435 protein-coding genes, 3 tRNA genes, 1 other RNA gene and 2 pseudogenes (2 of these 441 cut by a window edge) are annotated in these 451,114 nt (G+C 65.2%); 186 read left to right on the forward strand and 255 right to left on the reverse strand.

Going from position 1 to position 451,114, the window contains the following annotated elements; genetic code table 11:
* Positions 1–1,851 carry the 5' portion of a catalase/peroxidase HPI gene (gene katG, locus SPYCW_RS12130; RefSeq protein ID WP_120216975.1) on the reverse strand. It extends 342 nt beyond the left edge of the window, so only the first 1,851 of its 2,193 coding nucleotides appear in the window; it begins with the start codon at positions 1,849–1,851; the stop codon falls past the left edge of the window.
* 366 nt (positions 1,852–2,217) lie between these two features.
* On the opposite strand from katG, the gene SPYCW_RS19020 reads away from it, so the two are divergent.
* Positions 2,218–2,361 (forward strand): hypothetical protein, encoded by a 144-nt coding sequence (locus SPYCW_RS19020; RefSeq protein ID WP_172595482.1) that lies wholly within the window; start codon positions 2,218–2,220, stop codon positions 2,359–2,361.
* Between the two features lie 73 nt (positions 2,362–2,434).
* Here SPYCW_RS19020 and SPYCW_RS12135 read toward each other — a convergent pair whose 3' ends face one another.
* The gene (locus tag SPYCW_RS12135) at positions 2,435–4,963 is read right to left on the reverse strand and encodes a TonB-dependent receptor (RefSeq protein WP_120216976.1); all 2,529 of its coding nucleotides are present in this window, start codon (positions 4,961–4,963) and stop codon (positions 2,435–2,437) included.
* 90 nt (positions 4,964–5,053) lie between these two features.
* Positions 5,054–5,224: a YezD family protein gene (locus SPYCW_RS12140; RefSeq protein WP_120216977.1), complete on the reverse strand. Its 171-nt coding sequence runs from the start codon at positions 5,222–5,224 to the stop codon at positions 5,054–5,056.
* Between the two features lie 190 nt (positions 5,225–5,414).
* Between SPYCW_RS12140 and SPYCW_RS12145 the strand changes: the two genes are divergently transcribed.
* The 4 genes from SPYCW_RS12145 (at position 5,415) to SPYCW_RS12160 (ending at position 10,077) form a co-directional block, all read left to right on the forward strand.
* On the forward strand, positions 5,415–6,419 hold the full coding sequence (locus SPYCW_RS12145; RefSeq protein WP_120216978.1) for an NAD(P)H-dependent flavin oxidoreductase: 1,005 nt from the start codon (positions 5,415–5,417) through the stop codon (positions 6,417–6,419).
* A gap of 38 nt (positions 6,420–6,457) precedes the next feature.
* Positions 6,458–7,204, forward strand: a complete 747-nt coding sequence (locus tag SPYCW_RS12150; protein ID WP_232014695.1) for a hypothetical protein — start codon at positions 6,458–6,460, stop codon at positions 7,202–7,204.
* Positions 7,205–7,294: 90 nt separating this feature from the next.
* On the forward strand, positions 7,295–9,592 hold the full coding sequence (gene ptsP / locus SPYCW_RS12155; RefSeq protein WP_120216979.1) for a phosphoenolpyruvate--protein phosphotransferase: 2,298 nt from the start codon (positions 7,295–7,297) through the stop codon (positions 9,590–9,592).
* A gap of 68 nt (positions 9,593–9,660) precedes the next feature.
* The gene (locus SPYCW_RS12160) at positions 9,661–10,077 is read left to right on the forward strand and encodes a GFA family protein (protein WP_120218273.1); all 417 of its coding nucleotides are present in this window, start codon (positions 9,661–9,663) and stop codon (positions 10,075–10,077) included.
* Positions 10,078–10,130: 53 nt separating this feature from the next.
* Here SPYCW_RS12160 and SPYCW_RS12165 read toward each other — a convergent pair whose 3' ends face one another.
* The 7 genes from SPYCW_RS12165 to SPYCW_RS12195 form a co-directional block, all read right to left on the reverse strand.
* Positions 10,131–11,456, reverse strand: a complete 1,326-nt coding sequence (locus tag SPYCW_RS12165) for a replication-associated recombination protein A (RefSeq protein ID WP_120216980.1) — start codon at positions 11,454–11,456, stop codon at positions 10,131–10,133.
* 7 nt (positions 11,457–11,463) lie between these two features.
* On the reverse strand, positions 11,464–12,621 hold the full coding sequence (locus SPYCW_RS12170) for a glycosyltransferase family 4 protein (RefSeq protein ID WP_120216981.1): 1,158 nt from the start codon (positions 12,619–12,621) through the stop codon (positions 11,464–11,466).
* A 41-nt stretch (positions 12,622–12,662) separates the two neighbouring features.
* Complete coding sequence (locus SPYCW_RS12175; RefSeq protein ID WP_120216982.1) at positions 12,663–13,604, reverse strand: hemolysin family protein; 942 nt, start codon at positions 13,602–13,604, stop codon at positions 12,663–12,665.
* Positions 13,605–13,623: 19 nt separating this feature from the next.
* Positions 13,624–14,130: an rRNA maturation RNase YbeY gene (gene ybeY, locus SPYCW_RS12180; RefSeq protein WP_120218274.1), complete on the reverse strand. Its 507-nt coding sequence runs from the start codon at positions 14,128–14,130 to the stop codon at positions 13,624–13,626.
* Positions 14,131–14,281: 151 nt separating this feature from the next.
* On the reverse strand, positions 14,282–15,769 hold the full coding sequence (locus tag SPYCW_RS12185) for a cell envelope integrity protein TolA (RefSeq protein WP_120216983.1): 1,488 nt from the start codon (positions 15,767–15,769) through the stop codon (positions 14,282–14,284).
* A gap of 127 nt (positions 15,770–15,896) precedes the next feature.
* Positions 15,897–16,763, reverse strand: coding sequence for a sigma-70 family RNA polymerase sigma factor (locus SPYCW_RS12190; protein WP_120216984.1), 867 nt, complete (start codon positions 16,761–16,763; stop codon positions 15,897–15,899).
* Complete coding sequence (locus SPYCW_RS12195; RefSeq protein ID WP_120216985.1) at positions 16,763–17,218, reverse strand: carboxymuconolactone decarboxylase family protein; 456 nt, start codon at positions 17,216–17,218, stop codon at positions 16,763–16,765. The genes SPYCW_RS12190 and SPYCW_RS12195 overlap by 1 nt, the downstream gene beginning before the upstream one ends.
* Before the next feature lie 139 nt (positions 17,219–17,357).
* Between SPYCW_RS12195 and SPYCW_RS12200 the strand changes: the two genes are divergently transcribed.
* The gene (locus tag SPYCW_RS12200; protein WP_120216986.1) at positions 17,358–17,735 is read left to right on the forward strand and encodes a DoxX family protein; all 378 of its coding nucleotides are present in this window, start codon (positions 17,358–17,360) and stop codon (positions 17,733–17,735) included.
* A gap of 275 nt (positions 17,736–18,010) precedes the next feature.
* On the opposite strand, the gene SPYCW_RS12205 is transcribed toward SPYCW_RS12200, so the two are convergent.
* The 9 genes from SPYCW_RS12205 to SPYCW_RS12245 all read right to left on the reverse strand — a co-directional run bounded on the left by SPYCW_RS12205 (position 18,011) and on the right by SPYCW_RS12245 (position 24,671).
* A complete protein-coding gene (locus SPYCW_RS12205; protein WP_120216987.1) occupies positions 18,011–19,018 on the reverse strand; it encodes a PhoH family protein in 1,008 nt (335 codons plus the stop codon).
* Between the two features lie 131 nt (positions 19,019–19,149).
* The gene (gene miaB / locus SPYCW_RS12210; RefSeq protein WP_120216988.1) at positions 19,150–20,496 is read right to left on the reverse strand and encodes a tRNA (N6-isopentenyl adenosine(37)-C2)-methylthiotransferase MiaB; all 1,347 of its coding nucleotides are present in this window, start codon (positions 20,494–20,496) and stop codon (positions 19,150–19,152) included.
* A gap of 7 nt (positions 20,497–20,503) precedes the next feature.
* Complete coding sequence (locus SPYCW_RS12215) at positions 20,504–21,289, reverse strand: lysophospholipid acyltransferase family protein (RefSeq protein ID WP_120218275.1); 786 nt, start codon at positions 21,287–21,289, stop codon at positions 20,504–20,506.
* On the reverse strand, positions 21,261–21,686 hold the full coding sequence (locus SPYCW_RS12220; protein WP_120216989.1) for a Fur family transcriptional regulator: 426 nt from the start codon (positions 21,684–21,686) through the stop codon (positions 21,261–21,263). Before SPYCW_RS12220 ends, SPYCW_RS12215 begins: the two co-directional genes overlap by 29 nt.
* 131 nt (positions 21,687–21,817) lie before the next feature.
* The gene (locus SPYCW_RS12225; RefSeq protein ID WP_120216990.1) at positions 21,818–22,252 is read right to left on the reverse strand and encodes a MucR family transcriptional regulator; all 435 of its coding nucleotides are present in this window, start codon (positions 22,250–22,252) and stop codon (positions 21,818–21,820) included.
* A gap of 107 nt (positions 22,253–22,359) precedes the next feature.
* Positions 22,360–22,842, reverse strand: a complete 483-nt coding sequence (locus tag SPYCW_RS12230; RefSeq protein WP_120216991.1) for a GNAT family N-acetyltransferase — start codon at positions 22,840–22,842, stop codon at positions 22,360–22,362.
* A complete protein-coding gene (gene tsaB, locus SPYCW_RS12235) occupies positions 22,839–23,456 on the reverse strand; it encodes a tRNA (adenosine(37)-N6)-threonylcarbamoyltransferase complex dimerization subunit type 1 TsaB (RefSeq protein WP_120216992.1) in 618 nt (205 codons plus the stop codon). Before tsaB ends, SPYCW_RS12230 begins: the two co-directional genes overlap by 4 nt.
* Positions 23,457–23,475: 19 nt before the next feature.
* Positions 23,476–24,069 (reverse strand): malonic semialdehyde reductase, encoded by a 594-nt coding sequence (locus SPYCW_RS12240; RefSeq protein ID WP_120216993.1) that lies wholly within the window; start codon positions 24,067–24,069, stop codon positions 23,476–23,478.
* Positions 24,070–24,095: 26 nt separating this feature from the next.
* Positions 24,096–24,671, reverse strand: a complete 576-nt coding sequence (locus tag SPYCW_RS12245; RefSeq protein ID WP_120216994.1) for a NifU family protein — start codon at positions 24,669–24,671, stop codon at positions 24,096–24,098.
* Positions 24,672–24,733: 62 nt separating this feature from the next.
* Here SPYCW_RS12245 and SPYCW_RS12250 point away from each other — a divergent pair, with 62 nt between their 5' ends.
* From SPYCW_RS12250 to SPYCW_RS12260, 3 genes are all read left to right on the forward strand, one after another.
* Positions 24,734–25,606, forward strand: coding sequence for a hypothetical protein (locus SPYCW_RS12250; RefSeq protein WP_120216995.1), 873 nt, complete (start codon positions 24,734–24,736; stop codon positions 25,604–25,606).
* 75 nt (positions 25,607–25,681) lie between these two features.
* A tRNA-Thr gene (locus SPYCW_RS12255) sits at positions 25,682–25,757 on the forward strand.
* 231 nt (positions 25,758–25,988) lie between these two features.
* The gene (locus SPYCW_RS12260; RefSeq protein ID WP_145985981.1) at positions 25,989–27,056 is read left to right on the forward strand and encodes a helix-turn-helix transcriptional regulator; all 1,068 of its coding nucleotides are present in this window, start codon (positions 25,989–25,991) and stop codon (positions 27,054–27,056) included.
* Positions 27,057–27,311: 255 nt separating this feature from the next.
* Here the strand turns inward: SPYCW_RS12260 and paoC are convergent, their stop codons facing one another.
* The 4 genes from paoC to SPYCW_RS12280 all read right to left on the reverse strand — a co-directional run bounded on the left by paoC (position 27,312) and on the right by SPYCW_RS12280 (position 31,895).
* Positions 27,312–29,519 carry an aldehyde oxidoreductase molybdenum-binding subunit PaoC gene (gene paoC, locus SPYCW_RS12265; protein ID WP_120216997.1) on the reverse strand — a complete coding sequence of 736 codons (2,208 nt, stop codon included), beginning with the start codon at positions 29,517–29,519 and terminating at the stop codon, positions 27,312–27,314.
* A gap of 3 nt (positions 29,520–29,522) precedes the next feature.
* Positions 29,523–30,473 (reverse strand): FAD binding domain-containing protein, encoded by a 951-nt coding sequence (locus SPYCW_RS12270; RefSeq protein ID WP_120216998.1) that lies wholly within the window; start codon positions 30,471–30,473, stop codon positions 29,523–29,525.
* A complete protein-coding gene (paoA, locus tag SPYCW_RS12275; RefSeq protein WP_120216999.1) occupies positions 30,470–31,111 on the reverse strand; it encodes an aldehyde dehydrogenase iron-sulfur subunit PaoA in 642 nt (213 codons plus the stop codon). The genes SPYCW_RS12270 and paoA overlap by 4 nt, the downstream gene beginning before the upstream one ends.
* A 145-nt stretch (positions 31,112–31,256) precedes the next feature.
* Positions 31,257–31,895, reverse strand: coding sequence for a cation transporter (locus SPYCW_RS12280; RefSeq protein ID WP_120217000.1), 639 nt, complete (start codon positions 31,893–31,895; stop codon positions 31,257–31,259).
* 68 nt (positions 31,896–31,963) lie between these two features.
* On the opposite strand from SPYCW_RS12280, the gene SPYCW_RS12285 reads away from it, so the two are divergent.
* Positions 31,964–32,374, forward strand: a complete 411-nt coding sequence (locus SPYCW_RS12285; RefSeq protein ID WP_120217001.1) for a MerR family transcriptional regulator — start codon at positions 31,964–31,966, stop codon at positions 32,372–32,374.
* A gap of 152 nt (positions 32,375–32,526) precedes the next feature.
* On the opposite strand, the gene ssrA is transcribed toward SPYCW_RS12285, so the two are convergent.
* Positions 32,527–32,881, reverse strand: a transfer-messenger RNA (tmRNA) gene (gene ssrA / locus SPYCW_RS12290).
* Between the two features lie 29 nt (positions 32,882–32,910).
* Positions 32,911–33,327 (reverse strand): large conductance mechanosensitive channel protein MscL, encoded by a 417-nt coding sequence (gene mscL, locus SPYCW_RS12295; protein ID WP_120217002.1) that lies wholly within the window; start codon positions 33,325–33,327, stop codon positions 32,911–32,913.
* Between the two features lie 116 nt (positions 33,328–33,443).
* Between mscL and SPYCW_RS12300 the strand changes: the two genes are divergently transcribed.
* From SPYCW_RS12300 to SPYCW_RS12315, 4 genes are all read left to right on the forward strand, one after another.
* On the forward strand, positions 33,444–34,046 hold the full coding sequence (locus SPYCW_RS12300) for a LemA family protein (RefSeq protein WP_120217003.1): 603 nt from the start codon (positions 33,444–33,446) through the stop codon (positions 34,044–34,046).
* 181 nt (positions 34,047–34,227) lie between these two features.
* Complete coding sequence (locus SPYCW_RS12305; protein ID WP_120218276.1) at positions 34,228–35,004, forward strand: TPM domain-containing protein; 777 nt, start codon at positions 34,228–34,230, stop codon at positions 35,002–35,004.
* Positions 35,005–35,016: 12 nt separating this feature from the next.
* A complete protein-coding gene (locus SPYCW_RS12310) occupies positions 35,017–35,703 on the forward strand; it encodes a TPM domain-containing protein (protein ID WP_120217004.1) in 687 nt (228 codons plus the stop codon).
* 11 nt (positions 35,704–35,714) lie between these two features.
* Complete coding sequence (locus SPYCW_RS12315; RefSeq protein ID WP_120217005.1) at positions 35,715–36,263, forward strand: NUDIX hydrolase; 549 nt, start codon at positions 35,715–35,717, stop codon at positions 36,261–36,263.
* A gap of 31 nt (positions 36,264–36,294) precedes the next feature.
* Here SPYCW_RS12315 and SPYCW_RS12320 read toward each other — a convergent pair whose 3' ends face one another.
* The 5 genes from SPYCW_RS12320 to carA all read right to left on the reverse strand — a co-directional run bounded on the left by SPYCW_RS12320 (position 36,295) and on the right by carA (position 42,512).
* The gene (locus SPYCW_RS12320) at positions 36,295–36,930 is read right to left on the reverse strand and encodes a rhomboid family intramembrane serine protease (protein WP_120217006.1); all 636 of its coding nucleotides are present in this window, start codon (positions 36,928–36,930) and stop codon (positions 36,295–36,297) included.
* A 16-nt stretch (positions 36,931–36,946) separates the two neighbouring features.
* Positions 36,947–37,423 (reverse strand): transcription elongation factor GreA, encoded by a 477-nt coding sequence (gene greA, locus SPYCW_RS12325; protein ID WP_120217007.1) that lies wholly within the window; start codon positions 37,421–37,423, stop codon positions 36,947–36,949.
* 96 nt (positions 37,424–37,519) lie between these two features.
* Positions 37,520–40,840, reverse strand: a complete 3,321-nt coding sequence (gene carB, locus SPYCW_RS12330) for a carbamoyl-phosphate synthase large subunit (RefSeq protein WP_120217008.1) — start codon at positions 40,838–40,840, stop codon at positions 37,520–37,522.
* A 5-nt stretch (positions 40,841–40,845) separates the two neighbouring features.
* Positions 40,846–41,289, reverse strand: coding sequence for a hypothetical protein (locus SPYCW_RS12335; protein WP_145985982.1), 444 nt, complete (start codon positions 41,287–41,289; stop codon positions 40,846–40,848).
* 38 nt (positions 41,290–41,327) lie between these two features.
* Positions 41,328–42,512 carry a glutamine-hydrolyzing carbamoyl-phosphate synthase small subunit gene (gene carA / locus SPYCW_RS12340; protein WP_120217010.1) on the reverse strand — a complete coding sequence of 395 codons (1,185 nt, stop codon included), beginning with the start codon at positions 42,510–42,512 and terminating at the stop codon, positions 41,328–41,330.
* Between the two features lie 130 nt (positions 42,513–42,642).
* Here carA and SPYCW_RS12345 point away from each other — a divergent pair, with 130 nt between their 5' ends.
* The 8 genes from SPYCW_RS12345 (at position 42,643) to SPYCW_RS12380 (ending at position 50,870) form a co-directional block, all read left to right on the forward strand.
* The gene (locus SPYCW_RS12345) at positions 42,643–43,095 is read left to right on the forward strand and encodes a GatB/YqeY domain-containing protein (RefSeq protein WP_120217011.1); all 453 of its coding nucleotides are present in this window, start codon (positions 42,643–42,645) and stop codon (positions 43,093–43,095) included.
* Between the two features lie 121 nt (positions 43,096–43,216).
* Positions 43,217–43,612 carry an endonuclease domain-containing protein gene (locus SPYCW_RS12350; RefSeq protein WP_120217012.1) on the forward strand — a complete coding sequence of 132 codons (396 nt, stop codon included), beginning with the start codon at positions 43,217–43,219 and terminating at the stop codon, positions 43,610–43,612.
* Complete coding sequence (gene dnaG / locus SPYCW_RS12355; RefSeq protein WP_120217013.1) at positions 43,609–45,492, forward strand: DNA primase; 1,884 nt, start codon at positions 43,609–43,611, stop codon at positions 45,490–45,492. Before SPYCW_RS12350 ends, dnaG begins: the two co-directional genes overlap by 4 nt.
* 31 nt (positions 45,493–45,523) lie before the next feature.
* A complete protein-coding gene (rpoD, locus tag SPYCW_RS12360) occupies positions 45,524–47,548 on the forward strand; it encodes an RNA polymerase sigma factor RpoD (RefSeq protein ID WP_120217014.1) in 2,025 nt (674 codons plus the stop codon).
* 439 nt (positions 47,549–47,987) lie between these two features.
* On the forward strand, positions 47,988–48,458 hold the full coding sequence (locus SPYCW_RS19320) for a PspC domain-containing protein (protein WP_232014696.1): 471 nt from the start codon (positions 47,988–47,990) through the stop codon (positions 48,456–48,458).
* Between the two features lie 255 nt (positions 48,459–48,713).
* Complete coding sequence (locus SPYCW_RS12370; RefSeq protein WP_443029468.1) at positions 48,714–49,385, forward strand: DUF6975 family protein; 672 nt, start codon at positions 48,714–48,716, stop codon at positions 49,383–49,385.
* A 211-nt stretch (positions 49,386–49,596) separates the two neighbouring features.
* Positions 49,597–50,442, forward strand: a complete 846-nt coding sequence (locus SPYCW_RS12375; RefSeq protein WP_120217015.1) for an AAA family ATPase — start codon at positions 49,597–49,599, stop codon at positions 50,440–50,442.
* Between the two features lie 8 nt (positions 50,443–50,450).
* Positions 50,451–50,870 carry a GFA family protein gene (locus tag SPYCW_RS12380; protein WP_120217016.1) on the forward strand — a complete coding sequence of 140 codons (420 nt, stop codon included), beginning with the start codon at positions 50,451–50,453 and terminating at the stop codon, positions 50,868–50,870.
* Here SPYCW_RS12380 and SPYCW_RS12385 read toward each other — a convergent pair.
* Complete coding sequence (locus tag SPYCW_RS12385) at positions 50,867–52,264, reverse strand: methyl-accepting chemotaxis protein (protein WP_120217017.1); 1,398 nt, start codon at positions 52,262–52,264, stop codon at positions 50,867–50,869. The two genes, SPYCW_RS12380 and SPYCW_RS12385, sit on opposite strands and share 4 nt — an antisense overlap.
* A 436-nt stretch (positions 52,265–52,700) precedes the next feature.
* Between SPYCW_RS12385 and SPYCW_RS12390 the strand changes: the two genes are divergently transcribed.
* The 5 genes from SPYCW_RS12390 to SPYCW_RS12410 all read left to right on the forward strand — a co-directional run bounded on the left by SPYCW_RS12390 (position 52,701) and on the right by SPYCW_RS12410 (position 57,312).
* A protein-coding gene (locus tag SPYCW_RS12390; protein WP_120216151.1) for an IS630 family transposase occupies positions 52,701–53,644 on the forward strand; the annotation gives its coding sequence in 2 pieces (ribosomal slippage) (positions 52,701–53,036 and positions 53,039–53,644; 942 coding nt in all).
* Between the two features lie 91 nt (positions 53,645–53,735).
* Positions 53,736–54,914, forward strand: a complete 1,179-nt coding sequence (locus tag SPYCW_RS12395; RefSeq protein WP_120217018.1) for a vWA domain-containing protein — start codon at positions 53,736–53,738, stop codon at positions 54,912–54,914.
* Positions 54,915–54,921: 7 nt separating this feature from the next.
* The gene (locus SPYCW_RS12400; protein WP_232014697.1) at positions 54,922–55,614 is read left to right on the forward strand and encodes an immunity protein Imm33 domain-containing protein; all 693 of its coding nucleotides are present in this window, start codon (positions 54,922–54,924) and stop codon (positions 55,612–55,614) included.
* Between the two features lie 41 nt (positions 55,615–55,655).
* A complete protein-coding gene (locus tag SPYCW_RS12405) occupies positions 55,656–56,462 on the forward strand; it encodes a lipid II flippase Amj family protein (protein ID WP_120217020.1) in 807 nt (268 codons plus the stop codon).
* Entirely contained in the window at positions 56,455–57,312 is an 858-nt protein-coding gene (locus SPYCW_RS12410; RefSeq protein ID WP_120217021.1) for a DUF817 domain-containing protein, read from the forward strand. The genes SPYCW_RS12405 and SPYCW_RS12410 overlap by 8 nt, the downstream gene beginning before the upstream one ends.
* A gap of 93 nt (positions 57,313–57,405) precedes the next feature.
* Here SPYCW_RS12410 and SPYCW_RS12415 read toward each other — a convergent pair whose 3' ends face one another.
* From SPYCW_RS12415 to SPYCW_RS12425, 3 genes are all read right to left on the reverse strand, one after another.
* The gene (locus SPYCW_RS12415; RefSeq protein ID WP_120217022.1) at positions 57,406–58,653 is read right to left on the reverse strand and encodes a M24 family metallopeptidase; all 1,248 of its coding nucleotides are present in this window, start codon (positions 58,651–58,653) and stop codon (positions 57,406–57,408) included.
* A 140-nt stretch (positions 58,654–58,793) separates the two neighbouring features.
* A complete protein-coding gene (locus SPYCW_RS12420) occupies positions 58,794–59,999 on the reverse strand; it encodes an exo-beta-N-acetylmuramidase NamZ family protein (RefSeq protein ID WP_120217023.1) in 1,206 nt (401 codons plus the stop codon).
* Positions 59,996–60,553 carry a DOMON-like domain-containing protein gene (locus SPYCW_RS12425; RefSeq protein ID WP_120217024.1) on the reverse strand — a complete coding sequence of 186 codons (558 nt, stop codon included), beginning with the start codon at positions 60,551–60,553 and terminating at the stop codon, positions 59,996–59,998. The genes SPYCW_RS12420 and SPYCW_RS12425 overlap by 4 nt, the downstream gene beginning before the upstream one ends.
* 32 nt (positions 60,554–60,585) lie before the next feature.
* Here SPYCW_RS12425 and tyrS point away from each other — a divergent pair, with 32 nt between their 5' ends.
* Together tyrS and SPYCW_RS12435 are read left to right on the forward strand one after the other, a co-directional pair.
* On the forward strand, positions 60,586–61,812 hold the full coding sequence (gene tyrS, locus SPYCW_RS12430; protein ID WP_120217025.1) for a tyrosine--tRNA ligase: 1,227 nt from the start codon (positions 60,586–60,588) through the stop codon (positions 61,810–61,812).
* Positions 61,813–61,886: 74 nt separating this feature from the next.
* Positions 61,887–62,228 carry a PilZ domain-containing protein gene (locus tag SPYCW_RS12435; protein ID WP_120217026.1) on the forward strand — a complete coding sequence of 114 codons (342 nt, stop codon included), beginning with the start codon at positions 61,887–61,889 and terminating at the stop codon, positions 62,226–62,228.
* Positions 62,229–62,334: 106 nt separating this feature from the next.
* Here the strand turns inward: SPYCW_RS12435 and recG are convergent, their stop codons facing one another.
* Positions 62,335–64,401 carry an ATP-dependent DNA helicase RecG gene (gene recG / locus SPYCW_RS12440; protein ID WP_120217027.1) on the reverse strand — a complete coding sequence of 689 codons (2,067 nt, stop codon included), beginning with the start codon at positions 64,399–64,401 and terminating at the stop codon, positions 62,335–62,337.
* A 197-nt stretch (positions 64,402–64,598) separates the two neighbouring features.
* Between recG and SPYCW_RS12445 the strand changes: the two genes are divergently transcribed.
* A complete protein-coding gene (locus tag SPYCW_RS12445; RefSeq protein WP_120217028.1) occupies positions 64,599–64,859 on the forward strand; it encodes a succinate dehydrogenase assembly factor 2 in 261 nt (86 codons plus the stop codon).
* A complete protein-coding gene (gene mfd, locus SPYCW_RS12450) occupies positions 64,856–68,440 on the forward strand; it encodes a transcription-repair coupling factor (RefSeq protein ID WP_120217029.1) in 3,585 nt (1,194 codons plus the stop codon). The genes SPYCW_RS12445 and mfd overlap by 4 nt, the downstream gene beginning before the upstream one ends.
* A 123-nt stretch (positions 68,441–68,563) precedes the next feature.
* On the opposite strand, the gene SPYCW_RS12455 is transcribed toward mfd, so the two are convergent.
* Positions 68,564–69,760 (reverse strand): GGDEF domain-containing phosphodiesterase, encoded by a 1,197-nt coding sequence (locus SPYCW_RS12455; RefSeq protein WP_120217030.1) that lies wholly within the window; start codon positions 69,758–69,760, stop codon positions 68,564–68,566.
* 53 nt (positions 69,761–69,813) lie between these two features.
* Between SPYCW_RS12455 and moaA the strand changes: the two genes are divergently transcribed.
* The 17 genes from moaA (at position 69,814) to SPYCW_RS12535 (ending at position 85,056) form a co-directional block, all read left to right on the forward strand.
* Positions 69,814–70,836, forward strand: a complete 1,023-nt coding sequence (moaA, locus tag SPYCW_RS12460) for a GTP 3',8-cyclase MoaA (RefSeq protein WP_443029441.1) — start codon at positions 69,814–69,816, stop codon at positions 70,834–70,836.
* Between the two features lie 25 nt (positions 70,837–70,861).
* Complete coding sequence (locus SPYCW_RS12465) at positions 70,862–71,632, forward strand: NAD kinase (RefSeq protein ID WP_120217032.1); 771 nt, start codon at positions 70,862–70,864, stop codon at positions 71,630–71,632.
* 83 nt (positions 71,633–71,715) lie between these two features.
* A tRNA-Asn gene (locus SPYCW_RS12470) sits at positions 71,716–71,790 on the forward strand.
* 175 nt (positions 71,791–71,965) lie between these two features.
* The gene (locus SPYCW_RS12475; protein WP_120217033.1) at positions 71,966–73,156 is read left to right on the forward strand and encodes a tyrosine-type recombinase/integrase; all 1,191 of its coding nucleotides are present in this window, start codon (positions 71,966–71,968) and stop codon (positions 73,154–73,156) included.
* A 151-nt stretch (positions 73,157–73,307) separates the two neighbouring features.
* The gene (locus SPYCW_RS12480; protein WP_120217034.1) at positions 73,308–74,099 is read left to right on the forward strand and encodes a hypothetical protein; all 792 of its coding nucleotides are present in this window, start codon (positions 73,308–73,310) and stop codon (positions 74,097–74,099) included.
* A gap of 113 nt (positions 74,100–74,212) precedes the next feature.
* A complete protein-coding gene (locus SPYCW_RS12485) occupies positions 74,213–74,395 on the forward strand; it encodes a helix-turn-helix domain-containing protein (protein ID WP_120217035.1) in 183 nt (60 codons plus the stop codon).
* A gap of 8 nt (positions 74,396–74,403) precedes the next feature.
* Complete coding sequence (locus tag SPYCW_RS12490; RefSeq protein WP_120217036.1) at positions 74,404–75,111, forward strand: helix-turn-helix domain-containing protein; 708 nt, start codon at positions 74,404–74,406, stop codon at positions 75,109–75,111.
* Between the two features lie 102 nt (positions 75,112–75,213).
* The gene (locus SPYCW_RS12495) at positions 75,214–75,789 is read left to right on the forward strand and encodes a hypothetical protein (protein WP_145985983.1); all 576 of its coding nucleotides are present in this window, start codon (positions 75,214–75,216) and stop codon (positions 75,787–75,789) included.
* A 34-nt stretch (positions 75,790–75,823) separates the two neighbouring features.
* The gene (locus tag SPYCW_RS12500; RefSeq protein WP_197715641.1) at positions 75,824–77,455 is read left to right on the forward strand and encodes a type I restriction-modification system subunit M; all 1,632 of its coding nucleotides are present in this window, start codon (positions 75,824–75,826) and stop codon (positions 77,453–77,455) included.
* On the forward strand, positions 77,452–78,669 hold the full coding sequence (locus tag SPYCW_RS12505) for a restriction endonuclease subunit S (RefSeq protein WP_120217038.1): 1,218 nt from the start codon (positions 77,452–77,454) through the stop codon (positions 78,667–78,669). Before SPYCW_RS12500 ends, SPYCW_RS12505 begins: the two co-directional genes overlap by 4 nt.
* Position 78,670: 1 nt before the next feature.
* The gene (locus tag SPYCW_RS12510) at positions 78,671–81,805 is read left to right on the forward strand and encodes a type I restriction endonuclease subunit R (RefSeq protein WP_120217039.1); all 3,135 of its coding nucleotides are present in this window, start codon (positions 78,671–78,673) and stop codon (positions 81,803–81,805) included.
* A gap of 79 nt (positions 81,806–81,884) precedes the next feature.
* On the forward strand, positions 81,885–82,307 hold the full coding sequence (locus SPYCW_RS12515; protein ID WP_120217040.1) for a hypothetical protein: 423 nt from the start codon (positions 81,885–81,887) through the stop codon (positions 82,305–82,307).
* A 337-nt stretch (positions 82,308–82,644) separates the two neighbouring features.
* Positions 82,645–83,178: a response regulator transcription factor gene (locus SPYCW_RS12520; RefSeq protein ID WP_120217041.1), complete on the forward strand. Its 534-nt coding sequence runs from the start codon at positions 82,645–82,647 to the stop codon at positions 83,176–83,178.
* Between the two features lie 60 nt (positions 83,179–83,238).
* Positions 83,239–83,574, forward strand: a complete 336-nt coding sequence (locus SPYCW_RS12525) for a hypothetical protein (protein ID WP_145985984.1) — start codon at positions 83,239–83,241, stop codon at positions 83,572–83,574.
* A 38-nt stretch (positions 83,575–83,612) separates the two neighbouring features.
* The gene (locus tag SPYCW_RS19025; protein ID WP_172595484.1) at positions 83,613–84,110 is read left to right on the forward strand and encodes a hypothetical protein; all 498 of its coding nucleotides are present in this window, start codon (positions 83,613–83,615) and stop codon (positions 84,108–84,110) included.
* Between the two features lie 152 nt (positions 84,111–84,262).
* The gene (locus SPYCW_RS19030; protein ID WP_172595485.1) at positions 84,263–84,634 is read left to right on the forward strand and encodes a JAB domain-containing protein; all 372 of its coding nucleotides are present in this window, start codon (positions 84,263–84,265) and stop codon (positions 84,632–84,634) included.
* On the forward strand, positions 84,631–85,056 hold the full coding sequence (locus SPYCW_RS12535; RefSeq protein ID WP_120217044.1) for a winged helix DNA-binding protein: 426 nt from the start codon (positions 84,631–84,633) through the stop codon (positions 85,054–85,056). Before SPYCW_RS19030 ends, SPYCW_RS12535 begins: the two co-directional genes overlap by 4 nt.
* Positions 85,057–85,084: 28 nt before the next feature.
* Here SPYCW_RS12535 and dmpG read toward each other — a convergent pair whose 3' ends face one another.
* The 14 genes from dmpG to SPYCW_RS12605 all read right to left on the reverse strand — a co-directional run bounded on the left by dmpG (position 85,085) and on the right by SPYCW_RS12605 (position 96,880).
* Positions 85,085–86,122: a 4-hydroxy-2-oxovalerate aldolase gene (dmpG, locus tag SPYCW_RS12540; RefSeq protein ID WP_120217045.1), complete on the reverse strand. Its 1,038-nt coding sequence runs from the start codon at positions 86,120–86,122 to the stop codon at positions 85,085–85,087.
* Positions 86,119–87,048 carry an acetaldehyde dehydrogenase (acetylating) gene (locus tag SPYCW_RS12545; protein WP_120217046.1) on the reverse strand — a complete coding sequence of 310 codons (930 nt, stop codon included), beginning with the start codon at positions 87,046–87,048 and terminating at the stop codon, positions 86,119–86,121. The genes dmpG and SPYCW_RS12545 overlap by 4 nt, the downstream gene beginning before the upstream one ends.
* Positions 87,045–87,830: a 2-keto-4-pentenoate hydratase gene (locus SPYCW_RS12550; protein WP_120217047.1), complete on the reverse strand. Its 786-nt coding sequence runs from the start codon at positions 87,828–87,830 to the stop codon at positions 87,045–87,047. Before SPYCW_RS12550 ends, SPYCW_RS12545 begins: the two co-directional genes overlap by 4 nt.
* On the reverse strand, positions 87,827–88,366 hold the full coding sequence (locus SPYCW_RS12555; RefSeq protein WP_120217048.1) for a 3-hydroxyanthranilate 3,4-dioxygenase: 540 nt from the start codon (positions 88,364–88,366) through the stop codon (positions 87,827–87,829). The genes SPYCW_RS12550 and SPYCW_RS12555 overlap by 4 nt, the downstream gene beginning before the upstream one ends.
* A gap of 5 nt (positions 88,367–88,371) precedes the next feature.
* On the reverse strand, positions 88,372–88,803 hold the full coding sequence (locus SPYCW_RS12560; RefSeq protein WP_120217049.1) for a RidA family protein: 432 nt from the start codon (positions 88,801–88,803) through the stop codon (positions 88,372–88,374).
* Positions 88,800–89,579 (reverse strand): 2-keto-4-pentenoate hydratase, encoded by a 780-nt coding sequence (locus SPYCW_RS12565; RefSeq protein WP_120217050.1) that lies wholly within the window; start codon positions 89,577–89,579, stop codon positions 88,800–88,802. Before SPYCW_RS12565 ends, SPYCW_RS12560 begins: the two co-directional genes overlap by 4 nt.
* A 9-nt stretch (positions 89,580–89,588) precedes the next feature.
* Positions 89,589–91,067, reverse strand: a complete 1,479-nt coding sequence (locus SPYCW_RS12570; protein WP_120217051.1) for a 2-hydroxymuconic semialdehyde dehydrogenase — start codon at positions 91,065–91,067, stop codon at positions 89,589–89,591.
* On the reverse strand, positions 91,064–91,891 hold the full coding sequence (locus SPYCW_RS12575; protein ID WP_120217052.1) for an alpha/beta fold hydrolase: 828 nt from the start codon (positions 91,889–91,891) through the stop codon (positions 91,064–91,066). Before SPYCW_RS12575 ends, SPYCW_RS12570 begins: the two co-directional genes overlap by 4 nt.
* Positions 91,891–92,640, reverse strand: a complete 750-nt coding sequence (locus SPYCW_RS12580; protein WP_172595486.1) for an ABC transporter ATP-binding protein — start codon at positions 92,638–92,640, stop codon at positions 91,891–91,893. Before SPYCW_RS12580 ends, SPYCW_RS12575 begins: the two co-directional genes overlap by 1 nt.
* Positions 92,637–93,392: an ABC transporter permease gene (locus tag SPYCW_RS12585; protein WP_120217054.1), complete on the reverse strand. Its 756-nt coding sequence runs from the start codon at positions 93,390–93,392 to the stop codon at positions 92,637–92,639. Before SPYCW_RS12585 ends, SPYCW_RS12580 begins: the two co-directional genes overlap by 4 nt.
* Entirely contained in the window at positions 93,389–93,946 is a 558-nt protein-coding gene (locus tag SPYCW_RS12590) for a VOC family protein (protein ID WP_120217055.1), read from the reverse strand. Before SPYCW_RS12590 ends, SPYCW_RS12585 begins: the two co-directional genes overlap by 4 nt.
* Positions 93,946–94,983 (reverse strand): ABC transporter substrate-binding protein, encoded by a 1,038-nt coding sequence (locus tag SPYCW_RS12595; RefSeq protein WP_232014699.1) that lies wholly within the window; start codon positions 94,981–94,983, stop codon positions 93,946–93,948. Before SPYCW_RS12595 ends, SPYCW_RS12590 begins: the two co-directional genes overlap by 1 nt.
* A 2-nt stretch (positions 94,984–94,985) precedes the next feature.
* Entirely contained in the window at positions 94,986–95,903 is a 918-nt protein-coding gene (locus tag SPYCW_RS12600) for a fumarylacetoacetate hydrolase family protein (RefSeq protein ID WP_232014700.1), read from the reverse strand.
* A 149-nt stretch (positions 95,904–96,052) separates the two neighbouring features.
* The gene (locus tag SPYCW_RS12605) at positions 96,053–96,880 is read right to left on the reverse strand and encodes a sulfite exporter TauE/SafE family protein (RefSeq protein WP_120218280.1); all 828 of its coding nucleotides are present in this window, start codon (positions 96,878–96,880) and stop codon (positions 96,053–96,055) included.
* Positions 96,881–97,066: 186 nt separating this feature from the next.
* On the opposite strand from SPYCW_RS12605, the gene SPYCW_RS12610 reads away from it, so the two are divergent.
* Entirely contained in the window at positions 97,067–97,870 is an 804-nt protein-coding gene (locus tag SPYCW_RS12610; protein ID WP_120217058.1) for an aspartate dehydrogenase, read from the forward strand.
* A 12-nt stretch (positions 97,871–97,882) separates the two neighbouring features.
* Positions 97,883–98,329, forward strand: a complete 447-nt coding sequence (locus SPYCW_RS12615) for a VOC family protein (RefSeq protein ID WP_120217059.1) — start codon at positions 97,883–97,885, stop codon at positions 98,327–98,329.
* Between the two features lie 183 nt (positions 98,330–98,512).
* Here the strand turns inward: SPYCW_RS12615 and SPYCW_RS12620 are convergent, their stop codons facing one another.
* Positions 98,513–99,505 (reverse strand): amidohydrolase family protein, encoded by a 993-nt coding sequence (locus SPYCW_RS12620; protein ID WP_120217060.1) that lies wholly within the window; start codon positions 99,503–99,505, stop codon positions 98,513–98,515.
* A gap of 185 nt (positions 99,506–99,690) precedes the next feature.
* On the opposite strand from SPYCW_RS12620, the gene SPYCW_RS12625 reads away from it, so the two are divergent.
* On the forward strand, positions 99,691–100,683 hold the full coding sequence (locus tag SPYCW_RS12625) for a LysR family transcriptional regulator (RefSeq protein ID WP_120218281.1): 993 nt from the start codon (positions 99,691–99,693) through the stop codon (positions 100,681–100,683).
* Here the strand turns inward: SPYCW_RS12625 and SPYCW_RS12630 are convergent.
* The 10 genes from SPYCW_RS12630 to SPYCW_RS12675 all read right to left on the reverse strand — a co-directional run bounded on the left by SPYCW_RS12630 (position 100,635) and on the right by SPYCW_RS12675 (position 114,393).
* Positions 100,635–102,047, reverse strand: a complete 1,413-nt coding sequence (locus SPYCW_RS12630) for an amino acid permease (RefSeq protein WP_232014701.1) — start codon at positions 102,045–102,047, stop codon at positions 100,635–100,637. The two genes, SPYCW_RS12625 and SPYCW_RS12630, sit on opposite strands and share 49 nt — an antisense overlap.
* Complete coding sequence (gene kynU / locus SPYCW_RS12635) at positions 102,044–103,315, reverse strand: kynureninase (protein WP_232014702.1); 1,272 nt, start codon at positions 103,313–103,315, stop codon at positions 102,044–102,046. The genes SPYCW_RS12630 and kynU overlap by 4 nt, the downstream gene beginning before the upstream one ends.
* A complete protein-coding gene (locus SPYCW_RS12640; RefSeq protein WP_232014703.1) occupies positions 103,305–104,747 on the reverse strand; it encodes an aldehyde dehydrogenase family protein in 1,443 nt (480 codons plus the stop codon). The genes kynU and SPYCW_RS12640 overlap by 11 nt, the downstream gene beginning before the upstream one ends.
* Positions 104,744–106,372, reverse strand: a complete 1,629-nt coding sequence (locus SPYCW_RS12645; RefSeq protein ID WP_120217063.1) for a thiamine pyrophosphate-binding protein — start codon at positions 106,370–106,372, stop codon at positions 104,744–104,746. The genes SPYCW_RS12640 and SPYCW_RS12645 overlap by 4 nt, the downstream gene beginning before the upstream one ends.
* Before the next feature lie 111 nt (positions 106,373–106,483).
* A complete protein-coding gene (locus SPYCW_RS12650; RefSeq protein ID WP_120218283.1) occupies positions 106,484–107,167 on the reverse strand; it encodes a fumarylacetoacetate hydrolase family protein in 684 nt (227 codons plus the stop codon).
* 17 nt (positions 107,168–107,184) lie between these two features.
* Positions 107,185–108,102 carry a hypothetical protein gene (locus SPYCW_RS12655; protein WP_120217064.1) on the reverse strand — a complete coding sequence of 306 codons (918 nt, stop codon included), beginning with the start codon at positions 108,100–108,102 and terminating at the stop codon, positions 107,185–107,187.
* 24 nt (positions 108,103–108,126) lie between these two features.
* Complete coding sequence (locus SPYCW_RS12660; protein ID WP_120217065.1) at positions 108,127–109,884, reverse strand: hypothetical protein; 1,758 nt, start codon at positions 109,882–109,884, stop codon at positions 108,127–108,129.
* A 50-nt stretch (positions 109,885–109,934) separates the two neighbouring features.
* Positions 109,935–112,316 (reverse strand): TonB-dependent receptor, encoded by a 2,382-nt coding sequence (locus SPYCW_RS12665; protein ID WP_120217066.1) that lies wholly within the window; start codon positions 112,314–112,316, stop codon positions 109,935–109,937.
* 312 nt (positions 112,317–112,628) lie between these two features.
* Positions 112,629–113,624, reverse strand: a complete 996-nt coding sequence (locus tag SPYCW_RS12670; protein ID WP_232014704.1) for an alpha/beta fold hydrolase — start codon at positions 113,622–113,624, stop codon at positions 112,629–112,631.
* Entirely contained in the window at positions 113,596–114,393 is a 798-nt protein-coding gene (locus SPYCW_RS12675) for an autoinducer binding domain-containing protein (RefSeq protein WP_120217067.1), read from the reverse strand. The genes SPYCW_RS12670 and SPYCW_RS12675 overlap by 29 nt, the downstream gene beginning before the upstream one ends.
* Before the next feature lie 139 nt (positions 114,394–114,532).
* Here SPYCW_RS12675 and SPYCW_RS12680 point away from each other — a divergent pair, with 139 nt between their 5' ends.
* Both SPYCW_RS12680 and SPYCW_RS12685 read left to right on the forward strand, forming a co-directional pair.
* On the forward strand, positions 114,533–115,696 hold the full coding sequence (locus SPYCW_RS12680; protein WP_120217068.1) for an acyl-CoA dehydrogenase family protein: 1,164 nt from the start codon (positions 114,533–114,535) through the stop codon (positions 115,694–115,696).
* Positions 115,697–115,704: 8 nt separating this feature from the next.
* Positions 115,705–116,544 carry an FAS1-like dehydratase domain-containing protein gene (locus SPYCW_RS12685; RefSeq protein WP_120217069.1) on the forward strand — a complete coding sequence of 280 codons (840 nt, stop codon included), beginning with the start codon at positions 115,705–115,707 and terminating at the stop codon, positions 116,542–116,544.
* 4 nt (positions 116,545–116,548) lie between these two features.
* Here SPYCW_RS12685 and SPYCW_RS12690 read toward each other — a convergent pair whose 3' ends face one another.
* Positions 116,549–117,487 (reverse strand): oxygenase MpaB family protein, encoded by a 939-nt coding sequence (locus SPYCW_RS12690; RefSeq protein WP_172595487.1) that lies wholly within the window; start codon positions 117,485–117,487, stop codon positions 116,549–116,551.
* Positions 117,488–117,501: 14 nt separating this feature from the next.
* Positions 117,502–119,952 (reverse strand): TonB-dependent receptor, encoded by a 2,451-nt coding sequence (locus SPYCW_RS12695; RefSeq protein ID WP_120217070.1) that lies wholly within the window; start codon positions 119,950–119,952, stop codon positions 117,502–117,504.
* A 172-nt stretch (positions 119,953–120,124) separates the two neighbouring features.
* Here SPYCW_RS12695 and SPYCW_RS12700 point away from each other — a divergent pair, with 172 nt between their 5' ends.
* Together SPYCW_RS12700 and SPYCW_RS12705 are read left to right on the forward strand one after the other, a co-directional pair.
* Positions 120,125–120,841, forward strand: a complete 717-nt coding sequence (locus tag SPYCW_RS12700) for a helix-turn-helix transcriptional regulator (protein ID WP_232014705.1) — start codon at positions 120,125–120,127, stop codon at positions 120,839–120,841.
* Between the two features lie 49 nt (positions 120,842–120,890).
* Positions 120,891–122,021 (forward strand): acyl-CoA dehydrogenase family protein, encoded by a 1,131-nt coding sequence (locus SPYCW_RS12705; protein ID WP_172595488.1) that lies wholly within the window; start codon positions 120,891–120,893, stop codon positions 122,019–122,021.
* 111 nt (positions 122,022–122,132) lie between these two features.
* Here the strand turns inward: SPYCW_RS12705 and SPYCW_RS12710 are convergent, their stop codons facing one another.
* The 5 genes from SPYCW_RS12710 to SPYCW_RS12730 all read right to left on the reverse strand — a co-directional run bounded on the left by SPYCW_RS12710 (position 122,133) and on the right by SPYCW_RS12730 (position 128,596).
* Entirely contained in the window at positions 122,133–123,170 is a 1,038-nt protein-coding gene (locus SPYCW_RS12710; protein WP_232014706.1) for an acyl-CoA dehydrogenase family protein, read from the reverse strand.
* A 69-nt stretch (positions 123,171–123,239) separates the two neighbouring features.
* Positions 123,240–124,172, reverse strand: a complete 933-nt coding sequence (locus SPYCW_RS12715; protein ID WP_120217072.1) for a tetratricopeptide repeat protein — start codon at positions 124,170–124,172, stop codon at positions 123,240–123,242.
* The gene (locus SPYCW_RS12720) at positions 124,169–125,179 is read right to left on the reverse strand and encodes a dipeptidase (RefSeq protein WP_172595489.1); all 1,011 of its coding nucleotides are present in this window, start codon (positions 125,177–125,179) and stop codon (positions 124,169–124,171) included. Before SPYCW_RS12720 ends, SPYCW_RS12715 begins: the two co-directional genes overlap by 4 nt.
* 158 nt (positions 125,180–125,337) lie before the next feature.
* The gene (locus SPYCW_RS12725) at positions 125,338–125,961 is read right to left on the reverse strand and encodes a helix-turn-helix domain-containing protein (protein WP_120217074.1); all 624 of its coding nucleotides are present in this window, start codon (positions 125,959–125,961) and stop codon (positions 125,338–125,340) included.
* Positions 125,962–126,154: 193 nt separating this feature from the next.
* Positions 126,155–128,596 carry a TonB-dependent receptor plug domain-containing protein gene (locus SPYCW_RS12730; RefSeq protein WP_120217075.1) on the reverse strand — a complete coding sequence of 814 codons (2,442 nt, stop codon included), beginning with the start codon at positions 128,594–128,596 and terminating at the stop codon, positions 126,155–126,157.
* A gap of 178 nt (positions 128,597–128,774) precedes the next feature.
* Between SPYCW_RS12730 and SPYCW_RS12735 the strand changes: the two genes are divergently transcribed.
* From SPYCW_RS12735 to SPYCW_RS12745, 3 genes are read left to right on the forward strand one after another with little or no spacing between them, the layout of a single operon-like run.
* Entirely contained in the window at positions 128,775–130,127 is a 1,353-nt protein-coding gene (locus tag SPYCW_RS12735) for a metal-dependent hydrolase family protein (RefSeq protein WP_172595490.1), read from the forward strand.
* A 46-nt stretch (positions 130,128–130,173) separates the two neighbouring features.
* Complete coding sequence (gene amaB, locus SPYCW_RS12740) at positions 130,174–131,748, forward strand: L-piperidine-6-carboxylate dehydrogenase (RefSeq protein WP_120218288.1); 1,575 nt, start codon at positions 130,174–130,176, stop codon at positions 131,746–131,748.
* A gap of 37 nt (positions 131,749–131,785) precedes the next feature.
* Positions 131,786–132,778, forward strand: coding sequence for a tetratricopeptide repeat protein (locus SPYCW_RS12745; RefSeq protein WP_120217077.1), 993 nt, complete (start codon positions 131,786–131,788; stop codon positions 132,776–132,778).
* A 130-nt stretch (positions 132,779–132,908) separates the two neighbouring features.
* On the opposite strand, the gene SPYCW_RS12750 is transcribed toward SPYCW_RS12745, so the two are convergent.
* Entirely contained in the window at positions 132,909–134,822 is a 1,914-nt protein-coding gene (locus tag SPYCW_RS12750) for a potassium transporter Kup (RefSeq protein WP_120218289.1), read from the reverse strand.
* Between the two features lie 135 nt (positions 134,823–134,957).
* Between SPYCW_RS12750 and SPYCW_RS12755 the strand changes: the two genes are divergently transcribed.
* Positions 134,958–136,262 (forward strand): DUF4118 domain-containing protein, encoded by a 1,305-nt coding sequence (locus SPYCW_RS12755; RefSeq protein ID WP_172595491.1) that lies wholly within the window; start codon positions 134,958–134,960, stop codon positions 136,260–136,262.
* Positions 136,263–136,326: 64 nt separating this feature from the next.
* On the opposite strand, the gene SPYCW_RS12760 is transcribed toward SPYCW_RS12755, so the two are convergent.
* The 4 genes from SPYCW_RS12760 to SPYCW_RS12775 form a co-directional block, all read right to left on the reverse strand.
* A tRNA-Arg gene (locus SPYCW_RS12760) sits at positions 136,327–136,403 on the reverse strand.
* Between the two features lie 48 nt (positions 136,404–136,451).
* Positions 136,452–136,925, reverse strand: coding sequence for a DUF1178 family protein (locus SPYCW_RS12765; protein ID WP_120217079.1), 474 nt, complete (start codon positions 136,923–136,925; stop codon positions 136,452–136,454).
* A gap of 2 nt (positions 136,926–136,927) precedes the next feature.
* Positions 136,928–137,188, reverse strand: a complete 261-nt coding sequence (gene grxC, locus SPYCW_RS12770) for a glutaredoxin 3 (protein ID WP_120217080.1) — start codon at positions 137,186–137,188, stop codon at positions 136,928–136,930.
* A 3-nt stretch (positions 137,189–137,191) separates the two neighbouring features.
* Complete coding sequence (locus tag SPYCW_RS12775) at positions 137,192–138,055, reverse strand: ComF family protein (protein ID WP_120217081.1); 864 nt, start codon at positions 138,053–138,055, stop codon at positions 137,192–137,194.
* Between the two features lie 102 nt (positions 138,056–138,157).
* On the opposite strand from SPYCW_RS12775, the gene SPYCW_RS12780 reads away from it, so the two are divergent.
* A complete protein-coding gene (locus SPYCW_RS12780; RefSeq protein ID WP_232014707.1) occupies positions 138,158–138,949 on the forward strand; it encodes a methyltransferase domain-containing protein in 792 nt (263 codons plus the stop codon).
* On the opposite strand, the gene SPYCW_RS12785 is transcribed toward SPYCW_RS12780, so the two are convergent.
* Complete coding sequence (locus tag SPYCW_RS12785; RefSeq protein ID WP_171005334.1) at positions 138,946–139,374, reverse strand: (deoxy)nucleoside triphosphate pyrophosphohydrolase; 429 nt, start codon at positions 139,372–139,374, stop codon at positions 138,946–138,948. The genes SPYCW_RS12780 and SPYCW_RS12785 overlap by 4 nt on opposite strands.
* Before the next feature lie 382 nt (positions 139,375–139,756).
* On the opposite strand from SPYCW_RS12785, the gene SPYCW_RS12795 reads away from it, so the two are divergent.
* Entirely contained in the window at positions 139,757–139,933 is a 177-nt protein-coding gene (locus SPYCW_RS12795) for a Flp family type IVb pilin (RefSeq protein ID WP_120217083.1), read from the forward strand.
* A gap of 60 nt (positions 139,934–139,993) precedes the next feature.
* Here the strand turns inward: SPYCW_RS12795 and SPYCW_RS12800 are convergent, their stop codons facing one another.
* The 4 genes from SPYCW_RS12800 to SPYCW_RS12815 form a co-directional block, all read right to left on the reverse strand.
* Positions 139,994–141,505 (reverse strand): M48 family metalloprotease, encoded by a 1,512-nt coding sequence (locus SPYCW_RS12800; RefSeq protein ID WP_120217084.1) that lies wholly within the window; start codon positions 141,503–141,505, stop codon positions 139,994–139,996.
* Between the two features lie 148 nt (positions 141,506–141,653).
* Positions 141,654–142,601, reverse strand: coding sequence for an acetyl-CoA carboxylase carboxyltransferase subunit alpha (locus tag SPYCW_RS12805; RefSeq protein ID WP_120217085.1), 948 nt, complete (start codon positions 142,599–142,601; stop codon positions 141,654–141,656).
* 10 nt (positions 142,602–142,611) lie between these two features.
* On the reverse strand, positions 142,612–143,541 hold the full coding sequence (locus SPYCW_RS12810; protein ID WP_120218292.1) for a tyrosine recombinase: 930 nt from the start codon (positions 143,539–143,541) through the stop codon (positions 142,612–142,614).
* A 25-nt stretch (positions 143,542–143,566) separates the two neighbouring features.
* A complete protein-coding gene (locus SPYCW_RS12815) occupies positions 143,567–145,381 on the reverse strand; it encodes a hypothetical protein (RefSeq protein WP_120217086.1) in 1,815 nt (604 codons plus the stop codon).
* A 126-nt stretch (positions 145,382–145,507) separates the two neighbouring features.
* Between SPYCW_RS12815 and SPYCW_RS12820 the strand changes: the two genes are divergently transcribed.
* Together SPYCW_RS12820 and aroB are read left to right on the forward strand one after the other, a co-directional pair.
* Entirely contained in the window at positions 145,508–146,098 is a 591-nt protein-coding gene (locus SPYCW_RS12820; RefSeq protein ID WP_120217087.1) for a shikimate kinase, read from the forward strand.
* The gene (gene aroB, locus SPYCW_RS12825; protein WP_120217088.1) at positions 146,086–147,189 is read left to right on the forward strand and encodes a 3-dehydroquinate synthase; all 1,104 of its coding nucleotides are present in this window, start codon (positions 146,086–146,088) and stop codon (positions 147,187–147,189) included. The genes SPYCW_RS12820 and aroB overlap by 13 nt, the downstream gene beginning before the upstream one ends.
* 142 nt (positions 147,190–147,331) lie before the next feature.
* Here aroB and SPYCW_RS12830 read toward each other — a convergent pair whose 3' ends face one another.
* The 4 genes from SPYCW_RS12830 to radA are packed head-to-tail and all read right to left on the reverse strand — an operon-like array spanning position 147,332 to position 151,530.
* The gene (locus SPYCW_RS12830) at positions 147,332–149,206 is read right to left on the reverse strand and encodes a monovalent cation:proton antiporter-2 (CPA2) family protein (RefSeq protein WP_120217089.1); all 1,875 of its coding nucleotides are present in this window, start codon (positions 149,204–149,206) and stop codon (positions 147,332–147,334) included.
* A complete protein-coding gene (locus SPYCW_RS12835) occupies positions 149,203–149,631 on the reverse strand; it encodes an iron-sulfur cluster assembly scaffold protein (RefSeq protein ID WP_120217090.1) in 429 nt (142 codons plus the stop codon). The genes SPYCW_RS12830 and SPYCW_RS12835 overlap by 4 nt, the downstream gene beginning before the upstream one ends.
* The gene (locus tag SPYCW_RS12840; RefSeq protein WP_120217091.1) at positions 149,628–150,158 is read right to left on the reverse strand and encodes a CvpA family protein; all 531 of its coding nucleotides are present in this window, start codon (positions 150,156–150,158) and stop codon (positions 149,628–149,630) included. The genes SPYCW_RS12835 and SPYCW_RS12840 overlap by 4 nt, the downstream gene beginning before the upstream one ends.
* Before the next feature lie 10 nt (positions 150,159–150,168).
* The gene (radA, locus tag SPYCW_RS12845) at positions 150,169–151,530 is read right to left on the reverse strand and encodes a DNA repair protein RadA (RefSeq protein WP_120217092.1); all 1,362 of its coding nucleotides are present in this window, start codon (positions 151,528–151,530) and stop codon (positions 150,169–150,171) included.
* A gap of 210 nt (positions 151,531–151,740) precedes the next feature.
* On the opposite strand from radA, the gene fsa reads away from it, so the two are divergent.
* The 3 genes from fsa to SPYCW_RS12860 all read left to right on the forward strand — a co-directional run bounded on the left by fsa (position 151,741) and on the right by SPYCW_RS12860 (position 154,798).
* Complete coding sequence (fsa, locus tag SPYCW_RS12850; protein ID WP_120217093.1) at positions 151,741–152,391, forward strand: fructose-6-phosphate aldolase; 651 nt, start codon at positions 151,741–151,743, stop codon at positions 152,389–152,391.
* A gap of 110 nt (positions 152,392–152,501) precedes the next feature.
* Positions 152,502–153,296, forward strand: a complete 795-nt coding sequence (locus tag SPYCW_RS12855) for an enoyl-CoA hydratase-related protein (protein WP_120217094.1) — start codon at positions 152,502–152,504, stop codon at positions 153,294–153,296.
* A gap of 2 nt (positions 153,297–153,298) precedes the next feature.
* Positions 153,299–154,798, forward strand: coding sequence for an acetyl-CoA acetyltransferase (locus tag SPYCW_RS12860; RefSeq protein WP_232014708.1), 1,500 nt, complete (start codon positions 153,299–153,301; stop codon positions 154,796–154,798).
* Positions 154,799–154,924: 126 nt separating this feature from the next.
* On the opposite strand, the gene amaB (SPYCW_RS12865) is transcribed toward SPYCW_RS12860, so the two are convergent.
* On the reverse strand, positions 154,925–156,424 hold the full coding sequence (gene amaB, locus SPYCW_RS12865; RefSeq protein ID WP_120217095.1) for an L-piperidine-6-carboxylate dehydrogenase: 1,500 nt from the start codon (positions 156,422–156,424) through the stop codon (positions 154,925–154,927).
* Between the two features lie 98 nt (positions 156,425–156,522).
* Here amaB (SPYCW_RS12865) and acs point away from each other — a divergent pair, with 98 nt between their 5' ends.
* Entirely contained in the window at positions 156,523–158,487 is a 1,965-nt protein-coding gene (acs, locus tag SPYCW_RS12870; protein ID WP_120217096.1) for an acetate--CoA ligase, read from the forward strand.
* Positions 158,488–158,602: 115 nt separating this feature from the next.
* On the opposite strand, the gene SPYCW_RS12875 is transcribed toward acs, so the two are convergent.
* The 10 genes from SPYCW_RS12875 to SPYCW_RS12920 all read right to left on the reverse strand — a co-directional run bounded on the left by SPYCW_RS12875 (position 158,603) and on the right by SPYCW_RS12920 (position 169,666).
* Positions 158,603–159,790 carry a serine hydrolase domain-containing protein gene (locus SPYCW_RS12875; protein ID WP_120217097.1) on the reverse strand — a complete coding sequence of 396 codons (1,188 nt, stop codon included), beginning with the start codon at positions 159,788–159,790 and terminating at the stop codon, positions 158,603–158,605.
* Positions 159,791–159,836: 46 nt separating this feature from the next.
* Positions 159,837–160,568, reverse strand: coding sequence for a peptidase (locus SPYCW_RS12880; RefSeq protein ID WP_120217098.1), 732 nt, complete (start codon positions 160,566–160,568; stop codon positions 159,837–159,839).
* A gap of 48 nt (positions 160,569–160,616) precedes the next feature.
* Entirely contained in the window at positions 160,617–161,420 is an 804-nt protein-coding gene (locus tag SPYCW_RS12885) for a transglutaminase family protein (RefSeq protein WP_120217099.1), read from the reverse strand.
* Between the two features lie 11 nt (positions 161,421–161,431).
* Complete coding sequence (locus tag SPYCW_RS12890; RefSeq protein WP_120217100.1) at positions 161,432–162,373, reverse strand: alpha-E domain-containing protein; 942 nt, start codon at positions 162,371–162,373, stop codon at positions 161,432–161,434.
* Positions 162,374–162,566: 193 nt separating this feature from the next.
* On the reverse strand, positions 162,567–163,964 hold the full coding sequence (locus SPYCW_RS12895) for a circularly permuted type 2 ATP-grasp protein (protein ID WP_171005326.1): 1,398 nt from the start codon (positions 163,962–163,964) through the stop codon (positions 162,567–162,569).
* Between the two features lie 188 nt (positions 163,965–164,152).
* The gene (locus SPYCW_RS12900) at positions 164,153–164,887 is read right to left on the reverse strand and encodes a sulfite exporter TauE/SafE family protein (protein ID WP_120217101.1); all 735 of its coding nucleotides are present in this window, start codon (positions 164,885–164,887) and stop codon (positions 164,153–164,155) included.
* 15 nt (positions 164,888–164,902) lie between these two features.
* Entirely contained in the window at positions 164,903–167,638 is a 2,736-nt protein-coding gene (gene secA, locus SPYCW_RS12905; RefSeq protein WP_120217102.1) for a preprotein translocase subunit SecA, read from the reverse strand.
* Positions 167,639–167,745: 107 nt separating this feature from the next.
* Entirely contained in the window at positions 167,746–168,018 is a 273-nt protein-coding gene (locus tag SPYCW_RS12910; protein ID WP_168454528.1) for a hypothetical protein, read from the reverse strand.
* A gap of 103 nt (positions 168,019–168,121) precedes the next feature.
* Entirely contained in the window at positions 168,122–169,063 is a 942-nt protein-coding gene (locus tag SPYCW_RS12915) for a TonB family protein (protein WP_232014709.1), read from the reverse strand.
* 87 nt (positions 169,064–169,150) lie between these two features.
* Positions 169,151–169,666, reverse strand: a complete 516-nt coding sequence (locus SPYCW_RS12920; RefSeq protein ID WP_120217105.1) for a hypothetical protein — start codon at positions 169,664–169,666, stop codon at positions 169,151–169,153.
* 110 nt (positions 169,667–169,776) lie between these two features.
* Between SPYCW_RS12920 and SPYCW_RS12925 the strand changes: the two genes are divergently transcribed.
* Positions 169,777–170,583 carry an SDR family oxidoreductase gene (locus SPYCW_RS12925; protein ID WP_120217106.1) on the forward strand — a complete coding sequence of 269 codons (807 nt, stop codon included), beginning with the start codon at positions 169,777–169,779 and terminating at the stop codon, positions 170,581–170,583.
* 227 nt (positions 170,584–170,810) lie between these two features.
* On the opposite strand, the gene SPYCW_RS12930 is transcribed toward SPYCW_RS12925, so the two are convergent.
* The 8 genes from SPYCW_RS12930 to SPYCW_RS12965 are packed head-to-tail and all read right to left on the reverse strand — an operon-like array spanning position 170,811 to position 175,876.
* Positions 170,811–171,521, reverse strand: coding sequence for a head GIN domain-containing protein (locus tag SPYCW_RS12930; RefSeq protein ID WP_120217107.1), 711 nt, complete (start codon positions 171,519–171,521; stop codon positions 170,811–170,813).
* Between the two features lie 43 nt (positions 171,522–171,564).
* The gene (locus SPYCW_RS12935; protein ID WP_120217108.1) at positions 171,565–172,332 is read right to left on the reverse strand and encodes a head GIN domain-containing protein; all 768 of its coding nucleotides are present in this window, start codon (positions 172,330–172,332) and stop codon (positions 171,565–171,567) included.
* A gap of 59 nt (positions 172,333–172,391) precedes the next feature.
* Complete coding sequence (locus SPYCW_RS12940) at positions 172,392–173,042, reverse strand: NrsF family protein (RefSeq protein ID WP_120217109.1); 651 nt, start codon at positions 173,040–173,042, stop codon at positions 172,392–172,394.
* 1 nt (position 173,043) lies between these two features.
* The gene (locus tag SPYCW_RS12945; RefSeq protein WP_120217110.1) at positions 173,044–173,565 is read right to left on the reverse strand and encodes a sigma-70 family RNA polymerase sigma factor; all 522 of its coding nucleotides are present in this window, start codon (positions 173,563–173,565) and stop codon (positions 173,044–173,046) included.
* Entirely contained in the window at positions 173,562–174,020 is a 459-nt protein-coding gene (locus tag SPYCW_RS12950; protein ID WP_120217111.1) for a DoxX family protein, read from the reverse strand. Before SPYCW_RS12950 ends, SPYCW_RS12945 begins: the two co-directional genes overlap by 4 nt.
* Positions 174,017–174,718, reverse strand: a complete 702-nt coding sequence (locus SPYCW_RS12955) for an HvfC/BufC family peptide modification chaperone (RefSeq protein WP_120218295.1) — start codon at positions 174,716–174,718, stop codon at positions 174,017–174,019. Before SPYCW_RS12955 ends, SPYCW_RS12950 begins: the two co-directional genes overlap by 4 nt.
* On the reverse strand, positions 174,711–175,577 hold the full coding sequence (gene bufB, locus SPYCW_RS12960; protein WP_120217112.1) for an MNIO family bufferin maturase: 867 nt from the start codon (positions 175,575–175,577) through the stop codon (positions 174,711–174,713). The genes SPYCW_RS12955 and bufB overlap by 8 nt, the downstream gene beginning before the upstream one ends.
* 5 nt (positions 175,578–175,582) lie before the next feature.
* Entirely contained in the window at positions 175,583–175,876 is a 294-nt protein-coding gene (locus SPYCW_RS12965; protein WP_120218296.1) for a BufA1 family periplasmic bufferin-type metallophore, read from the reverse strand.
* 163 nt (positions 175,877–176,039) lie between these two features.
* Here SPYCW_RS12965 and SPYCW_RS12970 point away from each other — a divergent pair, with 163 nt between their 5' ends.
* The 5 genes from SPYCW_RS12970 (at position 176,040) to SPYCW_RS12990 (ending at position 181,163) form a co-directional block, all read left to right on the forward strand.
* Entirely contained in the window at positions 176,040–176,516 is a 477-nt protein-coding gene (locus SPYCW_RS12970) for a GreA/GreB family elongation factor (protein WP_120217113.1), read from the forward strand.
* Positions 176,513–176,698, forward strand: coding sequence for a hypothetical protein (locus tag SPYCW_RS12975; protein ID WP_120217114.1), 186 nt, complete (start codon positions 176,513–176,515; stop codon positions 176,696–176,698). The genes SPYCW_RS12970 and SPYCW_RS12975 overlap by 4 nt, the downstream gene beginning before the upstream one ends.
* Before the next feature lie 199 nt (positions 176,699–176,897).
* Complete coding sequence (locus SPYCW_RS12980) at positions 176,898–178,076, forward strand: NAD(P)/FAD-dependent oxidoreductase (protein ID WP_120217115.1); 1,179 nt, start codon at positions 176,898–176,900, stop codon at positions 178,074–178,076.
* Between the two features lie 66 nt (positions 178,077–178,142).
* Positions 178,143–180,002 carry a DEAD/DEAH box helicase gene (locus SPYCW_RS12985; RefSeq protein ID WP_120217116.1) on the forward strand — a complete coding sequence of 620 codons (1,860 nt, stop codon included), beginning with the start codon at positions 178,143–178,145 and terminating at the stop codon, positions 180,000–180,002.
* A 183-nt stretch (positions 180,003–180,185) separates the two neighbouring features.
* Positions 180,186–181,163 (forward strand): quinone oxidoreductase family protein, encoded by a 978-nt coding sequence (locus SPYCW_RS12990; protein ID WP_120217117.1) that lies wholly within the window; start codon positions 180,186–180,188, stop codon positions 181,161–181,163.
* Between the two features lie 120 nt (positions 181,164–181,283).
* On the opposite strand, the gene fghA is transcribed toward SPYCW_RS12990, so the two are convergent.
* From fghA to SPYCW_RS13055, 13 genes are all read right to left on the reverse strand, one after another.
* Positions 181,284–182,132 carry an S-formylglutathione hydrolase gene (gene fghA, locus SPYCW_RS12995; protein WP_120217118.1) on the reverse strand — a complete coding sequence of 283 codons (849 nt, stop codon included), beginning with the start codon at positions 182,130–182,132 and terminating at the stop codon, positions 181,284–181,286.
* A complete protein-coding gene (locus SPYCW_RS13000) occupies positions 182,129–182,632 on the reverse strand; it encodes a prolyl-tRNA synthetase associated domain-containing protein (RefSeq protein ID WP_120217119.1) in 504 nt (167 codons plus the stop codon). Before SPYCW_RS13000 ends, fghA begins: the two co-directional genes overlap by 4 nt.
* A gap of 21 nt (positions 182,633–182,653) precedes the next feature.
* Positions 182,654–183,031 carry a VOC family protein gene (locus tag SPYCW_RS13005; RefSeq protein WP_120217120.1) on the reverse strand — a complete coding sequence of 126 codons (378 nt, stop codon included), beginning with the start codon at positions 183,029–183,031 and terminating at the stop codon, positions 182,654–182,656.
* Between the two features lie 51 nt (positions 183,032–183,082).
* A complete protein-coding gene (gene purU / locus SPYCW_RS13010; RefSeq protein ID WP_172595493.1) occupies positions 183,083–183,943 on the reverse strand; it encodes a formyltetrahydrofolate deformylase in 861 nt (286 codons plus the stop codon).
* A 128-nt stretch (positions 183,944–184,071) separates the two neighbouring features.
* The gene (locus SPYCW_RS13015; RefSeq protein WP_120217122.1) at positions 184,072–185,184 is read right to left on the reverse strand and encodes an S-(hydroxymethyl)glutathione dehydrogenase/class III alcohol dehydrogenase; all 1,113 of its coding nucleotides are present in this window, start codon (positions 185,182–185,184) and stop codon (positions 184,072–184,074) included.
* Between the two features lie 906 nt (positions 185,185–186,090).
* Positions 186,091–186,915 (reverse strand): hypothetical protein, encoded by an 825-nt coding sequence (locus SPYCW_RS13020; protein WP_145985986.1) that lies wholly within the window; start codon positions 186,913–186,915, stop codon positions 186,091–186,093.
* Positions 186,916–187,021: 106 nt separating this feature from the next.
* Entirely contained in the window at positions 187,022–188,401 is a 1,380-nt protein-coding gene (locus SPYCW_RS13025) for an L-serine ammonia-lyase (RefSeq protein ID WP_120217124.1), read from the reverse strand.
* Positions 188,402–188,615: 214 nt separating this feature from the next.
* Entirely contained in the window at positions 188,616–189,230 is a 615-nt protein-coding gene (locus tag SPYCW_RS13030) for a superoxide dismutase (RefSeq protein ID WP_120218297.1), read from the reverse strand.
* Between the two features lie 197 nt (positions 189,231–189,427).
* Positions 189,428–191,080 (reverse strand): cisplatin damage response ATP-dependent DNA ligase, encoded by a 1,653-nt coding sequence (locus tag SPYCW_RS13035; protein ID WP_120217125.1) that lies wholly within the window; start codon positions 191,078–191,080, stop codon positions 189,428–189,430.
* Positions 191,077–192,090 (reverse strand): ligase-associated DNA damage response exonuclease, encoded by a 1,014-nt coding sequence (locus SPYCW_RS13040; protein WP_120217126.1) that lies wholly within the window; start codon positions 192,088–192,090, stop codon positions 191,077–191,079. The genes SPYCW_RS13035 and SPYCW_RS13040 overlap by 4 nt, the downstream gene beginning before the upstream one ends.
* A complete protein-coding gene (locus SPYCW_RS13045) occupies positions 192,090–193,505 on the reverse strand; it encodes a UdgX family uracil-DNA binding protein (protein ID WP_232014710.1) in 1,416 nt (471 codons plus the stop codon). The genes SPYCW_RS13040 and SPYCW_RS13045 overlap by 1 nt, the downstream gene beginning before the upstream one ends.
* 8 nt (positions 193,506–193,513) lie before the next feature.
* The gene (locus tag SPYCW_RS13050) at positions 193,514–194,764 is read right to left on the reverse strand and encodes a putative DNA modification/repair radical SAM protein (RefSeq protein WP_120217128.1); all 1,251 of its coding nucleotides are present in this window, start codon (positions 194,762–194,764) and stop codon (positions 193,514–193,516) included.
* Positions 194,765–194,814: 50 nt separating this feature from the next.
* Positions 194,815–196,215, reverse strand: coding sequence for a sensor histidine kinase (locus SPYCW_RS13055; protein WP_232014711.1), 1,401 nt, complete (start codon positions 196,213–196,215; stop codon positions 194,815–194,817).
* Between the two features lie 327 nt (positions 196,216–196,542).
* Between SPYCW_RS13055 and SPYCW_RS13060 the strand changes: the two genes are divergently transcribed.
* Positions 196,543–197,337, forward strand: coding sequence for a response regulator (locus SPYCW_RS13060; protein WP_120217130.1), 795 nt, complete (start codon positions 196,543–196,545; stop codon positions 197,335–197,337).
* Positions 197,338–197,357: 20 nt separating this feature from the next.
* On the opposite strand, the gene SPYCW_RS13065 is transcribed toward SPYCW_RS13060, so the two are convergent.
* Positions 197,358–197,912, reverse strand: a complete 555-nt coding sequence (locus SPYCW_RS13065) for a sigma-70 family RNA polymerase sigma factor (RefSeq protein WP_120217131.1) — start codon at positions 197,910–197,912, stop codon at positions 197,358–197,360.
* A 174-nt stretch (positions 197,913–198,086) separates the two neighbouring features.
* Positions 198,087–198,494, reverse strand: coding sequence for a BLUF domain-containing protein (locus SPYCW_RS13070; protein WP_120217132.1), 408 nt, complete (start codon positions 198,492–198,494; stop codon positions 198,087–198,089).
* A 172-nt stretch (positions 198,495–198,666) separates the two neighbouring features.
* Between SPYCW_RS13070 and SPYCW_RS13075 the strand changes: the two genes are divergently transcribed.
* From SPYCW_RS13075 to SPYCW_RS13090, 4 genes are all read left to right on the forward strand, one after another.
* Entirely contained in the window at positions 198,667–198,921 is a 255-nt protein-coding gene (locus SPYCW_RS13075) for a NepR family anti-sigma factor (RefSeq protein ID WP_120217133.1), read from the forward strand.
* Positions 198,921–199,550, forward strand: a complete 630-nt coding sequence (locus tag SPYCW_RS13080) for a sigma-70 family RNA polymerase sigma factor (RefSeq protein WP_120217134.1) — start codon at positions 198,921–198,923, stop codon at positions 199,548–199,550. Before SPYCW_RS13075 ends, SPYCW_RS13080 begins: the two co-directional genes overlap by 1 nt.
* A gap of 70 nt (positions 199,551–199,620) precedes the next feature.
* Positions 199,621–200,793, forward strand: coding sequence for a PQQ-dependent sugar dehydrogenase (locus SPYCW_RS13085; RefSeq protein WP_120217135.1), 1,173 nt, complete (start codon positions 199,621–199,623; stop codon positions 200,791–200,793).
* 88 nt (positions 200,794–200,881) lie between these two features.
* Complete coding sequence (locus SPYCW_RS13090; RefSeq protein WP_120217136.1) at positions 200,882–201,631, forward strand: esterase/lipase family protein; 750 nt, start codon at positions 200,882–200,884, stop codon at positions 201,629–201,631.
* Here the strand turns inward: SPYCW_RS13090 and SPYCW_RS13095 are convergent, their stop codons facing one another.
* Together SPYCW_RS13095 and SPYCW_RS13100 are read right to left on the reverse strand one after the other, a co-directional pair.
* On the reverse strand, positions 201,632–202,144 hold the full coding sequence (locus SPYCW_RS13095) for a GNAT family N-acetyltransferase (protein ID WP_120217137.1): 513 nt from the start codon (positions 202,142–202,144) through the stop codon (positions 201,632–201,634). It abuts the gene before it with no gap.
* Between the two features lie 180 nt (positions 202,145–202,324).
* Positions 202,325–202,828: a GNAT family N-acetyltransferase gene (locus SPYCW_RS13100; RefSeq protein ID WP_120217138.1), complete on the reverse strand. Its 504-nt coding sequence runs from the start codon at positions 202,826–202,828 to the stop codon at positions 202,325–202,327.
* 52 nt (positions 202,829–202,880) lie between these two features.
* Between SPYCW_RS13100 and SPYCW_RS13105 the strand changes: the two genes are divergently transcribed.
* From SPYCW_RS13105 to SPYCW_RS13120, 4 genes are all read left to right on the forward strand, one after another.
* On the forward strand, positions 202,881–203,342 hold the full coding sequence (locus tag SPYCW_RS13105; RefSeq protein ID WP_120217139.1) for an Rrf2 family transcriptional regulator: 462 nt from the start codon (positions 202,881–202,883) through the stop codon (positions 203,340–203,342).
* Complete coding sequence (locus SPYCW_RS13110) at positions 203,335–204,030, forward strand: class I SAM-dependent methyltransferase (protein ID WP_120217140.1); 696 nt, start codon at positions 203,335–203,337, stop codon at positions 204,028–204,030. Before SPYCW_RS13105 ends, SPYCW_RS13110 begins: the two co-directional genes overlap by 8 nt.
* A gap of 94 nt (positions 204,031–204,124) precedes the next feature.
* Positions 204,125–205,447, forward strand: coding sequence for a S41 family peptidase (locus SPYCW_RS13115; protein WP_172595494.1), 1,323 nt, complete (start codon positions 204,125–204,127; stop codon positions 205,445–205,447).
* Positions 205,431–205,919 carry a MarR family winged helix-turn-helix transcriptional regulator gene (locus SPYCW_RS13120; protein ID WP_172595495.1) on the forward strand — a complete coding sequence of 163 codons (489 nt, stop codon included), beginning with the start codon at positions 205,431–205,433 and terminating at the stop codon, positions 205,917–205,919. Before SPYCW_RS13115 ends, SPYCW_RS13120 begins: the two co-directional genes overlap by 17 nt.
* Here the strand turns inward: SPYCW_RS13120 and SPYCW_RS13125 are convergent.
* On the reverse strand, positions 205,916–206,308 hold the full coding sequence (locus SPYCW_RS13125; RefSeq protein WP_120217143.1) for an acyl-CoA thioesterase: 393 nt from the start codon (positions 206,306–206,308) through the stop codon (positions 205,916–205,918). The genes SPYCW_RS13120 and SPYCW_RS13125 overlap by 4 nt on opposite strands.
* 186 nt (positions 206,309–206,494) lie before the next feature.
* The gene (locus tag SPYCW_RS13130) at positions 206,495–207,745 is read right to left on the reverse strand and encodes a threonine ammonia-lyase (protein WP_120217144.1); all 1,251 of its coding nucleotides are present in this window, start codon (positions 207,743–207,745) and stop codon (positions 206,495–206,497) included.
* 59 nt (positions 207,746–207,804) lie between these two features.
* Here SPYCW_RS13130 and SPYCW_RS13135 point away from each other — a divergent pair, with 59 nt between their 5' ends.
* From SPYCW_RS13135 to SPYCW_RS13150, 4 genes are all read left to right on the forward strand, one after another.
* On the forward strand, positions 207,805–208,683 hold the full coding sequence (locus SPYCW_RS13135) for an NAD(P)-dependent oxidoreductase (protein ID WP_120217145.1): 879 nt from the start codon (positions 207,805–207,807) through the stop codon (positions 208,681–208,683).
* A complete protein-coding gene (locus tag SPYCW_RS13140; RefSeq protein ID WP_120217146.1) occupies positions 208,680–210,341 on the forward strand; it encodes an amidohydrolase in 1,662 nt (553 codons plus the stop codon). Before SPYCW_RS13135 ends, SPYCW_RS13140 begins: the two co-directional genes overlap by 4 nt.
* Positions 210,328–211,590: an FAD-dependent oxidoreductase gene (locus SPYCW_RS13145; protein WP_172595496.1), complete on the forward strand. Its 1,263-nt coding sequence runs from the start codon at positions 210,328–210,330 to the stop codon at positions 211,588–211,590. Before SPYCW_RS13140 ends, SPYCW_RS13145 begins: the two co-directional genes overlap by 14 nt.
* Before the next feature lie 67 nt (positions 211,591–211,657).
* On the forward strand, positions 211,658–212,806 hold the full coding sequence (locus tag SPYCW_RS13150) for an alpha-hydroxy acid oxidase (RefSeq protein ID WP_120217148.1): 1,149 nt from the start codon (positions 211,658–211,660) through the stop codon (positions 212,804–212,806).
* A gap of 232 nt (positions 212,807–213,038) precedes the next feature.
* Here SPYCW_RS13150 and SPYCW_RS13155 read toward each other — a convergent pair whose 3' ends face one another.
* Together SPYCW_RS13155 and SPYCW_RS13160 are read right to left on the reverse strand one after the other, a co-directional pair.
* Positions 213,039–213,788 carry a TorF family putative porin gene (locus SPYCW_RS13155; protein WP_120217149.1) on the reverse strand — a complete coding sequence of 250 codons (750 nt, stop codon included), beginning with the start codon at positions 213,786–213,788 and terminating at the stop codon, positions 213,039–213,041.
* Positions 213,789–213,849: 61 nt separating this feature from the next.
* Positions 213,850–214,050, reverse strand: a complete 201-nt coding sequence (locus tag SPYCW_RS13160) for a hypothetical protein (RefSeq protein ID WP_120217150.1) — start codon at positions 214,048–214,050, stop codon at positions 213,850–213,852.
* Between SPYCW_RS13160 and ispG the strand changes: the two genes are divergently transcribed.
* Positions 214,049–215,200: a flavodoxin-dependent (E)-4-hydroxy-3-methylbut-2-enyl-diphosphate synthase gene (ispG, locus tag SPYCW_RS13165; protein WP_120217151.1), complete on the forward strand. Its 1,152-nt coding sequence runs from the start codon at positions 214,049–214,051 to the stop codon at positions 215,198–215,200. The genes SPYCW_RS13160 and ispG overlap by 2 nt on opposite strands.
* 192 nt (positions 215,201–215,392) lie before the next feature.
* Here ispG and pip read toward each other — a convergent pair whose 3' ends face one another.
* Together pip and SPYCW_RS13175 are read right to left on the reverse strand one after the other, a co-directional pair.
* The gene (pip, locus tag SPYCW_RS13170; protein ID WP_120217152.1) at positions 215,393–216,496 is read right to left on the reverse strand and encodes a prolyl aminopeptidase; all 1,104 of its coding nucleotides are present in this window, start codon (positions 216,494–216,496) and stop codon (positions 215,393–215,395) included.
* A 78-nt stretch (positions 216,497–216,574) separates the two neighbouring features.
* Positions 216,575–217,300 carry a 2OG-Fe(II) oxygenase gene (locus SPYCW_RS13175; protein WP_120218298.1) on the reverse strand — a complete coding sequence of 242 codons (726 nt, stop codon included), beginning with the start codon at positions 217,298–217,300 and terminating at the stop codon, positions 216,575–216,577.
* A 145-nt stretch (positions 217,301–217,445) separates the two neighbouring features.
* Here SPYCW_RS13175 and SPYCW_RS13180 point away from each other — a divergent pair, with 145 nt between their 5' ends.
* A complete protein-coding gene (locus tag SPYCW_RS13180) occupies positions 217,446–219,104 on the forward strand; it encodes a M28 family metallopeptidase (protein ID WP_120217153.1) in 1,659 nt (552 codons plus the stop codon).
* A 61-nt stretch (positions 219,105–219,165) separates the two neighbouring features.
* On the opposite strand, the gene SPYCW_RS13185 is transcribed toward SPYCW_RS13180, so the two are convergent.
* The 7 genes from SPYCW_RS13185 to SPYCW_RS13215 form a co-directional block, all read right to left on the reverse strand.
* On the reverse strand, positions 219,166–219,993 hold the full coding sequence (locus SPYCW_RS13185; RefSeq protein ID WP_145985987.1) for a hypothetical protein: 828 nt from the start codon (positions 219,991–219,993) through the stop codon (positions 219,166–219,168).
* A gap of 104 nt (positions 219,994–220,097) precedes the next feature.
* A complete protein-coding gene (pnp, locus tag SPYCW_RS13190; protein ID WP_120217155.1) occupies positions 220,098–222,401 on the reverse strand; it encodes a polyribonucleotide nucleotidyltransferase in 2,304 nt (767 codons plus the stop codon).
* Between the two features lie 260 nt (positions 222,402–222,661).
* A complete protein-coding gene (rpsO, locus tag SPYCW_RS13195; RefSeq protein WP_120217156.1) occupies positions 222,662–222,931 on the reverse strand; it encodes a 30S ribosomal protein S15 in 270 nt (89 codons plus the stop codon).
* Positions 222,932–222,957: 26 nt separating this feature from the next.
* Positions 222,958–223,977 carry a tRNA pseudouridine(55) synthase TruB gene (truB, locus tag SPYCW_RS13200; RefSeq protein WP_120217157.1) on the reverse strand — a complete coding sequence of 340 codons (1,020 nt, stop codon included), beginning with the start codon at positions 223,975–223,977 and terminating at the stop codon, positions 222,958–222,960.
* Positions 223,956–224,504 carry a GNAT family N-acetyltransferase gene (locus tag SPYCW_RS13205; protein ID WP_120217158.1) on the reverse strand — a complete coding sequence of 183 codons (549 nt, stop codon included), beginning with the start codon at positions 224,502–224,504 and terminating at the stop codon, positions 223,956–223,958. The genes truB and SPYCW_RS13205 overlap by 22 nt, the downstream gene beginning before the upstream one ends.
* Positions 224,501–225,775 (reverse strand): M20/M25/M40 family metallo-hydrolase, encoded by a 1,275-nt coding sequence (locus tag SPYCW_RS13210; protein ID WP_120217159.1) that lies wholly within the window; start codon positions 225,773–225,775, stop codon positions 224,501–224,503. The genes SPYCW_RS13205 and SPYCW_RS13210 overlap by 4 nt, the downstream gene beginning before the upstream one ends.
* 44 nt (positions 225,776–225,819) lie before the next feature.
* Positions 225,820–226,422 carry a thymidine kinase gene (locus tag SPYCW_RS13215; RefSeq protein ID WP_120217160.1) on the reverse strand — a complete coding sequence of 201 codons (603 nt, stop codon included), beginning with the start codon at positions 226,420–226,422 and terminating at the stop codon, positions 225,820–225,822.
* 214 nt (positions 226,423–226,636) lie between these two features.
* Between SPYCW_RS13215 and SPYCW_RS13220 the strand changes: the two genes are divergently transcribed.
* From SPYCW_RS13220 to SPYCW_RS13230, 3 genes are all read left to right on the forward strand, one after another.
* The gene (locus SPYCW_RS13220; RefSeq protein WP_120217161.1) at positions 226,637–228,055 is read left to right on the forward strand and encodes a WS/DGAT/MGAT family O-acyltransferase; all 1,419 of its coding nucleotides are present in this window, start codon (positions 226,637–226,639) and stop codon (positions 228,053–228,055) included.
* A gap of 88 nt (positions 228,056–228,143) precedes the next feature.
* Positions 228,144–229,067: a hypothetical protein gene (locus SPYCW_RS13225; protein ID WP_120217162.1), complete on the forward strand. Its 924-nt coding sequence runs from the start codon at positions 228,144–228,146 to the stop codon at positions 229,065–229,067.
* 31 nt (positions 229,068–229,098) lie between these two features.
* A complete protein-coding gene (locus tag SPYCW_RS13230; protein WP_120217163.1) occupies positions 229,099–229,578 on the forward strand; it encodes a GNAT family N-acetyltransferase in 480 nt (159 codons plus the stop codon).
* A gap of 41 nt (positions 229,579–229,619) precedes the next feature.
* On the opposite strand, the gene SPYCW_RS13235 is transcribed toward SPYCW_RS13230, so the two are convergent.
* The 4 genes from SPYCW_RS13235 to SPYCW_RS13250 all read right to left on the reverse strand — a co-directional run bounded on the left by SPYCW_RS13235 (position 229,620) and on the right by SPYCW_RS13250 (position 233,855).
* Complete coding sequence (locus tag SPYCW_RS13235) at positions 229,620–230,729, reverse strand: S41 family peptidase (protein WP_172595497.1); 1,110 nt, start codon at positions 230,727–230,729, stop codon at positions 229,620–229,622.
* 85 nt (positions 230,730–230,814) lie between these two features.
* Entirely contained in the window at positions 230,815–231,012 is a 198-nt protein-coding gene (locus tag SPYCW_RS13240) for a hypothetical protein (RefSeq protein WP_120217165.1), read from the reverse strand.
* Positions 231,013–231,023: 11 nt separating this feature from the next.
* Entirely contained in the window at positions 231,024–232,157 is a 1,134-nt protein-coding gene (locus SPYCW_RS13245) for an acyltransferase family protein (RefSeq protein ID WP_120217166.1), read from the reverse strand.
* Positions 232,158–232,337: 180 nt separating this feature from the next.
* Entirely contained in the window at positions 232,338–233,855 is a 1,518-nt protein-coding gene (locus SPYCW_RS13250; protein ID WP_120217167.1) for an acyl-CoA carboxylase subunit beta, read from the reverse strand.
* Positions 233,856–233,875: 20 nt separating this feature from the next.
* Between SPYCW_RS13250 and SPYCW_RS13255 the strand changes: the two genes are divergently transcribed.
* From SPYCW_RS13255 to SPYCW_RS13265, 3 genes are all read left to right on the forward strand, one after another.
* The gene (locus SPYCW_RS13255; RefSeq protein WP_120217168.1) at positions 233,876–234,397 is read left to right on the forward strand and encodes a thioredoxin family protein; all 522 of its coding nucleotides are present in this window, start codon (positions 233,876–233,878) and stop codon (positions 234,395–234,397) included.
* Between the two features lie 10 nt (positions 234,398–234,407).
* Positions 234,408–235,187 carry an SDR family NAD(P)-dependent oxidoreductase gene (locus SPYCW_RS13260; protein WP_120217169.1) on the forward strand — a complete coding sequence of 260 codons (780 nt, stop codon included), beginning with the start codon at positions 234,408–234,410 and terminating at the stop codon, positions 235,185–235,187.
* 202 nt (positions 235,188–235,389) lie between these two features.
* On the forward strand, positions 235,390–236,292 hold the full coding sequence (locus SPYCW_RS13265) for a DMT family transporter (protein WP_120217170.1): 903 nt from the start codon (positions 235,390–235,392) through the stop codon (positions 236,290–236,292).
* A 171-nt stretch (positions 236,293–236,463) separates the two neighbouring features.
* On the opposite strand, the gene SPYCW_RS13270 is transcribed toward SPYCW_RS13265, so the two are convergent.
* Positions 236,464–237,411, reverse strand: coding sequence for an L-threonylcarbamoyladenylate synthase (locus SPYCW_RS13270; RefSeq protein ID WP_120217171.1), 948 nt, complete (start codon positions 237,409–237,411; stop codon positions 236,464–236,466).
* 52 nt (positions 237,412–237,463) lie between these two features.
* Between SPYCW_RS13270 and SPYCW_RS13275 the strand changes: the two genes are divergently transcribed.
* From SPYCW_RS13275 to SPYCW_RS13310, 9 genes are all read left to right on the forward strand, one after another.
* On the forward strand, positions 237,464–239,206 hold the full coding sequence (locus SPYCW_RS13275; RefSeq protein WP_120218299.1) for an acyl-CoA dehydrogenase: 1,743 nt from the start codon (positions 237,464–237,466) through the stop codon (positions 239,204–239,206).
* 115 nt (positions 239,207–239,321) lie between these two features.
* Positions 239,322–241,613 carry an EAL domain-containing protein gene (locus SPYCW_RS13280; RefSeq protein ID WP_120217172.1) on the forward strand — a complete coding sequence of 764 codons (2,292 nt, stop codon included), beginning with the start codon at positions 239,322–239,324 and terminating at the stop codon, positions 241,611–241,613.
* 737 nt (positions 241,614–242,350) lie between these two features.
* Entirely contained in the window at positions 242,351–244,291 is a 1,941-nt protein-coding gene (locus SPYCW_RS13285) for a ribonucleoside-diphosphate reductase subunit alpha (protein ID WP_172595498.1), read from the forward strand.
* Positions 244,282–244,644, forward strand: coding sequence for a hypothetical protein (locus SPYCW_RS13290; RefSeq protein ID WP_120217173.1), 363 nt, complete (start codon positions 244,282–244,284; stop codon positions 244,642–244,644). The genes SPYCW_RS13285 and SPYCW_RS13290 overlap by 10 nt, the downstream gene beginning before the upstream one ends.
* Positions 244,645–245,709 carry a ribonucleotide-diphosphate reductase subunit beta gene (locus SPYCW_RS13295; protein WP_120217174.1) on the forward strand — a complete coding sequence of 355 codons (1,065 nt, stop codon included), beginning with the start codon at positions 244,645–244,647 and terminating at the stop codon, positions 245,707–245,709.
* A 130-nt stretch (positions 245,710–245,839) separates the two neighbouring features.
* The gene (locus SPYCW_RS13300; RefSeq protein ID WP_120217175.1) at positions 245,840–246,070 is read left to right on the forward strand and encodes a hypothetical protein; all 231 of its coding nucleotides are present in this window, start codon (positions 245,840–245,842) and stop codon (positions 246,068–246,070) included.
* A 68-nt stretch (positions 246,071–246,138) separates the two neighbouring features.
* Positions 246,139–247,587, forward strand: coding sequence for a P-loop ATPase, Sll1717 family (locus tag SPYCW_RS18830; protein WP_145985989.1), 1,449 nt, complete (start codon positions 246,139–246,141; stop codon positions 247,585–247,587).
* A 175-nt stretch (positions 247,588–247,762) separates the two neighbouring features.
* On the forward strand, positions 247,763–248,077 hold the full coding sequence (locus SPYCW_RS13305; protein WP_120217176.1) for a GIY-YIG nuclease family protein: 315 nt from the start codon (positions 247,763–247,765) through the stop codon (positions 248,075–248,077).
* Positions 248,078–248,302: 225 nt separating this feature from the next.
* Entirely contained in the window at positions 248,303–248,857 is a 555-nt protein-coding gene (locus SPYCW_RS13310) for a DUF4440 domain-containing protein (RefSeq protein ID WP_120217177.1), read from the forward strand.
* Positions 248,858–249,153: 296 nt separating this feature from the next.
* On the opposite strand, the gene SPYCW_RS13315 is transcribed toward SPYCW_RS13310, so the two are convergent.
* From SPYCW_RS13315 to SPYCW_RS13325, 3 genes are all read right to left on the reverse strand, one after another.
* Entirely contained in the window at positions 249,154–249,777 is a 624-nt protein-coding gene (locus SPYCW_RS13315; protein ID WP_232014712.1) for a hypothetical protein, read from the reverse strand.
* Positions 249,725–250,504, reverse strand: a complete 780-nt coding sequence (locus tag SPYCW_RS13320; protein ID WP_120217178.1) for a hypothetical protein — start codon at positions 250,502–250,504, stop codon at positions 249,725–249,727. The genes SPYCW_RS13315 and SPYCW_RS13320 overlap by 53 nt, the downstream gene beginning before the upstream one ends.
* 257 nt (positions 250,505–250,761) lie before the next feature.
* Positions 250,762–251,001 (reverse strand): DUF2171 domain-containing protein, encoded by a 240-nt coding sequence (locus tag SPYCW_RS13325; protein ID WP_120218302.1) that lies wholly within the window; start codon positions 250,999–251,001, stop codon positions 250,762–250,764.
* 129 nt (positions 251,002–251,130) lie between these two features.
* On the opposite strand from SPYCW_RS13325, the gene SPYCW_RS13330 reads away from it, so the two are divergent.
* Positions 251,131–251,829: a hypothetical protein gene (locus SPYCW_RS13330; protein WP_120217179.1), complete on the forward strand. Its 699-nt coding sequence runs from the start codon at positions 251,131–251,133 to the stop codon at positions 251,827–251,829.
* Between the two features lie 244 nt (positions 251,830–252,073).
* Here SPYCW_RS13330 and SPYCW_RS13335 read toward each other — a convergent pair whose 3' ends face one another.
* From SPYCW_RS13335 to mnmA, 3 genes are all read right to left on the reverse strand, one after another.
* Positions 252,074–252,766: a DsbA family oxidoreductase gene (locus SPYCW_RS13335; protein ID WP_120217180.1), complete on the reverse strand. Its 693-nt coding sequence runs from the start codon at positions 252,764–252,766 to the stop codon at positions 252,074–252,076.
* Between the two features lie 264 nt (positions 252,767–253,030).
* Positions 253,031–253,468 (reverse strand): hypothetical protein, encoded by a 438-nt coding sequence (locus SPYCW_RS13340; protein ID WP_120217181.1) that lies wholly within the window; start codon positions 253,466–253,468, stop codon positions 253,031–253,033.
* Between the two features lie 66 nt (positions 253,469–253,534).
* Positions 253,535–254,674 carry a tRNA 2-thiouridine(34) synthase MnmA gene (gene mnmA, locus SPYCW_RS13345; RefSeq protein ID WP_443029443.1) on the reverse strand — a complete coding sequence of 380 codons (1,140 nt, stop codon included), beginning with the start codon at positions 254,672–254,674 and terminating at the stop codon, positions 253,535–253,537.
* A 144-nt stretch (positions 254,675–254,818) separates the two neighbouring features.
* On the opposite strand from mnmA, the gene SPYCW_RS13350 reads away from it, so the two are divergent.
* The 3 genes from SPYCW_RS13350 to SPYCW_RS13360 all read left to right on the forward strand — a co-directional run bounded on the left by SPYCW_RS13350 (position 254,819) and on the right by SPYCW_RS13360 (position 255,957).
* Complete coding sequence (locus SPYCW_RS13350) at positions 254,819–255,199, forward strand: hypothetical protein (RefSeq protein ID WP_120217182.1); 381 nt, start codon at positions 254,819–254,821, stop codon at positions 255,197–255,199.
* Between the two features lie 2 nt (positions 255,200–255,201).
* Entirely contained in the window at positions 255,202–255,501 is a 300-nt protein-coding gene (gene sciP / locus SPYCW_RS13355; protein WP_120218304.1) for a CtrA inhibitor SciP, read from the forward strand.
* 183 nt (positions 255,502–255,684) lie between these two features.
* Entirely contained in the window at positions 255,685–255,957 is a 273-nt protein-coding gene (locus tag SPYCW_RS13360; RefSeq protein WP_120217183.1) for a hypothetical protein, read from the forward strand.
* Positions 255,958–256,176: 219 nt separating this feature from the next.
* On the opposite strand, the gene SPYCW_RS13365 is transcribed toward SPYCW_RS13360, so the two are convergent.
* Entirely contained in the window at positions 256,177–256,824 is a 648-nt protein-coding gene (locus tag SPYCW_RS13365) for a GNAT family N-acetyltransferase (protein ID WP_232014713.1), read from the reverse strand.
* Between the two features lie 155 nt (positions 256,825–256,979).
* Between SPYCW_RS13365 and SPYCW_RS13370 the strand changes: the two genes are divergently transcribed.
* Complete coding sequence (locus tag SPYCW_RS13370) at positions 256,980–257,333, forward strand: helix-turn-helix domain-containing protein (protein ID WP_172595499.1); 354 nt, start codon at positions 256,980–256,982, stop codon at positions 257,331–257,333.
* Here SPYCW_RS13370 and SPYCW_RS13375 read toward each other — a convergent pair.
* The 7 genes from SPYCW_RS13375 to SPYCW_RS19035 form a co-directional block, all read right to left on the reverse strand.
* Positions 257,320–258,252, reverse strand: a complete 933-nt coding sequence (locus SPYCW_RS13375) for an alpha/beta hydrolase family protein (protein ID WP_232014714.1) — start codon at positions 258,250–258,252, stop codon at positions 257,320–257,322. The genes SPYCW_RS13370 and SPYCW_RS13375 overlap by 14 nt on opposite strands.
* A gap of 5 nt (positions 258,253–258,257) precedes the next feature.
* Positions 258,258–260,081 carry a translation elongation factor 4 gene (gene lepA / locus SPYCW_RS13380; RefSeq protein ID WP_120217186.1) on the reverse strand — a complete coding sequence of 608 codons (1,824 nt, stop codon included), beginning with the start codon at positions 260,079–260,081 and terminating at the stop codon, positions 258,258–258,260.
* Positions 260,082–260,460: 379 nt separating this feature from the next.
* Positions 260,461–261,021, reverse strand: a complete 561-nt coding sequence (locus tag SPYCW_RS13385) for a TIGR02391 family protein (RefSeq protein WP_120217187.1) — start codon at positions 261,019–261,021, stop codon at positions 260,461–260,463.
* The gene (locus SPYCW_RS18835; protein ID WP_145985990.1) at positions 261,002–261,700 is read right to left on the reverse strand and encodes a hypothetical protein; all 699 of its coding nucleotides are present in this window, start codon (positions 261,698–261,700) and stop codon (positions 261,002–261,004) included. The genes SPYCW_RS13385 and SPYCW_RS18835 overlap by 20 nt, the downstream gene beginning before the upstream one ends.
* 471 nt (positions 261,701–262,171) lie before the next feature.
* Positions 262,172–263,071 carry a transposase gene (locus SPYCW_RS13400; RefSeq protein ID WP_197715642.1) on the reverse strand — a complete coding sequence of 300 codons (900 nt, stop codon included), beginning with the start codon at positions 263,069–263,071 and terminating at the stop codon, positions 262,172–262,174.
* Between the two features lie 92 nt (positions 263,072–263,163).
* Entirely contained in the window at positions 263,164–264,192 is a 1,029-nt protein-coding gene (locus tag SPYCW_RS13405; RefSeq protein WP_120217190.1) for a HEAT repeat domain-containing protein, read from the reverse strand.
* A gap of 71 nt (positions 264,193–264,263) precedes the next feature.
* Entirely contained in the window at positions 264,264–264,410 is a 147-nt protein-coding gene (locus SPYCW_RS19035; RefSeq protein ID WP_172595501.1) for a hypothetical protein, read from the reverse strand.
* Between the two features lie 164 nt (positions 264,411–264,574).
* Between SPYCW_RS19035 and SPYCW_RS13410 the strand changes: the two genes are divergently transcribed.
* Positions 264,575–265,525 carry a WD40 repeat domain-containing protein gene (locus tag SPYCW_RS13410; RefSeq protein WP_172595502.1) on the forward strand — a complete coding sequence of 317 codons (951 nt, stop codon included), beginning with the start codon at positions 264,575–264,577 and terminating at the stop codon, positions 265,523–265,525.
* A 232-nt stretch (positions 265,526–265,757) separates the two neighbouring features.
* On the opposite strand, the gene SPYCW_RS13415 is transcribed toward SPYCW_RS13410, so the two are convergent.
* The 4 genes from SPYCW_RS13415 to argH form a co-directional block, all read right to left on the reverse strand.
* Entirely contained in the window at positions 265,758–266,546 is a 789-nt protein-coding gene (locus SPYCW_RS13415) for a precorrin-2 dehydrogenase/sirohydrochlorin ferrochelatase family protein (RefSeq protein ID WP_120217192.1), read from the reverse strand.
* Between the two features lie 152 nt (positions 266,547–266,698).
* Positions 266,699–267,958, reverse strand: coding sequence for a diaminopimelate decarboxylase (gene lysA / locus SPYCW_RS13420; RefSeq protein WP_120217193.1), 1,260 nt, complete (start codon positions 267,956–267,958; stop codon positions 266,699–266,701).
* A 125-nt stretch (positions 267,959–268,083) separates the two neighbouring features.
* Complete coding sequence (locus SPYCW_RS13425) at positions 268,084–268,335, reverse strand: hypothetical protein (protein WP_120217194.1); 252 nt, start codon at positions 268,333–268,335, stop codon at positions 268,084–268,086.
* Positions 268,335–269,738, reverse strand: coding sequence for an argininosuccinate lyase (argH, locus tag SPYCW_RS13430; protein WP_232014715.1), 1,404 nt, complete (start codon positions 269,736–269,738; stop codon positions 268,335–268,337). Before argH ends, SPYCW_RS13425 begins: the two co-directional genes overlap by 1 nt.
* Between argH and SPYCW_RS13435 the strand changes: the two genes are divergently transcribed.
* Positions 269,710–270,330, forward strand: coding sequence for a TlpA family protein disulfide reductase (locus SPYCW_RS13435; protein ID WP_120217196.1), 621 nt, complete (start codon positions 269,710–269,712; stop codon positions 270,328–270,330). The genes argH and SPYCW_RS13435 overlap by 29 nt on opposite strands.
* A 208-nt stretch (positions 270,331–270,538) precedes the next feature.
* Here the strand turns inward: SPYCW_RS13435 and SPYCW_RS13440 are convergent, their stop codons facing one another.
* The 12 genes from SPYCW_RS13440 to SPYCW_RS13495 all read right to left on the reverse strand — a co-directional run bounded on the left by SPYCW_RS13440 (position 270,539) and on the right by SPYCW_RS13495 (position 287,104).
* Positions 270,539–270,877 carry a hypothetical protein gene (locus tag SPYCW_RS13440; RefSeq protein WP_120217197.1) on the reverse strand — a complete coding sequence of 113 codons (339 nt, stop codon included), beginning with the start codon at positions 270,875–270,877 and terminating at the stop codon, positions 270,539–270,541.
* Between the two features lie 203 nt (positions 270,878–271,080).
* Positions 271,081–272,082 carry an NAD(P)H-dependent glycerol-3-phosphate dehydrogenase gene (locus SPYCW_RS13445; protein WP_120217198.1) on the reverse strand — a complete coding sequence of 334 codons (1,002 nt, stop codon included), beginning with the start codon at positions 272,080–272,082 and terminating at the stop codon, positions 271,081–271,083.
* 39 nt (positions 272,083–272,121) lie between these two features.
* Positions 272,122–273,054: an alpha/beta fold hydrolase gene (locus SPYCW_RS13450; RefSeq protein WP_120217199.1), complete on the reverse strand. Its 933-nt coding sequence runs from the start codon at positions 273,052–273,054 to the stop codon at positions 272,122–272,124.
* Positions 273,055–273,174: 120 nt separating this feature from the next.
* Entirely contained in the window at positions 273,175–274,026 is an 852-nt protein-coding gene (locus tag SPYCW_RS13455) for an alpha/beta hydrolase (RefSeq protein ID WP_120217200.1), read from the reverse strand.
* Positions 274,027–274,028: 2 nt separating this feature from the next.
* Positions 274,029–275,480, reverse strand: coding sequence for a DUF3336 domain-containing protein (locus tag SPYCW_RS13460; protein WP_120217201.1), 1,452 nt, complete (start codon positions 275,478–275,480; stop codon positions 274,029–274,031).
* A 22-nt stretch (positions 275,481–275,502) separates the two neighbouring features.
* Positions 275,503–277,077: a wax ester/triacylglycerol synthase family O-acyltransferase gene (locus SPYCW_RS13465; protein ID WP_120217202.1), complete on the reverse strand. Its 1,575-nt coding sequence runs from the start codon at positions 277,075–277,077 to the stop codon at positions 275,503–275,505.
* 1 nt (position 277,078) lies between these two features.
* Positions 277,079–279,418 carry a glycerol-3-phosphate 1-O-acyltransferase gene (locus tag SPYCW_RS13470; protein ID WP_120217203.1) on the reverse strand — a complete coding sequence of 780 codons (2,340 nt, stop codon included), beginning with the start codon at positions 279,416–279,418 and terminating at the stop codon, positions 277,079–277,081.
* 3 nt (positions 279,419–279,421) lie between these two features.
* Positions 279,422–281,035: an HAD-IB family hydrolase gene (locus SPYCW_RS13475; protein ID WP_120217204.1), complete on the reverse strand. Its 1,614-nt coding sequence runs from the start codon at positions 281,033–281,035 to the stop codon at positions 279,422–279,424.
* 168 nt (positions 281,036–281,203) lie between these two features.
* Positions 281,204–281,824 (reverse strand): bifunctional 4-hydroxy-2-oxoglutarate aldolase/2-dehydro-3-deoxy-phosphogluconate aldolase, encoded by a 621-nt coding sequence (gene eda / locus SPYCW_RS13480; RefSeq protein WP_120217205.1) that lies wholly within the window; start codon positions 281,822–281,824, stop codon positions 281,204–281,206.
* Positions 281,825–281,946: 122 nt separating this feature from the next.
* Positions 281,947–283,791, reverse strand: a complete 1,845-nt coding sequence (gene edd, locus SPYCW_RS13485; RefSeq protein ID WP_120217206.1) for a phosphogluconate dehydratase — start codon at positions 283,789–283,791, stop codon at positions 281,947–281,949.
* A gap of 207 nt (positions 283,792–283,998) precedes the next feature.
* Entirely contained in the window at positions 283,999–285,402 is a 1,404-nt protein-coding gene (zwf, locus tag SPYCW_RS13490) for a glucose-6-phosphate dehydrogenase (protein WP_232014936.1), read from the reverse strand.
* 163 nt (positions 285,403–285,565) lie between these two features.
* Complete coding sequence (locus tag SPYCW_RS13495) at positions 285,566–287,104, reverse strand: M20/M25/M40 family metallo-hydrolase (protein ID WP_120217208.1); 1,539 nt, start codon at positions 287,102–287,104, stop codon at positions 285,566–285,568.
* Positions 287,105–287,235: 131 nt separating this feature from the next.
* Between SPYCW_RS13495 and glpD the strand changes: the two genes are divergently transcribed.
* Positions 287,236–288,759, forward strand: a complete 1,524-nt coding sequence (gene glpD / locus SPYCW_RS13500; protein WP_120217209.1) for a glycerol-3-phosphate dehydrogenase — start codon at positions 287,236–287,238, stop codon at positions 288,757–288,759.
* 11 nt (positions 288,760–288,770) lie between these two features.
* On the opposite strand, the gene SPYCW_RS13505 is transcribed toward glpD, so the two are convergent.
* On the reverse strand, positions 288,771–289,511 hold the full coding sequence (locus SPYCW_RS13505; RefSeq protein ID WP_120217210.1) for an SDR family oxidoreductase: 741 nt from the start codon (positions 289,509–289,511) through the stop codon (positions 288,771–288,773).
* Between the two features lie 93 nt (positions 289,512–289,604).
* Between SPYCW_RS13505 and SPYCW_RS13510 the strand changes: the two genes are divergently transcribed.
* Entirely contained in the window at positions 289,605–290,510 is a 906-nt protein-coding gene (locus SPYCW_RS13510; protein WP_120217211.1) for an AraC family transcriptional regulator, read from the forward strand.
* Position 290,511: 1 nt separating this feature from the next.
* Here the strand turns inward: SPYCW_RS13510 and SPYCW_RS13515 are convergent, their stop codons facing one another.
* Both SPYCW_RS13515 and SPYCW_RS13520 read right to left on the reverse strand, forming a co-directional pair.
* Positions 290,512–291,171 carry an MOSC domain-containing protein gene (locus SPYCW_RS13515; RefSeq protein ID WP_120217212.1) on the reverse strand — a complete coding sequence of 220 codons (660 nt, stop codon included), beginning with the start codon at positions 291,169–291,171 and terminating at the stop codon, positions 290,512–290,514.
* Positions 291,168–291,716, reverse strand: coding sequence for a MarR family winged helix-turn-helix transcriptional regulator (locus SPYCW_RS13520; protein WP_120217213.1), 549 nt, complete (start codon positions 291,714–291,716; stop codon positions 291,168–291,170). Before SPYCW_RS13520 ends, SPYCW_RS13515 begins: the two co-directional genes overlap by 4 nt.
* Before the next feature lie 100 nt (positions 291,717–291,816).
* On the opposite strand from SPYCW_RS13520, the gene SPYCW_RS13525 reads away from it, so the two are divergent.
* The 3 genes from SPYCW_RS13525 (at position 291,817) to mobA (ending at position 293,550) form a co-directional block, all read left to right on the forward strand.
* Entirely contained in the window at positions 291,817–292,059 is a 243-nt protein-coding gene (locus SPYCW_RS13525) for a thioredoxin family protein (protein WP_120218306.1), read from the forward strand.
* Between the two features lie 160 nt (positions 292,060–292,219).
* A complete protein-coding gene (gene fdhD, locus SPYCW_RS13530; RefSeq protein WP_120218307.1) occupies positions 292,220–293,011 on the forward strand; it encodes a formate dehydrogenase accessory sulfurtransferase FdhD in 792 nt (263 codons plus the stop codon).
* On the forward strand, positions 293,008–293,550 hold the full coding sequence (gene mobA / locus SPYCW_RS13535) for a molybdenum cofactor guanylyltransferase (RefSeq protein WP_120217214.1): 543 nt from the start codon (positions 293,008–293,010) through the stop codon (positions 293,548–293,550). The genes fdhD and mobA overlap by 4 nt, the downstream gene beginning before the upstream one ends.
* Positions 293,551–293,659: 109 nt before the next feature.
* Here the strand turns inward: mobA and SPYCW_RS13540 are convergent, their stop codons facing one another.
* Genes SPYCW_RS13540 through SPYCW_RS13550 form a run of 3 tightly spaced genes read right to left on the reverse strand, consistent with a single transcriptional unit; the run spans position 293,660 to position 297,927 of the window.
* Positions 293,660–295,939 (reverse strand): FdhF/YdeP family oxidoreductase, encoded by a 2,280-nt coding sequence (locus SPYCW_RS13540; protein ID WP_120217215.1) that lies wholly within the window; start codon positions 295,937–295,939, stop codon positions 293,660–293,662.
* Between the two features lie 33 nt (positions 295,940–295,972).
* On the reverse strand, positions 295,973–297,244 hold the full coding sequence (locus SPYCW_RS13545) for a sensor histidine kinase (RefSeq protein WP_120217216.1): 1,272 nt from the start codon (positions 297,242–297,244) through the stop codon (positions 295,973–295,975).
* Positions 297,241–297,927 carry a response regulator transcription factor gene (locus SPYCW_RS13550; protein WP_120217217.1) on the reverse strand — a complete coding sequence of 229 codons (687 nt, stop codon included), beginning with the start codon at positions 297,925–297,927 and terminating at the stop codon, positions 297,241–297,243. The genes SPYCW_RS13545 and SPYCW_RS13550 overlap by 4 nt, the downstream gene beginning before the upstream one ends.
* A gap of 154 nt (positions 297,928–298,081) precedes the next feature.
* Here SPYCW_RS13550 and SPYCW_RS13555 point away from each other — a divergent pair, with 154 nt between their 5' ends.
* Both SPYCW_RS13555 and SPYCW_RS13560 read left to right on the forward strand, forming a co-directional pair.
* Positions 298,082–299,128, forward strand: a complete 1,047-nt coding sequence (locus tag SPYCW_RS13555; RefSeq protein ID WP_172595503.1) for a type 1 glutamine amidotransferase domain-containing protein — start codon at positions 298,082–298,084, stop codon at positions 299,126–299,128.
* 65 nt (positions 299,129–299,193) lie between these two features.
* On the forward strand, positions 299,194–299,658 hold the full coding sequence (locus tag SPYCW_RS13560) for a pyridoxamine 5'-phosphate oxidase family protein (protein ID WP_120217219.1): 465 nt from the start codon (positions 299,194–299,196) through the stop codon (positions 299,656–299,658).
* Between the two features lie 145 nt (positions 299,659–299,803).
* Here SPYCW_RS13560 and SPYCW_RS13565 read toward each other — a convergent pair whose 3' ends face one another.
* Positions 299,804–300,790, reverse strand: coding sequence for an enolase C-terminal domain-like protein (locus tag SPYCW_RS13565; protein ID WP_120217220.1), 987 nt, complete (start codon positions 300,788–300,790; stop codon positions 299,804–299,806).
* Between the two features lie 138 nt (positions 300,791–300,928).
* On the opposite strand from SPYCW_RS13565, the gene SPYCW_RS13570 reads away from it, so the two are divergent.
* The gene (locus SPYCW_RS13570) at positions 300,929–301,324 is read left to right on the forward strand and encodes a YkvA family protein (protein ID WP_120217221.1); all 396 of its coding nucleotides are present in this window, start codon (positions 300,929–300,931) and stop codon (positions 301,322–301,324) included.
* 164 nt (positions 301,325–301,488) lie between these two features.
* Here SPYCW_RS13570 and SPYCW_RS13575 read toward each other — a convergent pair whose 3' ends face one another.
* Positions 301,489–302,709, reverse strand: a complete 1,221-nt coding sequence (locus tag SPYCW_RS13575) for a polyhydroxyalkanoate depolymerase (protein WP_120217222.1) — start codon at positions 302,707–302,709, stop codon at positions 301,489–301,491.
* A 221-nt stretch (positions 302,710–302,930) separates the two neighbouring features.
* Here SPYCW_RS13575 and SPYCW_RS13580 point away from each other — a divergent pair, with 221 nt between their 5' ends.
* A complete protein-coding gene (locus tag SPYCW_RS13580; protein ID WP_120217223.1) occupies positions 302,931–304,730 on the forward strand; it encodes an ABC transporter transmembrane domain-containing protein in 1,800 nt (599 codons plus the stop codon).
* 29 nt (positions 304,731–304,759) lie between these two features.
* Positions 304,760–305,296 (forward strand): DUF1993 domain-containing protein, encoded by a 537-nt coding sequence (locus tag SPYCW_RS13585; protein ID WP_120217224.1) that lies wholly within the window; start codon positions 304,760–304,762, stop codon positions 305,294–305,296.
* A 338-nt stretch (positions 305,297–305,634) separates the two neighbouring features.
* Here SPYCW_RS13585 and SPYCW_RS13590 read toward each other — a convergent pair whose 3' ends face one another.
* The 12 genes from SPYCW_RS13590 to rimP form a co-directional block, all read right to left on the reverse strand.
* Complete coding sequence (locus tag SPYCW_RS13590) at positions 305,635–306,075, reverse strand: ExbD/TolR family protein (RefSeq protein WP_120217225.1); 441 nt, start codon at positions 306,073–306,075, stop codon at positions 305,635–305,637.
* Between the two features lie 271 nt (positions 306,076–306,346).
* Complete coding sequence (locus SPYCW_RS13595) at positions 306,347–307,465, reverse strand: OmpA family protein (protein WP_120217226.1); 1,119 nt, start codon at positions 307,463–307,465, stop codon at positions 306,347–306,349.
* 130 nt (positions 307,466–307,595) lie between these two features.
* Complete coding sequence (locus SPYCW_RS13600) at positions 307,596–308,048, reverse strand: DUF2793 domain-containing protein (RefSeq protein ID WP_120217227.1); 453 nt, start codon at positions 308,046–308,048, stop codon at positions 307,596–307,598.
* 11 nt (positions 308,049–308,059) lie between these two features.
* On the reverse strand, positions 308,060–310,237 hold the full coding sequence (locus tag SPYCW_RS13605) for a phage tail protein (protein WP_120217228.1): 2,178 nt from the start codon (positions 310,235–310,237) through the stop codon (positions 308,060–308,062).
* A 3-nt stretch (positions 310,238–310,240) separates the two neighbouring features.
* Complete coding sequence (locus SPYCW_RS13610; protein WP_120218308.1) at positions 310,241–310,642, reverse strand: peptidoglycan endopeptidase; 402 nt, start codon at positions 310,640–310,642, stop codon at positions 310,241–310,243.
* Between the two features lie 16 nt (positions 310,643–310,658).
* Entirely contained in the window at positions 310,659–310,901 is a 243-nt protein-coding gene (locus SPYCW_RS13615; RefSeq protein ID WP_120217229.1) for a phage BR0599 family protein, read from the reverse strand.
* A 167-nt stretch (positions 310,902–311,068) separates the two neighbouring features.
* The gene (gene rbfA, locus SPYCW_RS13620; protein WP_120217230.1) at positions 311,069–311,479 is read right to left on the reverse strand and encodes a 30S ribosome-binding factor RbfA; all 411 of its coding nucleotides are present in this window, start codon (positions 311,477–311,479) and stop codon (positions 311,069–311,071) included.
* Positions 311,476–312,033, reverse strand: a complete 558-nt coding sequence (locus SPYCW_RS13625) for a DUF1697 domain-containing protein (protein WP_120217231.1) — start codon at positions 312,031–312,033, stop codon at positions 311,476–311,478. The genes rbfA and SPYCW_RS13625 overlap by 4 nt, the downstream gene beginning before the upstream one ends.
* A 36-nt stretch (positions 312,034–312,069) precedes the next feature.
* Positions 312,070–314,592 (reverse strand): translation initiation factor IF-2, encoded by a 2,523-nt coding sequence (gene infB / locus SPYCW_RS13630; RefSeq protein WP_120217232.1) that lies wholly within the window; start codon positions 314,590–314,592, stop codon positions 312,070–312,072.
* Positions 314,593–314,609: 17 nt separating this feature from the next.
* Positions 314,610–315,380, reverse strand: coding sequence for a DUF448 domain-containing protein (locus SPYCW_RS13635; protein WP_232014717.1), 771 nt, complete (start codon positions 315,378–315,380; stop codon positions 314,610–314,612).
* Complete coding sequence (gene nusA, locus SPYCW_RS13640; protein ID WP_120217233.1) at positions 315,361–316,971, reverse strand: transcription termination factor NusA; 1,611 nt, start codon at positions 316,969–316,971, stop codon at positions 315,361–315,363. Before nusA ends, SPYCW_RS13635 begins: the two co-directional genes overlap by 20 nt.
* The gene (rimP, locus tag SPYCW_RS13645) at positions 316,971–317,516 is read right to left on the reverse strand and encodes a ribosome maturation protein RimP (protein ID WP_120217234.1); all 546 of its coding nucleotides are present in this window, start codon (positions 317,514–317,516) and stop codon (positions 316,971–316,973) included. Before rimP ends, nusA begins: the two co-directional genes overlap by 1 nt.
* 392 nt (positions 317,517–317,908) lie before the next feature.
* Here rimP and SPYCW_RS13650 point away from each other — a divergent pair, with 392 nt between their 5' ends.
* Together SPYCW_RS13650 and SPYCW_RS13655 are read left to right on the forward strand one after the other, a co-directional pair.
* Positions 317,909–318,115: a cold-shock protein gene (locus tag SPYCW_RS13650; protein WP_120217235.1), complete on the forward strand. Its 207-nt coding sequence runs from the start codon at positions 317,909–317,911 to the stop codon at positions 318,113–318,115.
* Positions 318,116–318,213: 98 nt separating this feature from the next.
* Positions 318,214–318,411, forward strand: coding sequence for a hypothetical protein (locus tag SPYCW_RS13655; RefSeq protein ID WP_145985991.1), 198 nt, complete (start codon positions 318,214–318,216; stop codon positions 318,409–318,411).
* Here SPYCW_RS13655 and SPYCW_RS13660 read toward each other — a convergent pair.
* Positions 318,408–318,914, reverse strand: coding sequence for a hypothetical protein (locus tag SPYCW_RS13660; RefSeq protein ID WP_120217237.1), 507 nt, complete (start codon positions 318,912–318,914; stop codon positions 318,408–318,410). The genes SPYCW_RS13655 and SPYCW_RS13660 overlap by 4 nt on opposite strands.
* Positions 318,915–319,099: 185 nt before the next feature.
* On the opposite strand from SPYCW_RS13660, the gene SPYCW_RS13665 reads away from it, so the two are divergent.
* Positions 319,100–320,248 (forward strand): cell wall hydrolase, encoded by a 1,149-nt coding sequence (locus SPYCW_RS13665; protein ID WP_232014718.1) that lies wholly within the window; start codon positions 319,100–319,102, stop codon positions 320,246–320,248.
* A gap of 42 nt (positions 320,249–320,290) precedes the next feature.
* Complete coding sequence (locus SPYCW_RS13670) at positions 320,291–320,677, forward strand: VOC family protein (RefSeq protein ID WP_120217238.1); 387 nt, start codon at positions 320,291–320,293, stop codon at positions 320,675–320,677.
* 210 nt (positions 320,678–320,887) lie between these two features.
* Here SPYCW_RS13670 and SPYCW_RS13675 read toward each other — a convergent pair whose 3' ends face one another.
* From SPYCW_RS13675 to SPYCW_RS13695, 5 genes are all read right to left on the reverse strand, one after another.
* The gene (locus SPYCW_RS13675; protein WP_172595504.1) at positions 320,888–322,600 is read right to left on the reverse strand and encodes an ATP-binding protein; all 1,713 of its coding nucleotides are present in this window, start codon (positions 322,598–322,600) and stop codon (positions 320,888–320,890) included.
* Between the two features lie 71 nt (positions 322,601–322,671).
* Positions 322,672–323,445 carry a TIGR02186 family protein gene (locus SPYCW_RS13680; RefSeq protein WP_120217239.1) on the reverse strand — a complete coding sequence of 258 codons (774 nt, stop codon included), beginning with the start codon at positions 323,443–323,445 and terminating at the stop codon, positions 322,672–322,674.
* On the reverse strand, positions 323,442–324,350 hold the full coding sequence (locus SPYCW_RS13685; protein ID WP_120217240.1) for a sulfite exporter TauE/SafE family protein: 909 nt from the start codon (positions 324,348–324,350) through the stop codon (positions 323,442–323,444). Before SPYCW_RS13685 ends, SPYCW_RS13680 begins: the two co-directional genes overlap by 4 nt.
* Before the next feature lie 105 nt (positions 324,351–324,455).
* Positions 324,456–325,592: a hypothetical protein gene (locus SPYCW_RS13690; protein WP_120217241.1), complete on the reverse strand. Its 1,137-nt coding sequence runs from the start codon at positions 325,590–325,592 to the stop codon at positions 324,456–324,458.
* Positions 325,589–327,013, reverse strand: coding sequence for a glycosyl transferase family protein (locus SPYCW_RS13695; protein ID WP_120217242.1), 1,425 nt, complete (start codon positions 327,011–327,013; stop codon positions 325,589–325,591). Before SPYCW_RS13695 ends, SPYCW_RS13690 begins: the two co-directional genes overlap by 4 nt.
* 133 nt (positions 327,014–327,146) lie before the next feature.
* Here SPYCW_RS13695 and nhaA point away from each other — a divergent pair, with 133 nt between their 5' ends.
* The 3 genes from nhaA to SPYCW_RS13710 all read left to right on the forward strand — a co-directional run bounded on the left by nhaA (position 327,147) and on the right by SPYCW_RS13710 (position 330,757).
* A complete protein-coding gene (gene nhaA / locus SPYCW_RS13700; RefSeq protein WP_120217243.1) occupies positions 327,147–328,433 on the forward strand; it encodes a Na+/H+ antiporter NhaA in 1,287 nt (428 codons plus the stop codon).
* Entirely contained in the window at positions 328,430–329,785 is a 1,356-nt protein-coding gene (locus SPYCW_RS13705) for a hypothetical protein (protein ID WP_232014719.1), read from the forward strand. Before nhaA ends, SPYCW_RS13705 begins: the two co-directional genes overlap by 4 nt.
* 207 nt (positions 329,786–329,992) lie before the next feature.
* On the forward strand, positions 329,993–330,757 hold the full coding sequence (locus SPYCW_RS13710; RefSeq protein ID WP_120217244.1) for a tryptophan 2,3-dioxygenase family protein: 765 nt from the start codon (positions 329,993–329,995) through the stop codon (positions 330,755–330,757).
* 101 nt (positions 330,758–330,858) lie between these two features.
* On the opposite strand, the gene SPYCW_RS13715 is transcribed toward SPYCW_RS13710, so the two are convergent.
* Positions 330,859–331,866 (reverse strand): zinc-dependent alcohol dehydrogenase family protein, encoded by a 1,008-nt coding sequence (locus SPYCW_RS13715; protein ID WP_120217245.1) that lies wholly within the window; start codon positions 331,864–331,866, stop codon positions 330,859–330,861.
* 116 nt (positions 331,867–331,982) lie between these two features.
* Positions 331,983–333,722 carry an N-acyl-D-amino-acid deacylase family protein gene (locus tag SPYCW_RS13720; RefSeq protein ID WP_120217246.1) on the reverse strand — a complete coding sequence of 580 codons (1,740 nt, stop codon included), beginning with the start codon at positions 333,720–333,722 and terminating at the stop codon, positions 331,983–331,985.
* A gap of 125 nt (positions 333,723–333,847) precedes the next feature.
* Here SPYCW_RS13720 and SPYCW_RS13725 point away from each other — a divergent pair, with 125 nt between their 5' ends.
* Positions 333,848–334,597: a class I SAM-dependent methyltransferase gene (locus SPYCW_RS13725; protein WP_120218312.1), complete on the forward strand. Its 750-nt coding sequence runs from the start codon at positions 333,848–333,850 to the stop codon at positions 334,595–334,597.
* Between the two features lie 4 nt (positions 334,598–334,601).
* Positions 334,602–334,913 carry an alkylphosphonate utilization protein gene (locus SPYCW_RS13730; protein WP_120217247.1) on the forward strand — a complete coding sequence of 104 codons (312 nt, stop codon included), beginning with the start codon at positions 334,602–334,604 and terminating at the stop codon, positions 334,911–334,913.
* Between the two features lie 89 nt (positions 334,914–335,002).
* Here SPYCW_RS13730 and SPYCW_RS13735 read toward each other — a convergent pair whose 3' ends face one another.
* From SPYCW_RS13735 to SPYCW_RS13790, 12 genes are all read right to left on the reverse strand, one after another.
* Entirely contained in the window at positions 335,003–336,322 is a 1,320-nt protein-coding gene (locus SPYCW_RS13735) for an acyl-CoA dehydrogenase family protein (RefSeq protein ID WP_120217248.1), read from the reverse strand.
* Between the two features lie 93 nt (positions 336,323–336,415).
* Positions 336,416–337,759 carry a phosphotransferase family protein gene (locus SPYCW_RS13740; protein ID WP_120217249.1) on the reverse strand — a complete coding sequence of 448 codons (1,344 nt, stop codon included), beginning with the start codon at positions 337,757–337,759 and terminating at the stop codon, positions 336,416–336,418.
* Between the two features lie 110 nt (positions 337,760–337,869).
* Positions 337,870–339,222, reverse strand: a complete 1,353-nt coding sequence (locus SPYCW_RS13745; RefSeq protein WP_120217250.1) for a DUF389 domain-containing protein — start codon at positions 339,220–339,222, stop codon at positions 337,870–337,872.
* 13 nt (positions 339,223–339,235) lie between these two features.
* On the reverse strand, positions 339,236–340,165 hold the full coding sequence (locus SPYCW_RS13750; RefSeq protein WP_120217251.1) for an electron transfer flavoprotein subunit alpha/FixB family protein: 930 nt from the start codon (positions 340,163–340,165) through the stop codon (positions 339,236–339,238).
* Entirely contained in the window at positions 340,162–340,911 is a 750-nt protein-coding gene (locus SPYCW_RS13755; RefSeq protein ID WP_120217252.1) for an electron transfer flavoprotein subunit beta/FixA family protein, read from the reverse strand. Before SPYCW_RS13755 ends, SPYCW_RS13750 begins: the two co-directional genes overlap by 4 nt.
* A 229-nt stretch (positions 340,912–341,140) precedes the next feature.
* Positions 341,141–342,349, reverse strand: coding sequence for an ADP-forming succinate--CoA ligase subunit beta (gene sucC, locus SPYCW_RS13760; RefSeq protein ID WP_120217253.1), 1,209 nt, complete (start codon positions 342,347–342,349; stop codon positions 341,141–341,143).
* A gap of 215 nt (positions 342,350–342,564) precedes the next feature.
* Positions 342,565–342,870: a hypothetical protein gene (locus SPYCW_RS13765; protein ID WP_120217254.1), complete on the reverse strand. Its 306-nt coding sequence runs from the start codon at positions 342,868–342,870 to the stop codon at positions 342,565–342,567.
* Positions 342,871–342,876: 6 nt separating this feature from the next.
* Complete coding sequence (locus SPYCW_RS13770; protein WP_120217255.1) at positions 342,877–344,034, reverse strand: serine hydrolase; 1,158 nt, start codon at positions 344,032–344,034, stop codon at positions 342,877–342,879.
* A gap of 127 nt (positions 344,035–344,161) precedes the next feature.
* Entirely contained in the window at positions 344,162–344,851 is a 690-nt protein-coding gene (gene msrA / locus SPYCW_RS13775; protein ID WP_120217256.1) for a peptide-methionine (S)-S-oxide reductase MsrA, read from the reverse strand.
* Between the two features lie 368 nt (positions 344,852–345,219).
* On the reverse strand, positions 345,220–346,431 hold the full coding sequence (locus SPYCW_RS13780) for a pyridoxal phosphate-dependent aminotransferase (RefSeq protein ID WP_120217257.1): 1,212 nt from the start codon (positions 346,429–346,431) through the stop codon (positions 345,220–345,222).
* A 161-nt stretch (positions 346,432–346,592) separates the two neighbouring features.
* A complete protein-coding gene (gene pabB / locus SPYCW_RS13785; protein WP_172595505.1) occupies positions 346,593–348,416 on the reverse strand; it encodes an aminodeoxychorismate synthase component I in 1,824 nt (607 codons plus the stop codon).
* 36 nt (positions 348,417–348,452) lie between these two features.
* Positions 348,453–349,007 carry a hypothetical protein gene (locus SPYCW_RS13790; RefSeq protein WP_120217258.1) on the reverse strand — a complete coding sequence of 185 codons (555 nt, stop codon included), beginning with the start codon at positions 349,005–349,007 and terminating at the stop codon, positions 348,453–348,455.
* 134 nt (positions 349,008–349,141) lie between these two features.
* Between SPYCW_RS13790 and SPYCW_RS13795 the strand changes: the two genes are divergently transcribed.
* On the forward strand, positions 349,142–350,809 hold the full coding sequence (locus tag SPYCW_RS13795) for a long-chain-fatty-acid--CoA ligase (RefSeq protein WP_120217259.1): 1,668 nt from the start codon (positions 349,142–349,144) through the stop codon (positions 350,807–350,809).
* 21 nt (positions 350,810–350,830) lie between these two features.
* On the opposite strand, the gene SPYCW_RS13800 is transcribed toward SPYCW_RS13795, so the two are convergent.
* Positions 350,831–351,820 (reverse strand): hypothetical protein, encoded by a 990-nt coding sequence (locus tag SPYCW_RS13800; RefSeq protein WP_120217260.1) that lies wholly within the window; start codon positions 351,818–351,820, stop codon positions 350,831–350,833.
* Positions 351,821–351,902: 82 nt separating this feature from the next.
* Here SPYCW_RS13800 and SPYCW_RS13805 point away from each other — a divergent pair, with 82 nt between their 5' ends.
* From SPYCW_RS13805 to SPYCW_RS13840, 8 genes are all read left to right on the forward strand, one after another.
* Positions 351,903–352,334: a MerC domain-containing protein gene (locus SPYCW_RS13805; protein WP_232014720.1), complete on the forward strand. Its 432-nt coding sequence runs from the start codon at positions 351,903–351,905 to the stop codon at positions 352,332–352,334.
* A 123-nt stretch (positions 352,335–352,457) separates the two neighbouring features.
* Complete coding sequence (locus SPYCW_RS13810) at positions 352,458–352,922, forward strand: Fur family transcriptional regulator (RefSeq protein WP_120218314.1); 465 nt, start codon at positions 352,458–352,460, stop codon at positions 352,920–352,922.
* A 34-nt stretch (positions 352,923–352,956) separates the two neighbouring features.
* Positions 352,957–353,727, forward strand: a complete 771-nt coding sequence (locus SPYCW_RS13815; RefSeq protein ID WP_120217262.1) for a hypothetical protein — start codon at positions 352,957–352,959, stop codon at positions 353,725–353,727.
* Positions 353,728–353,797: 70 nt separating this feature from the next.
* Positions 353,798–355,321, forward strand: coding sequence for a fumarate hydratase (locus SPYCW_RS13820; protein ID WP_120217263.1), 1,524 nt, complete (start codon positions 353,798–353,800; stop codon positions 355,319–355,321).
* Between the two features lie 90 nt (positions 355,322–355,411).
* On the forward strand, positions 355,412–355,663 hold the full coding sequence (locus SPYCW_RS13825; protein WP_120217264.1) for a type II toxin-antitoxin system HicA family toxin: 252 nt from the start codon (positions 355,412–355,414) through the stop codon (positions 355,661–355,663).
* Positions 355,660–355,890: a type II toxin-antitoxin system HicB family antitoxin gene (locus SPYCW_RS13830; RefSeq protein ID WP_120217265.1), complete on the forward strand. Its 231-nt coding sequence runs from the start codon at positions 355,660–355,662 to the stop codon at positions 355,888–355,890. Before SPYCW_RS13825 ends, SPYCW_RS13830 begins: the two co-directional genes overlap by 4 nt.
* Before the next feature lie 85 nt (positions 355,891–355,975).
* On the forward strand, positions 355,976–357,511 hold the full coding sequence (locus SPYCW_RS13835; protein WP_120217266.1) for a M20/M25/M40 family metallo-hydrolase: 1,536 nt from the start codon (positions 355,976–355,978) through the stop codon (positions 357,509–357,511).
* Entirely contained in the window at positions 357,508–357,966 is a 459-nt protein-coding gene (locus tag SPYCW_RS13840) for a VOC family protein (protein ID WP_120217267.1), read from the forward strand. Before SPYCW_RS13835 ends, SPYCW_RS13840 begins: the two co-directional genes overlap by 4 nt.
* Here the strand turns inward: SPYCW_RS13840 and SPYCW_RS13845 are convergent.
* The gene (locus tag SPYCW_RS13845) at positions 357,963–359,138 is read right to left on the reverse strand and encodes a DUF481 domain-containing protein (RefSeq protein ID WP_232014721.1); all 1,176 of its coding nucleotides are present in this window, start codon (positions 359,136–359,138) and stop codon (positions 357,963–357,965) included. The genes SPYCW_RS13840 and SPYCW_RS13845 overlap by 4 nt on opposite strands.
* 99 nt (positions 359,139–359,237) lie before the next feature.
* Here SPYCW_RS13845 and SPYCW_RS13850 point away from each other — a divergent pair, with 99 nt between their 5' ends.
* Positions 359,238–359,513: a hypothetical protein gene (locus SPYCW_RS13850; protein ID WP_120217268.1), complete on the forward strand. Its 276-nt coding sequence runs from the start codon at positions 359,238–359,240 to the stop codon at positions 359,511–359,513.
* Between the two features lie 51 nt (positions 359,514–359,564).
* On the opposite strand, the gene SPYCW_RS13855 is transcribed toward SPYCW_RS13850, so the two are convergent.
* Positions 359,565–360,167 carry a YqgE/AlgH family protein gene (locus SPYCW_RS13855; protein ID WP_443029444.1) on the reverse strand — a complete coding sequence of 201 codons (603 nt, stop codon included), beginning with the start codon at positions 360,165–360,167 and terminating at the stop codon, positions 359,565–359,567.
* 266 nt (positions 360,168–360,433) lie between these two features.
* On the opposite strand from SPYCW_RS13855, the gene SPYCW_RS13860 reads away from it, so the two are divergent.
* Positions 360,434–360,916, forward strand: coding sequence for a peroxiredoxin (locus SPYCW_RS13860; RefSeq protein ID WP_120218317.1), 483 nt, complete (start codon positions 360,434–360,436; stop codon positions 360,914–360,916).
* Positions 360,917–361,106: 190 nt separating this feature from the next.
* Complete coding sequence (locus SPYCW_RS13865; RefSeq protein ID WP_120217269.1) at positions 361,107–362,588, forward strand: AMP nucleosidase; 1,482 nt, start codon at positions 361,107–361,109, stop codon at positions 362,586–362,588.
* Positions 362,589–362,822: 234 nt separating this feature from the next.
* Here the strand turns inward: SPYCW_RS13865 and SPYCW_RS13870 are convergent, their stop codons facing one another.
* The gene (locus SPYCW_RS13870) at positions 362,823–363,632 is read right to left on the reverse strand and encodes a hypothetical protein (protein WP_120217270.1); all 810 of its coding nucleotides are present in this window, start codon (positions 363,630–363,632) and stop codon (positions 362,823–362,825) included.
* Positions 363,633–363,749: 117 nt separating this feature from the next.
* Positions 363,750–364,232: an SRPBCC family protein gene (locus SPYCW_RS13875; protein ID WP_120217271.1), complete on the reverse strand. Its 483-nt coding sequence runs from the start codon at positions 364,230–364,232 to the stop codon at positions 363,750–363,752.
* Positions 364,233–364,280: 48 nt separating this feature from the next.
* Between SPYCW_RS13875 and SPYCW_RS13880 the strand changes: the two genes are divergently transcribed.
* The gene (locus tag SPYCW_RS13880) at positions 364,281–364,643 is read left to right on the forward strand and encodes an ArsR/SmtB family transcription factor (RefSeq protein WP_120217272.1); all 363 of its coding nucleotides are present in this window, start codon (positions 364,281–364,283) and stop codon (positions 364,641–364,643) included.
* Here the strand turns inward: SPYCW_RS13880 and SPYCW_RS13885 are convergent.
* The 4 genes from SPYCW_RS13885 to SPYCW_RS13900 form a co-directional block, all read right to left on the reverse strand.
* Positions 364,622–365,458 (reverse strand): arylamine N-acetyltransferase family protein, encoded by an 837-nt coding sequence (locus SPYCW_RS13885; RefSeq protein WP_120217273.1) that lies wholly within the window; start codon positions 365,456–365,458, stop codon positions 364,622–364,624. The genes SPYCW_RS13880 and SPYCW_RS13885 overlap by 22 nt on opposite strands.
* Positions 365,455–367,302: a M2 family metallopeptidase gene (locus tag SPYCW_RS13890; RefSeq protein WP_120217274.1), complete on the reverse strand. Its 1,848-nt coding sequence runs from the start codon at positions 367,300–367,302 to the stop codon at positions 365,455–365,457. Before SPYCW_RS13890 ends, SPYCW_RS13885 begins: the two co-directional genes overlap by 4 nt.
* A gap of 74 nt (positions 367,303–367,376) precedes the next feature.
* Entirely contained in the window at positions 367,377–368,141 is a 765-nt protein-coding gene (locus tag SPYCW_RS13895; protein ID WP_120217275.1) for an alpha/beta fold hydrolase, read from the reverse strand.
* Positions 368,142–368,183: 42 nt separating this feature from the next.
* On the reverse strand, positions 368,184–368,831 hold the full coding sequence (locus tag SPYCW_RS13900) for a 2-hydroxychromene-2-carboxylate isomerase (protein ID WP_120218318.1): 648 nt from the start codon (positions 368,829–368,831) through the stop codon (positions 368,184–368,186).
* 147 nt (positions 368,832–368,978) lie between these two features.
* Between SPYCW_RS13900 and SPYCW_RS13905 the strand changes: the two genes are divergently transcribed.
* From SPYCW_RS13905 to SPYCW_RS13920, 4 genes are all read left to right on the forward strand, one after another.
* Positions 368,979–369,425, forward strand: a complete 447-nt coding sequence (locus SPYCW_RS13905; RefSeq protein WP_120217276.1) for a MarR family winged helix-turn-helix transcriptional regulator — start codon at positions 368,979–368,981, stop codon at positions 369,423–369,425.
* The gene (locus SPYCW_RS13910) at positions 369,425–370,540 is read left to right on the forward strand and encodes an HlyD family secretion protein (RefSeq protein ID WP_120217277.1); all 1,116 of its coding nucleotides are present in this window, start codon (positions 369,425–369,427) and stop codon (positions 370,538–370,540) included. Before SPYCW_RS13905 ends, SPYCW_RS13910 begins: the two co-directional genes overlap by 1 nt.
* A 278-nt stretch (positions 370,541–370,818) precedes the next feature.
* On the forward strand, positions 370,819–372,408 hold the full coding sequence (locus SPYCW_RS13915; protein ID WP_120217278.1) for an MDR family MFS transporter: 1,590 nt from the start codon (positions 370,819–370,821) through the stop codon (positions 372,406–372,408).
* A gap of 35 nt (positions 372,409–372,443) precedes the next feature.
* Entirely contained in the window at positions 372,444–373,310 is an 867-nt protein-coding gene (locus SPYCW_RS13920; protein WP_232014722.1) for a hypothetical protein, read from the forward strand.
* Between the two features lie 185 nt (positions 373,311–373,495).
* Here SPYCW_RS13920 and SPYCW_RS13925 read toward each other — a convergent pair whose 3' ends face one another.
* From SPYCW_RS13925 to SPYCW_RS13975, 10 genes are all read right to left on the reverse strand, one after another.
* The gene (locus SPYCW_RS13925; RefSeq protein WP_120217279.1) at positions 373,496–374,101 is read right to left on the reverse strand and encodes a hypothetical protein; all 606 of its coding nucleotides are present in this window, start codon (positions 374,099–374,101) and stop codon (positions 373,496–373,498) included.
* Positions 374,102–374,104: 3 nt separating this feature from the next.
* Positions 374,105–374,725, reverse strand: a complete 621-nt coding sequence (locus SPYCW_RS13930; RefSeq protein WP_120217280.1) for a DUF2238 domain-containing protein — start codon at positions 374,723–374,725, stop codon at positions 374,105–374,107.
* Positions 374,726–374,834: 109 nt separating this feature from the next.
* The gene (locus SPYCW_RS13940) at positions 374,835–375,614 is read right to left on the reverse strand and encodes a dimethylarginine dimethylaminohydrolase family protein (RefSeq protein WP_120217281.1); all 780 of its coding nucleotides are present in this window, start codon (positions 375,612–375,614) and stop codon (positions 374,835–374,837) included.
* Between the two features lie 182 nt (positions 375,615–375,796).
* Entirely contained in the window at positions 375,797–376,822 is a 1,026-nt protein-coding gene (locus tag SPYCW_RS13945; RefSeq protein ID WP_120217282.1) for an aspartate-semialdehyde dehydrogenase, read from the reverse strand.
* A gap of 37 nt (positions 376,823–376,859) precedes the next feature.
* Positions 376,860–377,477 carry a DUF1287 domain-containing protein gene (locus SPYCW_RS13950; protein ID WP_120218320.1) on the reverse strand — a complete coding sequence of 206 codons (618 nt, stop codon included), beginning with the start codon at positions 377,475–377,477 and terminating at the stop codon, positions 376,860–376,862.
* A 98-nt stretch (positions 377,478–377,575) separates the two neighbouring features.
* Positions 377,576–377,953, reverse strand: coding sequence for a 50S ribosomal protein L19 (gene rplS / locus SPYCW_RS13955; protein ID WP_120217283.1), 378 nt, complete (start codon positions 377,951–377,953; stop codon positions 377,576–377,578).
* Between the two features lie 5 nt (positions 377,954–377,958).
* A complete protein-coding gene (trmD, locus tag SPYCW_RS13960) occupies positions 377,959–378,696 on the reverse strand; it encodes a tRNA (guanosine(37)-N1)-methyltransferase TrmD (protein ID WP_120217284.1) in 738 nt (245 codons plus the stop codon).
* Positions 378,693–379,073: a type II toxin-antitoxin system VapC family toxin gene (locus tag SPYCW_RS13965; RefSeq protein WP_120217285.1), complete on the reverse strand. Its 381-nt coding sequence runs from the start codon at positions 379,071–379,073 to the stop codon at positions 378,693–378,695. Before SPYCW_RS13965 ends, trmD begins: the two co-directional genes overlap by 4 nt.
* Positions 379,070–379,357 (reverse strand): AbrB/MazE/SpoVT family DNA-binding domain-containing protein, encoded by a 288-nt coding sequence (locus tag SPYCW_RS13970; RefSeq protein WP_172595506.1) that lies wholly within the window; start codon positions 379,355–379,357, stop codon positions 379,070–379,072. Before SPYCW_RS13970 ends, SPYCW_RS13965 begins: the two co-directional genes overlap by 4 nt.
* Positions 379,358–379,414: 57 nt before the next feature.
* The gene (locus SPYCW_RS13975; RefSeq protein WP_232014723.1) at positions 379,415–380,341 is read right to left on the reverse strand and encodes a LysR substrate-binding domain-containing protein; all 927 of its coding nucleotides are present in this window, start codon (positions 380,339–380,341) and stop codon (positions 379,415–379,417) included.
* 97 nt (positions 380,342–380,438) lie between these two features.
* On the opposite strand from SPYCW_RS13975, the gene SPYCW_RS13980 reads away from it, so the two are divergent.
* Positions 380,439–380,618, forward strand: a complete 180-nt coding sequence (locus SPYCW_RS13980; protein WP_120217287.1) for a hypothetical protein — start codon at positions 380,439–380,441, stop codon at positions 380,616–380,618.
* Between the two features lie 222 nt (positions 380,619–380,840).
* The gene (locus tag SPYCW_RS13985) at positions 380,841–382,085 is read left to right on the forward strand and encodes a GGDEF domain-containing protein (RefSeq protein ID WP_120217288.1); all 1,245 of its coding nucleotides are present in this window, start codon (positions 380,841–380,843) and stop codon (positions 382,083–382,085) included.
* 9 nt (positions 382,086–382,094) lie between these two features.
* Here SPYCW_RS13985 and SPYCW_RS13990 read toward each other — a convergent pair whose 3' ends face one another.
* From SPYCW_RS13990 to ffh, 4 genes and pseudogenes are all read right to left on the reverse strand, one after another.
* Positions 382,095–383,603 (reverse strand): serine hydrolase domain-containing protein, encoded by a 1,509-nt coding sequence (locus SPYCW_RS13990; protein WP_120217289.1) that lies wholly within the window; start codon positions 383,601–383,603, stop codon positions 382,095–382,097.
* Positions 383,604–383,926: 323 nt separating this feature from the next.
* Positions 383,927–384,421 carry a ribosome maturation factor RimM gene (gene rimM, locus SPYCW_RS13995; RefSeq protein WP_120217290.1) on the reverse strand — a complete coding sequence of 165 codons (495 nt, stop codon included), beginning with the start codon at positions 384,419–384,421 and terminating at the stop codon, positions 383,927–383,929.
* 198 nt (positions 384,422–384,619) lie between these two features.
* A pseudogene (gene rpsP, locus SPYCW_RS14000) lies at positions 384,620–385,075 on the reverse strand (30S ribosomal protein S16); the annotation flags it as partial.
* 39 nt (positions 385,076–385,114) lie between these two features.
* Positions 385,115–386,572 carry a signal recognition particle protein gene (gene ffh / locus SPYCW_RS14005; protein WP_120217292.1) on the reverse strand — a complete coding sequence of 486 codons (1,458 nt, stop codon included), beginning with the start codon at positions 386,570–386,572 and terminating at the stop codon, positions 385,115–385,117.
* 249 nt (positions 386,573–386,821) lie between these two features.
* On the opposite strand from ffh, the gene SPYCW_RS14010 reads away from it, so the two are divergent.
* From SPYCW_RS14010 to SPYCW_RS14040, 7 genes and pseudogenes are all read left to right on the forward strand, one after another.
* Complete coding sequence (locus SPYCW_RS14010; RefSeq protein WP_120218322.1) at positions 386,822–388,465, forward strand: putative bifunctional diguanylate cyclase/phosphodiesterase; 1,644 nt, start codon at positions 386,822–386,824, stop codon at positions 388,463–388,465.
* A 98-nt stretch (positions 388,466–388,563) separates the two neighbouring features.
* Positions 388,564–389,049: pseudogene (locus SPYCW_RS14015) on the forward strand (endonuclease domain-containing protein).
* Positions 388,998–389,804, forward strand: coding sequence for a diaminopimelate epimerase (gene dapF, locus SPYCW_RS14020; RefSeq protein WP_120217293.1), 807 nt, complete (start codon positions 388,998–389,000; stop codon positions 389,802–389,804). The pseudogene SPYCW_RS14015 and the gene dapF overlap by 52 nt, the downstream one beginning before the upstream one ends.
* The gene (locus SPYCW_RS14025; protein ID WP_120217294.1) at positions 389,801–391,138 is read left to right on the forward strand and encodes a MiaB/RimO family radical SAM methylthiotransferase; all 1,338 of its coding nucleotides are present in this window, start codon (positions 389,801–389,803) and stop codon (positions 391,136–391,138) included. Before dapF ends, SPYCW_RS14025 begins: the two co-directional genes overlap by 4 nt.
* Positions 391,135–392,061, forward strand: coding sequence for a signal recognition particle-docking protein FtsY (ftsY, locus tag SPYCW_RS14030; RefSeq protein ID WP_120217295.1), 927 nt, complete (start codon positions 391,135–391,137; stop codon positions 392,059–392,061). The genes SPYCW_RS14025 and ftsY overlap by 4 nt, the downstream gene beginning before the upstream one ends.
* Positions 392,058–392,738 carry an inner membrane-spanning protein YciB gene (locus SPYCW_RS14035; RefSeq protein ID WP_120217296.1) on the forward strand — a complete coding sequence of 227 codons (681 nt, stop codon included), beginning with the start codon at positions 392,058–392,060 and terminating at the stop codon, positions 392,736–392,738. Before ftsY ends, SPYCW_RS14035 begins: the two co-directional genes overlap by 4 nt.
* Before the next feature lie 293 nt (positions 392,739–393,031).
* A complete protein-coding gene (locus SPYCW_RS14040; protein ID WP_120217297.1) occupies positions 393,032–393,604 on the forward strand; it encodes a urate hydroxylase PuuD in 573 nt (190 codons plus the stop codon).
* Positions 393,605–393,763: 159 nt separating this feature from the next.
* Here the strand turns inward: SPYCW_RS14040 and SPYCW_RS14045 are convergent, their stop codons facing one another.
* The 5 genes from SPYCW_RS14045 to SPYCW_RS14065 form a co-directional block, all read right to left on the reverse strand.
* Positions 393,764–394,318, reverse strand: coding sequence for a gamma carbonic anhydrase family protein (locus tag SPYCW_RS14045; protein ID WP_120217298.1), 555 nt, complete (start codon positions 394,316–394,318; stop codon positions 393,764–393,766).
* Complete coding sequence (locus SPYCW_RS14050) at positions 394,315–396,582, reverse strand: fused MFS/spermidine synthase (protein ID WP_120217299.1); 2,268 nt, start codon at positions 396,580–396,582, stop codon at positions 394,315–394,317. The genes SPYCW_RS14045 and SPYCW_RS14050 overlap by 4 nt, the downstream gene beginning before the upstream one ends.
* On the reverse strand, positions 396,579–397,121 hold the full coding sequence (locus tag SPYCW_RS14055) for a GNAT family N-acetyltransferase (RefSeq protein WP_120217300.1): 543 nt from the start codon (positions 397,119–397,121) through the stop codon (positions 396,579–396,581). Before SPYCW_RS14055 ends, SPYCW_RS14050 begins: the two co-directional genes overlap by 4 nt.
* Positions 397,118–398,116, reverse strand: coding sequence for a porphobilinogen synthase (hemB, locus tag SPYCW_RS14060; protein ID WP_120217301.1), 999 nt, complete (start codon positions 398,114–398,116; stop codon positions 397,118–397,120). The genes SPYCW_RS14055 and hemB overlap by 4 nt, the downstream gene beginning before the upstream one ends.
* 239 nt (positions 398,117–398,355) lie before the next feature.
* A complete protein-coding gene (locus tag SPYCW_RS14065; RefSeq protein WP_120217302.1) occupies positions 398,356–399,897 on the reverse strand; it encodes a M23 family metallopeptidase in 1,542 nt (513 codons plus the stop codon).
* A gap of 271 nt (positions 399,898–400,168) precedes the next feature.
* Here SPYCW_RS14065 and SPYCW_RS14070 point away from each other — a divergent pair, with 271 nt between their 5' ends.
* From SPYCW_RS14070 to SPYCW_RS14095, 6 genes are all read left to right on the forward strand, one after another.
* On the forward strand, positions 400,169–402,961 hold the full coding sequence (locus tag SPYCW_RS14070) for a helicase-related protein (protein WP_120218323.1): 2,793 nt from the start codon (positions 400,169–400,171) through the stop codon (positions 402,959–402,961).
* The gene (locus SPYCW_RS14075; RefSeq protein WP_120217303.1) at positions 402,958–403,305 is read left to right on the forward strand and encodes an RNA-binding S4 domain-containing protein; all 348 of its coding nucleotides are present in this window, start codon (positions 402,958–402,960) and stop codon (positions 403,303–403,305) included. The genes SPYCW_RS14070 and SPYCW_RS14075 overlap by 4 nt, the downstream gene beginning before the upstream one ends.
* Before the next feature lie 113 nt (positions 403,306–403,418).
* A complete protein-coding gene (gene fdxA / locus SPYCW_RS14080; RefSeq protein WP_120217304.1) occupies positions 403,419–403,757 on the forward strand; it encodes a ferredoxin FdxA in 339 nt (112 codons plus the stop codon).
* Between the two features lie 465 nt (positions 403,758–404,222).
* The gene (locus SPYCW_RS14085; RefSeq protein WP_120217305.1) at positions 404,223–404,873 is read left to right on the forward strand and encodes an ATP-dependent Clp protease proteolytic subunit; all 651 of its coding nucleotides are present in this window, start codon (positions 404,223–404,225) and stop codon (positions 404,871–404,873) included.
* A gap of 260 nt (positions 404,874–405,133) precedes the next feature.
* Positions 405,134–406,405: an ATP-dependent Clp protease ATP-binding subunit ClpX gene (gene clpX / locus SPYCW_RS14090; protein WP_120217306.1), complete on the forward strand. Its 1,272-nt coding sequence runs from the start codon at positions 405,134–405,136 to the stop codon at positions 406,403–406,405.
* Between the two features lie 302 nt (positions 406,406–406,707).
* Entirely contained in the window at positions 406,708–409,359 is a 2,652-nt protein-coding gene (locus SPYCW_RS14095; protein WP_120217307.1) for a TonB-dependent receptor, read from the forward strand.
* Positions 409,360–409,461: 102 nt separating this feature from the next.
* On the opposite strand, the gene SPYCW_RS14100 is transcribed toward SPYCW_RS14095, so the two are convergent.
* The 10 genes from SPYCW_RS14100 to SPYCW_RS19040 all read right to left on the reverse strand — a co-directional run bounded on the left by SPYCW_RS14100 (position 409,462) and on the right by SPYCW_RS19040 (position 413,147).
* Positions 409,462–409,872, reverse strand: a complete 411-nt coding sequence (locus SPYCW_RS14100; RefSeq protein ID WP_120217308.1) for a SufE family protein — start codon at positions 409,870–409,872, stop codon at positions 409,462–409,464.
* A 141-nt stretch (positions 409,873–410,013) separates the two neighbouring features.
* Positions 410,014–410,271, reverse strand: coding sequence for a hypothetical protein (locus SPYCW_RS14105; RefSeq protein WP_443029445.1), 258 nt, complete (start codon positions 410,269–410,271; stop codon positions 410,014–410,016).
* Positions 410,272–410,298: 27 nt separating this feature from the next.
* Positions 410,299–410,565: a hypothetical protein gene (locus tag SPYCW_RS14110; protein ID WP_120217310.1), complete on the reverse strand. Its 267-nt coding sequence runs from the start codon at positions 410,563–410,565 to the stop codon at positions 410,299–410,301.
* A 47-nt stretch (positions 410,566–410,612) separates the two neighbouring features.
* Positions 410,613–410,861 carry a hypothetical protein gene (locus SPYCW_RS14115; protein ID WP_120217311.1) on the reverse strand — a complete coding sequence of 83 codons (249 nt, stop codon included), beginning with the start codon at positions 410,859–410,861 and terminating at the stop codon, positions 410,613–410,615.
* An 11-nt stretch (positions 410,862–410,872) separates the two neighbouring features.
* Entirely contained in the window at positions 410,873–411,190 is a 318-nt protein-coding gene (locus tag SPYCW_RS14120) for a hypothetical protein (protein ID WP_120217312.1), read from the reverse strand.
* Between the two features lie 13 nt (positions 411,191–411,203).
* Positions 411,204–411,503 carry a hypothetical protein gene (locus SPYCW_RS14125; RefSeq protein WP_120217313.1) on the reverse strand — a complete coding sequence of 100 codons (300 nt, stop codon included), beginning with the start codon at positions 411,501–411,503 and terminating at the stop codon, positions 411,204–411,206.
* A 33-nt stretch (positions 411,504–411,536) separates the two neighbouring features.
* Positions 411,537–411,917 (reverse strand): envelope stress response membrane protein PspC, encoded by a 381-nt coding sequence (gene pspC, locus SPYCW_RS14130; RefSeq protein WP_120217314.1) that lies wholly within the window; start codon positions 411,915–411,917, stop codon positions 411,537–411,539.
* A 1-nt stretch (position 411,918) separates the two neighbouring features.
* Positions 411,919–412,194 (reverse strand): envelope stress response membrane protein PspB, encoded by a 276-nt coding sequence (gene pspB / locus SPYCW_RS14135; protein WP_120217315.1) that lies wholly within the window; start codon positions 412,192–412,194, stop codon positions 411,919–411,921.
* 12 nt (positions 412,195–412,206) lie between these two features.
* Positions 412,207–412,872 (reverse strand): phage shock protein PspA, encoded by a 666-nt coding sequence (gene pspA, locus SPYCW_RS14140; protein WP_120217316.1) that lies wholly within the window; start codon positions 412,870–412,872, stop codon positions 412,207–412,209.
* Positions 412,873–412,976: 104 nt separating this feature from the next.
* The gene (locus tag SPYCW_RS19040) at positions 412,977–413,147 is read right to left on the reverse strand and encodes a hypothetical protein (RefSeq protein WP_171005267.1); all 171 of its coding nucleotides are present in this window, start codon (positions 413,145–413,147) and stop codon (positions 412,977–412,979) included.
* A gap of 177 nt (positions 413,148–413,324) precedes the next feature.
* On the opposite strand from SPYCW_RS19040, the gene pspF reads away from it, so the two are divergent.
* Positions 413,325–414,365, forward strand: a complete 1,041-nt coding sequence (pspF, locus tag SPYCW_RS14145) for a phage shock protein operon transcriptional activator (RefSeq protein WP_120217317.1) — start codon at positions 413,325–413,327, stop codon at positions 414,363–414,365.
* Between the two features lie 3 nt (positions 414,366–414,368).
* Here pspF and SPYCW_RS19425 read toward each other — a convergent pair whose 3' ends face one another.
* Positions 414,369–414,935, reverse strand: a complete 567-nt coding sequence (locus SPYCW_RS19425) for a MarR family winged helix-turn-helix transcriptional regulator (RefSeq protein ID WP_120217318.1) — start codon at positions 414,933–414,935, stop codon at positions 414,369–414,371.
* Positions 414,936–415,173: 238 nt separating this feature from the next.
* Between SPYCW_RS19425 and SPYCW_RS14155 the strand changes: the two genes are divergently transcribed.
* Both SPYCW_RS14155 and SPYCW_RS14160 read left to right on the forward strand, forming a co-directional pair.
* Entirely contained in the window at positions 415,174–416,091 is a 918-nt protein-coding gene (locus tag SPYCW_RS14155; RefSeq protein WP_120217319.1) for an XdhC family protein, read from the forward strand.
* Positions 416,088–416,735 (forward strand): nucleotidyltransferase family protein, encoded by a 648-nt coding sequence (locus SPYCW_RS14160; RefSeq protein WP_120217320.1) that lies wholly within the window; start codon positions 416,088–416,090, stop codon positions 416,733–416,735. The genes SPYCW_RS14155 and SPYCW_RS14160 overlap by 4 nt, the downstream gene beginning before the upstream one ends.
* Here the strand turns inward: SPYCW_RS14160 and SPYCW_RS14165 are convergent.
* Positions 416,710–417,231 carry a hypothetical protein gene (locus SPYCW_RS14165; protein ID WP_120217321.1) on the reverse strand — a complete coding sequence of 174 codons (522 nt, stop codon included), beginning with the start codon at positions 417,229–417,231 and terminating at the stop codon, positions 416,710–416,712. The genes SPYCW_RS14160 and SPYCW_RS14165 overlap by 26 nt on opposite strands.
* A 229-nt stretch (positions 417,232–417,460) precedes the next feature.
* Here SPYCW_RS14165 and rplU point away from each other — a divergent pair, with 229 nt between their 5' ends.
* The 3 genes from rplU to SPYCW_RS14180 all read left to right on the forward strand — a co-directional run bounded on the left by rplU (position 417,461) and on the right by SPYCW_RS14180 (position 419,121).
* Positions 417,461–417,955 carry a 50S ribosomal protein L21 gene (rplU, locus tag SPYCW_RS14170; RefSeq protein WP_120217322.1) on the forward strand — a complete coding sequence of 165 codons (495 nt, stop codon included), beginning with the start codon at positions 417,461–417,463 and terminating at the stop codon, positions 417,953–417,955.
* A 49-nt stretch (positions 417,956–418,004) separates the two neighbouring features.
* Positions 418,005–418,274 carry a 50S ribosomal protein L27 gene (rpmA, locus tag SPYCW_RS14175; RefSeq protein ID WP_037513604.1) on the forward strand — a complete coding sequence of 90 codons (270 nt, stop codon included), beginning with the start codon at positions 418,005–418,007 and terminating at the stop codon, positions 418,272–418,274.
* Between the two features lie 250 nt (positions 418,275–418,524).
* Positions 418,525–419,121, forward strand: a complete 597-nt coding sequence (locus tag SPYCW_RS14180; protein WP_120217323.1) for a GNAT family N-acetyltransferase — start codon at positions 418,525–418,527, stop codon at positions 419,119–419,121.
* Positions 419,122–419,210: 89 nt separating this feature from the next.
* On the opposite strand, the gene SPYCW_RS14185 is transcribed toward SPYCW_RS14180, so the two are convergent.
* The gene (locus tag SPYCW_RS14185) at positions 419,211–419,813 is read right to left on the reverse strand and encodes a DUF937 domain-containing protein (RefSeq protein ID WP_120217324.1); all 603 of its coding nucleotides are present in this window, start codon (positions 419,811–419,813) and stop codon (positions 419,211–419,213) included.
* 176 nt (positions 419,814–419,989) lie between these two features.
* On the opposite strand from SPYCW_RS14185, the gene SPYCW_RS14190 reads away from it, so the two are divergent.
* From SPYCW_RS14190 to SPYCW_RS14200, 3 genes are all read left to right on the forward strand, one after another.
* Positions 419,990–420,391: a DUF3597 domain-containing protein gene (locus SPYCW_RS14190; protein ID WP_120217325.1), complete on the forward strand. Its 402-nt coding sequence runs from the start codon at positions 419,990–419,992 to the stop codon at positions 420,389–420,391.
* Between the two features lie 207 nt (positions 420,392–420,598).
* Positions 420,599–422,473, forward strand: a complete 1,875-nt coding sequence (locus SPYCW_RS14195; RefSeq protein WP_120217326.1) for a DUF885 domain-containing protein — start codon at positions 420,599–420,601, stop codon at positions 422,471–422,473.
* Complete coding sequence (locus SPYCW_RS14200; protein WP_120217327.1) at positions 422,473–423,411, forward strand: DUF2268 domain-containing putative Zn-dependent protease; 939 nt, start codon at positions 422,473–422,475, stop codon at positions 423,409–423,411. Before SPYCW_RS14195 ends, SPYCW_RS14200 begins: the two co-directional genes overlap by 1 nt.
* 117 nt (positions 423,412–423,528) lie before the next feature.
* Here SPYCW_RS14200 and SPYCW_RS14205 read toward each other — a convergent pair whose 3' ends face one another.
* Both SPYCW_RS14205 and SPYCW_RS14210 read right to left on the reverse strand, forming a co-directional pair.
* Positions 423,529–423,978 carry a hypothetical protein gene (locus tag SPYCW_RS14205; RefSeq protein WP_120217328.1) on the reverse strand — a complete coding sequence of 150 codons (450 nt, stop codon included), beginning with the start codon at positions 423,976–423,978 and terminating at the stop codon, positions 423,529–423,531.
* Positions 423,979–424,027: 49 nt separating this feature from the next.
* Positions 424,028–425,629, reverse strand: coding sequence for a phosphoenolpyruvate carboxykinase (locus tag SPYCW_RS14210; RefSeq protein ID WP_120218324.1), 1,602 nt, complete (start codon positions 425,627–425,629; stop codon positions 424,028–424,030).
* Positions 425,630–425,874: 245 nt separating this feature from the next.
* Here SPYCW_RS14210 and SPYCW_RS14215 point away from each other — a divergent pair, with 245 nt between their 5' ends.
* The 8 genes from SPYCW_RS14215 (at position 425,875) to SPYCW_RS14250 (ending at position 432,066) form a co-directional block, all read left to right on the forward strand.
* Positions 425,875–426,585 (forward strand): response regulator transcription factor, encoded by a 711-nt coding sequence (locus SPYCW_RS14215; RefSeq protein WP_120218325.1) that lies wholly within the window; start codon positions 425,875–425,877, stop codon positions 426,583–426,585.
* The gene (locus SPYCW_RS14220) at positions 426,551–428,182 is read left to right on the forward strand and encodes an ATP-binding protein (RefSeq protein ID WP_443029446.1); all 1,632 of its coding nucleotides are present in this window, start codon (positions 426,551–426,553) and stop codon (positions 428,180–428,182) included. The genes SPYCW_RS14215 and SPYCW_RS14220 overlap by 35 nt, the downstream gene beginning before the upstream one ends.
* 81 nt (positions 428,183–428,263) lie before the next feature.
* Positions 428,264–428,710, forward strand: coding sequence for an HPr kinase/phosphorylase (locus tag SPYCW_RS14225; protein WP_120217330.1), 447 nt, complete (start codon positions 428,264–428,266; stop codon positions 428,708–428,710).
* A complete protein-coding gene (gene rapZ / locus SPYCW_RS14230) occupies positions 428,707–429,645 on the forward strand; it encodes an RNase adapter RapZ (RefSeq protein WP_120217331.1) in 939 nt (312 codons plus the stop codon). The genes SPYCW_RS14225 and rapZ overlap by 4 nt, the downstream gene beginning before the upstream one ends.
* A 38-nt stretch (positions 429,646–429,683) precedes the next feature.
* Positions 429,684–430,088 carry a PTS sugar transporter subunit IIA gene (locus SPYCW_RS14235; RefSeq protein ID WP_120218326.1) on the forward strand — a complete coding sequence of 135 codons (405 nt, stop codon included), beginning with the start codon at positions 429,684–429,686 and terminating at the stop codon, positions 430,086–430,088.
* Positions 430,085–430,363 (forward strand): HPr family phosphocarrier protein, encoded by a 279-nt coding sequence (locus SPYCW_RS14240; protein ID WP_120217332.1) that lies wholly within the window; start codon positions 430,085–430,087, stop codon positions 430,361–430,363. The genes SPYCW_RS14235 and SPYCW_RS14240 overlap by 4 nt, the downstream gene beginning before the upstream one ends.
* 4 nt (positions 430,364–430,367) lie before the next feature.
* The gene (locus tag SPYCW_RS14245) at positions 430,368–431,180 is read left to right on the forward strand and encodes a TrmH family RNA methyltransferase (RefSeq protein WP_120217333.1); all 813 of its coding nucleotides are present in this window, start codon (positions 430,368–430,370) and stop codon (positions 431,178–431,180) included.
* Positions 431,181–431,358: 178 nt separating this feature from the next.
* The gene (locus SPYCW_RS14250; RefSeq protein ID WP_120217334.1) at positions 431,359–432,066 is read left to right on the forward strand and encodes an META domain-containing protein; all 708 of its coding nucleotides are present in this window, start codon (positions 431,359–431,361) and stop codon (positions 432,064–432,066) included.
* A 107-nt stretch (positions 432,067–432,173) separates the two neighbouring features.
* Here SPYCW_RS14250 and rmuC read toward each other — a convergent pair whose 3' ends face one another.
* The 5 genes from rmuC to SPYCW_RS14275 form a co-directional block, all read right to left on the reverse strand.
* Positions 432,174–433,532 (reverse strand): DNA recombination protein RmuC, encoded by a 1,359-nt coding sequence (gene rmuC, locus SPYCW_RS14255; protein WP_120217335.1) that lies wholly within the window; start codon positions 433,530–433,532, stop codon positions 432,174–432,176.
* 52 nt (positions 433,533–433,584) lie between these two features.
* Positions 433,585–434,028: a PH domain-containing protein gene (locus SPYCW_RS14260; protein WP_120217336.1), complete on the reverse strand. Its 444-nt coding sequence runs from the start codon at positions 434,026–434,028 to the stop codon at positions 433,585–433,587.
* 15 nt (positions 434,029–434,043) lie between these two features.
* Positions 434,044–434,616, reverse strand: coding sequence for a hypothetical protein (locus SPYCW_RS14265; RefSeq protein ID WP_120217337.1), 573 nt, complete (start codon positions 434,614–434,616; stop codon positions 434,044–434,046).
* Positions 434,613–435,089, reverse strand: a complete 477-nt coding sequence (locus tag SPYCW_RS14270) for a vgr related protein (RefSeq protein WP_120217338.1) — start codon at positions 435,087–435,089, stop codon at positions 434,613–434,615. The genes SPYCW_RS14265 and SPYCW_RS14270 overlap by 4 nt, the downstream gene beginning before the upstream one ends.
* Positions 435,090–435,198: 109 nt before the next feature.
* Positions 435,199–435,723, reverse strand: a complete 525-nt coding sequence (locus SPYCW_RS14275; RefSeq protein ID WP_120217339.1) for a copper chaperone PCu(A)C — start codon at positions 435,721–435,723, stop codon at positions 435,199–435,201.
* 153 nt (positions 435,724–435,876) lie between these two features.
* Between SPYCW_RS14275 and dnaK the strand changes: the two genes are divergently transcribed.
* Together dnaK and dnaJ are read left to right on the forward strand one after the other, a co-directional pair.
* Entirely contained in the window at positions 435,877–437,781 is a 1,905-nt protein-coding gene (gene dnaK, locus SPYCW_RS14280; protein ID WP_120217340.1) for a molecular chaperone DnaK, read from the forward strand.
* A gap of 138 nt (positions 437,782–437,919) precedes the next feature.
* Positions 437,920–439,038 carry a molecular chaperone DnaJ gene (gene dnaJ, locus SPYCW_RS14285; protein WP_120217341.1) on the forward strand — a complete coding sequence of 373 codons (1,119 nt, stop codon included), beginning with the start codon at positions 437,920–437,922 and terminating at the stop codon, positions 439,036–439,038.
* A gap of 101 nt (positions 439,039–439,139) precedes the next feature.
* Here dnaJ and SPYCW_RS14290 read toward each other — a convergent pair whose 3' ends face one another.
* Positions 439,140–441,443 (reverse strand): patatin-like protein, encoded by a 2,304-nt coding sequence (locus SPYCW_RS14290; protein WP_120217342.1) that lies wholly within the window; start codon positions 441,441–441,443, stop codon positions 439,140–439,142.
* 331 nt (positions 441,444–441,774) lie between these two features.
* Between SPYCW_RS14290 and SPYCW_RS14295 the strand changes: the two genes are divergently transcribed.
* From SPYCW_RS14295 to SPYCW_RS14320, 6 genes are all read left to right on the forward strand, one after another.
* Entirely contained in the window at positions 441,775–443,964 is a 2,190-nt protein-coding gene (locus SPYCW_RS14295; protein ID WP_120217343.1) for a TonB-dependent receptor, read from the forward strand.
* A gap of 2 nt (positions 443,965–443,966) precedes the next feature.
* On the forward strand, positions 443,967–445,055 hold the full coding sequence (locus SPYCW_RS14300) for a PepSY-associated TM helix domain-containing protein (protein WP_120218327.1): 1,089 nt from the start codon (positions 443,967–443,969) through the stop codon (positions 445,053–445,055).
* 218 nt (positions 445,056–445,273) lie between these two features.
* Positions 445,274–447,442, forward strand: a complete 2,169-nt coding sequence (locus SPYCW_RS14305; protein WP_120217344.1) for a primosomal protein N' — start codon at positions 445,274–445,276, stop codon at positions 447,440–447,442.
* A 69-nt stretch (positions 447,443–447,511) separates the two neighbouring features.
* Complete coding sequence (locus SPYCW_RS14310; protein ID WP_120217345.1) at positions 447,512–449,068, forward strand: hypothetical protein; 1,557 nt, start codon at positions 447,512–447,514, stop codon at positions 449,066–449,068.
* A gap of 55 nt (positions 449,069–449,123) precedes the next feature.
* Positions 449,124–450,704, forward strand: a complete 1,581-nt coding sequence (locus SPYCW_RS14315) for a hypothetical protein (RefSeq protein ID WP_145985993.1) — start codon at positions 449,124–449,126, stop codon at positions 450,702–450,704.
* 79 nt (positions 450,705–450,783) lie between these two features.
* Positions 450,784–451,114 carry the beginning of a hypothetical protein gene (locus SPYCW_RS14320; protein ID WP_145985994.1) on the forward strand. 1,208 nt of this gene lie beyond the right edge of the window, so the window shows 331 of its 1,539 coding nt (coding positions 1–331); its start codon is at positions 450,784–450,786; its stop codon lies off the right edge, out of view.

The raw sequence follows: 451,114 nt of genomic DNA on the forward strand, positions 1-451,114 counted from the left end.
GCCGATCAGGACGGTCATTTCGGGGACCGACAGGCCGAGCAGCGACGCGCGGTCGAGCATCATTTCCTCGGTCTTCACCGCCAGCTTCTTCTTGCCCAGATAGTTGCGGAACGCATCGGCTTCGGGCTCCATCACGTCGAAGCTGGCAGCATCGGTCTGTTCCGCGGTCGCATCGCCGCGCCCGCCGATGAACGGCACCGCGACGTTGAAGCCCGCGTCCTTGATCGCCTTTTCCAGCCCGACGACGCCGCCCAGCACGATCGTGTCGGCGATCGACAGATTGCCGCGCAGCCCGTCGAGCGTGCTCAGCACCTTGGCGAGCAGCGCGGGTTCGTTGACCTCCCAATCCTTCTGCGGCGCGAGGCGCACGCGCGCGCCATTGGCGCCGCCGCGATGATCCGACTTGCGATAGGTGCTGGCCGACGCCCAAGCCGTCTTGATCAGCTCGCTGACGCTCAGGCCGCTCGCGGCGATCTTTTCCTTCACCGCCGCCACTTCGGCATCCGACGGCATCGTGCCCGCGGGGATCGGATCCTGCCAGATCAGATCTTCGGCCGGAACTTCGGGGCCAAGGTAGCGGACTTTCGGCCCCATGTCGCGGTGGCACAGCTTGAACCAGGCGCGCGCGAATGCGTCCTTGAACGCTTCATGATCGTTACGAAACTTCTCGCTGATCGCACGGAATTCCGGATCCATCTTGAGCGCCATGTCGGCGGTCGTCATCATCGTCGGAACCTTGACGTTCGGATCCCACGCCGCCGGGGCCATGTCCTCCGGCTTCTGGTTGATTGGCTGCCACTGCTGCGCGCCGGCGGGCGAGTGGACGAGCTCATAATCATAATCGAGCAGCAGGCGGAAGTAATTCTCCGACCATTCGGTCGGGGTGTTGACCCACGACCCTTCGATGCCGCTTGTCACGGCATGCTCGCCGACGCCGCCGCTCTCGTGACTGCTGACCCAGCCGAAGCCCTGCGCCGCAATGTCGCCGCCCGAAGGCGCAGCGCCGAGCAGCGACGCGTCGCCATTGCCATGCGCTTTGCCAAAGGTGTGGCCGCCCGCGGTCAGCGCGACCGTTTCCTCATGGTTCATCGCCATGCGCTCGAAGGTTTCCTTCATGTCGCGCGCCGACAGCAGCGGATCGGGATTGCCGCCCGGTCCTTCCGGATTGACGTAGATCAGACCCATCTGGATCGCGGCCAGCGGTCCTTCGATCGCGTCCATGCCCTTATCCGGATCGATGCGCGTCTGGACGCCTTCGTTGACCCACTTGTCTTCGCTGCCCCAATAGATGTCGCGCTCGGGCTCGAACACGTCGGCGCGGCCGCCGCCGAAGCCGAATACCGGCCCGCCCATGCTTTCGATCGCGACATTGCCGGTCAGGATGAACAGGTCGGCCCAGCTGATCTTGTTGCCATATTTCTGCTTGATCGGCCAAAGCAGACGGCGCGCCTTGTCGAGGTTGCCGTTGTCGGGCCAGCTGTCGAGCGGCGCGAAGCGCTGTTGCCCGCTGTTGGCGCCGCCGCGGCCGTCAGCGGTGCGATAGGTACCTGCGGCGTGCCACGCCATGCGGATGAAGAAGGGTCCGTAATGACCATAGTCGGCGGGCCACCACGGCTGGCTGTCGGTCATCAGCGCGGTCAGGTCGGCCTTCAACGCCTGATAGTCGAGCAGCGCAAATGCCTTCGAATAGTCGAAGTCGTCGCCCATCGGGTTCGACGGGCCGTTCGGGGTCAGGACTTCGGTCGCCAGCATGTCGGGCCACCAATCCTTGTTGGTGCGGCCGAGCAGCGACCGCACGCCGCCGGGTTGGTGAACCGGGCATCCGCCGCTGATGGGGGTCTGGTCGTTCATACAGTCTCTCCTTTGGGGGTTCTCGTTGGATAAGGGTGGCGCGGCAGGATGACCGGCGCATGACGCGCGGGCGACCGGGGGGTCACCGCAGGCGCATCGATGCTGGCTGATCGCGAGTCGATTGGGTCGTCCTTTCGCCTTGGGATGGAAAGGATAGGCCGCCCTCTTCCATCGACATAACCGAATAAGCTGAATTCAGTCATTGAACGAACCGATTACAGAGCGGCGGGTTGCGGCAATGATATGACTTGGTCGCGCTGCTGCCACGCCCCGACGAAAGCGCGCCGAGGTCGCGCAACATTACGCAGGAACAGCGGGTTGGCATGATGTCACCCGCATAATGGCGTGACGAAATGGAGAGAGAAAGTGGCCAACCAAAACCCCAACGAGCAGCAGCAACGCGACGAAGAACAACGCCGCAAGCAGCAGCAACAGCAGGATGGCAGCCAGGATCGCCAGCAGGGCGGCCAGCGGTCCGATCAGGACCGCGGCAACCCGCAGCAGCGCTGATCGATCAGCCCGCACGAAAAGGGGGCGCTCCTCGCGGAACGCCCCCTTCTCTGTTTCCGGCGAATGGGCCGGGTCAGAAATTGAACTTGACCGTCCCACCCCAGGTCCGCGGATCGCCCGGCTGGCCCGCAATCAGTCCGACATTGCCCGGCGCCACTTGCAGCGTTTCGATATAATCGACGTCGAAGGCGTTGCGGACCCAACCGAAAACATCGAACCCGTCAGCGCGAAACCCGACGCGGAAATTGGTCAGCGCATAGCCCTTTACATCGGTATAGATCGACGGCGACGCATTGGAATTCCAGCGCGAGCGATAATTGCCGTCGACGCCCAGATAGACCTGACCGTCCTTCGCGAGCAGCGTGGCGGGGACGTTCGTTTCCGCACCATAGGAAAACGCCCATTTCGATACGCCGGGCAGGTCGGCGCCCGAAATGTCGCACTGGCGCGGGCTGAGCGCGCCGGGGATCCCCGGCTGCGAATAATCGGGCGCGGCATTGGCAGGCTGGAACGTCCCGCCGGACAGTTCGGGCGGGCACGGCGCGTTGGTGAAGCGTTTATATTTGGCGTCGGTGTAAGCGCCGTTGGCATAAGCGGTGAACCGGTCGCTGGTCCTAATCTTGAAGTCCGCTTCGATACCCTGCGACACCACTTTTTCGGCGTTCGCCAGATAGCCGCGCACCGTGCCGAACTGGCCGCCGTTCACCGTCGCCTGGAAATTCTTGATCTCGGTCCGGAAGGCGGTGAGGTTGAAGGTCGCCAGACGGTTCAAGAACTGCGTCTTGAGCCCGATTTCGAAATGATTGACCGATTCCGGCTTCACGGTGCTGGCGCTTAGCACCGGCTGGTTGTTGGTATCGAGCGGCAAGCCATTCTGGTTGATGCCGACGGTCTTGAAGCTTTTGGCATAGGTTGCGTAGGCCAGCACGTCGGGCGCGAGCTTGTAGTTCACGTTCAGATCATAGCTGAAATTCCAGTCGCTGACCGACGGCTTGGTCAGCTGCGGCTGGTAAACGCCGCACTGTGCGGTGAGCACCGCGTTGCCCGCCGTCGCCGCTGGCGCGCAGCTGGCAATCACCTGCCCCGCACCCGTGGTCACCACGCGCTGATAAAAGCCTTCCTTCTTGTCATAATTAACCCGAATACCCGGCTGGATGGTCAGTTCGGGGGTCAGCTTGTAGCTGAGCTGTCCATAGAAGGCGGCGCTGTCGGCCTTCAGGAACTGCGTGTTGGACGCGGTCAGGCCGTTCAACACCTCGGGCCGATTGTAGACATTGTTCGGATCGGTCGACGGCGCCAGGCTGTAACGCGTCGCGTCGATGCCTTGCTGCTCGGTCCCCTGCGTATCGATCCGCTGCCGGAAAGCGAACAGACCGGCGACAAAATCGATCGTGTCGCCTTCGTAATTGTAACGAAACTCCTGGCTGTACTGGTCCTGCTGCGACGGATTTTGCGACCGCGACACTACCGACGCACCGGTGAAGTCGCGGTCATTCTCCGGCAGCCAATCCCAGAAGCGCCAAGCGGTGATCGAGGTCAGGGTGCCTGGCCCGACGTCCCATTTGACGCGTAGCGATGCGCCGCCAATCTTGTTTCCGGCGTTCAGGCTAGCGTCGATGTCGGTCAACCGGTCGTACACATTGCGGCTGGGGACGGTGTAATTGTAGCCGGGGTTGGCGGCCGCCAGTCGGGCGATGATCGCGTCATACTGCCGGTTCAACGCGCGCTGGGTCGGCCCGACCCGGACGAAGGCAGTGCCGCAGCATTCGGGATCCTGCTTGCTGAAATCGGCAGCCAGCGTGATCGACAAATCGTCGTTCGGCTGGAACAGCAGCTGGCCGCGCAGGCCCAGATTGTCCTGTTCGTTGATCCAGCGATCGGTGCGCGTGTTGAACAACGTGCCGCGGCGGCTGGTCGCGGCGATCGCGATGCGTGCGGCGATCGTGTCGCTCAGCGGCCCCGACACGGCGGCTTTCGCCTGCCGGTAGTTGAGATTGCCGACGCTCACCTCGGCGCGCCCCTCGAAATCGAAGGTCGGCTGGTTGGTCGTGATGTTGATCGCGCCCGCGGTGGTATTCTTGCCATAGAGCATCCCCTGCGGCCCGCGCAGCACCTCGACCTGATCGACGTCGAGAAAGTCGAAGGTCGCGGCGGCAACGCGCGAATTATAGACGTCGTCGACATAGATGCCGACGCCTTGTTCGAACCCGTCGCTCGTCAGGCCGTACGGCACACCGATGCCGCGGATATTGACCGAGGTGTTGCGCGGGTTGGTGGTATAAACCTGAAGCGTCGGGGCGAGCTGTTGCAGCTTCACGACGTTGAAGTTGCCCGTCGCCTCGATCGAATCGCCGCGAATGACCGAAATCGCGACCGGCACCTCTTGCGCGTTTTCCTGACGGCGGCGCGCTGTGACGATGATGATGTCGCCGCGGCTGACGTCATCGTCGATCTGCGCGGTGACTGGCGCGCCCTCGTCCGCGCCATTGGCTGCGGACACCTCCTCAGCCGTGGCGGGCGTGGCTCCGATGGCCAGAAGAAGCGAAATGGTGAGCGACGAGGCCTGCGCGCGGCGGCGGGCGGACGGGTATTTTGCGGGCATGACAATTTCCTGTTGCAAAGAAATTGCCACATCCGGTGGTCCGGTCTGCGGCAGGATGAGGGGAGAACCCCCTTGGGAGATTTTAAAAGTTCAGTTGGGATAGCGGTGCCGTTCGGTCACATCGACCTGCACCAGACGACCTTCGTGAACGGTCAGCTGGATGGCACCAAATTTCAGTTTCTGAAGCGCATCGAGCACGGTCTGCACCGCGCGAGGCGTCTGTTTGGATCCGTCTTTGTCGGTCTCCGTGGATGAACGCATGAATAATCCTTTCCCTGATGGATTCGCCGCCCAAGCATATGCCAAGTGATTTAGTTGACAATGATTGATTTGCTTTCTGCGCCGAAAGGTTCGGTTGCTGCGCCAAACGGATTCCAGCACACGACGGGCCGATTGCCCTGTGGCCGCCAGGGATTGCGCGCGAGTCCCAGTGCTGGCAAAGGCAACCTCAATGAGCAAAATGAACGAACTGATGGCGCGCGGGACCGACCTGCTCGGCAGCGATTATGCCATCCTCTGCGGCGCGATGAGCTGGGTTTCCGAACGCCATCTGGTCAGCGCCATCAGCAACGCGGGCGGCTTTGGAGTGATCGCCTGCGGCGCGATGACGCCCGACCTGCTCGATACCGAAATCGCCGCGACCAAGGCGCTGGCGACGCGGAACTTCGGCGTCAACCTGATCACCATGCACCCGCAATTGTTCGACCTGATCGAGGTTTGCGCCAAGCATGGCGTCGGCCATGTCGTGCTGGCGGGCGGCCTGCCGCCCAAGGGCAGCCTGGAGGCGATCAAGGCGTCGGGCGCCAAGGTGATCTGTTTCGCCCCGACGCTCGCGCTCGCCAAAAAGCTGGTCCGGTCGGGCGTCGATGCGTTGGTGATCGAAGGCATGGAGGCCGGCGGCCATATCGGCCCGGTATCGACCAGCGTGCTGGCGCAGGAAATCCTGCCGACGCTGGCGGACGAGGTGCCGATCTTTGTCGCCGGGGGCATCGGCCGCGGCGAAGCGATCGCTGCCTATCTGGAAATGGGCGCCTCGGGCGTCCAGCTCGGTACCCGTTTCGTCTGCGCGACTGAGAGTATTGCCCACCCCAATTTCAAGAAGGCGTTTATCCGCGCATCGGCGCGCGAAGCGGTCGCGAGCGTCCAGATCGATCCGCGCCTGCCCGTCATCCCGGTCCGCGCGCTGAAAAACGCCGGGACCGAAGCGTTCACCGCCAAGCAGCGCGAGGTCGCCAACAAGCTCGACGCGGGCGAAGTCGACATGATGCAGGCGCAGCTGGAAATCGAGCATTATTGGGCGGGCGCGCTGCGCCGCGCAGTGCTCGACGGCGACGTCGAAAATGGTTCGTTAATGGCAGGGCAATCTGTCGGTATGGTATCCCAAGAAGAGAGTGTGGCGGAAATCGTCGCATCTCTGGTGCAACAGGCCGAAGCCGCGTTGCACGCCCGGGGTTGACGCCGCATGGTATCGCGGTTGGGGAGTGGAACATGAATATGTCGCGGAAGATTATCGTCGCAGCTTTGCTCGCGAGCGTTGCTGCTTGTACGAAAGCACCGCCCCCGCCGCCCCCGCCGCCGCCCCCGCCGCCAGTGGTCGTGGTGGTTCCGCCGCGGCCGCTGCCGCCGGGCAATGCGTCGGTGACCCAGATTCTCCCCGGTCGCGGCATCGACGGCAGGTTTGTCACGGCAAACAGCAATGTCACCGGCGACCGCGCCTTCTGGCAGCTCAAGATCGGGCTCAACGTCGCCGCCATCGGTTGCCGCGGCCTCGAGGAAACGACGCTGGTGTCGGCGTATAACAATATCATCAAGACGCACGGCAAGATCATCCGCTCGAGCGAAAAAAATGTGATCACCCAGCTCGGCAAAGAAACCAAAACCAACGGCACCGCCGCGCGCGATCGGCTGTCGACGCAGTTGTTCAACTATTTTGCGCAGCCCCCCGCGCAGCGGGCATTCTGCGCCCGCGCCAATGAAATCGCGCAGCTGGTTTCATCGACCCCCACCGCGCAGGTGATCGAACAGTCGCCCGCGCATCTGGTGCGGCTCGATCAGCCATTCCATGACTTTTACGAGGCCTATGCGCGTTACCAGTCGGACGTCGCGGCGTGGGATGCCAAATATGCCCCGCCGCCGCCGATCATGAGCGCCCCGGCGCCGCTGACGCCCGTCGGCCCGACGACGACGATGACGCCGGTCGGGACCGCCACGCCGCGGCCTGCGTCGACCGGCACCAACTGACGCAGGCTTGGCAGGCGCCAAGAATAGTTTTGCCGCGTCGGCGCGCGGGGGTCATGGCGCTCGGCGCATCCATCTGTTAGCAGGAGGCGAATGACCAACGCCCCGCCTCCGCCTTCGTCCGCTGCCCAGTCGGCCCGCACCATCCTGACGCGGCTGCACGAGGTCATGGCATCGCGCGCGAACGCGCAGGGCAAGCTCAACCAGGTCGTCGGGATCATCGGCGAATGCCTCGATAGCGAGGTTTGCTCGATCTATCTGCTGCGCGATGGCGCGCTCGAACTTTACGCCACGCGCGGCCTGAAACAGGAAGCGGTGCACGTCACGCGGCTGGGGCTCGGTGAAGGGCTCGTCGGTACGATCGCCGAACAGATCGAAACGCTGAACCTCGACGAAGCTGCGGCGCATCCCGACTTTTCCTATCGCCCCGAAACCGGCGAAGAATTGTTCCACAGCTTTGCCGGGGTGCCGATCATCCGCCGCGAACGCGCGGTCGGCGTCCTCTGCGTCCAGCACGCCGACCCCCGCCGCTACGCCGATATCGAGATCGAGACGTTGCAGACGGTGGCAATGGTGCTGTCCGAACTGATCACCAACGCCGACCTTGTTGACACCGCCGCGCGCATCGACGCCGCCGCCGCCGACCAGTCGGCGCAGCGGCTGAATGGCCAAAAGCTAGTCGATGGCATGGGCGCCGGGGTCGCGGTGTTTCATCAGCCGCGCATCACGATCGAACATACCGTCGCCGAAGATACCGAGGCCGAGCGGCACCGCGTCTATGCCGCGTTCGACAAGATGCGCGAACAGATCGACCGCATGGCGAGCCAAGCCGATTTCGGGGTCGGCGGCGAGCATGAAGAGGTCATCGAGACCTACAAGATGTTCGCGTATGACGAAGGCTGGTCGCGGCGTATCAACGAGGCGATCGACAGCGGCCTGACCGCCGAAGCCGCGATCGAGCGCGTCCAGCAACGCACCCGGATGCGGATGCGCCAGATCGACGATCCGCTGCTGCGCGACCGGATGCACGACCTGGAGGATCTGTCGAACCGGCTGATCCGCATAGTGTCGGGGCAGATGGGGACCGCCGCGCAAATGGGCTTGCGCCAGGATTCGATCCTGATCGCGCGCAACCTTGGCCCCGCCGAACTGCTCGAATATGACCGCCGCCGCCTGAAAGGCGTGGTGCTCGAAGAAGGCTCTTTGACCGCCCACGTCATCATCGTGGCGCGCGCGATGGGGGTGCCGGTGATCGGTCGCGTCAGCGACGTGCGCGCCTCGATCCGTGAGGGCGATCTGCTGCTGCTCGATGCCTCGGCGGGCGCGCTGCACGTCCGTCCGACACAGGCGGTCCAGGATGCCTTCGACGCCAAGCTGGTGATTTCGCAGAAGCGCCGTGCTAACCTTGCCTCGCTGCGCGACCTGCCGGCCGTCACCAAGGATGGCGTCGCAATCGAATTGATGATCAACGCGGGGCTGCGCGAAGATGTCGCCGCGCTCGACCTGACCGGCGCGCGCGGTATCGGGCTGTTCCGCACCGAATTCCAGTTCCTGGTGTCGGCAACCTTGCCGTCGCGCGACCGCCAGCAACGCCTCTACCGCGACGTGCTCGACGCCGCGGGCGACCGGCCGGTGATCTTTCGCACCGTCGACATCGGCGGCGACAAGGCGCTGCCCTACATGAATGTGGGCGACGGCGCGCTCGAGGAAAATCCGGCGATGGGCTGGCGCGCGCTGCGCCTCGCACTCGAACGCGAAGGGCTGCTCAAGGTTCAGGCGCGCGCGCTCATGGAGGCTGCCGCCGGACGCACGCTCAACGTCATGTTCCCGATGGTGTCCGAGCCCTGGGAATATGAAGCCGCACGCAGCCTGTTCGTCGGGCAGCGGGCGTGGCTGGCGCAGCATAACAAGAAACTGCCGGTCGCGATCCGTTATGGCGCCATGCTCGAAGTGCCAGGGCTGCTCGAGACGCTCGACCTGATGCTGCCGCACCTCGATTTCCTGTCGATCGGGACCAACGACCTCACCCAGTTCCTGTTCGCCGCCGACCGTGCGCACCCGCGCCTCGCCGAGCGTTACGACTGGCTGTCGCCGATCGTCATGCGCTATCTGGCGCGCGTGGTGCGCACGGTATCGGGATCGAAGGTCGCGCTCGGCGTGTGCGGCGAGATGGGCGGGCGGCCGCTCGAAGCCATGGCGCTGCTCGGCGTCGGTATCGAACGCCTGTCGATCACCCCCGCCGGGGTCGGCCCGGTCAAGGCGATGATCCGCTCGCTCGACCTCGCCGCGCTCCGCGCCGACATGCCGGCGATCCTGGCACAACCCTCATCCAACCCGCGCGGCCAGTATCAGGCATGGGCCGAGGCGCATCAGGTTGATCTGGGGGATTGACGCGTGAGGTAATTGCGTCACTGGCGATGTTTATGTTATGTTCTCCCCGTTAAGTCTGGGAGACAATGATGAGCGATTCGAACCCCCGCGCCACCGGCCAATGCCATTGCGGTGCGATCCGTTATTCGATGACCACCACCGTACAGCATCATGCGCTGTGCCATTGCAGCGATTGCCGCCGCCACGCGGGCGCGCCGATGGTCGGGTGGGCGCTGGTCGGGCAGGACGAGATCGAGATCAGCGGGACGCCCAAAATCTATGCGTCGTCCGAACATGGGCGCCGTCATTTCTGCGGCGAATGCGGCACTGGGCTGTTTTATACCAGCGAGGCAATTTTCCCGGGGCAGATCGATGTCCAGTCGGCGACGCTCGACGACCCCGGCCTGATCCCGGCGCAGGTGCAGATCCAGACCGCCGAACGGATCGGTTGGATGGAAAAGCTCGACAGCCTGCCCGCGTTCGATCGTTATCCGCCGTTCGAATAAAGATCTGCACGCATTATCGAGGCAGCTATGGCGAACTTCCGCGCCCGACAGCATCACCCTTGGCTTCGTGTTCGGCGCTGTTCGTCCCACCAAGCGATGCGCTCCGCGATCCGCTTTTCGAACCCGCGATCGGTCGGCTGGTAATAGGTTTGCGCGCCCATGCCATCGGGCCAATAGTCTGCGCCTGAAAAGCCGTCGGGCGCGTCATGGTCATAGGCATAGCCCGCGCCGTAACCCAAGTCTTTCATCAGCTTGGTCGGCGCGTTGAGGATATTTGCGGGCGGCGCGAGCGACCCGGTATCGCGCGCCGACGCAAAGGCCGCCTTTTGCGCCGCATAGGCGGCGTTCGATTTGGGGGCGGTGGCAAGATAGAGGCAGGCCTGCACGATCGCGAGTTCGCCCTCGGGCGAGCCGAGAAACTGAAAGGCATCCTTTGCGGCAAGGCATTGCACCAGCGCCTGCGGGTCGGCGAGGCCGACGTCCTCGCTCGCGAAGCGCACCAGTCGCCGCAGCACATAGAGCGGCTCCTCGCCTGCCACCAACATCCGCGCCAGATAGTATAGCGACGCCTGCGGATCAGAACCGCGCAGCGCCTTGTGCAGCGCCGAAATCAGATTGTAGTGGCCGTCGCGATCCTTGTCGTAAACCGGCATCCGGCGATGCAGAAACTGCGCCAGCTCGCTCGGCCCCAGCGGCTCAGCGATCGCGGCGGCGAACAATGTCTCGACCTGGTTGAGCAGGAAGCGTCCGTCGCCGTCGGCGCTCGCGACCAGCGCAGCCTTCGCCTCATCGGTAACCGGCAGCGCCCGCCCGACGTCGGCCTCGGCACGCGCGACCAGCAGGCGAAGCGCGTCTTCGCCCAGCCGGTTCAGCACCAGCACCTGCGCCCGCGACAGGAGCGCGGCGTTCAAGGCAAAGCTGGGGTTCTCGGTCGTCGCGCCGACGAGCACCACGGTGCCGCGCTCGACATAGGGCAGGAACCCGTCCTGCTGCGCGCGATTGAAGCGGTGGATCTCATCGACGAACAGCAAGGTGCGTTTGCCCGCGGCGGCCATTTTTTCGGCATCGGCGAAGGCGGTCCGAAGGTCGGCAACCCCCGAAAAGACCGCCGACAGCGCCGCAAAGCGCATCCCCACCGCCTCGGCCAGCAATCGCGCGATCGTCGTCTTGCCGGTGCCCGGCGGCCCCCACAGGATGATCGACGACAATTGTCCCGCCGCGACCATGCGACCGATCGTACCCTCGGGGCCGGTCAGATGTTCCTGCCCGACAACGTCGCCCAGCGTGCGCGGGCGCAACCGCTCGGCGAGCGGCACCGGGCCGACCGCGCTCTCGTCGCGCCGGGCCGGTGTCTCGCCGCCGAACAAATCTCCGGCCATCGGACGCTCAGCCCCCGCGCCGCTGTTTCTGGCGGATCAGCCGCAGATAGGTGTCGGCCACCGCGCGGTTGATTGCGTCCCATTGATAGGCACCGCTTTCGCTCTCCGCCGCCGCGCCATGGTCGGCGCGCAGCCGGGGATCGGCGCAATAGCGCTGGAGATGATCGGCAAAGCCGGTGATCGACCCCGGCGAGACGAGGTAGCCCGTCTGGCCATGCTTGACGATGCTGGCGCTGCCCGTGGCGCGCGCGGCGACGACGGGAAGCCCGCACGCCATTGCCTCCAGCGTCACATTGCCAAAGGTTTCGGTGACCGACGGATTGAAGAAAATGTCGCACGACGCCAACGCCTGCGCGAGATTCTCGCCGCCCTGAAAGCCGACGAAGCTGGCGTTCGGCAGCCGCGATTCGAACCATTCGCCCGCCGGTCCCTCGCCGATCACGACGACCTTGTGTGGCACCCCGCGCCGCGCCAGCACATCGATGCTGTCGGCGAACACGTCGAGCCCCTTTTCCATCACCAGTCGGCCAAGGAAAGCGATCACCGGGATATCATCGTCGATGCCAAGCCCGCGGCGCCATTCGATGTCGCGGCGCATGGGATTGAACACATCCTGTTCGACCCCGCGGGTCCAGATGCCGATGTCGTAATTCATCCGCTGGTCGCGCAGCACCTGCGCAAAGCTTTCCGACGGTGCGATCAGCGCATCGCATTTGCGGTAGAGCTTGCGCAGCCAGGCGACGATCACCGGTTCGAGGAATGACAGATTATAGTAGCGGAAATAGGTTTCGAAGCGCGTGTGAACCGAACAGGCGACGGGCAGCTTGCGGCGGCGCGCCCACGCCGCGGCCTGCCGCGAAACGCGGTCGGGGCTGGAGATATGAAGGATGTTGGGTGCAAATTCGGCGATGTCCTGCCGGACGCGCGACGAAAAGGTCACCGGAATGCGATATTCGCTGCGCCCCGGAATCGCGAAGGACGGCACGCTGACCAGATCGCCGGTCGGCGCGAAATCGGGGTTGGCGACGGTCGGCGAATAGACGCGCACCGCCGCGCCCTGCGCAAGCAGATAGCCGACAAGGCGGTTCAGCGCCTTGTTCGCACCATCGACGGTCATATTGTAATTGCCGCTGAACAGCGCGATGCGAAGGTCGGAAACTTCCATCCGGCCTCGCCTAATCCTTTAGTCCGGCAAAGGCAATTCCGTCAGAACTCGTCGCCGCGTTCCAACGGCGCTTCCAGATCGACCTCGACCGGCGGGTGCAGCCGTAAGCGATGGACACGCCGTTCGTCGGCCTCGGTCACCTCGATGCGCCAGCCGCTTGGATGGACGAGCATTTCTCCGACCTCGGGAACATGGCCGGCGAGCACCGCGGCGAGACCGCCGAGCGTATCGACATCTTCCTCGACCTCGGCAAGCCGGGGGTCGATCGCTTCGCCGACGTCGTCAAGCTCGGCGCGCGCATCGGCGTCCCAGCAGCCGTCGTCGCCTGGGACGAACAGCGCGGTCGGTTCGTCGTCATGCTCATCCTCGATCTCACCGACGATTTCCTCGACCAGATCCTCGATCGTGAGCAGGCCTTCGGTCCCCGAATATTCGTCGATGACGATCGCCAGATGGGTGCGTTTGGCGCGCATTTCGGCGAGCAGGTCGAGTACGCCCATCGATTGCGGAACATAGAGCGGCTGGCGGATCAGGTCGAGCAGCGGCGGCGGCGGGCGTCCCTCGGCGAGCACCGCGAACACATCCTTGACGTGGATCATCCCGACCACCTCGTCCAGATTTTCGCGGTACACCGGCAGGCGGCTATGCCCCGCCTCTGCAAATTGCGCGACGATTTCGGCGAAGCTGGCGCTTTCGGGGATCGCGATGATGTCGGCGCGCGGGACCGCGACATCGTCGACCGTCTGTTCGCCAAAATGGAGCAGGTTGCGCAGCATCTTGCGCTCGATCGGCGACATATCGCCAACGATATTGCTGCCGCGCCGGTCGTGCCCCTCTTCCTCGGCCTCGTCGATGACCTCTTCGATCTGTTCGCGCAGCGACGGTTCCTTGTCGCCGCCGAACAGCAACGTCCGCAGCCCGGCCCACAGGCCGGATCTACTGTCCTCGTCCGATCGGCTGGAAGATCCCTGGTCGTCGGGCATATAGGTCGCGGTTCCTCTGTTAATCCTGATCCGCATATGGATTGGCGATGCCCAGCGATGCAAGCGCTTTCACTTCCAAGGCCTCCATTGCCCCGGCGCTCGCATCATCGCCATGATCATAGCCAAGCAGATGCAAGGTCCCGTGGACGATCAGATGCGTGGCATGATCGCCGGTCGAAATCGCTTTCTCCCCGGCCTCGCGCGCGCAGGTTTCGCGCGCCAGCACGATATCGCCGAGCAATATTTCGCCGTCGTCGCTGTTCGCCAAACCTTCGAGCAGGTCGGCCTGGACCTGCGGAAAGGACAGCACGTTGGTCGGCTTGTCCTTACCGCGAAAATCGCGGTTCAGCGTCTGGACTTCGGCATCGTCGGAAAGCCGCACAGCGACCTCGACCAGCGGGGCCGCATTGGCCAGCGCTGCGTACGGCGTCAGCGCCAGCGCCGCGGCCACCGCTTCCGCGGCGCGCGTTTCCCAATCGAGCGGATCAGGCCAGGGCGTCGCCTCATGGGTCTCGATGACTAGCACGGCCCGATCCTGTCGGTTCGCGGCATTCTGTAACACCGCCCCGCGTGCGACCCCACGGTTGCGGGCAGGAATGGTCCCGCAGTTTCGACAATCAGCATCATCGCGGTCGGCTACCCGGTTACGATGGGCAGGAACAGCGTTTTTTGAGCGATCAGGGCTTCGGCTGCGGCGCACATTGGCTTTGGTCGCCCGCGCGGCACGCGGCGGCGGCGGCCTCCCATTTCGTATAGGCCTCCCTGGCCTTGCGCTCATTTTCGGCGATCAGCGCCTCGCGATCGGCCAGCGCCTTGCGATACGCAGCCTCCTTCGCCGCCTGCTCGTCGGCAATCCGCTTTGTCTGCGCTTCATATTCGGCGATCTCCCGCTTCGCGGTTTCCGCCTGCTGCGCATTGAGCGCGCTGGTCGCGGCCTGCTCCTCCGCCGATTGCGCCGTCGGCACCGCGGCCGCCGCCTCGGGCTTCGCGGGCGTCCCTTTCGCCGCGCCGTCGCGGGTGTAGAACAAGCTGGACCCGCTTTCGGTCATGCGCTTTTTCACCGGGTCGATCGTCAGCGTGCAGGCGCGTTCGCGACGGACGACAGTGCCGCTCGCCGTGCGGTCGTAGGTCGCGCAGGTCGCCTTGAGCTTGCAGCTCCGGTCGCCGCCCTCGCGATAGATGCCCGTGAATTTGGTCTGCCCCTTGGGCCACCAGCCCTCGGGATGGTTGAACAGCAGCGCGTTGCCGCCGGGACCGTTCTTGAAGACATGAACTCCGACGATCGGCACGTTCGCGCCGTCGCTGCGCCGCCAGTCGCCCTCGACATCCTCGCGGCTGCACATCGCCTCGACCGCCATTGGCGCCGACCGCGTCCAGACGCGATCGGAGATGAACATCTGCGACCCACCCTCGACCTTCAGCGCATTTTTCACCGGGTCGATCACCAGCTTGCACGCGTTCGCCGACGACAGGTTCGACCCGCATTGCGCGTCAAAGGTGCAGCTGTCGCCAACCTGCCGAATCCGCGACGCGACGACCGCGCCGTCGCCGTAAGGCGCCGACGCAAAACCGCGCGTCGATCCGACCGGCGCGCTGGCGCCGCGTTCGGTGGCGAAGACGATCTGCACCTGCGGTTTCTGTGCGCCCTCGCCCTTGCGTTGCCACGCGCCGAGATAAGCGTCGGATTTGCAATTGGCCGTGATCGGAGCCGTCGGGCGAGCGACGCCGAGCGGCGCAAGTACCATCCGCCCTTGCTCCTCGATCGTGCGCAAAAGTATCCCACTCGGGATCGACCTACATTTACTCAGGTCGGAGGAATACACCGCAAATTTTAGATGGGCCGCGAGCGCGGCAACCACTTTCGCCTCTTCGTCGCAGCTTACAGCCTTACCATATCTGTCAGAACGCCAGACGGCCAGATACTCGTCGCCCGGCGGGCTCTTCTCGATCTTCAGGCTGAGGAACCCCGAACCGTTGACGGTGTGCCACACTTGATAGTCCGTCGCCTCGACATCCCGGCCTTCACGTTGAACCACACCGGGGCGCTGATAAATATTCGCGTTTCCGCTGGCAAAGCGGTTAGGATTGATCTCACCCCCACCCTGCGCCAGCACCGCCGCAGCAGCACCCGCAAACCCCAGCCCCAACAAAATCCGCCCGATCATCGCCGTCCCCCCAGCAACTCGTTCCGACCGCGATCTTAATATCGCGTCAGGCACGCGCAACGTGCAAAGCGGGGAATATCCAATTTTTCCAAAGTGCTCCGTATCGCCGCTACTTTGACGCACCGCGTCAGTGCATATGTTTGAGCTTGTCGGGGTTGCGCATCACATAGATGCTGGCGACCTTGCCGTCCTCGATCTCGAGCGCGGTGGTCTGAAGCTCGCCGTCGGCCTCGCGCGTGACAAAGCCCGGCAGGCCGTTGATCAGGCCGGTGTGGACCAGCGTCGAGCCATATTTGCGCAGCAGCACCGCGACGCTGCGGTGCACCTTCATCACCAGCGCCTTGCCAAGGATCGGGATCGCGGCGGCGGGGCGCTTGCCGCCGCCGTCGGCCCACATGCCGACGTCGGCGGCAAGCATCGCGCCAAGTGCCGCCATATCGCCGCTGCGCGACGCTTCGAAAAAGGCGTTGGCGATCTCCAGCCCGCGCTGCTTCTCCAGCTTGTAGCGCGGGCGCGCGTCGCGGACGTGCGCGCGGGCGCGCGCCGCAAGCTGGCGCGTCGCACCGGGATCACGGTCGATCGTCTTCGCCACCTCGTCGAAACCGACCCCGAAAACATCGTGGAGGAGAAAGGCGGCGCGCTCGAGAGGGGAGAGCCGTTCGAGCGCGAGCATCAGCGGAAGCGTGACATCGTCTTCCTCCTCCTCCTCGACCAGCGGATCGGGCAGCCACGGACCGATATAGGTCTCGCGCCGACTCCGCGCCGATTTGAGCTGGTCAAGGCAGAGCCGCGTCACGGTGCGGCGAAGGAACGCTGCGGGCTCGCGCACGACGCTGCGATCGGTACCGAGCCAGCGGAGGAAGGCATCCTGGACGACATCCTCGGCATCGGCGACCGAGCCGAGCATACGGTACGCGACGCGGGTGAGCAGCGGGCGCAGCGGGTCGAAACTAACCGCCGCGTCCGCTTCATCCTGCGAGCCCTGCGCGGTCATCAGGCCGCCTTGGTCGCCGGCATGTCGTACCAAAGGTCGAAACCCACCGCGAGGCGGTTCCAGCCATTGATGACGTTGATCATCAGGGTAAGGTTCACCTGCTCCTCCGGCGTGAAATGCGCTTCGAGTCCTTCTTTCGCGGCCTGCTGTGTGTGACCAGCGGACAGGCGGGTCAAGGCGTCAGTCCACGCCAGCGCGGCGCGTTCGCGGGGCGTATAGACCGGCGCCTCCTGCCACGCGGCGAGCAGGTGGAGCCGTTGCTCGGTCTCGCCCGCGGCGCGCGCCTCGATGCTGTGCATGTTGATGCAATTGGCGCAGCCGTTGACGATCGACGCGCGGAGCTTGACCAGCTCGATCAGGCTTTTTTCAAGGCTGTCCTGTGCCGCGAGCGACAGGCCCATCCACTGTTTCATCAGCTGCGGGGCGGCGGCGAAGGGATCGGTTACGACGGTCATGGCGTGTCTCCTTTGGTTGCGATGTACCGGCTTGACGCGGCACGACCGGCGGCTGTGACATGACAGACGAAAATATTTCGTGCGGAGGCAAAAATCCGATAGCCTGCCCGCCTCGACAATGAGGAGGAGGGGTCCAATCATGAAGTTTCTCGATGGTTTCGGCGAACAGGCCTATGCGCTGCTGCGCATCATCGCGGGTCTGTTGTTCATGGCGCATGGGGTGCAGAAATTCTTCAACTTCCCAGCTGATTTCCCCTATCCGCTCAATCCGATGCTGTACGCTGCCGGCGCGATCGAACTGATCGCGGGGGCGCTGATCGCCATCGGCCTGTTCACCCGCCCCGCGGCTTTCATCGCCAGCGGCATGTCGGCGGTCGGCTATTGGGTCGCGCACGGGCTGCAAAGCCCCTTCCCGATCGCCAATGGCGGCGAAACGATCGCGCTCTATTGCTTCACATTCCTGTTCATCGCGACGCGCGGGGCGGGAATCTGGAGCGTCGAGGGGATGAAGAAGTAGCCAATGTGAGCGGGGTCGGTGGCGGCGTTCGGTCGAAGAAGACGTCGCCGATCCTCCCCCAACGGGGGAGGGGGACCACCCGAAGGGTGGTGGAGGGGCACGCGAGGTTTACGCGGCGCTCAACCGGATGCGCTGCACTTTTTGGACGTGCGAGCCGTGGAGCACGACTTCGGCGGCAAGGCAAACCGATGGTGCCCCTCCACCAGCTTCGCTGGTCCCCCTTCCCGTTCCGGGGAGGATCGCCAACGTCCGCTCCCCACGCCTAACGGGCCACCCTAGCTTCCCGGCCCCTCATAAGCCTCGACGATCCGCCCGACGATCGGGTGGCGGACGACGTCAGCGCTCGTGAAGCGGCTGATGTTGATCCCTTCGAGCCCCTCGAGCCGCGCGACCGCGTCGGCGAGGCCCGAGGTCGCGGGGATCGGCAGGTCGACCTGTTTGGGGTCGCCGCAAATCACCATCCGGCTGTTCATGCCGAAGCGGGTCAGGAACATTTTCATCTGCGGGATCGTGGTGTTCTGTGCCTCGTCGAGGATGATGAAGGCGTCGGCCAACGTCCGTCCGCGCATGAACGCCAGCGGCGCGATCTCGATTTCGCCCGACGCGATACGGCGCTCGACCTGTTCGGCGGGCAGGCAGTCGTGGAGCGCGTCGTAGAGCGGCCGCAGGTACGGATCGACCTTTTCCTTCATGTCGCCGGGCAGGAAGCCGAGCTTCTCCCCCGCCTCGACCGCGGGCCGCGACAAGATCAGGCGCTGGACGCTGCCGGTGATCAGCTGCGCCACCGCCTGCGCCACCGCAAGATAGGTCTTGCCCGTGCCCGCCGGGCCGAGCGCGAAAATCACGTCGTCGCGCGCCAGCGCCTTCATATAGGGAACCTGCGACGGCGCGCGCGGGACGATCGTCTTTTTGCGCGTGCGGATCATCACCGTCGGCGCTTCATCCTTGTCGTGGCGGATGATGCCGTCGAGCGTCGGCTGCGCCGACATCGCGATCACCCCATCGACCATCCCGGCGTCGACCTCCTGCCCCTTTTCGATGCGGTCATACAGGTCGGTGAGGACGTCGCGCGCGCGCGCCGCCGCTTCGGCCTCGCCCTCGATCTGGACCCGGTTGCCACGCGCCGAGATATAAACGCCGAGGCGGTTTTCGATGCTGACCAGATTGCGGTCGAACTCGCCGAAGAGAATGCCCAACAGCTGCGTTCGCTCGAACTCCGCGGTCAATCGGACGCGGTCGCCGGGTTCGGCGGGGGTCGAGGCAGTCAGCGGGCGTTTGGACATATGGGCAAGTCACCTAAGCTAAGAATGATCCTGTGTACTCGCGCGAAGGCGGGAGTCCATCACCGATAGTTTCGGAATTCGACAGAAGGCGTTGGAGTGTGTCTTCGGGGAGACAGCTTCCGCCAGCCGCACTAGGCGACGGGCTCCATAAGGGCTTCGGCCGCCACGCTGTTGGCGCCCGCCGACACGATCCGCACATCGATCATGTCGCCGATCGCCAGGCCCGGTGCGGTGACATGCGCCGACTGGAGCCACGGCGTCTTGCCGATCAGCTGTCCATCGAGCTTGCCCTTGCGTTCGAGGAGCAGGCGCGTCGTGCGTCCGACGGTCGCCTCGTTGAACGCCTGCTGCTGTTCATTGAGCAGCGCCTGCAACCGCTGGAGGCGATCGTTCATCACCTCTTCGGCGATCTGGTCCGCCATCGTCGCCGCAGGCGTTCCGGGACGCCGCGAATATTTGAAGCTGTACGCCATCGCGTAGCGGGTCTCGTGGATCAGATCGAGCGTCGACTGGAAATCTTCCTCGCTCTCGCCGGGGAAGCCGACGATGAAATCCCCCGAAATCGCGATGTCGGGGCGCGCCGCGCGGACGCGTTCGATGACGCGCAAATAACTCTCGCTGCTATGGCTGCGATTCATCGCGGCGAGGATACGGTCGCTGCCCGCCTGCACCGGCAGGTGGAGGAACGGCATCAGCTTGTCGATCTCGCCATGCGCGGCGATCAGCCCGTCAGTCATGTCATTGGGATGGCTGGTCGTATAGCGCAGGCGTTCCAGCCCATCCTCGCGCGCCAGTTCGCGGATCAGCCCGTCGAGCCCGATCACCCTGCCCCGGTCGTCCTCGCCGTCCCACGCATTGACGTTCTGGCCGAGCAGCGTGATCTCGCGCGCGCCGCCCGCGATTAGCGCGCGCGCCTCGGCGACCAGATCGGCGAACGGCCGACTGATCTCGGCGCCGCGCGTATAGGGCACGACGCAATAGGTGCAGAATTTGTCGCAGCCTTCCTGCACCGTCAGGAAGGCGGTCGGGCGCTGGCCGCCGGCGCGTCCCGGCAGCGCACCGAACTTGCTCATCGCCGGCATGTCGAGATCGACCGCCTTCTCGCCGCGCGCGGCGCGGGCGATCAGATCCGGTAGGCGGTGATAGGCTTGCGGGCCGACGACAACATCGACGCTCGGGGCACGGCGCGCGATTTCGGCGCCTTCGGCCTGCGCGACGCAGCCCGCGACGGCGATCGTCGGCGTGCTGCCATCGGCGCGCTTCAACCGGCCAATGTCCGAATAGACTTTCTCCGCCGCCTTCTCGCGGATATGGCAGGTGTTGAGGACGACCAGGTCGGCGTCGGCCCCGTCGGCGGCGGCGACATAGCCTTCGGCGCCCAGCATCTCGGCCATGCGCTCGCCGTCATAGACGTTCATCTGGCAACCGAAGGATTTGACGTGAAAGGTCTTGGCGGTGGTGGCGGAGTCGGATTTCATCGGCGCGCTATAGGCGATGCCGCGGCGCGGCGGAAGTCGCCGCGATTCGGGCCGCTATCGCCGCGCGTGCGGCCTCGTTGATCGCCTTGCGGTCGCGCTCGGCCTCGTCGGGCAACGGGTCGAGATAATGGATCGTCAGCGGGATCGGCCGCTTGCGCGCCAGCAGCCGCTTGAAATTGTCGAGCCCCGATTCGGGGTCGAGCCAGGCGACGTCGTTTGCCTGCGAACCATAATCGAGGAACACCGGCTGGACCTGCAAATTGGGCGGCGTCGGGATGATCGCCTGAAACAGCGAGGCGCGGAAGGGCAGTAGCCCGTCGCCGGGTCCGGTCGTCCCCTCGGGAAACAGCGTCACCGGGCGTCCGCGCGCGAGGGCGTCGCGCAGGCTGTTCGCCTGGCTGTGAATGTCGCGTTTCGCTTCGCGCTGGACATAGATGGTGCTGTTCTGGTCGGCGAGCCAGCCGACGAGCGGGGTCGTTTTCACCTCGGCTTTCGACACGAAGGCCGAACGCGCGGCGCCGCCGAGCGCCAATATGTCGAGCCAGCTGACATGGTTGGATACGAACAGAACGTCGCGACGAAGCCGGGTGCCGGTCGTCCGGATGCGCAGCCCGGCGATCCAGCCGACCGCATTGAGGAACGCCATGACCATCGGCGAAGGCCGACCCACGGCGCGATAGAGCAGGTGCGGGACGATCAGGAACAGCAGCGCCAGCACCATCAGGGTCAGGCGGGCGACGGTTCGCCAGGTGATCGCAGCGCGATCAGTCGCGCTTGCGATCGATGGCGACACCATAAAGCTCCATGCGATGGTCGACGAGGCGGAAGCCCAACCGTTCGGCGATGACCTTTTGCAAGGCTTCGAGTTCGGGATCGACGAATTCGATGACCTTGCCCGTTTCGACATCGATCAGGTGATCGTGATGCGCTTCGGGCGCGGCTTCGTAGCGCGAACGGCCATCGCCAAAATCATGGCGGTCGAGAATCCCCGCCTCTTCGAACAGACGCACGGTGCGATAGACGGTGGCGATCGAGATGCCGCTGTCGATCTTCGACGCGCGCTCGTACAGCGTTTCGACGTCGGGATGATCTTCGGAATCCGAGATGACGCGCGCGATGATGCGGCGCTGCTCGGTAATGCGCAGCCCCTTTTCGTGGCACAGGGCTTCAAGGTCGATGGTACCGGACATGCTGGCCTTTCCTGCAAGATGCAGCCGCGTCTTTTGTGTTCAGACTGTATAGGGGCGACCCCGCGATAGGACAAGGGCGGCACCCCGCGGCACCGCCCCTCTCCTCGCGATCAGTCGATGATCAAAAAAGGTCAGGCTTTGACCTTGCGCTTGCGTCCGCCGCCGCGGCCCTTGGTGCCAAGGCCGATTTCCTTCGCCAGCGCGCGGCGCCGTTCGGCATAGTTCGGCGCGACCATCGGATAGTCGGCGGGCAGTCCCCATTTCGTACGATAATCGTCCGGGGTCATGCCATAATGCGTCATCAGGTGGCGGCGCAGCATCTTCAGTTTCTTGCCATCTTCCAGGCAAATGATGAAGTCGGGCTTTACCGAAGCGCGGACCGATACGGCGGGGACCAGCTTTTCCTCGACGACCGGCGTCGAGCCAAGACCGGTCAACGCGGCGTGGACATTATTGATCAGCAAAGAAAGATCGGAAATCGCGACGCTGTTGTTGCTGACATGCGCGGCGACGATGTCGGCTGTCAGTGTAACGAGCATTTCGCTGGCATCATTTTGGTCGGACATGAGACTATTCCTTATTGTTTTGACCCAGAAGCTGGACAGCGAACATTGGAATTCCTGTTGCGCCAATTACAATGTTGCCACTTTGCGCACGATCGCGCAACAACCGATCAGTTGCTACCGGTTACCGGCGATGTTCGCCGCATCGTAATCGCATCGCGCATCTTGCCGTCTTGACCGCGATAATAAGCGGCCCGCCGACCGACTTCCGAAAATCCGCTGCGCGAATATAAATGCACCGCGTCATTGTCGGCGCGCATTTCCAGAAAATAGTCATCGGCGCCCTGCGCCGCGGCCCAGGCCTGCCAGTCCTGCATCAACAATCTGCCGATCCCGCGACCTCGCCAGGCCGGGTCTACCGCGAGCAGCAGCAGCTCGCTTTCGGGTCCGGCGATCCGCGCCGCCGAAAAGCCGCAGGGCTGGTCACCATCCCACGCAAGGCAAACGCGCGCCGACGGCAAGGCAAACAAGGTGAGCAACTGCGCGCCGCTCCACGCTTCGCCATAGGCCGGCTCGAAAGCGGCGTCCATCACGCGCATCACCGCGGCCAGATCCGCCACGCGGGCGGTGGCGAGGCGGATGTCGCCGGTCATGCCGTCGCCATCGGCTTGGCGTCGGGCGCGCGGCCATAGATCGGGCTGGGCTGATCGAGCAGCGCCGCCGGTGGGAGGTGCACGAAGGCGCGCGCATCGGGCAGCGTCGCGAGCGCACGGCCCCCGCCCCGAAGCGCGACAAATTGTTCGGCGCGGTTGCCCACGATCAGTTCGTCGGCGAGCGCCGCGGCGGCGCCCGGCAGCAGCGAGCGAAGATCGGCGCGCGGCGACAGGTCGGCGGCAAACGGCTGGACGAACCATTGCCCGTGCCCACCCTCCATCACGACGAGCGCACCACCCGCTGCGGCGATCGCGTCAGCCGCGCCCGCGGCGACCAGCGCCAGCGTCGAAAAGCCTTGCACCGGAACCTGCCAGCCCAGGGCCAGCCCACGCGCCGCGGCCACGCCGATGCGCACCCCGGCAAAGCTGCCCGGCCCGCAGCCGACGGTGATCGCGTCGGCCTTGCCGCCATCGACGAGCTCGGCGATCAGCGGTACCAGCCGCTCGGCGTGGCCGCGGCCGATCACGGCGTGGCGAAAATCGACAATATCGGCGCCCTCGATCAGCGCCACCGAACAGGCCTCGCTAGCCGAATCGATCACCAACTGGCGCATATGGCCTGGAAATTCCGGCTCAGGCGATACGATTGAAGCGATCGAAATCCGGACGCGGGCTGCGCTCGAAGATCGTCGCCGGATCGCCATAGCCAAGCGTCGAGATGAAGTTGCTCTTCACGCTCGGCTGATCGGCAAAAAAGGCTTCATCGACCGCGGCATTGTTGAAACCCGACATCGCACCGGTGTCGAGACCCAGCGCGCGCGCGGCCAGGATGAAATAGGCGCCCTGCAGGCTGGAATTGCGGAATGCCGTCGCTTTCGCCAGCTCGTCATTGCCGACGAACCAGCTGCGGGCATCGGTATGCGGGAAAAGTTCGGGCAGATTCTCGTAGAATTCAAGGTCCATGCCGATGATCGCGGTGACCGGCGCGGCCAGGATCTTTTCCGCATTGGCGGGCATCGCCAGCGCGGCAAGCTTTTGCTTCGCGGCGTCCGACGTGCACCAGATGATCCGCGCCGGCAGGCAATTGGCGCTGGTCGGACCAAATTTCATCAGATCCCAGATCGCATGCAACTGCGCGTCGGAAACGGGCCGGTCGAGATAGCCGTTATAGGTGCGCGCGGTACGAAACAGCTGGTCGAGGGCGCTGTCGGATAGCGGCTCGCTCATGGGCTAACTCCTCGGTGGAAAATGGGTCAGACGGCGTGAACCGCCGTTACCTCGGGAACATAATGTTTCAAGAGCGATTCGATGCCGTTCTTGAGCGTCGCCGACGAGGAGGGGCAACCGGCGCAGGCGCCCTGCAGCTTCAGATACACATTGCCCTTGTCAAAACCCCGATAGACGATGTCGCCGCCGTCATTGGCGACCGCAGGGCGCACGCGCGTTTCGATCAATTCCTTGATCTGTTCGATGATGTCGGCATCGGCGGGGTCGTCGGCGAAGCTCGGTTCATCCTCTGCAGGGACCGCAAAACCAGCGCTCGCGGCGTTGAACAGCGGCACACCGGCAAGGAAATGATCCATCAAAATGCCCAGTACATCGGGCTTCAGGTCGCTCCAGCCAACGCCCGGCGCCGCGGTGACCGACACGAAATCGCTGCCAAAGAACACGCCGGTCACGTCGCCCAGCGAAAACAGCGCGCTCGCCAGCGGCGACGCCTCAGCCTCTTCGGGGCTCGCAAAGTCACGGGTTCCCGATGTCATCACCGCCTGGCCGGGCAGGAATTTGAGCGTCGCGGGATTGGGCGTCGATTCGGTTTCGATCAGCATGGGGTGCATGTGGGACGCCATCGCGCTTTGTGCAAGCCGATTGGCCGCGCTAAACGTAGCGCATGCGCCGCTTCGCCCACTTTGCAGCCCTCGACTGGTCGGGCGCGCGCGGACCCCGGCAACGCGGGATCGCGCTGGCGGTGGCAAGCGGCACCGGCGCGCCCCAGCTGGTGCGTCCCGGCCATATCTGGTCGCGCGCCGAAATCCTGGCGTGGTTGCAGCATGTCGCCGCATCGCGCGCTGACATGCTGATCGGTTTCGACTTTTCGGCGGCATTCGCCTTTGCCGATTGCGACGCCTATTTTCCGCAGTGGGACTTGAGCCCGAACAACCTGCCCGCGCTGTGGGCGCTCGTCGAGCGGCTGACGCGGTCCGACCCGCATTATCAGATCGACGGATTCCTGAGCCACCGCGATGCCCGGCGACATTTCCGCCACGCGCGCGGCGACGTCGGCGACCTATTCGCCCCGGGCGCGGGACGGCTGCGCGTCGTCGAGCAGCATCAGCGCGCAACCAGACAGGCGGCAAGCGTCAGCAATTTCAACCTGGTCGGCGCGGCGCAGGTCGGCAAGGCAAGCCTTGCGGGAATGCGGCTGCTTCACCGCTTGCACCCCGCGCTGCCGCTGTGGCCCCTCGACCCGGTACCCGGCAGCGGTCCATTGCTTGTCGAAATTTACACCGGCGTCGCCGCGCGCGCAGCCGGGATCGCGGCGGGCCGCAGCAAGATCCGCGACGGCGCCGCGCTCGACGCGGCCTTGGCGGCGCTGGACTCGCCCCCGGTAGGGGTGACCGGGTCGATCAGCGATCATGCCAGCGACGCCCTGATGACCGCTGCCTGGCTGCGCGCCGTCGCGGGCGATGCAGCGCCCTGGCTGCCCGCGCCGCTCACCGAAGCGATCGCCAGCACCGAGGGCTGGACCTTTGGAATCGTCTGACGATTTGTCGCCGTCGGCATCAGTGCGATGTCCGCTGTTTCCATCCACCGAAAAAATGCTTAGGGGAACGCGAGCGCCGGCTTAGCTCAGTTGGTAGAGCACCTGATTTGTAATCAGGGGGCCACGGGTTCGAATCCTGTAGCCGGCACCACAGGCAGTTGTTGCACTGCGCGCACCGCCCCACTGTTCCCTATGAACGGTTAGCGCCTATCGCTCCCGCCCGCGCCGACGCGGCCCAAGCAAGGCCGAATTCAACTTTTTTAAAGTTAATTTATTGGCTTTTGTCATAAACTTGGGCGACACCACGTGAAATTGGGGCACGATTGGGCAAGCGACAGACGCAATGGGGCAGCGGGCGGACCCGGATTGGGACGAAATATTCATGCAGGCGGCGTTGCAGCCTGACATGTGGCTGGGCGCGCTCGATGCGCTCGCCAGCCAGACAGGTTCGGGGCACGGCCAGCTCATCGGCGTCGGCGGCGCGCGCGAGATTCCGTTCAACATCGTCACCAACTTCAGCACCGATCTGATCGATCATTTCGCCGTCAGCGGCTGGGGTGCCGAAACCCACAACTTCCGCGTCGCCGCGTCCAACCGGCACATCGAGCGCGGCTTTTACGATCCGGTCCTGTTCGAAGAACATTACGATCAGGTCATCCCACAGCTTGCCTCGTCCGACTATCTCGACTGGTGCGAAGAAATCGGCATTCCCTTTGGATGCCAGACCAATTTGGTGATCGACAATTTCGGGATCGTCGGCCTCGCGACCTTGCGCGATCGCAAGGACGGGCGGACGACCGCCGCGCAGCGCAAGATTTTTGCCAGCGGTGCCAAGGCGGCGCGGCGCGCCGTGCGCTTGCAGGAAAAGCTGGAGGGCGAGCAGGCCAAGCTGCTGGCGGGCGCCTTCGACGCGATCCAGGTCAGCGCTTTCATCATCGACGTGCGCGGTCAGTTGCTCGCCCACAGCATCGGCGCCGACGCCATGCTGGCGGCGGGCGATGTCCGGGTGGCGGGGCGATCGATCGATGCGCCGGGCGCCCCCTTCACCCTGCGCCAGACCGTCCAGGCGCTGACCGCCGATGGCGGCCTCGACCATATGCGGACGCAAATCATCACCGCCGAGAGCCGCCCGCCACTGATGATCGAAGGCTTTCGTCTGCCCGAACGCGAATGGTCGCTCGGCAAATTGCCGCACGCGATCCTGATCGCCAACGGCCCCCGGCGCGATCGCGCCGGGGTGACCCAGTATCTGAGCGCGATATACCGCCTGAGCCCGGCCGAAGGCGATATCGCGGTGCGCCTGTTCGAAGGCAAACCGCGTGCCCGGATCGCGGCGGAACGCGGCGTGACGGCCGAAACGCTGCGCGGGCAGATCAAGCAAATCTATCTGAAATGCGGCGTCGACAGCGAAGCGGCATTGATGCGGCTGCTGGCGCCGATCTTAAGTTGACCATCCCCCAACAGGGGGATGATCGCGTCACACCGCCGAAATAAGGGTCCATTTGCAAGGACTAAGGGGGGCCATCCCTTCGACCGCATCGCGCTGGATTCGTTCCGGACCACCCGCGATGCGTCGAAGGGGTCGGGCCCAAAATATTCCTGTCGTTCGACGCGACCCCGAACGGCAGGGCGAGGGTCCTCATCATTGTGTGCGGCCTGGAAGGGCTCCGCCGTTATGCGGCGGAGCCCTTTTCGGTTCAGCCGGTCACGCGACCGCGGGCAGCTTGTCGAGCAGCTTGTCGAGCGTGATCGGATAGTTGCGGGTGCGGATGCCCGTGGCGTTGTAAACCGCGTTGGCGACCGCCGCCCCGACCCCGCAGATGCCGAGTTCGCCGACACCTTTCGCCTTCATCGGCGAAGTTGTCGGATCGGTTTCGTCGAGGAAGATCACCTCCTGATGCGGGATGTCGGCGTGAACCGGCACTTCGTAACCCGCAAGGTCATGGTTGACGAAAAATCCGAAGCGCTTGTCGACCGCAAGTTCCTCCATCAGCGCCGACCCCGCCCCCATGGTCATCGCGCCGATCACCTGGCTGCGCGCGGCCTTGGGATTGAGGATGCGCCCTGCTGCGCACACTGCGAGCATGCGGCGAATGCGGATTTCGCCGGTCGCAGCATGAACCCCAACCTCGACAAAATGTGCACCAAAGGTCGACTGCTGATATTTTTCGGCAAGATCGCCATAATCCATCTTGTCCTCGGCGACGAGTTCGCCGTCCTTGGCCGCGTCGCCCAGCGCCACGCTCTGCCGTCCCGCCTTGACCTTCCCGTCGGCGAACACCGCATCGACCGGGTTCATACCCAGCTTTTTCGCCACCGCCTCGCGCAGCTTGACGCACGCGGCATAGACCCCGGCGGTCGAGCTGTTCGCGCCCCACTGGCCGCCCGAACCGGCCGACACCGGGAACGCCGAATCGCCGAGTTTCACGACCACCTTTTCGAGTGGCAGGCCCATCATTTCGGCGGCGGTCTGGGCGATGATCGTATAGGTGCCGGTGCCGATGTCGGTCATATCGGTTTCGACCGTCACCACGCCCGATTTGTCGAGCCGCACGCGCGCCGCCGACGGGCCGTTGAGGTTGTTGCGGAACGCCGCGGCGACCCCCATGCCGACCAGCCATTGGCCATCGCGGCTCGCCCCCGGTGTCGTGCTGCGCTTGGCCCAGCCGAATTTGTCGGCACCGATTGTCAGGCATTCGTTGAGCTGGCGCTGCGAAAAGGGACGGCTCGGTTTTTCGGGATCGACCTGGGTGTCGTTGATGATGCGGAACCGGATTGGATCGAGCCCCAATTTTTCCGCCATCTCGTCGATCGCGACTTCGAGCGCCATCATTCCGGGAGCCTCGCCCGGCGCGCGCATCGCATTGCCTTCCGGCAAATCGAGCACCGCGAGCCGCATCGCGGTCATCCGGTTCGCGCCCGCGTACAGCAGGCGCGTTTGTCCGACCGCGGTTTCGGGGCCGCCGCCGGGCAAATCGCCCGACCAGCTTTCGTGACCGATCGCGGTGATCTTGCCGTCGGCGGTCGCGCCGATCCGGATCCGCTGGATCGTCGCCGGGCGGTGCGGCGTATTGTTGAACATGAAGGCGCGCGGCAGTGCGACCTTGACCGGCCGCGCCGCCGCCTTGGCGCCGAGCGCCGCGAGCAGCGCATCGGCGCGAATGAACAGCTTGCCGCCGAACCCGCCACCGACATAGGGCGAATCGAGACGTATATTCTCCTTTGGGATACCCAGCGTTTTCGCCATGTCGCCCACCGACCAGGCGATCATCTGGTTCGACGTCCACAGCGTCAGCTTGTCGCCGCTCCAGGCGGCGATCGACGCGTGCGGCTCCATCATCGCATGGGCATGGTCGGGGGTGGTGTAGCGGGTGTCGAGTTGCACCGGCGCTGCGGCAAAGGCGCCCGCAAAATCGCCGACGCTGCTGTCCGCCTCGGTCCCGAAGGACGGCGGCGGCTTGACCGCGCTGCCCAGCGCGGCAGCCAGCTCGAACGCTCCCTTGCCGCGCGCATATTCGACCCGCACCAGCGCCGCTGCGGCCCGCGCCTGTTCGAATGTCTCGGCGACCACCAGCGCGATCGCCTGATGATAATGGTCGACCTCCGGACCGCCGAGCAGCTTTGCGGTGTTGAAATTGCCCTTGCCCAGCTTGCCCGCATTGTCGGCGGTGACGATCGCCAGCACCCCTGGCGCGGCACGCGCTTCGTCGAGCTTCATCGACGCAATCCGCCCCTTGGCGATCGCCGACCCGACGACATAGCCATAGGCCTGGTTCGCCGCGACATCATGCCGTTCATAGGCATAGGGCGCGAGCCCCGTCGTCTTGAGCGGACCATCGATGCGGTTGGTGGGTTTGCCGACCACTTTCAGCTGGTCGATCGGGTTGGTCGTCGCGGGGGTATCGAACTTCATGGCTCAGCCCCTTGCTTGTGCCAGCACACCGGCGAGCGTGCGCTCGACCAGCGGCAGCTTATAGGCATTTTCATGGCTCGGCTTGGCACCGGCGAGCAGCGTGGCGGTGACCGCCTTGGCCCCGCGTGGCAGATCGGCGTCGGCCGCCTCGACCCGCCAGGGCTTGTGGCCGACCCCGCCGAGCGCGACGCGCCCCGACCCGTCCTTCTGCACGATCGCCGCGACCGAAATCAGCGCAAAGGCATAAGAGGCGCGGTCGCGAACCTTTTGGTAGATATGCGTGCCGCCGACGGGCTTGGGCAGCGTCACCGCCGTGATCAGCTCGCCCGGCGCCAGCACGGTGTCGAGATGCGGCGTGGTGCCCGGCGCGCGGTAGAAATCGGCCACCGCGACGCTCCGCTCCTTGCCCGCCGCATCGACGGTTTCGACCCGTGCGTCGAGCGCGCGCATCGCGACCGCCATATCGCTGGGGTGGGTCGCAATGCACGCATCGCTCGCACCGACGATCGCGTGGAGTCGGCTGAACCCGCCGATCGCCGCGCAGCCGCTGCCCGGCTTGCGTTTGTTGCACGGCATATTGGTGTCGTAAAAATAAGGGCAGCGGGTGCGCTGGAGCAGGTTACCCGCCGTCGTCGCCTTGTTGCGGAGCTGGCCCGACGCGCCCGCGACCAGCGCGCGCGACAACAGGCCATAGTCGCGCCGCACGCGGGGGTCCGACGCCAGATCGGTGTTGCGGACCATCGCCCCGATGCGCAGCCCGCCATCGGTCGTGGGTTCGATCTTGTCGAGCGCCAGCCGACTGACATCGATCAGATGCGCCGGGGTTTCGATCTCCAGCTTCATCAGGTCGAGCAGATTGGTGCCGCCCGCGATGAAGCGCGCGCCTTTCACTTTCGCAAAGGCAGCGGTCGCCGCGGCGGGCGTTTCGACGCGTTCGTAGGTGAAGCTTTTCATGCCTTCACTCCCGCCACATCGGTTATCGCGTCGATGATGTTCGAATAGGCGCCGCAGCGGCAGATATTGCCGCTCATCCGCTCGCGCAGTTCGCTTGCGGTGACTTTCGGTGTCGCGGTCAGGTCGGCCGTGACGTGGCTCGGAATGCCCGCCTTGATCTCGTCCAGCACCGCGACCGCCGAGCAGATCTGCCCCGGCGTACAATAACCGCATTGATAGCCGTCGCGTTCGACAAAAGCGTCCTGCATCGGATGCATCTTGTCAGGCGTCCCCAGCCCCTCGATCGTCGTGATATTCTCACCATCATGCATCACCGCCAGCGTCAGGCAGCTATTGATCCGCCGCCCGTCGACAAGGACGGTGCAGGCGCCGCACTGGCCATGATCGCAGCCCTTTTTGGTGCCGGTCAGGTGGAGATGCTCGCGCAGCGCGTCGAGCAGCGACGTGCGCGTATCGAGCTCGAGCTTATGCGCCGTGCCATTCACTTTGAAAGCGACCGCAGCGGTCGGCGGCGCCGCAATCGCCGTCTCGCCCGGCGCCGCCGCGGCGCGCGTCGGCAGGGCGGTCACCGCCGCTACCGAAGCGCCCCCGGCGAGCACGCCGCGCCGTGAAAAGTCGAAATCGCCAGGCGTTTGCATCGCGCGTCCCCGATTCTGTTTCTGGTTGCCGATGGGCGGGGTCGCCCACGGGAAGGTCAGGCAGTCGATGCCGCGCGATCCTTATGATTTGCCGCGTCGGCGCAGAAGCTTTCGGATTCGGGAATCAGATTAACATACCGATCGGTCAGCCACCAGCCGAACCCGCCGGAACCGCAGCAAGTTCCCCGCGCGCCTGACGAAAGACTTCGATGCTGCCCCAGATGGCGAGCGTCGCCATGATCGCCGCCACCGCCAGATCGGGCCAGCTTTGCCCGGTGCCGAACACGCCCAGCGCCGCCCCCATCACCGCGACATTGCCGATCGCGTCGTTGCGCGAGCAGATCCACACCGAGCGCATGTTCGCATCGCCGGTGCGATAGCGATAGAGCATCAGCGCAACAGCAACATTGGCGGCCAGCGCCAGCGCGCCGATCAGCCCCATGGTTTCGGCGTGCGGCGCCGACCCGTCGATGAACCCCCATACCGCCGAACCCAGCACCCACAGGCCAAAGGCGAGCATCGTCACCGCCTTGACCTGGGCCGCGCGCGCCCGCCACGCAAGCGCCATACCGGCCACGCCCAGGCTGATCGCGTAATTCGCCGCATCGCCCAGGAAATCGAGCGCGTCGGCCTGCAGCGCGCGCGAGTCCGCCGCGACCCCGGCGACAATCTCGACCCCGAACATCGCGGCGTTGATCAGGAGCGCGGCCCACAGGATACGCCGCCAGCGCGGGTCGTTGAGCGCGGTCTTGCCGCTGGCACCGGCACAGCAATGATCGGACAAGCGATGGCCTCCTTTGATCTTCGAGTCGGCACCCTATATGCACCCTGTAGCAACTACGGGGTCAAGCCATGAAAATCGGCGAGCTGTCGCGGGCGACCGGGACCAATATCGAAACCATCCGCTATTATGAGCGCATCGGCCTGCTCCCCGCGCCGCATCGCACCGCGGCGAATTATCGCAGCTATGGCGAACCGCACCGCGCGCGGCTGACTTTTGTGCGCCATTCGCGCGACCTTGGTTTTACCATCGATGAAATTCGCTCGCTGCTCGACCTGTCGGACGATCCCGGACGTGATTGCAGCGAGGCCGACCGCATCGCGAGCCGCCATCTGGAGCAGGTCGAGGACAAGATCGCGCAGCTGACGCGGCTCCGCGACGAGCTGACGCGCATCGTCGGGCGCTGCCGCGGCGGCATCGCGGCGGATTGCCGGGTGATCGAAGCGCTGGGCGATCATCGCCACTGCAAGAGTGCGCACTAACCCAACCGTCGCCCCCGCGAAGGCGGGGGCCGCTATCGGCTTAGTCCATCGCCATCGAGCAAAAACGGCGGCGGCCCCCGCCTTCGCCGGGGCGACGTTTTGAATAAGGGAAAGGTGGGACGATTCTGTTGCCCGGCTCGTCCCCAGCCGCTGGTATCCGATTCTGTTGCCCGGTTCGGTCCGAACCGCGTTCTATTTGTCTAACCTTAGGCCGTGAGGCTTATCGGTTAGGCAGCCAGAGCGAGTGCTTCGTTATCGTTAGCACCTATTGGTTTTGAGCCTTGAACGGGTTACTCAGCCCGGAAGAAAATATCGTCTTTGAACACACGTCGATCCTGGTTCGGCCCCGTCAGAAGCCCGCGCCGCTGTCGCAAACACGGGATTGTGGTGGAGCCGCCGGGTACTGCCCCCGGGTCCGCTGTGTCTATTCCACGACACCATTTATCCTCATAGTCGGCCGAAACCGACCCGACCTATATAGGGCGCCTGCCCGCGCTTGAAAAGGGCGCGGGCGGGTTATCGTCGCGGGACGCAGGCTATTTCCGGCGCAGCTCGTCACGAATTTCGGTGAGGAGGTCGACTTCGCTCGGCCCCGCAGGCGCGTCGGGGGCGCGGCGAACAACCTTGTTGACCCATTTGACGAGCAGAAAAATGACGAAGGCGAGGATCAGGAAATTGATCACCGCGGTGATGAACGCACCATAGCCGATCATCGCGACCCCGGCCTCTTTCAGCGCGGCATAATCGGTTGCCGCAACGCCGTCGGGGACGCTACCCAGGAGGATGAACTTGCTGGAAAAATCGACCCCGCCAAAGATCCAGCCGACGAACGGCATGATCAGGTCGGCGGTCAGCGACCCCGTGATCGTCGCGAACGCGCCGCCGATGATGACACCGACCGCAAGGTCCATGACATTGCCTTTGGCGATAAATTCCTTGAAGTCCCCCAACATCTTGCTGCTCCCTGGCTGGATGGTTCCGGGGACCGACGGTGCCGTGCCAATTGCACAAAGGCAAGCAAACTCCTATGTAGTGTATTGTTGCGGCAAAACGCCGCCGGAGGGAGTTTTTGACCATGACCTATCGTACCGCCCGTTGGTTGATCCTGCCCGTCGCGGCGCTGTCGCTGTCCGCCTGCGGTATCAACAGCGTCCCGACCAAGGAAGAAGCGGCGAAGGCGAAATGGGCGAATGTCGAGGCCGCGTACCAGCGCCGCGCCGACCTGATCCCCAACCTCGTCGAAACCGCCAAGGGCGCATCGCAGATCGAACAATCGACGCTGGAAGGCGTCATTCAGGCGCGCGCGTCGGCGACGCAGGTCAAGCTCAGCACCGACGATCTGGAAGATCCCGCAAAGGTTCAGGCGTTCCAGCAGGCGCAGGGCGCCGTGTCGAGTTCGCTCGGCCGTCTTCTCGCGACCGTCGAAGCTTATCCCGACCTGAAAAGCCAGCAGCGTTTTGCCGACCTGATGACCCAGCTCGAAGGTACCGAAAACCGCATTAACGTGTCCGTGCAGGATTATAATGGCGCGGTGCAGGATTATAACACGACGATCCGCACCTTCCCCGACATCATCGGCGCCAAGATCGTCCATGGCGCCAAGCCAATGACCCCGTACAAGGCGATCACACCGAACGCCAATCAGGCGCCGAAGGTCGATTTCGGCAGCTAAGGCCACCAGGATGATCTCTTTTCCGTTCGCCCTGAGCTTGTCGAAGGGCCGTTCTTTCTTTCGACCACAGAAGAAGGAAGAGCGGTGCTTCGACGGGCTCGGCACGAACGGAGTTTTGCGGCGCAAGAATAGACCTGCTGCGTTGGTGGTGTGGGTGTTGGCCATCGCCGCAGCGCTCGCGATGCCCGTCGCCGCGCAAACCTTCCCAAAACTCGCGGGCAATCCCGTCGTCGATCAGGCCGATATCATCCCGGCGGGCGAAGAAGCGGCGCTCAACGCGCAGCTTCTCGAGCTTGAAAAGACGACCGGGCATCAGCTAGTCGTCGCGACCGTTCGCGATCTCGAAGGCCGCGATGTTGCCGATTACGGCTATCGGCTGGGCCGCGAGTGGGGGATCGGCGACGCCGAAAAGGACGACGGCGTCGTCTTTCTGATCGCGCCCAACGAGCGGCGGATGCACATCGCGGTCGGGCTCGGCCTTGAACCGGTGCTGACCGACGCGCTCTCGGGCCGGATCATCCGTGACGTCGTGACGCCGAAATTCAAAGCGGGCGACATGCCGGGTGGCATTCAATCGGGGGTGAATGCGATCGCCGAGCAGATCCAGCTGCCGCCCGAGGAAGCCACGGCGCGCGCGCAGGCCGCCGCCGCGAACGAACGCGACCGCGCCGATGACGGCAATATGGCCGGGCTCTTTTTCGTCGGCTTCATTATCCTGATCTTCTTCGTCCTGCCGACGCTGGCGCGGCTCGGGCGGCGCGGCAAGAAACGGCGCAAGGGGCGGCCGTGGGACGCGCCGATCATCATCTGGGGCGGTGACGACGATGATTGGGGCGGCTGGGGCGGCGGTGGCGGCTCTTCATGGGGCGGCTGGAGCGGCGGCGGGGGCGGCGGCTTTGGCGGCTTTTCCGGCGGCGGCGGCTCGTTCGGGGGCGGCGGCGCCTCGGGCGGCTGGTAAGGGGTTCGAGCGATGCCAACAAAAGTCAGCCATCTCAGCGCCGCCGACCACGATGTCGTGACCGTCGCGGTCGCCGCGGCGGAGGCGCACACAAGCGGGGAGATCGTCACCGTCGTCGCGGCGCAGTCGAACGATTATGATGATGTCGCGCTGGTGTGGGCCAGTGTCGTCGCCTTCATCGCGATGTCGCTCATCGCGCTGCTCCCCGAATTTTATCGCGGCCTGTACGACCGGCTGACCGGCGGCTGGGGATATGAGCTGACCGCCAACCAATGGCTTGGGACGGTGATCGCGATCGGCGTCATCAAGTGGATCGGTATGTGGTTGATTCTGCTGTGGCGGCCGCTGCGGCTGGCGCTGACCCCGCGTGCGATCAAGGCTGCGCGGGTGCGGGCGCGCGCGGTCGACCTGTTCAAGGTGGGAACCGAGGCCAAGACCCTGGGCCGCACCGGGGTGCTCCTTTACCTCAGCCTCAACGAGCATCGCGCCGACATCGTCGCCGACGAGGCGATCGCGGCGAAAGTGTCGCCCGACGTGTGGGGCGATGCCATGGCGGCGCTGATCGAGCAGGTTCGCGCCGGACAGCCGGGCGCCGGGATGGCGGCCGCGGTGACCCAGATGGGCGCGGTGCTGGCAGAACATTTCCCGCGCGGTAGCGAGAATCCGAACGAGCTGCCCGATCGCTTGATCGAGATTTAGGCGTCTCGCCGGTGACCCGCCCAACCCCCGACACCCCCATCGTAACCCGCTGGGATGGTAAGTTCATCACGGTGCGCCAGCAGGGGACGTGGGAATATGTCTCACGCTCGCGCGGCATCCATGCCGCGGTGATCCTGGCGATCGACGACGCGGCGGACGGGCGCCATGTCATATTGGTCGAGCAATATCGCGTGCCGCTGAAGGTCAATTGCCTCGAACTGCCCGCGGGGCTGGTCGGCGACGACCGCGCGGGTGAGGCAGCCGAGGTTGCGGCGGCGCGCGAGCTGGAAGAAGAAACCGGCTATCGCGCCGCGCATTGGCGGACGGTGGGCGAATTCTACAGCTCGCCGGGAATGGTCAGCGAAAGCTTTACGTTGCTGGTGGCGACGGGTCTGGACAAGGTTGGCGCCGGCGGCGGGGTCGCGGGCGAGGATATTGTCGTCCACCGGGTGCCGCTGGACGGGATCGAGCAATTCATCGCGGCGAAACGCGCCGAAGGATGCGGAATCGACGTGCGGGTGGCGATGCTGCTGGCGGGCGGGCTGTTGGCCAACATCTGACCCGTTCGTGCCGAACGGACCTCGAATAAGGTCAGCGCCCCCCGAACCGCCACCGAAGCAACGGCCGCGCCAGCAGCAATCCCGCCAGGAAGCCGCCGACATGCGCCCAGATGGCGATCGCGCCAAATTCACCGCCACCGGCAAAGCCGATCAGCAGTTGCAGCCCGATCCACGCCGCGGCAAGCCACAGCGCGCGGACCCAATGCGCCGGGACCGGGCCGATCGCGGGCGCCTGGCTGCGGCTGAAGATCAAGGCGAATACGGCGATGACCGCCGAGATGGCGCCGCTGGCGCCGATCATCGGCACCGCCGATTGCGGATCGGACAGAAATTGCGCGAGCGCCCCGGCATAGGCGCCGGCGACGAGCAGCACCGCCATCGCCTTGGCGCCCAGCGGCGCCTCGAGCTGGCGGCCGACGAACAACAGGATGATGATGTTGAAGACGATGTGCAGCACCCCGCCATGCAGAAAGGCCGAGGTCAGGGGGGTGAGCAGGAACGGCACCATCGTCCCCGGCGGAACGATAAGTTCGGATGCGAACCGCGCCGGAATAAAGCCGGCGCGGATGATCGCGTCGATCTGCAGCCCGGTGATCGACAGCAGGACATGGACGATGACACACACGAGCGCGTAGCCGGTGACCAGCGGCGCCTGCTGCGGGTTCATAGCGTCCGTCCGCCCGTCAGATGAATTCGATCTTGGTCACCAGATAATATTTGTCGCCCGACGGCACGGTGACCTCGACCTCGTCATCGACGCGGCGGCCGATCAGCGCGCGGCCGAGCGGCGAGCTATAGCTGATTTTGCCGTCCTTGGCGTCGGCCTCGGCCTGACCCACGATCTGGTAACGCACCGGCTTGTCGTCCTCGTCGGCGAGGGTCACCGTCGCGCCGAACACGATGCGGTCGCCCGACAGCGTCGTTGGGTCGATGACCTGCGCGCGCGAAAGCTTGTCCTCGAGGTCGCCAATCGTCGCTTCGACCTGGCCCTGGCGTTCCTTCGCGGCGTGATATTCGGCATTTTCCGAAAGGTCGCCGTGGGCGCGCGCTTCCTCGATCGCATCGACGATCAGCGGTCGCTCGGCTTTGAGCGCGCTGAGCTGGGCGCTCAGCTTGTCATAGCCTTCTGCCAGCATCGGTACCTTTTCAACGCTTGCCATTATCATCTTGTCCTTCGTCAATAATCCGCCGCCAGCGAAACTTCGCTGGGGCGGCTGCGCCGCTGTTCCGTAATGTCGGGGAGGTGGAGCGGTCCCTCAATAATAGTCTTGAAGCGGCTTTACTTCAAGACTGTGCGCACGCAGCGCCCCGATCGCGTGGGTCGCGGCATCGCTGCCCGCCGCGGTCGTGTAATAGGCGACGTCGCCCGCCAGCGCCGACGCGCGGATCGATTGCGAATCCTGCAAGCTTTGCCACCCCTCGGTGGTGTTGAAGATCAGCTGGACGTCGCCGTCCTTGATCCGGTCGACGATGTGCGGGCGGCCTTCGGCGACTTTGTTCACGCGCTCGACCTCGATCCCCTGTGCCGCCAGATAGTCGGCGGTGCCGCCGGTCGCGATCACGCGCCAGCCCCAGTCGGTCAGCTGCTTGACCGCGCCGATGATGCGCGGCTTGTCGCTGTCCTTGACCGACACGAACACGCGGCCATCGGTCGGCAGGCGATCGCCCGCGCCTAGCTGCGCCTTAGCAAAGGCGAGGTTGAAATCGCGATCGATTCCCATGACTTCGCCGGTGGACTTCATTTCGGGCGACAGCACGGGGTCGGTGCCGGGGAAGCGCGCGAAGGGGAACACCGCTTCCTTCACCGCGACATGCGCGATGTCACGGTTGATTTTGGGCAGGTCGGCGAGCTTTTCACCCGCCATCACCCGCGCCGCGATCTTGGCGATCGGCGAACCGACGGCCTTGGCGACGAAGGGCACGGTGCGGCTTGCGCGCGGGTTGACCTCGATCAGGTAAACCTCGTCGCCCTTCACCGCAAACTGGATGTTCATCAGCCCGCGCACTTCGAGCGCGCGCGCGAGCAATTCGGTCTGGCGCTCGATTTCGGCGATGATCGCGGGCGACAGGCTGTACGGCGGGATCGAACAGGCACTGTCGCCCGAATGAACCCCGGCTTCCTCGATATGCTGGAGCACCCCCGCCACGACGACATCGGTGCCGTCACAGAGCGCATCGACGTCGACCTCGATCGCGTCGCGCAGATAGCGGTCGATCAGCACCGGCGAATCGCCCGACACCTGCACCGCGGTCTCGATATAATTTTCAAGCTGCGCCTGATCGTCGACGATCTCCATCGCGCGGCCGCCAAGCACATAGGACGGGCGCGTCAACACCGGATAGCCGATGCGCGTCGCGACCGCGATCGCCTCCTCGCGGCTGCGCGCGATGCCGTTTTCGGGCTGTTTCAGCTTCAGCTTGTTGACCAGCGCCGCAAAGCGTTCGCGGTCTTCGGCCAGATCAATCGCGTCGGGCGAGGTGCCGAGGATCGGGATGCCGGCCTCGGCCAGCGCCTGCGCCAGCTTGAGCGGGGTCTGGCCGCCGAACTGGACGATGACACCGACGAGCTCGCCCTTCGACTGCTCGACATGCAGGATCTCCAGCACATCCTCGGCGGTCAGCGGCTCGAAATAGAGGCGGTCGGACGTGTCATAATCGGTGCTCACCGTTTCCGGGTTGCAGTTGATCATGATGGTTTCATAGCCCGCCTCTTCGAGCGCGAAGCAGGCGTGGCAGCAGCAATAGTCGAACTCGATCCCCTGCCCGATCCGGTTGGGACCGCCGCCCAGGATGACAATCTTTTTGCGATCGCTGGGGTTCGCCTCGCATTCCGGTTCGCCAAAAGTCGGGGCTTCGTAGGTCGAATAGAGATAGGGCGTCTTGGCCGCGAATTCGGCGGCGCAGGTGTCGATCGTCTTGAATACCGGCCGCACGCCGAGTTTGTGGCGCAGCTGGCGCACTTCCATCTCGGTGACGCCGCCGGTCATAGCCTTGACCGCGTCGTGGATCAGCCCGCTGCCCCGCGCGGTCGCGCGGCGGGTGCCGGGCTGCAGGTTCGCCGACTGGAGCGCGAGATAGGCAAGGCGCTTGTCCGAAAAGCCCATGGCTTTGAGCTTGCGCAGCCCCTCGGCATCGCGCGGCAGGCCGTCGCGGCACACCTGCTGTTCGGCCTCGACGATTTCCTCGATGCGTTCGAGGAACCACATGTCGTAACCCGCGATGCGGTTGATTTCCGACAGCGGCAGTCCCTCGCGGATCGCCTGCGCCGCGTTGAGCAGCCGGTCGGGGGTGCGCTGCGCCAATTCGCTGCGCAGCTGGTCGTGGCTCGCGCCCTTGAGGCGGTCGACGAAGTTGAAGCCCGACAGGCCGGTTTCGAGGCCGCGCAGCGCCTTTTGCATCGATTCATGGATGGTGCGGCCGATCGCCATCACCTCGCCGACCGACTTCATCGCGGTCGACAGCGTTGCCTCGGCGCCCTTGAACTTTTCGAACGCGAAGCGCGGGATCTTGGTGACGACATAGTCGATCGTTGGCTCGAACGACGCGGGGGTCACCCCGGTGATGTCGTTCATGATCTCGTCGAGCGTGTAGCCGACCGCGAGCTTCGCCGCGACCTTGGCGATCGGGAAACCCGTCGCCTTCGATGCCAATGCCGACGACCGCGACACGCGCGGGTTCATCTCGATCACGATCAGGCGGCCGTCCTTGGGATTGACCGCGAACTGCACGTTCGACCCGCCGGTTTCGACCCCGATCTCGCGCAGCACCGCGATGCTCGCGTTGCGCATGATCTGATATTCCTTGTCGGTCAGCGTCAGCGCGGGGGCGACGGTGATGCTGTCGCCGGTGTGGACGCCCATCGGATCGACATTCTCGATCGAACAGATGATGATGCAATTGTCCTTGCGGTCGCGCACCACCTCCATCTCATATTCTTTCCAGCCGAGGAGCGATTCCTCGATCAAGACTTCGGTGGTCGGCGAGGCGATCAGGCCGCCGCGGACGATATGCTCGAACTCCTCGCGGTTATACGCGATGCCGCCGCCGGTGCCGCCTAATGTGAACGACGGGCGGATGATCGAGGGCAGGCCGGTGCGTTCGAGCACCGCAAACGCCTCGTCGAGCGTGTGCGCGACGCCGCTGCGCGCGCTTTCCAGCCCGATCTTGTCCATCGCGTCGCGGAATTTCTGCCGATCCTCGGCCTTGTCGATCGCCTCGGCATCGGCGCCGATCATCTCGACGCCATATTTGGTCAACGTGCCGTCGTTGAACAGCGCCAGCGCGGTGTTGAGCGCGGTCTGTCCGCCCATCGTCGGCAGCACCGCGTCGGGGCGCTCCTTCGCAATGATCTTCGCGACGATCTCGGGCGTGATCGGCTCGACATAAGTGGCGTCGGCGAGGTCGGGATCGGTCATGATCGTCGCGGGGTTGGAGTTGACGAGGACGATGCGATAGCCCTCCTCCTTCAACGCCTTGATCGCCTGCGTCCCCGAATAGTCGAACTCGCACGCCTGGCCGATAACGATCGGGCCGGCGCCGATGACGAGGATGGATTGGATGTCGGTTCTTTTGGGCATCGTTCTTATTTTCTCTCATCCGCTGTCGCGGGGGTTGTGGCTTTTCGGTACGGCGCGCAGCGCGCCAGAATTGCGGGGTCGAGTTCGTCGTTTTCTTTGAAAGTCGTTGGATTGCCCGGCAAGCAGGCGATCTCCGAGGTGTCAAACCCATCGACGAAAGCGAGGGTCAAACCCTTCATGCGAGCCTTGCCTACAAGGCAATTGAGCTGCTTCTTGGACGCATTGTCCAAGGGCACGTATGACGACCCCGCATGATCTGGAATCATCAGATCGACTTGGAAGTCGCTGATCCCGCATGCGCGAAGCAATTGCACACTCAAGGGACCATCCTCAGGTTTCGTCGCATTCGACATCATCAACTCAAAATTGTCGTCAGCGAGTCGCAGATACGCCAGTTCGCCCTTGCCTTTAGAAATGAACTGCGTCCCGACCGTGGTGAGAAGAGTCAAAACCACTCCAATCAGCATACCGGTCAGGAAAGTGCGCCTCACTTCAGCCCACCCACAAACTTCTCGAACAGATAAAAGCTGTCCTGCGGCCCCGGGCTCGCCTCGGGGTGATATTGCACGCTGAACGCGTTCTTGCCCGTGATCGCGATGCCGCAGTTCGATCCGTCGAACAGGCTCTTGTGCGTTTCGACCACGCCCGCGGGCAACGTCGAAGCGTCGACCGCGAAGCCGTGGTTCATGCTGGTGATCTCGACGACGCCGTCGGCGAACTCGCCGCCGACGCGCTGCACCGGATGGTTCGCGCCGCGGTGGCCCTGATGCATCTTCACCGTCTTCGCGCCCGCCGCGAGGCCGAGCATCTGGTGGCCGAGGCAGATGCCGAAGATCGGCACGTCGCGTTCGAGCAGCCCCTGGATCACCGGCACCGCATAGTCGCCCGTCGCCGCGGGGTCGCCGGGGCCGTTCGACAAGAACACGCCCGCGGGCTTATGGCTAAGCACCTCATCGAGGCTCGCGGTCGCGGGGACCACGGTGACGCGCGCGCCGGCCTTTACGAGGTTGCGGAAGATATTGTCCTTCGCGCCATAGTCGATCGCGACGACATGCGGCCGAGCGCCGCCGTCCTCGATCGCATAGCCGTGGCGCAGCGTCCACGCGCCGCCGGTCCACTCGCCGGTGTCGGTGCGGCTGACGTCCTTCGCCAGATCCATCCCCTCAAGCCCCGCCCAGCCGCGCGCCATCGCGAGCAGCTCGTCGATGTCGAACTTGCCGTCGGGGCTGTGCGCAATCACGCCGTTTGGCGCGCCCGCATCGCGGATGCGGCGCGTGAGCGCGCGCGTGTCGATGCCCGCGAGCCCGATCACGCCCTGTTCACTCATCCATTCGGGGAGCGTCTGCACGCTGCGGAAGTTGCTCGGCGCCGTCGGCAGCTCGCGCGTGATCGCGCCGAGCGCGCCGTGGACGCCGCGCTCCATATCCTCGGGGTTCGCGCCGACATTGCCGATGTGCGGGAAGGTGAAGGTGACGACCTGCCCCGCGTAACTCGGGTCGGTCAGTATCTCCTGATAGCCGGTCATCGACGTATTGAAACAAATCTCGCCCACAGCAGAGCCGCTCGCGCCATAGCCGACGCCCCACAGGATCGTGCCATCGGCAAGGACAAGGACGCCGGTGGCGCCCGAGGGCTGGACCGCAGGCGCGGCAGAGGGGTTGGCAGGTGCCATTCAACATGCTCCGGACGGGGGCTAAACGGCCGACCAAGTAGGCGGCAAAAAAGTGATTCACAAGCTATCGGATTTGGAATCTTCCCGCTAGAGAGGGTCTTTCCGAAATTTCAGAGCCATGGGGACACGCATGATTCGTGACGACATCAAGGCTGCGCAGGTTGCCGCGATGAAAGCCGGCGACAAGGCGCGTCTGGGCACCATCCGGCTGATGCTGGCCAAGATCAAGGACAAGGACATCGAACTGCGCACGGGCACCGCACCGGCCGACGACGATGTGCTGGTCACCGACGTGCTGCAGAAAATGGTCAAGCAGCGCCGCGAATCGATCACCATGTACGAACAGGGCGGTCGCCAGGAGCTCGCCGACATCGAGGCCGCGGAAGTGGCGGTGATCGAGGATTTCCTGCCCGCGCAACTTTCCGAAGCCGACGCGACTGCAGCGATTAAGGCGATCGTCGATGAACTCGGCGCGACCAGCCCGAAGGACATGGGCAAGGTGATGGCCGCGGTGAAGGCCCGGCTGGGTTCGCAGCTTGATATGAGCAAGGCGAGCGGGTGGGTGAAGGCGGCGTTGAGCTAAATCCGCTATCGGCGCTGCCCACCCCTAGCCCCTCCCGCAAGCGGGAGGGGAACAATATGGCCGCGAACCGAGCCTCTCCCCTCCCGCTTGCGGGAGGGGTCGGGGGTGGGCATACCGACCTATGATGGACGGACAGTTTCAGCCCCGCGACACGCCGCGAGCAAGGGAGTTGCGTAACGCCGCTACTCCGGCGGAGCGCACGCTGTGGCGCTGTTTGTCCGGGCGAAAGGTGGGCGGTTGGAAGTTCTGCCGACAAATGCCCGTCGGTCCATATTTTGCTGACTTCCTTTGCAGGGAAGCGCAGCTGATTATCGAGCTTGATGGATATTCGCATGACATGCGCCAAGCTTACGACAGTCGTCGCGATCGGTGGCTGGCCGAGAACGGCTACAAAGTGCTTAGATTTACGAATGACGACGTCATGAGCAATATCGAAGGCGTTGCGATCGAGGTCGAGCGCACCCTTGCCCTGCTGCCCACCCCTAACCCCTCCCGCAAGCGGGAGGGGGACTCTTGACCCTCACCCCGCAATGGCTGGACGAACTCCGATCGCGGATCACCCTCTCGACCCTGATCGGGCGCACGGTGAAGGTCACCCGCGCGGGGCGCGAGTATAAGGCCTGCTGCCCCTTCCATAACGAAAAGACGCCCAGTTTCACGATCAACGACGAAAAGGGTTTCTATCACTGCTTCGGTTGCAGCGCCCACGGCGATGCGATCCGCTGGATGACTGACCAGCGCGGGCTGTCGTTCATGGACGCGGTCAAGGAGCTCGCCGCCGAAGCGGGGATGGACGTCCCTGCCCCCGACCCGCGCGCCGCCAAAAAGGCCGAGGAGCAGGCGAGCCTGCGCGATGTGACACAGGCCGCTGCGGACTGGTTCGCGCAGCAGCTCGCCAGCAGCAACGGCGCCCCGGCGCGCGAATATCTGGCGAAGCGCGGGATTTCGGAGGCGACGCGCAAGGCGTTCGGTTTCGGCCTCGCGCCCGACAGCCGGTCGGCGCTCAAAGAGGCGCTCAAGAAATTCCCGACCGCAATGCTCGTCGAATCGGGCATGCTCATCGCCGTCGATGACAAGGAACCCTACGACCGCTTCCGCGGGCGCCTGATGATCCCGATCCGCGACGCGCGCGGGCGGGTGATTGCGTTCGGCGGGCGCATATTGGGCGATGGCGAGCCAAAATATCTGAACTCGCCCGACACGCCTTTGTTCGACAAGGGGCGCACGCTCTACAATCTCGACAAGGCCTCGCCCGCGTCGCGGCAGACGAACCGGATCATCGTCGTCGAAGGCTATATGGACGTCATCGCGCTCGCCGAAGCGGGCATCGCCGATGCGGTGGCGCCGCTCGGCACCGCGCTCACCGAGAACCAGCTCGGCATGCTCTGGCGGATGGTCCCCGTGCCGGTGCTGTGCTTCGACGGCGACAGCGCCGGACAGAAGGCCGCAATGCGCGCCGCGATGCGCGCGCTGCCGTTGCTCCGCCCCGGCTTCAGCCTTGCCTTTGCCACCCTGCCCGCGGGGCAAGATCCCGACGACCTGGTCCGGGCGCGCGGCGCCGACGGCTTTGCCGCGATCGTGGACGAAGCGCAGCCGCTGGTCGAGCGGCTGTGGGCGCACGAAGTTGCGGCAGGCCCGCTCACGACCCCCGAGGAACGTGCGGCGCTGAAGACGCGCCTGCTCGCCCACGCCGACGCAATCGAGGATGCCGATGTCCGCCACCATTATCGCGAGGCGTTCCGCGAGCGGCTCGACGCGCTGTTCGCGCGGGGGCGCCCCGAGCGCGGGCCGCGCGTGCCATGGGCCCCGCAGCCGTCACGCGGCGGAGGCGGGCGCCGCTTCGCGCCCGACCCGCGTCTCCAGCCACCCGTCGACGAGGCGCGATCGATCGGCCAGATCGGCATCGGCGGTCATTATGCCGCGGCGTTGATCGCCGGACTGCTGCGCTATCCAGCGGCGATCCGGCGCCACGAAGAAGCGCTGACGCGGCTTGCGATCCCCGATTCAGCCGACGCCGAACTGCTGCGCGTAATGCTTGACAGCGCGGGCGGCCAAGAAGGGCTTGATTGCGAGGGGTTGCTTGCCATATTGGAGCCAATGAAAGTGTATAATAGGGCGACGACATTGCTCAGAGCCGACGGAATGCACTTCTCGTTCAATCGCAGGCTTGACGGCGAAGAGGTTGATGCAGCGCGGGAAACCGCGCTTCGCGACCTGGATGAATATATCGGCGTGCTGGTCACCCAGCCTGAAATCCGCTCCCGGCTTGCCGAAGCCACAGCGGATTACATGCGCACGATGGACGACGAAGGCCATGCGCGGCAGCAAAAGCTGCGTGCGATGGACGAGGAATTGACCCGCCGCCTGGCCGCGCTGTCCGACAGCAGCCCAGGCTGACCCACTGATTGCCCCATTGGCAGGAACAAATATGGCCACCAAGAACACCGCCGAAACCGAAGCCGACACCGACAGCCCGCTGATCGACCTGAACGAGGCCGACGTCAAAAAGCTGATCGCGCGCGGCAAGAAGCGCGGTTACCTGACCTATGACGAACTGAATGCGGCGCTGCCGCAGGACGAGATGTCGTCGGAGCAGATCGAGGACATCATGTCGGCGATTTCCGACATGGGCATCAACATCGTCGAAAGCGATGAAGATGTGCAGGAAGAGGCCGATCAGGAGGCCGACGACGAAGTCGATATTTCGGCCGGCACCGGGTCGGTTTCGAACCCCGCGATCGAAAAGAAGAAGGAAACGGTCGATCGCACCGACGATCCCGTGCGCATGTATCTGCGCGAAATGGGCGCGGTCGAACTGCTGTCGCGCGAAGGCGAAATCGCGATCGCCAAGCGCATCGAGGCGGGCCGCGACACGATGATCCTGGGGCTGTGCGAAAGCCCGCTGACCTTCAACGCGATCATCGACTGGTCGACCGCGCTCAACAACGGCGACATGCAGCTGCGCGAGATCGTCGACTTGGAAGCGATGCTGTCGAAGGATCCGGCGCCCGAAAATCTGGACGACGAAGGCGCCGAGGACGACGGCGAAATCAGCGAAAAGACCGCTGGCGTCTCGTTCAAGGACGAGGATGAGGTCGAGGAAGAACCCGCCGCCGAAAGCGACGACGAGGACGGCGAAGGATCGTCGGGCAAGCGCGAAAGCTTTGAAGAAGACGAGGAAGACAATACGCTGAGTCTTGCGGCGATGGAGGAATTGCTCAAGCCCGACGCGCTCGAGAAATTCGCGAACATCACCAAGAGCTTCAAGGCGTTTTCGAAGCTGCAGGAAACGCGCCTCGAAGCCTTGTCATCGGGCGACGAATTCCCCGCGGCGTCGGAAAAGAAATATCACAAGCTACGCGAGGAGTTGACCGCGCAGGTCGAAAGCGTGCAGTTCCACAACACCAAGATCGAATATCTGGTCGACCAGCTGTACAGCTACAACCGCCGCCTGACCGCGCTCGGCGGCCAGATGCTGCGCCTCGCCGAGCGCCACAAGGTGCCGCGCAAGGCGTTCCTCGACAATTATATCGGGCGCGAGCTCGAAGAAAATTGGATCGAGAGCGTCAGCGGTATCGACAAGAAATGGGCCGCCTTCGCCGAGAATGAAGCCGGCGCCGTCGACCGCATCCGCATCGAAATTTCCGAAATCGCCCAAGCCGCGGGCATGAGCCTCACCGAATTCCGCCGCGTTGTGAACATGGTCCAGAAGGGCGAGCGCGAAGCGCGTATCGCCAAGAAGGAAATGGTCGAGGCGAACCTGCGCCTCGTGATCTCGATCGCCAAGAAATATACGAACCGCGGCCTGCAGTTCCTCGACCTGATCCAGGAAGGCAATATCGGCCTGATGAAGGCGGTCGACAAGTTCGAGTATCGCCGCGGCTACAAGTTCAGCACCTATGCGACCTGGTGGATCCGCCAGGCGATCACCCGCTCGATCGCCGACCAGGCGCGCACGATCCGCATCCCGGTCCACATGATCGAGACGATCAACAAGTTGGTCCGCTGCAGCCGCCAGTTCCTCCACGAAAGCGGCCGCGAGCCGACGCCGGAGGAAATGGCCGAGCGCCTGTCGATGCCGCTCGAAAAGGTCCGCAAGGTGATGAAGATCGCCAAGGAGCCGATCAGCCTCGAAACGCCGATCGGCGACGAGGAAGACAGTCATCTGGGCGATTTCATCGAAGACAAGAACGCAGTCATCCCGGTCGATGCCGCGGTGCAGTCGAACCTCAAGGAAACGGTGACGCGCGTGCTCGCGTCGCTTACCCCGCGCGAGGAACGCGTGCTGCGCATGCGCTTCGGCATCGGCATGAACACCGACCACACGCTCGAGGAAGTCGGCCAGCAGTTCAGCGTGACCCGCGAACGCATCCGCCAGATCGAGGCGAAGGCGCTGCGCAAGCTGAAGCACCCGTCGCGGTCGCGCAAGATGCGGTCGTTCCTCGACCAGTAAGCGCAGGTTGCGCGAAGAGACATCAAGGGCGGTCCGGCAATGGGCCGCCCTTTTGTTGTGCGCTGTGGGGTGGGGAGCGGACTAATGGACATGATCACGCCCGCCCCTTCAGGGGAGGGCAGCGAGACTTGCGACCTTGTTCGCTAGTCGCAGCGGGTGGGGGCCATCGGCCTTGCGCAAGGCCGATGGCCCCCACCCCACTACGACCAGGCAGCAAGCTGCCAAGTCTTCGTTGCCCCTCCCCTAAAGGAGAGAGGCTGGCTCTTCGTTACGCCCACAATCAGTCAATTCCAGTCATTGCATCGCCGCGCCGCCACCTCCTTGCTGCACTGCACAAATATTTCTCCCGATGCTCTTTAAATCTTCACATTTGAACGCCAGATAGCCGCCGTCACGTGATGCGAAGTGCTTCATCAAAGGTTCAGGCGCCACCCATCAAATGGCAATCATTCCCAACCAATGGGAATCGATTCACGATCCAGAGCGGGCGACCGATCATGGTCGACCCCATAAAGCTCGGATTTTCGGGAGATTGCTGAAACTGGCACGGCCTTTGCGATGCATGGTGCATCGGCGCGGGGCAGTGCTCGCAGCCCAAGGGAAAGACAAGAAGATGGCAAACGAAACCTCCAACCTTTTCAACCGCCGCGATACGTTTTTCGGCATCTGCGAAGCCGTCGGCCAGGATTTTGGCTTCAACCCGCTGTGGCTGCGCCTCGCCTTTGTCGCGCCGCTATTCTTCTTCCCGGTGCAGACCTTCATCGGCTATTTCGCGCTTGGCGGCGTCGTGCTGGCCTCGCGCTTGCTGTTCCCCGCTAAGTCGGCCGCACCGGCCGCCCCGGCGCTGGCCGCGGTCGAAACCACCGCCGAGACCAGCCAGAAGACCGAGGAGTTCGCGCTCGCCGCTTAAGGCGAATCGGCCGGACATTCCCTCTCCCCGGATCCGGCCTTTTCGCGCAGATGGCGTCCAACCGGCGCCATCGATGGGACCGGCAAGCTTCCCCCGGGGCTTGCCGGTCCCTTTGCGTCTGTCCCTGACTGAAACAGCACCGGTACAAATCAAGTGCTGGCCATAAACGCGACGTTTACGACGTTGCCCTATGACCGGGCGTTGAATTTCACCGGCCCGGCCCCTGCGGCCCGCGCCACAGGCGAGGAACATGCGTTGAGCCAGTCGACCCAGCCCCTGCTGCAGCCGCGCGGCGTCGCCGAAATGCTCGATTCGCTGGTCGCCAGCAATGGCACCGGCGCGCATTCGCACGTCCGCGCCGGGGCCTTATCGAGCGGGCAGGATGCGATGCGCAACCTGGCCGACGCCGTCCATTTCCTGTGCCTTCTTCACGGCCGCCACCCCGGGGTCATCGACAATGCAGCGCGCAAGGCCGTCGACCCCGCATCGCGCCAATGGATGGACCAGGCCGCCGATGCATTTGTTCAGGAACGCGCCTTTCTGACCAAGATCGCCTCGGCAGTCGGCCCGGTGCCAAGCACGCAGGGGCAGGCGCAATGCGAGGCCGCAGTCGCCGCGCAGCGCAAGGCGATCGACATGCTGTCCGAATCGGATCGCCATGGCTGCGCCGTTGGCGCCGCGATCGCGCTGACGCTCGACTGGCGGACGATCCGCGTCCTGCTCGACATCAGCGCCCAGCGGCTGGACATGACCCCGCCGACCTGCGCCCTGCCCGATCTGCGCGACACGGCCCGGTTGGCCGGGACGGTCGCCGACAGTCCGGCGATCGAACGCGCGATGGTGTTCGGCGCCCAGCAGCTGATCGCGCAGCACAACGGGCTGTGGGATCTGATGGCGGCGCGCGCGGCAAGCCGGGCAACTTCATAAACTCCCCTCCCGCAGGCGGGAGGGGTTGGGGGTGGGCGCGAGCGAAGCGAGCTTCCGAACTATCCCAGCCCACCCCGCTGCGACTAGCAAACAAGTTTGCAAGTCTCGCTGCCCCTCCCGCAAGCGGGAGGGGAGAAAAAGCGGCGGCTTGCACCCTCCACCCACCCCCGCTATGCCTGCTTGACGTTCACGTTAAGGGAAAGATGAGCCAATGCGCTTTGATGGCACCAGCGCCTATATCGCCACCGACGACCTGAAGGTCGCGGTCAACGCCGCGACGCTGCTGCGTCGCCCCTTGCTGGTCAAGGGCGAACCCGGCACCGGCAAGACTGTGCTGGCCGAGGAAATCGCGAAAGCGTTCGACGCCCCGCTGATCACCTGGAACATCAAATCGACGACCAAGGCGCAGCAAGGCCTGTACGAGTATGACGCAGTGGCGCGGCTGCGCGACGGCCAGCTGGGCGAGGAACGCGTCCACGACATCCGCAATTACATCCGCAAGGGCAAATTGTGGGAGGCATTCACCTCGCCGAAGCTCCCCGTGCTGCTGATCGACGAGATCGACAAGGCCGACATCGAGTTTCCGAATGACCTGCTGCAAGAACTCGATCGCATGGCGTTCCACGTCTATGAGACCGACGAGACGATCACCGCGAAGGAACGCCCGATCGTGGTCATCACATCGAACAATGAAAAGGAACTGCCGGACGCCTTCCTGCGCCGCTGTTTCTTCCACTATATCAAATTCCCCGACCGCGACACGATGGCGGCGATCGTCGACGTGCATTTCCCCGGCATCCAGAAAACGCTGGTCAGCCGTGCGATGGACATCTTCTACGAAGTGCGCGAGGTTCCGGGCTTGAAGAAAAAGCCGTCGACCAGCGAGCTCATCGACTGGCTGAAGCTGCTGCTCAACGAGGATATGCCGCTCGAAGTGCTCCAGAACCGCGACGTCGGCAAGGCGATCCCGCCGCTCCACGGCGCGCTGCTCAAGAATGAGCAGGACGTGATGCTGTTCGAAAAGCTGGCGTTCATGGCGCGGCGCCAGGGCAGCTGATCGCGGCGATGGCGTATAACGGCAGCTGTGCCTGCGGCGCGGTGACGATCCGAATTGAGGGACAGCCGGTCGCGGTGCGTCAGTGCTGGTGTCGCCAGTGTCAGAAGCTCGCATCGGGCGGGCCGACCCATAATGCGATTTTCCAGACCGCCGACATCAGCTGGTCAGGAGACATCGCATCAAACCACCGCATCGCAGCGAGCGGGAATGAACTGACCTGGGCCTTTTGTCCGGCCTGCGGCACCCAGCTTTGTGGCGCATCGTCGGCACGGCCCGAAATGCGGGCTGTCCGGCTAGGCCTGCTCGACGATCATGGACTGACGCCGAGCGTTGCCATCTGGACCAGCGAAGCTCCAGCGGGAGCGATGATCGATCCGGCCATCGAGCAATATACCGGCCAGCCCCCCGCACCGGGCACGGCGCGTTAAAGCTGGTATGCCACCTCGACGTCGCCCCAGCGGCGACCGTTGATCACCACCGGCGTATAGCAATTGCGCACCGTGACATAGTTGGTGCCGTCGCCCTCCTGCCGATAGACCGCCATGAAGAAGGGCGCGTTGCTGCGTTTGGCCGCCTTATCGGTTTCGTCGAACAGGATACGGCCGTTGCGGCAATAAGCGGTGTCGTGCGCAACATCGCCGGTTGGCGCGCGCGAACATTCGCTGATGTGGGTCGGCAGAAAGCCGTTCATGTCGGCGCCCGACGACATCTTAACATTGGGATTGTTCGCGACGACGTCGTCGAACAACGGCCGCCAATTCGCATCGGCCCAGTCGCAAAGCGTGGTACGGAAGCGTTCGGGGTTCGATCCCGGGACGCGGACGTAATTGGTGTCGAACAATTGCTCCATCGTCAGTTCGCCATTGGCCAGCGCGCGTTCGGCGATCGCAACAAATTTGTCGCGCACCTTGGCGGCGAGTTCGACGACCGCCGAATCCTGCGGGCTCACCCCGGCCGAGATCACCGCGTTGAACATCCGGTTCGACACATGCTCCATCGACAGGATCGAGGTGCGCGTATCCTCCAGCGTCGCGCGGTTATCGCGCACCGAACCGACGACGCGATCGACCGCTTCGCGCACTTTGGCGCCATTGGCGTGGACCATCGCGCTCGACTGCGCGATGCGGTCGCTTTGGTCGTCGAGCAGCGCGACGAGGTGCGTCGCGTCGTGCAGCGCGTCGGTGATCGTTTCGAACTGCGCCTCGGCGCGGCTCGACTGTTCGACCCCGGCCTGTATTTCGGTAACCAGCCCGCCGGCCTCGGCGGCCAGGCTGCCGATGCTGCGGCGGATTTCGTCGGTCGCGCCGCGCGTGTTCTGCGCCAGCTTTTTGACCTCGGCGGCGACGACGGCAAAGGTGCGCCCGGCATCGCCGGCACGCTCGGCTTCGATCGCGGCGTTCAGCGCCAGCATGTTGGTGGTCTTGGCAATTTGCTCGATCGACTGGCTGACCTGCTGCACCTGCTCCATGACCGCCGCGAAGTTGGTGACATGGGTACCGAGCCGCGCAACGAGGTCGATCACCGCGCGAAATTCGGTGACCGCGCCGTTGACGCGTTCGGCCCCGGCATCAAGCTGTTCGCACGCACGCGCCGACAGCAATTTTGCCTCGTCGGTCGAATCGGCAATCTGGCGCTGGTCGGATTCCAGGCTGACGACAAAATCCTCGAGCCGCCCGAGCTCGTCGATCTGGCGGTCCATCTGCCCCGTCGCACGCTTGATGCGCCCCGCCGCTTCGCTGCACCCCACGGCCAGTTCGCCGCAGTCGCTGGCGACCGACTGGTCGAGCACCGGCCCCGCTGGATTGATCGGATCATATTTCATGCGCGCACCCACCTCAAATTTGACCGCAAAGCTATGACCGACAATGGTTAACGCGGGGTCAATGAGTGCGGGGGCGGGTGGATGCGGGGTGGGCTGCTTTGGGGTGAAGAGCGGACGGAGCGATCCTCCCCGGAACGGGGAGGGGGACCAGCGAAGCTGGTGGAGGGGCACCATCGGTTTGCCTTGCTGCCGAAGTCGTGCTCCATTGCTACGTTCCTGGAACGCTTGGTTCGTCCAGCCCGGCGCTGCGGCAACCTCCTGTGCCCCTCCACCACCCTTCGGGTGGTCCCCCTGCCCCGGTGGGGGAGGATCGGCTATGTCCGCAATCGGTCGAAACCAGACACTAGAGTCTTTCCGATGTTGAATGAATCGCGGGGGATTCCCAGGGGCTCAGAAGTGTGATTCAAGCTGGCCACTGGTGAGGAGGCCAGCATGGATGAGGCCATTATCGCAGGATTTGCGGGTTCGATTTTGCCGTGCTCTGGATCGGGGCATGTCGGCGCGGGCGGCGGCCCGGTTGCTGGAGGTGAGCCCGGCCACGGGGGTTCGCTGGGCACAGGCATGGCGGACGCGAGGTTCGGTTGAGCCGGGCAAGGTCGGCGGTCACATGCGGCCGTTGCTGGCGGGTGAGCGCGAGTGGCTGCTGGCTCGGATCGAACAGAAGAAGGATCTGACCCTGCACGAGTTGCTGGCCGAGCTGCGTGACGAGCGGGGAGTTACGGTGTGCTGCGACACGCTGTGGCGGTTCCTCAGGCGGTGCGGCAAGACGTTTAAAAAAAGACGCTCTTCGCCAAGGAGCAAGACCGGCCCGACGTCGTTCGCCGCCGTGCCCGCTGGCGCTGGGTCCAGCGCTGGGTAGACCCCAAGCGGATGGTCTTCATCGACGAGACCTGGGCGAAGACCAACATGACTCGCACCCATGGCTGGCATACCAAGGGTGAGGCGCTGATCGACAAGGTGCCGCACGGGCATTGGAAGACGCTGACCTTCATTGCCGGGCTGCGCCATGACGGCATCGTCGCTCCTTGCGTTATCGACGGCCCGATCAACGGCGAGAGCTTCACCGCCTGGGTCGAGCAGTTCCTGATCCCCGAGCTGGAGCCGGGCTGCATCGTCGTGGTCGACAACCTCGGCAGCCACAAAGGCAGCCAGGTGCGCAAACTGCTCAAGACGGCGGGCATCAGGCTGTTCTTCCTGCCGCCCTACTCGCCCGATCTGAACCCCATCGAGGAAATGTTCGCCAAGCTCAAACGCCTGCTCCGAAAGGCCAACGAGCGCACCGTCGAAACCACATGGCGGCGCATCGGAAAACTGCTCGATCACTTCCCGCCCAACGAGTGCGCCAACTACATCCGTGGAGCCGGATATGCCTCAATCTAAGCCAGAAAGACTCTAAACCGAAACTGCCCACCCCACTTTCCGTTTACGTAAAGGGATTGCGCGCACCCCGGCAACGCGTTACCCCTCCCCCATGTTTTTCGGCTTCCTCGACGAGCTGCGCGCCGCGGGCATTCCCGCCAGCCTGAAAGAGCATCTGATGCTGCTGGAGGCGCTCGACCGCGAGGTGATCGATCGCAGCCCCGAGCAATTCTATTATCTGTCGCGTGCGATCTACGTGAAGGATGAAGGCCTGCTCGACCGCTTCGACCAGGTGTTCAACAAGGTCTTCAAGGGCATCATCTCCGATTACGGGCAGAACCCGGTCGACGTCCCCGCCGACTGGTTGAAGGCGGTCGCGGAGAAATTCCTGACGCCCGAGGAAATGGCGGCGATCGAATCGCTCGGCGACTGGGACAAGATCATGGAGACGCTGAAACAGCGGCTCGAGGAACAGCAGAAGCGCCACGAGGGCGGCAACAAGTGGATTGGCACAGGCGGCACCAGCCCCTTCGGCAATTCGGGCTATAACCCCGAAGGCGTGCGGATCGGCGGCGAGAGCAAGCACAAGCGCGCACTGAAAGTCTGGGAAAAGCGCGAATTCCAGAACCTCGACAACACCAAGGAACTCGGCACCCGCAACATCAAGATCGCGCTCCGCCGCCTGCGCAAATTCGCGCGCGAGGGCGCGGCCGACGAGCTCGATATTCCGGGCACGATCGACGGCACCGCGCGGCAGGGCTGGCTCGACATCAAGATGCGCCCCGAACGGCGCAACGCGGTCAAGCTGCTGCTCTTCCTCGACGTCGGCGGCTCGATGGATCCGTTCATCAAGCTCTGCGAAGAATTGTTCAGCGCCGCGACGACCGAATTCAAGAATCTCGAATTCTTCTATTTCCACAACTGCCCCTATGAAGGGGTGTGGAAGGACAATAAGCGCCGCTGGTCCGAACGCCACCAGATGTGGGACATCCTCCACAAATATGGACATGATTATAAGGTGATCTTCGTCGGCGACGCGTCGATGAGCGCGTATGAAATCACCCATCCGGGCGGCAGCGTAGAGCATTTCAACGAGGAATCGGGCGCGGTTTGGCTCCAGCGCATCACGCATGTCTATCCGGCAGCGGTGTGGCTCAATCCGGTGCCCGAGGCGCATTGGGGCTACACCCAGTCGGTCAAGCTGATCAAACAGCTGATGAACGACCGCATGTATCCGCTGACCCTCGCCGGACTCGACGATGCGATGCGCGAACTGACGCGCAAGCATTGAGCCGACCTTGGCCGGCTTCAGGGACAGGTTGCGCGGCTGGTTCGGAAAGTACCGGATCGAGGACCCGCGCCCGATAGCCGCAGGCGCGCCCTATACTTTTTATCTTCCGTCGGAGAACGAGCTGCTTTCGGTCGCGCCGGGCGATCTCGTCAAAATCATCTTCGAATCGATCCCGCCCAGCGCCGAATGGGGCGCCGAGCGTATGTGGGTCATCGTCACCGGGGTCGATGGCGACGAGCTGACCGGCACGCTCGACAATGAACCGGCCGACATCCCGCAGTTGAAACCTGGCGACGTCGTGCAGTTCCAGCGGGGGCATATCATCGATATCGACTGGGCCGACGATCGCGCCGTCCCGCCCCCAGCTGCGCCGGCCCGGCGGGAATATTGGGACCGCTGCTTCGTCGATGACCAAATTCTCGATGGACGGCTCAAGGTCGAATATCTCTATCGCGAGGAACCCGATCCGCTTGAGGAAGGCGACACCTATCCCGACAGTGGATGGCGCTTTCGATGCGACGCGCGCGGCCTGACTGACGCCGAATATGACAATCCGAGCTTCAGCTACATCGCGCTCGGCAAAGTTCTGAACGGCGACGACAGTTGGCTCCACCTGATTGACGCACCCGTCGGCAGCGCGTTTCTGCGCGACTGGTCGACCGGCGAATTTGTCCCGACCCAACCGAACGCGCCCGAGTGAAACCGCTCGAAATTGCTTCATCCTCCGGTTAATCCCCGACGATGTTCGACCTCCCCCTCGTCACCATCCTGCTGCTCACCGGCTTCATCAACCTGATCGGCGCGCTCGCTTATGCCGCGCGGATCGCGGGGGTGCGGACGCGGCGGATCGCGATGTCGTTCGCGCTGTTCAACATCCTCGTGCTCTTCTCGCGTACCTCGAACAGCTTCCTTGGCCCTTTCCTCGCCAAGCGGATCGAGACGCGCATCCACGACGGCAGCGGCGGACATCTGTTCCTCGACATGCAGCTGGTGCTGGCGGCCGCGAGCGTCGCGACGCTGATCGGCATATTGCTCGTGCCGACCGGCCAACGCATGTTCGCTGCCGCGATCGGCTGGTATCAGGATAATCGGTCGACGACGAAGCTCGCACTCAAGGCCGCGAGCCCGAGCGGCCTTCGGACATTGGGCCGGTCGCTGACCTTTCCTAGCCTGTCGCACCTCAGGAACTGGCGGATGCCGAAGGGTATCGGCTGGGGCGTGCTGATCGCCAACTGCCTCGCGCAATCCTTGCTCGCGGTGGGCGTGGTGGCGTCGCTCTACGCCGGTTATCTCGCGCCCGAATTTCGCGTCACCGCGTCGCAACTCTCGGCGCTGATCAACGGCTTTGCGACGATCCTGCTATTTGCCTTCATCGACCCGCAATTGTCGGTGATGACCGACGATGCGGTCGAGGGGAAGGTCGACGAGGCCGACTTTCGCCGCGCGATTACGCTCATCTCGCTCAGCCGCCTCGCCGGGACGGTGCTCGCGCAGGCGCTGCTGCTGCCCGCCGCGGCGCTGATCGCATGGGTCGCCGTTTATGTCTGATCGCGCGCGCGGCCACAGCCGCTTTCACGCCGTCCGCGCGCAGCTGGAAGCGATGGCGGTTACGCCGGGTCCGCACGGCTGGTTCCTCGAATTCCTCGTCTTCGGCTTCAAGCAAGGCTGGGCGTGCCTGTTCGGCGGGCTGATGCTCGCGCTGCTGCTCGGCACGCACCTGTTCTGGCCCGACGATGCGCCGCTCCACCGTTATGACGCGATCACGATCGGCGCGGTGCTGATCCAGCTCGGGATGCTCGCGTTCCGATTGGAAACGCCGAAGGAAGCGCTCGTCATCCTGATCTTCCATATCGTCGGCACGGTGATGGAACTGTTCAAGACCGCCGCAGGGTCGTGGCAATATCCCGAGGCGAGCGTACTGCACATCGGCGCAGTGCCGTTGTTCTCGGGCTTTATGTATGCCGCAGTGGGGAGCTATATCGCGCGCGTGTGGCGCATCTTCGATTTCCGCTACACGGGCTATCCGCCGGTCTGGACCAGCTACGCGCTCGCCGCCGCGATCTACGTCAATTTCTTCGCGCACCACTGGCTGTACGATATCCGCTGGCTCCTGTTCGCGGCGACCGCTTTGCTGTTCTGGCGCTGTCAGGTGTGGTTCCGCCCCCTCCACGTCCACCGCCGCATGCCGCTGCTCGTCGGCTGGGGGCTTGTCGCGCTCTTTATCTGGTTCGCTGAGAATATCGGCACCTTTGCGCGCGCGTGGACCTATCCGAGTCAGGATGCCGGTTGGCACATGGTCGGGCTGGAGAAGCTGGGCAGCTGGTATCTACTGATGATTATTTCGTTCGTGCTGGTCAGTCTGGTGCAGCGGCCGAAGGGACCAGACGCCACTGGGTAACCGTCGCCCCCGCGAAGGCGGGGGCCGCCAGCGGTTTGCGCCGCCACACTGAAAAAGGCCGACTGCGGCCCCCGCATTCGCGGGGGCGACGGGTTAACCGAACGGCTTGTCAATCGACGGCGGCGGTTCGCTGAACCATTTGGGACCGCTCTCGGTCATGTGGAAACAATCCTCGAGCCGGATGCCGAACTCGCCGGGAATGTAGATGCCGGGCTCGTTCGAGAAACACATGCCGGGTGCGAGCTTCGTCGTTTCGCCCCGCACCAGATTGACCGGCTCGTGCCCGTCGAGCCCGATGCCGTGGCCGGTGCGGTGCGACGTGCCGGGCAGCTTGTAATCCGGGCCCCAGCCGAGGCTTTCATAATAGGCGCGCACGGCATCATCGACCTTGCCCGCAGGGGTACCGAGCTTTGCCGCGGCAAAGGCGACGTCCTGCCCCTTGCGCATCTGGTCCCACACCTGCCGCTGGCGCAGTGTCGCCTTGCCGTAAACGAACGTGCGCGAAATATCGGACTGATAGCCGTGCACCGTCGCGCCGCAATCCATCAGCACCACCTCGCCATCTTTCACCGCCTGCGGCTTGCCCGATCCGTGCGGATAGGCGCTCGCCTCGCCGAGCAGGATCAACTCGAATTCGCTGCGTCCGCCGAGGGCGGTCGTCGCCGCGGCCATGATTGCGCCGATCTGGTCGGGGCTCATGCCCGCCTCGATCCGCGGCGCGGTGTGGCGATAGGCGGCGAGTGTGATGTCGCTCGCGATCTGCATCAGCGCGATTTCGGCGGGCGATTTGTGCATCCGGCACCCGCGCACGACCGGCGCGCCGTTGACGACGGTCGCGTTCGGCATCGCCTTTTCCAACCCGTCGACCGCGAAATAGCGCACCGTTTCCTCGACGCCGATCTTGCCTTTGGTCAACCCGCGCTTGCCCAGCCAGGTGGCGACTGCGGCGAGCGGATTGTCATCCTCGTTCCAGGTCAGCACGTCGGCCGCAACTGCCAGGCTTTCGCGCACCGACGGTTCTTCGAAAAAGGGCGTGACGACCGCCAGCTCACCCTCGCGCGTCAGCACCGCCGCGGTCAGCCGCTCGCTGCGCGACCAGCGCACGCCGGTGAAATAAATCAGACTCGATCCCGGCTCGATCAGCAGCGCATCCACATCGTTCGCGCGGAGCAGGTGCGTCGCCTTGGCGAGCCGCGCCACGCGCTCTGCCTTGCCGATCGGAACCGCCTTGGCGGCCAGATTGGGCAGGCCCGCAGTGTCCGCCGCCCATGCCGAGAGCGGCAGTGTCGCCGCCAGCCCGCCGAGCGCCGCGGTGCCAAGAAATTGCCTGCGTTGGATCATTTCACTCTCCCCGCGCGCGCTGGCGCCAACCTTTAACCCGTTCGCCCTGCACTTGTCGAAGCGCTGTTCTTTTCATCTCACGCTGGTGGGAAGAACCGCCTCTCGACAAGCTCAGGACGAACGGGAGCAGAATATCCGCATCAGTAAAGCAGCAAATCTGAAATCTCATCGCGCCACGCCGCCTCGTCGGGCTGCGCCAATGCGTCGAGATCACCTGCCACCGCGCCCACATCGTCGACCCACAGCCGCAGGTCGGGGCCGCCGTTGATCACGTCGATCGCCAGCACATCGTCGGTATATTCATATTTGAAATCAGTGCCGCGCCAGATCGGATAGTCGGGATACAGCGAACGGATCGCCTTGAACCCTAGCGCTTGCACGCGCCAGGGACGGAACGCCGCATGGTCGTACCAGCCGCCTTCGGCATGGATATGGATGCCGCTGTTGAGCTGCTTCATATGCTTGTGGAAGGTCGGCTCGAACCAGATGTCGCGCAGCTTGCATCCGCCCAGCCATTCGGGCGCGAGCCGCTGCATCTCCGCGATCACCGCCTTTGCATTGATGTCGGGCGCGCCGAAGATTTCGAGCGGGCGCGTCGTGCCGCGGCCCTCGCTCAAGGTCGCGCCTTCGACCATCACGGTGCCGGCATAGGCGCGCGCCATATTGAGGTTCGCGGCGTTCGGGCTGGGATTGATCCACACGCGTGTCGTCGGCCAGCCGAAGCCCGGGCCGTCGGGGTCCCACCCCGCCATCTCGATCACCCGGTAATCGACGTCGAGCCCGAAGTGGCGGATGAACCAATGGCCCATCTCGCCCATCGTCAGCCCGTGGCGCATCACCATCGGCCCCGCGCCGACGAAGCTTTCCCACCCCTCGCGCAGCCGTGTCCCTTCGACCGGGCGCCCCGCGGGGTTCGGGCGGTCGAGCACCCACACCGCCTTGCCATGCTCCGCCGCGGCTTCGAGCACATAGAGCAAAGTCGTGACATAGGTGTAGATGCGGCAGCCGAGATCCTGCAGATCGACGAGCATCACGTCGAAGGTGTGCATCGACTGCCCCGACGGGCGGCGCACTTCGCCGTAGAGGCTGAACACCGGCATGCCGTAGGTCGGATCGGTGAAGTCGGGCGACTCCATCATATTGTCCTGCAGATCGCCGCGCACGCCATGCTGCGGTCCGAACACCGCGGTGACCTTGACCCCCGCGGCGACGAGCGCGTCGAGGCTGTGCGTAAGGTCGGCGGTGACCGAGGCAGGGTGCGCGAGCAGCGCAACGCGCTTGCCTTCGAGCGGCTTCAGAAGCGCCGGGTCGGCGAGCAGGCGGTCGATACCGAAAAGCGTCGTCATGCGCGCCCGGGTGCCTCAAGCGTGAGCGCAAAGCAATCGGGATGATGGAAGTCGGGCTTGCCCGGTGGGTGTGCGAGCGCCCAATAGCTCTTGGTGCCGTCCAGTTCCTCAATCACCGCTGACAGGCCAAGTTTCGATCCCGTATCGGGGAAAATTCCCGGTTCGACACGCAATATATAGCGCGCGTCATTGCGCTCGACCGTCATCTCCCATGGCGCAAGCTCGTCCGAGCGCAGCAGCGAGCGATAATCGTCGAACTGGTAACAGGCCCAGCGTCCGTCAGGGGCATAGTTGAATTCGGTATAGTCGGGCTGCCCCTCCTCGGTCAGGAACGCCTCGAAACAGGTGCTCTGCCACAATCCGTCGGTTGCGCTGTCGGCAATGACCAGTTGCCCGTCGCCCGGCGGCAGGATGATGTCTCCCACGCCGCCCTCGACGACATAGTGCAACGCAAAACCCTCATCGAACGACAGCGCGATCTCGACCGCGACCGACCGGACCGTTCGCGCCGGGGTATCGGGGTGGCAGACCAGCGACTTGCGAATGCTATCCAAAACCCCAACCCCATGCTAAGCGCGCGCCCGTTATGACGAACCATAAATCCGACCTGCTGCGCGTCCTCGATGATCGAGGCTATATCCACCAGATGACCGACGCGGAAGGGCTCGATGCGCTCGCCGCGAAACAGGTCGTCCCCGGATATATCGGTTTCGACGCAACCGCGCCCAGCCTGCACGTCGGTAGCCTCGTCCAGATCATGATGCTGCGCCGCCTGCAACAGACGGGCCACAAGCCGATAGTGCTGATGGGCGGCGCAACGACGCGGATCGGCGACCCGACGGGGCGCGACGAAAGCCGCAAGATGCTGTCGGACGAGACGATCGCGGCGAACATCGCGTCGATCTTCAGCATCTTTCAGCAGTTCCTGACCTTTGGCGACGGCCCGACCGACGCGGTGATGGTCAACAACCAGGACTGGCTCGGCAAGCTCGGTTACATCGAATTGCTGCAGGAAGTCGGCACCCATTTCACGATCAACCGCATGATGACGTTCGATTCGGTCAAATTGCGGCTCGAGCGCGAGCAGCCAATGACTTTCCTCGAATTCAATTACATGATCCTGCAGGGCTATGATTTCCGCCATCTGTCGAGGGACATGGGGGCGCGGCTCCAGATGGGCGGGTCGGACCAGTGGGGCAATATCGTCAACGGCATGGAGCTCGGCCGCCGCATGGACGGCGCCGACCTCTTTGGCCTGACGACTCCGCTGCTCACCACCGCGGCGGGCGCAAAAATGGGCAAAACCGCTGCGGGTGCGGTGTGGCTTAATCCCGCCCAACTGTCCCATTTTGAATACTGGCAGTTCTGGCGCAACTGCGACGACCGCGACGTCGGGCGCTTCCTCAAGCTGTTCACCGACCTGCCGCTCGAAGAGATCGCGCGGCTTGAAGCGCTGGGCGGCGCCGAAATCAACGAGGCGAAGAAAATGCTGGCAAACGAAACGACCGCGCTATGCCGCGGCGCCGATGCCGCCAAAGTTGCCGCCGAGACCGCCGCGCAAACCTTTGAAAAAGGGCAGATTGGCGGCGACCTACCTCAGGTAGCCGCGCCCGCCGGAGGGATCAACATCGTCGATGCGCTGCGCGAACTCGGCTTTGCCGCGTCGAACAAGGAAGCGCGGCGCAAGCTCGACGAAGGCGCGGTCAAGGTCGACGGCGTCGTCATTCGCAACCCGCAGTATCGCATCCTCGGCGCCGACGACCCCGTGCCGCTGAGCCTAGGCGCGAAAAAACATGGCCTTGTGACGCGATAAGGCGCAGAAACGCGTTTACCCAATCTTCAGCAATCCAGTGGATCGTCATGCCCAAACCAACAAGGTCCACAAAAATGCGCAAGATCGATACCAGCAAGGCCCATTATGTCGGGCTCGACCAGCGAATTGCTCCGCGTAGCGACGTCTATGTCCGCCTGCCCTTTGTCATGCCCGACGGGCGGCAGGAAATGTGTACCTGCGTCAACATTAGCGCCGACGGTATGTTGATGCGTTTCGAACGCGGGTTGGAGATCGGCGACCTTGTCGTGTTCCGCATGCCGATCATCGGCCGCACCGCGGCGAAGGTCGTATGGTCATTGGGCGGCAAGACCGGTGTCCAGTTCGACAAGTCGATCGCGGTCGAAGATTATTTGCCGATGATCCGCGCCATGGGCGCGCGGGCGGATGTGAATTAATCAAATATACCGATTACAACCGTAGCCCGGAGCTTGTCGAAGGGCGCTTCTCGGTGAAGCGCCCTTCGACAAGCTCCGGGCTACGGTGCATTGGCCATCAACTTAATCATCCACTCCTGAGCAACGGCACCGCCGCGTCGCGCTCGAAAAGATACAGGCAGTGGCGCACCGCTTCGCCGCGCGCGCCGTCCATCCCGCCGTCGCGTTCGACAAACAGCCGCGCATCGTCGTGCGCCACCGACAACAGCCGCACCAGCTGTTCGGCGCTCGCCAGCCCATAATCGGCGTCGCCCGACTGCTTCAGCCCCAGCAATTCGCCGCCGCCGCGCAGTTCCAGATCCTTCTCGGCAATCACAAACCCGTCATTGGTCTCGCGCATCAGCGCCAGCCGCTCGCGCGCGGTTTCGGATAGGTTCTGCGAGCGCAGCAACAGGCACACCGATTTCGCGGCGCCGCGCCCGACCCGCCCGCGCAGCTGGTGGAGCTGCGCCAGGCCGAAGCGGTCGGCATGTTCGACGATCATCAGGCTCGCGGCGGGAACATCGACCCCGACCTCGATCACCGTCGTCGCGACCAGCACGCCGATTTCGCCGGCCTGAAACCGCGCCATGACGTCATCCTTGTCCGGCCCTTTCATCCGGCCGTGCACCAGCCCGACGCGGTCGGCGCCCAACCGCTCGCGCAGCAGCGCCGCGCGGTCCTCGGCGGCGGCGAGCTCGCTCGTCTCGCTCTCGGCAACCAGCGGGCAGACCCAATAGGCCTGCGCCCCCGTCGCCAGATGGCGCTCCAACCCGCCTACCACTTCGTCGAGCCGGCCGACCGATACGACGCGCGTATCGACGGGCGTGCGCCCCGGCGGCATCTCGTCGATCCGCGACACATCCATCTCGCCATGATTGGCCAGTTGCAGCGTGCGCGGGATCGGGGTGGCGGTCATCACCAGCAGGTGCGGCGGCCGCGCGGCTTTCTGGGTGAGCATCAACCGCTGCGCGACGCCGAAGCGGTGCTGCTCGTCCACGACCACCAGCGCCAGATCGCGATACGCCACCGCATCCTGAAAAATCGCATGGGTGCCGACCAATATGTCGATGCTGCCGTCGGCGAGCCCCATCAGCGTCGATTCGCGCACCCGCCCCTTGTCGCGCCCGGTCAGGATCGCAATGTTCACGGGTAGTCCGGCGAGCATCGCCTGTAACGTCGCGAAATGCTGGCGCGCCAGAATCTCGGTCGGCGCGAGCAGCGCCGCCTGCGTTCCCGCTTCGACCGCCGCCAGCATCGCGCGCAGCGCGACGAGCGTCTTGCCCGACCCGACATCGCCCTGCAGCATCCGCAGCATCGGGGTTTCGCGGCCCATGTCGGCGGCAATCTCGCGCCCCACCCGCTCCTGCGCGCCGGTCAGCCCGAACGGCAGTCGCAGCGCACCCACCAGCCGCCCGTCGCCGACCACCGCGCGCCCCTTGCGCTTGCGCAGCCCCTCGCGGATCAGCATCAGCGCGACCTGGCTGGCGAAAATCTCGTCATAGGCCAGCCGGTCGCGCGCGGCGGCGTCCTGCGGGCTGGCGTGCGCGCGCGTCAGCGCCTCGCGCCACGCAGGCCAGTCGCGGCTGGTCAGCAGCGGGCCGTCGATCCATTCGGCAAGTTCGGGGCGCCGTTCGAGCGCGATTTCGACCAGCTGCGACAGCCGCGCATTGGTCAGTCCTTCGGTCAGCGGATAGACGGGTTCGTGAATCGCGATCCCCGCGTCATCGCCCGGCTCGACGACCTGATCGGGATGGACGATCTGGCGCATGTCGCCATACAGGTCGAGCCGCCCCGACACGCGGCGCTTCTCTCCGAGCGGGAACAGCTTGCGCGCGAGGCCCGAGGTTCGTCCGAAATAGACAAGCCGGACATGATCGCCAGCGCTGTCGAACGCCTCGACCCCGAAGGGCGCGCGTGGGGATCGGCCCGGGCGATAGTCCTGCGCGGTCAGATCGACGATGATCGTCTGCCCCGCCTGCGCTTCGTCGAGCCGGTCCACCGGAAAACGCGAGATCAATCCCGTCGGCAGGTGAAACAGAACATCGACAACACGCTCCAGCCCCAGCCGCGTGAGCGGCTTGGCCAGCTGCGGGCCGACGCCTTTCAGGTCGGTGAGCGCGGCAAAGAGCGGATTGAGGATTTCGGGTCGCATGGGTGACGTTTGTGTAGCGTGGGGTGCCAACTTGCACCATCCCTCTCCCCTTGCGAGAGAGGGCAGCGAGACTTACGGGCTTGCCCGTTAGTCGCAGCAGGTGAGGGGTTGCGCTTGCAAAGCAAGCGCGCGCTCGCCATGCGAGCGCTCACCCTCATCCAACTTCGCCTGTCGAGGGAGAAGGGAAAGAGAAACAGATGACCGACCGCCTCAAACGCCTGAAATTCCGCGCCTGGCACCGCGGCACGCGCGAGGCCGATTATATGATTGGCGGCTTTTTCGATCGCTACGCCGCGACTTGGAGCGAGGAAGAGATCGCCTGGTACGAAATTGTCGTCGAGGAGGACGATGTCGACATCATGGCGTGGGCGCTGGGCACCGGCGAGCCGCCCGCGCATCTCGACCGTCCCGACCTGATCGCTGCGATGCGCCGCCTGGACTATATCCCGCTGCCATGACGATCCCCGCCGCCGATATTTTCGCCGCGATCGGATCAGCAGCGGCGCCGCTGACGCTGGCGCGCGCCGCCGACGGGTTTTTGCCGCTGCTGCTCGCCGATCTGGCGCGCGCCAGCGACAAACGGCTGGTCTATGTCGCGACCGACGATGCGGCGATGCAGGCGATCGCCGACGCCGCGCCCTTCTTCGCGCCCGACTTGATCGTCCACCGCTTCCCGGCATGGGATTGCCTGCCCTATGATCGCGCCGGGCCGTCGATGCGGGTCAGCGCCGACCGGCTGGCGACGCTGTCGGCGTTGCAGCAGCCGGCGAGACGCGGCGAGCTGCTCCTCACCACCGTCGCTGCGATCACCCAGCGCACGCTCACCCCGTTCCGCATCCGCCAGCTCGCGACCACCTTGGCGGCGGGGCAACGGATCGACCGCGACGCGCTCGCCGAACTGCTCATCTCGAACGGCTTCAGCCGCGTCGATACCGTCGCTGATCAGGGCGAATTTGCGGTGCGCGGCGGCATCCTCGACCTGTTTCCCGCAGGCGAGGAGACCGGCCTGCGCGTCGACTTTTTCGGCGACGAGATCGAAAGCATCCGCCGCTTCGACCCCGCCGACCAGCGCAGCCTGGGTCCGGCCAAGGCGCTGCAACTGCTTCCAGCCGCCGAGACGTTGCTCGACCAGGATACGATCAGGCGCTTCCGCTCGGGCTACCGCGACCTGTTCGGCGCGCAGGCGACCGGCGATCCGCTGTACCAGGCGGTCAGCGACGGGCGGCGGCAGGCGGGCATGGACCATTGGCTGCCGCTGTTCGAAGAGCGGCTGGCGACGCTGTTCGACCATATCGACCCTGCGACCCAGGTGCTGCGCGGCCACCGCAGCGACGCGACGGCGGAGACGCGCTTTGCCGCGATCGCCGATTATCATGCGAACCGCGTCGCCGCCGAACGCGAATCGCCGGGCAGTTATCGGCCGTTGGCGCCCGAGACGCTGTATCTGGTCGAGTCCGAATGGGCCGGGGCGGCGGCGCAGCGCCCGATCCACATCGTGACGCCGTTCGACGTTCCGCCGGGCGCTAGCATCGTCGACCTCGAGACCTTTGCCGCGCGCGATTTCACCCCCGAACGGGCCGCCGACCTCAATGTCTATGACAAGGTCGCCGATCATCTGTCGGACGAGCGCCGCAAGGGCCGCAAGACGATCATCGCCAGCTATTCGGAAGGGGCGCGGGATCGCCTGTCAGGGCTGTTGCGCGAGCATGGCGTTTCGGGGCTGGTGCAGGCCGATACCTGGCAGGAGGCGCTTGGTTCGAGTTCCGTTCGTGTCGAGCGAAGTCGAGACACCACGAAGGACAGCGCCACCCCGCCGGGTGTCTCGACTTCGCTCGACACGAACGGGAATATGGGGGCAGCCAAGACAGGCAATGTCGCCCTCATCGTGCTCCCCCTCGACCATGGCTTTGCCTCCGACGCGATCAGCCTGCTGACCGAACAGGATATTCTCGGCGAGCGCCTCGTCCGCCGCCAGAAGCGCCGCAAGAGCGCCGATGCCTTCCTCGCCGAACTCGCGACACTCAGCGTCGGCGACCTTGTCGTTCACCTCGATCATGGCATCGGGCGCTATGAAGGGCTGACCTCGATCCCGGTCGGGAGCAGCCCGCACGATTGCGTCGCGTTGACCTATGCGGGCGGCGACAAGCTCTATGTCCCGGTCGAAAATCTCGACGTCCTCTCGCGCTATGGCGGCGAGAGCGACGGGGTCGCGCTCGACCGGCTGGGCGGCGAAGCGTGGCAGCGGCGCAAGGCGCGGATGAAGGAGCGGATCCGCGAGATCGCGGGCGAATTGCTCGCGACCGCGGCGCAGCGCGCGCTGCGTTCGGGCGAAGTGCTGGCGCAGGACGCGGCCTACCCAGCCTTCGCCGACCGCTTCCCCTATCAGGAAACCGACGATCAGGATCGCGCGATCGGCGACGTGCTCGCCGACATGGCGTCGGGCAAGCCGATGGACCGGCTGGTGTGCGGCGACGTCGGCTTCGGCAAGACCGAGGTTGCGCTCCGCGCCGCCTTTGTCGCCGCAATGGCGGGGGTGCAGGTCGCGGTTGTCGTGCCGACCACCCTGCTTGCGCGTCAGCATTTCACGAACTTCGTCGAGCGTTTCAAAGGTTTCCCGGTCAACATCGGGCGGCTGTCGCGCCTCGTCCTCGCGGGCGAAGCGCAAAAGACGCGCGACGGCCTGGCCAGCGGTCAGGTCGACATCGTTGTCGGCACCCATGCGGTGATCGCCAAATCGGTCGAGTTCAAGAACCTCGGCCTCGTCATCGTCGACGAGGAACAAAGGTTCGGCGTCGTCCACAAGGAGCGGCTGAAGCAGCTCAAGACCGACGTCCATGTCCTGACGCTCACCGCTACCCCGATTCCGCGCACCTTGCAGATGGCGATGTCGGGGCTGCGCGAGCTCAGCGTGATCCAGACGCCGCCGGTCGATCGCCTCGCGGTGCGCACTTATGTGGCGCCGTGGGATGCGGTGGTGCTGCGCGAAGCCCTGCTGCGCGAGCATGATCGCGGCGGGCAGAGCTTCTTTGTCGTCCCGCGGATCAAGGATCTGCCCGATATCGAGGAATTTTTGCGCAACCGCGTCCCCGAAATCAAATATGTCGTCGCGCATGGTCAGATGACCCCGACCGAGGTCGAGGATCGGATGAGCGCCTTTTACGACCGCAAATATGACGTGCTGCTGTCGACGACGATCGTCGAAAGCGGCCTCGACATCCCGAGCGCCAACACGCTGATCATCCACCGCGCCGACCGTTTCGGCCTCGCCCAGCTGTACCAGCTGCGTGGCCGCGTCGGGCGCGGCAAGACGCGCGCCTATGCCTATCTCACCACCCCCGAACATGGCGCGATCACCGACACCGCCGAAAAAAGGCTGAAGCTGCTCGGCGATCTCGATACGCTGGGCGCCGGGTTCCAGCTCGCGAGCCACGATCTCGACATTCGCGGCGCGGGCAATCTGGTTGGCGACGAGCAGTCTGGGCATATCCGCGAGGTCGGGTTCGAACTCTATCAATCGATGCTGGAAGAAGCGATCCTGGTCGCCAAGGCCGAAGGCGCGGGCAAGCTGCCGCCGCGCGAGGCGCTGTCGCCCGTCATCACCGTCGACGCGCCGATCCTGATCCCGGAAGATTATGTCCCCGACCTGCCGCTGCGCATGGCGCTCTATCGCCGCCTCAACGACGCCGGGAACCGCGCCGCGCTCGACGCCTTCGCCGCCGAAATGATCGACCGCTTCGGGCCGCTGCCGCCCGAAACCGCGAACCTGGTCCAGCTGATGGAGATCAAGGCCAATGCCAAGCTGGCGGGGATCGCCAAGCTCGACGTCGGGACCAAGGGCGCGCTCGTCAGCTTCCACAGCGACCAGTTTGCCAACGTCCCCGGGCTGATCGCCTATGTCGAACGGTTGAAAGGCCGCGCGCGTATTCGCCCCGACAACAAGCTGTCGGTCAGTGGCGACTGGATGAGCACCGGGGCGCGATTGAACGGTGCGCTGCAATTGTCGAAGGGGTTGGGGAAATTGGCACGGCAGGCGGGCTAGAATCCGTCCGGTCCAACCGCATCGCCCATCATCGTAGCCCTGAGCTTGTCGAAGGGCGCTTGTCGCCGATAGGCGCCCTTCGACAAGCTCAGGGCTACGGTTCAACTCCGACCGGGGCGACGACTATCCCATTAACCCCGGCAACTGATTCCCCGGCACCGGCCCCGACTTCAAAAACCCCTGCCACGACGCGACCCCCAGTTCGGAAAGGCGCGCGAGTTGGCGCTCATTCTCGATCCCCTCGGCCACCACCAGCAGTCCCAGCGCGCGCGCGAGGTCGACGATCGCGCGGACGACGATGCGGTCGCGGTCGCTGCCGTCGATGGTGCGGGTGAAGCCGCTGTCGATCTTGAGATAATCGATCGGCAGCCGCGCGAGCAGCGACAGGCTGGAATAGCCGGTGCCGAAATCGTCGATCGCGATCGCGCAGCCCAACGCACGGATTTGCGCCAATTGCTCAGCAGCGCTCGCCGGATCGCTCAACATCGCCTGTTCGGTCAGTTCCAGCGTCAGCCGGTCGGGATCAACCTTTGCCGCTTGGGCCATCGCCGCGAACCGACCCGCAAATTCGGGATCGCCGAGGTCCGCGGCGGTGATGTTGAGCGACACGCGCAGTTTCGCCAGCGCGCGCGGCCATTTCGCCATTTCGGCGAGCGCGACGCGGTGTGCATGTTCGGTGAGTTCGCATTCCAGCCGCGCGGCGCGTGCCGCGGTGACCAGCGGCCCCGCGCCGAGCAGGCCGAGTTCGGGATGCTGCCAGCGCAGCAGTGCCTCGACCCCGACCATCTCACCGGTGCCGACATCATATTGCGGCTGATAGTGGATCAGCACCTCGTCGCCCGAAAGCGCCGCATGGACCATCACACCATCGCGCGCCGATGCCGGGCGCGACAGCTGTTCCCCCGCATTGCGCAGCTGCTCGGCCACCGATTCGTCGCGGGTGATCAGCGCCGCAGCGATGCGGATCGACAGGCGGCCGTTCGGGTCGCCGACGATCGGTTCGGCCAGCGCGACATGCAGCGCGCGTTCCTGCGCGCGGAGTGCCCCCAGCGACATGGGCGTCGATGGCACGATCAGGAAGCGTGGCCCGTCGAGTCGATCGACGCACGATCCCGGCCCGAATTCGTCGCTGGCGAAATTTTCCAGCCGTCGCCCGATTTCATCGAGCACCGCATCACCCGTCGCGGTCCCCGCGCTGCTGTTGATCCGGGCCATCTGGTCGATCTGGACCAGAATGACGCCGGCATCGGCGTCGTGGCGGTTATGCAAACCTTCGAGTTTACGGACGCACGCGGAAAGGGTTTCGGACAAGCGATTCATGGCGTCTCCGTAGCAGGCTTTGCTTGCCAAGTTCCTGCCTTTTGCATCACAAGGTGCCTGTGGCTGTCACATTTTCCCAACCTGCCGGATCGACGGCGCCTCTGATCGACGGCCATGGTCGGCGGATCAATTACTTACGCCTGTCGGTGACCGATCGCTGCGACCTGCGCTGTCGTTATTGCATGGCCGAAGACATGACCTTCCTGCCCAAATCGGCAGTGCTGAGCATCGAGGAAATGGGCGAGCTCGCCGAACGCTTCGTCGCGCGCGGGATTCGCCGGATCCGCCTGACCGGCGGCGAGCCGCTGGTTCGGCGGGGGATCGACACGCTCGCGGCGCGGCTGGGCGCGATGATCGGGCACGGGCTCGATGAACTTACCCTCACGACCAACGGCATGCGGCTCGCCGAATATGCGCCAATGCTCGCGGCGGCGGGCGTACGCCGCATCAACGTCAGCCTGGACACGCTCGATCCCGCCGCCTTTCGCCACATCACGCGCGTCGGCGACCTCGATGTCGCGCTCGGCGGAATTGCCGCGGCGCGCGCGGCGGGGATCGCGGTCAAGATCAATATGGTGGCGCTCGCGGGGCTCAACGAGGATCAGCTGCTCCCGATGCTCGATTATTGCGCCGCCACCGGCTGCGACCTCACGCTCATCGAAACGATGCCACTGGGCGAGGTCGAGGCCGACCGCAGCGACCATTATATCCCGCTCCATCATTTCATCGCACCGCTGCGCGATACGCACTCGCTCTATCCGGTCGACAAGCGCACCGGCGGCCCGGCGCGTTATTTCGCGATCGAAGGCAGCCCGGTCACACTCGGCCTGATCACCCCGCTCAGCGACAATTTTTGCACGACGTGCAACCGGATCCGCCTGACCGTCGAAGGACGCATCTATATGTGCCTCGGCCAGGACGACCATATCGACCTGCGCGCGGCGCTGCGCGAGCGCGGCGATGTCGACGGCTTGATTGATGCCGCATTGGCTGGCAAACCCCGCGCGCATGACTTTCATATCGAACGAAAGTCCACACCGGCGGTCGCGCGTCATATGAGTGCAACGGGCGGCTGACACTCCGCCTTCTGGGGGAAGCTTAATGCAACGCAAGATCGCGCTCGTCGCATCGAACGCGCCCGCGGCGATGGAAGCCGAAGCCGAATTGCGCCCGCTCTACGACTTTGTCGATCTGAATGAGGCCGATTTGCTGATCGCACTCGGCGGCGACGGCTTCCTGCTCCACATGCTGCACCAGCTGCTCGACCAGCGCCGCAGCCTGCCGGTGTTCGGGATGAACCGCGGCACGATCGGCTTTCTGATGAACGAGTTTCGCGTCGAGGGGCTGCTCGACCGGATCGCGGCGGCGCGCCCCTTCCTCATCCACCCGCTGGCGGGCGACATCACGACGATCAGCGGCGAACGGCACATCCTGCCGGCGATCAACGAGATTTCGCTGCTCCGCGAAACGCGCCAGGCCGCCAAGCTCGAAGTGCTGATCAACGAAAAGACGATGCTCGAGGAACTGGCGTGCGACGGCGTGCTCGTCGCGACCCCCGCCGGGTCGACCGCCTACAATCTCAGCGCCAATGGCCCGATCCTGCCGCTCGAATCGGAAATGCTGGCGCTGACCCCGATCAGCCCCTTCCGCCCGCGGCGCTGGCGCGGCGCGCTGGTCCCCGAATCGACCAGCATCCGCTTCAACGTCCGCGAAGCGGCGAAACGCCCGGTCAGCGCGGTCGCCGATCAACGCGAAATCCGCGACGTAAAGACGGTGCTGGTCACCACCGACCGCAGCCGACCGCTGACTTTGCTGTTCGACCCCGACCAGGGATTGGACGAACGCATCGCAATGGAACAATTTATCGTCTGAGCGAGACAATTCGCGCCAAAACCCCCTTGATAAAGTTGGCGGCACGCGGCAAAGGGGCCGCCTTGCCCGCATCAGCGGGGTGTTCCTCGGTAGCTCAGCGGTAGAGCAATCGACTGTTAATCGATCGGTCGTAGGTTCGAATCCTACCCGGGGAGCCATTTTCCTTTTCGCAGCCGTTCACCAGCGTCCGCAAAAAACCCCAGAACCATCGGAAATCTGCGCCGGATGCGTTCACCGGCGTTCATTGCCATTCGCGCCATTTCGCGCTAATGGTGGGGGAATTAATGGGGGAATAGATCAAAATCCAACTTTCGGGTGAAAAGTTCGAATCTCATGGGCAAACTGACGCAAGCACATATTCGCGCCGCTCTGACAAAACCGGGGCGTCACCATGACGGCGACGGACTGATTCTGGCCGTTCGCGAATCGGGGCAGGCCAGCTGGGTGGCGCGCATCCAGCATGACGGCGCACGGCGCGAGTTCGGACTTGGCAGCCTTCGCGCGGTGACGCTGGGCACGGCGCGCGAAAAGGCGGCGCTGGTGAAGGCGGCGCTGGTCGCGGGGCGCGATCCGCATCTGGCTTTGCAGCCGCCCAAGGAACTGACCCGCACCTTTCGCGAGGCGGCGCTTGGATTTCTGGAGGCCAAGGCGGCGGACGCGAAAATATCGGACGCCAAGCGGCGGCAACAACTATCGCAGCTCAAAACCTATGCCTTTCCTGCCCTAGGCAAATTGCAGGTGCAAAGCATCGATGCCGACGCCATCGCCGCCTGCCTTCGCCCGATCTGGACACGCAAGCCCGAAACCGGCCGGAAGGTTCGCAGCCTGATTGTCCGCACCTTGCGCTTTGCCCGGCCGGATGGGGCGCTGTTCATCGGGACGCTTGGCCCAGCCATCGCGGACCGCCTGCCCGCCCAGCCCAAGCGAGGGAATTTCGAAGCGATGCACTATAGCGACCTGCCCGGCTTTATGACGCGGCTGGCCGACAAGGGCGGCATGGGGGCGCTTGCATTGCGGGCATTGATTCTGACCGCCGCGCGTAGCGGCGAGGTGCGGGGCGCGACGTGGAGCGAAATTGATCTGGATGCCGCCGTCTGGACCGTTCCGGCCGAGCGCATGAAAGCGCGGCGCGCGCATCGCGTTCCCCTATCCGCCCCCGCCATCGCGCTGTTCCGCGAGGCCGCGTCGATCCGGCGTACAGGGACCAACCTGATCTTTCCAGCCGCGAGCGGCAAGACGCTTAGCGATATGACGCTGACCAAGGCGCTACGCGATATGCAGGCCCCCTGCACCGTGCATGGCTTTCGTTCGACCTTTCGCGATTGGGCAGCCGAGCAGACCAGCCTGCCGGGCGAGATTGCCGAAGCTGCGTTGGCGCATACCGTGCCCAATGCCGTCGAGGCCGCCTATCGCCGCACCGACTTTTTCGACAAGCGCCGCGAATTGATGGACGCTTGGGCCGGGTTTGCGACGAGCGACGGCGACGGAAACGTAGTGCCTATCGCTGCAAGACGGCGGCAATAGCAAACTGCGCGGCAGATCGCCGACCCCATCACAGGTCGAAACTAGACATTGTCAACGGGGCCTTGCGCGATCGTAGCTTGGACGCCATGTTCCGCGAATGTTCACCTAAGCCCGCAAGCATTCGGGTGGCACTTCGTAAATGAGGCGAGGCATGGACGATTTCAGCGACGCGCTAGCAATCATCAACAAATGGGACTGGCCCGAGCGCGACCCACGGTTCGACGAGTATGTGCGCTATACGATCGCGGTCAGCGAGGCGATCAATCGGCTAGCCATGGAGGGACATCCGAACCCCGCCGACGCGGTATTGTCACTGCTGGCGGACGGGCGGCTAGTGGCGACCGGCAGATACCGCTGGAAGCAATACCGAAATGATCATTTCTATCGGGACGGCGCAGGTACAATCCCATCCGTTCGGTGGGCAGCCTTGAAAGCGGCGATAGCGGAAAGAGATTACTTGTCATCAAGGCCCGAAGTGACGTTGCACATGCTCAGTGAGGATGAGAGCGGCCACGCCGAACCTTGTGCAGAATGGAATTGGGGCGGAAATTGGTTTTCCACCGCCAGAAAATCGGGCGGAGATTGGCTAAGCCCCGACTATATCGAGGAGGTGTTTTCCGCATCCGATATTGAAGTGCGCCCCGCCGATATCAAAGCCGTTAAGACCACAGCAGAATTGGACAATCAGGCAGAGCGCAACCCAAACAGGGGAGGTGCCCCGCCCAAATATGATTGGGAACGGGCGGTTGCCGCCATCGTGTTCCAATGGGCCGAAGAGGGAAGCTGGCAGCCAGAAATTCAGGCCGATGTGAAGAAGCGGCTGGCCGACTGGTTTGCCGAGCAAGACCTGCACCCGTCCGACAGCATGTTGAAGGAACGCGCCCGCTGGCTGTTTGCCGAGTTCCAACGGCGGAACGGCAAGGCCGATAACCTCGCCGCCTAGGGTTTCCGGCCGGTTGCCGACCTTGCTGGCCGACTTCCGGTGCCAACCGCTTGTATCCATTCCTCCTCGCCCGCGTCCAATCGACTACGGGCCGGACAGAAAGGATACAGTATATGGAACCCGTGCTTTGCAGCATCGCCGACGCTGCCCGCATGTTGGGGATCGGCCGCACCAAAGCCTATGAGCTGATCGAAGAGGGCGCACTCGCCACGGTCAGCATCGGTGCTCGCCGCCTCGTCAAGGTGGACAGCATCAAACGCCTCGCCGGTAGCGGCACGATGCCGGACGCGGCGTAAACTGACCGATGGCCGACAAAATCCGCCGCGCAAAGGTGCCGCGCCATATCCGCATCTATCACCGCCAGATGCAGTCCGAAGCATGGCTGAGCCTGTCGGGCAGCGCCGTGAAAGTGCTGCTCGCGCTCGCGTCGCTCGAAAACGGCGATAATAATGGCGAGTTCTTTCTGTCGGTCCGCACGGGGGCGAAGTTGACCGGACTCGGCAAGGATGCCGTCAACCGGGCCCTCCAAGAGCTGCAGGAAAAGGGCTTCATCTATTGCGCCACGCCGGGAGGCTTTTCGCGCAAGACGCCACATGCGACTTGCTGGGGCCTGACATGGGTGGCTGGCCCCAAGGGCGGCGAGCATCGCGCGCCTTCGCACGCCTACGACAAATGGCGGCCGGAGAAAAAACGCGGTCCCGAAAATAAGGACAGTGCGGTCCCCGGGATCGGGACAGTAGGGCAAAACGGCACCTCTTACTGTCCCGAAAATGCAGACAGCCAAACGACAAAAATGGCGGAAATTGGTCAAACCCCTACTGTCCCGAAAATGGGGACACATACTAGTAACCAGCTCCCGCAGGCTCGCGTCGCGGCCCATAGGCCTGCCCATCCCTCGCTGCTCGGCTGGTGGCAGCCCGACTACAGCCTGCCGGTCGCCAGCCTTGTCCATTCAGCGGTCCTGACCGGACAACTCGAACAAACTATCACCGAACGGAAGCGCGCCGCATGAAATTGCCTTATGATTTAGGAAAATCTCCTCGCGCGTGCGCGCGTGCGGTGGTGTGCTGACATGGGCGGCTGGGGTTCGGGGCGGACGAGCGGCAGGCCCACGGTGGACGCATCGCTGCGGATCGATCTGGCGTGGATGTTTCGCACCGGGCGAGCAAAGGCGGGCGCGCATCTTTTCGGCTCGCTCCATTGGACCTGCGGCGGCGAGCCTTCGGGTTCGATCACCTATTCGGCGATCATGGACACGCCGGGCGAGGAACGGCTGGAACTGACCTATACGCGCGGAAGCGGCGACGACCGCGAGCATGTGCGGCAGACCGTGCGCCTTTGCTTCACACGCCCGCAATATGGCGGCAAGCGGTGGTGGATGATCTGCCCCTATCGCCATATCCGCGTCGGCAAACTTTATCTGCCGCCGGGCGGCGACCGCTTCGCATCGCGAGAGGCTTGGCGGCTGGGCTATCTATGCCAGCGCGACGCCGCCCGCGACCGGCCGTTCGAGCGATTGTTCCGACTGCAAAAGAAGCTGGGCTGTAATCAGGGCTGGGAAGCCGGACTCCGCCGCCCCAAAGGCATGTGGAACCGCACGTTCGAGCGCCACCTTGAGCGTTATATGGACCTCGACGCCGAATGCGCGGTGGAAGTGATGGCGATGATGGGGAGGTTCGGCGGCCGGTAACTTCGCGACAATCCCCTGCCCCTTCCGCAAGCACTTGGCGCTGGGCATCGGCCGCATTAGGGTGAACGCCAACACACGCGCCCGGACGGTGCGCAGCGGGGGGAAATCATTGTCAGTTGATCTTCAGGACTTATCGCGGCGTCTGTTCAAAACCGCCGAGCAGCTATGGACCAACACCGCGCTGCGTCCTGACCAGTATGCCCAGCCCGTCCTCGCGCTGATCGCCCTGCGGCAGATGGAGGCGCGGTTCGATCTCGTCCACGCCGACCTGTCGAAGACCTTCACGGGTCGTCTGAAGCCCACTCCGCAGGATTATCATGGGCACGGCGCGGTGTTCCTGCCCGATCATGCCCGCTTTTCCTATCTGCTGGGCCTGCCGGAAACGGAAAATCTGGCCGAGGCGCTGAACGCCGCGATGGAGGCCATCACCGAGCATAACCCCGATCTTGCCGGTGTCCTGCCACGCGGTTACGGCGCGCTGCCCAACAGCGTGCTGCGCGAAGTGCTGCGGCTGCTGTCTCCGCTGAAGATCGAAGGCGATGCCTACGGCCTGATTTTCGAGTATTTCATGGGCGAGTTCGCTAGCGCCTTCATGCAGAAGGGTGGCGAGTATTTCACGCCCAGTTCCATCGTGAAGCTGATCGTCGAGGTGATCGAACCCTATCACGGCAAGATATTCGATCCCGCCTGCGGGTCGGGCGGCATGTTCGTCCATTCCGCCGAGTTCGTGAAGCGGCACCATAAGAACCCCAGCCGCGAGATCAGCATCTACGGAGCCGAGAAGATGGAGGACACGCAGAAACTGTGCCGCCTCAATCTCGCGGTGCATGGCCTCAGCGGCGACGTGCGGGTGGCCAACAGCTATTATGAAGACCCGCACGAGATGGTGGGCGCGTTCGATTTTGTGATGGCGAACCCGCCGTTCAATCAGTCGGAGGTCGATCGCTCGCGGCTGGTCAACGATGCCGGGCATGTCGAGGCGCGCTTCTCGCTCGGCGTTCCCACGGTCAACAATGCGAACTATCTGTGGATCGGCCTGTTCGCGGCCGCGCTCAACGACCATGGGCGCGCTGGCTTCGTCATGGCCAATTCCGCATCGGATGCGGGCGGATCGGAGCGCGAGATGCGCCGCAAGCTGATCGAAACCGGCGCGGTGGACGTGATCGTCAGCACATCGCCCAACATGTTCTTCACCGTCACCCTGCCGGTGACGCTCTGGTTCCTCGACAAGGGGAAGGTAGGCACGCCCCGCGCCGACGAGGTGCTGTTCATCGACGCCCGCCATATCTTCCGTCAGGTCAGCCGCGCCCAACGCGATTTCACGCCGGACCAGATCGAGTTCATCGGCAACATCGTGCGCCTGTGGCGCGGGCAGGAAGAGGAACTGGAGGCGAGCAGCGGCCCGGCGATGACCACCACCTTCGGAGACGATGGCTACAGGGACGTGCCCGGCCTGTGCAAGGTCGCCACCCGTGCCGAGATCGCCGCGCAGGACTGGAGCCTCAACCCCGGTCGCTATGTCGGCGTCGCGCCGGGCGAGCAGGTCGAGGACGAAGACTTCCGCGAGCGGCTGGAAGCCTTGCAGGAGGAACTGGAGGGGCTGAACGCCGAGGCGGCTCGCTTGCAGGATGTGATAGCGGCGAATGTGGCCGAGGTGCTGGCGTGAGCGGGTGGCGGACTTACCGCATCGCCGATCTCGGACGGGTTGTGACCGGGAAAACGCCTCCATCCTCACAGCCGGAATTGTTCGATGGAGCTATCCCGTTCATTACCCCAAGCGATATGTCATTCGACTGTCGCCACATCTCGACGGAGCGTTTCGTTTCGGCAGATTGGGATAGGAAGCAACGCACTTTACTGCCTGAAGGGGCAGTCTGCGTCGTGAGCATCGGCGCAACAATCGGCAAAATCTGCATGTCGAGCAAGCCGTCGCAGACAAATCAGCAGGTCAACAGCGTGATCGTAGATCAGGCCCGCTTTGACCAAGGCTTTGCTTATTACGCTTTGCGAACAAAAGCCGATGAATTGATGGCACGTGCAGCAGGTGCGGCCACACCGATCATCAACAAAACCGCGTTTTCCGAGGTGGAGATCGACGCCCCTCCCCTCGAAACCCAGCGTCGCATCGCGTCGATCCTTGGGGCGTATGACGATCTGATCGAGGTCAACCGGCGGCGGATCGCGGTGCTGGAGGAGATGGCGCGGGGACTGTTCGAGAGTTTCGTCACTAAGGTTATCGGAGAACTCCCGCCTGCCAGCGGAGGCTCCGGCAATGCAGCGTTGCCTGACGGCTGGCATATCTCAGACTTGAGGGACATTACCGAAATCATCATGGGGCAGTCGCCCCCCTCAGAAGAATTGAACAAGGATGGCGACGGCTTTCCGTTTCACCAAGGCGTGACGGATTTCGGCCCGCTGTTCCCCCGCCGCCGTATTTTCTGCGTGCCATCGAGCAAAAAGAAGATCGCTGCGACTGGAGACATCCTGTTCAGTGTTCGAGCGCCTGTCGGACGCATCAACTTGGCGACGGAAGAAGTAGTACTTGGTCGTGGAGTTTCCTCGTTCCGTAGCACAATCGGGACACAGCATTATCTTACCGCCCATTTGCGAGCGACGTTTTACGAACCTGATCTGATTGGTAACGGCTCGATCTATAAGGCGGTCGGGCGCAACGATATTCAGCGTATTCCGATCGTTCTGCCACCGGCTGAAATTCGCGCCGAACTCGACGTAAAAATTGCCTCGATATATGACTTGTTGTGGACGCTGGAGCAGTCGAACAAAGCTCTCGCCGCCTCCCGCGATCTCCTCCTGCCGCGCCTGATCTCCGGACAGCTTTCCGTCGCCGAGGCGACACGCCAACTGGAAGAGGCCGCCTGACATGGCGCGGGGGCTTACCGGCATCGTCGCGTCGGAGGATGGCCTTGTCGAAAAACCCGCGCTTGCCCTGTTGCAGCAACTGGGCTGGCAGCATGTCGATCTGCACGGCGAACAGCCGGGACCGGACAATCCCACGGGGCGCACCAGTTTCCAGCAGGCGTATTTCCCCGCACATCTGAAGGCGGCGTTGCGCAAGCTGAACCCGGCCCTGCCAGCCGAAGCCCTCAACACCGCCGAAGCCGAATTGACCCGCGACCGCTCGGCCATGCTGCCGGTCGCCGCCAACCGCGAAGTGCTGGCCCTGATCCGCAATGGCGTTCCCGTTCAGGTGCGCCGCGATGACGGGAAGTTCGACGATCTGCTGGTGCGCGTGATCGACTGGCGGGACATTTCCGCTAATCACTTCCTTGTCGCGAGCCAGGTCTGGATCGATGGAGTGCTGCACCGGCGGCGGCCCGACACCATCGGCTTCGTCAATGGTCTGCCGCTGCTGCTGGCGGAATGGAAAGGCCCCGCCTGTCCGCTGGCGGACGCCTATGACAACAACCTGCGCGACTATCGCGACACCATCCCCCACCTGTTCCCGGCCAACGGCTTCGTGATCCTGTCGAACGGGCTGGAAGCGGTGATGGGCGCGGCCCATGCCCCCTATGAGGTGTTCGCACCGTGGAAGCGGCTGGAGGAGGACGGGCCGGACGACCCCAGCCTTGAAACCCTGCTGCGCGCCACCTGCGAACCTGCCCGCTTCCTCGACCTGATCGAGAGTTTCGTGCTGTTCGACGAGGCTCGCGGGGGCCTGCGCAAGATCGTCGGCAAATATCATCAGGTGCTGGGCGTCAACCGCGCCATCGAGGCCGTCCGCCATATCGAAAGCAACCGGGGGCGGCTGGGCGTGTTCTGGCACACGCAAGGATCGGGCAAGAGCCTGTCCATGGTGATGTTCGCGGAAAAGGTGCTACGGCGGCTGGGCGGGAATTACAGCTTCGTCGTCGTCACCGACCGCACCGAACTGGACGACCAGATCGCCGGGCAATTCGCCTCTGCGGGCGCGCTGACCAAGGATATTCATCAGGCGCAGGCGGGAAGCCGTGCCCATCTGAAAGAGTTGCTGGCGGGCAATGAACGCTATGTGTTCTCGTTGATCCAGAAGTTCAGCACGGCGGACAGGGAGCCGATGCCGGTGCTCTCCGAACGATCCGACATCATCGTGATGACCGACGAGGCGCACCGCAGCCAATATGATCAGCTTGCCGCCAATATGCGGGCGGCATTGCCTAATGCGTCCTTCATCGGCTTTACCGGCACGCCGTTGATCCAGGGCGAGGAAAGCCGCACCCGCGAGGTGTTCGGCGATTATGTCTCCGTCTATGATTTCGCCCAGTCGGTGCGCGACGGGGCGACCGTTCCGCTGTTCTATGAGGCGCGAAAGCCGGAGTTGCAGCTTCATTCCGACGAGTTTCGGGAAGAGATGGACGCGCTGCTCGACGAGGCCATGCTGGACGAGGAGCAGGAAAAGAAGCTCAGCCAGCAGTTCGGGCGGCAATATACCCTCATCACCGCGCCCGACCGGCTGGACAAGGTGGCCGAGGATGTGGCGCTGCATTTCGCCATGCGCGGCTATCGCGGCAAGGCGATGTTCGTCGCCATCGACAAGGCGGCCGCCGTCGCCATGCACGACCGGGTCAAGGCCGCAGTTGCCCGCCTGATCGCCGAGGATGAGGAGCGGCTGAAGACCGCGCATGAGGCGGAGGGCGCGGCGATCGCCGAACGGCTGATGTGGCTGCGCGAACTCGATATGGCGGTGGTGGTCAGCCAGAGCCAGAATGAGATCGACGACCTCAAGCAAAAGGGCCTCGACATCCTGCCGCACCGCGAGCGGATGCAGCGCGAGGATTTGGAGGCGAAGTTCAAGGATGCCGACGATCCGCTGCGGCTGGTGTTCGTCTGCGCGATGTGGATCACCGGCTTTGACGTGCCCACCATCGGCACCGTCTATCTCGACAAGCCGATGAAGAACCACACGCTGATGCAGACCATCGCGCGCGCCAACCGCCGGGCCGAGGGCAAGACATCGGGCGTCATCGTCGATTATGTCGGCGTGTTTCAGAACCTGCAAAAGGCGCTTGCCATCTATGCGGGCGGCGGGGGCGAGGAAACGCCGATCAAGGACAAGGAAGCCCTTGTCGCCAGCCTTGAAGAGGCGCTGGAAACGGCGCGGGCCTTCGTCCAGCCACTGGGCATCGACCCAGACGCGATCATGGCGGTGCGCGATTTCGACCGGCTGCGGCGCATCAATCAGGCCGTGGAAGTGCTGATCGCGCCCGATGAGCGCCGCCGCGAGTTCCTGCGCCTCACCGCCGCCGTCACCAAAGCCTATAAGGCGCTGCTGCCCGATGAGCGGGCCGCGCCCTATCTCAGGCCGGTTGCGGTGTTCCACACGCTGTCCGACGCGGTGAAGGCAAAGCTGGGTCCGGTGGATATATCCGCCATCTCCGCCCGCATCGCCGAGCTGCTCGACGAAAAGCTGGAGGGCGTCGCGATCCTGACGCCCATCGTCGAGGGCGACACCGCCAAGGGGCGCGTGGACTTGTCCGGCATCGACTTCGACAAGCTGGCCGATCTTTTCGCCGCCAGCCCCAAAGTCACCGCCGAAAAGCTGCGCGACGAGGCGGAGGACAAGGCCCGGAAAATGGCCGAGGCCAATCCCACCCGGCAACATCTGGTGGAGCGGCTGGAAAAGCTGGTCGCCGATTACAACGCCGGTTCTGTCGATGCGGAACAGTTCTTCGAGGCGCTGAAGGCGTTCATCGGCGACATGGGCGAAGAGGAGCAGCGCGCCGCCCGCGAGGAACTGACCGAAGAGGAACTGGCGATCTTCGACCTGCTAACCACCCCGGAACCCAAGCTCACCAAGGCCGAGGAGCAGGAGGTCAAACGGGTGGCGCGGTCCCTGCTGGAAAAGCTGCGCGATCTGACCGGCGCGATCGACTGGGTTCGCGGGCAGGAAACGCGGGGAGCGGTCTGGACCGAGATCAGGCAGCGGCTCAATGAACTGCCTGAAAATCCCTATCCGCAAGCCTTGTGGGACAGCAAGGTTGAGCAGGTGTGGGATTTCGTTTTGCGGCGATATGCATAGCAGAAACGCAATTTTGAGAAATCTTCGCCAGAGAGGACGACGATCAAATTCCTTGCGAATGGCGGCTCAGGAGGAACCAATGCTTGCAACGATGACCGCAATTATTCTCGTATGCGAAGGTGGCGGAACAGCGATCAAACCTGACGGCGCGACTATCAACGGATACAGCAGCGAGGGCGATTCCTATTCGGGGACCGTTTCGGGGACGCGCGCTCAGGGTTATGTCGATCAAGTGGACATCGAGCTGGACGGCGACACTGGGCGCATTCGGCTTCCTCGCGTCGTGCTCCCAGTTTTGCGGGGTGGTGAGAATGGATGGTTCGAGCTTCGCAACCTCAAATTCTCCGATCGCGCAATCGAGGCGAACGCAGCAATTAATTTCATGAACAAGCCGAAGGTGTATCTGGACCGCATGACCGGGAAAATCTCGATCAGCGGCAAGAGCGGCACATATGCCGGACAATGCAAAAAAGTGGATACGGCAAGCGAACCGCAATTTTGACCTCGTCCACTCGTGTAGCCACCTCGCGCGCAAGATGGGGGAACGAGTGGGGGAACGCGTAATTTTCAGACTTACAAGTTTTATATTTATTTGCTCTAAACCAAATAGTTAATTGATCTTGGTTCGAATCCTACCCGGAGCCATTTCTTCTTCGTCATCATCACGCCTGCGACGCTGAGCCCTGCTCGGAACGGCGACGTGTTTGGCGCCGACTGGCGAGCGCGATCGACCGCATCAAATCACCATCCTCGACTGCGAAGCGGGCGGATAGTCGTGCTTTGTGTTGAATCAATGCATCCGTCGTGATTAAAAGCGCGCCGGGAAGGGTCGCACACCGATGACATCGATCATCAACGATTTCGCATTTGCTACGCCGCGGCAGCGCGCGGTGCTCGACCTGCTTGCCAACAGTCGCACGAGCAAGGAAATCGCGCATCAGCTCGGCATTTCGGAAGCGGCGGTGAATCGCCGCATCGAAGTGCTCCGATCACGGCTTGGCGGGGTCACGCGACACGAACTGGCGCGGCAGTATCGCGAATGGTCGGGACAAAATGGCGATCTTTCGGCCGACAGGGCATGTGAAGAAAATGAGATGCAGATTCTCCCGCTGGCCGCAACCACGCCGCCGAGCGATGTCAGCCCCCGGGACGACGTGGTGCCCGCCGGCGAAGCGATGAGGGACCAGCTTGCGATTTCGATCGAAGCGCCCTGGAGCAAGCCAGCCGAGCCATCGGTCGTCCCCGGGGTGCTCGACGGCGACAACGCCCTCCTCACCCGCGGCGCGGCGATCGGCATCATCCTGTTTGCCATTCTCGCCAGCCTGGTCGTCGGCATCGCCGCCGCCAGGGCGCTCGCGGATGTGGTGAGCTAGCCGCCCCGTCCGGACCACTGCGCGCGCCGCGAACGAGCATCGGCGCCTAGGGGGAAGACGATGACGATAGCTGTACCCGCCTATATGAGGCGTATCCGCAACCACATCCGGACCGCCGAAGCCAAGGCGGACGAAAGCCTGCTCGCCAAGCTCGACGTGATGCAGGCGATCCTGCGCGCGCGCCAGACCGAGGACATGCCCGCGTCGCATGTCGGCCAAGACGCGATCGTCCGGCTCGGACGCGCGATCCAGTCGGATATCGCGTCGGCCAACGAAGTCTTCCGCTCGCACAACGCTCTGGTCGACGCAAAGACGCAAATTACGGGCGGCCCGACGCACGAAGACACTTGGGCCTTTGAAGCCGACGACGACCCCGGGCGCCAGCAAGCCGCCTGACGATTGACGCCGCCGCCGCCGCGGGTCAGGATTTGATCATGGAAAATATCCAGATGATCAACATCCTGTTGGTTACGCTCCTCGGGGCAGCTGCGCTGCGCTGGGGCGCGGCCCCCGAAAGGATCTGCGCGGCGGTGCTCTTTTTTGTGACCCTCGCCGACCCCCTCTACCACCTGCTGGTGGGGCGCAGCACGATCTATGGATCGGTCGATACGGGTCACTTGCTCATCGACCTTGGGCTCGCCGCTACCTTTCTGGGTGTCGCGCTCTGGGCGAACAGGATTTATCCGCTATGGCTCGCCGCCTTCCAACTCGTGTCCGTGATTTCTCACTTCGTACGCGAAGTGACCGAATTCTTTCCGAAGCTGGCTTATGGGATCATGACCTACGGCCCCTATTCCATCATCCTGATAATCCTGACGGCGGGGATCTGGCGGCATCGGACACGGGTCCGGCGCTACGGGCGCTACCGGTCCTGGCGGACCTCCTCCAGCCCTTTGCCGGAGCGCTTGCCGACACCGCAGCCGAACGGCTGATCCGGCATTTCGGGAGTATCGGGCGAGCGCTGACCGCCAGCTGCGATCAACTCGCCAACGCGCTGGAAGGCGACCGCAAGCTTGCCGAGTCCATCGTCGCGGCGCGGACGCTGATCGAAGCGGGGCTTCGCGAAGAGGTATCGCGCACCACGGTGACGACCACCGATCCGCGCTTTCAGGCCTATCTGCGGCTGGTGATCGGCAAGGCGGCGACCGAATGCCTGCATGTCACCTTTGTCACGCAGGATTGGGGCTATCTGGCCGACGAGACCATCGCGCAAGGGACGATCGCGCAGGTCGAGGGGCCGCTCCGGCGCCTCCTCGCCCGGGCCTTTGATGTGGGCGCGCACGGCATCATTCTCGCGCACAATCATCCGTCGGGATCGGCGGAGCCCAGCGCTGCCGATGTCACGATGACAAAGAAGATCGAGCGTCTGGCGCGCGCGGTCGACATCCGCCTGCTCGATCATCTGATCGTCAGCGGCCGCACGATCGTCAGTATGCGCGAAAGGGGGCTGCTATGAGCGGTACCGTGGAAGCGCGCGCGGCGATCCGCGACGTCGATATCGATACCGAGACGTTGGTGCTGCTGGCGCAACAGGAATATGCGAGTCGCCGCAGCCGCGAGCATTGCTTCGCCGCCAACATCTTCGCCGAACCCGCATGGGACATGCTGCTCGACCTGTTTGTGCAACATCATCGCGGACGACTGGTGAGCATCCATAGTCTGTGCATCGCCGCGGCAGTCCCGGCGACCACGGCACTGCGCTGGATCGGCAAGCTCGACGATTGCGGGCTCGTCGCGCGCGAACGATCGGCGCGGGACAATCGTGTCATCCATGTCGCACTGACCGCCCGCGGCCTCGCAGCGATGGAGCGCTATCTGGCCGAGCGGGCACGTCCCGCGACACGCACCGGCGACATTTTTCGCCGAGCGACGGTTTGACGCCGGGCGCTTCGCGCCGAATGCCGGTTTACCCTGCGAGCTTGCTGGCCGCCAGCATGTCGAGCGCGACGTCAACGATCATGTCCTCCTGCCCACCCACCATCTTGCGGCGACCTAGTTCGACGAGGATCGCGCGGGTGTCGAGGCCGTGGTCGGCGGCTGCTTTTTCGGCGTGGCGCAGGAAGCTAGAATACACCCCGGCATAGCCGAGGGCGAGTGTCTCGCGGTCGACGCGCACCGGACGGTCCTGCAACGGCCGCACCAGATCCTCTGCGGCATCCATCAGCGCATAGAGATCGCAGCCATGGTTCCACCCATGGACGTCGGCCGCCGCGATGAACACCTCCAGCGGCGCATTGCCCGCCCCCGCCCCCATGCCCGCCAGGCTGGCATCGACGCGCAGCGCGCCATTCTGGACCGCGACGATGCTGTTCGCGACGCCCAGGCTCAGGTTATGGTGCGCATGGACGCCGCGCTGCGTTTCGGGCTTCAGCACCCGGTCATAAGCCTGCAAGCGCGCCGCATATTGGTCCATCGTCATCGCGCCGCCGCTGTCGGTGACATAGACGCAGTGCGCGCCATAGCTTTCCATGAGAAGCGCCTGCTGCGCGAGCGCGTCGGGTTCGGACATGTGGCTCATCATTAGGAAGCCCGACACGTCCATGCCGATGCCGCGCGCAAACTCGATATGTTGCTTCGCGACATCGGCCTCGGTGCAGTGGGTCGCAATCCGCACCGAGCGCACGCCCAGGTCATAGGCGCGTTTGAGATCGTGGATCGTGCCGATGCCGGGCAGCAGCAACGTCGTGAGCACACTATGCTCGAGCACTTCGGCGACCGCGCCGATCCACTCCCAGTCGGTGTGGGCGCCAAAGCCATAGTTGAAGCTTGATCCTTGCAGGCCATCGCCATGCGCGACCTCGATCGCGTCGACCTTGGCGCGGTCGAGCGCCTTCGCGATCGCGCGCACATGATCGAGGCCATATTGGTGGCGGATCGCGTGCATCCCGTCGCGCAGCGTGACGTCCTGGATATAGAGTTTGGTGGTCATGGGGTCCAAGGTCATGCGGCCAGCCTTTGCGCCATCTTCTCGGCGGTCTTCAGCGCCGCCGATGTCATGATGTCGAGGTTGCCGGCATAGGCGGGCAGATAATGCGCCGCCCCCTCGACCTCGAGGAAGACGCTGACCTTCAGCCCCGTGAAGCTGCCGCCCATTTCGGGGATCCGCAGCGGCGCGTTGCTGCCGATGCTCTCGAACTGCACCGCCTGCTTCAGCCGGTACCCGGGGACATAGGCCTGCACGTCGGCGACCATTGCCGCGATGCTCTGGGCGATTTCGTCACGATCGCCGTCATCGCACAGGCAATAGACGGTATCGCGCATGATCAGCGGCGGCTCGGCGGGGTTGAGCACGATGATCGCCTTGCCGCGCGCCGCGCCGCCGACCTCGACGATCGCCCGGCTGGTTGTTTCGGTAAACTCGTCGATATTGGCGCGCGTCCCGGGGCCCGCGCTCTTGGACGCGATCGAGGCGACGATCTCGCCATAATGCACCTTGGCGACACGGTTCACCGCCGCGACGATCGGGATCGTCGCCTGCCCGCCGCACGTCACCATATTGACGTTCGGCGCGTCCAGATGCGCATCGCCATTCACCGGCGGGATCGTATAGGGACCGATCGCCGCCGGGGTCAGGTCGACGACGCGCTTGCCATGCGCGATCAGGATTTCGCTGTGGCGCTGGTGCGCGCCCGCCGAGGTCGCGTCGAACACGATCGCGATGTCGGCAAAGCCCGGCATCGCGACGAGGCCGTCGAGCCCCTCCGCGGTGATCAGCACCCCCAGCCGCTCGGCGCGCTTGAGCCCGTCGCTCTCGGGATCGATGCCGACGAACGCCGCCATCTCCAGCACCTCTGACAGGCGCATGATCTTGATCATCAGGTCGGTGCCGATGTTGCCCGATCCGATGATCGCTACCTTGGCCTTGCTCATCGCACCGGCCCATAGGTGAAGCTGCACGAGCCGATCCCGGCGATCCGCGCCTCGACATGATCGCCGGGGGTCAGCGCCACCATCGGCCCCAGCGCCCCGGCGAGCAGGATGTCGCCTGCCTTGAGCGGTTCGCCGCGCGCCGCCAATGTTTGCGCCAGCCACGCCGCAGCGTTCAGTGGGTTGCCGAGCGCCGCGGCGCCCAATCCCGTCGAGGCGGTCTTGCCGCCGACATCCATTTCCATCGCCGCGCCTTCGAGGTCGAGGCCCGCGAGCGGCAGCCCCGCTTCGGAAATCACGAAAAAGGCCGATGAGCCATTGTCCGCCACCGTGTCGGCAAAGGTTATTTGCCAGTCGGCGATGCGACTGTCGACAATCTCGATCGCCGCATGGACGCTGGCGACCGCCGCCGCGACCTCTTCCACGCTCGTATCGGCGGCGGGCAGGTCGGCGCCGAGCACGAACGCAATCTCGGCCTCGGCTTTCGGCTGGATCGTGCGCGCCGGATCGAGCGTGCCGCCATCGGCAATCTGCATATCGGCGAACAGGACGCCGAAATCGGGCTGGTCGACGCCCAGCTGGACCTGCACCGCCTTTGCGGTCAGCCCCGCCTTGCGCCCGACGATCCGCCGCCCCTGCGCTTCCCAGAACCGAGTGTTGATCGTCTGCACCGCATAGGCGCCGTCGGCGTCGGTCGGCGACAGCACATCGCGCAGCGGCGCAATCACCCTACCCGAATAGGCATCGCGCAGCCGCCGCGCGGCATGGTTGAGCCCATCGGTCATCCCGCGGCCTCCGGCGCATGCTTGCCCGGGTGCACCGCGCCGCAATGGCCGCAGGTGCGCAGCTCCTCGCTGGCGTAAAAGGCGGCGAACAGCGGCGGCAGGTCGCGCACGATGCTTTTCAGCTGCACTTCGACGCGGTGGACGATGTGACCGCAATCGTCGCAATACCATTGAAAGGCGTCGATCATCCCGTCGAGGCGCTTGCGTTCGATCACCAGCCCGACGCTCCCCGGCGCAGGGCGCTGCGGCGAATGCGGCACGCCCGGCGGCAACAGAAAGATGTCGCCCTCGCGGATCGGCATATCCTTCGGACCCTCGTCGGTCCACAGCCGCAGGTTCATGTCGCCTTCCAGCTGGAAGAAGAATTCCTCCAGCGGATCGACATGATAATCGGTGCGCTGGTTCGGACCGCCGACGACGGTGACGATGAAGTCGGCATCCTCCCAGATCTGCGCATTGCCGACCGGGGGCTTCAGCACATCGCGGTGATCCTCGATCCACTGGCGGAAATTGAAGGGCAATCCATAGGTCAGCATGGGCGCTATCCTTTCGTCGGCGCGCGCGGGATGAAGGCGGTAGCCTTGATCTCGATCAGCAGGTGGGGATGGGGAAGCTGGTGGACGGCAACCGTCGTGCGCGCCGGACCCGCTTCGTCGAAAAATTCGGCGCAAACCGCATTATAGCCGCCGAAATCATTCATGTTGACGAGGAAGCTCGTCACATCGACGACGTCGGCGAGCGATCCGCCGGCGTCGGCGAGGATCGCCGCGATATTCTCGATCACCGCGCGCGTTTGCTCGCGAATGTCGAGGCTGACCGTGCCATACTCGTCCGCCGATGCGCCCGCGAAACTATTGTCGGACCGCCGCGAGCTGGTGCCCGACACGAACACAAAATCACCCGCGCGGCGATAGTGCGGAAAACGGCCGCGCGGACGCGCCTTGCCCGGGATCACGCGTCCCTCCCCGCTCATGCTTCGCCTCCAGCAATGGTAAAACCGACGCGGCCTAGATGCCCCGCGTCGAGCGAGACCGCCTGCGCCGCGCCCATCGCCGCCGCGGCGGTCGCGCCGCCGAGCATGATCGTCCAGCCGGGCTGCAACGTCAGCCCCGCCGCCCCCGCCAGCCGCGCCGCGGCGACGAGCGAGCGGATCGGATCGCCCAGGATTGCCGCGCTCGAGCCGGTTTCGACAACGACGTCGTCGACACGCATCGCCATCGCGACATCGGCGACGTCGGTGGTGGCGGGAAGCCACGGCCCGACGACAAAGGCCGATGACGAGGCATTGTCGGCGACCACATCGCCCAGCGCGAAGCGGAAATTTTCGTAGCGGCTGTCGATGATCTCCAGTGCCGCGGCGACCGCATCGACCGCCGCCAGCGCTTCGTCGCGCGTCACCTCACCCACCAGCGGCGCTTTCAGCCGCACCGCAACCTCGGGCTCGACGCGCGGATGGATGAAGCGCGCGCGGTCGATCGCGGCGCCGTTAGCGACCACCATGTCCGACGTCAGCCGTCCCCATATCTGGTCGGTCAGCCCCATCTGGGCCATCTTCGCCTCGCTGGTGAAGCCCATCTTCACCCCCACAAGTGTGGCGCCGCGCGCCAGCCGGTGGTCGATCGCGGCGCGCTGGATCGCATAGGCGTCTGTGAGCGACAATTCGCCCTCCTGCCCGGTGATTTGCGCGATCGCCCTTGCCTCGCTGGCGGCGGCGTCGAGCCTTGCGGCAATAGCGGCAATGTCGGCCATAGGATCCTCTTACAGCTTCACGCAGATATTGGTCGGCTCGGAATAAAAGCCCAGCGAATGTTCGCCGCCCTCGCGCCCGATGCCCGACAGCTTCATGCCGCCGAACGGGGTGCGCAGGTCGCGCAGGAACCATTCATTGACCCAGACGATCCCCGTTTCCATCTGGGCGGCAACACGGTGCGCGCGCCCGACGTCGCGGGTCCAGATCGCCGCCGCCAGGCCATAGGCGCTGTCGTTCGCGAGTTCGATCGCCTCATCCTCGCGGTCAAAAGGCGCGATGTGGCAGACCGGGCCGAAAATCTCTTCACGCACACAGCGCGCGTCGGGACCAAGGCCGGTCAAGATCGTCGGCTGGACAAACGCCCCCTTATCGAGCGCACTCCCAAACGTGGGCACCCCGCCGCCGGTCACCACCGTCGCCCCCTCGTCGCGCGCGAGCTGGTAATAGCCGAGCACCTTGTCGCGGTGACCGTGCGAGATCAGCGGCCCCATGTCGGCGCCGGACCAGGGATCGCCGATGGTCAGCGCCGCGGCGCGCTCGGCCAGCGCCTTGACGAAGCGATCGAAAATCGGCCGCTCGACATAGACGCGCTCGGTGCACAGGCACACTTGCCCGCAGTTGGAGAACACCGACCGCACCGTCCCTGCCACCGCTTCGTCGAAATCGCAGTCGGCAAAGACCAGCGCGGCATTCTTGCCGCCCAGTTCGAACGACACCGGCTTCACCCCCGCCGCCGCGACGCGCATGATCGCACCACCCGTCGCCGATTCCCCGGTAAAGGTGATCGCGTCGATGTCGGGATGCGCAGTCAGCCACTCGCCGGTGGATGCAGCGCCAAAGCCGTGGACCAGGTTGAACACCCCCGGTGGCACCCCCGCGGCGTCCATCACCTCGGCGAGCAGCGCCGCGGTCGATGGCGTTTCCTCGCTCGGCTTCACGACGACGACGTTGCCGCAGGCGAGCGCCGGGGCGACCTTCCATGTCATCAGCAACAGCGGGAGGTTCCACGGCGATATGATCGCGACCACCCCCAGCGGCCGCGCGATCGCATAGTTGATCGCGCTGCGTCCGCCCGGCAGGTCAGTGCGGAAACTCGGCATCGCGCGCGCCTCGGCGAGGCCCGCGAAGGCACGGAAATTGGCGGCGCCGCGCGGGATGTCGATCGTGTGCGCCTGATGCAGCGACTTGCCGGTGTCGGCGATCTCGGCCGCGGCGAATTCGTCGAAGCGCGCCTCGATCCCTTCGGCGACGCGGACAAGCAGCTTGCACCGCTCGGCCTGCGACATCTTGCCCCACGGCCCCTTGAGAGCGCGCCGCGCGGCGGCGACGGCGCGATCGACGAGCGACTGGTCGGCCAGCGACACGCGCGCCGCGACCTCGCCCGTGACGGGGTCCACATTGTCGAATTGCGCACCGGTCGCGACAAACGCGCCGTCGACATAGTTGAGGATATCGCGGTTTGCGAAGGGATAAGCCGTATCGGTCATGCCTGCCCCCCGACGCACGCATAGCCTGCGGTGTTGCTGTGCGCCGCGCCACCTTTCCCGACATGCCCCGCCATCTGGAGCAGCGAAAGGAGGGTGTCGTTGAACTGCACCGGCTGTTCCAGAAATGCCGAGTGGCCCGCATCGTTGATCTCGACCAGGAACGACCCCGCGACCTCGGCCTGCACCATCCGCACCGCCTCGACCGGGAACAGCCTGTCGTCGGTCCCGCACAGGAACAGGACCGGAAATCCCTTGCCGCTCAGCGCCGCCGCGGGCTGCGCGTCGAACAGCCCGGTCAGGCTGTGGCGATCGGCGGCATTGAAGCTGGCGATCTGGGCATAGAGCGCTGCCAGCTCGCGCGGCGCCGCGGCCCCAAGCACGCGTTCAATCTGTCCCATCGAGGCGGTCTTCGCCCGCGCTACGTCCATGATCGCCTTGACCTCGCCCGTTTCGGCAATGCCGTGCAAGCTGTCGCAGATCGCCAGCGCCGCGACCCGTTCGGGCGCGCGGTGCGCAAAACCGATACAGCTGCCCGCCCCCATCGACTGCCCGACCAGCGCCACCTTCGCCTCGCCCAGATGGTCGAGCAGTGCCGCCAGATCGTCGACGAAGCCATCGCGCCCGCGCCCATCCAGGTCGCGCGACAGTCCGAAGCCGCGATGATCGAACAGGATGACGCGGTTCGACCGCGCCAGCGCGTCGAGCTGGCGATACCAGATCGCATGATTGCCGCCGATGCCGTGCGCCAGCACCACCGCCGGTCCCTCACCGTGCGCCTGCCAATAGATTTCGGCGCCCGCGGTCGCCAATAGGCCGCTGTCCATCACGATACTCCCATCAATTTGCTGAGCCGGACGACATAGTCGCCGAACGCCGGATCCTCGCGCGTGACGCTGGGGTCGCGCGGGCGCGGCAGGTCAATGCGGACATCCTCGACGATCGTCCCCGGCCGTTCGGACATCACGAGCACCCGATCGGACAGCAGTACCGCTTCGGAAATGCTGTGCGTGACCAGTACCACGGTCTTGCGATCGCGTTGCCAGATCCGCAGCAATTCCATGTTGAGTCGGTCGCGGGTCAGCGCGTCGAGTGCGCCGAACGGTTCGTCCATCAGCAGCACCTGCGGATTACGGGCGAGCGCCTGCCCGATCGCGACACGATGCCGCATCCCGCCCGACAGCTGGTGCGGATGGCTGGCCTCGAACCCGGTCAGCCCCAGCGTTTCGACAAGCTCGGCGAACGCCGCGTCGCTGGGCCGCTGCACCGCGACATCGAGATCGATGCCGAGCAGCAGATTGTCGCGCACGGTAAGCCAGGGCAGCAGGTTCGATGTCTGGAACACGAACCCCATTTCGGGCGCGGGCGTCGTCACCTCGGCACCATTGAAGCGGATGCTGCCATCCTCGAACGACGTCAGCCCGGCGATCAGGCGTAGCAATGTGCTTTTTCCGCAGCCCGACGGGCCGAGGACCGAAACAAACTCCGCCGCACCAATATCGGCGCTGACATCGCCCAGCACGCGCAGGTTGCCGAACGTCTTGCCGACGCTCGCCATCGAAATCACCGCACTCATGCTGCCCGCCACCAGATGAAGCGTTCCCAATAGGCCACGCTGTAGAAAAGAATGAGCGACATCAACGTCACCGCGATCAACGCCGCAAAGGTCAGCGTCGTATGCCCCGAACCCGACGCGGTCAGGATCAGATTGCCCAGCCCGTCGTTCGACCCGACAAATTCGCCGACCACCGCGCCGATGACCGCCAGCGGCATCGCGACCTTGCACCCGTCGAGGAAGCTCGGCAGCGCCGCCGGAACGCGCAGCCGCCAGAAACTCTGCATCGGCGTTGCGCGCAGCGCGCGGAAATGCTCCTCCAGATGCGCGGGGGTGCTCGCCAGTCCGCCGAGCGTCGAGATGATGATCGGGAAAAAGGCGAACAGGAACGCCATGATCAGTTTCGAGGTCAGCCCATAGCCGAACCAGACGACGATCAGCGGCGCGAGCCCGATCTTTGGAATGCTCTGCAGCGCAACGAACAAGGGATAGACGGTGCGTTTCGCGGTGCGCGAGAAATAGATCAACGCCGCGATCGGCACCCCCAGCGCCACCGCGATGACAAAGCCCCAGAACACCTCGGTCAACGTCACCAGGCTTTGCGCCAATATCGGCGCGCGCGACTGCCACAGTTCGGCCAGGATCGCGCTCGGCGGCGGCAACAGATAGGATTGCACCCCCGACCAGCGCACCCCGAACTCCCAGCCAAGGCCGAGGAGGAGGAAAAAGCCGGCGCTGATCAGACGATCGCGAGTGATGGGCGATGCGCTCATTGCCCCCCCTCCTCGTCGATCAGTGACTGAATACGCGCCGGTGGCGGCACCAGAAAATGTTCCAGCTGCCAGCGGTCGAATGTTTCCAGCCGTTTGCCGTCCCAAACCGACGGGGTGTAGGGATGGTCGGCGTCGATCCGCGTCATGTCGGTGTAGAATTCGACATTGTTGCCGTCGGGGTCACGGAACACCAGAAAGCTGTTCGCGCCCGGGCCATGCTTGCCGATGCCGCGGTCGATGGTAATACCGCGCGCGATCAGCATCGCCGCCACCTTTTCCATCTCGTCCATGCTTTCGAGCCGATAGGAAAAATGCTCGACCGCAGGAAAATTTCCCTCGGGCGTCGCCGTGTGACCGGGCGGCAGTTGCAGCAGCGCCAGATCATGATGATCCTCACCGGCGCGCAGAAACACCATCTGATGGTCGATCCAGTCGGACACCGCGAGGCCCATGACCTCGGTGTAGAAAGCGAGCGAACGATCGATGTCGCGTACCTTCAGCACCAGATGGCCAAGCCGTGTCGGTCGCGGGCGATAGACGGCGGGATCGGTCATCACCGCGTCCCCGTCGGCACGAAGGCATTGGTGAACAGCGCCGCGGTCGCGTCAAAGCCCTGCAACTGGCCGCTCGCCTGCAGATAGGTCACGGTTCGCGCGATCTTTTCGGGGTTCAGGCGGTGCGATCCTCCTTCGGCCGCCATCAGCGTCGCGGTTTCGCGGATCTGCCGTTCGGTCACCGCTTCGTCGAGCAGCGGATGATGCTTGCGAAGGATCGCGAGCGCGCCCTTCGGATCGCGCGCTGCGTCGGCATAGCCGCGATAGGCAGCCGTCAGGAAGGCGCGCACCAGCTCGGGCTCCTTTTCGATCAGCGCATCGCGCGTCGCGAAGCCGCTGCCGTACACGTCCAGCCCGAAATCGGCGTAGGCGATGCGCCCGATCGTCACCCCCTTTGCCTTCGCCACCTTGTCGAACAGCGCCATCGAATTGCCCAGCCAGCATTCGGCGGCGTCGATGCGCCCTTCGACAAGCGACGACACGACGATTGCCGGATCAAGCTGGATCTGTTCGACGCGCGCCGGATCGACGCCATTATCCTTCAGCCACGCGGGCAGCAGCGCCTGGATCGGCGAGCTTTGTCCGGCGCCGAAGCGCAGGCCGGCGAGGTCGGCGGGCTTGGCGATCTGGTGGCGTTCCTTGACGAAGCAGGCACCCGCGGGCAGCCGCATATTGATGCCCCCGATCATCTTCGCCGCGCCGCCTTTCGACCGGTTGAGCGCCACCGACAGCGGGTCGATATAGGCAAATTCGAACATGCCCTGATCGAGCTCGTTCGCAGTCCGGATGCCGCCAAAACCGCGCACGGTTTCGACATTCAGCCCGGCCTCGGCGAAATATCCCTTGTCCTGCGCGACAAAGATACCGGCCATGCTGCCCTGCGGCAGCCAGGCCATGTTGAAGCGGACGTTGCGCGTGTCGGCTTGCGACACCGCCTTGGATGCGCTGCCGCCAAAGGCGCTCCACAATGTCAGCGCCGCGATTCCCGCGACGATCAGGATCGGGACCAACAGCGAACGGCGGGACAAGGCGGCCATGATCATGCTCCTTTCTGCAGGTGCGGCGCCGCGACGGGATTGGCGAGTTCGCCAATACCGTCGACCCACGCGGTCATCACATCGCAATCCTTCAGGAACACCCCGCGCCCCATGCCGACCCCGGCGGGCGTACCCGACGCGATCAGGTCGCCCGCGCGCAGTTCAAGGATGGTCGAGAGATAGGCGATCTGCTCATAGATGTTGAAGATCATCTCGGACGTGTTGCCGTCCTGCATCGTCTCGCCATTGACCTTCAGCCCCAGGCGAATGTCGTGCGGATCGCCCAGGCAATCGCGCGGGACGAAGACGGGTCCCAGCGGGGTAAAGCTGTCGAAGCTCTTGCCGCGGAACCAGTCGTGCGAAAAAGGGAAGTCGCTGCGGCGGGTGCGGTCGCGCGCCGAGACGTCGTTGACGATCGTGTAACCTGCGATCATCGCGTGCGCGTCGGCCACCGCGACATTCTTTCCCGATCGCCCCAGCACGACCCCGAGCTCGACCTCCCAGTCGGGGCGTGACACCTGCGGCGGGACGACGACCGTCGCGCCGGGGCCGACAATGCTTTCGACCGTCTTGAGGAAAATATAGGGTTCGCTGTCGGCCTTGGCCGCCAGCTTCGTGTGCATTTCTTCGGCATGTTCGATGAAATTCGATGCGGCGGCAAAGATACGGCGCGGTTCGAACGGGGCGGCCAGCTGGGGCGCCGCCATCCCGCCCGAAACATTCTCGAGCACCCGGGCGAGCGCGGACAGCGCGTCACGCCGGGCGTCCCAATCGCGGATGATCGTCGATACATCAGCCGCGACCGCCGCAAAGCCGTGCGCGCCGGCAGCATCATGAAGGTCGTGAAAGGCGTCGCCGACCTGGATTACGGGGCGCGGGCCGTCGGCTCCGGCGTGGGTGGCAAGGGCGAACCAGGTCATGCGGTGATCTTTCTTTCGAGGGGGACGGGCAAGCGCGGGCGCGGCGCAGGCGAGCGCGGCGCCCCCAATCTGCGCAAGCGCGGTGCGGCGGTTGAAACAGCGTGGCGCAACGAACGGGCCAAAATTGTGAAGGGGACCGGGCATCGCATCTATCCGAACGCCCGGATCAGCATCCGCACCGCGACGACGGTCAGGAACAGGCCGAACATCAGGCTCAGCTGCCGCTTTGACAGCGCGTGCGTTATGCGCGCACCCCACGGCGCAGTCAGGTAGGATACCGGCGCGATGATCGCGAAGCCGATCAGATTGACATAGCCGAGGCTGCCGGGCGGCAGGTCCTCGACATTCCAGCCGGTGACGACGAACGCCGCGGTCGCGGGAACGCTGATCAACAGGCCGAACAGCGCCGCTGTCCCGACCGCGCGGTGGATCGGAACATTGAACAGCGTCATCACCGGCACGCTGAGCGTGCCGCCTCCGATCCCCATCATGCTGGAAATGCCGCCGATGCCAAAGGGGATGAGCTGGCCGACTGGTCCGCCGGGAACCGCGTCGGCGATATGCTTGCCCTCCAGCGGCAACAGCATCTTGATCGCGACGATCAGCGCAACAGCACCGAACACCGCCGACAACATGTCGCCGCTCACCCGCGACGCGAGCAGGACGCCGGCAATCGCGCCCAGAAAGATCGCGATGCCCCAGCGGCGCAACTGATCGCGATCGACCGCGCCCTTGGCATGATGCGCGCGCGACGATGAGATGGCGGTCGGCACGATCGTCGCGAGCGAGGTGGCGACCGCGACATGCATCCGCACCGCGCTGTCGACATCAAGCGCCGCGAGCACCAGGTCGAGCACCGGGACGATGACGATCCCGCCGCCGACGCCCAGCAGTCCGGCAATCACGCCGCCGATCGCTCCGGTCAGCAGCATCATCGCCGCCAGCGTCAGCAGATCAGGATTCAAAAGCGAATGCATCGGCTCCCCCGCAAGTTCGATCTTGCTTGTGCGGATTGCCCGATATTCAGTCAAAGATAGAAAATGAGCCCATATATAACGAAAAATATATAACGATTGCGATCGAGCATTCTATATATTTTCAGGGATAGCAGTGCGGCGATTGGATATTATCGCATATAGCACAGACCCCGTAGCGCCGATGCCATGATGAAGATTGGCATCGCCGGGTTCGGCACCATCGGCCGCGTCGTGGCGCGCCATATCGAAGCCAGCGCGCTGCCGCTGGAACTCGCTGCAGTATCCGCAGGCGACCCGGTACGCGCCACCACGGCGATGGCGCAGCTGCGCTCGCCGGTTCCGATCGTCGACACCGCCGGGCTCGTCGCTGTATCAGACGTCATCGTCGACAGCGCCCCCACAGCCGCCTTTCGGGACATTGCCACCGCGACGCTCGGCGCAGGCAAAACGCTGGTCACGGTCAGTGGCGCGGCACTGATGCAATGGCCGGAAGCGATCGAGATCGCCCGCGCGCATCGCGGGCGCATCATCCTGGCGACTGGGGCGCTGCTCGGGCTCGACGCCGTCCGCGCTGCCGCCGTCGGCACTATCCACTCGGTGACGATGGTGACGCGCAAGCCGGTGAAGTCGCTGGTCAAAGCCGAACATGTCGTGCGCAACCGCATCGACCTTTCGGGGCTTACCGAGCCGCTGAAAATCTTCGCGGGCAGCGCGCTCGAAGGGGCGATGGCCTTTCCCGCCAACGTCAATGTCGCCGCGGCGCTCGGGATGGCAGGGATCGGTCCGGCGCTGACCCGGCTCGAAATCTGGGCCGACCCGGCGCTCGAACGCAACACCCACCGCATCATCGTCGATTCCGACAGCGCGCGCTTTGAACTGATCATCGAGAATATTCCCACCGACGAGAACCCCGGCACCGGCCGGATCACCGCGCAAAGCATTGTCGCGGCGCTGAACGATCTCGTCAGCCCCATCCGTATCGGAACCTAGAAAGGCCCAATCATGACCACCCGCCTCCGCCATGTGGCGATCGCATCCGCCGACCCCGACAATTCGGTCGGCTTTTTTACCGACGTGCTCGGCTGGACGCTGGCCGGCAAGATCGATAGCCGCAACGCGCGCGGCTATTATGTCACCGACGGCCACATCAACATCGCGCTCCTTTGCTTCAAGAACCGGCCCGCAGCGGGAATGGAATTCCCCGAAGGCTACACCGGGTTGCACCATATCGGTTTCCAGTGCGACGACATCGCCGCGGTCGTCGAGCGGTTCGAAAACTCGGGCTACGCCCCGCGCCACGACGTCAATCTGGCGCAGGGGCTGGGCAAGAACCCTGCCAAGGACAATGCCGAATATAAAATGACCGGCCCCGAAAATGTCATGGTCGATGTGTCCGAACGGGGCTGGGCGGGGACCGAAAGCTTTCAGGGCGCGCCCAAGGCGGACTGAACGCAGCGCCGCGTGACCGCGCGGACAAAAGGAAGGCGGCTGGAGTATCGCTCCGGCTGCCTTTTTTGGTGTCCGCAGGTGCAGTTTACATCGTCATTGCGAGCGAAGCGAAGCAATCCAGGGTGGCGTGAACCGCTCTGGATTGCTTCGCTTCGCTCGCAATGACGAAATTCCTAGCGGGCGCTACAACCCCAGGAACGCCTTCGCATTGCCACTCATGATCTTTGCCTTCTGCGCGGTACTCAACCCGTCATGCCCCATCACCAGCGACCCGATGTCCTGCTCGCCGAGCGGGAACGGATGGTCGGATCCCAGCAGCACGCGATCCTCGCCCATCACATCGATCAGCAGGCTGAGCGCGCGCGGATCGAACACCGCGGAATCGACAAAGAAGCGATCGACGTAGCTCGACGGCGGATTGGGGCAATCGACGCGCACGATGTCGCGGTGGGTCCAGGCATTTTCGACGCGGCCGAGCAGGAAGGCAAAGCTGCCCCCGCCATGGCCAAAACAAATGCGCAGGTTCCGGGGCAGCCGTTCGAACGCGCCCGACAGGATCAGCGACAGGATCGAAAGCTGGGTCTCCGCGGGCATCGCCACCAGCCAGGGCAGCATATATTTGGGCATCCGCTCGCGCGCCATCATGTCCCATGGGTGGATCAGCACGGCGGCGCCGACGTCGGCGCAATGGGTCAAAAAGGTCTGAATTCCCGCATCGTCGAGGTTGCGCAGCCCCATATGATTGCCGATCTGGACCCCCAGATGGCCGGTCGCCATCGCGCGGCTGACTTCGGCGCACGACAGGTCGATGTCCTGGAGCGGCACCTGCGCCAAGGCCTTCATGCGATCGGGCGCATGGTTGCAGAAGATCAGCGCTTCGTCGTTGAAGCGCTGCGCGCATTCCAGCGCCTTCGCCGCCGGGCGGCTATAGCCGAACATGATCGGGGTGGCGCAGATGACCTGCAAATCGATGCCCTGCGCGTCGAGCGCCTCGACCCGCCGCGCGGGGTCCCACAAGATGTCGTCGACGGGGCGAAACTCGCTTGCCCCCTGCATGATGAAACCCTCGCCGCCGCCGGCATCGTGCAGCCACGGCAGCCCTTCGGTTTCCGCCCAGGCGCGATAATCCGCATCCATCAAGGGAAAGAAATGGCTGTGCATGTCGATGACCGCCATTTTTTGTGAAGCCTCTTTGGTCATGACTATTGCCGCATCCCCGTTCGCCGTCGCGCCTGCTCGCCGGATCGGGCGCAGGCCATGACCGTGGGTAACGGCGCTTGGCTATCAACAATAATCCCGAGACTTGCCCTCGCTATTATAAAATGGATATAACCATCGAAATCCGCTGTCCGGGGGCCAAGATGCCAAAGTTCCATGAAAATTTTCTGCTGAGTCGTTTGAAATTGCGCCAGCTGCGCCTGCTCACCGCGATCGCCGACGAGGGCACGGTGCTGAAAGGGTCGCAGGCGCTGAACATCGCCCAGCCCGCCGCGACCAAGAGCATCAAGGAGCTGGAGGACGCGCTGGGTGTCCAGCTGTTCGATCGCTCGTCGCGCGGGGTGACGCCGACCGACTTTGGCCAGGTCATGATCAAACATGCCAAGCTGATCCTGACCCAGCTGCGCCACGCGGGCGAGGAACTGCAATCGCTGGAGGAAGGGCTGTCGGGCCGCGTCCATGTCGGCACGTTGCTCGCCGCATCGACCTCGCTGCTACCGCGCGCGCTGGCGCGGCTGCGCGAACGACGCCCGGGGATCGCGGTGACGGTCGACGAAGGCACGATCGACCGCCTGATGCCCGGGCTGCGCACCGGCGACATCGATGTCGTGCTGGGCCGCTTGCCCGAATATCGCGAGCGCGAGGGGCTGCGTCAGGAGGTACTCTATCGGGACACCGTCTCGATCATGGTGCGCGAGGGGCATCCGCTGACCCAGCGTGGCGGCCTCAAGCTCGCCGACCTGATCGACCAGGCGTGGGTGATGCCGCCGCCGCAGACATCACTGCGCCGCCAGGTCGATCACGCCTTTCGCCACGAGGGGCTGGAGCCGCCGCAAGACGTCATCGAATCGGTGTCGATCCTCACCAATCACGCGCTGCTGATGAACACTGACATGCTGGCGACGATGCCGCATCAGGTCGGCATCGGTCAGGCGGGGCTCACCGCGCTGCCCGTGATATTGGAGGGGGCAAATTCGCGCATCGGCGCGACGACCCATGCGCATGGCGAGTTGTCGGCGGCGGCGCGCTACTTCATGGCGGTCGTCCACGAGGTCGCCGCCGAGATCCGCGCCGAGCTGGGGCAGGATCAGGACGTCGCGGACGGTCCGGGCGAGAGCCGCCGCCAAACAAAATAGGCCGACGCCACGATCACCAGCCACGGCACCCCGGCGATCACCGCGGTCTGCCAAAAGTCGGTATCGAGCGCCATCGTCACCGCGATCGCGCCGAGCAGCGTCAGGCCCAATAGCTGCGCATAGGGGAAGAAGGGCATCTGTACGGGCAGATCGGCGGCGCGGTGCTGGCGCCGGAACCGCAGGTGGCTGACCAGGATCGTGCTCCACACCAACAGCCCGCCGAACAGCGTGATCCCGAACAGATAATTATAGGCGAGCGGGGTCAGGATCGACACCGACGCCGCGGCGAGGATGCAGACACCCGTCAGCAGCGTCGCGCGCATCGGCACTTTCTGCGCGTTCAATTCGCCCAGCGCGCGCGGGGCATAGCCGCCACGCGCCAGTGAGAACAGCATCCGCGACCCCATATAGATGCTGGTGTTCATCGCCGACAGCGCCGCCGAGGCGACGACGAAGTTCATCACCCCCGCGGCATAGGGGATGCCTGCGATGGCGAACATCTTCACGAACGGGCTTTCGGTGACGACCTTGGCGCCCGATTCGGTCCACGGCAGGAAGGCGACGATGATGAACAGCGCGAGGATGTAGAACAGGAACAACCGCGCCGCCATCGTACGCAGTGCCGCCGGAATTGCGGTTTTCGGATCTTTCGCCTCGCTGGCGGTACCGACGACGAACTCCAGCCCCATGAAGGAAAACAGCGCCATCAACACCGCCATCCACACGCCTGAAAAGCCGTTGGGAAAGAAACCGCCGGCCAGCCCGGTGACATTGTGCAGGCCCACCGGGTCGCCGACGATCCCGAAAATGCGCGACAGGCCGACCATGATGAAGCCGACGATCGCCGACACCTTGATGACTGTCAGCCAATATTCGACCGACCCGAAATTATGCACCGCGCGGGTGTTCACCCACACGACCACCGCGGCGCTGCCGATCGCCCACATCCACACCGGCGTGTCGGGATACCACCAAGTCATGTAGATGCCCACGGCGACGGCTTCGCTGCCGATCAGCAAGACCTGCTGGATCCAATAGGTATAGCGGACGATGAACCCCATCATCGGACCGAGATAGATTTCGGCATAGGTACCGAACGACCCGGCGGTCGGATGGACGACCGCCATTTCGGACAGGCTGAACACCATGATCACCGCGATCAGCGCCGCGATCGCATAGCTCACCAGCACCGCGGGACCGGCGTAGCCGATCGCGATGCCCGACCCCATGAACAGCCCGGTGCCGATTGCGCCGCCCAGCCCGATCATGATGATCTGCGCCTTGGTTAAGCCGCGCTCAAGCCCGCCCTCACGATCGATATAGGCCTGTTCGTCCATCGCCATTCCCCCCTGCCTGTCGGTCATGTGACGGCGTCGCGCGCCTGATGTTCGGGCTGTTTCCAGACGCCCTGATCCATGATCGTCACCAGCCGGTCGACGGCATCCCAGACATCCGCATAGCCGACGTAAAGCGGCGTAAAGCCGAAGCGCACCGTGTCGGGGGCGCGGAAATCGCCGATCACCCCGGCGGCGATGAGCGCGCGCATGATCGGATAGCCGTCGGCGTGCGCGAACGACACCTGGCTGCCGCGCGCCGCAGCCGCGCGCGGTGAGGCCAGCGTAAAGCCATGTCCGGCACACCGCTGCTCGACCAGGCGGATGAACAGGTCAGTCAGCGCCATCGACTTCGTGCGGATTGCCGCCATGTCGGCCTGCAAATGAATGTCGAGCCCGGTTTCGACGAGCGCCATCGACAGGATCGGCTGGGTACCGATCAGAAACTGCCGCAGCCCCGGCTCCGGACGGTAGCCCGGTTCGAAGGCGAAGGGCGCGGCATGGCCCCACCATCCGGTGACCGGCTGCAACGCCTGTCCCTGATGCCGCTTCGCCGCGAACAGGAAGGCGGGCGAGCCGGGGCCACCGTTCAGATATTTATAGGTGCAGCCGACCGCGAAATCGGCGCCCGCGCCGTTCAGATCGACCGGCATCGCCCCGGCGCTGTGGCACAGATCCCAGATCGCGAGCGCCCCCGCAGCATGGGCGCGCGCGGTGATCGCCGCCATGTCGTGGACATGCCCGCTTTTGTAATGAACATGGGTGATTGCGACCGCGACGGTGTTTTCGTCAATCGCGTCCGCAATCTCGTCCTTTTCGCACAGGCGCACCGTCACCCGCCCGCCGGTCGCCGCGGCGACACCTTCGGCGATGTAATTATTGGTCGGAAAATTGCTGCCCTCGAGGATCAGCACGCTGCGGTCGGGCCGCATCGCGACCGCCGCCGACAACACCTTGAACAAATTCTGGCTGGTCGAATCGCAGATCAGGGTCTCCCCGGCGTCGGCGCCGATCAGCGGCGCCAGCTTGTCACCCAGTCGTTCGGGCAGGTCGAACCAACCGGCGCTGTTCCAGCTCTTGATCAGGTCGGTGCCCCATTCGTGGGTCACCACCGCCTGCGCCCGCGCGCTCGCCGCCCTTGGCATCGCCCCCAGCGAATTTCCGTCGAGATAGATGATGCCGTCGGGCAGGACGAACTCACCTCGCATCGGCGCCAGCGAATCGGCGCGGTCCATCGCCTCGCACCACGCGCGGTCGGGCGTTTCGGGAATTGCCATTGTGGCGAGATCAAGCGTCATGGAAACATATCACCTTTGTCTGGGACATTTCGCGCATCGCAAAGCGCACGCCTTCACGCCCCATATTGCCCCGCCCGGCGCCGCCGAAGGGCATGGCGTCGAGCCGATAGTCGGTCGAATCATTGATCATCACCCCCGCGACCCGCAAGCGCCGCGCCGCGTGGCGCGCGTGACGGATCGATTCGGTAAAGATCGCAGCGTGGATGGCATAATCAGCGCGGTTCGCCGCGTCGATGGCGGCATCGAGGTCGGCAAATCGAAACAGGCTGGCAACCGGGCCAAAGGCCTCGTCACACGCGACGCGCGCATCGTCGGCGACGCCCGCCAGCAGGGTCGGGCGCACCAGCGTTCCGGCGCGCTCGCCGCCCGCGAGCACGGTCGCGCCCTGCGCCACCGCCTCGGCGGTCCACGCGACGATCCGTTCGGCCTGCGCGGCCGAGATCATCGGTCCGATGTCGGTGGCGGGATCGGTCGGATCGCCGACGCGTAAGTCTTGTACGTGCGCGACCAGCGCATCGCGAAAGGCGTCATGCACGCCTTCGTGGACATAGATGCGCTGGACGCCGATGCAATTCTGCCCCGCCGCGCCAAAGGCGCCCGCCACGCAGGCATCGGCGGCCCGCGCGATGTCCGCATCGTCCATGACGATTACCGGGCCATTGCCGCCAAGCTCCATAGCCAGCCGCTTGATCCCCGCCGCGCGCGTTATCGCCTGGCCGACGCTGGCGCCGCCGGTAAAGCTGACCATCGCGACATCGGGATGCCCGGTCAGCGCGTCGCCAAAATCGCGCCCGCGCCCGGTCAACAACTGCAACGACCCGCCGGGCAGCCCCGCCGCAAGCAACAGCCGCGCGAGCATGATCGCCACCAGCGGCGCCTGCTCGGCCGGCTTCAGCACGACAGCGTTGCCAGCGCCCAGCGCGGGACCGAGCTTGTGGCAAATCAGGTTGAGCGGGTCGTTGAACGGCGTGATCGCGGCGATGATGCCCAGCGGTTCGTGGACATAATAGCCCGACCGCGCCTCGCCGCCCGGAAAGCTGTCGAAGGCAATCGTTTCGCCGGCCAGCCGCGTCGCCTCTTCGGCTGAAAGGCGCAGCGTGTTGACCGCACGCGCGACCTCGCGCGCCGCGCTGCGGATCGGTTTGCCCGTCTCGGCCGTGATCGCCGAAGCAAAGCGCGCTGCGTCCCTTTCCAGCGCCAGCGCGGTATCGTGAAGGATTCGCGCGCGGGCGCCGGTCGACAGCGCGCGCATCGCCTCTGCCCCTTCAACCGCGCTCGCCACCGCGCGCTCGACATGGCCCGCATCGGCGCAGGCGACCTCGGCCAGCGCCGCGCCCGACCACGGATTGACCACCGTCATCGTCGCCGCTGCAGCCTCCCAGCGGCCGTCGATCAACAGCGATCGGCCGCTGTCGAACGCGACATGCATCATGGCTTGTCCTTGCGCAGCACCAGGCCGTCATATTCGCGGCTGTCGAGCAATGCCTCGACGATCACCGGGCCACCCGCGGCAAAGCCCGCCTCCAGCGCGGCGCGGAACTCGGCCGGATCGCGTGCGACGGTGACCGGAACCCCGAACAGCGACGGACCGCCGATCGTTCCCTCGGCCCGCACCGGCGTGCCGTAGATCGGGTTCGATTTCTTTTCCTGCTTGATGCGGATGAGCGCGAGGTCATTGTCGGTAAACACGATGATGACGATCGGCAATTTCTCGCGCACCGCCGTCGCGAGTTCGCCGACGGTCATCAGGAAACCGCCGTCGCCCAGCACGCAGCACACCGGCGTATCCGGACGGCAGAGCTTGGCGGCGATGGCGGCGGGCAATCCGAAACCCATCGCCGACCAGCCGTTGGTCATGATCTGGGTACCCGGCGCCGGGGTACGCCAATGCTGGCCGATCAGATGCGTATGCGCGCCGACGTCGCACGTCATGATGCCATCATCGGGCAAAACGTCGCGCAGGACGTCGAGCGCCGCGCACGGCCCAAAGGCGCCGTCTCGCCCGGCAAGCTTGGCGAACATCGCGTCCTTGCGCGCGGCGAGCGCGGCCAGGTCCCAATCCTTGCCGTCGACCGGCAGCGCCAGCAGGGCATCGAGCGTCGGCGCGATCGCTCCGACCACATCGGCGACCACCGGGTGCAGCGCAGCATCGATGTCCACCGGCGCGATGTCGATGCTGGCGAGCGCCAGCCCGTCGCGCATCCAGTTTTCATAATTGAACTCGATCGGGTCATAACCGACCGCGACGACCAGATCGGCCTCGGCATGGGTCACCCCCACCATGTCGGACAACGCGTGGAACAACACCCCGGCATAGTTGGGATGGGTTTCGGCCACCATGCCCTTGGCCATCGGCGTCAGCAGCACCGGCAGGCCGAAGCGTTCGGCCAGCGCCACGATGCGGTCCTGCACCCTCGCGCGAACCGCGCCCAGCCCGATCGCCAGCACCGGCTTGCGCGCGGCAGTGAAAGCCGCGACCAGCGCGGCGACATCATCGGCGGCAGCGGTGGGTATCGGATCGGCGGCGACCGCGCCAATCTGCGCCTCGTCCACAGCGACCGCGCTCATTCCCTGCGGCAGCCCGACATGCACCGCGCCGGGGCGGCCCGACAATGCGATCCGCGCCGCCGCCGCCAGCGTATCGACCGCAGTGTCGGCCTCGATCCGCATCGTCGCCTTGGTGAGCGGCGCGAACAGCGCCTGATGGTCGATTCCCATCTGGATCGTGCGGCTACGCCAAGGCGCGGGCATTTCGTCGGTCAGCGCGATCATCGGTGACCGGTCGAGCGTCGCGCCGCCGACGCCGGTGGCAAGGTTCGTCGCGCCGGGGCCAAAGGTGCCGAAACAGACACCGGGCACCCCGGTCAGCCGCCCGCAAACGTCGGCCATGAAACCCGCGCCGCCCTCATGACTGGCAAGGACGAAGTCGATGCCGTCGGTGGTGCGGATCGCCTCCATATAATCGACCCAGCCGCCGCTCGGCACGCCAAAGACATGGCGCACCCCCATATCGCGGAGCGCCGCAACGACATTGCGGGCCACATTGGTCGATTTCATGCGCGATCCTTCAAACAGAGCCTGTCTCTGCAAGCGGCCTAGGCCGACCTGTCATAAACAAATAATACCGAATGGCCGCGTCGATATATGCCAGAAGTTATATGGGACGCGTCAGACGAAGCGATTGGCGATCGCGCCAACGCCGTCGATGCCGCCCGCGACCCGGTCGCCAGCGACGATGCGTCCGACGCCTGCGGGGGTGCCGGTATAGATCAGATCGCCCGCCTTCAGCTCGACATAGGTCGACAGTTCGGCGATGATGTCGGCCACCGGCCAGATCATGTCGGCAATGTCGCCGTCCTGGCGCAGCTCATCGTTGACCGACAGCCAGATGCGCGCCGTGGATGGATGGCCGACCTCGGTCACCGGGCGGATCGGCGACAGCACCGCGCTATGGTCGAAACCCTTGGCCATGTCCCACGGTCGCCCCCCGGCTTTGGCATCGGCCTGCAGATCGCGGCGGGTCAAATCGTTGCCGACGGCATAGCCGAACACCGCTGCCAGCGCGTCGTCCTCGCCGATATTGGCGCCACCGCCTCCCAGCGCCACGACCAGCTCGATCTCGTGATGCAGGTTGGTGGTGCGCGGCGGCATCACAATGTCGGCGCCCGCCGCGACAATCGCATCGGCGGGTTTGGAAAAGAAAAAGGGCGGTTCGCGGTCGGGATCACCGCCCATTTCGCGGGCATGATCGGCATAATTTTTGCCGACGCAAAAGATGCGCCGGATCGGAAACCGCCGATCGCTCCCGGCAATTTCGGCGGACGGATGATCGATCGAAAAGACGGTATTCATGCGGCGCCCTTTGCTGTTCAACCCGGCGGATAGAGGATCGCGCGGCACTTGCCCAGATCGGCCCCGTCGAGGCCGCTTTGCTTGTCGGCGTTCCACGGGCTGCCCATCTGATCCTCGGGGCGATACCAAAAGCCGTACAGCTTGTCGTTCGCTGCCACCAGCGTCGCCGCGCCGATGCTGCCCTCTTCCCTCGAGAACCAGGCGAGCCGCATGATCCGGCCAAAGATCGTGCCGCGCAATGTGCCGAGGCCATTGTTGTAGCACCCCAGAATGTCGTTGCCGCGCTGCCGCAGCATGATCGGACCATATTCATGGCTATAGACGCCGCTAACGTCCGCCACCGCCGCGGCGCCGCGTTGTTCGACGTCGCCGATGATCGCGACATCGGACAGGCGCGTCGCGCCGCTCCCGGCCCAATTGCTGTCGATGCGCAGCCGCAGCCAGCGCGCGCGGCCCTGCTTGGGCAATTCGACCAAGGTCCGGGCATCGGCCTTTGCCTCGCCATCGACCAGCAGTTCGAACGGCCCGTCTGGGCCGGTCGTCGACCCCAGCAACGCAAAGCGCCGCACCGGCGATCCTTCGGCGGTCTGCGACATCGACCCGTCTTCGCGGACCACCGGCTCGAACCGGCTGTCGATCACGACCGCATCGATCTTGCCATTGCCCGCCAGTTCGAAATTCAACGTGTGCGGAAAGCGGATATTCTTGTCCGACAGCCAGCCATAGGCGGGATCACCGTCGACCAGGTTGATGCTATAGGTCGACCAATGCCGCTTCGCCTCACCCGCATCGGCCTCGGCGATACCGCCCCAGCTGATGTGCAGGATGTTGTTCCCTGCCGGTTCGATGGGCTTTTCCGGGACCTTTTTCGCGGGCGCGCCCGAGCATCCGGCGAGGAGCAGCGCTCCCGCCAACCCAATCTTCCAGTCATGCATGATTTTCAGTCCTTCAAGATCGACCTAGTGACGTTCCGGCCAGATTTTCTTCGGCGCACCGAGCCGCGGCTTGCCGAGCAGCGGGCTCGACAGCGCGTAAACGCCGTTGACCGAAAAGGCCCAGATGATGTTGCGGTCATATTCGGTAAAGACCGCGAACGTCGAATTGCCGAACGTATATTCGGGCAGCTCCTCGTTGGTCGGGAAGCGCGGGACAAAATAGCCCGCGATGCTCGGTTTCGCCGGGTCTTTCACGTCGAAAATCTGGATCCCGGCGTTGTAGAACGCATAAATGGCAAGCCCCTGGCGCCCGCCCTCGGGCTGCCCCAGCCCGCCCGACCGCTTCGGCCCGAAGCTGCCGCGCCGCTGGCAAAAATCGGTGAAGGCGGCGCCCGGCGGCGGCACCGGACGCGGGAACTTCGCCGCGACCTTCGGGTTGGCCGGATCGCGCACGTCGATCGAGAAAATATCCTTGTACGGCTCGTAACAATTCTCGTTCATCGGATAGCCGTTCGAGAACACGAAGCCGGTGCGGTCATATTGGCTGACATCGACATTGTCGAACTCGGTCCCCGCATAGCTCGGCGGCACGCTGAGGTGGCCGAGCGTCTTCGGGTTGGCGGGATCGGCAAGGTCAAAGGTGTAAAAGCCGAGCCCGCCCATGCCGCCGAAACCGATCCGGCCGCCGGCCTCGATCGGCTTGGTCAGCACGATCGGGTTGCGCGACCCCATCCAGCTGGTGCGGTTGCCCGCGCGCGGATTGGCGCGGTACGCCGCTTCGCTATCCTTGTCGCCGAGCCGCTGTCCGGGCACGCTGATCTGCGACACGAATTTGGGATTGGCGGGATCGTCCATGTCCCAGACCTGATAGCCGGGCGAATAAAGATAGTCGGGATATTCGGTCAGCGCATAGCTGTCGTCGGGCGCCGCCGACAGCAGCATATATCGGCCGCCCCACCAGGTCGCCGCGTCGAGCGCGCCCGATCCTTGCTGTTGGCCGATCGGCGCGTCGGGATGCTGATAGTCGGTGGTGCGCGTCGCGATCAGATCCCATTTGTCGGGGGTCGGGCCGTTCATCACGAACACCTTGAAGCCCTTCAGCGAATTGTAATTGCGCTGCGCCGCGACCTTGTCCGGCTGGCGCAGCTTGTCGTCCATCAGGCCGAAACGCCCGATCTCATAGGATGCGACGAGCACATTGCGCCGCAGTTTCTTGTTCCACGCGATGGTGACGCCGCCGAAATAGTCGGTGACCGCCGACGCGTCCCAATCTTCGCTGGCCCCCTTGCTGTTCCACACGCCGCCTTGTGACCAGACCACCCTGGCCTGGCGCGGATCGGTCACGTCCATGATCCGCAGATAGTCGCGGTCGTGGGTGTAAAGGTACCGCTTGCCGCCGAAATCGACGACGCTGGCCCACGCGTGCCAAGGTGATGTGACCCCGGGATAAAAACCGATCACTTCGACATTTTTGGCGTAGCTATTCTGATCCCAATGATCGAGCTGCCCCGAAAAATTGGGCGCATTGGTGGTCAGCGGGGTGGCGACCGGGTGGCGGAACGCGCCGATCGCCGGGTCCATGCCATAATCGACGTCGGGCTTGGGCGGCGCCGGCGGGTTCTCCGGCGTCGCCTGATGCCATGCCTTCAGATAGGGATCGACGATGTTGACGGGGCCGGTCGGGTGGCCGCTCTCGCCGCTCGCCGCGATCAGCGCGGTGGCATAGAGCAGCCCCGCAACGACTGCCGCGCCGCCGCCGATGATCCTGTTTACGCGTTTCATCGGCGGCCTCCCGTCTCGTCAATCCCGGCAAACATGGTCGCGGCGCGCCGTCAGAAACGGAACCGGGCCGTCACGCCATAGGTGCGCGGCGGAATATAGGTGCCGTAGATCGTCCCGAACAGCGCGAGCTTGCTGGTATAATTCAGCTCGTTGGTCAGGTTCTTGGCCCAGGCGGTCAATTCCCATTTGCTGTCCACGTCGCGCACCCCGATCCGCGCGTTCAGCAGGATTTCGCTGTCGAATTTGAGCAGCGGCGAGTTAGGATTGTCGAAGAAATTGGCGCCGGTATATTGGAAATCGCTCCCCGCGATCAGAACAACCTTGTCGCTGACCGGCTGGTCCAGATTGGCCGAGACCCCGAACGCATGCTTGGGGGTGCGGCGGCAGCTGTTGCCGTCGAGGTCAGTGCCGTCATCGTCGATGATCAGCTCGCCGGTGAAGTTGCACCGCGAATAGGCATAGTTGCCCGACACGCTGAAACTGTCGGTCAGTCGCGCTTGGATGTCGAGCTCAAGCCCGTAAGCGCGCGTGCCGTTCGCCGCGTTGAATACGAAATTGTCGGGCGGCAGACCCGGGCCGGGCGACAGGAACTGGTTGGTCTGAAGATTGTCGTACAGCGTGTAATAGGCTGCGGCATTGACGAACATGCGCCGGTCGGCGAGCGCCAGCTTCGCCCCCAATTCAAAACTGTCGGCGGTTTCGGGCTCGAACGACACCAAGGCTTCGGCGGGGGTGTTGGCATCCTCTCCGGTCCAGCCACCCGGCTTGTACCCCTTCGCATAGCGGGCATAGAGGGTGACGTCGTTGTTCGGTTCAAAACGCAGCGTCGCACTGGGCAGCCAGGCGTCCCAGCTGCGTTTGTCGGTCACGGTAAAGTTCACCGGCGCACCCTCGAACGATTCCCCAGACCGGTTGTTCGAATAGCGTTTGCGGTCATGGGCATAGCGCAGCCCGGCATCGAAGGTCAGCTGGTCGGTCAGGCTGTAGCTGACCTCGCCGAACAGCCCGATATTGTCGTTCTTGGACGTCGTGACAGTATGGTTCGACCCCGGAAAGGGCGACGCGGGCGTGCCGCCAAAGGCCATCGAAAAGGCGAATTCGGTGATCGCCTGGAAATCGGGGAACAGGAAGTTCACATCCTCGGCGCGGCGGATCTTTTCGCGGAGATAATAGACCCCGCCTTCCAGCCGCAGCGGGCCGCCATCGTCCCAGCGCAGCCGCAGTTCCTGCGAGAATTGTTTGACGTCTTCGGCCTTGCCGCTGTCGAAATAGCTGTCGGGGACGGTTGCCAGATAGACATCGAGCCCCGCGACCATCGCCGAGGTGACGTCGGGCGCGTTGGTTGCCGGATCGATCGGGAAGTTGAAAAACAGCCCCGACCCGTCTTCGCGCGCCGCCAGCGAGGAATCGCGATAAGCGGTCTGCGACGCAATGCTCAGATTGTCGTTCGCTTCCCAGTCGATCGAGCCGCTGACCCCATACATGTCCGAGTTCTGGAAGCCGGTGAAATTATGCGCTCCCCTGCGGGGGTTGGCATTTTTGAACGGGGCGTTGCGGTCGGGCAGGACAAAGCCGGGCAGGCTGGCAATCGGCGGCGCGAAGAAGCTGTTGTACGTGACTTCATTGCTGTCGCCGGGAACGATCACATCGACCCACCGCGCCCCGTCGCGGTGCCGCGTATAATCGGCGGACAGATTGATATCGATCGTCGCCGACGGCTGCCAGCGCAGCTGGGCGCGCACCGACTGGACATTCTGATCCTCCTCGTCGCCGCCGCGCGTGTTGATCGCATAGCCGTCGTGGCTGCGCGAACTGACGACCAGACCGATGCCCACCGTGTCGGACACCGGCCCGCGCACCGAAGCCGCGACGTCGAGCTTGTCGTAATTGCCATAGGTCGCCTCAACCCGACCCTCGAACTGATCGCCCGGTTTTTTGGTCACATAGTTGATCAACCCGCCGACGACGCTTTTACCGAAACGCAGCGCCTGCGGCCCCTTGAGCACCTCGACGCGCTCGAGATCATAGAGGTCGAGAAGCGATCCGGTGCCGCGCGACAGATAGGCGCCATCTACAAAGATGCCGACCGCGCCATCGGCGCCCGCGCCTTGGATGTCCGACCCGATGCCGCGGATAAACAGCTCGGTATCAACCGCGCGTTCGGCGCTCAGCTTCAGGCCGGGAACGCGGTACGCGATTTCGGAAAAATCCTTGATCCCCGCCTGCTCCAGCGCGGCGCCGCTGAACGCCTGAACCGAAATCGGCACGTCTTGCAGGCTCTCCTCGCGCTTGCGGGCGGTGACGACGATCTCGTCGTTCGCCGACGCCTCCACCGCGCCGTCGGGCGCGGCTTGGGCATGAGCGAGGCCCGGTACCGCAAAAGCCGCCGCCGTTACGAGAAGCGCCCCGCGCATGGTCCGTGTTGATTTCATTGTCCGTCTCCCCCAACGACCGCCCGCGCCCCAAGCTTGTAGAGGGAAAGCACCAGGTTCGGCCCGTTTGATTTGCAGATTGGACGTTACCGGTGTTTATATATCTATATAATAGATTGTATATCGTCTGATATTCGATTTTGGATATAGCGAAAGATGGGATGTCGGGCTCCGCCGGTAGCATCACCTTGGATCGCAATGGCAATTTTCTCGGCCAGCGCGTGAACGGCGCACAGATAGCCGGTCTCGCCGCGCGTGCGTCATCGGCGCGTTTCCGCTGAAAGCGTTCAAGATCGTCGGATCGACAGTCGGTCAGGCCTTCGCAAACGCCTCGATATCGGCGTTCAGGCGGTCGATGTGGGTCACGAACAGCCCATGCGGGGCGCCTTCATAAACGACCAGCCGCGCCGACTTCATCAGCTGCGACGCCGGCAGCCCGGTGAGCGCAAGCGGCGCGGAGGCGTCTTTGTCGCCATGGATGAACAGGGCCGGGATGTTGATGGCGCGAAGGTCGGCGCGGAAATCCGCTGCGGTCATCGCCCGGTTGAGGTCGATGACTGCGCGCAGCGACGTGCCGAGCATGATATTCTTGATCCATTGGCGCATCAGCGGGCTGGTTTCGGGAACCACGAACGCGTCGCTGTTGCTGTCGATCCATTGCGGAAAATCGCGATAAAATTGCTGACGCATCTGATCGAAGGCAGCGGCGGGCACCCCCGCCGGATTGTCGGGCTTGGCCGCGAGGCATGGCAGCGTCGTCGCCAGGAACAGCACGCGCGCGACCCGGCCCGTCGCTGGCTTGCCGCCCAGATAGCGCAATATCTCACCGCCGCTCATCGAATGGGCGACGACCGCCGCGCCCCTGACGTCGAGCGCGGTCAGCACCGCATCGACATCGCCCGCCAGCGTCGCATAATCATAGCCGCGCCCCGGATCGTCCGACCGACCATGGCCGCGCCGGTCGAAAGCGATGCAGCGGAACCCGCGTTCGGACAGCGTCGCCATCTGATATGCCCACATGTCCGACGACAGCGCCCAACCCGACAGGAAGAGGATCGGCGCGCCGGTTCCCCAGCTGCGGACGTACAGGCGCGTCCCGTCCGGCGCCGTGACCCACGCTGGACTCGTCGTTCCCGCGCGCGGTGCCGCGTGCGTCGCGGTTGCCGCCAGCGCCAGCGCGGCGCCGCCCGCCAGCGTCCCTGCAAAAACTTCACGCCTGTTCATCATCTGCCCCTCGACGGTGGAGCCGCACGATGTCAGCGGTTCATGCGCCGCGCCACTACCCCGCAGGTAGGCGGCTGAGGTCATCCAGATTTTCCACCAGCGCCCGCGCCACCAGCGACGCCGCCGTGCGGGTCTCGCTAGCGATGTCGATGCGCTCGCCCCATGACGAAAAGGCGCGAACCGACCCGTCGCCGACCGGGATCGGCAGGACGAAACCGTCGTTGATCCGAAAATCGCGCGCTTCGGCCAGGATGCGGCGCTGGGCGTCGTTCATCAGCGCGGGCGGAATATCGCTCCAGAAAAATCCACGGTCGCGCGCCGCGGTCGCGCGGACCAGATAATCGACGTTGCGATAGCGGTTCGTGACATTGTGCTGGAGCCATCCGACGGCGGGGCGACCGCCCGCGTCGCGGCGGATGTCCCAGCCGGCGCGCGAGCCGCGCAGCGTGCCGGTGATGAAATGATCGATGCCGATCTCGCCGAAAAATTCGGCCGCAATCGCGGTCGACCGCGCCGCCGACGTCGATCCAGCCAGCGCGAACACCGCGTCAAACGCGCGCATCTCCAGCGTCCCGGTGTCGCGAACCCGGTCCGCAAAACGCGGCGCCAGCCCTGCCGCCAGCAACAACTGATCCTGTTCCATGCCCGACAGGCGGAGCGCCGCAGCCAGTCGGGCCACCATGGCAGCGCTGGGCTTGGCGCGGCCGGTTTCGAGGAACCCCAGATGGCGGCACGACACGCCGGCGTCGAGCGCGAGGGCCAGCTGCGAACGGCCGTCGCGCTTGCGATGCGCCACCAGATCCCGACCAAAAGCGCCGCGGCGATCGGATAGAAACGGCTGGACTTCGGACATGGCGACCTCCTGACTCGGCGGCGGTGTCATAGCCCGATTATACAGTGCGTTTAAAGAGGGCCGCCGCTATCGATTCATCTTGGCGCGCCGCATGACGTCGGCTTAAGGCTGAGCGAACGATCAGGGAGAGCGAGTGCCGATGTCCGAAGCCCAGCCGCAAAGCTATCCGGAAATTCGCGACGCGGTACGCCGCCTGTGCGCGGGCTTTCCCGGCGAATATTGGCAAAGGCTCGACCGCGACCGCATCTATCCGACCGAATTTGTCCGCACGCTGACCGAGGCTGGGTTCCTGTCGGTGCTGATCCCCGAGGAGTTTGGCGGGTCGGGGCTGGGGCTCGGCGCCGCAACCGCAGTGCTCGAGGAAATCCATCGTTCGGGGTGCAATGGCGGCGCCTGTCACGCACAGATGTACACGATGGGGACGCTGCTGAAACATGGTTCGGCGGCGCAAAAGGCCGCCTATCTGCCCGCGATCGCGCGCGGCGACCTGCGGTTGCAGGCGTTCGGGGTGACCGAACCAACCGCGGGGACAGATACCACGCGCATCCGCACCTTTGCCCGCCGGGTTGGCGACGATTATATCGTCAACGGCCAGAAAATCTGGATCAGCCGCGCCGAACATTCGGACCTGATGATCTTGCTGTGCCGAACGACCCCGCGCGAGGATTGCGCCAAATCGTCGGACGGGATGAGCGTGCTGCTGGTCGACATGCGCGAAGCCGTCGGCAATGGGCTGACTATCCGCCCAGTTCGCACGATGCTCAACCACGCGACGACCGAGCTGTTCTTCGACGACCTCAAAGTGCCTGCCGCCAATCTGATCGGTGAGGAAGACAAGGGTTTCCGCTACATATTGTCGGGGATGAACGCCGAACGCATCCTGATCGCGTCCGAATGCATCGGCGACGGCCGCTTCTTCATCGACCGCGCCGCAGCCTATGCGAAAGAGCGCGAGGTGTTCGGCCGCGCGATCGGCGAAAATCAGGGCGTCCAGTTTCCGATCGCGCGCGCCTATGTCCAGCTCGCCGCCGCAGCGGAGATGGTCGACAAGGCGGCGCGGCTGTTCGACGCCGGACAGGATGGCGGGACCGAGGCGAATATGGCGAAGATGCTGGCGTCGGAAGCGAGCTGGTACGCCGCCGACATGTGCGTCCAGACGCACGGCGGCTTCGGTTTTGCCGAGGAATATGACATCGAGCGCAAGTTCCGTGAAACGCGGCTGTATCAGGTGGCACCGATCAGCACCAATTTGATCCTGAGCCATGTCGCGACGCACGCGCTTGGCCTGCCCAAAAGTTTCTGAGGACCGCGATGGACGATTATTCGGACTGGATCGGGCGCAGCGAAACGCGGCACGATATGGCAACCGCGGCGCCGCTCGTCGGTCTTGGCGCCTTGCTCGACCATGATCCCGCGGCGCCCGCGATTGTGCCGCCGCTCGGCCACTGGCTCTATTTCCTGCCCGATGCGCGGCAATCGGCGATCGGCGACGACGGCCACCCGCGCCGCAACGATGGCGGTTTGCTGCCGCCTGTCCCGCTCCCACGCCGGATGTGGGCGGGAGGGCGCGTCGAATTCCTCGCCCCGATCGCGGTCGCCGCCGCGCTGACCCGCGTCACCACAATCGCCGCGATCCGCGCCAAGCGCGGCGCCAGCGGCGACCTGCTGTTCGTGACCTTGCAGCACGAGATTGCAGCGGACGGCATCCCGGCGATCCGCGAGGAGCAGGATCTGGTCTATCGCGCGCCCGCGACGGCCGCCTCGCCGCCCCTTGCCGAACCCGCCCCCGCGTCCGTCCCCGAACCCGCCGATGCGGTCCGTCGCGTGACGCCCGATCCCGTCCTGCTGTTCCGTTATTCGGCGCTCACCTTCAACGCCCACCGCATTCACTACGACCGCGACTACGCCCGCGACGTCGAGGGCTACCCCGGGCTCGTCGTGCACGGCCCGCTCATCGCGACGTTGCTTATCGACCACGCGCTGCGCGAAATGCCCGGCCTGACGCCGACCCGCTTCAGCTTCCGCGCCGAAGCCCCCTTGATCGACGGCATGCCGTTCGACCTCTGCCTGGCGCGCGAGGGAAGCGGCGCGCGGCTATGGGCGCGCGACGCCCATGGACGCCCGACGATGCGCGCCGAGGTGGCAAACTGATTGTCTAATTCGGCGCGAGCCGGCTTTGCACCGCGTGTCGCGGTTGCCCGCGCGCCGCCAGCAGCCGCTGTTGCTCGCCCCGCGACCGATACAGAAAGTCATGCGGCAGGCCCAGCCGCACGCTGGCGAGACTTGGTGGCGATTTGCGATCGACGCGGCGGTCGGCGAGGCGCCCCGCGGTGCCGAGCAGCAACCGGTCGAGCCGCGTCAGGTCGAACGCCGAACCCAGCTCCAGCCGCTGCCGGATGTGCGCCGGAAGCAGCGAAACGGATGCGCGCGCGATGGCGCGGTGCAGGAAGCGCGGCACCCCCGGCGCCGCCCTGCCCGACTGGATGATGTCCAGAAATTCGAACAGGATCGGATGCGGTTCGAACGAAGGTTCGAGCCGGTCCATCATCGCTATGAAGGCGCCGACCGTTGGCGGCGTGTGCAGCGCTCCGAATTCGCGCCCGATCGCATCGCCGTCGCGCATGAAGCGATCCTTGTCGGCATCGCTCAGCGGGTGGACGAAGCGGTCATAGGCCATCAGAAAACCATAGGACGCCGTCGCCGCGACCCAATCGAGCAGCACCGGATCGAGCGCGCGATACGTCTGCCCCGCGGGGGTTGCCCCCTTCACCTTGCCGTGCATCCGGTTGACCTTGCCGATCACATCCTTGGCACTGCTTGCCGGTCCATAGCAGGCGAGCATCGCGACCAGACCCGTACGGCGCGATCGGCCGATCGGATCGACCTTGTACGTCGAATGATCCCACACCCCCGACCGGATGCGCGGTTCGGCAAATTCCAGCAGCACCGCCGCAATGCCGCCGATCCCCAGCGCGATCGGGTTCTTGTACACCCGCCACTGGATGCTATCGGGCGCCAGCAAGGCGGGCTCACCCGGCGGCCCGGCGAAATCGATCGCCGTCCCCAGATAATTGTCCTCTATCGCCAGCGCCATCACCATCGCTCCCGTTAGAAATCGAACCCGACGGTCAGGCCATAGGTCCGCGGCGGGTTGGCAAATCGCACCACGACATTGGCATTGCTGGCGACCGCCGACCAATAATATTTGTCGAACAGATTTTTCGCCCACAACGACACCGACCAGCCGCTCTCGCTTTTCAACCCCAGGCTGGCGCTAACCGTGCCATAGGAATCGACCTTGTAGATGTCGATATCCTCGAAAATCGTGTTCGACCGGCTCTGATAGCGCGCGTTCACCGCCCCGGTCAGGTTCAGCGTATCGCTCACCGGCGTGTCATAGGCGAACGTCAGGCTGCCCTGAAATTTGGGGCTGTAGATGAATTCGGCACCATCGAAATTTTCAGGCTGACCCGCGGCGTTGGTCCCATTGTAACCGTTGATCCGCGTCTTGAGATAGAGTGCGTTGGCGGCGATCGTGAGCCCCGTCGCCGGACGGATCGTGAGCTCGCCCTCGACACCATAGGCCTCGCTGTCGGGGACGTTGTCGAGCCGCGACAGCGCGGTGTAGATCGGATCGGCGAAATAGGTGCTGATCTGCTTGTCGCGGTAATCATAATAGAAAGCCGACAGGTTCGCCTGCACCAGCCGGTCGGCGAGCGTCGCCTTGATCCCCAGTTCATAGGCGGTCAGCTTTTCCTGCGTCACCGGCGCATTCTGGCGCGCCAAATTGGCGGCGTTGATCGGCGTCGTCCCCGATTTATAGCCGCGCGACACCGACGCATAGATCAGCGTGTCATCGTCCGGCGACCAGTCGAGCGCGACGCGCCACGCGACATTATTTTCCTTCAGCAGCGACCGCACCTCGCCAAAGGTGCCGGTTGCCGGGTCAAAGGTGTTGCACTGCCCCTGGCTGATCTGCGGCGCTAGGACGCCATAGGTTTGCAGGTATAGCGCGCGGTTCACGACGTTGACGTTCGGCAGCATATTGCCGTTGAAGTCGCGCGAGCAGCCGTTGTAGCGCTGCTTGTCCTCGGTGTAGCGGATCCCTGCGGTCAGCTTGAGCTGATCGGTCAGCTCGGCATCGGCGTTGGCAAACACGCTCCACGTCTTGGTGCGGATGCGGCCGAAATCCTCATAGGTACGAAATGCCTGGCTCAGTTGGAGCGGCGTGTAACCCGCCGAGTTGAAGAGCGGGCTGGCGAGCAGCGGCGCTCCGGCAGCGCGGATCAGCCCGACATTGGCATTCTGACCCAGCAAGGTGCGGTTCGAATCGATGATCCGGTCGTTGGCGAAATAGGCACCGACCAGCCAGTTGGCTGCTCCCGCCTCACCCTCGACATGCAGTTCCTGCGCAAAGCTCTTGATCCGCCCGACGGTATTCTGGAGCAGGATTTCATAAGGCGCGCCGCTCCAGTCGGACAGCGCATCGCGCTTGAAATCATTATAGCTGGTCAGCGAAACAAGCTTCATCGTGTCGCCCAGATCCTGGTCCCAACGTAGCTTCAGTCCCCAAAAGCGATTATTCTCGGCCAGCGGCCCATCCAAGCCGAGCCCCGTCCCGATGTCTGCCGAACGGCTGGCTTCGGGCGCCCAGTCGACTTGGCTGGCCTTGGTCGGGAAATTGCCCGCGATATAACTGGCCAGCCCCGGCGCGTTGAAGAAGCGCGAATTGCTGGTGCCGGTCGCCGGATTGGTCGCGGGCGTGAAGCCGATCCCCTGCCCCGCGACGGTGTCCGATTTGTTGCGCCACCAGGTGACCGACAGGTCGAAATGCGTCCCCGGGGCGGGATCGATCGCCAGCGCCCCGCGCACTCCATATTTCTCGACCTCGCCCAGCCGTTCGCCGCGCGTATTGCTGACCTGCCAGCCCTTGTCGCTATTCTCGCTGCGGAACGACACGCGGGCCGCGATCCCCTCGCCCAGCGGGCCAGAGATATGACCGCCGATATTGTAGGTCTGGTAATTGCCCAGATCGGCCCTGATGCTGGCGTCAAAGCGGTCGGTCGGCTTGGCGGTAATGAAATTGATCAGCCCCGCGGTGGTGTTGCGGCCGTACAGTGTCCCCTGCGGCCCCTTCAGCACCTCGACCCGCTCCAGATCCATCACCGGCCCGGTGTTCATGATCGGATAGGCATAGGCGACCTCGTCGACATAGGTGCCGACGGTCGAGGTTGCGGACAGGTTGATCGTGTTGAAGCCGATACCGCGCAGCGTATAGGTCGGCACCCCCTGATAGCTTTGCGATACGGTGAAGCTGGGTGCAACGCTCGTCAGGTCGCGGAGGTCCGTGACGCGCAGATTTTCCAGCGTCGCGCCATCGACCGCCTGGATCGCCATACCGACATCGTTCATCGATTCGGCGCGGCGCTGCGCGGTGACGATGATCTCGCCTTCTGCCGCAACGGCGTCCGCTGCGGTTTCCTCTGCGGCGACCGCTGGCACGGACAACGCTATGCCGGTCGCGGTGCTCGCCGCCAGAACGATACGGAATGCCTTCATCACTCATCCTCCCTCAAACGACTTGTCGCGAGGCTCGTCTTTGTGCGAGCGTGCGGACAGCCGGACGCTGGCCAAAGACGAAATCGCGGGGTCAGTCACAAGCTGGCATCCGTGGCAGGATGGATGGAGACGGGGCCGAGTGACCGATGATCGATCGACAGGCTGGGCACAAATGCCGTCGCTGGTTCGCGCCGTGCAGGCTGCGGGGGATGCGATCGGGCTGCCCTATATCGCGGCGCAGGCCGACCTCGGTGATCCCGAACCGATGGCCGACGCCGACGGGCGGCCCTATGCCGAAACCAGCTTTCGCTGGATCGATCCCGCGCACCAATATTGGCGCGATCGCAAGCTCGCGCTGCAGATCGCCTTCCTGACCGCAGCGCGGCTGACCGCCGAACCCTTTTACTACAGCGACGGCCAGTTGCGGACCTGGCGTCCGACGCAATTGCTCGCCGCGGTCGATTGCGAGCAGGCAAAGAGCACACCGAATTTCGGCGAGGCGATCATCGCGCCCGTGCATCTGCCGCGCGGGCTGGTCGGCGCGGTCTTCTGGTGCTCGCGCGAGCCGGTGGGGGTCGCGGCGCTGTTCGACCAGCATGCCGGCGACCTGCACAATCTCGCGCTCAAGCTGGTCGCGACCCACAATGAAGCGCGCGGGCGGCCGCGCAACGCGACCGTCCCGCAAACGCTGACGCGGCGCGAGGTGCAGTGTCTGCGCTGGGCGGCGGCGGGCAAGACCGATGGCGAGATCGGCATCATCCTGTCGCTGTCGGTATCGACCGTACGCTTTCACCTGCGCAATGCTGCCGCCAAGCTGGGCGCGACCGGGCGCGCGCAGTCGATCCAGATTGCCGCGGGGCTCGGCTTCGTCGGTGCGCGGGCCGCCTAATGCAGGTGCCAGCTTGGCCTGCCGATCCCGCGGCGTACAAGGCGCGGCCATGGACATGCTGAACGATCCCGCGCTCGAGGCCTTTCGCGACGAAGTTCGCGCCTTTCTTGCCGAGGCGTTGCCGGATGACCTGCGCCGCGCCGCCAGTCGTGCCACCAGCGTCTTTCACGATCCCGCGGTCTCGCTGCCCTGGCAGCGCATCCTGCACGCGCGCGGCTGGGTCGCGCCCGACTGGCCGGCCGAGTTCGGCGGCCCGGGCTGGAGCGAGATCGAACGCTATATCTTCACCGCCGAATGCGCCCGCGCCGGGACGCCGAACCTCGCCCCGATGGGGCTGAAGATGGTCGCGCCGGTGATCATGCACTATGGCAGCGCCGAGCAGCGAGCGCATTATCTGCCGCGCATCCTGTCGGGCGAGGATTATTGGTGCCAGGGCTTTTCGGAGCCCGGCGCCGGGTCGGACCTCGCCGCGTTGCAATTGCGCGCAGTCCCCGACGGCAGCGATTATGTGCTGAACGGGTCGAAGATCTGGACCACCCACGCCCATTTCGCCAACCGCATGTTCGCGCTGGTCCGCACCTCGAGCGAGGGCAAGCCGCAGGCGGGGATCAGCTTCCTGCTGCTCGACATGGCGACGTCGGGGATCACGATCGAACCGATCCGCACGCTGGCGGGCGATCATGAGTTCAATCAGGTCTTCTTCGACGATGTCCGGGTGCCGCAGGCGAACCGGCTGGGCGGCGAAAACGAAGGCTGGTCGGTCGCCAAGCATCTGCTGACCTTTGAACGCGGCGGCAAATATGCCCCCGGGCTCATGGCGCGCCTGACCCGTTTGCGCGCGCAATCGGTCGCCGATCCGGTGCTGCGCGCGCAGCTCGACCGCGAGGCGATCGCCTTGCACGCGTTGCAGGCGCTCGAGCTCAAGGCGATGCGCGGCGTCGGCGGCAGCACCGCGCTCTACGCCTCGGCGCTCAAGATCCTCGGCACCGAAAGCGCCCAGCGCATCGATACGCTGGCCTGCGAAGCCGCGGGGTACGCAGCATGGGCGGACGCCGACGGCCAGGCGCCCGCCGAGCTGGCGGTCGCGGTCCCGCGCTACCTCAACGACCGCGCGGCGAGTATCTATGCGGGGTCGAACGAGATCCAGCGCGACCTGATCGCGCGGTTGATGCTGGGTTAGGCGGTTGGAACCGTAGCCCTGAGCCTGTCGAAGGGCGCCTGGCCGAGAAGCGCCCTTCGACAGACTCAGGGCTACGGTGTCACGTAAACGCGACGCGAGCCTGACGACGATCTAGGCCGCCGCTTCCGAAAACCGCGCCAGATGGTCGGCGCGCGGTCCCATCGCCGACGCGATCGCCAGCGCGCGTTTGAAATGCGCGCCAAGGTTCAGCTCCTCGGTCAGCCCCATCGCGCCATGGATCTGCACCGCGCCTTCGCCGACAACGCGCACCGCGTCGGCGACCTCGACGCAGGCCGCGCTCACCGTGGCGGCGCGGTCCGCACGATCCTGATCGACGGACAATATTGCCGCCTCGGTCAGCGCCGCGGCCTTCATCGCGGCCAGCTGCATATCGGCGGCGCGGTGGCGGAGCGCTTGGAAACTGCCGATCGCGCGCCCGAACTGCTGGCGCTGGCCCAGATAAAGCGTGCTGGCGGCGATCATATGCTGCATCAGCCCCACCGCCTCGGCGCAGCGGCCCGCCAAGATGACGTCATTGACCCATTCGGCCATCGCTCGCGCGGCGCCGCCACGCACCAACAGATTGCCTTCGCCTGCCTTCACTGTGAAGTTGAGGTCGGCGGTCAAGCTGCCGTCGTGCATGATGCGGTGGCGCTGCTCGACCTTGTCGCGGTCCGCGGCGATCAAAAGCACTGTATCGTCATCGGCAAGCACGAACATATCGGCCTCGGCGCCGCCCGCGACCAGCGTCGCCGTGCCGCGCACCGCCCCGTCCGCATCGACGATCGGCATCGTCGCACTCGAGGCAGCGCAGATCACCGCCGCGCGCCAGTCGCCCTGCGCCAGACCGGCCAGCCCCGCATGGACGGGCGCGGCGCGCGCGAGCAGCATCGTGGCGGCGCTGTGCGACAGCCAGTCGGCACCCGCCAGTGCCGGTCCGAGCTCCGCCATGACCACCGCAATGTCGACCATGCCGCCGCCAAAACCGCCGTGCGGTTCGGGGACCGCGACCCCGGCCAGCCCCAGCGATTCCACCAGATCGCGCCAACCGGGCTGCGCATTGTCGGCCAGAAAGCGCTGCACGCTGTCGCGCAGCATTTGCTGCTCGTCGCGCAGCGGCAAGTCGAGGGCAGCGATGTCATAGGTCACGTCAGATCTCCCGCAAACATCATGCGGGATCCGGCGGGCGGGGTCTAGCTGATTGGCGTGGCAGGGCCGCTATCGTCGCGGCGCCCGATCCGGCGCCGCCAGCTCGGCTTCGGACGGCCAGTGTCCCTGCGCATTTTCGGCGATGATTTCGGCCAGCAGCGCCTTCGCACCCGCTTCGTCGCCCGCAAAGCGGCGCTCCATCGCGATCGCGAATTTGATCGTGCTGTCCTTCGTCGCGCCAACATCGGCGGGCTTCAGACGCCCCTGCATGATCTGGACCGCTTGGTAATAGATGTCGTTCTCGATCAGTTTCAGCCCCGGCTCGATCGCGTCGATCGCGGCGCGCGCCTTGGCGTGCTCGCCCATCTTGCGATAGGCGATATAGGTCCAATAGGCGGTCGGCACGCGCATATCGTCGCGCGCAAAATCGGCCGCCAGCGCCAGCGACTTCGCCATCCCGTCGACAACGGTCTGATAGTCGCCGGTCGCGAAGCTGGTCTGCGCGTGATAATAAACAATATTGCCGCGATAGGTGCTGATCGTCAGCCCGATCGGGTTGGGCAGCCCGTCGGGCTCGAACGTGTCGGGAGTATCGCCCATCAACTCCAGCGCCTTGCTGTAGTCGGCCAGCGCCGCATCGAATTGCCGCGCGCGGGTCAGGTCGCGGGCGCGAAAACGATAGAGCTTGTAGCTGTTCGGAAAGACCTTCAGCCCGTTGGTGAACGCGTCGACTGCGTCGCAAATCCGCCCCGCATAATCGAGGCGGCGGCCCAGCCAGATATGCGAATCCTCGCGGTCGGGCGCGATGCGCAGCGCCGCGCGCGCGATCTCGATATCCTGATCGAGCCGCTTCTGCGTCGCCTCCGAAAATTTCGGCAAGCTCAGCGGCGTCCCGATCAGGCTGGTCGTGCATTGCCCGGCACTGGTCGCCGCGGGCTGCGCAAAGCCCGGAACCGCGGCGCCCAGCAGCGCCAGCGCGGCCATGGATGCGCGCACGATCATCCAACCACATCCTGATAGATGCGGCGGACGTTCGTCCCCATGATCTTTTCGACGTCGCTCGAGGCATAACCCAGTTTGCGCACCCCGTCCCACACCACTTCCATACGGCGCGGACCGTTGAGTTCGTCGATGAACAGTGGCCAGTCGTCGGCGTTGAAATTGGCGCCCTCTTCGCGCTTCAACTCGGCGATATAGGCGTCGGTCATTTCGACCACCCGGTGGTCGCGGTCGCTGCCGATCGCGACATGATCGGCGCCCGCGACCTTTACCGCATGGTCGATATGGCGGAAATAGTCGGCCAGCGCGCCTTGCCGCTTCGTCGTCAGGAATGGCCGCATCTGGCAAATGCCAACCACCCCGCCCTTCTGCGCCAGCAGCCGCAGATTGTCGTCGGTCGTGTTGCGGACATTTTTGTGCATCGCCATGCACGCGGTGTGCGAAATGATCACCGGATCGGCCGATGCGTTGATCGTGTCCGCCATTGTCTGCATATTGGCGTGCGAGAGGTCAATCAGCATGCCCAGCTTGTTCATCCGCTCGGTCACCGCGCGGCCCCAGTGGGTCAGCCCGTTGGCGCCCAACTCCTTGCACCCTGCACCCGCCCAATTCTGGTCGTTGTAAGTGATCTGCGACGATCGGACGCCCAGTTTGTAGAACAGGTCGATATTATCGAGGTCGCGCCCGAACTGGGTCGAATTCTGGAACAGATAATAGATCGCGATCTGGCCGTTGCGGCGCGCGACGTCGATGTCGCTGGTGCGCGTCGCTTTCAGGAACAGCGCGGGGTTGGCAGCGATATGCGCGTCATGGTCGAGCACCGCCTGGATCGCGTCGTCATAAGCGTGCGCCTCATAAGTCTTGGGATCGCACAGGGTGACGGTGATCGCGTCGAGCCCGCTGTCGCGCATCTGGCCGACCAGCGCCGCGTCATATTCGAACCGGACCTCGCCCATCGCATCGAAGGTCAGCGGGCGCGCAGTGGTCTTCGCGGCCAAAGTCGGTGACATCGCCACGGCGGCCGATAGTGCCGCCCCCGAAAGCACAAATTGTCGTCTATCCATCGCCCTGCCCATCCTACCGACTCCCAATATTTTCTATTGGAAATTTATAGCCGATAAGAAAATTATTGCAAGAGACGCGAAATCCCGCCGCGCGGTCTGTGAAATCAGCCTGTGTTCACCCACAGCACCACCGCATCCTGTTCGCTGGTCGAATAGGCGGCGTGCTGCATGCTGCTGTCGATATAGACGCTGTCGCCAACCCCCAGGATCGCGGGCTCATAATGTTCGGTCTGGAAACAGATCTCGCCCTCCAGCACGTACAGAAACTCCTCGCCGCTATGCTGCGACCAGGCCTTGAAATCCTCCAGGCTGCGCGCCTTGATCGTGGTCACGAACGGCAGGATCTTCTTGTGCTTCAGCTCGACCGCAATCAGGCGGTGGTTATACACGGGGGTTTCCATCGGCCGCCCCGCCCCGGCAAGGGTGATGCTGCGCCGCCCCGCCGCATCCTGTCCGCTATTGCTGGCAAACAGCTCGGTAATGTCGATGTCGAACCCCAGCGCCAGTTTCTGTACGACGTCAAAGGTCGGCGACATCTGGTCATTTTCGATCTTCGACAGCGTCGATGCGGCGAGCGACGTCAACCGCCCGGCATCTTCCAGCGTCATCCCGCGCTCGCGGCGAAGCTGGTGCAGGCGCCGTCCCAGATGAAACCCTTCGGTTCGCGGCCGTTTCGACTGACGAACGGCGCCCAGAATTTCGGGTTCATCTGCTGTTCTGGGGGGCATTATCGGCGGTCCTTACCTTGGCCAAACAGTGCAAGATCGACGAATCCGGGGCCGTTATGCGACACAAGCGGCCCCGTCCGCGTCCCAATCCTATAATGCACGAATTTCCGATAGGCTACGGCGCTGACATTTCGCCCATGTCAGCGCCGCATAGGCCCACCGGAAACAATCTGTGTCTCGCGGAGCGCGAGGATCAGAACTTATATTTGGCGTTCAGATAATAAAAGCCGCCGGCAACCCCGAACACGCTGTGGTTGTCGTAGATCAGACCAGCGCGCGCGCGGGCCGCACCGCGATCGGGCGGGAAGATGTTGAAGATGTTGCGCGCCCCGACGCTGAGCTCGACATCCTGGATCCCGGTGTAGGAGATTTCGGCATCGAACAAGGTCACCGCCTTGCGCGGCAGGAAGGTCGCGCCATCAAGACGGCGCCACGAGCCATAATGAACGGCGCGCGCCATGAACCCGAAATCGCCAACCTTGGTTGTCGTCGAGAAATTGCCGCGCCAGCGCGGCGTTCCGCGTTCGAATTCGGTCACGATCGCCGGGCTGAAGCCCGGAGGCGGTGCGCCGCGCAGATGCTGTTCATTATAGTTCACCGCCAGGCTGAAGTCGGTCGACGCATTGTCCGACCAGCTGTGGCGATAGGTGCTGACCAGGTCGAAACCGCGCACGCGCGTGTCCATTTCGTTCTGGAAATAACGCACCTGCTGAATATCCGCCCCGTTCGGGAAATTGATCGCGGCCAGCGCGGCGCGCTCGGCGGCGGTCGTGTTGCGCGACGGCGTCAGCAACAGGCGATCGTCCACGTCGATCTGATAGAAATCGAGCGTGGTCAGGAAGCCGTCCAGCCCGGTGAACACCACGCCGGCCGACATGTTGAACGATGTTTCGGGCGTCAGCGCTTCCGACCCGAACACCTGCGCCGCGGGCGAACCCGGTACCAGAACGGCGTCGAGGATGAACCCGCCAACCCCGTCGAGCTGCGAGGTCAGGCTGGTCCCGAACACCTGACCGGCGGCGGGAGCACGGAAGCCGGTGCTGACCGAGCCGCGCAGGGCAAAAGCATCGCTCAGCTCGAAGCGGGTCGCCGCCTTGTAGCTGAAGTTGGTGCCGAACTGGTCGTAATCCTCGTAACGACCGGCGACCGACAGGTTCCACCACGGGGTGATGTCGGCGTCGATTTCGGCGAACACCGCATAGCTGTTCGAGTCAAAGCTGCCCGCAAATTCGGGGGAGAAGCCCTGGAAGCCGTTCGATCCGGCGGGCAGATCGCGCAGCGGCCCGGTCAGATAGCTGGCAAGGTCGCCCTCGCCGATGACATAGGTTTCCTTGCGATGGCTGGCGCCCGCGAACAGCAAGATCTGGTCGTTCAGCTCATAGGAAATTTCGCCGTCGAACTGGATTTCACGCTGGGTCAGCGAACCCGGCTTGAACGACGTCGGCGAATTGACCCCCATCGAGGCGTTGATCGTCCCGGTGATCGAATAATCGACGGTGTTGGTGCCGTAGCGCGCCGACAGATCCCAGGTCAGCGGGCCGTCCTGATCGCGGAGGCCAACAAGGGCGCTGAAATCTTCCAGATGACCGCCGAATTCGGGGGTGAAGCCGCCCGGATAGACGCGCGTCAGGTCGAACAGCTGCGGGTGCGCCGGCGACAGGTCGAAGGCCGAATTGGCATAGGTGCCGTGCCGGTTCAGCCCACCCGCGGTGATCGGCTGGCGGAGGCCAAAGGTCACCGAGCTCTTGCCGGTCATATAGTTGCCGAAGGTATAGAGCTCGAGCGAATCGCTGAGCTCGATACCGGCGTTCCATACCGACTTGAACGCCATATAGCGCGGGTCGAGGTTGCCTTCGGGATGCTCGGGCACGCCCGGGATACCCGCCGCGCGCAGCGCGACAGCGCCAGCATGGCTGGCCTTGCGCGCATAGGCCTTGGCCTGATCGGTATATTGGGCCGCCAGGTTGAAATAGGCATTGTCGCCAACCGGCACGGCGATATGCCCCTGGATATCATAGGTGCGGCCGCCGCTGCTAAAATATTCGCCGACCTGCCCGATGATCGAGCCGCCGCTTTTCTGCTTTTTCAGCTCCATGTTGATCACCCCGGCAATCGCGTCGGAGCCATATTGCGCCGACGCGCCGTCGCGCAGCACCTCGACGCTCGACAGCGCGATCGGCGGAATGACGTTGAAATCCTGGCCCTGCGAACCCGACGTCGACGAGTGACCGGTACCGATCTGGACGATCGATGCGCGGTGGCGGCGCTTGCCATTCATCAGCAGCAGGACGTGGTCGGCGGGCGAACCGCGCAGCGTGATCGGGCGGACGAACGACGAACCGTCATTGCCCTGCAGACGCTGGGCATTGAAGGCGGGGACGAGCGTGCGCAGTGCGTCGTTCACGTCGGTATAGCCGGTCGCGGTGATGCTTTCGGGGGCAATGACGTCGATCGCGACCGAGCTGTCGGTGATCGAGCGGTCCTTGCGGCGCGTCCCGATGACGACGATGTCGTTGCCGCCCTCATCGGTGTCGGCGCCTTCGGCTTCGGGCGGCGCCGCCTGCGCCTGGGCAACCGGCGCCATCGCGAACGCGAGCGCCGACGACAACAGCAGACGTGAAACGAACTTCGACATTATTTCCCTCCTTGGTAACCCATTATCGAGCCTGGAAACCCCAAATTTCCGGGCTTCGTCATATTCTTGAAATTTTTCCTATCATAAATTTTATTGCCTAGCCAGCAAAATATTCCTATGTGGCGGTGCAAGGGCGGCGCCGATCTGCGTCGACCCGATCGACGGGGAGCTTCAAGACGTGACCGACATCGCCAACCCGTCCGCGCGTGTCCGGTCGCGCCGCCACCTCGGCGCCGTGTCGGGATCGGCATTTGCCGCGCTGCTGGCGGGCGCCGCGGGAGCGGCCCAGCCCGACCCCGCCGCGCAAGATCTTGTTATCCATGCGGGATCGGTGATCGCGGTGCCCGGCGAGCGCCCACTCGGCCCGACGACGATCGTCGTGCGCAATGAGCGGATAACCCATATCCTGCCGGGCCATATCGATGGCGGCGGCGCGACGGTGATCGACCTCAGGGACCGCACAGTGCTGCCCGGGCTAATCGATACCCATGTCCATTTCAGCTTCTCGCCCGCGACGCGGCTATGGTCGGCGGCGATCGATACGCCCGAAGACGTCGCGATCTTTTCCTTTTCCAATGCGAAAAAGACCTTGGAGGCAGGCTTCACGACGGTCCGCGATGTCGGGTCGGACGGCTATGCGATCCACGCGCTCCGCGACGCGATCAACGACGGCATCGTCACCGGCCCGCGCATCTTCTTGTCCGGCACCTCGCTGTCGATCGTCGGCGGCCATGGCGATATGTCGGGGCTGAACCGCAAGACGACCGAGGCACTGTTTCCCTATGACTATACCGGCGCCTGCACCGGCGCAGTCGAATGCGCACTGCGTGTGCGTGAAGCGGCGAAATATGGCGCCGACCTCATCAAGATCACCTCGACCGGCGGCATCATGTCGCAGCAGGCGCGGGGACTGGGCCAGCATCTGAGCGACGAGGAACTGAACGCCATCGTCTCCACCGCGCACGGCCTGGGGCTGAAGGTCGCGGCGCACGCGCACGGCGCGCAGGGGGTCACAGCATCGGTGCGGGCCGGAGTCGATTCGATCGAGCACGGTACCTATCTCGATGCCGACACCGCGAAGATGATGGCCGCACGCGGCACCTGGCTGGTGCCTACGCTCGGCCTGCTCGATTCGCACGACAGTGCCGACACGGCGCGCATCACCCCGGCGGTGGCGGCCAAGATGGCCGAAGCACGCAAAGTATCGGGCGACAATATCCGCCTCGCGGTGCGCCATGGGGTCAACATCGCCTTTGGCACCGATGCCGGGGTGTCGCCGCATGGCGAGAATGCGCGGCAGTTTCGCAAGATGGTCGAACAGGGTCCGATGACCCCGATGGCAGCGCTCCGCGCGGCAACGGTCGATGCCGCGGCGCTGCTCGGCCAATCGGACAATATCGGCACGATCGCGCCGGGCAAATATGCCGACATGATCGCGGTTGCGGGCGACCCCTATCGCGACGTCACCGTGCTGGAGAAGGTCGCGGTCGTGATCAAGAACGGCCAGATTGTCGCCCGGCATCCCGATTGACGAATGAACACCCCAAACCACCGAAGATATGACAGAAAAGAATTTTATGAACGCTCCTGAAAATATCGCCAAAATCCCGTCGACCGCGCACGCCGCTTCCCCGCTGGCAGAGCAGGCCGCCGCGACCTTCGATCAGCTCGGCCTGTCGCTGGGCGATCGCCTCGGCGCCGACCTGCCCGTCTTTTCACCGATCGACGGATCCGGGCTGGCGACGCTGCGCATGGACACCCCCGACGACATCGACGCAGTGGTCGCCAATGCCCGTACCGCCTTTGCCGCGTGGAAGCTGGTCCCGGCGCCGCATCGCGGCGAACTCGTCCGCCGCTATGGCGCCCTCGTCCGCGAGCATAAGGAAGCGCTGTCGCTGCTGCTGTCGATCGAGAATGGCAAGATCCTGACCGAAGCACGCGGCGAGGTGCAGGAAGTCATCGACATCTGCGAATATGCCGTCGGCCTGTCGCGTCAGCTGTTCGGGCTGACCATCGCGTCCGAACGCCCCGAACATCGGCTGACCGAATATTGGCACCCGATGGGGGTGCTCGGGTTGATCTCGGCATTCAATTTCCCCGCCGCGGTGTGGGCGTGGGGGACGACCGTTGCACTGGTGTGCGGCGACAGCGCGATCTGGAAACCGTCGGAGAAAACCCCGCTCACCGCACTCGCCTTTGCCGGGCTGCTGGCGAAAGCGGCGGACGATTATGATCTGGCGCCCGACCATCTGGTGCAGGTCGCGATCGGCGACGCGCGCTGCGGCACCGCGATCGCCGATCATCCTGACGTCGCGATCGTCAGCGCGACGGGCAGCGTGCGGATGGGACAGGATGTCGCAGTGCGCCTCGCCAAGCGCTTCGCCCGTCCGGTTCTCGAACTCGGCGGCAACAACGCGGCGATCATCGCACCCAGCGCCGATCTCGACCTCGCGCTGCGCGGCGCAGTGTTCGCGGCGACCGGCACCTGCGGCCAGCGCTGCACCACGCTGCGCCGCCTGATCGTCCACAACAGCATCCGCGACGCCTTTGTTCAGCGGCTGATCGCGACCTTTGCCACGCTGCGCATCGGATCGCCGCTCGACGATGCCACGCATGTCGGACCGCTGATCGACCGGATGGCGTTCGACGGCATGCAGCGCGCGCTCGAACAGGCGCGGGCCGAAGGCGGCATCGTGCATGGCGGCGAGCGGCTCGACATCGCGGGCGCAGCTGACGGCTATTATGTCCGCCCGGCGATCGCCGAAATGCCCGGACAGACCGCGATCGTCCGCGAGGAAACCTTCGCCCCGATCCTCTATGTCATGGGCTATGACACACTCGACGAAGCGATCGCGCTGCAGAACGGCGTGTCGCAAGGCCTGTCATCGAGCATCTTTACGAGCGACGTCCGCGAGGCCGAGCGCTTCCAGTCGGCCGAGGGCAGCGACTGCGGCATCGTCAACGTCAACATCGGGACCAGCGGCGCCGAAATCGGCGGCGCCTTTGGCGGCGAAAAGGTGACCGGCGGCGGGCGCGTGTCGGGCTCCGACAGCTGGAAAAACTATATGCGCCGCGCCACCGCGACGGTGAATTATTCGGCGTCGCTGCCGCTGGCGCAGGGGGTCAAGTTCGACCTCGACATCGATCCGTGAAACAGACGCACAAGAAACAAATCCAAGGAGAGTGAATATGATCCCCCGCACCCTGAAATTCCTGGCGTCGGCCAGCCTGCTGATGCTCGCGACGCCGACGCTGGCGACCGCGCAGGAAGGCAGCTTCCAGGGAACCTCGCTGCTCGGCCAGCCGATGGTGACCAACCCCGACCGCAATGTCGGCGTCGCCGCCGTCGCGACGCTCGAACGCGCCGCCAAGGACGCCAAGGCGGCCTATGAAAGCAACATGACGGTCGACACCGCGACCTGGTACGGCCGCATCCTCTTCTATCAGGGTTATGTCAGGGAATCGGCGGCGGTCTATGAAACCGCGCTCAAGCGTTTCCCCAATTCGGCCAAGCTGATGCGCCACCTCGCGCATCGCCATTTCTCGCTCCGCCAGTTCGACAAATCGATCGAGGTCGGGCTGAAGGCCGCCAAGCTATACGAAGGCAAGCCACTCGAACGCGAAAAGCCGGGTCCCGACTATTTCCCCGGCTCGCCCGATGTCGTGCAATATTATCTCTATTACCACCTCGGCCAGGCCTATTTCGCCAAGCACGACTATGACAACGCCGCCAAATGGTTCGCCAAGTCGGCCGAGTCCGCCGCGTTCAACCATGATGTCGAAGCGCGCACCGCGAACAGCTATTGGGAATATCTGTCGCTCGCGCGCGGCGGCAATCTGCGCGCGGCGCAGAAGGTGCTCGACGAGTACGACATGACGCTTTTCGAGGTGCAGCCCGACGGCAGCCCCGACACCTATTTCGACGGCATCCAGCTGTTCAAGGGCAACCGCTCGCCCAAATCCTTCTTCAGCGCCGAAGACACCGGCCGCGCCTTTGCCACCGCAGACGGCGTCGCCGCATCGACCGCCTACAGCCTCGCCAATTATTACATCCTGATGGGCGAGACCGAAAAGGCGAAACCTTGGCTCCAGCGGTCGATCAACGTCGACAGCTGGAGCTATTTTGCCCGGGTCCAGGCCGAGGCCGACTGGCTGCTGCTGTTTCCCGGCGAGAAGCCCTGACGGCCGATCGCCGCAAGCCGTCGTTCCCGCGCGTGGTCCCTGGCGCGCAGGAGCGGCGGCAATCAGCGGCTCGGTGCATCGGAAGCGGTGATGGACGCAATTCCGGTCGCGCGATCGACCAGCGATCGGTTCAAATCTGCACCTGACTGCCGAGCTCGACCACGCGGTTGGTCGGGATCCTGAACGATTCCATCGCGCTTTCCGAACTCTTGCTCATCCAGGCAAACAGGCGCTCGCGCCACAACGCCATGCCGGGCGTCCGCGTCGATGCCACCAGCTTTTGCCGACCCAGAAAGAAGCTGGCGGTCATCAGGTCGAACGGCGCACCGATCCGCGTCAGCTTCGCCAAGTCGCGCGGCACATCGACATCCTCCATAAAGCCATAATGCAGGATGACGCGGTAAAAGCCCCGACCGGCGTCGTGGACGTCGACGCGCCGGCCCGCCTCCACATATGGTTCGTCGGCAACCTGCACGGTCAGGATCAACACCCGTTCGTGCAACACCTGGTTGTGCTTCAGATTGTGCAGCAACGCCGAGGGAACCCCGTCGGGCGACGCCGACATGAACACCGCGGTGTTGCGGACCCGGTGCGCCGACATCGCTGCCGATTCGATGAACACCGGCAACGGGATGGCCCCCTCGTCCAGCCGCTCGCGCATCAGGCGGCGCCCCTTCGACCAGGTGGTCAGCACCGTGAACAGGATGGCGGCGACCACCAGCGGGAACCAGCCGCCGTCGGGAATCTTGGTGATGTTCGAGGCAAAATAGGTGCCGTCGACGAGCAGAAACAACCCGATTGTCATCGTCGCCAGCCATTTGTTCCAGTGCCACACCTTGAAGAGCAAAAAGGCCAGCATCAATGTGGTGATCAACATCGTCCCGATGACCGAGATGCCATAGGCCGATGCAAGCCGGGTCGATTCGCCGAAGCCAAGGACCAAGACCAGCACCATCGCCAACAGGCTCCAGTTGATCGCCGGAATATAGATTTGTCCCGCGGCCTTTTCGCTTGTGTGGAGGGTGCGCAAGCGCGGCAGGAAACCGAGCTGGATCGCCTGATGCGTAACCGAAAAGGCGCCGGAAATCACCGCCTGGCTGGCGATGATCGTCGCCGCCGTCGCGATCAAAACCAGCGGCAGACGCGCCCACTCTGGCGCCATCAGATAGAATGGATTTTCGACCGCCGCGGGCGTACCCAGCAACAGCGCCCCCTGCCCCATATAATTGAGCATCAGGCACGGATAGGCGATCGTCAGCCAGCTGAGCCCCACCGCCTTGCGTCCGAAATGTCCCATGTCGGCGTAGAGCGTTTCGGCGCCGGTAACCGCCAGAAACACCGATCCCATCGCGAGAAACGCCAGCCGGGTGTCGTACAGAAAAAATTCAAACGCCCAATAGGGGTTCACGATGCCCAAAATCTCTGGATGGTCCGCAATATTGACGACCCCCAGCGTCGCCAGCGTCGCGAAATAAATCAGCACGATTGGGCCGAACAAAGCCCCGACCCGCGCGGTCCCTCGCGACTGGATCAGAAACAATGCGACCATGATCACAACAGCGATCGGCAGAACCAGCGGTTGCAGGCTCGCCTCGACAACGGTCAACCCTTCGACCGCCGACAGCACCGAGATCGCCGGGGTCAGCATTGCGTCGCCGTAGAACATCGACGCTGCCAGAACCCCCAGGATAACGAGCGCGGCGCTCCAGCGGCCCGTACCAAAGTGCCGCGACACGAGCGCCAGCAGCGCAAAGGAACCGCCTTCGCCCCGATTGTGTGCGCGCATCGCAACGAAAACATATTTGACCGTCACGATCAGCATCAACGACCAGAAGATCAGACTGAGCACACCGAAGATGTGCAGCCGGTCCACGGCCAGTGGGTGCGGCCCGATGAAGCTTTCTTTCAGCGCGTATAGCGGCGAGGTACCGATGTCGCCGAACACGACACCGATCGCGCCGAGCATGAGGATGGGCAGGCGGTCCTTGGGACCGGTGGGTGCGGATGCCGCAGTGGCAGCGGGTAGAGCGTTGAGGTTTGTCATGAGGGGCGATGTGGTCGCGATCGGCATAAAGATTCCATGTGGAATTGACCGCACCGGCTCGACAGGCTCGCTTCGCAGGCGCATTTGTTGCGCATGCATACCGTCCCGACCGGCCGACGCTTTCGGCAAGACGAAATGGCCGTCCGCCTTGGCGGTTTCGCCGCGACCCTGTTGTTGATCGCGGTCGCCACGATCGCCGGACTGCTCATCGCGCCGCGCTGGGGTAGCGGGCCCGTAGCGCTGCTTTATATTCCGCCGGTGCTGGCGGCCGCACTGCTATCCGGATTCTGGCCCGCATTCGCCACCGCCGCGCTTTCGGCACTCGCATATAATTTCTTTTTCACCGCCCCCTACGGCACGTTGATCATTCACAGCCCTGCCGACATCGTCACCGTCACCGTGCTGTTCCTCGTCGCAGCGGTGACCAGTCGCCTTGCCGCTTCGCTTCGTGAACAAAGTCGGCGCGCCGATGCGCATGCGGCGCGCAACGCCACCATCGCCGGCCTCGCCCGCCGCCTGCTTTCCTGCGCCGACGAAACGGCGATCGCAGAGGTCGCGGCCAGCGAACTGGCCCGATTGTTTGGCGCCCACACCGTGGTGGTCATGGGCGGCAAAACGCCGACGATCGCCGCAATCGCGCCCACTGGCGCTGCACTCGGCCCGAACGATCTGGCGGCGGCGACATTGTGCATCGAATCCGCGCTCGTAACCGGCCGCGGGATCGGGCGGGTCGACTTGACCGACTGGCAATTCCATCCCGTCATTGCGGGCGAGGCGGTACTGGCGGCAGCGGGACTGGCACATGCCGACGGGTCGCCACCGGTAGACGAGCAGCAGCAGATTTTACTCGCCAATCTGCTCGACCAGATCGCGCTTGCGCTCGAACGTGCCCGGCTCGAGCGCGAGGCGCGCGATGTCGCCGGGCTGCGCGAGCGCGACCGGCTGCGCTCGGCGCTGCTGACCGCGATCGGCGAGGATGTGAAACCGCGGCTGCACTCGATTGCCGCGGCGGCGCGCGCGATCCGGCGGGCGGGTGGCGGCATCGACCCCTCCCTCAGCGCCACGGTCGCCACCGAAGCCGCTCAGCTCGACCGATATGTCGACCGCCTCGTTGACCTCAATCCGGGCGATACGCGGGAACCGCTGGTCATCGGGCCGCTGGCGATCGACCTTCACAATCGCGTAGTGCGCCGCGACGGAACAGACGTGCATCTGACGCCCAAGGAATATGCGGTGCTCGCCGAACTCGCAAAACATGCGGGCCGCGTCCTGACGCACACGCATCTTCTGCGCGCCGTCTGGGGTCCAGCACAGCAGGAGCAGATCGACTATCTGCGCGTCGCGATCCGCAGCCTGCGCCTGAAACTCGAACACGAACCGCAGCGCCCCGAATTCATCTTGAACGAGCCTGCCGTGGGCTATCGACTTGCGGCACCATGAAGCGCTCTAAGCCTAAAGTTGCGAGGCTTCGTGTCCTTTTGTTCGGCAAACCGCCCAACGCAAGTGGTGCACCCGACTGGATTCGAACCAGTGGCCCCCAGATTAGGAATCTGATGCTCTATCCTGCTGAGCTACGGGTGCGCCGCGGTTCGTGTAGCGGCGCGAGGCGCGCAGCGTCAATCGGCGCGGCTAATTAACCGCGTCGGGCGGGGCGATGGGGACCAGGAGCGGCATCGCCGCGATCCCGTCGTCACGCAGCGCCTGCGCTTCCTCGGGTGAAGCCTGGCCATGGATCAGGTCGTCGGGCGCGCGGCCTTCGTGCATCGCGCGGGCCGCATCGGCGAAATCGCGTCCGACCCAGCGCGATTGCGGCAGCATCTCGGCCTGCTTTGCCGCAATTTCGGCGACGATCTTGCGTACCAGCTCGGGCGATATCTCGTTTGACGCAGCGCTATCGGTTGGCGGCGGTGGCGCCGGTACGATCAGCTGGTTCGACTTGGCGCCGATCCGCGGCGCCATCACCGCCTTTTCGATCCGGACGTCGCCGCAGACCGGGCAAGCGATCAGGTCGCGCGCGCGCTGTTCGGCGAAGCTCTCGCTGCTCGCGAACCAGGCCTCGAACCGGTGATCGCCGGCGGCGCAGCAAAGGTCAAAGACGATCAAGGTCAGGCGAGGCCGAGCAGCGGATCCAGCCCGCCGCGCGCGTCGAGCGCCGCCATATCGTCGCTGCCGCCGATATGTTTCCCGTCGATGAAAATCTGCGGCACGGTGCGCGCGCCGCCGGCACGTTCGACCATGGCGTCGAACCCGGCGCGGTCCATCGTTACGTCGATCTCCTGATACGCCGCGCCCTTGCGATCGAGCAGCGCTTTCGCGCGCGAGCAATAGGGGCAGAGGAATTTGGTAAAAACTTCGATCTTGGCCATGGCCTATCCTGTCATCATCTGGTCCGACATATCGGAATCCAACGAAGCAAAGTCAAATATGTTGCTCGTCATCAGCGCCTCGGGAACAACGCGCGCCCAGGTCAGCGCCGAGACACGCGCCGCGCCGCTGCGCCGCAGCACCTTGGCCGCGGCGCGCAGCGTCGCGCCGCTGGCATGAACGTCGTCGACCAGAATGATGTGGCGCCCCGCAGCACGCACTTTGGCATCAGCGGCCAACGCGAACGCTCCGGCAACGATCCGCTCACGCTCGCGCCGCCCCTTGCCGCGCAGCGATGCGGTCGATTTGACGCGATGCAGCAGGTGATGGTCGCGCGGCGCGCCGCTGGTGCGGGCCAGTTCATCGGCGACCAGCGCGGCCTGGTTGAAACCGCGCGACCATAGCCGCCAGCGGTGCAGCGGCACGGGTATGATCAGCATGTTTGCGGTATCGCCGAGCGCCGCCAGTCGCCGCGCCATCAGCCGCGCCATCAACCGCGCATGGCCGGTGCGCCGCCCATATTTCAGACGCAGGGCAACGGTGCGGGCGACCGGTCCATAAGCAACGACGGCAGGTGCACCATCAAAGGGCGGCGGGCTGGCGAGGCAGGCACCGCAGGCGATCGGCCCGCCGGGCAGCGCCGCTGGCAACGGGATCGAGCAATGCGAACAAGCGGGTCCATCGAGAAATTCGAGCGACGCCCAGCAGGTCAGACAAAATTGCCGGTCGTCGCCGACGATCACGCCGCATCCGGGGCAGCGCGGCGGCAGCGCATAATCGACGATCGCGCGCGCCGCGCTTCGCAAGGCGCGGGACAATGGCCCGGACGGCGCCTGTTTTTCTTCGACATCCCCGGTCGTCGTGGTCATCCGCCGCTTGTGAAGCATGGCCGGGAACGGCACAAGCGGCGGATGTCGCAGCCTCCCCGCCCGCTTTTTTCCGCCGCCCGTCACCGCGCCCAGCGCGATCGCATGGCACGCTTGCCCGCGTCCGCCAATTTCCTCGCCCCGATCATCGCGGAAACCTTGCTCGACCGGCTGACGATGGTGACCCGCAACTTTCCGCGCGTCCTGCTCATCGGTGCGCACGATCCCGCGCTCGCCGATCGACTCCGCGGCATCTGCACGGAATTGACGATCATCGAAGCGGGACCGCGGCTGGCGGCAGCCAGCGGCGCGATCATTGTCGAGGCCGACGCGCTCGACCTGCCCTTTGCCAGCTTCGACCTGATCGTCTGGCCGGGCGGCCTCGACAGCGTCAACGACGTACCCGGCGCGCTGCTCCGCCTGCGCGCCCTGCTCGCGCCCGACGGCTTGCTGCTCGGTGCGTTCGTGGGCGACGGCAGCCTGCCGCGGCTTCGCCGTGCAATGATGGTCGACGCGGTGCGCCCGATCGCCCGGATGCACCCCCAGATCGATCTCGCCGCGATGGGCAATCTGCTCCAGCGCGTCGGCTTTGCCTTGCCCGTGGTCGATGTCGAGGCGCTCACCGTGCGTTATGGCGACTGGTTCGCGCTGGCCCGCGACCTGCGCGCGGTCGGGCTGACGAGCCGCCTTGCGCCGACCCCGCCGCCGCTGACGCGCGCCGAGGCAGCGCAGATCGCCGCCGCTTTCGCCGCGCAAGCCGACCCCGACGGTCGCGTCGCCGAAAGCCTGCGCATCGTCCATTTCAGCGGGTGGGCGCCGCATCCCGATCAACCGCAGCCCGCGCGGCGCGGCAGCGGCACCGCGTCGCTGAGCGAAGCGCTGAAACCGAAGGGCTAAACGAGCGCTTCCAGCAGGCCGATCAACGGCTTGTCGGCCGGCGGCATCGCCAGACCATGCAGCTCGACCGGACGCACCCAGCGCAGCGCGCTCGCATGGTGCGCAACCGGGGTGCCGCGCCATTTGCGGCAGACATAGAGCAGCAACAACAGATGCCGGTCGCCCAGCATATCGCTGGCGAAACAGGCGGGGGCCAGACAGGCCTGTTCGACATCAATGCCCAGTTCCTCGGCCAACTCGCGGATCAGCGCCTGTTCGGGCGTTTCGCCGGGTTCGACCTTGCCGCCGGGAAACTCCCACAACCCCGCCATCGACAGCCCTTCGGGCCGCTGTTGGACAAGCAGGCGCCCGTCGCGATCGACGAGCGCCGCAGCGACCACGACCAGGTCATTTTTTGGCGGTTTTCCGGGGCTGGCGACGGACAAATTGTTAACCTTCCTGTGCGATCATCGGCATCCTCGGGAACTACACTTCAAGCAGGGGTGGAACAATGCGCAACCTTTACAGGCTGATGCGGTCGACCAGGGCCGCTACAGCCGTCGAATATGGGCTGATACTGGCCCTCATCTTCATTGCCGCCGTCGGCGCCGTCGGAAATGTCGCAAACAGTACGGGCCTCATGTGGAACAACGTCTCCACCGCGGCCCAGACCAATATGTAGCGCCGCGGCGACTGTCCCTTTTCTGGACTTGCGACCGATCCTTTCGCCGTCCGCCATTAAGATTTTCAAAACCTATTCGTCCTAAACCAGCCACTGTTGACCCAGACCAGACCGTCAACAGGGTAAGTGAAATCAGGAGACCAGTCATGAAGTTCATCAAGAAATTCGTTCGCGATACCAAAGCCGCAACCGCCATCGAATATGGCCTGATCGCGGCCCTGATCGCCGTCGCCGGCATTTCGGCTATGAGCGCCGTTGGCGGCAGCGTCAGCAGCACCTTCAACAAGGTGAACACCAACCTGACGTCGCCGCCCGCTCCGTAATAGCGGCGTCGATAATTTGGGAAAAGGGGCGGTGGAAACACCGCCCCTTTTTTTGTCCGGTCAACGGCTAGCGTAAACGACGATTTTCACCTTTTGCCCCGGCGTCAGTCGGCTCGACGCGGTCAGGCGGTTGAGCACCTGGAACCGGTCGGCCTGATAATTGCTGTACGCCATACGCCGCGCCAGGCTGGCCATCGTGTCGCCGCGCCCCACCGTCACCACATCGATCCGCCGCGGCTTGATCGCCGTCGCTTCGGCCGCGCTCAGGCGCCGGACGCTGTTGAACATCGAATTGAACACCCCCGTCCCGCCCGCCTTGGTCAACGTGACGAAGTGAAAGGCGCTGCTGCGCGAAAATTCATAGGCAAAGACCGTGACATCGATCTGGCCCGACTGGCTGGCGACGCGCGCGGTCGAGTAAGAGGCGGGGATGCCGTTCACCGTGGTGCGCTGAACTGCGCTCGGGGTGATCGCGGTGTTGCCCGCCACCGATTTGAACGCCGCGGCGATATAGGCGTTCATGTCGCCGCTGTACGGGCCGGTGGTAAATTGCGCCTGACCGCCATTGCCGCTGACCGTGACGGCGGTGGTGCCATTCTGCATCCCGTAGCCGCCCGGCACCGCAAACCGTAGTCGGAGGTCGGGGTGGAGAAATTCATTGCCCTCGACGACGCCCTGCGCCGGATCATCGCCGTACAGCACATTATCGACCGCCGCCAGAAACGCATCGGCATTGCGGGTTCCACCGGTGCCGCCGACGCGGCTCGCCAGCGTCTGGGCGTTGCGGACGCGCGAGGCGGGGTCGGGGTGGGTGCTCGCCCAGGCAGGAAGCGAACGCGCATCGCCCCCCGACAGCCGCGCGTCGAGGTTGGTCTGGTTGGCAAGGCTGGCGAGCATCGTCGACAGCGCAAGCGGATCATAGCCCGCGCTGCGCAAATATTGAACGCCCAGCTGGTCGGCCTGCAATTCCTGACTGCGCGAAAAGCCCAAGGTCGCGAGCTGCGCGACCTGCATCGCGTTGTTCTGGAGCAAGCCGCCGAGCCCGCCGAGCACGCCACCGCTGTCGCCGATCGCACCCCCCAGCACCGCGCCGAGCACGCCAAGAATCTGGTTGCGCGTCGCCGCCGACTGGCGCTTCTTGCTGTGCTGCGCCGCGACGTGGCCGACCTCATGCCCCAGCACCCCGGCAAGCTCGGCCTCGTCGTTCATCAGCGCCATCAGCTGGCGGGTGACATAGACATAGCCGCCGGGGATCGCGAACGCGTTGTTCACCGGCGAATTCAGCAGGGTGACGGTAAAGTCGCTGCGCGCGTTCGACAGCCCTGATTGCAGCGCAATATTCTGACCGACGCGGACGACATAAGCGGTCTGCGGTCCGCTATATGCACCGCCGAATTCGGCCATCAGTTGCGGATGCGCCTCGTCGCCCTGCTTGCGTTCGGACGGCGTGATATTGGTCGCGGTCTTGATCGCCTTGAGCTGAGCGTCAGCGGCGCCGGTGAGGGCGAGGCTGCCGAGCGCCGCAGTCGCTGCGAGTTTGACGGCAAGGCCGGCCTTCTTCCTTCGGGTCATCGATACGCCTCCCACAAGCTATGCATTTATCTGGGCATATTCCCTATTCGCGGCGAGACAAGCCGTTGTCGAACGCGGCCTGATGTGCGTCAGGAGCCCTGTCTTGAGGGTGAACGCAATTCGCGACGATCGGGTTCCGTCGAGGGCTTCAGCCGCGACCCATGGCGAGGAATTTCTCCTCGCGCGCTGCGAGGATCGCATCGCGCGGCAGCCCCGACAGGCCGTCGAGTTCCTGCGCGATGGCATCACCCAGCGTCGCAATCGCAACCTCGGGCGCGCGGTGGGCGCCACCGACGGGTTCAGCGACGATGCGGTCGATGATCTTCAGGCCCAGCAGATCCTGCGCCGACATTTTCATCGCGGCGGCGGCATCGGCGGCCTTGTCCGATGTGCGCCACAGGATCGACGCACAGCCTTCGGGCGAGATCACCGAATAGACGGCATGTTCGAACATCAGCACGCGGTTCGCCGCGGCGAGCGCGATCGCGCCGCCCGAGCCGCCCTCGCCGACGATCGCCGCGACCATCGGCACGCCCAGCGCCAGGCATTGTTCGGTCGAGCGCGCGATCGCTTCGGCCTGGCCGCGTTCTTCGGCCTGGATGCCCGGAAAGGCACCCGACGTATCGACCAGCGTCACCACCGGCAGGCCGAACCGGTCGGCGAGCTGCATCAGGCGGATCGCCTTGCGATAGCCCTCGGGCTTGGCCATCCCGAAATTATGCTTCATCCGCGACGGAATATCGTCGCCCTTTTCATGGCCGATGACCATCACGCGGCGACCGCGAAAGCGGGCGAGCCCGCCCAAAATCGCCTGATCATCGCCAAAATTGCGATCGCCGGCGAGCGGCATCCAGTCGTCGAACAGCCCCGCGACATAATGTTTGAAATGCGGGCGATCCGGGTGACGCGCGACCTGCGTCTTTTGCCAGGGCGTCAGCTTCGCATAAATATCACGCAGCAATTTCGAGGATTTATCCTCCAGCCGCGCGATGTCATTGTCGATGTTGAGCGTGGGGTCGTCCCCCATGTCGCGCAGTTCGGCAATCTGCCGATCGAGCGCGGCGACCTGTTTTTCGAAGTCCAGAAAGGCTGTCATCGTCGGACCGCTAAGCCGATGGCGCCCCAACGTCAACGTCTGCTGATCCCTGCCCCGCGTCCATATGCGCGAGCGGATGGCGACGGTTGACCAATTCGACCAGCCGGCGGCTGTCGACATGGGTATAGATTTCGGTCGTCGCGATATCGGCATGGCCCAGCATCAGTTGCAGCGCGCGCAGATCAGCGCCGCCTTCGAGCAAATGGGTGGCAAAGGCGTGGCGCAGGACGTGCGGGCTGACCGCGGTCGGATCGATCCCGGCCCTACCCGCAAGGTCGCGCAGCATCTGGAACAGCCGGACGCGCGACACATGGCTTTTTCCCGACGGAAACAGCCAGGGCGATGCGTCGGCGAGCAGCGGAAGCCAGCGGTCGAGCGCACTGCGGGCGCGATCCGACAGCGGCACCAGCCGCTCCTTGTCGCCCTTCCCCCTGACGATCAGAAATTCGCGCTCGCCGCCGATCGCGCGGCGCGGCAGCGTCACCAGCTCGCTCGCGCGGAGCCCCGATCCGTAGAGAAGTTCAAGCAGCAGCAGCATACGGATCGCCGCCGCAGGCGGTGCATCGCCAGCCGATTCCGCCTCGGCCTGCGCAAACAATTGTTCGACATGCGCGTGGGTCAGGATGCGCGGCAGCGCGCGGCGCGTTGCGGGACGCGCGATGTCGAGCGCGGGATTATCGGCCCGGTCGCCCTCACCCTGCAAAAAGGCAAAGAATTGGCGCAACGCCGACAGCTTGCGCGCGGCGCTGCTCGCCGCAAGCGACTGATAATCGGCCATCAACTGGCGCAACGCCGCGACATTGGCACCGGCGAGCGGGCCTTTGACCCGTTCTGCCGCCTGTTCCAGATCGCGGCGATATGCGACCAGCGTGTTGCGCGACGCACCGCGCTCGGCCGCCATCATCTCCAGAAAGCGGTCGATCGCGGCGCCGTCAGACATGGTCGAACCGGTCGCGCTGGCCGGTTCAGACACGCACCAGCGCTTCGGCGGCGATCATCCGCGCTTCGGACGCCAGCCCGACCTCGCGCAGCGCGCGGACGATATAATAGAGATGATAGGGCGGGACTTTCGACCATTCGCCCTGCATCCCCGCTGCGGCGAGCAGGGCGACCATGCCGGGTTCGCGGCGTTCGGCCGCCGCCATGATCGCGCGCGACCACCGCGTCTGCTTACCCAGATCGACCTCGAGGTCGCTCGCTGCCGACGCCGCGGCACCGGCATCGATCCGCCCAAGCCCTGCGAGCCCCGCGAGCAGGAATTTCGACCGGAGATAGTCGGCGCTGTCGTCATTGCCCGAAAATTGTCCAACCGTTCCCGCCGTCGTGCCATTGAGTGGCCGCGGAGATCCGACCGCGAGTACGCCCCAGGCGCGGCTGCCCACGGTGACTGTCGGCACCCACGCGATCGCATTGGCGTCATAGCCGCCCGCGAGCATTGAACCCAACAGCTGCCACGGATCGTCGCCGATTTCTGTGTTCACCGGCAACGCTGCGGCAGCGCGCGCGGTCGACACCATTGCGGCGTAGCGCTGCACCGGTGTGCTGCCAGCGGCCCAGATCGCCTCCATCGCTGCATAACGATCGGCGCGGCGTGCCGAGCCGAAGGCCGCGCGGAGCTGGTCGGTTTGCGCCGCGAGCGCTTCGGACGGCTCCTCTTCCCCCGCCGCAGCGCTCAGCAACGACACATAGGCATCGCTCGACAGGACGCCGCGCGCAGCGGATTCGGGCGCAGCGGCGATGCGGCTCGCCATGTCGGTCATCGGCGCAAGCACCGTCCAGCCCTTCATATTCGCAGGCGCGGCAGTGCGCAGCGCCTCGGGAACGGGAACCGCGGTCGCCGTCGCCATGCCGAACCGCCAGCTGGTCAACCGATCGACATTGTCCCATTCGATCGTTGTCGACCGGCGTCCGCTGCCCGTGGCGCCGAGCACGCGCTCGGCAAGCAATATGTCAAAATTGGAAATCCTGCCGCTCGACCGCACGCGACCGATCGCCCAGCCCGCCGGCCCCGCCTCGCCCGACAGGCCCGAACAGATTGCCGACGCCAGCCGCCACGCCTGCTCGTCGCCATGCGCCAGTCCCGCGGGAACATAGGCGCACAGGCCCGCCGGATCGGCATTGGCCAGATAAGTCTGCTGCGCGGCGGCGACCAGTCGCGGGCTCGCGCGGTCGTAATCGACCGACTGGACGATCCAGCGTGCCGCAATCGATTCGCCCATTCGCAAAAGCAACGAAGCCCGGTCGGCGGCAAGGTCGGCGCCGTTGATCGTTGCGGGCGTATCGATGGCCGAGACGAGCGAACGGCGCAGCAATATCTGGCCCCAGCGCGACGCGAGTTGGCCGCTCGTCCGCCGCATGATCGCGGCGGCATATTGACCGCGCACCCCGAACGCATCGGGACCGAGCCCGCCGGTTTCGGGCGTCAGCGGCCCAATGCGGGTGAGCAGCCGCCGCGCCCCCGGCGGCAGGTCATATTTCAGCGTGCCGGGCTCAACCGTTTCGTCATCGACATCGTCTTCGTCGGCGTCATCGGTCGTCCCGGCGGTGTCGGTCGAACCGATGGTCGGGGTGACCGGCGGCGGAGCAGTGCCGTTTTTCGGCGTCGATGTCGGTGCGGGGGTTTGCGACGGCGTTGGCGTGGGGCGCGGCGCGGGGGTGTCGGCTGGGTTACCAAAGCCTTCGGGCAGCAGCGATTCCTGCGCGATCGCGGGCAACACCAGCGCGGCGGCGAGCGCGGAGCCCGACAGGCCCAAGGTCAGCGTCAGCAATTTCTTCGTCATTGCGCCGCGCTTTCGCCAATCTTGTCGGCCACGTCCACCTCTATCGTTCACGCCCGCGCGATCGGGCTTGCACTATCGCCGAAAACCGTTGTTCCGCGCGTAGCGGGCGGTATAGCCGCGCGCACCATGTCGCGAAACCCGAAAAGCCCGGTACCAAACAGCTCCAGCGCGATCCCCGCCGCAATTCGCGAGCGCTCGATTGTGCTCGTCGGGTTGATGGGGTCAGGAAAATCGACCGTCGGCCGCCGTCTGGCGGGGCGGCTCGGGATGCGGTTCGCCGACGCCGACGACGAAATCGAACGCGCCGCCGACATGACGATCGCTGACATTTTCGAACGCTTTGGCGAAGCGCATTTCCGCGACGGCGAGCGGCGCGTGATCGCGCGCATGCTGGCGGGAAAACCGATGGTGCTGGCAACCGGCGGCGGCGCGTTCGTCAACCCCGAAACACGCGCGCTGATCCTCCGGGACAGCCTTTGCATCTGGCTCGACGCCGACATCCCGACACTGGTCGAGCGCGTCGGTCGCCGCAGCCATCGTCCTCTGCTCAAGAACCGCGACCCCGGCGAGGTGCTGCGCGAGCTGGCCGCGGTCCGCAACCCCATCTACGCCGAAGCGCATCTGCGCGTCAGTTCGGCGAGCACGCCGCACGACCAGACGGTCCGCGCGATTTTGGAAGCCCTGTCGAAGTGGGAAGATCCGCAATGGAACAGCTGACCGTAGAACTTGGCGCGCGCAGCTATCCGGTGCTGATCGGCGACGGGCTGATCCGCGAGATCGGCGCGCATGTTGCTCCGCTGCTCAAACGCCCGCGGACGATGATCGTCACCGACACCCATGTCGCCGACCACTATCTTGTACCGCTCGGCACCGCGCTGGCGATGGAGAATATCTCCTTTTCGTCCTTCGTCCTCGACCCCGGTGAAGCCACCAAAAGCTGGGCGGGGCTCGCGCGGCTGACCGAATGGCTGATCGGCGAAGGTGTCGAGCGCAGCGACCATGTCATAGCACTCGGCGGCGGGGTGATCGGCGATCTCGTCGGCTTTGCGTGCAGCATCGTCAAACGCGGCTGCCACTTCATTCAAGTCCCGACCACCCTGTTGGCGCAGGTTGACAGCAGCGTCGGCGGCAAGACCGCGATCAATGTTGCGGCAGGCAAGAACATGATCGGCGCTTTTCATCAACCCGCGCTGGTCGTGATCGACCCCGCCACGCTCGACACGCTGCCGCGCCGCGATCTCGCCGCAGGCTATGCCGAGGTGGTCAAATATGGCCTGATCGACGACGCGGATTTCTTTGCCTGGTGCGAGGTGAACGGCGACGCGCTGCTCGCAGGCGACGGTGCCGCGCGGCACAAGGCGATCGCCCACAGTGTCGCCGCAAAAGCCCGTATCGTCGCCGCCGACGAGCGCGAGACGCAGGACATTCGCGCCTTGCTCAACCTCGGCCACAGCTTTGGCCACGCGCTCGAAGCCGAGACCGGCTATTCCGACCGGCTACTCCACGGTGAGGCCGTCGCCGCGGGCATGGCGCTGGCGCATCGTTTCTCGGCAGCGCAAGGCCTGTGTCCGGCCGCCGACGCCGAACGGGTCGCAGCGCACCTGGCCGCAGTCGGGCTGCCGCATGACCTCGCCAGCGCCGGGATTGACGCCACCGGTGCGACGCTGACCGCCCATATGGCGCATGACAAGAAAGTGCGCGGCGGCAAACTGCCGCTGATCCTGAGCCGCGGCATCGGGCAGAGCTTTGTTACCGACGCCTACGGACTGGATGCGGTGGCGGCGTTTCTGGACCGGCAGAACGGTTAGATTTCACACCCCCCAAGGTCCGTTTGCCCTGAGCTTGTCGAAGGGTCGTTCTTTCTTCTTTACGCCGGAAAGAGAGCAGAACGGTGCTTCGACAAGCTCAGCACAAACGGGGGTTGGGCGAAAACCACACGAGCGACGAAACCTAACCCGCCGTATCGCTCGCCTCTTTCGCCAGCTTCGCGGCGTTCCGCCGTTCGCGCAGCGTTTCCAGCACGCTCGCCGCTTGCCGTCCGCCGCCGGCGATGAACCGGTGATCCATCCCCGCCGTCAGATCGCCTTCGCTCATCTGCGCGCGCAGACGCTCCGCATCGAGGTGTCGCAGCGCCTGTTCGACGTCGGCGATCTCGTCGGCACCGACATCGATCTGCTGCAGCGCCAGCAGCCCCAGCGCGATCGAGCTTTCAAAGGTTTCGCGCACCGCACCGTCGACCCCGGCGCCGTCGATCGCCATCAGCTGGCGGCGGTCGAACACGCGGGTCAGGATCTTCGCATTCGGGAACGCCTTGACGATCGGCGCCAGCACCGCCGCGTCAAAACTGCGGTCGTCGGTGCAGAAAATGATCAGCCGCGCCTGATCGGCATCGGCGCGGCGCAGCACGTCGATGCGCAGTCCATCGCCATAATAGACCTTGGTGTTGTAGCGCCCCGACGTCTCGATCTGGCTGGCCTTTTTGTCGATCAGCGTCACCGAACAATCGACCGCGTGCAGCATCTGCGTCACGATCTGGCCGAACCGACCGTAACCGACGACGATCGCGGATCCGCGCGGCGCATGTTCGGGGTCATCGAGCTCAGCCGCGACGCTATCGGGGGCAAATTCCAGATTGCGCGCGAACAGCATCAGGAACGGGGTCGAAATCATCGACAGCGTCACGACGGCACTGAACAGGCTCGCCGCCTCAGGGGCGATCAGCTGGGCTTCGGTCGCCTGGGTGAACAGCAGAAAGCCGAATTCGCCGCCCTGGCTGAGCAGCAGGCCAAGCCCGAGCGCGACCCTCCACGGCTTGCCGAACAGGCGGACGAGGACGGTCAGCACCGCGACCTTCACTGCGACCAGCCCGGCGGCCAGCGCCACGACGCGCAGCGGATCGTCGCGAATGACATTGAGGTCGAGCACCATCCCGACTGCGAGGAAAAACAATCCGAGCAGCACGAGGCGAAAAGGTTCGATATCGGCCTCGATCTCGTGCCGGTACGGCGAATCCGCAAGCATCACCCCGGCGATAAAGGCGCCGAGCGCAGTCGACAGGTGCATGCTGTGCATGAAAGCGGCGCTGGCCAGCACGACGAGCAGCCCGACGACGACGAACAGTTCTCGCTCACCGTAACGGCCGATGATCCGCAGCAGCGGGTTGAGGACAAAGCGTCCGACTACGACGAGGACGATGATGGCGACGACGGTGTAAAGCGCCATCTGCCACCCCGGCGGCGCCGAAGGGTCGGCGGGCGCGCGCGACAGCACCGCTATGATCGTGATCATCGGCACGATCGCGAGATCCTGGAACAACAGAATCGAAAAGGCCTTTTCGCCAAAGGGCGAATTGATCCGCCCCGAACTTTTCAGGCTAGGCAGCACCTGCGCGGTCGACGACAAAGCCAGCGGCAGCCCGAGCGCCAGCGCCGCCTGCCAACTGAACCCCAGCGTCACCATAATCAGGCCAGACAGGATTACACCGGTGATGGCCACCTGCGCCAGCCCCAGCCCGAAAATCGCGCGGCGCATATCCCACAAGCGGCGCGGATGCAGTTCGAGCCCGACAAGAAAGAGCAGAAAGGCGATGCCGATTTCGGCAAAGGCAAGCTTCGATTCACCGCCGCCGACCAAGCCTAGGCCGTAGGGGCCGACCAGCGAACCCGCGATCAGATAGCCGAGCACTGCGCCCAGCCCCAAACGACGGAAAAGCAGCACGAACAAAGTCGCAACGCCCAGCAAGATTGCGCCCTCGATCAGCGCGGTATCGACAACCCTTTCGGCCGCCACTTCGGTTGCCACCGCGCTGAGCGCGAGCAGGTTCATACCCGCGCGCCTTGTTTTTCGAGCGCCAATATCGCGGCGTCGAACGGCAGCAGGATCGCGCCCTGCCGCGCGGGATAGTCACGCGCCGGGGCGAGAATGTCGAAGCCCGGCCATTCAGGCGCGTTGCCGCTGCCCGCGAACCAGCCCGCGATCGCATTGCGTGCTGCGCGAATCTCGGCGCGGCTGCGTCCCTTGACGTGGCGTGCCAACAGCGTCGCGGCGGCCTGTCCCAGCGCACAGGCTTCGACGTGCATGCCGATGGCGGTCACCCGCCCATGGTCGTCGGCGTCAAGGTCGAGCAGGATGCGGCTCCCGCACAGCGGCGCCCGCGCCGTCGCGTGATACCCCGCATCGGGTTTGGGAAGGTGGTCGGCGGTCGCCACCGCCAGCGCCAAAATGTCGCGATTGTAGAGCGGCGCGCTCATGACGAGGTCGCTTCGGCTTCGCGCGCCGCAGCGCGGCGTTCGGCGATCACCTTGCTCAGCGCCGCGCTCGTCGCGTTGAGCGCGGGATAGGTGCGGCTTTCGGTCATCCACACCGGGCGCTGCGCGTTGCCATAGCCAATGTCGTACAGCAGCGTCACCACCATGAAGCCGAGCGCCGCGATCATCAGCCCCTTCACCGCGCCGAAGCCGGCGCCGAGGCCGCGGTCAAAACCGCCGACGAGCGACGCGCGGCTGCGCTGTCCCATCGCGCGTGATCCCCATTTGGCAAAGGCGAACACGCCGCCGAAAAGCAGCACGAACGCCAGCATCGCGGCCCCGCCATCGCTACCGACCCAGCCGGTGAGCAGATCGGTCGTGACCGGATGGAAAAACCGCACCGCCGCGATCGCCAGAATCCAGGCAAGCAACGATGTCACTTCCTGCACCAGGCCGCGCGAAAAACCGAGCACCGCGCTGCCGCCGACGAGCGTCAGTACGAGTATGTCCAGAGCTGTCAGACTTGCCATTCAGGGGTGGCTAGTCGCGACCGAGCATCAGGTCAACGAGTTCGCCGAGTCGGTCGAAACCGGTCACCGCTATTCCGCCGACGGCCTTCAGCCCCTTTGGCCCCCAAGCGCGCGAAAAACCGAGCTTTGCCGCTTCGCGCAGCCGCAGCCCATCGTGCGAAACCTGCCGCACCTCACCCGACAGCGACAATTCGCCGAACACGATGGCGTCGGCAGGGACGGGTCGCTCGCTGAAGGCCGAGATCAGTGCCGCCGCGACCGCCAGGTCGGCGGCGGGGTCGGTCAGGCGATAACCGCCCGCGATGTTGAGATACACTTCGGCACCGCCCATCGCGAGGCCGCAGCGCGCCTCCAGCACCGCGAGCACCATCGCCAGCCGCCCGCTGTCCCAGCCGACGACGGCGCGGCGCGGCGTCGCGCCGCTCGCCAACCGCACGGTCAGCGCCTGCACCTCGACCAGAACCGGGCGTGTACCCTCCAATGCCGGAAACACCACCGACCCCGGCACGTCGCGGCTGCGATCGGTCAGGAACAGGCTCGACGGGTTCGCGACCTCGCCCAACCCCTCCTCGCCCATCGCGAACACCCCGATCTCGTCGGTGCCGCCAAAGCGGTTCTTCACCGCGCGCAGGATGCGATATTGATGGCTGCGCTCGCCCTCGAACGCCAGCACCGTATCGACCATATGCTCGAGCACGCGCGGCCCCGCGATCGTCCCGTCCTTGGTGACATGGCCGACCAGCACGATCGCGGCGTCGCTATCCTTGGCGTAGCGGATCAGCTCCTGCGCCGACGCACGCACCTGGCTCACCGTGCCCGGCGCGCTGTCGATCAGGTCGCTGTGCATCGTCTGGATCGAATCGATCACGACGAAATCGGCGGTCTGCCGGTCGAGCGTCGCGAGAATGTCGCGCACCGAGGTCGCGCTGGCCAGCGCGACCGGCGCATCGCCCAGCCCCAGCCGCTGCGCGCGCAGTCGCACCTGCGCCGCGGCTTCCTCGCCGCTGATATAAACGACCGACTTGCCCGCCTGCGCCAGCCGCCCCGCCGCCTGGAGCAACAATGTCGACTTGCCGATTCCCGGATCGCCGCCGATCAGCGTCGCCGATCCAGCGACGAAACCGCCGCCCAGCGCGCGGTCGAATTCGGCGATGCCGCACAGCATCCGCTCGGGCATCTTGCTCTCGGCATTCAGCGTTTCGAGCGCGATCGTCCGCCCGCCTTTGCTGAGGTCATGCTTGGCCGAAAAGACCGTTTCGCCCACTTCCTCGACGAGCGTGTTCCACTCGCCGCAATCAGCGCACTGCCCCTGCCAGCGATAGGTGGCGCAGCCGCAATTCTGGCAGACATATTGGCGTTTCGCTTTGGCCATGCGGTTCGCATAATCGGAACAAAGATGGAACGCCAGCGGTTTTACTTCTCGTCACCCCGGACTCGATCCGGGGTCCATGCGGCGCCGGCGAAATGGATGCCGGATCAAGTCCGGCATGACGAAGAAGGGTAGTGACGGTTCAGTTTTCGCGGCCAGTGTTCTAGGGCGATCAGCAACGATCGAATCGCCCCCTTTAAGAAAGCCCATCCCATGAAATTCTTCGCCGACACCGCCGAAATCGCCGACATTCAGGAACTGGCCGCGACCGGCCTGCTCGATGGGGTCACCACCAACCCGTCGCTGATCGCCAAGTCGGGACGCGATTTCAAGGAAGTGACCCGCGAAATCTGCGCACTGACCACCGGGCCGGTGTCAGCCGAGGTCGTCGCGCTCGACCATGAAACGATGATGAAGGAGGCCGAAATCCTCCGCAAGATCGCGAGCAATGTCTGCATCAAGGTGCCGCTGACGATCGACGGGCTGAAAACCTGCAAGGCGCTGACCGGCGACGGTACGATGGTCAATGTCACCCTCTGCTTTTCGGCGGCACAAGCGCTGCTCGCCGCCAAGGCCGGCGCGACTTTCGTCTCGCCCTTCGTCGGCCGCCACGACGACAATGGCTTCGACGGCATGCAGCTGATCTCCGACATCCGCCTGATCTATGACAATTACGGCTATGAGACCGAAATCCTGGTCGCCAGCGTCCGCCACGGGATCCATGTCCTCGAAGCCGCCAAAATCGGCGCCGACGTGATGACCGCGCCGCCCGCCGTCATCCGCGGTTTGTTCAAGCATATCCTGACCGAAAAGGGCATCGAAGGCTTCCTCGCCGATTGGGCCAAGACCGGGCAGTCGATCTGACAATCTGCGTTGTCCCCGCGAAGGCGGGGGCAACGATTGATTCTCCCCCCTTTACAGTTGACGTAAACGTCAACCAGCCGCGATACTCGCCCGAAAAGGAGAGATTCGCGATGACCGACACCACCATCCTTACCGAACGACACGGCCACATATTGACCGTCACGATCAACCGGCCCGAGGCGCGCAACGCGGTCAACGCCGCGGTCCATGTCGGCATCGGCACCGCGCTCGAAACCGCGGAAAGCGACCCCGAAATCCGCGCCGTTGTCATCACCGGCGCGGGCGACAAAAGCTTTTGCGCCGGCGCCGACCTCGTCGCCTTGTCGCGCGGCGAAAGCCTCTATCCCGACGATCCCGCGCAGCAGGCGTGGGGCTTTGCCGGCATGGTGTCGCACCCGATCTCGAAACCGATCATCGCCGCGGTCAACGGCTTCGCGTTCGGCGGCGGCTGCGAAATCGCGTTGATGAGCGACATCATCATCGCCGCCGATCATGCGCAATTCGGCCTGCCCGAGGTCAAGGTCGGGCTGTTCGCCGCAGCGGGCGGCGCCTTCCGCCTCGCGCAGCAAATCCCGCGCAAGCTGGCGATGGAATATATGCTCACCGGCGACCCGATCCCCGCCGCGCGCGCCGCCGAATTCGGCTTGGTCAATCATGTCGTCCCGCTCGCAGACCTGATGCCCACCGCGCTTGCGCTTGCCGAAAAGATTGCCGGCAACGCCCCCCTGTCGGTGCAGGCATCGAAGCGGGTCGCGCTCGGGATCCAGGAGGGGCGGATCGCCGCCGACGCGCCCTATTGGGAGCATAACACCATCGAACGCAGCGCGTTGATGCGCAGCGAAGACGCACGCGAAGGGCCGCGCGCCTTTGCCGAGAAGCGCAAGCCCGAATGGAAGGCACGCTAGTGATGGCGATGACCGATCCCGAACGCATCCCCGTCATTATCGGGGTCGGGCAGCTCAATGACCGGCCTGACGATCCCGACGACGGGCTGGATTCGCTCGGGCTGATGGTTGCAGCGCTGAAACTTGCCGCCGAGGACGGGGGCATCCCGCTTGCCGAGCTCGACAGCCTCGCGATCGTCGATCAGATCAGCTTCCACCACCTCGGCAAGCTCTGCGAACCGCTCGCCGCCGCGATCGGCGCTACGCCCGCGATCAACTATCAATCCGCTGCGCCGCACGGCGACACCCCCGTGCGCCTGCTCAACGAGGCCGCGAACCGCATCGGCGCGGGCGAGGTCAAACTCGCCGCCATCGTCGGCGGCGAGGCGCTGCGTACCGCCGCGGGCCGCGCCGCCAAGGCCGCGAGCGGCGAAGACAAAAGCTATAACGCAATCCGCAAGGTCGCGACGCGCCGCGAGCCGAACTATGCGCAGAAGCACGGGCTCGCCGCGCCGGTCGATGTCTATCCGTTGTACGAAAATGCTACGCGCGCCGCGTGGGGCGAAAGTCTGGCGAAGGCGCAGTTCGAAAGCGCCGAAATCTGGTCGCGCTTCTCCGAGGTCGCGGCGGCGAACGAAGGGGCGTGGATCCGCAAACCTGCCGCACCCGAAGACATCCTACGCATCGACGAGCGCAACCGCCCAATCGCCTTTCCCTATTCGAAGCTGATGGTCGCCAATTCGTCGGTCAATCAGGGCGCCGGCTTCATCGTCGCCAGCCTGGCCGAAGCGCGCCGCCGCGGCATCGCCGAGGACCGGCTGATCTACGTCGGGATGGGTGCCGCCGCGAAGGAACCTGCGAGCATCCTCCACCGCGACCGCTACGACGGCAGCGTCAGCATGGAAACCTCGATCGCCCGCACGCTCGCGTTGAACGGCATGACGGTCGAGGATTTCGACCATGTCGAGCTTTACAGCTGCTTCCCGTGCGTCCCCAAGATGGCGCGGCGCATCCTCGGCTGGCCGTGGGACCGCCCCGCGACGGTGTTCGGCGGGCTGACCTTTGGTGGCGGTCCGATCGCCAATTATATGAGCCATGCGGTGGTCTCGATGGTCGAAAAGCTGCGGCACGAGGGCCGTTATGGCTTCCTCTTCGCCAACGGGGGCTTTGCGACCGACAATCATTGCATTGTGCTCGGCAACAAGCCGATTGCTGCCGCCAGCTTCCCACAGGATTTCGACTATCAGGCCGAAGCCGAAGCGAAGCGCGGCCCGGTACCCGACCTGGTCGAGGACTATGCCGGACCGGCGACAATCGAAAGCTACACCGTGTTTTACGGCCGCGACGGGGCACCGAAGGCGGGCGTCGTGGTGGCGCGGACACCCGAGGGGCAGCGCACGCTGGCGCATGTCGATGTGAGCGATGCGGCGATGCTGGCGTTTCTGACCGATGGGAAGCAGGAACCGGTGGGGACTGTGGGGCAGGTCGTGGCGCTCGATGATGGCTTCGGCTGGCGGGCGTAGGCCTCTCCCCTCCCGCTTGCGGGAGGGGTCAGGGGTGGGCAGCGACGTCGCGTTCACCCACCCCGCTGCGAGTAGCGAATAAGTTCGTAACACTCGCTGCCCCCCGCAAGCGGGAGGGGCGGATCGCTAAATCTCGAAACTCACCCCCTGTGCCAACGGCAATGCGTCCGAATAATTCACCGTATTCGTCGCGCGCCGCATATATTGGCGCCAGCTGTCCGATCCGCTCTCGCGCCCGCCGCCGGTTTCCTTCTCGCCGCCGAACGCCCCGCCGATCTCGGCGCCGCTTGTCCCGAGGTTGACGTTGGCGATGCCGCAGTCGCTCGCCGCCAGAAACCGCTCAGCCTCGCGCACATCGGTGGTGAAGATCGCCGACGACAGCCCCGCTGCGACATCATTGTGCACTTCGATCACCGCGTCGAGATCGTAGTAGCGCATGACGTACAGGATCGGCGCAAAGGTCTCGTCGAGCACCGGCCCGACCTGCCCCGGCATTTCGACGAGCGCCGGCTTCACATAATAGCTGTCGCCGCCGCCCACGCGGTCGCCACCGAAAACCACCCCGCCCGCGGCGCGCGCGGCATCGAGCGCGCTTTGCATCGCCTCATAGCCCGCGCGGTCGATGAGTGGCCCGACGAGCACCGCGCTTTCCAGCGGATTGCCGACCGCGACGCTGGCATAGGCCGCCTTCAACCGGGCCACGAAATCGTCGTAAATGCTGTCATGGACGAACAAGCGCCGCGTTGTCGTACAGCGCTGCCCCGCGGTCCCCATCGCACCAAACGCCACGCCGCGCAGCGCGAGGTCGAGGTCGGCCGACGGCGCAACGATCGCGCCATTATTGCCGCCGAGCTCGAGGATCGCACGCGCGAAACGCGCCGCGAGCCGCGGCGCCACGCTGCGCCCCATCCGCGTCGACCCGGTCGCGGAGACGAGCGCGACGCGCCGGTCGTCGACCAGCGCCTCCCCCGCTTCGGGCCCGCCGATCAGCAGTTGCGCCAGACCGTGCGGCGCATCGCCGAAGCGCGCCGCCGCGCGGTCAAAGATCGCCTGCACCGCCAGCGCGGTCAGCGGCGTCTTTTCCGACGGCTTCCACACCACGCTGTTGCCGCACACCAAAGCGAGGGCCGCATTCCACGCCCACACCGCGACCGGGAAATTGAACGCCGAAATCACCCCGACGACACCCAGCGGATGCCAGACCTCCATCATCCGGTGCGCCGGCCGCTCGGTTGCGATCGTCAGGCCATAAAGCTGACGCGACAGCCCGACTGCAAAGTCGCAGATGTCGATCATCTCCTGCACCTCACCCGCGCTCTCGGACGGGATCTTCCCCGCCTCGATCGTCACCAGCCGCGCGAGATCGTCCTTCGCCGCGCGCAGCTCGTCGCCGAGCAACCGGACCAGTTCGCCGCGGCGCGGCGCGGGAACACGGCGCCAGGCACGAAAGGCGGCGGTGGCGGTGTCGAGCACGGCCGCGGTGTGCGCCGCGTCGGCGACCTGCACCATGCCGATCCGCTCGCCCGTCAGCGGCGTTACCGATGCCATCGACCCGCCGGTCCATGCGTCACGATCGACGCCGAGTCCGTCGAGCAGCCGCGCGACATCATGGCCCAATTGCGTCATCCTATGTCCCTCCCCTGCATGCGCGCCCCCTTGCAGTTTATGTCTCGCGGGTTATCGCAGCCAGCAAGCGAGTCAAATCGAAAGCGGGAGAAGCAGACGTGTCCGACCTACCCCCCTCCGAACCGCTGGTCCCGGTCCCCGCCGACGCCGCCGCGAACACGCATTGCACCGCCGCCGATTATGACCGGCTCTACCGGCAGAGCATCGACGACCCAGACGCCTTTTGGGCCGAACAGGCGAAGCGGATCGACTGGATCAAGGCGCCGACGAAGATCGCGAACTGGTCCTATGATCCCGTCGAAATTAAATGGTTCGAGGACGGCGTCCTGAACCTCTGCGACAACGCCGTCGACCGCCATGTCGCCGCGGGTCACGGCGACCGCACCGCGATCATCTTCGAACCCGACGCCCCCGACGGCGAGACGCGCACGATCAGCTACGCCGCGCTGCTCGCCGACGTCATCCGCTTTGCCAACACGCTCAAGAAACTCGGTGTCCAAAAGGGCGACCGCGTAACCATCTATATGCCGATGATCCCCGAGGGCGCGGTTGCGATGCTCGCCTGCGCGCGGATCGGCGCGGTGCACAGCGTCGTCTTTGGCGGCTTCTCGCCCGAGGCGATCCATGGCCGCATCGAGGATTGCGCCAGCGACTGGGTGATCTGCGCCGACGAAGGACTGCGCGGCGGCAAGGTGGTGCCGCTCAAGGCCAATGTCGACAAGGCACTGGAGCGCATCGACGTCAAGGCCGTGCTCGTCATCGCGCACACCGGCGGCGATGTAAGCATGACGGAAGGGCGCGACCATTGGTATGACGCGCTGTCGGCTGACGTCGGTGCCGAATGCCCCTGCGAACCGATGAACGCCGAGGATCCGCTGTTCATCCTCTACACCTCGGGCTCGACCGGCAAGCCCAAAGGCGTGCTCCACACCGTCGGCGGTTACAGCGTGTGGACCGCGACGACCTTTCATTACGGCTTCGATTATCGTCCCGGCGAAATCTTCTGGTGCACCGCCGACATCGGCTGGGTCACCGGTCATAGCTATGTCGTTTATGGCCCGCTCCAGAATGGCGCGACGACTTTGATGTTCGAGGGCGTGCCCAACTACCCCGACCACGACCGCTTCTGGCAGGTGGTCGACAAGCATCGGGTCAACATCCTCTACACCGCGCCCACCGCGATCCGCGCGCTGATGCGCGAGGGTGACGATTATGTGACGCGTCACGACCTGTCGTCGCTCCGCCTGCTCGGCAGCGTCGGCGAGCCGATCAACCCCGAGGCGTGGCGCTGGTATCACCAGATTGTCGGTAAGGGCCGCGTCCCCATCATCGACACCTGGTGGCAGACCGAGACCGGCGGCATCATGATTACGACGCTTCCGGGCGCACATCCGATGCAGCCGGGCAGTGCGGGCAAACCCTTCTTCGGCATCCGCCCCGAACTGGTCGATGCCGACGGCAACACGTTGGTGTGCGAGCAGACCGGCGGCGCCGCGGAAGGCAATCTGTGCATCACCCACAGCTGGCCCGGGCAGGCGCGGACGATCTACGGCGATCACGCCCGCTTCGCCGAGACCTATTTCTCGACCTACAAGGGGAAATATTTCACCGGCGACGGCTGCCGCCGCGACGCCGACGGCTATTGGCGCATCACCGGCCGCGTCGACGACGTGATCAACGTCTCGGGCCACCGCATGGGCACCGCCGAGGTCGAAAGCGCGCTGGTGCTGCACGAGGACGTCGCCGAGGCCGCGGTCGTCGGCTTCCCGCACGACATCAAGGGCCAGGGCATCTACGCCTATGTCACCTTGAACGCCGGGGTCGAGGCGACCGACGAAGTCGCCGCGGCGCTGAAGCAGCAGGTGCGCAAGGAAATCGGCCCGATCGCGACCCCCGATCATATCCACCTGACCCCCGGGCTGCCCAAGACGCGTTCGGGCAAGATCATGCGGCGGATTTTGCGCAAGATTGCGGAGAATGATTTCGGATCGCTGGGCGACACCTCGACGCTCGCCGATCCGAGCCTTGTCGACGGGCTGATCGAGGGGCGGAAGAACAGGTAGTTCATTCGCCGCCGGAGCTTATTTGAATCGTCATCCCGGCGAAGGCCGGGATCTCGACGGTGCGTCATTTCGACAGGGTGAGATCCCGGCCTTCGCCGGGATGACGAGGGGGAGGCTATTTTGCCAGTGCCTCGCACAGCCGGTCGGTCGCCAGCGCGATGCGCGATTCCGCGGTGTCGCGATTGGCCGCGCTATTCTGCACGCCCTGCGTTTCGGTGTTGAACGCGAGCAGGCTGCCGACGCGCTGGTCGGGACAAAAGCTCAGATAGGCGCGAAAACCGTTCTGATCGCCATTATGCCCGACGATACGCACCCCCCGGCTGCGGTCGACGAAAAACGACAGCGCGCTCTGCGTCGTCGTCGCCATGCGGCCTTGGGTGAAATCCTCGCCCGCCGAAATCTGCGGCACCCACATTTCTTCCAGCGATGACCGTTTCAGCACCAGATCATAGTCGGATTGCCGCGCCGGATCGCCGAGCAGGAATGCCGCATATTTGGCCATGTCAGGCATCGGCGCGTTGAGCCCGCCGTTCGACACGGTGACCCCGGTATCGACATCGAACGGCGCGGCGACGCGCTTGCCGCCCCGGATATAATAGCTGTGCGAGCGAAAAGGCAGCAGGTGCGGCGGGGTGCGATCGAAAGTGCTGGCGTGCATGCCCAGCGGCTTCAGGATATTCTTGTCGATATAGACTTCATAATCCTCGCCCGACAGCCGCTCGATCACTTGCCCCAGATAGACGATGCCGGGGTTCGAATAGCCGAAGCGGCTGCCCGGTTTGAACTCGACCCGCGTGTAGGGCAGCATCGCGAGCAGCTGGTCCCACCCCTGTGGTTCGAACGGCTGCCAGTCATGGTCGCGCCAGGGCCAGGTGCCGCTGCGAAACCCCGCACTGTGGCTCATCAACTGGCGCAGCGTGATCGCGCCCGTGTCGCCAAAGGGATTATGCACCGCGGCAAGTTCGGGGACATATTTGACGATGGGATCGTCGAGCGACAGCAGCCCGCGATCGCGCAACTGCATGATCGCGATGCCGGTCATCGTCTTGGTCACCGACGCCCAATGATAGATCGTCCGGGCATCGACCGGAACATGAGCGTCGGCGTCCTGCTCGCCCAGATGATCGGCAGCGACGATCTGCCCGTCGCGTACGACGTAGAAACTGCTTCCCGCAATATTCGCCCGGCGCATTTCGGCGCGGTGCAGTTCGCGAAAATCGCCAAGCGCCTTGTCGAGGCGAGCCTCGTCGGCGGCCGCCGGACTGGCCAATAAAACAAGTGCAGCAGCTATCCAGCGCAGCATGGCGATCCCTCTCGTTTCATCGTCGCGGGACGGTGGCCGATGGCAATCAGAAATGGAAGTCGGGAAGCTCCGCCAGCGCGATCCCCAATGCTTCGGCCCAGCCGTTCGCGACGCTATCGAAATAGGGGTCGCCACGTTCGAACCGCCGTTCGCGCACGCTCACATAATCGTCGCGCTCGTGGATTTTCAGGTCGATCGGCAGGTCGACCCCGGCATTGGCGCGGATCGTCGAATCGAACGACACGCAGAGCAGTTTCACCGCATCCTCGAAGGACATTGCGGGGTCATAAGATCGCACGATGATCGGGCGGCCATATTTGGTTTCACCGATCTGGAAGAAGGGATTATCCTCGCCCGCCTCGATAAAATTTCCCTCGGGATAGATCAGGAACAGGCGTGGTTCGGCGCCCTTGATCTGCCCGCCGACGATCAGCGAGGCGCGAAACGCGGCCGCCGCGGCCGGCCCCTCGCTGTTGTAGCGCATCACAATCTGGCGCAGCGTTTCGCCGATGATCGTCGCGATCTGGAACATCGACGGCGCCGCCAGAATCGACGGGTGGCGGTCTTCGGGCGCCTTGGTGCGTTCGTCGAGCAGGCTGACCACCGCCTGCGTCGTCGCGAGGTTGCCCGCCGACATCAACGTGATGACGCGCTCGCCGGGGACGTGCCAGCTGCGCATCTTGCGCACCTGCGCAATATCGTCGACGCCCGCATTGGTGCGGGTGTCCGACATGAACACCAGCCCCTTGTTGAGCCGCATTCCCACGCAATAAGTCATCGAATCCCGTATCCCCGCCCCGGATCGTCCTGTGTCCCCGCAGTCCGCTTATTGCTGGACCTGCAATTGAACAACCAGATTTTCCTGCGCCGCACCATATCGCATGCCGCGCACCGGCGCCGCATCGCGGTAATCGAGCCCCGTTGCGACGCGGATATAGCGCTGGTCGGGCGAATGGCCGTTGCTGACGTCGAAACCGATCCATCCGATATGGTCGAAATGCGCTTCGGCCCAGGCGTGCGTCGCATCCTGCTGCGTGCGGTCGTTCATCATCAGATAGCCCGACACATAGCGCGCCGGATGCCCCAGATGGCGCATCGCGGCGATGAAGATATGGGCATGGTCCTGACACACCCCGCCTTCTCCGGCGAGTGCCTGTTCGGCGGTCGTTTCGGCATTGGTGATCCCGATCCGGTACGCCAGCCGGTCGATGATCAGCGCCGACAGCGCGTGCGCGCGTTCGATGTCGCTGGCATGGTCGCGGCCAAGCTGCGCGACCAGCCCGCGCACCCCCCGCCCTGCGCGGGTCAGCGGCGTCGGGCGCAGAAAGGTCCACAAGGGCATCGCGCCGCGGTGGGGGCCGATCACCCCGTCCCAGCTTTGCAGTTCGACCTCGCCATGGCAGCGGATGATCAGCTCGCTGGCGCCGCCCTCGACCGCGATCAGGTCGACACCATTGCCGTGATGGTCGGTGTAATGAAGCTGCTGCGTACCGCCTTCGATATCGATCGCCCAATTGACGACATGTTGCTGTCCCGGGCGGTCCTTGGGTGTCATTTTCAGCTGCTGCAGCGCGTAACGCACCGGGGCGTCATAATGATAACGGGTGATATGTTCGACGAACAAACGCATGACCGGCCGCCCTATTCCACAAACCGATAGTCGCGCTCGACCTGCCGCGCGAGCGCCGCGGTGTCCCGCAGAAAGCCGGTGACATATTGGTGCAGGCCGCCGTCAAAGATCGACTGGATCGGGGCGTTCAGCTTGTCGTGAACCAGCGCATGCGCCATCCGCCACGCCTCCGTTTCGTCGCCATAGTGGCGTTGCAGTTCGTTCAGATGATTTTCCATGCGCTCGCTGCAAAAGGTCAGGCTGCGCGGCATCTGGCGATAGAGGATCAGGAATTCCGCAATCTTCAGCGCGCTGATCTCGGCCCCGTACAGCCAGCGGTAGGCGCGGTGCGCCGACACCGACCGCAGGATCGTCTCCCACTGCACATTGTCGATCGACGTACCGATGTGCGCGACCGACGGCAGCAGCAGATAATATTTGACGTCGAGGATGCGGGCGGTGTTGTCGGCGCGTTCCAGAAAGGTGCCGAGCTGCGCGAAATGATAGCCGTCGTTGCGCAGCATTGTGCCATTCAGTGCGCCGCGCACCTGCGCGCTTTGCTGGCGGATCGTCGTCAGCACGTCGGGCAGGTCGTCCTCGCGCACCTGCCGCTTGAGCAGCGCGACGAGCGTCATCCAGCTGGTGTTGACCGCTTCCCATGTCTCGCGCGTCAACGCGGTGCGCGCGGTGCGCGCATTGTCGCGCGCCTGACGGATCACCGACAATATGCTCGACGGGTTGGCCGGGTCGCGCAGCAGGAAATCGATCACCCGCGCCGAGCTGTAATCGCCGTGCGCCGCCTGAAACGCCTGATTGACCCCGGCGGTCACCAGCACCGACTTCCATTCGGCGGCCGCGGTTTGCGACCGAGTGAGCGCAATGCGAAACCCCGCGTCGATCAGGCGCGCGTTATTCTCGCTGCGCTCGAGGTAGCGCGCCATCCAGAAGAGGCTGCCTGCGGTCTTGCCTAGCATGGGCGCATCCCCATTCCCTCCCGCACGCGGGAGGGGCAGTGAGACTTGCGAACCTGTTCGCTAGTCGCAACGGGGTGTGCATTCGCGCGGCGGGGTCTGCCCACCCCGCTGCGGCTAGGCAGCAAGCTGCCAAGCCTCGCTGCCCCTCCCGCTTGCGGGAGGGGATGATTGGGGGATGACGACACGCTCACCATCAATCCTCCAACACCCACGTATCCTTGGTCCCACCGCCCTGGCTCGAATTCACCACCAGCGATCCCCGGGTCATCGCGACCCGCGTCAGCCCGCCCGGCGTAATCGTGATCCCCTGCGGTGACATCAGCACGAACGGACGCAGATCGACATGGCGCGGCGCCAGCCCTTTCTTGGTAAAGATCGGCACCGTCGACAGCGACAGCGTCGGCTGCGCGATATAATTGCCTGGGTTCGCCTCCAGCTTGGCGCGGAACGCCGCCAGTTCCTTCTTGCTCGCCGCGGGGCCGACGAGCATCCCGTACCCGCCCGATCCGTGGACTTCCTTGACCACCAGTTCGGGCAGGCGATCGAGCACTTCGCGCAGATGCTCGGGCTCCGAGCAGCGCCAGGTCGGCACATTGGGGAGCAGCGCCTTTTCGCCGGTATAAAATTCGATGATGTCGGGCATATAGCTGTACAGCGCCTTGTCGTCGGCGATGCCCGTTCCCGGCGCGTTGGCGATGGTAATGCCCCCGGCGCGATACACGTCCCAGATCCCCGGCACCCCCAGCATCGAGTCGGGGCGGAAATTCAGCGGGTCGAGGAAGTCGTCATCGACGCGCCGATAGAGCACGTCGATCGCCTTATACCCCTGCGTCGTGCGCATCGCGACACGGCCGTCGACCACCCGCAGATCATGCCCCTCGACCAGTTCGGCGCCCATATGATCGGCCAGGAAACTATGCTCATAATAGGCGCTGTTGTGGATACCCGGGGTCAGCACCGCGACCGTCGGCGTCCCGCCGCATGCCGGCGGCGCGCAGGCGGCGAGTGATTTCAAGAGGTTGATCGGGTAATCGCTGACCTCGCGCACCGGCACTTTCGCGAACAGCTCGGGAAACATCTGGAGCATCGTTTCGCGGTTTTCGAGCATGTACGACACCCCCGACGGGGTGCGCGCATTGTCCTCCAGCACGTAAAACTCGTTGGCGCCGGTGCGGACGATGTCGGTGCCGCTGATATGCGTATAGATGCCGCCCGGCGGGTCGAGCCCCATCATCATCGGCAGAAAGGCGTCGTTGTCGGCGATCAGCTTGGTCGGCACCCGCCCGGCGCGCAAAATCTCCTGCCGGTGATAGATGTCGTAGAGGAAGGCGTTGAGCGCGCGCACGCGCTGTTCGATGCCGCGCGACAGGCGGCGCCATTCGCTGGCTGAGATGATCCGCGGCACGACGTCAAAGGGGATCAACCGCTCGTCGCCGTCGACGGCGCCATAGACGTTGAAGGTGATGCCGGTGGTACGGAAAAGCGCCTCGGCCTGAACCGCCTTGTGCTGGATGCGCGCCACATCCTCGGCTTCGAACCAGTCGCAATATTCGCGATAGGGCGACCGGGTCTCGCCGCCATGGCTGTTCATTTCGTCAAAAAAGGAAATGCGCCTGCCCTTTCCACGCAACGTGCCAACCCATGCCGCGCGCCCAATGTCCTGGGCTTGCACGGCGCATCCTGTTCCAGCTGCTGCGCCGCCTGGCGGCTACGTGGCCACCAAGCTTATCGACGCGATGCTAGCACCGCCGCACGGGAAGGCAAGCGCACAAAAAAGCGTTAGAAACCAAATAACAGGCGGATAGCGACAACACCGACCAACACCGCAGTCAACCGCCGGATCAACGCTGCGGGCTCACTCTTGACTGCAAGCTGGGTCCCGATCGCGCCACCGATCAACACCGCGACCAGCAGCGGCCAGTGGCTGGCGACCGCGGCCACCATCGCGTTGCCCTGACCCTTGATCAACTGGCCGGTCAGCCCGAACAGGCTGTTGACGAGGATGAACAGGCTCGCGGTCGCGGCGACGGACCGTTCCTCGGCCCAGCGGATCAGGTGCAGGATCGGCGCCAGAAATATTCCCCCACCAATGCCGACCACGCCCGCAAGATAGCCGAGCGCCGCGGCGATCGGCAGCAAGAGCGCGGGCCGCAGCAGCACAGGCTTGGCGGTCCGCGGCTGGATCAGCAGCGCCAGCGCCGACGCGAGCAGCGACAATCCCAGCAGCGTGACAAGCATGCCCTGCTTCACCGGGGTCAGCCCGCCAAGAAAGGCCAGCGGCGCGGCGACCGCGATCAGCGGCAGCGCCTTCGCCCACGGCATCACCCCGGCCCGCGCGAACCGGATCGTCCCGCCGCTGACGACGATGACGTTGCACGCGAGGCTGATCGCCGGAACCAGCCCCACCGCCACGCCCCCGAGGATCAGCAGCGCGGTATAGGTCGACCCGCCGCCGAACCCGACCGCGGCGTAGAGCAGCGCGGTCAGGCTGAAGAGCGCGGCGAGGCCGGTCATCGGGTCAGCGACCGATCAGATCGCGCCGTGGCAATGCTTGTATTTGCGCCCCGAACCGCACGGACATGGCGCGTTGCGGCTGATCTCCAGCGCCGCATAGGGATTTTCGCCCTCCGGCATGTCAGGCCGCGGGATTTGCATCGGGGGCAGCGTGTTGGCGATCACGCCCAGTCCGCCGCTATCGATATCGGCGCTGTTGTCTTCACCCGTGAACGGATCGATATGCGTCGTCAGGAAATCTGGCAGATCGGGAAGCGGCATCGGCTCGGGCTCTTCGAAGCGTAGGTCGATGCGCGCCACGGTGCGCGTCACATCTTCGCGGATGTTCGACAGCATGCGCTCGAACAGCGCAAAGGCTTCCTGCTTATATTCGTTGATCGGCTGTTTCTGGGCATAGGCGCGCAGGAAAATCGCCTGGCGCAGTGCGTCGAGCGTCGCCAGATGGTCTTTCCACTGATGGTCGAGCGTCTGGAGCAGCACCGATTTCTCGATCCCTTTCCAGGTGTCGGGATCGACCTGCGCGGCCTTTTCCGCCGCGACCGCGTCGGCCATCGCCTGGATACGCTCTTCGAAAATCTCGGGATCGACGGCATCTTCCTGCATCCACTCGTCGATCGGCGGGTGGAGATCGAGAATATTGGCGACGCGCTCCTTCATCGTCTCGATGTCCCATTGCTCGGGATAGCTGCCCGGCGGGCAGGCGTCGGCGACGATCGCGTTCACCGTTTCGGCGCGCATCGCCGCCATCACATCATCGACGGTTTCGCTGTCGATGATGTCGCCGCGCTGCTCGTAGATCACCTTGCGCTGGTCGTTCATGACGTTGTCATATTCGACGACCTGCTTGCGGATGTCATAGTTGCGCGCCTCGACCTTTTTCTGCGCGGTCTCGATCGCTTTCGAAAGCCATTTCGACCCGATCGCCTCGCCATCCTCCAGATTCTTGTTCATCATCTTGGAAAACAGCGTGTCGGGACCGAAGATCCGCAGCAGGTCGTCGTCGAGACAGAGGTAAAATTTCGACAGGCCGGGATCGCCCTGACGCCCCGAACGACCGCGCAGCTGGTTATCGATGCGGCGGCTCTCGTGGCGTTCGGTGGCAAGGACGAACAGCCCGCCCGCCGCCTTCACCGCTTCGCGCTCGGCGGCGACCTCGGCCTTGATCCGCTCGACTGCGGCGTCGCGCTCGGGACCGGCGGGCATGTCCTTCAGCTCGTCCTCGATGCGGAATTCCTCGTTGCCGCCGAGTTTGATGTCGGTGCCGCGGCCTGCCATGTTGGTGGCGATGGTCACCGCACCGGTACGGCCCGCCTGCGCGACGATATGCGCCTCGCTTTCATGGAAACGCGCGTTGAGGACGCTGTGCGCGACATTCTCCTTTTCGAGGAAGGACGACAGCAGTTCGGACTTTTCGATCGACACGGTGCCGACCAGCACCGGCTGGCCGCGCTCCTGCGCCTCGCGGATCGTCTTGGCGATCGCGCCGAACTTGTCGGTGATATTCTTGTAAAACTCATCCTCGTCGTCGATCCGCGCGATCGGGCGGTTGGTCGGGATGGTGACGACATTCATCTTGTAGATGTCGAAAAATTCGGGTGCCTCGGTCGCGGCCGTCCCGGTCATGCCCGAAAGCTTGGGATACATGCGGAAATAATTCTGAAAGGTGATCGACGCGAGGGTCTGGTTTTCGGGCTCGATCTGCACGCCTTCCTTCGCCTCGACCGCCTGGTGCAGGCCGTCGGACCAGCGACGGCCGTCCATCATGCGCCCGGTAAACTCGTCGATGATGACGACCTTGCCGTCCTTGACGATATAGTCGGTGTCGATGCGGAACATCTGAATCGCCTTCAGCGCCTGATTGACGTGGTGGACGACCTGGGTGTTCTCGATGTCATAAAGGTTGCTGCCCTGGAGCAGGCCCGCGGCTTCGAGCAGCCGCTCGACATGTTCGGTGCCGTCTTCGGTCAGGCTGATCGATTTGGACTTTTCGTCCTTCTCATAATCTTCGTCGGTCAGCTGCAGGACGATCTCGTTGACGCGGATATACAGCTCCGACTTGTCGTCGGTCGGGCCGGAGATGATCAGCGGTGTCCGCGCTTCGTCGATCAGGATCGAATCGACCTCGTCGACGATGCCGAAATTGAACGGTCGGTGGACCATCTGCTGGCGGTCGAACTTCATATTGTCGCGCAGATAATCGAACCCCAGCTCGTTGTTCGTCGCATAGGTGATGTCGCTGCTATAGGCGTCGCGGCGCTGCATTTCGTTGAGGTTGGGGACAATGATCCCGGTCGTCAGGCCCAGGAAACCATAAACGGTCCCCATCCATTCGGCGTCGCGGCGCGCCAGATAGTCGTTGACGGTCACGACGTGGACGCCCTTGCCTTCCAAGGCGTTGAGGTAACAGGGCAGCGTCGCCATCAGCGTCTTGCCCTCGCCGGTCGCCATTTCGGCGATTTCACCGCGGTGGAGGACGACGCCGCCGATCATCTGGACGTCGAAATGGCGCATCCCCAAAGTGCGCACCGCTGCCTCACGCACCGTCGCAAAGGCTTCGGGCAGGATATCGTCGAGCGTCTCGCCCGCCGCGAGCCGGTCGCGGAACTTCTGCGTCTGCGCCTGCAATCCCGCGTCGTCGAGCGCCTGCATCGCGGGTTCGAATGCGTTGATCTTGTCGACGATCTTGCGGATCGAGCCCACATAACGGTCGTTGGACGAGCCGAACAGGCTCTTGGCGAGGCCAGAAAACATCTATGATTCCTTGGAATATGAATGAAAGGGCGGCCCAGAGGCCGCAAGAATATGCAAAGCCCCATCGCGGGGCGGCGCCTGCAAGAACAGGACGCTAAAGCAGCACTCTATTCGAGCGCGCGGTCGCTGCCGGTGAGGAGGCCGGGAAGATGCGGAGGCGGCGCCTTGCGCGGCTTGCGACCCGTACCGCCGCCACTCGATCGCCGGGTCGGCGTTGTCGCGGACGGACGACGTTCGCTATCGCTGACCTCGGCCTGGCCCGCGGTCTCGGCGAGCAGGACCAGCGCTCCCATCGCCGCCGGAACGGCAGGCGCGGCGACCGCCCGGTCGGCAGTCGCCAGACCGGTCAGCAATGCCAAAAGGGTCAGCAATAACCGCAAGAATCGCCCCTGTTACGCATCGGAGCGTAACATATTACGCCCCGTTCCCTGAACATAGGGTGAAAGCGGCGCGGCGTCTAGGGGCAGAACCTTGGTGGGCGGATTATGGCACCGTGGACGGCTTTGCGACGTCGGGCGCCTCGATCTTCGCTTCGATGCGGAGCGTTATGCGCCGCGCGACCGGCTGGCCCTTGGCATCCGTGAAGGGAATATAGTGCTGCGCCCCACCGATCGTGTCGCACGGGTTGATGCCGGGGGCCACAAGCCATGTTTCGCCGATTCTTGAATAAGTACAATTGCTCGCCTTGCCTTCGGCGTCCAACAGTACCGACAGCGAGGATTCCCCCGGTTCGCTCATCGGAAATTTCCGCAGCGCGAGCGACCGCTCGGCGTTGGCGACGGGTGCCTCCGGCCGCGGCAGGAACCAGCGGAACATCGCGGGCACGACCCCCTTGGTCGGCTTTCCATTGCCGTCGAGCGCCGGCGTGAAGGCACCCTGGCTCAACATCAAGGCACAGGCCGCCTTGTCGAGATCGGCCGACAGGCTGCTGTTAATGACACTGCATCCGCTCACCTTGCCCAGCGCATCGACGCTTACAGCCATATGGACATCGCCCTCGTGGCGGGCGGCAAGGGCTGCGGCGGGATAATGGGCTGTCGTGTCGATCAGCAGCATGGCGGGAAGCGGCGACGGACCGCGCGGCCAGCTCTCGCGTGTCTGGTCGACGCTGAATCCCGCATTTGCCAGTTTGTCGATGTAATTGTCCGGGATCGTCCAGCGAATGCGGTTGGAATAGGTACCGCCGACGGGCTGGTTATTTTCGTCGCGGCCCGGCCGAAAGCGCGCGCGCTCCATCACCAGTCGGCAGGTCGTGGTATCAAGATCGGTATGTCCGCTCGACGATGTGACGTCGCACCGCTGCGGCAGTCCGTCCGGCCCGATCGTCAAGCGAAAGCCCGTCGTTCCCTCGCGTTCGTCGCGCATCGCCGTCGCTGGATAATCGGCGTTGGTAGCCCAGGTTCCCGGGTTCCCCGCCGGTGTCATCGGCTCGCCAGCCCTCGCCACGTCAGTTGGCGTCACGGGGTCAGCCGCCGTGGCGAGGAGCAATAACAATGGCAACATGAATTCCCCCTATCCCAACTCTGGGTTAAGCCCCTTCACCTCGATCAGAAAACTCTTCGGTTTCTTGAACAGCTTGCTGTTGCGATTGACCTTGAGCCCGACCGCCTCGGCCAGTTCCATGACGAAATGCACGCAGTTGCGCTTGTTCAGGCTATAACTCGGCTGTTCACGGTCGCGCCATTCGGCGACTTTGGCGATCAGTCGCGCATAGGTTGCATCGTCGACGACGACATCGAACTGGCGATCGCTCTTGGCGATATAGTCGGGCTCCGACGATTCCACCTTGCCCTTGACCGACCCGAACAGGATCGCCGGACTGACGGTTGTCGCGGTAAAGCCGTAATTGGCGTCGATCACCTCGCCCGTCGCATCCAATTTGCCCTTCATGACGATGAAGGCGTGCGGAAAGCGGTCGCCGAAATCATGGCTGTAAAAGCTCACGACCACCTCGGCACGCGCCGGAGCGGTCAGTCCGGCGCAAAACAGCAACAGGAACAGGAGGATCAGGCGGAGGCCGCGGGTCATCGCCGCCCTCTTAGCCAGCCGCCCGCCCGCTTGCCAAGCCGTCATTGTCGCTTGACCGGCACGTCAACTTGGCATCTTGTCGGACTGACAAGAATGTAAGGAGGGGCGGGATGGCTCGAAAGGCGATTTTCATTACCGGTGGCGGTTCGGGCATCGGGCGCGCGGTCGCGCGCCATTTCGCGGCGCAGGGCTGGTTCGTCGGCATCGCCGACGTCAACCGCGCCGGGATCGACGAAACCGCCGCGCTCCTCCCCGACGGCGCATCGTCGCGCCACGTCATGGACGTGCGCGACCGTGATCAGTGGAAGGCGGCGCTGGATGAATTTGCCGCCGCCAGCGGCGGCCGGCTCGACGTCCTGTTCAACAATGCCGGGATCGGTACCGGCGGCCAGTTTGCCGACATGCCGCCCGAGGAGGACGATCGGCTGATCGCGATCAATTTCGGCGGCGTCGTCAACGGCATCTATATGGCGCTCCCGCTACTGCGCGCCACACCGGGATCGGCGATCCTCAACACCGGGTCGGCATCGGGATTCTACGGGGTCGCCGGGCTGGCCGTCTATTCGGCGACCAAATTCGCGGTGCGCGGGCTGACCGAGGCGCTGGAAATCGAATTTGCGAAATATGGCATCAAGGTCCGCTCACTGATGCCAGGCTTCATCGACACCCCCCTGCTCGACCAGGTCAGCGCCGACAGCAACGAACCCGCGCGCGACCGCCTGTCGCAGAGCGGATTCGAGATCGTCCCGGTCGAACGTGTCGCCGAGGCGGCGTGGGCGGCGGTCCACGGCGACAAGGTCCATGTGACCGTCGGCAAGATGGCCAGGCGGCTGGCGCGCCTCGCGCGCTGGTTCCCGGGACTGATCATGCGCCAGTCGAAGAAGATCGATGGGTTGGGCGCGACAGCGGGGCAGTAAGCGGCCTGCCGCCGGAGGTCAGCTTTGGGGTGGGGAGCGGCCACAAGCTCCTCTCCCCTTGTGGGAGAGGATAGCGCAGCTTGCTCCGTCAGGAGCTAGCGAAGCTTGGTGAGGGGGCAGACGCCAGCACGCGCAAACCCCCTCTCAACTGCGGCTAGGGGAGAGAGGAAATGACGTACGTCCACTCTCGGTCGATACCCGACATTCCCGCTTTACACGCTATACTATTACTTCGCCGCCCCGCACTGCACCGACCCGCCGCCGACATTGCGCACCGTGCACACGGGCTTGCCCAGCACCACCGTCTTGCCGACCCCCCGCGCCGTCACTCCCGCGGTCTTTACCGCAAGCAGTCGGTTCTCGCCCGCGCCTTCGCCGTCGAAGGTCAGCATGTCGACTGCCAGTGCGCCCGCGTCGAACAGCCCCGCGCCCGACACGGTCATTTGCGCCTGTTTTGCGGTTCCGCCCAGCGTCATCGTGCCGTTGCCGATCATCGCGACCGAAAGCCGGTCGGTGGCGATCGCGCCGACCGAAACCGTTCCGGGCCCGCGCAGCGCGATCGACACGCGATTGCCCTTCATCCGGTCGATGCTGAGCGATCCCGCGCCGCCCATCGTCGCCGTCCGCAGACCCGCAACATTGATCCGGATCGTCACTGCACCGCGCGGAGCGCGGCGTTTTTCGTCGCCCGCGAACTGGCGTGTCCCGATCACCAGCCGTCCGTCGCGCGCCTCGAGGCTCAGTCGGTCGAGCGCATCCTGCGGCCCGGACGCGACGGCACCGACGGGAGCGCGCGTCGTCACCTCGATCACATAGTCGGCGTTGACCTCGATCGCCTCGAAGCTGGTGAGGCCAAAGCGTTTTTCGGCTGCCGTTGCGGGGGCGATGGCCAAAAGGACGGCGGCCGCCAGTGCGGCGTTTCGAAGCGCAAGGGTCATGGCACCGCCTTACCCGGTCCGGGCAGGCGGTACCAGCACCGCATCATTTGCAGGTAACGGTCCCCGATCCGACTTCGCGCGACGAACATTTTGCGCCGCCGCCCAGCGTCACGTCGCCCGACCCCAGGATGCTGACATCGGCCGTGCCCGACGCCTGCGCTTCGACATTACCCGATCCGGTAACCGACACCTCCAGCGTCCGCGCGACAAGGCCGTCAGCGTCGATGTCACCCGATCCGGTGACGCCATATTCGCCGGCATCGACGGTGCCGCCGCCGATTTCGATGTCGCCCGATCCCGACACGCTGATGTCGGCGCGCTTGGCGGTCAGCTTCGCGACCTTGAGGTCGCCCGAACCCGTGACCACCGCCTCGACCGCATCGCCGTCCATGCTGTCGGCATCGATCGACCCCGACCCGGTCAGCCGCGCGCCGGTCAGACGCGGCATGGTTATCGTGATTTCGACGTCATTGTCCTCGCGGCTCGAAAAGCTGAAACCTTCGCGCTTGCGTCCGATCGACAGCGTCGGGCCGTCGACCTCGATCTCGAGCCGGTCGAGCACCGCCTGCGGCCCCTTGGCGCTGATCGAAAAGGCATCGCCGCGGCGAATGGTCACGTCGTCGGGACCGGCCACCTTGACCTCGGTAAATCCGGTCAGCGCATAGGTTTGGGTCGTGGTCGGGCCTGCATCGGCCGGCTGCGCCGCCGCGCCCTTGCCTGTCCGTTCGCCGTCCTTGCGGTCGGCGCCGCTGCACGCGGTGACGGTCATCGCCAAGGCCAGCGGCAGCGCCGCCATCGTCCAGTTACGCATCGCAAATCTCCTTTGTGTATTACACGTATAACACACATAAGATATGCTGTCCAGCGATCCTACCAGCGCAGCAGCGGCGCCAGCAATATGCGGCCCGCAATGCCCGACAACAGCACCGCGAGCCCGTGCCACAGCGCGATATGAATCATGTCGTTCGATGCGCAATGCAGCGCGACGATCGTCGCCCCCGCCGCGCCCGCCGCGATACCGACCACCCAGCCGGCGCGTTCCGGCGACGTCGGCGCGCCGTGCTTCAGCCAGCCAAACGGCGCCGCGCCGACGCCAAGCCCCGCGAGCACCCCCTGCATCAGGCAATGCAGGCCATTTTCGGGATGCGCCGCTTCCAGCGCCGCATGGCTATCGTCCATTGCCATCACCAGCGCCGACAAAGGCAAAGCGAGCGCCGCCAGCCCGGCCCAGCGCCATCCGCTGTAATCGCGCCCGACCCCCGGCAATCCCATCCGCAGCGCGCTCCACGCCGCGGCGAAACCCAACGCCACGATCAACCAGAAGGCGAGCAGCGGCAGCGGGGGCATCATGACGCCTTCGGCCAGATCGTGCCGCATCCCGCCCAGCCCGAACAAGATTGCGGCGCCCGCAGCCCAGCCCGCGGCAACCCACAGCGATCCGCGCGCGACCCGGCGCGGGCGCACCGGTTCCAGCTCGTCGGCAAGATTGTCGATCAGGTCGTCGATCGCGGCGTCGCTCATCTCATTCGCTTTCAATCAATTGCGCGAGCTTTTTCAGCCCGCGATGAATATTCACCTTCACCAGCGCCTCGCTCTGCCCGCAGATCTGCGACGCTTCGGCGATCGAGGCACCCTCGATCTTGACCAGCGTGATCGCCTGCGCCTGCCCCGGGGGCAGCAGCGTGAGCATGCGGTCGAGGCTGAGGCGCGCGTGGACGACCTCGTCCTCGACCCCGACCGCCGCGTCGCCCTCGCCCAGCTCGACCTCGTCGCGCTGGCGGCGCAAAAGGTCGATCCAGCGATAGCGCGCGATCGCCGCCAGCCAGGGCAGGAACGGCCGGCTGTTGTCCCAGGTCGCAAGCTTGCGATGCATCGATACCAACGTCTCCTGCACCAGATCGTCGACCTGGTGCGGCGCGATCCGCCGCGCGAAATAGCGCGCCAGCCACCTTCCCGAATCGCCCAGCAGCGCGCGGTAGGCGGCGCGGTCGCCGCGCTGCGATGCCGTCATCAGGCGCGCCAGCGAGGGTTCGTCGATGCTCATCTGCCCCGCAGTCTAGCAATGACCGCATCGAGCGAAAACAGCCCGCCGCCGCGCACGATCAGGATCGCCGCCATCGCGGCCCACAGCGAATGGACGGGCCACCAGGCGTCGGGAAAAATAAACGTCTGGATCACCAGCGTCATCACCAGCAGCGCGCCCGCCGAAAATCGCGTCGCCAACCCCAGCAGCAACAGCGCCGGGAAAATATGCTCGGCATAGGTGGTCAGGGGGACCGCGATAACGGGATCGAGCGGCAGGCCCGAAAATTCCGACGCGAACAGGTCATATTGCACCGGATCGATCGTCAGAAACGCGCCCTCGACCGTCTTGGTGTGCCCCGATCGCCAGAACACCCCAGCGAGTGCGATCCGCAGCAACAGCAATGCGAACGCTTCGGGCACCCGCCCCGCGATCAGCGCAACGCCGCGATCATAAAGTCCAACCACCCGGTTCATTCCGCAAGCCTTTCGAAAGCACCGGCGCCGATCAGCGCCGCGACGGCAGCGCCGCCATCGGGATGGGTTTCGGCAAGATGCGCGATGAGGTTACCGAGCGGCGTAATATCGTGCGCCAGATCGAGCGCGGCAGCATCGGCCGCATCGATCGCAAGGACCCGCACCGCGGCATCGGGCCGCGCGATCAGCAGCGCACGGGCGCCGCGCGGCAGGCAAGGATCAAGCAGCGGCGCAGACGGATGCGCGAGCGCAACGACGCGCACCGCCGGGTGGCGCCGCACGACAAGGCCGAGCAGCGCCGCTTCGTCCATCCCAGCAAGGTCGGCAAGCGCCAGCGCCGGTGCGTCGACGGCGTGATAACTTTCGAGCCACGCCCATTCGGCGCGCGCCAGATCGGCGGCGAGCGGATCGGCGAGCCAATCGGGAAACGCCGCACCGATCAGCGCGAGCGCGCGGCCCTGCGCACCGCCGCTATCGAAAAAGGCACGCGAAACGCGGTTGAATTCGGCGGCGCCCAAATGGTCGCGGGTGCGCGGAAAACTGTCCTCCAGCGCCACCAGCCGCGCATGCGATATGGTGTTGGCATGGACGCAGAGCCCGCGCAGCACCGCGCCGCGATCGCCCGCGAACAGTCCGGCGGGCAAATGATCGGGGCCGCCGAGCAACGTCGCTGCGATCGCTGTCTGCCCTTCACGCATCGACTTGCTCACGGACCAGCAGCGCGTCGGCCTTGGCGACCTCGCCCATCAACGTCGCATAATCGGGAACATCGCTGTCCCATTCGACCAACACCGGTCTTGGGCCCGCGCGGCGCAGAAAGGCAGCCAGAAAATCCCAGCAGCTTTGCCCGACCGCCGATCCATGATCGTCGATCGCGATCGTCCCGCCGATGCCGTCGTCCTTGCGGCTATGCCCCGCAACATGCACCTCGCCGACCAATCGCGGATCAAAGGCGTCGAGCCACGGCGCCGGGTCCAGACCGAGATTAAATGCCGACACCTCGACATTGTTGACGTCGAGCAGCAGCCCGCAACCGCTGCGGCGGCACAGTTCGTGAAGGAAATCGACCTCGCCCCAATCGTCGGCGGCATAGGCAAGGTAGCGCGATGGATTTTCGATCAACATCGGCCGCCGCAAGCGGTCCTGTACCCGTCCGACCTCGCCGACGAAATGGGCGAGCGCCGCGTGGCTGTAGGGGATGGGCAGCAGATCGGGGAATTTGTCGTCCGGCCCATTGCTCCAACTCAAATGGTCCGAAACGATCGCCGGTTCGTATCGCTCGCACAGCGCGGCGAGCGAGGCGAGCTCATCGCGATCGACTCCCGCCGCCGACCCCAGCGAGAGCCCGACCGAATGAAAGCTGAGCGGAACATGGTCCGCGATCGCGGTCAGCCAACGATGCGGAGGCCCGCCTGCGCCGAAGTAATTTTGGGGGTGGACTTCGACCCAGGCGGGCAGGGGACCCCGCTCCGCCGCCGCCAGCACGTCGGCATAATGTTCGGACTTCAGCCCGAAACCGGCGCGCTGCGGCAAGTCGCGGAGCGGGCGGGGGGGCACTTGCCTCAGCTCTTCTTGGCGACCGGCTTGGCGTTGCCCTTGTGCGCCGCCAGCGTGCCGCCCATCTTTTCGCAGCTGCCCTTGGCGACATATTTCCAGGCATTGCCCTGATAATCGACGGTCGAGGTACCGGCACAGCTGGTGCCCGGACCGGCGGCGCAGTCATTCTTGCCCTTCAATGCCACGCCGTAGCATTTTTCCTTGGCGCCATCGGCGGCGGCGGCGGGGGTGGCGAGCGTGCCAGCCGCCATGGCAAGGACCGCCGAGGCGGCGAGCGACAGTTTCAGACTATTCGACATCATGGATACTCCCTTGGGAAATGGGCGATGCGGGGGATGGCATCGACAGGAGTTTCGCGCGGCGCCCGCCGAAGGTTACGCCCGACGCGGTGGGCTGCGCCATTTTGTCGCCACCTTCGACGCGCAGGGGCAATGTTTGCGACTTCCACCGGAAAGCCAGACCATGAGCGTAGCGTTTCGCCGCGAAAGCGACGACGATCATAAGGAACCCGAATTCGAGCTGCCCATCGCAGTCGGCCCGAATCTGGTGACCCCACGCGGGCTTCGGTTGCTCGGCGAAGAGGTGGCGCGGCTTGAAACCGAGATTGCGAAGACTGCGGATGAAGAGGCGCGCAAGAAATTGCAGCGGCGCCTGCGTTATTTTCACACGCGTCAGTCGACCGCCGAGGTGCAGGCACTGCCCGAGGACGGCAGCGTTGGCATCGGCAGCCGCGTCACCTATCGCCTCAACAAGGCCGAAAAGACGGTCACTATCGTCGGCGGCGACGAAGCCGACCCGGCGCTGGGATGCGTCGCCTTTTCGGCCCCGCTCGCACGCGCGCTGATGGGCGCTGAGGCGGGTGATAGCGTCGAATTTCAGGATCGCGAGGATGCCATCAAGATCCTCGCCGTCGAAGCCGATCCGGAGACGCAGGCATGAAGGACAAGTTCGAACGCCACAAACAGCCGTGGACCCCGGCCGAGATCGACAAGCTGCACACGCTGGCCAAAAAGGGCATGCCGCTGAAGTCGATCGCGAAGGCGCTGACCCGCAGCGAAGAATCAGTGAAGACCCGCGCGAAGGCCGACGGCCTGTCGATCGCCAAGCTGCACCGAGAATGACGCCCGGCCTGAAAATGACCCTCCCCCTTGATGGGGGAGGCAGCAAGACTTGCCAGCTTGCTCGCTTAGTCGCAGCGGTGGGGGTGCGCTCTCGGCCTGAGATGGCGGTTGAAGGACGCACCGTCACCCCCATCCAACTCCGCCTAGCCGCTGCGCGGCAAGGCTGCGTATCCTTCCCCCATCAAGGGGGAAGGTAGGGGTGTCCGCTAATAGGTTCGACGCCATCGTGCTGGGTGCCGGCGCGGCCGGGCTGATGTGCGCCGCGGTCGCGGGACAGCGCGGCAAGCGGGTGCTGCTGCTCGACCATGCCGATGCAGTGGGCAAGAAGATCCTGATTTCGGGCGGCGGGCGCTGCAACTTTACAAATGTGAACACCGCACCGGACCGCTTCCTGTCGGCGAACCCGCATTTCGCCAAATCGGCGCTTGCGCGCTACACGCCCGCGGACTTCATCGCACTCGTCGAGCGTCATGGCATCGCCTATCATGAAAAGACGCTGGGCCAGCTGTTCTGCGACGGATCGGCGAAACAGATTGTCGCGATGCTGCTGGAAGAGTGCGCCAAAGGCGGGGTCGAAGTTCGCACCGGCCAGCCGATCCGCGACGTCACCCACGCGGACGGGAACTTCGCCGTCCAGTTCGGCGAGGTGAGCTTTTCCGCACAGGCACTGGTCATCGCCACCGGCGGCCCATCGATCCCCAAGATGGGCGCCACCGGCTTTGCCTACGACCTCGCCCGCCAGTTCGGGCTCAAGGTCGTCGAACCGCGCCCCGCGCTGGTCCCGCTGACGCTGGGCGGTGACGATGTGCTGTTCCGCGAGCTTTCCGGCATCGCCGCGCCGGTCGAGGCGCGCGCGGGCAAGGCGGCATTCCGCGAAGCGGCCCTCTTCACCCACAAAGGCCTTTCCGGCCCCGCGATCCTGCAGGTCAGCAGCTATTGGCGCCACGGCGAACCGGTAACGATCGACTTTCTGCCCGGCGCACCAAAAGACTGGCTGCTCGACGCCAAGCGCGCTCGCCCGCGCGCCACCTTGCGCGCCGCGCTCGGCACAATGCTCCCCGATCGTCTCGCCGAAACACTCGCCGAGCGCCTGGCCCTCCCCGGCGAACTCGCGGCGCAGACCGACCGCAAACTGGCCGACGCCGAATCGCAACTCGCCCGCTGGATCTTCCGACCAAATGGTACCGAAGGCTTTGCCAAAGCCGAGGTCACCGTCGGCGGAATTTCGACCGCCAGCCTGTCGTCGCAAACAATGGTGGCCAAAACCGTTCCGAACCTCTATGCGGTCGGCGAGGCCGTAGATGTCACAGGGTGGTTAGGCGGCTATAATTTTCAATGGGCCTGGGCAAGCGGACACGCTGCCGGACAGGTGATTTAAGCCCATTGAGCCCCTTTCTACTGGCCCGCCACCGCACCGGTGGCCGCCTATGCTATTGAGATAACAATGACTTTCGAAACTCTTTCGCCCGTCCTTTCGGACGCCCTCGTCGCGCGCGGCTATGAAGCGCTGACCCCCGTCCAGACCCATGTCACCGAATCCGAAGCGAAGGGCCGCGACCTGCTCGTTTCGGCGCAGACCGGATCGGGCAAGACCGTCGCTTTCGGTCTCGCGATGGCCGACGAGTTGCTCGAGGACGGACGCCTGCCCTTCGCAACCTCGCCGCTGGCGCTGATCATCGCGCCGACGCGCGAACTCGCGATGCAGGTCAGCCGCGAGCTCGGCTGGCTTTACGGCAAGGCAGGTGCGCGCATCGCGACCTGCGTTGGCGGCATGGACGCCAGCAAGGAACGCCGCGCGCTGGGTCAGGGCGTGCAGATCGTCGTCGGCACCCCCGGGCGCCTGCGCGATCACCTTGAACGCGGCGCGCTCGACCTCACCGCGCTGCGCGTCGCGGTGCTCGACGAGGCCGACGAAATGCTCGACATGGGCTTTCGCGACGATCTGGAGGAAATCCTCGACGGCACCCCCGAAACGCGCCGGACGCTGCTGTTTTCGGCGACGCTGCCCAAACCGATCGTCCAGCTCGCCAAGCGCTATCAGCGCGACGCGCTGCGCATCTCGACCGTCGGCGAAGATCGCGGCCATGGCGACATCGCCTATCAGGCGGTGACCGTCGCCCCGGCCGACATCGAGGGCGCAGTGATCAACCTGCTCCGCCTGCACGAGGCCGAAACCGCGATGCTGTTCTGCGCGACGCGCGACAATGTCCGCCGCCTCCACGCCAGCCTGGTCGAACGCGGTTTCGCTGCCGTCGCCTTGTCGGGCGAGCATAGCCAGAACGAACGCAACCACGCATTGCAGGCGCTGCGTGACCGCAGGGCAAGAGTATGCGTCGCCACCGACGTGGCGGCGCGCGGTATCGATCTTCCGACCCTCAGCCTAGTCATCCATGTCGAAATCCCCCGCGATGCCGAAGCACTTCAGCACCGTTCGGGCCGCACCGGCCGGGCGGGCAAAAAGGGGACGGCGGTCATCATCGTCCCCTATCCCCGCCGCCGCCGCGTCGACGGCATGCTGCGCGGCGCTCGGATCGAGGCCGAATGGATGGACGCGCCGACCGCCGCCGATGTGCGCGCGCGCGACCAGGAACGGTTGATGGAAAAGCTGCTCACGCCGCAGGAGCATGAACCCGAGGATCTGGAACTCGCGCAGCGGTTGATGGCCGAGCGCAGCGCAGAAGACATCGCCGCATCGCTGGTCCGCTCGCACCGCGCACTGATGCCGCCGCCCGAGGATCTGATCGACAACGGCCCGCGCGGTCGTGATCGTCCCGAACGCGGCGAGCGTTTCGAACGCTCGGACCGTGGCAGCGCAGACCGCCGCGAAGGGTTTGAGGACAGCGTCTGGTTCCGCCTGAACATCGGGCGCCATCAAAACGCCGACCCGCGCTGGATTCTGCCGCTGCTGTGCCGCCGCGGCCATGTCAGCAAGAACGAGATCGGCGCGATCCGGATCGGGCCGAAGGAAACGATGTTCAACATCCCGCGCGGCATCGCCGATCGCTTTGCCGAGGCGGTGGTGCGCAGCGCCAACGCCGATGGCGAGGACGACAGCGGCGTGTCGATCACCCCGGCGCCCGACGGCCCGACCTATCCGCCGCGCCGCGATAAAGGCGGACATGGGGGCGGCCATTCGGGCGACCGCGCGCCGCGCGCCACCTTGGGCCGCGCGCCTGGCGGCGACCGCAGCTTCGGCGACCGCGCCGGCCCGCGCGGCCCGCGTGGTCCCGGCGGCCCGGGCGGCAACGAACGCTATAAGCCCAAGCCCTTCGGCCAGCGCAGCCCGCGCCGTCCGTCGAAATAGCCGTCATTGCGACCCCGGCAAAAGCCGGGGGAAGCAATCCGGCGCGGCCCTGCACCACTCCAGATTGCCGCGTCGCCCCGGATCAAGGCCGGGGCTCCTAGCAATGACGATGTTGATGGACGGACTTTCCCTTGCGCTCCCCTGCCCGGCCCACCAGATGGGTCGGACAGCAGGAGCAAGCCGATGCAAGCAACCCAAGCCTTTATCGAAAGCCAGGGCGGCCCCGAGGTCATCGACTGGCGCGAGGTGACGCTGGACAAGCCCGGCCCCGGCCAGGTGCTGCTCCGTCACACAGCGATCGGCCTCAACTACATCGATATCTACCACCGCGACGGCACTTATCCTGTGCAGCTGCCCGGTGGACTTGGCCTTGAATCCGCGGGTGAAGTGATCGCCGTCGGCGAAGGCGTCCACAGCTTCCAGCCCGGCGACCGCGCCGCGACTTTTGGCCCTGAACGCACCGCTTATGCCAGCGCAAGGTTGGTCAGCGCGGCATCATTGTTCAAGCTCCCCCCCACCATCGACGACGAAACCGCCGCCGCCGCGTTGCTCAAGGCCTGCACGGTCGAGGCGCTGGTGGAACGCTGCGCCAAGGTGGAGGCCAGGTGGCCCGTGCTGGTCCACGCCGCCGCGGGCGGGGTCGGGCTGATCCTCGTCCAGTGGCTGAAGGCGATCGGTGCCACGGTGATCGGGACGGTCAGCACCGAAGCGAAGGAACATGCCGCCCGCGCGGCGGGCGCCGATCATGTCATCCGCTACAAAAACGACGATGTTGCCGCGCACGTCCGCGAAATCACCGACGGGCAAGGCGTTCCCGTCACCTTCGACGGCATCGGCATGGCGACATGGGACGTATCGCTGAAGGCCACCGCGCGGCGCGGGCTGATCGTCAGCTATGGCAATGCCGGCGGGCCGGTGACCGGCGTCAACCTTGGCGTCCTCGCGCAGCATGGCTCGCAGTTCGTCACCCGCCCGACTTTGTTCGATTATTACCACCTCCCCGGCGAGCGCGCCGCGGGCGCGGCCCGCGTGTTCGAGATGATCGAAAGCGGCGCGGTGGCGGTCACGGTGGGGCAGCGCTATTCATTGCAGGATGCGGCAAGGGCGCATGCCGATCTGGAGGCCGGACGGACGACCGGTTCGACGCTCTTGATTCCTTAGACTTCAGCGCCCCACCCCAGTGTCCGTTCGTGTCGAGCGAAGTCGAGACACCGTGCAAACGACTGCAAGGACGCAGCGTGTCTCGACTTCGCTCGACACGAACGGCCTTTTAAGCTGCCCTTAGTGCTTCAACCGCTCCGCATGCCATGCGACATGCTCGGCCATGAAGGTCGAGATGAAATAATAGCTGTGGTCATATTCCGGCTGCATCCGGATCGCGGCCTTCTGCCCGTTGCGCTCGCACGCCTCGACCAGCAATTCGGTCCTCAGCTGTTCGATTAGGAAATTATCGGCGTCGCCCTGATCGACGAGCAGGTCGGGGACGCGCAGCCCCTGATCGAGCAGCGCACAGGCGTCATACGCCTGCCACTCCTCGCGGTTGTCACCAAGATAAAGGCCCAGCGCCTTCTCGCCCCACGGACATTGCGTCGGCGCGACGATCGGCGAAAAGGCCGACACCGAGCGGAAACGATCCTGATTGCGCAACCCGATGGTCAGCGCGCCATGCCCGCCCATCGAGTGGCCGGTGATGCCCTGCCGCGTCAGGTCGGCGCTCGGGAAATTGCGCAGGATCAGCGAGGGCAGCTCGTCCTCGACATAGGATCGCATCCGGTAATGTTTCGCCCATGGTTCCTCGGTCGCGTCGACGTAGAACCCAGCACCCAGCCCGAAATCCCACGCGCCCTCTGGATCATCGGGAACGCCCTCTCCGCGCGGCGATGTGTCGGGGGCGATGAAGATCACGCCATGCTCGGCGCAGGCGGCGCGATATTCGCCCTTCTCCATCACATTGGCGTGGGTGCAGGTCAGCCCCGACAGATACCAGAGCACCGGCAGCTTGGTGCCCGGCGCATGGTCGGGAACGAAGACCGCAAAGGTCATGTCGGTGCCGGTGGTCGTGCTCGCATGTTTGTACACGCCTTGCGTGCCGCCATGGCTGCGAACGGTTGATAGCGTCTCTAGCGTCATAAATTGTCCTGAACGGGGATGGCAGCGATCAGCGGACCATGCCCCCAATGGCGCAGCAGGTCCAGTATCGCACCGCCCGCCAGTGCAAAGGTCGCGGTGTTGCGGAGCGGGTGGACGCCGACCGCAGCCGCCCGCGCCAGGCTGGCGTCAATGACGACGGTGATGCTTCCCGGCGCGGCATTGATCGCGGCGAGCGGCGTCACCGATCCCGGTACGATGCCCAGCAAACGCGCCATGTCCTCGGCCTTACCAAAGCTTAGCCGCTTGCTGCCGATTGCCGGCGGCAGAGCTTTCAGGTCGACGCGCGCGACCGACGGCACGGTCACGAGCCAATACGCCCCGCCATTGTCCTTCAGAAACAGATTCTTGGTATGCGCGCCCGGGATCGCGGCGTTCACTGCATCGCTTTCGGCAACGGTAAACACCGCGTCATGCTCATACGCGGTGAAGGGGATTCCCAGCGCCTTCAGGTCCGCCAGCAATCCCGCTTCTCCGCGCATCGTCAATCTTTCAGCTGCGGTTTACAGACGCTTCAGCGCGCACAGCTTGTTGCCGTCGGGATCGCGCAGATAGGCGAGGTAGAGCTTGCCAAAGCCGCCTTCGCGCACACCCGGCGGGTCTTCGATGCTGGTGCCGCCCGCCGCGACGCCGGCGTCGTGCCATGCCTTCGCCTGCGCCTCGTCCTCCATCGCGAAACCGATGGTGCAGCCGTTGCCCGCCGTTGCGGGCTCGCCGTTGATCGGCGGGGTGACCAAGAACAGGCCGCCATTGTGCATATAGATCAGGCGGCCCTTGTCGTCCTCGATCCCCGGCTTGCCGCCGATCGCCTGGAAGGTCGCATCGTAGAATGCCTTCGCTTTCGCGACGTCGTTCGTGCCGACCATATTGTGACTATACACCGCTCTCTCCCTTTTTCGTTGCGAATCGATACCGATCTTGTGCCAGCCTTGTCAGCGGAAGACCACCGTCTTGCGTCCGTCGATCAACACGCGCTGTTCGGCGACCCAGCGTACCGCCTTGGCCAGCACCTGCGCCTCGACATCGCGGCCGATGCGGATGAGATCCTCGACGCTGTCGCGGTGATCGACACGCTCGACCGCCTGCTCGATGATCGGCCCTTCGTCGAGATCGCTGGTGACGAAATGCGCGGTCGCACCGATCAGCTTGACCCCGCGTTCCTGCGCCCGGTGATAGGGCTTGGCACCCTTGAAACCGGGCAGGAAGCTGTGGTGGATGTTGATGCAGCGCCCCGCGAGCTTCGCCGAGAGGTCGGACGAGAGCACCTGCATATAGCGCGCCAGCACCAGATATTCGGCGCCGCTGCGCGCCATCAGGTCGAGGATGCGCGCTTCCTGGTCGGCGCGATTGACGTCGCTGACCGGGAAATGGTGGAACGGAACGCCATGCCATTCGCTCAGCCGCCGCTGATGTTCGTGGTTCGACACCACGGCGACGATGTCGATCGCGAGATTGCCCGTCGACCAGCGGTGGAGCAGGTCGTTGAGGCAATGGCTGCCCTGCGACACCGCGATCACGAAGCGCGGTTTTGCGGCGCTATCGCTGATCCGCGCGTCCATCTGAAAACGCTCGACGATCGGGGCGAAGGCTGCCTGCACCCCCGCCAGCCCCTCGGGAAAGCGCGACCCCGCGCCGCGAAATTCGACGCGCATGAAAAAGCGCCCCGAATCGAGGTCGGCATATTGCTGGCTGTCGAGGATGAAGCCGTCGCGCTCCGCGAGCAGCCCGGTGACTGCGGCCACGATCCCCACCGCGTCGACGCAGCTGAAGGTCAGGACATAGGGTCCGGTCAAATTCTTCCTCCCTCGGCGCACCCCCACAACCGCTCGTGCTGAGCCTGTCGAAGCACCGTTCTTTCCTTGGCCGCCGCATGAAGCAAGAGCGGCCCTCCGACAAGCTCGGGGCGAACGGAAAATAAGGGTTAGAAGACTACCACCGAACGGATGCTCTCACCCGCATGCATCAGGTCGAAGCCCTTGTTGATCTCTTCCAGCCCCATGACGTGGGTGATCATCGGGTCGATCTCGATCTTGCCGGTCATATACATGTCGACGATCTTCGGCACGTCGGTGCGGCCCTTGGCGCCGCCGAAGGCGGTGCCGCGCCAGTTTCGGCCGGTCACGAGCTGGAACGGCCGCGTCGCGATCTCCTTGCCCGCCTCGGCAACGCCGATGATGATCGAGGTGCCCCAGCCGCGATGGCACGCTTCGAGTGCGATCCGCATCACCTCGGTATTGCCCGTCGCGTCGAAGGTGTAATCGGCACCGCCGTCGGTCATCTGGACGATCGCCGCGACGACATCCTCGCGGCTCATGCCCTTCGAGTTCAGGAACTCGGTCATGCCGAACTTGCGGCCCCATTCTTCGCGATCGGGGTTGATGTCGACGCCGATGATCTTGTTGGCGCCCGCGAGCCGCGCGCCTTGGAGCACGTTGAGCCCGATCCCGCCAAGCCCGAACACCACCACATTGTCGCCGACCTGGACCTTGGCCGTGTTGGTCACCGCGCCGACGCCGGTGGTCACGCCGCAGCCGATATAGCACGCGCTCTGGAAGGACGCGTCCTCGCGGATCTTCGCGACCGCGATCTCGGGCAGCACGGTGAAGTTCGAGAAGGTCGAGCAACCCATATAGTGGAAGATCGGCTGGCCCTTGTACGAAAAGCGCGTCGTGCCGTCGGGCATCAGCCCCTTGCCCTGCGTCGCGCGGATCGCGGTGCAGAGGTTGGTCTTGCCCGAAAGGCAGCTTTTGCACTGGCGGCATTCCGGCGTGTAGAGCGGGATCACATGGTCGCCAGGCTTCACGCTGGTGACGCCCACGCCGACCTCGCGCACCACGCCCGCGCCCTCATGCCCCAGCACGCTCGGGAAGATGCCCTCGCTGTCGAACCCGTCGAGCGTGTAAGCGTCGGTGTGGCAGATGCCCGTCGCCATGATCTCGACCAGCACCTCGCCCGCCTTCGGGCCTTCCAAGTCGAGTTCGACGATTTCGAGCGGCTTCTTCACTTCGAACGCAACGGCGGCGCGGGTCTTCATGGCGGGTCTCCTTCTCGGGCGTCCCAATCAGGCAAATGGGGCGGCAATGCAAGATACTGATCCTCCCCGTGACCGAAGGCCATGGGGAGGGGGACCGCGCCCGCAGGGCGTGGTGGAGGGGCCGCGACGCTCGCGCCAAAGGCCCCTCCGTCAGCGGCTGCGCCGCTGCCACCTCCCCATCGCTGCGCGACAGGGAGGATTGACGGCGCTGCTTCGCCCCTAAAGCCACAAAAGCCCCGCATGTGCGCGTCAATATTGTGTCCTTTGTGGCTTTAAGCGCTAGCGCGAATACCGGCGGTCAATGTGCCGAAATTGCAGGCTGACACAGCGAAATAATGTAGGAAAGCGCTATTTTCGGCACGCGTCCGTTCGTTGGAGTTGAGCGCCAGCCCATCATTTTCGTCATGCTGAACGCGTTTCAGCATCCACGGCCCGACTCCAGCCGCTTGGGGCGGCGCCAGATATTTTTCACACAAAGACACAAAGGCACGAAGACGTGGGCTTGGGCCGACAGGCCCATTCCTCCATCAACGGCGCGACTGGCGCACCGTTGCAGGGGCAAGCCGCTTCGCGGTCGGCGCGACATCTTCGTGGCTTTGTGTCTTTGTGTGAAACAAAAAACGCGGCGCCGAAGGAAATGGCAGGCCATGGACCCTGAAACGAGTTCAGGGTGACGAAGGTGGTGAAACGCTGGCGCCTGCCAGCCTCCCGATTTCCATGTGATGCCGCGTCTGCAAAGCGGCGCGCGCTCTCGCTCGTCGACCCGCTGCGGCCGCAGGAAGAACCGATCTGGGCGGTCTTATCCGCGGCGGCGCCATCTGCTGCCGAAGGTGCGGCTGCTGATCGACAAATTTCGCGAGGAATTGCCGGGGGCGTTAAGGCGGTGGCGCAACCCAATTGGGTGGATTAGCTGACGATAATTTGCGGGTCTTCAAGGTGGAAACGCATCCGCTCGTACTCGATACCACCTACCGCCCAGCGCTTGAATAACTGCCGCGCGCTGACGCGCGGTCGTCCCTGCTGCTCAAGATCATAGACAACCAATCCATCCCCTTGTGGCGCCATCATCTGCATCAAGACGCATGCCCGAATTTGGCCGGAGCCACCCAACTCGGAAAGGCGTTTGAAACCCCACGAACGCTGCACAGGCTTGAGAACGACGTGCTCATCTTCTCTTGGATCGAATGAAGTCCGATAGACATCACCGTCTAAATCCATAACCCAAGAGAAGTATTTGAATTCCTTTCCCTGCTCCTGATATAACCGGCTCCAATTCATAGCCAACGAAAGCAATGCTTCCTGATCGGAACCAAGGTCAGCGGCAGAACCTTCGTATGGAAATGGCGAGGCGACGAGACCTGCATATAACACATTCTCGCCAAACACCCGCCGCTCTGCCTCGATGGCATATTTTACTGGGAGCCGCATGCTTGGCCAAATGAGCCCCTCGCATTCCTGCAACGTATGTGCGGCTGTCTTCTTTTCGCCGGCCAAATACGCTTCCAGTGACATGGTAATGAGTTCGGCAGCTACCGCAGTCAGGCGTTTGTCTCTCAACTTTCGGCGTGCGAAATGGAATCCAGCACGAAGCTCGTCAAAGGCGCCATGCAAGGCCCTCTGTTGATCAGCTACCAATTCACCCGAAAGAACGTTGCGAAAGCCATCAGGCGCATAAGCTAGAACCGATGCCCAGCAATCATGGTACTGTCCAAGCGTTTCAAAATCACGCAAGTCATCACCTTTAAATGCTCAATCTTCGTCGCAAGCCAAGCGGGAAACAACGCCCGTGTCAATCGCAGTCTTCAGCAACAAATCCGCGTTGGCCTTTATTGCTCCCTCAACACTCCACCACACTAACCGCCAGCCCGCCCTTCGACGTTTCCTTATATTTGTCGCGCATGTCGCGGCCCGTCTGCAGCATCGTCGCGATCACGGTGTCGAGGCTGACGACATGCGTGCCGTCGCCGATCATCGCGATGCGGCTCGCGTCGATCGCCTTGATCGCGCCCATCGCGTTGCGCTCGATGCACGGGATCTGGACGAGTCCGCCGATCGGATCGCAGGTGAGGCCGAGGTTGTGCTCCATGCCGATCTCGGCGGCATTTTCGACCTGCGCGTTGGTGCCGCCCAATGCCGCGGTCAGCCCCGCCGCCGCCATCGAACAGGCGACGCCGACTTCGCCCTGGCAGCCGACCTCGGCGCCCGAGATGCTGGCGTTGCGCTTGTAGAGCGCGCCGACCGCGCCCGCGGCGAGCAGGAAGGTCCGCACCCCCGCCGCATCGCCGCGATAGCTGCGCTTGTAATAGCGGATCACCGCCGGGATGATCCCCGCGGCGCCGTTGGTGGGCGCGGTGACGACCTTGCCGCCCGCGGCATTTTCCTCATTCACCGCCATCGCCCACAGGTTGATCCAGTCCATCATCGCCATCGGGTCGGACAGATTCGCTTCATGCCGTTCGCGGATGTCGGCGGCGATCTGCGGCGCGCGGCGCTTGACCTTCAGCCCGCCGGGCAGGATTCCGGTGCTGCAGCAACCGGCGTCGATCGAGGCGTCCATCGCCGCGGCGATGGCATCGAGTCCGGCGTTCACTTCGTCGAGGCTGCGGTGGACGAGCTCGTTTTCGAGCATCATTTCGGCAAAGCTCTTGCCCGCCGCCGTGCCCATGGCCAGCAGGTCGGCGCCCGAGGTGAAGGCGTGGGGAAGCTCGACCTCGTCCTCGGCGCCGCGGCTGTTGCGCCCCGCCTCATCCTCGTCGACGACGAAGCCGCCGCCGATCGAGAAATACATGCGCTTCGCCAAAATCTCGCCGTCGCTGTCGCGCGCGGTGAAGCTCAACGCATTGCTGTGGAAGGGCTGGCGCTGGCGCATCTGGAAATGCAGGTCGCGCGCCGGCTGGAAGCGCACCCGCTGGCGGCCGAGCAGGTAGAGAAAGCCTTCGTTCGTCGCACGGTCCCAATGCGCGGTGATCGCGGCAAGGCTGGTCGAGGCGGGAATTTCGCCCGCGAGCCCCGCCACCACCGCGGTGTCGGCGGCGTGCCCCTTGCCGGTCAGCGCGAGCGAGCCGTAGAGGTCGGCCTCGACATGCGCCGTCTTCGTGAGCAGTTCGGACTCGTCGAGCCACACGGTGAAACGCCGCGCCGCGACCATCGGCCCGACCGTGTGCGAGCTGGAAGGACCGACACCGATTTTGAAGAGTTCGAACAGGCTGATCGTCATGACGGCGCCTATAGAGGCGGCACCGTCATCACGATAGATACCAGTTCAAATTTCGTTACGGCATCCGCGAAATCCTCCCTGTCGCGAAGCGATGGGGAGGTGGCAGCGCGAAGCGCTGACGGAGGGGCGATAACGCTACCGTCTCTGCCCCTCCACCATCGCCTGCGGCGACGGTCCCCCTCCCCACGGCTTCGCCGCAGGGAGGATTTTCGGGTCAGGCCGGATAGGTCCAGGTCGTGTCGCGCGCGAAATTCTCCGCCGCGAAATCCCAGTTGAGCAGTTCGTCAACCACCGCATCGACATAGGCGGGGCGCAGATTCTTGCGGTCGATGTAATAGGCATGTTCCCACACGTCGATCACGAGCAAAGGCTTGATGCCCGCGGTCAGCTCGGTTCCCGCATCATGCGTGTCGGTGACCGACAGCGTGCCGTCGCGCGACACCAGCCACGCCCAGCCCGACGCGAAATGGTTGACCGCGGTTTCCTTCAACTTCTTTTTGAGTCCGTCGAGCGAACCGAAATCGCGGTCGATCGCGGCGGCGAGGTCGCCCTTGGGTTCGGTCTTGGCCGGGCTCAGGCTTTCCCAGTAAAAGGCGTGGTTCCACGACTGCGCACTGTTGTTGAACAGCCCCTTGTTGCCCGACCCTTCGGCGTGGTGGATGATTTCCTCAATGCTCTTGTCGGCAAGTTCGGTGCCCTCGATCGCGGCGTTGGTCTTGTCGACATAGGCCTTGTGATGCTTGCCATGGTGCGTCGCCAGCGTGTCGGCCGAGATATGCGGCTCCAGCGCATCCTGAGCGTACGGCAGGGGCGGATGAGCGATCGTCATGGCAGTCTCCATTATGTTTATCAGAGGGGATGATGGTTTAAACTCGGTATCGGGGTGGCGGGTTGCAAGGTTTGCGTGGGGAAATTTTCGCATGAATCCCCCTCCCTGAAAGGGAGGGGTTAGGGGTGGGTCGCCGCGGGCGTTCTTGCTTTGCCGCCTACCCACCCCCAGCCCCTCCCTTACAGGGAGGGGAGACATCACGTCACCATCGCCAGCAACGTCGCGATCCGATCCGCCTCCTCGGCGGGCTTGTCCCGCCTGATGCGCGAGATACGCGGGAAGCGCATCGCGAGCCCCGACTTGTGGCGATTCGACGCGTGGATCGAATCGAAGGCGACCTCGAGCACCAGCGACTTTTCGACCTCGCGCACCGGGCCGAAGCGGTTCAGCGTGTTGTCGCGCACGAATTTGTCGAGCCATTTCAGCTCCTCGTCGGTGAAGCCCGAATAGGCCTTGCCGACCGGGAGCAGCTCGCCATCGTCGCTCCAGCAGCCGAAAGTATAGTCCGAATAGAAGCTTGCACGCCGCCCGTTGCCGCGCTGGGCGTACATCATCACGCAATCGGCGGTGAGCGGGTCGCGTTTCCATTTATACCACAGCCCGGCGCGGCGACCCGCGACATAAGGCGCATCGCGGCGCTTGAGCATCACCCCCTCGATCGCGGCGTCGCGCGCGCCCGCGCGGCGCGCGGCGAGATCGTCGAAGTCGGTCGCCTCGATCACCTGCGACAGGTCGAAATGGCTGGCGGCGAGGCGCGGTACGAAGCCCTCCAATTGCCGACGCCGCTCGGTCCACGGCAGCGGGCGCAGATCGTTCCCGTCCACGGCGAGCAGGTCATAGACGCGGACAAACGCCGGATAGTCGGCGAGCATCTTCTTGGACACCGTCTTGCGCCCGAGCCTTTGTTGCAGCGCGTTGAAGCTTGCCGCTTCGCCGCCCTGCACCTCGCCGCGCACCAGCAGTTCGCCGTCGATCACCGCATCCTGATCGAAGGCCGCGACCAGTTCGGGAAAGGCGGCGCTGATCTCCTCGCCGCCGCGGCTGTAGATGCGCGTTTCGGCACCGCCGCGCACGATTTGGACGCGGATGCCGTCCCATTTCCACTCGGCGGCATAAACGGCGAGATCGACCGTTCCGTCCTCGAGCGGATGCGCGAGCATGAACGGGCGGAAGAAGGCCACGTCGGCAAGGTCGGGGCGCTCCGCCCTGCCCTCACCCCAGGCAAAAAGCGGGGCATAGGGCGGCGGGATCGCGTGCCACAGCTCCTCGACATCGTCGACCGCCACGTCGAACGCCTGCGCAAACGCCTGTTTCGCGAGCCGCGCCGACACCCCGACGCGCATCCCGCCGAGCGCGAGCTTGAGCAAGGCATAGCGGCCGTCGGCGTCGAGGCGGTCGAGGAGCGAGGCGAGGATCGCGGGGGCGGTGGCGCGGGTGGCGGCGGAGAGGGCGTCGACGGCGGCGGAGACGCTTAAGCCCCTCCCCTTCAGGGGAGGGGTTGGGGGTGGGGGCTCGATGCCTTGCGCAAGGCCGATGGCCCCCACCCCCGGCCCCTCCCCTGAAGGGGAGGGGTGAATGGACTCCGGCCACAGCAGCGCCGCCGTCTCCGCCGTATCCCCCACGAAATGCCGCGACAGCCGGAACAATTCCTCGTCGACCCGCGTCGCCAAGAGCGCCCGAACCATCGCCGACTTCACTGCCGGAAAATCGAGGCTTTCGGTCAGCGCCGCGATCGCCCACCCACGATCCGGGTCAGACGTGTGGCGCAGATAATCGACGATCAGCGCCAGCTTGCTGTTGCGCGAGCGCGTGTAGATCAGCCGATCGATCAGGGCCGCGAACGCCTTCACGCCTCTTCCTCCAGATCGCGGCCGACCATATGTAGCGCGCGCGCTTTGCGCTGATGCAGCTCGCACCAGCGCAGCAGGCCGTCTTCGCTACCATGCGTGATCCACGTCTCCTTGGGGTTCACCTGCGAAATCGTCGTCGTCAGCTCGTCCCAGTCGGCATGGTCCGAAATCACGAGCGGCAGCTCGACCATCCGTTGCCGCGCGCGCTGGCGCACCCGCATCCAGCCCGACGCCATCGCAGTCACCGGATCGGGCAGCCGCCGGGACCAGCGGTCGTTCAGCGCCGAGGGCGGAGCGACGACGATCTGCCCCGCCATGTCGGCCTTGTCGGTTTCGCTCACCAGTCTGAGTTCGCCGAGATCGATGCCGTGCGCGGCATAGAGCGCGCACATTTTTTCGAGCGCGCCATGGATGAAGATCGGCGCGTCCCACCCCGCCGCGCGGAGCTCCGCAATCACGCGTTGCGCCTTGCCCAGCGCATAGGCGCCGACGAGCACCGACCGATCGGGCTCGGCGCGCACCGCGCCGATCAGCTTGGCGATCTCCTGCCCCGTCGCGGGGTGGCGGAACACCGGCAGGCCAAAGGTCGCCTCGGTGATGAAGATGTCGCACGGTACGACCTCGAACGCGGCGCAGGTCGGGTCGGCACGGCGCTTGTAATCGCCGGTGATGACAATGCGCTCGCCAGCATATTCCATCAATATCTGCGCGCTGCCCAGCACGTGCCCGGCGGGATGGAAGCTGAAGCGCACGCCGCCGCGCTCGAACCCGTCGCCATAGGCGAACGCCTGATTATGGCTTGCCCCGACATCGACGCCATAGCGCAGCGCCATGATCGCCAGCGTTTCGGGGGTCGCGAACACCGCGCCGTGGCCGCTGCGCGCATGGTCGGCGTGGCCGTGCGTCACCGCAGCGCGTTCGACGGGGTGCGAGGGATCGATCCACAGGTCGGCGGGCTTCACATAGAGCCCGTGCGGATGCGGTTCGAGCCAGGGCTTGGTTTTGGCCATCAGGCGGCGAGTGCCCGGGCCTGCGCGAGATCGGCGACGAACATCGCCCGCTCCTCCGCGGCGCGCGTCCGATCGGGCAGGCGAAGCAGGAAGGAGGGATGAATTGTCGCGACCAGCTTCGCACCCCCCGCCAGTTCATGCACCGCCCCGCGCATCGACGTGACGCTCATGTTTTTGCCCATGACCCCGCGCAGCGCGCTGCCGCCCAGCGTGACGATCAGCTTGGGCTGCACGAGCGCGCGTTCCTTGTCGAGCCACCAGCGGCAGATGTCGATCTCCCCCGCGGTGGGGTTCTGATGCAGCCGCCGCTTGCCGCGCGGTTCATATTTGAAATGCTTGACCGCATTGGTGAGGAACAATCGCTTGCGGTCGAGCCCCGCTTCCGCCAGCGCCTGGTCCAGCGCCTGCCCCGCCGGTCCGACAAAGGGACGCCCCTGCAGATCCTCCTGATCGCCGGGCTGCTCGCCGACGAGCATGATCTGTGCGTCCGCTGGCCCCTCACCCGCGACCCCCTGCGTCGCGTTGCACCGGATCGGACAGCGATTGCAGCGATCGACCGCGCGCGCGACGTCGGCCAGCGTCTGGATGTCATCGTCGAGGAGCAGTTCATCGGCCACGCGCGTCCGCCATTTGTCGGTCAAGGGGTTGGCCATGGAAACGGCGGCCTCGCGCATCCGTTCCACCCGCGCCTCGGCCGCAGCCAGCAGCGGCGCAATGTCCCGCGCCTCGGGCAGGTTCTTCCAATATTTCTTGGGCATTTCGGCGCGCATCGCGTCGACCTTGACCCGCGCAGGGTTGAAGATGGCGCCATAATAGGTGCGCCATTGATCCTCGACGACGTCGCTGTCCGGCACCTCGTCCTTCGTGCCGCCCGCGCCATAGACCAGCGCCTCCTTGTGCCAGATTGCCCGCGCATCGGGGGTCACAATCGCCCAATCCATGCCGTAAAAGCGCCGCTGAAAGAAAGGCGCGGTGAGCCGCAAAATGCGGTGATCGGGCTCGAACCACGCCGCAAAGGATTCGCGGCCCGCGTCCTCCCCCAGCCGCCGGAAGCGCACGAAGGCGTGCATCTTGTGGACGTCGCGCCGGATCGCCTTGTCGGCCTTGCGCAGCCAATCAATGTCGGGGTCGGTGCGCCGCGCCAGCAGCTGCAGGTCGCGCGCCGCGCGCCAGACGATGCGGTAGAGCCGGGCGGGAACCGCGGCATCGCGGTGGCAGATGACGCGATCCGCCATCGCGAGCAATTCGCGCGGCAGCGCCACGGTGCCGGGCGCCGCCAAGGGCGCCGTGCCGCCAAACAGCGACGCGCCCTCGTCGGCGCTGCGCCAGCTCACATCCTCGGGCGCCACCCCGCCCGCGAGCAGCCCGCGCGCCGCGTCGCGCCATTCGGCGAAATCGCCGGGATGGGCCAGCACGACCTCTCTCATAGCGCCAGCGACAATTGCTCGGCGGGCGGCGCAAAGCGCTCGCGCAGGCTGGCGCTGTCGGTCAGCGAACCCGGCCGCCAGTCGGGGGTGACGATGAACGGCAACAGCTTTTTCACCGAGGCGGTCAATTTGGCGAGATCGCCCAGCCTGAGTTTCCCCAGCCGCCGCGCCGCGACGATCCGGTCGACCGCGCGCGTCCCCAGCCCCGGCACGCGCAGCAGCATCTCGCGCGGGGCGCGGTTGATGTCGACCGGAAATGCTTCGCGCCGCTGGAGCGCCCACGCAAGCTTGGGGTCGATCGCCAGGTCGAGCATACCCCCGTTTGCGCCCTCCATGATCTCGGCGCGTTCGAAGCCGTAGAAGCGCAGCAGCCAGTCGGCCTGATACAGCCGATGCTCGCGCATCAGTGGCGGGCGCACCGGCGGCAGGTCGCTGCTCGCATCCGGGATCGGGCTGTACGCCGAATAATAGACGCGGCGTAGGCGATAGCCCGAATAGAGGTTCGTCGCGGTCGCGAGAATGTCGTCGTCGCGCGATCCGTCGGCGCCGACGATCATCTGGGTCGATTGCCCCGCCGGCGCAAAGCGGGGCGGTTTCGCCTTTTTGAGCAACCGCCCTGTCGCCGCCTCGATCGCATCGTCGGCCCCGACGCGCACCGATGCCATCGTCTTGCGGATCGTTGCGGGCTTTTTCTCGGGCGCAAAGCTCGACAGCCCCGCCTCGGTCGGCAATTCGACATTGGTCGACAACCGGTCGGCATAAAGACCCGCGAGCGCGATCAGGCCCGGATCGGCCCCCGCAATTGTTTTCAAATGGATATAGCCGCCGAAGCGATGCTCCTCGCGCAGGATGCGCGCGACCTCGACCAGCTGCTCCATCGTATAATCTTCGGAGCGGATGATCCCCGACGACAGGAACAATCCCTCGATATAATTGCGCTTGTAAAAATCGAGGGTCAGCCGCACCACTTCTTGCGGACTGAACCGCGCGCGCGGCACATTGCTCGACGCGCGGTTGATGCAAAACCGGCAATCGTAAATACAGAAATTGGTGAGCAATATCTTGAGCAGCGAGATGCAGCGCCCGTCGGGGGCATAGCTGTGGCAGATGCCCATGCCTTCGGTCGACCCGATGCCTTTGGTGCCGGTCGAATCGCGTTTCACCGTTCCCGACGACGCGCACGACGCGTCATATTTGGCGGCGTCGGCCAAAATGCCGAGTTTTTCGAGAATCGCTTTTCCAGACATTTCCTACACATAGCATAGGAACATAACAGGAACAAATCACATCGCCGCGCTCAGGCGTCGCGCCAGCGCGCCGGCAAGGTGATTTCGAGGACCAGCCCCGTCGGTTTCCAGTGTCGCTCGATCGTCCCGCCCAGATTGTTGCGGACGCTGCGTTCCATCAACAGCGTGCCAAAGCTGGTTTTTTCGGGCGGGCCGATCGGGCCATGATTGCCGGTTTCGGTCCAGGTGAGCCGGAACAGCCGCGGATCGCTGCCTTCTGCATCCTGCGTCCATTGAATATCGACGTTGCCGGCGGCGCCCGACAGCGCGCCATGCTTGACCGCATTGGTCGCCAGTTCGTTGAACACCAATGCCATCGCGACGAGGGCGTTTTCGGGGAGCAGGAGATCGGGTCCCGACCAGCGGATGCGCGGAAAGGCCGCTTCGACCTCGCGCAGCAGCGCGTGCATCGACCCGGTCATGAAATTGGCTCCGAGCAGGACGTTCTGGGCGCGATTAAGCGCGTCGAGGCGACCGGTGATCCGCTCGACATAATCGTCGACGTCGGTGGCCGCATGGCGGGTGAGCGAAATGATCGCACTGACCGTCGCGAACAAATTGCGCATCCGGTGATGCAGTTCGCGCATCAGCAGATTGGCATTTTCCTGGCGGCTTTTCTGTTCGGTGATGTCGATGCTGATCCCGGTCAAGATCGCGTCGGTGGTGTTGACGTCCCAATCGGCGCGGACCGCAATCCAGCGCACCCCGCGTTCGGGGTGCTGGATGCGATACTCGGTCGCATAATGGCTGCCGCTTTCGACCGAGCCGCCCAGCACACCGCGCACCATGTCGCGATCGTCGGGCAGCAACCGTTCCCAGAAGCCTTCGATATCGACCAGCGCAGTGGCGAAATCGGCGCCCCACAATTCGGCGACGGCGCCGCCCCATTCGATCGATCCGGTCCGCGTATCATAACGCCACGTCGCGATACCCGAAAAATCGAGCGCCCGTTCGAGCGTCTGCCGCGCCTCGTCGCGCTGCGCAACGATGCGCCGCAGGTCGGCTTCGGCCATGATGATCGCCGCGAAATCTTCGAGCCGCTCCAGCTCGCGATCGTTCAACAGGGAGCGTTCCTTGCGATCGATCACACATAATGTGCCCAATATCGCCCCGTTATAGGCGCGCAGCGGCACCCCCGCGTAAAAGCGAATGAACGGGTCGCCGGTCACCAGCGGATTGTCGCGAAAGCGCGCATCGCCCAGGACGTCGGCGATCACCACCGGCTTGTCGTCGGCGATCACATATTGGCAAAAGCTGATGTCGCGAGGTGTTTCGGCGGCATCAAGGCCATAAGAGGATTTGAACCATTGCCGACAATCATCGACCAGCGAAACCAGCGCGATCGGTGCATCATAAAGGTCGGCGACCATTTTGGTCACGCGGTCGAACGCTTCCTCGGGATCGGTATCCATGATCCGATATTCACGAAGTGTATCGAGGCGCAGGCGCTCGGCCTGTTCCGGACTAGCATAACCACCGTCCGCCAACTGATGCCCCTCACCTCCGCCGGATCCTGTGGGCCGCTCTGCCATGAATATGGTCCCTACAAAAGTCTGTTTGCCATCGGAAACAGAAAGCGGCCCAATTCCACTGACTTACCGATGGCGGCGAAGCGTCCCGGCTGACTCTACGCATTGCGCGATGACAAGTTGCAGCGCTTCGTCGTGCATTTTTGACCCAAGGTTACGGAACCGTCGCCCGCCGGGGCGCGTATGATGGGCCAAAGCGGGAGGTAATATATGCCGTTGGGTGAAGAGCTTCGGGGACATTTGCCGTATCTGCGGCGCTACGCGCGCGCGCTGACGGGCAGCCAGCAGCATGGCGACAATTTTGTCCACACGACGCTGGAGGTGATCGTCGCCGCACCGGACGAGTTCAGCGCGGGCAACGGCACCCGTATCGACCTTTACCGCAATTTCCACCGCATCTGGGAAAGTGCCTATATCGACGATGGCGAGGGCGATGACGATGGTGAAGACCCGCTGGTTCGCGCCGCCAACCAGCGCCTCGCCCGGATCACCCCGCTCGGGCGGCAGATCCTGCTGCTGACCGCGCTCGAGGGATTTTCGGTCGCCGAGGCCGGGATCATCACCGGCACCGACCATGGCACCGTCGAAACTTTGCTCGCCGAGGCGGTCGGCGAACTGGACCGCGAATCGCGCACGTCGGTGCTGATCATCGAGGATGAGCCGCTGATCGCGATGGAACTCGAACAAATCATCCGCGAACTGGGGCACACGGTCGCCGGGGTCGCCACCACGCATGCCGACGCGGTTGCCGCGTTCGAGGCGACCGACGCGGGACTGGTGCTCGCCGATATCCAGCTTGCCGACGGATCGTCGGGGATCGACGCGGTGCAGGACATTCTGGCGATCGCGCCGGTGCCGGCGATCTTCATCACTGCCTTTCCCGAACGCCTGCTGACCGGGGGGCGCGTCGAGCCGACCTTCCTGATCTCGAAACCCTTCCGCGAGAATACCGTGCGCGCAGCGATCAGCCAGAGCCTGATGTTCACGCCGCAGCTGGCGGCGTAGCGAGGCTTAGGGTCAGGACCCTAGTCGCGCCCCGGACCGTTCGCGGTCAGCTGGTCGACATCGTCCATGATCGACCCGAATACGTCGCTCGACGCCAGCTCGTCGGCGCTGCGCAGCGGCATCGTGCCGCTTTCCAATATCGCTTGCAGCGCGGTGCGTGCGCGCGACACGCGGCTTTTCATCGTCCCGACCGCGCAGTCGCAGATCGCCGCGCCTTCCTCATAGGACAGCTGCCCCGCGCCGATCAGCACCAGCGCCTCGCGCTGGTCGACGGGCAGCATCAACAGCGCGCGCTGGACATCGGCCAAATGCAGGCTGTCGTCCTGATCGTCAGGCGCCACCAGCAGCCGCTCGGCGGCCATTTCGTCATATTCGGCGGTGAATTTCTTGCGCCGCATCTGCGACAGGAAACAGTTGCGCAGGATCACGAACGCCCAGCTTTTCATGCTGGCGGGCCCCGGCACATATTGCGCGCGCGCCTTCCACGCCTTCAGCATCGTTTCCTGCACCAGATCATCGGCCAGGTCGGCGTTGCCGCACAGGCTGCGGCCAAAGGCGCGCAGATGCGGCAACATCGCCGCCAGCTCGCGCTTGAAGCTGGCATCGTCGAGCGGCTGGGGATCGAGCGGCGGAGGCGTCAGGTCGTTGATAATCTAGCCTTAGTTTACGCAGAAGTCGTTGTTGTGCCCGTCAGGCTTAGCGCGTCGGACCAATGATGCAAACGAGAACCGCTGCACGACATGAAAACGTCAGCCGGCGGGCCGCGTCCGGCGCCCCAACGCGATGAAATTTTCCATCATCAACGCATCCTGGGGGTCAAGCCGGCCGCGCGCCGCCACCCGCGCCAGATCATCGTCATGGCTGCGAAATTCGGGATCGTACAGCATCGTCCACTCGGCAAAGGCCCGTTCCGCGATTTCGCGGCGGCGGATTTCCACCATCCCGCTATGCCGCGGATCGTTGCGGATCACCGCCAGACAGGCATCGACCTTGTCGCCCGGCCCTTCCAGCAATTGCAGGAAATTGTGGCCGTTGAAAATCAACGCGCCGGTCAAGGCATCGCGCTGATTGTTGCGACGGGCCTGGACGAGGAGGGCAGCAATATCCTGTTCGCCGATCAACGGATCGGCAACGCTGACATAGATAACGGAAAGCAAGCGACGTCCTCCAGCCTACCGCCACGCGGGAAAGGCAAAGCAAAACCCCTCGCCGCAAGCCTGGTCGCCTACGCGGCGGACCGGATAGGGCGGTTGTGACATCTTGGCAACGCTTTCGTCGCAAAAAAAGCAACTGCCGGGAACCCGCGGCGCTTTTCGTCGTTGCTCCGACATGGCTACGCAAGGCAACAACAGGTCGAACGGCACGGGCACCCCGCCCCCGGGGGCTGATGCGCCAAATCGCAAGCAAGGAAGCTTTCCCGGCACCGACAGCGATGAATGGCATCGCACGCTGACCGGTCGCCAGGCGCCCGAGCCTGTCAGCGCCAAGCTGCGGATGATCTATGGCAACATCGTCTCCGAACAATTGCCCGATCAGATGCTCGACCTCTTGTCGCAACTCGATCAGAAAAGTCCGAAGCGGTAATGGCTGCGTCCGCTGCTGCGGCGCCGACCGGCGGAAGCCTGTCCGACGCCGAATTCAAGACATTGCTCGCCGCCGTCATCCCGCATCTGCGCGCCTATGGCCGCAGCCTGTCGGGCAATCCCGACCTCGCCGATGACCTGACACAGGACACGATGGTCAAGGCCTGGGCGTCGCGCGATCGATTTGAGCGCGGCACGTCGATCAAGGCGTGGACGTTCGTCATCCTGCGCAATACGTTTCTGTCGCAAATGCGCCGCAACAAGTTCGTCGGCGAATATGACGAAACGGCGGTTGAACGCACGATGTCGACCCCGGCCAGCCAGGAAGACAGCGGCGAAATGGCCGACCTGCAACGCGGGCTGATGGAATTGCCGCAGGACCAGCGCGAGGCGCTGATCCTCGTCGGTGCGGGCGGCATGTCTTATGAAGAGGCCGCCAGCATCTGCGACTGCGCGCTCGGCACGATGAAAAGCCGCGTATCGCGTGCGCGCACCGCGCTCGAAGAAATCATGAACAGCGGGCAATTTTCGCAGAAGCGCGCCGATGCGCCGCCCGCCAGCGAGGCCGTCGACGCGATCATGGACAGCGTCGAGACGATCACCGCGCGGCGCGAAGCGGCAAACCGTTAAGCCCTCTCGACTTTGCCGCATTGCCGCGCCAGATTGGCGTATCCCTCCCTAGCAAAGCGAGCTTCTGTCCATGAAATCACTCCCGCTCCTCGCCATCGCCGCCGCGCTTGCGGCGGGCGCTTGCTCGGCCACCACGGCCTCGAGCCAGGCCGCCGACCCCGCCGCGCTCGACGCTTCGGGTGAGCACCCGGCGACCCCGGTCGCCGATGCGCCGTTCACCGTGCGAGAGGTCGCGAGCTTCAACGAACCCTGGGCGATGACCTTCATCCCCGGCACCCGCGCCGCGCTCATCACCGAAAAATCGGGCAAGCTGAAACTCTGGCAAGAAAATGGCCCGACGCTCGATGTCGCGGGCGTTCCGGCGGTGGCCTATGGCGGCCAGGGCGGTTTGGGTGACGTCATCGTTGCGCCCGATTTCGCGACGAGCGGGACCGTCTATCTGAGCTGGGCCGAAGCCGGCGCCGGCGACACTGCCGGCGCGGTCGTCGGCATGGCGAAGCTGGTGCAGGGCACCGCGCCGCGGCTGGAGGGGCTGAAAAGGATCTGGACGCAGTCACCCAAGGTCAGCGGCAAAGGCCATTATTCGCACCGCCTCGCCTTTTCGCCCGACGGGCAATATCTGTTCATCGGATCGGGCGACCGGCAAAAGATGGAACCGGCGCAGGACAAGAGCGGCACGCTGGGCAAGATCGTCCGGCTCAAACCCGATGGCAGCGTACCGGGCGACAATCCGTTCGCGGCCGAGGGCGGCGTCACGGCGCAGATATGGTCGCTGGGCCACCGCAACATCCTTGGCCTTACCTTCGACGGCGCGGGCAAGCTGTGGAACCAGGAAATGGGACCGCGTCACGGCGATGAAATCAACCTTGTCGAACGCAGCGCCAACTATGGCTGGCCGGTCGTGTCGAACGGCGACCATTATAATGGCAGCGCGATCCCCGACCACCCGACGCGGCCCGAATTTGCGGCGCCGAAGCTGTGGTGGAACCCCGCGGTTTCGCCCGGCGGGCTCGCCTGGTACGGCGGCGACCTGTATCCCGGCTGGAAGAACAGCCTGCTGATGGGCGCCCTGTCGGGCGAAGGCCTCGTCCGCGCCAGCATCGATGGCGAGCGGCTGAGCAAGGCCGATCGCTGGGACTTCGGCACCCGCATCCGCGAGGTCGAGGTGCGCGATGACGGGACCGTATGGCTGCTGACCGACGGCGAGAATGGCAAGCTGGTCAAGCTGGTTCCGAAGAAATAGCGGTGTTTGTGCGAAGGCCGGGGTTCGCCGTCCTCCGCGTCCGGACCCGCCGCTTTCGCCGCGCATCCGGCCCGCCTATATCGTTCCCATGATCCGCGGCTTCCTCACTCGGCGCGCCGAATGGCCCGCGCGCATTCCAGATCCCGACGCGCTGCCGCCGCTGGGGCTGCTGTGGCGCGAAATGACCAGCCTCGCGCGTGCGCTCTGGGGCCGCATCCGCCCGATGCCCGCCGAGCCCAATCCCGACAGCGATCATCCGCCGGTGATGGTGCTGCCGGGGTTCCTCTCAGGCGATTGGGCGACCAAGGCGCTGCGCGCCGACCTGCGCCGTGCGGGCTTTCGCTGCTACGCTTGGGGGCTCGGCTTCAACCGCGGCGCCACCCCCGACATCATCGAGCGGATCGACAGCCGCGTGCAATGGATCATCGATCGCACCGGTCAGGCTCCCGCGCTGGTCGGCTGGAGCCTTGGCGGCATTTACGCGCGCGAATATGCCAAGCATCACCCGCACAAGGTCGCCCGCGTCGTCACCCTCGGCTCGCCCTTTTCGGGCAGCCGCCGCGCCAATCGGGCCTGGCGCCTCTACAACCTGGTCGCGCGCCATCCGGTCGACAATCCGCCGATTGACTTCCACCCCGCCCCGCGCCCCGAAATGCCGACCTTTGCCTTATGGTCGGCCTATGACGGCGTCGTCGCGGTGGGCAGCGCGCGCGGCCAGCCGCACGAAAGCGATCGCCAGGTCGAGGTCGATTGCGGCCATATGGGCTTTGCCTATGCGCCGACGTCGGTGGCGGCGATCGTCAAGGCGCTGAAGGAAGATGTGGCGCGCGCGGATTGATCAACACACGTCGATCCCGGCACCGGGGCGCCATTTCATCACCTTGCGCCCGGGCCGCCGCCCCGCCTGCCCTGTCGCCAGAAACCCGATCCGGCGCAGCAGCGCGCGCGAGCGTTCGTTGTCGGGATGGCATTCGGCGATGATCGCAGCGCTTGGGCGCGACGCCGCGATTTCGCGCACGACCGCCTCGACCGCCTCGGTCGCCAGTCCCTGCCCGCGCGCAGACGCCGCGAACCAGTAACCGACCTCGACCATATGCGCATCGCGGCGGTGGACGCCGATCACGCCGTGCAGCCGCCCCTCGCGGCGGTCGCGCACCGCGTGGAACACGTCGCCGCCACCCGACCCCGCGATCAACGCGCGCGCGTCGGTCGCGGTGAAGGGCGCGGGCAGGAAATCGACGCGATCGGTCACCGAAGCGTCGGTGATTGCGGCCAGCGCCGCGGCATCATCGGCGTGCAAGGGCGCGATGCGGCACCGTGCGGTCGAAAGGGCAAGCAAAGTGTCGGTCATGTCGCGTCTTCTTCAAAAAGCGCGCCGCAGCCGGGGATCATGGTGTGATGATGTGATGACAACCATTCGCCTTCCGGTCACGGCGGCGATGGTCAAAGGTGATGCCATGCCGCTCCTAGGTAAAGGAGCGCCAATATGCCTTGAATCGGGTGGATCGGTTGCTGGTCATCGTCGGCGGGGCTAATCGCTCGGTCGCTGCGGGTCAAGCATGCGGTACATGACCAACGCATCGACCAGGCCGTGCGCCGGATGTGCGAAGGCGCCGGGCAATCGCCCGACAGTCTGGAACCCCAGCGACTGCCAAAGGCGTACCGCGCGATCATTGGTCGCGACGACGAAGTTGAATTGCATCGCGCGGAAACCGCGATCGCGCGCTTCGGTCAGGCTATGCTCGGCCATCGCCCGCGCGACCCCGCGTCCCGTGGCCGATGCCGCGGTAATATAGCCGCAGTTCGCGACATGCGCACCGCCGCCCGCCCGGTTGGAGTGGAGATAATAGGTGCCGACAATGGCACCGTCGGCTTCGGCAACGAACACCGCCTTCCCCACACCGAACCAATAGGCCATCGCCTCCGCCTCGGTCATGTCGCGATCGAGGGTGTAGGTTTCGCCGGCGCGGATCGTGGGGCCGATGATCGCCCAGATTGCGGCGGCATCGGCGGGCGTGGCGGGGCGTATCTGCATATCCCGGCCTCTATCGATTGACAGGGCGTTTTCACGTATTATTTAAAGTTACATGAACCGCGACAGCCGACTTTCGGGCGTGCTCCACGTCCTCCTCCACATGGCAGAGCGGCGCGATCCGATGACGTCGGAGGCGCTGGCGCAGGCGATGCAGACGCATCCCGTGGTGATCCGCCGGATCCTCGGCGGTTTGCGCGATGCGGGGTTCGTCCGCTCCGAAAAGGGCCATGGCGGCGGCTGGACGATCCAGCGCGCGCTTGGCGATATCACGATGCGCGACATCTATGATGCGATCGGCCGCCCCGCGCTGATGGCGATGGGCCACCGCACCGACGCGCCCGGATGCCTGGTCGAGCAGGCGGTCAACGCCGCGCTCGACACCAGCTTTCGCGACGCGGAGGCGTTGCTGCTCGAACGGTTCGCGCAAGTGACGCTCGCCGAACTCGCCGCCGACTTCCACGCCCGCATGGCGGCGCGCCCGGCAACGTCAGTAAAGGACCATGTTCATGGCTGAAGGCGCCCAGCATTTCCTCGACCATTTCAACGATGCCGATGCGGTTGCGCGCTACGCCGACGGCCCGAGCCGCTTCGTTCCCGGCTTCGACGTGCTCCATCGGATGACCGGGCTGCTGCTCGCCGAACGCGTGCCCGCCGACGCGCGCATTCTCGTGCTCGGGGCTGGCGGCGGCCTCGAGCTCAAGGCGATGGCCGAGGCCTATCCCGGCTGGACCTTCACCGGCGTCGATCCCGCAGCCGCGATGCTGCGCCTTGCCGCGCACACGCTGGGCGCCAACGCCGATCGCGCCGAACTGGTCGAGGGCTATATCGACGACGCGCCTCCCGGCCCCTTCGATGGCGCCGTCTGCCTGCTCACCCTGCATTTCCTCGCCACCGACGAGCGCGTCCGGACCGCGGCCCAAATCCGCGCGCGGTTGAAACCCGGCGCGCCATTCATCGCCGCGCATGGCAGCTTCCCGCAAGGCCCGGACGAACGCGACCGCTGGCTCGATCGCTACGCGTCCTATGCCATCGCCTCGGGCGCCGACCCCGACCAGACCGCCACCGCCCGCGCCGCCGTCGCCGCGCATGTCGCGATGTTGAGCCCGGAGGCGGACGAAGCCGTCTTGCGCGACGCGGGCTTCACCGGCGTCGAGCAATTTTACGCGGCGTTCACCTGGCGCGGCTGGGTCGCCTACGCCTGACACCGAGCCGTTTTGGCGCTTGCCGAGTGAATTTATACAATATATTGCGCAATATATTGTATAACTGAGTCGCGGGTGAATATTGATGCTTCCCATGAAAAAATTCGGATCGGCTGCGGTCGTTGCGGCCGCGTGGCTACTCGGCGTCGGCGCCACTGGCGAGGCGCCGTTGACGCCCGCCGACCGGCAACGGGTGGTCGAGCAGCTTGGGCAGACATTGGAGGCCAATTACGTCTTTGCCGACAAGGCCAAGACGCTCGCCGCCACGCTGCGCGCCAATCTCGACAAGGGCGACTATGACGGCGCGCAGGACAAGGACGCACTCGCGCAGGCGCTGACCAAAGATCTGGTCGCGGCCAGCAACGACCTCCATTTCTTCGTCGGCGTCGATCCGAAGTTCGCCGCCGACTATGCCGCGCGGAAAGATCCCGCGCGCGCCGCCGAATTGCGCGAAAGCGACCGGCGGGACGAGGCCCGCAAAAACTTTGGCTTCACCGACCTGCGCCGGCTCGAGGGCAATATCGCCTATGTCGGAATGTCGCATTTTGCCGACCCCGAACTCGGTTATGACGCGGCCGCCGCCGCGATGCGCTTTATCGAGAACAGCGACGCGGTGATCTATGACATGCGCTACAATAATGGCGGGCATCTTGAGATGGCGCAGCTGCTTGCGAGCCAGCTGTTCCGGGCCGACAAGGATCAGGAGCTGTTCGATTATTATTACACCGACGATGGCCGCCGCGTCGCCCGCGGCCAATGGGTGCTCCCCGCCCTTCCCGCCAAACGCCTGACCGGCAAACCCGTCTATGTGCTGACGTCCTCGACCAGCTTTTCGGCGGCGGAATGGTTCGGCTATTCGCTGCAAAAGCTCGGCCGCGCGACGCTGGTCGGCGAGCGCACGGCGGGCGGCGCGCACCCGGTCGACCGCAAGCCGGTGGGGACCGACTTTTTCGTGCAGGTGCCGATCGGCCAGATCCACGATCCCGTCGATCGCGGCGATTTCGAAGGGCGCGGTGTCACCCCCGATCATCGGGTTGCATCCGCCGACGCGCTGATCGTTGCCCATCGCATGGCGATGGCGGACGTGGCAAAGGCCGATCCCGCGAAACAGGCCGACGCCGACTGGTTTGCGCCGACGCTTGCCGCGCGCGTCAAGCCGGTCCAGCTGACGCCCGCCGAAATGAAAGCGGTCGCCGGACGCTATGACGGTCGGCAGATCGCCATGGAGGACGGCAAGCTGCTCTACACCTGGCGCGAGCGTTTCCGTGCCACGCTCGAACCGCTCGGCGATGATCTTTTCGCCGTCGAGGGGGTCAGCGATTTCCGCTTCCGTGTTGTGCGCGAGGCGGGCAAGGTCATCGCGCTCGAACGCATCAACCGCGATGGAACGACCAACAGCTATGCCCGCCTCGACTGACCGCGCAGCCGACCTCGACGACATATCGTTCCTCGGTCGGCTCAGCGAGGCCTTGAGCCAGACGATCGAGGACCAGACGCGCGAGCTGTTCGATGCGGCGGGCATCGTCATTCCGGTGCGATCCTGCTCGCTGCTCACCGCGCTGCGGCAGGCGGGGGAGGCGTCGGCGGCAGAGCTGGCGCGAGCGCTGGGGCAGTCGCACCAGCTGGTGATCCAGAAATGCCCGGCGCTGATTCGCCTCGGCCTGATAACCCAGCATCCCGATCCGGCCGACGCGCGCCGCAAACTGTTTCGCCTGACCGAAAAGGGACAGGCGCAAATGGCGATGCAAGACCGATATAGCGAAGAAATTTCCGACGTGTACCGACGGCTCTTCGAAGAGACCGGCGATGTGCATGCGATGATATTGAAAGTCTTGCGGGCGCTCAAAGAGCGGCCGCTTCGCGAACGCACGGCACCGCCATCCCCTTAATCGAGGAACGGCGCCACCACGTCCGCGGTCACGCGCAGCGGCCGCCCGCTTGCCTTGTCGAGCAGCGCCCACACCGTCCGTGCCCGCACATGCACCTTGCCGTCGGCGCCGGTGAATTCCATGAAGCGGTCGAACTTCGCGCCCTGCGGGGTGTCGGCGACCCACGTACGCGCGGTCACCGTTTCGCCGGGACCGAGCGCGCGCAGGTAGTCGATCTCGTGCCGCACCACGACCCAGACATAGGCGTCCTTGTGCGCCTGCGGCGCCGCGGCGTCCCAATGGCCGGTCGCGACCTGTTGGATCCACTGGACCCAGACCGCATTGTTGACATGGCCGAGTTCGTCGATGCTGTCGGGGGTGGCGGTGAGTTGGAGGGTGAAGGATTTCATTGGGTCATATCCTCTACGCCCTCCCCTTCAGGGGAGGGCAGCGAGACTTGCGAACTTGTTCGTTAGTCGCAGCGGGTGGGGGCCAGCGGCCTCGCGCTACGCCGCTGGCCCCCACCCCACTACGACTAGGCAGCAAGCTGCCAAGTCTTCGTTGCCTCTCCCCTGAAGGGGAGGGGCATATTGCGTTTAAGCCAGCTCCACCGTCGTCACCATATAGCCCGCATCGCGCAGCGAGGCGACGAGGCTGTCGAGATGTTCGCGGTCACGCGCCTCGCATTCGATGTCGGTGATCAGCCCTTTGGCGGGCAAGGTCGTGAAGATGCGCTGGTGATAGATTTCGATGATGTTGACCTGTTTCTCGTCGAATAGCTTCATCACCTTGAACAGCGCGCCCGGTCGATCCTGCAAGCGGATGCGCAGCCGCGCGATGCGGCCCGAGCGCGCGAGGTCGCGCAGCAGCACATTGGCGAGCAGGCGGGTGTCGATATTGCCGCCGGTCAGCACCAGCCCGACCTTGCGCCCGGCGAATTCTTCGGGGTGTGCGAGCATCGCGGCGAGCCCGGCGGCGCCGGCACCCTCGACCACCGTTTTTTCGATCTGGAGCAGCAGGCTGACCGCACGCTCCAGATGCCGTTCGGCGACGAGCACGATGTCGTCATTGAGTTCGGCAACGAGCTTGCGGGTGTAGGATCCCGGTTCCTTCACCGCGATGCCCTCGGCCAGCGTATCGCCCTCGCACGCCATGTCGACGCCGTTCAGCTCGGCGTACATCGACGGATAAAGTTCGGCCTGCACGCCAACCAGCCGCATGTCGTTCTTGATCCCGCGCGCCGCGGTGCCCATGCCCGCAAGCAGCCCGCCGCCGCCGATCGGCACGATGAGGGTATCGAGCTCGGGCACGTCCTCGAGCATTTCGAGCGCGACCGTCCCCTGCCCCGCCGCGACATGCGGATGGTCGAACGGATGGACAAAGGTCAGCCCGCGCTCGACCTCCAGCAGCCGCGCATGGGCATAGGCGTCGTCGAAGGTCTCGCCGTGCAGCACGATCGTCGCGCCGTGGCTCGCGGTCTGCGACACTTTCACCTGCGGCGTGGTCTTGGGCATCACGATGGTGACCGGCACGCCCAGCCTTTTGCCATGATAGGCCAGCCCCTGCGCATGATTGCCCGCCGATGCGGCGATCGCGCCGCGGGCCTTGGCTTCCTCGCTCAGCAGCAGCAGCGCATTCAAGGCGCCGCGTTCCTTGTACGCCGCGGTGAATTGCAGATTTTCGAACTTCAGCCACACGTCGGCGCCGACCAGCTCCGAAAGCGTCTGCGACTTCAGCGTCGGCGTGCGCACCACTGCGCCATCAATTCGCTCCGCCGCCGCGCGCACATCGTCGAGGGTGATTGCCGGAAGTTCGGCAGCGGACAGGGTGGGTGCGGTCGTGCTCATGATGCCGCTCGCCCTAGCCTATCTGGCGCACCGCGCAAACCATGGTTATGGATCGTCTTATGAGCGAACAAAAATTGCGCATCAGCTTCATCGGCACCGGCGTCATGGGCGGACCGATGGCGGGCCATCTTGTGAAAGCGGGCCATGACCTCACCGTCTATAACCGCACGCGCGCCAAGGCCGACGCCTGGGTCGCGGCGCATGGCGGCAAGGCGGCATCAACCCCGGCGGAGGCCGCGCGCGATGCCGATGTCGTGCTGACCTGCGTCGGCAACGACGACGATCTGGCGCAGGTCACCTTGGGCCGCGACGGCGCGTTCCGCGCGATGCGCAAGGGCGCCTTGTTCATCGACCATACCACGGTATCGGCGCGGGTCGCCCGCCAGCTGTCGGTCGAAGCCGAAGGGCTTGGCCTGCTGTGCGTCGATGCGCCGGTGTCGGGCGGCGAAGCGGGGGCGCAGAACGGTACGCTGTCGATCATGTGTGGCGGGACCAAGGCGGCTTTCGCGGCTGCCGAGCCGGTGATGCAGGCCTATGCCGCGCGTATGGTCCATATCGGCGGCCCGGGCGCGGGGCAGACGACCAAGATGGTCAACCAGATCGCGATCGCCGGGGTGCTGCAAGGCCTGTCCGAAGCGCTGCGCTTCGCGCAGGCGTCGAAGCTCGACACCGACAAGGTGTTCGAGGCGGTGTCGGGCGGCGCGGCGGCGAGCTGGCAGATGCTCAACCGCTGGGACACGATGGCGAAGGACGAATTCGATTTCGGCTTCGCGGTGGACTGGATGCGCAAAGATTTGGGCCTCGCGCTCGACGAAGCGCGCTCGAACGGCGCGACGATCCCCGTCGCCGCCATCGTCGATCAATTTTATGCCGATGTGCAAAAGGCCGGACACGGCCGCCGCGACACCAGCTCACTCGTAACAAGGTTGCCGAAATGAACCGCCTCCTGCTCACCGCGCTCGCCCTCACCCTCGCCGCCCCCGCGCACGCCGACACGCTGGTCGACAATGTCAACGGCATCACGCTCGACAAGGACGGCAAGCTGGTCCGCTTCACCGGGCTGGTCATCGACAAGGACGGCAAGGTCAAAGAGCTGCTCGACCGCAAGGACAAGCGCCCCGAACGCCCCGATTTCAAGGAGGATGGCAAGGGCCGCACCCTGATCCCCGGGCTGATCGACGCGCATGGCCATGTCATGGGACTGGGCTTCCAGCTCATGCTGCTCGATCTGTCCGACACCAACAGCCTTGCCGAAGCACAGGCGGCGATCCGCAAATATGCCGCCGACAATCCCGAAATGCCGTGGATCATCGGGTCGGGATGGAATCAGGAAAAATGGGGGCTGGGCCGGTTCCCGACCGCCGCCGATCTCGACGCCGCCGTGCCGAACCGCCCCGTCTGGCTCGAACGCGTCGATGGCCATGCGGGCTGGGCCAACACCGCCGCGATGACTGCGGCCAAGGTGACCGCGGCCAGCAAGTCGCCCGACGGCGGCCGCATCGAGATGGCGGACGGCAAGCCGAGCGGGGTCTTTGTCGACGCCGCGATGAGCCTGATCGATAGCGCCAAGCCCAAACCGCTCGCCCGCGACCTCGACCGCGCCTTGCTGCTCGCGCAGCAGAAACTGCTCGAACAGGGAATTACCGCGATCGCCGACATGGGGACGTCGATCCTCGACTGGCAGGCATTCCGCCGCGCGGGTGACAAGAAACAGCTCGCCGTCCGCATCCTCAGCTACGGCGGCGACATCGACAATATGGCGATGATCGCGGGCGGCGAACCGACGCCGTGGCTCTACGACGACCGGCTGCGCATGGTCGGGGTCAAGCTCTACCTCGACGGCGCGCTTGGGTCGCGAGGCGCATGGCTGAAGGCGCCGTACAGCGACGCTCCCGGCCAGACCGGCCTGCCCCTGCTCACCCCGGCGCAGCTTCGCAACAAGATGGTGCGCGCGTCGATGGACAAGTTCCAGGTGACGATCCACGCGATCGGCGACGCCGCCAATGCCGAAGCGCTCGATGCGATCGCCGACCTCACCGCAGACTTGCCGGGCGAACGTCGCTGGCGCATCGAACATGCGCAGGTGATCGACCCCGCCGACATCCCGCGCTTCGCCAGCCTGAAGGTCATCGCATCGATGCAGCCGGTCCACCAGACCAGCGACCGGCTGATGGCCGAGACACGGCTCGGCCCCGACCGGCTGAAGGGCGCTTATGCCTGGCGCAGCCTGCAAGCCGCGGGCGCGCGCCTCGCCTTTGGTTCCGACGTCCCGGTCGAAAGCGCCGATCCCTTTGCCGGCCTTGCCGCCGCCATTTCGCGCACCGACGCGAACGGCCAGCCCTTCGGCGGCTGGCGGCCCGAGGAAGCGGTGAACCGCGAAGCGGCGCTCGACGGCTTCACCCGCACCGCGGCCTACGCCGCCTTCGCCGAGGACCGCATCGGCACGCTGATGCCGGGGATGCGCGCCGACTTCCTGATGATCGAAGCCGACCCGATGCTCGCCAGCCCCGACGAAATTCGCAAGATGGTGCCGCTCGAAACCTGGATCGGCGGCTATCGCTATTACAAAAGGGACGCGCCGGGTGGCGGGCGATAGCGCCCCCAGCCGGCGGGCGCTGCTGACCGGGCTCGCCGCGCTGCCGGTCGCGGCAACTGCCGTGGCCGCCGAGCGCCGGTCCAAAAAACGCAAACCCGCCAAGCCCAAGGTCCAGCACGTCGATGTCGCGATCATCGGCGCCGGGGTTTTCGGGGCGTGGACCGCCTGGCACCTCATCCGCGCGGGCAAGAGCGTCCGCCTGTTCGACGCCTATGGCGCGGGGCATGTCCGCTCGTCTTCGGGCGGCGAGAGCCGGGTCATCCGCATGGGCTATGGCGCCGACACCATCTATTCGGACATGGCGCGCGAATCGCTGCCTTATTGGAAAGCGCTGTCCGACAGCGCCAGCGCGCCGATTTTTCACAACACCGGCGTGCTGTGGTTCGGACCCGCGGGCGATGCCTATACCGCGCAGTCGCTGGCGTGGCTTCAGGCCAATCGCGTCGGGCACGAGCATGGCGACGTGCGCTGGCTGCAGGACAAATATCGCCAGATCCAATTTTATCAGGGCGAGACGGGCATCCTCGAAACCGAATGCGGCGCGCTGATCGCCGGGCGCGGCGTACAGGAAGTCATCGCCGATGCACAGATCGCGGTCGAGCGCGTCGTGATGCCCGCGCCCCTGCTGTCGAAACGGATCAAGCGCCACAGCCTGCCCGACGGCGGCACCGCCGATCATCTCGTCTATGCTGCGGGGCCGTGGCTCGCCGAACTCTTCCCGCAGCAGTTGATGGGACGGATCGTCGCGACGCGGCAGGAGGTTTATCATTTCGGCGCGCCGCAGGGCGACACCCGCTTTGCCCCGCCCGAACTGCCGGTGTGGGCCGACAACAGCAACAACGGCATTTTCTATGGCATCCCCGACCTTGAGGGGGCCGGGTTCAAGATCGCGATCGACCGCCACGGCTCGGCGATCGACCCCGACACGATGGAGCGCACCCTGACCCCGGCGGGGATCGCCGAGGCGCGCGCCTATATCGCGCGCCGCTTCCCTGCCCTCGCCTCGGCACCGCTGATCGGCGGGCGCGTCTGCCAATATGAGAATAGCTCGAACGGCGATTATCTGATCGACCGCTTTCCGGGGCAGGAGCGCGTCTGGCTGGTCGGCGGCGGATCGGGGCACGGGTTCAAGAACGGCCCCGCGGTCGGCAAGCGGGTCGCGGCGCATATCCTCGATGCGAAGTTGGCGGTCGAACCGCGCTTCAGCTTCGCGACCAAGGGGACGGTCGCGGCGCGGACGGTGTTCTGATGCGCGGCGCGACCCTCTACTCCCGTTCGTGTCGAGCGAAGTCGAGACACGAACGGAGCCATGAAAAGTGAAACTCACCGACTGCCACAATATCGACGACTTCCGCGCCCTCGCCAAGCGCCGCCTGCCCTGGCCGGTGTTCGATTACATCGATGGCGCCGCCGACGACGAGGTCACCCGCCGCCGCAACCGCGCCGCGTTCGACGACTGCGACCTGATCCCGCGCGTCCTCGCCGGGGTCGAAAGCGTCGATATGCGCACCACCTTGTTCGGGTGCGAGATGGCGATGCCGCTGTTCCTGTCGCCGACCGCGCTGCAGCGCCTGTTCCACTGGCAGGGCGAGCGCGCGGTGCTGCGCGCCGCCGCGAACGCCGGGACGATGGCGGGTATCTCCAGCCTCGCCACGATCAGCCTTGCCGAAGCGGGCGCGCTGACGGGCGGTCCCAAGCTGTTCCAGCTCTATGTCCACAAGGATGAAGGGCTCAATCGCGCGATGCTGGCCGCAGCGCGCGATGCGAAGTTCGACGCCGTCGCGCTCACCGTCGATACGATCGTCGGCGGCAACCGCGAACGCTGCCTGCGCTCGGGCTTCACTTCGCCGCCGCGCTTCACGCCGGGCAATATGCTGAGCTACGCCGCCAAGCCCGGCTGGGGACTGAACTATGTGCTGCGCGAGAAATTCAGCCTGCCGAACCTTGCGACGCATGTGTCGGAGGGATCGAGCGTCCCCAAATCGGTCGCCGACTATTTCACCTCGATGCTCGACCAGAGTCTCGACTGGCAGCGCGCCGAAGCCATCCGCAAGCAGTGGGACGGCCCCTTCTGCCTGAAAGGCATCGTCGCGGTCGAGGATGCGCGGCGCGCGGTCGAGATCGGCGCCACCGCGATCATGGTATCGAACCACGGCGGGCGCCAACTCGACGGCAGCCGCGCCCCGTTCGATGCGCTGGCCGAGATCGTCGATGCGGTCGGCGACAGGATCGAGGTCATCTGCGACGGCGGCATCACCCGCGGCACCCATGTGCTGAAGGCACTGTCGGTCGGCGCCAAGGCCTGTTCGGGCGGCCGCCTTTATCTCTACGCGCTCGCCGCGGCGGGCGAGGATGGCGTCGCGCGCGCCATCGCGCTGCTGCGCGCCGAAATGGAGAGGGGCATGAAATTGATGGGCGCCAAGTCGCTCGCCGACCTGTCGCGCGGCAATCTCCGCTGGCGCTAGAGTCTGTCCTGTTCAGATTTATCCGTAGCCCTGAGCCTGTCGAAGCCTGTCCTGAGCGCCTGCAACGCAGTCGAAGGGGGCGCTTCTCGTCGACAAGCGCCCTTCGACAGGCTCAGGGCTACGGTGACTTGATTCAGGCTGAGCAGGACAGACCCTAGTCGCACGCACGAAAAAGGGGGCGGCCTCCCCCGAAGCCGCCCCCTTCGCGCGTGGTCGCTGACCCGCTAGGCGATCAGAAAGAAAAGCCCAGCGTAAAGACCACGGTTGGATCGAACAGCGTATCGACGGCCTTGATGCCCGACTTTTTGATGTCGGTGTCGATATATTGAACGGTGAAGGTCGCGGGACCAGCGGCGAACGACGCGCCGAGCATCCAGTCGAGGTAATTGCCGCCGGGCGCCAGCGCGCCGAGCGAACCGTCAGTGTAGCCGAGCCCGGCGTTGAGCGTCACCGGGGTGTCGGGGATGCCGTAACCGAGGCCAAGGTTCAGGTAGATATTGTCGTTGCTGCCCAGCGAGTTCTGGTCGGGGGCATAGGCCACCGTGCCGGTTGCCGAAACGGGGCCGATGTCGTGCGACAGCTTGCCGATGATTTCGACATAGTCGCTGGGACCGGCAAAATCTTGATTGCCCGGATAGACATAATAGGTTGCGCCGAGATCAACCGTCGTGCCGGGCGCGATTTCGGTCGCGAAGCCGGCGTAGAGATCGAGTTCATATTTGCCATAGAGGGGGCTGTCGGGAAGCCCCGAGCCCCATGCGCCGACATAGAAGCCACTTTCATGGCTGACGGTCAGCGTCGATTGAACCTCGACCTTTTCGTTCGACAGCGAAATGCCGCGGAACCGGTAATCCGAAACGACCGAAACACCGCCCGAAAGCGAGACCGGGCCGCTGGCTTCTTCTTCCTGGGCGAAGGCGGGCGTCGACATGGCCGACGCGGCGAGCAGCATGCCGAAACACGCTTTGGTAAGAAACTTCATGGGTGATCCCCCTAGTAAAACAACGGATCGTCCCAGCCTGCTGTACGCTGTCCACGCCTCTTTAAAGCGGGCCTGTGACGTCGAACGATTCGAAATTGCCGATTTTGCTGCGCCGCACAAACAAAAATTGCGCCTGCCCATGATTCGGCGACAAACTGTGTCTTTCGCGCAACAGCTTGATCGGAGCGCGCAGGCTTTGCCAAGTCGCCTCGCGACGGCTAAAGAGCGCGCCTGTCCCCTTCTCGATCGAGCCCGAACCCATGAGCGATCACAACCCCGGCCTGCGCCCCTGGCGCGACATCGCGCGGCGCCAATGCCGCCAGATCATGGTTGGCGACGTTCCGGTCGGCGGCGGCGCACCGATCACGGTCCAGACGATGACCAACACGCTGACCAGCGATGCGGTGGCGACGATCGACCAGATTCGTCGCTGCGAGGAAGCGGGCGCCGACCTGATCCGCGTATCATGCCCCGACACCGATTCGACCGCGGCATTGGGCAAGATCGTTCGCGCCGCGCGCATCCCGATCATCGCCGACATCCATTTCCACTATAAGCGCGCCTTGGAAGCCGCCGACGCGGGCGCGGCGTGCCTGCGCATCAACCCCGGCAATATCGGCAGCAGCGAGCGCGTCGGCGAGGTCGTCCGCGCCGCCAAGGCAAATGGCTGCGCGATCCGCATCGGCGTCAATGCCGGCAGCCTCGAGAAAGACCTGCTCGAAAAATATGGCGAGCCCTGCCCCGAGGCGCTGGTCGAAAGCGCGCTCGACCATATCAAGCTGCTCCAGGACCACGACTTCCACGACTATAAGGTCGCGGTGAAGGCGAGCGACGTCTTCCTCGCGGTCGCCGCCTATGCGCAGCTCGCCGACGCGGTTGACTGCCCGCTCCACCTCGGCATCACCGAAGCGGGCGGGCTGATCGGCGGCACGGTCAAATCGGCGCTCGGCATCGGCAACCTCCTCTGGGCCGGGATCGGCGACACGATCCGCGTGAGCCTGTCGGCCGAACCCGAAGAGGAAGTGCGCGTCGGCTATGAAATCCTGAAGTCGCTCGGCCTCCGCACCCGCGGCGTGCGCGTCGTCTCCTGCCCCAGCTGCGCGCGGCAGGGTTTCGACGTCATCCGCACCGTGCAGGCGCTCGAAGAGGCGCTCGGCCACATCAAGACCCCGATGTCGCTCTCGGTCCTCGGCTGCGTCGTCAACGGCCCCGGCGAAGCCCGCGAGACCGACATCGGCATCACCGGCGGCGGCAACGGCAAGCATATGGTGTACCTCTCGGGGGTCACCGACCACCATGTCGCCGATACCGACATGATCGGCCACATCGTCAAGCTGGTCGAGGCCAAGGCCGCCGAGATCGACGCTGGCAACGCGGTCAGCATGGACGTCACGCACGGCAAGGCCGCGTAAGCGCCGCGCCCCTCGACCGATATAAACTTTGGACCAAATATCTGCTCCCCGGCGAAAGCCGGGGCCCAGGGCGTCAAAAAACAAGCGTTGCGTTATGACGCTCTGGACCCCGGCTTTCGCCGGGGAGCAGCTTTTCACTTGTCCAGAGGGGCTTGATTCCAGGACGGGGAACCACTCGCGAAGCGGTCCCGGTCAGGCGTCCTGACCAACCGCCAACGGCGCCAACCCATCCATCACCGCGGTCAAGGCCAACGCATTTTCGCGCTCCATCGCGCTATGCCCGGCGTTGGTGATAATATAGCTCACCGGCTCGGCGCCGGCCGCGCGCAGCGCGGTGACCAGCCGCGACGCCTGCGTCAGCGGACAGACCTCGTCGAAGCGGCCATGAACGATATGGATGGGGATCGCCGCAAGTGTCGCGATATGGTCAAAGAAATGCCCCGCGGGCAGGAACAGGCTATTGGCGAAATAATGCGCCTCGATCTGCGCAAAGCACAAGGCGAAGTCCGCCTCGCCGAACTTGCCGGTATCGGCGGCTTCGGGGATCATGTTCGAAATCACCCCCTCCCACAACGACCAGGTCAGCGCCGCCTCCAGCTGCCGCGCCTTCTCCGCCGCGCTCGTCGGCACCATGTCAAAGATCGCCTTGTACGACGCCATCACATCGCCGCGTTCGGCGGGGGTCAGGACGTTCAGCAGCGCCGCCCATTCGTCGGGATATTTGATATAGGCGCCCGGCGCGGTCAGGCCGAACGGGTCGGCGTCCCACGTCGCGGCATTGCCCTGATACAGATAGTCGAGATCATCGGGCGCGCCGAGGAAGATGCCGCGCAGGATCAGGCTGGCGCAATGCGCGGGATGCGCGATCGCATAGGCCATCGCCAGCGTGCTGCCCCAGCTGCCGCCAAAGACATGCATCGGCCCCGCGATGCCCAGATGGTCGCGCAATTTCTCGATGTCGCCGATCAGGTCGGCGGTGCTATTCTTGGCGAGCGCGACCGCGGGACCGGCTGACGCGACATTGGGCTCGCTCTTGCCGCACCCGCGCTGGTCGAACAGGATGACGCGATAGCGCGCCGGATCGAAAAAACGCGCCATCGCCGGGGCACAGGCGCCGCCGGGGCCGCCGTGCAGGAACATCACCGGCTCGCCCGCAGGATTGCCATATTCCTCCCAATAGACGCGGTGGTCGGGATCGCGGTCGACATCCAGCCAGCCGAAGTTCAGGCACGGCGGCTGCGGATAGACCCAGTCGTCGCCGATCTTGCTGCTCGCCTGAAGCCGAGAAAAATCCATCGCCGCTATCCTCGCTGGTGCCGTTGGGAAAGCACCGGCTTAGCCGCCCCAGCCGCCATGTCCACCCGCCGGGCGGAGTCAGGCCGCGTCGTGAAAGATCACCCCCAGCGTATGCCGCCGCCCCGAGCGGATCGCGCTGACCCCATGGCGCATCGCCACGCGATAATCGCCGCGGCTGCCCGCGACCGGCCGTTCGTTCACCGCAAAGATCACCGCATCGCCCTTGCCCAGCGGCACGACCGCGGCGCGCGACTGCATCCGCGGCCGCTGCTCGGTCAGCACAAATTCGCCACCGGTGAAATCCTCACCCGGCGCCGACAGCAACAACGCGACCTGTACCGGAAACACCTCGGCGCCATAAAGATCGCGGTGCAGGCAATTATAGTCGCCCGGTCCATATTGCAGCAACAGCGGCGTCGGCCGCCCTTGCCCCGCCGCATGACACTGCGCCAGATAGTCGGAATGATCGGCGGGAAAGCGTTCATCGCGCCCCATCCGCTCGTGCCAGCGATTGGCGACCGGCGCGAGCCGCGCATAGAGCGCGCCGCGCAAGCCCGCGACCAGCGGCGGCAGTGGATAGGCGAAATAGCGATACTCGCCGCGCCCGAACCCGTGCCGCGCCATCTGGACATGGCTGCGGAACAGCGCCTCTTCTCCATAGAGCGCCGCGGTGTTGTCGCATTCGTTCGCGGTGAGCAGCCCCGGCAGGACAGCCCATCCCTGCCGGTCAAGCGATGCGGCAATGGCGGGCCAGTCCAGCACCGCAATGCGCGGGGCAACTTCAGGATCGATCGTTTCGGTCATGCAGGACGCCTGCCATGCCGACGCGCCGCCGACGCCCCGTTTCTTGCGGTCAAATCGCACCTCTGCCGCGTGACGATTTGCGCGCTTCAATGCTGCCGCGAAACCGCCTAGGCTGGCGGGCCATCAACCGGGAAGCCCCAACCTCATGACCCTACGCCTCGCCGCCGCCGCGCTCGTCGCTACCGTTTCGGTCCCCGCCATCGCGCAGACTGCGCCCGCTATCGACCCCGCCAACCTCACCGAAACCGTGCGCACGCTCGCCTCCGACCAGTTTCAGGGCCGCGCACCCGGGACGATCGGCGAAGAGCGCACGATCGGCTATCTGATCGGGCGGCTGCAGGCGCTCGGGCTCGAACCCGCGGGGGTCGACGGCGGCTGGACCCAGCCCGTGCCGTTGCTGCACACCCGCCTTGGAACCGCGACGACGCTGGCGTTCGACCGCAAGGGCGCGGCGACGCCGCTCGCTTTCGGCACGGACATCTATGTCTCGACGCTCCAGCCCAAGGATCAGGCGGTTGTACGGAACGCGCCGCTCGTTTTCGTCGGCTATGGCGTCACCGCCCCCGAACGCGGCTGGGACGATTTCAAGGGCCAGGATCTGAAGGGCAAGGTCGCAGTCTTCCTGATCAACGATCCCGATTTCGTCGCGGGCAAGGGCGAAGACGCGTTCGGCAAGTTCGGCGGCCGCACGATGACCTATTATGGTCGCTGGACCTACAAGTTCGAAGAGGCAGCGCGGCGCGGCGCGATCGCGGCACTGATCGTCCATGACACCGAAGGCGTCGGCTATGGCTGGAACGTCGTCAAAAGCGGCGGCGGCGAAAATTACGGCCTCGTCGTACCGCCCGAAAAGATGACGAGCCTTGCGCTGCAGGGCTGGATTTCGGGCGAGACCGCGACGAAATTGTTCGCCGACGCCGGGCAGGATCTCGCGAAACTGCGCATCGCCGCGCGCCGCAAGGACTTCAAACCCATCGATCTTGGCACCGACTTCAACGCAGCCGTCCCGGTGACGCACGCGGTTGTGCAAAGCCAGAACGTCCTCGCGAAGATCCCCGGCGCCAAGCGCCCCGAAGAGGTCGTGATGTATGGCGCGCATTGGGACGCCTATGGCGCGGGCGCACCCGACGAAGCGGGGCGCATCTACCGCGCCGGCGCCAATGACGACGCGCTCGGCGTCGCGGGACTGTTCGAAATCGCGCGCGGCTTCAAGGCCGCGCCGCCGCCCGATCGCAGCATCCTCTTCGCCTTCTGGACCGCCGAGGAACGCGGCCTGCTCGGATCCGAGGCCTATGCGGCGAACCCGCTCTATCCGGTCGAAAAGACCGTCGCCAACCTTGGCCTCGACATCCTGCAGACCGCGGGGCGCGCCAAGGACGTCATCCTGATCGGCAAGGGCCAGGGAACGCTCGAGGATGATCTCGCGCGCGTCGCCGCCGCGCAGGGGCGCACCGTTTCGGTCGAAAGCCTGCCCGAACGCGGGCTATTCTACCGCGCCGACCATTTCAGCATGGCCAAACGCGGCGTCCCCGTGCTGCTGATGATGGGGATCGCGGGTGCCTCCGACCTTGTCAACGGCGGCAAGCCCGCGGGGCAGGCGTGGGTCGATGCCTATACCGGCAAATGCTATCATCAGGCGTGCGACGCCTGGGGTCCGGACTGGAACCTCGACGGCGCGGTGCAGGATATTTCGCTATTCTACACAATCGGCGACGAACTGGCGCGCTCGGGTCGCTGGCCCGGCTGGAAAGCCGGCAGCGAATTCAAGGCGATCCGCGACCAGAGCGCCGCGTCGCGGAAATAGTCCGCCATCGCGACGGCAGCGCAACGCGAGGAAGGCCGAATTGGCGGGTTAGAAAGTCCCGTCAGGCGGCTTTGCAATTTGGGTCGACAAATTTGCCCTTTTTACCGCTGGCAAAATGCCGCGTTCTGGCTAGTCGATACCGGAGCTCAGCAGTCACGGCCTTCTGAACCCAGCTGTCGCCCAGTTTTGCGATCTCGTCAGCCCTGCCCAAGGAATAGACAATATCTCGAATGTCATCCGATTTCGCGCGCCTATCGACCACGCTGCCCGCATACATTGGGTCACCCAGTTCGGATGCGCGAAGTTCCCATTGCCCACGCTTACTTTGGTCCAGCTCTACCCAGAAATAGTGGTTTGCAACATGATATGCAGCCGAAGCATTTTTCCTGCCTGCGCTGCGAATCCAGCTGCTTGGACCGCTACTTGCAGTAGCCAGGGCTGCGCGCGCGCTGCGGAGATTTGCGATGTAGAAATATCTATCGTTGGACCCGCCGGGACCACAGGTAGGAAGCATGTTGCGATTGCGGTATCCGTTTTCCAATAGCCGGATCGCGGCGTCATAGAAAACAAGCTTATGCCGTTTGTCGATGGCACGCTGACCTTCCCACATCCAATCGTCGGCCATGGACACCATCGTATGCGGATCGCCAACGCGGATCGCACGGCTAGCCCATATCTTTCCCTTACGGCGATCCTCACGAACAAGCGCATATTCCTGCCACACTTGTCCAACAGCGCGGATATCGCCTGTGTCGGCTTTTCGGATCAGAGCTCGCAGCTCTTTCTCCGGCATCGGCTCGACGCAGGCGCAAGCGCTGGTCGATGTCCCTAAGAGACCAGAAACGACGATTAAAGCGACTGCAAGAAACAGACCGCTCCACTTACCCATCGCCCTATTCCTCTCCTGCCTGGATATTCTCATATCCTTAAGCAGGTTAAGAAAAAAGGGGCCGCCTCTCGGCGACCCCTTTCCTGTTTCGATAAACCGAAGGTTTAGTCCTTCAGGAAATCAGGCACATGGCCCTGATCTTCCGGGCCGTCGTTGCGTTCGCGGCGCGGGCCGCGATCGCGGTCGCCGTCGCGGCGCGGACCACGGTCGCCACGACCGCCGCCATCGCGGCGCGGGCCACGATCGCCGCGGTCACCGCGCGGACCACGGTCCCCGCGCGGTTCGCGCGGCGGGCGGGTGTCTTCCAGCTCGGCGCCGGTTTCCTGATCGACAACGCGCATCGACAGGCGAACCTTGCCGCGCTGGTCGATCTCGAGCACCTTGACCTTGACTTCCTGGCCTTCGCTGAGGACGTCCGAGACCTTCTCGACGCGCTCGTTCGCGATTTCGCTGACGTGGACGAGACCGTCCTTGCCGCCCATGAAATTCACGAACGCACCGAAATCGACCAGGTTGACGACCTTGCCGTCATAGATTTTGCCGACTTCGGCTTCCTCGACGATGCCGCTGATCCACTTGCGCGCGGCTTCGATCTGGTCGAGGTCGCTCGACGAGATCTTGATCAGGCCTTCGTCGTCGATGTCGACCTTGGCGCCGGTGGTCGCGACGATCTCGCGGATCACCTTGCCGCCGGTCCCGATGACATCGCGGATCTTCGACTTGTCGATCTGCATCGTTTCGATACGCGGTGCGTGCGCCGACAATTCGCTGCGGGTCTCGCCGAGCGCCTTGTTCATCTCGCCAAGGATGTGCGCGCGGCCTTCCTTGGCCTGGTTGAGCGCGGCTTCGAAGATCTCGCGCGTGATACCCGCGATCTTGATGTCCATCTGCATCGTGGTGATGCCTTCGGATGTGCCCGCGACCTTGAAGTCCATGTCGCCGAGGTGATCCTCGTCGCCGAGGATGTCGCTGAGGATCGCATAATCCTTGCCTTCGAGGATCAGGCCCATCGCGATGCCCGACACGGGGCGCTTGATCGGCACGCCGGCGTCCATCATCGCGAGCGAACCACCACAGACCGACGCCATCGACGACGAGCCGTTCGACTCAGTGATGTCGCTGGTGAGGCGGATCGTGTAGGGGAACTCGTCCTTGGTCGGCAGCACGGGGTGCAGCGCGCGCCATGCGAGCTTGCCGTGACCGACTTCGCGGCGCCCCGGGGCGCCGAAGCGGCCGACTTCACCGACCGAATAGGGCGGGAAGTTATAGTGCAGCATGAAGTTCTGGTACGACAGGCCGTTGAGGCCGTCGATCATCTGCTCCGCATCCTTGGTGCCCAGAGTAGCCGTAGCAATCGTCTGGGTTTCGCCGCGGGTGAACAGCGCCGAACCATGCGCGCGCGGCAGGAAGTGCGTTTCGGCGACGATCGGGCGGATCTGCGTCGTCGTGCGGCCGTCGATGCGCTTGCCGTCCTTGAGGATGGCGCCGCGCACGATTTCGGCTTCGAGCTTCTTGGTGAGCTTGATGCCCGCCATGACGTCCTGCGGGCTGAGGCCGTCGGCCGTGAAGCTTTCCTTCGCCTTCGCGCGCGCTTCGTTCAAGGCATTCGAACGCGCCGACTTGTCGGTCAGCTTGTAAGCCGCCGCGATATCCTTGCCGATCAGCTTCTTGAGCTTGTCCTTGATCGCGGCATTGTCGTCGCCGGCGGCGACTTCCCACGGATCCTTGGCGGCCTGTTCGGCGAGCTTGATGATCGCCTTGACGACTTCCTTACAGGCATCGTGCGCGAACAGGACCGCGCCGAGCATGATTTCTTCCGACAGCTCGTTCGCTTCGGATTCGACCATCATCACCGCGTCGTAGGTCGCAGCGACGACGAGGTCGAGGTCGCCTTCGGCAACCTGCGCGTCGGTCGGGTTGAGGATATATTCGCCGTCGACATAGCCGACGCGCGCGGCGCCGATCGGGCCCATGAAGGGCACGCCCGAAATGGTGAGCGCGGCCGACGCCGCGACCATCGCAAGGATGTCGGGCTCGTTGTGGCCGTCATAGCTCAGAACCTGGGCAATGGCGTTGATTTCGTTATAGAAACCTTCGGGGAACAGCGGACGGATCGGACGGTCGATCAGGCGGCTGACCAAAGTTTCCTTTTCGGTCGCACCGCGTTCGCGCTTGAAGAAGCCGCCGGGGATGCGACCCGCGGCCGAATATTTTTCCTGATAATGGACGGTGAGCGGGAAGAAGTCCTGCCCGTCCTTCACCGACTTCGCGGCGGTCACGGCGCACAGGACGACCGTTTCGCCCAGCGTCGCCATCACGGCGCCGTCGGCCTGGCGGGCAACCTTGCCCGTTTCGAGCGTCAGCGTTTCACCGCCCCACTCGATCGATACTTTTTTCACGTCAAACATGTGGTTTCCTTCGCCCGCCGGGCCCTATGCCGGGCGGGGCCTCTGTGTCCGGGCAATCCGGCCCGGGGCGGTGTAGGGCGTCTGTCTGCCCTATGGCGGCCCCGCCGGATGCGGGGCGGCCCTTACTCTTTAACGTCGCCCCCGCGAAGGCGGGGGCCGCTGGCGGAATGAACCTCGGTTGATGCCGCCCTGGATCCCCGCCTTCGCGGGGATGACGCAATACGTAAACGGCCCCCGTTACCGGGGGCCGAACGATTACGTCACTTACGAAGACCCAGCTTCGCGATCAGCGCCTGATAGCGGGCCTCGTCCTTCTTCTTCAGATAGTCGAGGAGGCTGCGGCGCTTGTTGACCATCATCAAAAGGCCGCGGCGGCTGTGGTTGTCCTTGTGATGCGCCTTGAAGTGGGCGGTCAGCGTGTTGATGCGGTCGGTCAGGATTGCGACCTGCACTTCCGGCGAACCGGTATCGCCCTTTGCGCGGGCATTGTCGTTGATGACTTCGGTTTTGCGCTCGGCGGTAATCGACATATTCGTTTTTCCTCGAACATCCTTGTTTACAGATTGAAGCCCCGGACGACCTTCAGCGTTCCCGCCAAAGCCTCAATCAGGGCGATCGGACGATCTTGATCGTCCCGTCCCCAATAGAGCCCGTCATCCGTAGCTACCCCGGTCCAGACACGACCCTGACGGATCGCCCCTGCCGCTTCCGGGGAAAGGTTCAGAGCCGGGATGTCGACCAGCCCTGCCTCGAGCGGCAGAAATATCTCTGATTGCGCGGCCCCTTGGCCGAACGCGTTCAATTTGTCCAGCGAAATCGCCTGTGACAGGTCGAACGGCCCGGCTTTGGTGCGGCGAAGCATCGTGACATGCCCGACGGTGCCGACGGCGCGCGCGATGTCGCGGGCAAGGCTGCGGATATAGGTGCCCTTGGAGACGTGGGCGATAAGGGTGATGGATTCGAGATCCTCCGCGGAACGGGGAGGGGGACCATGCGAAGCATGGTGGAGGGGGCTGGCGGCCTCAGCCGACGTCTCAGACCGCCAGCCCCCTCCGTCAGCGCTTCGCGCTGCCACCTCCCCACAAGTGGGGAGGATTTGGAGCGAATGCACCATCACCCCCCGCGCCTTCATCTCGACTTCTTCGCCCTTGCGCGCGCGATCATAAGCCCGCTCGCCATCGATCTTGATCGCCGAGTAAGCCGGCGGCACCTGCTCGATCGGTCCGGTGAAGCACGGCAGCACCGCCTCCACCTCGGCCAGTGTCGGTCGCACATCGCTTACCGCGACCACTTCGCCCTCGGCATCGAGCCCCGCGGTCTCGGTGCCGAACTGCACGGTAAATTCATAGATTTTGCTGGCGTCGAGCATCCGCCCGCACAGCTTCGTCGCCTCGCCGAGCGCGATCGGCAGCACCCCCGTCGCCAGCGGGTCGAGCGTGCCGCCATGGCCGACCTTGACCTTGCCGAGCCCCGCCTCGCGGCACACGCGCTTCACCGCGCCGACCGCCTGCGTCGAGCCAAGCCCCAGCGGTTTGTCGAGGATGATCCAGCCGTTCAAGCGCGCCTGCTCGCCCATTCGTCGGCCAGCAGCGACCACAGCGCGGTATCGCGGACATGGCCGGTCCAGGTGATCCGTTCCGACCGCAGCGTCGCCTCCTTGGTACAGCCGAGCTTCGCGACCGCGGCCTGACTGCGCTTATTGCGCTCATCGATGCGAAATTCGATGCGGCGGATACCGGCGGTAAAGGCGTGGTCGATCATCAGCCGCTTCAGGCGCCCGTTGAAGCCGGTACCGCGCGCATTGGGATGGAGATAGCTGTTGCCGATCTCCACCGTCTCGGCCGACCAGTCGGGACGCAGCCACGCGGTCATCCCGACCAGCGTGTCGCCGTCGAAAATCGCATAGGGCATCCGCCCGCCGCCACCGACCAGCGCGTCAAAACTCCGATCGAAATGTTCCCCGCCAAAGCTGGAGGAATAGATCGCCCAGATGTCGTCGTCGGCGGCGCATACCGCGCGCAGCGCCTCGCGATGCGCCTCGGCCAATTTGACGAGCCGCAAATCCCCGTCGGCCAATTCGACATACAGGCGATCGCAGATCATCGGGCGCCCGCGGTCGCGAGCAGGATGGCGAGCCCCACCGACGCGCCGTGCACGCTCTTGGTCTTCTCGACGTCGATCCACTCGTCGAGCGCATGCGCGCGTCCGCCCTCGCCGCCCGACCCGATCGTCACCGCCGGAATCCCCAGGCTCATCGGCAGGTTCGCATCGGTCGACGAAAAGGCGGATCGGGGGGTCAGCCTCAGCGCGCGAATGATCGCATTGGCATTGCAGACAATCGGCTGCGTCGCCGCGGTTTCGCCCGCCGGTCGGTCGCCGATCGGTTTGATGTCCGCGGTGATCGCGCCCTCCTTGACCGATCGCGCCGCATTTTCGGTTTCGACGCCCTTTTTGACAACCGCGAGGAAGGCTTGCTCCAGCTTGGCAAGCTCGCCCGGATCTTCGGACCGCATGTCGAATTCGATAAAGACCTCGTTGGGGATCGAATTGACCGATGTGCCGCCGCCGGTGACGCTCGCCGCATAGGTCGTCTTGGGTTTCGCAGGGACCGGGATCTTATAGAAATCGACGATCGTCTGGCTCATCGCGGCCATCGGGTTGACCAGCCCGAACGCGCTGAAGCTATGCCCGCCCGGCCCTTTATAGGTGACACGATAACGCTTCGACCCGACGCCGCCGGTGACGATGCGCGACGGATCGATGCCGTCCATCGAGATAAAGGTCTTCACCCGGTCCTTATATTTGCCCTTGGTGAACAGGTAACGGACCCCGCGCAGATCGCCCGGCCCTTCCTCGCCGACATTGCCGACAAAGATGATGTCCTGCTTCACCCGGACGCCGCTTTCCTTCATCGCGCGCGCATAGGCGAGCAGCACCGCCAAGCCGCGCGTGTCGTCGCCGACGCCGGGGGCGTGCAGGCGCGTGCCTTCGCGGCGCACCTTGACCGGCGTGCCTTCGGGAAACACCGTGTCGAGATGCGCGGCGATCATCACCGCCGGACCGCCTGCAGGGCCGGTGCCGCGATAGACGCCCATCGCATTGCCTTCCGCATCGATTTCGACATCTGCCAGCCCGGCCTCGATCAACATGTCGCGATAGGCAGCGGCGCGGGCGGCCTCCTTGAACGGCGGCGCCGGAATTTCGGTCAGCTTGATGATTTCATCGACCATCCGGTCGTGATCGCGATCGAGGATCCGGACCGCCGACAAATAGCCCTTGGTCTTCAGCACCGCTTCGGGCTTCGGCTGCGATGCGACCTGGACGGGTGCGGCGGCCAGCAGGGCAGCAGCGGTCAGCAACAGCGTGTTACGCATGGAAATCCTTTCATCAAAACCGAAGTGTCGGCACGCGCCCGCGATCAAGCGGGAACCCCGGCGGCGGCGGCCTCGCGCCGCTTTGCCATGAAATGGCGTCGGCACATCGCGACATAGCGATCGTTGCCACCGATCTCGGTCTGCGCGCCTTCGACCACCGCGCGGCCCTGTTCGTCGACGCGCAGGTTCATCGTCGCCTTGCGTCCGCATTCGCACACGGCTTTAAGCTCGACGAGCGCGTCGGCGATGCCGAGCAGCGCCGCCGAACCCGGGAACAGCTCGGCCGAAAAATCGGTACGCAGGCCATAGCAGAGCACCGGAATGCCGCTTTCGTCGGCAAGCCGCGCCAGTTCCAGCACCTGCGCCCGGGTCAGAAACTGCGCCTCGTCGACCAGCACGCAGGCGAGCGGGCGCTGCGCATGTTCGGCGTTCACCGCCGCCCACAGGTCGCTGTCGGGATCAAATTTATGCGCCTCGGCCATCAACCCGATGCGGCTGGTGACCTGCCCCACGACATAACGATCGTCGAGCGCCGCGGTCCACAGCATCGTCTCCATGCCGCGCTCGCGATAGTTGAAATCCGCCTGCAACAGCGTCGTCGATTTGCCCGCATTCATGCTGGCATAATAGAAATAGAGCTTGGCCATGGGGGTGCGATAACCGCTCAATTTGGGCGAGGCAATCACCCCCTCCTCGTCATCCCGGCGAAGGCCGGGATCTCGCCCGCGCGCCAAAACGCACCGTTGAGATCCCGGCCTTCGCCGGGATGACGAATTGCATAACGCCCGTCGCTTGACTCACCCCCACCCCACTTTCATGCTGCGCACCAAAGACGCAGCATAAACAGTGGGGAGAGCTGCCATGCGGTTGATGCCGGTGACCGACGCGATGTTCCTCGTCGCCGAAACGCGCGAGACGCCGATGCATGTCGGCGGGGTCAATCTCTACACCCTGCCCGACAAGGTCGACGAGACCGAATGGCTGAACGAGATGCTCGCCTTGCTCCGCCAGCAGGAAGGGCTGCGGCGGCCATTTTCCGAAGTCCTGAAGCTCACCCCGCTCGGCCAATATGGCCCGATCCGGCTGGTCCCCGACAAGGACATCGACATGCATTATCATGTCCGCGCCGCCGCGCTGCCAAAACCGGGGCGCTATCGCGAGATGTTCGAGCTCGCCTCGCGCCTGCACGGCACCCTGCTCGACCGTACCCGGCCGATGTGGGAAATCACGCTGATCTCGGGGCTGCCGAACCGCCAGATCGCGACCTATTTCAAGATCCACCATGCGTTCATGGACGGCGCCAGCTCGATGCATTTCACCAATGCAATGCTGAGCAACGACAAGAATTACAAACCCACCGCTTCGCCGATGTCGGTCGAAGTCTATGAAGCCTATAAGCGCAAATTCCCGACCGCGAAAAAGGCGCCGACCCCCAGCATCACCGACCTCAAGGCCATCGGCGCCTTTCTGAAGGAGCAATGGGGCAACAGCGTCGGGGTGACCAAGGCCTTGAACCAATATGCGGCGGCGATGTTCGGACTGGGCGGCGGCGACCTTGCAACACCGTGGGCGGGCCTGCCGCGCACCAGCTTCAACCGCAACATCACCGGCGCCCGCCGCTTCGTCGCGCAAAGCTGGTCGCTCGACCGCGTGCGCGCGATGGGCAAGGCCTATGACGGGACGATCAACGACGCGGTGCTCGCCATGTGTTCGGGCGCGATGCGCAAATATCTGCAATCGCTGAACGAGCTGCCCGACAAGCCGCTGAAGGCCATGGCCCCGGTGTCGATCCGCGCCAAGGACGACATCGATTCGGGCAATTCGGTCGCCGCGGTGACCGCCAATCTCGCGACGCATATCGACGATCCCGCCGAGCGCATGCGCACGATCCAGGCTTCGATGAACGCGGCGAAGGCGCAGCTGCGCGAGATGACCGCGCAGCAGATCCAGATATACACCGCGATCACGCAGATGCCGCAGATGCTGACCGCGCTCACCCGCACCGCCGACCGATTTCCCGCGTACAGCGTCACCATCTCGAACGTCCCCGGCCCGCGCGAACAGCTCTATTGGAACGGCGCGCGATTGGACGGCATGTATCCCGCGAGCATCCCGGTCGACGGCATGGCGATGAACATCACCCAGGTCAGCAACAACAAGAATATCGACTTCGGCATCACCGCGTGCCGCCGCAGCGTGCCGCACGTCCAGCGACTGATCGACTATCTGGAGGATGCGCTGGTCGAACTGGAACAAGCGGCGGGGATCAAGGGAAAATAGATGCCTGCGCCCGGTACATCTTAGCTTTTTACACGCTGGCCGCAGCCGCCTAAATTGCCCCGCGATACCAAGCGAGGGGGGATCCGATATGCTGGGCAAATTCGATGCGCTGGACCGGCTCGTCCAGCTGCTGCTGCTGATCGCCGCAGTCGGCGCCATCGCCAATGGCGGCTTCATGCTCGTCGACCCGCTCGCCTGGTATGTGTTCATCCCGACCGTCATCACCACCGGGCCACCGAACGCGCATTTCATCCGTGACATCGGCCTCGCCTATGTCGGGTCGGGACTGATCCTGCTCTACGCCGCCGCGCATCCGATCCTGCGCTGGCGCGCTGCGGTCGTCGGTGGACTATGGCTGACGCTGCACGGGCTGCTCCACATCTACGAAGTGCTGGCGGGCATTTGCGGTCCCGCCACATTCTGGGCCGACGCGCCGGGGGTTCTGGGCCATCCGTTGCTCGTCATCGCGGCGCTGGCGATCCTGTTCGCGCGCCAGCGGATCGCCCCCGCGGGCATCCCCGCGCGGCTGTTCGCGCAGGCCGCGGACAAGGCAACCGGCGGCAACAGCCCCTATCTCCCCGACCTGATCGCCGCGCCCGGCCATGCTGCCGAAAAATTCCAGCACTTCATGCCGGTCACCGCGCACCGCCACGCCGCGCCCGCCGACGCCTTCCACGCCGCGCGGATCGGCGCGACGCTCGCTGCCGATTGCGGTCCCTGCGCGCTGATCGCTGCCGAAAGTGCCCTCGGCGACAGTGTCGCGCGCGCCACCGTCAACCGCTTGCTCGCCGGCGACCCGCCCGCCGACCTTGCCGAAGCCTTTGCATTCGGCGTCGCGATCGGCAGCCACGACCCCGCCGCCGACGCGCATGGCGCGCAGGTCGAAATGCTCTATGGGCGCACCGTCCGCTTCGAAATGGCGCTCACCGGGGCAACGGTGACCGCCTATCCGGCGCTGAAGCGCGGTCTCGGCTTTGCGAACAGCTGCGCGCTCCACAAGCTGGAGGTTTGACAGCGACGGCGGCGCGCGACACAGGGCGGGCATGACCCTCGCGATCCGCCCCGCCACCCCCGCCGATCTGCCGCTGATCGCGCAGTTCATCCGCGACCTTGCCGACTATGAAAAGCTCGCGCACGAGGTTCGCTTTGACGAGGCAAAGCTTGGCGCCAAGCTGTTCGGCCCGCGCCCTTATGCCGAGGTGCTGATCGGCGAGATCGACGGCGAAGCGCAGGGCTTCGCGCTTTTCTTCCACAATTTCTCGACCTTCGAAGGGCGCCCCGGCATCTATCTCGAAGACCTCTTCGTCCGCCCCGCCGCGCGCGGATCGGGGCTGGGCAAGGCGCTGCTCGCGCATCTGGCCGAGCTGTGCGTGACCCGCGACTGCGCGCGGCTCGAATGGAGCGTGCTCGACTGGAACGCGCCCGCGATCGGCTTTTACCAGAGCCTCGGCGCCAGGCTGATGGACGAATGGACCGTCATGCGCGTCGATGGCGACGCACTGACGAAACTCGCCGCGTCCTAGCGACCCGTCATCCCGGATAAGGTCGTAATGACAATGGAGAGCTAGCGGGCCGCCCTTGGCCGCCGCCGTTCCATCGGCGCTTTCGGCAGGTGCAGGTCCGACAATCGCTTCGCCTCGCCCGCCGCGACCCCCAGGTCGGTCAGCACGCGCACCAGCGCATCCGCCGGGGCCACCGCGACATCGGGCGCGACGCCATCGCCTTCCCAATCCTTGCCGGTGACGGGGTCATAGGTTCGCCCGACCGGGATGAACGCTTGGAACCCGCCGCCCAGCTCCTCGCCATAGCCGAAATGATTGGCGCCGCCGGTGGCGCTGCCGACCAGCGTGCCGCGCCCCGTATGCTTCATCGCCAGCGCAAAATGTTCGGCCGCCGACCCACTCGCGCCCGACGTCAGGACAAAGATTTTTGCATCATGCAGTCGCTTGTCGCCATTGGGCGTTGCCCAATGCTCGCGCGCCACCATGCCCGGATCGCCGCCGACTTGGCGCAGCGTCGGAACACCCGCGATCGGCGAGCCGCCCGCCGCATCGACCGAGGCGCGTGTCGCCATCGTCACCAGCCGCGTCGGCTTGTCGAACAGCCACGGGAAAATGACGTCCATCTGGTCGAGACCGCCGCCGCGATGGGTGCGGATGTCAAAGATGATCGCTTTGGCGTCGGCGTGATCGGCCATGAACTTTGCCGCCTGCGCGGTCACCGCCGCGTCCATCGGAAACAGGTTGAAGCGGATATAGGCGATCCCCGGTGCGATCCACCCGGGCTGCTCGACGGAGGGCAGGCTCACCGGCGCCGCGCGCGGCGCGCCGCTCCCCGCAGGCGGCGCGACGGGCGTGCTGCCTTCGGGCGGGCGGACGCGCAAATGGCCATCGGGCGACACCCCGTTGACCGTCGCATCGAGCGCTTTCGCCAGCGCGTCGCCCGCCAGCGGTGCATAGCGGCCCGACGCCATGGCGGCGCGGATCGCCGCCGCATAGCGTTTGCCGGTGTCGGGATAGACATAATCGCGTTCAAGCAGCGACGCGTATTTTTCCGCGATCGCATCGGCGCTGGCATCGTCGGCTGCCTGGGCCGGCGCCGCCATGATCACCGGAACCAGCGCGACGCTGCTCGCAAGCAGCAAAGCGGCCAAAATATGCGTCGAACGAATCACCTTTGATCTCCCATCCAGGCCCGGCCAAAAGGGAGTGTATCGCATCAGCAATACAGATCAACTACATTTGTAGTCGATAGCCAAATCAACGCTTGCGCGCGAACCAGACCAGAAAGATGCCGACGACCGCCAGCACGATGCCGTTGCGCGTCCATGTCGTATCGCCCAGCATGAAGCTGCTCGCCGGCCAGCGCACGATGTCGAGCCCCTGCAACGCCCACAGCCCGCCGACCAGGATCATCGCGACCCCGACGATCGCGAGAACGCCCTTCAATGCACCCATGATGTCTCCCCCTAAATGCGCTGCAAGCCGATCAGCGGCCGCAGCCAGCCGATGCTGCGCCCGATCCAATAGAAAAGCCAGCATCCCGTTACCGTCGCCGCGAGCAGGATCAGGAAGGACGGCAGCGCCGGGACATTGGCGCCGAGCAGATACCAGCCGACGACGACGATGATCGTCTGGTGGACGATGTAAAAGGGGAACACCGCCTCGGCCAGCATCGCTCGCCGCGCATGGTCGCGGTTCCAATATCGGTCGGCGATCCCCAGCAGCGCAATGATCGTCGCCCACCCCTGCACTTGCCGCGCCAGATGATAGAGCAGGATCGCCCAGCCGGGGGCGCGGATGTCGCCGGGCCAGGTCCATTCAATCCAGGCAATCGGCGCAAAGGCGAGCACCGCCAGCACCGCGGCAAGTTTCCAGACCCGCGCCACCGCCTCGAACAATATGGGCCGAACGCGCAGCAGCCAGCCGATCGTGAACGCGACCAGAAAGTGGAGATGCGACGGCCCGTCGTCGAACAGCGCATGCGTCTCGTCATGATCGGGAAAGGCCAAATAGATCGCGATCCACAGCAGCATCGGGACGATGAGCAGACCCCATCCGCGCAACCACCGCGCCGCGCCGTCCGACATCCGCGCTCGGGCCGATGCAGGGACAACCGCAATCACCAGCGCCGCAAGCATCGTGTAAACCCACAGATACACGACAAACCACAGATGCTGCCAGGTCGGCAGCGCGATGCCGTCGATGAACTGGAAACCGAAATAATCATATAGCCAGAAATGCAGGAATCCGTGCGGATAGCCATGCTGCCCCGCCAGATCGATCCACGGCTGCGGCGGAATGACGAAGACTACCGCAAAGATCAGCGGGATCAGCAACCGCGCGCTGCGCGACCGCGCGAACGCGCCGCTGCCGCCCAGCTTGGCGAACAGCGCCGCGCTTGCGTACCCCGACACAAGGAACAGCAACGCCAAGCGCCAGCCGTTCGTCGCGAGCATCGGAATGGTGACCCAATCGAGCGGCTCGGCGATTTTGACGTGCCAGCCCCACGGCACGAAATACATGCCGATATGATAGAGGATCAGCAGCGCGAACGCCCCGATGCGGAGCCAGTCCATGCCGAAATGGCGTTGCGTGGTCATATGCCCTTCCCGAGCCATCCCCTCCCGCAAGCGGGAGGGGCAACGAGGCTTGCCAGCTTGCTGGCTAGCCGCAGTGGGGTGGGCTGGCAACGCCGCGCCATATGCCCACCCCGCTGCGACTAGCGCCTGCTACGCAGGCCCAAGTCTCGCTGCCCCTCCCGTAAACGGGAAGGGAAGTCGCTATTTCACCACCCGCCACGCCAAGTCCGCAAATTCGCACAACAAAGGCCGCGTATCCCTTGGGTCGATAATGTCCTCGACCCCGAATTTCTCCGCCGTCCGGAACGGGCTGCGCACGCGGTTGAGCCTTTCGCGGATCGCCTCCAGATGCGCCGCCGGGTCCGGCGCCGCCTCCAGCTCGCTCTTATACGCCACCTCGACCCCACCCTCGATCGGCAGGCTGCCCCAGTCGCCCGACGGCCACGCAAAGCGGTATTGGAAGCGCTCGGCGTTCGACATCGCGCTGCCCGCGATCCCGTAGGCGCGGCGCACGACCACCGACGCCAGCGGCACGCGCGCGCGGTAGATCGCGTTCATCGCCTGCACGCCATAACGGATCGTCCCCGTCCGCTCGGCCTCGCCGCCGATCATGAAACCCGGATTGTCGACCAGATGCACGATCGGCAGCCGGAACTGGTCGGCCAGTTTGACGAAGCGTTCGGCCTTCTCGCTCGTCTTCGCGTCCCACGACCCGCCGAGGTACGACGGATCGCTCGCGAGGACCGCAACCGGATAGCCGTCGAGGCGCGCGAACGCGGTAATCACCGCCCGCCCCCAGCGCGCGCCCATCTCGAAGAAACTGCCCTGATCGAACACGGCAGTCGCGATGCGCCGCATCGAATAGACCTGCTTCGCCTCGCGCGGCACGACCGACAACAGGCTCTCGTCGCGGCGATCGACGGGATCGCTGCACGGCCTACGCTCGGCCCGGTCATCGATCGACGAGGGCAGATAGGAGAGGAACCGCCGCGCCGCCGCAAACGCCTCGGCCTCGCTTGCGACCTCATCATCGACGACACCGTTGCGCGTATGCACGTCGCTGCCGCCGAGTTCCTCACGATCGAGCGTATCGCCGATCGCCGCCGCAACCGCCGGGCCAGCAGCAAACAGCTGCGACAGTCCGCGCACCATGATGCTGTAATGGCTCGCCACCACCCGCGCCGCGCCCAGCCCTGCTGTCGGCCCCAGCGCCAGCGCCACCACCGGCACCGTGTCGAGGTTGGCGATGATCTCATGCCACCCCGGCACATGTGGAATATAGGTATAACCCATATCCTCGAGCGTCTTGACCGACCCCCCGCCGCCGGTGCCGTCGATCATGCGAATGAGCGGCAGGCGATATTCATGCGCCATCGCCTCGCACTGGATGAATTTGCGGTGCAGCGCCGCATCGGCCGCGCCGCCGCGCACGGTGAAATCGTCGGCCGAGGCGACGACCGGCCGCCCGTCGATATTCGCGCGTCCGAAAATGAAATTGCTGGCCGCAAGGTCTTCGAGTTCGCCGTCAGCGCCATAAGTTCCGCGCCCCGCGATCTTGCCGATCTCGCGAAAGCTGCCCGGATCGACGATCGCGTTCAATCGCGCCCGCGCGTCCAGCTTGCCGCGCCCATGCTGGCGCGCGACCTTTTCTTCGCCGCCCATCTTCTCGGCCATCGCGCGCCGCGCGGCGAGTTCGTCGATCTCTTTTTCCCAGCTCATGGGCGGGAGGCTATCTTACGTTGACGGAAACGTCATCCGAAACCTATCGTCCGAACATGACGCGTCCGATCATCCTTGCCTTCGCGGCTTTGCTCGCGACATCGCCCGCTGGTGCCGCCGAACCACGCACCCTTCCCGGCGTCGAAGATGCGTATAAAAGCACCGCCTTCATTGCCGATCCGATGCCGGCGATCGACGCGGCGCTCGCCGCCGCCAGACAATCGGGCAAACCCGTCCTGCTCGTCATGGGCACTGGCGGCTGCCACGACAGCGCCTGGCTCGCGAACCTCATCGCCACCGACCGCTTCGCCCCCGTCCGCACGCGCTACGAGATCATCTACGCCGATATCGGCATGCCGCACGTCCGCAGCTGGGGCCGCAATCCCGAGGTTGCCAAGCGGTTCCGCTTCAAGATCAAGGGCACACCGACGGTCGCGATCCTCGACGCCGATGGCCGCGTCCTCAACCGCAAGGCCGCCCCCAAATGGCGCAACGCCGCGAGCCGCAGCGATGACGAAATCTACAACGAACTGATGAGTTAGGGAGAGCGATATGGCCGAGATGAACCTTGCGGGGCGCGTCGCGCTCGTCACCGGCGCCTCGCGCGGGATCGGGCGCGGCATCGCGATCGGCCTCGCCGAAGCGGGCGCCGACGTCGCGGTCAATTACACCCGCGGCGAGGAAGCCGCCGCCGAAACCGTCGCCGCGATCGAGGCGCTCGGCCGCAAGGCCAAGGCCTATCAAGCGTCGGTCACCGACGAGGCCGCCTGCGCCGCAATGGTCGCCGCTATCGAGGCCGACTTCGGGGCGATGTCGATCCTGATCAACAACGCGGGCATCGCGAGCCGCGGGCTGTCGGTCGCCGACACGACCCCCGAAGAAGTCGACAAGCTTTTCGCCGTCCACGCCGCGGGGCCGCATCGGTTGAGCCGCCTCGCGCTGCCACAGCTGCGCACCCACGCCCGCAGCGACATCATCGTCATTTCCAGCATCGCGACCTATGTGAACTCGCCCAACGGCGCGCCCTACACGATGGCGAAGGCGGCAGGCGAAGCCCTCGCGCTCACCCTCGCCAAGGAGGAGCTGAAAAACGGCGTCCGCGTCAACATCGTCGCCCCCGCGCTCACCGTCAGCGACATGGGCGAAAAGCTGTCGCGCGCGATCACCGGCAATGCCGACATCCACCATCTCGACACCAAAATGCCCTTCGGCCGCGTCGCCGTCCCCGCCGACGTCGCCGCGGCGGTCGTGTGGTTCGTCTCGGGCGCGAACAGCTATTGCTCGGGCCAGAAGCTCAACATCGACGGCGCGGGGCAAGCAACGTTTCGATAAGCGGCAATCCTCCCTGTCGCGCAGCGATGGGGAGGTGCCAGCGCGAAGCGCTGACGGAGGGGCTTTGGCGCTGCCGTAGCGACCCCTCCACCATCCCCGCTTTCGCGGGGACGGTCCCCCTCCCCATCGCCGCGCGACAGGGAGGATTGGAAATGCCGCATCTTCCTCCCTCCATTTCAGAAGCTCGGCTAAGGCTCACCCCATGCGCCCCGATTCGCCCTCCCCCGTCATCCCCTTCCTCATCGCCTGCGCTGGGATCGCGACCTTTTCCGCGATGGACGTGCTGATGAAGGGGCTCTCGATCGACATCGGCGCCTATAACGCCGTCCTGTGGCGCACCGGCGCCGGAACGATCCTCAGCGGCGCGCTCTATTTCGCCTCGCGCCCCGCGATGCCCGACCGCGCAACGCTGCGTATCCACGCCGTGCGATCGCTGTTCGTCGCGGGCATGGCGGTCAGCTTTTTCTGGGCCTTGGCGCGATTGCCGATGGCGGAGGCGATCGCGATCGCCTTCATCGCGCCGCTCGTCACGCTCTACATGGCGGCGATTTTTCTCGGCGAAAAGATCGGCCCGCGCTCGATCCTCGCCTCGCTGCTCGGCCTCGGCGGGGTGCTGGTGATCGTCGCGGGCAAGCTCGGCCGCGGCGACTATGCGCCCGAAGCCTTGTGGGCGGTCGGTGCGGTGGTCGGCTCGGCGCTGCTCTATGCCTATAACCTCATCCTCGCGCGGCGGCAGGCGAAGATGGCCGAACCGATGGAAATCGCCTTTTTCCAGAACGGCTTCGTCGCGCTGATCCTCGCGGCGGGCGCGCCATGGTTCCTCGCCGTCCCCGGCAGCGACCAGACGCTGCCGATCGTCGGCGCCGCCTTTCTTGCGGTCGCCTCGCTCTTGCTGCTCAGCTGGGCCTACGCCCGCGCCGAGGCGCAGATCCTCGCGACCACCGAATATACGGGCTTCCTGTGGGCGATGCTGTTCGGCTGGATGTTCTTCGACGAAGCGGTGACCTGGCCGACGATCGCCGGCGCGGCGCTGATCGTCGTCGGCTGCCTGATCGTGGCGCGCAAGACCCCGCAGCTCGACCCGGTCGAACCGGCGGCGGCTTGAGAAGAATAGTTCGCACGAAGACACAAAGACACGAAGACGTCGGCAATAGCCCCCCCATTCGCTTGCCGATTGCGCGAAGCGCCTTTCGTAAAAATCGCCTGCGGCGATAAGCGGAGTGACGAACGGCGACCCGACATCTTCGTGTCTTTGTTTCTTCGTGCGAACCAAATATCACACCGCCGCGCGCGAAAGCCGGTCGTTGATCGCCGCGCCCAACCCCTCGGCAGGGATCGCCGCAACGGCAATCCGCGTCTTCGCGCTCGCCGCCCCGGCGTGCAGCGCATCGAACAGCCGCGCCGCCGCTTCGGTCAGATCGCCCGCCGCGCTCAAATCATAATCGCCCCGAACCGCACCAAATCCGATCCCGAACTCGTCCTCCGCAAAATCCGTTGCCTCCAGCCGCACCGGCTTGCCCGGCGCATAATGGCTTGCCAGCATCCCCGGCGCGACAATCTCGGCTCCCTTGACCCCCATCACGGGAAGCCCGCTCGCTTCGCCTAGCATCGCCGCGGTCACCGGCCCCGGCCGCAGCACCTCGACCGCGCCCTCATTCACGCGCGCGATCGTCGATTCGACCCCTGCCGTCGTCGGCCCGTCGTCGATCACCAGCGCAATCCGCCCGTCCAGCGTCGCGAGCACATGGCTTGCCCTCGTCGGGCTGACCCCGCCGCTCGCATTGGCACTGGGCGCCGCCAAAGGCGCCCCGCTCGCCGCCAGCAAGGCCTGCATCGCGCGATGCCCGGGCACCCTGAGCGCGATCGTCGCCAGCCCCGCCGTCGCGATGCTCGCCACCGGGCAGTCGTCCGTACGCGGCACGACCAGCGTCAGCGGCCCCGGCCAGAAAAGCGTCGCCAGCGCCCGTTCGGCCGCGCCGAACACCCCCAAAAGCTCTGCCGCCGCCAGATCGGGCACATGCACGATCAAGGGATTGAAATCGGGCCGCCCCTTTGCCGCATAGATCCGCGCCACCGCCGCCGCGTTGCGCGCATCGGCGGCGAGTCCGTAAACCGTCTCGGTCGGCACCGCGACGGGCTGTCCCGCCGCGACCAGCGCCGCCGCTTCGGCGATAGCTTTCCTATCGAACGCGCGAGCCAGCGTGGGATTTGAGGCATGGGCCATGCCGCGCTATAGCGCCCGCGCAACCAGATTCATCAAGAAAGTCGGCCATCGCATGACCTACACGCCGCCCACCACCGAACAGCTCTTCGTCCTCAATCACATCGCGCGCATCGACGCGATGGCGCAGCATGATCGTTTCGCCGATGCGACCCCGGACATGGTCGAGGCCATCGTCACCGGCATCGGCGAATTCGCGGCCGAGGTCTATGCGCCGCTGAACCGCGTCGGCGACGTCAACAACCCCAAATGGCAGGACGGCAAGGTCACCATGCCCCCGGGGTTCAAGGAAGCGTACCAACAGTTCGTCGATGCCGGCTGGGGCAGCATCGACGGCCCAACCGAATATGGCGGCCAGGGACTGCCCTTCACCCTCGCGACCGTGATCATCGAGGCGCTCGGCAGCGCCGACATGGGCTTTACCCTCTGCAACATCCTGACCCCGGGCGCGATCCACGCGCTGATGGCCTATGGCACCGAGGAGCAGCGCCAGACCTGGCTCCCCAAGCTGGTGTCGGGCGCGTGGAACGGGACGATGAACCTGACCGAACCCGCGGCGGGCAGCGACGTCGGCGCGCTGCGTTCGACCGCCGAAAAGGTCACCGAAGGCCCCAACGCGGGCCTCTACCGGATCAAGGGTCAGAAGATCTTCATCACCTTCGGCGAGCATGACCTCACCGACAATATCGTCCATCTCGTCCTCGCGCGCACCCCCGGCGCGCCCGAGGGGACGCGCGGCATCTCGCTGTTCCTCGTCCCCAAATATCGCCTCGACGCGAACGGCAATCCGACGATTTCGAACGGCGTCCATTGCGCCTCGATCGAGCACAAGCTCGGCATCCACGGCTCGCCGACCGCAGTGATGGTCTATGGCGAGGGCGAAGACTGCCTCGGCGAAATCGTCGGCGACGAAATGGGCGGGATGCGCGCGATGTTCGTGATGATGAACAATGCACGCCTGATGGTCGGTTGCCAGGGCGTCCAGATCGCCGAACGCGCGACGCAGCAGGCGCAGCGCTTTGCCGCCGAGCGTGTCCAGTCGTCGCTCGCGGGTTCGCCCGACCGCACCCCGGTGACGATTGACCAGCATCCCGACGTGCGCCGCATGCTGTGGCGGATGCGCGCCCAGACCGAAGCCGCGCGCGCGCTCACCTATTACGCCGCGGCGCAGACCGATTTCGGCAAATTGGGCGACGAGGACGCGGCGATGCGCGCCGAAGTGCTGATCCCGCTGGTCAAGGCGCATGCCACCGACATCGGCTGCGAGGTCGCCAGCCTCGGGATCCAGGTTCATGGCGGCATGGGCTTCATCGAGGAAACCGGCGCCGCGCAGCATTATCGCGACGCGCGCATCGCCCCGATTTACGAAGGCACCAACGGCATCCAAGCCGCCGATCTCGTCGGGCGCAAGCTCGGTATGGCGGGTGGCGACCTCGTCCGCGGGTTGATCGACGACATCACCGATGCCGCCACCGATTTCGCCGAGCTTCAGCAGCTTGCCCATGCGTGCCGTGCCGTGACCGACTGGATGGTCGATGCGAACACCGCCGACCGGCTCGCGGGCAGCTACCCCTATCTGACCATGCTCGCGACCGCGACCTGCGGCTGGCTGATGGCGCTTCAGCATCGCGCGGCGAAAATCGCGCTCGACGAGGGCAGCGGCGACCGCGCCTTCCTCGAAGCCAAGCTCGCGTCGACGCATTTTTACCTGGCCCAAATCGTCCCCGCGGCGATCGGCCTGGCACCGTCGGCGCTGGCCGGCGACGCCGTGCTGGCTCCGCTCCCGAAACTCGCCTGAATCCAGCGGATTCAAGCCGGTTTCGGGCGCCTCGACCCCGGCAAGAATTTGTTCATGATTAACGCGATGATAACCATCTGGGACTAGGCACATCCGGCAATTGCTGGAGACGTGCGTGCCCATCCCGGTCAAAAGTCTGATCATCAGCTGGCGCACGATCGCCTTGGCGTTGATTCTCAGCCTGATCGTCGGCGTCAGCGGTGCGGGCGAGCTGCCCGATCGGCTGATCTCGATGGCGACCAGCCGCATCACCGCGCGCGCGGTATCGGGTGACACGGTCGTCGTCGCGCTCGACGACAAGACGTTGCAGGCGGTCGGCAATCAGGATTTCGACATCAACCACCACATGCAATTGGTGCGCGCCATCCAAGCGTCGCCAGCAAAGCGCCTGTTCGTCGATTTTTCCTACGCACGCCGAACCGAGGATCGGGATTTTCCAAAATTTGCCGCAGCGGTGCGCCAGATGGGCGATCGCATCATCCTCGCGGTACCGTCCGCCAGCTTTGGTGGAACCACGGCCACCGCACTGCGATGGCCCGATTCGCGCTTTGGTAACCAGGCCAAGCTTGGCTTCATCGGTTTGGAATATGAATTCTGGCAGGTATGGAAAGTGCCTCTCGCGGTAAACGCCGAAGGCCGGATCCTGCCCAGCTTTGCCGCACTGCTGGCAAATCGCCCGCTCGACGCACCCGGCCAATTCGCTCTCGACCTGTCCTACGACCCCGACACGATCACGCAATATAGCGCGATCGACGTCATGACGGGCAAGCTGGATCCAGAGCTGCTCCGCGGCAAGGATGTGATCTTTGCCTCGGCGTCGGCGGCCTTGCCTGGCCAGCATTATCTGCCGGGTCGTGACAAGGTACATGGCGCCTATATCCATTTGATCGCGGGAGAAGCACTCAAGCGTGGGCAGCCGGTCGATATTGGCTGGCTCCCGGCCCTTGCCGTCAGCTTCCTCGCCATGCTTGCGGCGCTCGCGTGGCGAAACGGCCGATGGCAGGGGGTGACCGCGGGCGTGATCGCCGCGGCGCTGCTGGTCGTAAAAGTAGTCGGCAGCCTCTCGCTCGTCACGATCCACATCGGCGCGGCCTGTTTCCTGATCGCGGCGATAAGTGCCAACGTCGCGCGCACCCGTCGCCGCTCGTCTGCGCAGCGCGAAAACCCCGTATCCGGCCTGCCCAATTTCGAAGCGCTGCGCACCCAAGCTCCCTTCGGCAGCGCGACCGTTATCGCTGCCAAGGTGGTCAATTTCGAGGATCTCGCCGCCTTCATTCCGGGCGACGGGATCGGCAAGCTGGTCGAACAGGTCACCCGCCGCCTGCAACTGGCGTCGCAGGGAACGACGCTGCACCACGATCTCGACGGCACCTTCGCCTGGCTCGTCCCCTATTATCAGCACAGCCAGATCGAAGGGCAGCTGGCAGGCCTCGCCGCGCTATTCAACGCGCCGCTCACGATCGGCGAATTGCGCGTCGATGTCGCGATCGCCTTCGGGGTCAACGACGAGTTCGAAGGATCGAACGCGCAGCGCCTCGCCGCCGCGCTGGTCGCCGCCGAACGCGCGATCCGTACGCGCGCGCTGTGGACCAAATATGTCCCGCGGCAAAAGGACGATGCCGGCTGGCAATTGTCCTTCCACTCGCAGCTCGAGGATGCGCTGACCGGGGGCGACATCTGGGTCGCGTTCCAGCCGCAATATGCCATCGCGACGGGCAAGCTGGTCGGGGTCGAGGCGCTGGCGCGCTGGACCCACCCGACGCGCGGCCCGATCCCGCCCGACGAATTCATCGTTCAGGCCGAAAAGAGCCAGGACATCTACCGCCTGACCCTGTTCGTCATGGATCAGGCGATCCGCTCGGCGGCGCAGCTTCACGAGCGCGGTCACCGGATCAACATGTCGGTCAACCTGTCGGCGACGCTGCTCGACCATAATGATCTGGTCGGGACGATCCGTGTCATGCTGACCGCGCATCATCTGCCGCCCGAGATATTGACGATCGAGATTACCGAAACCGCGCAGATCGAAAACAGCCGCCAGGCGCGCCAGACGCTCGCGCAGCTCCGCCGCACGGGCATCCGGCTGTCGATCGACGATTATGGGACGGGGCAGTCAAATCTCGAATATCTGACCGAAATCGAGGCCGACGAAATCAAGATCGACAAGCGATTCGTGATGACCATGCGCGATTCGCAGCGCAACCTCGAAGTCGTTAAGTCGACCATTGACCTAGCACATCGTCTGGGCGCCGTAGCAGTCGCCGAAGGCATCGAAGATGCCGAAACCATGACGCTGCTCGGCCAGCTCGGCTGCGACGTTGGTCAGGGTTATCATCTTGGAAAACCGCAATTGTTTTCCGAGCTCACCGCGACCCTTGCTGCACCGCAACAAAACCGCACCGGATAGCTGCCATATTGGTGGCAATTTTATGGTTAAGACTCGATTTACCTTACCAAAGATGGTATATGCTCCGTTAACTGTTCTTCGTGGGCAGTGCCGACAGGAGATATCTTATGGGTTGGTTTTGGAGATGGATGGGCGGCGGCGGCTCCGGCAACGGCGGCGCAGAAGCTTAATCCGAATATCAAACAGAAAAGGGTCCCGGACATGTCCGGGGCCCTTTTTCTTTGCCTGTCATGTTCTTTGCCTGCCGTGCGCCCGTCCCCGGCGCGGGCGATAGCGAAATCGCGAATAGCGACCCGGCGAAACGCCGCCTCCGCGCCGCTCCCTCATCACCGCCTGATCCCGCTTGAAAAAACATTGCGCGCGGTCGCGCGGCGCAGCCACCGGGCCTGAGTGGCGGAAACGCTGGCATGGCGCGCCTCGCGCGGGCATCGCCAGCGACGAGACGAATCAAAATATCGACGAACCGAGTCGCTAAAACGTCATTTACCGTCTTGCATCGTCACGCCGACGTGGCACTATAGATGGTGGGTCAGCCGAGGGGGCACCCCAAGCATTAGTGGTTAGCCAAAAATGGCGGATTTCCGTCGCCCGCTGCACATGGGCTCGGAAAACTACTTCGTGCGGCCAAAAATATGTGCCCCCGCGGATCGAATAGATGCTAGGCTGGGGCTTCGTCCCGAGTCGAACAAGACAGGAACATATGCGCCGCGGCGCATGGGCAATCGGGGACGGAAAAGATGGATTTTCGCGAGACAGAACGGGTGGAGACGAGCGACGTGGCGACGATGGAATTGACGAAAAACGAAGCGCCCCCAGCGAACGAATCGACCCCGGCAGCAGCGCCTGCCGCCAAGCTTAACGACAGCAGCGAGGCCAAGGTCCACGCGCGCCGATTCGAAATCGTGACCGACGCCAGCCGCGACGCGCTGCTCACCGACTTCGGCAAGGAAACGCTCGAGGACCGCTACCTCCTCCCCGGCGAATCATATCAGGATCTGTTCGCGCGCGTCGCGTCGGCCTATGCCGACGATCAGGAGCATGCGCAGCGGCTCTACGACTATATCTCGAAACTGTGGTTCATGCCCGCGACCCCCGTGCTGTCGAACGGCGGCACCGGCCGCGGCCTGCCGATCAGCTGCTACCTCAATTCGGTCGACGACAGCCTCGAAGGCATCGTCGGCACCTGGAACGAGAATGTCTGGCTCGCCAGCCGCGGCGGCGGCATCGGCACTTACTGGGGCGCGGTGCGCGGCATCGGCGAACCCGTCGGTTTGAACGGCAAGACCAGCGGCATCATCCCCTTCGTCCGCGTGATGGACAGCCTCACCCTCGCGATTTCGCAGGGCTCGCTCCGCCGCGGCTCGGCCGCCTGCTACCTCGACATCTCGCACCCCGAGATCGAGGAGTTTCTCGAGGTCCGCAAACCCTCGGGCGACTTCAACCGCAAGGCGCTCAACCTGCACCACGGCGTCCTCATCACCGACGAGTTCATGGAGGCCGTCCGCGACGGCAAGGAATTCGACCTCCGCTCGCCGAAGGACAACAGCGTCCGCGGCACCGTCGACGCGCGCGGGCTGTTCCAGAAGCTCGTCGAAACGCGCCTCGCGACCGGCGAGCCCTACATCATCTTCATCGACCAGGTGAACCGCATGATGCCCAAGCATCATCGCGACCTGGGGCTCAAGGTCACCACCTCGAACCTGTGCAGCGAAATCACCCTGCCGACCGGCCGCGACCATCTCGGCAACGATCGCACCGCGGTCTGCTGCCTGTCGAGCCTCAACCTCGAAACCTGGGACGAGTGGAACGGCGACAAGCGCTTCATCGAGGACGTCATGCGCATGCTCGATAACGTCCTGCAGGACTATATCGACCGCGCCCCGCCCGAAATGGCGCGCGCCAAATATAGCGCCAGCCGCGAACGCTCGGTCGGCCTCGGCGTGATGGGCTTCCACAGCTTCCTTCAGGCGCGCGGCCTGCCCTTCGAGGGCGCGATGGCGAAATCGTCGAACCTCCGCGTCTTCAAGCATATCCGCGCGCAGGTCGACGCCGCCTCGATGCTGCTCGCCAACGAGCGCGGCCCCTGCCCCGACGCCGCCGATCAGGGGGTGATGGAGCGCTTCAGCTGCAAGATGGCGATCGCGCCGACCGCGTCGATCTCGATCATCTGCGGCGGCACCAGCGCGTGCATCGAGCCGATCCCGGCGAACATCTACACGCACAAGACGCTCTCGGGCAGCTTCTCGATCCGCAACCCGCACCTCGAAGCCCTGCTCGTCGACAAGGCGAAGAACAGCGATGCGGTGTGGAACTCGATCCTCGAACGCGGCGGCAGCGTCCAGCACCTCGACTTCCTGACCCAGGACGAAAAGGATGTGTACAAGACCAGCTTCGAGATCGACCAGCGCTGGCTGCTCGAACTCGCCGCCGACCGCACGCCGTACATCGATCAGGCGGCGTCGCTGAACCTGTTCATCCCGGCGGACGTCGAGAAGTGGGACCTGCTCATGCTCCACTACCGCGCATGGGAACTCGGCATCAAATCGCTCTACTATCTCCGCTCGAAATCGGTGCAGCGCGCCGGCTTCGCTGGCGGGGTCGAGGCCGACAACACGTCGGAAGCCCCGAAATACGAGCTGCAGACCACCGATTATGACGAGTGTCTGGCTTGTCAGTAAAGAGTTTCCTCGCCGACACTTTTGGCATCACGCAATTGCGGGAAAGCCATGAGGCACTCGGCGCTGGAAAGTTCTGGATACTGATGGGCGTCATGTTGGCCTATCTCGCGATCGGGATTGCGCTGATGGTATCCGCCGTGTGGCCGGGCGATTGCGATCACTCAGGTCGTCGGCTCACAGGGTTGGTGAAGAAATATAACTGCAGCCCCGACCTGCTTTCCGGGGGCGCAGTCGAAATAGGTTTGTTTGTCTGGCTATGGTCGATGCCGACGATCGTTGTCGTCGCGGTGGCTTGGTCTTGGATTCATCACTTTCGGCGCAAGCGCGCCCGAACGACGCAGTGGAGTAAGTAGATGCCCCTTCTAGAAGCCCGCAAAACCTACAAACCCTTCGAATATCCCTGGGCGTTCGATTTCTGGAAGCGCCAGCAGCAGATCCACTGGGTGCCGGAGGAAGTGCCGCTGGGCGAGGATTGCCGCGACTGGGCGCAGAAGATCAGCGACCATGAACGAAATTTGCTCACCCAGATTTTCCGCTTCTTCACCCAAGCCGATATCGAGGTGCAGGATTGCTACCACGAAAAATACGGCAGCGTGTTCAAGCCGACCGAGATCAAGATGATGCTGACCGCGTTCAGCAACATGGAGACGGTGCATATCGCGGCGTACAGCCACCTGCTCGACACCATCGGCATGCCCGAAAGCGAGTACGGCATGTTCCTCGAATATGACGAGATGCGCGCCAAGCACGACTATATGGGTACCTTCGGCGTCGAGAATGACGAGGATATCGCGCGCACCCTCGCGATGTTCGGCGGCTTTACCGAAGGCTTGCAGCTCTTCGCCAGCTTCGCGATGCTGATGAACTTCCCGCGCTTCAACAAGATGAAGGGCATGGGCCAGATCGTCAGCTGGTCGATCCGCGACGAGAGCCTCCACTGCGAGGGCATCATCAAGCTGTTCCACACCTTCACCAAGGAACGCGGCTGCCTGACCAAGGCGGTGAAGGAAGACATCATCGACACCTGCCAGAAAACGGTGCGGCTCGAGGATGCGTTCATCGACCTGGCGTTCGAACAGGGCCCCGTCCCCGGCATGACCCCGAAGGAGATCAAGCGCTACATCCGCTACATCGCCGACTGGCGCCTGGGCCAGCTGGGGTTCCAGCCGATCTACATGATCGACGAACACCCCCTCCCCTGGCTCGCCCCGCTGCTGAACGGCGTCGAGCATGCGAACTTCTTCGAAACGCGCGCCACCGAATACAGCAAGGGCGCGACGCGCGGCGACTGGAACACCGTGTGGTCCAGCTTCGACAACCGCAAGAAAGCCAAGGCCAACGACGACGGCGCCCCAACCCCCGCCGCCGAAACCGACGGCGAGGATATGTTCGCGAAGGCGGGCATCGCCGCCGAATGATATTAATCCCCTCCCGCTTGCGGGAGGGGCTGCGAAACTTGCGGTCCTGAGCTTGTCGAAGGGCCGCTAGTTGCAGCGGGGAGGGCGAGCAACGCCGCACCCCCGCGCAACGCAAAAGTCAGAGACCAAAATGACCGAAAAGAAAAAAGAGAAGCTCCTCATCCTCAGCCAGCCGCAGCGTTCGACGCTGGAAGGCCTGTCGAACCGCCGCCCCCAACTCCCCACCGACCCGATCCGCGACGAACTCGTCACGCTGGGCCTCGTGGAGAAACAGGGCGCAAAGTGGGCGCTGACCCCGACGGGCAAGAAGGTGCTGGCGGCAAGCTCGAACCGGCGCAATGCTGGGGGGTTTTCGGTTTGATCGCTAAGCGCGAAAAGATAATAGAAACGAGTTGCGGCAACCGCTCGGTTACCCATTTGGAGGAAAACATGGGTTTTCATGCGTCTATCGGGACCTTTGGTGACGTTGCAGCCGAAGAGGATGACGCCGTACTGTCCTACTTTCTAAAAACTGAAGCCGTTACCCGAATAGAGAATGGGGAAGCGCTGATAGTTCTAGGAAGAAAAGGGTCAGGAAAGACAGCAATATCTAAGTACTTTGCAAACTCTACGGATAATTACCTTTCCTCCTCGTTAAGCCTTAGAGACTATCCATGGTCTTTGCACGAAAAGCGTAGAAACTATGGAGCTTCTGAAATTGAGTCCTACGTTGCATCTTGGCGATATCTTATCGCCGTAAAGACTCTCTCCATGCTACTTTCAGCCTGTGGCGGAAAGATTGTTACAGATTCTCAACGCTCGGCCTACGCCTTCCTTTTCGATAACTACGGCGGCATAGATCCCACGCTCCAAGACATTCTGCGCCCGCCAAAGTTGAAACTTTCCAAGGCTTCTTTCACCCCCTCAATAATGGGGAATGCGCTTGGCGGAATAGACCTTGAAACAAAGCAGGGCGGGTTGGCACATGAAGCAGATGCGCTCACAGATATTCTACTCGACACAGCTCTAACCATCGGAAACCAAATAGGAAAAAAGAAGGTCCTAATTCATTTCGATGAACTAGATCAAGGACTCTCGCAGATTGACGACCAGCATGAACGAATGATCGTTGGCCTCGTTTTGGCGTGCCGGTCTGTCAGGAAAAATACAAAATACGGGGTGAGTATCCAGCCGATTGCGTATCTGCGAACAGATATTTGGGACGAATTTAGGTTTTCGGACAAAAATAAAATATCTCAATCTTCTTCAGTATATTTAGAATGGGATTCCGATTCTTTGCTTGCTCTCATCAATGAGAGAATCAAAGTAAAGCTTGGAGAAAAATACTCTTGGGATGATATTGAAGATGGCGCGGTTATGCGAGGCTCGCAGCCGAAATGGAACCATATAATCGCAAGAACATTTCTCAGACCGAGAGATGTAATTCAGTTTTTGAATTGTGCCTTGGAAATAAGCCTGAATCGCACCCCTGATGCTAACATATTCGATAACGAGGATATTCAACTTGCTCGAGAGCCTTATTCTAGGTACCTCAAACAGGAACTAGATGACGAACTCGGTCCTCACTGGGAAAAATGGACAGAATCCCTTCAGGTTTTCTCTGAATTGGTTACTATTACATTTTCCCGAGAAGACTTTATAGAATCATACGAAAAACGCAGAACCAAGAAAAATGAAAAAGATCCCGAAGAAGCACTAGAAACTTTATATAACTTTTCAGTTATTGGATATCGCCGCGGCATTGGAAAGGGCGGTAGCGGATGGGTTTTTCAGTATACAGATCCTCAGGCAGGATGGGACAATGGCGCTAGTCGATTAAAAGTTCATTTAGGACTAAAAGAATTTGCTAAATTGAGGGAAGAGAGGGAGTTACGGTGACAGGTGCGATAACCCCCAATTAGATCGCTCAACCAGCGCCGCATGGATGCCGGATCAAGTCCGGCATGACGAGGAGTGTGAAGTATCCGGTTTGCGCTAAACTCGTCATCCGCGGACGAGGCCCGTGACTCGTTCGCCTTGATCCGGGGTCCATCACCGCCCTAGCCTCCACCCCATGCACGCCGACTTTCAACCCTGCGCCTATATCATGGCCAGCGCCCGCCACGGCACGCTCTACACCGGCGTCACCTCGCACCTGATCCAGCGTATCTGCCAGCATCGCGACGGCAGCTTCGACGGCTTCATCAAACGCTATGGCGTCAAAACGCTCGTCTGGTTCGAACTCGCCGCGGCAATGCACGCAGCGATCGCACGCGAGAAGCAAATCAAGAACTGGCAGCGCCGGTGGAAGATCGAGCTGATCGAGGCGGCGAACCCCGATTGGCGCGATCTGGCGGAAGAATTGGGGTTGCCGCCGCTTGGCCGGTGACGGCCACCCTACACTTCCCCCTCATTCGTCATGCCGGACCCTTCGACAAGCTCAGGACAGACTTGATCCGGCATCCGCGACTACGGTCGTGGCATGGACCCCGGATCAAGGCGAACGAGTCATGGGCCTCGTTCGCGGGTGACGAGGCGTAGTGACAATCAGGTGGAGCGCCTTGCCTTCGCCGCCCACCTGTATGATACGAACAACACAGCAAGGAAACCCGCCATGCCCTTCGCCACCCTGTTTCTCGCCGCCGCCCTCGGCACAACGCCGCCCGTCGCCGCCACCCCCATGCCCACCGGCGAAGCGCTGACCGCGCAAATCGGCGCCCATGACGCGCGCCTCTTCTGGGCCGTGTTCGAAGGCTGCGACGCCGGGGCGCTGCCCGACCTGCTCGCTCCCGAATTCCGGATGATTCACGACAAGGGCGGCCTCGCCGAACCCAGCCGCGATGCGATGGTCGCCGATGTTGCCAAAAGCTGCGCCAATCGCCAGCCCGGCGGCACCCAGGCGGGGTACAAGAACCGCCGCCTGCTCGTCCCCGGGTCGCACCGCGTCCGCGCGATGGGCGACTGGGGCGCGCTGGAGGAAGGCGCGCATGTCTTTTTCGAATGGAACGCCCGCGAAACCCGCTGGGACATGGTCGGCGGGGCGCATTATATGCACCTGTGGCAATGGATGCCCGCCGAAGCGCGCTTCCGCCTGTCGCAAAGCTACAGCTATGACCATGCGGGCGCCGCGCCCTATCCGCCCCCGCCCGGACCACAACCCCGCAAATGACGCGAGCCAGGGCGACGATTTACTGGATCAAATCCACTTTCAAGCCCGCCGCCCCAATAACCGCTTTCCTACAATTGCTCGCCATGCCACCCTCGCGGCTTGGCTCTTTGACGCGTCCAAACCCCCTGCCCCACCGCGCGCCGGACATCGCGGTCGCGCGCGACCTTTGCGACGTTTCGCGCCGCCGCCGCAATAGACGACCTTGGCGATCTTTGCGTCCTATGCCCGGTTACCAACCGCTTGTTTCCGGGGTCGATGCGGTGACAAGTTTGACAACTCCCAGCGCCGCCGCCCGCTCAGTTCAGCATCGATCCGCCCGGAAACCCGCGCACCCCGGCGACCGCGAACATCACCCCGCCGCGCACCGCCTCGGGCGCATCCTCCAGCAGGTACAGCTTCACCAGCTCGCGCGTCACCTCGCTGTCGTCGTCGACCACCAGCCGCAGCGATGCGATGCCCAGCTCGCCCTTGGCGACCACCACGTCCTGGATCAGCGCCAATGGCCAGCGCTCGCCGCCGCCGCCGCGATACAGCATACTGCCGTCGTGCCAGATATAGGCATCGCGCCAGCGCCACGCGCGGTGAAAAGCGGCAAGTCCGACCAGCGCCGCGGCGATCCCGGCGCTGACCAGCAGGTTACCGAACAGCACCGCGCGCGCCACGGCGGCCGCGCCGTCGTCCCACACGGGGAGCGCCTGCCGTAGCACCAAGACAGCGGCGGCCAGCGCGCACAGCAATTGCCCCGCCAGCAACGGCTTGGCCTTCAACCGGGCCAGCACCACCCTTCGCGATCCCACAGGCTTCATCGCCCCGCCCATAGCAGCCTTGCCGCCGGGCGCCAGCCGTCCGTCGCGATCGCGCCGCCGCCTATCGGCAGCGCGGGTGGGTGCCGATATCGCGGATGTCGTAAACGCGGCCATCGGCGACCGTCATCTGGACGCACTGGCGGCTCGCGCGGCGGTTCCACACGCTGTACGCGGTGTTGCCCGATTTGAAGCTGTCGACATTGGTAAAGCCGCGGTCGCGCATCGCATCGTCGGCGCTTGACGCGCGCGCGCCGTTCAGGTCCATGAACTGCCCGACCTCGGCATAACCGCCGCCGCCATAATGATGGCCCAGGTTCGAACTCCGCTCGTTCACCCCCGCCTGATAGCCGCTCGAATAGGCGTCGGACCGGCCATAATTATGGTAGGGCGCGTTATACAGGCCGTCGCGGTATCCGCGGTCGAACTCGCCCGTTCCCTGCTGGTCATACTCCTTGTCCTTATGGTGTTTCTTGCTCGCCAGCGCCGCGATCAGCGCGATCCCGGCGACCGCCGCGACCGCGGCTCCGGCATTGTCGCCGCCACCACCGCCCTGATTGCAGTCGGACCGCGACGCCGTTTCGACCGACTGATATTTGCCGTCCCACGTCACGACATGCGCGCATTGCTTGCCGTCGCGGTTCCACCAATAGCTGTGCTTGCGGTCGCCGTCGTTGTGCGTTTCGATATGCGTATAGCCGCGCATTTCCAGCTGGGTTTCGCCGCTCGACCCGCGCGCACCGACCAGATCCTGCAACCCCGGCGCCTGCTTCGCCAGCACCGGCGTCGCCAGCATCGACACCGCCGCCAGCGCCGCGATGCTCTTCATCGAAAAATGCTTCATGCTCTTTCCCCTGTTGCATTGCCACATGGGGGATGGCGCGGCGTTTTTGGCCTGTCGCGCAGCCCGAACGACCCCGCCGGCGGGTCGTTTACGGCCGCGCCGACTGTGCGACTCCAGTACTGCAAAATCGCGCGCGAGTCTTTGACCTTGCACAAAATCCCGCCCCGGCGACAGCGCGCGCCGCGGCCCAAAAGAAATGGCCCGCCCCAAATACCGGGGCGGGCCATGGCGCCGGATACGTACGCGCGGAGCGCCGGTTATTCGGCCTCTTCGAACAGGTCGACTGCGGTGGCGCCGGTTGCCGACAGGCGCACCGTGTCGCCCTCCACCGCCGCGACCAGTCCGGCGGGCAGGAAATGATGCTTGCCGTCGCCGCTGTCGCCTTTGGTCAGCTTGATCCGCTCGCCGTCGAGATGGTCGACGGTGCCGACATGGACGCCATCGGCGCCGATGACGGTCATATGTTCCTTAATCGCACTATGGTCATGCTCAGCCATCGTCATTCTCCTTGCCGCCTTGCGGGACCGCCCGCAAAGTCTGGTACCCGAACGTCCGGCAGCCGCCATCGATCCGGCGGCGCCGACGAGCCGCCCGAAAGCAACGCCGGGCTTCCTGCGGGCGCCGCCATGCTCTACGCTCTGTCGATGCGTATCCTGCTCTCGCTTGCTGCCGCCGTGCTTGTCGCCGTGCCGCTTCCCGCTGCGGCCTGCTCGGTCGCGGGCGATTACCGGATCCCGACGAACATGGAACTGGTCGAAGGCGCCGACATGATCCTGCTCGCGACCGTCGATGGCGGTACCGCGATCGATGCCATCGACGATCCCGATGCCATGCGGATCGACATCACGCCGGTGGCGGCGATCAAGGGCGACCGCGCCGCCGCACCGACGAGCCTGCCGATCGCGCTGGCCCCCACTCCGCTGGCTATCCTCAGCCATCCGTACGATCTGGAACATGCCCACCCGCTGTCACAGACCGGCGGCTGTATCCGGTACATGGTCCCCAGGGGTTCGCGGGTGCTGTTCTTCCTCCGCCAATCAGAAGGCGGGTGGACGCCCGCAGGCGGGCCGTTCAGCCGCTGGGCCGAAGATGTGCTGACCGATGACGCCCCATGGCTACAGGTGGTGCGCCTCTATGCCGAAGCCGCCGCGCTGCCCGCCGACGACCGCACCGCCTATCTGACCGCGCGCCACGACGAATATGGCGCGCGGCGTGATGATCCGGTGGCCCAGCTGATCGCCGCCGACATCGCCCGCCAGCTCGTTGGCCCGAACCCGCCGCTGCGCGGGGAATTGCCGCCCGCGCCGGACGATACCGACGATTAGCACAGGGGGCGGCGCGCTGGCGCAAAGGCGATTTGACGCAGATCAACGACGCTGACCGGCAATGCGGTGATGGCGGGACATCGCCATTTCAAGGGAGCCGATCAATGACCCACCCGCTTATGCAGACGCCCGTCCTCGTCTTTGCCTTCATGATGATCAGCTTTGCGCTGACGATCGGCCCGATCGCGCTCGCCGACATCCTGCATTCAAAACGCTAGTCGTTCGGCGCGCCGAGGCGACGCGGTCACGCCGCCGCGGCGAGTATCTTGTTCTCGATTACCCGGATGAACACCTCGGGATCCTGCGCACCGGGAATCATCATGCGGCCGCCCAAAATGAAGGCGGGAACGCCGGTGATATTCTGGTCGGCCCAATAGGCCTCTTCGGCACGGACCATCTCGCCGAACTCGCCCGAAGCGAGGATCGCCGCGGCGCGGGTTCGGTCGAGCCCGACCGAGACGGCGACGTCGGCAAGGACCGCATGGTCGCTGACATCGCGATTGTCGGTGAAATGCGCAGCGAACAGCGCCAGCTTCAGCGCGGTCTGCACCCCGGTTGCCGCCGCTTGATCGGGTTCTTCCAGCGCCCCGGCCCAAGTCAGCAGACGGTGGGCGTCGAAACTATTGCGCATCCGGAAGCCCGATCCCCGGTTGAACTGAAAGCCAAGGTCGGCCGCGACGCCCGCCAGCTTGCCGCTGTTGGCGCGGCTCTGTTCGGCGGTAATGCCATATTTGCGCATGACGTGCGCGGCGGCATCCTCGCCTTCGGGCGGCATATCGGGGTTGAGTTCGAACGGATGCCATTGGACGCGAAAATCGAGTCGCCCAGCGAAATGCGCCATCACATGCTGGAACTTCAGCCACCCGATGATGCACCAAGGGCACATGACATCGGACACGATATCGACGCTCAGCCGCGGCACATTCGGTTCAGCCAAAGAAACTCTCCCGTGCCGCGCGGTCAATCGACCGATCGGCGATCCTTGCCGGAGCGCCGGTCGGCCTTGCGCCGCTCTGGCCCCTTATAGCCGGGATCCTCGGCAACGCGCCTGTCCGTCGACCGCCTGTCCGACGGTGCTCGCTTCTCATCATCGACTGCCATACGCTTCGTCCACCGTGAAAGGGAAAAGAAGCAACCCGGTGGGCATTAGCTCATAGAATGGCTCAAAACACAACAACCGACCCGGATTCGCGGTCACCGATCAGAGGGGTGTATCGTCCAGGCCGCCGCTATCGCCCACCACGACCGGTGCTTCGGCGGGCCGCGACAAGGCCCACCAGCTCGCCAGCATCAGCACGACCGTCAAAGCTTCGACGATCATGCCCTGAATAATGCCCCAATTGGTCGGATCGCCCATGGCCGCACCGATCAGACGACCGGCGAGCGCCGTACCAAATAGCGCCGCCGGCACCAGCAAGGCGCGTACCCACCCGGGCACCAGGGCGCCCAGCACCGCCGCACCCGACGCCACAATGAAAAAGGCCGACAGGTCGGCGCGCAGTGTGTTGATCGCCACCCCGGTGATCGAGAAGTTGAACGTCTCCGAATAGCTCGCCGGGTCGATGACGCCGCGCAAACCCACGATGGCAAAAAAGGCAGCCCACAGCAGCACCGCGCCGCGCCAGATCCAGTTGGTCATGTTCGTCTCCCCATTCCTGTCGTCCAAGCTGAACCAACAGGCGGGAATGTCAATGGTTGCGAGGGCTTAGGTTGCGTCGGCGGCAAAAGTCTCTTCGATCCAGCCACCACCCAGCACGCGGCTTGCGTCGGCAGCGTCGTAAAGCACCGCGGCCTGTCCCGGCGCGACGCCGAATTCGGGCGCAGCAAAGATCAGCCGGTCGCCGACCACCCGCGCCGGTACCGGCCGCGCCATGCTGCGAACCTTGGCCAGCACCGTGCGGTCATCGACATTGCCCAGCCAGTTCGCCTCGCCCAGCCGCGCCGCTGCTACCGCGAGCGCGCGGCGCGGCCCGACAATCACCTGCTTTGCCGCAGCATCCAGCCGCACGACATAGAGCGGCTCCGCCTGTCCGCCGATGTCGATCCCGCGCCGCTGGCCGACGGTATAGTGGATAAGCCCCTTGTGCGCGCCCAATACGGTGCCGTCGACATGAACGATCTCGCCCTGATCATCGGCTTCAGGACGCAGCTTGCGGACCAGCGTTGCGTAATCGCCGTCGGGAACGAAGCAGATGTCCTGACTATCGGGTTTGCCCGCGACCCCCAGCCCCAGCTCGCGCGCGATCTCGCGCACCACGCTCTTTTCCAGCCCGCCCAAGGGGAAGCGCAAAAAGTCGAGCTGCGCCTGCGTCGTCGCGAACAGAAAATAGCTCTGGTCGCGCGCCGGATCGACCGCGCGGTGCAGTTCGGCGCCGTTCGGCCCGATCATGCGGCGGACATAATGGCCGGTCGCCAGACAATCGGCACCGAGTTCCCTTGCCAGCGCGAACAGGTCGGTGAACTTGACCCCCATGTTGCAGCGCACGCACGGAATCGGCGTCCGACCGGCCAGATATTCGTCGGCGAACTGATCGATTACCGTGTCTCGAAAACGGCTTTCATGGTCATAGACGTGATGCGCAAAGCCCAGTCGGTCGGCGACCGCCCGCGCATCGCGAATATCCTGTCCAGCGCAGCAGGCACCGACGCGCTTTGCCTTCGCACCATGGTCATATAGTTGCAGCGTGACGCCGATGACCTCGGCCCCCGACCGCGCCGCCAGCGCGGCGACGACGCTCGAATCGACTCCGCCCGACATCGCGACCACGATTCGGCGATCCTTCAACGGCGCTGCCAGTTGAAAGTCGGCCTGAGCCAGTCCGACGTTAGAAATCATCGTTGCCATGATGCGCGCCATCTAGGGACGCCAACCCAAAAAATCCAGCTTTTCCGCCGCAGCTGTCAAGATATTGACGGGGGTTAAGCTTCGCTAACAAGGCATGAAATGGGCATTTACGTGACCTTAGGCGGTCCGCGCTAGACCAGCATCATGAATGTCGCACCGTCCGAATTCCCGCGCCTTGCCGGTGCGGCCAGACTGTCGAAGCCCGGCTTTGACATCATCCTGGCCGTGTCGAGCGCGCGGCAGGCAGCGCAGCCGACCGTGCGGTTGTTGCAGGCGGATGCGAATCGCCGGGCGCATGCGGAAACGCTTAACGCGCTGCGTCACACGCTCGGCGGATCGCGCCGCGCGCCGGAACAAAAAGCGCTGCGTGTCGTTCGTTTCTTCGACCTGTCGGACGGAGCGAACGCTCTGCCCGAAACTATGAACGGCCTGTTTACCAGAGGATTTCAGCCGATGTTGAGCCCCTCTGTTTTAGAGACAAATGCGTCGGACACATTCCCCCCCGACGTCGAAACTATGGAATGAATATGATCGAGAATCAGAAAATCCGGCCGGCTCAGGTCATCGGCCCCCTCGGCGAACCGCTGACCATCGACTCGCTGCCGCCGCCGTCGACGACGCGCTGGGTCGTGCGTCGCAAGGCCGAGGTTGTCGCCGCGGTCAATGGCGGTCTTCTCAGCGTCGACGAAGCGTGCGAGCGCTACAGCCTGACGCTCGAGGAGTTTGCCGGCTGGCAACGCTCGATCGATCGCAGCGGCATGCCGGGGCTGCGCGTCACGCGCATCCAGCATTACCGCGATCTGTACGAGCGTCAGCAGCGCTTCTGACCGCGGTCGCGCAGAAATCAGGCGAAAGAGGGCGCTTCGGCGCCCTCTTTTTTTCCGCTTCGACCGTGACCAGCCTGCGAGGCGCGACAAATCCACAGCATTTCGGCAATTTGACGTTTTCGTTGCAACCCTATTGTTCACCCCGCGTTAAGCCCCGGAGTCAACTTTGGGAGTCACTCGATTATGCGTAAGATGTTCATTGCCCTCGCCGCCACCTCGGCCCTCGCTCTCGGTGCCTGCCAGAGCCCCGCTGCCGACAAGGTCGAAGATCAGGCCGAAGCGCAGGCCGACGTGATCGACGATCAGGCCGACGCCATGCCCGAAGGTCCGGCCAAGGAAGCCATGGAAGACAAGGCCGATGCTGTCGAAGCCGCTGGCGAAGAAAAGGCCAACGCCATGGACGACAATGGCGAGATCGCCCCGTCGGAAGTCGGCGCGGACCCGGCCAAGAAGTAAGGCCTGCCTTCCCTAAAGGGCAGCGCGAAGGGCGCCGGATCGATTCCGGCGCCCTTTGTCGTGTGCAACTGTAATTTTCGCGCTTTTGGCATCATGTGACGCGGGTCACCACTTTGTAATCCGATCGCGGCTATGAGAGCGGTGTGGCCGGAACGCATCTTGTTTTGCGCCACGGCCTACCTTCCCACCGCCGGTAGCGACCCCCGGCGGTGGGAGGGACTAGTTCGAAGCCCGCGAATTGCCTTCCAGCGCCTGCAGGACGTCCTGCACCCCCGGCGCGTCGGTATCGGCGCGCAGCGCGGCAAGGCCCGCTGCGACATCAAGCCGATATTCGGCGACACCGGCCGACTCGCCGGTCCATTCGGCGCCCAGCGACTTTACCAGTCGCTTCGCCGCGGCGTTTTCCGACAGCATATGCACGTCGAGCACCGACAGCCCTTCCGCCAGACAATGGACGAGCAGCGCCGCGGTCATCATCCGCGCCAACCCCTGCCCCTGGAATGCATCGACCACCGCCACCGAAAACTCGCCCGCACGGCCGCCGTCGCCATAGCGCACCGCATGAACCGCGCCGATCGCCGGTTGCCCTTCGCATTCGGTGCAGATTGCGCCCCACGCGATATGGTCGTGGCCATCGACGTCGACCAGCCGTTCGATCACCGCATCGGGCAGGACCGCCACCGGCGAAAAAAAGCGCAGATAGCGCGATTCAGCGGACAATTGGGCGATTCCGTCGCGCAGTAACTGCTCATCATCGGGTGTGATGGTGCGCAGGCAGATGACCGTGCCATCGTTGAGCGCGCTGTGCACCGCGATATCCGCGATCGCCCTTGCGCGTCGTGGCGCCTGTCCGTCCGTGGCGGTCATCGCTGCCTCCCGATCCATTACTGATAGAGGCGGCGCGCGCCGCTGGCAAATCCAGTGCGATGGGGCACCACCCGATCAGTGAGATGTTGAAAGCGGTTGGGCTTGTGAACTTCTATGATGGGGACCGTCAAAGCAAGCCGACAAGGGACCGTTTTTTGATCCATTCACCGATCGACAGCCTGATCGAAGGCGCTCCTGCGATCGAAACGCTTGGCGCTCGACTGGCACGGCTGCGACGGATGCAGGGACTGAGCAAGACCGACGTCGCCGATCGATTGGGGATCAGCATCACCGCGATCTGCCATTGGGAGCAGGATCGGTCGCGGCCAAAGGCGGTGCGTTTGCAGTCGCTATCGCAATTGTTCGGCGTGTCGACCGCCGATCTGCTGAGCGATGACGGCGTAGCGGGACGACAGAATCTCGCCGACCTGGTTGCGCGGACGCGGGCCGAGATCGCCCGCGTCGCGGGCACCAATCCGTCGAAGGTGCGGATCGTTATCGAGATGTAGGCGCGGCGGCTGGTCGGCCCAGCGCCGTCAGGATCGCGGCGCGCTGCTTGGCCCAGCTGGCGCTGTCGGGCGCGATCAGTTCGACATGCCCTTCACCCGGTGTCACCTCCATCGGGACCGTCACGCCCAGCTTTGCCATCGCGGCGCTGTAGGCGGCACCCGTCGCGGGCGGGGTCACATGGTCGCGGTCATTGTTGAACTGCATCTCGCGCGCGGTGCCGACGGGCATTTCGGGGGGCGAGGTGCGGGCATAGTCGCCGCGGGCCATCGCGGCGGGGGCGTCGGCGCCGCAGGCATGGCCGATGCTGGCCGCCCCGGCGCGCAGGTCGGGCAAGCCGCCCTGGCTGATCGCCAGATCGATGCGGATCGGGTCGGCGCCGCGCAGCGCATCGCCGGCCGCCAGCGCCGGACGCCGTGCCAGCCACAGCGCCAGATGGCCGCCCGCGCTATGGCCGATGGCGATGCGGATGCCGCCGGTGTCGAAGCCGTGCTGCGCGCCATCGGCGACGAACAGATCGGCGGCGCGAGCGACGTCTTCATAGGTTCCCGGCATCCCGCCGCCGCGGTCGACGCCGCGATATTCGATGTTCCACACGCCGACGCCGTGCGACCGCAGGTCGTCGGCGATCCAGTTCATGATGTCCCGCTCGGCGACCGACGTCTGCCAGCAGCCGCCGTGGATCATGATCACCGCGGGGTGCGGCCCCTGCCCCTTCGGCACCCAGACATCGACGATCTGGAGCGGATCCTCGCCATAGCGGATCGTCGCGTCGGACGCGGGCTTGGCGCGGGTCAAAAGGTCGGGCCAGGTCATGATCGGCTTGTCGTTCAACGCCGCATCCTCATTCGCTTGCCCGACCGATGCGGGAACGCAGGCGGCGAGCAGCAGCGCCAGCGCCGCGACACCCGCTTTCGCCAAACTGATCAGGCGTCGTCGCCCATCCGCAGTGCGGCGATGAACGCCTCCTGCGGGATGTTCACATTGCCATACTCGCGCATCCGCTTTTTGCCCTCTTTCTGCTTTTCGAGGAGCTTTTTCTTGCGGGTCGCGTCGCCGCCATAGCATTTGGCGGTCACGTCCTTGCGCAGCGCGGCGATGGTTTCGCGGGCGATCACCTTGCCGCCGATCGCCGCCTGGATCGGGATCTTGAACATGTGGCGCGGGATCAGGTCCTTCAGCCGCTCGCACATGCCGCGGCCGCGGCTTTCCGCCGATCCCCGGTGAACGATCATCGACAGCGCATCGACCGGCTCGTTGTTGACGAGGATGCTCATCTTGACGAGGTCGCCGGGGCGGTGGCCGATCTGGTGATAGTCGAACGACGCATAGCCGCGGCTGATGCTCTTCAGCCGGTCGTAGAAGTCGAACACCACTTCGTTGAGTGGCAGTTCATAGGTGATCTGCGCGCGGCCGCCGACATAGGTCAGATTCTTCTGGATGCCGCGGCGGTCTTGACACAGTTTCAGGATCGGCCCCAGATAGTCGTCGGGGACGTAGATCACCGCCTCGATCCACGGCTCCTCGATCTCGTCGATGCGGTTGGGGTCGGGCATGTCGGCGGGATTGTGGAGCTCGATCTCCTTCGCCGCCTCATTCTTGGTGTGGCTGAGCTTCAGCTTATAGACCACCGACGGCGCGGTGGTGATGAGGTCGAGGTCATATTCGCGGGAGAGCCGCTCCTGGATGATCTCCAGATGGAGCAGGCCAAGGAAGCCGCAGCGGAAGCCGAAACCGAGCGCCGCCGAGCTTTCCATCTCGAACGAGAAGCTCGCGTCGTTCAGCCGCAGCTTCTGGATGCTCTCGCGCAGTTTCTCGAAGTCGTTCGCGTCGGTCGGGAACAGGCCGCAGAAGACGACCGGCTGGACTTCCTTGAACCCCGGCAGCGGCGCCGCGGCGGGTTTCTTGGCGTCGGTCACCGTATCGCCTACGCGCGCCTGCGCGACGTCCTTGATCTGCGCGGTGATGAAGCCGATCTCGCCCGGGCCGATCTCGGTCAGCTCCTCGCGCTTCGGCGTGAAACAGCCGACGCGGTCGATCAGATGGGTGGTGCCCGCCTGCATGAACTTGATCTGCTGGCCTTTTTTCAGCACCCCGTCGATGACGCGGACGAGGATGACGACGCCGAGATAGGGGTCGTACCAGCTGTCGACGAGCATCGCGGTCAGCGGTGCATTGGCGTCGCCCTTCGGCGGCGGGATGCGCGTGACGATCGCCTCCAGCGCCTCCTCGATCCCGATCCCCGACTTCGCCGAGGCGAGCACCGCATCGTCGGCGGGCAGCCCGATGATGTCCTCGATCTCGGCCTTCACCTTGTCGACATCGGCGGCGGGCAGGTCGATCTTGTTGATCACCGGCACGATTTCATGGTCGTGCTCGATCGACTGATAGACGTTGGCGAGCGTCTGCGCCTCGACCCCCTGCGCCGCATCGACGACGAGCAACGCGCCCTCGCACGCCGCAAGGCTGCGCGACACTTCATAGGCAAAGTCGACGTGGCCGGGCGTGTCCATGAGGTTGAGCTCGTAGGTCTCGCCGTCCTTCGCGGTATATTTCAGGCGCACCGTCTGCGCCTTGATCGTGATCCCGCGCTCTTTCTCGATGTCCATATTATCAAGCACTTGCGCCGACATTTCGCGCGCGGTCAGGCCGCCGGTGAACTGGATCAGCCGGTCGGCGAGCGTCGACTTGCCATGGTCGATGTGCGCGATGATCGAAAAATTGCGGATGTGGGACAAGGGCGTGGTCATGCGCGGCGCCCTAGCAGGGGTTTGCGGCGCTGTCAGCAAGCTCTTAAAGCCACAAAAGCCCCGCATAAGGGCATCGGATTTGTGTCCTTTGTGGCTTTAGCGATCTAAAGTTCAGGAAAGTTCAGCCCAACGAAACACCCGGCAAGCGCCGCCGAAGGTCGCAAAGGTCACCCACAATGCGCGCGGGCGGAACATCGCAAAGGTCGCGCGCGGGCGCGATGTTTGGCGCGCGGGAAGCAGCGGGTTCGGACGAGTCAAAGAGCCAGATCGCGAGGGTGGCATGGCGGAATAATGTAGGAAAGCGGTTTTTTCTTACCCATGCTTCGTCCAGTATCGCGGGACTTGCTCGGCTATGTGCCGCAGCGAAGGACGCCCCAATCTATTGAGACTTATCGGCTTTGCCGACATCGTTATCCGCAGCCTTTGCCTTACGCAGCAAGTGCTGGGCAAATACGATCAATTCCAGCGCTACCTCGGGATCTTCGACCCACCCAAATTCATGTGTTGTCGGATTCCTGATGCCCAACATTGCACCTGAAAATAGCCGATGATAACCCTTCTGCTCATCCATCTGAGATGCTGTTTTCATCCCCGTCCAGCGAAGATAGGGCGCATTGGGCGCAAACACCTGATCCATTAGCGTGGTCCCTTTTTGAGAAATAGATGGGACACGGCTCGCGACAAAGTTATCTACTGCCTTATACGCTTCGGCGACTGCCAAATTATAATGTCCAGATGCAAACAAGTCGGCTGCCACGCTTTGAACCTCAGCCTCTGTTATCAATCGCGAAAAGACGCTCGCCGGCTCGGATCCCTCGGTGGTGGGAGACGGTAGCGCGAGCATCCGCGGAGCCGGAAGGGCCAACACTGATCGCGCGAGCCCAACTTCAAGTAAATGCTCTTGGAACCTTCGGATCCCGTCAAGTATCCGGAGCGTCATATAGATAGCGCCTCATAGCTTGGAAAATCGATTCAATCTGCTCACTACCGGCGTCGGCACTAATATGGATCTGGACGTTGACATTCAGAGGGAGCGTTTCGACACCTCCTTTTGTGCGGCGCACGTCTTTATCATGATTATCCTGCCTCGACTGATCGTCACGGGCCGCCGCTTCCCGTTTCGGCTTCACCATCTGTTGCCCCTTTGCTTGCCGAGGCTTAGAGTTCGACTCAGGGGAAGCCTTGGAGGTTGGCTTCGGCGCCTCATTGGGCGTAAGGCTTGCAAGCAGAAGATATGTTGCAGCCTTGTTGCCCGCTGCTCCCTGTCCCAAGCCTTCCCGAAGAAACCACGATACGACTTTCTGACGTTCGGCGTCCCCAGGTGGCGCTAGATGGCGCAGGCCTTCCGGATATACGTCCTCAATAATTTCAGTTACGGCTTCGGCGTAGCTTTCATCCAGCCGCCATTTTTGAGCAAGCGGCGACGCTTTGCTTTCATCCGTGAGGATTCCCACACTCTTAAGTTCATTTATGTACGCGCGCGACGCCGCTTCTTGAACGCCGAGTTGCACGCCAAGCAGTCGTTCATCTATCGTTGCTGAAGGGGTTTTCTGCAGTATTGCACGAACACCCCACCACACGGTGCTCGGAATTTGGGGGTAACGAGCCTTGTCAGCCATTGTGGATCTCCTTTGTGTGAGGTGTACCACAAAACAAGATGATCGATAAGAAAAAATCATTTTATATATATCAAATAGTTAAACTTATTATATTCCCTCTGAGTTTATCTGTGTAGGTCAATCCATACGCCGATCGCGACTCGTTCTTGTTATATTCCACGCCACGTTCGCGTTACCATTATGGCGGGTATGACTGGCGGAGTATGCGAAGCTGTCCGATGCGAACGCGCGCGGATCCCTCTCCCCTGACCTCGCCAGTAAAGGGCTAGGGGTTTGATCCTCCCTGTCGCGTAGCGATGGGGAGGGGGAGTGCAGGGTTGGATTGCCCCCGGCAATCCAAGTCCAGTCCGGGGGACTGGACGACCCGGCACTCTTGCGAAGCAAGGGGTGGAGGGGCCGCGATGGCAGCGTCATCGCCCCTCCGTCAGCGCTGCGCGCTGCCACCTCCCCATGGCTTGGCCACAGGGAGGATCATTCTGCCAACCACCGCCGACAATCATCCCGCACCCGTGCGTCCGCATCGCGCAGCCCGCGTTCGAGCACCGCCGCCCTGCCCTCGCCTTCCGTCGCCGCCGCAAGTGCGGCGATCGCGTTGGCGCGGACGCGGGGGACGGGGTGCACCTTCGCGAAGTGGGCGGCGATGTCGTGGGCGTCGTCGCTGAGGTGCACCGCGCAGCGCAGTAGCATTTCGCTGCTCGTCAGCGTCGGGCGCTTGGCGATCGTGCCGCGTCCGTCCGCTTTCTGGCCGAGATCGACGATATATTGGTTGCGCCAGGGGACATGGTCGCCCTCGTCCATGATGTTGAGGCTGACCGACAGGCTTTCGGGCGGGAGCTGGCGGTGGATGTCGCGGTGGGCGCGGTAGAGCATCATTTTGCCTTCGCTGAGCTGGCTACGCTCGACGAATTTGAGGGTCAGCGGTTCGCCGCGGCGCCCGTCGACTGTGTCCGGATCAACTTCATAATAGTCGCTGACATAGCCGGGACCGAAATAGCCGATGGTGAGAAAGCTGAAATTATGGTCGTGCGCGACGCCGTAGGAGAAGGCCGCGGGGCCGCTCGCGGTGGTGACGGCGTCGCCTGCGGCGGGCCAGAGGTTGGCGCGGAGGTAGAAACCGCGCGGGCTGCGGTGGAGGAGGAAGACCTGCGCCGAATAGCGGTTGATTTCGAGCTGGTCGGCATAGCTGGCCTTCAGCGCGGCGATGACGCGGTCGGCGAGGAACGCGCGGTTGCGTTGCAGCCCCGCGAGGAGGGTGGCGCAGCGGGCGATGCTGGCTTCGTCGGTGAGGTCGACGCCGTGCTGCTCGAGGGTGGCGGTGACTTCGGTCAGGGTGAGCGGGGGGCCGGGGGGCGGGGTTATGGCGCGGGGCATGGGCGGCTTTCCGAAAGCCCCTCCCCTTCAGGGGAGGGGTTGGGGTGGGGGTGGCGGCCAAGCGCAAGGCCGCTGGCCCCCACCCGCTGCGACTAGCGAACAAGTTCGTAAGTCTCGCTGCCCCTCCCGCATGCGGGAGGGGGTGGAAAAAGCCTCAGCGTGGCTTGCGCAGCGGCGCGGACTTCGGGGTGGGGGTCATGCGCCGCCATGCGGGTGAGCGGGGCGCGAGCGGCGGCGGGGTCGAGCGCGACCAGTTCGCGCATGGCGTGCCAGCGCGCGGCGAAATCGGCGCTGTGGGTTTCGGCCTCGAACAGCGGCGCGGCGTCGGCGCGGCCAAGGTGGCGGAGCAGGGTCAGCGCCATGGCGCGAAAGCTGCTGTCGCGGCGGGACGCGCTGACGTGGAGGAGGCGGCCGGTGGCGGCGTCGTAGCTGCGGATCGGCAGGCGCGACGGCGGCTGGACGGCGAGTTCGAGGAGGAGCGTGTCGCGACAGCCGGGGATGAGCGCGAAGCTTTGCCGCGCGGTGTCGAGGTGGAGCGTCTCGCCGCGGTGCAGCGGGCGCGGCGCGGTGGTGTGGCAGGGCGCGGCGGCGCGCGCGGTGAAGGCGCCGGCTTCCTCGGCGGGGGTGACCGCAACGCGGTGCTCGCAGAGCTGCGCACCGCCGCTGACGAGGATGTGAAGCGCGGCGCGGCCGGGGACGAAGATCGCGGGCGCGGCGGGCGCCGCCGGGCGCGGCGCGGCGGGCCACAGGCGGAGGGTCAGGCGGATGCCGCCGCGATCGGCGAGGACGAGGCCGCCGGGCGCATCGCCTGCCCCGCCGCCCTCGCCGCCCCCGAAGGCGCGGAGCGGCGGGCGCGCGAAGGGGTCAGTGCGGAGCAGCGCGAGCGCGCTGGCGAGGCGGGCGGCGAGCCAGCCTGGGTCGGTGAGCCACGGGAGCAATGCGGCGATCGCGGCGTCGGCGGGGGCGTCCGCCTGCGCATCGATGGCGGCGAGCAGGCCGTCGGGGGCGGTATCGATGGCGGTCCATGCGGCGGCGAGTTCGCTCACCGCGTGGCGGATCGCCGTGCGGCGCGCGGGGTCGGCGCGGGGGAAATGATCGTGGCGCGAGGCGCGGGCGGGCATTTTGGCAGGAGCGAAAGGGCGATGCGCGGGAAAGGACGGGCGGCGACCCGCTGCCCCTTCCCGCCGCTTCGTCAGTCGTGGATGATCAGCGCGATGGTGACCGCGATCTCGAACACCGACGGCCCCGACGAGGCGCTGTCCCCGGCGAGCGAGCCGAACAGCCCGACCGCGGTGTCGAGCAAGGGCAGCGCGTCGATGTCGATGGCTGGCAGACCCATATGTTTCTCCTGTGGTGACCGGCGGCGCGACCTGCCGCCGGGGTGCAGGGTTAGGAAGCGGCGCCCCGTGCGCCAGTTAACTTGTCGTAATGTCGCTGGTCGAAGGCGGCTTGCCCGCGCGCGACGGCGGCATAGGATGGCGGAAACGAACCGGGAGATTTGCCATGCGCCGCACGATTGCCACCACGCTTGCCGCCCTGCTGCTGGCGGGGCCCGTCGCCGCCGAAACCTTGCTGTTCGGCAACAAGGGCGAAGATAGTCTGAGCCTGGTGGCGCTGGCGTCGGGCGCGGAGCTGGCGCGGCTGCCGACGGGCAAGATGCCGCACGAGATTGCAGTGTCGCCCGACGGCAGCCAAGCGGCGGTGGTCGCCTATGGCGGGACGACGATCGATGTGTTCGACGTCGCGGCGCGGACGAAGGTGAAGACGATCGACCTCAGCCCGAACCAGCGGCCGCACGGGCTGCTGTGGCTGGCCAACGGGCGGCTGGTCGCAACGACCGAGGGCAGCGAGTCGGTGGCGGTGGTGGCGACGGACGGGACGGTGACCTCGATCTCGACGGGGCAGAAGGGGACGCACATGGTCGTCGTCGCGCCCGACAACCGCACCGCCTATACCGCCAATATCGGGTCGGGGACGGTGAGCGTGCTTGACCTGAATGCGGGGACCAAGCTGCGCGACCTGGTGATCGGCGGCAAGCCCGAGGGGCTGGCGCTGGCAAAGGGCGGGCGCGAGCTGTGGGTCGGCGATCTCGATGCGCCGCGGGTGACGGTGTGGGACACCGCGCGCGGTGAGAAGCTGGCCGAGCTGCCGGTCGATCCGGTCGCGATCCGGGTGCTGGCGAGCCCCGACGGCAGGCTGATCGCGACGAGCAATATCGGTAAGGGGACGATCAGCCTGTTCGACGCCGAAACGCGCGCGCCCGTGCGGACGATCCAAGTGTCGGCGGGCGACGCGGCGCGGCAGGTGACCTTGCTGTTCAGCGCCGATTCGAAGCGGCTCTATGCCGCCGAGACGGGGGTCGACAAGGTCGCCGAGGTCGATGTGGCGAGCGGCAAGGTGCTGCGCCGGATCGCGGCGGGGAAGCAGGGCGACGGGCTGGCGATTGTGCCCTGAGGGCAGGTTTGACTAACGTCTGCTTTGGGGTGGTTAGCTGCGACGAGCTCCTCTCCCCTTGTGGGAGAGGATAGCGCAGCTTGCTCCGTCAGGAGCTAGCGAAGCTTGGTGAGGGGACGGACGCCAGCCCGCGCAAGCCCCCTCTCAACTGCGGCTAGGCAGCAAAGCTGCCAAGCCTTCGTATCTCTCCCACAAGGGGAGAGAGGAAATGACGTACGTCCACTTCCGGTCGTCAGCTGCCATTCGAAATCACCGGCATTTCCACCCACAGCGAGAGCCCCGCGGGCGGGTCGGCGGGCGGCGCATCCGCGGCATGCCGCACTGCGTCGGCGCGGGCGCGGGTGAGGATCGCGGGGGGGACCGTCGCGGGGTGGAAGATATGGTCGGCCTCGCCGAGCAGGCGCGCGGCGCGGAGGGTGAGGTCGTCGGGGTCGGGGCTGGTCAGGTGGATCGTTTCGAGGCGCGACGGCTGCGGCACCGTGTCGCTCGCCAGCCAGGCATCGACCTTGTCCGCCGCTCGGTCATCGAGCGGGTCGAGCGCGCCGCCGCTGGCAAGTGCGGCGTCGATGGCGCGGCGGCGATCGGCGGCGGCGGGCCAGCGCGCCTTCATCGCGTCGCGCGCGGCGTACAGCGCGGTCGCGAGGGCGCCGACACGCACGGGGAGCAGGGATTCGATGCGTTGGCGGACGGCTTTCGCGAGCCCCGCCGAGGCGCCGCCGGTGCCGATGGCGATGGTGACCGGCGCGCGGTCGACGATCGCGGGGGTAGTGAAATCGCAGAGGTCCGGGCGGTCGACGACGTTGACGAGCAGGCCGCGGGCGCGAAGTTCGTCGGCGGCGGCGCGGGCGGCCGTTTCATCGTCCAGCGCGACGAAGGCAATGGTGGCGCCCTGCTGCCACGCCGGGACGATGCGCCCCCCGGCGCGTTCGATCAGGCGGGCCTTGGCGGCGGCGGCCTCCCCCTCGCCCACCAGCACGACGGTGCGGCCGGTGAGGTTCAGGAAGATCGGGAGCTGGTGCATGGGCAGTCTATAGCAAGCCCCTCCCCTTTAGGGGAGGGGTTGGGGTGGGGTTTGCGGCGTAGTGCAAGGCCGATGATGCCCACCCCGCTGCGACTAGGCAGCAAGCTGCCAAGTCTCGCTGCCCCTCCCCTGAAGGGGAGGGGATAGCCTGTTCAATCGATCCAGTCCGGCACGCGTTCCGCCGCCATGATCGTGCTGGCGGCGATGCGGTCGGCGACTTTGACGTAGCGATCGCCATCGACCAGCACTTCGGGGACCAGGCTGCGGCTGTTGTAGGTCGAAGCCATCGTCGCGCCATAGGCGCCCGCAGTGCGGAACACCGCGAGGTCGCCGGGTTCGACCGCATCGGTCACGCGGTCGCGCGCGAAGGTGTCGCCGGTTTCGCACACCGGGCCGACGATCGAGGCGGTCATCTTGGCGCCGGTCGGCTTCACCGCGACGAAATCATGATAGGCATCGTAGAGCGCGGGGCGCGCGAGGTCGTTCATCGCTGCGTCGACGATGACAAAGGGGTTGGTCGCGCCGGGCTTGACCCAGAGAACTTCGGTCAGCAGCACCCCGGTGTTGCCCGCGATGACGCGGCCGGGCTCGAACATCAAGGTGACGTCCCAGTCCCGGGTCACGCGCGCGACCATCGCGCCATAATCGGCCATGCTGGGCGGATTATCCTCGGGCTTGTACGACACGCCGAGCCCGCCGCCGAGATCGACATGGGTGATGCTGTGTCCCGCGGCGCGCAGGTCGGCGATCAGGCGACCGAGCCGCTCGAACGCGGCCTCGAGCGGGTCGAGGCTGGTCAGCTGGCTGCCGATATGGACCGCGATGCCGCGCATCTGGAGGCCGGGAAGCGCGGCGAGGCGGTCGAACATCGCGGGGGCGACGTCGATACCGACGCCGAACTTGTTGTCGGCCTTGCCGGTCGAAATCTTCGCATGGGTGCCCGCATCGACGTCGGGATTGACGCGCAGCACGGCGCGCGCGGTCATTTCCTTCTTGAGCGCGATTTCGGCGAGCGCGACGCCTTCCGCCTCATGTTCGATGTTGAACTGGCCGATGCCGCGATCGAGGCCCAACGCGAGCTCGGCGCGGGTCTTGCCCACGCCTGAAAAGACGATGTCGTCGGGCGCCATGCCCGCGGCAATCGCGCGTTCGAGCTCGCCGCCCGAGACGACGTCGGCGCCATAACCCTGCCGCGCCAGCACGCGCAGTACGCCAAGGTTGGGGTTGCTCTTGATCGCAAAGGCGAGGTGCTTCTTTGGCACGTCCTTCAGCGCATCGCGGAATTCCTGCGCATGCGCTTCGAGCATCGCGCGCGAATAGACATAAACGGGGGTGCCGATTTCTTCGGCAAGGCGCGGCAGCGGAATATCTTCGGCGTGGAGGACGCCGTCACGAAGGGCAAATTGATCCATGGGAAAAAGTCCTAATCCTGTTCTTCCGTTCGCATCGAGCGAAGTCGAGATGCCCCTAAGGACGGAGCACGCCGATGGGTGTCTCGACTTCGCTCGACACGAACGGATCAGATAATTTGGTTAGCTCAGCCCGGAGGCGGCAAGTCGAAATCATCGGGTTCGCGTTGTTCGGACCGTTTGAGAAGTTCGTCGCTGCGCGCGGGGCGGGCCTGCGCGTCAGGCGTCGTGAGCTCCTCCGTGGTCGGGGCGCGCGTGGCGCCGACGGGGACGACCGGCGCGGGCTGGCCCGCCACCGGCTTCAGATCTTCCTTGCTGCCGCAGGCGCCGAGCAGCGCCGATGCAGCCAATGCCATGATGATGAGGCGCTTCGTCGCCATCAATTTTTTCCTTCCAGCGCGGCGCGCGCCGCCGCGATCGCCTGCCTTACCCGTTCGGGGGCTGTCCCGCCATAGCTGGTGCGGCTGGCGACCGACGCCTCGACGGTCAATGCCGCGAGCACGTCGGACGTGACCGCGGCGTGGATCGCGGCGGCATCGGCGGCGGGGAGTGCCGACAGCTCGACGCCCAGTTCCTCGGCGCGCTTGACGCAGGCGCCGACGACATGATGCGCCTCGCGAAACGGCAGTCCATTCTCGCGCACCAGCCAGTCGGCGAGATCGGTCGCGGTCGAATAGCCCGAGGCGGCGAGCGCGCGCATGCGGTCGGTGCGGAAGGTCAGGGTTTCGACCATGCCGGTCATCGCGGCGAGCGACAGCGCAAGCGCGTCGAAGGCGCCGAAGACGGTTTCCTTGTCGTCCTGCAGATCCTTCGAATAGGTGAGCGGCAGGCCTTTGACGATCACCGCGAGCCGCTGGAAGGCGCCGAGCAGCAGCCCCGCGCGCCCGCGCACCAGTTCGGCGGCGTCGGGATTGCGCTTTTGCGGCATGATCGAGCTGCCGGTCGACCAGGCGTCGGGCAGGCTGATGAAACCGAACGGCTGGCTGGCCCAGATGACGATTTCTTCGGCGAGGCGCGACAGGTGGATCGCGGCGATCGACGCGGCGGCACAAAATTCGAGGGCGAAGTCGCGATCGGACACCGCGTCGATGCTGTTCGCCATCGGGCGGTCGAAATCGAGCGCGGCGGCGGTGGCATCGCGATCGACCGGGAAGCCGGTGCCCGCGAGCGCCGCAGCGCCGAGCGGCGATTCGTTGAGGCGGCGGCGCGCGTCGGCAAAGCGGCTGCGGTCGCGGCCGAGCATCTCGACATAGGCGAGCAGATGGTGGCCGAGCGTCACCGGCTGCGCGACCTGAAGGTGGGTGAATCCGGGCATGATGCTGTCGGCATGCTCGTCGGCGCGCGCGAGCAGCGCCGCCTGCATCGCGGCGAGCCCCGCGTCGATGCGCTCGCACGCGGTGCGCGTCCACAGACGGAAGTCGGTCGCGACCTGGTCGTTGCGCGAGCGCGCGGTGTGGAGGCGCCCGGCAGCTTCGCCGACAATCTCCTTCAGCCGCGATTCGACGGTCATGTGAATATCTTCGAGCGCAAGGTCGACGGGGACGCCGTTCGCGGCAAATTCACCGGCGATCTGCGCCAAGCCGCGATCGATCTGGACCGCATCGTCGGCGCCGATGATGCCGGCGGCGCCGAGCATCGCGGCGTGGGCGCGGCTGGCGGCGATGTCCTCTTCCCACAGGCGCTTGTCGATCGGGATAGAGGCGTTAATCTCTTGCATGATCGCCGCGGGTCCGCCACCGAAGCGGCCGCCCCACATGCTGTTACTGTCCGGAGTATTCGCCATCCGCCGCGTTCCAAGCCCGTCCGTTGCAATCCTTGGCCTGCTGCTGGCCGGATCAATCGCGGGCTGCGATAGGGAAAAGGCGGGCGGCGGGCAACCCGCAGACGGCCAAGCAAATATTTCGGCGGGCCAAGCGAAGGGCGTCGGCCAGTTCGAATATATGATCGACCGCAGCCACAAGGGCGAAGCGGCGCCGACGGTGGCGTTTACCGGTCCCGACGATGCGGCGGTGACGCTGGCGGCGTTCAAGGGCAAGCCGCTGCTGGTCAATTTGTGGGCGACCTGGTGCGCGCCGTGCGTCGCGGAAATGCCGACGCTCGATGCGCTGGCGGCAGAGAGCGGCGAGGCGATGGCGGTGATCGCGGTGGCGCAGGATCTGCAAGGCGCCGAGGTCGTCGATCCATGGTTCCAGAAGGCGGGGCTGAAGGCATTGCAGCCGTATCTCGATCCCGAGAACGGGTTGCTCGATGCCGCCAACAGTGCATTGCCGACGAGCATATTTTACGATGCCGAGGGGCGCGAGTTGTGGCGCGTGGTCGGGGCGATCGATTGGCAGGGGGATGAGGCGAAGGCGTTGCTGGCGGAAGCGACTTAATCCTCCCTGTCGCGAAGCGATGGGGAGGGGGACCGTCGCCGTAGGCGATGGTGGAGGGGCAGCACCGGCAGCGCCATGGCCCCTCCGTCAGCGCTTCGCGCTGCCACCTCCCCATGGCTTCGCCACAGGAAGAATTTGAAATAGGAAAAGGGCGGACGCCCATGACGCCCGCCCTTCCCTCGCGACCCGGAAGCGCCTCCGGGGGAACTTAGCCGCCAACGGTCACGCGGCCAACGCGATAACCTTTCTTGCGCATTTCCTTCACATAATCCTTGTCGGCGTCGATGACTTCGGTTTCCCATTCGTCCCACGCATCCCAGCGGTCCTCTCGGTCGGTGGCGCGGCGAAGGTCGCTGGTCAGCTCCTTCTCGGCCTCGAGAATGTCGGATTTGTAATTATACCATTGCTGGTTGACGACGCCCGCGATCGGCCGCTCGCGGATCGGCGGCGGTTCGAAGCCGGGCGGCATCGAATGATAGGGTACGGCCGCAATCGCGGCGGTGGCGGGAAGCGCCAGAATGACTGCAAGGGTGGTCCATTTTTTCATCGTCCATCTCCTGATTGTCCGTCCGTTGCCGGGCGGTCAGGGGAGTCAACGAAGCAGGCGGCGAATTTCTTCCCGGCTCGGCGGGGATAAAGCACGGCTGGCGGTGGAATATCGTCGGCCCGCCCAAAAACCGTAGCCCTGAGCCTGTCGAAGGGCGCTTATCCGAGAAGCGCCCTTCGACAGGCTCAGGGCTACGGTTTCATTCAGCCCGGATGCGCTTCGTCGCCGACCGCCGAGCGGAGCAGGCCGCGAAACACGTCCTGCGCACTGCGTTTGCCCTGCGTCACGTCATAGACGTCGCGCGCGATCGGCATGGCGAGATTGTAGCGTTCGGCGAGCGCGATGACGGTCGGGGCGCTCTTCACCCCCTCGGCGACCATGTTCATCCCGGCGATGATCTCGTCGATCGGGCGGCCCTTGCCGAGTTCGACCCCGACATGGCGGTTGCGGCTCAAGGGGCTGGTGCAGGTGGCGATCAGGTCGCCCATTCCGGTCAGCCCGGCAAAGGTTTCGGGGCGCCCGCCCATCGCGACGCCGAGCCGGGTAATCTCGGCCAGCCCGCGCGTCATCAGCGCCGAGCGGGTGTTGTCGCCCGCCCCCAGCCCGTCGCCCATGCCGACCGCGATCGCGATGATATTCTTGAGCACCCCCCCGAGTTCGCAGCCGAGCAGGTCGGTGTTGGTATAGACGCGGAACAGCCCCGAATGAAACACCGGCTGGAGCGCGCGGACGACGATCTCGTCCTCCATCGACAACACGCTCGCCGCTGCCTGCCCGGTCATGATCTCGCGCGCGAGGTTCGGGCCGGTCAGCACGCCGACGGGATGGCCGGGGAGGACTTCCTCGATCAGCTGGGTCATGCGGAGGCCTGAGGAGAGTTCGAGACCTTTGGTCAGGCTGATCACCGGCACCCATGGGCGGAGGTGCTGGCGTGCCTCTTCGAGCACGGCGCGGAAGCTGTGCGAGGGGACGCCCATGATAAGGACATCGGCGCCCGCGACGACCTCGGCCATGTCCTGCGTTGCGCCGAGCGCCGACGGCAGCTTGATGCCGGGGAGGTATTTGCGATTCTCATGGTCGCGGTTGATGCCCTCGACCGTTTCGGCATCGCGCGCCCACAGGCTGATCGGCGCGTTGCGCGACACCACCGCCGCGACCGTCGTCCCCCAGCTGCCCCCACCGAGCAGGCCGACCTTCAGGCGCATATGTCTCTCCCCTGTTTTTGGGGGAGAGTGGCGGCAGTTTCAGTGCTTGGCAAGGAAGCCCTTCATCACCGCCGCCGTCGCCTTGGGATCCTCGATCATCGGGACGTGGCCGACATGTTCGAAGATATGGCTCTGGCTGCCCGCGATCCCCGCTTCAAGCACGGCGACGCAGCTGACGTCGAGCAGGCGGTCGTGGCGGCCCCAGATGATCAGCGTTGGCACCTTGACCTCGCCCAGCCGGTCGTTGAGCGGCTGGTCGCGGCCCTCGGTGGCGATGACCCAAAAGATGGTGTCGAGCTGGTCGCGATATTTGAGCGCGTCGGCGTAGAGCACGGGTTTGAGCCGCGCGGGGATATAAGGCGGTTTGTGCACGACCATGCTTACCAGCCGATCGGCATCCTCGAGCCCCGCAAGGACGAGCGGATTATAGGTTTCGTCGGCCGCCTGTTTCTGGAGGTCGCTTTCGTTGGCGCCGTTGACCCCGGCGTTGTTGAGCAGGATCAGGCTGGCGAGCGCGTCTGGATAGTCGATCGCATAGCGCAGCGCGATCCAGCCGCCCATGCTGTTGCCCCCGATATGCGGGCGGTTAAGGCCGAGTGTGTCGGCGAATTGCTTGAGCCGCGCGGTTTGCGCGCCGAGGTCATAGGCAAGGTCGGGATTGCGCTCATTCTCGCCGAAGCCGGGCAGGTCGGGGGCGATGACATGATAGTCGCGCGTCAGATACGGCGCGATCATCGACCAGTTATCCTTGTCGCCGGCAAAGCCGTGGACGAGGAGGAGCAAGGGTTTCGCGGGGTCGCCGCCCTCCAGATAGGGCCAGTTGCGCCCGTCGACGATGACACTTTTCTGCACCATCCGCCCGCGCTGACGCAGCAGCGCGCGCCCGAGCGCGACGAGGCGGCCGGGGAAGACGAAATACATCAGCGTCAGCGCAATGATGGGCGCGAAGAGGAGGATGAGGAGGGTTTTCATGGTCTGGAACTCGATTCTCACTTTCCGTTCGCATCGAGCGAAGTCGAGATGCCCATCAGCTTGGCGCTGCCCTGCGGGGTGTCTCGACTTCGCTCGACACGTACGGAATTTAAAATTGGTTCACGCTTTTGCCACTTGCGCGTCGAACCAGGCGATCAAATCGTTCAGCACCGTATCTTGTTCCGGCTCGTTGTAAATTTCGTGGAACAGGCCGGGGTAGATTTTCAGCGCCTTGTCCGCTGAGGCGACATGGTCGAACAGATATTGTGAGCCCGCGGGCGACGCGAGGCTGTCGGCGCTGCCGTGCTGGAGCAGGATCGGCAGCGTGATTCTGGGAGCGCCCGCCTGCGCTGCGGCCATCGCATCCATGAACTCGCGCCCCAGTCGAGCGCCGATCTTGCCCGTATAGACGAGCGGGTCGGCGAGATAGTTTGCGACGACCGCGGGATCGCGGCTGACGCCGTTGGCGTCCAAGGACAGCACACCGAGGCGCGGGAAGAAGCGCGACAGGAAGCGGCTGATCCAGACGGTGAAGCGCGAGGGCGGCGCGGCAGGGACGATCGCGGGGCCGGAAAGCGCGGCGGCGGCGAACGCCTGCTGCCGCTCAATCAGGAACAGGGTCGAAATCAGCCCACCCATGCTGTGGCCGAGGAGCAGCCGCGGGGCGTCGCCGTGGTTGACCTCGACGAGCGTCAGCAGCTCGGCCATGCCGTCGGTGAAGGCCGAAAAGCGCGGGACATAACCGCCCTCCCCGTGCGATTGGCCATGCCCCCAATGGTCGATCGCATAGACGGCATAGCCCGCGTCGGTCAGCCGCTTCGCGACATGCGCGTAGCGCCCGGCATGTTCGGCATAGCCGTGCGCTAGCAGCACAACGGCCTTGGGCCGGGCTGCGGGCAGCCAATGGGTGACATGGAGCCGGGCGCCTGCAACGGCGGATTCGGCGGGTAAAATGACCGCGCCCGCCGTCATGGTCAGCGCACCACTTTCTTCAGCGCGGCGGTGCTGCGATGGCCGGGGCCATCGTCGCCCGCACGGTCGATCCGCGCCAATATGCCTTCGAGCGCGCGGCTGATCGCGGTCTGGGTGCGGACCATTTCGACCTTGGGCCAGGCGGTGCGTTCGCCGGTGTCGATCAGCTCGTCGATGTCGTCCTGCGCCAGGTCGGACAGGATTTTCGTCGGCGACCAGAATTTGGGCGGGCGGATGATGTTGATGTCGCCGGTATATTCCTGATTGATCACCGAACGCGCCATATTGGCGATGCTGTTGAGCGGCGGCACCCATTCGAGCGGTTTCTGGAAGATGATCATATTGGCGTTGAGCCACGCCTTGAAGGTCGCCATCGACGCATGCTGGATCGCCTCGATCGGCGCCATCTGCTTGCGCGTGTCGGTGGCGAAGGGCAACGCGATCGGGTTCGCCTGGCTGACGATATGATGGTTCACGCCATAGAGGCGTTCGAGCCGCTTGGTCGGGATATCGTGGGTTACCGATCCATCAACCCAGCGCCGGTCGGGCTGATAGGGAACGCGCGCGCCGCTGTCGTCCCGCGCCATCAGCATGACCGGCGGAAAGACGCCGGGGACCGCGCAGGATGCCAGCACCGCTTCGCGGATCAGCACATTGGGGGCGGTGATCGCGTTGAGCAGGCGGCCATTCTGATGCTTTTCGGCGGGCGCGACCGAGACGTTGAGGTGGCGGCCGCTGATCTCAAACGCTTCCTGAAAGGTCAGGTCGGGGATCAGGTCGGCGAGCCGGTCGCGCACCTCGTCGGAGGCGAGGCGACGCCCGTCGCTGTCGCGATCGGGGTTGGCGAGGCGATCGCTTTCGAGGAAGGCGCCGATGTCGGCATCCTTGCGGGTGCAGACGACCGCGGCGACGATCGACCCGCCGCTGGCGCCCGACATGATCGCGGGCAAGACGCCTTCGGACCAGAGCGCCTTCACGACCCCGATGTGAAAGAAGAGGAAACTGCCCGAACCCGAGAGCAATAGCGCCGAGCGACCGTAGCAATGCTGGGCGCGGCGGAAGAAATCGCGCTTTTCCTCTTTGCCGATGCTGCGCGCGGCGGCGATCTTGTCGAGCGAGGCGACAACCTCGGCGACATAATCCTCGATCAGCTTCTTGGTGCCGAACCGCGCCTTTTGATAAAGGCGTTCGTGGCCCATGCCGTCGATATTGCCGTGGATGCCCTCGTTAAGGACAAACAGCAGCCCTTTGACGTCGCCCGCCGCCGACAGCTTGCGCAATTTTTCGAGCCGGGCGCGGATCGCCTTATAGTCGAAATGCTTGCTTTCGTCGGCGTCGCGCCACGCCTGCATTCCCGATTTCTTGTCATGCTCGCGCGCGGCCTTGGCCCAGGCGGTGTAATCGGACGCGGTCACGAGATCGCGGTCGGCGCTGAGCGTCGGGGTGAAAAGCATCTAGTCGTCCTGCAGAACATGGTTATTTTTTGCGAGTCTTGCCGGTTGCGTTGCCTTTGGCAACCGGTTTCGCCCGAGGTTTGGCGGCAGGTTTCGGGACGGCCTTCGGCTTTGCCTTGGGTTTTGGTGTCGCCTTGGCCGCCGGTTTCGGCGTTGCCGTAGCGGCTTTCGGCTTTTCGGGCTTGGGCACCGCCGCCATCAATTCGGCGAAACTTTCGTCGATACAGGTGCGGAAAAAAGCGATGTCGGGCATGATCGCGCGTTCGCAGATAATCGAAAAGGCGATGCGACCGTTATAGCTGGGGGTCGCGACGAACAGCCCCATATTGTTCGCGAGCGGCGCCATGCCGTGCTGCATCACCAGCTGCGCGCCCGCCAGATAGAGCGGCACCTGCGCGCCGGGGACGTTCGAGATGAAGAGGTTGGTACCGCGCACCGCAAAGCGCTCGCTGGTGACGAGCCGCGCCACCGCGGCCATCGTCGCGCCCGGAATATGTTGCGACAGGTCGGTCATGATCCGCGCGCTGACTCCCGCCTTCGCCTCCTTCGCTTCGACCGTATAGTCGCGGATCGCCGCAAGCCGCGCGAGCGGGTCGGCGATGTCGGTGCGGACCGGAACGCTCATCGCCGACACCTGATTGCCGGGGGTCGAGGCCTTTCCGGCGCCCTTGTCCTTGCCGCGCAGGTTGATCGGGGCGACCGCGACCAGGCTTTCCTTGGGCAATTCCTTGTGCTTCGCCAGATATTTGCGCAGCGCGCCGCCCACCGTGGTCAGCACCACATCATTGACCGTCGCGCCCGGCACCTTCTGGCGCACCAGCGCGACGTCGGACAGCGCGACCGAGGTGCCGTCGAACATCTTGTGCGGGCCGACAGCAGTGTTGAAGCGCGTTTCGGGAACCCCCGCGGTCATCCCGCCCTCGATCGCCTTGCGCGCCGACGAGATGATCGCGGGCGACATCTTCATCAGCGCGTTCATGAACTTGACCGGCGATTGCAGCGATGCGGACCAAGCGCGCGACAGCGTCTCGGCGCTCGACGGCGGATCGCCGAGATCCTCGACCGGGGGCGGTTCGGGAATCGCGGGCGTGCCCTTGGCATCGATGTCGCTCATCGCGATGAAGGCGTGCGCGCCCGAGGCGCCGTCGGCCGCGGCGTGGTGGACGCGGTGGAGCATCGCAAAGCTGCCCTTCGGGATGCCCGGAATCCGGTCGAGCCCCTCGATGATGTAAATGTCCCACAGCGGGCGGTTCATATCCATCGGTTTGGAAAAATAGCGCGCGGTGGCGATGCAGAATTGCCGCCAGTCGCCGGGTTCGGGCAGTCGCGCGTGGCTCATATGCGCCTCGATATCGAAATGCTCGTCCTCGACCCAATAGGGATGGTCCATATCGAACGGCAGGCGGTGCAGGCGGCGCTTGAACACGGGCGAAGTATTCACGCGGCTTTCGACGTGGCGGATGATGTCCTTGAAGCGCACGAAGCCGCCCGGCGCGGTCGACGGGTCGTAGATATAGACGCCCATGATGTGGGTGAGGTTGTTCGCGGTCTGGGTGTAGAGGAACTGGGCGTCCTGCGCGCTGAGCTGTTTGAGCATGTTATCCTCCTGAACCGGGAAGTCGATCGGCGAGAGCCACCGTCGACAGTCGCATCGCTTCCATCACGTTCGCCAGCCCGCGCAGTTCCGCGAGCAGCGCGCGGCGCTGGGCAAGAATTTCAGGCGTCGCTTCCTCGGCCAGCCCCATATGGCGCATCAGCGACAGGCCGTTGGCGAAGAGCAATTTGCCGATCGCCGCCTCGCTGCTGATCCGGCGCAGCAGATAAGCCTGCTTGCCCTCGGTCAGCGCGGCGTCGAGCAAGGCCTTTTCATCGACCACCTCGCCGGGTCGCGCCCGCGCGAGCAGGTCAGCGACGACTGAATAGGCCTCGGCGAACGGCAGCAGGATCGCGTGACCGACGACCGGCTGGCAGCGGCGGAGCAGTTGCGCGATGCCGCGGTCGCCGCTGGCAAGGCGGCGGTCCCACACCGGGTCGATGCGTTCGAGTTCGGCGCGCAGCGCGGCCATATGCTCGTCGCGCGGAGGATAGAAAAATTCGAATTTGAACAGGTCGCGGAGGCGATCGATCTTGTCCCAAAAGGCCGCCGTCGCATCGCCGCTGTCGGCATCGCGCAGCTCGAACAGCGCGAGTTCGATCATCGCGCGGTCGAGGAAATGATGCGCGATGATGTTGCGGTAATAGCTCGCCATCGGATGTTTGGCGGGGTCGATCGAATAGATGTTTTCGCTGCCCGCCTCGTACCGCGTCAGCAACCCGCTGGTGACGAGCGTGTCGACGGTGGCCGAGAGCGCGGCGTCGTCGCCGCTGCCGAGTTCGCTGCTGATCCGGATGCCGCGGGCGCGCGCCCAGTCCTTGAGCGCGGCGATCGCGCCGAGCAGTTCGGCGGCGGTCGCCCCGCGCGGCGCCATGCCGAGCAGGATCAGGCACATCACCGAGGTGACGGTGAGCGGGGTGACGCGGTTCGCTTCGACCGCGACGGCAAAGGCGATCCTCTCCAGCGCGCGCTTGTCATCGGGACCGGGGGCGGTATCGATCACCACCGGGTTGCCGATGTCGAGCCGGATGCGGCCCGAGGGCTCCTTCAGGCTTTTCATATAGCCGATGAACCACGACAGGCTTTCGGGCTTCTTGTTACGGCCGGTCTGTTCCGCCGCATATTCCTCGACATCGCGAATGAGGTCGAAGCTGGTGACGAAGGGGACAAAATGCACCCCGCGCGTGCCGGTCGCATGCGCCGCGTCGAGGACATATTTCATCAGGCCGTACTTTGGCGGCATCAGCTTGCCGAGGCGCGAGCGGGTACCCTCGAACGCCCAGCTCAAAGGGAAGCGCTTGGCGAGCAGCCAGGCGATATAGTGGCGCAGGACGAGTTTATAGACCGGCTGGTCCTGAAAACTGCGGCGGATGAAGATCATGCCCGAGCGGCGGAAAAATTCGCCCATCACCGCGAAGTCGAGATTGGCGCCGCCAAAGCTGTGCAGCATTGGCATGTCGTTTTCGTAGGTGAGGCGGCTGGGCGTCGCGCCGTCGATATAGGTCTTGTGGGTGAACAGGATCGCGGTCGGATGCTCGCGCAGGATCGCGCGCAACCGCGCCAGTTCCGCGGCGTCGACCTCCATCTCGGGCGCGTAGCCGCCGAACATCATCCGGTCGAGCCGGGCGCGGAGGTCGAGAAACAGCGCGCTGGGCCGCGCGATGACTTCCTTCATCAACGGGCGCGCTTCGCGGAACAGGTCGGCGACCGGACGCCCGCTCGCTTCGGCGAGATCGGCGAGCGCGGCGCGGAACTTGGGACTGGTGCGCAGGCCGTCGGCGACGAACCGCGGCACCTTGTAGCGCGTGCCGCGGATGCCGCGTTCGGCCACGTCGAGCGCGAGCGACGCCTGCCGCGCGACGAAGGCGGCAAATTCGGCGCTGTCGCAGCCCGCACCGTCGCCGCCGCCGGTCTGCGCCGTGAAGCGGTCGCGGAGCGCGTCGAGCGTCGCCGCCTCGCCAACCAATATCTGCGCGCGGCGACGGTCGCGGAGCAGGATCAGCCGCGCGCGCAGCGACCCCGGGTGACGCGGGTCGCCGAACAAGATGTGGCGGAATTTGAGCGCGCGGTCCTTGTCGAAGCCGGGGATGCGCCATGCGACGCGGAGCGGCACGACCTGCCGGGACGGCAGCCCGCCGAGCCGCGCGCGAAGCGTTTCGAGCGGTAGCGCATGATCGTCATCCTCGATCGCGAGACTGGCCCATTGGGGGTCATTGTCGGCCGCGGTGGAATGGATCCAGTCGAGCAACAATTGCCGCTCGACCCCGTGGCGCGCGTCAATGATGTAGAGCCGGTCGGCCGCGTCCTCCGTAATCATCGGGGTGCGGGCGGATCCGTCGGCCATGCGTTAGGCTGCCCTTCCCTTTCGCGGGGAGGCTTTCTTGGCCGTCGCCTTTGCCGGCGCTGCCTTTTTCTTGGCGGCGGGTTCTTTCGCCGCCGCCTTCTTGGGTTTCGGCTTTGCCGGCTTGTCCTCGGGCGCCGCCGCTTCGGGCGCCGGTTCCTTCGCCACCGATTCCGCCACGCTTTCCTCAGGCTGGCCGAGTGTGCGCAGGAACATGTTGCGCACGTCGCGGACATGGTTGTTGATCGTCCGCGGGCGCCACCCCGATGTGTCGACCGGCGGCAGCACGGTGACGCGCACCGTTGCGGGGCGCATCACAAACTCGTTCTTGGGCGCGACGTCGGTGGCGTTATGGATCACGATCGGGACGATGGGGACGCCCGCCTGCATCGCCAAATGGAAGGCGCCCTTCTTGAACGGTTCGAGCTTCGGCGTCAGACTGCGCGTGCCCTCGGGCGAGATGCAGATCGACTTGCCCTCGACCTTGATCGCGTCGACCAGAGGTTCCATCGCCTTGATCGCGCTCTTGCCGTCGGCGCGGTCGACGAAGACGGTGCCGCCCCATTCCATCAGCTTGCCGAGGATGGGGATGTCCTTGATCTCTTTCTTGCCCACCCCGCCCATGTCGCGGCGGATGAGCTTGGCAAGGATCATCACATCGGCCTTGCTCTGGTGGTTGAAGATGAAGACGCAGGGGCGCGACGACCAGAGATGTTTCTCGTCCTCGACCTCCAGCTCGACCCCGGTGATCGCGGTCGCGAAATCGCCGAACAGCCCGATCGAGAAATTCGCCGCCTCGCGCTGCGAACGGGTGAGCGCCCAGATCGGGAGGCCCGCGGCAAAGGCGCCGACGAGCGAGCCGGTGGCGTAGATGGTGCGCGTATAGTCGACCCACGACGGCGTGCCGCGGCTGGCGAAACGCTGCACCGGCCAGCCATTTTCCTCGGCGATCGCCTTGAGTTTGAGGTTCGGGTTAAGCGGGCGCGGCTTGCCGACGCGTTCGAGCAATTCGATATCGTCGTCGCTGTCCGAATAGAAAAAGCTCTGGTCGAGATCGAGGCCATATTCGGCGGCCAGTTCCTCGGCGGCGAGCACCTTGCCCTCGCCGAAGCACAAGGGGCGGATGATGTCGCCGGTGAACACCCCATCCTCGATCTCATAGGCCGAGCATTTGATGTCGGTGATGCCAAGGTCGCGCGCGGTCGGTTCGATCTGGTAGATCGTCGCCGACGAGATGATCGCGACGCGGTGACCCTTCGCCTGATGCGCTTCGATGATCGCGCGGGTTTCGGGATAGATTTTGCGGGCGATGTGCTTTTTATAGAGTTCTTCGCCGAACTCGATGAAGCTTTCCTCGTCGACGCCCTTCATGAATTTGGCGGCGCCCGACATCAGGCCGGAAAAGCCGATCGTGCCAAGGCTGTGCTGCGCGATGACCTGCGCGGTCTCGGCGATTTCCTCGACCGACATTTCGCGGCGCTGGAATTTTTCGCGCAGCATCGCGGTGGCGGAGTAGCCCGAGATGATGGTGCCGTCGAAATCGAACAATGCGGCGATATGCGATCCGGGTTCGGACGCGAGCACTTCTTCCAAATGCGGCTGCGGTCTTGGCACGCGCATCTCCCCACGGGCGGCTATATTGCCGCCTTTCCCTGCACGATGGCAGTAAAGATGGCGTTTATCAATGGCGCCCAATTCGTCGCCCCCGCGCAGGCGGGGGCCGTTATCGGCCTTATGCTGCGTAGTTGAATAAACCGTCAGTGGCCTCCGCCTGCGCGGGGGCGACGGCTAGCGAGCGAGCGCCGCCGCTTCGCGCGCCAGCGCCTCGACCCGCGCCGGGTCGAGTGGGCCCGACGGAACCACCCAGCTGCCGCCGACGCAGCGCACCGCATCGAGCGCGAGCCAGTCGGGCGCGGTCGCCAGCGTGATGCCGCCGGTCGGGCAGAAGCGCGCTTGGCCGAACGGACCTGCGAGCGCCTTCAGCGCCGGGATGCCGCCGCTGGTTGCCGCGGGGAAGAATTTGAAGCGGTCGAGGCCCATATCCATGCCGCGCATGATGTCACCCGCATTGGCGGTGCCGGGCAGGAAGGGGATGCCGCTAGCGACCGCGGCCTTGCCGAGATTGTCGGTGAGCCCGGGCGACACAATGAATTCGGCGCCCGCGTGGATGGCGGCGGTGAGCATCGCGGGGTTGAGCACGGTGCCTGCGCCGACCACTGCGCCTTTGACGGCTTTCATCGCGGTCAGCGCGTCGAGCGCGGCGGGGGTGCGCAGCGTGACTTCGAGCACGGGCAGGCCGCCCGCAACGAGCGCCTCAGCCATCGGCACCGCGTCCTCGACCCGGTCGATGACGATCACCGGGATGACGGGGGCGAGCGCCATGATCTGGTCGATGGATTGGTCTGGCATAAATACTCCGTTCGAAACTCTAAACTCCGTTCGCCCTGAGCTTGTCGAAGGGCCGTTCTTTCTTTGCGGCGTCGAAAGAAAAGGACGGTGCTTCGACAAGCTCAGCACGAACGGATCAGGGGTTAGCCGGTAACCGCCTCCATCGCCGCCAGCACCGCCGACCCGCCCTTTTCGGCTTCGTCGGCGTGGTGGCGGAACAGCGCAAACAGCTCGCGCCCGACGCCGAGCGCGGGCGGCGGGGCGACGGCGGGCGAGCGCGCCGCCCAGATGGCGGGATCGACCAGCGCCAGCACCTCGCCCTGGCGCGCGCAGACGCGGACGATATCGCCGTCGGTAAGGAAGGCGAGCGGACCGCTCACCCCGTCGGCGCCGGGCAAGGCTTCGGGTGAGAGGTGGATCACCGCGGGCACTTTGCCGCTCGCCCCCGACATGCGACCATCGGTGAGCAGCGCGACGCGGAAGCCGCGGTCCTGGAGTACGCCGAGCGCCGGGGTCAGCTTGTGCAATTCGGGCATCCCGTTCGCACGCGGCCCCTGAAAGCGCACGACGACAACAACGTCGCGTTCGAGTTCGCCTGCCTTGAAGGCGGCCAGCACCGCGTCCTGATTGTCGAAGATCCGGCACGGCGCCTCGATCGTCCAGCGGTCCTCGGCGACCGCGCTGGTCTTGATGATCGCGCGGCCAAGGTTGCCCGCGAGCAGCCGCATCCCGCCGTCGGGCGAGAAAGGCGTGGCGACCGGGCGCAGCATCGTGTCGTCGCGGCTTGTCGCGGGCGCAGCCTGCCAGCGAAGCTCATCCTCGACCAGCACGGGCTCGGCGGCATAGTCGGCCATTGTACCGCCGACGGTCAGCACGTCGCCATGCAGCAACCCGGCATCGAGCAACTCCCGCACGACATAACCGATGCCGCCCGCCGCATGGAAATTGTTCACGTCGCCCGCGCCGTTCGGATAGACGCGCGCGAGCAGCGGCACCGCGTGGCTCAGTTCATCGAAATCCTGCCAGTCGATGATGATCCCCGCCGCGCGCGCGATCGCGGGCAGATGGATCGCATGGTTGGTCGAGCCGCCGGTCGCGAGCAGGCCGATCGCGGCGTTGACGATCGCCTTTTCGTCGATGCAGCGCGCGAGCGGACGGTAATCGTCGCCGTCCCAGCCGATTTCGGCGACCCGGTGCGTCGCGGCGCGGGTCAACTCCTGGCGCAATTTTGTCCCAGGGTTGGTGAAGGCGCTGCCGGGGATGTGCAGCCCCATCAGTTCCATCATCATCTGGTTGCTGTTCGCGGTGCCGTAGAAGGTGCAGGTGCCCGCGCCGTGATAGCTCGCCGCCTCCGCTTCGAGCAGTTCGTCGCGGCTCGCCTTGCCCTCGGCATAGAGCTGGCGGACGCGCTGTTTTTCCTTGTTCGCGAGGCCCGAGGGCATCGGTCCGGCGGGGATCAATATCTGCGGAAGGTGGCCGAAACGCAGCGCGCCGATCAAGAGGCCGGGGACGATCTTGTCGCAAATGCCGAGCAGCAAGGCGCTCTCGAACATCGCATGGCTGAGCGCGATCACCGTCCCCTGCGCGATATTGTCGCGGCTGAACAGCGACAGGTCCATGCCCGCCTGCCCCTGCGTCACCCCGTCGCACATCGCGGGAACCCCGCCCGCGACCTGCGCGGTGGCGCCGACTTCGCGCGCGAACAGTTTGATCTGTTCGGGGTAGCGGCCGTAGGGCTGATGCGCCGAGAGCATGTCGTTGTAACTGGTGACGATGCCGATGTTCATCGCGGCGCCGGTGCGGATGACGGGCTTGTCGTCGCCCGCAGCGGCGAAGCCGTGCGCGAGGTTGCCGCAGGAGAGGTTGCCGCGGTTGGTCCCGGCCTCGCGCTGGCGGTCCATGAGGCCCAAATAGGCGGCGCGGCGCTGGGCGCTGCGGGCGATGATGCGGTCGGTGACGGCGGCGATGGTGGGGTGGAGGGAGGTCATATTGTGATACCCGATCCCTTCTCCCCTTGTGGGAGAAGGATACGAAGCCTTGGCGCGAAGCGCCTAGGCGTAGTTGGATGAGGGGTTGCGAGCCAGAGGCTCGCGCGCTCGCCATGCGAGCGCATACCCCTCACCCAGCTTCGACTAGCCAGCAAGCTGGCAAGTCTGCGCAACCCTCTCCCACAAGGGGAGAGGGGATTTATGCCCTCAATCATGCCAGCTCGCCCCGTCGCGTTCGATCAACGCGATCGCGCTCGACGGCCCCCAGCTGCCCGCGGTGTAGCTTTGCGGCGCCATATCGACCGCCGCCCACGCGTCGCGGATCGAATCGATCCATTGCCACTGTGCCTCCACCTCGTCGCGGCGTACGAAAAGCGTCTGGTCGCCCTCGATGAAGTCGAGCAACAGCCGTTCGTACGCAATCCGCCGCCGCTCGCCGGCAAAGCTGTGTGAGAGCGAGACGTCCATCGTCACCTCTTTCAGCTTGACCCCGTCGCGGTCGAGCCCCGGCTGTTTCGCCATCACCTTGACCCGGATATTTTCCTCGGGCTGGAGATTGATGATCATGCTGTTCGCGTCGAGCTTGCCCGCGCCGACGCGCGCGAAGATATTGTGCGGGACGGGCTTGAACTGGATCAGCACCTCCGACTTGCGCTCGGGCATGCGCTTACCGGTGCGCAGGTAAAAGGGCACGCCTTTCCACCGCCAATTGTCGATGAAAGCCTTGATCGCGACGAAGGTTTCGGTGTTCGACGGCTGGCCGAGCTCGTCGGCATAGCCGGTGACCGCGCCGCCGTTGACCGCACCGCTGCTATACTGACCCTTGACGCTGTGCGCCTTCACATCCTCGGCGGTCAGTTTGCGGAGGCTCCGCAGCAGCTTGACCTTTTCGTCGCGCACCGCCGTCGCGCTAACGCTCGCGGGCGGTTCCATCGCGATGATCGCGAGCAATTGCAGTATATGGTTCTGCACCATGTCCTTGAGCGCGCCGACCCCGTCATAATAGGAGACGCGGCCTTCGAGGCCGACGGTCTCGGCGACGGTGATCTGGACATGGTCGATCGCCTGCGCGTTCCACAAAGGCTCGAACAACATATTGGCAAAGCGCAGCGCGAGCAGATTCTGCACCGTTTCCTTGCCAAGATAATGGTCGATGCGGAACACCCGGTCCTCGGCAAAGGCGTCGCCGACCTGTTCGTTGACTTCGAGCGACGAGGCCAGGTCGTGGCCGATCGGCTTTTCCATCGCGATGCGGCATTCGGCGCAGGCGATCCCTGCGCTTTTCAACCCCTGCGCGATTGGGCCGAACATCGACGGCGGGGTCGAAAGATAGGCGCCGATCGGACGCCCGATCCGGTCGCCGAGCATCGCCGCGAGATCGTCGTAACCCGCGCCCGCGCCCGCATCGACCGGGCAATAGTCGATCCGATCGAGAAAACCGCTGATCTGTTCGTCATCGAGGCGATCGTCGGCGAGATGATCGGTCAGCGCCTTGCGCACCATCGCGTGGCACGCCGCGCGGTCCATCTGCGACCGCCCCGACGCGACGATCGTCAGCGCGTCGGCAAGCAGGCCATCGACGTGGAGATTGTAAAGCGAAGGGAACAGCATGCGCTGCGCCAAATCGCCCGTCGCGCCGAACAATATCAATGTTTCGACTTTCACGCTCACGCCAATCCCCTTGGATATCCATCACTGGAAATGGCGGAGCCGCGTCATGATTGCAACGCGCATACGTAGGCTGCATAGCTTTGCCGATTGAAGGTCGCATGGGTCACCGGCCCGAAAAATCATCCTCCATGATTGCGCGAATGTTGAGGATCCCTTCGGCGAGGAACGCCGGATCGACATTTTCGTTTTCGCCATGCTGATTGTTGTCGGCGTTGACGACGGGGATCGTCACCATCGGCGCGCCGAGCTCGTGCGCGAACAGCGACAGCGGCAGGCTGCCGCCGGTCGACGGCACGACGACCAGCCGGTCGGGCGACGCGCGTTCGAGCAGCTGCTTGACCCGTGTCACCATCGGTTCGTCGAGCGAGGTGCGCTGCGCTTCATAACCAAAGCCCGAGGTGATTTTGGCGATCAGCGGATGAGCCAGCCGCTCCTCTGCGGTCGGGGTGCGATCGAGGACCAGATAGCCCTGCGCTTCGACAAAGCGCACCAGCCGCGCGAGCTGGCGGTCGATGCGGTCGCCCTTGACCAGCCGCATGTCGAGCCGCGCCTCGGCCTCGGTCGGGATGACGTTGGCGGCGCGCGCGTCGGTGGCGCCTGCGCGCAGCCCGGTGATCTCGATCCCCGGCAGCAGCACCAGCTCGCCGTGCAGCTTGCCGCCGCCCTGCGTCCGCGCAATTCCCAGGCTCTGCCGCGTCGCGTCCATCGACGGCGCCTTGGCGATTTCGGCGCGTTCGGCGGCGGTCGCGGGGACCGCGTCGTCGTAGAAGCCGGGGATCAGGATGCGCCCGTCGGCATCCTTCAGGCTGCCCAGCAACGCCGACAGGCGCAGCGCCGGGTTCGGCGCCCAATTGCCATAATTGCCCGCGTGCAGCGGCCGATTGGCGCCGTACACGGTGATGCCGACATCGACCACGCCGCGCACCCCCAGCACCATCGCGCGATAACCCGCGGTATGCCGCGGGCCGTCAACCATGACCCAGAGGTCGCTTTCCAGCTTTTCGCTATGCGCGTGCAGGATCGCGCGGAGGTTGGGCGAGCCCTTTTCCTCTTCGCCCTCGAAAAAGAATTTCACATTGACGCCCAGCCGCGCGGCGGTGCCGGTCGCGTCCCGAAAGGCGTTGAGCGCGACCATCACCCCCGCCTTGTCGTCGGCGGCGCTGCGCGCCGCGAGCCGCCAGCCGGTCGGAAAGTTCGCACCGGGCGACCATGGACCCAGCACCGCGCCGCCCTGTTCGATCGGGCGCGAGATCGCGGTCGGGCGAAAGGGCGACAGCCCCGGCGCCCAGCGTTCGGGTACCACCGGCTGGCCGTCATAATGGGCGTAAAAGACGATCGTGCGGGTCGCGCCCGGGGTTTTGATCTCGCCGAACACCGCAGGCGGCGCCTTGCGGTCGGGGTCGTAGAGCAGTTCGGACGCGATCCCGCGCCGCTGCATCATCGCCTGAACGAAGCGCGCGTTGGCGAGCGCGTCGGCGGGGTTCGCGGCGTCGTTGGGCAGCGACAGGAAGGCGATATATTCCTCCAGCACCGCCGGATCGAGCATCGCTTGCCGCGCCGCCGTCGGGGTGCTTGCGACCACGGCGAACAGCCCTGCCATGGCCATGGCGCACCCGCTCCACCGTTTCGATAATCGCTGCATGATCCCCTCCTCCTGCCCTCATCCACGGCGACCTTTGCCCCGGAGCGCGCCGCTGTCCAGCTTGGTCGATGACCCCCTGCATCGACGGCGCCGCTTGGCAAGACCAGCCCGTCTGTCTTAGGAAGATCGCCATGCCCGACAGCGCCCAGCCCTATGACGTCATCATCATCGGCGGCGGTGTCAACGGCGCCGGGGTCGCGCGCGATGCCGCGGGGCGCGGGGCGCGGGTGTTGCTGCTCGAGGCGGGCGATCTGGCGCAGGGTACCTCGTCGGCATCGACCAAGCTGATCCACGGCGGGCTGCGGTATCTGGAGCATTATGAGTTCGGGCTGGTGCGCGAAGCATTGAAAGAGCGCGAGACCTTGTGGGGGATCGCGCCGCACATCATCTGGCCGCTGCGCTTTGTATTGCCGCACCGGCCGGGGCTGCGTCCGCGCTGGCTGCTGCGGCTCGGGCTGTTCCTCTATGACCATATCGGCGGGCGCAAGAAATTGCCCGCGACGCGCTCGATCAACCTCCGCCGCCATGCCGCGGGCGAAGCGTTGCAGCCGCAATATGAACGCGGCTTCGAATATTCGGACGGCTGGGTCGACGATGCACGGCTGGTGGTGCTGAACGCGCGCGACGCCGCCGCGCACGGCGCCAAGGTCCGCACCCGCACCCGCGCCGACATGCTGCGCTGCGAGGATGGGCTGTGGGTGGTCGAGGCGAGCTGCGCCAATGGGCATCAATATCGCTTCAACGGGCGCGCGATCGTCAACGCCGCGGGGCCGGCGGTGCTCGACCTGCTGAAGCGCGCCGATGCCGAGCCCGATCATGCGATGCGGCTGGTGCGCGGGTCGCACATCGTCGTGCGGCGATTGTTCCGGCACGAATATGCCTATTTCTTCCAGCTCCCCGATGGCCGCATCTTTTTCGCCATTCCCTATGAGCGCGACTTCACCCTGATCGGCACGACCGACGTCGATCATGATGGACCGGCGAGCGAGGCGCGCGCGAGCGACGAGGAAATCGCCTATCTGCGCGAAGGCGCGAGCCTCTATTTCCGCGAAGCCATCACCCCCGCCGACGTTGTGTGGACCTATTCGGGGGTGCGGCCGCTGATCGAGGACGGGTCGGGGCGGCCCGAGGCGGCAACGCGCGGTTACCGCATCGACCTCGACCTTGCCGAAGGCGCGCCGCTGCTCACCATCTACGGCGGCAAGATCACCAGCTATCGCCATGTTGCCGAAGCCGCCGTCGATGAACTGACGGGCCATGTCGCGGTACTGACCGGCAAGCGCTGGACCGCGAAGGCACCGCTACCAGGCGGCGATTTCCCGGTCACCGGCGCCGCGGCGCTCAAGGCGGAGATCAAGCTCGCCCATCCCTTCCTCAGCGCCGACACCGTCGACCGCATCGTCAAGGCCTATGGCACCGACGCGCGCCGCTGGCTGGGCGACGCCGACAGCTGGGACGCGCTCGGCGGCGAAATCGCCCACGGGCTGAGCGTCGCCGAGGCCACGTGGTTGGTCGATCAGGAATGGGCGCAGACGGCGTGCGACATCTTGTGGCGGCGCAGCAAGCTGGGACTGCATTTCGGTCCTGCAGACGTCGAACGCCTGGCTGACTGGCTTGCGGCCCGACGCCCTGCCGGTCAGCCAGCCCAAGGCTGACCGCGTGACGCTTAACTTGCAGCCAGCGCCACCGCGTCGGCGCCCGCCGGAAAATGCGCCTGCCCCGACTGGTCGTGAACCGCCCGCCAGACCGCCTCGGCGACATCGGCCTCGGTCGTGATCAACGCCGGGTTCGCCATGGCGGCGAGGATCGGCGCGGCATAGCTGCCATATGGTTCGGGCAGCACATCGGCGAGACGGATGTCGGTGTTCTGCGCAAAGGCCGTCGTCGGGCCATAGCCGGGCTCGACCAGTTTTACCGCGATCCCCAGCGGCGCCAGTTCGTGCGCGAGCGATCCCGTGAAACCCTGGATGGCGGTCTTGCTGCCCGTATAGGCGGCGGCGAGCGGGAACGGCGCGAGCGTCGCCGACGACGTCACATTGACGATGATCCCCGACCGGCGCGCGCGAAACTGAGGAATCACCGCCTGCGTCATCGCGATGATGCCCAGCGTGTTGGTGGCATAGACGTCGCGGATCTTCGCCATCGGCGAATGTTCGAGCGCGCCGAACAGGCCGATCCCGGCGTTGTTGACGAGGACGTCGATCGGGCCCGCCAGTTCGAGCGCGAGCGCGATGCTGTCGGGATCGGAGACGTCGAGGGCAAGGATGCGCAGGCGCTCGGACGGTGTCAAAGGTGCCGCGGAGGGATTGCGCATCGTCGCGACCACATTCCAGCCGAGTGCGTGGAAGTGACGCGCGATTTCCAGACCATAACCTGACGAGCAGCCGGTGATGAGGATCGTTTTCATACATGTTCCTTTCGTGGGTGATGAAAGGAAGCTAGACGGCGCACGTCGGACTATCTATAATCTGAAATCCATATTTTATTCGAGATAGTCCATATGGCCGATCCTTTGTCCGACCTGATCGCGCTGCTGCGCCCGCGCGCGGTGTTTGCGAAAGCGATCAGCGGCGCCGGTCGCTGGGCGGTGCGCTATGGCGATTTCGGGCATCCGGGGTTCTGCACGGTGATCGAGGGCGCCTGCCGCCTGTCGGTCGATGGGGCCGATCCGGTGATCATCGAGGCGGGCGATTTTGTGTTCCTGCCCGCGACGCCGGGCTTCACGATGGGAGGATTCGAGTCCGCCGAGCCGATCGAGATCGATCCGCACGCGGCGGCGGACCTGACCGCCGAGGCACGCCACGGTCAGCAGGAGGGCGCGCCCGATGTGAAGATGATCGGCGGATATTTCATGTTCGAATCGCCCGATGCCGCATTGCTCTTGTCGCAGCTTCCCGCGCTCATCCACCTCCGCGGCGCCGACCGGCTGGCGACACTGGTACGGCTGGTGCGCGAGGAGGCGGGCGACGAACGTCCCGGATGCGACCTGATCCTGTCGCGGCTGGTCGAGGTTCTGATCGTCGAGGCGCTGCGATCGGTCGAGGCCGACGATGCGCCGCCGGGGCTGTTGCGCGGTCTCGCCGATCCGCGGCTGGCGGCGGCGATCCGGCAGATTCACGGCGCGCCCGCGCGGTCCTGGACGGTCGCGGCGCTCGCGAAGGAAGCCGCGCTGTCACGCTCGGCCTTTTTCGAGCGTTTCTCGCGCACTGTCGGCGTACCGCCGATGGAGTATCTGCAGGGCTGGCGGATGAACCTCGCCAAGGATCTGCTTCGCCGCCGCGTCGGCAAGCTCGACGAGATCGCCGAACGGGTGGGCTATGGGTCGGCGAGCGCATTCAGCACGGCCTTTACCCGCCATGTCGGATTGCCGCCCAAGCGCTTTGCGATGACCGCCCCGATGCCCTGAACTAGTCGGCGCCGAACTGTGCAGCGAGCTTGGCGCGGCGGACTTTCCATGTTTCGGCGAGGACCGGCACGTCGCGGAGCGCGCGGAGGTCGGCCGGGCGGTCCTTCGCCTCGCCGCCGATCAGCAAGCCGAACAGCGATGCGAGCGGCCAGTCGGGCCAGGGGCGCTCGACAAGTTCCAGATCATCACCCGCGCGCACCGTGCCGGGTTCGAGCACGCGGTAAGACCAGCCTGACCGCCGCGTCTGGACCACCGCGGCCATCACCCCCTTCGCGCCGAAGCGATGGTCGAGTTTCCAGCATGGCTGACGCGCCTGCGTTACCTCGACGAGCGCACTTCCGAGGCGGAAGCGGTCGCCCAGGAAGACGCTGTTTTCGTCGAGCCCGGTGGTCGAGATATTCTCGCCGAACGCGCCGGGCGCGTCGAGCAAGCGGGCATCGCCCAGATGGCCGCGCCACCAGTCATAATGGTCGGCGGGATAATGGTGGATCGCCTTGTCGATGCCGCCGTGGACGCTGCGATCGGCCTGCTCGTCGCCTGCCAGCCCCAGCGGCCCGACCGCGACTGCGTCGGCTACCGGCAGCTTGGCAATCGCGCTCGGTTCGTCGCCGCGAAAGGGGATCGCCTTGCCTGTGAGTACCGCGAGGATTTCGGTCTTCATGCAGCCTCCTGTTCGATACAGACGAGGGCGCTGTCGGCCTCGCTCAGCGCGACGTCGAGCAAGCGGCAGCGGTGCAGTCCCTGCCCGCACGCGTCCCGCTCGAAATGACGGCAATCGCGGCAGAGGCCGAATGGGCGCCCGCCCGACCGCACGAGCTCGGCGCGCAGCATCTGTTCGACGAGCGCCGCAAAGCTGTTGCGCTGCACCGCCGTCAGATGGTCGAGCATCTGCGCCGCGAACGCGCGTGGTGGCCCCGCAACAAGTTCGGCACCCGCCTCAGTCAGCCCGAGCCGCACCACGCGCTGGTCATCAGGATCGGCGCGACGCGCGACGAGCCCCTTTTTCTCGAGCGCCGCGAGCGTCTGCGACACGCTGCCCTTCGTCTGGCCGAGCCACGCCGTGAGTGCCTTTGGCGTCCGCGAGAAGCGGTTCGCCGATCGCAGAAACAAGAGCGCCTGCCACTGCACAGGCTGTAACCCGCGGTCATAACCGTCCGCGGCGACGATGCGGCTGAAGCGCGTCAGAAGGTCGGCGGCCCGGTCCATGGAAATTTAGTATCGACTAAATACCATCTTGGCAAGCCGCGGCGATGGCGTCATTCATATTGTATCGAGTCGATACCGATTCGAAGCAAGGAGAATGACCATGTTGTCCAAAGCCATTTTCTATCACGCCGGGTGCCCGGTCTGCGTCGATGCCGAGCAGGGTCTGGCCCACGCGCTCGATCCCGCGCGCTTCAACGCGGAGATCGTCAATTTCGCCGACGCGCCGGGCCGGATCGGCGAGGCCGAAGCGGCGGGGGTCGTGTCGGTGCCCGCGCTGGTCGTCGACGGGCAGGTCTATCACATCAATTTCGGCGCCTCGCTGGACGATGTGAAGCGGGGCTGATCCGCCGCCAGCGACGTCGCCATATCGGCAAGGTTTCCCCTCCCCCTTGTCGATCTAAGCCTGTCCCGTCCGAACGGGTCGCCCGGACCGGGACAGGCTGAACACGATCGGCTATCATGGCATGATGAGTCACGATGATCGCGCCGCCAACCCGCACCATATGATCGACATGCCGGTCCGCAAGCTGGGGCTGGCCGAGTCGGGCGACGCGGCGCTTGTCCGCAACATCGCGGTCGAGGCGCCGGTGTCGATCGAGGTTGGCGGCATCGGTTATGCGGTGATGATGGCGACCCCCGGCGACCTGGAGGATTATGCGATCGGCTTTGCGCTGAGCGAAGGCCTGGTCGCGGCGCCCTATCAGGTCGAGCGCATCGACGTCCATCCGGTCGAGGGCGGCTGGGCGCTGCGCCTCTGGGTGCCGCCCGAGCGCAGGGCGATTGCGATCGAGCGCGCGCGCCAGCGGGTGAGCGAGAGCAGCTGTGGGCTATGCGGGATCGAGAATATCGCGGAAGTGCTGCGCCCGCTGCCCCTCGTCACCGCGCGGATCGCCACTGACCGTAGCGCGATCGCAGCCGCGTTGGCAGCGCTCGGCGAGCATCAGCCGCTCGCGCGCGCAACGGGCGCGGTCCATGCCGCCGCCTTCTGCTCGCCGACCGGCGAGATCCGGTTGGTGCGCGAAGACGTCGGACGGCACAACGCGCTCGACAAGCTGATCGGAGCGCTGGCGCGCGCGGAGATCGACCCGGCGGCGGGCTTCTTCCTGTTGTCGGCGCGGTGCAGTTACGAGCTCGTCGAAAAGACGGTGCGCGCGGGCTGTCCGATGCTGGTCACCATCTCGGCGCCGACGAGCCTGGCGGCACAGCGCGCCGCGCAGGCGGGGCTGACGCTGGTCGCGCTGGCGCGCCCCGATGCAGCGCTGGTGGTCAGCGATGCGCGCGGGATGATCGCGTGAGGACGCTGGGCGCGGTGCTGGCGGGCGGGCGGTCGCGCCGCTTCGGGTCGGACAAGGCGCTCGCGATGCTGGGCGGACGGACCCTGCTCGACCATGCGACGGCGGCGCTCGGCCCGCATTGCGATGCGGTGGTCGTTGTCGGGCGTGGCGAGATCGCCGATTGGCCGCGCGCCGACATGGGGCCACTCGGCGGGATTGCGGGGGCGCTGATCCATGCAGCGGAGCGGGGGTTCGACCAGTTGCTAACCGTCCCGGTCGATTGCGTGCGCCTGCCGCCCGACCTCCGCGCGCGGCTCAAACCCGCTCCGGCGTTTCTCGACAGCCAGCCGGTGATCGGGCTGTGGCCGGTCGCGTCGCTGGCCCCGCTACAGGCGATGCTCGAGGACGAAAGCGACCTTGCGGTGCGCGCCTTTGCCCGGCGCATCGGCGCGCGCGCGGTCGCGATCGATTTGGCGCCGCCCAACATCAACAGCACCGACGATCTGGCGCGGCTCGCGGGCGAAGCGGGCTGGAGTACGCGGGAGCATCCATTACCGTAGCCCTGAGCCTGTCGAAGGGCGCTTCACCGATAAGCACCCTTCGACAGGCTCAGGGCTACGGTTCAACATCGCATATCCGTATCCCGATGTGCTCCGAAAAGCACCGGCGCTAAACCACCGTCGCCATCGCCACAACGCGCACCGGGATCGCCTTGGCCGCCGGGCAACCGCTCGTCTTGTCATAAAAGCCGAGCGGGAGCAGCGGGTTGAGCTCGGGGTAATAGCCCGCGACCGACCCCCGCGACATCGGATAGTCGATGATCGTCAGCCCCTCGACCCGGCGTCGGGCGCCGTCGTCGCTGAAGGTTTCGAGCGCGACCTTCGCGCCCGCCTCCAGCCCGCGATCGGCGATGTCTTCGGCGTTCATGAACAGCACCATCCGGTCGTTATAAACTCCGCGATAGCGGTCGTTGTAGCTATAGATCGTCGTGTTGAACTGATCGTGCGAGCGCACGGTGGCGAGCCGCAGCATCGCCGGATCATCCACCGGCGCGTTGACCGCCAGCCCGGGCAGGATGAGGAAATTCGCCTTGCCGTTGGGGGTCGCCCACGCGCGGCGGCGCGGCGGGATATCGAGGTGGAAGCCTTGCGGCGCTTTGATCCGCTCACCAAAATCGGCGTAAAGCGCGGGATAGACCGCGGCGATCCTGTCGCGGATCAGGCCGTAATCGTCGATGTAGCTGGCCCAATCGACCTTGCTGTCTTGCAAAGTCGCCATCGCCATGCGGCAGACGATCTCGGTTTCGGGCAGCAGGTGCTCGCTCGCCGGGTCGAGGACGCCGCGCGAGGCGGTGACGTTCGACATCGAATCCTCGATAGTGACAAACTGTTCGCCCGCCGCGGTCTCGATCCGTTCGGAGCGCGCGATGACGGGCAGGATCAGCGCGTCCTTGCCATGCACCAGATGACCGCGGTTGAGCTTGGTCGCGATCCCGACGGTCAGGTCGAGCTGGCGCATCGCATCATAGGCGCGGTCGGTGTCGGGGACGGCGCGGACAAAATTGCCGCCAAGGCCGACGAATACCTTGGCGGTGCCCTCCAGCATTGCCTCGATCGATTCGACGGTGTGGTGGCCGTGGTCGCGCGGCGGCTCGAAGTCGAAGACGTCGCGCACCTTGTCGAGATAGGCCGCGCTCGGTTTCTCGTCGATACCGACGGTGCGGTCGCCCTGGACATTCGAATGGCCGCGGATCGGCGAAATGCCCGCCCCCGGCTTGCCGAAATTGCCCTTGAGCAGCAGCAGGTTGGCGATCTGCTGCACCAGCTGCGACCCCTGCTGATGCTGGGTCACCCCCATGCCATAGCAGATGATCGTCGCGTTCGAGCGACTGTAGATGTCGGCGCAGCGCCGGATCTGCGCCTCGTCGATCCCCGCCGCAGCGACAAGATCGGGCCATTGCTGCGCATCGATGTCGGCCTGCAGCGCGCCGAAACCCGACGTATGTTCGGCGATGAAAGCGTGGTCGAATATGGCCTCGCCCGCCGCCTCGCGTTCGAACATGACCTTCATCATGCCCTTGAGCAGAGCAAGGTCGCCGCCGATCCGGATATGGACGAACTCGCTGGTGATCGCAGTCGATCCCAGCGTCGCCATCTGGACGATGTCCTGCGGCTCGGTGAATTGGATCAGCGCGCGCTCGGGCATCGGGTTGACCGCGACGATCGGCACCCCGCGTTTGCGCGCCTCGACGAGCGGGGTCATCATCCGCGGCGCATTGGTCCCGGCATTGTGGCCGATCAGGAAGATTGCCTCGGCATGTTCGAAATCGTCGAGGACCACCGTCCCCTTGCCGATGCCGATCGCGGGCGGCAGGCCGCGGCTCGTCGGTTCGTGGCACATGTTCGAACAGTCGGGAAAATTGTTCGTCCCGAACTCGCGCACAAAGATCGAATAGAGGAACGCCGTCTCGTTCGCGGTGCGGCCCGAGGTGTAGAATTCGGCCTGGTGCGGGCTATCGAGGGCGCGCAGATGACGACCGACGAGCGCAAAGGCATCATCCCAGCTGACCGGCACATAATGATCGGTCGCCGCATCATAGCGCATCGGTTCGGTCAGCCGCCCCTGCATCTCGAGCCAATAGTCCGATTGCTGCATCAGATCGGACACGCTGTGCTGGGCAAAAAAATCGCGCGTCACGCGAAACTTGGTCGCTTCATGCGCGAGCGCCTTGGCGCCATTTTCGCAGAATTCCAGCTTCTTGGTGCAGGTCGCATCGGGAAAGGCGCAGCTGGGGCATTTGAACCCGCCGGGCTGGTTCATCGCGAGCAGCGCGCGCGATCCCTTGCCGACGACGCTCTGTTCCATCAGCACCTTTGCCGTCGCAGCGGCGGCGCCCCAACCGCCTGCGGGGCTGGTATAGGTGCGGTAACGGGGTTTCCGGTCGGTCATGTCGCGCAGATTAGCGCAGTGCCGCCCGCTTTCCTATCGCTCGCGGAAATTCAGCGTGAAACAGGCGCCGCGTCCGTCCCGACCCGCACCGCTGCACAGGCCGATGGCCGCAGCCGCGCACAATCGCCGGACAATATCGAGGCCGAGCCCACTGCCTGCGCTCGCATCGCCTTTGGCGAACGCCGCAAACGCGTCGGTTGTCGCGCCAAGGCCGGGTCCATCATCGACGATCGTCAGCTCGCCGCCGCTGAACATGATCTGTAAATTCGCGGTGGCGGCGTGCTGAAACGCGTTGCCGATCAGATTGTTGAGCACCAGCTGCAACGATGTCGGCTGGACGATCACGGCGGCGTCCGCCGCCACCGCGTTCGTGACGGCAATCCCGCTCGCCGGATAGCGCACCGCCGCCGCGGCGATCGCCTTTTCGACGACCGGGCGCAGCTGGACACGTTCCACCGGCAGCGCATCGCCCTCGCGCGCCAGCGCCAGCAGCAGGTCGAGCGTTTGCGTCATGTCGATCGTCGCGGTTTCGATCCGGCGCAGCGCTTCGGGGACCGGCGCGGGCAAGTCCGCTTGCAAGCCGATCACTTCGGCGGCACCGCGGACGACGGCCAACGGCGTGCGCAGCTCGTGGCTGGCATCGCGGGTAAAGCTGCGCTCGCGATCGACGAAGCCGCGGATGCGCTGAAACGCCTGCCCCAGCGCGCCTGCCAGCACGCCGATCTCATTCGCCGGATAGTCTTCCGCCCGCACGACGGGCACCGCATCACCGCCCCCCGCGACATCGCTCGCAAGGCGGCTGAGCGGGCGCATCGCGCGATTGGCAAGCCACCAGCCGAGCAGCGCCATCGTCAAGGCGATGAACAGGCCGAGCCCGATCAGGAACTGGATCATTCCGTCGCGTACCGGACGAACGAGCAGGTAGCGGCTGACCTCGGCGACCGCGACGGCGGGGGTTCGCGCGTCGAGCGCGAAGGGCGCGACATGATAATGCCGCCCCGCGGCACCGTAAAATTCGCGCTGCTGCGGGTTGGCCGCAACCTGCGGCGCCAGATCGGCGGGTAGGCCGGCCGCCCTCGGATAGACTTTGATATACGCGATTTCAGGGATCGGCAGTTGGCCGTCGCGGCGCCACCCTTGCTGCTGGCGCGCAATTTCGCTGTCGAGCGCGTTGCTGAACAGGCGATCCTCCAGCGTATAGGCAAAGATGAAGGTCGCCAGACCGAAGATCGCGCTCGTCGCCAGCACCGCGGCAACCAGCGCGGCGATGACGCGCCGGCGCAGGCTATGGCGGCGCACCCTCATTGCGGCACGCTCAGGCGAAAGCCGACGCCGTGCACCGTTTCGATCATCGCGCGATCGAACGGCTTGTCGACGATCTGCCGCAACAGGTGGATATGGCTGCGCAGCGCATCCGACGGCGGCGGCTCGTCCCCCCACAGCTTGCGTGCGATCTCGCTGCGCGCGACCGGCTGCGGCGACGCTTCGGCAAGCAGCAACAGAATGTCCCAGAGCAGCGGCGACAGCTGTAGCGGCTGACCCGCGCGCGACGCGATACGCAGTTGCCGGTCGATGGTCAGCGGCCCGATCGCGATCTGATAGGATCGCCCGAGCCGCGGCCGCTGTCCGAGCGCGGTAATTCGCGCGGCAAGTTCAGCGAGCGAGAAGGGCTTTACCAGATAGTCGTCGGCGCCGCTGGCAAAGCCCGCGAGCTTGTCGTCGAGCGTGTCGCGCGCCGTCAGCATGAGGATGGGCAGGTGATGATCGGCGCGGCGCCGGATGTCGGCGCACACGTCCAGCCCGTCGCGGCGGGGCAATGCCAGATCGAGCAAGACGACGTCGATCGGCCGCGTCAGCGCCTCGCGCAGCCCTGCTTCGCCGTCGGCCGCATAGTGCAGCCGATGGCCGAGCGTTTCCAGATAGTCGATGATATTGTCCGCCAGATCGGCGTTGTCCTCGACCAGCAGGATGTCCAACGCATTGTTCAAGCGAAATCCTTTGCCGCGACGCTGTTTGCGCTGTCCGCTCTTGGCGATGCCGGATCAAATTAGCGTCAAAATCCCTTTCACATCGCCCCGACCGCCCTTGTGACAGACCGTGCCGCATCGTGGAACGGTTTGGAGTATGGACATGCAGAAGAGAATGAAAATTTTGGCAAGCGTCGCGCTGGGGCTGCTGGCCACCGCCGCCATCCCGGCGCAGGCAAGCACCGATACGGGCGCCCGGCCGGACCGTGTGCTGCTCGTCATCAGCAGCAACGGCGTGGACCAGGGCCAGACGCGCCCGGGCTTTGAGATGGACGAGCTGTCGCAGGCCTATGCTGTATTCGCCGACAACGGGCTCAGTGTCGATATCGCGAGCCCCAAAGGCGGCATCGTCGTCGCCGACAAGTTCAACCCCAAAAAATCCTTCAACAGCCGGTTCGCCGCCGATCCGGTCGCCAGCGCCAAGCTGAACGCGACCCTGACCCTGGCCAGCGTGCGCGACCAGCATTACGCCGCAGTCTTCGTCGTCGGCGGCAAGGGCGCGATGTTCGATCTGCCCGTCGATGTCGACCTCAAGAGCCTGCTCGCCCAGACCTATGAACGCGGCGGCGTGATCAGCGCCGTGTGCCACGGACCGGCGGCGCTGATGAACGTGCCGATGAAGGACGGAAGGTCGCTGATCGCCGGGCGGGCGGTGACCGGGCTGTCGAACGAGGAAGAATTGCTGTTCGGCAAAAAATGGCTGCCGGCCTTTCCGGTGTTGCTCGAAGACGGGCTGCGCGGCGCCGGGGCGCGGTTCAGCGAAGCGCCGATGATGCTGAACCATGTCGTCACCGACGGTCGCATCATCACCGGGCAAAACCCCTATTCGACCTTCAGCACCGCCGAAGCGGTGGTGCGCGCGATGGGCCGCAAGGTCGCGCCGCGCGAGCTGCTGGCCGAAGAACACAGCATCGCGTTGATCAGCCAGATGCTGGCGGGCGACACCAAGGCGGCGCAGCAATCGCTCAACGCCGATCCCGCCCGATATGACGTGCCGTTGATCGCAGCGTGGGGGCTGTACCGCTCGAAAACGCCCGGCGCCGATCACAAGATGATCGAAGGCGCGATCGCGATCATGGAAACCGCGCTGCCGCACTATGACGAGCCGCAGCTCGCCGCCGCGATCGCCGAGGCGCGCACGAAGCTCGCGACCGCAAGCTGACCGGCGCAACATTGGGGGGCCGTGGTGCGTTGGTGGACCATCCACACCCCAAAAGGAGCCCCCCAATGAGCGACGATATCAAGCAGCAGTTCTGGAAGGCGCTGGCCGCAAGCCCCTATGTGATGGTCGGCCGGGCCGGCGAGCGGGCGCATCATATTCCGATGAATGCGCAGCTCGACGAGGACGCCGACAGCGCCTTCTGGTTCTTTACCTCGACCGACAACCGGCTGGCCGGCGGCGGCCCCGCGATGGCGCAGTTCGCATCGAAGGGGCATGACCTGTTCGCCTGCATTTCGGGCACGCTGGTCCGCGAAAACGACCGCTCGGTGCTCGACAAGCTGTGGAGCAACGGGGTCGCCGCCTGGTACGAAGGCGGCAAGGACGATCCGAAGCTGCTCCTGCTCCGCTTTGACTTGGGCGATGCCGAAATCTGGACCGCCGATCCCGGGATCAAGGGCATCTTCAAGCTGATGACCGGCATGACGATGAAAGAAGGCGAGCTCGGCCAGCACGCCGAGGTGGCGCTGTAGAACACATCCTCCCCGTGGCGAAGCCATGGGGAGGTGGCAGCGCGGAGCGCTGACGGAGGGGCCATGACGCAGCCGTCGCAAAGCCCCTCCACCACCGCTCCGCGGCGGTCCCCCTCCCCATCGCTTCGCGACAGGGAGGATCGCATCAAGCGACCGGCGGCCCGATCCGTCCGCCGCGATACTCGAACCCGCCATCGCGGTCTTCGGCGAGACGCGCCGGACCGCCCAGATCGACCCATTTTGCGCGCTGCGCGAGCACGAAGGCGGGCAGGATCGCGAGGCTGGTCGATACCACGCCGCTGACCATGATCGCCAGCCCCGCCGCATCGGCGGCGTCGGCAATGCGCAGCGCTTCGGTCAGCCCGCCCGCGTGGTCGAGCCGGATATTGACCCCATCGTAAAAGGCGCCGATCCGCGCCACATCGGCGGCGGTCTGACAGCTGTCACCTGCAACGAACGGCACCGGCGCATAGACGGGGTCGAGCAGCGCATCGGCACCGACCGGCACCGGCTGGACGATCATTTCGGCGCCCAGATCCGCGAGCGCTTCGGCCTCGCTCAATATGTCCGCCTCACCCCAGCGCGCGGCGGCATCGACGATCAGCCGGGCGTTCGGCGCCCCCCTGCGCGCGCCCGTGACGCAGAGCCGGTCGTTGCCGCCGGTCAGCTCGATCCGCAGCAAACTATAGCCGTCGGCCTCCGCCGTCGCCGCCTGTTCGGCCATCGCGCCGGGGCTGCCCGGCAACAGCGTGAACGCGGTTACCCGCGCGGTCGGCGCCGCGTCGCACCCGGCAAGCTGCCACAGCCGCAACCCGTTTTCCTTGGCCTCCAGCTCCCACAGCGCGCAATCGAGCGCGTTGCGCGCCGCGCCCGGCGGCAACAGTTCCTGCACCGCCGCGCGTGCGGCCGCGGTGCCGAGACCGCCGATGTGCGCCGCGGCGCGCAGGATCTGGTCACGGCACGTCGCGGCATCCTCGCCCAGCGCCGCGACGGGCGTCCCCTCGCCGCGCCCGATCGCGCCTTTGCCCGCCACCTCGGCCACAATGACATCGACATGGGCGCCATGCGCCACCGCAAAATCCGCCGCCACCGGCCAGCGTTCGACGCGCGCGCTTTTCAGTTTGATCGCCATCGCGCGATCATAAGCGAAGACTGCCGTCCCACAACATCGTCATTGCGAGCGAAGCGAAGCAATCCAGAGCGGTGCCAGACCGCCCTGGATTGCTTCGCTTCGCTCGCAATGACCAACAAAATGTCTATGGAGTAAAGGATGACCGGCAAATCCCTTTCCGAACGCATCGGCGACCTTGGCCACCGCCTTGCGGTCGAGGCACACGCCGCTTGGCTGGCCGCGCGCGACCCGCGCGTGCCGAAGCTCGCGCGGCTGCTCGCGGTGGCGGTCGCGGCCTATGCGCTGTCACCGATCGACCTGATCCCCGATTTCATACCCGTGCTGGGCTGGCTCGACGACCTGCTCATCGTGCCGTTGGGATTGTGGGCGGTGCGACGCCTGATCCCCGATCCGCTATGGGCCGAACTGCACGCGGCCGCCGAGGCGGCCAGCGCCCGCCCGTCGAGCCGCGCGGGCATGGCGTTCATCCTGCTGCTGTGGGCAGGGCTGCTCTATCTGGTCTATTGGGCGGTGCGCACCTCGCCGATGCACTGAGCGCCGAAGACGGGCTGTCAGAACGGTTGATAGGGGGTGGAGGGCAATCGTCGCCCCTGCGAAGGCGGGGGCCGCTAGCCGCCTATTCCTGCGCCGCTGCGTAAACCGACAGCGGCCCCCGCCTTCGCGGGGGCGACGGCTTTTTTCGGTCGAACCCGACCGCATCACCCCCCGTTGCTGCGGATCCACCCCTCGACCACCGGCGCGATATCCTCGCGCCATTTGCGGCCGTTGAAGATGCCGTAATGGCCGACGGTCTTGGCCATCAGATATTTCTTCTTCTCCGTCGGCAGCGACTTGGTCAGCGTCAGCGCCGCCTTGGTCTGCCCGATCCCCGAAATATCGTCGCGCTCGCCCTCGATCGCCAGCAGCGCGATATCCTCGATCGCGTTCAGGTCGACCGGCTTGCCGCGGTGCAGCATCTCGCCCTTGGGCAGCGCGTGGCGCTGGAACACGACATCGACCGTCTGCAGATAGAATTCGGCGGTCATGTCGCAGACCGAACGATATTCGTCGTAAAATTCCTTGGTCTTGTCGGCTTCCTCGCCGTCGCCGTCGACCAGATGTTTGAACATCGCCCAATGGCTCATCATGTGATTGCCGAGGTTCATCGACATGAAGCCCGCGAGTTGCAGGAACCCCGGATAGACGCGGCGCCCGGCGCCCGGATAATAGGCGGGCACCGTTGCGATGACATTTTCCTGGAACCAGGCGTGCGGGCGCGTCATCGCATGCTGGTTGACCGCCGTCGGTGCCTTGCGCGTATCGATCGGCCCGCCCATCATCGTCAGTGTCTTCGGACGGCATTTGTGTTTGTCGGCGGCCATGATCGCCGCCGCGGCAAGCGCCGGGACCGACGGCTGGCACACCGCGAGCACATGCGCGCCGGGGCCGATATGCTCCAGCCAGCCGATCAAATAATCGATATAATCGTCCAGATCGAACTTGCCTGCCTCCAGCGGCACGTTGCGCGCGTCGCGCCAGTCGGTGATCCACACGTCATGGCCGGGCAGCATCCGCTCGACCGTGCCGCGCAGCAGCGTCGCATAATGGCCCGACATCGGCGCGACGATCAGCAGCTTGGGGGCGTCCTTCGCACCTTTATGTTTGAAATGCTTGAGCTGGCCAAAGGGTTTGCGCGCTTCGATCGCTTCGGTCACGCGCACCGTATCGCCATCGACGATCGTCTCGTACTGCTCGAAACCCGGCTTGCCGCGCGGCGCCGCGGCGTGGGCGAACACCTCCAGCGCCGACGCAAACATCGGGCTGCCGCCGAAATAGCCGAGCGGATTCGCGGGATGCTGCATCACCTGCGCGCCTGCGGTCGCGAGCGCGCTCGCGCCCGCTAGCCAACTCTTTTGCATTTCAAAGGCATGATACAGCATGTTCGATACGTTCCTTGGCAAGCCCCGACGCTCTTTGGGCGTCTGTCGTTGGTGACAGTCTAGGGCATCCGATCCATTGTGCAATGCATCATAAACGCGATTGCGAGCAATCCTTGTCCGGAATCGCATCGCCGGCTTTGCAGCTCCGCTTCATAATCCATGAAGCGCGGCACCATTTTGCGTCGTTGAGCGGGGGCGCCGCCGCTGCTAGGGCCGCTGCAATGGCACGCGCTTCCGACCCTTCCGCCGCGAAAACCCCCGCCGAACCGCGCCGCAAGCTCGGCAGCCTGCGGATGATCTGGCATTATGCCAGCGCCTACCCGCTGCAACTGGTGATCGCGGCGGTCGCGCTGGGCGTCGCCGCGCTCGCCACGCTGGCGATTCCCTGGCAGTTCAAGGAAATGATCGACAGCGGCTTTGTCGCTGGCGGCGGCGACGTCGCGCCGCATTTCCGCCTGTTCTACGCGATCGTGCTGACCCTCGCCTTCGCCACCGCGCTGCGCTTCTATTTCGTCAGCTGGCTGGGCGAACGCACTGTCGCCGACATTCGTCAGGCGGTCCAGCGCAACCTGCTGCGTCTTGCCCCCGGTTTTTTCGAGGAAAACCGCCCGTCCGAAATCGCCTCGCGGATGACGTCGGACACCACGATCATCGAACAGGTCGTGGGTACCACCGTGTCGGTGGCGCTGCGCAACATGGTGATGGGGATCGGCGGCATCGCCTATCTGTTCACCCTGTCGCCGAAACTGACCGGCGGCATCCTGCTCGGTATTCCGGTGATCATCATGCCGATCGTGCTGCTGGGGCGCCGCCTGCAGAAGGTCGCGCGGTCGAGCCAGGATCGCGTCGCCGACATCGGCGCCACCACCTCCGAACAATTGGGCGCGATGAAGATCGTCCAGGCCTTCGGGCAGGAAGACCGCGAAGCGGCGCGGTTTGAAAGCGCCGTCGAAGCGACCTTCGCCACCGCCAAGCGCCGCATTCGCCTCCGCGCGATCATGACCGCGATCGTCATCGGCCTGTTGTTCGGCGCGATCACCACCCTGCTGTGGTACGGCGCCGAAGGCGTCGCCGCGGGGACGATCACCGGCGGCACGATCGCCGCTTTTGTCCTCACGGGCGGGCTAGTCGCGGGCGCGTTCGGCGCGCTCACCGAAGTCTATGGCGACCTGCTGCGCGCCGCGGGCGCCGCCGAGCGCCTTTCCGAACTGCTCAATGCCGAAGCGAGCATCGCGCCGCCCGCGCAGCCGCGCGCCTTCCCCGAACCTCCGCGCGGCACGCTCGAATTCGCGCATGTCGAATTTCACTACCCGACGCGTCCCGACGCCCCCGCGCTGCACGATTTCAGCCTCGCGATCCAGCCGCGCGAAACCGTCGCCATCGTCGGCCCGTCGGGCGCCGGCAAATCGACCTTGTTCCAGCTTGCCGAGCGTTTCTACGATCCGCAGGCGGGACAGGTCCTGCTCGACGGCGTCGCGCTCACCGACGCCGATCCCGCTGACATCCGCGCCCGCATCGCGATGGTGCCGCAGGAAACGGTGATCTTCGCCGCCTCGGCGCGCGACAATCTGCGCTACGGCAATTGGGACGCGACCGACGACGAGCTTTGGGACGCCGCGCGCGCCGCCAATGCCGAGGAGTTTCTGCGCAAGCTTCCCGACGGCCTCGACACCTTCATGGGCGAAGGCGGCGCGCGCCTGTCGGGCGGCCAGCGCCAGCGCGTCGCGATCGCCCGCGCGCTACTCCGCCGCGCGCCTTTGCTGCTGCTTGACGAGGCGACGTCGGCGCTTGACGCCGAATCCGAAAAGCTGGTGCAGGACGCGCTCGAAACCTTGATGCATGACCGTACGACGGTCGTCATCGCGCACCGGCTCGCGACGGTCCGCGCCGCCGACCGGATCATCGTCATGGACGATGGCCGGATCGTCGAGGAGGGCAAGCACGACGCGCTCGTCGCCGCCGATGGCCTCTACGCCCGCCTTGCGCGGCTGCAATTCCAGGACAATCTCGCGACCGCCTGACCACCCCCTACCCTGCCAAGGATGTGACGATGCTCTACGACATGACCGTTCCCGCCTATCAGAACGGCCTGCGCGCGCTATCGGCGCAGCTGGACAAGGCGCTGACCTGGGGTGCCCAAAACGACGTCGGCGAATTGCAACTCATCGTCGCGCGCCTTGCCCCCGACATGTTCCCGCTCGCATCACAAATCCGCTTCAGCTGCCTGCAAGCGATTCAGCCGCCGACGCGCCTCGGCGTCACCGGCGCGCCGACGCTCACCGACGACGCGGCTGATTTTGCCGGCCTTCAGGCACAGATCGCGGCGACGCTGGCTTGGCTCGATTCGGTCGATGCGGCGACGTTCGACGCCGACCCAGACCGGCCCGTCAGCTTCGACCTGCCGAACGGCATGGCGTTCGACATGACCGCGCTCACTTACGTCCGCGACTGGGCGCAGCCGCAATTCTATTTCCACCTCGTCGCCGCCTATTCGATCCTCCGCCACATGGGCATCCCGCTCGGCAAGGCTGACTATGTGGGCTATATGATGGCCTATCTCCGCCCCGGCACCGCGCCCGCCGCCTGACAGAGCAGGAAGCCGATCGACGCACAGCGCGTCGCTCAGGCCAGGCAGGTCTGGAGTTTTTCACACAAAGACACGAAAATGGCGGTTTACGGCCGCTAGGCCACCCTCATGTCAGCCGCTTTGGTCCGGCGCGGCGGCTGAAAAAAGAGGCCGCTTTGCGGCTAGCACGACATCTTCGTGTCTTTGTGTCTTTGTGCGAAACAAATTTGATCGACCTCGCAGCAGCCAGCCAGTTTCGCGCTTGTGCAGTCCCGTGTCGCCTGCTCGGCAGGCTCGGGACAATCCCTCGCCATGCCAGCACAGGGCTTCAAGCCGCCCCAGCCACGTCCGCGCGCCGTTCAGATCAACTCGCGATATCGGTGGATACCCGGAAAGGCGATTTTTGACCCGCCGTTGCGCCGGATCGCACCGATGGCCTCATCGACGCGCAGATAGCGCGCTCGCGCTTCGGGCTCGAACATCAGCGTCGCCACTTGGGGACGGTCCGACGCCATTTTGACCAACTGGCCGAGCTCGGCCAGATCGACCGGCTCGCCATTCCAGCGGATGATGTCGCTCGTGTCGATGGTAATGTGGTTTTCATCCCGCACTTCGGCGGGGCCGGGGTCCACCCCCGGCAAGGTGACGTCGACGCTATGCGTCGGCGGCGCGATCGTGATGATGAACATCACCAGCATGACCAGCATCACGTCGATCAAGGGCGTGGTGTTGATATCGGGATCGCCGTTCGGATCGGCGCGAAAAATACTGCGATGAAACATGCTGCGGCGTCGGCGCATCGTCTCTCTCCCGGTTTGGGACCGGTCGCACCGCGATGACGGGCGTCCGCCCCTTTTGGCAAGGGAGCACGAACAATCCGGCACCCTTGACGTGACGGTATATCATAAATTTATGAGAGCAAGCGAAATCCGATCACGATCTCCGACCGCTCGCCAAGCATCACACGGCCAAGGAAACGGCTGCGCGCTTCGCACAAAAAAGAAAGGGCGGCACCTTGCGGTACCGCCCTCGCTTGTTTCTTCCAGTCCCGGTCGGGAATGGAAACCGGTCTTACATGCCCGAGTTCGGGCCGTAAGTGATTTCCACGCGACGGTTCTGGTCGTTGCGGACGCCGTCGGCGGTAGCAACGGCCGGGCGGCTTTCGCCGAAGCCCTGCGCGCTGATCGAGCCATCCGAAATACCGCGAGCGGTCAGATAGCTGCGAACCGCAGCGTTGCGGCGTTCCGACAGGCCGACGTTGTACGTGGCCGAACCCGAACGGTCGGCGTGACCGGCGAGCATGACCTGCGTACCCGTGCAACCACGGTTGTAGGCGCTGATCGCGTTGTCGAGCGTCGAAGCCGCTTCCGGCGTGATGTTCGACTGATCCCAGTCGAAGTACACGATGTACGGCCCAGGCTCACACACCGCGGGCGGCGGGGGCGGCGGGGGCGGCGGCGGGGGCGGCGGGGGCGGCGGCGGCGGCGGCGGCGGTGCCACAACCGGCTCCGGTGCACCACCGAAGTTGTAGGTCAGCGTACCCAGGATCGAGTGCGAACGGAAACGCGTCGAAACGTCGCGGCCACGCTGATCGACCAGATCGAGATTGTCGACGTTGAAGAAGCGATACTTCAGGCCGACGTCCCAGTTGCTGCTGATCGGCGCGCGAACGCCAGCAATCGCCTGCCAGGCAAAGCCGGTGTCCGAATCGTCGAGGAACGCGCCAGCGAACACGGGTTCGACCGACACGCGGGCCACACCGGCACCACCGCCGACAAAACCCTGCAGGCCGTCGTCGTCACCGAAGTCGAGCATGCCGTTGACCATGAAGCTCAGCGCATTGGTGTCGCCGTTCAGATCGGTGTTGCCAACGAACAGCCCACCCGCGCCCGACGCGGTCTGCGGGATGCCGGGGGCGCCAAAGCGGCCAGACTTGATGTCGGCTTCGCGATAACCAACTTCGACTTCAGCGCGGAAACCGCCGAAATCATAACCCACGACACCTTCGAAATCATACCCCTTGCGGTGGTCGATAGCGGCGGCATTCGCGGCAGTGCCGATGTCGAGATCGAGATCTTCGACGATCATCACGCCGGCGCCCACGCCAACATACCAAGAGTCGTCGCGCGCCAAAGCAGGCGACGCCAGGGCAGTGGAGGCTAACGCCACAGCTACGGCAAGCTTCCTCATAGTAATTCCCCTTTCAATTTGAGATATACGTCTCGGCAGACGTCCTACTCGTCGCTTTGGTTCCGTGCAAGTGAACAAATCGTCAATCTGTTGCCAAAAAGTCGCACTTTCAAAGCCAGCGAGAGGAAATTCAGCCTGAAATCAGAAGACCCTGCGCCGCAAGGTGCAGGATCAGCGCACTCAGGGTGCTACGCGCTTCGCCATCGATTGTCGAGCCGCCAGACGGGGCGGCGATGGTCGGGGGTACCACCCATGCGTCCCCGTCGAATCGAAGCCGCGCGCCGTCGGTCAGCCGCGCCACCGCCATCCCGGCGCGCGCCGGGGCAAATCGCCAGCCGCCGCCGCTCCAGATCGCGACCGCATCGACCTGCCCTTCCCAGCCGTCGGCCGGCGCCGCGCCGACCAGCCAGCATTGCCCCGGCTCGGGATCGGCGGGCGGATCGTTCAGCGGTCCGGCCTCGACCGCGGCGTGGACCAGCGCGTCGATCAGCGTCAGCGCCTCGTTATGCGTGATCTCTTTCTGCGCTTGCGCCACGCCCAGCAACGGCAGGGCAAAGCGCGGCGTCATCGGCAATTCGCTCATGATTTCTTCCTCTATGTCACGGGCAACAACATGGGCGGCGACGGCGCGAAGTCGCCAACCTGGCGGATCGCGACGCTCGTTCCCGGCGGCAAAACGGCGATGATGTCCGCGCCGATATGCAGATCGGGCGTCGCGCGCTCCCATGGCCCGATCCCCGCGACCGGGGGCGACAAGCTGATGCGCCACGCCTCCCGCCCCTCCCCGACCGGCAGATCGACATGGTCGCGCCAGCGGGTGTCGACGCGGCTGCGCCGCCGCCAACCAAGCAACATGCCCCCCGCGCCGTCGGGCGTTATCCGCCCGTGAATGGGCGCCAGCGGTACCAGCGCGGCACCCGCGGCGGCGATCGCCACCTCGGTCATCGCCGTCCCCCCGCGCGATGCCCACTGCAACCGCGCAGCACCGCTTTCGGCGACATGCGCCAACGCCTCGGGCAGCAGCATCGGTGCGCTGTCGTCAAGCAGCACGAACGGCGTCGCGGCCGCATGAACCGCCGCGCAGCGGGTTCCCGCCCGCCCGCGGAGCAGCCGCGACAACCGCCAGACACCCGCCCCCACGGGTTCCGCCGTCCCGAATTGCAGCATTTCCGCGCCCAGCATCGCCCGGTTGGCGCCGCCCAGCAGTGCGGCGTCGTCGACCGATTCCAATGTCATCGACGGATTGACCAGCGTCACCAGCGCCGCATGGACGCGATCGATCAGATATTCGCTGCCCGGCGCCAGCGGCTCGGCCAGATGTCCCAGCGCCGCAGCCGGCCGCACCGTGCCGATCGCGACCGGTTCGGCATCGGCCGCAGCGACGAACCAGCAATCGGCGCCGCGCCAGCCATCGTTGCTCCCCGCCGCAGCGATCAGGATCTGCGCCGCCGCGGCGCCCGGACTCCCCAAATTGGGCAGGTCGAACAGCATCACGGTTCCGGTCGCATCGGGCCAGTCGGGTGGACGCACCGGCGTCCCCGGAGCGGCGGGAAGCTCGGCAACCGGCACGGGCTGGTATCGCTTGAGCTGGAGGCCGATCTCGCTTGCCCGCACATTGCGCCCCGCCAGCCGCCACACGCTGCCATCAGCGAGCTCGACGGTCCGTCCAACGGGCAGCGCCAGCGCCGTCAGATCGCCCTGCCAGACCAACGTCTCGCGCCCGTCAGCCGCCGCCGCGGCCAGTCGCTGCGCCAGCGCGCGCGCCGACGATGCCGGGAGCACCGCGGGCAGGTCGATCCGCTCCTCGCGTACCCCACCGCCCGCCACCGCGCTGCCCTGCTGACCCAGCTGATAGTCGCGCTCGGGCTCATAATGGCGCAGCCGGATCGACCCCGGCAACGCCGCCAGCGGCGCGCGTTGCCGCTCGATCGCATCGCGTTCCACCTCGCCGCGCCGCGCCTCGCGAAAGCCGGCCAAAGCCAGCGGCGCCCCGGCCCGCGTCGCCGGGACCAGCCGCCAACCGCCCGCACCGCTCGCGAGCCGCACGCCGTCGACCTCGAACAGCGGCGCCAGCGCATCGCGCGCCCGGTCGCCCGACGCCGCATAGCCGACAAACGGCCATTCGCCCGCACAGCGCCCCGCCTCGCCGAGCAACGCATTGCCGATCATCCCGGCATCGACGCTCCCCGCATCGGCCTCGACCTCGAAGGTCAGCGACGGGATGCGGTTGCCGAACGCGCCGAGCTCCAGCTCCTCAAACACCGCATAGGCCAGCCCGCGAAAAGCGCTCGCCGAACCCGGCCCGATCGCCGACGCGATCAGCGGATCGACCGCCTGGTCCTCGCCGCCATCATGCCAGCGAAAGATACAGCGCTCCTGGAACGTCCCGCTCGACCCGCGCAGCAGGTTGCCGTCGGCCCAGATGCGCCGGATCGCCCGGATCGGCCGCGACGACAGCGCGATCGCCAGCGACACCGCATAGCTATATTCGGTCACCGACGGCCGCCCCTTGCCGCCGCCGCTTTTGGTGCGCCGCTCGATCAGGTCGGTGGCCCAGATTACGCTGCCCGCGACACGCATCGTCCCGAACAATTGCGGGATCTGCTGGCCATAGGTCGACGCCTGCACCTTCAGGTCAGCCAGCCGCGGCCCCTCGCGCCCCTTCGGCTTGAAGATCGCCGCATCGACCTGTTGCCCCAGGCTCGCGCCGATCGCCGCGCCCACGGGGCCGCCGATAAAACCGCCGACCACCGTCAGCACCAAAGTTGCCATCGCTTACGCCTCCTGTGTCAGCCGCCAGCGCGGCGCTGCGATCAGCATGGCGTCGAGCGGCGTCTCGACGACCCGCCGCAGCCCGGCATGCGCATGGACGCAGCGATCGGCGCCCATCAGGACCAGGTGAAATTGCCCGGCCGCCAGCGCCACCAGCGCCACATCGCCGCTCTGCCGCGGCTCATCGACGGCGGCGAAACCGGCGCGTCCCAGCGCCCCGACAATCCGCTCCCGCGACCAGCCGCGCAGCGGATAATCGCGCGGTCGCACCAGCCGCCGTCCCGCCGCCGCATAAGCCGCCCACACCAGCCCGACACAGTCGAGCCCTGTCGCCGGGTCATAGCCCTGCGGCCGGAACCGCGCCCCGACCAGCCGTCGTGCGCGGGCAAAGGCGCGTGCGCCCACATCCTGTCGCGACCGATCAGCCACCGGGATAACGGGTGAGCAGGTCATTGCCCGGCAGATGCGCCTCGCCGCGAAAATTGATCGCATTGGCAAACCGCTCGCGGCACGTCGCCAGCTGCTTGCTCGTTACCCCCGCGGCGCGCGCCGACGCCGCAACATTCGACGACTCCGCCAGCGCTTCCAGAAACTGCGTCATCTGCGCCGCCCCCGGACGCACGCTTCGCGCATCGCGGGTCGCCGCCTTGCCGATCTGCGCCATCGATCATCCTTTCCCAAACGCTAGTCGGGCCGGAACAGCCTCCCGCCAAACGGAAGGCCACCGGCCCGACTCGCAATTCTTCATGATGTGACACTTGTGCCATATCAGCGTGACGATGTCAAGTGAAATAACCTATATGGTTATCTCGTCACGCGATATGCGCGGCGCTATTCGCCCTCGTCGCCCGCCCGATCGCCCCCCAGGTCGCGCGCCACCTTCGGATCGCGCAGCAATTTTTCGATGTGGCTCGCCTCGTCGAAACTTTCGTCGGCCAGGAATTTCAGCTTCGCGGCATATTTCATCGCCATCCGTTCGGCGACGTTCTTTTGCAGCCAGGCGGTGTTGGTGCGCAGCGCCTTCAGCACCGCCTCCTCGTCCTTGCCCAGCAAGGATTTTACGAACACGGTCGCGTGGCGCAAGTCGGGCGACATGCGCACTTCGGTGATGCTCACCGGCTGGCGCGCCAGCACATCGTCATGGACATCGCCGCGCGCGATGATTTCGGACAAGATGTGGCGCACCTGCTCGCCGACGCGCAGCACGCGAACCGATGGCCCCTTGGTTTCTGCCGCCTTCATGCCGCACCCTTCTCCAATTCGTCCAGTTTCGCGACGATCCGCGCGATCGACCGCATGTTGCGCGCGGTGCCCTTATGCTCCAGTCGCCGTTCGATCATCCGCGCGGTCAATTTGCTGTCGCCGGCACCATCGCCATAATCGATATACAGCGCCCGGTCGCCCGGCGCGATCCGCTCGTTCGGGCGGATCCATTTGTCGGCGGCCAGCGCGGCGAATTGCGCCGGTGTCGGCTGACCATCCAGGAACATCGTGTGGACGAACTTGTCCTCATTGGTTCCCGCGAACGGATTGTCGGTGATCGCCGCGGCCAGCTCGTCGCGGCTGCGCACCAGCGCCGCGCAACGCATGTCGAACCGGTCGGCGACCATCAGCGTCAGCTTTTCCTCCAGCCCGCGCGTCGGCCGCGCGGGGTATTGGAAAATGACATTGCCGCTTGCCACCACCGTCTCGACGTCCGAAAACCCCTCGGCCTCGAACGCCGAACGCAGGTCGGCCATCGTCAGCCGGTTGCCCCCGACATTGATGCTGCCGAACAGGGCGACGTAACGCGGCATAGCTGCGCCTCCTGATCCGCGCGCGGCGGACGCCCGTTACAGCGTCCGGTCGCGCATTTCGACTTCGAAGACTTCCAGATTGTCGCCCGCCTTGATGTCGTTGGTGTCCGACAGCACGACACCGCATTCGAGGCCCGCGCGCACTTCGGCGACGTCGTCCTTGAACCGGCGCAGCGACGCGATGGTGGTCGCCGACACGATGATGTCGTCGCGGGTAAGCCGCGCGTGCAGCCCCTTGCGGATGACGCCTTCCAGCACGAGCAGACCCGCCGCCTTGTCGCGCTTGCCGGCCGGGAACACATCCTTGACCTCGGCACGGCCGACGACGGTCTCGATCCGTTCCGGACCCAGCTCGCCCGCCATTTCCTTGCGGATTTCGTCGGTCAGGTGATAGATCACGTCATGGTACATGAAGCGCACATTTTCGCGCTTCGCGATGTCGCGCGCCTTGGCGTTCGGACGGACGTTGAACCCGATGATCGGCGCCTTGGTCGCCGCCGCCAGCGTCACATCGCTTTCGGTGATCGCGCCGGCCCCCGACTGGAGCACACGAACGCGGATCTCGTCGGTCGACAGGCGGTTCAGCGCATTGACGATCGCTTCGACCGACCCCTGCACATCGCCCTTGATGATGACGGGGTATTGGATGACGTTGGTCTTGTCGGCCAGCGCCTCGAACATGCCCTCCAGGCTGACCGGCGCCTGCACGGTGCGCTTGCGCGTTGCCTGTTCCTGGCGATAGGCCGCGACTTCGCGGGCGCGCGCTTCATTCTCCACGACGGTCAGCGTATCGCCCGCCATCGGCACGCCGCCCAGACCCAGCACTTCGACCGGCATCGACGGGGTCGCCAGCTTGATCTGCTTGCCCTGATCGTCGATCAGCGCGCGGACGCGGCCGCTTTCGGCGCCGCAGACAAAGATGTCGCCGACCTTCAAAGTACCACGACGGACCAGGATCGTCGCCACCGGGCCGCGACCCTTGTCCAGCTTCGCCTCGACCACCGTGCCTTCGGCGGCGCGGTCGGGGTTGGCTTTCAGCTCCATGATCTCGGCCTGCAACGCGATCGCGTCGAGCAATTTGTCGAGCCCGGTTTTCTTCAGCGCCGACACTTCGACATTCTGGACGTCGCCGCCCATTTCCTCGACCACCAGCTCATGTTCGAGCAGGCGTTCGCGCACGCGCTGCGGATTGGCGCCTTCCTTGTCGACCTTGTTGATCGCGACGATGATCGGCACACCTGCCGCCTTGGCATGGCTGATTGCCTCGATCGACTGCGGCTTCAAACCATCGTCGGCGGCGACCACCAGGATGACGATGTCGGTGACGTTCGCCCCGCGCTGGCGCATCTCGGTAAAGGCTTCGTGGCCCGGGGTGTCGAGGAAGGTCACCAGTGACCCGTCGGGGGTCTTCACCTGATAGGCGCCGATGTGCTGGGTGATGCCGCCGGCCTCGCCCGCCTGCACATTCGCACCGCGCAGCGCGTCCAGCAGGCTGGTCTTGCCGTGGTCGACATGGCCCATGATCGTCACCACCGGGGCGCGCGGCTTCAGATGTTCGGCATCGTCGACATCTTCGTCATGCCGGATGTCGATATCGCCTTCGCTGACGCGAATGATCTGATGCCCGAATTCGACCACCAGCAATTCGGCGGTGTCCTGATCGATCAGGTCGCCGCTCGCCGACGGCACGCCCATCTTGAACAGCGCCTTGATCAGGTCGTTGGTCTTTTCGGCCATGCGGTTCGCCAGTTCGGTGACCGTGATGCTTTCGGGCACGGTGACTTCGCGGACCTGCTTCTCGCGCGGACCCGACGATGCGGTGTGCGAACGCCTTTCCTTTTCGCGGGCGCGCTTCAACGCCGCCAGGCTGCGCGCACGCGCGCCTTCGTCTTCGTTCAGCGCGCGCGTGACGGTCAGCTTGCCCGACTGGCGGCGCGCGTCGGCACCGCGGCTGGCCTTGGGCTCGGGACGCTTGGGCTCGGGGCGCTTGGGCGCCTCGACCGGGGTAAAGCGGCGCGGGGCCGGGGCGGCGCTGGTCGTCGCGCGCGGCGCGGCGGCTTCCGCCTGCGGTGCCTCGGCTGCGGGGGCTTCGACGACCGGCTCGGCGGCAGGCGTCGGCGCGGGTTCGTCCGCCTTGGCGGCCGCACGCTCGGCGCGCTGCTTCTCTTCCTCGGCGGCGCGGGCCCGCGCGGCCTCTTCGCGGCGGCGATTTTCCTCCAGCGACGACATGCGCGCTTCTTCGGCCTCGCGCAGCAATTGCGCCTGGCGCTCCTGCCGCGACATCAGGCTGTCATTCTCGCTCGCGCGCGGCGCGGCGGGCTTCGGTGCCGGGGCAGGCGCCGGGGTCGGCGCGGGCGCCGGGGCGGCCGCAACCTCTTCGACCACCGGCTCGGGCGCGGCCTCGCCGGGACGACCGAGCACGCGGCGGCGCTTCACCTCGACCACCACCGTGTTGCGGCGACCGTGGCTGAATTGCTGCTGTACCTGCCCCGCCTCGACGGTCCGCTTCAGCCCGAGCGGCTTGCGGGTCAGCGTCGGTTTGTCCTGTTCGTCACTCATCGAAACTCATCATTCCTTCAAAACGCGTCCGAAGCGGCGGAGCCTGTCGGCGCCGTCCCGTTTTTTTGCTCGCCAGAAACTGGCGCGACATGCGGGTCGGAATCGCGGTTGGCCGCGTCCCTACTCCATCCGGTGAAAAACTGCCAGCGGCTCAAATGCGCCAGCACCCGGTCCGCGGCGCGGGCGTCGGTTAGCGCCAGATGCACCGCATTCTCGCGCCCCAATGCCATAGATAGGGTGCCGCGGTCCACCGGCAAGACCAGGCCTTCGCGCCCCGACCCTTCGGCATCCTCGCCGACGCGCCAGGCCTGCGCCAGTTTCTTGCGCCCGTCCTCACCAGCATCGCTGGCATGCAGAAGCAGGCGAACCTGCCCCTTGCGCGCCGCGGTCTCGATCTTTTCATTGCCGCTGAGCAGCGTCCCAGCACGCGCCTCCAGCCCCAGCCGGTCGAGCGTCGCGCGCGCCAGCTGCGTCTCGATCCGCGCCCCCAGATCGTCGGGGATGGTGAAATTGCCGTCGTGCAGCGCCCGCGCCAGCCCGCCTTTCAGCTTGCCCTTCGCCTGTGCGGCCTCCAGCGTCGCCCGGTCGACGCCGATCCACGCGCCGCGCCCCGGCGCCTTGCCATGGACATCGGGCGCGATGCTGCCGTCGGGGCCAAGCGCCAGGCGCACGAGCTGCTCCGCCGACGAAACCTCGCCGGTTACGACGCAGCGCCGCTCGGGCACATGGCTACCGCGCCCCTTTGCGCGGTCGGTTTCGGTCAGCTGATCATTGCGCGGGGTCCGCATCGGCGGCCTCCCCGGTTGCCGGTTCGTCGTCGAACCAGTGCGCACGCGCCGCCATGATGATCTCGTTGCCCTGCTCTTCCGACAGGCCATATTCGCCCAGCACGCCGCCCTTGTCCTCGGCGCGCTCGCTGCGCGGCGGGCCGCGGCGGTTGTCGGTGCGCTTCTTCGCGATCAGCTCGTCGGTGGCGAGGTCGGCCAGATCGTCGAGCGTCTTGATCCCCGCCTTGCCCAGCACGACCAGCATCGCTTCGGTCAGGTGCGGAATCTCGGCCAGATCGTCCTCGACGCCCAGCGCGCGGCGTTCGGCGCGCGATGCTTCCTCGCGGCGTTCCAGCCCTTCGAGCGCACGGCTCTGCAGTTCCTGCGCCAGTTCATCGTCGAACCCTTCGATCCCGGCGAGTTCCTCGATGCCGACATAGGCGACTTCTTCGAGTTCGGTGAAGCCCTCGGCGACCAGCAGCTGCGCCAGCGTTTCGTCGACGTCCAGCTCTTCCTGGAACATCGTCGAACGCTCGACGAATTCGCGCTGGCGCTTCTCGCTCGCGTCGGCCTCGGTCATGATGTCGATCTGGCTGCCGGTCAGCTGGCTGGCGAGGCGGACATTCTGGCCGCGGCGGCCGATGGCCAGGCTCAGCTGGTCGTCGGGAACGACGACTTCGATGCGGCTGTCATCTTCGTCGATGACGACGCGCTGGACCGTTGCGGGCTGCAGTGCGTTGACGACGAAGGTCGCCGTGTCTTCCGACCAGGGGATGATGTCGATCTTTTCGCCCTGCATTTCTTGCACGACCGCCTGAACGCGGCTGCCCTTCATACCGACGCAAGCGCCGACGGGGTCGATCGAACCGTCATAGCTGATGACGCCGATCTTGGCGCGCGAACCCGGGTCGCGCGCGGCGGCCTTGATCTCAATGATCCCGTCGTAAATTTCGGGGACTTCCTGCGCGAACAGCTTCTTCATGAAATCGGGGTGCGCGCGCGACAGGAAAATCTGCGGCCCGCGCATTTCGCTGCGCACCGACAGGATCAGCGCGCGGACGCGGTCGCCGACGCGCATCAATTCGCGCGGGATCTGCTGGTCGCGGCGGATCACGCCTTCGGCGCGGCCGAGGTTGACGACGATGTGGCCGAATTCGACCGACTTCACGACCCCGGTGATCAGCTCGCCGGCGCGATCCTTGAATTCTTCATACTGGCGCGCCCGGTCGGCTTCGCGGACCTTCTGGAAAATCACCTGCTTCGCCGACTGCGCGTCGATGCGGCCAAGGTCGACCGCCGGCAGCGGGTCGACGATGAAGTCACCGATCTTGGCGTCCTTCTGCAACTTCTGCGCCGCAGCCAGATCGACCTGCTTGAAATAATCCTCGACCGCCTCGACGACCTCGACGACGCGCCACAGGCGCAGGTCGCCGGTCTGCGGATCGAGCTTGGCGCGAATGTCATTCTCGGCACCGTAGCGCGCGCGCGCGGCGCGCTGGATCGCTTCCTCGATCGCCTCGATGACGATGCCCTTGTCGATCATCTTCTCGCTGGCGACGCTGTTGGCAATCGCGAGCAGCTCGGCCTTGTTGGCGGAAATGGCAGTGGCCATCAGTCCTGTCCTTCTTCTTCCAGTTCGTCGGCGCCTTCGGCTGAAAGCGGGACGGTTGCGGCAATCAATTTGTCGGTCAGCACCAGCTTCGCCGTGTCGATCGCATCGAACGGCAGCTTGTGCTCGACACCCTCTTTATCCAAAATCGTGACGGTATCGCCGTCGATGCCGACCAGCTCGCCGTTGAAGCGCTGGCGTCCGTCGCGCTTTTCCTTAAGCGTGACCTTCGCCTCATGCCCCGCCCAGTCGGCGAAGTCGGCGCGGCGGGTCAGCGGCCGGTCGATGCCGGGCGACGAGACTTCCAGACGATAGGCCTGATCGATCGGGTCCTTGCCCGCCTCTTCCAGAGCATCGAGCCTTTCCGAAATGCGTCGCGACAGGTCGGCGCAATCGTCGATCGTCAGCTGGCGCGTCTCGGGGCGTTCGGCCATCACCTGCAACGTCGGATCGCTTTCACCCCCGAAAAAGGCAACGCGCACGAGCGCGAGGCCCATCGCTTCGGCTTCGGGGGCAATGATCGCATTCAGGACGTCTAGGTCGGCCAAGTCTGTCTTCCCGTTTCGGATGACCGGAAAGCATGTGGGTACAGCCGCCGCGGCCCGCGGCCCCGACGTCCCAACTGGCTAACCATGTCAAGAAGTGCGCTGCATATAGGCCTGGTGGCGTGAGTCGGCAAGGGGGAATGGATCGTTCCTTCGGCCAAAATATTCGCAAGCGATGGGGCCGAATTTTGTGACGCCCTATAATGGCATGCGAAACATCCGAACAAATATTGTCAAATTCCTTGACTTTTCGGCAAAATAATTACAAAGTTCTCGCGCTAACGTCGCCTGCGACGGAAATTTGATGCCTCAGGCTGATACTTCCCTTCACGCGCTACCAGCTCCTCCGGTGCTTTTACCGGTTGATTCCCTGTTTTCGTGAAAGGAAACACCCCATGCCCATCGGCACCGTAAAATTCTTCAACACCGACAAAGGCTATGGCTTCATCGCCAATGAAGACGGCTCGGGCGACAGCTTCGTCCACATCACCGCCGTCGAGCGCGCCGGCATGTCGACGCTGAACAAGGAACAGCGCGTTTCTTACGAGCTGGAAACCGACCAGCGCGGCAAGACCTCGGCTGTCAATCTTCAGCCTGCCTGAATGACCTCCGGTCCGGCGTCCTTGGGGCGCCGGGCCGGACCATTCGCTGACTATTCTGCATCCAGCTCGCCTGACCACCTAGGAATTACCCAATGGACATGAACGAGCTTTTTTACCATCACCAGATGGCGCTCATCGCCCGCGACGCGCCGCTCGGTCGCGGCGCCAGCGCCCGTCACGCGAGCTTCGATCTGCCCGGCCATTATGCCCAGCGCATCGATGCGTATCGCGCCAAACGCGGCATGCGCCATTATTTCACGGCCGCCACTTACCCCGTGACGCCCAGGATCGGCTAGTCGACCCGCTCGACCTCGATGTGCGGCCATCGTGCCGCCAACCGCGCCGCCCAGCGGTCATAGGGCCATGGGATCACCTCCTCGTCGAACCAGAACAGCCGCTCACCGGCCCGGTCGTACAGGTGCACCGCATCATCGCTGTCCTCCTGCCGCACGATCCGCAATCGGCTGATCTGCGACGGATGGATGCGCCCCTCGTCGCCGCTGCTGCTGCCAATCCGGCCTTTCCACCAGACAAGGTCGCCCGTTTCCGGGTCGATGCGGCTGCCGCGGTTCGGATTGGCAAGCATGTTCAGTCCGGCGCCCAGCGCGATCAGCGCCCCGAACCCCTGCGCCAGCGGCACCAGCCAGGGCGCGCACTCACGGCCATCCTCGCTGCAATTGTCGGCGGGATCGACGACCGACCCCGCCCATAGAAACACCGATCCAAAAGCCAGCAGCAACCAAATGCGCCAGTCGGTGCGGGCGCTGCGTCGATAGCATGGGATGCCGACGTCGGTCATGCCGCGGCTTTACCCAATTGGCGTCAACAGGTCGCTAATGCCCGCGCTTTGGGCGTTCCTGGTCAAACCCTGCGCCTGCGCCCGTACCGCCGCGGGACATTCCGCACGCACTGCAACATTTTATTGGCGTTTGCGCGTATAAGGCAAATCGACACCCGCTTGCGCGAATCGGCGCGGGCGCGGCGATGGAATTTGATGCGCGCATGAAGCCCGAACTCAACCTTACCGCCCGTTCGACGTGGCGCGACCCGCTCCCCGAAAAACCGGCGGGGCCGGGGCGCGGCTTCTGGGCGGCGATTATCGCGGTCGTGACGGTCGCTTGCCTCGCCTTTCTGTTGTCGAGCGGACAGCTCCGTCCGCCCGCGGTGTTCGGGCCGTACAGCGTTTCGGTGCCGCTCGATTTTCGCGCCTATGATCCCGCGCGCTGGGCGATCATGAATGCCGAGGATTATGAGGCGGCGCTCAAGATCGACCCGACGCTGCCCGATCCCGCCAGCATCGGCTATGGCGACGCCGCCGCGCTGCCGCCGACCGATCCCGCACTGCTGCGCGATGAAGCTTTTGCCGGGCCGCCCGCCAAGCCCTATGTCTTTCGCGGGCTGACCGCGCTCGACCGCGAACGCGCGCATTATTGCCTGACCGCCGCCATTTATTACGAGGCCGCGTCGGAAACCGACGACGGGATGCGCGGCGTCGCCCAGACGGTCATCAACCGCGTTCGCCACCCGAGCTTCCCCAACACCGTCTGCGGTGTCGTCTTCCAGGGCTCGCAGCGCGCCGGAGTGTGCCAGTTCACCTTCAGCTGCGACGGCGCGATGGCGCGCACGCCCAGCAGACCCAACTGGCTGCGCGCCAGCCGCATCGCCTCGGCGGCGCTCGGCGGGTATGTGTTCCCGAAAGTCGGCCTCGCCACCCATTATCACACGCAGGCGATCTGGCCGCGCTGGGGCAAGAGCCTGGTGATGACCAACATCGTCGGCGCGCATATCTTTCACCGCTGGCGTGGCCGCTGGGGCATGCCCGACGCGTTCCGCGCGCCCTATCCGGGCCGCGAACCCGCCCCCGGCCCCTATCTGCCGCTCGCGCAGCAACTCGCGATCCTGAAGGGTCAGGGCATCGCCCCCGGCGCCGGTCCGGCGCCGATGCTGGCCGGCCCCGCCGCACCGCTGCCCGATGTCGCCGCCGCCCCGCTGCCCGGAACGCTGGCACCCGCCGCACCGACCGCGCCGCCGCCGGTCGCCACCTCCGCAACGCCGACCTACGCCGATCCGCGGCTCAACCAGTCGGGGCAGATCCGCGAAGAATTTCGTGGCAGCGGGGAGTGGAAACGCTGATCAAATCGGCCTAGCCTCCCGGCAGACAGCAAGGAGGCGGATATGGGACATGTCAAAGGCATTGGCGGGCTGTTTTTCCGGGCGCGCGACCCCGACGCACTGAACGCGTGGTACAAGGAACGGCTGGGGATCGGCGGCGGCTGCAGCGCCGACGACAGCGTGCCGGTCAACGAATGGGTATGGAACGTCACCGCCGGACCGCTGGTGTTCAGCGCGTTCAAGGGCGACACCGATTATTTCGCCGCCGACAAACAGCATATGCTGAACCTGCGCGTCGACGATCTCGACGCGGTGCTCGTGCCGTTTCGCGACGCGGGCGAAGAGATTATCACCAAGCCCGAATGGGACGACCCCGCCGTCGGCCGCTTCGCGCGCGTCCATGATCCCGAGGGCAATCCGATCGAACTGTGGGAACCGCCGAAGGGCTAGGTCTGTCCCGGTCAGGCTGGATCATATCACCGTAGCCCTGAGCCTGTCGAAGGGCGCTTCTCGCCGAGAGGCGCCCTTCGACAGGCTCAGGGCTACGGTTCCGGTTGAACCGGACAGCCTCTAACTTCGTCATTGCGAGCGCAGCGAAGCAATCCAGGGTAGCGTAAACCGCCCCGGATTGCTTCGCTGCGCTCGCAATGACGCGGTTTGTTACCGCCCCTGGCTGCGCCAGCGCTTGACCACGCGTTCCAGGATTTCGGCCTCGCCGCCGGTTTCGCGCCACAGCTTCGAAAACAGCGGATCGCTCGACGCCGGGCGCTTTTCCTCTTCCAGCGTATCGAGATAGACGCGGATCGGGATCGACACGCCCTCGCCGCACACGATGCACTCGCGGTTGCGCAGCGCCGGGATCGAATCGATGAAGCCGCGCGCGCCTTCGGGCATCGCGGCTTTCACGAAATGCTGGTCGCGTTCGTTGTTGAGGCGCATCGAGATGATCGTGCCGCACTGCGACAGCACGCCTTCGGCCAGATCGGACGGGCGCTGGGTGATCAGCCCAAGCGAAACGCCATATTTACGGCCTTCCTTGGCAATCCGCTCCAGGATCTTGCGCACCGCCTGCCCGCTCCCGACATCCTTCGACGGGATGTAGCGATGCGCTTCTTCGCAGACGAGCAGGATCGGGCGCTGCGGCTCGCCGCGCGACCAGATCGCATAGTCGAAGGTCAGCCGCGATAGCACCGCGACGACCACCCCGGTGATGTCCGACGGCACCCCCGACACGTCGATGATCGAGATCGGGCGGCCGTCCGACGGCAGGCGGAATATCTTGCCGAGGAAATTCGCCATCGTGTCGGCGACGAGCATTCCCGAGAACATGAAGTTATAGCGCGGGTCGGCGCGCATTTCCTCGATCTTGCCCTTGATCCGCATGAACGGCGCCGAGGAGGTCGCCTTGTCGAGCTTGCCCATCTCGTTCGTGAGGATGTTGAGCAGGTCGGACAGCAGATAGGGGATCGGCGAATCGACCGTGATCTTGGTCATCCCCTCGGCCAGCCGGTTCTTGGTCCGCGCCTGAAGCAGACAGCGCGACAGCACGTCGCAGTCGGCCTGGCGGTCGCGTCCCTCGGCGGTGACGAAGACTTCGCAATGTTCTTCGAAATTCATCAGCCAATAGGGCATCGCCAGATTGTCGACGTCGAACAGCGCGCCGGTGCCCTTGAACGCCGCCGAATATTCGCCGTGCGGATCGATCATCACGATATGGCCCTGCGGCGCGAGTTCGCAGATCTTGTGCAGGATCAGCGCCGCGCTGGTCGATTTGCCGGTACCGGTCGATCCCAGCAGCGCAAAATGCTTGCCCAGCATCGCATCGACATAGAGCGAGCCGCGAATATCCTTGGTCGGATAGACCGTGCCGATTTCGACATGCGCGCGTTCGTCGGCGGCGTAAATCTGCTTGAGGTCGGCGCTGGTCGCCGCGAACACTTGGCTGCCCGGGATCGGATAGCGGGTGACGCCGCGGCGGAAATTCGAAATCCGGCCGGTGATCTTTTCTTCTTCGCCTTCGCCCAGGAAATCGATCGTCGCGACGATCAGTCCTTCGCCGCGCTCGTGCAATTGCTGGTCGCGGATGCTGGCGATCAACCAGATGTTGCCGACGCGAACTTTCACCTGCGCGCCGACCTGGCCCGCCATCGCGACAGCAGCGTCGTTCGAGGTCGACAATTTGCCGATCGTCACCGCGTCGAGCAGGATGCGCGAGGCCGAACCCGAAATATCGATCACCTCGCCGATCATCAGGTCGTCGCGATGATGGTTGATCACCGGTGCCACCGACGCCGCGGCGCCACCGCCAGCCAGCCGAACATGCTGCGCCGCCGTCGAATCTCCGGCGGGAAATCCGCCACCCTGCATATCCATCAAAATGCCCCGCCTGAAATGGTCCCGACAATCGGTATCGCAGGTCAGGGTAAATATTGGCTAAAGGCAGCTCAGCGGCGGCGAAATATCGCCGACGCGGCATAGCCGAGCAGCAGCGACAGGATTACCGCGGTCAGACCGTAAAGAAAGCCATGCCGTTCCGCTGCCAGCGCAACGAAGCGTTCGAACCCGGCCTTGCGGATCTGGACGTCGCGGGATGCGACCGCCAGCACGCGCCCGCGGCTGATCAGAAAGGTTTCGGCGCGATAGGTTCCGACCGGCACCCGCGCCGGCACCGGGATGCGCGCGCGGTACAGCACTCCTTCGGTAATCTCGACCGCCGCCGGATTTTCATAGAACAGCCCGAGGCGGCGATAGAGGTCAGTCAGGCCCGCCTCGAACCGCTCGAGCTTGGTCGCTTCGGAAAATTCGGTCGGCGACATCGACAGATTGGCAAGCCCCAGTTCAAAAATCGCCGCGGTGCGCTCGTCGACCAGCTTGTCGATCGGCCGCGACGATCCGATCGCATAAAAGCCGGGCGAGGTGCGCAGGCGGATGCTGCTCGCATTGACCCAGATGCCCGCCACCCGACGCTTTTCGCGCAGCACGATCGGGCGCACCGGGCCCTTCAGCACCACGACGATGTCGGCGCGGTCGTCGGGCAGGCGCTGGCCGGGATAGAGGATCGCGCCGAACAACAGCAACTCCTCGCCGGTGAAGCTGTACTGGATGTCGATCGCGCGGCTCGACACGTCGGGAACGAGCCGCGGGTCGGCGGCCTCGGCGGCGCCGACCGGCAGCGACAGCGCCGCCAGCCACAGGATCAAGGCCGCGAAGCGCGTCATTGGACCGAGTAAATTTCGTCGGGGCGGATGAACAACCCGGCCGCCATTTGCAGCGCCACCAACAGCACGATCGCCGCAAGCGCCAGCCGCAGATATTCCGGGCGCGCCTTTTGCGCGAACCGCGCGCCGAATTGCGCCCCCACGACGCTGCCGAGCAGCAGCAACGCCGCCAGCACGATATCGACCGCGCCCGTGGTCAGCGCATGGACCATCGTCGTCGCGATCGTCACGAACAAAATCTGGAACAGCGAGGTACCGACGACAACCTGCGTCCCCATTCCAAGCAGATACAGCATCGCGGGGACCATGATGAACCCGCCGCCAACCCCGAGCAGCATCGTCAGCACCCCGCCGACCATGCCCAGCAGCAACGGCGCCAGCGGCGAGATGTACAGGCCCGAGCGATAGAAGCGCCAGCGCAGCGGCAGGTTGGCGACCATCGGATGGTGGCGCCGCTTGCGCGCCGGGGCGGGCAATCCCGCCTGCGCGGCGCGAAAGCTCCCCCACGCCTCGCGCCCCATGAACGTCCCGACGGTGCCGAGCAGCGCGACGTAGAGGATCGAGATCACCGTATCGATCTGGCCCCAGGCGGTCAGCAGTTCGAACAGGCCGGCGCCGATCAGCGACCCGAGCAGGCCGCCCGCGACCAGCACCGCGCCCATGCGCAGATCGACGCCGTCTCGCTCGAGATGCGCCATCACCCCCGACACGCTCGCCCCGGTCACCTGCGTCGCGGCCGACGCCGCGGCAACCGTCGGCGGAATGCCGTAAAAGATCAGCAGCGGTGTGGTCAGAAACCCGCCGCCGACCCCGAACATGCCCGACAGGAACCCCACCCCGCCGCCCAGCAGCACGATGACCAGCGCATTGACCGACAGATTGGCGACGGGAAGGTAAAGGTCCATGGGCCTCGAAACATGCGTCTGCGGCGAAAAACTGCGCCGAGTCCCACGACCCTAGACCATTTTTGCAGAACGGGGAATCGGCTGGGCGGCTATTTTTGCGGCGGTTCAGAAGTCGCTCGCGAGCGTCAGCGCGACGCCGCTTTCGGGTGCCGCATCGCCCGCAACGCGCTGGCGCCAATCGAGCGCGATCCGGCTGCCTTCGCCGACGTGCGGCAGGCGTAGCGTCAATCGCGGCCCAACATCGACGCGCCCCGCCCCCGGTTGGACCGCCCCCGCCGCCAACGCGCCAAGGCGCAGCGGCGACGCCTCATCGGGACCAAGCCGTCGGTCGATAACGATCGCCCCATCGGCAAACCCGTCGCGCCGCCGCGCCCCGACAACCCCCGCCTGTCCATAAGCTTCCAGCCGAAACCCGTGCGGCAGTGCGACATCGCCGACCCCGCCGCTGATCATCGCCGCGAGCGCGCTGCGCCCTTCGCGTCCCACACCAAGGCGATGTTCGATCGCGACGTCGACCGGCCAATGCGCCAGCGGCGCCAACGCCAGGCCAAAAGCGACCTCGCGCTGCGCGGGGCGGCGCACCGCAATCGTTGCGCGGCCATAGGCGCGCGTGCGACCCGTATCGCCAAATCCATATGCGACCCGCAATCCGGCCTGGCTGCCGCCGAGCTGGCTTCGCGCCGCGATACCGCCGGGAACCGCCCGCGCATCATCGCGCACATAAAGCCAGCCGCCGAGCGACCAACCCGCCATTTGCCGCCGCATCCAGAAGGGTTTGCCCTGCCCGGGCGGCGCCGCGGCGGGAGCCGCGACCGGGAACCAATCCCCCGCGCCGCGCCGCATCGCCGACCGCGCGGTACCGCCTGTGGAGGGCGGGAGCAGCCGCGTCAGCAGCGCGGCGCGAAGGGCATGGCGCTCGGCACCGCCCGTCGCCACTGCATCGGCGGTCGCGATCGCTGCATCGCTTGTCCCACCCCTCTCAACCACTTGAATAGGGGGCAACGATGCCATTCGCGATGGTCGCGGCACCATCGCCTTGGGGGCCAGTGCGGGCGGCGCCAGCGACCAGTCGGTCGCGGCAAAGGGGGCGGGCGCCGACCAAGGTGGCGCCATGGCGTCCGGCGGCGGCGGTTCCGGAGCCCAATGCGCCGCGACCCGCAACACCGTCCAGCCGCCGACGCACAGCAACAAAAAGCGCAGCGGCCGCGCATCGCGTCCGATGGCAAAGCCCCGCTCGCTCACCGCGCCGCCACCGGCGCAGGGGCGACCTCGACCGCCATGTCGCTTTCCCGATGTTCGGTCTTGTCCCAGACGACCTCGCCCGACCGCAGCATCCGCCCGTAAATCACCAGCGCGCGCCGCGCCGCGAGGATCGCCATGATGTTGCCGACAAAGGCGCGCGGGACCGCCCAAGCCGCCTCGCGCCAGCCATAGCACCGTCCCGCGAACAGGCTGCGCATGCAAAGCCGCCAGACGAGCAGCATCGCGTTCAGCGCCAGCAGCATCTGCATCGTACCGCCAACGATCGTCGCATCCCAACCCAGAATAGCGCGCCCCGCCCAGCCAAGCGCGGTCAGCAGCAACCCGACATAGGCGGCCAGCACGACCAGCGCGGCCAGCGGCGCCCGGCGATCGCGCCACAACATCCAGCGGGCCAGCCAGGTGCGGCCCGGCGGTTCCGCCACCGCGCCGCGCCGCGACCCGGGCCAGCCGAGATGATCCCATCCCGCCAATGCGATCCCCGCGATCCAGCGCGCCTTTTGCCGCACGGCGGCATCGGCGCGGTCCGGAAAGGCGCCACGCGACACGACGCGCTCACCGGTCGCCCCCGTCTCGTCGACGAAGCGCGCGCTGAGCCCATAGGCGCCGATCACCATGCCGATCTCATAATCTTCGGTCAGGCTGTTGCAGCGGAACGGATCGCCGCCACGCTCGATCGCCAGCAGCGCCAGCGTATGCCGCGTCAGCGCGCAACCGACCCCGGCCGAGGGCAATGGCATCCCCAGCCGCGACCGCACGACCATTTCCTTGCCATGCGCCTCGGCAAATTCGTCGCCATAATGGCCGCCGATCCACCGCGCGCCGCGCGCGATGATTGGCACGACCGGGATTTGCACCATCGCATGATCGACCAGATAGCGCCGATACAGCGCGATCTCGCCCGGATGGACATGATCCTCGGCATCGTGAAGGACGATCGCGGCAAAGCGCATTCCCTCGGCGCGCTCATCCTCGCCCAGCGCTGCCCACAACCGGTTAAGGTTGTCGCCCTTGGTCGTCGGCCCGTCGCGCTCATTGACGACCAGCCTTAACCGGCGATCGGCGGCAACCAGCGGCGAGATCGCAAACAACGTCGCGGCATCATTCGGATAACAGCCGATATAGATGCGGACGTCCTCGCCCTGCCATGCCGCCAGCGAGCGGCGCAGCATCGCCGCAATGATGCGATGCTCGTCCCACGCCGGAATGAAGACGGCGATGGTCCCGTCGAGCGGCGGCCTGGTGGCCGCGCTCCTGCTACGCTCGCCGCGCGTCGCCAGCCACAGTGCGTCGAAAAACAGGTCGTCGAGGCCGATCAGCAGGATGCCCACCGACGCGAACAGCATCAGTTCGTGGCTGGCCCCCAACACCAGCCATTCCAGCCATGCGGTCGATAGCGCCACCCACCTGCCTCGTGCCACCGTGGCGTCACGCCACCCACCCCGCAGTGCTAAATCCCGGGGTGAATTTGTAAAGATGCGCTCCACGAGCTAGGACACCGGCAATCCCCGGGGCAACCAAAGGAACGATCGACCGATGAACGGCAGAAAACCGCCGCCTTCCGCGCTACGCAACTTCCTTGCGAGCGAAAGCGCGGGCGGAATGCTGCTGATTTTCGCCGCCATTTTGGCGATGATTGTCGCCAATTCCGCCTTGGGCGATGCCTATCACCATGCGATCCACGCGGTGACGGGTCCGGTGCTCACCGACAAGCTCGGCCCGATGACCGTTCACCTGTGGATCAACGACGGCTTGATGGCGGTGTTTTTCCTGCTCGTCGGGCTCGAAATCAAGCGCGAGTTCGTCGATGGGCGGCTCGCCAGCTGGGACCGGCGGCGCCTGCCCTTCATCGCGGCCGCGGCGGGAATGGCCGTCCCGGCGCTGCTGTACCTGATCTTCGCCGGATCGACCCCCGGCCTTGCACAAGGCTGGGCAATCCCCGCCGCGACCGACATCGCCTTTGCAATGGGCATCCTCGCACTGCTCGGCAAGCGCGCGCCGACCTCGCTCAAACTGTTCCTGGTGACCGTCGCGATCGTCGACGACATGGGCGCGGTCGCCATCATCGCGCTTTTCTATACCGCCAAGATCAACCTGCTTGCGCTGGCCGCCGCCGCCGCCATTCTGGGCGCGATGTTCGCAATGAACCGGCGGGGCGTTAAGAGCCTGCCGCTCTACCTCTTGATGTTCCTCCTCCTCTGGTACGCGATGCTGCTGTCGGGCGTCCACGCCACGATCGCCGGGGTGCTCGCGGCGATGGCGATCCCGTTCGAGCGGACGCCGGGCACGCCCGATAGCCAGACGTCGCCGCTCCACCGGCTCGAACACGCCCTCCACCCCTGGGTCGCCTTTGCGATCGTGCCGCTATTCGGTTTTGCGAACGCCGGGGTCGACATCGGCGGGCTGACCGCCGAACAGATTTTTGCGCCGCTGCCGCTCGGCATCGCCGCGGGCCTGTTCTTCGGCAAGCAGGTCGGGATTTTCGGCAGCGTCTGGCTCGCGGTCAAATTCGGTATCGCAGGCAAGCTGCGCGGCGCAACATGGCTCCAGATTTATGGCGTTGCGATGCTGTGCGGGATCGGCTTCACGATGAGCCTGTTCATCGGTGGCCTCGCCTTCCCCGGCAACGCGCTGCTGATCGAGGAAGCCAAGATCGGCGTCCTGATGGGATCGCTCGCTGCGGCGCTGGTCGGCTTTGCCGTCCTCCGCCTTGCGCCGCTGCATCCCGATCATCACGCGGTCGAAACCGAAACCAATGCCGAGATCGCCGCCGACGGCGATGTCGACGACACCTCCGAAGACAGGGAGCCGGTACGCGCATGATGCCCAAGTCGATGTCATTGGCGCTGGTCGCCGCCACTCTGCTGGCGGGTTGCGCCACCAGCCAGACCGCGGGGTCACGCGGCACGACAGACGTCGCCGCGATCGACGTGCGCCGCGCCCCGGCCTCGGCGCAGGCGTTGAACGACATCGCCGCGACCTACCTCAAGCTGACGCTCGAGATCGGCACCCACGAAGCGGGCTATATCGACGCCTATTACGGGCCGCCCGAACTGAAGGCCGCGGCCGAGGCGGCGCCGCGCGACAAGCCGACCCTGCTCGCCGCGACGCGCGAGCTGACCGCTCGGCTCGCCACCATCGCGCGCCGCCTGTCCGACCCGGTCGACCGCCGCCGCGCCGCCTTCTTGCGCGCCCAGCTGCGCGCCGCCGAAACGCGGCTGATGATGATGCAGGGCACGCGCTTTGCCTTCGCCGACGAGGCCGAGCGGCTGTTCGGCGTCCGCCCGCAGTTGAAACCCCTCGCCGACTACGACCGCCATCTCGCCGCGGTCGAGGCGCTCGTCCCCGGCGACGGCGCGCTGGCGGAACGGGTCGAGGCCTATCTCGACCGCTTCACCATCCCCAAGGACCGGCTGCAAAAGGTGTTCGACGTCGCGATCGCGCGCTGCCGCGGCCGCAGCCTCGCGCATATCCCGATGCCCGACGGCGAAAGCTTCCGGCTGGAATTCGTCACCGGCAAAAGCTGGAGCGGCTATAATTACTACCAGGGCGCCTATCACAGCCTGATCCAGGTCAACACCGACCTGCCGATCCGGCTGTCGCGCGCGCTCGATCTCGGTTGCCACGAGGGCTATCCCGGCCATCACCTCCTCAACATGAAGCTCGAGGAGAAGCTGGTGAAAGAGCGCGGCTGGACCGAGTTCAGCGTCTATCCGCTCTACAGCCCGCAAAGCCTGATCGCCGAGGGCACCGCGAATTATGGCATCGACCTCGCCTTTCCTGAAGCCAGCAAGGCCGAAACCGAACGCGACGTGCTGATGCCGCTCGCCGAAATCGCGGTGCCGGCCGACGACCGCTATTGGCAGCTGCTGAAAGCGATCGAGGCGCTGGGCGGTGCGCGGCTGACCATCGCGCAGCAATATCTCGACGGCGTCATCGACCGGCCCACCGCCGTCGCCTTCACCCAGAAATATCTGCTCGTGTCGCAAAAGCGCGCCGAACAATCGGTCAGCTTTACCGACCAGTATCGCAGCTATGTGATCAACTACGGCCTCGGCGAAGCGATGGTCCGCGCGCATGTCGAACGCGGTCGGCCAAGCCGCGACGAAATGTGGCGCCGCATGGCAAAGCTGGTCAGCGAACCGACGCTGCCGTCGGACCTGCTCACCAAATGAAGCGCGCCGCGCCCCTGCTCTGGCTCGGCCAGTCGGGATCGCCGCGGCGTCCACCGGCGGGGGTGTGTCCGCGGGGTTGAAACCATCGATTACGGAACAGACCGTAGTCCCGAACTTGTCGAAGGGCGCTTCTCGGTGAGGCGCCCTTCGACAGGCTCAGGGCTACGGTTGGAAACGATGATACAACCCCAAATGAGGGACACCCCCATGCTCGACAAAACCGACATCCACACCCGCCTCGAAGCCCCGGTCATGAAGGACTATGGCGTTTACCTTTCGGTCGACCGCCTGCTCGCCTGCCAGAAACCGCTCGCCGACCTCGTCACCCCGGACGAGCTGCAATTCCAGATCGTCCACCAGGTCGAGGAATTGTGGATGAAGCTCGCCGCCTTCACCCTTGCCGAAATCGATCAGCATCTGCGCGAGGGCCGGATCATGCGCGCGATCACGCTGTTCGGACGCGTCCATATGCTGCTCCGGATGATGACCCACCAGCTGGCGCTGATCGAAACGATGAGCCCCTATGACTATCAGGCGATCCGGCTCCAGCTCGGCAATGGTTCGGGGCAGGAAAGCCCCGGCTTCCAGATGCTGCTCACCCTGCCCGCGGGGCTATGGGACACCTATCGCTCGCTCTATCTGGAGCCGCAGGGTCGCACCCTCACCGACATCTACGACACCGGCTACGCTCATGACGAGGCCTATATCGTCGCCGAGGCGCTGATCGAGTTCGACGAACTGTTCCAGAAATTCCGCGCCCACCATATCTACCTCGTCCACCGCTCGATCGGCATGGGATCGAAAGCGATCAGCGGCCGCGCGGTCGACCTGCTCGACGCCGGCGCGCGGCACCGCTTCTTCCCCGAACTCTGGGCGATCCGCGCCCAGATGACCGACCGCTGGGGCGCCGAATATGGCGTGAAACGCGACAGCATCCGCCACGGCGACGCGGGGCACGGCAGCGGGGTTTAAACGGTGCTGAACCGTAGCCCTGAGCCTGTCGAAGGGCGCTTTGCTGAGAAGCGCCCTTCGACAGGCTCAGGGCTACGGTGTTGTGTTCGACACCCTCAAATTCAGATATCCACCACAATCTTCCCGAAATGCGCATTGGCCGCCTGATGGCGGAACGCATCGGCCAAGCGGTCGAGCGGGAAATGGTCGCTGATCACCGGGCGGATGCCGTTTGCCTCGATCCCCGCGATCATGTCGAGCTGCTGCGCGCGGCTGCCCACCGTCAGCCCCTGCACGCGCAGATTCTTCGCCATCAGCAGCGCGGTCTGCACCGGTCCGGCAAAGCCCGCAAGGACGCCGATCAGCGCGACATGGCCGCCGACGCGCGTTGCGATCATCGACTGGTCGAGCGTGCCTGCGCCGCCGATTTCGACGACGGTATCGACCCCGCGCCCGCCGGTCAGTTCGAGCGCCTTCGCGCCCCACGCGGGCACCTCCTTGTAATTGATCAGTTCGTCGGCGCCGAGCGCCTTCAGCCGTGCGAGCTTGGCGTCGGATGAGCTGGTTGCGATCACCCGCGCGCCCGCGGCCTTGGCGAATTGCAGCGCGAACACCGACACCCCGCCGCTGCCCTGCACCAGCACCGTCGATCCCGGCTGGGTTGAGCCATCGACGAACAAGGCGCGCCATGCGGTCAGCCCGGCGCAGGTCAGCGTCGCCGCCTCGGCAGCATTATAGCCGGTCGGCACGCGCGTGAACCAATGCTGCGGCGTCACCACAAGCTCGCGCGCGTAGCCGTCGATCCCATCGCCGGGTACGCCGCGGAACGCCGTCGCAGGCGGCGCGCCGTCGATCCAGTCGGGAAAGAAGATCGACACCACGGCATCGCCGGGCTTGAACTGCGTTACCCCCTCGCCCACCGCCTCGACCGTCCCCGCACCGTCCGACATCGGGATGCGCCCGTCGGCAGCGGGGAGCATCCCCATCACCACGGCATAATCGTGGAAGTTGAGCGATGAGGCCGACAGCCGGACGCGAATCTCGCCAGGCCCCGGATCGCCGGGGTCGGGCAGATCGACCAGCGTCAGATTGTCGAGCGAAGCGGGCGCGCGAAGCTGGATGGCTTTCATCGGGTGTCTCCGTACAGGATGGGATGCATTCAATACCGTAGCCCTAGCCTGTCGGAGGGCGCTCCTCGGTGAAGCGCCCTTCGACAGGCTCAGGGCTACGGCGAAGGACGACCCGCCTATTCCGCCGCCATCGCCATTTCGACGCGCTGCGGCCCGCGGATCACGCCGCCGGGGGTCGGCCCCTGCATTGCGCCATCCTTGAACGTGACTTCGCCCGACTTAATCGTCGCAACATAACCGTCGGCTTTTTGCAGCAGGCGCTTGCCGCCCGCGGGGAGGTCGAAGGCGAGCCACGGTTTGCCGAGTTTCAGCCGCTCCATATCGATGACATTGAGGTCGGCCAGATAGCCCGGCGCGAGCACGCCGCGGTCCTCCAGCCCATAGAGCAAGGCGGTATCGCGGCACTGGCGCTTCACTGCATGTTCGAGGGCGATCCGCTTGCCCGCGCGGTCGCGCACCCAATGCTGGAGCATGAAGGTCGGCGAGGCGGCGTCGCAGATCGTCCCGCAATGCGCGCCGCCGTCGGACAGGCTGTTCACCGTGTCGTCGGCATGCTGCAAATCCTCAAGGAAATTGAGGTTGCCGTCGCGGTAGTTGAGGATCGGAAAATAGATGAAGCCCTTGCCATCGTCCTTCATCAGCAGGTCATAGGCATATTCATCAGGCGTGACGCCCGCCGCGGTGGCGCGCGCCATGATGCTTTCGTCCATCTTGGGCTCGTAATTGAAATCGGGGTCCATTTCGAACTGCACCGGCCAGCCGAGCGCGACGATTTTCAGGAAGTCGATAATGTCGCTTTCGGGCCAGACATTCTCCTCGGCAATCATCCGCGCCTTGAACGCCGGGTCTTTCAGCTTCGCGAGCTGCGCATCCCACGGCAGGTCGATGATCTCGTTCCACGCCGGCTTGAAGCGGAACGGATGCACCGTCCCTTGCCACGCCATGATGATGCCGTTGCCGCGCAGCGCGATCTGCGCGACGATATTGGCGCCAGTCGCATTCTGACGCCGCATCTCTTCGATCTGCTCTTCGAGCGGCAATTCCTTGGCGATCGATTGCAGCGCGGCAAAGGTCACGGGCAGCCCGGTTTCGCGGCTCAAATCACCCATCCACTGAAATTCGTTCCACTCGCGCTTCAGGTCGCTCGCCATTTCGAACACGCCATAGCCGACGCGCCCCATTGCGCGGCCGATCGCGATCAGCTCCTCGGCGGTCGCGGTGGTGCCGGGAACCAGTTCGCCGTCGATCGATTTGTGGAGCACGGTGCGGCTGGTCGAGAAACCGAGCGCGCCCGCGCGAATACCTTCCTCGACGATCCGCGACATCTCGGCGATGTCCTGTTCGGTCGGGATCGCGCCGGGTTTCTCGCGGTCGCCAAGCACATAGGCACGCACCGCGCCGTGCGGGACGTGGCAGGCGACATCGACCGTGCGCGGCAATTTCTCCAGCGCGTCCATATATTCGGGAAAGGTCTCCCAATCCCACGACATGCCCTCGGCGAGCGCGGTGCCGGGAATGTCCTCGACGCCCTCCATCAGCGAAATCAGCCATTCGTGGCGGTCGGGCTTGGCGGGGGCAAAGCCGACACCGCAATTGCCCATGACGACGGTGGTGACGCCGTGCCAGCTCGACGGCGCCATTTCCTGGTCCCATGTCGCTTGGCCGTCATAATGGGTGTGGACGTCGACAAAGCCGGGGGTGACGATCTTGCCGCTGGCGTCGATTTCGTCGCGCCCTGCACCGAGGTTTTCGCCCACCGCGACGATGCGATCACCATCGACCGCGACATCCGCGACAAAGGGCGCGCCGCCCGTGCCATCGACGACGGTACCGCCGCGTATCACCAGATCAAACATCCCGAGTCTCCCGATCTTTTTAGTTTCACGAAGAAACCTATCATCAAAATCGTGAGATGCAAATAAACGGGCGAACGGGCCGCGATGCTGTTATATTGATGCGATACACTATGGGAGTCGATGCCATGATCCGTCCGCTTACCCTCGCCCTTTTGCTCGCAATGGCGGCACCGCCGGTTGTCGCCAAGGAGGCCGTCGCCTCCGACTATACCACCGTGCTCGCGGACCCCGCGCGCCCCGCCGCCGACCGTGAACGCGACGCAGCGCGCAAACCAGTCGAGTTGCTCGCCTTTGCTCAGATTGCGCCGGGCGAGCAGGTCGGTGATTTCGTCATGGGCGGCGGCTATGTCACCCGCCTGCTCGCCGCCGCGGTCGGCCCGTCGGGCAAGGTCCACGCTTTCCAGCCCGCCGAATTCATCGCCTTCCGCAAACAATATGGCGACGACCAGGCGGCCGTGGACGCGGCTTATGCCAATGTCGATGCCGTCGCCGGTCCGTTTGCGGCGCCCGCCTTCGCCGCACCGCTCGACACGATCATCACGGTCCAGAATTTCCACGACCTCTATCTGAAGCCCTTCCCCGAAGGCACCGGCGACAAGGCCAGCGCGGCGCTGTTCGCAGCGCTCAAGCCTGGCGGGACGCTGGTGATCGTCGATCACAGCGCCGCCGACGGGACCGGCACGACGCACGCCGACAGCCTGCACCGCATCGACAAGGCCGCCGTGATTGCCGCGCTGACCAGGGCCGGATTCAAACTCGAGGCCGAAAGCGATCTCTACCGCCTTGCCGACGATCCGCGCACGACAAACGTCTTCGACCCTGCGATCCGCGGCAAGACCGACCAGTTCGCGCTGCGCTTCCGCAAACCGGGATGATGGAATGACCAGCAACGACGATGATTATGTCTATGACGAGGCGAGCGGCGAATGGCTGTCCGCCGCCGACGTCGCGGCGCGCGATGCCGCGAACGCCGCGGGGCCGGAGGTCCGCGACGCGGTCGGCAATCTGCTGAGCGACGGGGATTCGGTCGTCCTCGTCAAGGATCTGGCCGTCAAAGGCGCGGGGCAGACGCTGAAGGTCGGCACGGTGATCAAATCGATCCGCCTGACCGGCGACGCGCAGGAAATCGACTGCCGCCATGAAGGGATCAAGGGGCTGGTGCTGCGCGCGGAGTTTGTGCGGAAGCGGTAATCCTCCCCTCCCTGCAAGGGAGGGGCCGGGGGTGGGTCAAGCGCGAACGGGCTCGATGCCCGATCGTGCTTTTCCCGCCTCACCCACCCCTAACCCCTCCCTTGCAGGGAGGGGGAAGCATCAGCCCAACTCCCCCGCCGCGGCCCCAGATAGCCGAACAGATACGCCGCGACCTTGCGCATCTGGATCTCCTCCGCCCCCTCGGTGATGCGATAGCGGCGGTGGTGGCGGTAGATATGCTCGAACGGCTTGTGGCGCGAATAGCCGATGCCGCCATGAACCTGCATCGCACGGTCGGCGGCTTCGCAGCAGAGGCGGTTCGCCCAGTAATTGCACATGCTGACCTTGTCCGACAGCGTATGCTCGATCTCCTTGTGCGGGGTGTTGTCCATGTCCCACGCGGTTTTGCGGATCAGCAGGCGCAGCATTTCGGCCTGCGTCGCCAGCTCGACGAGCGGGAACTGGATCGCCTGGTTCTTCGCCAGCGCTTCGCCGAAGGGCTTGCGCGCACGCGCATATTTGACGCTTTCCTCAATGCAGAACACCGCGGCGCCCAGCGATGACGCCGCCTGCCGGATGCGGTTCTGGTGGACAAAGCTCTGCGCAATCGACAGCCCGCCGCCGACCGGACCAAGCCTTGCACTATCCGGTACCCACACATTGTCGAATGTCATCCGCGGATGGTCGGTCGGCATGTTGAAGGTCCACATATATTCGTCGACGCTCATCCCCGGCGTTCCCGTCGGCACCAGCAGGCAGGTGATCCCCTTCGCGTCGCCATCCTGACCGTCCGTACGGCAGAAGGTCGCACAGTGGGTCGCGACGTGCATGCCGGTGATCCACATCTTGCGCCCGTTGATCCGCCAGCCCTCGACCCCGTCGCGGTTTTCGCGGACGGCGCGCGTTTCCATATGCGTCGCGTCGCTGCCATGGTCGGGCTCGGTCAGCCCGAACGCGGTGCGGCGCTTGCCCTCGAACCCGCCGAGGATGAACTCCTGCTTCTGCTCCTCGCTCGTCGCAAACTGCTCGAACATCTCCACAAAGGGGAAATTGCCGACGATGCTGTGCTCGTTCTGCAGATCGTTGTGGAGGCCCAGCCCCTTGGCCGCGAAATGCTCGCGGATCACAGCCATCCACAGGTTCGAGCCGTCCTTGCCGCCATATTTCTTGGGCGCCGAAAAGCGCCAATGCCCCGCCGCATCGGCCTTGCGCGTCGCGGCGCGGAGCAATTCTTCCCACTCGTGGCGCGGCAGCCCCTGATTGTCCCAGTCCGTGCGGCTATGTTCGCGGCGGTGGTCGAAGAAGCGGATATTGTCGTCGGCGTCTTCCAGCGGCTTGATCTCCGCCTCGATGAAGGCATCGAGTTCGTCCAGATACGCCTGCAGGTCGGTCGGTATAGCGAAGTCCATGACGATCCTCTCTGTTCGATTCCAAGAGTGAACCGTAGCCCTGAGCTTGTCGAAGGGCGCCTATCCGATAAGCGCCCTTCGACAGGCTCAGAGCTACGGGGCTAGATCAACTGTCCACAGCGTTTCGGCCCGCGCGAGCGCAGCATATTTGGGGCTGTCGACCGCGCATTTATCGAGCACCGCGCGGCGCAGTCGTACGAGCAGGCCCGGTTCGGCGAGCGTCACCGCGCCGCCGAGCAAGCGATCGGCAAGCGCCTTGTCCTCCGCGCGCACGCCCGCGTCCAGATCGCGCATCACGATGCCGAGCGCATTCATCGCGACCGCGACCTGAAACTTGCCATGACCCTCTGCCGCCGGTTTGATCTCCTCGGCCAGCCAGTCGCGCACCGCCTGCACGATCTCGCGGTTCGTCGGCTCGCCGGTCGGCGCTGCGGCTGGCGGCGGCGCGGGCGGCAAGGAGCGGGTGCGTTCCGCCGCAGGCGCTTCGGTTTCCAGCAGCAACAATAGGTCCAGCTCCTGTTCGGCGGTGCGCCGGCCGACGACGACACGCTCGACCGTCGGATCGGCGCCGCTGCGCCAAGCCTGCCCCATCTGCAAGCAGCCGAGCGCCCACCACAGGGTGCGATAGACGAGCCAAAAGTGGAAGCGGTCGCGATCGACCCGCGCCCCGCCCGCGGCTTCATAGGCCGCGAAATAATCGTCGATGCTGCCGACCCCGAACGCCGGGTGATCGATCCGTCCGAACCGCCACACCGTCATGCACCCGAACGCCAGATCCTCATGCGCGTCGCCGCGATGCGCCAACTCCCAGTCGAGCACGACGGCGAGCCCGTCCGCATCGACCATGATATTGCCCATCCGGTAATCGCCGTGCACCAGCACCGGCTCCGCGGGCGGCGGCAGATGATCCTCGCACCATTTGATCGCGAGCGCGATCACCGGCCGGTCGCCGCCATAGTCGGCATAGCGCGCTTTCAGCTCGGCCAGCGCCGCGGCGGTGTCCATCAGCGGGATCGCGGCGGGAATGGTTTCGGCAGGAATGGCGTGGATCCGCGCCAGCTCGCGCCCCAAGTCGGCCAATAGCGACAGCGGCGGATCGGCCAATATCTTCGCCGGGCTCACCTCGGCAATCACCCGCCGCATCACATAGCCGGTGCCCATGCCGTCACCATCGGACAACACGCCGACAACCTCGGGCGCCTTCACCCCTGCCGCATGGGCGGCGATCACCAGCGCCGCCTCGTCGGCATGGCCATAGGGGCGCCCGGCCATATAATCCGCCGACGGAGCGCGCCGCAGCACATAAGCGCCGCCCGCCCACTCGAACGCCCAGCTTTCCATATTGGCGCCGCCCGACAGGCGAACGAGGCCGGCCATTTCACCGGGACCGGCAATGCGGCGCATGAAGCCCGACAGCGCGTGACTCAGGTCGATCATCGGGCAATAGTGCTTACAGTTTACGTAAACGGCAAGCTGCCATTTGTGCCAAGGATCGGCTTTGACCCACAGACGATTGCGTCCTTGAAGCGAACAGCGCGCGCTCGGCGCTACTCGGCTACGGCCTCCGCGGCTGGCGGGCTCTCGGCCGCCGTCAGGGCGCCATTCTGGATCAGCCATTGCGGAAAATCCGCCTGCACCGACGCGATGATCCGATCGATCGCGTCGGCCACCTGTTCGCCCTCCGCCTCGCGATCGCGCTGGACGACGACGCGGCGCGCCTGCGCGTCGATCAGCACCCGGTCGCGGCGGACGAGTTCGCCAACGGTCAGCCCGGACAGGATATTCCGGCTGTCGGCCTCGCGCTGTTCCAGCGTCGCAATCCGCTGGTTGAGTCGCTCCTCAAACTGCACCGCGGCATTGGTCTGCTGGCGCAGCTGGACGATATTGACGCGCACATCGCGGTCGAGCTCGCTGCGGACGTTACTGGCCAGCCGCTGATTCAGGCGCGCGGCATATTGATCGACCAGCACGACCCCATCGACCGCGATATCGTCATTGTCGACCCGCACGGTCAGCGTATCGATCCGGTCGCCGTCGCCCAGCAGGCCATCCAGCTTCGCCTGCACCGTCGTACGCGCGCGCAGTTCGCGCGCGATATTGTTCAGCGACAGCGCCAGCGGGATCGACAATATGCTCAGCGTCACGATGATCCCGATCACCTGCATCGCGGTGTGCTGCGGGGTCAGCGACGGCCCGAAGCGGTTGAGCCGCGCCACGGCGGTTGCGGCAAAGGCGATCGCCAGCGTGTTGGTCAGGAACAGCAGCGCGGCGCCCAGCGCAAAGTCGAAACGACCGGTGGCCAGCCCGAAACCGACGGTCGACAGCGGCGGAACCAGCGCGGTCGCGATCGCGACCCCGACCATCACCCCCGACAATTTGCGCATGATCGCATAGACGCCCGCGATGCCGCCGACGACCGCGACGCCGAGGTCGAGCAGGGTCGGCTGCGTCCGCGCGCGAAGTTCGGACGTGACGTCCTGGATCGGAGACATCCAGATGATCAGCATCGCGACGATGATCGCGACCGCCATGCCCGCGGCCATCGTCACCAGCGACCGTTTGATCAGATTAGTTTCGAGCGTCGCCAGCCCAAAGCCGACCCCCATGATCGGCCCGAGCAGCGGCGATACGAGCATTGCCCCGATCACCACCGCCGCCGAGCTTTGCAGCAGGCCCAGCGTGGCGATCGCCGACGATAGCGTAATGAGCAGCAGGAATTTCTTGTCGAGCCGCGCGTCGCGCGCGACGCTGGCCAGCGTCAGCGAGCGACCGTGGGTTTCGTCCTCGGCGGACGGATCTTCGTCGTCGAAACCGCCCGGCGCGGCGCGCGTGGACCGGCGACCCCCGGCATTGAACGGGGCGTCGCCGAGTCCAGGCACTCCGGGATGGTCGCCGGCCATCGGCAGGGCCGTTTTAGATCTTGCCGGTCAGTTCAGGGACGGCGCTGAACAGATCGGCGACGAGGCCGAAGTCGGCGACCTGGAAGATCGGGGCGTCTTCGTCCTTGTTGATCGCGACGATGGTCTTCGAATCCTTCATGCCGGCAAGATGCTGGATCGCGCCCGAGATGCCGATCGCGAAATAGACCTGCGGCGCGACGATCTTGCCGGTCTGGCCGACCTGATAGTCGTTGGGGACATAGCCCGCATCGACCGCGGCGCGCGAAGCACCGAGCGCGGCGCCGAGCTTGTCGGCGAGCGGCACGATGACCTCTTCGTACTTCTCGCTCGAACCGAGCGCACGGCCACCCGACACGATGATCTTCGCCGAAGTGAGTTCGGGGCGGTCCTGCTTGGCGATTTCGGCGCCGACGAAGCTCGAGATGCCGGCGTCGCTGCCCGAACCCACGGCTTCGACCGTACCCGAACCGCCCGAGGTCGCGGCCTTGTCGAACGCGGTGCCGCGCACGGTCAGGACCAGCTTGGCATCCGACGATTCGACGGTCGCGATCGCGTTGCCGGCGTAGATCGGGCGGGTGAAAGTCTTGGGACCCTCGACCGACAGGATTTCCGAAATCTGCATCACGTCGAGCAAAGCGGCGACGCGCGGCGCGATATTTTTGCCGGTCGTCGTCGCGGGCGCGAGGAACGCATCGTGCGAGGCCATCAACTCGGCGATCAGCGGCGCGACATTTTCGGGCAGATTATGACCGAATGCGGCGTTATCGGCGACATGCACCTTGCCGACGCCCGCGATCTGCGCGGCTTCCTTGGCGACCGCATCGACGCCCGAACCGGCGACGAGCAGATGAACCTCGCCGAGCTTCGAGGCGGCGGTGACCACCGCGAGCGTGGCGTCCTTGACGGCGCTGCCGTCATGTTCGACCCAAACCAGAGTTTTCATGAGTGCACTCCCATCGCCTTGAGCTTGGCAACCAGTTCATCGACATCGGCGACCTTGACACCCGCCGAGCGGACGGGCGGCTCCGATACCTTGACCGTCTTGACGCGCGGGGCGGTATCGACGCCGCAATCGGCGGGGGTCTTGGTATCGAGCGGCTTCGACTTCGCCTTCATGATGTTCGGCAGCGACGCATAGCGCGGCTCGTTGAGGCGCAGGTCGGTGGTGACGATCGCGGGAAGCTTCAGCTTCACCGTTTCGAGACCGCCGTCGACTTCACGGGTGACGCTGACATGATCGCCCTCGACATTGACCGCGCTGGCGAAGGTGCCCTGCGCCCAGCCGGTCAGCGCGGCGAGCATCTGGCCGGTCTGGTTGTTGTCGCCGTCGATCGCCTGCTTGCCGAGGATCACGAGACCCGGCTGTTCGGCGTCGGCAATCGCCTTGAATATCTTGGCGAGCGCCAGCGGTTCGACATCGTCGTCGGTCTGCACCAGGATCGCGCGGTCGGCGCCCATGGCGAGCGCGGTGCGCAGCGTTTCCTGCGCCTTCGCCGGGCCGACGGAAACGGCGACGATCTCGGTCGCAACGCCCTTTTCCTTGAGGCGGATCGCCTCTTCGACACCGATCTCGTCGAACGGGTTCATCGACATTTTGACGTTCGCCAGATCGACGCCGGTGCCGTCGGACTTCACCCGCGGCTTGACGTTATAATCGAGCACCCGCTTCACGGGGACGAGGATTTTCATGGGCTCAAAGCTCCTCTCAACAAATTGTGCACTGCGCCATAATTCGCGCTTACGTAAACGTCAACCTGGCTCCTCTCCCTTTGGGAGAGGATAGGGAGACTCGGCAGCTTGCTGCCTAGTCGGACTTGGTGAGGGCGACGCCTTTGCATCCTGCCCTCACCCAGCTTCGACTAGCGGACAAGTCCGCAAGTCTTCGCATCCCTCTCCCGGGGGGAGAGGGTGCGCTTTATCACGCGACCGCGCGCACCTCGGCGACAATCTTCTTTGCCGCGTCGCCCAGATCATTTGCCGCGACGATCGGCAGGCCCGAATTGGCGAGGATGTCCTTGCCCTGCTGGACGTTGGTGCCTTCGAGGCGGACGACCAAAGGCACCGACAGATTCACTTCCTTCGCCGCCGCGACGATGCCGTCGGCGATGATGTCGCACTTCATGATGCCGCCAAAGATGTTGACGAGGATGCCCTTCACCGCGGGATCCTTCAGGATGATCTTGAACGCTGCGGTGACCTTTTCCTTCGAAGCGCCGCCGCCGACGTCGAGGAAGTTGGCGGGGAATTCGCCGTTCAGCTTGATGATGTCCATCGTCGCCATCGCCAACCCTGCGCCGTTCACCATGCAGCCGATGTTGCCGTCGAGCTTGATGTAGGCGAGGTCATATTCCGACGCTTCAACCTCGGCGGGGTCTTCTTCGGTCAGGTCGCGCAGCTCGGCAATGTCCTTGTGGCGGAACATCGCATTGCCGTCGAAACCGACCTTGGCGTCGAGCACCAGCAGTTCGTCGCCATTGGCGCCTTCGCACACCGCCAGCGGGTTGATTTCGATCTGTTCGGCATCGGTGCCAAGGAAGGCGGCGTAAAGCCCGGCCAGAACCTTGGCCGCCTGTTTCGCGAGGTCGCCCGACAGGCCGAGCGCCGCGGCGACGCTGCGGCCGTGGTGCGGCATCAGGCCCGTCGCGGGGTCGATCGTGATCGTGTGGATCTTGTCGGGCGTATCGTGCGCGACGGTTTCGATGTCCATCCCGCCTTCGGTCGAGGCGACGACCGCAATGCGGCTGGTCGCGCGGTCGACGAGGAGCGCGAGGTAAAATTCCTGTTTAATGTCGGCGCCGTCGGTGATGTACAGGCGGTTGACCTGCTTGCCGGCTTCGCCGGTCTGGATCGTCACCAGCGTGTTGCCGAGCATGTCCTTCGCGTGCGCTTCGACTTCCTCGATCGACTTGGCGAGGCGGACGCCGCCCTTGGCATCGGGGCCGAGTTCCTTGAACTTGCCCTTGCCACGGCCACCCGCGTGAATCTGCGACTTTACGACATAGAGCGGCCCGGGGAGCTGCTTTGCTGCTGCGACGGCTTCCTCGACGCTCATCGCGGCAATGCCCTTGGGCACCGCGACGCCGAATTTCGCGAGCAGTTCTTTCGCCTGATATTCGTGGATGTTCATGAGGTCTGCCGGGCCTTTCGAGTCTTGGGGCGGGGAGAATTGGCGCCGCCTAAGCACAAGTCGGCGGGCAAGGCTAGTCCCGGGGCAGCAAGAGATTCTATCCGCCGCGGCGAGCAAGCTTATCCCTTCGTCATCCCGGCGAAGCCCGGGATCTCATCGTTGCGTCCTATCGCGAGGTCGAGATCCCGACCGCCGCCCGGATGACGACAGCGGTTTTAGCGAAAAGCGCAGAGCGCCGCCGAGCTGGTGGTCACCGTCAAAATCTCCGGGTCTTTCAGCGCACGAACTTTGTGAAGGAACTGGTTCAGCGACAAATCGCTCATCCTTTTGTCCTTCAACGTCGACAGCGAACCGAGGCGGCGCAGTTGGAGCAGCGACAGCCGGTCGACCATGCGTTCGGCCATGCATGCCGCGATCGGCTGCGACAGCCCGGCGTTGACCAGCCCGGTACGCAGCCGCGCTTCGGGCGTAGCGCAAGCCGCCAAGGCAAACAGCGACAGCGATAGTACGGCAAGGCGCATCAGCGATTATCTTCCATGAAATTCGGCGACCGCGCTCGACACCGCCTGCATCAACGCCATGCGCGCCGGGATCGGCGACGTGGTGGTCCCCATCATGACGACGATGGCATAGCGGGTGCCGTCGGGCGCGGTGGCGATGCCGATATCATTATAGCCCGCGGTCATGCCACCCAGATTCTGGCCCGTTCCCGTCTTGTGCATGAATTTCCAGCCCGGCGGCAGCCCGGCCTTGAGCCGCTTCGGTCCGCTCTTGGTACGGCTCATCACGTCCAGCAGATATTCGGTCGATTCGGGCGAGAGCAACGTCCCGCGCGCCAGCCGGGTGAGCGCACTGGCGATCGCCGTCGGGCTTGCCCCGTCGATCGGATTGGCGAGATAATTGTCCATCGCCGCACGGCGCGTCGCCGGCGCCAGCGCGCCGCGCGCGGTTTCGAAATTGCGCCCGACCGAATAGCTTTGCTGCCAGCCCATTCCGGCAATCCCGCTTTGCAGCGAGCGTTCACCGGGGCCAAAGCGGATCGCGCCCAGATCCTTCTTCGCCATATAGGCCCGCACCGCACCCGGACCGCCGACCGTGCGCAGTACGCTGTCGTTCGCGGTATTGTCGCTTTGGGTGATCGCGGTTTCAATGAGCTGCCGAAGCGTCATCGTGACCGAACCCTGCGCACGGACGCGCGCCGCGAGCGGCTGGTAAAACAGCGTCAGATCCTCGGGGCCGATCCGCACCTGCTGGTCGAGCCGCACCCGACCCTGATCGACGGCATCGAGCGCGGTCAGCGCCACCCACAATTTCGATACGCTCTGCTGGGGAAACAGCTCGCCGCCACGCTCGGCAATCGCCCATTCGCCGTCGATGCGCTGGACCGCGATCCCGGTCTTGCCCGGAAAGCCGCGCCACAGGAAATTGATCCGCTCGGCAAGACCCGCGGGCGGACGGCGAAAGCCGGGATCGAGCGGACCCGCGGGGCGCGGCATCGTCGATCGTACCGGCTGGCCGATCGGCACGGTCACCGATCCCGCGGGTCGCGGCGTGGCCGTCGGGCGCGGTGTGGCGGTCTGGGTCCGCGGCGTCGGGACCACCGCCGCGCTGCTGACGCAACCGGCGAGCACCGCGGCGCTCATCGTCATGGCGAGAAGCGGCCGACCCGAGAACGCAAACTTCATGAAAACCCCGCAACCTGCGACTTGTACAAAATCCCCGAACCATCTGGTCTCGCAGGCGGGCAAGGCGGGCTAGTCGTTTGCGACGAATGATTCCTCCCGCGCGACGAGTGGCGGAACCATGGGGACGTCAGGGCGCCGGGGTGGCGCGCACCATGGCCGGAAACAACCGCTTGAACGCCGCCAGCTTGGGGGCATCCCAGCGCATGATATAGCCGTTCGACGGGTTGCGGCGCATGAAATCCTGGTGATTGGGCTCGGCGCGATAGAAACGCTTGTAGCTTTCGACCGGGACCACGATCGGCCGCGCGAAATATTTGCCCTTGCCGATCTGCGCCAGATAAGCGGTCGCGACCTGGCGCTGGGTCGCATCGAGCGGGACGATCGCGGCACGATATTGCGATCCCACGTCAGGCCCCTGGCGGTTCTTCAAGGTCGGGTCGGCAATCACCGAAAACAGGATGCGCAGCAAGCTGCCGTAGCTGACCTGCGTCGGATCATAGACGATCCGCACCGCTTCGGCATGGCCCGACTTGCCGTCATGCGTCAGTTCATATTTCGCGGTCGCGGCGCTGCCGCCATGATAGCCCGATTCGACCGAGATCACGCCTTTGACGTTGGCAAACACGCCCTCGACGCCCCAGAAACAGCCGCCCGCCAGCACGGCGGTGGCACGCTTGCCCTTGACCGCAGGGTCGACGACAGCGGCGGGTAGTTTGACGACGCTTTCGGCCTGCGCCGGGGCGCATTGGGCGACGAGCGCGCCCGCTGCAAGCGCCGCAACGATTCGATAGAAAGGTGCGCCGCCCGTTTGCGTCATGCCGGGATCGGCAGCGCGGGCTGATTCAGCACGATGTAAGTGGCGCCGATCGCAAAGCCGGCGAGCATCGACAAAAACCAGTCGGAGCGGAAAAGATTGAGCATGGGGAGCCTCTTTTTTCATTTATAGCGTTCGCGGCCAACGCCGCTTTGGTTACACCGACGATATGGCGCGCCCCGACCAGCCGTGCAGTGATGTCCGTCACCCTAATCAGGATGGCTTACTATCCGGTGAACCGGGCGCTTAACCGCCGTTCAGGTGCAGATAGGCTCCGCCACCGGCATTACAAGACCGGTCGGTACAGAATTCTCGTGCGGGTGCATTTTTCGTCATCCCGGCGAAGGCCGGGATGACTATAATGGAGAGCGTCAGCGCAGCGCGGCGCACGCCTGCTGGATGCGCACGCAGGCTTCCTTGAGCACCGCTTCCGACGTTGCATAGGAAACGCGGAACGCGGGCGACAGGCCAAAGGCGGCGCCATGCACCGCCGCGACCTTGGCGCTGTCGAGGAAATAGTCGATCAGCGCTTCGTCGCTATCGATCAGCTTGCCGTCGGGCGTCGCCTTGCCGATGCAGCCGCTGGCGTCGGGATAGACGTAAAAGGCGCCGTCGGGGGTCGGGCAATTGAGCCCCGGCGCATCGTTGAGCATCGCGACCACCATGTCGCGGCGTTTCTTGAACGCCGCATTGCGGTCGTCGAGGAACTGCTGCGGCCCGCCGAGCGCGGCGGCGGCGGCGGCCTGCGCGATCGAACAGGGGTTCGACGTCGATTGCGACTGCAATTTGCCCATCGCCTTGATCAGCCAGGCCGGACCGCCCGCGTAACCGATGCGCCAGCCGGTCATCGCATAGGCTTTCGAACAGCCGTTCACGGTCAGGATGCGGTCGATCAGGTCGGGGCAACGCTGGGCAAAGGTCGAAAATTCGAAATCGGCGTACCAGACATGCTCGTACATATCGTCGGTCATCACCATCACATGCGGGTGGCGGCGGATGACTTCGCCCAGCGCGTCGAGTTCCTCACCCGAATAGGCCGCGCCCGACGGGTTCGACGGCGAATTGAGCATCACCCAACGGGTTTTCGGGGTGATGGCGGCGTCGAGCTGCGCCGGGGTGATCTTGTAATTCTGCGCCGCGCTGCCCTCGATGACCACGGGCTTGCCGCCGGCGAAGGCGACAATATCGGGATAGCTCACCCAATAGGGCGCGGGGATGATGACCTCGTCGCCCTTGTCGACCGTCGCGACCAGCGCATTGAACAGCGTGTGCTTGCCGCCGACGTTGACCGTGATCTGGTCGAGCCCGAAATCGAGCCCGTTGTCGCGGCGGAACTTACCGCGGATCGCTTCCTTCAGCGCCACCGTGCCATCGACCAAAGTATATTTGGTTTGGCCACCCCGGATCGCCTCGATCGCTGCTTCCTTGACGAAATCGGGGGTGTCGAAATCGGGCTCGCCCGCGCTGAGCCCAATCACATCGACGCCCGCGGCTTTCAGCGCCGATACGCGCGCGGTCATCGCGAGCGTCGCCGACGGCTGGATGCGGTTGAGGGCAGCGGAGATATGCGGCTTCAGCGACATGGGACTTCTTTCCGTGGCTTGCGCGGACAGGCGGCGATTTGACAGGAAATTGCGCGGGGCCGCGCCTAAAGCCTCCGCCCCGAATTCGCAAGCGCAGCGTGGGACAAATTAGCTATGCAGCGTCAAAAAAGCCCCTCCCCTTCAGGGGAGGGGTTGGCGCTTCAGCCTTCGGCCTCCACCAACCGCGCCGGGACGAGCCCGCGCAGCGAATTGCCGATAAAGAAGCCGTTCGCCAGATCGGCCAGTCGCAGATGCGATTCGACCGCGCGGCCCTTGTCGATCAGCTCGGCGCGCAGCACGCCGGGAAGCAGCCCCAATGCCAGCGGCGGGGTCAGCAGCTGGCCGTCGCGTTCGACAAAGATATTGCTCCAGCTGCCCTCGGTGACAAAACCCGGTTCGTCGACAAACACGACCTCGACGGCGCCGCTTTCCTTGCGTGCATCGTCATAGGCGGCGCGCTGGCTGGTCTTGTGATTCAGGCGAAAATCGTCAGCCGCCAGCGGCGCCGGGCACACTGCCACCGGCACGGGCAGTTCGGCCAGTCGCGGCAGCGGCGACACCTCGACCGCCAGCGCGCCCGACGGCGCCAGCCGCATCCGCACCCGCGCCGCGCTGCGCAAGCGAAAGGTCGCCGATTGCAGGCTGTTGCGCGCGCCGTGCCGGTCGAACCGGAAGCCCAGCGTTTCGGCGCTCGCCTTCATCCGCGTCAAATGCCCTTCCAGCCGCTGGACCCCTTCGACGGGATCAAAGAACATGGTTTCGATCAGGTCGAAATGCGCCCCCGCTGCCCCCACAAACTCCCCCTTTGCCAGACATTCACGCCATTCGTCAGCCGGCCCGCTGTCGGCAACAATTCCCGAACCCAATCCCAGCGTGGCGCGATTTGCGCCTTCTTGCAAGCCATTGGCGCGGGGGAACACCAATGTGCGGATCGCCACATTGAACGCCGCGTCGCCGCCCGGTTCGATAAAGCCGATCGACCCGGTGTACAGCCCGCGTGCCCCCACCTCCAATTCGTCGATGATCTCCATCGCCCGGACCTTGGGGGCGCCGGTGATCGACCCGCACGGAAAGGCGGCACGCAGCACATCGACCGCGCCAATGCCTTCGGGAAGGCGCGCGCTGACATCGGACACCAGCTGGTGGATCGTCGGAAAGCTTTCGACGCGAAACAGGTCGGGTACCGCCACCGAACCCGGCACCGCGACGCGCGACAGATCGTTGCGGATCAGATCGACGATCATCAGGTTTTCGGCGCGTTGCTTGGGATCCTCGGCCAGCGTGCGCGCCGCCACCGCGTCGGCATCGGCATCGGGCTGGCGCGCCGCGGTGCCCTTCATCGGCCGCGCCATCACCTGGCCGTCGCGCAGCGCGAAGAACAGCTCGGGCGAATGCGACACGATCGCCCGATCGCCGGTCCAGATCACCCCGCCGTAGCCCGCGCGCGCCGTCTGCCGCAGCCGCGCATGGATCGCCAGCGGATTGCCCAGCACCGGCACGTCGGCGCGAAAGGTCAGGTTCGCCTGATAAATGTCGCCCGCGGCGATATAGGCGAGCACCGCTTCGACCGCGGCGATATAGTCGGCGCGCGCCACCCGCGGCGTCATCGCGCCGATCCACGCGCTGGCGGGATCGGGCAGCCGCCCCGGCACTGCATCGGCATCGATCCGTTCAACCGTCTCGAACAACCCAAACCAGCCGAGCGGCCCGTCGCTCGCGCCCTCAACCTGCGGTCCCCGCCACGCGGTGCTGAGCCCCTGCCCGGCTTCATACGTCAGATAACCGGCGGCATAGAGACCCCGCGCCTGCGCGCGCTCGATCGCGCGCAGCAGCGCCGGGACGTCATGCGGCTTTTCGGCGGTCAATAGATCGACCGGATTGGTGAACAGCCGCGCCGGCGCCGCGCCGCGCGTCCGGGCATCGTCGAGCAGCACGAACGGCGACGCGCCGACACCCGGCGTGGGGATGGCAGCACTATCCGGCATCGGCGCCCGGCCAATCGCAGCTATGGGCGATCGGCGTCAGCGTTCGCGGCGCATGCGGAACGGCCGCTGTCCCTCGATCTTGGCAAAATAGCTGCCCATCGCCGCCGCCTTGATGTTGATCTTGTCGCCGACGCGCGGTTCGCGGACCGATCCGACGCCGTCGATCTGTACCCACACCGCGCCGCCCTCGACCGTCAGCCGATATTTGCCCGATCGATCCATCGACACCGATTCGATCGTCGTGTCGATCGCGGTGATCTTGTCTTCGTCTTTATCGTCGTCATCATCACCGCCGAACAGGCTGCCGAGATTGGGCAGCGAAAAACCGAACAGCCCGCGCCGCGCCTTTTTCATCGTTGCGCGGTCCGCAAAGGTGATCTCGCGCGCCGTATCTGCAGCCGACAATTCGCCGACCTCGCGGTCGAAACAGGCCAGCCGCGCCGCTGCATCGGCGATGTCGCGGCAGGCGTAAAGTTCCTGGATCTGCGCCGGGCGCGGCGGCGGCGCCTTGTCCTTCGCGGCCGCAGGCAGCGCCGCGGCACCGGCAAGGATGGCGAATGATACGGCAATGCGCGACGACAGCTGCAACATGGCAAAACCCCTGGCGAGAAAGATGGCCCTGCCTAGCGGCGCCGACCGCGCGCCGCAAGCACGCCCGGTTGCGATGTCGGCTTACTGACCCTAGTGTCAGGAAAGCCATCAGGATGAGAGGATTTTTACCGGCGATGCCTAGCGAATATTCCTGGTCGACCGACTATCAGCATCCGACGGCCTGGGACCAGTCATTCGCGCCGCTTTCGCTTCCCGACATGCTCGCCGCCAGCGTGGCGCGGCGCGGGGATGCCGCCATGCTCGACTTCATGGGCCGCCGCTTCAGCTATGCCGAAGTCGCGCGGGGCGCGGCGCGGGTGGCGCGCGGGCTGCAGCAGCTGGGGATCGCCAAGGGCAGCCGCGTCGGGCTGTTCCTGCCCAATGTGCCGCATTATGTCGCGGCCTATTATGGCGCGCTGGCGATCGGCGCGACGGTGGTCAATTTCTCGCCGCTCTACACGGCGCGCGAGCTCGAGGATCAGATCGAGGATTCGGGGACCGACACGCTGTTCACCGTCAGCGCCGCGGCGCTGCTGCCGACCGCATTGAAAGTGCTCGACGGGTCGAGCCTCCAGCGGCTCGTCGTCGGCTCGGTCGCGGGCGGTCTCTCCGCCGCCAAATCGGCGCTCTACCGATTGTTCAAGCGCGCCGACATCGCTCCCATCCCCGCCGATCCGCGCATCGTCCGTTTTTCGGCGCTGATCGCCAACGACGGGCGCCCCGATACGGTCGCGATCGATCCCGAACGCGACATCGCACTGATCCAATATACCGGCGGCACCACCGGCACCCCCAAGGGCGCGAAGCTGACGCACCAGAATCTCACCGCCAACGCGCGGCAGGTGAATGCAATCGATCCCGACCATGATGCCGACGATCGCATCCTCGGCGTCCTTCCCTTCTTTCACGTCTTTGCCAACACCTGCGTCCTCAACCGCACTGTCCTCAACGGCGGCACGATCACCATGCTGCCGCGTTTCGACGCCAAACAGGCGCTCGCCGCGATCACCCGCACGCGGACGACCGCGCTCCCCGGGGTGCCGACGATGTATCAGGCGCTGCTCGACCATCCCGACCTCGCGAAGACCGACTTCTCTTCTCTGCGCATCTGCATCTCGGGAGGCGCGCCGATGCCCGCCGAGCTGCGCGAGAAATTCACCGCCGCGACCGGTGCATCGCTGGTCGAGGGCTATGGCCTCACCGAAAGTTCGGGGGTGGTCGCGACCAACCCCTATGACGGCCCGGTCCGCCCCGGCACGATCGGCCAGCCGCTCCCCGCGACGCACATCCGCCTGCTCGACAAGGAGGATTCGACAAAAGCTGCCCCGGACGGCGAACCCGGCGAACTCGCGGTCAAGGGGCCGCAGATCATGCAGGGCTATTGGAACCGGCCCGACGCCGATCTCGACAGCTTCACCGCCGACGGCTGGCTGCGCACCGGCGACGTCGCGGTGGTCGAGGACGGCGGCTATATCCGCATCGTCGACCGGCTGAAGGACATGATCGCGGTCGGCGGGTTCAAAGTCTATCCGAGCGTGATCGAGGCGCATCTTTACGAACACCCTGCGGTCAAGGAAGCGATCGTGCTCGGCGTCCCCGACGCCTATCGCGGCGAAGCGCCCAAAGCCTTCGTCACGCTGGAAGAAGGCTTTGAAATTTCGGGCGAAGCGCTCGCCGCCTGGCTTAACCCCCAGCTCGGCAAGCACGAGCGCGTGAAGGCGGTCGAAGTCCGCCTCAGCCTGCCCAAGACGATGATCGGCAAGCTCGATCGCAAGGCGCTCAGGGCAGAAGAGGGCGCCTGACCGCGACCGCCGCCCGCCGGGTCAGCGCGCCCGCGCTGTCGCCCGCACCTCCCCCGCCGCGCACCAGCGCAATGTCTCTTCGCCGAATTCGGGATCCCCGACCGCAATCCGCTCGGCGCCGAGCACCCGCAGCGTCTCGCCCGTCGCAGCATCCGTAACCCAAGTCGCACCGCGCCGTTTGATGCCCGCAATGGGGATCATGCGGTTAGGATTGAACGGCTGGGCGTCGATCCAGCCTGCCCGTTTGCCATCGACATAGAAGATCAGTTCCGTCTTGGATGCACATGCCGCCGCAACGGGGACATAATGGCCCGGCCGGATATTGAACGGCGGTATGGGCGCGGGCATCGCCGACGCGACCACCGCAGCGGGCGCCGCACCGCCGCCGGCAAGTTGCGGTCTCGTCGACCGGATCGCGGCCTGCATCGGTTTCGGCAGTTGTCCGAACTCGCATTTTGAATAGGGCGTATCGGTCACATCGATCCCGCCGCTTACATTGCGGAAACTCACGTCGCGTAGGGTCATTTTCCCCGGCGTCCCCGCCCTGACGGCTAGGCTGCCATACAGGCCGCTATCCTCGGCGGTCCAGGCCAGCGTAAAGCCACGATAGTGACGGCTTGTCTCGGCATATTCACGACCGCCCGGTGGCGGGCCAACGCGCTGGATCGCGTTCACCTGCGCGTTGGCGGCGTATCCCGGTCCCCCTTGGTTCACCCGGCCGAAATTCGCGCCGTCATAGAAAAAGACGCTGCTCGCCTTTGCGCATCCCTCAAAATCATCTGCATAAAGACCCTGCGCAATCGGCAGATCTTGCGCGGCAAGGGCTGGCGAGGCTGTCGCCGTCGCCAGCAAGACCAGGCCGACTGCCGCGAACGGATATTTGATTAGCAAAATACTCTCCCCCGACAGATTGCTAAGCCATATTAATTGCATAGCTTTGCGCAGCCGCGCCAGATATTTCTTGCCGATCGCGCTCGTCCGAAGCAGCAGCCCGAAAAGCGGCGTTGCCATGGAAAAAGCGCACAATGAGACATTGTAACCTTTGTCATGTTATGCCATATCCAGCATCGCAATTGCCCCAATGGAGAATCGGGTGACCCAAGTCGCCAGCCCTGCCCCTGTCCTGACGCGCCTCGGCGCGATCGTTCGGGCTGCGCGCGATGCACGTCCGTTGACGTCACTATCGGGCGACCAGCTGGCGATGGGCTTGTCGGGACTGTGCCTTGTTCATTGCCTGGCCAGCACCGTCCTGTTCGCTTCGATCGCCTCGGTCGGGGTCGCGTTCGACAATCATCTGTTCCACGAAATCGGGCTGATCATCGCGATCGGCTTTGCGCTGATCACCCTCGTCTCGGGTGTGCTCAGCCACGGCTATATGATGCCGTTTGCGGTCGGCAGCTTCGGGCTGGGCATGATGGCGGGCGCCCTGTCGCGGCCGCATGACGGCAGCGAAGTGCTCGCGACGATGATCGGCGTTGCTGTCGTCGCACTGGGCCACGACCTCAACCGCCGCGCGCGACACTGATAACGCAACGCCCGCGACCTTGGCGCCGGAATGGACCGGTCCGCAACTTGCGGACCCCCCTCAAACAGCCTACATTCTTTCGACGAGTTGGCGCGAACCAGCGCGCAGCACAAGGAAGCGCCCATGGGCAAGCATGATCATCCGCACGTCGAGGCCAGCGGAGCCTCGCTCGCCAAAGCGGCGCAGACCGCGCTCGAGGGCGCGGGCGAAGCATGGACCGACATGCGTGCGCAGATTTTCGAAGCCGTCGCCGCGATCGGCAAGCCCGCCAGCGCTTATGAAATCGCCGACATCGTGTCGCAGAAGCGCGGCAAGCGGGTAGCGCCGAACAGCGTCTATCGCATCCTCGACCTGTTCGTCGCGAACAACCTGGTCCGCCGCGTCGAGAGCGCCAACGCCTTTGTCGCGAACAGCCACCCCGGCTGCCTGCACGACTGCATCTTTCTGATCTGCGACGAATGCGGGACCGCGGTCCATGTCGATGACGACAAGCTTTCGACCGGGGTTCGCGCCGCCGCCAACGCCACCGGCTTTGCCGCCGAGCGCCCGGTGATCGAAGTGCGCGGCAAATGCGCCGAGTGCCAATAAGGTGAGCCGCCGCGCTCCGCCGGACATCTGAACGATGGTCGGGGGGCTTCAGCAATGGATCGAGGCACAGCGCGAGCGCCCGCCCGCACCGACGCGCGTGTGGCTGTGGACGCTGGCGTTCGGCATCGCGGTGCTGCTGTTCGGCCTCCAGCTGACGCAGGTCTTTCCGCAAAGCGGCCACGACATCGCCCCCGGCTATGGCCCGCCCGTTCTCGCTTTCGAATTCGCCGCAAGCCAGGCCGACCTCGAGGCGATCTTTGGCTTTTTCACCGACCCGCAGCAGGTGACGCGCCTCGCCGCGATGCGCGCGGGGAATGAGCAGGATTATGTATATATGCTGCTCTACGCGGGTTTTCTGACCAGCGGCTGTGTGGCACTGTGGCGCGAACTGCGCCTCCGCCCCCTCCTAGCTTCGGCGGCGCTCCCGATCGCCGCGGCGCTGTGCGATGCCTGGGAAAACTGGCTGCTCTTCGACATCCAGGCTGCCTTCACCCTCGGCGACTATTCGCCCGCCATGGCGAGCCTGCCCTACCCCGTCGCAGCGAAATTCCTGCTGCTCGCGGCAACGAACGTCGTCATTGGCGCCGCCGCGACGCAGCTCGGCCGCTGGTGGGCCTTGTTCGGCACCGTCGCGATCCTCGCCGCGATCCCGACCGTGATGGCGATCATCACCCCCGCCGCTTTCGCCTGGGCGCTGGTCCCCTCGGCGGCGGCGGGCTGGTTGCTGCTACTCGCGCTGGCTGCGGTCGGCAGCTGGCAGGCGCTCGCCCGAAAGCGCCCGCTCGTCGATCCGGGCCGCGCCTGACCCCTTCCCACTCCGCGCGGCGGGGTCTAGGGATTCCCGCGAATCCCGCGAACAGGGCGAAAGGCTGCATATGAACACCGTCATCATCCGCGAAGACGACCTCGTCGAAACCATCGCCGACGCGCTCCAGTATATCAGCTATTTCCACCCAATGGACTATATCCGCGCACTGGCGGCCGCCTATGAACGCGAAGTGTCGCCCGCGGCCAAGGACGCGATGGCGCAGATATTGTCGAACAGCCGCATGTGCGCCGAGGGGCATCGGCCGATTTGCCAGGACACCGGCATCGTCACCGTCTTCATCAAATGGGGCATGGACTGCCGCCTCGACAGCCCGCGCAGCCTTCAGCAAGTTGTCGATGAGGGTGTGCGCCGCGCCTATCTCCACCCCGAGAACAAGCTCCGCGCCTCGATCCTCGCCGACCCCGCGTTCAGCCGCGTCAACACCAAGGACAACACGCCCTCGGTACTCAATGTCGAGATGGTCCCCGGCAACAAGGTCGTGATCGACGTCGCCGCGAAGGGCGGCGGCAGCGAGAACAAGTCCAAGTTCAAGATGATGAACCCGTCGGACTCGATCGTCGACTGGGTGCTCGAAATGGTGCCGCAAATGGGCGCCGGCTGGTGCCCGCCCGGCATGCTCGGCATCGGCATCGGCGGCACCGCCGAAAAGGCGATGCTGCTCGCCAAACAATCGCTGATGGACCCGATCGACATGACCGAACTGCTCGCGCGCGGGCCGAGCAATCCGACCGAGGAACTGCGCATCGAACTCTATGAAAAGGTCAATGCGCTCGGCATCGGTGCGCAGGGGCTCGGCGGGCTCGCCACCGTGCTCGACGTCAAGATCGCCGACTGGCCGACGCACGCCGCGTCGAAGCCCGTCGCGATGATCCCCAATTGCGCCGCAACGCGCCACGCGCATGTGACGCTCGACGGCAGCGGCCCGGCCTTCCTCGAACCGCCGGTGCTCGCCGACTATCCGCAAATCGACTGGGCACCCGACAAGGCGGCGATCCGCGTCGACCTCGACAAACTCACTCCTGAAGTCGTCGCGAGCTGGAAGCAGGGCGACCGCCTGCTGCTCAACGGCAAGATGCTCACCGGCCGCGACGCCGCGCACAAACGCATCGCCGACATGCTCGCCAAGGGCGAGCCGCTCCCCGTCGAATTCAAGGGCCGCGTCATCTATTATGTCGGCCCGGTCGATCCGGTGGGCGAGGAAATCGTCGGCCCCGCGGGTCCGACGACCGCGACGCGCATGGACAAGTTCATGGACATGATGCTGGAGCAAGGCCTGCTCGCCTGCGTCGGCAAGGCCGAACGCGGCCCCGCCGCGACGCAATCGATCGCCAAGCACAAGAGCGCCTATCTGATGGCGGTCGGCGGCGCGGCCTATCTCGTCGCGCGCGCGATCAAGGGCAGCAAGGTGGTGGGCTTCGCCGATCTCGGCATGGAAGCAATCTACGAGTTCGAGGTCAGCGACTTCCCGGTGACCGTCGCGGTCGACAGCGAAGGCCAGAACGTCCACGTCAACGCGCCGAAGCTGTGGCAGCAGCGGATCAGGGACGAAGGGTTGCTGGCGGGGGTGTGAGCCCCGGCGACCGGAGGATTACAAATATTTAATTTCGAGCGCCATTGCCTCGTCATTTACGAGTGAAGCTCCTCAGACGGAGCATCACTCGTGACCGGCATTGCCAAACTTTACACCCGAATCCGCCTGAATGGCCGCGCCAATTTCAAGGATTTGTGCCGCGTCGCTGAAGCCTTCGGTTTCGAGCTCAAGCGCACCAATGGCAGCCACCACATCTTCCAGCATCCCGATGTACCGGGCAATCTCAACCTTCAGCCAAGCGGCAAGGACGCCAAGCCCTATCAAATCCGGCAACTGCTTGATATGATCGACAGCAACGGACTGGATTTTATCGAGCGATGAACATTCATTATCACATCAATCTGTTCTGGTCGGCCGAAGACGATTGCTGGATCGCCGATGTGCCCGATCTCAAACATTGCAGTGCGCATGGCGCCTCCGCCGAGGAGGCCGCGCGCGAGATCGAAATCGCGATGCGGCTGTGGCTGGATGTTGCCGCCGAACGCGGTGAAGCGCCGCCCGAGCCGCGCTACCGACCCGCCATTTATGCGGTTCGCAACGCGGCTTGACCACCGGGCCGCGTGAGCGAGCCTTGCCTTCGACGCATAATCCGCCAACATTCCCCGCGACACAGACACCGCAGGGGGACAAGCCATGGATTTCCGCAACACCGACCGACCGAACCGCCGTGACCTGATTCGCGGCGCCGCCATGCTCGGCGCGGGCGCTGCGGTCATGGCGCCCTTCCCCGCCCTCGCCGCGAGCAGCCAGAGCGCCGCGATCCGTAAGGCCGCCGAAGCGGGCAAGGACGCGTCGATCAAGCGCATCCGCGACTGGATCGCGCTCCCCTCGATCGCCGCCGAGAATCGCAACATGGCCGAGGGTGCGGCCTATATGGCCGAACTCGCGCGCGACGCGGGCTTCACCAATGTCGAGATCGTGCCGACCGACGGCCACCCCGGCGTGTTCGGCACGATCGACGTCGGCGCGCCGCGCACGGTCGGCATCTATTTCATGTACGACGTCAAACAATATGATCCCGCCGAATGGTCGTCGCCGCCGCTCGAGGGTCGCATGGTCGAGCGCCCCGGTTTCGGTCAGGCGATCATGGGCCGCGGCGCGGTGAACCAGAAGGGGCCGGAAGCGGCCTTTCTCGCCGCGCTCCACGCGATCCGCGCCGCCAAAGCCAAACTGCCGGTCAACATCGTCCTCGTGTGCGAGGGCGAAGAGGAGATCGGCTCGCCGCATTTCCGCCAGATCGCGACCAAGCCCAACATCCTCGCCGCGCTCAAAAAATGCGAAGGCATCTTCATCCCCTTCGCCTCGCAGGGCCAGAATGGCAATGTCACGGTCAACCTCGGTTCAAAGGGCATCATCGAGCTCGAACTGGTCGCGAGCGGCGAGAAATGGGGTCGCGGGCCAAAGGGCGACATTCACTCCAGCCTGAAGGCGATGGTCGACTCGCCCGCGTGGCGGCTGGTGCAGGCGCTCCAGACATTGGTGACCCCCGACGGCAACAAGCCCGCCATCGGGGGCTGGTTTGAAAATGTCCGCCCGCTCACCGACCGCGAAAAGAGCCTGATCCGCGAAGCCGCCAAGGCAGGCGACGAGGCGCAGCAAAAGGCCGCGCTCGGCGTCACCCACTGGATCGACAATCTGTCCTATGACGACGCGCTGATCCGCCTCGCGCAGGAACCGACGGTCAATATCGAGGGGCTTGTCGCGGGCTATACCGGCCCCGGCGGCAAGACGATCCTGCCCGGCCGCGCGGTTGCCAAGCTCGACCTGCGCCTCGTCCCCAACCAGACCCGCGCCGAGGCGGAGCAGAAGCTGCGCGCGCATCTCGACAAACATGGTTTCAAGGATGTCGAGGTCAATGTGTCGGGCGGCTATGACCCGACCGAGGTCGCCGAGGACAGCCGCCTGATCCGCACCGCGCTCGCCACCTATAAACAGATGGGGGTCGCGACGAACCTCAACGCGCGGCTCGCGGGCAGCTGGCCCGGCGCGACCTTCACCGCGCCGCCGGTGTCGATCCCGGCGGGGCATTTCGGCACCGGCCACGGGTCGGGCGCGCACGCCCCCGACGAATATTATCTGATCGATTCGACCAATCCCAAGGTCGCCGGGCTGGTCGATGCGACGATGGGCTTCGCCGAATTTCTCTACACGCTCGCCGCGATCAAATGAGCGGCGACCTCAACGGGGTCGCCCACGTCATCCTGACTGCAGGCCACTTCGCGCGTTCGACGGCGTTCTGGCGCGACCTCATCCGCTATCTCGATCTCAAGATCGTGCTCGACAGCGACGCGATGCTCTATGGCGTCGGCGGCCGTACCGCGATCGGCATCCGCACCCCCAGCCCCGAAAACGTTGGCAAGCGCTTCGACCAGGGCGCGCCGGGGCTGCACCATGCCTGCTTCCGGATGCGCGACCGCGCCGCGGTCGATGGCGTGCATGGCTTTCTGGCCGGACGCGACGACATTGCGATCGTCCACGCCCCACAGGAAGAGCCGTGGGCGCCCGGCTATTATTCGGTGCTGTTCGAGGATCCCGACGGTATCCGTATCGAATTCAACCATGTCCCCGGCGCCGGCTTGCTCGCCGATGGACGCGAAATCGGCGGCGCCGAAATCTTCGACTAAAAGCCGTAGACCAGGGTGAAGCGCGTCTGGGTGTCGACACTTTCGATGCCGGGCGGCGGGCTGGTGTCGATCTGCGCCGAATAGGCGAAGCGCGCCGACAGCGCGCCGGTGAGCTTGGCGTTGAGCGCGGTCAGCGAGCTGGTCGACATGTTCGCCTCGCCGATGATCGTCGATGCTACCTGCGTCAGCCGTAACGTCGGTGAAATCTGCCAGCCGAAATCCAGGCCCGCAAGCGCGGTCAGTTCGGTATCCTCGCCGCCGCGGACAAAATCAGTCTGACGAAAGGCAGGACCGCCCTTCAGGCTGAGCGTGGTCTTCTTGTTGTCGAGCAGCTTGTATCCGAAGCCACCCGACAGATTCCAGCGCGTGTCATACCCCAGGATGCGATCATGTTCCCAGCGCGCGAGCCCATAAGCGAAGGTGCGGTCGTTGATCCGGTATTGCGGCTCCAGCTCGGCAACATAGCGTTCGACCGAGGTGCGGCCGTTGGTGCGCTGGTAATCGGCCTGCGCACGCAGCTTGTGGGTCCAGTCGATCCCCTGCCGCGCCAGCGCGATCCCGGCGCTCAGCCCCGCCGACTTGGTGTTGCCACTACTCTGCGACGCACCGATCTGCCCTTCGCCCTTCCAGTTTTGCCAGAAACGCGCGGCCGCCAGTCTGGCGCGCGCTGCCGCCGCCGCCTCGTCTTTCAATCGCTGGCGTTCGGCGCGATAGGCGGCCAGCCGCGCCTCGATTTCGTCCGCATCGTCCGGTCGCGTATTCTTCGCCAGCTGCCCGACCGCCTCGACATCGGCATCGCGGCCGCTCGCCATCGCCGCGGCCAGGATTTCACCGATCGGATCGGGCGGCGGCGGATTGCCGCTGCGATAAAAAGCCAGCAGCGCATCAATCTCGCCGACATTGGCAGGATGGGTCTGCCGCGCAAAGCGCGCGACCGCTTCGACCGCCTGCGTCTCGCCGCTGGCAAAGGCAGCGTCGATCATCGCGCGCACCGCGTCGGGCAGCGGCGGGTCGAGCGGGACCAGCGCGGTCGGGATCGGGTTGGCGAGTACCGGATCGGCCAGCGCCGGATTGGGCTGCGGCGGGTTTGCCGGTTCCTGCGCCGCGGACGCGGTCGAAGCGGCGAGGGCGAACGACAGGCAAAGCACGGCCGGACGGGGGAGAGCGATCACCGATGACGTCCTTCTCGGGGGAACGAAAGCGCGGGCGAAGCGCCGCTATAACCCGAAAGAGGCTGGCATTTCCACCCCGCCTCCCCCATTTGCGAACCTATGGTTATAGCCCTCATCGCTATTTTCTGTGCCGGTATCGCCAATTTCGCGATGCACCGTGCCTTCATGGAAAGCGACGATCCGCTGATCCAGCAAATGGTCAAGCCGCTCGCCCACAAGGCGGGGCCGCACATCACCTATATCTTCGAATTCCTGCTGCTCGTCGGCGCGATGGCGATTGCGACCCGCGCCTGGTTTACCGCGCTGATGCTCTATGGGCTCTACACGATTTTCAACGCGATGGCGTTCAGCTGGATCATGCAGCGGCGCGATTGAAGCGCGGCGGTTGGCATGCAAGCGCCGCGTTCGGCGCGGCGCCGATGACGACTATGCCCGGCCGCCTTCAGTTGTCAGCAACCGAGCGTCCACGCCCGCTTCGGCAAACGCCGCCTGCCACCGCTGGGCGGGCGGTGTATCGAACAACAGTGCGTCGCTGCCGGGGGTGACGTGCCAACCGTGACGCACCATCTCGCCCTCCAACTGCCCCGCCGACCATCCGGCATAGCCCAGCGCGACCAGCCATTGGGCAGGACCGCGCCCCGCGCCGATCGCGCGCAAGATGTCGTGCGAGCTCGACACCATCCAGCGATCGCTGACCTGCACCCCTTCCTGCCCGCCCCAATCGCGGCTGTGCAGCACAAAGCCGCGCGATGGTTCGACGGGGCCGCCCAGAAACACCGGCTGGTCGAGCGGATCGTCGTGCGCGATGTCCAGCTGATCGAGCACCGCGCCGACCGTCATCCCCGAAATCGGATCGGAAATGCCGATCCCCATCGCGCCCTCGTCGTCATGGCTGATCATCGCAATCACCGAATGTTCGAAACGGGGATCGCCGATGCCGGGCAGCGCAAGCAGCAGCTGGCCGGTGAACCAAATGGGGTCTGTGTCCATCGCGCCATCATGGCGCGGCGGGGCCGGGTGGTCCAGCATCTTTGGTTCTGGGACTGGTTTGGGGTGGGGAGCGGGCGTTCAAACAAACCGTCGCCCCCGCAAAGGCGGGAGCCGCTACCTGCATTGTCCTTCATCGCTGCGTAAACCGACAGCGGCCCCCGCCTTCGCGGGGGCGACGACAGGCTTCGCTCACAACCGGCAGTCGCCAAAATCCGCTGCCCGCTCGCTCACCAACCTTGACTCCCGCGCCGCCCGACCCAATGTCTCGCCGACCAGAAATCCCCTCAACGAAAAGGATGCCGACCATGACGATCCAGCCCGGCGACAAGCTGCCCGACGCCACCTTTGTAAAGGTCACCGAAAACGGCCCCGAGCAGGTCAGCACCGCCGATTATTTCAAGGGCCGCAAGGTCGCGCTGTTTTCGGTTCCGGGTGCCTTCACCCCGACCTGCTCGGCCAAGCATCTGCCGGGCTTCGTCGACAAGGCCGACGAACTGAAGGAAAAGGGCGTCGATGAAATCGTCTGCACCGCGGTCAACGATGCGTTCGTGATGGGCGCGTGGGGCAAGAGCGCCGGAGCCGGCGATGCGGTCACCATGCTGTCCGACGGCAATGGCGATTTCGCCGAAGCGGTCGGCCTGACCATGGACGGCAAGGCGTTCGGCATGGGCAAGCGCGGCCAGCGTTTCTCGATGATCGTCAACGACGGCGTCGTCGAACAGCTCAACGTCGAAGCGCCCGGCGAATTCAAGGTTTCGAGCGCGGATCATATGCTCGAACAGCTGTAAAAACTTGCTCCTCCCTGTCGCGCAGCGATGGGGAGGTGGCAGCGCGAAGCGCTGACGGAGGGGCTTTGGCGCGACCGCCGCGGCCCCTCCACCACGCCCTCCGGGCGCGGTCCCCCTCCCCATCGCTGCGCGACAGGGAGGAGTCTTGCCCCCCTTCCCTTTTGTCACAATTTCGTGCAACAGCGTCGCGATGACGTCCAACGCATCGCACGAAACCACCGATCCCACCGCCCTCGTCGACGGCATCATCGCCGAACTGCAGGACCGGTTCCGTACCTCGGTCACCAACCTCAAATCCGCCATCGCCGCCTATGTCCGCGATCGCACCCTGCCGCCGGCCGATGCCGCGGCGACTGGGCTGTTCGACTATCCGGCAATCCGCCTGACCACCACCGGCGAACAGCGCGAAGGGCAGAAAGGGCATAATCTCGCCTTCGGCCAGTTCGAGCGCGCGGGCGAATTTGTCACCACCGTCACCCGCCCCGACCTGTTCGCCGACTATCTGCGCGACCAGCTCGGCCTGCTCGCGCGTCATTATGACATCACGCTCGAAGTTACGCGCACCGGGCAGCAGATCCCCTTTCCCTATGTGCTCGACGCCAGCGACGGGTCGGACATGGGCGGGGTCACCCCGCTCGAACTCGCGCGCCACTTCCCCACCACCGAGCTTGCCGACATCGGCGACGAGCTCGCCGACGGCCTGTTCGGCGCCGATCCCGCGAAGTCGCAGCCGCTGGCGCTGTTCGACGCGCTGCGCACCGACTTCAGCCTCGCGCGCCTCCGCCACTACACCGGCACCGCGCCCGAACATTTCCAGCGCTATATCCTGTTCACCAACTATCACCGCTATGTCGACGAGTTCGTCGCCTGGGCGGGATCGCAGGTCGGGCAGGGCCGCTACACGGCGCTCGCGGGTGCGGCGGGACTCTATGTCGACCAGCCCGGCGTCAACGCCAGTGCGCTCGTCGCCGACAGCGCGTGGCGGCGGCACCAGATGCCCGCCTATCACCTCATCGCTCCCGATGGCGGCGGCATCACCCTCGTCAACATCGGCGTCGGGCCGTCGAACGCGAAAACGATCTGCGATCATCTCGCGGTGCTCCGCCCCGAGGCGTGGCTGATGATCGGCCATTGCGGCGGGCTACGCCCCAGCCAGCGCATCGGCGATTATGTGCTCGCCCATGCGTATCTGCGCGACGACCATATCCTCGACAGCGTCCTGCCCCCCGAAATCCCGATCCCGCCGATCGCCGAAGTGCAGGTCGCGCTCGCCAGCGCCGCCGAAGCGGTGTCGGGCGCCACGGGCGCCGACCTCAAGAAACGGATGCGCACCGGCACCGTCGTCACCACCGACGACCGCAACTGGGAACTGCGCTACACCGACAGCGCGCTGCGCTTTTCGCAGTCGCGCGCGATCGGCATCGACATGGAATCGGCGACGATCGCCGCGCAGGGCTACCGCTTCCGCGTCCCCTACGGCACGCTGCTCTGCGTCAGCGACAAGCCGCTCCACGGTGAACTCAAGCTGCCCGGACAGGCGAACCGCTTTTATGAAGAAGCGATCGCCGCGCATCTTCAGATCGGCATCCGCGCGTGCGAAACGATGCGCGACGAAGGCGCCAAGCTCCACAGCCGCAAATTGCGCGCGTTCAACGAGCCGCCGTTTCGGTAAAGCGGTCGCTGCCAACACGACGGCCTTCTGTACGAACGCTGGCGACCGAAACCCGATCTCATCACAATCGTCATCCCGGCGAAGGCCGGGATCTCGCCGGTGCGTTAGTGCTGGAGGGAGAGATCCCGGCCTTCGCCGGGATGACGGAAATTGGAAGTTGCGGCTTGCATAACGCCAAAGGCTAACAAGCCCCTCCTCTTCAGAGGAAGAGGTAGGCGCGTCGCTCCGATCCGTTTACTTCACCGGACGGCAATCCTTCAGCCACACCGACGACAGCCCGTAATCCAGCTGGTCGAACGTGCCCGTCAGCTCGACATGCTTGTCGGGCTTCAGCTGCAAGGCATAGACCCCCTGCCCCTTCGCGAGCACGCAATTGACCGAAAGGCCTGCTGATGCCCGGCCGGGAACCAGATCGGTCAACACATTGGAAAGCAGCTTCCATTCGACACGGTAGCTGTCGCCAATCGGCCCGACATAGGCGACCGGTCCGTAAAGGGTGAATTGCCGTCCCTCATAACGCTTCTGCACCGCCGCATTATTCTTGTCCGCCTGCCCGGTGATGTCCTGCGAGAATCGCAAGACGCTCATGCGGACCGGGGCGCCGGGCGCACTGGTTGCGCCCAGCCCCTTCGCCGCGAGCGCCTCGCCCGCCTTGCCGCCTTTGAGCTGGGCCAGGATGCCGCACATTTCGGCCTTGGCCGCGGCATCGGGGATACCCATTCCGGCGCGCAGCTTTGCCTCCATGCGCACCGTCCCCGCGCCGTCAGCGGCAATCTCGATCGGGAACGGGCGCGACTTGCCGGTGGGCGGCGGTTCGACCAGCATCGCGCCGCCGTCGGGCTCGACCGCCAGGATCGCATAGCCTTTTGCCGCGACGATGCCGTTGAGCTGCCCGATCGCGCTCCGCATGCTCATGTTCGGCACGGTCGTCGTCGCAATAAAGCGCAGACCGGTCACCGGATTGCCCTTTTTGACAAAAGTGTCGTCGCAGGTCGCGGCCTGCGCGGTACCGGCGCTCAGTAACAGGCCCGCGGCCGTCAGCATGACACGCTTCACTCGATTGCCTTTCCTTGCATCAAAGGCAAATAGTATCGCCGCGCCGGTGCGTCCGCGCCACCGCAAAAATGTACCGGGTATCTCGCCGCCGGATCGCCGCGATATTCAGCGATACATGCCCTCGCGCAGGTTGATGCCATGCTCGAGCCAAGCCTTGAGCGCGCACAGCATCTGCGACCACCCCTGGCAATTGCCATAGCTCGCGCCCAGCGCGCCCTGATTTTCGCGCCAGCCCTCCTCGGCGATCTCGACCAGCGTGCGGCCATCGTCGAGCGCCTTGAAGCTCATCGTCACGCGGGTGCGATAGTCGGCATCCTTGGGCTCGCTGCCTTCGATATTGTGCGCTTCACCCTCGCTCGCCTGCCATTCGAGCACGATCTTTTCGTCTGCCACGACCTCGATGACATAGACGGGGAAGGCGCCCGGGAAATCGGCAAAATCCCATGTCACCATCGCGCCGGTTTCCAGCCGCCCCTGGGCGCCGCCGGTGGTGAAATATTCGGACAGCTGCGCCGGGTCGGCGACCGCCTCGAACACCTCGTGCACTGGCTTCGCGATCCGCGCCGCAACCCGGAATTTCAGTTCCATTATCATACTCCGCTTGAGTCGCCTCTCTTTATGTTATATTTATATAACATGTCAATTCCCGACCAGTTCGACGCGACCTTCAAGGCGCTCGCCTCGCCGATCCGGCGGCAGATATTGGACGATCTGAAGGATCAGCCGCTGACCACGGGGGTCTTGTGCAGCCATTTCGCCGACATCGACCGCTGCACGGTGATGCAGCATCTGAGAGTGCTCGAAGAGGCAGGTCTAGTGATCGCCGAGCGCCGCGGCCGCGAGCGGTGGAACCACCTCAACGCAATGCCGATCCAGGACATCCACGACCGATGGATCGGCCCGCACGCCGCCGCGGCGAGCACCCGGCTTGCGCGGTTCAAGCAGACGGTCGAAGCGAAAACCGCGATGGAGGCGGATCAGCCGACGCCGAACAGCTGATCATGGCGATCGGCGGCGCGGCGCCACAGCCGCTCGACCTCGGGCACTTCCATCCCGAAAATATCCTGCCCCACCGCCGCCATTTCGTCGGCCGATTCGAGCAGGCGTTTCGTCTTGCCTTGTGGCGTCAGCCGGGTCAGCACCCGGCCGCGCAGCGTCCAATGCGTGTCGCCGCGGCGTACCTGTATCACCAGATTCTGGACGAACGGCGACCAGTCTTCGCGCGCGAGCGCCGATCGCATCGCGTCCAATATGCCTTCGTCCGCCGCGCCGGTGGTGAAGTCGAAGCCGAAGGAGGCGCCTTCGCCAACCACTTCATCGAAGGTCCAGCGGTTGTCACCGACATGCGCCAGATGGATCGCATAGGGGCCATCGACGCCTGTCCCCGGTTCAATCGCGACCGGCGCCGTGATCGAGCCGCCAAAGCCAACATCGACCAGATAGGGGCGGTCGAGATCGACGCGCAGGCACAGGTGATTGCCCCGCCGTTCGATCGCATCGCCGCCGCGCCGCACGTCGCCGCTCAGCCGGGTAACGGCATAGCCGAGGTCAGCCAGCAGCACGCCGAAGAGCGTGTTGACTTCATAGCACCAGCCGCCGCGCCCCCGGCGCACCACCTTGTCAAAAATGTCATCGACCGCGACCAGCGGATCCTGCCCGAGCTGCACATCGAGATTTTCGAACGGCACATGGTGCAGATGCGCGCGCATCAGCGCGCCGAGCGCCGCGAGATCAGCGCGCGCGGGGGTCGCGGCGCCGATCCGGCGAAGATAGCCTTCGCGATCGAACCCGGCGGGCGTCGGCGATCCGCTCACCACCCGGTCGGCTTGCCCTTATTCTGCTCGTCGAGCCACGCTTTGAGCGGCGCGAAATAATCGGCCATCGCCTTGCCTGACATCTCGCGGGTCCCGGTGAAGGCTTCGAGCGCGTCGGGCCAGGGTTTCGACGCCCCCATTTCGAGCATCGCACTGAGCTTCGCGCCGACCTCCTTGTTGCCATAGAAGGAGCAGCGGTGGAGCGGCCCGGTCCAGCCCGCCTGCTTGCACGCGGCTTCGTAGAACTGGAACTGCAGGATGCGGGCGAGGAAATAGCGCGTGTAAGGCGTGTTGCCGGGAATGTGGAACTTCGCACCCGCGTCGAACGCGTTCGCCGGCCGCTCGCCCGGCGGCACGATACCCTGATATTGGGTGCGCAGCTGCGTCCACGCCTTGTTGTAATCGGCGGGCTTGATCGTGCCGTCGAACACACCCCAGCGCCAGCGGTCGACGAGCAGGCCGAACGGCAGGAACGCGACCTTGTCCATCGCCTGCCGCAGCAAGAGGCCGATGTCCTTGTCGGCGCTCGGCACCTTCGCCGTGTCGAGCAGGCCGATGTCGACCAAATATTGCGGAGTGATCGACAGCGCGACGAAATCGCCGATTGCCTCGTGGAAGCCGTCATTGGCGCCGTTCAGATACAGGAACGGCTGCTTGTTATAGGCGCGCTGGTAATAATTATGGCCGAGCTCGTGGTGGATGGTGACGAAGTCGTCGGCATTCACCTTGATGCACATCTTGATGCGGATATCGTCCTTGTTGTCGACATCCCACGCCGACGCGTGGCAGACGACTTCGCGGTCTGCGGGCTTGGTGAACATGCTGCGCTTCCAGAAGGTTTCGGGCAGCGGTGCCATCCCCAGCGACGAATAGAAATTCTCGCCAATCTTGACCATGTCGAGCGGCGACTTGCCCTGCGCGGTCAGCAGTTCGCCGACGTCATAGCCAAGATCACCCGACCCCGCAGGCGCAACGAGCGGGTAGATATTGCCCCACTCCTGCGCCCACATATTGCCGAGCAGGTCGGCGCGGATCGGGCCGGTCTTGGGCTGGACCGCGTCGCCATATTTTTCGTTCAGTTTCCAGCGCGTGTAGGTGTGGAGCGCCATGTAGAGCGGCTTGACTTCCTGCCATAGGCGCTCGGTCGTCTTGGCGAAATCCTCGGGCGACATATCGTAACCCGAGCGCCACATCGCGCCGGTGTTGGCGAAGCCCAGTTCCTCTGCGCCCTCGTTGGCGATGCCGACCAGGCGGGCGTAGTCGTCCTTCATCGGCGCGCCGACATTGTCGTGCCAGCTCGTCCACATCTCGGCGAGTTCGGCGGGGGTCCGCTCGAGATTGCCCATCTCGGCCTCGATGTCCGAACCCGAGACTTCCTTGCCGCCGAGCGTGCCGCGGCCCTTGCCATATTGCGATTGCAGGTCGGTCGCGATCTGGTTGAGTTCGGTCGCCGCACCGGGCTTGGTCGGCGCGGGAAGGACGAGGCCGGTGCGCAATATGTCGAGCTTGCGCTTCGTGTCGGCGCTCAGCCCCGCCACATCCTTGTATTTGGCGGCCTCGAGGGCGTATTTGACCGCCTTCTCGGTCCCGACCGCGTTGATCCGCGACGCCATCGCGTCGGTGTCTTCGGTCAGATAGGTGCTGTTGACCCAGTTCACCTGGCTCGCCTCGACCGTATAGTCGAACAAATCCTTTTCGGCGGCGGCGATGAAGGCGTCGGCGTCGGCGGCGGTGGGTTTCGCGGTTTTGGCGGCGGCGGGTGCGGGCTTTTGGTCCGCTGCGACGGCGGGGCCGGCAACGGCGAGCGACAGGGCAAGCGAAAGGCTTGAAATCATGGCTTTCATGGGGCGCGTCCTCTGGATGTTATCGAGCGCTCTCTGGCGCAATGGCAACAGCTAGGCGCTTGGGACGAGTCCGGTCAAGCGGTCAGGAAGGCCGCGATCGCCTCGCCGAGTTCGGGCTGCGTCACGCTCGACATATGCGTTCCCGGAATCGTCGCAAGCCGTGCGTCGGCGAGCGCGGCGACGAGTTCGGATGCCGAGCCATTGTCCTGATCGTCGGCGCCGCACACGACGAGCGTCGGCATCGTGATCGCCGCGAGCATCTCCGGGCTTGTGTCGGTGAAGCTGTCGAGGAGGTGGCCCGCGGCGATGCGGTCGACCCGCATGGTTTTCATGAACTGGATCGACAGCCAGGTGTCGTCGCCGCGTTTCGCGGTTTCATATTCGGCGATGACACGTTTGAAGAAACGCCCGCGCCGCTGCCAGCCTGCGAGCCCCGCAAGGCCCATGCCACCGAGGATCAAGCGCCCGGGCCGCATGCCCGCAACGACGGCGCGCGCGCTGGTCCGTGCACCCAGCGAGAAGCCGCCGAGGTCGAAGTCGGCGAGGCCCAGCTGCGCCACAAGATCCTCCAGGTCGCGCACCAGCACGTCGGGCGGATAAAATTCTTCCTCGTGCGGCGCGTCGCTCGATCCGTGGACGCGCAGGTCGGGCATGATGACTCGGTAGCCTTCGGCCGCGATCCGTGCGGCGGTGCCGAACTTGAACCAGTTGATCTCGCCGCTCGAAAACAGGCCGTGGAGCAGGATCAGCGGCCTGCCGCCCCCCGCCTCCGGCCCGATCTCGCGCCAAGCCAGCCGCACGCCGTCGCGCGCTTCGAAAAATTTGGGGTCGATCATCATGCCCCGGCTATGCCCGCGCGGCGGCTGGTTGAGCAAGGGCGTTCAGCGCGGGCGCAGCCCCTTTTGCTCCATCCGCCACTTCGCCATTTCGATGCGATCCTGCCCGAAAAAGGGCTCGCCCTCGAAAACCAGCGTCGGAACGCCCCAATGGCCGGCGATCTCGAGCGCCACCTGATTCGCGGCAATCTCATTGTCGAGCAGCTGCGCGTCCTTCTCCGCCTCGGCGTCGAGTTCGGCGAGGTCGAGACCTGCGCACTGCGCCGCTCCCGCCAGATGGTCGCCGAGATGCCAGTCCTGCGCGCCGCCCCAGATCAGCTGCGCCGCCTCATGCGCAAACGCCAGGCTCTTGCCGCGGCGCGACGCCGCCTGGCCGAGCCGGGTGAGGCGATAAATATAGGGTTGGTCGGCGGCGATTTCGCGCGTCATCACATTCTGGACGATCGGGTCGGGGCGCGGCGGGCCGAAGGGGATGCCGTGGAACTGCGCGACGCGGATCATGTCGCGCATCGTGTAGCTCAGCCAATTGGGGTGGTTGCGCTCGAAAAAGTCGGGCTGGCGGATCGCGAGCGGATAGACGGGACGCAGGTTGATCGACAGGTCGTGGCTGGCGGCGAGCGCGCGGTAGCGGCCGATGGCGAGGTAGGAATAGGGCGAGCGGAACGACCAGAAGAGGTCTGCGGTCAGGGTCATCGCGCCATCCTGCGGAAATGACGCCATTTTGCAAGCATTGTCGGGGAAATTTACACCAAGGTGGATCGATTTCGCGGAAGGTTGCGAAAGTGCCGCACAGCGTGGGGGTCCTTGCAGTTAGTAGCAATTGCTATTATATCGCATGCCATGAGTGACACGATCGGATTCCTGCTGAACGACACCGCGCGGCTGTTCCGCCGCGCCTTCAACGCCCGCACCCGCGACAGCGGGATCACCGCGCTGCAATGGCGGCTGCTGATCTACCTGCGCCGCCATGAGGGCATCCGGCAGGGGCCGCTCGCCGAGCTGATCGAGGTCGAACCGATCACGCTGTCGCGGATGATCGACCGGCTGGAGGAAGCCGGACTGGTCGAACGCCGCGCCGACCTGAGCGATCGCCGCGCTTGGCTGCTCTATCTGGCGCCGGGCGCCGAAGAGCTGCTGACCGCGATGCGCGCCACCACCGATGCGCTGAACGCCGAAGCGACCGAGGGGCTGACCGCCGCGGAGCGCGAGCAGCTCGCGGCGCTGGTCGAGCGGGTGCGTGCCAATTTGTCGCGCCGCGAATGCCTGAAAGAAGAGGAGGCCGCCTGATGGACCAGCTGTCGCCCGCGCGCCCTGCCGCCGATGACACCAAACCCGCGCCGCAGGCCGACCCGGTGCCGCCTCCCACCGCCGCCGCGCCCGCCCCCAAGGACGCGCCGAAGTGGCGCACCCGCTTGTTGATGTTCGGCCTGCCGGCCTTGCTGATCGCCGGGGGCGCTGGCTGGTGGCTGACCAGCGGCGGTTCGGTGTCGACCGACAACGCCTATGTCCAGATGGACAAGGTATCGGTCGCCGCCGAAGTGGGCGGACGGATCACCGAAGTGGCCGTGCGCGACGGGCAGCAGGTCGCGGCGGGGCAATTGCTGTTCCGCATCGACGGCGAGCCCTATGCGTTGAGCGTCGCGCAAGCCAATGCCGCGATCGATGCCGCGCAAGTCGACGTCGGCAATCTGGCGGCGAGCGCCCGCACGTCGAGCGTCGATATTGCCGCGGCGCGTGAGGATGTCGCCTTTGCCGAGGTCAATTTCCAGCGGCAGGCGGCACTGATGGAGAAGGGCTTCACCACCCGCGCCGCCTATGACGCGTCGCGTCACGCGGTCGCGCAGGCGCGCGAGCGGGTGCGGCAGGCCGAAGCCGCCGCCGCCGAGGCGCGCACCAAGCTGGCCGCAGGTCCCACGAGCGGGGTCAATCCGCAGATCGAAGCGGCGCGCGTGCAGCGCTCGCAGGCGGAGGTCAACCTCGCCCGCACCACCGTCCGCGCACCAAGCGCCGGGCGCGTCGCGCAAGCGGACCGGTTGCAGATCGGCCAGATGATGGTCGCAGGGCTGCCCGCGGTCACGCTGGTCGACACGGCACACCCGTGGGTCGAGGCGAATTTCAAGGAAACCGACCTCGCCAATATGCGCGTCGGCCAGCGCGCCGAAGTGAGCTTCGACGCCTATCCGGGGCTGAAGGTGCGCGGCCATGTGCTGACGATCGGCGCGGGAACGGGCAGCGAATTTTCGGTGCTGCCGGCGCAGAATGCGACGGGCAACTGGGTCAAGGTGACGCAGCGGGTGCCGGTGCGGATCGCCTTCGACGAAAAGCCGTCGCGCGAGATGATCGCCGGGCTGTCGGCGGAGGTGCGGGTGTTTACCGGCGGTGGTGCTGTGGCGGGGAAGTAGGGGTGGCCGTCTACCTTCGGAAATCCTCAAAACCCGTTCGTTCTGAGCTTGTCGAAGCACCGTTCTTCTCTTCAACGTCGAAAGAAAGAACGGCCATTCGACAAGCTCAGGGCGGACGGTATTGGTTTGACCGATCCTCCCTGTGGCGAAGCCATGGGGAGGTGGCAGCGCGGAGCGCTGACGGAGGGGCTTTGGCGCGCCGTCGCCGCCCCTCCACCACCCGCTTCGCGGGCGGTCCCCCTCCCCACGCCTTCGGCGCAGGGAGGATCTGAGTAGCCATGGCCTCGAGCTCGCTCCCCCGTCGTCCCGCCGCGACCGCGCTGCCCGCCGACGACAGCGTCCCGTTGCACGAGCGCGTCCGGCACCGCGCGCTGTTGACCGTCGCGGTGATGGGCGCGTCGATCATGCAGATCCTCGACACGACGATCGCCAATGTCGCGATCCCGCACATGCAATCGGCGCTGGGCGCGACGAGCGAGACGGTGACGTGGGTGCTGACCAGCTATATTTTGGCGAGCGCGGTCGCGATGCCGATCACCGGCTGGCTGGCCGACCGCATCGGGCGGCGCGAATTGTTCCTGATCGCGATTTTCGGGTTCATCGTCGCGTCGATGGCGTGCGGCGCCGCGCAGTCGCTGGAACAGATGGTCGCCTTTCGCTTTTTGCAGGGGGTGTTCGCCGCCTTTATCGGGCCGCTGTCGCAGGCAGTGATGCTCGACATCAACCCGCCCGAACGCCATGCGCGCGCGATGTCGATCTGGGGCATGGGGATCATGATCGGGCCGATCCTGGGGCCGGTGCTGGGCGGCTGGCTGACCGAGCAGGCGAGCTGGCGCTGGGTATTTTACGTCAACCTGCCGTTCGGGGTGCTGACGCTGGCGCTGATGTGGGCGCTGCTGCCCGCGACGCGCAAGACCGACCGGCGGTTCGACCTCTTCGGTTTTTCGATGCTGGCGCTGGGGCTGGCGGCGCTGCAATTGATGCTCGACCGCGGCGCCCACGCCGACTGGTTCGAAAGCGCCGAAATCTGGATCGAATGCGGCGTCGCGATCGCGTGCCTGTGGATGTTCGTCGTCCATATGGTCACCGCGCGCGCGCCCTTGTTCAGCCGCGCGATGCTGACCGACCGCAATCTGGTCACCGCGATGGGGTTCATGGTCGTCGTCGGGGTGGTGATGTTTGCGTCGATGGCGCTGTTGCCGCCGATGCTCCAGAATCTGTTCGGATGGCCGGTGATCGACACCGGGCTGGCGCTGGCGGTGCGCGGGATCGGCATCCTGATGAGCATGGCGGTGGCGGGGCGCCTGCTGGGCAAGATCGATCCGCGCTGGCTGGTCGGCACCGGCCTCTCCATCGCCGCCTTTTCGCTGTGGCAGATGAGCCACTGGTCGCTGGACATGGGGATGCAGCCGGTGATCGTCAGCGGGCTGATCCAGGGGCTGGGCATGGGGCTGATCTTCATCCCGCTCAACACGATGGCGTTCGCGACGATCGCGCCGCAGTTCCGCACCGACGGGTCGAGCCTGCTCAACCTGTTCCGCAGCCTGGGCGCGTCGATCGGCATTTCGATCGTCACGACATTGCTGGCGTCGAACACCCAGACGAGCCACGCCGACCTGGCGGCGCACGTGACGAGCAGTTCGGTCAGCGTCATCGACCCGTCGACCGCCGACCGCTTCGGCATCGCGGGCGAAACCGCGCTGGCGCTGGTCAATGCCGAAATCACGCGGCAGGCGGCGATGGTCGCCTATATCGACGATTTCTGGGCGATGATGTGGATGACGCTGGCGGCGGTGCCGCTGGTGCTGTTGCTGCGCCCGCCGGGGGCGGGGGCGCCGAAGGCGTCGGCGGCGGATATGGGGCATTAGGGATTGGGTGGTTTTTCGGGGCGTTGGGGGCGTTGGTGGAACCGTCGCCCCCGCCCTTGTCAAACCTTCACCCTCCCCCTATCCCGCGACCGTGCCTTCGCGCACCCGCTGCCGGGTGCCGTCACCAAAGATCGCTTCCGCTGCCCCCTGCTCCCGCCACCCCCTATGTCGCACAGCTCAGCATCGGCGCGGGGCGGCGGACGCTGGCGATCGGCCTCGCCGTCCTGATCCCGGCGCTGCTGCTGTTGATGCTACTGGCCTTTGGCGTCGAAAAGCCGCCGGCGGTCAAAGAGGAGTGGGTCAGCGTCGTGAGCATCGCCGCGCCGCAGGCCTCCGAAGAGGCCGCTGAAGCGAGCCCGCGCGCAAGCGCGCGCGCCGAGACACCGCCGCTGCCCGAGCCGCCGACGCCCGACGCGCCGGTGCCGCCGCAAGCCGCCGAGCCGATCGCCGCCCCGGCGCCGCCCGCGCCGCCCCAGCCCGTGCCGCCGCCGCCGACCGTCCCGCGCATCGGGGTGCGCCCGCCGGGCGGCCAGGTTTACGGGCCGCCCAACGTCGGCGGATCGTCGTCATCATATCGCGACACCGAACGCGTCGGGACGGCACCCAATGGCGAGCCGCTTTATGCCGCCGCCTGGTACCGCGAGCCGAGCGACGGCGAATTGCGCGGCTATCTGTCCACCGCCGACGGCCCCGGCTGGGGCCTGATCGCGTGCCGCACCGCGCCCGATTTCCGCGTCGAGGGCTGCGTCGGGCTGGACGAATATCCGACCGGATCACGAATCATGCGCGCGGTGCTGGCCGCGGCGTGGCAATTCCGCGTGCGCCCGCCGCGGCTGGGCGGCAAGCCGATGGTGGGGGCGTGGGTGCGGATCCGGATCGATTATGGGGTGCGGCGGCGGTAAGCTGGTGGGAGTGGCTCAGCCGATCCTCCCAGCGGCGAAGCCGTGGGGAGGGGGACCGTCGCCGCAGGCGATGGTGGAGGGGCAGCGACGTCGCGCTAGTGCCCCTCCGTCAGCGCTTCGCGCTGCCATCTCCCCATGGCTTCGCCACAGGGAGGATCAAAGCCAGCTTCCGATCGCGTCGCCCATCACCGGAAGAAACAATTCACCCCTGCAAACAGCGCGTCGATCTTTGCCGCATCACCCGGCGCGGCGAACATGCCGCCGATGGCGTTGTCGCCGGTGCCGATGCTGAATTCCTCGCCCAGCGTGCTGTCCTCGACATCGATGATCGACACGGACTCGCCCGCCTTGGCGCGGGTCGTGCCGATCGCGATGCCGCTGGCCGTTGAATAGGCCGCCGCGCCGGGTTCGTTGCCAAGGAACCAGCCGACGAATTTGTCGTCCTGGAAATTGAGCGTCATCGCGTCGTAGCGGGTGAATTGCATCGGACCGGCGCCGCATTCGTCGTTGGTGCTGCGGTCGTCGGCCTGCCCCGCGACGTTGGCGAGCGCGGTTTCGGCCTGCGCGCGGGGGACGCCGAAGGCGAGCAGGCTGGCCTTGCCGCTGCTCTTGTCGATGAAGCGCAGCCCCTCGCCGTCGAGGCTGACCGCGGTGGTCGCGGCGGCGGGGCCGTCGGCTTTGGCCTCGGGCACCGGGGGCGCGGCCGTTTCGGGGGCGGCAGGCGCCTTGTCCGCCGCGGGTTTGCATGCCGCGAGCAGCGCCACCATCGCGAGGGTCGTGAACTTGCGCATCGCCTATCTCCTGCCTCTGACCGCCATCACCAATATCGCGCCGAGCGCCGCCAGCGCCATATCCTTTTGCGCGTCCCAGATGTCGCCTTGCTGGCCATTATAGCGGTCGGCGGTTTCGCCCGCCGCGACAATGGTGAGCAGCCATTCGAAGATTTCATAAAGGCAGGAGGTGGCCAAGACCCAAGCAAGCACGGTTAACGCCGCGCCGCGCGGTCCCAGCCCGCCCCAGCGGCGGGCGATTTCGGCGACGGGAATGACCGACAGCGCGCCAAAGGCGAAATGGACGAGGCGGTCATAATGGTTGCGCGTCCAGCCGAAGGCGTCGGAGAGGCCGGTACCGGTCAGCGCGCGCGCCCAGTCGTCATAAGGGACATTGCTATACGCATAACGCCCGCCGAGGGTGTGGAGTGCGAAGAAGGCGACAATGCAGGCGAGCGCGGGAGTCGAAAGCGGCCAGCGGCGGAGCAATGGGGGCGCCGCGACGATCAGCAGCATCGTCGGGATATGCTGGAGCAGCGCGATTTCGGGATAGGGCTGGTCGATCTGCGCGGCGAGGAGGAGCACGGTGAGGAGGCCGAGCAGGGCTTTCTGCGCGCGCCCAAGGGCGGCGAAGGCTGGGATCATGCGCGCGCCCCTCTCCGTTCGTCCCGAGCGAAGTCGAGGGACGTAAAGCCGGGCGCAGACGTGTCTCGACTTCGCTCGACATGAACGGGAATTGGGTTTGAAACCGCGCTCACCAGCGCAGCGACATGCAGCTGAGCCCCGCGTCGATGCGCGCAATCTGGGCTGTCGGGAGCGGGCGGATCGCGAGGCCGCGCGCCGCGAGCAGCGCGTGGGTCGCGGGCCAGCGGTCGCCGACGAGGATCGTGTCGTTGATGCGCAGCAGGTTGGCGGCTTCTTCTTCGCCGGGCGGGGTGGTGACAACCTCCAGCCCGGCGAACTGCGGACAGCGCGCGAGTGCGGGTACCGCGAGGATCGTGCCCGCGTCGATCAGGCCGCAGCCGGTCTTGAAGTGGAGGACGCCGGGCGGGGTTTCGGCGATCTCCGCGCGATAACCGAGCTGGCTGAGCAGGCCGGCAAGCTCCTCGGCCCCGGCGCGGTCGGTGCGTGCCGAGAGGCCGATGATCACCCGGTCGGCGAGGCGCAATATGTCACCGCCGTCGGCGTATCCGGGGCCGGTCATTTCGAGGAGGCGCGGATGGAGCGCGGCGAGCGCGGCGCGGATATGCTGGGCCTCGCCCGCGCGGCTCGGCGCGCCGGGGCGGAGGAGGATCGCGCCTTCGGGAAAGGTCAGCGCGACATCTTCGGTGAACAGCGCGTCGGGGAAGGCGTCGAGCGGGTCGAGGACGTCAACGATCAGGCCGAGATCGCGCAGCGCCCTGACATAGGCTTCATGCTCGGCGAGGAGGCCGGTGAAATCGGGGTCGGGACCGCCGTCCGTGCGGATGCCATGGATGGCCGATGGCGCGGGGGCGCGGCAGAGCGCGTGGGTGAAGGCGTAGGGAGCGGTCATGGCAGCGGCATAGCTTGAATGCTCCGGCAACGCCAAGCGATCCTCCCTGTGCCGCAGGCATGGGGAGGTGGCAGCCTCGAAGCGGCTGACGGAGGGGCTTTGGCGCTGTCGTCGCGGCCCCTCCACCACCGCTACGCGGCGGTCCCCCTCCCCATCGCTTCGCGACAGGGAGGATTTCAGATTCAACCCTTCTTCAGGTGTCGCCGCCCGAGCAGTTCGGCGATCTGCACCGCGTTCAGCGCCGCGCCCTTGCGGAGGTTATCGCTGACGCACCAGAGGTTGAGGCCGTTTTCGACCGTCGGGTCTTCGCGCACGCGGCTGACGAAGGTCGCGAAATCGCCGACGCATTCGACGGGGGTGATATAACCGCCGTCCTCGCGCTTATCGTGGAGCACCACGCCGGGGGCTTCGCGCAGGATGCGCTGCGCGTCCTCGGCCGACAGTTCGTCCTCCATCTCGATATTGATCGCTTCCGAATGGCCGACAAAGACGGGGACGCGGACGCAGGTCGCCGTCACCTTGATCTTGGGATCGAGGATCTTCTTGGTCTCGACGACCATCTTCCACTCTTCCTTGGTCGAGCCGTCGTCGAGGAATTTGTCGATGTGCGGGATGACGTTGAAGGCGATCTGCTTGGTGAACTTGCTGACATCCTTTTCGTCGCCGACGAAGATCTGGCGCGTCTGGTTCCACAGCTCGTCCATGCCCGCCTTGCCAGCGCCCGACACCGACTGGTAGGTCGAAACGACGACGCGCGTGATCGTCGCGGCGTCGTGCAGCGGCTTGAGCGCGACGACCATCTGCGCGGTCGAGCAATTGGGGTTCGCGATGATATTGCGCTTGGTATAGCCGTCGATCGCGTCGGGGTTCACCTCGGGCACGATCAGCGGCACGTCGGGGTCCATGCGATAGAGCGACGAGTTGTCGATCACGACGCAGCCCGCCGCCGCGGCCTTGGGCGCGTGGATCGCGGTGGCGTCGCTGCCGATCGCGAAAATCGCCATGTCCCAGCCCGACCAGTCGAAATTCTCGATATTCTGGCATTTGACGGTCTTGCCGGTATCGCCGATCTCGATCTCGTCGCCCTGGCTGCGCGACGATGCGACCGCCGCCAGTTCGTCGTAGGGAAATTCGCGCTCGGCGAGAATGGCGAGCACTTCGCGCCCGACATTGCCCGTCGCGCCGGCGACAACGATACGATAACCCATTTACTCACTCCTCAGTGCAAATTTGATTGAAACTCGGTCAGACTTTCCAGCGAAAATGGCCGGTTAGCGGGTGGTCGAAGAGCGCGTCTTCCTCGCGCGCGCCGCGGCCGATATTGTGGATCACAAGCGGGCGCCCCGCTGCCGTAGTTCGGTCGGAGACGATGCCGGTGTGCGGAAAGCGTCCGCCGGTCATCGAGGTGAAGATGTCGCCGGGCCGCCAGTCGGCGGGGTCGGTCGAAACGGGCAGCCGCGCACGCTGGCGCGTCCAATAGGCCGCAAGATTGGGGACGCGGCGATGGTCGATGTTACGGTCGGGACGGCGGAGCCCCCAGTTGCGGGGATAGGCCGCAAAATCGCGCTTCATGTCGGCGTTGACGAGCGCCTGCAGGTCGATGCCGAGCGCGTCGCGATAGGCGCGGATGATGACGTCGGTACACACACCCTTCGCCCGGTCGACGTCTCCGCCGGGGAAGGGCAGCACGCTGTAGGCGGGGTCATAGGAAAGCGTCACCCCCACCTGCCGCCGCGCCGCGGCTACGAGCCGTTCGGCGTTTGGCGCCGCGAATGCGCCGCGCCCCAGCCCGAACGCCCCAAAGCACAGCCCCGCGCCGAGAACGGCGCGCCTGCCAAGTTGCTGGGAGAGGGACGCGTGCATCAATTTCGCTTTGCCCAAAAGAAAACGACCGGCTCTGCCTGTTGGCGGAACCGGTCGTTTTTGAAAGCTGTTTCGGCTTTGTAGAGGAGAAGCTCTCCTTAGCCTTCGCCGGCTTCCGACCGGTAATCGCGGCGCTCCGCAATACGTGCCGATTTACCAGTGCGCCCACGCAGATAGTAAAGCTTCGCACGACGGACAGCGCCCTTGCGGACGACGGTAATCGAATCGATGTTGGGCGAGTACAGCGGGAACACGCGCTCGACACCTTCGCCGAACGACATTTTGCGCACGGTGAAGTTGGAGCCCATGCCCTTGTTCGAGCGGGCGATGCACACGCCTTCGAAATTCTGGACGCGGGTACGTTCGCCTTCGACCACCTTCACGCCGACCTTCAGCGTGTCGCCGGGGCGGAATTCGGGGACCGTCTTGCCAGCCTTGGCAATTTCTTCGGCTTCGATCGTCTGGATGAGGTTCATGTCCTCTAGTCCTTTTCTTTTCGCCGCGCGCCAGAGGCAGGTCGGGCCCGAGCGCCCTCATGGCGCTCCCAAAGGTCCGGCCTGCGTAACCGTGTAATCTCCTCCGCCTGTTGTTTCCGCCAGGCGGCGATCTTCGCATGATCCCCCGATCGCAGCACTTCGGGGATCGTGCGCCCTTCCCATGTCACAGGTCGGGTATAGTGCGGATATTCGAGCAAACCGTTCTCGAACGATTCGTCGTCTCCGCTTGAAGCCGCGCCCATTACGCCGGGAAGCAGCCGAATGCAAGCGTCGAGGAGCAGGAGCGCGCCCATCTCGCCGCCCGACAATATGATGTCGCCCATCGACACTTCTTCGATCGGGCGCGCGTCGAAGATGCGCTCGTCGAATCCCTCGAACCGGCCGCAGAGGATGATCGCCCCCGGCCCCGCCGCCAGTTCGCGCACGCGCGCCTGCGTGATCGGGGTGCCGCGCGGGGTCATGGCGAGGATCGGCAGGCCCGGATACGCAGCGACCGCATGGTCAAGCGCCGCCCCCAGCACATCGGCCTTCAGCACCATCCCCGCCCCGCCGCCTGCGGGGGTGTCGTCGACGGTGCGATGCCTGTCGGTCGCAAAATCGCGGATCTGCACCGGCGCACACGCCCATGTCCCGCTTTCGAGCGCGCGCCCCGCCATGCTGTGGCCAAGCGGGCCGGGGAACATGTCGGGGTAGAGGGTGAGCGGGACGGCGGTGAAGGTCATGGCAGCGTCCAATTCTCGACCCTCAAGCCCCGCACGTCCGCAAAGTCGGATTCGTTGTTGGTGATGACTGTTGCGCCGATGCTGAGCGCGTGGGCAGCAAGCAAGCGGTCGAAGCGCGCGCGTTTGAAAGGCAATCGCGCATATTCGCGCGCCGCCGCTTCGTCGAATGATAAAAGCGGGATGGCTGCCACGAAGGCATCGAGTATTTCGGGCGGCGGCGGCTTGCCGACATAAGTGCCATAAGCAACCTCGGCATAGCTGACGGTCGACATCGCAATCTCGCCGGGTGCGTGATCGGCGATCCGGGCCGTCAGCACCTCATGCCCGTCATCCATAGCATAAACTGCCGAGTTGGCGTCGATCAGATAACGGATCACGCCTTCTTAGCCGCCTCGGCAAGTTCCGCCGCCTGACGTGCAGCAATTGTGCTCGGGCGTTCCTCGAAATCTTCCCGTGGAGCTAGCTTTAGGCCTGGCGCCTTCCCAGCAAAGCCGCTGATGTCGATCTTCGCTTTTGGCCTGTCGGCAGGCTCGAAACGGAACTCGCCGCGCTCCTCGCGGACGATCATCTCGGTGCCCTCCTCCAACCCCAGCGCCTTGGGCAGGCGCAACGCGAGTGAGTTGCCCGATTTAAAAACTTTGGCGCGATATTCTTTGGTCATGGCAGGCTCCGTATATACATCATGTATATACATTGCACCATTGGCTGTCGAGGCGATTCAGCCGAGCGGTTCCCACAATTCATCCGGCAGCCGGTGGCGATCCTTCTCCAACTCAGCGTACAGCCATTCGCGGAAGCGCTCGATCTTGCGCACCCCGACGCGGTTTTCGCGGTGGACGAGATAGTGGGAGGTGCCGGGTTGGTAGAGCGTGTCGAACGGCTGGACCAGTCGCCCTGCGTCCAGTTCGGCGCGCCATAGCAGCGGCGTCATCAACGCGATGCCGTAACCGCTCTGCACTGCGCTGGCCTCCTGCAACTGGCTGTCGAGTTCGATCCCGCTGCGCCGCGGCGGCGGCACGGTGGCGACCCCGGCGGCGGCGAACCAGCCCGCCCACCAGGGATCGTTGGGCGCCAGCCGATCGACGTTGAGCAGGTCGGCGGGCGCCGCGATATGGTTGGCGTCGAGAAAGGCCTGCGCGCAAATCGGGGTGACGTGGCTGCGGTACAGAAAATCGGCGCGCAGCCCCGACCATCCGCCGCGGCCCACCCTGATGGCGACATCGACATTGGTGGCGTTGAAGTCGACCAGATCATTGTTCATCAACATGCGCACCGCAAGGTCGGGATAGGCGAGCTGGAACCCACCAATCCGCGCGCTGAGCCAGGTGCCGCCAAAGGTAGTCATCGCGCTGATCGTCAGCACATCGGCCTCGTCATTGCCCAATGCGGCGAACGCATCGCCCATCGCGCCAAAGGCGCCCGAGATCGCCGGGAGCAGCCGCTGGCCCGTCTCGGACAGCCGCACGCGCCCCTTTTCGCGCACGAACAGCGCGCGGCCCAGCCGGTCCTCCAATTGGCGCACCTGATAGCTGACCGCCGCCTGCGTCAGCCCCAATTCCTCGGCCGCGCGCGAGAAATTTTGCAGCCTTCCGGCGGCTTCGAAGGTCCGGATCGCGGCAAGAGGCGGCAGCTTGGGCATCGCCATTATATAAGCCATACTTATGATATGACGCAAAGCTTTTGTTGGCGGCGAGCGTCGCAAAGGCGCATCTGCTGACCATCGGATCAGCAGGAGATGAACGATGAAAGACGAACTTTGGATGCGGACGTGGAACGAGGGCCATCCGCATTTCAGCAATGATTTGCACCGCGGATTGGTGTGGCTGCTCGCGTCGTTCCGCCGCATCGGTGGCCGGGTTGCGCGGCCTGCCCCCATGTCGGGCGCACAGCCTTTGCCGGTGACCCAGCGCGATGCCGGATGACCTTCAGGCACAAGGCTGGTTAATGATCACAACGGACATGCGATAGCCGCAAGCTGGCCGAAGGGAGTCCCCGCCCGAAGGTTCCCCCCTCTCTTACCTGACAGGTGCCCTTCGTCCAGCTTGCGGCTATGATTTGCAAAAGGCCGCCGATTGCCAACGCTCCGTTAACCAAAAATCAGCCGCTCAGCGCCTAGCCTTCCCTGTTGGACAAATGGGGGTCGCATGGCGCGAGGCGCGCGAATATTGACGTTGGGCGCGGGGCTGTTGGCCGCCGCAGCACCGGCGCGCGCGCAATCTTCATTCGCGGCGGCAACCAGCATGACGTGGGACGGAGTACTGACCGGCATCTTTCTGGGCCTGCTGCTGTTTTCGCTGGCCTATAATGCGGTCTTTTACCGGCTGCTGCGCGAACGCTTTCTGATCTGGCAGAGCGTCCGCGCGCTGTCCTATTTTGCGCTCGTCATCGCCCTGTCGCCGCTGGCCATGGGGCCATGGCTGGCCCCCGACAGTTTTGCGCGGCAGGTGTGGATCACGATATTCTTTGACCTGAGCCTGGTCGTATCGGGCGTGTTTCTGCGGTCTTATCTCGAACCGGGGATGATCGGTCCGCGGCTGCATCGCTGGCTCGGCTGGCCGCCCATCCTGATCTTGCTCACCACCCCGGCGACGGTCATGCCCGACGCGACCACCTATATGATACTGCGCAGTGCGGTGCTGGTCGCGATGCTGGCGCTATGTGCATCGGCGGTGGTGATCGCACTAACGCGCGGCAGCCGCACCGCACGCTATCAGGCGGCGGCGTGGAGCGGCATCGGCGGGGTGTATGGGGTCAGCCTGTTCCACGACCTGGTCCTTGGCCAGCCGTTCGACAATTTCCTGTTCCTGCTGTTCCCTGCGCTCGGGCTGGAAGTGATGCTCACCGCGCTCGGCATTCTCGACCGCCTCGTCCGGCTGCGCCGCGAGCGGCAGGAGGCGCGCGCGCAGGCCGAGGCGATGCGGATCATCGCGCACACCGACCCGCTGACCGGCCTCGCCAATCGGCGGGCGATCGAGGAAAGTTTCAACGACGAGCCGCCGGTCGCGATCGCGCTGGTCGATCTCGACCATTTCAAGGCGATCAACGATCATCATGGCCACGACGTCGGCGACCGGGTGATCTTTGCCGCCGGGGTCGCCTTGGGATCGGGAACGGCAATGGCGGCGCGCGTCGGCGGCGAGGAATTTGCGCTGCTGTTCCGCGGCGCGCCCGCCGCCGTCGCGATCGAGGCCGAGCGGCTGCGCCAGCGGATCGGCGCCTATGTCGCGCAGATGGTGCCGCTGCTCGAACGCCCTGTGACCGCGAGCATGGGGCTGGTCCATATCGGCCGCGACACCAGCTTTGGCGCCGCGATGAAGTCCGCCGATATCAATCTGTACGCCGCCAAGGAAAGCGGGCGCAACCGGGTGGTGTTTATCGAGGCCGCGTGACGTTCGGCGTCAGGGCGTCACAACACGAAAGCGCAGCGCCTGCACCGTAGCCGGGGTCGTCGGCGCCAACAAAAGCGCCCCGTCGAGCTGGCCCTTGCTGCAATTGAGGCGGAAGGTCGCCGACATCGCACCGGTCGGGTTCAACGGCTCGGCGGTCGGGCAGTCGCCGACCGCGGCCTTCAGCCGCGCGAATTCGGCGGCCCAGTTCGCCGCCGAGCGGTCGAGCAGGAAATTCATTGCCAGCTTGCCGTCCAGCGGGGCCAGATTGCCCGCGACATAAGCGGCGCGCGCCGCGGCATAGGCATCCGCCACGGCGGGGGAGATCGGCACCGCGCGTCCGGTGAGCAATCCCGCCTTGTCCATCGCAACCGCGCTGTCCCACGCCGGAGCCGACGGCCCGGCATAGGTGCGGTTCGACAGCGCGAATACCCCGACGCCATGATCGGGCATCAGCATCACATGGCTGCCATAGCCCGGATAGCCGCCGCCATGCGCGAGCGTGAGCCCCAGATCGCAATCCTGCGCGACGCGCCAGCCCATCGCATAGGCGGCGGCCTGTTTACACGCCATCGCACCGCTGGCGCCGATGCGGTTCGCCACCGTTACGAAGTTCAGCCCCTGCGCCATTTCGCGCACCGTCGCGCGCTTGACCGGGCCGGTGTCGGCGTCGTCGCGCGCGGGCCATGCGGCGAGCAGGAAGGCGACCCATTTGGCATAGTCGTTGGCGCTGACCTGCATCCCGCCCATGGCGTTGAAGGCGCCATCGACCATCTCGGGTTCGGGCGACCAGGCGTCATTTTCCCAGCGATAGCCGCGCGCATAGACCGCCTTGGGTGTCTTGGTGACGTCGAAACCGCTGCTCGTCATGCCGAGCGGGGTCAGGATCGTCCGCTGGATATAATCGGTGTACGCCATGCCCGACGCATTGGCGATGACGCGGCCGAGCAATGCATAGCCGTAGTTCGAATATTCATGGGCGGACTGCGGGACGCGGCTGAACGGCACCCCGGCGGCGATCATCCTGGTAAAATCCGCCTGCGGCAAGATCTGTTGGCGGTCGCCCCATGGATCGTCGGTGACCAGCCCGCCGACATGGTGGAGCAGGTCGCGGATGCGGATGCGCGGGCTGTCCTTGGTGGGATAGACCCAGCCCTTCATTTCGGGAACATGGTCCTCGGCGAGGTCGTCGAGGCGCAGCTTGTCATCGTCGCGGAGCTTCAGAATCGCGAGCGCGGTGAAAGCCTTGGTCATCGATGCGATGCGGAAGCGGCTGTCGGCGGTGACGGCGCTCTTGTCGACGAGGTTCTGGACCCCGGTGCCCTTCACATAGGCGAGCTTGCCGTCGCGCACGACGCCATAGACCATGCCGGGAATATGCGCGTCGGCCTGATATTTGGCGAAAAGCGCGTCGATTTCGGGGGTGATCTGTTCGAGGGTTTGGGGTTTGGCGTCCTGCGCCAGCGCGGGAGCGGCGACTCCAAGCATGAGAGCGAAAACGAAACCCGATTTCCAGCGCATAGTCCCTCCACAGCAATCGCCGTCAGGCTAACAGCGCCGGGAGCCGCCGACAATCAGCGATGCGCGTTGTCGTCTGGAAACGAGCGATTGCGGACATAGCGGTCCTCCCCCACCGGGGGAGGGGGACCACCCGAAGGGTGGTGGAGGGGCACAGGCGGTTTACGCAGCGCTGGGCTGGAAAAACCAAGCTTTCTGAGAACTTAGCAGCGGCGCACGACTTTGGCGGCAAGGCAAACCGATGGTGCCTCTCCACCAACTTCGCTGGTCCCCCTCCCCGTTCCGGGGAGGATCGTCAACGCCCGCTCCCCAACCCAAAGCCGTCGTTACTCGACGAATACCGCGTCGATCGTCACGCCGTCGTCGTTCCACGCCGGGACCGCCCGAGCATTCATCGGCACCATGAAGCGCTTGCCGCCGGGCTTCTCGATTTCGAGGATGTCACCCGCGCCGAAATTTTCGACGGCGACGACCTGGCCGATCGCGGCGCCATCGGTCGATACGCAGGCGAGGCCGATGAGGTCGTGGTGATAATATTCGCCCTCGCCGAGCGGCGGCAGCGCCGAGCGCGGGACGGTGAGGACGGTACCGCGAAGCGCTTCGGCGGCGCTCCGGTCACCCACCTCGGCAAAGGTCGCGACCGCGCCCTGATTGGCGGGGCGCACCGATTTGAGGGTCAGCGTGCGATCGCCCGCGTTGAAAACGGAAAAGGCACGGAGAGACTCCGCGCCTTCGCCGAACAGTTTCAGCCGCACCTCGCCCCGCACCCCGTGCGCGCCGGCGATGGCGGCAAGGGTGACGGGGCGATTCGCGTCGGCCAAGGTTTAGCCTTCGGCCTTTTCTTCGCCAGCTTCAGCAGCCGGAGCTTCTTCGGCTTCGGCAGCGACCGGGCCGCCTTCGGCGACTTCTTCGGCGATCGCGGTCGCGTCGTCGGCGGTCGCGTCGGCGGGGACGTCGTCGGCAACGGCTTCGGCCACCGCTTCGGCGGTTTCTTCGCTCTTCACCGAACCGGTCGCATCCGATTCTGCGGCCTCGGGGGCAGCAGCTTCTTCGGCGGCCACTTCCGGAGCGGCTTCTTCAACAGCTTCGGGTTCGGGCGCCGGGGCGGCCGCTGCCGCGGCAGCGGCTTCGGCGGCATCAGCGATCTTCTGGGCCTTTTCTTCGGCGCGTTCCTTGGCCTTTTCGCCCGGGACACCCTTGTTCGGGTTGTTGCGCGCGGCGCGTTCCTTGACGCCCGCGGCGTCGAGGAAGCGGGCGACGCGATCGCTCGGCTGGGCGCCGACGCTCAGCCAATGCTTCGCGCGGTCCGCGTCGAGCTTGACGCGCTCGGGATTATCCTTGGCGAGCAGCGGGTTGTAGCTACCGATACGCTCGATGAAGCGGCCATCGCGCGGGCTACGCGAGTCAGCAACGACGATCTTGTAATAGGGACGCTTTTTCGAACCGCCGCGTGCGAGGCGAATGGAGGTTGCCATGATATTTTCCTTTTTCTTGTAACTGAAATTCGGGTTTAATTACTTCTTTTTATTCATCAAATTGGCGAGTTCGGGCGGGATCGATCCGCCTCCACCAAGGCCGGGGAGGCCGCCGCCGCCACCCAAACCGCCTGGGCCGCCCATGCCGGGAATGCCGCCGCCCTTGCCGAACAGCGCGCCGAGCCCCTTGAGGCCGCCCATCTTGCGGATCTTCTTCATCGCGCTGGCCATTTCCTGATGCATCTTCAGCACCTTGTTGACCTGTTGCACGGTGGTCCCCGACCCGTTGGCGATACGGATCTTGCGCTTCGCGGTCAGGATTTCGGGCTTCGCGCGTTCCTTGGGGGTCATCGACCCCATGATCGCGTCGAAATGAATGAGCATCTTGTCGTCGGCGCCGCCCGCAGCCATCTGGGCCTGCGCCTTCTTGATGCCGGGGATCATGCCAGCGAGCGCGCCGAGGCCGCCCATGCGGCGCATCTGATTGAGCTGGGTGCGGAGGTCGTTGAGGTCGAACTGGCCCTTGGCCATCTTCGCCGCCATCGCCTCGGCCTCTTCGGCCTGGATCGTTTCGGCGGCGCGTTCGACGAGGCTGACGACGTCGCCCATGCCGAGGATGCGGCCCGCGATGCGCGACGGCTGGAAGAGTTCGAGCCCGTCGAGCTTCTCGCCCGTACCCGCGAACTTGATCGGCTTGCCGGTAACCGCGCGCATCGACAGCGCCGCACCGCCGCGCGCGTCGCCGTCCATACGCGTGAGCACGACGCCGGTGAGCGGCACCTGGTCGGTAAAGCGCTGCGCGACCTGCACCGCGTCCTGGCCGGTCAGGCTGTCGACGACGAGCAGCGTTTCGGCGGGGTTCGCGGTGCGCGACACCGCCTGCATTTCGTCCATCAGCTGCTGGTCGACGTGGAGGCGGCCCGCGGTGTCGAGCATCAGCACGTCGAAGCCCTGCAGCTTCGCCGCCTGCATGGCGCGCTGGGCGATTTCGACCGGCTGCTGGCCTGCGACGATCGGGAGGGTCGCGACGTCGATCTGCTGGCCGAGCACGGCGAGCTGTTCCTGCGCGGCGGGGCGATTGACGTCGAGCGACGCCATCAGCACCTTCTTGCGCTCCTTGTCCTTCAACCGCTTTGCGATCTTCGCGGTGGTCGTGGTCTTGCCCGAGCCTTGCAGGCCGACCATCATGATGACCGCGGGCGGCGCGACGTTGAGGTCGAGCTCGGCAGTCTCGGAGCCGAGCATTTCGGTCAGCGCATCGCTGACGATCTTGACCACCTGCTGCCCCGGGGTGACCGAGCGCAGGACGTTCTGACCGATCGCGAGGTCGGTGACCTGATCGACGAAGCTGCGCACGACAGGCAACGCGACGTCAGCCTCGAGCAGGGCGATTCGCACCTCGCGCATCGCGGCGCGCACGTCGGCCTCGGTCAGCGCGCCGCGACCGCGGAGCTTTCCGAAAACATCGCCAAGCCGATTGCTCAGACTGTCGAACATGCGCCTCAAATCCTTGTTTTCGAGGCCCGCAACGCAAAAGACGCCGGTGAGCGAAACCTCGCCAACCAGCGGCTATCCGTGGACAGACTTTCCGTCGCGGACATCGATATGTTCGTTCGCAAGATGCGGCCGAACGGCGCGCCAATACACCGATCACCCGGCAAAGGCAAGCAAGCGACGCCGGGCCCGACTTAACCCAAATTTCACCGCTTTGCGTGCATTACAGCCGGGATGGTGGGGAAAAGCCAAATGATCGATACGCCGAAACAGCCGGACCGCAGCACCGGGGCCAAACGCGACATCGTCGCCGGCGGCATCGTCGTTGCCGCGATCCTGTTGTTCGTCGGCACCGGCAGCACGGTGATGCAGGCGATCGTCAACACGATGGTCGGAATCGGCGGCGGTCCCGACCGCGCGCTGGCCGCGGCGATGGTGCTGAACGTCGCGCTGATCCTGTTCGGGTGGCGCCGCTATGACGATCTGCACCGCGAGATTCGCGAGCGGACCGAAGCCGAGCAGCGCGCGCGCTATCTGGCCGATACCGATCCGCTGACCGGCTTCCTCAACCGTCGTTCGCTGCTCGCCACCGGCCAGCAGCAGATCGCCGATGCGATCGCGGGCAAGCGCCATGTCGCGCTGTTCCTGCTCGATCTCGATCATTTCAAGACCGTCAACGACATCCACGGCCACGCCGCGGGCGATCGCGTCCTGCAGGTCGCCGCCGAACGAATTTCGGCGATCCTGCCCCCCAATGCCACCAAGGCACGGCTGGGCGGCGACGAATTTGTCGCGATGCTGGCGTTCGAGCCGTTTGCGCGCGCGACGATCGACGCGCTCGCCGCCGAACTGGTGGCCGCGCTCGAAAATTCGGTTGCCCATGATGCGCAGCAGATCCGCATCGGCGCGTCGCTGGGCATCGCGCTTGCCGACGATGCCAGCGTGACGATGGAAACCATGGTCCGCCAGGCCGATATCGCGATGTATCATTGCAAGGACGAGGGGCGGAACCGCTTCTGCTGGTTCGAGGCCGGCATGGAGATGGCGGTGCAGGTCCGCAACCAGATCGAAACGGGAATCCGCGAGGGCATGCCACGCGGCGAATTCGTGCCGCATTTCGAACCGCAGGTCGATATCGCCAGCGGCCGCCTGGTCGGGTTCGAGATGCTGATGCGCTGGGAATCGCCCGAATATGGGATGATCCCGCCCGAACGCTTTATTCCGGTGGCCGAAGAAAGCGGACTGATCGGCGAATTGTCGCTTCAGGTGATCCGCCAGGCGATGGAAATCGCCAAACGCTGGGATCCGTCGATCATGCTGGCGGTCAATATTTCGCCGCAGCAGCTGAAGGACCCGTGGTTCAGCCAGAAGCTTACCAAGCTGCTCGTCGAAACGGGTTTCCCCGCCGCGCAGCTCGAGGTCGAGATTACCGAAAGCTCGCTGTTCGAAAATCTGCCGCTCGTCCGTTCGATCGTCACCAGCCTGAAGAATCAGGGCGTGTCGCTGAGCCTCGACGATTTCGGCACCGGCTATTCGTCGCTGTCGCACCTGCGCGCGCTGCCGTTCGACCGCATCAAGATCGACCGCAGTTTTGTGGCCGCGATGCGCGGTAGCCCCGATGCGCAGGCGATCGTCGTCGCGATCGTGCGGCTGGGCGAAAGCCTGGCGATGCCGATCACCGCCGAAGGCGTCGAGGATGAAGCGACGGCGATCGAACTGACGCGGCTGGGCTGCGCCAAGGGTCAAGGCTGGTATTTCGGGCGCGCCGCATCGGCCGCCGACACCGAACGCCTGCTCGCCGATCGCGGGCTGCTGCGCGCGCCGATGGTGCCGCCGACGAGCCCCGACACAGAATCGGACGCGGACGGCGCCGAACCGCTGCGCAAGACGGCGTAGTGCTTCTTCTCCCCTCCCTTTCAGGGAGGGGTCGGGGGTGGGTTGGCGAGCGCAGCTCGCCGTTCTACGTTCGGCTAATGCACCGCATCCCAACCGTCATGACCGAACGCGCGAGGCAATTGCGGCGCGATTCGACCCCTGCAGAACGCAAGCTATGGCGACTGTTGTCACGTTATCGACCACCGTTCACCCGGCAACTTGTCGTGGGCCACTAAATTGTCGACCTAGCTTGCCGCGAGGCCAAGCTCGCAATCGAACTCGACGGGAGCCATCATCTAGACCGGCAACCCTATGATGAAGACCGCACCGAGTATCTCGAAAGTATTGGCTGGCAGGTGGTCCGTCTCTGGAATTCTGACGTCATTGCCAACCCGATCGGTGCGGCGGAGTTTGTCCTAGGCCGCGCCGCCGAGTGCCTCGGCGGCACCCACCCCAGCCCCTCCCTTCCAGGGAGGGGAGAGAGCGGAAGCCACGGTCGCGCCCTGACCCGCATCGCTAGACTTCCCTGCCCCGCCCCCTTACATGCGCGATCATGGCGGACCGCTTCACCAAGATGCACGGGCTGGGCAATGATTTTGTCGTGATCGACGCGCGCGTGGCGCCCGTCGAGATGACGCCGGCGCGTGCGCATGCGATCGCCGACCGGCGCCATGGCATCGGGTGCGACCAGCTGATCCTGCTCGAACCGTCGGCCAGTGCCGACGTCAAGATGCGGATCTTCAACGCCGACGGCGGCGAGGTCGAGGCGTGCGGCAATGCGACGCGCTGCGTCGCCACGCTGATCGGCCAGCCCGCGGTGATCGAGACGCTGGGGGGGATGCTGCGCGTAACGCCGGCTGATGGTGGTGCCGAGGTGGTGCTGGGCGAGCCCATGTTCGACTGGGAACATATCCCGCTCGCGATGCCGATGGACACCCGCGACATGCCGGTGGCGTGGGACGAATTGGAACATGGCGCCGCGGTCAATGTCGGCAACCCGCACATCGTATTTTTTGTCCCCGAGGCCGACGCGGTCGCGCTCGACGCGCTGGGGCCGCGGATCGAGACCGACCCGCTGTTTCCCGAGCGCGTCAACGTCAATGTTGCGAGCCTCGACGGCGACAACCAGTTGCAGTTGCGCGTGTGGGAGCGCGGGGTCGGGCTGACGCAGGCGTGCGGCACCGGCGCCTGCGCCACCGCGGTCGCGGCGATCCGCGCGGGCCTCGTCCAGTCGCCGGTGACCGTTGCGCTGCCCGGCGGCGACCTGATCATCCGCTGGGCGCCGGGCGAGCCGATCGTGATGAGCGGCGCGGCGACGCGCGTTTACGAGGGCGAGACCGACTGGGCGCAGTTCGGATGAGCGCAGCAGTCGTCGACCGCCACGAGGTCGTCAATTTCGGTTGTCGGCTGAACATCGCCGAAGGCGAGGCCATTTGGTCGGCGATCAGCGCCGCGGGTGCAACCGACACGATCGTCTTCAACAGCTGTGCGGTGACCGACGAAGCCGTGCGGCAGGCACGGCAGGCGGTGCGCCGCGCGCTGCGCGAGCGGCCGGGTGCCGAGGTCGTGGTGACCGGGTGCGCGGCGGAGCTGGAGGCCGAACGCTTCGCCGAAATAGGCGCGCGGGTGGTGCGGAATGACGCCAAGGGTTTGGCGGAGAGCTATCTTCCCAATTCTCCCCCGTTCCCCCGCGAAGGCGGGGGTCCATCTTCTGCCATCGCGTCAGCAAACGAAGGGCGACGGCAAGACGAGAGCGTAGGTGATGGGCCCCTGCCTTCGCAGGGGCGCAGTTTGCCTTATGCCCCCGCCCTGTCCGGGGCCGACCACGCGCGCGCGTTCCTAGGCGTGCAGACCGGCTGTTCACACAGCTGCACCTTTTGCGCGACGGTGATGGCGCGCGGGACCGCGCGTTCGGCAACCGTCGATGCGGTTCTGGATTCGGCCCGTACCGCGCTGGACCGCGGTCAGCGCGAGATCATCCTCACCGGGGTCGATCTGGCGAGCTATGGCGACGACAGCGGCACCAGCCTTGCCGCGCTGGTCGAAGCGTTGCTGACGCTGCCGATCGAACGGCTGCGTCTTTCGTCGCTCGATCCCGACCGCATCGACGATGCGCTGTTCGCGCTGCTGACTCAGGAGGCGCGCGTGATGCCGCATGTCCATCTGTCGCTGCAGGCGGGCGACGATATGGTGCTGACGCGCATGAAGCGCCGCCATCGCCGTGCCGAGGCGGTGCGCCTGACCGAACGGCTGAAGGCCGCACGCGCCCAGATCGTCATCGGCGCGGACCTGATCGCGGGTTTCCCGACTGAGGATGATGCGATGTTCGCCAATTCGCTGGCGCTGATCGACGATTGCGACATCGTCTTTGGCCATATTTTTCCCTACAGCCAGCGCGCCGGGACGCCCGCCGCGCGGATGCCGCAGGTCGGCCGCGCCATCGCGCGCGAACGCGCGGCGACGCTGCGCGAGGCCAATGCGCGGCGGCGGCACGGCTGGCTCGACGCGCAGATTGGCCGCGCCGCATCGATGCTCGTCGAGCGCGACGGACTGAGCGGTCACGCCGAAAATTTCGCCGCGCTGACGCTGACCGCGCCCGCCGCGCCCGGCACGATCCTTGACGTGCGCCTGGCGGCGCGCGACGGCGACCGCATGGTCGCAACCCCCACCCAGACAAAGGACATCGCCGCATGACCGGCCAAAGCTGGAGCGAAAGGCTGCTCGGCGGCTTTCGCCGTACTTCCGAACGGCTCGGAGAAAATCTCGCCGGGCTGACCGGCAAGGCACGGCTCGACGAGGAGGACCTCGACCGGATCGAGGAGGCGCTGATCACCGCCGACCTCGGCCCCGCGATGGCGGCGCGCATCCGCGACCGTCTTGCCGAACGGCGCGATGTCGCCGCGAATGGCACCGAGGAACTGCGCAAAATTGTCGCCGACGAAATCGCAACCGTGCTGCGCCCCGTCGCCGAGCCGCTCGACATCGACGCCTTTCCGCGTCCGCAGGTCATTTTGGTGATCGGGGTCAACGGATCTGGCAAGACGACGACGATCGCCAAGCTCGCACACCTGTTCCAGGAACAGGATTATGGCGTGATGCTGGTCGCGGGCGACACCTTCCGCGCCGCCGCGATCGGGCAATTGAAGGTCTGGGCCGAGCGGCTGGGCGTGCCGATCATGGCGGGGCCCGAGGGCGGCGACAGCGCGGGCATCGTGTTCGACGCGGTGAAGCAGGCGACCGCGACGGGCATCGACGTGCTGATCGTCGACACCGCGGGGCGATTGCAGAACAAGCGCGAGCTGATGGACGAGCTTGCCAAGATCAAGCGCGTGCTCGGTCGCCTCAATCCCGCCGCGCCGCACGACGTCGTGCTGGTGCTCGACGCGACGACGGGCCAGAATGCGCTGTCGCAGATCGACGTGTTCCGCGAAGTGGCCGGGGTCACGGGCCTCGTGATGACCAAGCTCGACGGCACCGCGCGCGGCGGCGTGCTGGTGTCGGCGGCCGAACGCCACGGGCTTCCGATCCACGCGATCGGCATCGGTGAAACCATCGACGATCTTCGCCCGTTCGATGCCGACGAGATCGCCGCCATTATTGCAGGAAATATTCGATGACCGCCTCCCCGATCGACGTGCCGCCGACCGGCCCGGAAGCCATTCCCGCCACCCCGCCCGCCAAGCATGGCTGGCTCAATTTCGTGATCGACTTCGGGCCGCTGCTCGTCTTTTTCCTGACCTTCAAATTTACCTCCGACGGCGACGGCGCGTTTGCTGCGACCGCGGCGGCGATCAAGGGCACCGTCGCCTTCATGGTCGCGATCGTCATCGCGATGGCGGTGTCGAAGTGGAAGCTCGGCAAGATTTCGCCCATGCTCTGGCTGTCGGGGGTGCTAGTGATCGGCTTTGGCGCGCTGACCATCTGGTTTCACGACGAGCGCTTCATCGTGATGAAGCCGACGATCATCTATGGCGCCTTTGCCGTGCTGCTGCTCGGCGGGTGGTGGTTCAAGAAGCCGATGCTGAAATATCTGCTCCAGTCGGCGCTGGAGGGGGTGACCGAAAAGGGCTGGCTGCTGCTGTCGCGCAACTGGGGGCTGTTCTTTGCCGCGCTCGGTATCGCCAATCACATCATGTATGTCCTGATCCAGCGCGGCGAATTCAGCTTCGACACCTGGCTGACGGTCAAGGTGTGGGGGATTACGGCATTGTCGTTCCTGTTCACGCTGACGCAGGTACCGGTGATGCTGAAGAACGGGCTGGCGGTGCCTGAGGAAGCAACCGTCGAGAAATAGCTCGGCTAGCTCGGCTTTAGGCAAAAACGGACTTGAGACCTCGTCATGCTGAACTTGTTTCAGCATCCATGGCGTGAGCTGGAATTTGGGGCGGCGTCGAAGGAAGTGGCAGGCCATTGGACCCTGAAACAAGTTCAGGGTGACGAGTAATAATTTGAGCCTACGTTCATCACCCCCGTCCCTCCCGGCGCCCACGCCCTTTTCACCACGCTTGAGCAAGACTCCCGACGCTGGCATAGAACCCGCAGGGCACGGGGTCGCGCCGCGCCGCACATAAAGCGAGGGGGAACATAATGGACAAGTTTTTCGGTAATTTGCACGCCGTACTCGGCGCCGGGCTGGTGCTGGCCATCGTGCTGATGCTGGGCCTCAACGGCCAGAATTTCGAGGATGGCATGGCTGCCGCCAATGCGGTGATGCGCTGGCTGCACACTTTCTTTGGCGTGCTGTGGATCGGCCTGCTTTATTATTTCAACTTCGTCCAGATCCCGACGATGCCGAAAATCCCGGCCGAACTGAAGCCCGCTGTCGGCAAGCATATCGCGCCTGCTGCGCTGTTCTGGTTCCGCTGGGCGGCGCTGGTCACGGTGCTGCTGGGCATTGCCATCGCCGGTCACGCCCAGTATCTGGCGCCCGCGCTGGGCCTTCAGGATCCGTACAAGCTGATCGGCGTCGGCATGTGGCTCGGTCTGATCATGGCGTTCAACGTGTGGTTCGTGATCTGGCCGAACCAGAAGAAGGCGCTTGGCATCGTCGAAGCGGATGATGCGACCAAGGCGAAGGCCGCCAAGAACGCGATGATCTTTTCGCGCACCAACACCTTGCTGTCGATCCCGATGCTCTATGCGATGGTGAACTTCAGCTAAGCTGGCAGTGACGGCTTAAAGGGGGCGCTCCGAGAGATCGGGGCGCCCTTTTCTTATTCCGTTCGTGTCGAGCGAAGTCGAGACACCCCAAGGCCGCCTACGACCGCCCCGTGTCTCGACTTCGCTCGACACGAACGGGTTTGTAGACGGGCATCGGAATCAGCCCTCAACCGCTGCCTTGTGCAGGCGCCCGTTCATCACATAATGCGCCACGCCCATCTGCATCCCCGCGGCTTGCGCGTCGTCGATCTCGCGCACCCGGCGCGCGGGCGATCCGGCCCAGAGCTCGCGGTCGGGAATTTCCTTGTTCTCGGTGAGCAACGCACCCGCCGCCAGCATGGCGTCGCTGCCGATTTGGCACCCGTTCATCACCGTCGCCTTCAGCCCGACGAACGCGCGGTCCGCCAGCGTGCAGCCGTGCACCATCGCCATATGGCCGATCAGCACATCCTCGCCGATAATCGTCGGGAAACCTTCTGGCCGATGCGGCATCGGGCCGTCGCAATGGACGATGCTGCCGTCCTGGATGTTCGAGCGCGCGCCCACCACAATCTGGCTGACATCGGCGCGCAGCACGCAATTATACCAGATGCTGACGTCGGGCCCGATCGTCACGTCGCCGATGATCCGGCACCCCGGCGCGATGAAGGCGCTAGGATGGATCGTCGGTGTCTTGCCATTGACGCTGATGATGCTGACATCGCGATAAGTCATTCGTCACGCTTTCCGATCAGGCTGCCCCACATGAGCACGGGCAGGGTTGAGGCGTAATCGTCGGTCCAGCGCTCGAAACCCGGGCGAGATTTCAGCGGCACCCAGGCGCCGTCGTCGCGCGCGGCATCGCGCGGTCGAAGGCCGCCGGTCAGTTGCTGCATCCGCGGTGCTGTCGCGGTCAACGCAACCCAGTTCGACCCGGTCAGGTCGTCGATACCATATTCGGGCGGCCCTGGATCGAGCCGAATGGCGCTCGACCAGCCGCGCGCCCGCGCCTCCTCCGCCAGCACGGGTTCGAGGCCGAAGAAGCGGTTCGAGATGTGGATGAGCAAAATGCCATCGGGTTTCAGCGCGCGCTGGTAGATGCCAATCGCTTCTTTCGTCAGCAGGTGCAGCGGGATCGCGTCGGACGAAAAGGCGTCGATGACCAGAATGTCGAAACGCCCCGCGGGTTGTTCGGCGATCTTCAGCCGCGCGTCGCCAATGACGATCGGACTGTCGCCCGCACAATCGGACAGGAAGGTGAATTTGGCAGGATCGCGGGCGATATCGACCATCACCGGATCGATTTCGAAAATCGTCCATTGCTGGCCGGGCTTGCGATAACAGGCGAGCGTCCCCGCGCCCAGCCCGACGATGCCGACCGACGCCCCCGGTCCGGCAAGCGCCTCGGCCTTGGTCAGCGTCAGCCCGACCCCCGATTTGGGTCCATAATAGGTCGTCGGTTCGCGCCGGTGTGCCGGGTCGGTGCGCTGGAGCCCATGCAGGGTCGTGCCATGCGCCAGACGCCGCTGCTGCTGCGCCGGGTAATCGGTGACGGTGTAAACGCCGAAATAGCTGCGCACGCGCGCGCCGGTGAAGCTTTCCTGCACCGTGTCCCAGCCACCGACCCCGATCATCAACAGCGCCAGCGTCGCCACGAACGCCCAGCGCCACCCGATCACCAAGAGCCCGATGACAAAAATGACGATCCCCCAGGCAGCGGTCGCGCCTTCGAGCACCCCGCCCCACTCGCTCACCATGTGCCAGCTTGCGAACGCCGCGATCGCGACCAGCACCGCAACCGCGATCGCGGTGCGACTGGCGGACAGGCGCAGCCATTTGTCCCACGGCAGCAGCGCGGGCAGCGGCAACAGTGCCGCCGCCGCCAGCACGAGCAGCGGATGTTCATAAACCCAATCGAACAGCAGCGGCGCGAACAGCGCCGCGAACAGCCCGCCAACGACGCCGCCCGCCGACATGATGAGATAGAATAAGGTCAGGTGCTGAAGCGCCGGGCGCAAATGATAGAGATAGCCGTGCAGCGCCGTCGCAACGACGAACAGCATCGCGAGGCTAGCCATCGCGACCATCATCGATCCGCCGCCCGAACTCAGTAGCGCCAGCCCGCCAACCGCGAGCAGCACCGCGGGTGCGATGAAGGTGATCACCTCGGTTAGCCGGTCCATCGTCGAAAAGGCGATGACGAAGCTGAGCAGGTACAGCCCGAGCGGCAGCACCCAGAGGAGCGGCATCGCGACGATGTCGGTGGTGAGGTGCGTGGTCGTCGACAGCATCAGCCCCGACGGCACCGCCGCGATCAGCAGCCAGTGGAGCTGCCGCCGCCAGGTCGGGCGCGGCTCGTCTGTGGCGGCGGCATCGACCGCGGGATCGGTGACCCGTCCTTGCCAGCGCGCCGCGGCACAGGCCGCGACCAGCAGCACGAGCAGCGCGTAGCCTGCGGTCCAGCCCCAGCTTTGCGCGGCGAGCGGCAGGCTGGGTTCGACCAGCGCCGGATAGCTGATCAGCCCGGCGAAGCTGCCGAGGTTCGACGCGGCGTAGAGATAATAGGGGTCGCCCGCGCGAGCATCGGCGGCGAACCAGCGCTGCATCAGCGGCGCCTGCGCCGACACCACGAAGAAGACGGGGCCGATCGACGCAAGTAGCAGCAGCGGCACCCACAAGGCCTCTTGCCCAGCACCGGGCGGAGCGATGTGCGCAATGCCGATCGGGAGCCACAGCGCGGCGACCAGAAACAGCGCGACATGGATGATCGCCTGCCGCCGCACGTCGAAACGGCCGAGCCAATGCGCATAGGCATAGCCGCCGAGCAGCAGCGCCTGATAGACCAGCATCGCGCTGTTCCACACCGCCGGGGCGCCGCCCAATTTGGGCAGCACCATGCGGGCGACCATCGGCTGGACCTGAAACAGCAGGAAGCTGCCGACCAATATGGTCAGCACGAACAGCCAGCGGCGCGGAGACAGGGAATCGGACAGGGTCATGCAGTCTCCGGTACAGGGCGCGGCATCGAATAGGCGACATGCGGACAGAGCGGGTCGGTCGCCGCCAGCTTCGGATGATCGAAATCAAGGTCGGGATGATGGCGCATGCCAAGCCGCTCCATGACGGCGCGGCTGCGATCGTTGCGGCGCGCCGTGATCGCCCAGACGTCCCGATCGGGGAGACTTGCGAATGTCCATTGGGCGGCGCCCCATGCCGCTTCGGTCGCATATCCTGCGCCCCAGCAATCGCGCGCCAGTCGCCAGCCGATCTCGGCCCGGTCCGCTACCGGACCGACGGTGCCGCGGATGACCCCGCACCAGCCGATGAGCCGCGCGTCAGCCTGTCGCTCCAGCGCCCAGAAACAATGGCCATATTCGGCCTCGAGTCCCTGCATCCGCGCGACAAGTGCCTCGGTCGCAGCAAGGTCGAGCGGCGGGCCGAGCGTCGCCATGACATCGGGGTCGCTGCAGATCGCCTGAAACGGCGCGACGTCGTCGTCGCGCCACGATCGCATCCGCAGCCGCTCGGTTTCGATCATGCGCCGAGCAGCCGCGCGGCGTGCAGCGCATGATAGGTGAGCACCCCCGACGCCCCGGCGCGGCGGAACGCCAGCAAGGTTTCGAGCACCAGCGCGTCGCGGTCGCCTGCGCCCGCCGCTGCCGCCGCCTCGATCATCGCATATTCGCCCGACACCTGATAGGCATAGACCGGCACCGCAAAATTGTCCTTCACCGCGCGAACGATGTCGAGATACGGCAGCCCGGGCTTGACCATCACGCTATCGGCGCCCTCGGCCAGATCCTGCGCCACCTCGCGCAGCGCCTCTTCGGCGTTGGCGGGGTCCATCTGATAGGTTTTCTTGTTGCCCTTGAGCAACCCGTGCGAGCCCACCGCGTCGCGGAACGGGCCATAGAAGGCCGAGGCATATTTGGCCGCATAGCTCATGATCTGGACATGGCCGAAGCCTTCGGCCTCCAGCGCCGCACGGATCGCGGCGATGCGGCCGTCCATCATGTCGCTGGGCGCGATGATGTCGGCGCCGGCGCGCGCCTGGTTCAGCGCCTGTCCGACCAGCACATCGACGGTTTCGTCGTTGAGGACATAGCCGCTGTCGTCGATCAGCCCATCCTGTCCGTGGCTGGTATAGGGATCGAGCGCGACATCCGTGAGCACGCCGATGTCGTCGCCGAGTGCCTGCTTGATCGCGGCGGTGGCGCGGCACATCAGATTGTCGGGATTGAGCGCCTCGCCGCCGTCTGCGCTGCGCCGATCGGCTTGCGTATAGGGAAAAAGCGCGAGGCACGGGATGCCCGCACCCATCGCGTCGCGGGCGCGGTCGACGATGCGGTCGATCGACCAGCGCGAGACACCGGGCAGGCTGGCGATAGGTTCTTCCGTACCCGACCCGTCGCAGACGAACAGCGGCCAGATCAGGTTCGACGGCGACAGCGTCGTTTCGCGCACCATGGCGCGGCTCCAGCCGGTGCGGCGGGTACGGCGAAGGCGGAGGTCGGGAAAGGCAGCGTGGGTCATGCGGCGTGCATAGCGAGGTGCGGGCGCGGGGCAAATGGATATTGGGATGGTTTGGTCCCTTCCCCCTTGATGGGGGAAGGATACGCAGCCTTGGCGCGAAGCGGCTAGACGAAGTTGGATGAGGGTGATGGTGCGTCCTTGCACCGTTATCGCAGGCCGAGAGCCCACCCCCACCGCTACACTAAGCCAGCAAGCTGGCAAGTTTCGCTGCCTCCCCCATCAAGGGGGAGGAAAATGGGCTAAATCCCACCCTCGGCCCGTTTCGACGCGACATCGGCGAGGCTGCCGAGCTTCGGCCCCTCCACCTGTTTCGCCGCGATCGGGGTCAGCGCCGCGCCCGGGGCGACGGCGGTCAGCGACCGGATGCGGGCGCGGAAGTCGGCGAGCGCCTTGCCCTCGAGCAAAGCCCGGGTGACGAAGGTTACCGACGACGGGTTCACGGCGCGGCCGTTGCGATAGAGTTCGTAATGGAGATGCGGGCCGGTCGACAAGCCGGTCGAGCCGATATAGCCGATCACCTGGCCGCGATTGACGCGCTGGCCGGGGCGCACTGCGATGCGGCTCATGTGGCCATAGCCGGTGCCGAGGCCGTTGCCGTGGTTCAGTTTGACGAAATTGCCGTAGCCGCCGTGGCGGCCCGCGATCGTTACGACGCCGTCGGTCACCGCATAGATTGGCGCGCCATAACCGCCGCCGAAATCGATGCCGCTGTGCATGCGTTTATAGCCGAGGATCGGATGGCGCCGCATGCCGAAGGTCGAGGTGATGCGGCCGTTGGTCGGGCGCGCCATGCCGCCGCGCTGTTCGCCGACCCCCGACGCCTCATACCATTGGGTGCGGCCGTCGACCGTCCATTCGAGCATCGACAGCTTGGGTTTGCCGCCGCGGATCAGGCCCGCATAGAGCAGCTTGCCGGTTTCGCTCTCGCCGGTTTCGGCGCGGCGGTAATCGACGATGATGTCGAACTCGTCGCTGGCGCGAATGTCGCTGCCGACCGAAATCTGGCGCCCGATGACGCGCAGATAGGACTGGATCGCTGTCGCCGGCGCCCCGGCGGCGCGCGCCGAGCGATAGAGGCTGTCACCAACCCGGCCGCGGATGCGCAGCGGGGTGGTGTCGACCGCGATCGGGATGCGGCGCATCACCAGTCGGTCGCCCTCGCGCTCCATTTCGATGCGCAGGTCAAAGCGGGCGCGCATCGCCAGCGCATCGACCGGGCGCGGCATCGTGCGCGCGGCGCGGCGGCCGAGGATGAGGTCGATGCGCGTACCCGGTGCGATGTCGGCGAGCGGCACCGCGGTCGATACCTGATTCGCCAGCGCCTGCGCCTCGCCGCTGCCGACGCCCGAGCGTTCGAGAACCCGCGCAAAACTGTCGCCGCTGCCAAGCGTCGCGGTGAGTTCGATCTGCGGCCGTTCGGGGGTCTGGGTCAGTGGGCGCACCGCATCGGTCGCCGCCATATGGCGCCCGGTGTCGCCGCCGAGCGCCAGCGGCACGATCATCTGCGCGCGCGCTTCGTTGAAATCGGCCGTGCCAAGCACCGGAGCACCACCGATGCTAAGCGGCTGAATTCCGGGGAAGGTAGCGATCGCGGTGCCGCACAACAGGGTTAATGTCGCGAGCCCGCGCCACCATTCGGCCGAACCGATATTGTCGCCAAGATCGGGAACCAGATCGAGCTGTGCCAGCCGGTCGCGCCAGCCGAGCGCGTCCGAATCGGCGTCGGCGCGCCGCAGCGGGATCGCTTGCGACATCGTGAGGGCGGCGGCATTGCCGGACATCCCCGCGATGGGTTCGTGACGCTGGAACAAACTGCAACCCCCGCTCGGCGGGCCTCCCATAACCCGACCGCCGAATGATATTCGGCCGCCTGTCTGTAAAGAAAGGTCGTTAAAGTCAATTTAATGGCGGTTGCGCAGCGGCGGGTTGCGGTCAGTCGTGGCGGGGGTGGGATATTATGCAACAGGCGCGGAAAAATCGGTCGCCCGCCCGCCATTCGACGATCGGCGGTTGCGCCGTGCCTGCCGCCATGCCAGCTTGGTCCCCAAGAAAATGACGTCATCCTCTTCCCAGCCGGTCAAGGCTGTCCTTGGCCCCACCAACACCGGCAAAACCCATTTGGCGGTCGAGCGCCTGACCGCCCATTCGAGCGGCATGATCGGCTTTCCGCTCCGCTTGCTGGCGCGCGAGGTGTACGACCGGGTTGTCGCGATCAAAGGCGAGCGCCAAGTCGCGCTGGTCACCGGCGAAGAACGGATCATTCCGCCCGATGCGCGCTATCTGCTCGGCACGATGGAGGCGCTGCCGATCGAACGCGATGTCGCCTTCGTCGGCATCGACGAGGCGCAGCTCGGCGCCGATCCCGAACGCGGCCATGTCTTCACCGACCGCCTGCTGCGCGCGCGCGGGCGCGAGGAGACGATGATCCTGGGGTCGGCGAGCATCCGCGGGCTCGTGAAAAACCTGGTTCCCGAGGCCGAGATCATCACTCGCCCGCGCTTTTCGACATTGAGCTATGCGGGGACGTCGAAGCTGTCGCGGCTGCCCAAACGATCGGCGATCGTCGCTTTCTCGGCCGAGGAAGTCTATGCGATCGCCGAGATGCTGCGCCGCTTTTCGGGCGGCGCCGCGGTGGTGATGGGCGCGCTCAGCCCCAAGACGCGCAATGCCCAGGTCGCGATGTTCGAGGCGGGCGAGGTCGATTATCTCGTCGCGACCGACGCGATCGGCATGGGGCTGAACCTCGACGTCCAGCATGTCGCGTTCGCCAGTTTGCAGAAATTCGACGGGCGGCGCCTCCGCCGCCTGACGATCGCCGAAATGGCGCAGATCGCGGGCCGCGCCGGACGCCACCAGCAGGACGGCAGCTTTGGCACCGTCGGCCAGCCGCAGGGCGGCTTTACCCCCGAAGAAGTGGCGGCGGTCGAGGGGCATCATTTCCCGCCGCTGCCAAGCCTGTTCTGGCGCAACCCAACCCCCGGCTTCGGCTCGCTCGACCAGCTGCTCGCCGACCTCGCACAGCCGCCGACCGGGCCCGCGCTGCGCCCCGCCCCCGAAGCGGTCGACATTGCGGTACTCAAGCATCTGGCGGGCGACATGGAGGTGCGCGCGCGCGGCGGCGATTTCGATGCGGTCCAGCGCCTGTGGGACATTTGCGGCCTGCCCGATTTTGAACAATTGGGCGCCGAGCACCACAGCCGGACGGTGTTCAAGCTATGGCAATGGCGCACCAGCGGCGACGGGATGATCGATCCCGACTGGTTCGCGCGGCGGCTGGCCAAGCTCAACGATGTCGAGGGCGACATCGACCAGCTCGCAAGCCGCATCGCCGCGGTCCGCACCTTGTGCTTCATCGCGCAGCGCGGCGACTGGATCGCGGGCGCCGCGGGGTGGACCGAACAGACGCAGGCGCTCGAATCGCGCTTGTCCGACGCGTTGCACGCGGCGTTGGCGCAGCGCTTCGTCGACCGGCGGCTGGCGCTGCTGCTGCGCGACGCCGGGCAACGGAATGCCGCGCTGCCGGTCGCGGTCGGCCCCGACGGCACCGTCGCGGTCGACGGCGAGGCGATCGGCACGCTGAAGGGCTTTCAGTTCAAGGTCGATCCGGTGGCGAAGGCCAGCGATCACCGGATGCTGCTTGCTGCCGCCGAAAAGCATCTGCGCGCCGAACTGGCGCGCCGCGCCTCGGCGCTGGCCGAGGGCGATGACAGCGCGCTGTCGCTGATCGCCGAACCGGGCGCGCCGCCGCGGCTTGCCTGGCACGGCCATCCGGTGGCGACGCTGGCCAAGGGGCCGACGCTGGTGCAGCCGTCGGTGCTGGTCGATCCGTCGCTGCGGCGGTTGGAACCCGTCCAGGTGCAGGCCATCACCGAACGGCTCCACCGCTTCATCGCCGCGCAACTGGCGCGCCATGCCGGTCCGCTCGCCGCGATGGGCGAAGCGGCGGGCGATCTGTTCACCCCGCCGCGGGTCCGTGCGCTGCTCGCCGCGCTGACCGACAACAGCGGCATGATCGGCCGTGCCGCGGTCGAGGACCAGCTGAACGCACTTGCCGCCGACGAACGCCCGCAGCTGCGCAAGCTGGGCTTCACGATCGGTTCGCTCGACATTTTTCACCCGACGCTGCTGAAGCCCGAGGCGGTGCGCTGGCGCGCGGCGCTGATCGCCGCGCAACAAGGATCGCCAGTGCCCGCGCTGCCGCCGCACGGCGCGGTGCTGCAAAAGACCGGCAGCCATGCCGGGCTGGTGATCGCGGGCTTTCGCCGCTGCGCCACCGGCTGGCTGCGGATCGACATGGCCGAAAAGCTGGCGCGGCAGGCGCATGCCGCGCGGATGCAGGCATCGGCGCCGCCAACCGCGCCGATCGCGGGTAGCGACGACCACCACCACGACGATCAGGACGCGGCCGACGAAACCGAAGGCGTCGCCGCGGCGCCGCCCCCGGGCTTTGTGATCGACCCCGCGCTCGCCACCTCGCTCGGGCTCGACGAAGAAACGCGGCGCGGGCTGCTCGGCAGTTTCGGCTTTCGCAGCGTCGGCGAACCCGCGCTGCAACGCTGGCGCTGGTCGGGGCTGCGCAAGCCCGACAAGCGGCCGCGCCGCAAACAGCGGCGCAAGGGCGCCGACGCGCCGCGCAAGGGGGCCGCGAACAGCGACGTTCGGCGCCCGCCCGTCCAGCAGGGCAAGGGCAAGCGCCGGGCGCCCGAACAGCCGCGGACCGACAAGCCCCGCGCCGATCCACCGCGCCCGCCGCGTCCCGATCGCCCGGCGCGGCGTGGCGCGTCGCCGAACAGTCCGTTCGCGGGCCTTGCCGCCTTGCTCGCCGAAAGCCGCAAGGACGGATGAGCGCGGCGGGCAGTATCCGGCTGGACAAGCTGCTGTGGTTCCTGCGTTTCGCCCGTTCGCGCAGCCTGGCGCAGGCGATCGTCGCGGCGGGACATATCCGGCTGGACGGTCGGCGGGTCACCCGCCCGTCCTGCGCGGTGCATGTCGGACAGACGCTGGTGCTGCCGGTCGGCGAGCGGATCGAGGTGGTGCGCCTGCTCGCCCTGCCCGTCCGCCGCGGCCCCGCCGCCGAGGCGCGGGCCTGTTATCGCAATCTCGACGCGGGACCGCCAGCCGCCAGCCCAGCTATCAGCGGCGATGGAAAAGCTGTGCATCCAAATCCGGCGCCCGACCCTATCGAGTGAGAGTGATTCGCAACTGTGCGCTAGGCGTTGACGCACCGCCGCCGCGCGGCATAGAGGCGAGCCAAGAGAGAGCCTGACGGCCCGTCTGCCGTCATCTGAGGGAGCCTGAAACCATGACCTATGTCGTCACCGATGCCTGTATCCGGTGCAAATATATGGACTGTGTCGAGGTGTGCCCCGTCGACTGTTTCTATGAGGGCGAGAATATGCTCGTCATCAACCCCAATGAATGCATCGATTGCGGCGTCTGCGAACCCGAATGCCCCGCCGAAGCGATCCTGCCCGACACCGAAAGCGGCCTCGAGAAATGGCTGGAGGTCAACACCAAGTTCAGCGCCGAATGGCCGAACATCACGGTGAAGAAGGAAACCCCCGCCGACGCCGACGAGTTCAAGGGCGTCGAGGGCAAGTTCGAAACGCATTTCTCGCCCGAACCGGGCAGCGGCGACTAATCGCCAAATCTTCGATTCGATCGGGGCGGGACTTTCCCGCCCCTTTTTCGTCGGTGCTACAGGCGCGAGCACGGCATGTCGCGCTACGGCGGCTTTCGACCGGAAGCGGACACAGCCGATCCTCCCCCACCGGGGGAGGGGGACCACCCGAAGGGTGGTGGAGGGGCACAGGCGGTTTACGCTGCGCCCGGCTGGAAGCCCCTACCTTTCGGGGAACGTAGCATTGGAGTACGACTTCGGCGGCAAGGCAAACCGATGGTGCCCCTCCACCAGCTTCGCTGGTCCCCCTCCCCGTTCCGGGGAGGATCGGCTACGTCCGCTCCCTACCCCAAAGCCGCCATGGCCGATCACCGCCGCCATGATTTGCCCTCTTGAAACCCTCGGCCTTGCCGCCGATGTAGGGCGCCGGAGGGATAGCCTGCCGGTCCTCGGCCGGGCAGCCCGATAATCAAGGACTAAAATCGCATGATCGACCCGCTCGCCGCTCTTGTCCCCGTCGTCGTCGAACAGACGAGCCGTGGCGAACGCAGCTTTGACATTTTTTCCCGCCTGCTGCGCGAACGGATCATCTTCGTCACCGGCGAGGTCGAGGATAATATGGCGTCGCTGATCACCGCGCAGCTGCTGTTCCTCGAATCGGAAAATCCGAAGAAGGACATCTACATGTACATCAACTCGCCGGGCGGCGTCGTCACGGCGGGCATGGCGATCCACGACACGATGCAATACATCCGCCCGCGCGTCGGCACGGTGTGCATCGGTCAGGCGGCATCGATGGGCAGCTTCCTGCTCGCCGCCGGCGAACCCGGCATGCGCGTCGCGCTGACCAACGCGCGGGTGATGGTCCACCAGCCGTCGGGCGGCGCGCGCGGCATGGCATCGGACATTGAAATCCAGGCCAAGGAAATCCTGCGCATCCGCAAGCGGATGAACGATTTGTATGTGAAATATACCGGCCGGCCGCTGAAAGAGATCGAAAAGGCGATGGACCGCGACACCTTCCTCGAAGCCGAAGAGGCAAAAGCATTCGGGCTGGTCGATCATGTCTATGACCGCCGCCCCGGCGCGCTGGAAGGCGACGCGGCAAAGGATCTGAGCGAAGGCCCGACGCCCTGATTCGGCGCGGGTGCGGACATGCCCCGCTCGCCATCCGGGCACCCCGGCTGACGATCACGGGGGAAAGCCGGGAAGGCGCGGGCCGGTACCGCGTGGTAGCCAAAGACAAGGGCTTAACCGCATTTGTTGACGCCCGTTTTGCGCCTTGGCGCTAGGCGGGACAGGGCCGCAATGTCACCCAATTGCCATATTGTAATTGGGTGACCGCGGACTAGGATAAGGACGGCACCGCCATTTCGGCGCCTGCCAGAGGAAGAATTATGACGAAATTGAGCGGCTCGGACAGCAAGAGCACTCTCTACTGCTCCTTCTGCGGCAAGTCGCAGCATGAAGTCCGCAAGCTGATTGCCGGTCCCACCGTGTTCATCTGCGACGAATGCGTCGAACTGTGCAACGACATCATCCGCGAGGAGATCAAGGGCGGGGTTGCCGCGCGCAAGGACGGCGCGGTGCCGACGCCGCTGGAAATCTGCCAGCATCTCGACGCCTATGTGATCGGCCAGAACAAGGCCAAGCGCGTGCTGTCGGTCGCGGTCCACAATCATTACAAGCGCCTCGCCAACTCGGGCCGCGGCGACGAGGTCGAACTCGCCAAGTCGAACATCCTGCTCGTCGGCCCGACCGGCAGCGGCAAGACCTTGCTGGCGCAGACGCTCGCGCGCTTCCTCGATGTTCCCTTCACCATGGCCGACGCGACGACGCTCACCGAAGCCGGCTATGTCGGCGAAGATGTCGAGAATATCATCCTGAAGCTGCTGCAGGCCAGCGACTATAATGTCGAAAAGGCGCAGCGCGGCATCGTTTACATCGACGAAATCGACAAGATAAGCCGCAAGGCCGAAAATCCGTCGATCACCCGCGACGTGTCGGGCGAAGGCGTGCAGCAGGCGCTGCTCAAGCTGATGGAAGGCACGACCGCGTCGGTGCCGCCGCAGGGCGGGCGCAAGCATCCGCAGCAGGAATTCCTGCAGGTCGACACGACGAACATCCTGTTCATCGCCGGCGGGGCGTTCAGCGGGCTGGAAAAGATTATCGGCGACCGCCTGCAGGGCAAGTCGATCGGCTTCGGCGCGCATGTCGCGGGTCCGGACGAGCGCCGCATGGGCGAAGTGCTGAAGAATATCGAGCCCGAGGATCTGCTGAAGTTCGGCCTGATCCCCGAATTCGTCGGGCGCCTGCCGGTGATCGCGACGCTCGAGGATCTCGACATTGACGCGCTGGTCAAGATTTTGGGCGAACCCAAGAACGCGCTGGTGAAACAGTATCGCAAGCTGTTCGATCTGGAAGAGGTCGTGCTGACCTTTACCGACGATGCGCTGATTGCGGTCGCCAAGAAAGCGATCGAACGCAAGACCGGCGCACGCGGCCTCCGCTCGATCGTCGAGGCGATCCTGCTCGACACGATGTTCGACCTGCCCGACCTGACCGACGTGGTCGAGATCGTCGTCGACAAGGATGTCGTCGAGGGCCGCAAGGATCCGGTGCGCGTCTATGCCGACAAGGCCAAGGAAGCGGCGGGCGACGCGGCCTGAGTCGCGGCGGGTCCGCCGTTTGCCCTAAAATTCGGCGACTCGGCGGCCCCGCGCGCGAAAAATTGTTGCATTGCAGCAACAGTTGCCGAGAAAAACGCAATCGCGGCTGTGGATAAATCGCGGATCGCAACGGAAATTCGCGGTTTTTCGATCTTTCGCCGCGGCTTTCGCCGCGCGCCGCTTGCACTGTCACAATTGCTGTCACAATCGTGCCACATGCGGGCTTCAGGGGCGCTCGCAGGACTTGCGCGCCCCATTTCGCGCGCCTGCCGAACGACACCACACCAAGGGGACATCCTGACATGAAATTCCGTCACACGCTTGCCGCCAGCTGCGCGCTGATCCCGGTCGCGCTGCTTTCCACGCCGACCTTTGCCCAGTCGACCGGCTCGGTCGACTTCGACGAGGAAATCGTCGTTACGGGCGTTTCGGCAACCGATGTTGTTGGCATTTCGTCACCTGACACCTCGAAGGCGAAGGCCGTTCTGGGTCAGGAAGTCATCGAACGCCAGAACCCGGGGCAGACGATTCTCGACACCATCAACCTGCTGCCTGGCGTCAACTTCACCAACAACGACGCCTATGGCTCGGCCGGCGGCCAGCTGACGATCCGGGGCTTTTCCGCCGACCGCATCAGCCTGACCTTTGACGGTGTGCCGCTGAACGATTCGGGCAACTACGCCATTTATTCGAACCAACAGCTCGACCCCGAGCTGATTGAGCAGGTCAACGTCAACCTCGGTTCGACCGACGTCGACAGCCCGACCGCCGCCGCGACGGGTTCGACCGTCAACTATCGCACCCTGACCCCGACCGAAGAATTTGGCGTGAAGGTTTCGGGTTCGGCCGGCGAATATGAATTCATGCGCATCTTCGGCCTGGTCAACACCGGCGAATTCACGCCTTGGGGTACGCGCGCATTCCTGTCGGCCTCGACCGCGTCGAACAACAACCCGTTCAACAACTATGGCCGCCTGCGCAAAAAGCAGTTCAATGGTCGCATCTGGCAGCCGCTCGGCGACAACGGCGATTTCATCTCGGTCGCCGGCCATTACAACGTCAACCGCAACAACTTCTTCGGTTCGGTGCCGCTGCGCCTCGACGCGAACCGGGTCGTCGGTTCGGGTTCGGGCAACCGCTTCCCGATCGACAAGGACGAGCGCGAATATGACATTGCCGCGCCCTGCACCACCACCGCCACGATTCGCCCGGGCGTCGCCGACACGCAGTCGAGCTGTGGGACCGAGTTTGACCGTCGCTACAACCCGTCGAACACGGGCAACATTCGCGGCGCTTCGAAGTTCACGCTGACCGAAGGCCTCGTCCTGACCGTTGACCCCAGCTATCAGTATGTGAAGGCCAATGGCGGCGGCACCGTGACCGCCAACGAAGGCTTCCGCGACATCAATCCGGCCGGCGGTACCGGTACCTGCGGCACGGTGGGTGGCGCGATTACGGCGCAGATTAACTGCTCGACGGGTTACTTGGGTGGCCAGCCTTATTTCGGGCGTGACCTCAACGGCGACGGCGACATTCTCGATCGCGTATCGATGCTGGCTCCGAGCCAGACGCAGACCCACCGTTATGGCGTGATCGCCAACCTGCGCTGGGACATCAATGATTTCCACACCGTTCGCGTCGGTTTCACCTATGATCGCGCGCGCCACCGCCAGACCGGCGAAGTCGGCCTGTTGCAGTTCAACGGCGAACCCTTCAGCGTCTTCCCCGTCACCGACAATCCGCAGGCCGACGCTACCGGCGTCATCCTGCAGAAGCGCGATCGCCTGTCCTATGCGATCCTGACCCAGGTTTCGGGTGAATATCGTGGCGAGTGGGCCGACGGCCGCATCATCACCACGGTCGGCATTCGCGCCCCGTTCTTCAAGCGCGACCTGAACAACAATTGCTTCACATCGAGCGACACGGGCTTCCTGGAATGTTTCGGCAGCGCGACCGATCCGCGCAACGCGACCTATGCGACGCTGAACCCGACGATCCAGGGGCCGCAGCAGCGCGTGCTGAAGTATGACGACATCCTTCCCAACGTCGGCCTGATGTTCAAGCCGAACAGCCAGATGTCGGTGTTCGCCAACTATTCGAAGGGTCTGCAGGTTCCGGGTACCGACGCGCTGTACAACGCGTTCTTCTTTGCCCCGAACACCCCGTCGGCACGCCCCTCGCCCGAAACGAGCGACAACTTCGACCTCGGTTTCCGCTATCGCACCAGCAAGGTGCAGGCGCAGATTTCGGGCTGGTTCACCAAGTACAACGATCGTCTGGCATCGGCGTTCGACCCGGAAACCGATCGCAACCTGTACCGCAACCTTGGGCGCGTCGACAAATATGGCATCGACGGTAGCGTCGCATATCAGCCGATCCCCGAACTGGCGCTGTATGTGTTCGGTTCGTGGATGAAGTCTGAAATCAAGGACAACGTCCAGTCGGGTGAATGCACCGCGGCACAGGTCACGGGCAACATTGCCGGTTGTACCGCCGTCGGCCAGCCGATCTTCGTGGCAACCGCAGGCAAGCGCGAATCGGGCGCTCCCAAGTACAGCTTCGGCGGTACCGTCCGCGGAACGCTGGGTCCCGTCGAACTGGGTATCACCGGCAAGCGCACCGGTGGCCGGTTCATCTACGATACCAATCTGCCGGTATATGGCGGCACGCTGGCCGCTCCGGTCGAAGTGTATCCGAACAAGACCAACGCTTACTGGCTCGTCAACTTGGACGCGCGCCTCAGCCTGGAATGGGCGGGTCTCAACGACAAGACCTTCCTCCAGCTGAACGTCTACAACCTGTTCGACTCGCTGTACGTTGGCAACTACACCCCCGGTCTGAACCAGGGTGGCGTGCTGGGCCCGAACGCATTCACGGGCAACCCGGCTTCGGTACCTAACGCCCAAATCGGCGCGCCGCGCACGATCAGCGCAACGCTGACGGTCGGCTTCTAAGCCGTACCGACCGGCCAAGAAAACAGGGCGCGGGAGGCAACTCCCGCGCCCTTTTTCATGCTCATGTTGAAATGCGCGCCGCGGCGGTGGCGGCGGTGGCCGTCAGTCGGCGGCGATGCGACGGGCGGTGTCCTGGACGAGCGCGATCATGTTGGGGACGCCCTGGGTGCGGTTCGACGACAGCTGGCGCGTGAGGTCGAAGGGGGCGAGCGCGGCGGCGATGTCCATGTCCGCGACCTCGACCGCAGGTTTGTCCTGTACCGCGGCGAGGACCAGCGCGACGATGCCCTTGGTGATCGCGGCGTTGCTGTCGGCAAGGAAATGCAGGCGGCCGTCGGCCTGCGGCACCGGATAGACCCAGACGCTGGCGCTGCATCCGCGCACCAGCGTCGCGTCAGTCTTGAGCGCGTCGGGCATCGGCTCCAGCTCGCGGCCAAGCTCGATCAGCAGGCGATAACGATCGTCGCCGTCGAGAAAGTCATATTCGTCGTGGATGTCGGTCAGGCTGCGCATGGGGCGGCACTGGCAGATTTGGGAGGGAGTGGGAAGAGCGAGAAGCTTTCCTCCCTTTCGTCGCCCCCGCGAAAGGGGGGGCCGTTGTCGGCCTCACGCTATCTCGCCAGCGGCCCCCGCCTTCGCGGGGGGCGACGGACATTATAGATCCACCCCCGCGGCGATCGCTTCCAGCTTGCGCAGCCGTTCTTTGAGGTCAGCGATCTCGATCCGCGACCCGGCGTGGGGGACCGCCGCGTCGTGGGCGACGGTGACATGCCCGGCGGCGAGTTCTTCGCGCTTGAGCTGGATCCAGTCGCGCCAGCCGCGCAGCGCGGCCAGGCTCATGATCGTCAGGGCAGTCAGGGCGACGGCGCTGACCATCAGGTTGGATGCAAGATCAGACGTAATGGTGGCCATGATGCGGCTCCTTCTTCGTCGCGGTCGTCAGGAGAGCGACCGGTCGCGCAGCTTCTCGATTTCCTGATCGAGCGTCACGGCGCGGTTGTTGTCGGTGGCGATGCGTTCGAGCACCTGGATTCGGTCCTTGAGCGCGCGGATTTCGGCCTGAAGCGCCTTGGTCTCGCCATTGTCGGCGGGAGCGGCGAAAAACTCGTTGCCCTTGTGGTCGCGGCGGACGCCATATTTGGCGCGGACGACGCTGCCGATCGTGACGATCAGGACGATGCCGATAACCATTTCAAACGGGTTCATGGGGGGATCCTTCCGTATTTTCTTATCGTTGCTTCAATTCGGTTGCTTCAGTTCAGCGGAGCGTCGCGCAGCTTTTCGATCTCGTGGGCGACGTCAATTCCCTTGTCGGTAACGATCCGTTCGAGCACCCGAACCCGCTGTTCCAGCCGTTCGGTCGCCGCGGCATATTGGGCGGCCTTTTCGGCGGTCATTTCGGACTGTTTCTCGATCATCTTTTGCTGATGCTTCGACCAGATGGCAAAACCGCCAAGCAGGAAGGGAGCGAGGGGGATCAGGATCCAGATGGCGTCGCCCATGACCGCTCTCCTCAGTTGGCCGGGCGCCGCAGCGCCTCGATCTCCGCCGCCACCCGGTGCCCTTCGTCGGTGACGATGCGTTCGACGACGGCGAGGCGATCCTTCACCGAACCCAGTTCGGCGCGCAGCTGGGCATTTTCCTGGCTGATCAGCTTGACGCGTTCCATCGCCTCGTCGCTGGTCTTGGGATAGACCGCCTTGCCCCAGCTGTTTTCGAGCGGATAACCGTTCTTGACGCGCAGCCAGGTGGTGAAGATCCAGCCCCCGATCGCGGCGAGGCCAAGGATGGCGGCGCCGGGTGCGATGGTATTCAGGACATCGAGATTCATTGGACTATTCCCCTCAGCGCAGGCGGTCGATCTGGTCGGCGAGCTGCGCCGCCTGACCATGATTTTCGGTGGCGATGCGTTCGAGCACCGAAATCCGCTCTTCCAGGCGGCTGACCTGCCCTGCCAGCTTGGCATTGTCATCGGTCAGCAGTGCGATTTTTCGATCAGCGTCGGGGTCGGTTCGATGAACCGTGCCACCCCATTCATTTTCAACCGGATAGCCGTGCTTGGCGCGGATCCAGGTGGTGAACATCCAGCCGCCGATCGACAATGCGATAATGGCGAGGACGAAACCGGTACCACCGAAATTCATCTGTCTTCTCCCTGTTGCATCCAGCCCGTTCGCTCAGCGTAGCGCGTCGATCTCGTCGGCGAGGCGGCGGTTGTGGCTGGTATAATATTGCTCGATGTCGGCGAGGCGGCGGTCGATGTCGCGAAAGCGCGACTTGATATCGCGGGTCGACGCGGTCGGGTTGCTGCGCACCCCCTGCCAGAATTTCGCTTCTTCGCTCGAGCCATAGAGCGCGAAGGGTTTGGGCGTCCCCATCCAGGCAATCATCCAGTAAGCGATCAGCGTCCAGGGAAAGCCCCCCATCAGCGTCAGCAGCACCGCGCCAACGCGGACCCAGAGGACGTCCACACCGCTGTAATCGGCGATCCCGGCGCAGACGCCGCTCCATTTGGCGTTCTGCTTGTCGAGGTAGAATTTCGTGCGGCTGGCAGACATCTCAGTTCCTCCGGCTGGTATTTTCGAGTTGCGCCAGCTCTTCATCGCTACGCACCGCGGGGCGGAAGTCGGGATGGTCGGCGCTGATGATGCGTTCGACGGTGTGCAGCCGGTTTTCGAGGCGGCGTGCGGTGTCGTACAATTCGTCGAGCAGTTGCTCGTCCTCTCCGGTCAAGGTCTTGGCCTGTTTCCACTTGGTGATGTAGTGGAGGATCAGCCAGGGCAGACCAAGGAAGAGCGTGCCGATGACGATCGGGACGACGATGACTTCTTCCATCGGTCTGGCTCCTTATTGCTTGCTGGCCTGCGCGGCCTTCAGCGCGGCAAGTTCGTCGGCGACCTTGTCGGCGGCCTGGAGTTCGGCGATTTCCTCGTCGAGCGACTTTTTATAGCCGAGGTTCAGCGCATCGGCGCGGCCTTCGGCTTCGTCGACGCGGCGTTCGAGGATTTCGAAGCGCGAGAAGGCATCTTCGACGCGGTCGCCGTTGGTCATTTCGCGCAGCTTATACTTGTTTTCGGCGCTTTCGAGGCGATTGACGACGCTCGACTGGCGCGCGCGCGCTTCCGAAAGCTTTTTCTGCAGCTTGGCGATATCGGCCTCATAACCCTTGAGCGCGTCGTCGAGCGTGGCGATCTCGGCCTTCAGCTTTTCGGCCATGTCGCCAGCCTTCTGCTTTTCGACCAGCGCGGCGGTGGCCAGGTCTTCGCGGTCCTTCGACAGCGCGAGTTCGGCCTTTTCCTTCCAGCTGTCCTGCAAGCTTTCGAGCTTCGCGATGTGGCGGCGCATTTCCTTCTGGTCGGCGATCGTGCGGGCAGCCGACGCGCGGACTTCGACAAGCGTTTCGTTCATCTCGAAGATGATCTGGCGGATCATCTTTTCGGGATCTTCGGCCCGGTCGAGCAGGTCGGTGACGTTGGCGGCGATGATGTCGCGGGTGCGAGAAAAAATACCCATCTGAAAAACTCCTGTCGAAATCTGGAGACCTTGGTCTGTTCTAAACAAAAAAGGCTGGTGCCGGGGCGGGGCAAGGGGGGAGAGTGCCCCGGCACCAGTGCCGGTCAGGCCAAAGCGCTGACCGCCGGGGACATGACAGCGGCAACCAGCGGGCCGACGTGAACGCCGGTGGCACTGGCCGCAACCTGCGGCTGGTCGATCGCTCCGACGAGGATGGCCAGCGCTCCGGCCGTGCTCAGCACGAAAGTGGCGGCTTGGGCAAACATCGACTTCATGATCTAACCTTCCTGTGGTTGTCGCTGCACCGGAACATTTGTCCCGGTTCGGTTTCCACAATGCAGACACCGTGCCAATTGCACAAAGCGACGCAAAACCGCGCAAATTGACCCACAGATCGCTTTCCCCATCGATTTGACTTGCCATCGAGCGGGAAAATTTGCCAATGATTGGGAATGGAGCGCGAAACCCAGTTTATCGGCCAGTCCGCGGCCTTTCAGGACGCGGTCGAACGCGCCAGCCTGGCCGCATCGCTCGACCGGCCGGTACTGGTGATCGGCGAGCGCGGGACGGGCAAGGAACTGATCGCCGAGCGCCTGCACCGCCTGTCGACGCGCTGGGACCGCCCCTATGTGATCATGAACTGCGCCGCGATGCCCGAGACGCTGATCGAGTCCGAACTGTTCGGGCACGAGGCGGGTGCCTTCACCGGCGCGACGCGCACCCGCGCGGGGCGGTTCGAAGAAGCCGACGGCGGCACATTGTTCCTCGACGAGCTGGCGACGATGTCGATGGGAGCGCAGGAGCGGCTGCTGCGCGCGGTCGAATATGGCGAGGTGACGCGCGTCGGATCGTCGCGCCCGATCCGCGTCGACGTCCGCATCGTCGCGGCAACCAACGAACATCTGCCCGCGCTGGTCGACGAAAACCGCTTCCGCGCCGACCTGCTTGACCGGCTGTCGTTCGAGGTCATCACCCTGCCCCCGCTGCGTGCGCGCGAGGGCGATATCGAGGTGCTCGCCACCTATTTCGGGCAGCGCATGGCGACCGTCCTTGGCTGGGAAGAATGGCCGGGGTTCGGGCCGCGCGCGCTCGCGGCGATGGAGGGGCATGATTGGCCGGGCAATGTCCGCGAGCTGCGCAATGTCATCGAGCGCGCCATCTACCGCTGGGCCGACCCCGAAAAGCCCGTCGATGCGCTGAGCTTCGATCCCTTCGCAAGCCCCTGGCAGCCGGTGGCGCGCAAAGCAGCGGCGAAGGCCGAGGGCGGCGGCGCCTCCCCGGCCCCCGCCTCCGCCGCTCCCGCCCCCACATCAACCGCCACGCCGAGCGGCCCGGTCAGCGACCTGCGCGCCGCGGTCGACGCCTATGAACGCCAGATCCTGTCCGACACGATGGCGCGCTGCCGCTTCAACCAGAAGGTCGCGGCGGAAGCGCTCGGGCTGAGCTACGACCAGATCCGCCATGCGCTGAAAAAGCATGGGCTGAACCAATAACGCCTATCGCTTCTGCGCAGGAACGGCGTCGGCGATAATTGGTGCGCGGACGACACCGTTGAATTCATCGACGAACTTGCCGAGCAATGACAGGAACGTCTCGGCCTCGTCGGGCGTGAACGCCGACAGGGCGATTTTTTGCGCGCGGATGGCGGGTTCGCGCAGCCGTTCCAGATGCCGCTCGCCTTTGGCGGTCAGGACAAGGATTTTGCGGCGGCGGTCTTTGGGATCGTCAACGCGCACGATGAATCCATCATCGGCCAACTTCTTGACGACAAGTCCGGTGGTCGAACGGTCCAACCCTACTTTTTTCGACAGGCTGATCTGATCGAGGCCCTCGTAATGGCGCAGGATCACCAGCACGCCATATTGGGTGGTCGTCGCCCCGATACCCGCGCTTTCGGACAGGAATAACGAAACGCTGATCTGATGCGCGCGGCGGAGCAGGAAACCCGGGCGCTTGTAAAGAGCATCGAGACCATTCGTGCCTTCAGCTTTCCTGTCCCGATCACTCGTCAAACCCGGCCCTCCGTTTCTCGCCCGAAAATGGCTCCGACAACACGGCTCCATCCTGCACACAATACCGTCGGTAAGGGCGATCGATCGTCGTCGATTCTAACCAGAGTCCGTCCGCGCGCAACTGCTGAAAAGCGCCCAGGTGGGGCGCTGAAGCCAGGCAAACCCGGTTCAAAAGGATGGGTTTGCACCGCGCTGCCGATACAATAGGCAGTACCACGGTGTTTATGACGCGACCGCGACTGGATCGGCGCTGTTGATCCATGGGGCAGCGAAGGGCAGGCCGCTAAACATGAAGAGTGCGAATCGCCATTCCAGCGCGCAAGAGGCGGCCGACGCGGCAGCGACCACCGCGTTCGCCGCGCGCAATTTTTCCGACAATGCCGCGCTTCATGCCGTCGCCGAAGGCGGCGGTGCGCTGTGTACGATCGTCGGTATCGAGGGCAGCTTTTCGCGCCAGCTCGGCGCACAGCTGGCGATTCGCCGCGACAGCACAGTGGTCGGATCGCTCGCCGACGGCTGTTTGGAAGCGCAACTGGTTGCCGAGGTCGCGCGGATCGACGGGCCGGTCGTGCGGCTCTATGGCCGCGGCTCCGAACAGATCGATTTTCGCCTGCCGTGTGGTAGCGCCATCCATATCCTGATCGACCCGGCGCCGGACCGGGAGGCGATCGCCCGGGTGGCGCGCGACCTGTCCGAACGACGACCAGCCACGCTCGCCCTGCCGCTACCCGATAAATGCGATCGCGGGCTGCTGCGGCACCGGCATTTCTTTCCCGACCTCACCATCATCGCCTTGGGAAACGGCCCCGAAAGCGAAGCGCTGGCGCATCTCGCCGATGCCGCCGGGGTGAATATCCGCAGCTATGGCCCCGATAGCGCGGAGCTCGCGCTGGGCCGCGCCCCCGACCTTCCCGCCCCCGATGCGTGGACCGCGGTGATCCTGTTGTTCCACGACCATGAATGGGAGCGCGAGCTACTGCGCTGGGCGCTGGGCAGCGATGCCTTTTACATCGGCGCGCAGGGCGGCGCGGTCGCGCGGCAACGGCGGCTGGAGGTGCTGGCGGATGACGGCGTCTCGCACGCAGACCGCGCGCGCATCACCAGCCCGGTCGGAATTTTCCCGCAGGCGCGGCAACCCGCCGCGCTGGCGCTGTCCGCCCTGTCGGACATCATCTTTCGTTATGCCGCGCTGGAGCCCGACCAATGACCGTCGGCATCTATGTGCTCGCGGCCGGGCAAAGCACGCGATTTGGTGCGCCCAAGCTGGATGCGATGTGTGCAGCGCGCCCGCTCGGCGCCTGGATCATCGCCGCGATCGAAGCCGCAGGCCTCGCCCCCGGCACGATCATCGTGCCGCCATCGACCCCGCGCTTTGCGCTCGAGGCAGAGCGCAGCGGCTGGACACTCGCGATCAACGCCAAGGCCGAACGCGGACTGTCGACGTCACTGGCGCGCGCGATCGGCCACGCCGAGGACGCGGCGCATGAGGCCGCCGCGATTTTCCTGGCCGACATGCCGCTGATCACCGCAGCCCATGTTCGCACCATTGCCGCGGCAGGGCAGCCCGACCGGCCAATGGCGACGCTGTACCCCGGCGGCGCCCTCGGCGTTCCCGCCCGCCTGCCGCGCGCGCTGTTCGCGGCGCTGACGCGCGGCGCCGCAGATGTCGGCGCTGCGGCATTGCTCGCCGCGCAGCCGACGCTGCGCGCGATCACCGGCGACGCGGACCTGCAAGATGTCGATAGCCCGGAGGATCTGGCGCGGGCTGAGGCGATGCTGATCGAGCGTCGGTCGCACCGGGAACGCGCGCGCACCGATAGCGGGCTTACTGCCCGGGCAGCTCGCGGCTGAGCGCCTCCAGCACCGCATCCTGCGCCCCAGCCAAGTCGGCGAGCCGATCGCGCAGCGCATAGATTTCGGGCAAGCCGTCGATCGCTTCGTCGACGCTGCGCTCGAGATAAAGCCGGTCGATGTCGGCGAGCGCGGCGGTGAGCGGCGCGCGCGTGGCGGTGAGGCGCGAAATCGCCTGTTGCGCGACGACCCAGCGCTCGCTGGCAACCGGTGCACCCGCCGCGGCGGATACCAGCGGCGCAGTCACATTGCGCTCGGCGGCAAAGGCCTGCTGCGCAGCGGCTGCATCCGATTGCCAGCGCGCCAGCCGTCCGTCGAGGTCGGCGGGAAGCGGCCCCGGCGGCGCCACGACGACGGCGGGCGGCGCCACGTCGAAGCGCCCCTCGACCGCGCGTTTGGCAAGCGAGGGCGCGCCCGCATTCTGTGCCGCCGCACAGGCCGAAAGCGACAGGGACATGGCGAGCGCCAGCGACAGGGCAAGAAAGGTGCGCGTCATCGCCGCCTCTGATATGGGTGCGGGCGCAACGCGGCAAGCACCGAATCGGCGGCGCATCCCGCCATTCGTCAACCGACCCGCTTTTTGCACGAAAAGCACGGAATTTGGCGGTTGACAGCTTGGGTCTGGATCGCTAGTGGCGCTGACTTTCCCGCATGCCGGAAAAATCGCCTGCCTTGGTGGGTGATTGGTGCGCGGGTGATTTAGTTTTTTGATTGGATGGAAGACCATGTTCGCAATCGTGCGCACGGGCGGAAAGCAGTATCGCGTTGCCGCCGGAGACAAGATCGCCGTTGAAAAGATCGACGGCGAAGCTGGCGACACCGTGTCGCTGGGCGACGTCCTGCTGGCCGGCGACGGCGGCGAAGTGAAGGATGCGAAGGGTCTGACCGTTTCGGCCGAGATCATCGCCCAGACGCGCGGCGAAAAGGTCATCGTGTTCAAGAAGCGCCGTCGGCACAACTACCGCCGCCGCAATGGTCACCGTCAGTCGCTGACGCTGCTGCGCATCCTGGCCGTCGGCGAAGCCAAGAAGGCTGCGCCGAAGAAGGAAGCTGCGCAGAAGGCCGAGGCCGCTCCGGCAACCGAAGCCAAGGCTGCGGCGCCCGCCAAGGAAGCTGCACCGAAGAAGGCTGCCGCTCCCAAGAAGGACGCTGCACCCAAGGCCGAGACCGCCGAAAAGAAGCCCGCTGCCAAGAAGGCAGCCCCCAAGAAGGACGCCTGAGCGCGGCAACGCGGCTCGGCCCCTCCAAACGAATTAAGGAGCATCAGTCATGGCACATAAGAAAGCAGGCGGTTCATCGCGCAACGGTCGCGACTCAGCCGGCCGTCGCCTTGGCGTGAAAAAGTTCGGCGGTCAGGAAGTGATCGGCGGCAACATTATCGTGCGCCAGCGCGGCACCAAGGTTTACCCGGGTGTCAACGTCGGCATGGGCAAGGACCACACGCTGTTCGCAACCGCCGACGGCCAGGTCCGATTCCACGATGGCAAGCTTGGCCGCAAATATGTGTCGGTCGACGCCATGGCGGAAGCCGCCGAATAAAGGACGATCCGCACGGGTCGCCCACCAAGGGATGACCCGGAACGGTCCTTTCCGCTGAAGGCGGAAACAAAGTTCGAAAAGAGGGAGACGGGTCACCCCGGACTCCCTTTTTTCTTGCCCATTGTCCGCGACTTGGCGGCCCCTTATCGGGAATGGGCGTGAAAATCGGGCCATCCATCTCCCTCGACAACGAATGTCGTCAAAGCGTCACCATCGGGCGCCAAGGCGGCGGCAATTGGGAGTGAAAAGAATGTTCGCGCGTACCGAAAGACTGTTGCTGCGGCCCGGCTGGCAGGAAGACGCCCCGGCACTGGCCCGGGCGATCGGCGAAGAAGCCGTGGTCCGCAACCTCGCGACCGCGCCATGGCCCTATGGCGAAAGCGAGGCGCGCGAGTTTCTGAGCAAGCCGATCGACCCCGCCCAGCCGCGCTTTCTGATTTTCGCCCGCACTGGCGGCGCCCCGCGCCTTGTCGGCGGCTGCGGCATTTCGCCCGACCCCGACGGCAGGCTCGAAATGGGCTATTGGATCGCGCGCCCCTATTGGGGGCTCGGCTTTGCCACCGAAGCCGGGCGCCAGCTGATGGGCATCGCGCGCGCGATGCATTTGCCCAAGCTGACCGCGGGCCATTTCCTCGACAATCCGGCATCGGGCGCGGTGCTGCGCAAGCTGGGCTTTCGCCCGACCGGCAAGATCGCGCAGCGTTACAGCCTCGCGCGCGGCGGCGATGCAGCCTGCGCGCTGTTCGAAGAAGGCGACGGCGATGTCGATGGCCTTGTCACCCCGATGCGAAGCCGCATCGGGGTGGACGAAGATTTCCGTGAGGAGCTGCGGTTGATGGCGGCTTGAAGACCGTCGCCCCCGCGAAGGCGGGGGCCGCTAGCGGCGTTGCGCCAGGTGGCTGGCGGCCCCCGCCTTCGCGGGGGCGACGCTACCATTTACCCGCGCATCTTGTTCACCATGCCCATGATGTCGTCGAGCGGATTACCGTCGCCGTCCATGTCGAGCATCTTGCCGAGCCCGCCCAAACCGCCACCAAGGCCGCCAGCCGACGGCGCGGTGCCGCCACCGAGCGCGCCGCCCAACACATTGCCGAGCATCCCGCCGAGACCGCCGGAAAGCCCGCCGCTTTCGCCGGACTGACCGCCCTGCTTCGCCATATAGCCCGCGACCATCATCGCCAGGATCGGCAGCATCCTTTTGAGCAGCCCCGAATCGAGTCCGGTCTGCGCCGCCGCTTGTCTGGCGACGGTGCGGCTGACGTCCTTCGATCCGAAGATCTGCCCGAGCACCTCGTTGCCCGGCGCCACCGGGGTCGGCTGCGACCCCAGCACCGAATCGAGCAATCCGCCGCCGCCGAGTTGCCCCAGCAGGCCGCCCAGCCCCTCGATCCCGCCCGATTGCGCCTGTTTCTTGAACCCGCCCAAAATCGCGGGGAGCAGCGCCTCGGCGCCCTGCTTCGCCATGGCCGGCGGAATGCCCAGATCTTTCGCCATTGATTCGATGCCGCCAGCCTGCGCCAAAATGTCGGTCAGGTTCATGTCTTTATCCTCCCACTCCGGCGCCGGTCGGATCGCGCCCACGGGCACGACTATACCAGCGCGCGGGCGAAGGACGAGTCGTTCATTTGGCTGTCATTTTCAAATGCATAGTCCTAGCCTGTGGCCATCCGACTCGCCCGTTCCGGGCTGGGCCGCGTCAAAGTGGGAGTGAAATCGTGGGCATTTTCAGCAGCATCAAGGACGCGATTTTCGGCAAGAAGGCGGTTGCCGCCGAGCCCGCAGCACCGGCCGCGCCGAGCCCCATCGGCAGTGCGCTCGACGCCGCGACCAGCGCGATGGCGGCCGCCGCCGCAGCGCCGCCCGCCGAGGTCGATGTCGACGCGATCCTGACCGCCGAGGCGGCGGGCAAGGACCTCAACTGGCGCACCTCGATCGTCGACCTGATGAAATTGCTCGGCATCGATTCGAGCCTTGCCAACCGCAAGGAGCTCGCGACCGAGCTCGGCTATACTGGCGCCCTCGACGGCAGCGCCGAAATGAACATCTGGCTGCACAAGGCGGTGATGCGCGAACTCGCCGCGAACGGCGGCAAGGTGCCCGCCGATCTGACCGACTGACCTTTGATCCTCCCTGTTGCGCAGCGATGGGGAGGTGGCAGCCCGCAGGGCTGACGGAGGGGCCGCGAGGTCGCGGCCCCTCCACCATCCTTCGGATGGTCCCCCTCCCCATGGCTTCGCCACAGGGAGGATATGGTTCCCATTGACCCGCGCCGCCCTCCGCCTAGACAGGTTTCAACAGAAACAAGATCGTAAGGGAGCCGCCGCGTGCATCACAGCCTGTCCACCCCATTCACCCGCCGCCAGACGCTGACGACGCTCGGCACCGGGGCGGCGAGCCTGGCATTGGCGGCGTGCAGCCGCGACCCCGGCGGCGTCGCGACCCTGCCGCCGCCGCCCGCCGCGACCGGTCAGGCCGGAGCCGAGGCGTTGCTGTCCTCGATCGCCGACAACCTCCTCGCGCTTTCGCCCGAGGGCGCCACTTCACTGGGCATCGACACCGGCGCGCGCGCGGCCGAACGCGGCAGGCTTTCCGACCGTTCGGCGGCGGGCCAGCAGGCGGTCGCCAATACTCTGAAGGCCGATGTCGCACGCGTCCGCGCGTTCGACAAGACCGGCCTCGACCACAAGACGCGCACCAGCCTCGCGGTGGTCGAAAGCGCCTATGGCGTGGCGCTCGACGGTTTTGCCCTGCCCTATGGCGACGTTGCGGTCGGCGGGTGGCGCAACACGCCCTATGTCGTGATCCAGAATGTCGGCGCCTATCTGGACATTCCGAAATTCCTCGACAGCGACCATCCGGTCAAGAATGCCGCCGACGCCGAAGCCTATCTGGCGCGCCTCAATGCCTATCCCGGGGTACTCGACGGCGAGACCGAACGGCTCAAGACGGCGGGCGGCCAAGGGATGATCGCCCCCGCCTTTCTGATCGACAAGGCGGTCAAGCAGATGGAGGCGAGCCTGGCCGATGCCCGCGAGGGCGGCAGCCTGGTCGAGAGCCTCGCCAAGCGAACGCGCGAGGGTAACATTGCCGGCAATTGGGGTCCGCGCGCCGAGACGATCACGCGCGGCGCCGTCGTCCCCGCGCTCGAACGCCAGCTCGCCGAACTGAAGGCGCAGCGAAGCAAGGCGACGATGGACGCCGGGATGTGGGCGCGGCCGGGCGGCGACGAATGGTACGCGTGGGGGCTGCGCGCCAGCACCACGACGCGGATGACCCCCGACGAGGTGCATCAGATGGGCCGCGACGAGCTGGCCGAACTGCACGGCCGGATGGACCCGATCCTGAAGAAGCTCGGCTATACGCAAGGCTCGGTCGGCGACCGGATGAACGCGCTGGCCAAGGATCCGCGTTTCAAATTTCCCGACAACGACGCCGGACGCGCCGAAATCCATGCGTATATCCAGACCTGGCTCGGCAAGATCCGCGCCGAGCTGCCGCGCGCCTTCCGCACCTTGATGAAGGGCAATGTCGAGGTGAAGCGCCTGCCGCTCGCCGAAGAACCCGGCGCGCCCGCCGCTTATGGCGGCGCCGGGTCGATCGACGGCAGCATTCCGGGCAAATTCTGGATCAACCTGCGCACCACCGAATTGCACAGCAAATATTCGCTGCCCGACCTCACGATGCACGAGGCGATCCCCGGGCATGTGTGGCAGGGCGAATATGCCAACCAGATGCCGCTGATCCGCACGATGCTGGCGTTCAACGCCTATTCGGAAGGGTGGGCGCTCTATGCCGAGCAGCTGGCCGACGAGTTGGGGCTGTATGACGATTTCGAGGTGGGGCGGCTCGGCTATCTCCAGTCGCTGGCGTTCCGCGCGTGCCGCTTGGTGGTCGACACCGGGTTGCATGCGAAGCGCTGGACGCGCGAACAGGGGGTCGAGTTTTTCGTCAAGGAAAACGGCTCGAACCCGCTCGAGGTCGCGAGCGAGGTTGATCGCTATTGCAGCTGGGCCGGACAGGCGTGCGGCTACAAGGTCGGGCACAGCGAGATCGTGCGGCAACGCGGGCTGGCGCAGGCGGCGCTCGGGCCGAAATACGACCTGCGCGATTTCAACAATGTCGTGGTCGAGGGCGGCAACGTCCCGCTCGATGTGCTGGCGCTGAATGTCGCGGAATATGTGGCGGAGAACAAGGGCTGATGCGTCGGCGCATCACCTGGTCAACATTCGGTGCGGCGCTGCTGGCGAGCAGCGCCGGCCATGCCGCCGACGCCCCTGCCCCACAGGAAACTGCGCGCGTCGAGATCGTGACGTCCGACGTCGATCGCTTTTACGCCTTGTACGACGACCCGGCGATCGCCGCGCAGCCCGATGTGCTAGCGGCGCGCTATCTAGCCGACGCGTCGCCGGGGTTAGTCGAATTCATGGCGATGCGCCGGATCACGCCCGAACGCGTGGCGAAGGCGCTGCGCGACAAGCCCGATCTGTATCGCGACGCGCGCACCTGCGCGGCGACGCTCGGCAATGTTCGGGGGCGGTTGGCAGCGTCGGCCGATCGGTTGGCGGCGCTCTATCCGCCATCAATTTTTCCGCCGATCACCATCGCGATGAGCCGCGGGACGCCAGTCGCGGCGGCGAATGCCAAGGGGCTCTACGTCTCGCTCGAAGCGTTGTGCGCCGCGAAGTTTTTCGAAGCCGATGACGAAGATCGCTTTGTCCATGTCATCGCGCATGAATATGTCCATGCCCAGCAACCGCTTGCGCAGGTCGAAAGCGATAGCGACACCGTGCTCCACGCCTCGCTCGTCGAAGGCGCCGCCGAATTTGTTGCCGAACAGATCAGCGGTTCGGTTGCGTATACGCATCTGCTCCGCTGGACGGCGGGGCGCGAGGCTATGGTCGAGCGGGACTTTCTGGCCGAAATGGACGGCCAGGCTAAGGGCTCTCGCTGGGTTTACAACCAGCTCGGAACCCCGGACTGGCCGGGCGATCTGGGCTATTGGGTCGGCTATCGGATCGTCAAAAGCTATTACCACCGCGCGCCCGACAAGGCGGCCGCGCTGAAGGCGATCATCGAGATGCGCGATCCTGCCGCCTTTCTGGCAGAAAGCGGCTGGACGCCGGGAATGACGCTTTAGCGATCTCCGTCATTTCAAAGACCTGCGTTCCCGCGAAGGCGGGAACCCATCACCGACCGGCACAAAATGGCGCGGTCAGGAGATGGGCTCCCGCCTTCGCGGGAGCACGCCGCTACCTTAGTTTGGAAACGGCGCAAGGTCGGGCTCGACAAACCCCCGCCGCGCTTCCACCGAAAACAGTCGCTCGCGGCTGTAGAAGCGCAGCGGCCAGTCGCGGCAGCCGACGTCGGAGAGCAGCATCGCGTTGACGCGCGCCGCCAGTTCGGTCGCGTCCGTTTCCGACAGAAACCACCGCACCCCGGCGACATAAGCGCGGGTGATGCTGTCGTGATAGCCCTGCGTGTCGTCGTTCACGCCGCCGACGCTTGCATTATAGCGACTGATGATTCCCGCGATCTCGGCATCGACGTCGATGTCGGGGCGCTCGCTGAGCAGCCAGAGGCATGCGCCCAGATGCGCCTCGTGCGTCCATGCCGCACGCGGCAGGGTGCGCGCGACCAGGCCGGTGCCGATCGCGCGGATATCTTCGTCGCGCTCGAACAGGCGCGGGCTGTAATCGGTGGTCATTGGTCCGGTCCTTCCGGGTGAAGTGCCACCCGGAAGCGATCCGGGCAAATTATGCTGCGACGGCTGCCTGCGGAGCTGCCTGGCGGACGCCTTCGTCGACATGCTCGGCAAATTGCGCGAAATTGTCGATGAACTGGCCGACGAGCGTTTGCGCGGTGCGGTCATAGGCGGCCTTGTCGGCCCATGCCTCACGCGGATCGAGCAGCGCGCTGTCAACGCCCGGAACCGCGACCGGAACCATGAAGCCGAAGTTCGGGTCCTTGCGGAATTCGGCGTCGTTGAGGCTGCCGTCGAGCGCCGCGTTGAGCAAGGCGCGCGTCGCCTTGATCGGCATGCGCTTGATGCCGTCCATCGTTGCCATGCCGCCGGTCCAGCCGGTGTTGACGAGCCAGCACTGGACGCCGCCCTTGGCGATGCGTTCCTTCAGCAGATTGCCGTACACCGAGGGATGGCGGGGCATGAAGGGCGCGCCGAAACAGGTCGAGAAGGTCGCCTCGGGCTCGGTCACGCCGATTTCGGTCCCCGCAACGCGCGCGGTATAGCCCGACAGGAAATGATACATTGCCTGATCGGGCGTCAGCTTCGCAATTGGGGGCAGCACGCCATAAGCATCGGCGGTGAGCATGATGATATTCTGCGGCACCGGACCCATATTTTTTTCCGACGTGTTCGGAATGAAGTCGATCGGGTACGAACCGCGGCTGTTCTCGGCGAGGCTCGCGTCATCGAAATCGAGTTCGCGGGTCACCGGGTCCATCACGACATTTTCGAGCACGGTGCCGAAACGCTTGGTCGTCGCGAAAATCTCGGGCTCGGCCTCGGGCGACAGGCGGATCATCTTGGCGTAGCAGCCGCCCTCGAAATTGAAGACCGCAGTGTCCGACCAGCCATGCTCGTCGTCGCCGATCAGCGTGCGCGACGCGTCAGCCGACAAGGTGGTCTTGCCGGTACCGCTGAGGCCGAAGAACACGGCAGTGTCGCCGTTCGGGCCCAAGTTCGCCGAACAATGCATCGGCATCACGCCCTTCACGGGGAGCAGATAGTTGAGGATGCCGAACACCGACTTCTTCATTTCGCCCGCATATTGCGTACCGCCGATCAGGATCAGCTTTTCGGTGAAGTTGACCGCAATGACCGTTTCGGTGCGCGAACCATGCTTCGCCGGATCGGCGCGGAAGCTCGGCAGGTCAATGATCGTATATTCGGCAGCGAACGACGCCAGTTCCTCAGTCGTCGGGCGGCAGAGAAGCGTCCGGATGAACTGGCTGTGCCAGGCGAATTCGGTGACGACCTGGACGCCGACGCGGTGTTCGCGCTGCGAACCGCCGAACAACTGCTGGCGATAGAGGCGCGGACGTTCGGCGAGGTGCGCGAAGAAATCGGCCTTCAATGCGGCGAAATGGTCGGGGGTCATCGCCACGTTGGTCTTGCCCCACCAGATGGTGTCGCGCGTCTTGTCGTCCTGGACGATGAACTTGTCCTTGGCGCTGCGGCCGGTGTGCTTGCCGGTCGCGACGACGAGCGGGCCATCCTTCGCGAGCAGGCCTTCGCCATGCCGGACGGCATCCTCGATCAGCGCCGAGGTACCCCAGTTTTCGGCCACTTCGGCCTGGGTTTCGACGGTGTCGCTGCCGATCACAACCTTGGTCATTTCACTCGCCTTTCCTTCGCCCGCGGCCCCTTCGCATAGGTATGCAAAACATGCCATGCGAAAGCGATTGGGCCCGCATGAACATGGGGTGCCGACGGGTCGTCGATTCCGAAATTCCGGTCGCGTTAGCGAGGATGGGCCGGGAGGTCAAAAGATTAAAGGGTGAATCGGTGCCGAACCGTGCGCGGTTGTCGCTCGGCGATGGATCGGCTAGTCCGTCGGCGGTCCCGCCCAACGGAAAGAGCATGACGGCAACCATCGCGCTGGTCGACGACGACCGCAACATCCTGCAATCCCTGTCGATCGCGCTGCAGGCCGAGGGGTTTGTGACGCGCGTCTATTCGGACGGCGAGGCGGCGCTGAAGCCGCTGATCGACAATCCGCCCGATCTTGCGGTGTTCGACATCAAGATGCCGCGCATGGACGGGCTGGAACTCCTGCGGCGGCTGCGCGAGAAAAGCCAGCTACCCGTCATTTTCCTGACCAGCAAGGACGACGAGATCGACGAAGCGCTGGGGCTGGCGATGGGCGCCGACGATTACATCGCCAAGCCCTTTTCCCAGCGGCTGGTGATCGCGCGCATCCGCGCCATATTGCGCCGCGTGGCGGTCAACCAGAATGCCGCCGCCGAGGACGACGAGCCCGTCGCCGAGCCGATCACCCGCGGACGGCTGAGCATGGATCCGGCGCGTCACAAGGTCGCGTGGGACGGCAAGGATGTCACGCTGACCGTCACCGAATTCCTGATCCTGGAAACGCTGGCCAGCCGCCCCGGCATCGTGCGCAGCCGCAACCAGCTGATGGACGCCGCCTATCAGGACGATGTCTATATCGACGATCGCACGATCGACAGCCACATCAAGCGCCTGCGCCGCAAGTTCCGCGAGGTCGATCCCGAATTCGACGGGATCGCGACGCTCTATGGCGCGGGATACCGCTTTGCCGACGATGGCTGAGCCGCTGAAGCCCGACGCGAGCATCGCCGAGCAGGAGGAATCGCCGCTCGTCTGGTCGGCGCGCTGGTCGCTGACGACGCGCATCCTGGCGGTCAACATCCTCGCGGTCGCGCTGCTGGCGGGGGGATTCTATTATCTCGATACCTATCGCAGCCGCCTCGTCGATACGCGGATCGAGGTGATGAAGGATCAGCTCGCGATGCTCGACCGCGCGCTCGAAGCGGCCCGGCCCGACCAGCGCGCAACGCTGATCGACGAATTTGCCGCCGCGACCGAATCGCGACTGCGCTTTTACGGCGCCGACGGGCGACGGATTTCGGACAGCTTCGAAACCGGCCCCGCCACCTACACCTTGCGCGACCCCAATTTGCAGGCGTGGCAGCGCGACGCCGCGCGCGCGATGGATCGCGGTATCGACTGGATCGTCGGCGCGCCTTCCTATCCCGATTTCCAGGAACCGGCGGTCGATCGCGCCGCGGCGTGGCCCGAGGTGATCGAGGCGCAGCGCAGCGGGCAGGCCGCCAGCCGCTTCCGCTACGCCCCCGAACGCACCCCGTTGCTGAGCGCCGCCAGCGTCGTCGATCTGGAAGCGCCGCAGACGGTGCTGATGACGCTGAACGCGCGCGACATCACCCGCACCGTGCGCGCCGAACGCTTCCGGCTGGCGATCGTCGTCGCGGTCGTGCTGATGACGTCGGTGCTGTTGTCGCTGTTCCTTGCGCGCACCATCGTCCGCCCGCTGCGGCGGCTGGCGCGCGCCGCGGTGCGCGTCCGGCTGGGACGCGCGCGCGAGGTCGTCGTGCCGCGCCTGCCGAGCCGCCGCGACGAGATCGGCACGCTGGCGCGCGCACTCAGCGATATGACGCAGGCTTTGCGCCAGCGCATCGACGCCGGCGAACATTTTGCCGCCGATGTGACGCACGAGCTGAAAAACCCCATCGCGTCGGTGCGCTCGGCGATCGAGGGGCTGGGCCGCGTCAAGGACGATGCGCAGCGCGCGCAACTGCTCGCCATCGCCGACGAGGATGTCCGGCGGCTCGACCGGCTGGTCAGCGACATCAGCGAGGCGAGCCGCGTCGATGCGCAATTGTCGCGCACATTGTTCGAGCCGATCGACGTCGGCATGATGATCGAATCGATGCTCGCCGCGCGCACGGCGCGGATCGATGCCGATACGCCGCACCCGCGCCTTGCCTTCGCCCGCCCCCGCAAGGGGACGACGCTGGTGATGGGCGACGGCCACCGGCTCGAACGCGCGATCGACAATGTCATCGACAATGCGATCAGTTTCTCGCCCCCCACCGGGCTGGTGTGCATCGCGGCAACGCGGCTGGGCGACGAGGTGCATATCCGCGTCGACGACGACGGCCCGGGCATCGATCCCGACCAGCGTGAGGCCATTTTCCGCCGTTTCCATAGCGAACGCCCCGCCGGCGAGGCCTTTGGCCGCCACAGCGGGCTGGGGCTGGCGATCGCGCGCACGATCATCGAGGGGCATAGCGGCACGATCAACGCCAAGGACCGCGACGATGGCAAGCCCGGCGGCAGCCTGCTGATGACCCTGCCCGCGAGCGAGGGGGGAGCGGCCGCCGGCTAAATATCCTCCCGATGGCTGCGCCACAGGGAGGATCGGTTTGCCGCCTTGCGGCCCCGCTTCGTCGCCGGTAAGCCTTGACCGATGCTGCCCAGCCGGACCCGACCCGATATCGTCAATATCCATGCGAGCTGCGTCGCCGCGGGCAGCCGCGGCATTTTACTGCTCGGCCTGTCGGGACAGGGCAAGTCGGACTTGGCGCTGCGGCTGATCGATCGCGGCGCGCGGCTGGTCGCCGACGACCGCTGCGACATCTGGTTCGAGCGCGATCGCCTGTGGTGTCGCCCGCCCGCGGAACTGGCCGGCAAGCTGGAAGTTCGCGGGCTGGGCATCGTCGAAAAGGCGTGGGTTGCGCCGGTCCCGCTGGCGATGGCGGTGCGGCTGGCCGATCGGTACGAGCGCATGCCGCCCGAGCGTGCGGTCGAACGGATCGCCGGGCACGACTTGCCCTCGCTCACCCTGTCGGCGTTTGAAGCATCGGCGCCGATCAAGGTCCTGTTGGCGCTCGACCGGCTGGCGAGCGGGGCGTGAAGGACGCTCCCGAACCGCGGCTGCTCCTCGTCACCGGCCTGTCGGGCGCGGGCAAATCGACGGTGCTCAAGGTGCTTGAGGATCTGGGCTGGGAGGTGGTCGACAATCTGCCGCTCGCGCTGCTCGAAACCTTGATCGACGCGCCGGTCAAACGCAGCGAGGCGGGGCGCCCGCTGGCGGTCGGCATCGACAGCCGCAGCCGGGGCTTTCGCCCTGCGCTGCTCGTCCAGCGGATCAAGGCGCTGCGCGAAGTCGGCGGACGCGACGTCCAGACCTTGTTCCTCGACTGCGCCGGCGCCGAGCTCGAACGGCGTTTTTCGGAAACGCGCCGCCGCCACCCGATGGCCGAGGATCGCCCCGCCGCCGACGGCATCGCGCGCGAACGCGAGATGATGGAGCCGCTGCGTCGCTGGGCCGAGCATGTCATCGACACCACCAATTACAGCAGCAACGACCTGCAGCAGGAGGTCCGCCAGCGTTTTGGCGACGCCAGCGATAACGAGCCAGTGCTCAACATCCTGAGCTTCGGATTCGCGCGCGGGCTGCCGCGCAACGCCGATCTGGTGTTCGACATGCGCTATCTGCGCAACCCGCATTGGGACGCGAAATTGAAGCCCGGCACCGGCCTCGACCCCGACGTCGCCGCCTATGTGATCGCCGACCCCGCCTATGACGACAGTCTGGCGCAGATCGAAAGGCTGATCCTGACCTTGCTGCCGCGCTACCGCGCCGAAGGGAAAAGCTATGTCACCATCGCTTTCGGCTGCACCGGGGGCCGCCACCGGTCGGTCCATGTCGCCGCGCGTGTTGCCCAAACGCTACGCGCGTCCGGATATGAGCCAGTGCTGACCCACCGCAACCTTGACTCTGCCCCGCAAGATGGGCTTGAGGGCAAGCCCCCGCCTGCGGCCACCGCCGTCGGCGGAAGAACATAAGGGTCTCGCATTTCATGCCCACCGATAAAGCCTTGCCGCTGCTGGGAATGGTCCTTGTCACCCACGGTCGTCTGGCCGAGGAAATGGTTCGCGCGATGGAGCATGTCGTCGGGCCGCAACGCGCGGTCGCGACCGTGTGCATTGGTCCCAACGACAATATGGAGATGCGCCGCCGCGAAATCGCCGACGCGATTCGCGACGTCGACGAAGGCCGCGGCGTCGTCATGCTGACCGACCTGTTCGGCGGCACCCCGTCGAACCTCGCGATCAGCCTGCTCGAATCGGGGCGCACCGAAGTGATCGCCGGGGTCAATTTGCCGATGCTGATCCGTCTGGAAAGCGCGCGCAAGTCGATGGAACTGCGCGCCGCGGTGATCGCCGCCAAGGAAGCCGGACAGAAATATATTTCGGTCGCCTCTGAAATGCTGGGGGTCGGCCTGTGACCGCGGTGTCCGAAACCGTCGAAATCACCAACCAGCGCGGGCTCCACGCGCGCGCCAGCGCCAAATTCGTCACCTTCGTCAGCCGCCTCCCCGAAACCGTGTCGGTCGAGGTCGAAAAGGGCGGATCGCGCGTCAACGGAACGTCGATCATGGGGTTGATGATGCTGGGCGCCGCGAAAGGCGACTCGATCACCATCCACACCAGCGGCGATGGTGCCGACGCCGCGCTGCTGAAACTGGTCGGGCTGGTCAAGGACAGCTTCGGCGAGGATTGACCGGATGACCGGTCGCCGCACCACCATCGAAAGCCTGTCCAACCCGCTGATCAAGCGGATGCGGCTCTTGCGCGAGAAACGTCATCGCCGCGCCGAGGCGCTGTTTCTGGCCGAAGGCCTGCGGATCGCGACCGAAGCGCGCGAGGCGGGGGTGCTGCCGCTGTGGCTGTTTCTGGGGCCCGAGGGCGACGTACACCCGCTGGCCGCGGCGCTGATCGCCGCGACGCTGGCCGCCGGCGGCGAAGTCATCGACACCACCCCCGCGATCCTGTCCAAACTGTCGGGCAAGGACAATCCGCAGACCGTCGTCGGCATCTATGCCGAACCCAAAACGACCCTCGCCGACATTGACCGCAACGCCGCGCCGATCTGGCTCGTCGCCGAGCGGCTCCGCGACCCGGGCAATCTCGGCACGATGCTGCGCACCGGCGATGCGGTGGGCGCAGGCGGCCTGATCCTGCTGGACGAATCAACCGATCCCTATGCGGTCGAGGCGGTACGCGCGAGCATGGGGGCCATCTTTACACAAAAGCTGGTGCAGGCGCGCTGGGACGAATTCCTGCCCTGGCTGCGCAGCGGGCCGGGGCAGCTGGTCGCAACCTGGCTGGGCGACGACACGCAGGATTATCAGGCGGTGCGCTATGCCGCGCCGACCTTCATCCTGACCGGCAATGAATCACAGGGGATGCCGTCCGCCTATGCCGACGCCGCCGATGTCCGCGTCAAAATGCCGATGCTGGGCAAGGCCGACAGCCTGAACGCCGCGGTCGCGACCGCCGTGATGGCGTATGAGGTGCTGAACCAGCGGCGGAAATAGTGGCGTTCAGCAGAGCGCAATTCGCTTTCGCTTAGAGGGCCGATCCATAGTAGCTTCGTCACCCTGAACTTGTTTCAGGGTCCATGGCCGGACTCTCGCGCTTCGACGCCGCGCCGGACGAGAACCCGGGCCGTGGATGCTGAAACAAGTTCAGCATGACGAGATGAGGAGACGGTTTATGATGCGATACGTTCACCTGCTCGCCCTTCCCGCGCTCGCTGCATGCGTCCCCGCCGCCGATGCACCGCCGCAGAGCCCCGGCGAGGCGCCAACCGCTTATATGGCGCTCGGTACCGAGCCCGGCTGGACGCTCGAGATCACCCCGGACCGGCTCAACTATGACGGCGACTATGGCGCGACGAAGATCATGGTGCCGAACCCCGGCGCCAAACCGTCGCTGAACGGGCGTACCTATGTCAGCGATCGGCTGTCGGTGGTGATCAAGACCGCCCCGTGCAGCGACGGGATGAGCGACCGCCGCTACGCCGACAGGGTGCGCCTGGTCGCCGACGGCAAGACGCTGAACGGTTGCGGCGGAGCGATCTTGCCGCCCGAGACGCTGGCGGGATCGAACTGGACCTTTGTGTCGATCGGCGGCGTCGCGGTGGCGGCGGACCGCCCGACCTCGCTGCAGTTCGACGGCACGCGGCTGAGCGGCAGCGCGGGATGCAACCGCTTTTCGGGCGGCTATAGCGCGGTCGACGGCACGCTGACCGCCGGGCCGCTGATGGCGACCAAAATGGCTTGCCCCGGCGCCGGAATGACGCAGGAATCGGCGTTCTTCAAACTGATGGCGGCGCCGGTCAGCCTGACCTTCGGCGAAGACGGGACGCTGATCTTGACGGGGAGCGCGGGGCAGACGGCGGTGTTGAAGCGGGTGATCTGACGCCGCCTCAATGTTCCGTTCGTGTCGAGCGAAGTCGAGACACGTGAAGTCAAGCGCGACCTCAGCGTGTCTCGACTTCGCTCGACACGAACGGGTTTATGGGGTCGCTACTCCCCTGCGTCGTTCACCGCCGCCGGGGCCACCGCCGCCAGCTTGGCGAGCGGGCGCGCTGCCTGTTCGACGACCGGCAGCACCGCAATCTCCTTGTCGCCTGTTTCGATGTCGAGCGCCTCGAACCGCTTCGCCTGCGTCAGCACCTGCGATTCGAAGCTGCCGACAAAGGCGTTGTATGCTCCCGTTGCCTGGTCGAGATTGCGTCCCACCTTGGCGATATGCGCGCCCATCACCGACATGCGCGCATAGAGCTCCTTGCCCAGCGCCGCGATCTCGCGCGCCTGATTGGCGAGCTTTTCCTGCCGCCACACCGCCGCGACGGTGCGCGCGATCGCGATCAGGTTGGTCGGAGTCGCAAGCAGCACCTTGCGCTCGAACGCATAGTCCCACAGGCCCGCGTCCTGATCGAGCGCCGCGGCGAGAAAATGTTCGCCGGGGACGAACATCACGACAAAATCGGGGGTGTCGTCGAACTGGTTCCAATAGGCCTTGGCGCCGAGCGTGTTGACATGCGCCTTCATCGCGGCAGCATGCGCGGCGAGATGCAATGCCTTCTCGCCCTCCTCGACCGCGCCGAACGCGTCCTGATAGGCATTGAGCGACACCTTGGCATCGATCACCAGGCTCTGCCCGCCCGGCACCTTCACCACGACATCGGGGCGCAGCCGTCCGCCCTCCCCGTCGGCCACGCTGACCTCGGTCTGGAAATCGGCATGTTCGGACAGGCCACAGCTTTCGAGCACGTTCTTGAGCTGCTGTTCGCCCCAGCGCCCGCGCGCCTTGGGCGCGTTGCGCAGCGCGTTGACCAGCTTCGCCGCCTCGCTCGACACGCGCTCGGTCCCCTCTCGCATCGCCGTGATCTGGCCGTGGAGCAGACCAAAGGCGTCGCGCCGTTCAGCTTCGACCTTGCCGACCGCCTCCTCATATTTCTGCAGCCGCTCGTGGACGGGGTTCAGCAGCGCCTTCAAATTTTGCCCTGCGGTCGCTTCGCTTTCCTTGAAGCGTGCCTCGGCGCGGTCGAGGAAAGCCTTTTGCGCCCCATCGAGCATCGCCTGCCCCACCTCGCGAAATTGCGCGGTGAGCGCCGCCTGCGCGTCCTTGAGCTGCGCGATCTGCGCGTCATGCGCCGCATCGCGCGCGCGCTGTTCGCTGAGCAGCGCCGCGAGCTGGATGTCGGCGGCCTTGCGCGCCTCCGCTTCGGCGGCGAGATCGGTCACCGCGGCCTTGAACCGTTCCGAAAGCCCGTCGCGCTCGGCCTTGAGCGCACCCGCCTGCCGCCCCGCGAACAACCAGCCGATCAGGCTGCCGATGGCGAGGGCAACAAGGGCGACAACAAGCGAGCTTCCATCCATAGGCGGAACATAGGACGAACGATGCCCTTCTGGCTAGCCGCTAATTACCCGGTCAGAGCATATCGCTCGACACATCGAGTTCGCGCACCCGGCGCTTCTGGCGCGCCGCATCGACCAGCCCGCGCAGCGCCTCGCGCCGTTCGGCGGCACGCTCGATATACGGCATGACCAGCGAGCCGCCGCGCGTCGTCTCGTCGCTCGAATCGATGCCGATCGTCCCGATCCCCGCCCATTGGTTGATCAGCGTGAAATCCATCCGCACGTCCTTGACGCGGTAAAGCTCGATCTCGTCGATGCTTTTGACAAAAATGCCCTTGCGCAGAATCAGCCGGTCTTCGGTCAGCTCATAGGTGACGTCGAGAAAACGGACCCACTGGATCAGCACGATGACCAATCCCACCCCGACCAGGCAGAGCAGGAGCGTCAGCCAACCAAGCAGCGTGCCGCGCAGCCAGCCCCAGGTCGAGGAGCGGAAGCGGTCGAGAACTTCAGGCATGGGCGTCTCCTTCGGTCAAAGCAGATAGATGACGACATAGCGCGCGATCAGCGCCGCGAGAATGGCGATGCTCCAGCGGCGGTCCTTCACCCACATCGCGGCGACCATCAACGCGACGAGGACGATCGTCATGGCCCACGCGATCGGGCGCGACAGGGTCGCGGCAAGGCCCGGCTGCGACAGGTAAAAGCCAAGCTGGGCGCAGAGCAGTACCAGCAGCAGGCCGAGGATGATCCGCCGCACGCGAAAATAATGGACGTCGAGGTTGGCGAAGCCTTCGGGATGCGACGGGAACACCAGCCGCGCCGCAAGGAAATAGACGGCGGCAAAGGCTGCGACCGCCATCAGCACCGTGTTCGACACCGTCAGGCTGCCGCGCGCGGTCCACGCCGCGCTCCAGAAGGACAGAAGGTCGAGCATCACGAAAATCGCGAGCAGCGGGGTCAGCCAGCCGATCGCAAACGCCTCGCGCTCGGCCTCAGCCGCAAAACGGACCTCGAGCGCGCGGCCTAGCCCGCCAAGCAGCTCGACCATCGAAAGGCCAAGGAGCAGGCTGTAGAGCGCGAAAATAAACTCGAAATCGCTCATGCCGCACCCCATGCCTCGGGCAGGATCGCGCGATAGGCCTCGATCCCCGGCGCGCCGCCGACGACCACGCCCTGCATCAGCAGCCAGTAATGGCGGACGATCTCCGCCTGTTGTTCCAGTCCGTAGCGTTCGAGCAGCCAGCCGGGCTTGAGGGTGTAGCTGTACGTCGCGAACGGGTGACGCATCAGCACCAGATACCAGCGCCCGCGCGTCTGCGCCTGCCACACATGCACCATTTCGTGGATGAACAGCCCTTTGAGACGCTGCGAGGTAGCACTGAAATCATCGCAATAGAGCTCGCCATGCGGGTTGAAATGCAGGCTGCCCATCGGCGCCATGACGACGCCGCGCGGCTGGAAGAATATCCATTTGTGATGGCAGATGCGGACGTCGGCGTAACGGATCGCGTCGCCGAACACGGTGCGGGCGAGTGCAATTTCGCCAGCTGTCAGCGGACGCGACGGACGCGGCATCACCCTGCCGTCATTGCGAACGAAGCGAAGCAATCCAGGGGCGGTTTACGCCGCTCTGGATTGCCGCGTCGCTGCGCTCCTCGCAATGACGGGGTGCGGGAAGCCACGCTTATTTCTTCGCGTCCGCCGCCTTGTCCTCGCCATGCCCCATCGCATCATGGTCCATCGCTGCTTCGCCCCCGGCCGCGCCCTCGGCGGGCTTGATCACCATGTCGAAGAGGATGCGCTCATTGTTATTGTTGGTGAACACGAACGCCATCGGCAGCTTGCCCGCGCGCACCGCGGCGCCATTGATGCCCCAGATCATCAGATGCTTGCCGCCCTGCTTGAACACCAGCTCGCCCTTGGCCGGGACGTCCGCGCGCGCCAGCGGTTTCATCGTCATCATCCCGTTTTCGCGCACGCTTTCGTGCATTTCGACGCGCTGGGCGAGGTCGGCGGTGACCGCGACCAGCTGGACCGGCTGCGGACCGCCTTCGATGCGGAAATAGCCCACCGCGGGGCGATCGTCGGTGGCGCCCATCACGATATGACCGCTTACGACATTGAGCGGCTGCCCCTTGCCCAGATTTTCGCCGCAGCCAGTCAGGGTGAGCGCCGTGGCGGCAATGGCGGCAATTGCGAAAGCTTTCATTTTGCGAGGACTCCGTGACGGTGCATGAATTCGCATCCCCGATAAGCCTTCAAAGCCCTTGTGCCAAGGAGAAGCGCACCTATATCGCGCCCAGAACCCCATGTCCGGCGTGCCTTTTCAGGGCGCCGCAGAAGCAACAAGGACGAGTAACAAATGGCCAAAGTGATCGGGATCGACCTCGGCACCACGAACAGCTGCGTCGCGGTGATGGAAGGCGGCAAGCCCAAGGTTATCGAAAATGTCGAAGGCACGCGCACGACCCCGTCGATCGTCGCCTTTGCCAAGGATGGCGAGCGCCTGATCGGCCAGCCGGCGAAGCGCCAGGCGGTCACCAACCCCGAAAACACCATCTTTGCGGTGAAGCGCCTGATCGGCCGCCGCTTCGACGATCCGATGACCAAGAAGGACATGGAACTCGTCCCCTACACCATTACCAAGGGCTCGAACGGCGACGCGTGGGTCAAGGCGGGCGGCGAGGATTATTCGCCGTCGCAGATCAGCGCCTTCATCCTGCAGAAGATGAAGGAAACCGCCGAAGCGTATCTAGGCGAAAAGGTCGAGCAGGCGGTGATCACCGTTCCCGCTTACTTCAACGACGCCCAGCGCCAGGCGACCAAGGACGCCGGCAAGATCGCCGGCCTCGAAGTGCTGCGCATCATCAACGAGCCGACCGCGGCCGCGCTCGCCTATGGCCTCGACAAGACCGAGAACAAGACGATCGCGGTCTATGACCTTGGCGGCGGCACCTTCGACATCTCGATCCTCGAGGTTGGCGACGGCGTGTTCGAGGTGAAGTCGACCAACGGCGACACCTTCCTCGGCGGCGAGGATTTCGACTCGAAGATCGTCGAATATCTCGCCGACGGCTTCAAGAAGGACGAAGGCATTGACCTTCGCGGCGACAAGCTCGCGCTCCAGCGGCTGAAGGAAGCCGCCGAAAAGGCGAAGATCGAACTGTCGTCGGCCGCGACGACCGAGGTCAACCTGCCCTTCATCACCGCCGACGCCAACGGGCCGAAGCACCTCGTCAAGACGATCACCCGCGCCGACCTCGAAAAGCTGGTCGAGGAGTTGGTCAAGCGCACGCTCGAACCCTGCAAGAAGGCGATCAAGGACGCCGGCGTCAGCGCCAAGGACATCGACGAAGTCGTGCTGGTCGGCGGCATGACCCGCATGCCGCGCGTCCGCGAAGTCGTGAAGGATTTCTTTGGCAAGGAACCGCACACCGGCGTGAACCCCGACGAAGTCGTCGCGATCGGCGCCGCGATCCAGGCGGGCGTGCTGCAGGGCGACGTCAAGGACGTGCTGCTGCTCGACGTCACCCCGCTGTCGCTGGGCATCGAAACGCTGGGCGGCATCATGACCAAGATGATCGACCGCAACACGACGATCCCGACCAAGAAGTCGCAGGTCTATTCGACGGCTGACGACAATCAGTCGGCGGTGACGATCCGCGTGTTCCAGGGCGAGCGCGAAATGGCGCAGGACAACAAGATGCTGGGTCAGTTCGACCTCGTTGGCATTCCGCCCGCCCCGCGCGGCGTGCCGCAGATCGAGGTGACGTTCGACATCGACGCCAATGGCATCGTGTCGGTCCACGCCAAGGACAAGGGCACCGGCAAGGAACAGCAGATCAAGATCCAGGCCTCGGGCGGGCTCAGCGACGCCGACATCGACCAGATGGTCAAGGACGCCGAGCAGTTCGCCGAAGAGGACAAGGCACGCCGCGAGGCAGCCGAGGCGAAAAACAACGCCGAAAGCCTGGTCCACTCGACCGAACGCCAGATCGCCGAACATGGCGACAAGGTCGACGCGGGCCTCAAGTCCGAGATCGAAGCTGCGATCGCCGAAACCAAGGCCGCGATCGAAGGCGGCGATGCCGCCGCGATGACGGAGAAGGCCGGCGCGCTGGCGCAGGTCGCGATGAAGCTTGGTCAGGCGATCTACGAGAAGGAACAGCAGGCGGCGGCTTCGCCCGACGCCGACGCTGGCGAGAAGAAGGCCGACGAAGATGTCGTCGACGCCGAATTCTCCGAAGTCGAAGACGACAAGAAGTAAGGGGCTATCCCCTCATGCCGTTCGTGCTGAACTTGTCGAAGCACCGTTCTTCCCTCTTCCGCCGCGAAGAAGAAGAACGGCCCTTCGACGGGTTCAGGGCGAACGGATTTGAGGGGCAAGGCTAGGGGCCGATCGATTATGTCTCTCGACATCGATTATTACGAACTGCTCGAATGCGATCGCACCGCCGACGAGGCGACGCTGAAATCGAGCTACCGCAAGCTGGCGATGAAATTTCACCCCGACAAGAATCCGGGGTGCAAGGACAGCGAGGCGCGCTTCAAGGCGATCAGCGAGGCCTATGACTGCCTGCGCGATCCGCAAAAACGGGCCGCCTATGACCGGTTCGGCAAGACCGGCGGTCCCAACGGTTTCGGCGGCGGCAACGCCGATTTTGGCGACATCGGCGATATTTTCGAATCGATCTTTGGCTCGGCATTCGGTGGCGGGCGCCAGCAACGCGGCCCGGCGCGCGGCGCCGACCTGCGCTATGACATGGAAATCCGACTGGAGGATGCCTTCACTGGGATCAGCCGCGAAATTCAGGTCGACGTCGCGGCGCGCTGCGACAGCTGCGACGGATCGGGCGCCAAGCCCGGCACGACGACCAACCGCTGCGGCACCTGCGGCGGTCATGGCAAGGTGCGCGCGCAGCAGGGTTTCTTCATGGTCGAGCGCACCTGTCCCGCCTGTCAGGGCGCGGGCGAGGTCATCGCCGACCCCTGTAACAGCTGCCATGGCGAGGGCCGGGTCGACCGCCGCAAGACGCTGACCGTCAACATCCCCGCCGGGGTCGACGAAGGCACGCGCATCCGCCTGTCGGGTGAGGGCGAGAGCGGCGCGCGCGGCGCAGCACCCGGCGACCTTTACATCTTCCTCCACATGGCGCGGCACAAGCTGTTCGAGCGCGAAGGCACGACCTTGTTCACCCGCGCCCCGATCAGCTTCACCACGGCGGCGCTGGGCGGCGAGATCAGCATTCCCGGGCTCGACGGCACCAAGCACGACATCCACATCCCCGCGGGCATCCAGTCGGGCAAGCAGTTGCGCCAGCGCGGCGCGGGCATGCCCGTGCTCAACGGCCGTGGCCACGGCGATCTGGTGGTGCAGGTCGATGTCGAAACCCCGACCAAGCTGACCGCGCGGCAAAAGGAATTGCTCGCCGAGTTTCGCGAGACCGAAACCGGCGACGAATGTCCGGCGAGCCAAGGCTTTTTCGGGCGAATCAAGGATATGTGGGACGATCTGACGGATTAGGATGTCCGTCGCCCCCGCGAAGGCGGGGACCGCAATCGCTTTACGCAGCGACAAAGGAAAAGGCTGACAGCGGCCCCCGCCTTCGCGGGGGCGACGGTTGCCTATCCAATCTCTTCGCGCAATTCCGCAATCAGCGCCGCGACCTTGGGCAACCGCGCCTCTTCCTCATCCAATATCGCATGGAACGCCCGGCGCTTCAGCGCCTTCAGTTCCTCCGCCGACAGCCCTTTCTCGCCGCCGACGCTGCTCGCGACGATGTCGATCAGCCGGTCGGCGCCGTGCAGGCGCCCCCATAGATAATCATTCTCGCGGTACGCGCGACTGAAGAAGGCGCCGAAGCTGTTGAATTCGATCCCTTTCAGCATCGCCGCCGCACCGCCGGTGCGGATCGCGGTCGCGTCCGACGGCGAGATGCGGTCGATCTTGATCGGGTCATATTCGTCGAAGCCCTCGCCCTGGAGCAGCGGCAAGGTCGCGATGTCGTAAAAGGGATAGCCAAGATAGGCGAGCAGCAGCGTGCGCCGGTCGTCTTTCGGCATCGCCGCCAGCCCCGCCGCAATCAGCCCGTCGGCCTGCGCGTCGATCGTGGTCAGGTCGCGCCGCGCCGCGACCGCGTCGATCCAGTCGCCCGGCCCGGCATCGGCCGGCAGGTCGAGCCCCGCCAGCCAAGCATCGCCCTGACGGTCGAGATAAAGGCCGAGCGCGGTAAAGATTGCGGCGCGCATATCCTCGCACACCGGGTCGCGGCCGTCGCGCGTCGCCTCGACCGCGGTGTCGAGTTCGCGCGCCAGAAAGCGCAGGCGGCGGATGCGGAAGCCCAGATCATGGGTGCGAAAAAAGGCGATCGCGTCGCCGCTGGCGCCCGCACCGCGTTTGCCCGAAATCCGGTCGAGCCCGCGCGCCCGCGCCTCGTCCCACAAAGCCATGCGCCGCTTCGCCTGATGCACCGCACCCTCGGGCGGGAGCAGCCGGTCGATCAGGCTCGCCAGCTCCTCGATCACCGCCGACAATTTCAGATGACCATAGGGCGCAAAAGCGAACCCCGCGCGCGCCGCGGCCTGGTCCTGCGCCTTCGCCCGCCATTTTTCGAGCCGCGCCACCGTCGGCGTGTCGAGGAAGAAGGTGCTGCCGAACAGCGCCGCGACCTGTTCCTCGACCTCGACCTTCATCGCGTCGACGATATGCTGCATCCGCCGGATGCGGCGCGACATGCCCTCGATCGCTTCGACATTTTCGCGGATCGGCTGTTCGCGCGGGATTTCGGACAGCGCGCCGAGGATCGTCGGCAGAAAGCCGGGGAGCCGCGCCTCCTCGGTTACCGCGAGTTTGCCGAAACTGATCGACCGGTAATCGGGCTTGGGATCGATATAGACAAAACGCCGGTCGATCTCGCGCCGCGCCGGGCGCTGCCTCAGCGCCGCGATTGCGGGACGGAAAGGCGCATTGGCGAGTACCGATCCGTCGATCAGCACCCGATCGGCAGGATCGCCCTCGCCGGTCGAGGGCAATTGGGTGCGGATGAAATCGTCGCGGTTCGGCCAGTCGATTTCACGTTTGGCGAGCACCCGGTCAAGCTCGCGCAGGGTGAAGGGCGGGAAGGCGCCCGGAAAACTGGCGGTCGCGCGCGCGGCGGCGGTAAGCCCCGGCACATCGTCGAGCCGCGCGCCAGTGCGATCATCCTCGCGAAAATGGAGCATCAGCCGGTGCTCATCCTCGCTCACCCGCGCCGGGCTGTTGAGCGCCAACGGCACGCTATGCCCGGCAAAGTCGGTGACCGACACGAACAGGTCGACCGGCTGGCCGTTCGGCACCAGCACAGGCCCGCGCGGCCCCTGTTCCATCGCATCGAAGGCGTCGAGCAGCAGGTTGGAAAACGTCTCGCCGCCGAACGGCGGTTCAAACCAGCGCGCGCGCACAAAGCGCGACAACTTGGCGCGCACTTCATCCTGCGCGGCCGCGCCGACCGTGCGGTCGATCGCATTGCCGCGCCTTTTCATCATCCAGCCGGCGATAGGCACCGCCCAGAATTTGGTCGCCGCCGACAGCGGCCGCGCGTCGGGATCGATCAGCTTGTCGACGTCGGCGCTGCCCAGCCACAGGTCGGTGAGCGGGTCGAGCGATTGCCCGGTCGCGAGCGCGCGCGCGAGGAAAATGCCGTTGATCCCGCCCGCACTCGCCCCCGCGACAATATCGGCAAGCACGCGCAGGCGGACGTTGCTGCGCGCCGCAAGATCGGCGAGCAGATCGGCATAGACCGCGCCTGACCCCGATGATGCGGTGCCGTCATGAAACGCCCGCGACGCCGCGGCGAGGCGCCACACTTCCTTCGTGATACCGTGCATATAGACGGCAAGGCTGATGCCGCCGTAGCAAATCAGGGCGAAGCGCAGTTCCTTTTCCCGCATGGGTTGGGGTGTAGCGCGGTTTGCAGTGTGGCGTCATCCCTCAGGATTCTGGATGCGTAATTGAGGGTACGCGGCGAACTTGCCCGATCCTCTCTGCCGCGAAGCGGTGGGGAGGGGGAACGCTTGCGAAGCAAGGGGTGGAGGGGCCGCGACGTTGGCGCCATTGCCCCTCCGTCAGCGCTTCACGCTGCCACCTCCCCATGGCTGCGCCACAGGGAGGATCATCGACCGGAAACGAAACGCCTTTGCGCTTCATCTACGGAACAGAGCCGAGAATAGTCTTGCATCTGCAAATCCTTCGCATTAGCGGCGCTCCAAACAGGAGTTAAGAATGATTCGCAAATTGCTCGTCGCTGCATTGGCTTCCACCGCGCTGACTGCCCCGGCGCTGGCGGAGGAGGCCGCCGACGCCGCCACCAGCGACGACACGATTATCGTCACCGCCGCCCGCACCATCCTGCCGCCGAGCGCGCTGCCGCTGACCATCGACGTGATCGACAAGGAAGCGCTCGACCAGCAGATCGCGATGTCGGGATCGGTCACCGACGCGGTCGCCAACCTGACCCCCAGCTTTTCGCCGACGCGCCAGAAACTGTCGGGCGCCGGCGAGACGCTGCGCGGCCGTTCGCCGCTCTATGCGATCAACGGCATCCCGCAATCGACCCCGCTCCGCGACGGCAGCCGCGATGGTTTTACCATCGACGGCTTTTTCGTCGATCGGGTCGAGCTGATCTATGGCTCGAACGCGTTGCAGGGGATCGGCGGCACCGGCGGTATCGTCAACCAGGTCACCGTCGGCGCGCCGAGCGAAGAAGGCCTGTCGGGCCGCGCGCTGGTGCAGGGCACCGCCGACAATGATTTTTCCAAGGCCGGAATGGGCGGCAAGCTCGCGGGGCTGATCCAGTACAAGGCGGGCGCGTTCGACGCCACCGTCGGCGCCGCCTATGAAATCCGCGGCGTATTCTCGGACGCCAAGGGCCGTCCGATCGGGCTCAACCTGACGCAGGGCGAAACGCAGGATTCCAAGGCGCTCTCGCTGTTCGGGCGCTTTGGCTATGAACTGTCGCCCAGCGCGCGGATCGACCTGATCGCCAGCCGCTTCGAATTGAAGGGCGACGGCGATTATGTCGCGACCCCCGGCAACCGCGCGCTCGGCCTGCCCACCAGCGCGGTGCGCGGCAACCCGCCGGGCAAGTCGGCGCAGAACCGCACCGAAAGCATTGCCCTGAGCCTGACCGACAGCGACCTTGGCGGTGGCAATTTCGTCAGCCAGATCTTTTTCAACCGCAGCCGCGACACCTTCGGCGGCGAAGTCGCGACGCAGGCGACCTTTCAGGACGTCCGCATCGCGCCGATCGGCACCTTGTTCGACCAGTCGCAGAACCGCAGCCGCAAGTTCGGCGGCAAGCTGAGCTATGAGCGCGGCATTCCCGGATTCGAAGATCTGACGCTGACGCTGGGTTTCGACGCGCTGTGGGACACCACCGAACAGCGACTCATCGCGACGGGGCGCACCTGGGTTCCGCCGACCGATTTCCGCAGCCTCGCGCCCTTTGCGCAGGCGAACCTCAAATTGTTCGACGGGCTGATCCGCGTCGCGGGCGGCGCTCGATATGAAAATGTGAAGATCAAGATCGACGATTACACGACGCTGGCGACGACGACGACGCCACGCGGCGGGGTGTCGGTCGCGGGCGGGTCGCCGACCTTTGACGACATACTGATCAACGGCGGCATCATCATCGAACCGATCGACGGCATCCGCGCCTATGCGAGCTATGCCGAGGGTTTCACGGTTCCCGATGTCGGCCGCATCACCCGGTCGATCGGCACCGCCGGGGTCGACATCGACAATTTTCTCGACATCTCGCCGGTCGTTTCGAACAACCGCGAGATCGGGTTCGAGGTCAAGCGCGGCCCGCTCGACGCCAGCGCCTCCTATTTCTGGTCGTCGAGCGACAAGGGGCAGTTGCTGATTGCGCGGCCCGACCGCATTTTCGACGTCCAGCGGCTGCGCGTCGAGATCCAGGGGCTGGAACTCAATCTCGGCGTCCAGACCCCGATCGACGGGCTCAAGCTCAACATCGGCTATGCGCATCTGATCGGCCGGTTCGACAGCGACGCGGTGCCCGACGGCATCGTCGACAGCGATCTCGACGGGTCGAACATCTCGCCCGACCGCCTAAACCTCGCGGCCAGCTATGCCAGCGGCCCGTTTTCGGCGCGCATCCAGACGCAGGTCTATTTCAAGCGCCGCTTCGACAGCAAGGCGCGCGCCGCCGACGATGCCAACCCGCTGCGCCCGCTGAAGCTTAGCGACAATGATTTCGGCGGCTACACGCTGACCGACGCCAATGTCCGTTACCAGACCGGCATCGGCGGGATCAGCCTGTCGGTACAAAATCTCTTCAACAAGCAATATATCGACTATTCGAGCGACACGCGGCTGCCGACCGACCAGCTGTCCTATTTCGCCGGGCGCGGGCGGACCTTCACGCTGGGGTGGGATTACCGGTTCTGATGATGAAGCTGCTCGACACGCTGCACCGCTGGACCGGGGGGCTGATCGGCCTCGTCCTCGCGCTGCTCGGCCTGTCGGGGGCGATCCTGGTCCATAAGGAAGAGTGGATCGGCCTGCCGCACGCGCGCGACGCGCAGGTCACCGACCTCGCGACGGTCGCGGCGACGACCGAGAAACTGATGGCGATGCCCGGCGATCCGCAGGGAATCATCTATGCCAGCCAGCGCCTCGGCCTGCACCAGCTGCGCTTCGACGAGGGCGCCGGACTCTATGCCAGCCAGTCGGGCGAGGTCGTGGCGCGCTGGGCCAGCCAGTGGGAGCGCCCCGAAATCTGGCTGTTCGATTTCCACCACCATCTGTTCACTGGCGACGCGGGCGAATGGGTGATCGGGATCGCGGGGCTTGCCGGATTGTTCTTCGTCATCTCGGGGGCGATCCTGTGGTGGCGCACCCGCAAGACGTTCAAGCTGCGGCTGTGGCCGAAACGGATGACCCGCCCGGCGATCGTCACGCAGCACCGCGATCTGGGCGTCGTCGTCGCGCCATTGCTGCTGCTGTCGGTGGTCACCGGGACGATGATGATCTTTCGCCCCTTTGCGATGGGCGTGGTCGCGCCGTTCGGCCCGGTCGCAGAAACCGCGAAAGCGCTCGAGCCGCCGAAATACAAGAGCGGCCCGCTGGCCGCCGATCCCGACTGGACCGCGATGCTGACCAGCGCACGGGCGCGCTTTCCGGATGCCGAATTCCGTATCCTCAGCCTGCCCCGCAAACCCGGCGACCCGATCAGCCTGCGGATGAAACAGTCGGCCGAATGGCTACCGAACGGGCGCTCGACCCTGTGGTTCGATGCCGAAACGGGCAAATTGCTCGGGTCGCGCGATGCGCTGGCGATGCCCGCCGGGGCGCAGGCGTTCAACATGGCGTATCCCCTGCACGCGGCGAAGGTCGGCGGACTGCCCTATCGTCTCTTGATGACCGTATCGGGGATTGTGCTGGCGTTGCTCGGCAGTCTGACGGTGTGGACCTTCTGGTTCCGGCGACCGAAGCCCGCGAAGCGGGTGGTGAAGACGGCGGCGCTGGCTTCGGCATAACGACAAACAAGCGTCTGCTTTGGGGTGGGAAGCGGACGTTCCGACTGACCGTCGCCCCCGCGAAGGCGGGGGCCGCTAGCTGCCTATCCCTGCGTCGCTGGGTAAACCGACAGCGGCCCCCGCCTGCGCTGGGGCGACGGCTAGTTTCGGTCGCTAGCGGCCATCGCGAACCTCCGCGCTTTCCTATTTTACCCGCCGCCCTATATCCTCCCCAACCCATGACCCGCGCCCGCGTCCTCCTCCTCACCGCCGCCCTCGGCCCGCTCGACTATCGCGTGCCGCAGGGCAGCGAAGCGCCGCTCGGCAGCGTCGTCATCGCCCCGCTGGGGCCGCGGCGGATGGGCGGGGTGGTGTGGGAGGACGAAAGCTTTGGCGCGCCCGAGGCGGTCGGCGACAATCGCCTGCGCAATCTTTACGAGGTCGTCGCCGTTCCCCCGATCGCCGCGCCGCTGCGCCGTCTGGTCGAATGGACCAGCGACTATTATCTCAGCCCCCCGGGATCGGTGCTGCGCATGGTGCTGCCCGGGGTCGCCTTTGCCGACGCCAAGCGCCCTATCGTCGAATATCGCGCCACCGGCGAATTGCCCGCCCGCATGACCCCGCAGCGCACCGTCGCCATCGAAAAGATCGGCGACCGGCAAGGCATGGTGCGCGAACTCGCCGCGCTCGCCGAGGTCAGCGAGGCGGTGATCCGCGGCCTCGTCAACACCGGCGCGCTCGAAGCGGTCACCGTGTCGGCCGACGCGCCTTACCCCGAACCCGATCCCGCCTTCGCGCCGCCCGACCTGTCGAACGAACAGGCCGCCGCCGCCGCGCAGCTCCGTGACGCGGTCACCGCCGCGAAGTTTGAAACCTTGCTGCTCGACGGGGTCACCGGGTCGGGCAAGACCGAAGTCTATATGGAGGCGATCGCCGCCGCGATCGACGCGGGCAAGCAAGCGCTCGTCCTGCTCCCCGAAATCGCGCTCACCGAACCGATGCTGACGCGTTTTGCCGCGCGCTTCGGCTGCGAGCCGGTGGCGTGGCACTCGGGGCTGCGCTCCACCGAGCGCCGCCGTGCCTGGCACGCGATCGCCAGCGGTGAGGCAAGGATCGTCGTCGGTGCGCGCTCGGCGCTGTTCCTGCCTTATGCCCGGCTCGGCGTCATCGTCGTCGACGAGGCGCACGAGACGAGCTTTAAGCAGGAGGACGGCGTCCATTATCACGCCCGCGACGTCGCGGTCATGCGCGGGCATTTCGAGGGGCTGCCGGTCATCCTCGCCAGCGCGACGCCGGCGCTCGAAAGCCTCGCGATGGTCGAGGCGGGGCGGTACCGCCATATCCAGCTGCCCGCGCGCTTCGGCGGCGCCACCCTGCCCGACCTCGCGGCAATCGACATGCGGCAAGACCCGCCCGACCGCGGCCGCTGGCTCGCCCCGCCGCTCGTCGACGCGCTCGCCGACCGCTTGGCCAAGGGCGAGCAAAGCCTGCTGTTCCTCAACCGTCGCGGCTTCGCGCCGCTGACCCTCTGCCGCACCTGCGGCCATCGCATCCAGTGCCCCAATTGCACCGCGTGGATGGTCGAGCACCGCCTCGTCCACCGGCTCGCCTGCCACCATTGCGGCCATGTGATGCCGCCGCCGCCGCTCTGCCCCGAATGCGAGGATGAGGACAGCCTGGTCGCCTGCGGCCCCGGCGTCGAGCGCGTCGCCGACGAGATCGCGCTGCGCTTTCCCGAAGCCCGTACCGCCATCGTCACCAGCGACACCCTCTGGTCGCCCGCGAAAGCCGCCGAGTTCGTCGACAATGTCGAGGGCGGGCTGGTCGACATCATCATCGGTACCCAGCTCGTCACCAAGGGCTATCATTTCCCAAACCTCACGCTTGTCGGCGTCGTCGATGCCGACCTCGGGCTCGATGGCGGCGATTTGCGTGCGTCCGAGCGCACCTTTCAGCAGATCGCGCAGGTCGCGGGGCGCGCGGGGCGCGGGGTGAAGCCCGGCGAGGTGCTGATCCAGACCCGCGTCCCCGACGCGCCGGTGATGGCCGCGCTCGTCGCCAACGACCGCGACGGTTTCTATTCCGCCGAAGCCGCGGCGCGCAAACAGGCGGGAGCGCCGCCCTATGGCCGCTTCGCCGCGCTCGTCATTTCGTCCGAAGAGCTCGAGGTCGCGCGCGGCGTCGCCAAGCGGCTCGGCGACAAGGCGCCGGTCGCCGAAGGCCTCGCCGTCTATGGCCCCGCCCCCGCCCCGCTCGCGATGCTGCGCGGCCGCCACCGCTTCCGCCTCTTGCTCCACGCTCCGCGCAGTTTCGACCTGCAAGGCACGATCCGCGACTGGGTGAACAGCATCGACTGGCCGTCCAAGGCGCGGCTCGCGATCGACATCGACCCCTATAGTTTCGTCTGACCGCACAAGGCTTTACAGTCGGCGACCGGCTTGGCAGCATGGCGGGTAACGAAAATCCGGGGGGATCGCATGACAAATGGCATGATGAAGCGGTGGTGCGCCGCCATTGCGTTGATCTGTTGCTGCGCGGCGCAGCCCGCAGCCGCGCGCTGGCTGCGCGCCGACACCAATAATTTCATCATCTACAGCGAAGGCGACGAAAAATCGCTGCGCCGCTTTGCCGAAAATCTCCAGCTGTTCGACGCGACGCTGCGCCACCGCTTCAATGTTCCCGGCGGGTTCGAACCCAATCGGCTGACCATTTACCTGTTGCGCGAGGCGGCCGACGTCAACCGGCTGTCGGGCGGGCGGCTGGGGCCGGGAACTGCCGGATTCTACAGCGTGACCACCGACGGCAGCTTCGCGGTGTCGAACCGCGAGGATGACGGCAGCACTGGGCGCGGCACCCCGGCGTCGCAGCAGATATTGTTTCACGAATACAGCCATCATTTCATGAAACGATATATGCCGGTGGCGTTTCCGGCCTGGTTTATCGAGGGTTTCGCCGAATATCTGTCCACCGTCGATTTCGAAAAGGACGGCCGCCCCGCGGTCGGCATGCCGGTGTACAGCCGCGCCTATGGCCTGCTCGCGCTGCCGAAAATTCCCGCCGAACGGCTGCTGTCCGAACGGCCGACTGCGATGAAGACGGCGGCGCAGCAGGACGCCTATTATGGCCGCGCCTGGCTGCTCACCCACATGCTGTATTCGGAACCGGCGCGCTCCGGGCAATTGCTGACCTATATGCAGGCGATCAATCGCGGCGACGATCCGGCCAAGGCCGCGGCGGCGGCGTTTGGCGATCTTGCGAAGCTCGACAAGGACCTCAACGCCTATCTCAATCGCCGCCTGAACTACACGCTGCTCCACAAGGCGATGGTCGTCGAAGGCGAGATCAGCATCACCCCCTTGTCCGCGGCCGAAGACGCACTGCTGCCGCTGCGGCTGGCACGGCTGAGCGCGGGCGGCGATCAGGAGCGCCTGACCAAGATCACCGCCGACCTGCAGAAACTGGCGACACAGCATCCCGGCGACGCCGGGGTCTGGTTCGAACTGGCGGCCAGCGAATGGGACAAGGACGACGATCAGCGCGACCTGGCCGCGGCCCGCGCGGCGGTCGACAAAGCCCTGGCGCTAAAGGCCGACCATGTCCGCGCCAACGTCCTGCTCGGGCGGCTGCTGGCGAAGGAGGTGGACGCGAAGGGCGATTATAGCGATGCGGCCTGGCGCGCCGTGCGCAAACCGATTGCGCTCGCCAACCGGACCAACCCCGACGACCCGCTGCCGCTGTTCGAATTTTTCCAATCCTATGTCGATCAGGGACAGCGACCGCCCGCGATCGCGTTGCAGGGGCTGGCACAGGCCTTTTCGCTGGAACCGGAAAATGTCACCATTCGCATGAACCATGCCTTTGCCCTTGCCAACGCGGGCAAAATCGACGCGGCGGCGAACCTCGCCAAAACGATCGCGTTCGACCCGCACGATCGTGGCAATGGACAGAATCTGCTCGACCAGATCGAGGCCATGCGCGATCGCGGCAAAGATAGCGCGGTGACCGCTGCCGATGCAGGCGCCGCCGAAGATTGAACGAACCGCGATCGGCCAGGGGATCGATCGACGGGGAAAGGGGAACGGGACTGTGATGTTGAAAATTGCCGCGCGGATCGTCTGCACGATCATGACCCTGACCCTGGCGGCGACCGCCACGACGGCGCGCGCCGAATGGTGGGAAGCGCGCACCAGCCATTTCATCATCTATTCCGAATCCAAGCGCGAAGATGCCGAAGCGTTCGCACGCGACCTTGAACGCTTCGACAATGCGCTGCGCACGATGCAGAACATGCCCGTCCCCGGCCCCGATGTCGGCGACGCCAACCGCCTGAAAGTCTATCGCACCGGCGACACCGACCGGCTCGGCTATATCCTCAACGCATCGGGTGCCGGGATTGGCGGCATCTATTTCGGCCGCGCGGGCAATCCGACCTCGTTCGTTCCGGCGCGCGAGAAACGCTCCTTGTCGCGCGGCATCGACACCAGCGGGCCGCAGCTCGACATCCGGTCGACGCTGTTCCACGAATATACCCATCATTTCATGCTGAGCAATTTCAGCACCGCCTATCCGCATTGGTACACCGAAGGGTTCGCGGAACTGTACAGCACGATCCGCTTCAATCCCGACGGCAGCTTTCACGTCGGCGACGTGCCGCAGCATCGCGGCGAGATGCTCAAACAGCTGTCGGACACCAAGCTGACGCGCCTGCTCGACACCAAGGTCAAGCTTAACGGGCTGGAATATTATCAGTCGTACAGCTTTGGCTGGCTGCTTGCGCATTATCTCAATTTCCACCCGGCGCGCAAAGGCCAGATCCAGACCTATCTGACGGCGGTCAATCGGGGTGAGGATTCGCTCGCCGCCGCCAAAAATGCGTTCGGCGACCTCGACGCGCTGCAACGCGAGGTGCGCCGGTACAAAAGCGGTCCGTTCCTCGGTTATGACATCAAGCCCGCCAATTATGCCGAACCGGTCGTCACGATGCGCCGGATGAGCGCCGCCGAAGAGGCCGTGATGCAGGCGCATATGCGGTCGGTCCGCGGGGTGACGCGGTCGCAGGCGAAGGATGTCGCGAGCGACCTGCGCAGCAAGGCGGCGCCCTATCCCGACAGCCTGTTCGCCCAGCTGGCGCTGGCCGAAGCCGAAATCGACGCCCAGAATTTCGACGCCGCCGACGCCGCCGCCGATCGCGCGATCGCCGTCGACGCGAGTTCGCCGCTGGCGCATTATTGGAAAGCGATGGTGGCGATGGGCCGCGGCGAAAAGGACAAGGTGGCCTATGCTGCGGCGCGGCCGCATCTGGTCAAGGCGCGGCGGATCGACCCCAAGGATCCGCGTCCCGCCATCGCCTATTACCAGTCCTTCTATGACGCGGGCGAAGCGGTTCCCGAACCGGCGATCATCGCGCTGGAGGAAGTGTTTCCCTATGCCTCCTATGATCCCACCTATCGCCTGCTGCTGGGACGCCAGCTGATCGACGAGAAGAAGGGCGATCTGGCGCGCAGCGTGCTGGCGCCGATCGCTTTCGGGTCGCACAGCAGCGACGAGGAAAATCCGTTGCAGGCCGTCATCGCGGCGATCGACGCCAAAAATCTGGACGAAGCGCGCGCCAAGATGGCCGAGATCTACAAGAAGATGAAGGACGCCCGCGACGGCAAAGACCGGCGCTGAATTTGCGAGCACCTAGAGGACTTTACAGCCGCTGCCGCGACTGGCAGCACCGCCGCGGATGCCAGTCGGGAGCAGCAGCATGATCAGGATTCGCGTGACGATGGTCGCGGCCATTTTGGCCGTCATCGCCACCCCGGCGCACGCCAAATGGCTGCGCGCCGATACCGAGAGCTTCATCATCTACAGCGAGAGCAACGAAAAGCAGCTGCGCGAATTCGCCGCCAATCTGCAGCGCTTCGACACCACGCTGCGCGTCGTGTTCAACGTCGCGGCAAAGGGCGAGGAAAGCCGCCTGCCCATCTATCTGCTGCCCGGCCGCGACGATGTCGCCCGGCTCGCGACCGGATCGCGCAGCGCCCCCGTTTCGGGTTTCTACCGGCAGGACCGTGATGGCAGTTTCGCCCTGTCGC

Source organism: Sphingopyxis sp. EG6, from assembly GCF_003609815.1.
GTDB lineage: Bacteria > Pseudomonadota > Alphaproteobacteria > Sphingomonadales > Sphingomonadaceae > Sphingopyxis.

Coding starts and splice junctions, on each gene's coding strand:
- SPYCW_RS13985 (WP_120217288.1), top strand. CDS start 380,841: ATGGCGCGAGGCGCGCGAATATTGACGTTGGGCGCGGGGCTGTTGGCC.
- SPYCW_RS13325 (WP_120218302.1), bottom strand. CDS start 251,001: ATGGCTGAGCATGACCATAGTGCGATTAAGGAACATATGACCGTCATC.
- SPYCW_RS13265 (WP_120217170.1), top strand. CDS start 235,390: ATGCGCCCCGATTCGCCCTCCCCCGTCATCCCCTTCCTCATCGCCTGC.
- SPYCW_RS12620 (WP_120217060.1), bottom strand. CDS start 99,505: ATGGCGGTCATCGACATGCACAGCCATTTCTTTCCCTTGATGGATGCG.
- SPYCW_RS13220 (WP_120217161.1), top strand. CDS start 226,637: ATGCGGTTGATGCCGGTGACCGACGCGATGTTCCTCGTCGCCGAAACG.
- SPYCW_RS14050 (WP_120217299.1), bottom strand. CDS start 396,582: ATGACCCTGTCCGATTCCCTGTCTCCGCGCCGCTGGCTGTTCGTGCTG.
- SPYCW_RS13460 (WP_120217201.1), bottom strand. CDS start 275,480: ATGCTTTTCACCCCGACGCTCAGCGCCGACCGCGATCTCGTGACCGCG.
- SPYCW_RS13455 (WP_120217200.1), bottom strand. CDS start 274,026: ATGACGGCGGGCGCGGTCATTTTACCCGCCGAATCCGCCGTTGCAGGC.
- fsa (WP_120217093.1), top strand. CDS start 151,741: ATGAAATTCTTCGCCGACACCGCCGAAATCGCCGACATTCAGGAACTG.
- sciP (WP_120218304.1), top strand. CDS start 255,202: ATGATCGAGAATCAGAAAATCCGGCCGGCTCAGGTCATCGGCCCCCTC.
- amaB (WP_120217095.1), bottom strand. CDS start 156,424: ATGACGCAATTGGGCCATGATGTCGCGCGGCTGCTCGACGGACTCGGC.
- SPYCW_RS19035 (WP_172595501.1), bottom strand. CDS start 264,410: ATGGGTCTGCCAGCCATCGACATCGACGCGCTGCCCTTGCTCGACACC.
- SPYCW_RS12990 (WP_120217117.1), top strand. CDS start 180,186: ATGCAAGCAACCCAAGCCTTTATCGAAAGCCAGGGCGGCCCCGAGGTC.
- SPYCW_RS12285 (WP_120217001.1), top strand. CDS start 31,964: ATGAAAATCGGCGAGCTGTCGCGGGCGACCGGGACCAATATCGAAACC.
- SPYCW_RS12860 (WP_232014708.1), top strand. CDS start 153,299: ATGGCGATGACCGATCCCGAACGCATCCCCGTCATTATCGGGGTCGGG.
- SPYCW_RS12940 (WP_120217109.1), bottom strand. CDS start 173,042: ATGAGCGACGCCGCGATCGACGACCTGATCGACAATCTTGCCGACGAG.
- SPYCW_RS13770 (WP_120217255.1), bottom strand. CDS start 344,034: ATGAAGTTTGCGTTCTCGGGTCGGCCGCTTCTCGCCATGACGATGAGC.
- rplS (WP_120217283.1), bottom strand. CDS start 377,953: ATGAACCTCATCCAGACGATCGAAGCCGAAGAAATTGCCAAGGCTGGC.
- SPYCW_RS12670 (WP_232014704.1), bottom strand. CDS start 113,624: ATGACCTCAGCCGCCTACCTGCGGGGTAGTGGCGCGGCGCATGAACCG.
- SPYCW_RS13950 (WP_120218320.1), bottom strand. CDS start 377,477: ATGCACGCGTCCCTCTCCCAGCAACTTGGCAGGCGCGCCGTTCTCGGC.
- SPYCW_RS13915 (WP_120217278.1), top strand. CDS start 370,819: ATGGCCTCGAGCTCGCTCCCCCGTCGTCCCGCCGCGACCGCGCTGCCC.
- SPYCW_RS13470 (WP_120217203.1), bottom strand. CDS start 279,418: ATGGCCGACGGATCCGCCCGCACCCCGATGATTACGGAGGACGCGGCC.
- SPYCW_RS13970 (WP_172595506.1), bottom strand. CDS start 379,357: ATGACCAAAGAATATCGCGCCAAAGTTTTTAAATCGGGCAACTCACTC.
- SPYCW_RS14270 (WP_120217338.1), bottom strand. CDS start 435,089: ATGCCGCGTCCGTCGCGTCCGCTGACAGCTGGCGAAATTGCACTCGCC.
- grxC (WP_120217080.1), bottom strand. CDS start 137,188: ATGGCCAAGATCGAAGTTTTTACCAAATTCCTCTGCCCCTATTGCTCG.
- SPYCW_RS12640 (WP_232014703.1), bottom strand. CDS start 104,747: ATGATGCATGTCGCGTTCGACAGCGGCCGATCGCTGTTGATCGACGGC.
- SPYCW_RS13040 (WP_120217126.1), bottom strand. CDS start 192,090: ATGGCCAAAACCAAGCCCTGGCTCGAACCGCATCCGCACGGGCTCTAT.
- SPYCW_RS13820 (WP_120217263.1), top strand. CDS start 353,798: ATGAACACCGTCATCATCCGCGAAGACGACCTCGTCGAAACCATCGCC.
- SPYCW_RS12615 (WP_120217059.1), top strand. CDS start 97,883: ATGACCACCCGCCTCCGCCATGTGGCGATCGCATCCGCCGACCCCGAC.
- SPYCW_RS13900 (WP_120218318.1), bottom strand. CDS start 368,831: ATGACCCTGACCGCAGACCTCTTCTGGTCGTTCCGCTCGCCCTATTCC.
- SPYCW_RS12985 (WP_120217116.1), top strand. CDS start 178,143: ATGACTTTCGAAACTCTTTCGCCCGTCCTTTCGGACGCCCTCGTCGCG.
- SPYCW_RS13060 (WP_120217130.1), top strand. CDS start 196,543: ATGCCGTTGGGTGAAGAGCTTCGGGGACATTTGCCGTATCTGCGGCGC.
- SPYCW_RS13980 (WP_120217287.1), top strand. CDS start 380,439: ATGAAAGACGAACTTTGGATGCGGACGTGGAACGAGGGCCATCCGCAT.
- SPYCW_RS14180 (WP_120217323.1), top strand. CDS start 418,525: ATGTTCGCGCGTACCGAAAGACTGTTGCTGCGGCCCGGCTGGCAGGAA.
- SPYCW_RS14095 (WP_120217307.1), top strand. CDS start 406,708: ATGAAATTCCGTCACACGCTTGCCGCCAGCTGCGCGCTGATCCCGGTC.
- SPYCW_RS13720 (WP_120217246.1), bottom strand. CDS start 333,722: ATGTTTGATCTGGTGATACGCGGCGGTACCGTCGTCGATGGCACGGGC.
- SPYCW_RS13925 (WP_120217279.1), bottom strand. CDS start 374,101: ATGCGCAAGTTCACGACCCTCGCGATGGTGGCGCTGCTCGCGGCATGC.
- SPYCW_RS12455 (WP_120217030.1), bottom strand. CDS start 69,760: ATGAATCGCTTGTCCGAAACCCTTTCCGCGTGCGTCCGTAAACTCGAA.
- SPYCW_RS13605 (WP_120217228.1), bottom strand. CDS start 310,237: ATGGCAACTTTGGTGCTGACGGTGGTCGGCGGTTTTATCGGCGGCCCC.
- SPYCW_RS19320 (WP_232014696.1), top strand. CDS start 47,988: ATGGCAATCATTCCCAACCAATGGGAATCGATTCACGATCCAGAGCGG.
- SPYCW_RS14245 (WP_120217333.1), top strand. CDS start 430,368: ATGACCGGTCGCCGCACCACCATCGAAAGCCTGTCCAACCCGCTGATC.
- SPYCW_RS13105 (WP_120217139.1), top strand. CDS start 202,881: ATGAACCGCGACAGCCGACTTTCGGGCGTGCTCCACGTCCTCCTCCAC.
- SPYCW_RS14315 (WP_145985993.1), top strand. CDS start 449,124: ATGTTGAAAATTGCCGCGCGGATCGTCTGCACGATCATGACCCTGACC.
- msrA (WP_120217256.1), bottom strand. CDS start 344,851: ATGACGCAAACGGGCGGCGCACCTTTCTATCGAATCGTTGCGGCGCTT.
- SPYCW_RS12715 (WP_120217072.1), bottom strand. CDS start 124,172: ATGATCGTGCGCGCATCCATGGCCGCGCTGGCGCTGCTGGGCGCCGCG.
- ispG (WP_120217151.1), top strand. CDS start 214,049: ATGAGCGATCACAACCCCGGCCTGCGCCCCTGGCGCGACATCGCGCGG.
- SPYCW_RS13600 (WP_120217227.1), bottom strand. CDS start 308,048: ATGAGCGAATTGCCGATGACGCCGCGCTTTGCCCTGCCGTTGCTGGGC.
- mnmA (WP_443029443.1), bottom strand. CDS start 254,674: ATGGCAACGATGATTTCTAACGTCGGACTGGCTCAGGCCGACTTTCAA.
- SPYCW_RS13110 (WP_120217140.1), top strand. CDS start 203,335: ATGGCTGAAGGCGCCCAGCATTTCCTCGACCATTTCAACGATGCCGAT.
- SPYCW_RS13465 (WP_120217202.1), bottom strand. CDS start 277,077: ATGCTCAAACAGCTCAGCGCGCAGGACGCCCAGTTCCTCTACACCCAG.
- SPYCW_RS12795 (WP_120217083.1), top strand. CDS start 139,757: ATGAAGTTCATCAAGAAATTCGTTCGCGATACCAAAGCCGCAACCGCC.
- SPYCW_RS13405 (WP_120217190.1), bottom strand. CDS start 264,192: ATGCCCGCCCGCGCCTCGCGCCACGATCATTTCCCCCGCGCCGACCCC.
- greA (WP_120217007.1), bottom strand. CDS start 37,423: ATGGCAAGCGTTGAAAAGGTACCGATGCTGGCAGAAGGCTATGACAAG.
- SPYCW_RS13360 (WP_120217183.1), top strand. CDS start 255,685: ATGCGTAAGATGTTCATTGCCCTCGCCGCCACCTCGGCCCTCGCTCTC.
- SPYCW_RS12550 (WP_120217047.1), bottom strand. CDS start 87,830: ATGACCGATGGGCTCAACCATGCCGCGCGGCGGCTGCGCGATGCCTAT.
- SPYCW_RS13735 (WP_120217248.1), bottom strand. CDS start 336,322: ATGGACTTCGCTATACCGACCGACCTGCAGGCGTATCTGGACGAACTC.
- SPYCW_RS13415 (WP_120217192.1), bottom strand. CDS start 266,546: ATGCACCAGCTCCCGATCTTCCTGAACCTCACCGGCCGCACCGTCGTG.
- SPYCW_RS13065 (WP_120217131.1), bottom strand. CDS start 197,912: ATGTTGCCGCATCTGCGCGCCTTTGGCCGCAGCCTGTGCGGCAACGCC.
- SPYCW_RS14250 (WP_120217334.1), top strand. CDS start 431,359: ATGATGCGATACGTTCACCTGCTCGCCCTTCCCGCGCTCGCTGCATGC.
- pspC (WP_120217314.1), bottom strand. CDS start 411,917: ATGTCTGCCAGCCGCACGAAATTCTACCTCGACAAGCAGAACGCCAAA.
- SPYCW_RS19040 (WP_171005267.1), bottom strand. CDS start 413,147: ATGAAGTCGATGTTTGCCCAAGCCGCCACTTTCGTGCTGAGCACGGCC.
- rbfA (WP_120217230.1), bottom strand. CDS start 311,479: ATGAAGGCGGCAGAAACCAAGGGGCCATCGGTTCGCGTGCTGCGCGTC.
- SPYCW_RS12345 (WP_120217011.1), top strand. CDS start 42,643: ATGATTCGTGACGACATCAAGGCTGCGCAGGTTGCCGCGATGAAAGCC.
- SPYCW_RS14290 (WP_120217342.1), bottom strand. CDS start 441,443: ATGCGGGAAAAGGAACTGCGCTTCGCCCTGATTTGCTACGGCGGCATC.
- SPYCW_RS13385 (WP_120217187.1), bottom strand. CDS start 261,021: ATGACGCTCCGGATACTTGACGGGATCCGAAGGTTCCAAGAGCATTTA.
- SPYCW_RS13400 (WP_197715642.1), bottom strand. CDS start 263,071: ATGCCCCGCGCCATAACCCCGCCCCCCGGCCCCCCGCTCACCCTGACC.
- SPYCW_RS12690 (WP_172595487.1), bottom strand. CDS start 117,487: ATGGCGCTGGCGATAGAGGACAATTATCTGGGGACGGCGATCGATTTC.
- SPYCW_RS13130 (WP_120217144.1), bottom strand. CDS start 207,745: ATGAGCACGACCGCACCCACCCTGTCCGCTGCCGAACTTCCGGCAATC.
- SPYCW_RS12135 (WP_120216976.1), bottom strand. CDS start 4,963: ATGCCCGCAAAATACCCGTCCGCCCGCCGCCGCGCGCAGGCCTCGTCG.
- SPYCW_RS14125 (WP_120217313.1), bottom strand. CDS start 411,503: ATGAATTTCGGTGGTACCGGTTTCGTCCTCGCCATTATCGCATTGTCG.
- SPYCW_RS12840 (WP_120217091.1), bottom strand. CDS start 150,158: ATGGCAAGTCTGACAGCTCTGGACATACTCGTACTGACGCTCGTCGGC.
- SPYCW_RS12225 (WP_120216990.1), bottom strand. CDS start 22,252: ATGTCCGACCAAAATGATGCCAGCGAAATGCTCGTTACACTGACAGCC.
- SPYCW_RS12900 (WP_120217101.1), bottom strand. CDS start 164,887: ATGACCGGCCTCGCCGCGCTCTTCAGCCTGACCGCGCTGCTCTACGCC.
- SPYCW_RS13410 (WP_172595502.1), top strand. CDS start 264,575: ATGCGCCGCACGATTGCCACCACGCTTGCCGCCCTGCTGCTGGCGGGG.
- SPYCW_RS12935 (WP_120217108.1), bottom strand. CDS start 172,332: ATGCGTAACTGGACGATGGCGGCGCTGCCGCTGGCCTTGGCGATGACC.
- SPYCW_RS13905 (WP_120217276.1), top strand. CDS start 368,979: ATGAGTGACACGATCGGATTCCTGCTGAACGACACCGCGCGGCTGTTC.
- SPYCW_RS13450 (WP_120217199.1), bottom strand. CDS start 273,054: ATGAAAACCCTCCTCATCCTCCTCTTCGCGCCCATCATTGCGCTGACG.
- SPYCW_RS12745 (WP_120217077.1), top strand. CDS start 131,786: ATGATCCCCCGCACCCTGAAATTCCTGGCGTCGGCCAGCCTGCTGATG.
- SPYCW_RS12605 (WP_120218280.1), bottom strand. CDS start 96,880: ATGCATTCGCTTTTGAATCCTGATCTGCTGACGCTGGCGGCGATGATG.
- SPYCW_RS13240 (WP_120217165.1), bottom strand. CDS start 231,012: ATGGGTGCATTGAAGGGCGTTCTCGCGATCGTCGGGGTCGCGATGATC.
- SPYCW_RS12515 (WP_120217040.1), top strand. CDS start 81,885: ATGCTTGCAACGATGACCGCAATTATTCTCGTATGCGAAGGTGGCGGA.
- SPYCW_RS12490 (WP_120217036.1), top strand. CDS start 74,404: ATGGCCGACAAAATCCGCCGCGCAAAGGTGCCGCGCCATATCCGCATC.
- paoC (WP_120216997.1), bottom strand. CDS start 29,519: ATGAAGTTCGATACCCCCGCGACGACCAACCCGATCGACCAGCTGAAA.
- SPYCW_RS14010 (WP_120218322.1), top strand. CDS start 386,822: ATGATCGATACGCCGAAACAGCCGGACCGCAGCACCGGGGCCAAACGC.
- SPYCW_RS13875 (WP_120217271.1), bottom strand. CDS start 364,232: ATGGAACTGAAATTCCGGGTTGCGGCGCGGATCGCGAAGCCAGTGCAC.
- SPYCW_RS14120 (WP_120217312.1), bottom strand. CDS start 411,190: ATGAATCTCGATGTCCTGAATACCATCGCACCCGGCGCCGCCATCCTT.
- zwf (WP_232014936.1), bottom strand. CDS start 285,402: ATGCTGTTCCCTTCGCTTTACAATCTCCACGTCGATGGCCTGCTTGCC.
- SPYCW_RS13015 (WP_120217122.1), bottom strand. CDS start 185,184: ATGAAGACCCGCGCCGCCGTTGCGTTCGAAGTGAAGAAGCCGCTCGAA.
- SPYCW_RS13440 (WP_120217197.1), bottom strand. CDS start 270,877: ATGAAAAAATGGACCACCCTTGCAGTCATTCTGGCGCTTCCCGCCACC.
- SPYCW_RS14045 (WP_120217298.1), bottom strand. CDS start 394,318: ATGACTTATCGCGATGTCAGCATCATCAGCGTCAATGGCAAGACACCG.
- SPYCW_RS13890 (WP_120217274.1), bottom strand. CDS start 367,302: ATGAAAGCCATGATTTCAAGCCTTTCGCTTGCCCTGTCGCTCGCCGTT.
- SPYCW_RS13765 (WP_120217254.1), bottom strand. CDS start 342,870: ATGCGCCTTGCCGTACTATCGCTGTCGCTGTTTGCCTTGGCGGCTTGC.
- SPYCW_RS13315 (WP_232014712.1), bottom strand. CDS start 249,777: ATGGCCGCGTTTACGACATCCGCGATATCGGCACCCACCCGCGCTGCC.
- SPYCW_RS12815 (WP_120217086.1), bottom strand. CDS start 145,381: ATGACGAAGAAATTGCTGACGCTGACCTTGGGCCTGTCGGGCTCCGCG.
- hemB (WP_120217301.1), bottom strand. CDS start 398,116: ATGACCCACGCTGCCTTTCCCGACCTCCGCCTTCGCCGTACCCGCCGC.
- SPYCW_RS13870 (WP_120217270.1), bottom strand. CDS start 363,632: ATGCTGACGGCCGCGGGCCTGTTACTGAGCGCCGGTACCGCGCAGGCC.
- SPYCW_RS12780 (WP_232014707.1), top strand. CDS start 138,158: ATGGCACGCTTGCCCGCGTCCGCCAATTTCCTCGCCCCGATCATCGCG.
- nusA (WP_120217233.1), bottom strand. CDS start 316,971: ATGGCCACTGCCATTTCCGCCAACAAGGCCGAGCTGCTCGCGATTGCC.
- SPYCW_RS13840 (WP_120217267.1), top strand. CDS start 357,508: ATGAGCGGCGACCTCAACGGGGTCGCCCACGTCATCCTGACTGCAGGC.
- lysA (WP_120217193.1), bottom strand. CDS start 267,958: ATGGATCAATTTGCCCTTCGTGACGGCGTCCTCCACGCCGAAGATATT.
- SPYCW_RS13855 (WP_443029444.1), bottom strand. CDS start 360,167: ATGCTGGACCACCCGGCCCCGCCGCGCCATGATGGCGCGATGGACACA.
- SPYCW_RS14065 (WP_120217302.1), bottom strand. CDS start 399,897: ATGTCCGGCAATGCCGCCGCCCTCACGATGTCGCAAGCGATCCCGCTG.
- SPYCW_RS12590 (WP_120217055.1), bottom strand. CDS start 93,946: ATGACCGATCCCGCCGTCTATCGCCCGCGACCGACACGGCTTGGCCAT.
- SPYCW_RS13520 (WP_120217213.1), bottom strand. CDS start 291,716: ATGGACCGGGCCGCCGACCTTCTGACGCGCTTCAGCCGCATCGTCGCC.
- SPYCW_RS14115 (WP_120217311.1), bottom strand. CDS start 410,861: ATGGGCGACGCCATCTGGATCCTGATCCCCCTCGCTCCCTTCCTGCTT.
- SPYCW_RS12595 (WP_232014699.1), bottom strand. CDS start 94,983: ATGGCCGCCTTGTCCCGCCGTTCGCTGTTGGTCCCGATCCTGATCGTC.
- SPYCW_RS12705 (WP_172595488.1), top strand. CDS start 120,891: ATGGACATGCTGAACGATCCCGCGCTCGAGGCCTTTCGCGACGAAGTT.
- SPYCW_RS13295 (WP_120217174.1), top strand. CDS start 244,645: ATGCCCCTTCTAGAAGCCCGCAAAACCTACAAACCCTTCGAATATCCC.
- SPYCW_RS13230 (WP_120217163.1), top strand. CDS start 229,099: ATGACCCTCGCGATCCGCCCCGCCACCCCCGCCGATCTGCCGCTGATC.
- dmpG (WP_120217045.1), bottom strand. CDS start 86,122: ATGACCTTGGACCCCATGACCACCAAACTCTATATCCAGGACGTCACG.
- SPYCW_RS13350 (WP_120217182.1), top strand. CDS start 254,819: ATGAATGTCGCACCGTCCGAATTCCCGCGCCTTGCCGGTGCGGCCAGA.
- SPYCW_RS13660 (WP_120217237.1), bottom strand. CDS start 318,914: ATGACCGACGTCGGCATCCCATGCTATCGACGCAGCGCCCGCACCGAC.
- carB (WP_120217008.1), bottom strand. CDS start 40,840: ATGCCCAAAAGAACCGACATCCAATCCATCCTCGTCATCGGCGCCGGC.
- SPYCW_RS12585 (WP_120217054.1), bottom strand. CDS start 93,392: ATGAGCGCATCGCCCATCACTCGCGATCGTCTGATCAGCGCCGGCTTT.
- SPYCW_RS14220 (WP_443029446.1), top strand. CDS start 426,551: ATGGCGCGGGATACCGCTTTGCCGACGATGGCTGAGCCGCTGAAGCCC.
- SPYCW_RS12915 (WP_232014709.1), bottom strand. CDS start 169,063: ATGACACCGGCGGGGAACCCGGGAACCTGGGCTACCAACGCCGATTAT.
- SPYCW_RS12385 (WP_120217017.1), bottom strand. CDS start 52,264: ATGAAATATGATCCGATCAATCCAGCGGGGCCGGTGCTCGACCAGTCG.
- SPYCW_RS13270 (WP_120217171.1), bottom strand. CDS start 237,411: ATGGCCCATGCCTCAAATCCCACGCTGGCTCGCGCGTTCGATAGGAAA.
- SPYCW_RS12800 (WP_120217084.1), bottom strand. CDS start 141,505: ATGACCCGAAGGAAGAAGGCCGGCCTTGCCGTCAAACTCGCAGCGACT.
- SPYCW_RS12160 (WP_120218273.1), top strand. CDS start 9,661: ATGAGCGATTCGAACCCCCGCGCCACCGGCCAATGCCATTGCGGTGCG.
- pabB (WP_172595505.1), bottom strand. CDS start 348,416: ATGCCGGATAGTGCTGCCATCCCCACGCCGGGTGTCGGCGCGTCGCCG.
- SPYCW_RS13425 (WP_120217194.1), bottom strand. CDS start 268,335: ATGGCGACGAAGCGCCTCATCATCATGGCATTGGCTGCATCGGCGCTG.
- SPYCW_RS13655 (WP_145985991.1), top strand. CDS start 318,214: ATGAACGAGCTTTTTTACCATCACCAGATGGCGCTCATCGCCCGCGAC.
- SPYCW_RS13625 (WP_120217231.1), bottom strand. CDS start 312,033: ATGCCGCGTTACGTCGCCCTGTTCGGCAGCATCAATGTCGGGGGCAAC.
- SPYCW_RS12245 (WP_120216994.1), bottom strand. CDS start 24,671: ATGCTGATCGAAACCGAATCGACGCCCAATCCCGCGACGCTCAAATTC.
- SPYCW_RS12570 (WP_120217051.1), bottom strand. CDS start 91,067: ATGACCGATACGGCTTATCCCTTCGCAAACCGCGATATCCTCAACTAT.
- SPYCW_RS12695 (WP_120217070.1), bottom strand. CDS start 119,952: ATGAAGGCATTCCGTATCGTTCTGGCGGCGAGCACCGCGACCGGCATA.
- SPYCW_RS12310 (WP_120217004.1), top strand. CDS start 35,017: ATGCCAACAAAAGTCAGCCATCTCAGCGCCGCCGACCACGATGTCGTG.
- truB (WP_120217157.1), bottom strand. CDS start 223,977: ATGGGCGAGCAGGCGCGCTTGAACGGCTGGATCATCCTCGACAAACCG.
- SPYCW_RS13575 (WP_120217222.1), bottom strand. CDS start 302,709: ATGCTGTATCATGCCTTTGAAATGCAAAAGAGTTGGCTAGCGGGCGCG.
- SPYCW_RS12475 (WP_120217033.1), top strand. CDS start 71,966: ATGGGCAAACTGACGCAAGCACATATTCGCGCCGCTCTGACAAAACCG.
- SPYCW_RS13135 (WP_120217145.1), top strand. CDS start 207,805: ATGAGCGAACAAAAATTGCGCATCAGCTTCATCGGCACCGGCGTCATG.
- SPYCW_RS14260 (WP_120217336.1), bottom strand. CDS start 434,028: ATGCCTGAAGTTCTCGACCGCTTCCGCTCCTCGACCTGGGGCTGGCTG.
- SPYCW_RS13725 (WP_120218312.1), top strand. CDS start 333,848: ATGATCCGTCCGCTTACCCTCGCCCTTTTGCTCGCAATGGCGGCACCG.
- SPYCW_RS12970 (WP_120217113.1), top strand. CDS start 176,040: ATGAGCGTAGCGTTTCGCCGCGAAAGCGACGACGATCATAAGGAACCC.
- rpoD (WP_120217014.1), top strand. CDS start 45,524: ATGGCCACCAAGAACACCGCCGAAACCGAAGCCGACACCGACAGCCCG.
- sucC (WP_120217253.1), bottom strand. CDS start 342,349: ATGAACATCCACGAATATCAGGCGAAAGAACTGCTCGCGAAATTCGGC.
- SPYCW_RS14185 (WP_120217324.1), bottom strand. CDS start 419,813: ATGAACCTGACCGACATTTTGGCGCAGGCTGGCGGCATCGAATCAATG.
- carA (WP_120217010.1), bottom strand. CDS start 42,512: ATGGCACCTGCCAACCCCTCTGCCGCGCCTGCGGTCCAGCCCTCGGGC.
- SPYCW_RS13515 (WP_120217212.1), bottom strand. CDS start 291,171: ATGAAGACCGAAATCCTCGCGGTACTCACAGGCAAGGCGATCCCCTTT.
- SPYCW_RS13815 (WP_120217262.1), top strand. CDS start 352,957: ATGGTCGGGGGGCTTCAGCAATGGATCGAGGCACAGCGCGAGCGCCCG.
- SPYCW_RS14310 (WP_120217345.1), top strand. CDS start 447,512: ATGACAAATGGCATGATGAAGCGGTGGTGCGCCGCCATTGCGTTGATC.
- SPYCW_RS13800 (WP_120217260.1), bottom strand. CDS start 351,820: ATGGCAACGCCGCTTTTCGGGCTGCTGCTTCGGACGAGCGCGATCGGC.
- SPYCW_RS12555 (WP_120217048.1), bottom strand. CDS start 88,366: ATGCTGACCTATGGATTGCCCTTCAATTTCCGCCAGTGGATCGAGGAT.
- SPYCW_RS12320 (WP_120217006.1), bottom strand. CDS start 36,930: ATGAACCCGCAGCAGGCGCCGCTGGTCACCGGCTACGCGCTCGTGTGT.
- SPYCW_RS14300 (WP_120218327.1), top strand. CDS start 443,967: ATGAAGCTGCTCGACACGCTGCACCGCTGGACCGGGGGGCTGATCGGC.
- SPYCW_RS14075 (WP_120217303.1), top strand. CDS start 402,958: ATGAGCGCGGCGGGCAGTATCCGGCTGGACAAGCTGCTGTGGTTCCTG.
- SPYCW_RS13730 (WP_120217247.1), top strand. CDS start 334,602: ATGACCAGCAACGACGATGATTATGTCTATGACGAGGCGAGCGGCGAA.
- SPYCW_RS12565 (WP_120217050.1), bottom strand. CDS start 89,579: ATGGCCGACATTGCCGCTATTGCCGCAAGGCTCGACGCCGCCGCCAGC.
- SPYCW_RS13050 (WP_120217128.1), bottom strand. CDS start 194,764: ATGTCTGGAAAAGCGATTCTCGAAAAACTCGGCATTTTGGCCGACGCC.
- pnp (WP_120217155.1), bottom strand. CDS start 222,401: ATGTTTGACGTGAAAAAAGTATCGATCGAGTGGGGCGGTGAAACGCTG.
- SPYCW_RS13435 (WP_120217196.1), top strand. CDS start 269,710: ATGCTGTTACTGTCCGGAGTATTCGCCATCCGCCGCGTTCCAAGCCCG.
- pspB (WP_120217315.1), bottom strand. CDS start 412,194: ATGGAAGAAGTCATCGTCGTCCCGATCGTCATCGGCACGCTCTTCCTT.
- miaB (WP_120216988.1), bottom strand. CDS start 20,496: ATGAAATCCGACTCCGCCACCACCGCCAAGACCTTTCACGTCAAATCC.
- secA (WP_120217102.1), bottom strand. CDS start 167,638: ATGTTTTCTGGCCTCGCCAAGAGCCTGTTCGGCTCGTCCAACGACCGT.
- SPYCW_RS13215 (WP_120217160.1), bottom strand. CDS start 226,422: ATGGCCAAGCTCTATTTCTATTATGCCAGCATGAATGCGGGCAAATCG.
- SPYCW_RS12535 (WP_120217044.1), top strand. CDS start 84,631: ATGAGCGGTACCGTGGAAGCGCGCGCGGCGATCCGCGACGTCGATATC.
- SPYCW_RS12625 (WP_120218281.1), top strand. CDS start 99,691: ATGCCAAAGTTCCATGAAAATTTTCTGCTGAGTCGTTTGAAATTGCGC.
- SPYCW_RS14055 (WP_120217300.1), bottom strand. CDS start 397,121: ATGATCGAAACCGAGCGGCTGCGGATGCGATCGTGGCGCGACGACGAC.
- fghA (WP_120217118.1), bottom strand. CDS start 182,132: ATGACGCTAGAGACGCTATCAACCGTTCGCAGCCATGGCGGCACGCAA.
- SPYCW_RS12420 (WP_120217023.1), bottom strand. CDS start 59,999: ATGACGACGCTTTTCGGTATCGACCGCCTGCTCGCCGACCCGGCGCTT.
- SPYCW_RS12975 (WP_120217114.1), top strand. CDS start 176,513: ATGAAGGACAAGTTCGAACGCCACAAACAGCCGTGGACCCCGGCCGAG.
- edd (WP_120217206.1), bottom strand. CDS start 283,791: ATGACCTCCCTCCACCCCACCATCGCCGCCGTCACCGACCGCATCATC.
- clpX (WP_120217306.1), top strand. CDS start 405,134: ATGACGAAATTGAGCGGCTCGGACAGCAAGAGCACTCTCTACTGCTCC.
- SPYCW_RS12445 (WP_120217028.1), top strand. CDS start 64,599: ATGACCGACCGCCTCAAACGCCTGAAATTCCGCGCCTGGCACCGCGGC.
- SPYCW_RS12195 (WP_120216985.1), bottom strand. CDS start 17,218: ATGACCGTCGTAACCGATCCCTTCGCCGCCGCCCCGCAGCTGATGAAA.
- SPYCW_RS12140 (WP_120216977.1), bottom strand. CDS start 5,224: ATGCGTTCATCCACGGAGACCGACAAAGACGGATCCAAACAGACGCCT.
- SPYCW_RS12150 (WP_232014695.1), top strand. CDS start 6,458: ATGTCGCGGAAGATTATCGTCGCAGCTTTGCTCGCGAGCGTTGCTGCT.
- SPYCW_RS13365 (WP_232014713.1), bottom strand. CDS start 256,824: ATGACCGCCACGGACGGACAGGCGCCACGACGCGCAAGGGCGATCGCG.
- mscL (WP_120217002.1), bottom strand. CDS start 33,327: ATGTTGGGGGACTTCAAGGAATTTATCGCCAAAGGCAATGTCATGGAC.
- SPYCW_RS14160 (WP_120217320.1), top strand. CDS start 416,088: ATGACCGTCGGCATCTATGTGCTCGCGGCCGGGCAAAGCACGCGATTT.
- SPYCW_RS13185 (WP_145985987.1), bottom strand. CDS start 219,993: ATGGGTAAGTGGAGCGGTCTGTTTCTTGCAGTCGCTTTAATCGTCGTT.
- SPYCW_RS12525 (WP_145985984.1), top strand. CDS start 83,239: ATGACGATAGCTGTACCCGCCTATATGAGGCGTATCCGCAACCACATC.
- SPYCW_RS13075 (WP_120217133.1), top strand. CDS start 198,667: ATGGCTACGCAAGGCAACAACAGGTCGAACGGCACGGGCACCCCGCCC.
- SPYCW_RS14035 (WP_120217296.1), top strand. CDS start 392,058: ATGACCGCCTCCCCGATCGACGTGCCGCCGACCGGCCCGGAAGCCATT.
- SPYCW_RS13310 (WP_120217177.1), top strand. CDS start 248,303: ATGCCCTTCGCCACCCTGTTTCTCGCCGCCGCCCTCGGCACAACGCCG.
- SPYCW_RS12675 (WP_120217067.1), bottom strand. CDS start 114,393: ATGTCCGAAGTCCAGCCGTTTCTATCCGATCGCCGCGGCGCTTTTGGT.
- SPYCW_RS13895 (WP_120217275.1), bottom strand. CDS start 368,141: ATGATGATCGACCCCAAATTTTTCGAAGCGCGCGACGGCGTGCGGCTG.
- SPYCW_RS14215 (WP_120218325.1), top strand. CDS start 425,875: ATGACGGCAACCATCGCGCTGGTCGACGACGACCGCAACATCCTGCAA.
- pspA (WP_120217316.1), bottom strand. CDS start 412,872: ATGGGTATTTTTTCTCGCACCCGCGACATCATCGCCGCCAACGTCACC.
- SPYCW_RS14025 (WP_120217294.1), top strand. CDS start 389,801: ATGAGCGCAGCAGTCGTCGACCGCCACGAGGTCGTCAATTTCGGTTGT.
- rplU (WP_120217322.1), top strand. CDS start 417,461: ATGTTCGCAATCGTGCGCACGGGCGGAAAGCAGTATCGCGTTGCCGCC.
- nhaA (WP_120217243.1), top strand. CDS start 327,147: ATGAACGGCAGAAAACCGCCGCCTTCCGCGCTACGCAACTTCCTTGCG.
- SPYCW_RS13540 (WP_120217215.1), bottom strand. CDS start 295,939: ATGACCGACCGGAAACCCCGTTACCGCACCTATACCAGCCCCGCAGGC.
- SPYCW_RS13205 (WP_120217158.1), bottom strand. CDS start 224,504: ATGATCTGCGATCGCCTGTATGTCGAATTGGCCGACGGGGATTTGCGG.
- SPYCW_RS13155 (WP_120217149.1), bottom strand. CDS start 213,788: ATGAAGTTTCTTACCAAAGCGTGTTTCGGCATGCTGCTCGCCGCGTCG.
- SPYCW_RS13175 (WP_120218298.1), bottom strand. CDS start 217,300: ATGACCGAAACGATCGATCCTGAAGTTGCCCCGCGCATTGCGGTGCTG.
- ptsP (WP_120216979.1), top strand. CDS start 7,295: ATGACCAACGCCCCGCCTCCGCCTTCGTCCGCTGCCCAGTCGGCCCGC.
- SPYCW_RS12725 (WP_120217074.1), bottom strand. CDS start 125,961: ATGCCCCCCAGAACAGCAGATGAACCCGAAATTCTGGGCGCCGTTCGT.
- SPYCW_RS13300 (WP_120217175.1), top strand. CDS start 245,840: ATGACCGAAAAGAAAAAAGAGAAGCTCCTCATCCTCAGCCAGCCGCAG.
- SPYCW_RS13810 (WP_120218314.1), top strand. CDS start 352,458: ATGGGCAAGCATGATCATCCGCACGTCGAGGCCAGCGGAGCCTCGCTC.
- SPYCW_RS13260 (WP_120217169.1), top strand. CDS start 234,408: ATGGCCGAGATGAACCTTGCGGGGCGCGTCGCGCTCGTCACCGGCGCC.
- SPYCW_RS13835 (WP_120217266.1), top strand. CDS start 355,976: ATGGATTTCCGCAACACCGACCGACCGAACCGCCGTGACCTGATTCGC.
- ftsY (WP_120217295.1), top strand. CDS start 391,135: ATGACCGGCCAAAGCTGGAGCGAAAGGCTGCTCGGCGGCTTTCGCCGT.
- SPYCW_RS12885 (WP_120217099.1), bottom strand. CDS start 161,420: ATGCGTTTGTTCGTCGAACATATCACCCGTTATCATTATGACGCCCCG.
- dnaK (WP_120217340.1), top strand. CDS start 435,877: ATGGCCAAAGTGATCGGGATCGACCTCGGCACCACGAACAGCTGCGTC.
- SPYCW_RS13095 (WP_120217137.1), bottom strand. CDS start 202,144: ATGACCGACACTTTGCTTGCCCTTTCGACCGCACGGTGCCGCATCGCG.
- SPYCW_RS13715 (WP_120217245.1), bottom strand. CDS start 331,866: ATGAAAGCCATCCAGCTTCGCGCGCCCGCTTCGCTCGACAATCTGACG.
- SPYCW_RS12730 (WP_120217075.1), bottom strand. CDS start 128,596: ATGTCGAAGTTCGTTTCACGTCTGCTGTTGTCGTCGGCGCTCGCGTTC.
- recG (WP_120217027.1), bottom strand. CDS start 64,401: ATGCGACCCGAAATCCTCAATCCGCTCTTTGCCGCGCTCACCGACCTG.
- SPYCW_RS13250 (WP_120217167.1), bottom strand. CDS start 233,855: ATGAGCTGGGAAAAAGAGATCGACGAACTCGCCGCGCGGCGCGCGATG.
- SPYCW_RS13305 (WP_120217176.1), top strand. CDS start 247,763: ATGCACGCCGACTTTCAACCCTGCGCCTATATCATGGCCAGCGCCCGC.
- SPYCW_RS13910 (WP_120217277.1), top strand. CDS start 369,425: ATGGACCAGCTGTCGCCCGCGCGCCCTGCCGCCGATGACACCAAACCC.
- SPYCW_RS13055 (WP_232014711.1), bottom strand. CDS start 196,215: ATGGATACCGATCCCGAGGAAGCGTTCGACCGCGTGACCAAAATGGTC.
- SPYCW_RS12480 (WP_120217034.1), top strand. CDS start 73,308: ATGGACGATTTCAGCGACGCGCTAGCAATCATCAACAAATGGGACTGG.
- SPYCW_RS12170 (WP_120216981.1), bottom strand. CDS start 12,621: ATGGAAGTTTCCGACCTTCGCATCGCGCTGTTCAGCGGCAATTACAAT.
- SPYCW_RS12875 (WP_120217097.1), bottom strand. CDS start 159,790: ATGCTGCGCTGGATAGCTGCTGCACTTGTTTTATTGGCCAGTCCGGCG.
- trmD (WP_120217284.1), bottom strand. CDS start 378,696: ATGACCTTCACCGCCGTCCCGCTCACCCTCTACCCCGACATGTTCCCC.
- SPYCW_RS13880 (WP_120217272.1), top strand. CDS start 364,281: ATGTCAATTCCCGACCAGTTCGACGCGACCTTCAAGGCGCTCGCCTCG.
- SPYCW_RS13680 (WP_120217239.1), bottom strand. CDS start 323,445: ATGACGCGCTTCGCGGCCTTGATCCTGTGGCTGGCGGCGCTGTCGCTG.
- SPYCW_RS13125 (WP_120217143.1), bottom strand. CDS start 206,308: ATGAAATCCTTCACCCTCCAACTCACCGCCACCCCCGACAGCATCGAC.
- SPYCW_RS12835 (WP_120217090.1), bottom strand. CDS start 149,631: ATGAGCGCGCCGCTCTACAATCGCGACATTTTGGCGCTGGCGGTGGCG.
- SPYCW_RS12830 (WP_120217089.1), bottom strand. CDS start 149,206: ATGAACCTGCTCGCGCTCAGCGCGGTGGCAACCGAAGTGGCGGCCGAA.
- SPYCW_RS13595 (WP_120217226.1), bottom strand. CDS start 307,465: ATGAGGAAGCTTGCCGTAGCTGTGGCGTTAGCCTCCACTGCCCTGGCG.
- radA (WP_120217092.1), bottom strand. CDS start 151,530: ATGGCCAAAGCGAAACGCCAATATGTCTGCCAGAATTGCGGCTGCGCC.
- SPYCW_RS18835 (WP_145985990.1), bottom strand. CDS start 261,700: ATGGCTGACAAGGCTCGTTACCCCCAAATTCCGAGCACCGTGTGGTGG.
- SPYCW_RS12750 (WP_120218289.1), bottom strand. CDS start 134,822: ATGACAAACCTCAACGCTCTACCCGCTGCCACTGCGGCATCCGCACCC.
- SPYCW_RS12945 (WP_120217110.1), bottom strand. CDS start 173,565: ATGAGCATCGACGAACCCTCGCTGGCGCGCCTGATGACGGCATCGCAG.
- SPYCW_RS12755 (WP_172595491.1), top strand. CDS start 134,958: ATGGCCGTCCGCCTTGGCGGTTTCGCCGCGACCCTGTTGTTGATCGCG.
- SPYCW_RS13140 (WP_120217146.1), top strand. CDS start 208,680: ATGAACCGCCTCCTGCTCACCGCGCTCGCCCTCACCCTCGCCGCCCCC.
- SPYCW_RS13445 (WP_120217198.1), bottom strand. CDS start 272,082: ATGCGCCTGAAGGTCGGCCTGCTCGGTGGGGGCAGCTGGGGGACGACG.
- SPYCW_RS13495 (WP_120217208.1), bottom strand. CDS start 287,104: ATGCAGCGATTATCGAAACGGTGGAGCGGGTGCGCCATGGCCATGGCA.
- SPYCW_RS12145 (WP_120216978.1), top strand. CDS start 5,415: ATGAGCAAAATGAACGAACTGATGGCGCGCGGGACCGACCTGCTCGGC.
- SPYCW_RS12650 (WP_120218283.1), bottom strand. CDS start 107,167: ATGAATACCGTCTTTTCGATCGATCATCCGTCCGCCGAAATTGCCGGG.
- SPYCW_RS12465 (WP_120217032.1), top strand. CDS start 70,862: ATGCAACGCAAGATCGCGCTCGTCGCATCGAACGCGCCCGCGGCGATG.
- SPYCW_RS14275 (WP_120217339.1), bottom strand. CDS start 435,723: ATGAAAGCTTTCGCAATTGCCGCCATTGCCGCCACGGCGCTCACCCTG.
- tsaB (WP_120216992.1), bottom strand. CDS start 23,456: ATGCGCCAGTTGGTGATCGATTCGGCTAGCGAGGCCTGTTCGGTGGCG.
- pspF (WP_120217317.1), top strand. CDS start 413,325: ATGGAGCGCGAAACCCAGTTTATCGGCCAGTCCGCGGCCTTTCAGGAC.
- SPYCW_RS13285 (WP_172595498.1), top strand. CDS start 242,351: ATGGATTTTCGCGAGACAGAACGGGTGGAGACGAGCGACGTGGCGACG.
- amaB (WP_120218288.1), top strand. CDS start 130,174: ATGAACGCTCCTGAAAATATCGCCAAAATCCCGTCGACCGCGCACGCC.
- SPYCW_RS13990 (WP_120217289.1), bottom strand. CDS start 383,603: ATGCGCTGGAAATCGGGTTTCGTTTTCGCTCTCATGCTTGGAGTCGCC.
- aroB (WP_120217088.1), top strand. CDS start 146,086: ATGGAACAGCTGACCGTAGAACTTGGCGCGCGCAGCTATCCGGTGCTG.
- SPYCW_RS13830 (WP_120217265.1), top strand. CDS start 355,660: ATGAACATTCATTATCACATCAATCTGTTCTGGTCGGCCGAAGACGAT.
- paoA (WP_120216999.1), bottom strand. CDS start 31,111: ATGCAAACGCCTGGCGATTTCGACTTTTCACGGCGCGGCGTGCTCGCC.
- SPYCW_RS13665 (WP_232014718.1), top strand. CDS start 319,100: ATGGAATTTGATGCGCGCATGAAGCCCGAACTCAACCTTACCGCCCGT.
- SPYCW_RS12610 (WP_120217058.1), top strand. CDS start 97,067: ATGATGAAGATTGGCATCGCCGGGTTCGGCACCATCGGCCGCGTCGTG.
- SPYCW_RS13975 (WP_232014723.1), bottom strand. CDS start 380,341: ATGGCGATGCCCAAGCTGCCGCCTCTTGCCGCGATCCGGACCTTCGAA.
- SPYCW_RS14100 (WP_120217308.1), bottom strand. CDS start 409,872: ATGCGCAGCCTGACCGACATCCACGACGAATATGACTTTCTCGACGGC.
- SPYCW_RS12190 (WP_120216984.1), bottom strand. CDS start 16,763: ATGACCGCGCAGGGCTCGCAGGATGAAGCGGACGCGGCGGTTAGTTTC.
- SPYCW_RS13225 (WP_120217162.1), top strand. CDS start 228,144: ATGCTGGGCAAATTCGATGCGCTGGACCGGCTCGTCCAGCTGCTGCTG.
- SPYCW_RS13590 (WP_120217225.1), bottom strand. CDS start 306,075: ATGCGCCGACGCCGCAGCATGTTTCATCGCAGTATTTTTCGCGCCGAT.
- SPYCW_RS12655 (WP_120217064.1), bottom strand. CDS start 108,102: ATGCATGACTGGAAGATTGGGTTGGCGGGAGCGCTGCTCCTCGCCGGA.
- SPYCW_RS13510 (WP_120217211.1), top strand. CDS start 289,605: ATGGCCGATCCTTTGTCCGACCTGATCGCGCTGCTGCGCCCGCGCGCG.
- SPYCW_RS13795 (WP_120217259.1), top strand. CDS start 349,142: ATGCCTAGCGAATATTCCTGGTCGACCGACTATCAGCATCCGACGGCC.
- SPYCW_RS12775 (WP_120217081.1), bottom strand. CDS start 138,055: ATGACCACGACGACCGGGGATGTCGAAGAAAAACAGGCGCCGTCCGGG.
- SPYCW_RS12380 (WP_120217016.1), top strand. CDS start 50,451: ATGGCGTATAACGGCAGCTGTGCCTGCGGCGCGGTGACGATCCGAATT.
- SPYCW_RS12955 (WP_120218295.1), bottom strand. CDS start 174,718: ATGCGTGAAGGGCAGACAGCGATCGCAGCGACGTTGCTCGGCGGCCCC.
- SPYCW_RS14225 (WP_120217330.1), top strand. CDS start 428,264: ATGCTGCCCAGCCGGACCCGACCCGATATCGTCAATATCCATGCGAGC.
- SPYCW_RS12435 (WP_120217026.1), top strand. CDS start 61,887: ATGCGCAAGATCGATACCAGCAAGGCCCATTATGTCGGGCTCGACCAG.
- SPYCW_RS13670 (WP_120217238.1), top strand. CDS start 320,291: ATGGGACATGTCAAAGGCATTGGCGGGCTGTTTTTCCGGGCGCGCGAC.
- SPYCW_RS12395 (WP_120217018.1), top strand. CDS start 53,736: ATGTTTTTCGGCTTCCTCGACGAGCTGCGCGCCGCGGGCATTCCCGCC.
- SPYCW_RS12930 (WP_120217107.1), bottom strand. CDS start 171,521: ATGACCCTTGCGCTTCGAAACGCCGCACTGGCGGCCGCCGTCCTTTTG.
- SPYCW_RS12925 (WP_120217106.1), top strand. CDS start 169,777: ATGGCTCGAAAGGCGATTTTCATTACCGGTGGCGGTTCGGGCATCGGG.
- SPYCW_RS12375 (WP_120217015.1), top strand. CDS start 49,597: ATGCGCTTTGATGGCACCAGCGCCTATATCGCCACCGACGACCTGAAG.
- mfd (WP_120217029.1), top strand. CDS start 64,856: ATGACGATCCCCGCCGCCGATATTTTCGCCGCGATCGGATCAGCAGCG.
- SPYCW_RS13565 (WP_120217220.1), bottom strand. CDS start 300,790: ATGGCGATCAAACTGAAAAGCGCGCGCGTCGAACGCTGGCCGGTGGCG.
- SPYCW_RS14085 (WP_120217305.1), top strand. CDS start 404,223: ATGATCGACCCGCTCGCCGCTCTTGTCCCCGTCGTCGTCGAACAGACG.
- SPYCW_RS13320 (WP_120217178.1), bottom strand. CDS start 250,504: ATGAAGCATTTTTCGATGAAGAGCATCGCGGCGCTGGCGGCGGTGTCG.
- dnaJ (WP_120217341.1), top strand. CDS start 437,920: ATGTCTCTCGACATCGATTATTACGAACTGCTCGAATGCGATCGCACC.
- SPYCW_RS14305 (WP_120217344.1), top strand. CDS start 445,274: ATGACCCGCGCCCGCGTCCTCCTCCTCACCGCCGCCCTCGGCCCGCTC.
- SPYCW_RS12720 (WP_172595489.1), bottom strand. CDS start 125,179: ATGTCACCGACTTTGGCCGCGAAGACCACTGCGCGCCCGCTGACCTTC.
- dapF (WP_120217293.1), top strand. CDS start 388,998: ATGGCGGACCGCTTCACCAAGATGCACGGGCTGGGCAATGATTTTGTC.
- SPYCW_RS12685 (WP_120217069.1), top strand. CDS start 115,705: ATGGACGATTATTCGGACTGGATCGGGCGCAGCGAAACGCGGCACGAT.
- SPYCW_RS13525 (WP_120218306.1), top strand. CDS start 291,817: ATGTTGTCCAAAGCCATTTTCTATCACGCCGGGTGCCCGGTCTGCGTC.
- SPYCW_RS14040 (WP_120217297.1), top strand. CDS start 393,032: ATGGACAAGTTTTTCGGTAATTTGCACGCCGTACTCGGCGCCGGGCTG.
- SPYCW_RS13940 (WP_120217281.1), bottom strand. CDS start 375,614: ATGACCGCTCCCTACGCCTTCACCCACGCGCTCTGCCGCGCCCCCGCG.
- fdxA (WP_120217304.1), top strand. CDS start 403,419: ATGACCTATGTCGTCACCGATGCCTGTATCCGGTGCAAATATATGGAC.
- SPYCW_RS13560 (WP_120217219.1), top strand. CDS start 299,194: ATGAGCGACGATATCAAGCAGCAGTTCTGGAAGGCGCTGGCCGCAAGC.
- SPYCW_RS13090 (WP_120217136.1), top strand. CDS start 200,882: ATGATCCGCGGCTTCCTCACTCGGCGCGCCGAATGGCCCGCGCGCATT.
- SPYCW_RS13030 (WP_120218297.1), bottom strand. CDS start 189,230: ATGACGATCGCTCATCCGCCCCTGCCGTACGCTCAGGATGCGCTGGAG.
- SPYCW_RS14295 (WP_120217343.1), top strand. CDS start 441,775: ATGATTCGCAAATTGCTCGTCGCTGCATTGGCTTCCACCGCGCTGACT.
- SPYCW_RS13505 (WP_120217210.1), bottom strand. CDS start 289,511: ATGAAAACGATCCTCATCACCGGCTGCTCGTCAGGTTATGGTCTGGAA.
- SPYCW_RS12660 (WP_120217065.1), bottom strand. CDS start 109,884: ATGAAACGCGTAAACAGGATCATCGGCGGCGGCGCGGCAGTCGTTGCG.
- SPYCW_RS13585 (WP_120217224.1), top strand. CDS start 304,760: ATGCTCTACGACATGACCGTTCCCGCCTATCAGAACGGCCTGCGCGCG.
- SPYCW_RS13115 (WP_172595494.1), top strand. CDS start 204,125: ATGAAAAAATTCGGATCGGCTGCGGTCGTTGCGGCCGCGTGGCTACTC.
- SPYCW_RS13685 (WP_120217240.1), bottom strand. CDS start 324,350: ATGGACCTTTACCTTCCCGTCGCCAATCTGTCGGTCAATGCGCTGGTC.
- SPYCW_RS13615 (WP_120217229.1), bottom strand. CDS start 310,901: ATGGCGCAGATCGGCAAGGCGGCGACCCGCGATGCGCGAAGCGTGCGT.
- SPYCW_RS12520 (WP_120217041.1), top strand. CDS start 82,645: ATGACATCGATCATCAACGATTTCGCATTTGCTACGCCGCGGCAGCGC.
- ffh (WP_120217292.1), bottom strand. CDS start 386,572: ATGTTCGACAGTCTGAGCAATCGGCTTGGCGATGTTTTCGGAAAGCTC.
- SPYCW_RS12415 (WP_120217022.1), bottom strand. CDS start 58,653: ATGATCCAACGCAGGCAATTTCTTGGCACCGCGGCGCTCGGCGGGCTG.
- SPYCW_RS12260 (WP_145985981.1), top strand. CDS start 25,989: ATGCAGGCGGCGTTGCAGCCTGACATGTGGCTGGGCGCGCTCGATGCG.
- pip (WP_120217152.1), bottom strand. CDS start 216,496: ATGGATTTTTCTCGGCTTCAGGCGAGCAGCAAGATCGGCGACGACTGG.
- rpsO (WP_120217156.1), bottom strand. CDS start 222,931: ATGTCGATTACCGCCGAGCGCAAAACCGAAGTCATCAACGACAATGCC.
- SPYCW_RS14105 (WP_443029445.1), bottom strand. CDS start 410,271: ATGGCCACCATTACGTCTGATCTTGCATCCAACCTGATGGTCAGCGCC.
- SPYCW_RS13100 (WP_120217138.1), bottom strand. CDS start 202,828: ATGCAGATACGCCCCGCCACGCCCGCCGATGCCGCCGCAATCTGGGCG.
- SPYCW_RS13650 (WP_120217235.1), top strand. CDS start 317,909: ATGCCCATCGGCACCGTAAAATTCTTCAACACCGACAAAGGCTATGGC.
- SPYCW_RS12165 (WP_120216980.1), bottom strand. CDS start 11,456: ATGGCCGGAGATTTGTTCGGCGGCGAGACACCGGCCCGGCGCGACGAG.
- SPYCW_RS13025 (WP_120217124.1), bottom strand. CDS start 188,401: ATGACGATCAGCCTGTTCGAACTCTTCAAAATCGGTGTCGGTCCTTCC.
- SPYCW_RS14200 (WP_120217327.1), top strand. CDS start 422,473: ATGCGTCGGCGCATCACCTGGTCAACATTCGGTGCGGCGCTGCTGGCG.
- SPYCW_RS13755 (WP_120217252.1), bottom strand. CDS start 340,911: ATGAAAATCCTCGTCCCCGTGAAGCGGGTGCTCGATTATAACGTCAAG.
- SPYCW_RS13930 (WP_120217280.1), bottom strand. CDS start 374,725: ATGATCCCAGCCTTCGCCGCCCTTGGGCGCGCGCAGAAAGCCCTGCTC.
- SPYCW_RS13850 (WP_120217268.1), top strand. CDS start 359,238: ATGGTTATAGCCCTCATCGCTATTTTCTGTGCCGGTATCGCCAATTTC.
- SPYCW_RS13330 (WP_120217179.1), top strand. CDS start 251,131: ATGCTCTACGCTCTGTCGATGCGTATCCTGCTCTCGCTTGCTGCCGCC.
- SPYCW_RS12405 (WP_120217020.1), top strand. CDS start 55,656: ATGTTCGACCTCCCCCTCGTCACCATCCTGCTGCTCACCGGCTTCATC.
- fdhD (WP_120218307.1), top strand. CDS start 292,220: ATGATCGACATGCCGGTCCGCAAGCTGGGGCTGGCCGAGTCGGGCGAC.
- SPYCW_RS12200 (WP_120216986.1), top strand. CDS start 17,358: ATGAAGTTTCTCGATGGTTTCGGCGAACAGGCCTATGCGCTGCTGCGC.
- SPYCW_RS13790 (WP_120217258.1), bottom strand. CDS start 349,007: ATGTTGCAGCTGTCGTCGCGCATTGCCGTATCATTCGCCATCCTTGCC.
- SPYCW_RS13570 (WP_120217221.1), top strand. CDS start 300,929: ATGACCGGCAAATCCCTTTCCGAACGCATCGGCGACCTTGGCCACCGC.
- SPYCW_RS19025 (WP_172595484.1), top strand. CDS start 83,613: ATGGAAAATATCCAGATGATCAACATCCTGTTGGTTACGCTCCTCGGG.
- SPYCW_RS12510 (WP_120217039.1), top strand. CDS start 78,671: ATGGCGCGGGGGCTTACCGGCATCGTCGCGTCGGAGGATGGCCTTGTC.
- SPYCW_RS13860 (WP_120218317.1), top strand. CDS start 360,434: ATGACGATCCAGCCCGGCGACAAGCTGCCCGACGCCACCTTTGTAAAG.
- glpD (WP_120217209.1), top strand. CDS start 287,236: ATGCCCGACAGCGCCCAGCCCTATGACGTCATCATCATCGGCGGCGGT.
- SPYCW_RS12890 (WP_120217100.1), bottom strand. CDS start 162,373: ATGCTAGGCAAGACCGCAGGCAGCCTCTTCTGGATGGCGCGCTACCTC.
- SPYCW_RS12545 (WP_120217046.1), bottom strand. CDS start 87,048: ATGAGCAAGGCCAAGGTAGCGATCATCGGATCGGGCAACATCGGCACC.
- eda (WP_120217205.1), bottom strand. CDS start 281,824: ATGCCAGACCAATCCATCGACCAGATCATGGCGCTCGCCCCCGTCATC.
- SPYCW_RS13945 (WP_120217282.1), bottom strand. CDS start 376,822: ATGGGTTATCGTATCGTTGTCGCCGGCGCGACGGGCAATGTCGGGCGC.
- SPYCW_RS12250 (WP_120216995.1), top strand. CDS start 24,734: ATGCGCCGCTTCGCCCACTTTGCAGCCCTCGACTGGTCGGGCGCGCGC.
- rmuC (WP_120217335.1), bottom strand. CDS start 433,532: ATGGATGGAAGCTCGCTTGTTGTCGCCCTTGTTGCCCTCGCCATCGGC.
- kynU (WP_232014702.1), bottom strand. CDS start 103,315: ATGACGCTTGATCTCGCCACAATGGCAATTCCCGAAACGCCCGACCGC.
- SPYCW_RS12270 (WP_120216998.1), bottom strand. CDS start 30,473: ATGAAAAGCTTCACCTACGAACGCGTCGAAACGCCCGCCGCGGCGACC.
- SPYCW_RS12810 (WP_120218292.1), bottom strand. CDS start 143,541: ATGTCTGACGGCGCCGCGATCGACCGCTTTCTGGAGATGATGGCGGCC.
- SPYCW_RS12920 (WP_120217105.1), bottom strand. CDS start 169,666: ATGACCCGCGGCCTCCGCCTGATCCTCCTGTTCCTGTTGCTGTTTTGC.
- SPYCW_RS12485 (WP_120217035.1), top strand. CDS start 74,213: ATGGAACCCGTGCTTTGCAGCATCGCCGACGCTGCCCGCATGTTGGGG.
- SPYCW_RS14210 (WP_120218324.1), bottom strand. CDS start 425,629: ATGACCAAGGTTGTGATCGGCAGCGACACCGTCGAAACCCAGGCCGAA.
- SPYCW_RS14070 (WP_120218323.1), top strand. CDS start 400,169: ATGACGTCATCCTCTTCCCAGCCGGTCAAGGCTGTCCTTGGCCCCACC.
- SPYCW_RS12700 (WP_232014705.1), top strand. CDS start 120,125: ATGCCGTCGCTGGTTCGCGCCGTGCAGGCTGCGGGGGATGCGATCGGG.
- SPYCW_RS12560 (WP_120217049.1), bottom strand. CDS start 88,803: ATGAGCGGGGAGGGACGCGTGATCCCGGGCAAGGCGCGTCCGCGCGGC.
- SPYCW_RS13085 (WP_120217135.1), top strand. CDS start 199,621: ATGAAATCACTCCCGCTCCTCGCCATCGCCGCCGCGCTTGCGGCGGGC.
- SPYCW_RS13865 (WP_120217269.1), top strand. CDS start 361,107: ATGACGTCCAACGCATCGCACGAAACCACCGATCCCACCGCCCTCGTC.
- SPYCW_RS18830 (WP_145985989.1), top strand. CDS start 246,139: ATGGGTTTTCATGCGTCTATCGGGACCTTTGGTGACGTTGCAGCCGAA.
- argH (WP_232014715.1), bottom strand. CDS start 269,738: ATGGCGAATACTCCGGACAGTAACAGCATGTGGGGCGGCCGCTTCGGT.
- SPYCW_RS14155 (WP_120217319.1), top strand. CDS start 415,174: ATGAAGAGTGCGAATCGCCATTCCAGCGCGCAAGAGGCGGCCGACGCG.
- SPYCW_RS13740 (WP_120217249.1), bottom strand. CDS start 337,759: ATGATCGACCTGAGTCACGCGCTGTCGGGCTTCATGCGCCGCATTGCC.
- SPYCW_RS13745 (WP_120217250.1), bottom strand. CDS start 339,222: ATGGCCGGCGACCATCCCGGAGTGCCTGGACTCGGCGACGCCCCGTTC.
- SPYCW_RS13710 (WP_120217244.1), top strand. CDS start 329,993: ATGCTCGACAAAACCGACATCCACACCCGCCTCGAAGCCCCGGTCATG.
- SPYCW_RS13080 (WP_120217134.1), top strand. CDS start 198,921: ATGGCTGCGTCCGCTGCTGCGGCGCCGACCGGCGGAAGCCTGTCCGAC.
- SPYCW_RS12630 (WP_232014701.1), bottom strand. CDS start 102,047: ATGACCGACAGGCAGGGGGGAATGGCGATGGACGAACAGGCCTATATC.
- SPYCW_RS14205 (WP_120217328.1), bottom strand. CDS start 423,978: ATGACCACCGATTACAGCCCGCGCCTGTTCGAGCGCGACGAAGATATC.
- SPYCW_RS12575 (WP_120217052.1), bottom strand. CDS start 91,891: ATGGACAGCGGCCTATTGGCGACCGCGGGCGCCGAAATCTATTGGCAG.
- tyrS (WP_120217025.1), top strand. CDS start 60,586: ATGACGAACCATAAATCCGACCTGCTGCGCGTCCTCGATGATCGAGGC.
- SPYCW_RS13120 (WP_172595495.1), top strand. CDS start 205,431: ATGCCCGCCTCGACTGACCGCGCAGCCGACCTCGACGACATATCGTTC.
- SPYCW_RS13545 (WP_120217216.1), bottom strand. CDS start 297,244: ATGAGGGTGCGCCGCCATAGCCTGCGCCGGCGCGTCATCGCCGCGCTG.
- SPYCW_RS12680 (WP_120217068.1), top strand. CDS start 114,533: ATGTCCGAAGCCCAGCCGCAAAGCTATCCGGAAATTCGCGACGCGGTA.
- SPYCW_RS12880 (WP_120217098.1), bottom strand. CDS start 160,568: ATGACTTATTGCGTGGGAATGCGGCTCAACAAGGGGCTGGTGTTCATG.
- SPYCW_RS12600 (WP_232014700.1), bottom strand. CDS start 95,903: ATGACCTGGTTCGCCCTTGCCACCCACGCCGGAGCCGACGGCCCGCGC.
- SPYCW_RS12965 (WP_120218296.1), bottom strand. CDS start 175,876: ATGTCGAATAGTCTGAAACTGTCGCTCGCCGCCTCGGCGGTCCTTGCC.
- SPYCW_RS12205 (WP_120216987.1), bottom strand. CDS start 19,018: ATGTCCAAACGCCCGCTGACTGCCTCGACCCCCGCCGAACCCGGCGAC.
- SPYCW_RS13635 (WP_232014717.1), bottom strand. CDS start 315,380: ATGCGGACCCCGCGCAATGATCAGCTGACCGAAACCGACCGCGCAAAG.
- SPYCW_RS13340 (WP_120217181.1), bottom strand. CDS start 253,468: ATGACCAACTGGATCTGGCGCGGCGCGGTGCTGCTGTGGGCTGCCTTT.
- SPYCW_RS14265 (WP_120217337.1), bottom strand. CDS start 434,616: ATGAGCGATTTCGAGTTTATTTTCGCGCTCTACAGCCTGCTCCTTGGC.
- lepA (WP_120217186.1), bottom strand. CDS start 260,081: ATGACCACGCCCTTGTCCCACATCCGCAATTTTTCGATCATCGCGCAC.
- SPYCW_RS12805 (WP_120217085.1), bottom strand. CDS start 142,601: ATGACAGCCTTTCTGGACTTCGAAAAACAGGTCGCCGCGCTCGATCGG.
- SPYCW_RS13000 (WP_120217119.1), bottom strand. CDS start 182,632: ATGCGCGGAGAAGCGGGATTGCTGGCGGACCTGAAGGCGCTGGGAATC.
- SPYCW_RS13180 (WP_120217153.1), top strand. CDS start 217,446: ATGACCCTACGCCTCGCCGCCGCCGCGCTCGTCGCTACCGTTTCGGTC.
- SPYCW_RS12220 (WP_120216989.1), bottom strand. CDS start 21,686: ATGTCCGGTACCATCGACCTTGAAGCCCTGTGCCACGAAAAGGGGCTG.
- SPYCW_RS13160 (WP_120217150.1), bottom strand. CDS start 214,050: ATGGGTTCGGGCTCGATCGAGAAGGGGACAGGCGCGCTCTTTAGCCGT.
- SPYCW_RS12855 (WP_120217094.1), top strand. CDS start 152,502: ATGACCGACACCACCATCCTTACCGAACGACACGGCCACATATTGACC.
- SPYCW_RS13705 (WP_232014719.1), top strand. CDS start 328,430: ATGATGCCCAAGTCGATGTCATTGGCGCTGGTCGCCGCCACTCTGCTG.
- SPYCW_RS12175 (WP_120216982.1), bottom strand. CDS start 13,604: ATGCCCGACGACCAGGGATCTTCCAGCCGATCGGACGAGGACAGTAGA.
- SPYCW_RS13245 (WP_120217166.1), bottom strand. CDS start 232,157: ATGACCACGCAACGCCATTTCGGCATGGACTGGCTCCGCATCGGGGCG.
- SPYCW_RS12895 (WP_171005326.1), bottom strand. CDS start 163,964: ATGAACAGCCATGGCGGCGAGACCCGGTCGCCCTATCGCGAATATTGC.
- SPYCW_RS14110 (WP_120217310.1), bottom strand. CDS start 410,565: ATGAACCCGTTTGAAATGGTTATCGGCATCGTCCTGATCGTCACGATC.
- SPYCW_RS12665 (WP_120217066.1), bottom strand. CDS start 112,316: ATGAAATCAACACGGACCATGCGCGGGGCGCTTCTCGTAACGGCGGCG.
- SPYCW_RS12185 (WP_120216983.1), bottom strand. CDS start 15,769: ATGATCGGGCGGATTTTGTTGGGGCTGGGGTTTGCGGGTGCTGCTGCG.
- SPYCW_RS13210 (WP_120217159.1), bottom strand. CDS start 225,775: ATGCGTAACACGCTGTTGCTGACCGCTGCTGCCCTGCTGGCCGCCGCA.
- SPYCW_RS12350 (WP_120217012.1), top strand. CDS start 43,217: ATGATGGACGGACAGTTTCAGCCCCGCGACACGCCGCGAGCAAGGGAG.
- SPYCW_RS12240 (WP_120216993.1), bottom strand. CDS start 24,069: ATGAGCGAGCCGCTATCCGACAGCGCCCTCGACCAGCTGTTTCGTACC.
- SPYCW_RS12820 (WP_120217087.1), top strand. CDS start 145,508: ATGTCGCGAAACCCGAAAAGCCCGGTACCAAACAGCTCCAGCGCGATC.
- SPYCW_RS12645 (WP_120217063.1), bottom strand. CDS start 106,372: ATGAAATCGACCAATGTGGCCCGCAATGTCGTTGCGGCGCTCCGCGAT.
- SPYCW_RS12580 (WP_172595486.1), bottom strand. CDS start 92,640: ATGAGTGCGGTGATTTCGATGGCGAGCGTCGGCAAGACGTTCGGCAAC.
- SPYCW_RS13555 (WP_172595503.1), top strand. CDS start 298,082: ATGAAAATTTTGGCAAGCGTCGCGCTGGGGCTGCTGGCCACCGCCGCC.
- SPYCW_RS12305 (WP_120218276.1), top strand. CDS start 34,228: ATGCCCGTCGCCGCGCAAACCTTCCCAAAACTCGCGGGCAATCCCGTC.
- SPYCW_RS13275 (WP_120218299.1), top strand. CDS start 237,464: ATGACCTACACGCCGCCCACCACCGAACAGCTCTTCGTCCTCAATCAC.
- SPYCW_RS12410 (WP_120217021.1), top strand. CDS start 56,455: ATGTCTGATCGCGCGCGCGGCCACAGCCGCTTTCACGCCGTCCGCGCG.
- SPYCW_RS12950 (WP_120217111.1), bottom strand. CDS start 174,020: ATGAACCGGGTGGTTGGACTTTATGATCGCGGCGTTGCGCTGATCGCG.
- SPYCW_RS14165 (WP_120217321.1), bottom strand. CDS start 417,231: ATGACGCGCACCTTTCTTGCCCTGTCGCTGGCGCTCGCCATGTCCCTG.
- SPYCW_RS13675 (WP_172595504.1), bottom strand. CDS start 322,600: ATGGATATGCAGGGTGGCGGATTTCCCGCCGGAGATTCGACGGCGGCG.
- SPYCW_RS13475 (WP_120217204.1), bottom strand. CDS start 281,035: ATGCGCGTGCCAAGACCGCAGCCGCATTTGGAAGAAGTGCTCGCGTCC.
- SPYCW_RS12230 (WP_120216991.1), bottom strand. CDS start 22,842: ATGACCGGCGACATCCGCCTCGCCACCGCCCGCGTGGCGGATCTGGCC.
- SPYCW_RS13750 (WP_120217251.1), bottom strand. CDS start 340,165: ATGAAAACTCTGGTTTGGGTCGAACATGACGGCAGCGCCGTCAAGGAC.
- rpmA (WP_037513604.1), top strand. CDS start 418,005: ATGGCACATAAGAAAGCAGGCGGTTCATCGCGCAACGGTCGCGACTCA.
- SPYCW_RS13780 (WP_120217257.1), bottom strand. CDS start 346,431: ATGTCGCTGAAGCCGCATATCTCCGCTGCCCTCAACCGCATCCAGCCG.
- SPYCW_RS13580 (WP_120217223.1), top strand. CDS start 302,931: ATGGCACGCGCTTCCGACCCTTCCGCCGCGAAAACCCCCGCCGAACCG.
- infB (WP_120217232.1), bottom strand. CDS start 314,592: ATGAGTGACGAACAGGACAAACCGACGCTGACCCGCAAGCCGCTCGGG.
- SPYCW_RS19425 (WP_120217318.1), bottom strand. CDS start 414,935: ATGGAGCCGTGTTGTCGGAGCCATTTTCGGGCGAGAAACGGAGGGCCG.